The sequence below is a fragment of the Streptomyces sp. CA-210063 genome, from assembly GCF_024612015.1.
Classification (GTDB): domain Bacteria; phylum Actinomycetota; class Actinomycetes; order Streptomycetales; family Streptomycetaceae; genus Streptomyces.
In genome coordinates this window covers 4255200-4716572 of sequence record NZ_CP102512.1, presented here as the reverse complement: position 1 = coordinate 4716572, position 461373 = coordinate 4255200, and the positions used below count along the sequence as shown (strand labels likewise).

At 69.8% G+C, this 461373-nt stretch carries 393 protein-coding genes, 2 tRNA genes, 3 rRNA genes and 18 pseudogenes (2 of these 416 running past the window's edge); 275 read left to right on the top strand and 141 right to left on the bottom strand.

Annotated elements, in window-relative coordinates; genetic code table 11:
- From JIX56_RS20350 to JIX56_RS20330, 5 genes are all read right to left on the bottom strand, one after another.
- Positions 1-573, bottom strand: the 5' portion of a protein-coding gene (locus JIX56_RS20350) for an alpha/beta fold hydrolase (protein ID WP_257542637.1). Its footprint begins 390 nt before the window's first position; 573 of the gene's 963 nt are visible here — the first part of the coding sequence; its start codon is at positions 571-573; its stop codon lies beyond the left edge, outside the window.
- Entirely contained in the window at positions 570-1049 is a 480-nt protein-coding gene (locus JIX56_RS20345; RefSeq protein ID WP_257542636.1) for a phage holin family protein, read from the bottom strand. Before JIX56_RS20345 ends, JIX56_RS20350 begins: the two co-directional genes overlap by 4 nt.
- A gap of 39 nt (positions 1050-1088) precedes the next feature.
- Positions 1089-2492 carry a Na+/H+ antiporter NhaA gene (gene nhaA / locus JIX56_RS20340; protein ID WP_257542635.1) on the bottom strand — a complete coding sequence of 468 codons (1404 nt, stop codon included), beginning with the start codon at positions 2490-2492 and terminating at the stop codon, positions 1089-1091.
- A 216-nt stretch (positions 2493-2708) separates the two neighbouring features.
- Positions 2709-4667 (bottom strand): acetate--CoA ligase, encoded by a 1959-nt coding sequence (gene acs, locus JIX56_RS20335; RefSeq protein WP_257542634.1) that lies wholly within the window; start codon positions 4665-4667, stop codon positions 2709-2711.
- A gap of 170 nt (positions 4668-4837) precedes the next feature.
- A complete protein-coding gene (locus tag JIX56_RS20330) occupies positions 4838-7219 on the bottom strand; it encodes a bifunctional SulP family inorganic anion transporter/carbonic anhydrase (RefSeq protein WP_257542633.1) in 2382 nt (793 codons plus the stop codon).
- Positions 7220-7481: 262 nt separating this feature from the next.
- Here JIX56_RS20330 and JIX56_RS20325 point away from each other — a divergent pair, with 262 nt between their 5' ends.
- On the top strand, positions 7482-8783 hold the full coding sequence (locus JIX56_RS20325; protein WP_257542632.1) for a hypothetical protein: 1302 nt from the start codon (positions 7482-7484) through the stop codon (positions 8781-8783).
- Between the two features lie 6 nt (positions 8784-8789).
- Here JIX56_RS20325 and JIX56_RS20320 read toward each other — a convergent pair whose 3' ends face one another.
- Positions 8790-9779: an ATP-binding protein gene (locus JIX56_RS20320; RefSeq protein ID WP_257542631.1), complete on the bottom strand. Its 990-nt coding sequence runs from the start codon at positions 9777-9779 to the stop codon at positions 8790-8792.
- Positions 9780-9879: 100 nt separating this feature from the next.
- Here JIX56_RS20320 and JIX56_RS20315 point away from each other — a divergent pair, with 100 nt between their 5' ends.
- Positions 9880-10713: an oxidoreductase gene (locus JIX56_RS20315; protein WP_257542630.1), complete on the top strand. Its 834-nt coding sequence runs from the start codon at positions 9880-9882 to the stop codon at positions 10711-10713.
- Between the two features lie 347 nt (positions 10714-11060).
- On the opposite strand, the gene JIX56_RS20310 is transcribed toward JIX56_RS20315, so the two are convergent.
- On the bottom strand, positions 11061-11885 hold the full coding sequence (locus JIX56_RS20310; RefSeq protein ID WP_257542629.1) for an HAD family hydrolase: 825 nt from the start codon (positions 11883-11885) through the stop codon (positions 11061-11063).
- A gap of 640 nt (positions 11886-12525) precedes the next feature.
- Here JIX56_RS20310 and ssd point away from each other — a divergent pair.
- The 7 genes from ssd to JIX56_RS20275 all read left to right on the top strand — a co-directional run bounded on the left by ssd (position 12526) and on the right by JIX56_RS20275 (position 18061).
- Positions 12526-13620, top strand: coding sequence for a septum site-determining protein Ssd (gene ssd / locus JIX56_RS20305; RefSeq protein ID WP_257542628.1), 1095 nt, complete (start codon positions 12526-12528; stop codon positions 13618-13620).
- Between the two features lie 186 nt (positions 13621-13806).
- Positions 13807-15192 carry a TadA family conjugal transfer-associated ATPase gene (locus JIX56_RS20300; RefSeq protein ID WP_257550986.1) on the top strand — a complete coding sequence of 462 codons (1386 nt, stop codon included), beginning with the start codon at positions 13807-13809 and terminating at the stop codon, positions 15190-15192.
- A 14-nt stretch (positions 15193-15206) separates the two neighbouring features.
- Positions 15207-16046, top strand: a complete 840-nt coding sequence (locus JIX56_RS20295) for a type II secretion system F family protein (protein ID WP_257550984.1) — start codon at positions 15207-15209, stop codon at positions 16044-16046.
- Positions 16043-16834 carry a type II secretion system F family protein gene (locus JIX56_RS20290; RefSeq protein WP_257542627.1) on the top strand — a complete coding sequence of 264 codons (792 nt, stop codon included), beginning with the start codon at positions 16043-16045 and terminating at the stop codon, positions 16832-16834. The genes JIX56_RS20295 and JIX56_RS20290 overlap by 4 nt, the downstream gene beginning before the upstream one ends.
- A gap of 201 nt (positions 16835-17035) precedes the next feature.
- The gene (locus JIX56_RS20285) at positions 17036-17209 is read left to right on the top strand and encodes a DUF4244 domain-containing protein (protein WP_257550982.1); all 174 of its coding nucleotides are present in this window, start codon (positions 17036-17038) and stop codon (positions 17207-17209) included.
- Positions 17196-17603: a TadE family type IV pilus minor pilin gene (locus JIX56_RS20280; protein WP_257542626.1), complete on the top strand. Its 408-nt coding sequence runs from the start codon at positions 17196-17198 to the stop codon at positions 17601-17603. Before JIX56_RS20285 ends, JIX56_RS20280 begins: the two co-directional genes overlap by 14 nt.
- Before the next feature lie 95 nt (positions 17604-17698).
- On the top strand, positions 17699-18061 hold the full coding sequence (locus JIX56_RS20275; RefSeq protein ID WP_257550980.1) for an Rv3654c family TadE-like protein: 363 nt from the start codon (positions 17699-17701) through the stop codon (positions 18059-18061).
- 161 nt (positions 18062-18222) lie between these two features.
- Here JIX56_RS20275 and JIX56_RS20270 read toward each other — a convergent pair whose 3' ends face one another.
- Entirely contained in the window at positions 18223-20721 is a 2499-nt protein-coding gene (locus JIX56_RS20270; protein ID WP_257542625.1) for a DEAD/DEAH box helicase, read from the bottom strand.
- 83 nt (positions 20722-20804) lie between these two features.
- Here JIX56_RS20270 and bldG point away from each other — a divergent pair, with 83 nt between their 5' ends.
- From bldG to JIX56_RS20210, 12 genes are all read left to right on the top strand, one after another.
- Positions 20805-21146 carry an anti-sigma factor antagonist BldG gene (bldG, locus tag JIX56_RS20265; protein ID WP_005475923.1) on the top strand — a complete coding sequence of 114 codons (342 nt, stop codon included), beginning with the start codon at positions 20805-20807 and terminating at the stop codon, positions 21144-21146.
- A gap of 107 nt (positions 21147-21253) precedes the next feature.
- A complete protein-coding gene (locus JIX56_RS20260) occupies positions 21254-21688 on the top strand; it encodes an ATP-binding protein (RefSeq protein WP_257542624.1) in 435 nt (144 codons plus the stop codon).
- 312 nt (positions 21689-22000) lie between these two features.
- Positions 22001-24406 carry a sodium-translocating pyrophosphatase gene (locus tag JIX56_RS20255; RefSeq protein ID WP_257542623.1) on the top strand — a complete coding sequence of 802 codons (2406 nt, stop codon included), beginning with the start codon at positions 22001-22003 and terminating at the stop codon, positions 24404-24406.
- Between the two features lie 206 nt (positions 24407-24612).
- The gene (locus JIX56_RS20250) at positions 24613-25224 is read left to right on the top strand and encodes a small secreted protein (RefSeq protein WP_257542622.1); all 612 of its coding nucleotides are present in this window, start codon (positions 24613-24615) and stop codon (positions 25222-25224) included.
- A gap of 462 nt (positions 25225-25686) precedes the next feature.
- The gene (locus JIX56_RS20245; protein ID WP_257542621.1) at positions 25687-27219 is read left to right on the top strand and encodes a class I SAM-dependent methyltransferase; all 1533 of its coding nucleotides are present in this window, start codon (positions 25687-25689) and stop codon (positions 27217-27219) included.
- A gap of 289 nt (positions 27220-27508) precedes the next feature.
- The gene (locus tag JIX56_RS20240) at positions 27509-29917 is read left to right on the top strand and encodes a serine/threonine-protein kinase (protein WP_257542620.1); all 2409 of its coding nucleotides are present in this window, start codon (positions 27509-27511) and stop codon (positions 29915-29917) included.
- A gap of 96 nt (positions 29918-30013) precedes the next feature.
- Positions 30014-30211, top strand: coding sequence for a hypothetical protein (locus tag JIX56_RS20235; RefSeq protein WP_257542619.1), 198 nt, complete (start codon positions 30014-30016; stop codon positions 30209-30211).
- A 308-nt stretch (positions 30212-30519) separates the two neighbouring features.
- Entirely contained in the window at positions 30520-33372 is a 2853-nt protein-coding gene (topA, locus tag JIX56_RS20230; RefSeq protein ID WP_257542618.1) for a type I DNA topoisomerase, read from the top strand.
- Positions 33373-33584: 212 nt separating this feature from the next.
- On the top strand, positions 33585-36914 hold the full coding sequence (tmk, locus tag JIX56_RS20225) for a dTMP kinase (RefSeq protein WP_257542617.1): 3330 nt from the start codon (positions 33585-33587) through the stop codon (positions 36912-36914).
- 513 nt (positions 36915-37427) lie between these two features.
- Positions 37428-38633 (top strand): DNA polymerase III subunit delta', encoded by a 1206-nt coding sequence (locus tag JIX56_RS20220; RefSeq protein ID WP_257542616.1) that lies wholly within the window; start codon positions 37428-37430, stop codon positions 38631-38633.
- Between the two features lie 341 nt (positions 38634-38974).
- The gene (locus JIX56_RS20215) at positions 38975-40570 is read left to right on the top strand and encodes an alpha/beta hydrolase (protein ID WP_257542615.1); all 1596 of its coding nucleotides are present in this window, start codon (positions 38975-38977) and stop codon (positions 40568-40570) included.
- Between the two features lie 122 nt (positions 40571-40692).
- Positions 40693-40766, top strand: a tRNA-Thr gene (locus JIX56_RS20210).
- Positions 40767-40813: 47 nt separating this feature from the next.
- Here the strand turns inward: JIX56_RS20210 and JIX56_RS20205 are convergent.
- From JIX56_RS20205 to JIX56_RS20140, 14 genes are all read right to left on the bottom strand, one after another.
- Positions 40814-42211 (bottom strand): tyrosine-type recombinase/integrase, encoded by a 1398-nt coding sequence (locus JIX56_RS20205; protein WP_257542614.1) that lies wholly within the window; start codon positions 42209-42211, stop codon positions 40814-40816.
- Positions 42212-42276: 65 nt separating this feature from the next.
- Positions 42277-42480 (bottom strand): helix-turn-helix domain-containing protein, encoded by a 204-nt coding sequence (locus JIX56_RS20200; RefSeq protein WP_257542613.1) that lies wholly within the window; start codon positions 42478-42480, stop codon positions 42277-42279.
- Between the two features lie 491 nt (positions 42481-42971).
- Positions 42972-44447: an ATP-binding protein gene (locus JIX56_RS20195; RefSeq protein ID WP_257542612.1), complete on the bottom strand. Its 1476-nt coding sequence runs from the start codon at positions 44445-44447 to the stop codon at positions 42972-42974.
- A 2-nt stretch (positions 44448-44449) separates the two neighbouring features.
- A complete protein-coding gene (locus tag JIX56_RS20190) occupies positions 44450-45328 on the bottom strand; it encodes a bifunctional DNA primase/polymerase (RefSeq protein ID WP_257542611.1) in 879 nt (292 codons plus the stop codon).
- 86 nt (positions 45329-45414) lie between these two features.
- Positions 45415-45891 carry a hypothetical protein gene (locus tag JIX56_RS20185; protein ID WP_257542610.1) on the bottom strand — a complete coding sequence of 159 codons (477 nt, stop codon included), beginning with the start codon at positions 45889-45891 and terminating at the stop codon, positions 45415-45417.
- Between the two features lie 235 nt (positions 45892-46126).
- A complete protein-coding gene (locus JIX56_RS20180; protein WP_257542609.1) occupies positions 46127-48307 on the bottom strand; it encodes a cell division protein FtsK in 2181 nt (726 codons plus the stop codon).
- 72 nt (positions 48308-48379) lie between these two features.
- A complete protein-coding gene (locus JIX56_RS20175) occupies positions 48380-48694 on the bottom strand; it encodes a hypothetical protein (protein WP_257542608.1) in 315 nt (104 codons plus the stop codon).
- Positions 48685-49020: a hypothetical protein gene (locus tag JIX56_RS20170; RefSeq protein WP_257542607.1), complete on the bottom strand. Its 336-nt coding sequence runs from the start codon at positions 49018-49020 to the stop codon at positions 48685-48687. The genes JIX56_RS20175 and JIX56_RS20170 overlap by 10 nt, the downstream gene beginning before the upstream one ends.
- Position 49021: 1 nt before the next feature.
- Positions 49022-49405 carry an RRQRL motif-containing zinc-binding protein gene (locus tag JIX56_RS20165; RefSeq protein ID WP_257542606.1) on the bottom strand — a complete coding sequence of 128 codons (384 nt, stop codon included), beginning with the start codon at positions 49403-49405 and terminating at the stop codon, positions 49022-49024.
- Complete coding sequence (locus JIX56_RS20160; protein ID WP_257542605.1) at positions 49405-50322, bottom strand: DUF2637 domain-containing protein; 918 nt, start codon at positions 50320-50322, stop codon at positions 49405-49407. Before JIX56_RS20160 ends, JIX56_RS20165 begins: the two co-directional genes overlap by 1 nt.
- Positions 50319-50522 (bottom strand): hypothetical protein, encoded by a 204-nt coding sequence (locus JIX56_RS20155; RefSeq protein ID WP_257542604.1) that lies wholly within the window; start codon positions 50520-50522, stop codon positions 50319-50321. Before JIX56_RS20155 ends, JIX56_RS20160 begins: the two co-directional genes overlap by 4 nt.
- Positions 50519-50968, bottom strand: a complete 450-nt coding sequence (locus tag JIX56_RS20150; RefSeq protein ID WP_257542603.1) for a Pycsar system effector family protein — start codon at positions 50966-50968, stop codon at positions 50519-50521. The genes JIX56_RS20155 and JIX56_RS20150 overlap by 4 nt, the downstream gene beginning before the upstream one ends.
- Complete coding sequence (locus JIX56_RS20145) at positions 50965-51180, bottom strand: hypothetical protein (RefSeq protein WP_257542602.1); 216 nt, start codon at positions 51178-51180, stop codon at positions 50965-50967. Before JIX56_RS20145 ends, JIX56_RS20150 begins: the two co-directional genes overlap by 4 nt.
- Entirely contained in the window at positions 51177-51446 is a 270-nt protein-coding gene (locus JIX56_RS20140) for a DUF6284 family protein (protein WP_257542601.1), read from the bottom strand. Before JIX56_RS20140 ends, JIX56_RS20145 begins: the two co-directional genes overlap by 4 nt.
- A gap of 495 nt (positions 51447-51941) precedes the next feature.
- Between JIX56_RS20140 and JIX56_RS20135 the strand changes: the two genes are divergently transcribed.
- On the top strand, positions 51942-52736 hold the full coding sequence (locus tag JIX56_RS20135) for a GntR family transcriptional regulator (RefSeq protein ID WP_257542600.1): 795 nt from the start codon (positions 51942-51944) through the stop codon (positions 52734-52736).
- The gene (locus tag JIX56_RS20130; protein ID WP_257542599.1) at positions 52733-53398 is read left to right on the top strand and encodes a YdcF family protein; all 666 of its coding nucleotides are present in this window, start codon (positions 52733-52735) and stop codon (positions 53396-53398) included. Before JIX56_RS20135 ends, JIX56_RS20130 begins: the two co-directional genes overlap by 4 nt.
- A 405-nt stretch (positions 53399-53803) precedes the next feature.
- Here the strand turns inward: JIX56_RS20130 and JIX56_RS20125 are convergent, their stop codons facing one another.
- On the bottom strand, positions 53804-55387 hold the full coding sequence (locus JIX56_RS20125) for a tyrosine-type recombinase/integrase (protein WP_257542598.1): 1584 nt from the start codon (positions 55385-55387) through the stop codon (positions 53804-53806).
- A gap of 169 nt (positions 55388-55556) precedes the next feature.
- Between JIX56_RS20125 and JIX56_RS20120 the strand changes: the two genes are divergently transcribed.
- Positions 55557-55760, top strand: a complete 204-nt coding sequence (locus tag JIX56_RS20120) for a DNA-binding protein (RefSeq protein WP_257542597.1) — start codon at positions 55557-55559, stop codon at positions 55758-55760.
- 424 nt (positions 55761-56184) lie between these two features.
- Positions 56185-57123 (top strand): zinc ribbon domain-containing protein, encoded by a 939-nt coding sequence (locus JIX56_RS20115; protein ID WP_257542596.1) that lies wholly within the window; start codon positions 56185-56187, stop codon positions 57121-57123.
- 19 nt (positions 57124-57142) lie between these two features.
- On the opposite strand, the gene JIX56_RS20110 is transcribed toward JIX56_RS20115, so the two are convergent.
- Both JIX56_RS20110 and JIX56_RS20105 read right to left on the bottom strand, forming a co-directional pair.
- On the bottom strand, positions 57143-57874 hold the full coding sequence (locus JIX56_RS20110) for a hypothetical protein (RefSeq protein WP_257542595.1): 732 nt from the start codon (positions 57872-57874) through the stop codon (positions 57143-57145).
- Between the two features lie 70 nt (positions 57875-57944).
- Positions 57945-58145 carry a hypothetical protein gene (locus JIX56_RS20105; RefSeq protein ID WP_257542594.1) on the bottom strand — a complete coding sequence of 67 codons (201 nt, stop codon included), beginning with the start codon at positions 58143-58145 and terminating at the stop codon, positions 57945-57947.
- A 155-nt stretch (positions 58146-58300) separates the two neighbouring features.
- On the opposite strand from JIX56_RS20105, the gene JIX56_RS20100 reads away from it, so the two are divergent.
- The gene (locus JIX56_RS20100) at positions 58301-59242 is read left to right on the top strand and encodes a hypothetical protein (RefSeq protein WP_257542592.1); all 942 of its coding nucleotides are present in this window, start codon (positions 58301-58303) and stop codon (positions 59240-59242) included.
- 25 nt (positions 59243-59267) lie between these two features.
- On the opposite strand, the gene JIX56_RS20095 is transcribed toward JIX56_RS20100, so the two are convergent.
- Positions 59268-59780, bottom strand: coding sequence for a hypothetical protein (locus JIX56_RS20095; RefSeq protein ID WP_257542591.1), 513 nt, complete (start codon positions 59778-59780; stop codon positions 59268-59270).
- 613 nt (positions 59781-60393) lie between these two features.
- Here JIX56_RS20095 and JIX56_RS20090 point away from each other — a divergent pair.
- The 8 genes from JIX56_RS20090 to JIX56_RS20055 all read left to right on the top strand — a co-directional run bounded on the left by JIX56_RS20090 (position 60394) and on the right by JIX56_RS20055 (position 67283).
- Positions 60394-61308: a ParB/RepB/Spo0J family partition protein gene (locus JIX56_RS20090; RefSeq protein WP_257542589.1), complete on the top strand. Its 915-nt coding sequence runs from the start codon at positions 60394-60396 to the stop codon at positions 61306-61308.
- 444 nt (positions 61309-61752) lie between these two features.
- Positions 61753-62016, top strand: a complete 264-nt coding sequence (locus JIX56_RS20085) for a hypothetical protein (RefSeq protein ID WP_257542587.1) — start codon at positions 61753-61755, stop codon at positions 62014-62016.
- Between the two features lie 136 nt (positions 62017-62152).
- Positions 62153-62761 carry a hypothetical protein gene (locus tag JIX56_RS20080; protein WP_257542585.1) on the top strand — a complete coding sequence of 203 codons (609 nt, stop codon included), beginning with the start codon at positions 62153-62155 and terminating at the stop codon, positions 62759-62761.
- Between the two features lie 97 nt (positions 62762-62858).
- Positions 62859-63326, top strand: coding sequence for a hypothetical protein (locus tag JIX56_RS20075; RefSeq protein WP_257542584.1), 468 nt, complete (start codon positions 62859-62861; stop codon positions 63324-63326).
- Between the two features lie 136 nt (positions 63327-63462).
- A complete protein-coding gene (locus tag JIX56_RS20070; protein ID WP_257542583.1) occupies positions 63463-64122 on the top strand; it encodes a ParB/RepB/Spo0J family partition protein in 660 nt (219 codons plus the stop codon).
- On the top strand, positions 64115-65521 hold the full coding sequence (locus tag JIX56_RS20065; protein ID WP_257542581.1) for a methyltransferase domain-containing protein: 1407 nt from the start codon (positions 64115-64117) through the stop codon (positions 65519-65521). The genes JIX56_RS20070 and JIX56_RS20065 overlap by 8 nt, the downstream gene beginning before the upstream one ends.
- Before the next feature lie 79 nt (positions 65522-65600).
- Complete coding sequence (locus JIX56_RS20060) at positions 65601-66110, top strand: hypothetical protein (protein ID WP_257542579.1); 510 nt, start codon at positions 65601-65603, stop codon at positions 66108-66110.
- Between the two features lie 381 nt (positions 66111-66491).
- Entirely contained in the window at positions 66492-67283 is a 792-nt protein-coding gene (locus JIX56_RS20055) for an IS5 family transposase (RefSeq protein WP_257542577.1), read from the top strand.
- Here JIX56_RS20055 and JIX56_RS20050 read toward each other — a convergent pair.
- Positions 67240-67460 (bottom strand): annotated as a pseudogene (locus tag JIX56_RS20050) (hypothetical protein); the annotation flags it as partial. The gene JIX56_RS20055 and the pseudogene JIX56_RS20050 sit on opposite strands and share 44 nt — an antisense overlap.
- Positions 67461-68014: 554 nt before the next feature.
- On the opposite strand from JIX56_RS20050, the gene JIX56_RS20045 reads away from it, so the two are divergent.
- Positions 68015-69358, top strand: a complete 1344-nt coding sequence (locus JIX56_RS20045; protein ID WP_257542575.1) for a glycosyltransferase — start codon at positions 68015-68017, stop codon at positions 69356-69358.
- Here JIX56_RS20045 and JIX56_RS20040 read toward each other — a convergent pair.
- On the bottom strand, positions 69350-70687 hold the full coding sequence (locus JIX56_RS20040) for a UDP-glucose dehydrogenase family protein (RefSeq protein WP_257542573.1): 1338 nt from the start codon (positions 70685-70687) through the stop codon (positions 69350-69352). The genes JIX56_RS20045 and JIX56_RS20040 overlap by 9 nt on opposite strands.
- A gap of 925 nt (positions 70688-71612) precedes the next feature.
- Between JIX56_RS20040 and JIX56_RS20035 the strand changes: the two genes are divergently transcribed.
- On the top strand, positions 71613-73331 hold the full coding sequence (locus tag JIX56_RS20035; protein WP_257542571.1) for a glycoside hydrolase family 13 protein: 1719 nt from the start codon (positions 71613-71615) through the stop codon (positions 73329-73331).
- A 174-nt stretch (positions 73332-73505) separates the two neighbouring features.
- Here JIX56_RS20035 and JIX56_RS20030 read toward each other — a convergent pair whose 3' ends face one another.
- Positions 73506-74036 carry a hypothetical protein gene (locus JIX56_RS20030; protein ID WP_257542569.1) on the bottom strand — a complete coding sequence of 177 codons (531 nt, stop codon included), beginning with the start codon at positions 74034-74036 and terminating at the stop codon, positions 73506-73508.
- Between the two features lie 1211 nt (positions 74037-75247).
- Between JIX56_RS20030 and JIX56_RS20025 the strand changes: the two genes are divergently transcribed.
- From JIX56_RS20025 to JIX56_RS19990, 8 genes are all read left to right on the top strand, one after another.
- Complete coding sequence (locus JIX56_RS20025; protein WP_257542568.1) at positions 75248-75799, top strand: hypothetical protein; 552 nt, start codon at positions 75248-75250, stop codon at positions 75797-75799.
- The gene (locus JIX56_RS20020; RefSeq protein ID WP_257542566.1) at positions 75780-77330 is read left to right on the top strand and encodes a terminase large subunit domain-containing protein; all 1551 of its coding nucleotides are present in this window, start codon (positions 75780-75782) and stop codon (positions 77328-77330) included. The genes JIX56_RS20025 and JIX56_RS20020 overlap by 20 nt, the downstream gene beginning before the upstream one ends.
- Positions 77331-77532: 202 nt before the next feature.
- The gene (locus tag JIX56_RS20015; RefSeq protein ID WP_257542564.1) at positions 77533-78138 is read left to right on the top strand and encodes a hypothetical protein; all 606 of its coding nucleotides are present in this window, start codon (positions 77533-77535) and stop codon (positions 78136-78138) included.
- The gene (locus JIX56_RS20010) at positions 78138-79574 is read left to right on the top strand and encodes a hypothetical protein (RefSeq protein WP_257542562.1); all 1437 of its coding nucleotides are present in this window, start codon (positions 78138-78140) and stop codon (positions 79572-79574) included. The genes JIX56_RS20015 and JIX56_RS20010 overlap by 1 nt, the downstream gene beginning before the upstream one ends.
- A 49-nt stretch (positions 79575-79623) precedes the next feature.
- The gene (locus JIX56_RS20005) at positions 79624-80013 is read left to right on the top strand and encodes a hypothetical protein (protein WP_257542560.1); all 390 of its coding nucleotides are present in this window, start codon (positions 79624-79626) and stop codon (positions 80011-80013) included.
- A gap of 17 nt (positions 80014-80030) precedes the next feature.
- Positions 80031-80573 (top strand): HNH endonuclease, encoded by a 543-nt coding sequence (locus JIX56_RS20000; RefSeq protein WP_257542558.1) that lies wholly within the window; start codon positions 80031-80033, stop codon positions 80571-80573.
- 90 nt (positions 80574-80663) lie between these two features.
- Positions 80664-82535, top strand: a complete 1872-nt coding sequence (locus tag JIX56_RS19995; RefSeq protein ID WP_257542556.1) for a hypothetical protein — start codon at positions 80664-80666, stop codon at positions 82533-82535.
- 378 nt (positions 82536-82913) lie between these two features.
- Positions 82914-83123 (top strand): hypothetical protein, encoded by a 210-nt coding sequence (locus JIX56_RS19990; RefSeq protein WP_257542555.1) that lies wholly within the window; start codon positions 82914-82916, stop codon positions 83121-83123.
- Positions 83124-83183: 60 nt separating this feature from the next.
- On the opposite strand, the gene JIX56_RS19985 is transcribed toward JIX56_RS19990, so the two are convergent.
- A complete protein-coding gene (locus tag JIX56_RS19985; RefSeq protein WP_257542553.1) occupies positions 83184-83414 on the bottom strand; it encodes a hypothetical protein in 231 nt (76 codons plus the stop codon).
- Between the two features lie 298 nt (positions 83415-83712).
- Here JIX56_RS19985 and JIX56_RS19980 point away from each other — a divergent pair, with 298 nt between their 5' ends.
- The gene (locus tag JIX56_RS19980) at positions 83713-85173 is read left to right on the top strand and encodes a hypothetical protein (protein WP_257542551.1); all 1461 of its coding nucleotides are present in this window, start codon (positions 83713-83715) and stop codon (positions 85171-85173) included.
- A 161-nt stretch (positions 85174-85334) separates the two neighbouring features.
- Here JIX56_RS19980 and JIX56_RS19975 read toward each other — a convergent pair whose 3' ends face one another.
- Entirely contained in the window at positions 85335-85688 is a 354-nt protein-coding gene (locus JIX56_RS19975) for a DUF6233 domain-containing protein (protein ID WP_257542549.1), read from the bottom strand.
- Positions 85689-86630: 942 nt separating this feature from the next.
- Here JIX56_RS19975 and JIX56_RS19970 point away from each other — a divergent pair.
- The 11 genes from JIX56_RS19970 to JIX56_RS19920 all read left to right on the top strand — a co-directional run bounded on the left by JIX56_RS19970 (position 86631) and on the right by JIX56_RS19920 (position 94721).
- The gene (locus JIX56_RS19970) at positions 86631-87017 is read left to right on the top strand and encodes a hypothetical protein (protein WP_257542548.1); all 387 of its coding nucleotides are present in this window, start codon (positions 86631-86633) and stop codon (positions 87015-87017) included.
- 198 nt (positions 87018-87215) lie between these two features.
- A complete protein-coding gene (locus JIX56_RS19965) occupies positions 87216-88094 on the top strand; it encodes a pentapeptide repeat-containing protein (RefSeq protein WP_257542546.1) in 879 nt (292 codons plus the stop codon).
- 211 nt (positions 88095-88305) lie between these two features.
- A complete protein-coding gene (locus JIX56_RS19960) occupies positions 88306-88971 on the top strand; it encodes a hypothetical protein (RefSeq protein WP_257542544.1) in 666 nt (221 codons plus the stop codon).
- 276 nt (positions 88972-89247) lie between these two features.
- Positions 89248-89661 (top strand): head decoration protein, encoded by a 414-nt coding sequence (locus tag JIX56_RS19955; protein ID WP_257542542.1) that lies wholly within the window; start codon positions 89248-89250, stop codon positions 89659-89661.
- A 14-nt stretch (positions 89662-89675) separates the two neighbouring features.
- Positions 89676-90719 carry a major capsid protein gene (locus tag JIX56_RS19950; RefSeq protein ID WP_257542540.1) on the top strand — a complete coding sequence of 348 codons (1044 nt, stop codon included), beginning with the start codon at positions 89676-89678 and terminating at the stop codon, positions 90717-90719.
- Between the two features lie 12 nt (positions 90720-90731).
- Positions 90732-91082, top strand: a complete 351-nt coding sequence (locus JIX56_RS19945; protein ID WP_257542538.1) for a hypothetical protein — start codon at positions 90732-90734, stop codon at positions 91080-91082.
- A gap of 120 nt (positions 91083-91202) precedes the next feature.
- On the top strand, positions 91203-91532 hold the full coding sequence (locus JIX56_RS19940; protein WP_257542536.1) for a hypothetical protein: 330 nt from the start codon (positions 91203-91205) through the stop codon (positions 91530-91532).
- Positions 91533-91536: 4 nt separating this feature from the next.
- Complete coding sequence (locus tag JIX56_RS19935) at positions 91537-92349, top strand: hypothetical protein (RefSeq protein ID WP_257542535.1); 813 nt, start codon at positions 91537-91539, stop codon at positions 92347-92349.
- 183 nt (positions 92350-92532) lie between these two features.
- Positions 92533-92841, top strand: coding sequence for a hypothetical protein (locus JIX56_RS19930; protein ID WP_257542533.1), 309 nt, complete (start codon positions 92533-92535; stop codon positions 92839-92841).
- Between the two features lie 57 nt (positions 92842-92898).
- Entirely contained in the window at positions 92899-93513 is a 615-nt protein-coding gene (locus JIX56_RS19925; protein ID WP_257542531.1) for a hypothetical protein, read from the top strand.
- Between the two features lie 194 nt (positions 93514-93707).
- Positions 93708-94721: an NAD-dependent epimerase/dehydratase family protein gene (locus tag JIX56_RS19920; RefSeq protein WP_257542529.1), complete on the top strand. Its 1014-nt coding sequence runs from the start codon at positions 93708-93710 to the stop codon at positions 94719-94721.
- Here the strand turns inward: JIX56_RS19920 and JIX56_RS19915 are convergent, their stop codons facing one another.
- Positions 94722-96044 (bottom strand): DNA-binding protein, encoded by a 1323-nt coding sequence (locus JIX56_RS19915; RefSeq protein ID WP_257542527.1) that lies wholly within the window; start codon positions 96042-96044, stop codon positions 94722-94724.
- A gap of 417 nt (positions 96045-96461) precedes the next feature.
- Here JIX56_RS19915 and JIX56_RS19910 point away from each other — a divergent pair, with 417 nt between their 5' ends.
- The 9 genes from JIX56_RS19910 to JIX56_RS19870 all read left to right on the top strand — a co-directional run bounded on the left by JIX56_RS19910 (position 96462) and on the right by JIX56_RS19870 (position 105285).
- Complete coding sequence (locus tag JIX56_RS19910) at positions 96462-97397, top strand: ATP-binding protein (RefSeq protein ID WP_257542525.1); 936 nt, start codon at positions 96462-96464, stop codon at positions 97395-97397.
- A 196-nt stretch (positions 97398-97593) separates the two neighbouring features.
- Positions 97594-98604, top strand: coding sequence for a hypothetical protein (locus tag JIX56_RS19905; RefSeq protein WP_257542523.1), 1011 nt, complete (start codon positions 97594-97596; stop codon positions 98602-98604).
- Positions 98605-98720: 116 nt separating this feature from the next.
- Positions 98721-100205 (top strand): amino acid permease, encoded by a 1485-nt coding sequence (locus tag JIX56_RS19900; protein ID WP_257550978.1) that lies wholly within the window; start codon positions 98721-98723, stop codon positions 100203-100205.
- Positions 100205-101584 (top strand): glutamine synthetase family protein, encoded by a 1380-nt coding sequence (locus JIX56_RS19895; RefSeq protein ID WP_257542521.1) that lies wholly within the window; start codon positions 100205-100207, stop codon positions 101582-101584. Before JIX56_RS19900 ends, JIX56_RS19895 begins: the two co-directional genes overlap by 1 nt.
- On the top strand, positions 101577-102998 hold the full coding sequence (locus tag JIX56_RS19890; protein WP_257542519.1) for a GntR family transcriptional regulator: 1422 nt from the start codon (positions 101577-101579) through the stop codon (positions 102996-102998). Before JIX56_RS19895 ends, JIX56_RS19890 begins: the two co-directional genes overlap by 8 nt.
- A gap of 196 nt (positions 102999-103194) precedes the next feature.
- Complete coding sequence (locus JIX56_RS19885; RefSeq protein ID WP_257542517.1) at positions 103195-104031, top strand: zinc-dependent metalloprotease; 837 nt, start codon at positions 103195-103197, stop codon at positions 104029-104031.
- The gene (locus JIX56_RS19880) at positions 104024-104293 is read left to right on the top strand and encodes a hypothetical protein (RefSeq protein WP_257542515.1); all 270 of its coding nucleotides are present in this window, start codon (positions 104024-104026) and stop codon (positions 104291-104293) included. The genes JIX56_RS19885 and JIX56_RS19880 overlap by 8 nt, the downstream gene beginning before the upstream one ends.
- Positions 104294-104349: 56 nt before the next feature.
- Positions 104350-104847 (top strand): NUDIX domain-containing protein, encoded by a 498-nt coding sequence (locus tag JIX56_RS19875; RefSeq protein WP_257542513.1) that lies wholly within the window; start codon positions 104350-104352, stop codon positions 104845-104847.
- A gap of 210 nt (positions 104848-105057) precedes the next feature.
- Positions 105058-105285 carry a helix-turn-helix domain-containing protein gene (locus tag JIX56_RS19870; protein WP_257542511.1) on the top strand — a complete coding sequence of 76 codons (228 nt, stop codon included), beginning with the start codon at positions 105058-105060 and terminating at the stop codon, positions 105283-105285.
- 116 nt (positions 105286-105401) lie between these two features.
- Here the strand turns inward: JIX56_RS19870 and JIX56_RS19865 are convergent, their stop codons facing one another.
- A complete protein-coding gene (locus JIX56_RS19865) occupies positions 105402-106385 on the bottom strand; it encodes a tetratricopeptide repeat protein (RefSeq protein ID WP_257542509.1) in 984 nt (327 codons plus the stop codon).
- A 699-nt stretch (positions 106386-107084) separates the two neighbouring features.
- On the opposite strand from JIX56_RS19865, the gene JIX56_RS19860 reads away from it, so the two are divergent.
- The 11 genes from JIX56_RS19860 to JIX56_RS19810 all read left to right on the top strand — a co-directional run bounded on the left by JIX56_RS19860 (position 107085) and on the right by JIX56_RS19810 (position 116607).
- Positions 107085-107828, top strand: coding sequence for an rRNA adenine N-6-methyltransferase family protein (locus tag JIX56_RS19860; protein ID WP_306819865.1), 744 nt, complete (start codon positions 107085-107087; stop codon positions 107826-107828).
- The gene (locus tag JIX56_RS19855) at positions 107828-109024 is read left to right on the top strand and encodes a metallophosphoesterase (RefSeq protein WP_257542505.1); all 1197 of its coding nucleotides are present in this window, start codon (positions 107828-107830) and stop codon (positions 109022-109024) included. The genes JIX56_RS19860 and JIX56_RS19855 overlap by 1 nt, the downstream gene beginning before the upstream one ends.
- Positions 109017-109829, top strand: a complete 813-nt coding sequence (locus tag JIX56_RS19850; protein WP_257542503.1) for a TauD/TfdA family dioxygenase — start codon at positions 109017-109019, stop codon at positions 109827-109829. The genes JIX56_RS19855 and JIX56_RS19850 overlap by 8 nt, the downstream gene beginning before the upstream one ends.
- Entirely contained in the window at positions 109826-110380 is a 555-nt protein-coding gene (locus JIX56_RS19845; RefSeq protein ID WP_257542501.1) for a dCTP deaminase, read from the top strand. Before JIX56_RS19850 ends, JIX56_RS19845 begins: the two co-directional genes overlap by 4 nt.
- Positions 110377-110901, top strand: coding sequence for a dCTP deaminase (gene dcd / locus JIX56_RS19840; RefSeq protein WP_257542499.1), 525 nt, complete (start codon positions 110377-110379; stop codon positions 110899-110901). Before JIX56_RS19845 ends, dcd begins: the two co-directional genes overlap by 4 nt.
- 5 nt (positions 110902-110906) lie before the next feature.
- Positions 110907-111629: a PIG-L deacetylase family protein gene (locus JIX56_RS19835; protein WP_257542497.1), complete on the top strand. Its 723-nt coding sequence runs from the start codon at positions 110907-110909 to the stop codon at positions 111627-111629.
- Positions 111626-112357 (top strand): WbqC family protein, encoded by a 732-nt coding sequence (locus JIX56_RS19830; RefSeq protein WP_257542495.1) that lies wholly within the window; start codon positions 111626-111628, stop codon positions 112355-112357. Before JIX56_RS19835 ends, JIX56_RS19830 begins: the two co-directional genes overlap by 4 nt.
- Positions 112354-113460, top strand: coding sequence for a glycosyltransferase family 4 protein (locus JIX56_RS19825; protein WP_257542493.1), 1107 nt, complete (start codon positions 112354-112356; stop codon positions 113458-113460). Before JIX56_RS19830 ends, JIX56_RS19825 begins: the two co-directional genes overlap by 4 nt.
- Positions 113457-115118, top strand: a complete 1662-nt coding sequence (locus JIX56_RS19820; RefSeq protein ID WP_257542491.1) for a proline--tRNA ligase — start codon at positions 113457-113459, stop codon at positions 115116-115118. The genes JIX56_RS19825 and JIX56_RS19820 overlap by 4 nt, the downstream gene beginning before the upstream one ends.
- A 200-nt stretch (positions 115119-115318) precedes the next feature.
- Positions 115319-115394 (top strand) — tRNA-Ala (locus JIX56_RS19815).
- A gap of 115 nt (positions 115395-115509) precedes the next feature.
- Positions 115510-116607, top strand: coding sequence for a UDP-N-acetylglucosamine--N-acetylmuramyl-(pentapeptide) pyrophosphoryl-undecaprenol N-acetylglucosamine transferase (locus JIX56_RS19810; protein ID WP_257542489.1), 1098 nt, complete (start codon positions 115510-115512; stop codon positions 116605-116607).
- 3 nt (positions 116608-116610) lie between these two features.
- Here JIX56_RS19810 and JIX56_RS19805 read toward each other — a convergent pair whose 3' ends face one another.
- The gene (locus JIX56_RS19805) at positions 116611-117003 is read right to left on the bottom strand and encodes an HIT family protein (protein ID WP_257542487.1); all 393 of its coding nucleotides are present in this window, start codon (positions 117001-117003) and stop codon (positions 116611-116613) included.
- A gap of 263 nt (positions 117004-117266) precedes the next feature.
- On the opposite strand from JIX56_RS19805, the gene JIX56_RS19800 reads away from it, so the two are divergent.
- From JIX56_RS19800 to JIX56_RS19725, 16 genes are all read left to right on the top strand, one after another.
- Positions 117267-117701, top strand: coding sequence for a DUF6093 family protein (locus JIX56_RS19800; protein ID WP_257542485.1), 435 nt, complete (start codon positions 117267-117269; stop codon positions 117699-117701).
- Positions 117702-117705: 4 nt separating this feature from the next.
- Positions 117706-118113, top strand: a complete 408-nt coding sequence (locus JIX56_RS19795; protein ID WP_257542483.1) for a DUF6093 family protein — start codon at positions 117706-117708, stop codon at positions 118111-118113.
- 83 nt (positions 118114-118196) lie between these two features.
- Positions 118197-118544 (top strand): hypothetical protein, encoded by a 348-nt coding sequence (locus JIX56_RS19790; protein WP_257542482.1) that lies wholly within the window; start codon positions 118197-118199, stop codon positions 118542-118544.
- Entirely contained in the window at positions 118504-118947 is a 444-nt protein-coding gene (locus JIX56_RS19785; protein WP_257542480.1) for a hypothetical protein, read from the top strand. Before JIX56_RS19790 ends, JIX56_RS19785 begins: the two co-directional genes overlap by 41 nt.
- Positions 118944-119189 carry a hypothetical protein gene (locus JIX56_RS19780; protein ID WP_257542478.1) on the top strand — a complete coding sequence of 82 codons (246 nt, stop codon included), beginning with the start codon at positions 118944-118946 and terminating at the stop codon, positions 119187-119189. The genes JIX56_RS19785 and JIX56_RS19780 overlap by 4 nt, the downstream gene beginning before the upstream one ends.
- 2 nt (positions 119190-119191) lie before the next feature.
- Positions 119192-119623: a hypothetical protein gene (locus tag JIX56_RS19775; protein ID WP_257542476.1), complete on the top strand. Its 432-nt coding sequence runs from the start codon at positions 119192-119194 to the stop codon at positions 119621-119623.
- A gap of 136 nt (positions 119624-119759) precedes the next feature.
- Positions 119760-120236, top strand: coding sequence for a phage tail tube protein (locus tag JIX56_RS19770; protein WP_257542474.1), 477 nt, complete (start codon positions 119760-119762; stop codon positions 120234-120236).
- 17 nt (positions 120237-120253) lie between these two features.
- On the top strand, positions 120254-120832 hold the full coding sequence (locus JIX56_RS19765; RefSeq protein WP_257542473.1) for a hypothetical protein: 579 nt from the start codon (positions 120254-120256) through the stop codon (positions 120830-120832).
- A gap of 26 nt (positions 120833-120858) precedes the next feature.
- Positions 120859-121161 carry a hypothetical protein gene (locus tag JIX56_RS19760; RefSeq protein WP_257542471.1) on the top strand — a complete coding sequence of 101 codons (303 nt, stop codon included), beginning with the start codon at positions 120859-120861 and terminating at the stop codon, positions 121159-121161.
- 3 nt (positions 121162-121164) lie between these two features.
- Positions 121165-125985 carry a phage tail tape measure protein gene (locus tag JIX56_RS19755; protein WP_257542469.1) on the top strand — a complete coding sequence of 1607 codons (4821 nt, stop codon included), beginning with the start codon at positions 121165-121167 and terminating at the stop codon, positions 125983-125985.
- A complete protein-coding gene (locus JIX56_RS19750) occupies positions 125985-126881 on the top strand; it encodes a phage tail family protein (protein ID WP_257542467.1) in 897 nt (298 codons plus the stop codon). The genes JIX56_RS19755 and JIX56_RS19750 overlap by 1 nt, the downstream gene beginning before the upstream one ends.
- A gap of 15 nt (positions 126882-126896) precedes the next feature.
- Entirely contained in the window at positions 126897-127826 is a 930-nt protein-coding gene (locus JIX56_RS19745) for a hypothetical protein (RefSeq protein ID WP_257542465.1), read from the top strand.
- A 54-nt stretch (positions 127827-127880) separates the two neighbouring features.
- Positions 127881-128984 carry a hypothetical protein gene (locus JIX56_RS47665; RefSeq protein WP_306819864.1) on the top strand — a complete coding sequence of 368 codons (1104 nt, stop codon included), beginning with the start codon at positions 127881-127883 and terminating at the stop codon, positions 128982-128984.
- Positions 128985-129205: 221 nt separating this feature from the next.
- The gene (locus tag JIX56_RS19735) at positions 129206-132130 is read left to right on the top strand and encodes a hypothetical protein (RefSeq protein WP_257542464.1); all 2925 of its coding nucleotides are present in this window, start codon (positions 129206-129208) and stop codon (positions 132128-132130) included.
- Positions 132131-132212: 82 nt separating this feature from the next.
- Positions 132213-132476 (top strand): hypothetical protein, encoded by a 264-nt coding sequence (locus tag JIX56_RS19730; RefSeq protein WP_257542462.1) that lies wholly within the window; start codon positions 132213-132215, stop codon positions 132474-132476.
- A 187-nt stretch (positions 132477-132663) separates the two neighbouring features.
- Complete coding sequence (locus JIX56_RS19725) at positions 132664-133062, top strand: nuclear transport factor 2 family protein (RefSeq protein WP_257542460.1); 399 nt, start codon at positions 132664-132666, stop codon at positions 133060-133062.
- A gap of 160 nt (positions 133063-133222) precedes the next feature.
- Here the strand turns inward: JIX56_RS19725 and JIX56_RS19720 are convergent.
- Positions 133223-134031, bottom strand: a protein-coding gene (locus tag JIX56_RS19720; RefSeq protein WP_257542458.1) for an IS5 family transposase whose coding sequence is annotated in 2 segments (ribosomal slippage) — positions 133223-133711 and positions 133714-134031 — 807 coding nt in all. Because the reading frame shifts where the segments join, the coding sequence is not laid out codon by codon here.
- Between the two features lie 197 nt (positions 134032-134228).
- Here JIX56_RS19720 and JIX56_RS19715 point away from each other — a divergent pair.
- The 29 genes from JIX56_RS19715 (at position 134229) to JIX56_RS19575 (ending at position 152208) form a co-directional block, all read left to right on the top strand.
- Entirely contained in the window at positions 134229-135089 is an 861-nt protein-coding gene (locus tag JIX56_RS19715; protein ID WP_257542457.1) for a peptidoglycan-binding protein, read from the top strand.
- 37 nt (positions 135090-135126) lie between these two features.
- Positions 135127-135363, top strand: coding sequence for a hypothetical protein (locus JIX56_RS19710; protein WP_257542455.1), 237 nt, complete (start codon positions 135127-135129; stop codon positions 135361-135363).
- 160 nt (positions 135364-135523) lie between these two features.
- Positions 135524-136096, top strand: coding sequence for a hypothetical protein (locus tag JIX56_RS19705; protein ID WP_257542453.1), 573 nt, complete (start codon positions 135524-135526; stop codon positions 136094-136096).
- Between the two features lie 85 nt (positions 136097-136181).
- Positions 136182-136460, top strand: a complete 279-nt coding sequence (locus JIX56_RS19700; protein WP_257542451.1) for a hypothetical protein — start codon at positions 136182-136184, stop codon at positions 136458-136460.
- A gap of 84 nt (positions 136461-136544) precedes the next feature.
- A complete protein-coding gene (locus tag JIX56_RS19695; RefSeq protein WP_257542449.1) occupies positions 136545-136901 on the top strand; it encodes a hypothetical protein in 357 nt (118 codons plus the stop codon).
- Positions 136902-136935: 34 nt separating this feature from the next.
- The gene (locus tag JIX56_RS19690) at positions 136936-138015 is read left to right on the top strand and encodes an ATP-binding protein (protein ID WP_257542447.1); all 1080 of its coding nucleotides are present in this window, start codon (positions 136936-136938) and stop codon (positions 138013-138015) included.
- Positions 138012-138665, top strand: coding sequence for a hypothetical protein (locus JIX56_RS19685; protein ID WP_257542445.1), 654 nt, complete (start codon positions 138012-138014; stop codon positions 138663-138665). Before JIX56_RS19690 ends, JIX56_RS19685 begins: the two co-directional genes overlap by 4 nt.
- Positions 138662-139429: a hypothetical protein gene (locus tag JIX56_RS19680; RefSeq protein ID WP_257542443.1), complete on the top strand. Its 768-nt coding sequence runs from the start codon at positions 138662-138664 to the stop codon at positions 139427-139429. The genes JIX56_RS19685 and JIX56_RS19680 overlap by 4 nt, the downstream gene beginning before the upstream one ends.
- Before the next feature lie 61 nt (positions 139430-139490).
- Positions 139491-140636, top strand: coding sequence for a hypothetical protein (locus JIX56_RS19675; RefSeq protein WP_257542441.1), 1146 nt, complete (start codon positions 139491-139493; stop codon positions 140634-140636).
- Positions 140637-140738: 102 nt separating this feature from the next.
- Complete coding sequence (locus JIX56_RS19670) at positions 140739-141023, top strand: helix-turn-helix domain-containing protein (RefSeq protein WP_257542439.1); 285 nt, start codon at positions 140739-140741, stop codon at positions 141021-141023.
- Positions 141024-141066: 43 nt separating this feature from the next.
- Positions 141067-142083, top strand: a complete 1017-nt coding sequence (locus tag JIX56_RS19665; protein WP_257542438.1) for a hypothetical protein — start codon at positions 141067-141069, stop codon at positions 142081-142083.
- A gap of 156 nt (positions 142084-142239) precedes the next feature.
- Positions 142240-142890 (top strand): hypothetical protein, encoded by a 651-nt coding sequence (locus JIX56_RS19660; protein ID WP_257542437.1) that lies wholly within the window; start codon positions 142240-142242, stop codon positions 142888-142890.
- Positions 142887-143042, top strand: a complete 156-nt coding sequence (locus JIX56_RS19655) for a hypothetical protein (protein ID WP_257542435.1) — start codon at positions 142887-142889, stop codon at positions 143040-143042. Before JIX56_RS19660 ends, JIX56_RS19655 begins: the two co-directional genes overlap by 4 nt.
- A 57-nt stretch (positions 143043-143099) precedes the next feature.
- Positions 143100-143357 (top strand): hypothetical protein, encoded by a 258-nt coding sequence (locus JIX56_RS19650; protein WP_257542433.1) that lies wholly within the window; start codon positions 143100-143102, stop codon positions 143355-143357.
- Positions 143358-143388: 31 nt separating this feature from the next.
- Positions 143389-143844: a hypothetical protein gene (locus tag JIX56_RS19645; RefSeq protein WP_257542431.1), complete on the top strand. Its 456-nt coding sequence runs from the start codon at positions 143389-143391 to the stop codon at positions 143842-143844.
- 59 nt (positions 143845-143903) lie between these two features.
- The gene (locus JIX56_RS19640) at positions 143904-145331 is read left to right on the top strand and encodes a DNA cytosine methyltransferase (protein WP_257542429.1); all 1428 of its coding nucleotides are present in this window, start codon (positions 143904-143906) and stop codon (positions 145329-145331) included.
- A 61-nt stretch (positions 145332-145392) separates the two neighbouring features.
- The gene (locus JIX56_RS19635; RefSeq protein WP_257542428.1) at positions 145393-145734 is read left to right on the top strand and encodes a hypothetical protein; all 342 of its coding nucleotides are present in this window, start codon (positions 145393-145395) and stop codon (positions 145732-145734) included.
- Positions 145734-146306 carry a hypothetical protein gene (locus tag JIX56_RS19630; RefSeq protein WP_257542426.1) on the top strand — a complete coding sequence of 191 codons (573 nt, stop codon included), beginning with the start codon at positions 145734-145736 and terminating at the stop codon, positions 146304-146306. Before JIX56_RS19635 ends, JIX56_RS19630 begins: the two co-directional genes overlap by 1 nt.
- Entirely contained in the window at positions 146303-147094 is a 792-nt protein-coding gene (locus tag JIX56_RS19625; protein ID WP_257542424.1) for a hypothetical protein, read from the top strand. The genes JIX56_RS19630 and JIX56_RS19625 overlap by 4 nt, the downstream gene beginning before the upstream one ends.
- Positions 147091-147477, top strand: coding sequence for a hypothetical protein (locus tag JIX56_RS19620; protein WP_257542422.1), 387 nt, complete (start codon positions 147091-147093; stop codon positions 147475-147477). The genes JIX56_RS19625 and JIX56_RS19620 overlap by 4 nt, the downstream gene beginning before the upstream one ends.
- Complete coding sequence (locus JIX56_RS19615; RefSeq protein WP_257542420.1) at positions 147474-148055, top strand: hypothetical protein; 582 nt, start codon at positions 147474-147476, stop codon at positions 148053-148055. The genes JIX56_RS19620 and JIX56_RS19615 overlap by 4 nt, the downstream gene beginning before the upstream one ends.
- Positions 148056-148064: 9 nt before the next feature.
- Positions 148065-148370 (top strand): hypothetical protein, encoded by a 306-nt coding sequence (locus tag JIX56_RS19610; RefSeq protein WP_257542418.1) that lies wholly within the window; start codon positions 148065-148067, stop codon positions 148368-148370.
- A complete protein-coding gene (locus JIX56_RS19605) occupies positions 148367-148504 on the top strand; it encodes a hypothetical protein (RefSeq protein ID WP_257542416.1) in 138 nt (45 codons plus the stop codon). Before JIX56_RS19610 ends, JIX56_RS19605 begins: the two co-directional genes overlap by 4 nt.
- Positions 148505-148530: 26 nt before the next feature.
- Positions 148531-148776 carry a hypothetical protein gene (locus JIX56_RS19600; protein WP_257542415.1) on the top strand — a complete coding sequence of 82 codons (246 nt, stop codon included), beginning with the start codon at positions 148531-148533 and terminating at the stop codon, positions 148774-148776.
- A gap of 50 nt (positions 148777-148826) precedes the next feature.
- Positions 148827-148958, top strand: a complete 132-nt coding sequence (locus JIX56_RS19595; RefSeq protein WP_257542413.1) for a hypothetical protein — start codon at positions 148827-148829, stop codon at positions 148956-148958.
- Positions 148959-149373: 415 nt separating this feature from the next.
- Positions 149374-149916 carry a RusA family crossover junction endodeoxyribonuclease gene (locus JIX56_RS19590; RefSeq protein WP_257542411.1) on the top strand — a complete coding sequence of 181 codons (543 nt, stop codon included), beginning with the start codon at positions 149374-149376 and terminating at the stop codon, positions 149914-149916.
- An 81-nt stretch (positions 149917-149997) separates the two neighbouring features.
- Positions 149998-150156 carry a hypothetical protein gene (locus tag JIX56_RS19585; RefSeq protein WP_257542409.1) on the top strand — a complete coding sequence of 53 codons (159 nt, stop codon included), beginning with the start codon at positions 149998-150000 and terminating at the stop codon, positions 150154-150156.
- Positions 150157-150190: 34 nt separating this feature from the next.
- Positions 150191-150379 (top strand): DUF4314 domain-containing protein, encoded by a 189-nt coding sequence (locus JIX56_RS19580; protein WP_257542407.1) that lies wholly within the window; start codon positions 150191-150193, stop codon positions 150377-150379.
- Positions 150380-151002: 623 nt separating this feature from the next.
- Positions 151003-152208: a helix-turn-helix domain-containing protein gene (locus JIX56_RS19575; protein ID WP_257542405.1), complete on the top strand. Its 1206-nt coding sequence runs from the start codon at positions 151003-151005 to the stop codon at positions 152206-152208.
- Positions 152209-152385: 177 nt separating this feature from the next.
- Here the strand turns inward: JIX56_RS19575 and JIX56_RS19570 are convergent, their stop codons facing one another.
- The gene (locus JIX56_RS19570; RefSeq protein WP_257542403.1) at positions 152386-153306 is read right to left on the bottom strand and encodes a hypothetical protein; all 921 of its coding nucleotides are present in this window, start codon (positions 153304-153306) and stop codon (positions 152386-152388) included.
- A 366-nt stretch (positions 153307-153672) separates the two neighbouring features.
- On the opposite strand from JIX56_RS19570, the gene JIX56_RS19565 reads away from it, so the two are divergent.
- The 7 genes from JIX56_RS19565 (at position 153673) to JIX56_RS19535 (ending at position 158543) form a co-directional block, all read left to right on the top strand.
- On the top strand, positions 153673-153918 hold the full coding sequence (locus tag JIX56_RS19565; protein WP_257542402.1) for a hypothetical protein: 246 nt from the start codon (positions 153673-153675) through the stop codon (positions 153916-153918).
- 188 nt (positions 153919-154106) lie between these two features.
- On the top strand, positions 154107-155105 hold the full coding sequence (locus JIX56_RS19560) for a hypothetical protein (protein ID WP_257542400.1): 999 nt from the start codon (positions 154107-154109) through the stop codon (positions 155103-155105).
- An 83-nt stretch (positions 155106-155188) separates the two neighbouring features.
- Positions 155189-156235 carry an SAM-dependent methyltransferase gene (locus tag JIX56_RS19555; RefSeq protein WP_257542398.1) on the top strand — a complete coding sequence of 349 codons (1047 nt, stop codon included), beginning with the start codon at positions 155189-155191 and terminating at the stop codon, positions 156233-156235.
- Positions 156236-156363: 128 nt separating this feature from the next.
- Positions 156364-156678 (top strand): hypothetical protein, encoded by a 315-nt coding sequence (locus JIX56_RS19550; RefSeq protein ID WP_257542396.1) that lies wholly within the window; start codon positions 156364-156366, stop codon positions 156676-156678.
- Between the two features lie 53 nt (positions 156679-156731).
- Complete coding sequence (locus JIX56_RS19545) at positions 156732-157232, top strand: hypothetical protein (RefSeq protein ID WP_257542394.1); 501 nt, start codon at positions 156732-156734, stop codon at positions 157230-157232.
- On the top strand, positions 157118-158278 hold the full coding sequence (locus JIX56_RS19540) for a DUF4192 domain-containing protein (protein WP_257550976.1): 1161 nt from the start codon (positions 157118-157120) through the stop codon (positions 158276-158278). The genes JIX56_RS19545 and JIX56_RS19540 overlap by 115 nt, the downstream gene beginning before the upstream one ends.
- A gap of 103 nt (positions 158279-158381) precedes the next feature.
- Complete coding sequence (locus JIX56_RS19535) at positions 158382-158543, top strand: hypothetical protein (protein WP_257542392.1); 162 nt, start codon at positions 158382-158384, stop codon at positions 158541-158543.
- 90 nt (positions 158544-158633) lie between these two features.
- Here the strand turns inward: JIX56_RS19535 and JIX56_RS19530 are convergent, their stop codons facing one another.
- On the bottom strand, positions 158634-159563 hold the full coding sequence (locus tag JIX56_RS19530) for a hypothetical protein (RefSeq protein WP_257542390.1): 930 nt from the start codon (positions 159561-159563) through the stop codon (positions 158634-158636).
- Positions 159564-161012: 1449 nt separating this feature from the next.
- The gene (locus JIX56_RS19525; RefSeq protein ID WP_257542388.1) at positions 161013-161549 is read right to left on the bottom strand and encodes a hypothetical protein; all 537 of its coding nucleotides are present in this window, start codon (positions 161547-161549) and stop codon (positions 161013-161015) included.
- A gap of 344 nt (positions 161550-161893) precedes the next feature.
- On the opposite strand from JIX56_RS19525, the pseudogene JIX56_RS19520 reads away from it, so the two are divergent.
- The 3 pseudogenes from JIX56_RS19520 to JIX56_RS19505 all read left to right on the top strand — a co-directional run.
- Positions 161894-162586: pseudogene (locus tag JIX56_RS19520) on the top strand (IS5 family transposase); the annotation flags it as partial.
- 534 nt (positions 162587-163120) lie between these two features.
- A pseudogene (locus JIX56_RS47660) lies at positions 163121-164903 on the top strand (reverse transcriptase domain-containing protein).
- A 110-nt stretch (positions 164904-165013) separates the two neighbouring features.
- A pseudogene (locus JIX56_RS19505) lies at positions 165014-165160 on the top strand (IS5/IS1182 family transposase); the annotation flags it as partial.
- A 36-nt stretch (positions 165161-165196) separates the two neighbouring features.
- Here the strand turns inward: JIX56_RS19505 and JIX56_RS19500 are convergent.
- The 3 genes and pseudogenes from JIX56_RS19500 to JIX56_RS19490 all read right to left on the bottom strand — a co-directional run.
- Complete coding sequence (locus JIX56_RS19500; protein ID WP_257542382.1) at positions 165197-165391, bottom strand: hypothetical protein; 195 nt, start codon at positions 165389-165391, stop codon at positions 165197-165199.
- Between the two features lie 18 nt (positions 165392-165409).
- Positions 165410-165952 carry a hypothetical protein gene (locus JIX56_RS19495; protein WP_257542380.1) on the bottom strand — a complete coding sequence of 181 codons (543 nt, stop codon included), beginning with the start codon at positions 165950-165952 and terminating at the stop codon, positions 165410-165412.
- Positions 165953-166007: 55 nt separating this feature from the next.
- A pseudogene (locus JIX56_RS19490) lies at positions 166008-166250 on the bottom strand (sulfite exporter TauE/SafE family protein); the annotation flags it as partial.
- Here JIX56_RS19490 and JIX56_RS19485 point away from each other — a divergent pair.
- Positions 166246-166785, top strand: a pseudogene (locus tag JIX56_RS19485) (LysR substrate-binding domain-containing protein); the annotation flags it as partial. The pseudogenes JIX56_RS19490 and JIX56_RS19485 sit on opposite strands and share 5 nt — an antisense overlap.
- Before the next feature lie 1079 nt (positions 166786-167864).
- Here JIX56_RS19485 and JIX56_RS19480 read toward each other — a convergent pair.
- The 4 genes and pseudogenes from JIX56_RS19480 to JIX56_RS19465 form a co-directional block, all read right to left on the bottom strand.
- Complete coding sequence (locus tag JIX56_RS19480; protein WP_257542375.1) at positions 167865-168746, bottom strand: biotin-dependent carboxyltransferase family protein; 882 nt, start codon at positions 168744-168746, stop codon at positions 167865-167867.
- Positions 168743-169435 (bottom strand): 5-oxoprolinase subunit B family protein, encoded by a 693-nt coding sequence (locus JIX56_RS19475; RefSeq protein ID WP_257542373.1) that lies wholly within the window; start codon positions 169433-169435, stop codon positions 168743-168745. Before JIX56_RS19475 ends, JIX56_RS19480 begins: the two co-directional genes overlap by 4 nt.
- A complete protein-coding gene (locus JIX56_RS19470) occupies positions 169432-170196 on the bottom strand; it encodes a LamB/YcsF family protein (RefSeq protein WP_257542371.1) in 765 nt (254 codons plus the stop codon). Before JIX56_RS19470 ends, JIX56_RS19475 begins: the two co-directional genes overlap by 4 nt.
- Before the next feature lie 55 nt (positions 170197-170251).
- Positions 170252-171050, bottom strand: a pseudogene (locus JIX56_RS19465) (putative hydro-lyase).
- A 306-nt stretch (positions 171051-171356) separates the two neighbouring features.
- Here JIX56_RS19465 and JIX56_RS19460 point away from each other — a divergent pair.
- Positions 171357-172052 (top strand): GntR family transcriptional regulator, encoded by a 696-nt coding sequence (locus JIX56_RS19460; RefSeq protein WP_257542369.1) that lies wholly within the window; start codon positions 171357-171359, stop codon positions 172050-172052.
- Positions 172053-172277: 225 nt separating this feature from the next.
- On the opposite strand, the gene JIX56_RS19455 is transcribed toward JIX56_RS19460, so the two are convergent.
- Both JIX56_RS19455 and JIX56_RS19450 read right to left on the bottom strand, forming a co-directional pair.
- A complete protein-coding gene (locus JIX56_RS19455) occupies positions 172278-173549 on the bottom strand; it encodes an MFS transporter (protein WP_257542368.1) in 1272 nt (423 codons plus the stop codon).
- 139 nt (positions 173550-173688) lie between these two features.
- Complete coding sequence (locus JIX56_RS19450) at positions 173689-174291, bottom strand: ATP-binding protein (protein ID WP_257542366.1); 603 nt, start codon at positions 174289-174291, stop codon at positions 173689-173691.
- Positions 174292-174673: 382 nt separating this feature from the next.
- Between JIX56_RS19450 and JIX56_RS19445 the strand changes: the two genes are divergently transcribed.
- From JIX56_RS19445 to JIX56_RS48045, 6 genes and pseudogenes are all read left to right on the top strand, one after another.
- Positions 174674-174799 (top strand): hypothetical protein, encoded by a 126-nt coding sequence (locus JIX56_RS19445; RefSeq protein WP_257542364.1) that lies wholly within the window; start codon positions 174674-174676, stop codon positions 174797-174799.
- 192 nt (positions 174800-174991) lie between these two features.
- Complete coding sequence (locus tag JIX56_RS19440; protein ID WP_257542362.1) at positions 174992-176755, top strand: acetyl/propionyl/methylcrotonyl-CoA carboxylase subunit alpha; 1764 nt, start codon at positions 174992-174994, stop codon at positions 176753-176755.
- A gap of 187 nt (positions 176756-176942) precedes the next feature.
- Positions 176943-178541, top strand: coding sequence for an acyl-CoA carboxylase subunit beta (locus tag JIX56_RS19435; protein ID WP_257542360.1), 1599 nt, complete (start codon positions 176943-176945; stop codon positions 178539-178541).
- 28 nt (positions 178542-178569) lie between these two features.
- On the top strand, positions 178570-178797 hold the full coding sequence (locus JIX56_RS19430; protein WP_257542358.1) for an acyl-CoA carboxylase epsilon subunit: 228 nt from the start codon (positions 178570-178572) through the stop codon (positions 178795-178797).
- Between the two features lie 605 nt (positions 178798-179402).
- The gene (locus JIX56_RS19425) at positions 179403-179699 is read left to right on the top strand and encodes a helix-turn-helix domain-containing protein (RefSeq protein ID WP_257542356.1); all 297 of its coding nucleotides are present in this window, start codon (positions 179403-179405) and stop codon (positions 179697-179699) included.
- Positions 179666-179770, top strand: a pseudogene (locus JIX56_RS48045) (hypothetical protein); the annotation flags it as partial. The gene JIX56_RS19425 and the pseudogene JIX56_RS48045, both read left to right, overlap by 34 nt.
- Before the next feature lie 318 nt (positions 179771-180088).
- Here the strand turns inward: JIX56_RS48045 and JIX56_RS19420 are convergent.
- A pseudogene (locus JIX56_RS19420) lies at positions 180089-180964 on the bottom strand (integrase); the annotation flags it as partial.
- A gap of 349 nt (positions 180965-181313) precedes the next feature.
- Here JIX56_RS19420 and JIX56_RS19415 point away from each other — a divergent pair.
- The 3 genes and pseudogenes from JIX56_RS19415 to JIX56_RS19405 all read left to right on the top strand — a co-directional run bounded on the left by JIX56_RS19415 (position 181314) and on the right by JIX56_RS19405 (position 182291).
- A complete protein-coding gene (locus JIX56_RS19415) occupies positions 181314-181637 on the top strand; it encodes a hypothetical protein (RefSeq protein WP_257542354.1) in 324 nt (107 codons plus the stop codon).
- Positions 181638-181648: 11 nt separating this feature from the next.
- Positions 181649-181996 (top strand): annotated as a pseudogene (locus JIX56_RS19410) (nucleotidyl transferase AbiEii/AbiGii toxin family protein); the annotation flags it as partial.
- 58 nt (positions 181997-182054) lie between these two features.
- Positions 182055-182291, top strand: coding sequence for a hypothetical protein (locus tag JIX56_RS19405; RefSeq protein ID WP_257551556.1), 237 nt, complete (start codon positions 182055-182057; stop codon positions 182289-182291).
- A 348-nt stretch (positions 182292-182639) separates the two neighbouring features.
- On the opposite strand, the pseudogene JIX56_RS19400 reads toward JIX56_RS19405, so the two are convergent.
- Positions 182640-182732, bottom strand: a pseudogene (locus tag JIX56_RS19400) (integrase core domain-containing protein); the annotation flags it as partial.
- Between JIX56_RS19400 and JIX56_RS19395 the strand changes: the two are divergent.
- The 6 genes from JIX56_RS19395 to JIX56_RS19370 all read left to right on the top strand — a co-directional run bounded on the left by JIX56_RS19395 (position 182732) and on the right by JIX56_RS19370 (position 195782).
- Positions 182732-182923, top strand: coding sequence for a hypothetical protein (locus JIX56_RS19395; RefSeq protein ID WP_257542352.1), 192 nt, complete (start codon positions 182732-182734; stop codon positions 182921-182923). The pseudogene JIX56_RS19400 and the gene JIX56_RS19395 overlap by 1 nt on opposite strands.
- Positions 182924-184205: 1282 nt before the next feature.
- Positions 184206-187916, top strand: coding sequence for a LamG domain-containing protein (locus JIX56_RS19390; protein WP_257542350.1), 3711 nt, complete (start codon positions 184206-184208; stop codon positions 187914-187916).
- 70 nt (positions 187917-187986) lie between these two features.
- Positions 187987-194571: an RHS repeat-associated core domain-containing protein gene (locus tag JIX56_RS19385; protein ID WP_257542348.1), complete on the top strand. Its 6585-nt coding sequence runs from the start codon at positions 187987-187989 to the stop codon at positions 194569-194571.
- Between the two features lie 25 nt (positions 194572-194596).
- A complete protein-coding gene (locus JIX56_RS19380) occupies positions 194597-195028 on the top strand; it encodes a hypothetical protein (protein WP_257542346.1) in 432 nt (143 codons plus the stop codon).
- 23 nt (positions 195029-195051) lie between these two features.
- The gene (locus JIX56_RS19375) at positions 195052-195363 is read left to right on the top strand and encodes a hypothetical protein (RefSeq protein ID WP_257542344.1); all 312 of its coding nucleotides are present in this window, start codon (positions 195052-195054) and stop codon (positions 195361-195363) included.
- Between the two features lie 50 nt (positions 195364-195413).
- Complete coding sequence (locus JIX56_RS19370) at positions 195414-195782, top strand: hypothetical protein (protein ID WP_257542342.1); 369 nt, start codon at positions 195414-195416, stop codon at positions 195780-195782.
- On the opposite strand, the gene JIX56_RS48040 is transcribed toward JIX56_RS19370, so the two are convergent.
- The gene (locus tag JIX56_RS48040) at positions 195767-196225 is read right to left on the bottom strand and encodes a transposase (protein WP_443032057.1); all 459 of its coding nucleotides are present in this window, start codon (positions 196223-196225) and stop codon (positions 195767-195769) included. The two genes, JIX56_RS19370 and JIX56_RS48040, sit on opposite strands and share 16 nt — an antisense overlap.
- Before the next feature lie 1252 nt (positions 196226-197477).
- Here JIX56_RS48040 and JIX56_RS19365 point away from each other — a divergent pair.
- The 4 genes and pseudogenes from JIX56_RS19365 to JIX56_RS19350 all read left to right on the top strand — a co-directional run.
- Positions 197478-197846: pseudogene (locus tag JIX56_RS19365) on the top strand (ATP-binding protein); the annotation flags it as partial.
- 39 nt (positions 197847-197885) lie between these two features.
- Positions 197886-198260 carry a hypothetical protein gene (locus tag JIX56_RS19360; protein WP_257542340.1) on the top strand — a complete coding sequence of 125 codons (375 nt, stop codon included), beginning with the start codon at positions 197886-197888 and terminating at the stop codon, positions 198258-198260.
- A gap of 150 nt (positions 198261-198410) precedes the next feature.
- A complete protein-coding gene (locus tag JIX56_RS19355; protein ID WP_257542338.1) occupies positions 198411-199733 on the top strand; it encodes a hypothetical protein in 1323 nt (440 codons plus the stop codon).
- Positions 199646-199906 carry a DUF2399 domain-containing protein gene (locus tag JIX56_RS19350; RefSeq protein WP_306819943.1) on the top strand — a complete coding sequence of 87 codons (261 nt, stop codon included), beginning with the start codon at positions 199646-199648 and terminating at the stop codon, positions 199904-199906. Before JIX56_RS19355 ends, JIX56_RS19350 begins: the two co-directional genes overlap by 88 nt.
- 141 nt (positions 199907-200047) lie before the next feature.
- On the opposite strand, the gene JIX56_RS19345 is transcribed toward JIX56_RS19350, so the two are convergent.
- Together JIX56_RS19345 and JIX56_RS19340 are read right to left on the bottom strand one after the other, a co-directional pair.
- On the bottom strand, positions 200048-200602 hold the full coding sequence (locus JIX56_RS19345; RefSeq protein WP_257542336.1) for a Uma2 family endonuclease: 555 nt from the start codon (positions 200600-200602) through the stop codon (positions 200048-200050).
- 600 nt (positions 200603-201202) lie between these two features.
- A pseudogene (locus JIX56_RS19340) lies at positions 201203-201427 on the bottom strand (diaminopimelate decarboxylase); the annotation flags it as partial.
- Here JIX56_RS19340 and JIX56_RS19335 point away from each other — a divergent pair.
- Positions 201374-201607 carry a helix-turn-helix domain-containing protein gene (locus tag JIX56_RS19335; RefSeq protein WP_257542334.1) on the top strand — a complete coding sequence of 78 codons (234 nt, stop codon included), beginning with the start codon at positions 201374-201376 and terminating at the stop codon, positions 201605-201607. The pseudogene JIX56_RS19340 and the gene JIX56_RS19335 overlap by 54 nt on opposite strands.
- Positions 201608-201685: 78 nt before the next feature.
- On the opposite strand, the gene JIX56_RS19330 is transcribed toward JIX56_RS19335, so the two are convergent.
- The gene (locus JIX56_RS19330; RefSeq protein ID WP_257542332.1) at positions 201686-202048 is read right to left on the bottom strand and encodes a hypothetical protein; all 363 of its coding nucleotides are present in this window, start codon (positions 202046-202048) and stop codon (positions 201686-201688) included.
- Positions 202049-202297: 249 nt separating this feature from the next.
- On the opposite strand from JIX56_RS19330, the gene JIX56_RS19325 reads away from it, so the two are divergent.
- Positions 202298-205057, top strand: a complete 2760-nt coding sequence (locus JIX56_RS19325) for a tetratricopeptide repeat protein (protein WP_257542330.1) — start codon at positions 202298-202300, stop codon at positions 205055-205057.
- Here JIX56_RS19325 and JIX56_RS19320 read toward each other — a convergent pair.
- Positions 205008-205310 (bottom strand): hypothetical protein, encoded by a 303-nt coding sequence (locus tag JIX56_RS19320; protein ID WP_257542328.1) that lies wholly within the window; start codon positions 205308-205310, stop codon positions 205008-205010. The genes JIX56_RS19325 and JIX56_RS19320 overlap by 50 nt on opposite strands.
- A 362-nt stretch (positions 205311-205672) precedes the next feature.
- Here JIX56_RS19320 and JIX56_RS19315 point away from each other — a divergent pair, with 362 nt between their 5' ends.
- Entirely contained in the window at positions 205673-207031 is a 1359-nt protein-coding gene (locus JIX56_RS19315; protein ID WP_306819862.1) for a protein kinase domain-containing protein, read from the top strand.
- 279 nt (positions 207032-207310) lie between these two features.
- On the opposite strand, the gene JIX56_RS19310 is transcribed toward JIX56_RS19315, so the two are convergent.
- The 7 genes from JIX56_RS19310 to JIX56_RS19280 all read right to left on the bottom strand — a co-directional run bounded on the left by JIX56_RS19310 (position 207311) and on the right by JIX56_RS19280 (position 221250).
- Entirely contained in the window at positions 207311-207790 is a 480-nt protein-coding gene (locus JIX56_RS19310; protein WP_257542326.1) for a MarR family winged helix-turn-helix transcriptional regulator, read from the bottom strand.
- Positions 207791-207801: 11 nt separating this feature from the next.
- Entirely contained in the window at positions 207802-208863 is a 1062-nt protein-coding gene (locus JIX56_RS19305; protein ID WP_257542324.1) for an alkene reductase, read from the bottom strand.
- Between the two features lie 63 nt (positions 208864-208926).
- Positions 208927-209832: an NADP-dependent oxidoreductase gene (locus tag JIX56_RS19300; RefSeq protein ID WP_257542322.1), complete on the bottom strand. Its 906-nt coding sequence runs from the start codon at positions 209830-209832 to the stop codon at positions 208927-208929.
- A gap of 540 nt (positions 209833-210372) precedes the next feature.
- On the bottom strand, positions 210373-211320 hold the full coding sequence (locus tag JIX56_RS19295; protein ID WP_257542320.1) for an SDR family oxidoreductase: 948 nt from the start codon (positions 211318-211320) through the stop codon (positions 210373-210375).
- Positions 211301-212548: an FAD-dependent monooxygenase gene (locus JIX56_RS19290; RefSeq protein ID WP_257542318.1), complete on the bottom strand. Its 1248-nt coding sequence runs from the start codon at positions 212546-212548 to the stop codon at positions 211301-211303. The genes JIX56_RS19295 and JIX56_RS19290 overlap by 20 nt, the downstream gene beginning before the upstream one ends.
- Before the next feature lies 1 nt (position 212549).
- Complete coding sequence (locus JIX56_RS19285; protein ID WP_257542316.1) at positions 212550-219869, bottom strand: amino acid adenylation domain-containing protein; 7320 nt, start codon at positions 219867-219869, stop codon at positions 212550-212552.
- A gap of 445 nt (positions 219870-220314) precedes the next feature.
- Positions 220315-221250, bottom strand: a complete 936-nt coding sequence (locus JIX56_RS19280; protein ID WP_443032056.1) for a LysR family transcriptional regulator — start codon at positions 221248-221250, stop codon at positions 220315-220317.
- A gap of 207 nt (positions 221251-221457) precedes the next feature.
- On the opposite strand from JIX56_RS19280, the gene JIX56_RS19275 reads away from it, so the two are divergent.
- From JIX56_RS19275 to JIX56_RS19255, 5 genes are all read left to right on the top strand, one after another.
- Positions 221458-222609 (top strand): MFS transporter, encoded by a 1152-nt coding sequence (locus JIX56_RS19275; protein ID WP_257550972.1) that lies wholly within the window; start codon positions 221458-221460, stop codon positions 222607-222609.
- 379 nt (positions 222610-222988) lie between these two features.
- Entirely contained in the window at positions 222989-224689 is a 1701-nt protein-coding gene (gene paaN, locus JIX56_RS19270) for a phenylacetic acid degradation protein PaaN (protein WP_443032055.1), read from the top strand.
- 256 nt (positions 224690-224945) lie between these two features.
- Positions 224946-226469 (top strand): helix-turn-helix transcriptional regulator, encoded by a 1524-nt coding sequence (locus JIX56_RS19265; protein WP_257542311.1) that lies wholly within the window; start codon positions 224946-224948, stop codon positions 226467-226469.
- A 107-nt stretch (positions 226470-226576) separates the two neighbouring features.
- The gene (locus JIX56_RS19260; RefSeq protein WP_257542309.1) at positions 226577-228016 is read left to right on the top strand and encodes an NAD(P)/FAD-dependent oxidoreductase; all 1440 of its coding nucleotides are present in this window, start codon (positions 226577-226579) and stop codon (positions 228014-228016) included.
- A gap of 231 nt (positions 228017-228247) precedes the next feature.
- Complete coding sequence (locus JIX56_RS19255) at positions 228248-229084, top strand: alpha/beta fold hydrolase (protein ID WP_257542307.1); 837 nt, start codon at positions 228248-228250, stop codon at positions 229082-229084.
- A gap of 34 nt (positions 229085-229118) precedes the next feature.
- On the opposite strand, the gene JIX56_RS19250 is transcribed toward JIX56_RS19255, so the two are convergent.
- The 6 genes from JIX56_RS19250 to JIX56_RS19225 form a co-directional block, all read right to left on the bottom strand.
- Complete coding sequence (locus tag JIX56_RS19250; protein WP_257542305.1) at positions 229119-231749, bottom strand: non-ribosomal peptide synthetase; 2631 nt, start codon at positions 231747-231749, stop codon at positions 229119-229121.
- A gap of 64 nt (positions 231750-231813) precedes the next feature.
- Positions 231814-232638, bottom strand: a complete 825-nt coding sequence (locus tag JIX56_RS19245) for an SDR family oxidoreductase (RefSeq protein WP_257542303.1) — start codon at positions 232636-232638, stop codon at positions 231814-231816.
- A gap of 63 nt (positions 232639-232701) precedes the next feature.
- Positions 232702-233412, bottom strand: coding sequence for a thioesterase II family protein (locus tag JIX56_RS19240; protein ID WP_257542301.1), 711 nt, complete (start codon positions 233410-233412; stop codon positions 232702-232704).
- Positions 233399-234550, bottom strand: coding sequence for an LLM class F420-dependent oxidoreductase (locus tag JIX56_RS19235; protein WP_257542299.1), 1152 nt, complete (start codon positions 234548-234550; stop codon positions 233399-233401). The genes JIX56_RS19240 and JIX56_RS19235 overlap by 14 nt, the downstream gene beginning before the upstream one ends.
- 98 nt (positions 234551-234648) lie before the next feature.
- Positions 234649-235548, bottom strand: coding sequence for an ABC transporter permease (locus JIX56_RS19230; protein ID WP_443031843.1), 900 nt, complete (start codon positions 235546-235548; stop codon positions 234649-234651).
- Positions 235545-236414, bottom strand: coding sequence for an ABC transporter ATP-binding protein (locus tag JIX56_RS19225; protein ID WP_443032054.1), 870 nt, complete (start codon positions 236412-236414; stop codon positions 235545-235547). The genes JIX56_RS19230 and JIX56_RS19225 overlap by 4 nt, the downstream gene beginning before the upstream one ends.
- A 229-nt stretch (positions 236415-236643) precedes the next feature.
- On the opposite strand from JIX56_RS19225, the gene JIX56_RS19220 reads away from it, so the two are divergent.
- From JIX56_RS19220 to JIX56_RS19185, 8 genes are all read left to right on the top strand, one after another.
- On the top strand, positions 236644-238398 hold the full coding sequence (locus JIX56_RS19220) for a fatty acyl-AMP ligase (RefSeq protein WP_257542294.1): 1755 nt from the start codon (positions 236644-236646) through the stop codon (positions 238396-238398).
- Positions 238395-240095: an acyl-CoA dehydrogenase gene (locus tag JIX56_RS19215; RefSeq protein WP_257542292.1), complete on the top strand. Its 1701-nt coding sequence runs from the start codon at positions 238395-238397 to the stop codon at positions 240093-240095. Before JIX56_RS19220 ends, JIX56_RS19215 begins: the two co-directional genes overlap by 4 nt.
- The gene (locus tag JIX56_RS19210) at positions 240092-241801 is read left to right on the top strand and encodes an acyl-CoA dehydrogenase (RefSeq protein WP_257542290.1); all 1710 of its coding nucleotides are present in this window, start codon (positions 240092-240094) and stop codon (positions 241799-241801) included. The genes JIX56_RS19215 and JIX56_RS19210 overlap by 4 nt, the downstream gene beginning before the upstream one ends.
- Before the next feature lie 174 nt (positions 241802-241975).
- The gene (locus JIX56_RS19205) at positions 241976-242260 is read left to right on the top strand and encodes an acyl carrier protein (RefSeq protein WP_257542288.1); all 285 of its coding nucleotides are present in this window, start codon (positions 241976-241978) and stop codon (positions 242258-242260) included.
- Between the two features lie 2 nt (positions 242261-242262).
- A complete protein-coding gene (locus tag JIX56_RS19200) occupies positions 242263-258339 on the top strand; it encodes a non-ribosomal peptide synthetase (protein WP_257542286.1) in 16077 nt (5358 codons plus the stop codon).
- 17 nt (positions 258340-258356) lie between these two features.
- A complete protein-coding gene (locus tag JIX56_RS19195) occupies positions 258357-258566 on the top strand; it encodes an MbtH family protein (protein ID WP_257542284.1) in 210 nt (69 codons plus the stop codon).
- A 28-nt stretch (positions 258567-258594) separates the two neighbouring features.
- The gene (locus tag JIX56_RS19190; RefSeq protein WP_443031842.1) at positions 258595-259617 is read left to right on the top strand and encodes a TauD/TfdA family dioxygenase; all 1023 of its coding nucleotides are present in this window, start codon (positions 258595-258597) and stop codon (positions 259615-259617) included.
- 48 nt (positions 259618-259665) lie between these two features.
- On the top strand, positions 259666-260979 hold the full coding sequence (locus JIX56_RS19185) for a diaminobutyrate--2-oxoglutarate transaminase (RefSeq protein WP_257542282.1): 1314 nt from the start codon (positions 259666-259668) through the stop codon (positions 260977-260979).
- A 33-nt stretch (positions 260980-261012) separates the two neighbouring features.
- Here the strand turns inward: JIX56_RS19185 and JIX56_RS19180 are convergent, their stop codons facing one another.
- Both JIX56_RS19180 and JIX56_RS19175 read right to left on the bottom strand, forming a co-directional pair.
- Positions 261013-262515, bottom strand: coding sequence for a patatin-like phospholipase family protein (locus JIX56_RS19180; protein ID WP_257542280.1), 1503 nt, complete (start codon positions 262513-262515; stop codon positions 261013-261015).
- Positions 262508-264811 (bottom strand): GMC oxidoreductase, encoded by a 2304-nt coding sequence (locus tag JIX56_RS19175; RefSeq protein ID WP_257542278.1) that lies wholly within the window; start codon positions 264809-264811, stop codon positions 262508-262510. Before JIX56_RS19175 ends, JIX56_RS19180 begins: the two co-directional genes overlap by 8 nt.
- Before the next feature lie 342 nt (positions 264812-265153).
- Between JIX56_RS19175 and JIX56_RS19170 the strand changes: the two genes are divergently transcribed.
- Positions 265154-266434 (top strand): lipase family protein, encoded by a 1281-nt coding sequence (locus JIX56_RS19170; RefSeq protein ID WP_257542276.1) that lies wholly within the window; start codon positions 265154-265156, stop codon positions 266432-266434.
- Here the strand turns inward: JIX56_RS19170 and JIX56_RS19165 are convergent.
- Positions 266431-266766: a trypco2 family protein gene (locus tag JIX56_RS19165; RefSeq protein WP_257542274.1), complete on the bottom strand. Its 336-nt coding sequence runs from the start codon at positions 266764-266766 to the stop codon at positions 266431-266433. The two genes, JIX56_RS19170 and JIX56_RS19165, sit on opposite strands and share 4 nt — an antisense overlap.
- A 92-nt stretch (positions 266767-266858) precedes the next feature.
- Between JIX56_RS19165 and JIX56_RS19160 the strand changes: the two genes are divergently transcribed.
- From JIX56_RS19160 to JIX56_RS19135, 6 genes are all read left to right on the top strand, one after another.
- Positions 266859-268205 (top strand): S1 family peptidase, encoded by a 1347-nt coding sequence (locus JIX56_RS19160; RefSeq protein ID WP_257542272.1) that lies wholly within the window; start codon positions 266859-266861, stop codon positions 268203-268205.
- Positions 268202-270556 carry a tetratricopeptide repeat protein gene (locus JIX56_RS19155; protein WP_257542271.1) on the top strand — a complete coding sequence of 785 codons (2355 nt, stop codon included), beginning with the start codon at positions 268202-268204 and terminating at the stop codon, positions 270554-270556. Before JIX56_RS19160 ends, JIX56_RS19155 begins: the two co-directional genes overlap by 4 nt.
- 121 nt (positions 270557-270677) lie before the next feature.
- Positions 270678-272072, top strand: a complete 1395-nt coding sequence (locus JIX56_RS19150; RefSeq protein WP_257542270.1) for a vWA domain-containing protein — start codon at positions 270678-270680, stop codon at positions 272070-272072.
- Between the two features lie 322 nt (positions 272073-272394).
- The gene (locus JIX56_RS19145) at positions 272395-273417 is read left to right on the top strand and encodes a hypothetical protein (RefSeq protein WP_257542269.1); all 1023 of its coding nucleotides are present in this window, start codon (positions 272395-272397) and stop codon (positions 273415-273417) included.
- Positions 273414-274667, top strand: a complete 1254-nt coding sequence (locus tag JIX56_RS19140) for an extracellular solute-binding protein (protein WP_257542268.1) — start codon at positions 273414-273416, stop codon at positions 274665-274667. Before JIX56_RS19145 ends, JIX56_RS19140 begins: the two co-directional genes overlap by 4 nt.
- Positions 274668-274824: 157 nt before the next feature.
- The gene (locus JIX56_RS19135; protein ID WP_257542267.1) at positions 274825-275751 is read left to right on the top strand and encodes a peptidoglycan-binding protein; all 927 of its coding nucleotides are present in this window, start codon (positions 274825-274827) and stop codon (positions 275749-275751) included.
- Positions 275752-275785: 34 nt separating this feature from the next.
- On the opposite strand, the gene JIX56_RS19130 is transcribed toward JIX56_RS19135, so the two are convergent.
- Positions 275786-276643, bottom strand: coding sequence for a DUF2690 domain-containing protein (locus tag JIX56_RS19130; protein ID WP_257542266.1), 858 nt, complete (start codon positions 276641-276643; stop codon positions 275786-275788).
- Between the two features lie 200 nt (positions 276644-276843).
- On the opposite strand from JIX56_RS19130, the gene JIX56_RS47655 reads away from it, so the two are divergent.
- From JIX56_RS47655 to JIX56_RS19105, 3 genes are all read left to right on the top strand, one after another.
- The gene (locus JIX56_RS47655) at positions 276844-278088 is read left to right on the top strand and encodes a GH25 family lysozyme (protein ID WP_306819861.1); all 1245 of its coding nucleotides are present in this window, start codon (positions 276844-276846) and stop codon (positions 278086-278088) included.
- 62 nt (positions 278089-278150) lie between these two features.
- Positions 278151-279185 (top strand): L,D-transpeptidase family protein, encoded by a 1035-nt coding sequence (locus JIX56_RS19110; protein WP_257542265.1) that lies wholly within the window; start codon positions 278151-278153, stop codon positions 279183-279185.
- Between the two features lie 27 nt (positions 279186-279212).
- Positions 279213-280196, top strand: a complete 984-nt coding sequence (locus JIX56_RS19105; protein ID WP_257542264.1) for a peptidoglycan-binding domain-containing protein — start codon at positions 279213-279215, stop codon at positions 280194-280196.
- Between the two features lie 78 nt (positions 280197-280274).
- Here the strand turns inward: JIX56_RS19105 and JIX56_RS19100 are convergent, their stop codons facing one another.
- Positions 280275-280523, bottom strand: a complete 249-nt coding sequence (locus JIX56_RS19100; protein WP_257542263.1) for a GntR family transcriptional regulator — start codon at positions 280521-280523, stop codon at positions 280275-280277.
- A 148-nt stretch (positions 280524-280671) separates the two neighbouring features.
- On the opposite strand from JIX56_RS19100, the gene JIX56_RS19095 reads away from it, so the two are divergent.
- Positions 280672-280977, top strand: a complete 306-nt coding sequence (locus tag JIX56_RS19095) for a hypothetical protein (RefSeq protein ID WP_257542262.1) — start codon at positions 280672-280674, stop codon at positions 280975-280977.
- Positions 280974-281231, top strand: coding sequence for a hypothetical protein (locus JIX56_RS19090; RefSeq protein ID WP_257542261.1), 258 nt, complete (start codon positions 280974-280976; stop codon positions 281229-281231). Before JIX56_RS19095 ends, JIX56_RS19090 begins: the two co-directional genes overlap by 4 nt.
- Positions 281232-281441: 210 nt before the next feature.
- Here JIX56_RS19090 and JIX56_RS19085 read toward each other — a convergent pair whose 3' ends face one another.
- From JIX56_RS19085 to JIX56_RS19060, 6 genes are all read right to left on the bottom strand, one after another.
- Positions 281442-282962, bottom strand: a complete 1521-nt coding sequence (locus JIX56_RS19085; protein ID WP_257542260.1) for a glycoside hydrolase family 6 protein — start codon at positions 282960-282962, stop codon at positions 281442-281444.
- Positions 282963-283156: 194 nt separating this feature from the next.
- Positions 283157-283981, bottom strand: a complete 825-nt coding sequence (locus tag JIX56_RS19080; protein WP_257542259.1) for a carbohydrate ABC transporter permease — start codon at positions 283979-283981, stop codon at positions 283157-283159.
- Entirely contained in the window at positions 283978-285030 is a 1053-nt protein-coding gene (locus tag JIX56_RS19075) for a carbohydrate ABC transporter permease (protein WP_257542258.1), read from the bottom strand. The genes JIX56_RS19080 and JIX56_RS19075 overlap by 4 nt, the downstream gene beginning before the upstream one ends.
- Positions 285027-286268: an ABC transporter substrate-binding protein gene (locus JIX56_RS19070; RefSeq protein WP_257542257.1), complete on the bottom strand. Its 1242-nt coding sequence runs from the start codon at positions 286266-286268 to the stop codon at positions 285027-285029. The genes JIX56_RS19075 and JIX56_RS19070 overlap by 4 nt, the downstream gene beginning before the upstream one ends.
- 79 nt (positions 286269-286347) lie before the next feature.
- Complete coding sequence (locus JIX56_RS19065; protein WP_257542256.1) at positions 286348-287496, bottom strand: LacI family DNA-binding transcriptional regulator; 1149 nt, start codon at positions 287494-287496, stop codon at positions 286348-286350.
- A gap of 2 nt (positions 287497-287498) precedes the next feature.
- Positions 287499-289862, bottom strand: a complete 2364-nt coding sequence (locus JIX56_RS19060; protein WP_257542255.1) for an ATP-binding SpoIIE family protein phosphatase — start codon at positions 289860-289862, stop codon at positions 287499-287501.
- 571 nt (positions 289863-290433) lie between these two features.
- On the opposite strand from JIX56_RS19060, the gene JIX56_RS19055 reads away from it, so the two are divergent.
- A complete protein-coding gene (locus JIX56_RS19055; RefSeq protein ID WP_257542254.1) occupies positions 290434-291834 on the top strand; it encodes a Tat pathway signal sequence domain protein in 1401 nt (466 codons plus the stop codon).
- An 11-nt stretch (positions 291835-291845) separates the two neighbouring features.
- On the opposite strand, the gene JIX56_RS19050 is transcribed toward JIX56_RS19055, so the two are convergent.
- Positions 291846-292229, bottom strand: coding sequence for a MerR family transcriptional regulator (locus JIX56_RS19050; protein ID WP_257542253.1), 384 nt, complete (start codon positions 292227-292229; stop codon positions 291846-291848).
- A 64-nt stretch (positions 292230-292293) separates the two neighbouring features.
- Between JIX56_RS19050 and JIX56_RS19045 the strand changes: the two genes are divergently transcribed.
- From JIX56_RS19045 to JIX56_RS19035, 3 genes are all read left to right on the top strand, one after another.
- Positions 292294-293511 carry an MFS transporter gene (locus JIX56_RS19045; RefSeq protein ID WP_257542252.1) on the top strand — a complete coding sequence of 406 codons (1218 nt, stop codon included), beginning with the start codon at positions 292294-292296 and terminating at the stop codon, positions 293509-293511.
- 171 nt (positions 293512-293682) lie between these two features.
- A complete protein-coding gene (locus JIX56_RS19040) occupies positions 293683-294591 on the top strand; it encodes a glycosyltransferase family 2 protein (protein WP_257542251.1) in 909 nt (302 codons plus the stop codon).
- Positions 294592-294893: 302 nt separating this feature from the next.
- Positions 294894-298019 carry an AfsR/SARP family transcriptional regulator gene (locus JIX56_RS19035; protein ID WP_257542250.1) on the top strand — a complete coding sequence of 1042 codons (3126 nt, stop codon included), beginning with the start codon at positions 294894-294896 and terminating at the stop codon, positions 298017-298019.
- 80 nt (positions 298020-298099) lie between these two features.
- Here JIX56_RS19035 and JIX56_RS19030 read toward each other — a convergent pair whose 3' ends face one another.
- The 5 genes from JIX56_RS19030 to JIX56_RS19010 form a co-directional block, all read right to left on the bottom strand.
- A complete protein-coding gene (locus JIX56_RS19030; RefSeq protein ID WP_257542249.1) occupies positions 298100-299803 on the bottom strand; it encodes a bifunctional 3'-5' exonuclease/DNA polymerase in 1704 nt (567 codons plus the stop codon).
- A gap of 142 nt (positions 299804-299945) precedes the next feature.
- Positions 299946-301481: a fused MFS/spermidine synthase gene (locus JIX56_RS19025; RefSeq protein WP_257542248.1), complete on the bottom strand. Its 1536-nt coding sequence runs from the start codon at positions 301479-301481 to the stop codon at positions 299946-299948.
- An 83-nt stretch (positions 301482-301564) separates the two neighbouring features.
- The gene (locus JIX56_RS19020; protein ID WP_257542247.1) at positions 301565-302293 is read right to left on the bottom strand and encodes a Clp protease N-terminal domain-containing protein; all 729 of its coding nucleotides are present in this window, start codon (positions 302291-302293) and stop codon (positions 301565-301567) included.
- A gap of 246 nt (positions 302294-302539) precedes the next feature.
- Positions 302540-304681: an ABC transporter permease gene (locus JIX56_RS19015; RefSeq protein ID WP_257542246.1), complete on the bottom strand. Its 2142-nt coding sequence runs from the start codon at positions 304679-304681 to the stop codon at positions 302540-302542.
- Positions 304675-305469 carry an ABC transporter ATP-binding protein gene (locus JIX56_RS19010; protein ID WP_257542245.1) on the bottom strand — a complete coding sequence of 265 codons (795 nt, stop codon included), beginning with the start codon at positions 305467-305469 and terminating at the stop codon, positions 304675-304677. The genes JIX56_RS19015 and JIX56_RS19010 overlap by 7 nt, the downstream gene beginning before the upstream one ends.
- 115 nt (positions 305470-305584) lie before the next feature.
- Here JIX56_RS19010 and JIX56_RS19005 point away from each other — a divergent pair, with 115 nt between their 5' ends.
- Positions 305585-306793 (top strand): DUF2786 domain-containing protein, encoded by a 1209-nt coding sequence (locus tag JIX56_RS19005; RefSeq protein WP_257542244.1) that lies wholly within the window; start codon positions 305585-305587, stop codon positions 306791-306793.
- Positions 306794-306815: 22 nt separating this feature from the next.
- Here JIX56_RS19005 and JIX56_RS19000 read toward each other — a convergent pair whose 3' ends face one another.
- The 4 genes from JIX56_RS19000 to rpmB all read right to left on the bottom strand — a co-directional run bounded on the left by JIX56_RS19000 (position 306816) and on the right by rpmB (position 308749).
- Positions 306816-307376 (bottom strand): DUF4232 domain-containing protein, encoded by a 561-nt coding sequence (locus tag JIX56_RS19000; RefSeq protein ID WP_257542243.1) that lies wholly within the window; start codon positions 307374-307376, stop codon positions 306816-306818.
- A 130-nt stretch (positions 307377-307506) separates the two neighbouring features.
- Positions 307507-308034 carry a hypothetical protein gene (locus tag JIX56_RS18995; RefSeq protein ID WP_257542242.1) on the bottom strand — a complete coding sequence of 176 codons (528 nt, stop codon included), beginning with the start codon at positions 308032-308034 and terminating at the stop codon, positions 307507-307509.
- A 173-nt stretch (positions 308035-308207) separates the two neighbouring features.
- A complete protein-coding gene (gene rpsN, locus JIX56_RS18990; protein WP_257542241.1) occupies positions 308208-308513 on the bottom strand; it encodes a 30S ribosomal protein S14 in 306 nt (101 codons plus the stop codon).
- Entirely contained in the window at positions 308513-308749 is a 237-nt protein-coding gene (rpmB, locus tag JIX56_RS18985) for a 50S ribosomal protein L28 (protein ID WP_037702498.1), read from the bottom strand. Before rpmB ends, rpsN begins: the two co-directional genes overlap by 1 nt.
- 62 nt (positions 308750-308811) lie before the next feature.
- On the opposite strand from rpmB, the gene rpmG reads away from it, so the two are divergent.
- The 5 genes from rpmG (at position 308812) to JIX56_RS18960 (ending at position 311377) form a co-directional block, all read left to right on the top strand.
- The gene (gene rpmG / locus JIX56_RS18980) at positions 308812-308976 is read left to right on the top strand and encodes a 50S ribosomal protein L33 (RefSeq protein ID WP_037702495.1); all 165 of its coding nucleotides are present in this window, start codon (positions 308812-308814) and stop codon (positions 308974-308976) included.
- Positions 308977-308982: 6 nt separating this feature from the next.
- On the top strand, positions 308983-309240 hold the full coding sequence (locus JIX56_RS18975) for a type B 50S ribosomal protein L31 (RefSeq protein WP_033524682.1): 258 nt from the start codon (positions 308983-308985) through the stop codon (positions 309238-309240).
- 5 nt (positions 309241-309245) lie between these two features.
- Positions 309246-310484, top strand: a complete 1239-nt coding sequence (locus JIX56_RS18970; RefSeq protein WP_257542240.1) for a CobW family GTP-binding protein — start codon at positions 309246-309248, stop codon at positions 310482-310484.
- Between the two features lie 6 nt (positions 310485-310490).
- Positions 310491-310724 (top strand): 30S ribosomal protein S18, encoded by a 234-nt coding sequence (gene rpsR / locus JIX56_RS18965; RefSeq protein WP_149829112.1) that lies wholly within the window; start codon positions 310491-310493, stop codon positions 310722-310724.
- 386 nt (positions 310725-311110) lie between these two features.
- Entirely contained in the window at positions 311111-311377 is a 267-nt protein-coding gene (locus JIX56_RS18960; protein WP_033524685.1) for a DUF397 domain-containing protein, read from the top strand.
- An 80-nt stretch (positions 311378-311457) separates the two neighbouring features.
- Here JIX56_RS18960 and JIX56_RS18955 read toward each other — a convergent pair whose 3' ends face one another.
- A complete protein-coding gene (locus JIX56_RS18955; RefSeq protein WP_257542239.1) occupies positions 311458-311979 on the bottom strand; it encodes an ATP-binding protein in 522 nt (173 codons plus the stop codon).
- Positions 311980-312305: 326 nt separating this feature from the next.
- Here JIX56_RS18955 and JIX56_RS18950 point away from each other — a divergent pair, with 326 nt between their 5' ends.
- From JIX56_RS18950 to JIX56_RS18925, 6 genes are all read left to right on the top strand, one after another.
- The gene (locus JIX56_RS18950) at positions 312306-313130 is read left to right on the top strand and encodes a helix-turn-helix domain-containing protein (protein WP_257542238.1); all 825 of its coding nucleotides are present in this window, start codon (positions 312306-312308) and stop codon (positions 313128-313130) included.
- A 135-nt stretch (positions 313131-313265) separates the two neighbouring features.
- Complete coding sequence (locus JIX56_RS18945) at positions 313266-314726, top strand: aldehyde dehydrogenase family protein (protein ID WP_257542237.1); 1461 nt, start codon at positions 313266-313268, stop codon at positions 314724-314726.
- Positions 314727-314791: 65 nt separating this feature from the next.
- Complete coding sequence (locus JIX56_RS18940; RefSeq protein ID WP_257542236.1) at positions 314792-315055, top strand: type II toxin-antitoxin system prevent-host-death family antitoxin; 264 nt, start codon at positions 314792-314794, stop codon at positions 315053-315055.
- Positions 315052-315303, top strand: a complete 252-nt coding sequence (locus JIX56_RS18935; RefSeq protein ID WP_257542235.1) for a type II toxin-antitoxin system RelE family toxin — start codon at positions 315052-315054, stop codon at positions 315301-315303. Before JIX56_RS18940 ends, JIX56_RS18935 begins: the two co-directional genes overlap by 4 nt.
- Before the next feature lie 65 nt (positions 315304-315368).
- Positions 315369-316010 (top strand): PadR family transcriptional regulator, encoded by a 642-nt coding sequence (locus JIX56_RS18930; protein ID WP_257542233.1) that lies wholly within the window; start codon positions 315369-315371, stop codon positions 316008-316010.
- Positions 316011-316186: 176 nt separating this feature from the next.
- On the top strand, positions 316187-318166 hold the full coding sequence (locus JIX56_RS18925) for a PucR family transcriptional regulator (RefSeq protein ID WP_257542231.1): 1980 nt from the start codon (positions 316187-316189) through the stop codon (positions 318164-318166).
- Between the two features lie 139 nt (positions 318167-318305).
- Here the strand turns inward: JIX56_RS18925 and JIX56_RS18920 are convergent, their stop codons facing one another.
- A complete protein-coding gene (locus JIX56_RS18920; protein ID WP_257542229.1) occupies positions 318306-318647 on the bottom strand; it encodes a hypothetical protein in 342 nt (113 codons plus the stop codon).
- A gap of 375 nt (positions 318648-319022) precedes the next feature.
- On the opposite strand from JIX56_RS18920, the gene JIX56_RS18915 reads away from it, so the two are divergent.
- Entirely contained in the window at positions 319023-319784 is a 762-nt protein-coding gene (locus JIX56_RS18915) for a MerR family transcriptional regulator (protein WP_257542227.1), read from the top strand.
- Positions 319785-319959: 175 nt separating this feature from the next.
- Positions 319960-320898: a DedA family protein gene (locus JIX56_RS18910; RefSeq protein ID WP_257542225.1), complete on the top strand. Its 939-nt coding sequence runs from the start codon at positions 319960-319962 to the stop codon at positions 320896-320898.
- Between the two features lie 131 nt (positions 320899-321029).
- On the opposite strand, the gene JIX56_RS18905 is transcribed toward JIX56_RS18910, so the two are convergent.
- Positions 321030-322757 (bottom strand): threonine/serine ThrE exporter family protein, encoded by a 1728-nt coding sequence (locus JIX56_RS18905; protein ID WP_443031839.1) that lies wholly within the window; start codon positions 322755-322757, stop codon positions 321030-321032.
- Positions 322758-322896: 139 nt separating this feature from the next.
- Positions 322897-323388 carry an inorganic diphosphatase gene (locus JIX56_RS18900; RefSeq protein ID WP_020113767.1) on the bottom strand — a complete coding sequence of 164 codons (492 nt, stop codon included), beginning with the start codon at positions 323386-323388 and terminating at the stop codon, positions 322897-322899.
- An 80-nt stretch (positions 323389-323468) separates the two neighbouring features.
- Between JIX56_RS18900 and dacB the strand changes: the two genes are divergently transcribed.
- The 11 genes from dacB to JIX56_RS18845 all read left to right on the top strand — a co-directional run bounded on the left by dacB (position 323469) and on the right by JIX56_RS18845 (position 334587).
- The gene (dacB, locus tag JIX56_RS18895) at positions 323469-325115 is read left to right on the top strand and encodes a D-alanyl-D-alanine carboxypeptidase/D-alanyl-D-alanine endopeptidase (RefSeq protein ID WP_257542222.1); all 1647 of its coding nucleotides are present in this window, start codon (positions 323469-323471) and stop codon (positions 325113-325115) included.
- 156 nt (positions 325116-325271) lie between these two features.
- Positions 325272-326396, top strand: coding sequence for a zinc-dependent metalloprotease (locus JIX56_RS18890; RefSeq protein ID WP_257542220.1), 1125 nt, complete (start codon positions 325272-325274; stop codon positions 326394-326396).
- Between the two features lie 191 nt (positions 326397-326587).
- Entirely contained in the window at positions 326588-327676 is a 1089-nt protein-coding gene (tilS, locus tag JIX56_RS18885) for a tRNA lysidine(34) synthetase TilS (protein ID WP_257542218.1), read from the top strand.
- A 90-nt stretch (positions 327677-327766) separates the two neighbouring features.
- Positions 327767-328327 carry a hypoxanthine phosphoribosyltransferase gene (gene hpt, locus JIX56_RS18880; RefSeq protein ID WP_257550969.1) on the top strand — a complete coding sequence of 187 codons (561 nt, stop codon included), beginning with the start codon at positions 327767-327769 and terminating at the stop codon, positions 328325-328327.
- A 178-nt stretch (positions 328328-328505) separates the two neighbouring features.
- Positions 328506-330521: an ATP-dependent zinc metalloprotease FtsH gene (gene ftsH / locus JIX56_RS18875; protein ID WP_257542216.1), complete on the top strand. Its 2016-nt coding sequence runs from the start codon at positions 328506-328508 to the stop codon at positions 330519-330521.
- 184 nt (positions 330522-330705) lie between these two features.
- Positions 330706-331311 carry a GTP cyclohydrolase I FolE gene (gene folE, locus JIX56_RS18870; RefSeq protein ID WP_257542214.1) on the top strand — a complete coding sequence of 202 codons (606 nt, stop codon included), beginning with the start codon at positions 330706-330708 and terminating at the stop codon, positions 331309-331311.
- Between the two features lie 58 nt (positions 331312-331369).
- Positions 331370-332236: a dihydropteroate synthase gene (folP, locus tag JIX56_RS18865; protein WP_257542212.1), complete on the top strand. Its 867-nt coding sequence runs from the start codon at positions 331370-331372 to the stop codon at positions 332234-332236.
- A complete protein-coding gene (locus tag JIX56_RS18860; protein WP_257542210.1) occupies positions 332233-332736 on the top strand; it encodes a nuclear transport factor 2 family protein in 504 nt (167 codons plus the stop codon). Before folP ends, JIX56_RS18860 begins: the two co-directional genes overlap by 4 nt.
- Before the next feature lie 248 nt (positions 332737-332984).
- A complete protein-coding gene (gene folB, locus JIX56_RS18855; RefSeq protein ID WP_257542208.1) occupies positions 332985-333344 on the top strand; it encodes a dihydroneopterin aldolase in 360 nt (119 codons plus the stop codon).
- Positions 333341-333952 carry a 2-amino-4-hydroxy-6-hydroxymethyldihydropteridine diphosphokinase gene (gene folK / locus JIX56_RS18850; protein WP_257542206.1) on the top strand — a complete coding sequence of 204 codons (612 nt, stop codon included), beginning with the start codon at positions 333341-333343 and terminating at the stop codon, positions 333950-333952. Before folB ends, folK begins: the two co-directional genes overlap by 4 nt.
- Before the next feature lie 143 nt (positions 333953-334095).
- On the top strand, positions 334096-334587 hold the full coding sequence (locus JIX56_RS18845) for a DUF3180 domain-containing protein (protein WP_257542204.1): 492 nt from the start codon (positions 334096-334098) through the stop codon (positions 334585-334587).
- 284 nt (positions 334588-334871) lie between these two features.
- Here JIX56_RS18845 and JIX56_RS18840 read toward each other — a convergent pair whose 3' ends face one another.
- Positions 334872-336728 (bottom strand): phosphatidylglycerol lysyltransferase domain-containing protein, encoded by a 1857-nt coding sequence (locus tag JIX56_RS18840; protein ID WP_443032053.1) that lies wholly within the window; start codon positions 336726-336728, stop codon positions 334872-334874.
- A 249-nt stretch (positions 336729-336977) separates the two neighbouring features.
- Between JIX56_RS18840 and JIX56_RS18835 the strand changes: the two genes are divergently transcribed.
- Positions 336978-338102 (top strand): alpha/beta hydrolase, encoded by a 1125-nt coding sequence (locus JIX56_RS18835; RefSeq protein WP_257542200.1) that lies wholly within the window; start codon positions 336978-336980, stop codon positions 338100-338102.
- A 369-nt stretch (positions 338103-338471) separates the two neighbouring features.
- The gene (locus JIX56_RS18830) at positions 338472-340331 is read left to right on the top strand and encodes a hypothetical protein (RefSeq protein ID WP_443032052.1); all 1860 of its coding nucleotides are present in this window, start codon (positions 338472-338474) and stop codon (positions 340329-340331) included.
- Positions 340332-340404: 73 nt separating this feature from the next.
- Here the strand turns inward: JIX56_RS18830 and JIX56_RS18825 are convergent, their stop codons facing one another.
- A complete protein-coding gene (locus tag JIX56_RS18825) occupies positions 340405-341835 on the bottom strand; it encodes a PH domain-containing protein (RefSeq protein WP_443032051.1) in 1431 nt (476 codons plus the stop codon).
- 170 nt (positions 341836-342005) lie between these two features.
- On the bottom strand, positions 342006-342512 hold the full coding sequence (locus JIX56_RS18820) for a PH domain-containing protein (protein ID WP_257542195.1): 507 nt from the start codon (positions 342510-342512) through the stop codon (positions 342006-342008).
- A 31-nt stretch (positions 342513-342543) separates the two neighbouring features.
- Between JIX56_RS18820 and JIX56_RS18815 the strand changes: the two genes are divergently transcribed.
- The gene (locus JIX56_RS18815; RefSeq protein WP_257542193.1) at positions 342544-343704 is read left to right on the top strand and encodes an NADH-quinone oxidoreductase subunit D; all 1161 of its coding nucleotides are present in this window, start codon (positions 342544-342546) and stop codon (positions 343702-343704) included.
- 78 nt (positions 343705-343782) lie between these two features.
- Here JIX56_RS18815 and JIX56_RS18810 read toward each other — a convergent pair whose 3' ends face one another.
- A complete protein-coding gene (locus JIX56_RS18810; RefSeq protein ID WP_257542191.1) occupies positions 343783-344787 on the bottom strand; it encodes an SAM-dependent methyltransferase in 1005 nt (334 codons plus the stop codon).
- Positions 344788-344995: 208 nt separating this feature from the next.
- Between JIX56_RS18810 and JIX56_RS18805 the strand changes: the two genes are divergently transcribed.
- Both JIX56_RS18805 and JIX56_RS18800 read left to right on the top strand, forming a co-directional pair.
- Positions 344996-346198 carry a sensor histidine kinase gene (locus JIX56_RS18805; RefSeq protein WP_257542189.1) on the top strand — a complete coding sequence of 401 codons (1203 nt, stop codon included), beginning with the start codon at positions 344996-344998 and terminating at the stop codon, positions 346196-346198.
- 51 nt (positions 346199-346249) lie between these two features.
- Positions 346250-346921, top strand: coding sequence for a response regulator transcription factor (locus JIX56_RS18800; RefSeq protein WP_257542187.1), 672 nt, complete (start codon positions 346250-346252; stop codon positions 346919-346921).
- Between the two features lies 1 nt (position 346922).
- Here JIX56_RS18800 and JIX56_RS47650 read toward each other — a convergent pair.
- Together JIX56_RS47650 and JIX56_RS18790 are read right to left on the bottom strand one after the other, a co-directional pair.
- Positions 346923-347226 (bottom strand): annotated as a pseudogene (locus JIX56_RS47650) (DUF5937 family protein); the annotation flags it as partial.
- Between the two features lie 163 nt (positions 347227-347389).
- Entirely contained in the window at positions 347390-348634 is a 1245-nt protein-coding gene (locus JIX56_RS18790; RefSeq protein WP_257542185.1) for a threonine aldolase family protein, read from the bottom strand.
- Positions 348635-348841: 207 nt separating this feature from the next.
- Here JIX56_RS18790 and JIX56_RS18785 point away from each other — a divergent pair, with 207 nt between their 5' ends.
- The 10 genes from JIX56_RS18785 to JIX56_RS18740 all read left to right on the top strand — a co-directional run bounded on the left by JIX56_RS18785 (position 348842) and on the right by JIX56_RS18740 (position 357238).
- Positions 348842-349789, top strand: a complete 948-nt coding sequence (locus tag JIX56_RS18785; RefSeq protein ID WP_257542183.1) for a Rossmann-like and DUF2520 domain-containing protein — start codon at positions 348842-348844, stop codon at positions 349787-349789.
- The gene (gene panC / locus JIX56_RS18780; RefSeq protein WP_257542181.1) at positions 349786-350778 is read left to right on the top strand and encodes a pantoate--beta-alanine ligase; all 993 of its coding nucleotides are present in this window, start codon (positions 349786-349788) and stop codon (positions 350776-350778) included. The genes JIX56_RS18785 and panC overlap by 4 nt, the downstream gene beginning before the upstream one ends.
- A gap of 11 nt (positions 350779-350789) precedes the next feature.
- Positions 350790-352544, top strand: coding sequence for an L-aspartate oxidase (locus JIX56_RS18775; RefSeq protein WP_257550968.1), 1755 nt, complete (start codon positions 350790-350792; stop codon positions 352542-352544).
- A gap of 5 nt (positions 352545-352549) precedes the next feature.
- A complete protein-coding gene (nadC, locus tag JIX56_RS18770) occupies positions 352550-353533 on the top strand; it encodes a carboxylating nicotinate-nucleotide diphosphorylase (protein ID WP_257542179.1) in 984 nt (327 codons plus the stop codon).
- 14 nt (positions 353534-353547) lie between these two features.
- Positions 353548-354345: a type III pantothenate kinase gene (locus JIX56_RS18765; RefSeq protein WP_257542178.1), complete on the top strand. Its 798-nt coding sequence runs from the start codon at positions 353548-353550 to the stop codon at positions 354343-354345.
- A 260-nt stretch (positions 354346-354605) separates the two neighbouring features.
- Entirely contained in the window at positions 354606-355295 is a 690-nt protein-coding gene (locus tag JIX56_RS18760; RefSeq protein ID WP_257550967.1) for a hypothetical protein, read from the top strand.
- A 19-nt stretch (positions 355296-355314) separates the two neighbouring features.
- Positions 355315-355506, top strand: a complete 192-nt coding sequence (locus tag JIX56_RS18755) for a hypothetical protein (RefSeq protein WP_257542176.1) — start codon at positions 355315-355317, stop codon at positions 355504-355506.
- A gap of 124 nt (positions 355507-355630) precedes the next feature.
- Entirely contained in the window at positions 355631-356092 is a 462-nt protein-coding gene (locus tag JIX56_RS18750; protein WP_443032050.1) for a BlaI/MecI/CopY family transcriptional regulator, read from the top strand.
- A gap of 9 nt (positions 356093-356101) precedes the next feature.
- Positions 356102-356635 (top strand): amino-acid N-acetyltransferase, encoded by a 534-nt coding sequence (locus tag JIX56_RS18745; protein ID WP_257542174.1) that lies wholly within the window; start codon positions 356102-356104, stop codon positions 356633-356635.
- Between the two features lie 267 nt (positions 356636-356902).
- Positions 356903-357238 carry a histone-like nucleoid-structuring protein Lsr2 gene (locus tag JIX56_RS18740; protein ID WP_033524724.1) on the top strand — a complete coding sequence of 112 codons (336 nt, stop codon included), beginning with the start codon at positions 356903-356905 and terminating at the stop codon, positions 357236-357238.
- Here JIX56_RS18740 and JIX56_RS18735 read toward each other — a convergent pair.
- Entirely contained in the window at positions 357217-357873 is a 657-nt protein-coding gene (locus JIX56_RS18735) for an SCO3374 family protein (RefSeq protein WP_257542172.1), read from the bottom strand. The two genes, JIX56_RS18740 and JIX56_RS18735, sit on opposite strands and share 22 nt — an antisense overlap.
- 430 nt (positions 357874-358303) lie before the next feature.
- Between JIX56_RS18735 and JIX56_RS18730 the strand changes: the two genes are divergently transcribed.
- Together JIX56_RS18730 and JIX56_RS18725 are read left to right on the top strand one after the other, a co-directional pair.
- A complete protein-coding gene (locus tag JIX56_RS18730; RefSeq protein WP_257542171.1) occupies positions 358304-360829 on the top strand; it encodes an ATP-dependent Clp protease ATP-binding subunit in 2526 nt (841 codons plus the stop codon).
- Between the two features lie 523 nt (positions 360830-361352).
- A complete protein-coding gene (locus JIX56_RS18725; protein WP_257542169.1) occupies positions 361353-361949 on the top strand; it encodes a M23 family metallopeptidase in 597 nt (198 codons plus the stop codon).
- 79 nt (positions 361950-362028) lie between these two features.
- Here JIX56_RS18725 and JIX56_RS18720 read toward each other — a convergent pair whose 3' ends face one another.
- The gene (locus tag JIX56_RS18720; RefSeq protein ID WP_257542167.1) at positions 362029-362655 is read right to left on the bottom strand and encodes a TetR/AcrR family transcriptional regulator; all 627 of its coding nucleotides are present in this window, start codon (positions 362653-362655) and stop codon (positions 362029-362031) included.
- Positions 362656-362851: 196 nt separating this feature from the next.
- Here JIX56_RS18720 and JIX56_RS18715 point away from each other — a divergent pair, with 196 nt between their 5' ends.
- On the top strand, positions 362852-364462 hold the full coding sequence (locus JIX56_RS18715; protein ID WP_257542165.1) for an MDR family MFS transporter: 1611 nt from the start codon (positions 362852-362854) through the stop codon (positions 364460-364462).
- Positions 364463-364653: 191 nt separating this feature from the next.
- On the opposite strand, the gene cseC is transcribed toward JIX56_RS18715, so the two are convergent.
- From cseC to JIX56_RS18685, 6 genes are all read right to left on the bottom strand, one after another.
- Positions 364654-366162: a two-component system sensor histidine kinase CseC gene (cseC, locus tag JIX56_RS18710; protein WP_257542163.1), complete on the bottom strand. Its 1509-nt coding sequence runs from the start codon at positions 366160-366162 to the stop codon at positions 364654-364656.
- 15 nt (positions 366163-366177) lie between these two features.
- Complete coding sequence (gene cseB, locus JIX56_RS18705) at positions 366178-366882, bottom strand: two-component system response regulator CseB (protein ID WP_257542160.1); 705 nt, start codon at positions 366880-366882, stop codon at positions 366178-366180.
- Between the two features lie 57 nt (positions 366883-366939).
- Positions 366940-367617: a hypothetical protein gene (locus JIX56_RS18700; protein WP_257542159.1), complete on the bottom strand. Its 678-nt coding sequence runs from the start codon at positions 367615-367617 to the stop codon at positions 366940-366942.
- Positions 367605-368156: a SigE family RNA polymerase sigma factor gene (locus JIX56_RS18695; protein ID WP_045562650.1), complete on the bottom strand. Its 552-nt coding sequence runs from the start codon at positions 368154-368156 to the stop codon at positions 367605-367607. The genes JIX56_RS18700 and JIX56_RS18695 overlap by 13 nt, the downstream gene beginning before the upstream one ends.
- Positions 368157-368481: 325 nt before the next feature.
- Positions 368482-369405, bottom strand: coding sequence for an A/G-specific adenine glycosylase (locus JIX56_RS18690; RefSeq protein WP_257542157.1), 924 nt, complete (start codon positions 369403-369405; stop codon positions 368482-368484).
- 259 nt (positions 369406-369664) lie between these two features.
- The gene (locus JIX56_RS18685; RefSeq protein WP_257550964.1) at positions 369665-370756 is read right to left on the bottom strand and encodes an LLM class flavin-dependent oxidoreductase; all 1092 of its coding nucleotides are present in this window, start codon (positions 370754-370756) and stop codon (positions 369665-369667) included.
- A 293-nt stretch (positions 370757-371049) separates the two neighbouring features.
- Between JIX56_RS18685 and JIX56_RS18680 the strand changes: the two genes are divergently transcribed.
- Positions 371050-371883 carry a hypothetical protein gene (locus JIX56_RS18680; RefSeq protein ID WP_257542155.1) on the top strand — a complete coding sequence of 278 codons (834 nt, stop codon included), beginning with the start codon at positions 371050-371052 and terminating at the stop codon, positions 371881-371883.
- 192 nt (positions 371884-372075) lie between these two features.
- On the opposite strand, the gene disA is transcribed toward JIX56_RS18680, so the two are convergent.
- From disA to JIX56_RS18665, 3 genes are all read right to left on the bottom strand, one after another.
- Positions 372076-373200 (bottom strand): DNA integrity scanning diadenylate cyclase DisA, encoded by a 1125-nt coding sequence (gene disA, locus JIX56_RS18675; protein WP_257542153.1) that lies wholly within the window; start codon positions 373198-373200, stop codon positions 372076-372078.
- 81 nt (positions 373201-373281) lie between these two features.
- A complete protein-coding gene (gene radA / locus JIX56_RS18670; protein ID WP_257542151.1) occupies positions 373282-374691 on the bottom strand; it encodes a DNA repair protein RadA in 1410 nt (469 codons plus the stop codon).
- Positions 374692-374874: 183 nt separating this feature from the next.
- Entirely contained in the window at positions 374875-376266 is a 1392-nt protein-coding gene (locus tag JIX56_RS18665) for an alpha/beta hydrolase (protein ID WP_257542149.1), read from the bottom strand.
- A gap of 248 nt (positions 376267-376514) precedes the next feature.
- On the opposite strand from JIX56_RS18665, the gene JIX56_RS18660 reads away from it, so the two are divergent.
- The gene (locus JIX56_RS18660; RefSeq protein ID WP_257542147.1) at positions 376515-378236 is read left to right on the top strand and encodes a BACON domain-containing protein; all 1722 of its coding nucleotides are present in this window, start codon (positions 376515-376517) and stop codon (positions 378234-378236) included.
- A gap of 209 nt (positions 378237-378445) precedes the next feature.
- Here the strand turns inward: JIX56_RS18660 and JIX56_RS18655 are convergent, their stop codons facing one another.
- Complete coding sequence (locus JIX56_RS18655) at positions 378446-379327, bottom strand: hypothetical protein (RefSeq protein ID WP_257542146.1); 882 nt, start codon at positions 379325-379327, stop codon at positions 378446-378448.
- Between the two features lie 71 nt (positions 379328-379398).
- Here JIX56_RS18655 and JIX56_RS18650 point away from each other — a divergent pair, with 71 nt between their 5' ends.
- The 4 genes from JIX56_RS18650 to ilvD all read left to right on the top strand — a co-directional run bounded on the left by JIX56_RS18650 (position 379399) and on the right by ilvD (position 384021).
- Positions 379399-380334 carry a Ppx/GppA phosphatase family protein gene (locus JIX56_RS18650; protein WP_257542144.1) on the top strand — a complete coding sequence of 312 codons (936 nt, stop codon included), beginning with the start codon at positions 379399-379401 and terminating at the stop codon, positions 380332-380334.
- Positions 380335-380582: 248 nt separating this feature from the next.
- Complete coding sequence (locus tag JIX56_RS18645) at positions 380583-381404, top strand: sugar phosphate isomerase/epimerase family protein (protein WP_257542143.1); 822 nt, start codon at positions 380583-380585, stop codon at positions 381402-381404.
- Positions 381401-382018: a TetR/AcrR family transcriptional regulator gene (locus JIX56_RS18640; RefSeq protein ID WP_257542142.1), complete on the top strand. Its 618-nt coding sequence runs from the start codon at positions 381401-381403 to the stop codon at positions 382016-382018. The genes JIX56_RS18645 and JIX56_RS18640 overlap by 4 nt, the downstream gene beginning before the upstream one ends.
- 149 nt (positions 382019-382167) lie before the next feature.
- On the top strand, positions 382168-384021 hold the full coding sequence (gene ilvD / locus JIX56_RS18635) for a dihydroxy-acid dehydratase (protein WP_257542141.1): 1854 nt from the start codon (positions 382168-382170) through the stop codon (positions 384019-384021).
- A 114-nt stretch (positions 384022-384135) separates the two neighbouring features.
- Here the strand turns inward: ilvD and JIX56_RS18630 are convergent, their stop codons facing one another.
- A complete protein-coding gene (locus tag JIX56_RS18630) occupies positions 384136-386406 on the bottom strand; it encodes a protein kinase domain-containing protein (protein WP_257542140.1) in 2271 nt (756 codons plus the stop codon).
- A 196-nt stretch (positions 386407-386602) separates the two neighbouring features.
- On the opposite strand from JIX56_RS18630, the gene JIX56_RS18625 reads away from it, so the two are divergent.
- The 3 genes and pseudogenes from JIX56_RS18625 (at position 386603) to JIX56_RS18615 (ending at position 388992) form a co-directional block, all read left to right on the top strand.
- Positions 386603-386962, top strand: coding sequence for an SH3 domain-containing protein (locus JIX56_RS18625; RefSeq protein ID WP_257542139.1), 360 nt, complete (start codon positions 386603-386605; stop codon positions 386960-386962).
- 359 nt (positions 386963-387321) lie between these two features.
- On the top strand, positions 387322-387759 hold the full coding sequence (locus tag JIX56_RS18620) for an EamA/RhaT family transporter (RefSeq protein WP_257550963.1): 438 nt from the start codon (positions 387322-387324) through the stop codon (positions 387757-387759).
- Positions 387760-388195: 436 nt separating this feature from the next.
- A pseudogene (locus tag JIX56_RS18615) lies at positions 388196-388992 on the top strand (class I SAM-dependent methyltransferase).
- Here JIX56_RS18615 and JIX56_RS18610 read toward each other — a convergent pair.
- Positions 388956-390857 carry a SulP family inorganic anion transporter gene (locus JIX56_RS18610; RefSeq protein ID WP_257550961.1) on the bottom strand — a complete coding sequence of 634 codons (1902 nt, stop codon included), beginning with the start codon at positions 390855-390857 and terminating at the stop codon, positions 388956-388958. The pseudogene JIX56_RS18615 and the gene JIX56_RS18610 sit on opposite strands and share 37 nt — an antisense overlap.
- A gap of 424 nt (positions 390858-391281) precedes the next feature.
- Here JIX56_RS18610 and JIX56_RS18605 point away from each other — a divergent pair, with 424 nt between their 5' ends.
- The 3 genes from JIX56_RS18605 (at position 391282) to proC (ending at position 393869) form a co-directional block, all read left to right on the top strand.
- A complete protein-coding gene (locus JIX56_RS18605) occupies positions 391282-392127 on the top strand; it encodes an ABC transporter ATP-binding protein (protein ID WP_257542138.1) in 846 nt (281 codons plus the stop codon).
- Positions 392124-392939, top strand: a complete 816-nt coding sequence (locus JIX56_RS18600) for an ABC transporter permease (protein WP_257542137.1) — start codon at positions 392124-392126, stop codon at positions 392937-392939. The genes JIX56_RS18605 and JIX56_RS18600 overlap by 4 nt, the downstream gene beginning before the upstream one ends.
- A gap of 117 nt (positions 392940-393056) precedes the next feature.
- Positions 393057-393869, top strand: a complete 813-nt coding sequence (gene proC / locus JIX56_RS18595) for a pyrroline-5-carboxylate reductase (protein ID WP_257542136.1) — start codon at positions 393057-393059, stop codon at positions 393867-393869.
- A gap of 12 nt (positions 393870-393881) precedes the next feature.
- On the opposite strand, the gene trpS is transcribed toward proC, so the two are convergent.
- Positions 393882-394877, bottom strand: coding sequence for a tryptophan--tRNA ligase (gene trpS / locus JIX56_RS18590; protein WP_257542134.1), 996 nt, complete (start codon positions 394875-394877; stop codon positions 393882-393884).
- Positions 394878-395706: 829 nt separating this feature from the next.
- Here trpS and JIX56_RS18585 point away from each other — a divergent pair.
- From JIX56_RS18585 to JIX56_RS18535, 11 genes are all read left to right on the top strand, one after another.
- Positions 395707-397232 (top strand): 16S ribosomal RNA (locus tag JIX56_RS18585).
- A 308-nt stretch (positions 397233-397540) separates the two neighbouring features.
- Positions 397541-400662, top strand: a 23S ribosomal RNA gene (locus JIX56_RS18580).
- A 93-nt stretch (positions 400663-400755) separates the two neighbouring features.
- Positions 400756-400872: ribosomal RNA gene (gene rrf / locus JIX56_RS18575) — 5S ribosomal RNA — on the top strand.
- Together the 16S, 23S and 5S rRNA genes form the textbook arrangement of a ribosomal RNA operon.
- 73 nt (positions 400873-400945) lie before the next feature.
- Positions 400946-401590: an HAD family hydrolase gene (locus JIX56_RS18570; RefSeq protein ID WP_257542132.1), complete on the top strand. Its 645-nt coding sequence runs from the start codon at positions 400946-400948 to the stop codon at positions 401588-401590.
- Between the two features lie 54 nt (positions 401591-401644).
- Complete coding sequence (locus JIX56_RS18565) at positions 401645-402868, top strand: MFS transporter (RefSeq protein WP_257542130.1); 1224 nt, start codon at positions 401645-401647, stop codon at positions 402866-402868.
- On the top strand, positions 402819-403994 hold the full coding sequence (locus JIX56_RS18560) for an acetoin utilization protein AcuC (RefSeq protein WP_257542128.1): 1176 nt from the start codon (positions 402819-402821) through the stop codon (positions 403992-403994). Before JIX56_RS18565 ends, JIX56_RS18560 begins: the two co-directional genes overlap by 50 nt.
- Before the next feature lie 238 nt (positions 403995-404232).
- Positions 404233-405048 carry a phosphatase gene (locus JIX56_RS18555; protein ID WP_257542127.1) on the top strand — a complete coding sequence of 272 codons (816 nt, stop codon included), beginning with the start codon at positions 404233-404235 and terminating at the stop codon, positions 405046-405048.
- Positions 405049-405177: 129 nt separating this feature from the next.
- On the top strand, positions 405178-405390 hold the full coding sequence (locus JIX56_RS18550) for a helix-turn-helix domain-containing protein (RefSeq protein WP_257542125.1): 213 nt from the start codon (positions 405178-405180) through the stop codon (positions 405388-405390).
- Positions 405391-405558: 168 nt separating this feature from the next.
- Positions 405559-405657 (top strand): 30S ribosomal protein bS22, encoded by a 99-nt coding sequence (locus JIX56_RS18545; protein WP_003948845.1) that lies wholly within the window; start codon positions 405559-405561, stop codon positions 405655-405657.
- A gap of 291 nt (positions 405658-405948) precedes the next feature.
- Positions 405949-407016 carry an NAD-dependent epimerase/dehydratase family protein gene (locus JIX56_RS18540; protein ID WP_257542123.1) on the top strand — a complete coding sequence of 356 codons (1068 nt, stop codon included), beginning with the start codon at positions 405949-405951 and terminating at the stop codon, positions 407014-407016.
- A gap of 14 nt (positions 407017-407030) precedes the next feature.
- A complete protein-coding gene (locus JIX56_RS18535) occupies positions 407031-408110 on the top strand; it encodes a lysophospholipid acyltransferase family protein (RefSeq protein ID WP_257542122.1) in 1080 nt (359 codons plus the stop codon).
- An 83-nt stretch (positions 408111-408193) separates the two neighbouring features.
- On the opposite strand, the gene JIX56_RS18530 is transcribed toward JIX56_RS18535, so the two are convergent.
- The 3 genes from JIX56_RS18530 to JIX56_RS18520 all read right to left on the bottom strand — a co-directional run bounded on the left by JIX56_RS18530 (position 408194) and on the right by JIX56_RS18520 (position 411802).
- Positions 408194-409417 (bottom strand): DUF5667 domain-containing protein, encoded by a 1224-nt coding sequence (locus JIX56_RS18530; protein WP_257542120.1) that lies wholly within the window; start codon positions 409415-409417, stop codon positions 408194-408196.
- A gap of 286 nt (positions 409418-409703) precedes the next feature.
- On the bottom strand, positions 409704-410480 hold the full coding sequence (locus JIX56_RS18525; protein ID WP_257542118.1) for an ECF subfamily RNA polymerase sigma factor, BldN family: 777 nt from the start codon (positions 410478-410480) through the stop codon (positions 409704-409706).
- Between the two features lie 386 nt (positions 410481-410866).
- Positions 410867-411802 (bottom strand): HAD family hydrolase, encoded by a 936-nt coding sequence (locus JIX56_RS18520; protein WP_257542116.1) that lies wholly within the window; start codon positions 411800-411802, stop codon positions 410867-410869.
- 197 nt (positions 411803-411999) lie between these two features.
- Here JIX56_RS18520 and JIX56_RS18515 point away from each other — a divergent pair, with 197 nt between their 5' ends.
- The 5 genes from JIX56_RS18515 to JIX56_RS18495 all read left to right on the top strand — a co-directional run bounded on the left by JIX56_RS18515 (position 412000) and on the right by JIX56_RS18495 (position 417824).
- Positions 412000-412281, top strand: coding sequence for a glutaredoxin family protein (locus JIX56_RS18515; protein WP_257542114.1), 282 nt, complete (start codon positions 412000-412002; stop codon positions 412279-412281).
- A gap of 335 nt (positions 412282-412616) precedes the next feature.
- Positions 412617-413372 carry a redox-sensing transcriptional repressor Rex gene (locus tag JIX56_RS18510; RefSeq protein ID WP_257542113.1) on the top strand — a complete coding sequence of 252 codons (756 nt, stop codon included), beginning with the start codon at positions 412617-412619 and terminating at the stop codon, positions 413370-413372.
- Entirely contained in the window at positions 413369-415111 is a 1743-nt protein-coding gene (locus JIX56_RS18505) for a glutamyl-tRNA reductase (protein ID WP_257542111.1), read from the top strand. The genes JIX56_RS18510 and JIX56_RS18505 overlap by 4 nt, the downstream gene beginning before the upstream one ends.
- Complete coding sequence (gene hemC, locus JIX56_RS18500) at positions 415108-416076, top strand: hydroxymethylbilane synthase (RefSeq protein WP_257542109.1); 969 nt, start codon at positions 415108-415110, stop codon at positions 416074-416076. Before JIX56_RS18505 ends, hemC begins: the two co-directional genes overlap by 4 nt.
- Positions 416073-417824, top strand: coding sequence for a bifunctional uroporphyrinogen-III C-methyltransferase/uroporphyrinogen-III synthase (locus tag JIX56_RS18495; RefSeq protein ID WP_257542107.1), 1752 nt, complete (start codon positions 416073-416075; stop codon positions 417822-417824). The genes hemC and JIX56_RS18495 overlap by 4 nt, the downstream gene beginning before the upstream one ends.
- 130 nt (positions 417825-417954) lie before the next feature.
- Here JIX56_RS18495 and JIX56_RS18490 read toward each other — a convergent pair.
- Positions 417955-418098, bottom strand: a pseudogene (locus tag JIX56_RS18490) (helix-turn-helix domain-containing protein); the annotation flags it as partial.
- 318 nt (positions 418099-418416) lie between these two features.
- Here JIX56_RS18490 and JIX56_RS18485 point away from each other — a divergent pair.
- From JIX56_RS18485 to hemB, 4 genes are all read left to right on the top strand, one after another.
- Positions 418417-419418 (top strand): helix-turn-helix domain-containing protein, encoded by a 1002-nt coding sequence (locus tag JIX56_RS18485; protein WP_257542105.1) that lies wholly within the window; start codon positions 418417-418419, stop codon positions 419416-419418.
- Positions 419419-419454: 36 nt separating this feature from the next.
- On the top strand, positions 419455-419808 hold the full coding sequence (locus JIX56_RS18480; RefSeq protein ID WP_257542103.1) for a hypothetical protein: 354 nt from the start codon (positions 419455-419457) through the stop codon (positions 419806-419808).
- A gap of 269 nt (positions 419809-420077) precedes the next feature.
- Complete coding sequence (locus tag JIX56_RS18475) at positions 420078-420986, top strand: calcium-binding protein (protein ID WP_257542101.1); 909 nt, start codon at positions 420078-420080, stop codon at positions 420984-420986.
- Between the two features lie 212 nt (positions 420987-421198).
- Positions 421199-422191, top strand: a complete 993-nt coding sequence (gene hemB / locus JIX56_RS18470) for a porphobilinogen synthase (protein ID WP_257542099.1) — start codon at positions 421199-421201, stop codon at positions 422189-422191.
- A 61-nt stretch (positions 422192-422252) separates the two neighbouring features.
- Here the strand turns inward: hemB and JIX56_RS18465 are convergent, their stop codons facing one another.
- The gene (locus JIX56_RS18465; RefSeq protein WP_257542097.1) at positions 422253-423032 is read right to left on the bottom strand and encodes a DUF4232 domain-containing protein; all 780 of its coding nucleotides are present in this window, start codon (positions 423030-423032) and stop codon (positions 422253-422255) included.
- Positions 423033-423260: 228 nt separating this feature from the next.
- Here JIX56_RS18465 and JIX56_RS18460 point away from each other — a divergent pair, with 228 nt between their 5' ends.
- Together JIX56_RS18460 and JIX56_RS18455 are read left to right on the top strand one after the other, a co-directional pair.
- Positions 423261-424574, top strand: a complete 1314-nt coding sequence (locus JIX56_RS18460) for a transcriptional regulator (protein WP_257542095.1) — start codon at positions 423261-423263, stop codon at positions 424572-424574.
- Positions 424575-424715: 141 nt separating this feature from the next.
- Positions 424716-425618, top strand: coding sequence for an SAM-dependent methyltransferase (locus tag JIX56_RS18455; RefSeq protein ID WP_257542093.1), 903 nt, complete (start codon positions 424716-424718; stop codon positions 425616-425618).
- Between the two features lie 111 nt (positions 425619-425729).
- On the opposite strand, the gene JIX56_RS18450 is transcribed toward JIX56_RS18455, so the two are convergent.
- A complete protein-coding gene (locus JIX56_RS18450; RefSeq protein WP_257542091.1) occupies positions 425730-426662 on the bottom strand; it encodes an aminoglycoside phosphotransferase family protein in 933 nt (310 codons plus the stop codon).
- A gap of 129 nt (positions 426663-426791) precedes the next feature.
- Here JIX56_RS18450 and JIX56_RS18445 point away from each other — a divergent pair.
- Positions 426792-427691, top strand: a pseudogene (locus tag JIX56_RS18445) (aminotransferase-like domain-containing protein); the annotation flags it as partial.
- A gap of 403 nt (positions 427692-428094) precedes the next feature.
- On the opposite strand, the gene JIX56_RS18440 reads toward JIX56_RS18445, so the two are convergent.
- On the bottom strand, positions 428095-428892 hold the full coding sequence (locus tag JIX56_RS18440; RefSeq protein WP_257542089.1) for a DUF4253 domain-containing protein: 798 nt from the start codon (positions 428890-428892) through the stop codon (positions 428095-428097).
- Positions 428893-429071: 179 nt separating this feature from the next.
- On the bottom strand, positions 429072-429977 hold the full coding sequence (locus tag JIX56_RS18435) for a DUF4253 domain-containing protein (RefSeq protein ID WP_257542087.1): 906 nt from the start codon (positions 429975-429977) through the stop codon (positions 429072-429074).
- A 223-nt stretch (positions 429978-430200) separates the two neighbouring features.
- On the opposite strand from JIX56_RS18435, the gene JIX56_RS18430 reads away from it, so the two are divergent.
- Positions 430201-430905, top strand: coding sequence for a hypothetical protein (locus JIX56_RS18430; RefSeq protein ID WP_257542086.1), 705 nt, complete (start codon positions 430201-430203; stop codon positions 430903-430905).
- A 68-nt stretch (positions 430906-430973) separates the two neighbouring features.
- Here JIX56_RS18430 and argS read toward each other — a convergent pair whose 3' ends face one another.
- A complete protein-coding gene (argS, locus tag JIX56_RS18425; protein WP_257542084.1) occupies positions 430974-432758 on the bottom strand; it encodes an arginine--tRNA ligase in 1785 nt (594 codons plus the stop codon).
- Between the two features lie 444 nt (positions 432759-433202).
- Between argS and lysS the strand changes: the two genes are divergently transcribed.
- On the top strand, positions 433203-434966 hold the full coding sequence (lysS, locus tag JIX56_RS18420; RefSeq protein WP_257550959.1) for a lysine--tRNA ligase: 1764 nt from the start codon (positions 433203-433205) through the stop codon (positions 434964-434966).
- A gap of 77 nt (positions 434967-435043) precedes the next feature.
- Here lysS and JIX56_RS18415 read toward each other — a convergent pair whose 3' ends face one another.
- The 3 genes from JIX56_RS18415 to JIX56_RS18405 all read right to left on the bottom strand — a co-directional run bounded on the left by JIX56_RS18415 (position 435044) and on the right by JIX56_RS18405 (position 438591).
- A complete protein-coding gene (locus JIX56_RS18415) occupies positions 435044-436393 on the bottom strand; it encodes a DUF2637 domain-containing protein (RefSeq protein WP_257542082.1) in 1350 nt (449 codons plus the stop codon).
- A 221-nt stretch (positions 436394-436614) separates the two neighbouring features.
- Complete coding sequence (locus tag JIX56_RS18410; RefSeq protein WP_257542080.1) at positions 436615-437556, bottom strand: hypothetical protein; 942 nt, start codon at positions 437554-437556, stop codon at positions 436615-436617.
- A gap of 171 nt (positions 437557-437727) precedes the next feature.
- Positions 437728-438591 carry a DUF3558 domain-containing protein gene (locus JIX56_RS18405; RefSeq protein WP_257542078.1) on the bottom strand — a complete coding sequence of 288 codons (864 nt, stop codon included), beginning with the start codon at positions 438589-438591 and terminating at the stop codon, positions 437728-437730.
- Between the two features lie 204 nt (positions 438592-438795).
- Between JIX56_RS18405 and JIX56_RS18400 the strand changes: the two genes are divergently transcribed.
- Both JIX56_RS18400 and JIX56_RS18395 read left to right on the top strand, forming a co-directional pair.
- Positions 438796-439989, top strand: a complete 1194-nt coding sequence (locus JIX56_RS18400; protein WP_257542076.1) for an RtcB family protein — start codon at positions 438796-438798, stop codon at positions 439987-439989.
- Between the two features lie 72 nt (positions 439990-440061).
- A complete protein-coding gene (locus JIX56_RS18395) occupies positions 440062-440397 on the top strand; it encodes a YnfA family protein (protein WP_257550958.1) in 336 nt (111 codons plus the stop codon).
- A 15-nt stretch (positions 440398-440412) separates the two neighbouring features.
- Here the strand turns inward: JIX56_RS18395 and JIX56_RS18390 are convergent, their stop codons facing one another.
- Positions 440413-440859, bottom strand: a complete 447-nt coding sequence (locus JIX56_RS18390; RefSeq protein ID WP_257542074.1) for an ester cyclase — start codon at positions 440857-440859, stop codon at positions 440413-440415.
- 108 nt (positions 440860-440967) lie between these two features.
- Between JIX56_RS18390 and JIX56_RS18385 the strand changes: the two genes are divergently transcribed.
- The 3 genes from JIX56_RS18385 to JIX56_RS18375 all read left to right on the top strand — a co-directional run bounded on the left by JIX56_RS18385 (position 440968) and on the right by JIX56_RS18375 (position 443105).
- Positions 440968-441744: an SDR family NAD(P)-dependent oxidoreductase gene (locus JIX56_RS18385; RefSeq protein ID WP_257542072.1), complete on the top strand. Its 777-nt coding sequence runs from the start codon at positions 440968-440970 to the stop codon at positions 441742-441744.
- The gene (locus JIX56_RS18380) at positions 441744-441914 is read left to right on the top strand and encodes a hypothetical protein (RefSeq protein WP_257542070.1); all 171 of its coding nucleotides are present in this window, start codon (positions 441744-441746) and stop codon (positions 441912-441914) included. Before JIX56_RS18385 ends, JIX56_RS18380 begins: the two co-directional genes overlap by 1 nt.
- 102 nt (positions 441915-442016) lie before the next feature.
- Complete coding sequence (locus JIX56_RS18375) at positions 442017-443105, top strand: LLM class flavin-dependent oxidoreductase (protein ID WP_257550956.1); 1089 nt, start codon at positions 442017-442019, stop codon at positions 443103-443105.
- Positions 443106-443254: 149 nt separating this feature from the next.
- On the opposite strand, the gene JIX56_RS18370 is transcribed toward JIX56_RS18375, so the two are convergent.
- The gene (locus tag JIX56_RS18370; protein WP_257550954.1) at positions 443255-444514 is read right to left on the bottom strand and encodes a glycosyltransferase family 4 protein; all 1260 of its coding nucleotides are present in this window, start codon (positions 444512-444514) and stop codon (positions 443255-443257) included.
- A gap of 256 nt (positions 444515-444770) precedes the next feature.
- Between JIX56_RS18370 and JIX56_RS18365 the strand changes: the two genes are divergently transcribed.
- Together JIX56_RS18365 and JIX56_RS18360 are read left to right on the top strand one after the other, a co-directional pair.
- Positions 444771-445520 (top strand): response regulator transcription factor, encoded by a 750-nt coding sequence (locus JIX56_RS18365; protein WP_257542069.1) that lies wholly within the window; start codon positions 444771-444773, stop codon positions 445518-445520.
- 12 nt (positions 445521-445532) lie between these two features.
- Positions 445533-447038 carry a HAMP domain-containing sensor histidine kinase gene (locus JIX56_RS18360; protein ID WP_257542067.1) on the top strand — a complete coding sequence of 502 codons (1506 nt, stop codon included), beginning with the start codon at positions 445533-445535 and terminating at the stop codon, positions 447036-447038.
- Positions 447039-447081: 43 nt separating this feature from the next.
- On the opposite strand, the gene JIX56_RS18355 is transcribed toward JIX56_RS18360, so the two are convergent.
- Positions 447082-447843: a transglutaminase domain-containing protein gene (locus JIX56_RS18355; RefSeq protein ID WP_257542065.1), complete on the bottom strand. Its 762-nt coding sequence runs from the start codon at positions 447841-447843 to the stop codon at positions 447082-447084.
- A 433-nt stretch (positions 447844-448276) separates the two neighbouring features.
- Between JIX56_RS18355 and JIX56_RS18350 the strand changes: the two genes are divergently transcribed.
- Entirely contained in the window at positions 448277-448744 is a 468-nt protein-coding gene (locus tag JIX56_RS18350) for an ATP-binding protein (protein WP_257542063.1), read from the top strand.
- Positions 448745-448784: 40 nt separating this feature from the next.
- On the opposite strand, the gene JIX56_RS18345 is transcribed toward JIX56_RS18350, so the two are convergent.
- Together JIX56_RS18345 and JIX56_RS18340 are read right to left on the bottom strand one after the other, a co-directional pair.
- Complete coding sequence (locus tag JIX56_RS18345) at positions 448785-449348, bottom strand: DUF6879 family protein (RefSeq protein ID WP_306819860.1); 564 nt, start codon at positions 449346-449348, stop codon at positions 448785-448787.
- Between the two features lie 35 nt (positions 449349-449383).
- The gene (locus JIX56_RS18340) at positions 449384-450280 is read right to left on the bottom strand and encodes a helix-turn-helix transcriptional regulator (protein WP_257542062.1); all 897 of its coding nucleotides are present in this window, start codon (positions 450278-450280) and stop codon (positions 449384-449386) included.
- Between the two features lie 106 nt (positions 450281-450386).
- On the opposite strand from JIX56_RS18340, the gene JIX56_RS18335 reads away from it, so the two are divergent.
- The 3 genes and pseudogenes from JIX56_RS18335 to JIX56_RS18325 all read left to right on the top strand — a co-directional run.
- Positions 450387-450560, top strand: a complete 174-nt coding sequence (locus JIX56_RS18335) for a hypothetical protein (RefSeq protein WP_257542060.1) — start codon at positions 450387-450389, stop codon at positions 450558-450560.
- A 53-nt stretch (positions 450561-450613) separates the two neighbouring features.
- Positions 450614-452074, top strand: coding sequence for an MFS transporter (locus JIX56_RS18330; protein ID WP_443032048.1), 1461 nt, complete (start codon positions 450614-450616; stop codon positions 452072-452074).
- A 93-nt stretch (positions 452075-452167) separates the two neighbouring features.
- Positions 452168-452548, top strand: a pseudogene (locus JIX56_RS18325) (aminoglycoside phosphotransferase family protein); the annotation flags it as partial.
- A gap of 36 nt (positions 452549-452584) precedes the next feature.
- Here JIX56_RS18325 and JIX56_RS18320 read toward each other — a convergent pair.
- The 11 genes from JIX56_RS18320 to JIX56_RS18270 form a co-directional block, all read right to left on the bottom strand.
- Positions 452585-453859, bottom strand: a complete 1275-nt coding sequence (locus JIX56_RS18320; RefSeq protein ID WP_257542056.1) for an ABC transporter ATP-binding protein — start codon at positions 453857-453859, stop codon at positions 452585-452587.
- A gap of 100 nt (positions 453860-453959) precedes the next feature.
- Complete coding sequence (gene modB / locus JIX56_RS18315) at positions 453960-454823, bottom strand: molybdate ABC transporter permease subunit (protein WP_257542054.1); 864 nt, start codon at positions 454821-454823, stop codon at positions 453960-453962.
- The gene (modA, locus tag JIX56_RS18310) at positions 454820-455614 is read right to left on the bottom strand and encodes a molybdate ABC transporter substrate-binding protein (protein ID WP_257542052.1); all 795 of its coding nucleotides are present in this window, start codon (positions 455612-455614) and stop codon (positions 454820-454822) included. The genes modB and modA overlap by 4 nt, the downstream gene beginning before the upstream one ends.
- A 162-nt stretch (positions 455615-455776) precedes the next feature.
- Positions 455777-456172 (bottom strand): TOBE domain-containing protein, encoded by a 396-nt coding sequence (locus tag JIX56_RS18305; RefSeq protein ID WP_257542050.1) that lies wholly within the window; start codon positions 456170-456172, stop codon positions 455777-455779.
- Between the two features lie 17 nt (positions 456173-456189).
- Positions 456190-457392, bottom strand: coding sequence for a S8 family serine peptidase (locus tag JIX56_RS18300; protein ID WP_257542049.1), 1203 nt, complete (start codon positions 457390-457392; stop codon positions 456190-456192).
- The gene (locus tag JIX56_RS18295) at positions 457389-458351 is read right to left on the bottom strand and encodes a hypothetical protein (RefSeq protein WP_257542047.1); all 963 of its coding nucleotides are present in this window, start codon (positions 458349-458351) and stop codon (positions 457389-457391) included. The genes JIX56_RS18300 and JIX56_RS18295 overlap by 4 nt, the downstream gene beginning before the upstream one ends.
- A gap of 226 nt (positions 458352-458577) precedes the next feature.
- Complete coding sequence (locus tag JIX56_RS18290) at positions 458578-459471, bottom strand: ABC transporter permease (RefSeq protein ID WP_257542045.1); 894 nt, start codon at positions 459469-459471, stop codon at positions 458578-458580.
- Between the two features lie 25 nt (positions 459472-459496).
- Positions 459497-460423 carry an ATP-binding cassette domain-containing protein gene (locus JIX56_RS18285; RefSeq protein WP_257542043.1) on the bottom strand — a complete coding sequence of 309 codons (927 nt, stop codon included), beginning with the start codon at positions 460421-460423 and terminating at the stop codon, positions 459497-459499.
- Between the two features lie 15 nt (positions 460424-460438).
- The gene (locus tag JIX56_RS18280) at positions 460439-460861 is read right to left on the bottom strand and encodes a lasso peptide biosynthesis B2 protein (RefSeq protein WP_257542041.1); all 423 of its coding nucleotides are present in this window, start codon (positions 460859-460861) and stop codon (positions 460439-460441) included.
- Positions 460858-461148, bottom strand: a complete 291-nt coding sequence (locus JIX56_RS18275) for a lasso peptide biosynthesis PqqD family chaperone (RefSeq protein WP_257542039.1) — start codon at positions 461146-461148, stop codon at positions 460858-460860. The genes JIX56_RS18280 and JIX56_RS18275 overlap by 4 nt, the downstream gene beginning before the upstream one ends.
- Positions 461145-461373: the 3' portion of an asparagine synthase-related protein gene (locus tag JIX56_RS18270; protein WP_257542038.1), read on the bottom strand. 1628 nt of this gene lie beyond the right edge of the window; only the last 229 of its 1857 coding nucleotides appear in the window; its start codon lies beyond the right edge, outside the window; its stop codon occupies positions 461145-461147. The genes JIX56_RS18275 and JIX56_RS18270 overlap by 4 nt, the downstream gene beginning before the upstream one ends.

Genomic DNA, 461373 nt, shown 5'->3' with positions numbered 1-461373 from the left:
CGCGCCGTCGTCGGCGGTGAGTTGCCGCTCGGGGATCCAGGGCCGCTGGAAGCCCCAGATGTAGGAGCCCGCCGAGGTCTGCTTGACGTCCGAGAGCATCGCCGAGCGCCAGCGCCGTGGATGCGGCATCGAGGCCACCGCGAGCCGCCGGACGAGCTTGGGGCGCATCACGGCCGCCGTCCACGCCAGATAGCCGCCCAGGTCGTGGCCGACCAGCGCGGCGTCGGGCTCGCCGAGGGACCGTACGACCCCGGTGATGTCGAGAGCGAGGTTCGCGGGGTCGTAACCCCGGGGCGTACGGTCGCTGCCGCCGACCCCGCGCAGATCCATGGCCACTGCCCGGAAGCCCGCGTCGGCGAGGGCGACCAGTTGGTGCCGCCAGGTCCACCAGAACTGCGGGAAGCCGTGCAGCAGCAGCACCAGCGGCCCGTCGCCCACCTCGGCGATGTGGAAACGCGCGCCGTTGGCGGCCACGTCCCGGTGGATCAGCCCCTTCGCGCCGGGCACGTCGAGTCGTACGGGAGACGCGGGCTGAGTCGAGGGGGCGGCCGGGGTGGTCGCGGGGTCGGTCATGACGTCGAGCGTGCCACAGCCTCGACGGCGTCGTCGGCCGGGGCGGGCCGCCGGGGGTGGGGCTTGGCGTTCTGCAGCACGCCCGCCGTCTGCTTCATGGAGGCGGCGACCTTCTGCGGGCCCTTGCCCTTCTTGGCCTTCTTCGAGAAGACGACGCCGATCAGCGTCAGTACGAGGGCGACCACCACGTTCGCCGCGAACGACAGCAGGAAGCAGATCGCCAGATTCCAGTCGCTCCAGGTGCGGATGCCGTACGCCAGGGCGAAGCTCAGCATCGGCAGGGAGAAGATCAGTACGGCGCCGGCAGCCGTGAACGCCCCGCCGCCGACCACGCCTCGCTTGACGTCCTGCCTGAGCTGGGCCTTGGCCAGCGCGATCTCGTCGTGCACCAGCGCGGACATCTCGGCCGTCGCCGAGGCGAACAGCTGGCCGACACTGCGTTCGGCTCCGACCGGGCTGCCGTCGGGTGCGCTCATCGGGGTCTCCCTCATATGCGTTTGTACGGTCCTGTCAGATCATGCCGGACCGTCGTCGCCATCGCCTGCCCCGCCCGCCACTTCGGCAAGCCTGCGGTGTTCGGCGGCCTTGCGTTCGTAGAGCTCGGCCATGCGCAGGTGGTACGCCGGGTCGTCCTGCTCGTAGATGTCGGGGATGCCGTCGCGGTCGTCGTCGCGCTCCTCGGCGGCCCACAGGGCCTGGTACTTGGCGTTGCGCATCTTCAACAGGACGGTCGCCAGGACCGCTGCGATGAGGGAACCGGTGAGGACGGCCGCCTTGACGCCGTCGGTGAGTGTCCGGTCGTCCTCGAAGGCCAGTTCGCCGATGAGCAGGGACACGGTGAAGCCGATCCCGGCCAGGGAGGCGACCGCGAAGACGTCCGGCCAGGCCAGGTCCTCGGAGAGCGAGGCCCGGGTGAAGCGGGCGGTCAGCCAGGTCCCGCCGAAGATCCCGACCGCCTTGCCGACGACCAGCCCGAGCACCACCCCGAGCGTCTCCGGCTGTGTGAACACCCTCCCCAGCGCACTGCCCGACACCGCGACGCCCGCGCTGAACAGGGCGAACAGCGGTACCGCCAGACCGGCGGACAGGGGGCGCACGATGTGCTCGATGCGCTCACCGGGGGAGCGCTCCTCATCTTCGCGCCGGGTGCAGCGCAGCATCAGCCCCATCGCGACACCGGCGATCGTGGCGTGGACACCGCTGTTGTACATCAGCCCCCAGATGACGAGGGCGAGCGGGACATACACGTACCACCCGCGCACGCCCTTCCTGAGCAGCAGCCAGAAGACGGCGAGGCCGGCGGCGGCGCCGCCGAGCGCGGCGAAGTCGAGGCTGTCGGTGAAGAACACCGCGATGATCAGGATCGCGAACAGGTCGTCGACAACGGCGAGGGTGAGCAGGAAGGCGCGCAGCGCGTTCGGCAACGAGGTGCCGATGACGGCGAGCACGGCCAACGCGAAGGCGATGTCGGTCGCCGTGGGCACCGCCCAGCCGGCCAGGGAGCCGCCGCCGGTGAGGTTGGTGAGCGTGTAGACGAGCGCCGGTACGGCCATGCCGCACAACGCGGCGACGACGGGCAGCGCGGCCGCCTTGGGGTCCCTGAGGTCACCGGCCACCAGCTCGCGCTTGAGTTCGATGCCGGCGACGAAGAAGAAGATCGCGAGAAGCCCGTCCGCCGCCCAGTGCGCGACGGACAGGTTGAGGCCGAGGGCTTCGGGGCCGAAGTGGAAGTGGCTGACGCTCTCGTAGCTGTCGTGCAACGGGGGGACGTTGACCCAGACCAGCGCGGTGACGGCGGCGAGGAGCAGCAGGACACCGCCGACGGTCTCGGTGCGCAGCGCCTCCCCCACGAAGGTCCGCTCGGGCAGGGAGAGCCGGCCGAGAACCTTGCGAGTGGGGGTGGTGCGGGGCGCGGTCACGGCGGGGACCTCCGGTCGGTGGGCAGGACAAAACACTTGCCGACCAGACTTCCCGGCGCACCTATTTGTTTAGTCTACCTAAAGTACCCGGTGCCTCCCGCATGCAAGGGGCAGAAAGGGCACCCGGCGCTGGTCACCGGGTGCCCTTCATGGCCGTACATAATCGTCGGGATCGTCAGGCCTCGACGTACGCGACCTCAGTCCTCGTACGTGATCTCAGTCCTCGCTCGGCGCCGCCGGAAGCTTGGCCTGGATGAGGTCCATGACCGTGGAGTCCGTCAGCGTGGTGACGTCACCGAGCTGGCGGTTCTCCGCCACGTCCCGCAGCAGTCGCCGCATGATCTTCCCGGAGCGGGTCTTCGGCAGCTCCTGCACCGGCAGGATCCGCTTCGGCTTGGCGATCGGGCCGAGGGTGGCGCCGACGTGGTTGCGGAGGTCGGCGACGAGGCTCTCGTCCTCGGCGTTCGCCGTACCGCGCAGGATCACGAACGCCACGATCGCCTGACCGGTGGTCTCGTCGGCCGCGCCGACCACGGCCGCCTCGGCCACGGACGGGTGCGAGACGAGCGCGGACTCCACCTCGGTGGTGGAGATGTTGTGGCCCGATACGAGCATCACGTCGTCGACGCGCCCGAGAAGCCAGATGTCCCCGTCGTCGTCCTTCTTCGCCCCGTCACCGGCGAAGTACTTGCCCTCGAACCGAGACCAGTACGTGTCGAGGAACCGCTGGTCGTCGCCCCAGATGGTGCGCAGCATCGACGGCCACGGCTCGGTGAGGACCAGATAGCCACCGCCGCCGTTCGGCACCTCGTTCGCCTCGTCGTCGACGACGGTCGCGGAGATGCCCGGCAGCGGCGTCTGCGCGGACCCGGGCTTGGCCGCCGTCACACCCGGCAGCGGCGAGATCATCATCGCGCCGGTCTCGGTCTGCCACCAGGTGTCCACGATCGGCGTCGCGTCGGACCCGATGTGCTTCCGATACCAGATCCACGCCTCGGGGTTGATCGGCTCCCCGACGGACCCGAGGACGCGGAGGGAGGACAGATCGAACTTCGCGGGGATGTCGTCGCCCCACTTCATGAACGTACGGATGGCCGTGGGAGCCGTGTAGAGGATCGTCACCCCGTACTTCTGCACGATCTCCCAGAACCGCCCCTGGTGCGGGGTGTCCGGCGTGCCCTCGTACATGACCTGCGTCGCGCCGTTCGCCAGCGGCCCGTACACGATGTACGAGTGGCCGGTGACCCAGCCGACGTCGGCCGTGCACCAGTACACGTCCGTCTCCGGCTTGAGGTCGAAGACGGCGTGGTGGGTGTACGACGTCTGGGTGAGGTAGCCGCCGGAGGTGTGCAGGATGCCCTTGGGCTTACCCGTCGTCCCGGACGTGTAGAGGATGAACAGCGGGTGCTCGGCCCCGAAGGCCTCGGGGGTGTGCTCGGCGGGCTGCCGGTCGACGATCTCGTGCCACCACACGTCACGGGAGTCGTTCCAGGCGACGTCCTGGCCGGTGCGGCGCACGACGAGGACATGCTCGATGGTGCCCGCCTTGGTGACCGCCTCGTCCACGGCCGGCTTGAGCGCGGACGGCTTGCCGCGCCGGTAGCCGCCGTCGGAGGTGATGACCACCTTGGCGTCGGCGTCCTGGATACGGGTCGCGAGCGCGTCCGCGGAGAAGCCGCCGAAGACGACGGAGTGCGCGGCACCGATCCGGGCGCAGGCGAGCATTGCCACGGCCGTCTCCGGGATCATCGGCATATAGACCGCGACCCGGTCGCCCGCCTGAACTCCCAGCTCCAGCAAAGCGTTCGCGGCCTTGCTCACCTCGTCCTTGAGCTCGGCGTAGGTGATGGCCCGGCTGTCCCCGGGCTCGCCCTCGAAGTGGATGGCGACCCGGTCGCCGTTTCCGGCCTCGACATGCCGGTCGACGCAGTTGTACGCGACGTTGAGCTCGCCGTCCTTGAACCACTTGGCGAACGGCGGGTTCGACCAGTCCAGCGTCTCGCTCGGCTCCTTGGCCCAGGTCAGCCGACGGGCCTGCGTGGCCCAGAAGCCGAGCCTGTCAGCCCTGGCCTGTTCGTACGCCTCGGCCGTGACGTTGGCGTTCGCGGCCAGGTCAGCGGGCGGCGCGAAGCGTCGCTCCTCCTTCAAGAGGTTGGCCAGGCTTTCGTTGCTCACGACATCTCCCTTGCGGTGCTTTGCCGGGGCGTCAGTTGTGTCCCAGGCCACAGCTCATCAGACCCGGACCCCCGATGACAAGGGCCTTCCTCGGATTGGTTTAGACCTGTGGGTGGGTGGCCCTGCGGCCAGGACGCCACCCGTTCCCACGGACCGGGACGGAGTTCGGTTCACGCGCGCGTGTCGTGCAGGACCGGCCCGGTCGGGCCGACCGACCCGGCCGTTCCGGCGACCTGGTCGAAGACTCCGCTGTCCGGGGCTTCCTCGGTGAGCAGGTACGCCTGTGCCTCGCCCACATGGAAGTACATCCCGTGCAGTTCGAGCGCGCCCTCACGCAGGGCTCGGGCGACGGCGTCATGGGCTCGCAGGTGTTCCAACTGCTGGATGACGTTGGTCAGGCAGAGCTGTTCGACGGCGTCGGCGGGTTCGCGGTCGGCGAGGCGGGCCCAGGGTCTGTTCTTGTCGGTCGCGCGGTCCAGGCTGGGCCTGCCGTGCCGCAGCCAGCGCTTGAGGGGAGTCTGGGCGCCGTTCGGGTCGGTCTTGAGCAGGGCCTGCATCGCGCCGCATCCGGAGTGCCCGCAGACCGTGATGGACCGTACGTTCAGTACCTCCACCGCGTACTCGATCGCGGCCGCCACCGAGTCGTCGCCGCTCTCCTCCCCGGGCAGCGGCACGAGGTTGCCGACATTGCGTACGACGAAGAGGTCGCCGGGGCCGCTGGAGGTGATCATCGAGGTGACGAGCCGGGAGTCGGCGCAGGTCAGGAAGAGCTGCGAGGGCTGCTGTCCCTCGCGCGCCAGCCGGGCCAGCTCATCGCGCACCAGGGGAGCGGTGTGGTGCTGGAACGCGCTGATGCCGCGCGCCAGTTGATGACCGCGCGGTCCCTCGGCCGCCTCCTCCTGCGGTGTGCCCGCGGCCGGGGTGGCCGGTGCCTCGCACTGGTGGTTGCGCCAGGGTGTCCAGGGCCGGCAGCGGCAGCCGGCCGCCGAGGTGCCGGCGGGTTCGGCGATACGGGTGCCGGCGCGGCCGGTGATCTCCACGGAGCCGCCGCGCGCTTGGTGCGCGTGCTGCCAGTCCTGCAGCGACTCGTACGCCGCGTGGTCCATGAACGACCCGTCCAGCTCCACGACCACGGCGGCCCCCTGGGGGACCTGATGCAGGGCGCGGCTGAGGCGGGGCACGGCGAGGAACGTCAACTGCCCTCGTACGCGGACGTGATGGACTCCTTCCTTGTCCTCGTGGGTGATGCGTGTGCGGGTGAGGCGGTGCAGGGCGACACCGACGGCCACGGCGATGCCGAGCGCGACGCCTTCCAGGACGCCCAGCAGGACGACGCCGAATGTGGTGACGGCGTAGACCAGCACCTCGCGGTGGCGGGTGACCGTGCGGATGTGGTGCAGGGACACCATCTGGACCCCGACGGCCATCACCAGGGCGGCGAGTGAGGCGAGGGGGATCAGCTCCAGGACGGGGACCAGGAGCAGTGCGGCCGCTACTACCCAAACGCCGTGCAGCATCGTGGAGTTCCGGCTGACGGCGCCGGTGTGCACATTGGCCGCGCTGCGTACGGCGACGCCGGTCACCGGCAGGCCGCCGAGGGCGCCGGAGACCACATTGGCCGCGCCCTGGCCGCGTAGTTCCCGGTCGAGGTCGGAGCGGGGGACACGGGGTTCGCCGCGGGCGGTGACGAGCTTGTCGACGGCCACGGCGGAGAGCAGGGACTCGACGCTGCCGACCAGGGTGATGGTGAGGACGGCCGCCGCGATGCCCAGGACGGGGCCGTCGGGCAGCTGCGGCAGGGCGTGGCTGGACCAGGACGGCAGGTCCACGCGGGCCAGGTGCAGCCCGGTGAGCGCGGCCACGGCTGTGGCGGCGGCCACGGCGATCAGGGCTGCCGGGATCCGTCGTACGGCGCGGCCGACGCGCCCCGGGATGCGTGGCCAGGCCAGCAGAACGGCGAGGGTGAGCGCGCTGAGGGACAGGGCGCCGGGGTGCAGGTCGGCCAACTGGGCGGGCAGCGCGCCGACGTTGGCGACGACGGAGCTCTGCGGGGTGCCGCCGAGCACGATGTGCAGCTGGGCGACGGCGATGGTGACGCCGATGCCGGCGAGCATGCCGTGCACGATCGCGGGGCTGACGGCGAGTGCCGAGCGGGCCACGCGCAGGTGGGCCAGGCCCAGTTGGGAGAGGCCGGCGAGGACGGTGATGGCGCAGGTGGTGCGCCAGCCGTACTGGTGGATGAGGTCGGCGGTGACGACGGTGAGACCGGCCGCCGGGCCGCTGACCTGGAGGGGGGAGCCGCCCAGGCGCCCGGCGACGAGGCCGCCGACGGCGGCGGCGACGAGGCCGGCCTGGAGCGGGGCGTCGGTGGCGAGGGCGATGCCCAGGGACAGGGGGAGGGCGATCAGGAAGACCGCGATGGAGGCGGACAGATCGGCGGCCGCGATAGGGAACCGGCGGCGCGGGCCCTCCGGGGGGCTGGGCGGTTGGTGATCAAGCTCCGTCCGGTTCGGGTCCGGGTCGGTGGCGTGGGTGGGGACGCAGGCGGACATGTTCTCCCGTCTCCTCCGGGGCTGCGCGGTCGCGTCGGTTCGCGGCCGTGGGTCACGGCGTACAGCGGCGGGATTTCTCAACGCTCAGTAAACGAATCGTAATGCAGGGTAAAGGAAATGCAAGAACATTAGTGGCAAATGGGTGACATGGTCACCCATGAGGATGAATGAATCTTTTCATCGGCTTGTCGTATTAATTCGATCGAGACTCTGTGTGACGTTGGCCGCTCTGCCCCTGAGCGAAGGAAGAAGGTGGGCGGACATGGCCGTCACCCAGAGGATCGCCGCCGGCGTCACGCTCGCCGCGACCTGCGCCGCGGCGCTCGCCGGATGCGGGATCGGTGAGCCGACAGCCGGCTCACCTGGTGCGAAGGAAACGGAGAAGGAGGGCGGGCGGGGCGTACCCGTCACGAAGGAGGGCGCCCAGGCGCCGCCCAAGGCCGCGGTCCGGCTGATCGGCGACGGCTCCACCGCGTACACCGGTGTCCAGCCGCAGCTGCCCGGACCCGAGCGGCTGAGGCCCGGTCAGAAGCCCCCGCAGTTCGTGGTCTTCTCCTGGGACGGCGCGGGCGAGGACGGCCAGCGGCTCTTCTCGCACTTCCGCAAGGTGGCCCGCGCCAACGACGCGACGATGACGTACTTCCTCAGCGGCGTGTACATGCTGCCGGAGGAGAAGCGGGACCTGTACCGCCCGCCCCAGCACTCACCGGGCCGCTCCGACATCGGCTTCAACGACGTACGCGGAATCAAGGACACCGTGGAGCAGCTGCGCGGCGCGTGGCTGGAGGGCAACGAGATCGGCACGCACTTCAACGGCCACTTCTGCGGCCCCGGCGGCGGGGTCGGCGAGTGGTCGGTCGAGGAGTGGAAGAGCGAGATCGCCCAGGCCAAGGCGTTCGTGAAGGCCTGGAAGACCAACACCGGCACGGAGGAGGCCGAGCCCCTGCCCTTCGACTACGACAAGGAACTGATCGGCGCCCGCACACCCTGCCTGGAGGGCCAGAAGAACTTCATGAGGGCCGCCCGCGAACTGGGCTTCCGCTATGACACCAGCGGCATCAAGGAGCAGGTCTGGCCCGAGAAGAAGGACGGGCTCTGGGACCTGTCGATGCAACTCGTCCCCGTCCCGGGGCGCGCATTCGAGACGCTGACGATGGACTACAACTTCTACGTGAACCAGTCCGGGGCCCGGGCGGGCGCTCCGGCCAAACGGGAGTACTGGGGCGACCAGTTCCGTGACGGGCTGCTCGCGGGCTTCGAGCGCGCCTACGAGGGCAACCGCGCGCCCCTGATCATCGGCAACCACTTCGAGTCCTGGAACGGCGGCGTCTACATGCGGGCCGTCGAGGAGACCATCGAGACGGTCTGCGGCAAGGCCGAGGTGCGCTGCGTCTCCTTCCGGCAACTCGCCGACTGGCTCGACGCCCAGGACCCGAAGGTCCTGGACAGGCTGCGCACCCTGGAGGTCGGTCAGTCCCCGAAGGAGGGCTGGAAGACCTTCCTCTCCGCCGGACCGGCGCCGGCCCCCAAGGGCGTTCCGGGGGCTCCGGCGGCCAAGCCGTAGCCGCGCTCACACGGAAGCGGCAACCCCTTCGCGGAGCACGAACTCGGGGTCGATCTGTGCCGCCAGGTCGGCCCCCGTCCGTTCGTTGCCCCAACTGGTCGCGTTCTTCAGGTGGAAGTGCGCCATCTGGCGCGTGTAGCGCTCCCAGTCGCGCAGCTCGTAGGTGGCGTCCGCCGCGTCGTGAAGAACGCGCAGGGAACGGCGGTTGGGCTCCTCCAGGTGCTCGAAGCGGGGCGGGCGGCCCTTCTCCAGGGCGCGCACCCAGTCCGAGTGCCCGAGGGCGACCAGGAGGTCGTCCCCGACCTCGGCGCGCAGGAAGTCGAGGTCGTCGTTGTTGTCGTCGCCCCGCACCTTGTTGCCGACGACCTTCAGGGCGACGCCGTAGTCACTGGCGTACTCCTTGTACTGGCGGTAGACGGAGACCCCTCTCCGGGTCGGCTCGGCGACGAGGAACGTCATGTCGAAGCGGGTGAACATGCCGGACGCGAAGGAGTCCGAACCGGCCGTCATGTCGACCACCACATACTCGTCGCGGCCGTCCGCCAGGTGGTTCAGGAACAGCTCCACCGCTCCCGTCTTGGAGTGGTAGCAGGCGACCCCGAGGTCGGCGTCGGTGAAAGGGCCGGTGACCATCAAACGGATCGCACCGCCGTCGAGTTCCACCGGGCGGGCGCAGGCGTCATAGATCGCGTTGGGCTCGCAGACGCGCACCAGGCGTGAGCCGTCGCCGGGCGGGGTGGTCTTGATCATCGTCTCGGCGGAGGCGATCCGCGGGTTGGAGCCGCGCAGATGGTTCTTGATCAGTGACAGCCGGTCGCCCATCGCGGGCAGCTCGGCGGCCTCCGACTCGTCGAGGCCGAGGGCGGCGCCCAGGTGCTGGTTGATGTCGGCGTCGATGGCGACGACCGGCGCTCCGGAGGCGGCGAGATGGCGGATGAACAGGGAGGACAGCGTGGTCTTGCCACTCCCGCCCTTCCCGACGAAAGCAATTTTCATGTTCACCAAGGGTAGGGGGGCGATTGCCGAGGGTGCTCAGGTGGCGGTGGAACACCACTCCTTCGAGGGGTGGGCGCCCGGTGCGCGTAGGGTCGTACTCATGAGTACGACAGGTGCGGCCGCCGATCCGCTGGCGGCCCTGGGAGAGCTTCCCGGTGTGGCCGAGTCCGTGGAGTCCGTGCGCAAGGCCGTGGACCGGGTCTACGGCCACCGCGTCATGCGGCGTCGCAGCAACGCGGTCACCTCCGAGGCCGCCCTGCGCGGCGCGCGTGGTTCGGCGGCGCTGTCCGGTGCCGACTGGGCACTGGAAGAGGTGCGTCGTCGTACCGACTTCAGCGGCCAGGACGGCGACTTGGAGGCCCGCACCGTGGGCGCCGCGCTGCGGCTGACCGCCGAGGCGGGCCAGCTGCTGTCCATCTGGCGGCAGTCGCCCCTTCGGGTACTGGCCCGGCTGCACCTGGTGGCGGCCGGAAGCGACGACGCGCGCGTGGGACGGCCCCGACAGGACGGCGAGCCCGTCGACGAGCCCCTCGTCGAGCTGCCCCCGCCGGGCGCCGCCGAGGTCGCAGGCCGGCTCGACGGTCTCTCGGAGCTGATCATCAAGGGCAGTGCTGCCCCCGCCCTGGTGACCGCCGCCGTCGTCCACGGCGAGCTGCTCGCCCTGCGGCCCTTCGGCTTCCACAACGGCCTCGTCGCGCGCGCGGCCGAGCGCATCGTCCTGATCGGTAGCGGCCTCGACCCCAAGTCGGTCTGCCCGGCGGAGGTCGGCCACGCGGAACTCGGCCGCGCCGCCTATCTCGCCGCCCTCGACGGCTATGTCTCCGGCACCCCGGCGGGGATGGCGGCCTGGATCGCCCACTGCGGCAGAGCCATCGAACTGGGCGCGCGCGAGTCGACAGCGGTGTGCGAAGCGCTGCAGCGCGGGGCGGCTTAGAAGTCCGGAAAAGGGTTGCGGCGGTACGAGAATTCGTACCGCCGCTGGCATGTCCACCCGGTTACCAAGCGTCCTCGATATATTGCCCATCAGGCCGGGAACTGTGGCCCGTGACCTGGTGCGGCTGGCCCGTAATCGACGGGTCGACGTCGCGTGGGTGCCCGGTGTTCATGCTGGGTCCGTGGGGCCAAAATGAGTTTTTAAAGGTGATCCTTTCGGATGTCCTTTGGTCTCGCGGGCCTTGAATCCTTTCTACTCCAGGACCGGAGCAAGCGGAAGCCCTCGATGCGCTTCTTTACTTTTGGGCTCAAAGAGGGTGAATCGGCAGCCGATGCGGCGACCACAGGTCAGGCGGTCGCCACCCGGCGCCGGCTCGCGTACCAGACGAGCCCCGCGGTGGCCGCCGCGGCGCCTATGGCGGCGGCCGCGAGGAGCGCGGGCCGCGGCCGTACGGCCAGCCGCTGCTTGAGGCGCACCGGGCGGTGGAAGTCGAGAATGGGCCACCCGCGCGCGAGGGCCTCCTTGCGCAGCGTCCGGTCCGGGTTCACCGCGTGCGGATGCCCCACGGCCTCCAACATCGGCAGGTCCGTCGCCGAGTCGCTGTACGCGAAGCAGTGCGCGAGGTCGTACTCCTCGGACTCCGCCAGCTCCCGGATCGCCTCCGCCTTGGTCGGACCGTAGGCGTAGTACTCCACCTCGCCGGTGAAGCAGCCGTCGTCGCCGACGACCATCCGGGTCGCCACCACCCGGTCCGCGCCGAGGAGTTCACCGATCGGCTCGACCACCTCGGCGCCGGAAGTGGAGACGATGACGACGTCCCGCCCGGCGATGTGGTGCTCCTCGATGAGGGACGCCGCCTCGTCGTAGATGATCGGGTCGATCAGGTCGTGAAGGGTCTCGGCGACGATGTCCTTCACTTGTTGGACGTTCCAGCCCCGGCACAGAGCGGACAGATACTTCCGCATCCGCTCCATCTGGTCGTGGTCGGCGCCGCCCGCGAGGAACACGAACTGGGTGTACGCCGTCCGCAGGGCGGCCCTGCGGTTGATCAGGCCGCCTTGGTAGAACGACTTGCTGAACGTGAGAGTGCTCGACTTCGCAATGACCGTCTTGTCCAGGTCGAAGAAGGCCGCTGTACGGGGCAAGGAGTGGTTTTCCACGAGGCAGAGCATAGGCGCCCGCCATTCGGGCTAGTGTGGGGCGCGTGGGTTTGCCTGAGAGGCCTCTCGGGTACACCATGGAAGTCACGGATCGTTCGCGACCGTGCTAACGCGGCCCGGCTCCTCCCCCCCCGAGTCGGCCGTGGAGACGACCCCCACTCTCCCCCCCGGTGGGGGTCGTCGCATGTCCGGATGCGTTTTCCCCACCTCTTCCCAGCCCGCGAGGCGCACCAGAGCCCTCGTGGGCTTTCCTCTGCCCCAGCACAGGATCCCTCACTGTGCGTAGCCGTGGTGCTGCGCTGTGGAAGTCGCCCGCGCGTCGCCTGTTCGGGTGACGGCGATATTCACAAGCGTCGAGTTGTCCACAGTTATCGACCAAGATCCACACGATTTCCGGGATGGCTGCACCGTGATTCCAGCGCGTCCCGGCGGCGGCGAGTTCATGGCCGCTTCGGTTTCCCGGACGCGTATGGCCGGTTTCCTTCGGCCGCCCCTATGGCGGCCGATCGCCGGTTCTCACACAGGAGTTGAAGACGGGCGCCCGGAAGGCCGGGTGCCGTGGATACGGGCGTCCAGACATGGGCGGGACTCGCGAACGCCGGAAGGCCGGCCGCGGGGCCCGTGCGGGACGCAGCGAAGGGGGCTGGAGATCGTGGCGGGAGCCATCACCGACGACCGGGCGTCCGCCGCCGAGGGGCGGCAGGGCAGGCCGTTGATCGTCACCGAGGACGTGGACCTGCTGGACGACCTACTGCGCCTGTGCGCGGCCGCGGGCGCCAGAGCGGAGGTCCACCACGGGGTGCCGGAGGGCCGGGGCCGGTGGGAGACGGCGCCGCTCGTGCTGGTCGGTGACGACGCGGCACGGCGGCTGCGCGGGGCCGCGCGCAGACGGGGAGTCGTGCTCGTCGGCAAGGACCAGGACGACTCCGGGGTCTGGCAGCGGGCCGTGGAGATCGGCGCGGACCACGTCCTGATGCTGCCGGACGGCGAGCAGTGGCTCGTCGACCGCATCGCCGACGTGGCCGAAGGGGTCGGCAGGCCCGCGCTCACGGTCGGCGTGATCGGCGGCCGTGGCGGCGCCGGCGCGTCCACGCTGGCCTGCGCGCTCGCCGTCACCTCCGCGCGACAGGGCAGGCGCACGCTCCTCGTGGACGCCGATCCGCTGGGCGGCGGCCTCGACGTGCTGCTCGGCGGTGAGAGCGCCGAGGGACTGCGCTGGCCGGCCTTCGCCGCCTCGCGCGGGCGGGTCGGCGGCGGCGCCCTGGAGGAGTCGCTGCCCGAGCTGCACTCCCTGCGCGTGCTCAGCTGGGACCGCGGCGACGCCGTCGCCGTCCCGCCTCAGGCGGTGCGCGCGGTCCTCGCCGCGGGCCGGCGGCGAGGTGGCGCGGTCGTCGTCGACCTACCGCGCCGCATCGACGAAGGCGTGGCCGAGGCTCTCGCCCAGATCGATCTGGGCATCCTGGTCGTTCCCGCCGAACTACGCGCCGTCGCGGCCGCCTCACGGGTCGCCTCCGCCTTCGGGATGGTCCTCCGTGACCTCCGCGTCGCGGTCCGGGGGCCGTACGCGCCGGGGCTCGACGACCACGAGATCGCCCGCCTCCTCGGCCTCCCCCTCGCCGGTGAAGTGCCCGCCGAGGCCGGACTGCCGGACGGCGGCAAACCCCCGGGAGGCATCCCGCGCGGGCCACTCGCTCGCTTCTGCGAGGGCTTCTGGAAGCGGGTGGCGGTCGGGGATGAGCACGGATGAGCGAGGGCACCGGGCGCGGGGTTTCGGACGACGGCCAGGTGGCGGGAGAAACGGCTCGCCGGGCCTTGGACGGGGGCGAGGAACGGTGAATCGGATGTGTGACGACGGGCTGCCGGGCGGCGGCGAGCCGTGGGGACCTGAGCCTTTCGCGTGGTTTCTGATCGTGGGTGAGGCCGAGTGAACGGGATGCCCGACGACGGGCTGTTGGACGGGGTACGGCAGTGGCTCGTCGAGAGCGGGGCCGAGCCGACGCCCGCGCGCGTGGCGCAGGCGTTGCGGGAGCGGGGACGGGTGCTCGGGGACGCCGAGGTGCTCGGAGCGGCCGAGCGGCTGCGGTCGGAGTTGGTGGGGAGCGGCCCGTTGGAGCCGCTGCTCGCCGATCCGTCGGTCACCGATGTGCTGGTGTCGGCACCGGACCGGGTGTGGGTGGACCGGGGCGGCGGCCTGGAGCTGACCAGGGTCTCCTTCCCGGATGCGGCGGCCGTACGACGGCTCGCACAGCGCCTGGCGGCCGTCGCCGGACGCCGACTGGACGACGCCCGGCCGTGGGTGGACGCCCGGCTCCCGGACGGCACCCGGCTCCACGCGGTGCTGCCACCGGTGGCCGTCGGCTCCACCTGCCTGTCCCTGCGGGTCGTACGGCCCCGGGCCTTCACCCTCGCCGAACTGGCGGCGGCGGGCACGGTGCCGCCCGGCGGCGACCGGGTCCTGCGGGCCCTGATCCGCTCCCGGTTGTCGTACGTCATCAGCGGCGGGACCGGGACCGGCAAGACCACGCTCCTGAGCGCGCTGCTCGGCCTGGTCGACCCCGGCGAGCGGATCGTGCTGGCCGAGGACTCGGCGGAGCTGCGGCCCGACCATCCGCATGTGGTGCGGCTGGAGGGCAGACCGGCCAACCAGGAGGGCGTGGGCCTCGTCGAACTCCAGGACCTGGTCCGGCAGGCGCTGCGGATGCGCCCGGACCGATTGGTGGTCGGCGAGGTGCGGGGGCCCGAGGTCGTCTCTCTGCTGGCCGCCCTGAACACCGGCCACGAGGGCGGCTGCGGGACCTTGCACGCCAACGCCGCGGGACAGGTACCGGCCCGTCTGGAGGCCCTTGGCACGGCCGCCGGGCTCGACCGGGCCGCACTGCACAGCCAGTTGGCGGCCGCGCTGTCGGTGGTCCTGCACCTCGTACGGGACCGGGACGGCCGGCGGCGGATCGCCGAGGTGCATGTGCTGGAGCGCGACGAGTCGGGGCTGGTGGTGACCGTACCCGCGCTGCGCTGGGGCACGGAGGCGTTCGTGTACGAGCGGGGCTGGGAGCGGCTGCGGGGGCTGCTCCGAGATGGGCTGCGTGGCCGGGGCGATGGGCTCCCGGATCGGGTTGAGGACGGGGGAGAGGGGTTTCGGGGTGGGCTGCGCGGCCGGGGTGACGGGCTTCCGGATCGGGTTGAGGACGGGGAGGGGCTTCGAGGGCGGACCCCGGGAGGTGGGCGGGGAGAGCCGGGGAGCAGAGGGCCGGTCAGGTCCGGGAACGGGCTGTCGGCCGGGCGGGGCGACGGACTTCTGGAAGGGAGTGAGCGGCGGTGACGGGGGTCGGCGAGATGTCGGTCGGGGTGGTGGCCGTGACGTGTGCCGGGGCGGCGGCCTGGATGGCGGGGGATGGGCGCGGGGCCGGAGTTCGGCGGGCTCGGTCGCTGTTGGCGGGTGGCGGGGCGGTGGGGCCGCCGGCCTGGGAGCGGGTGGTCGGTCGGGTACGGCGGCTGGGGGTGGAGTGGTGGGCGCCGGTGGCCGGGGCGGTGATCGCGGTGCTGGGGGCCTCCGTGCTGCCGGTGCTCGCGGGGGCGGCCGGGGTGCCGTTGCTCAGGCGGGTGCGGCGGGCGGCGGAGGAGCGCCGGGCCCGGGAGCGGCGGGGCGATGCCGTGGTCACGCTGTGCGCGGCGCTCGCCGGGGAGGCACGGGCCGGGCGGCAGCCGGGTGAGGCGTTGGCGCGGGCCGCCCGGGACTCGGGCGGGCTGGGCGAGGCCCAGGCCGTGGTGTTGGCGGCGGCACGGTTCGGCGGGGACGTGCCGGGCGCGCTCGCGGACGCGGCCCGGCTGCCGGGCGCCGACGGGCTGCTGGGGCTCGCCGCGTGCTGGCGGGTGGCCGTGGACCGGGGCGCGGGCCTCGCGGCCGGGCTGGACCGTCTGGAGGGTGCCCTGCGCGCGGAGCGGGACCAGCGGGCAGACCTGCGCGCCCAGTTGGCCGGTGCCCGGTCGACGGCGGTGATGCTCGCCGGTCTCCCGGTACTGGGCCTCCTGCTGGGCACCGCGCTCGGCGCCGACCCACTGCACGTGGTGCTGCACAGCACGGCCGGGCTGGGCTGTCTGCTGGTCGGCGCGGCGCTGGAGGGCGCCGGCCTGTGGTGGGCGCTTCGGATCGTACGGGGAGCTGAGGCCGCGTGAGCGGGGAAGTCATCCACAGGCTGGGGGTGGTCATCGGCGCGGTCGTGGGACTGTGGTGGCTGGCCCGGTCGCTCGACACCGCGCGGCGTGAACGGTGGCTGCGTGCCCGGCTGGCCACGGTGCTCGCCGCCGCGGCCGAGCCGCCCCGACGGGACCTCGTGCCACGGGGTGCCGTACGACGATGGCTGCCGGTAGCCGGGGCGGTCTGTGCCGGGTGGGTGCTCGTCGGCGGCCTTCTGGGGCTGCTGCTGGGGCTGGCTGCGGGAGTCGGGGTCTGGCAGTGGCTGCGGAGGGCGCGGCGCGCGGGCGGTGACCCGGCAGAGGCGTACGACGCTGCGGGAGCCGCACGCCAACTGCCGCTCGCCGCCGATCTGCTGGCCGCCTGTATCACGGCCGGGGCGAGCCCCGTGGTGGCCGCACAGGCCGTGGGCGAGGCCCTGGGCGGGCCCGTGGGCGAGCGGCTGGCCAGGGGTGCGGCCGAGGCACGGCTCGGGGGCGAACCGGCCGAGGCGTGGCGCGCGTTGGCCGCTCTTCCCGGGGCCGGCGCTCTGGCACGGCTTCTGGAGCGCGCCGACGAGTCCGGCGTACCGGCCGCCGCCCCGGTCGCCCGCCTCGCCGCCGAGGCCCGCGCCGAGTGGGGCCGCTCGGCGACGGAACGCGCCCGCCGGGCCGCCGTGATGGTCACCGCGCCGGTGGGGCTGTGCTTCCTTCCCGCCTTCATCGCGGTGGGGGTGCTGCCGGTGGTGATCGGGCTGGCGGACGGGCTGCTGGGAGGGGGTGGGGGATGACGGCGCGGACTTGAACGAACGAACGGTGAGCGGTGAGCGGCGAGCGGTGACGACCAGCGATGACCGATAAGCAGCGATCAGTAGTCAACGGAACAGAACCTCACGGGGGTTGAGATGCACAAGGCAGTAGAGGCAGTAGGGGCAGTAGGGGCAGTGAAGGCGGTACGGGAAGCGGTGCGGGTTCGGGTGGTGCGTGCCGTGATGTGCCGGGTGCGGGCGGCGCGGAGGGATGCGGGGATGGTGACCTCCGAGTACGCGGTGGGGATCATCGCGGCGGTGGCCTTCGCCGCGGTGCTCTACAAGGTGGTGACCAGCGGGCAGGTCCAGGCGGAGCTGCAGCAGATCGTCGGGCGGGCCCTCAATGGCGGGAAATGAGCCACGTCGGCGCCGCAGGGCCCTGGGCGGCGATCAAGGGTTCGTGACGGCCGAGGCAGCCATGGCCCTGCCCGTGATGGTGCTGTTCGCGACGGCGCTCGTGTGGGCCCTGTTCGCCGCCTGCGCGCAGATCCAGATCGTGGACGCGGCCCGGGCCGGGGCTCGGGCCGCGGCGCGGCAGGATCCGTCGGCCGCGGTCGTGGCGGCGGCCCGGAGGACTGCGCCGGACGGCGCGGAGGTGAGCGTGGGCCGGGAGGGCGACTTCGTTCGTGTGGTCGTCTCGGCCCGGGCGCCGGGCCCGGACGGGCTGGGCCTCGACCTCAGCCATGAGGCGGTGGCGCTGGCCGAGCAGACGGTGGGGACGGCCGCGACGGAGGGAGTGGAGGCCGGGTGAGCACGTTCTCGGGCTCTGGCCGACTGTCGCGGGTCGCCCGCTCGGTCCGCTGGTCCCGCTGGGTCCGTTCGGTCCGTTCGGTCCGTTCATTCTCTTTGGTCCGTTCGGTCCGCTCGGACAGAGGCTCCGCGACCGTCTGGGCCGTGGGGGCGATCGCCGTGCTGTGTGCCGTGTTCGGTGCCGTTCTCACTCTGGGGCAGGCAGTGGTGGTCGGGCATCAGGCGGCCGCCGCGGCCGACCTCGCGGCCCTCGCCGCCGCCGACCACTGGATGAAGGGCGGCGAGGGGGCCTGCGCCACGGCCGAACGGGTGGCACGGGCCCAGAGAAGCCGACTCGTGCACTGCGAGGTCGAGGGAGAGATCTCGGACGTCACAGCGGCCTCGGGCATAGGCCCGCTCACCGCCGAGGCCAGGGCAAGAGCGGGCCCACCGGGTCCGGCAGCCCCGGCATCGGGCTAGGGAGGCCCACTGGAGCGCCCCGAAAGGGGCGCGGGGAACTGCGCGACCAGCCACACACGACCGGCAGTCGCCAGAACACAGTGGCCCCCGAGTCCCAAGGCGCCCGTAAACCCCGAGCTCCAAGCCGCCCTGAACCCCCGAGTCCCAAGGCGCCCCAGGCCCTAAGGCACCCGGTCCTCCCGCGGAGCGTCCGGCGCGGCGCGCAGCAGCTCGGTCAGCAGCCGTACGGCCCCCCGCTTGTGCAACGGGTCGTTGCCGTTGCCGCATTTGGGGGACTGGATGCAGGACGGGCACCCGGCGTCGCACTCGCAGGAGGCGATCGCCTGGCGGGTGGCGGTGAGCCAGGCGCGGGCGGTGTGGAAGGCGCGCTCGGCGAAACCCGCGCCGCCCGGGTGGCCGTCGTAGACGAAGACGGTCGGCAGGAGCGTATCGGGGTGGAGCGGGACGGAGACCCCGCCGATGTCCCAGCGGTCGCAGGTCGCGAAGAGGGGAAGCATGCCGATCGAGGCATGTTCGGCGGCGTGCAGGGCGCCGCCGAGGATCTCGGGGTTGATCCGGGCCGCGTCCAGCTGGTCCTCGGTGACAGTCCACCAGACGGCGCGGGTGCGCAGCGTTCGAGGAGGGAGGTCGAGTTTGGTCTCGCCGAGCACTTCGCCGGTGATGAGGCGTCGACGGAGGAAGGAGACGACCTGGTTGGTGACTTCGACGGAGCCGAAGCACAAACGGCCGTCGCCCCAGGGGACCGCGGTGTCGGTCTCCAGGACGGAGATGGCGGTGGTGTCGCGGGCGACCGTCGAATAGGGCGGGTCGGCCTGTTCGACGAGGGCGACGGAGTCCTCCAGGTCCAGTTCGCGCACCAGGTACGTACGGCCCTGGTGCAGATGGACCGCGCCCTCGTGGACGGTGGTGTGGGCGGCGCCCGCGTCCACCGTGCCGAGGAGCCGGCCCGTGCCGGTCTCGACGACCTGGACGGGGCGGCCGCCCTGGCCCCGGATGTCGGTGAGGTCGGCGGCCCGTTCGCGGCGCGTCCAGTGCCAGGCCTTGGCCCGGCGGCGGAGCAGCTTCGCGGCCTCCAGCTGCGGCAGCAACTCCTCGCACGCCGGGCCGAACAGATCGAGGTCCTCGTCCGTCAGGGGAAGTTCCGCGGCGGCGGCGCAGAGGTGAGGGGCGAGGACGTACGGGTTGTCGGGGTCGAGGACGGTCGATTCCACCGGTTGGTCGAAGAGGGCCTCGGGGTGGTGGACCAGGAAGGTGTCCAGTGGGTCGTCGCGGGCCACGAGGACGGCGAGGGCGCCCTGGCCGGAGCGTCCGGCGCGGCCGGCCTGCTGCCACAGGGAGGCGCGGGTGCCCGGGTAGCCGGCGATGAGGACGGCGTCCAGGCCGGAGATGTCGACGCCGAGTTCCAGGGCGGTGGTGGCGGCGAGGCCGAGGAGCTCGCCGGAATGGAGGGCGCGCTCGAGAGCGCGGCGTTCCTCGGGGAGATAGCCGCCGCGGTAGGCGGCCACGCGGTGGGCCAGTGAGCGGGCGCCCGTGGCGTCAGCCGCTGATGTCACTGCCGCGAGGCGCTCCTGGGCGATCACCGAGATCAGCTCGGCGCCGCGCCGGGAACGTACGAAGGCGACCGAGCGGACGCCTTGCAGGACCAGGTCGGTCAGAAGATCGGCGGTCTCGGCGGTGGCCGTACGCCGCACCGGCGCGCCCTTCTCGCCGTGGAGTTCGGTGAGTGGGGGCTCCCAGAGGGCAAACACCAGTTCGCCGCGGGGTGAGGCGTCGTCCGCGACCTCGGTGACCGGGACGCCGGTGAGGCGGCCTGCGGCGGCCGAGGGCTCGGCGGCGGTCGCGGAGGCCAGCAGGAAGACGGGTTCGGCGCCGTAGCGGGCGCACAGACGGCGGAGGCGGCGCAGCACCTGGGCGACGTGGGAGCCGAAGACGCCGCGGTAGGTGTGGCACTCGTCGATGACCACGTACTTGAGGGCGCGCAGGAAGGAAGACCAGCGGGGGTGGGAGGGGAGTATCCCGCGGTGCAGCATGTCGGGGTTGGTGAGGACGTAATTGGCGTACTGGCGCACCCACTCGCGCTCCTCGACGGGCGTGTCTCCGTCGTACACGGCCGGGCGTACGGCGTTTCCCAGAGGTTGTGAAAGTTCCTTCACGGATCGGCACTGATCCGCCGCGAGGGCCTTGGTGGGGGCCAGGTAGAGCGTGGTCGCCCCGCGGCCGTTGGGGGCCTCGGCGCCGTCCAGAAGGCGCGACAGGACCGGTACGAGGTAGGCCAGCGACTTGCCGGAGGCGGTGCCCGTGGCGACGACGACCGACTCGCCGTCCAGCGCGTGCTCGGCCACACGTGCCTGGTGGGCCCAGGGATGTTCGATTCCCGCGGCCTGCACGGCGGCGACGACTTCCGAGCGGATCCGGTCGGGCCAGACGGCATGGCGGCCCGCGCGCGGGGGCACATGCTCCGTATGAGTGATGCGCGAAGCCCGGCTTGCGCCCGAGGCGAGCCGGTCCAGGACCGTGCTCGGCGAAGGGCTGGGGGCGGTGTCCGTCGAGGATCGATCGGATCGGTGATTCTTGGCCATCGGCATCGAGTGTGTCACCGGCGTGACGGACAATGGAGCCAAGGCGTCGTGCACGCCTGCCGGTAAGTGATTGAATGCCATCGCGGCTGGCGAACCGTCCCGGGGGCTTTCAAGCCGAGGTGTCCCGAGGGGCGAACGCTCGATAGCAAGGTGCTGGAGGATCCGTGGACCTGTCCCTGTCGACCCGTACCGTCGGCGATCGTACGGTCGTCGAGGTCGGTGGCGAAATCGACGTTTATACCGCGCCCAAGCTGCGTGAGCAGCTGGTCGAGCTGGTCAACGACGGGAGTTTTCACCTCGTCGTCGACATGGAGGGCGTCGACTTCCTCGACTCCACCGGGCTCGGCGTACTGGTGGGCGGCCTGAAGCGAGTACGGGCCCACGAGGGCTCGCTGCGCCTGGTGTGCAACCAGGAGCGGATTTTGAAGATCTTCCGCATCACCGGTCTGACCAAGGTGTTCCCGATTCACACCTCGGTCGACGAAGCGGTGGCGGCCACTGACTGATCACGTCCGTCCGGGCCCCGCGCCCGGACGGCCAGAGACAAGTGAGGGGGACCGGGCCTGTGTGGCCCGGCCCTCCGACAGCACGCCCGTAGTTCCGAGGGGGATGCATGGCCACCGTTGAACTCCGCTTCAGCGCGCTGCCCGAGCACGTCCGGACCGCCCGACTGGTGGCGGCAGCGGTGGCGCGCAGGGCCGGAGTGGACGAGGCCGTCCTCGACGAGGTCAGGTTGGCCGTCGGCGAGGCGTGCACCCGTGCCGTCGGACTGCATCAGAGCAGTGGTATCTCGGCGCCGGTGCGGGTGTTGCTGATCGAGGAGGAGAAACAGTTCTCCATCGAGGTCGGCGACGAGGCGCCGCACGCCGTCCCCGGTGACAAGTCATCGGGTGCCGGTGGCGACGCGGATGCCGACATCGAGGAGGACGACATGGGCCTCGCGGTCATCAGTGGCCTCGTAGACGATGTCGAGGTCTCGGCCGGGGAGAACGGCGGACTGATCCGCATGACCTGGCCGACGACGCCGTCGATCGCGGTTCTGCCCTGATCCTCATAACTTCAAGTAGTACCGCGAGGGCCCTGCTGAGCAGGGCCCTTCGTGTTTGCCGGGCATTTATTCCGATCACCGTTCATCGGAACACCGGAATTCGTGAAGGAATTCACGATCAATCACGCGATCATTTGATCAAGCGTCAATGCTTTTGAGGCGTTACTTCTTTCGAGTAGCGTGGTGGGGTGCCGATCATTTGCTGAAGAGCATGTGAAGGCCAATTCCGTTTGTCGCGCACTGTTTTGATCAGGTTCCGCTCCCTACAATCCGTCCACATCTTGAGCTCAGCCCAAGCGTCAAGGAGGACGAATGGCGGGGCTTTCTACCCCTCAAAGGTTTGACCACACCACGAACTTCGCAGCCGCGGTACTGACGGACGACAACCGGATCATCGTCTTGGTGATCGGTGCTGTGGCGTTGGCCGCGCTTGCCGTGGCGGGTGTCCTGGTGCGCCAGGTGCTCGCGGCGGGCGAGGGCACCGACAGCATGAGGAAGATCGCGACGGCGATCCAGGAAGGCGCGAACGCCTATCTGGCACGGCAGTTGCGCACGCTCGGCGTATTCGCCGTCGTCGTGTTCTTCCTGCTCATGCTGCTGCCCGCGGACGACTGGAATCAGCGCGCCGGACGATCGGTGTTCTTCTTGATCGGCGCGGCGTTCTCGGCGGCCACCGGTTATATCGGTATGTGGCTCGCCGTGCGCAGCAATGTGCGCGTCGCCGCAGCGGCTCGGGAAGCGACACCGGCGCCTGGAGAGCCGGAAAAAGATCTCACCGCCGTCTCGCACAAGGCGATGAAGATCGCATTTCGCACGGGCGGCGTCGTCGGTATGTTCACGGTGGGGCTCGGCCTCCTCGGCGCGTCCTGCGTGGTCCTCGTGTACGCGGCCGACGCGCCGAAGGTGCTGGAGGGCTTCGGACTCGGGGCCGCGCTCATCGCCATGTTCATGCGTGTCGGTGGCGGCATCTTCACCAAGGCCGCCGACGTCGGCGCCGACCTGGTCGGCAAGGTCGAGCAGGGCATTCCGGAGGACGACCCGCGCAATGCCGCGACCATCGCCGACAACGTGGGCGACAACGTCGGCGACTGCGCGGGCATGGCGGCCGACCTCTTCGAGTCCTACGCCGTGACGCTCGTCGCCGCGCTGATCCTCGGCAAGGCGGCGTTCGGTGACGCCGGGCTCGCGTTCCCGCTGATCGTGCCCGCGATCGGCGTACTCACCGCGATGATCGGCATCTTCGCGGTGGCGCCCCGCCGCAGCGACCGCAGCGGAATGTCCGCCATCAACCGCGGCTTCTTCATCTCCGCGGTGATCTCGCTGGTGCTCGTCGCCGTCGCCGTCTACGCCTACCTGCCGTCGTCGTACGCCGACCTCGACGGGGTCACGGACACGGCGATCCAGGGCCATGGCGGCGATCCACGGGTCCTCGCGGTCGTCGCGGTGGCCATCGGCATCGTGCTGGCAGCGCTGATCCAGCAGCTCACCGGCTACTTCACCGAGACCAGCCGGCGTCCCGTACGGGACATCGGCAAGAGCTCGCTCACCGGCGCGGCCACCGTGGTCCTCGCCGGTATCTCCATCGGTCTCGAATCGGCCGTCTACACCGCCCTGTTGATCGGCCTCGGCGTGTACGGGGCGTTCCTGCTCGGCGGTACGTCGATCATGCTCGCCCTGTTCGCGGTGGCGCTCGCCGGGACCGGGCTGCTCACCACGGTCGGCGTCATCGTCGCCATGGACACCTTCGGGCCGGTCTCCGACAACGCGCAGGGCATCGCCGAGATGTCCGGTGACGTCGAGGGCGCGGGCGCACAGGTGCTCACCGACCTGGACGCCGTCGGCAACACCACCAAGGCCATCACCAAGGGCATCGCCATCGCCACGGCCGTACTCGCGGCCGCCGCGCTCTTCGGTTCGTACCGCGACGCGATCCTCACGGCCGCGAACGAGGTCGGCGAGAAGGTCTCCGGCGAAGGCGCGCCGATGAACCTGATGATGGACATCTCGCAGCCCAACAACCTCGTCGGGCTCATCGCGGGCGCCGCGGTCGTCTTCCTCTTCTCGGGGCTGGCGATCAACGCGGTCTCGCGGTCGGCGGGCGCGGTGGTCTACGAGGTGCGGCGGCAGTTCCGCGAGCACCCCGGGATCATGGACTACAGCGAGAAGCCCGAGTACGGCCGGGTCGTCGACATCTGCACCAAGGACGCCCTGCGGGAGCTGGCCACACCCGGTCTGCTCGCCGTCATGGCGCCGATCGCGATCGGGTTCTCCCTCGGGGTCGGCGCGCTCGGCGCCTATCTCGCGGGCGCAATCGGTACGGGGACGCTGATGGCGGTGTTCCTCGCCAACTCCGGTGGCGCGTGGGACAACGCCAAGAAACTCGTCGAGGACGGCCATCACGGCGGCAAGGGCAGCGAGGCCCATGCCGCGACCGTCATCGGCGACACGGTGGGCGACCCGTTCAAGGACACCGCGGGCCCGGCCATCAACCCGCTGCTGAAGGTGATGAACCTCGTCGCGCTGCTCATCGCGCCCGCGGTCGTCCAGTTCAGCTACGGCGACGACAAGAGCGTCGGGCTGCGCGTCGCCATCGCGGTGGCCTCGATCGCCGTGATCGTCGCGGCGGTGTACGTGTCCAAGCGGCGCGGGATCGCCATGGGTGACGAAGGCAACTCCGAGCGGGTGGCCAAGTCGGCGGATCCTGCGGTGGTTTCGTAGGCGGTCTCGGGATCGGTCTGACGAGGTCCCAGTTCAAGGGGCGGGCGGGCGACGCGTGTTGACGCGTCGCCCGCCCGCCCTTCTGCGTGCCGATGGACTTCGTGAGCCTTCTCTCTCTTGGTGCAAATGGTTACAAAAGGATGTACGTGGGGTGCTCGGCACACAGGTGTCGCCCATCTGGCGTGTATGTTCCGGGGCCGAGAGCCATGGAAGGGACCAATCCGGTGAACAAGAAGCTCGCGGCCGCACTGTCCGGCGGTGCGGTACTGGTACTGGCGCTGTCCGGCTGCAGCGGCGACGACGAGACGAACGACAAGCTGAACTCCTGGGCCAAGGAGGTCTGCGACTCCGTGCAGCCGCAGATCAAGAAGATCGCGGCGGCCAACGCCTCGATCCAGAAGGAGACCTCGGACGACAGCGCACCGGCGGACGTGCAGAAGGCCGACTCCCAGGGCTTCCAGGACATCTCCGACGCGTACAAGGCGATGGCGACGGCCATTCAGCAGGCCGGGGCGCCGGATGTCGAGGACGGCGAGAAGAAGCAGAAGGCCGCGGTCGCCGAGCTGAATCAGCTGTCGACGGCGTATGGCGAGCTGAAGAAGAAGTCGGACGCGCTGAACACGAAGGATCAGGCGAAGTTCGCGGACGGGCTCGAAGGGGTTGCCACCGAGCTGGAGAAGCTGAGCAAGACCGGGAGTGACGCGCTGAAGGAGCTGGAGAAGGGCGAGGTGGGGCAGGCCATGGCCGAGCAGCAGAGCTGCAAGTCCGCGACCACCTCCGGGACGGCGTCGGCGCCGGCTTCGGCTACGAAGAGCTGAGCCGGGGCTTACTGGGCCATGGGCTGACTGAGCCGGAGGCGGCTGGGTGCCCGGCGGCTGGTGCTGGGCGGGGCGGGCTTCGCTCACCGGCGCCGGCCGGGTGCCGCTGCGCCCACCCGTGCCGCCCCTAGCGGCACGACTGCCCGCAGCTACGGCAGGCAGGTCGGCGTCTGCCGCTGCTGGGTGGGCGCTGGCCGGGCGGGTGACTGTCCGCGGCTATGGCAGGCAGGTCGGCGTCTGCCTGCCGCTGCTGGGTGGCGCCTAGTGGCGCGATTGTCTGCGGCTATGGCAGGTAGGTCGGCGTCTGCCGCTGCTGGGTGGGTGGCGGGCTAGCGGGGTGACTGCCCGCGGCTATGGCGGGTAGATCGGCGTCTGCTACTGCCGGGTGGGTGGCTGCCCGGCGGTGCGGCTGTCCGTAGGTGTGAACGGTCGCTTTGGCGGCTCGCGGATACGCTGAGCGGTGTGAGTGACTCCAGGCTGTCTTCTCTGCCCTCTGTCGACCGGTCCGATGTCGCTGCTCGGCTGCGTGACGCGCTGCTGGGCGCGGACTTCACCGCCGATGGGCTTCTTGAGCTGCTCGGCGCCTCCGCGTACGCGGCGCTGGCGCGGAGCGAGGTGGTGCCGGCGCTCAGGGCGACGCGGGGAGAGACGGCGCTGGAGGCGCTGGTGCGGCTGTTTCTGCTGCAGCAGCCGGTCGCACGCGCGCGCGTGGAGGGCGTCCTGCCTGTTGACGCGTGCGTGGAGAGCGGGTGGCTGGTTCCCGTCGGTGAGGACGGCGACGAGGTCGCCGCAACCGTCGACCTGCGGCCGTACGGCGGGCCCGATGGTGAGGACTGGTTCATCGTGTCCGACCTGGGGTGTGCGGTCGGCGGGGCCGGGGGGATCGGGAGCCGGGACGAGGGCGTCGTGCTGGGGGTCGGCGGGGCCTCCACGACGCTCGCCGGCATCACCGTACGTACGCCCGTCGCCTCCGCCCTCGATCTCGGCACCGGCTCCGGGATCCAGGCGCTGCACGCCGCCCAGCACGCCACGCGCGTGACGGCGACGGACCTCAACCCGCGCGCGCTGCACATCACGGCGCTCACGCTGGCGCTCTCCGGGGCTCCTGCGGTCGATCTGCGTCAGGGCTCGCTCTTCGAGCCGGTCGCGGACGACGAGACGTACGACCTCATCGTGTCCAATCCGCCGTTCGTGATCTCGCCCGGTGCACGGCTGACGTACCGCGACGGCGGGATGGGCGGGGACGATCTGTGCCGCACGCTCGTTTCACAGGCGGGGGAGCGGCTGAACGAGGGCGGGTTCGCGCAGTTCCTCGCCAACTGGCAGCACGTGGAGGGGGAGGACTGGCAGGAGCGGCTCCGGTCGTGGGTGCCGCGCGGGTGCGACGCGTGGATCGTGCAGCGGGAGGTCCAGGACGTCACGCAGTACGCGGAGTTGTGGCTGCGGGACGCGGGCGATCACCGCGGTGACGTGGCCGAGTACCGGGCGCGGTACGACGCGTGGCTCGACGAGTTCGAGGCGCGGAAGGTGAAGGGCGTCGGGTTCGGCTGGATCACGCTGCGGAAGTCGGCCGCCGCGGCCGCCGTGCCCTCGATCACCGTCGAGGAGTGGCCGCATCCGGTCGAACAGCCGCTCGGTGACACGGTGCGGCAGCACTTCGCGCGCCTCGACTATCTGCGGGCGAACGACGACGCGGCGCTCCTGGCCGCGCACTTCCGGCTCACCGCCGAGGTCGTCCAGGAGCAGGTCGGGCTGCCCGGCGCCGAGGACCCCGAGCATGTGGTGCTGCGTCAGAACCGGGGCATGCGCCGAGCCGCCAAGGTGGACACGGTCGGCGCGGGATTCGCCGGTGTGTGCGACGGCACGCTCAGCGCGGGGCGGATTCTGGACGCCATCGCCCAACTCGTCGGCGAGGACCCGGTGGCGCTGCGCGACCGCACACCGACCCAGATCCGGCTCCTCGTCGAACAGGGGTTCATCGAACCGGCTCCGTGAGCCGCCGGCAGCGACGGGAAGGGCCCGCACCGGCGAGAGGGGTCCGCCCGGCTTGCGTGCCCGGTGACGATTTCCGCACCGTCCGGTGACGGTATTGGTGCCCCGCCCGACGCCCGTCCCCGTGGCGGGTGTGGCCTCTTCGTACCCCTGAGTCTCCTGTGCGCCCTCTGTCTGGATTGGTCGGTAAAAGGCCTCCTGTCAGTGGCACGTGCGAGGCTATTTTCAAGAGACGGATTCGACGTGTCCTCGGGGGAGGCACGCGCTGTCTCTGGGGGATCGGGGGATCGCGATGGCGGGGGATACGCCGGAGCAGGGCCAGGGAAGGATCATCAACGGCCGGTATCGCCTGCTGCGCACTCTGGGCGCGGGCGGCATGGGCAGGGTCTGGCTCGCGTACGACGAGGAGTTGGCCTGCGAGGTCTCCATGAAGGAGATCTCCCTGCCGGACGTCCCGATGGACGCGACCGAGCCCGCTCAGCGCATCGCCCGGGCCCGCAGCGAGGCCCGGCACGCGGCGCGCCTGCGTGGACATCCGCTTGTGGCGACGGTCCACGACGTGGTGCTGCACGAGGGCCTGCCGTGGATCGTCATGGAGTACGTGCCGGACGCGATCGACCTCCAGGCGGTCGTACGGCAGCGGGGGCCGCTCCCGCCCGAGCAGGTCGCCCGGATCGGGCTCGCCGTCCTCGACGCGCTCACGGCGGGACACCGGATCGGCATACTCCACCGGGATGTGAAACCGGCCAACATCCTGCTCGCGGCCGACGCCTCGGGCGACCCGTACGCGCGCGTGCTGCTCACCGACTACGGCATCGCGCTCCAGCCGGAGTCCCGCGAGCCCCGGCTCACCGCCACCGCCGGCATCCTCGGCACCCCCGGGTATCTGGCCCCCGAGCGCGCGCGGGGCGAGCCGCCGACGCCGGCCGCCGACATGTTCTCGCTCGGCGCCACGCTGTATGCGGCGGTCGAGGGCCGCGGCCCCTTCGACCGGCACGGTGAGTACGCGACGCTCACGGCCCTGCTCGGCGAGGAGGCGACGCCACCCGCTCGCGCCGGTGAACTGGCCCCCGTCCTGCACGGATTGCTCATCAAGGATCCGGTGCGCCGACTGTCACCGGAGGCGGTGACACGGGGTCTGGAGCGAGTGGCGGACGCGGGCGGCACATCGACACCGCCGGGCTGGGGAGCCACCCCCGCGTCGGCGCCCGAGGGCTTCGGACCGGCTCCTGCCACTCCCGGCATGCCCGGTACGCCCGGCGGTCATGTGCCCGCCGGTGCGCCTCCGGGATACGTGGCGAGCGCACCGCCCGGGTATGTGGCCGCCGGGCAGCACGGCCTCGGGGGCACCCCGAACACGCCGGGCGCACCCCACACGCCGTACACGCCGCAGACCCCGGGGGCCCCGCACACACCCGGAGGGCCCCAGTCACCGAACACCCCGGCGGGTGGTCCGCCCACCCCAGGCGCGGCGCAGCAAGGGCAGCAGGGGCAGCAGCCCCGTGGCCCGTACGACGGCTACAGCCCGTACGGGGGAGGCCAGCCCACGCCCTACGGGAGCCCGGCGGGCGGTCAGGGCACGCCCTACGGTGGCGCTGCCGGAGGCCCGTCGTCGCCGTACGGCGGTGCCGTCGGCCATCCGGCCACGCCGTACGGCAGCGGTGCCGGTGGGCAATCGGCGGCGTACGGCGGCACGGTGGGCAACCAGTCGCTGCCGTACGCGGCCAGTCCGTCGACGCCGTACGGGGGCGGGGGCGGTCAACCGCCCGGGAACGCGGGGTTTCCGACCATCACGGCCGGGGGGCCGCCGCCCGGTGGGGGGAAGCGGAAGACGCCCGCGGCGGCGATCGTCGCGGTCGTGGTCGCCGTGCTGCTGGTGGCGGGCGGCGGGACCTGGGTGGTGGTCAACGTGCTGCCTCCTGACCCCGATCCGACTTCGTCGCCCTCGAATTCCCCGTTCGAGTCACCACAGTCGGAGTATCCGTACGGCGAGCAGGCGGCCCTCAAACGGCCGCTGGAGGTGGGGGACTGCGTCAAGGCGGTCTGGACGGGGACGGCGTTCAAGTCGGTGCCCGACCTCGGGGTGGTGGACTGCGACGAGGACTGGCCGGACGGCCAGGTCGTGGCGATAGAGACCGCGTCGGACCACGCGGACGCCAAGGCCGGCGGCGCCCAGCGCTGCGGCAGCCAGGCGGACCCGATGGCCGAGGCACTGCCCGACGCGGGGGTCTACGCGCTCGTGCCGACGAAGGAGGGATTCACCGCGGCCAAGGGCGGTACGGCATGTCTCGTACTCGGCAAGCACGTCCCGATCGGCGGCGAGGTGGGCCGGCTCCGTGATCTGGGCATGAATCTGTGGCCCACGCAGATGGCCGTCGGCGACTGCTGGGACTACACCACGAGGGAGGACGAGGGGTACGACGCGCCGCTGACCGACTGTGCCGAAGCGCACACCGATCAGGTGGTCGGATCGGTGCAGGCCCCGGGCAGCATGACCTTCCAGGGCGCCCTCGACGAAGGGGGCAAGCTGTGCACCAACAGGTTCGAGTCGACTTGGGCGCCTGGCGCTGACCTGATCGTGTCGGGCTGGGTGTCCGACGAGACCGAGTGGAAGAAGGGCTTCAACAAGGTGGTGTGCACGGTGCGCAACGCCGACGTGTCGAAGACCACCGGGAAGATACCCACGCCCGGCTCGGTCTGAGGGCCCGGACGCCTCGCGTTCACCTCGGGTTCGCGCACCCGCTTCCCATCCGTGCCAGCCTCCCGTCCCGGGTGCCGAGGGGTGGGAGGACGGGACATGGAGAGCGGACCGGCGATCTTCGTGGGGGTGGTGTTCGCCCTGTTCGGAGGCGGGCTGCTGCTGTGGACCGCGACCCGGCTGCGCCAGGGCCGGCCCGTCGCCCACGGGGTGCGCCCCGTGACGTCGGCGACCCTCGCGAGCGTCGTGGCGGTCACCGCCCTCGTGCTCGGCGCATGGTGCTTCACGCAGATCTGAGCGGGCACCGGAAACCGGGCCGGGGAGCGTGCACGGTAACGGAAAGGTGACCCTCCGCATCGGCTCGAACGGATCGGAGAACACGCCGGGCGGCAGGAATGGCGGTAGTCGGGTTACCGTTCGAGTGGCCGTTGTGGGCTTTTCCCGTTTGACACGGGGGCGGGATGTACCGTCACACTCCGCAGCGTCAGCATGACCCGACCCCCGGGCCGAACGCCGAGCCCCGTGTGAGGCACCTGCCTCAGGGGGTGCCCGCCCCGGGACGCAAGCCTGGGGGAACCCAGCGTCGACCGGAGAGAAGAGCGAAGTTGTCCCCGACCAGCGAGACCGCGAAGGGCGGCCGCCGACTCGTCATCGTCGAGTCGCCTGCCAAGGCGAAGACGATCAAGGGCTATCTCGGCCCCGGCTACATCGTCGAGGCGAGCGTGGGGCACATCCGCGACCTTCCCAACGGCGCCGCGGAGGTGCCCGAGCAGTACACCGGCGAGGTGCGCCGCCTCGGCGTGGACGTCGAGCACGACTTCGCGCCCATCTACGTGGTCAACGCGGACAAGAAGGCGCAGGTCAGGAAGCTCAAGGACCTGCTCAAGGAGTCCGACGAGCTCTTCCTCGCCACCGATGAGGACCGCGAGGGCGAGGCCATCGCGTGGCACCTCCAGGAGGTCCTGAAGCCCAAGGTCCCGGTCAAGCGGATGGTCTTCCACGAGATCACCAAGGCCGCGATCCAGGCCGCCGTCGCCAACCCGCGCGAGCTGAACCAGAAGCTGGTCGACGCCCAGGAGACCCGCCGCATCCTCGACCGCCTCTACGGCTACGAGGTCTCGCCGGTCCTGTGGAAGAAGGTCATGCCGCGGCTGTCGGCGGGCCGTGTCCAGTCGGTCGCGACCCGGCTCGTGGTGGAGCGGGAGCGCGAGCGGATCGCGTTCCGTTCCGCCGAGTACTGGGACCTGACCGGCACCTTCGCGACCGGCCGCGCCGGTGACGCGTCCGACCCGTCGTCCCTGGTCGCCCGCCTGCAGTCGGTCGACGGCCGGCGTGTCGCGCAGGGCCGTGACTTCGACTCGGTCGGGCAGCTCAAGAGCGCCAACATCCTGCACCTGGACGAGGCGAACGCCCGCGCGCTGGCCGCCGCCCTGGAGAACACCCGGTTCGCGGTCCGGTCCGTCGAGTCCAAGCCGTACCGCCGCTCGCCGTACGCCCCGTTCCGTACGACGACCCTCCAGCAGGAGGCGTCGCGCAAGCTGGGCTTCGGCGCCAAGGCGACGATGCAGGTGGCGCAGAAGCTGTACGAAAACGGCTTCATCACCTATATGCGTACGGACTCCACCACGCTGAGCGACACCGCCGTGGCCGCCGCCCGCGCTCAGGTCACGCAGCTGTACGGCGCCGACTATCTGCCGGCACAGCCGCGTACGTACGCCGGGAAGGTCAAGAACGCGCAGGAGGCGCACGAGGCGATCCGACCCTCGGGTGATCGTTTCCGCACGCCCGCCGAGACCGGTCTGGCCGGCGACCAGTTCAGGCTCTACGAGCTGATCTGGAAGCGGACGGTCGCTTCCCAGATGAAGGACGCGACGGGCAACAGCGTCACGGTGAAGATCGGTGGCACCGCCGCCGACGGCCGGGACGCCGAGTTCAGCGCCTCCGGCAAGACGATCACCTTCCACGGCTTCCTCAAGGCCTACGTCGAGGGTGCCGACGACCCGAACGCCGAGCTGGACGACCGCGAGCGCCGGCTGCCGCAGGTCAACGAGGGTGACGCGCTCTCCGCCGAGGAGATCACGGTCGACGGGCACGCCACGAAGCCCCCGGCCCGCTACACCGAGGCGTCGCTGGTCAAGGAGCTCGAAGAGCGCGAGATCGGCCGCCCGTCTACGTACGCGTCGATCATCGGCACGATCCTCGACCGCGGGTACGTCTTCAAGAAGGGCACGGCCCTGGTGCCGTCCTTCCTGAGCTTCGCCGTGGTCAACCTTCTGGAGAAGCACTTCGGGCGGCTCGTCGACTACGACTTCACCGCCAAGATGGAGGACGACCTCGACCGCATCGCGCGCGGCGAGGCCCAGTCGGTGCCGTGGCTGAAGCGGTTCTACTTCGGCGAGAGCACGGGGGCGAACGGCAGTGCGGCCGAGGCCGGCAACGGTGACGGTGACCACCTCGGTGGGCTGAAGGAGCTGGTGACCGACCTGGGCGCGATCGACGCGCGCGAGGTCTCGTCGTTCCCCGTCGGCAACGACATCGTGCTGCGCGTCGGGCGCTACGGCCCGTACATCGAGCGGGGCGAGAAGGACGCCGAGGGCCATCAGCGGGCGGACGTGCCCGAGGACCTCGCCCCGGACGAGCTGTCCGTCGAGTACGCGGAGGAACTGCTCGCCAAGCCGAGCGGTGACTTCGAGCTCGGCGCCGACCCGGCGACGGGCCACCAGATCATCGCCCGGGACGGCCGCTACGGCCCGTATGTCACCGAGGTGCTTCCCGAGGGCACCCCGAAGACCGGCAAGAACGCGGTCAAGCCGCGTACGGCCTCGCTGTTCAAGTCGATGTCGCTGGACACGGTGACGCTGGACGACGCGCTGAAGCTGATGTCCCTGCCGCGGGTCGTCGGCGTCGACGCCGAGGGCCAGGAGATCACCGCGCAGAACGGGCGGTACGGGCCGTATCTGAAGAAGGGCACGGACTCGCGGTCGCTGCAGACCGAGGACCAGCTCTTCACGATCACCCTCGAAGAGGCGCTGGCGATCTATGCCCAGCCCAAGCAGCGCGGGCGGGCCGCCGCCAAGCCGCCGCTGAAGGAGCTGGGCGAGGACCCGGTCAGCGCGAAGCCCGTCGTGGTGAAGGACGGCCGCTTCGGCCCGTACGTCACCGATGGCGAGACCAACGCGACGCTGCGGTCCGAGGACAGCGTGGAGACGATCACGCCCGAGCGTGGGTTCGAGCTGCTCGCGGAGAAGCGGGCGAAGGCTCCCGCCAAGAAGACGGCGAAGAAGGCGCCCGCGAAGAAGACGGCGACCAAGGCCACCGCGGCGAAGAAGGCGGCGCCGGCCAAGAAGACCGCCGCCAAGAAGACGGCGACTTCGAAGACGGCCGCCGCCAAGAAAGCGGCTCCCGCGAAGAAGGTGGCTGCGAAGAAGGCCGCGGCATCCGGGGACCAGGACGCCTAGTCGCTCGGGGGTGCGGGTGGATCGGCGACTGCGGGTTGGTTGTGGCTGGTCGCGCGGTTCCCCGCGCCCCTGGGTGGGCTGCACTGCCACGTGGCTGGAAACTTCACCTTTGCTTTGCTGAATGTGTGCGGGTTTTGTGCGACTTGGTGGTGGGGCGTGCGTGCGTTCGGGCGCTGCTTCGGGGTGTCGGTGGGTGCCGATAGGCTGAAAGCATGATGCGAGCCGAGCAGCCGACGGCCCATGACCCGGCCTCCGACGACGCCCTGGTGGCCGATTCCAGGGAGCGCGCCGTCCGGGCGCTGCTACGCCGACCGCAGCTGAAACGGTTGTGGAGCGCACAGCTCGTGGGCGGCGTGGGCGATGTGCTCGCGCTGTTCGTGCTGGTGCTCCTCGCCTTCCAGACGGCGATCGCCGAGGGCTCCTTCGGCGGCGGGTACCGGGGCGTTGCCCTGACAGTCGCGGTTGTCTTCGGCACACGCGCCCTCGCGACCCTGCTCTTCGGGGCCGTGCTCCTCGGGCCGCTCACCTCGCTGACCTCGCAGGAGGGTCCGCTCGACCGCCGCTGGACCATGGTCGGCGCGGACGGGGTGCGGGTCCTGCTGCTGATCGTGGCGCCCCTGTGGATCGACTGGACGCCGGACAACGCGCTCGCGGTACTGCTGGTCACCGCGTTCGTGGCCGGTGTCGCCGAGCGGTTCTGGGCGGTCTGCCGGGAGAGCGCGGCGCCCGCGCTGCTGCCCGCCCCGCCGCCGGAGGGCGCGACGGTGCGCCCGCTGCCGGACCACATGGACGCGCTGCGGCGCCTGTCCCTGCGTACCGGATTCGTGGCGGTGCCCCTCGCGGCCGCCGTGCTCGTCGTCGCCTCGCTGCTCAACAACCTGCTGGGCGCGGGCATCGACTGGTTCGCGCAGCACCAGGCCGCGCTCGCCTCGTACGTCGCCGCCGGGCTTTTCGCCGCCTCGCTGTCCGTGGTGACCTTCCTCGACCTGCCCAAGACGCGCACTCCGCGTGCGCGGTCGCCGCTCGAGGGGCTGCGCCGGCCCAAGACCGGCACGGGTGTCGACAAGGGCCGGACGGGTGCGATCCCGCTCCTGGTGCCCGCGTGCGGTGCTGTCGCCGGTGCGGTCGCCGCGGCTGTCGCCGTCGCCGTGCTGCACGCCAAGGACCTGGGCGGCGGGCCGGTGACGTACGGGCTGCTGGTCGTCGCTCTGACCGGCGGGGTCGTCGTCGGGATCCGCCGGGCGCCGTCCGTGCTGCGCTCGCTGTCGCGGCGTCGGCTGCTTGCCTTGGCCATCGCTTTCACGGGCATCGCGCTGCTCGCCGCCGGGCTGACGCCGGATGTCACGAGTGTGGTGCTGATCCTGGGGCTGGCGGGTGTCGGCGCGGGGATCGCCGCGAACACCGGGCACACGCTGCTCGACCAGGAGGCCGAGGACTTCCGGCGCGCGCGGACCACCGAGCATCTGCATGCGGTCGTACGGGTGTTCGTGGCGGTGGCGGCGCTCGTCGCTCCGCTGTTCGCCGCCGTCATCGGGCCGCACCGGTTGGAGAGCGGCAAGTTCGTGTTCGCGCACGGGGGTGCGGCGTTCACGTTGATGCTGGTGGGGGCGCTGCTGCTGCCGGTGGCGGCGCTGGTGCTCGCCAAGGTCGACGACCGGTCCGGGGTGCCGCTCCGGCAGGATCTGCGGGACGCGTTGCTGAAGGGCGACGACCCGGATCAGGCGCCTGCCTCTTCGGGGTTCTTCATCGCTCTGGAGGGCGGTGACGGTGCCGGGAAGTCCACCCAGGTCGAGGCGCTCGCCGAGTGGATTCGGGCCAAGGGGCACGAGGTCGTGGTGACGCGGGAGCCGGGGGCCACTCCGGTGGGGAAGCGGCTGCGGTCGATCCTGTTGGACGTGTCGTCGGCCGGGCTGTCGCACCGGGCAGAGGCGCTGCTCTACGCGGCGGATCGTGCCGAGCATGTGGACACCGTGGTGCGGCCCGCTCTGGAGCGGGGTGCGGTGGTCATCTCGGATCGGTACATCGATTCGTCCGTGGCCTATCAGGGAGCCGGGCGGGATCTCTCGCCCACGGAGATCGCCCGGATTTCGCGGTGGGCGACGGATGGGCTCGTGCCTCATCTGACGGTGCTGCTGGATGTGTCGCCCGAAGCGGCCCGGGAGCGGTTCACCGAGGCGCCGGATCGGCTGGAGTCGGAGCCGGCCGAGTTCCATGAGCGGGTGCGGGCGGGGTTCCTGACGCTTGCCGCCGCGGACGCCGGGCGTTATTTGGTGGTCGACGCCGCGCAGGATCCCGAGGCCGTCACGACCGTCGTCCGGCATCGGCTCGATGTGATGCTGCCGCTCTCCGAGGCCGAGGTGAAGGCGCAGGAGGAGGCTCGGCGCAAGGCCGAGGAGGAGGCGCGGCGCAAGGCCGAGGAAGAGGCCGCGCGGAAGGCCGAGGAGGAGCGGCTGGAGCGTGAGCGCCAGGAGGAGCTCGCCCGGCTGCGCGCCGAGGAGCAGGAGCGCAAGCGGCGCGAGCTGGAGGAGGCTCAGCGGCGCGAGGCGGAGCGACAGGCCGAGGAGGCCCGGCAGCGGGCCGAGGAGGCGCGTCGCCGTGCCGAGGAGGAGCAGGCGCGGCTCCTCGCGGAGGAGAAGGCCCGGGCCGAGCAGGAAGAACGGCGGCGGGTCGAGGAGGAACGGCGTCGTCAGCAGGCCGCGGAGGAGCAGCGGCTGCGGGAGGAGGCCGAAGCGCGCCGCCTGGAGAAGCAGCGGAAGGCCGAGGAGGCGTTGCTTCGGGCCGAGGAGGCTCGGCGGGTGGCCGCCGCCGCGGAGGCTGAGCGGGTTGCCGCGGCGGCTGAGGCCGGGCGGGTCGCGGCGGAGCGGGCGGCGGAGGCCGCTGCTGAGGCCGAGGGGGTTGCTGCGGCTGAGCGTCGGGCTGCCGGGGCTTCGAGGGACGGGCGGGCTTCGAGGGGCGGTGACGAGGCGGCGACTGTGGCTACGCCGCTGGTGACGCCGACGAATGCGTCGGGTGGGCCGGTGGATGAGACGGCTGTGCTGCCGCCGGTGCGGGAGGACGGGCCGGGTGGGGCTGGTTCGCGGGGCTCGCGGGGTTCGGCGGGTGTGTCCGACTCGGAGACGACGGCGAAGTTGCCGAAGCCGCCGGTGCCGCCGGGGGCGGGCTCGGGCTCGGGTTCGGGTTCGGGGTCCGATGTGGGTTCTGGATCGCCTTCGGCTGGGGCTCCGGAGGATGAGACCGCGGTGTTGCCGCAAGTGCCTTCCGGGGCGGCTGATGAGACGGCTGTACTGCCGCCGGTGCGGGAGGATCGGGTGCCGCCGGGAATCTTCCGGGATGAGCGGCCCGGCCCTGACGGGACGGAGGATCGGACGCGGGAGCTTCCGCAGGTGGATACGGAGGGGGTTCCGCGGCGGCGGCCTCGGTCGGACTGGGCCGAGGAGACGCCGCTGGACGATCTGCCGACGCTGGCGGACGAACTGCTGGGGTCGCATGGCGACGACGAATCCGACGAGGGACGCGGTGGCTGGGGGCGGCGTCGCCGCTGAGCCGCTGCGGTTGGCGTGTGGTGTGCCCTCCGGGGGGGCCGGGTTCGCGTGCGATGTGCCCTCCGGGGTGGAGGCGGGTTGGCGTGTGGTGTGCCCCGGGGGTGGGCCGGGTTCGCGTGCGATGTGCCTCAGGCGGTGGGGTGGGGTTCGCGTGCGGTTGGTCGGTGGGTCGGGGCCGCGCCGGTACGTCACGCCCGTCGCTCGCTTGGCGCCCTACTGCCCGGGGTGATGTGACGAGCGTTCTCTGGGCCGCTGTATGCGACGGGCGCGACGCACCGGCACGGTCCCTTCCGTCGTCTCGCGGCTGTCCCGCCGTTTCGGTGACGTCCACCGCGCTCTCCACCCCCACCTTGGCTCCGTTCCGCCTTCTCTCCCTCTCCCCCAACCCAGCACCGCACCGGCGCTGAGTTCGAGTGGGCGGAGGCGGGGCGGTGGTCCTGTGGGGGTTGGCTGTCAGTGGGGTCGCGCACAATGGGGCCGGAGAGGTGGCGTGGGAATGGAGGGTGGTGGGTCATGGGCGTGTGGGACGACCTGGTGGGGCAGGAGCGGCTGAGCGCACAACTCGACGCGGCCGCTCGGGACGCGGATGCGATCGTCACGGCGGCCGAGACGAGGACCGCGCCTCCGGAGGCGTCGAAGATGACGCACGCGTGGTTGTTCACGGGGCCCCCGGGATCGGGGCGGACGACGGCGGCGCGGGCGTTCGCGGCGGCGTTGCAGTGTGTGAGTCCGGACCGGGCACTCGGGGGGAGCCCGGGGTGCGGGTTCTGTGACGGTTGTCATACGGCGTTGGTGGGGACGCATGCGGATGTCAGCACGGTGGCGGCGGTCGGCACGCAGATCCTGGCCGAGGACATGCGGGACACCGTGCGGAAGTCGTACACGTCGCCGGCGACCGGGCGGTGGCAGGTCATCCTCGTCGAGGACGCCGAGCGGCTGAACGAGAAGTCGGCGAACGCGGTGCTGAAGGCGGTGGAGGAGCCCGCTCCACGGACGGTGTGGATGCTGTGCGCGCCGTCGCTGGAGGATGTGCTGCCGACGATTCGTTCGCGGTGCCGCCATGTCGGACTGCTCACACCGTCGGTGGACGCGGTGGCGGACATGCTCGTACGGCGGGAGGGCATCGAGCCGCAGGCTGCCGCCCTGGCGGCGCGGGCCACTCAGGGACACATCGAGCAGGCCCGGCGGCTGGCGACCGATCCGCGGGCGCGGCAGCGACGGGCCGCTGTGCTGAAGCTGCCCCTGCGGGTCGAGGACATCGGCGGGTGTCTGAAGGCCGCGCAGGAGCTGGTGGACGCGGCGTCGGAGGCGTCGAAGCAGCTTGCCGAAGAGGTCGACACCAAGGAGACCGAGGAGCTGAAGGCGGCGATGGGCGCGGTGCAGGGCGGGCGCATGCCGCGCGGTACGGCGGGCGTGATGAAGGACCTGGAGGACAAGCAGAAGCGGCGGCGTACGCGGGCGCAGCGGGACAGTCTGGATCTCGCGCTGACCGAGCTCACCGGCTTCTACCGGGACGTGCTCGCTCTGCAGTTGGGGGCGCGGGTCGCGCTCTCCAACGTCGAGGTCCAGGACACCGTGGAGCGGATGGCGCGGGGCGGGACGCCCGAGTCGACGTTGCGGCGGATCGACGCGATCGCGGCGTGCCGTGAGGCGTTGGACCGGAACGTGGCGCCGTTGCTGGCCGTGGAGGCGATGACGATGGCTTTGCGGGCCGGGTGATGAGTGGGGGATGAGTGGTCTTGCGGGCCGGACGACGGGTGGTCCTACGGGCTGGGTGACGCGGGGTCAAGCGGGCCGGGTGACGTCGGGTGGTGCGGGCCGCGTTCGTGGGGTGGTGCGGGCCGGGTGACGTCGGGTGGTGCGGACCGGGTGACGTCGGGTGGTGCGGGCCGCGTTCGTGGGGTCGTGCCGACCGCGTTCGTGGGGTGGTGCGGGCCCGGTGACGTGGGACGGCCTCCGGTCGTCGGGGGCGGTGGTGCGTTCGATTGACTGCGTCACTCGTACGAGGAGCTTTCGTCGCCGTTCGTGATCACCGGGTTTCGGGTGGTTACGCTCGCGAGATGCACACCAGGCGTACTTTCCGGTCTTTCCGGCCGAATCGGTCCCTGCGGGCCGGCGGCGTGTTGCTCGCCGCCGCCGCGCTGCTCGTATCGGCCTGCTCCTCCGGCGGTTCCAGTACGGCGGCCACGAGGGCGGACGGGGGGCCCGCCCTCGGCGCGCTGCCCCGCGCGACACCGTCGGCGCTGACCCCGTACTACGAACAGAAGCTGAACTGGCGCAACTGCGAGGTCCCCGGCTTCCAGTGCGCCACGATGAAGGCGCCCCTCGACTATGCCAAGCCGGGCGAGGGCGACGTCAGGCTGGCGGTCTCGCGGAAGAAGGCGACCGGTCCCGGCGCACGGCTCGGTTCGCTGCTGGTCAACCCGGGCGGGCCGGGCGGGTCAGCGGTCGGCTATGTGCAGGGGTACGCGGGCATCGGCTACCCGGCCAAGGTGCGGGCGCGGTACGACATGGTGGCCGTCGACCCGCGGGGCGTGGCCGGCAGCGAGCCGGTCGAATGCCTCTCCGGCCGCCAGATGGACACGTACACGCAGACGGACATCACCCCGGACGACACGGGGGAGACGGCCGCGGTGGTCGCCGCGTACCAGCGGTTCGCGGAGGGGTGCGGGGCGCGGGCGCCGAAGCTGCTGCGGCATGTTTCCACGGTCGAGGCGGCCCGGGACATGGACATCCTGCGTGCCGTGCTGGGTGACGAGAAGCTGACGTATGTCGGCGCCTCGTACGGGACGTTCCTCGGCGCGACGTACGCTGGGCTGTTCCCCGACCGCGTCGGACGCCTGGTGCTCGACGGCGCGCTCGACCCGTCGCTGCCCGCCAACCGGCTCAACCAGGAGCAGACGGCGGGCTTCGAGACGGCCTTCCAGGCCTTCGCGAAGGACTGCGTACGCCGGAAGGAGTGCGTGCTGGGGCGCACGCCCGCACAGGTCGGCGAGAACCTGCGCGCGCTCTTCGAGCGGCTGGACGCCCGGCCGATCCCGACGGGTGACGCCGACGGCCGGCAGCTCGGCGAGTCCCTGGCCACGACGGGCGTGATCGCGGCGATGTACGACGAGGCGGCCTGGCCCCAGCTGCGCCAGGCGCTCACCGCGGCGGTCAAGAAGGACGACGGCGCCGGCCTGCTCGCCCTCTCTGACCGCTACTACGAACGCGACGCCGACGGCAGCTACTCCAACCTGATGTACGCCAACGCCGCCGTGAACTGCCTCGACCTCCCGGCCGCCTACGACACCCCCGAGGAGGTCGAACGGGCCCTGCCCGAGTTCGAGAAGGCCTCCCCGGTCTTCGGACGGGCCCTCGCGTGGGCCTCCCTGAACTGCGCGTACTGGCCGGTGAAGCCGACGGGCGGACCGCACCGTATCGAGGCGAAGGGCGCCGCCCCGATCGTCGTCGTCGGCACCACCCGCGACCCCGCCACCCCCTACCGCTGGGCCCAGGCCCTCGCCTCCCAGCTCTCCTCCGCCCGCCTCCTCACCTACGACGGCGACGGCCACACCGCCTACGGCCGCGGCAGCACCTGCGTCGACTCCACGATCAACACCTACCTCCTCCGCGGCACACCCCCGACCGACGGAAAGCGCTGCTCACCGTCCTGATCACCGGCCGCCCCGACCACCACCCCGGCCGCCCCCGGGGTGCCCCGACCCCTGGTTCGGAGCACCCCGGAAACTGTGTAGACTTACCGACGTTGCTGATCGCACCATAGTGCGGACAGCGCGCCGCCTTAGCTCAGATGGCCAGAGCAACGCACTCGTAATGCGTAGGTCTCGGGTTCGAATCCCGAAGGCGGCTCTGTGGAAGCCTCAGGACTCACTCGCCGTGACCTGGGGCTTTTGCTTTTATCGGATGCGGCGACGTGCGCGGGAGCGGGCCGCACGGCGGTCCCCAGTCTCAGTTCTAGTCTCAGTTGCGGGCGCAGGGGCAGGTTCCGGGGCGGGCAGGAACGTGTCGCCCATGCGGCGCATGGCGTCCTTCGAGAGGTGTGAGCGGCCCTTGACGTAGCGGCGGGTCTGGCTGATCTGGGTGTGGCGCAGGATCTCCATGATCGTGGGCATGTCGACCCCGAGTTCGTTCAGGATCGTGCCGGCGGTGTGGCGGCTCCCGTCGTAGAGGCGGCGGTCTGTGATGCCCGCCTCTTCGAGCAGTTCCTTGAACTCCTCCCAGTCGGCGCGGGGGTCGATGGGGCGGCCATCGGGTCGGGTGAACACGGCGTGGTGCTCCTGCCAGAGTTCGCCGGCCGCCTCCCGCAGTTCGTCCTGCTGCGCCTTGTGCGCGATCAGATAGGGGACGAAGGCGGGCGGGATCGGTACGGGGTTCGTGCTCTTCTTGGTCTTCGGGCGGGTGAAGGCGAGTCCTCCGCCCTTGCGGTCGGGGCAGATGCTCGCGTGCTTGACGCACGTCGCGGTGCACGGCTTCGGGCACCCGCGCTTGTAGTTCTTGTGCGTGGCGCAGTTCGGCGGGCAGGGCTCGAAGCGGTGCAGCCGGGCCCCGCAGGCGTGCGCGTCGCGGCAACCGTGCCGCCAGGTGAGGCGCTGTAGCTGCCACTTGGGGTGGAACAGTTCGGCCTGTAGGTCGACGTACGGCCACCGCAGCCCCAGGGTCTCACCCTGCCGGAACCCCATGCCGACGCCGACGATCCACCGCATGAACGTGGGCCGCTTGGCCGCCGCTTCCAGGAATGCCTTGGCCTCTTCCTGGGTGAACGGATTCGCCTCGGTCTCGTCGATCGAGGGCGGGTCGACCAGGGTGGCGACGTTCTCGCCGATCATCCGGCGGCGGTGGGCAATCTTCAGGGCCCGCGACAGGATGCGGTGCACCTTGACGATGTGGGACGGGGCGTGACCTGCGTCGAGCATGGTCCGGTACATCTGCTCAAGGTGCTCGGGGGCGAGCTTGTCGATGCGGTGCTTCCCGATGCCGGGGACGATGTCGTTGCGGGTCTTGGACCAGTAGTCGTCCAGGGAGCGGGGCTTGAGCTTCAGGCTCGCGATGTCGGTCAGGTACGTCGTCATCCACTGTTCGACGGTCGGCTTGCGGCCGGCCTTCGGGGCGCGTCCCTTGTCCCTGAGGTTCTCCAACTCACGGACCTTGCGGCGTACGGCAGGTTCGGTGCGGGCCATACGGTGGCGGCGGTCGGGGCTTCCGTCGGGCAGGACGCCCATGGTCACGCGGCCGTGCCACCAGCCGTCATCGCCGAAGTAGACGGTCGATTCCAGGTTCGACTTCCGGGGGCTCATGTGTGTTCCTCCACGCGGGAGGCGCCCCGAGCGGAGTGCTCGGGGCGCCTCAGGGTGTGCTCAGATCAGTTGGGCAGCAGTGCGAGGGCGGCTACGAAGGCTTCGAGGTCAGCGCGCCGAATCCGGCGCGTGCGGCCCAACTTGATGTATTTCAGGGCGCCTTCGGCCATCAGCTCGTAGACGGTGGACCGTCCGAGGGCGAGTGCCTCGGCGGCTTCCTCAGGCTTGTACAGGAGTCGGTCGACGGGGGCGGCGATCGCGGTGCTCATCCGGGTGCCTCCTGGGCAATTCGTCTTCGCCTTCAGGGAGTTGCGCGGGGGACCTTGCCCGCGCCTGTCCGAGGTGTGGATTTCTGCGTCATTGCGTCGCCAGCGTCATTCAGGCTTCTGACCTGCGGTTTTAGGTGACGCTGGGGGTGATGCCTGCGTCATGAATGCGTCATGGGCTGCGTCATCCGTGACGTGGCCCATGACGCAGATGACGCAGGATGACGCAGGCGCGGCTGTCTGCGTCATGGCTGTAGTCGCAGGTCAGGGGCCGTTTTCCGGCTCGCGTGACGCAGATGACGCAGCGTCTTCCCTCTTAGGACAAAAGAATGGGGTGTCTGTCGTAGTGCGGTGCCGCTCAGAGCGCGAAGAAGGAGCCGCTGCGCGGCACGTCCTTGGGGCGGGGCTGCGCCCCGAACAGCAAGAAGAGCACCCCGGGGGCGGGGCCGAGGTGGTGCTCTTCTTGCTTGTCCGCCTGAGCGTGGGGAGCGCGGTCAGAGCATCCGCTGCTGCTCGTGCGGGGCCGCCGTGGCGGGGCGGGTCATTTCCAGGTACCGGCCCTGACTGGTGCGGCCGGAGTCGATGAGCACACCCCGCGCGGCGAGCGTGGGCTGAAGGCGCTTGAGACGGTCGGAGAGCACCTTGCCCGTGGTCGGCCACCCCTTGGGCAGCGGACGGCAGTCGTCGCCGCTGTAGAGGCGACCGAGGCAGGACAGCCACTCCGTGGACGTCATTCGCTGCGCCGTACCCAGCTCGATGGTCTCAGCGTGCCGGAGGACGGTCTGTGCCAACAGGTCGCCCTCGATCACGTCGTCGTTCAGGTCGTCCAGCCGGGCCCGGTACGCGGCCAGCGCCCCGAGCCCGGTGGCCGCGTCGAACTGCGCGCACAGGTGGGCGAAGTCCGCCATCCGCAGGTCGGTGGGGGTCTCCGCCTGCGCCGCGCGGACCTTGACCGTGAGGTCGAGCAGGGACCCGAGCACGACGGGCAGCACTTCCTTGTACTCCGCCCACAGTTCGGCCTCGGTCCGCCGCACGCGGGGCCGCTCCAAGCGGAGCGGGAGCAGGCGTTCGGCGAGGTCGGGACGGATGACGCCGACGTCGATCCCGGTCAGCAGCAGCGGCCGGCGGTAGCCGACGCGGAACACGTCCCCGTCAGTGAACAGGGCGCGCTTGACGCTTTCGGCTCCGGTGACGATGCAGCACATCGCGTCGGACAGGTCCGGCGACATGTGCGAGAGGTTGTCCAGGGCGGTGACCCAGCCCGCCGCCACGGCCGCGATGAGGTTCTCTTCGTCCTTCGGGGCTCGGCGCAGGTCCCCGCTCATGCCCTCAATGATCCGCACCAGCATCCGGCCGCCGGTCGACTTCCCCGCGCCCTGGGGGCCGGTGAGGAACGGCGCGGGCACCGGGACGGACGGCCCAAGGCAGCCGATCAGCCACGCGATGGCCAGGCACTCGTTCTCCGCGCCGGCGAAGTTGCACAGCCGCATCAGCAGATCGATGCCCTTGCCGTTCGTGTCCTTGACGGGCAGCGGCAGTTCCCCGGTGAGCTGGGTGCGCCGCCAGCACACTTCCTGCGGATCGGGGGTGAGGATGTCCCAGCCGGTCGGGTGGATGCGCACGGACTGTCCGTCGTCGCGGCCCAGGTCCAGCCAGGTTGCCCCATCGAATCCGGGGGCGACGCGGATGTGCACGGGCTGCACGTCCTCGGACAGCGCGAGTGCTTCGATCAGGTCCAACGCCTCTTTCAGCGCGCTGCCGTTGAACGCGCCGCGTCCGTCGCGGTAGAGGCCGACCATGAGTTCCTGGCGGTGGCTGCCAGTGGTGCCCTGGGAGCGGATCGGGCGGGCGATGGGCTGGCCGTTCTTCTGCGCGTACACGGTCCCGTCCGGGGTGCGGAAGTACCGGAAGTGGGATTGCGCGTAGTCGGTGATGATCTGGCGGGCGGGGTTCTTTTCGTCGTCAGCCATGGTCACAGTCCCAACGTGGTGAGGGCGTTGGCCCACGCGTCCGTGCAGTGCCGGGGCGATTCGCCCTTGGCCTGCGCGGCGGTGAACAGCTTGGCGACGTGCGTGTCCGTGAGGCAGCCGCACCCACCGTGCGTGGACAGCACAGCCAGGAAGGTCCGGTAGACGGTGGCGTGCACCGCCTCACGGGCGCCGGTGATCTGCTGCTCCGCCATCGCGATCCCACGGTCCAGGAACACGGGCGAGCGGTGGCGGCACACCCCGCTTTGGCCTCCCAGGGGCGCTGAGAGGGTCTGTGGCGCCCTACGGGCCGCAGGAGGATCCGTTAGTGCCAGAGCACGCACAGCGCCTGGGAGAGCGGCCATGGCGCCGCTGCCCCATCCGAGCCAACGGGCGTACGCCATAAGGGACTTGACGTCCACGCCGGGCCGGACCGCGTTGGCGGACGGCATGACGCCCCGGTAGATCCAGTGCTCACCCCGGGTCGTCGGCACGGTCCGGGTGGCGGGCAGCGCCGCGCGGGCCCATGCGATGGCCGCCGCGTTGTCCAGGTCGACGACGGTCACCCCGGCACCCCCGGGGTGGTAGGCGACCGTCGCCGCCTGTCGCCACGCGGTGGCCCACTGGGGGGAGTTGAGGACGTGGGGGTCGGTGGTGGCGGCTGCCCACGCGTGGCAGACGCTCGGGCACGTGCAGGGGCCGGGGGTCTTCATGTTCGGCCGACCGCCGCACGCGTTCTTCGCACAGATGCGGCAGTTGCCGAACGGCACCTTCCCCGCCCGAAGCGGCAGCACGGGGACCCCGTTCGCGGCCAGCATCAGCGCGGTGTCCAGCAGACGCGGCCGGTGACCGCGTACTCGCCGGATGTCAGTGGCTTGGGTCATGCTGGAGACCTCCAACAGGTCTGTTGAGGACGGGTTGGACAAGAGCGGCCCCGGGTTCTTGGCGGAATAGGGGGCCGCTCTTGGCGTCACTGCTGGTTGTTCGTCTTGGCCCACACGCCGGTGGTCTGGATGTGGACGTTGCGCCGGTCCTGGTAGACCAGGCCCTCGTAGTGGTGGTGGACGTCCGGGGCGGGCTTGGCGCCCTTGAGGAGCCGGGCGAGCGCGAGGACCAGGGCGGTGGGGGCCCCAAAGACGAGGCCGCACACGAGCGGGTCGGCGTACTGGGACACGTACATGAGCACGGCCGCCGTGCCGCCGACCATGGTGGTGGCGGTGGCGCCGGCGAGCATGACCACGCTCGCGTCCGTGGCGCCCTGACTCATCGGGGGCCGCCCGGGCTGCGCGACGGGCGGGGTGTCGCCCCGGGCGGACACGGGGGTGTCGTCGCGGTAGGCGGTGGGCCGGTAGGCGTCGGCGATGATCCGGCGGGCCTCGGCAGCCGCTTCGGCGTCGCTCATCACGGCGTCCGACTGGGTGGTGCCGGGGGTGGTCTCGGGGTACATGCGGGGTCCCTTCCGGGCATGCGTCGGGGAAGCGGGCGCCCCTGCACGGGGCGGTTGTGGGGGGTTGGCCAGGGGGCCGCACGGCCCCCTTTACCGGCCTTACCTTGCAGGTCAGAGGCCTTTACCTGGCCCTCTACCGGGGTAAGGAGTCCCCTCTACCCGGCGGCGGTCACGGAAGAGCGCGCGCCGCCGGGTGAAGGGGTCTTGTGCGGGGGGTGGGGTAGGGCGGGGGTCTTTACCTGCCGACGCTCAGCAGCACCTCGGCGGGCACGGCCGCCTCGATGTCACGGCGCTGGTAGCCAGCCCCGTTCGTGCCGCTGATCTTCACCTGCTTGCTAGTGCGCTTGACGCCAGCGCTCTCCAGTTCGGAGGCGAGACGTTCGGCGTTGAAGTCGCCGTAGACGTCCTCGTCGAGGTTGACGAGACCGGCGAGCAGGTCGGTGGTGAACATGCGCGGCGAGTGCCGCATGACCTCCAGCGCGTCCGAGACGATCGCGGGGACTGTCAGGCCGGCCGCGTCGGCAGCCGCGGTGACGTCGCCGGCCGCGTCGCCGGTGAGCTGTCCGGCTGCCTCGCGCAGGGTGCGGCCCTTGCGGCACAGCGCGGCGAACCCGGTGCCGTCGAGGTAGTCGGCCCGCACGGTGACGTAGGAGGCGGGGCCGGTGACCAGGACACCCACACCCTTGTGGTCCTCCGACAGCACGGACGCGTCCGCGCCCTGAGCGGCCTTGCCCTTGCCGAGCACCATGTCGGAGCTGGTGCGGTCGACGACCTGCGTCGAGTAGCGGATGGTGATGATCTCCCGCAGCTTCGCCGGCACCGACTCGGCGTCGGGGCGCTGGGAGGCGAAGTTGGAGATGAACCCGGCGGCCGGGCCCCGGCGGGCGACGCGGCACAGGTCGTTGATGACCTGCTCGCGGTCCTCGCGCTCCATCGCGGTGAAGTACTCCTGCAACTCGTCGATGGTCACGAAGATGACCGGCAGGTTGTACTTGACCATGATGGCCGGGGTCAGCTTGCCCTCGGGGCACACCGAGGTGGGCAGGTCCCGCAGCAGCGCGAACCGCCGCTCCATCTCCGTGAGCAGTTCTCGCAGCATGGCCTTGAGCGCTTCGATCGCGTCATCCTCGGCACCCAGGACCAGGCGGTGGGCGACCAGCTTCATGGGCATCCAGTCGGCGCCGCCCTTGCCGTCCGCGACGTAGTGGCGCACGTACGCGTCCAGCAGGCCGGCCGCTGTCAGGAGGCGCTGGGAGAACGTCTTGCCCCGGCGGGGCAGGCCACCGAAGAACATCGACTGCCACATGACCGGCACGTCGATACGGTTGCCCCGGGCGTCCTGCCCGAAGGGCACCGCGTCCCAGATGGAGAACTTCTCCGCCTTCTCCAACGGCGACGGGTTGAGCGGTCCGAGGTAGGGGTCATCGTCGGCCACCCACATCGAGACGCGGCCAGCGTTGCCGCCCTTGGCCGCGCGGACGCGGGACATGATGACCTGGATCTCGTCGACCCCGAGTTCCTGCGCGATGACCTCCCGCTTGGCCAGCACGTCGGAGGCGGTCTTGCCGCCGCCGCGCGGCAGGTCGAAGATCACGGCCCAGCCACGGCCATCCCGGACCGGGCCCATCGTGCACGACACCTTCGGAAGATCTTTGTCGTCCTTGCCGCTGCCGCTTTTCAGGAGGCCGGCGGCGCGCAGCGCGTCGTTGAGCTGCTGCGCGGACATGTCCACTTTCAACGGCGGCGCACCCTGGTCCAACAGGTGGGTTTCCTTGCCGCGTCCCAGGTAGGCGAGCGGCGTGACCACGGCGGCGGCGATGCCGGCCTGGAACAGCGGAGGTGCGAGCGCGATGCCGAGCGCGGCGGTGGCGACCGCGACAGCGGCGGCCCCGAAGCGCCAACGGCGGGTCTGGGTACGGGCGTAGTGCGCCATCTGCAACCGGGCCGCGAGGTCGACGTCCTCGGGCCGGGCCTTGACCTGCGCCCGCAGCGCCTTCACGGCGGCGCTGTGGTCCTGCGCGGACAGCGTCGGCCACAGACCGGCCGCCGCCCGGAAGAAACCTCGCACGGCCAACAGTATGGTCTTGACCAGGTACTTCGGGGTGCGGAACCCGTGGTAGCGGGTGTGCCACCAGGTCAGCCGACCGAGCGCCTGGACGTTGGCGATGACGGAGTCCCGCGAGCGGGCCCACGCGGGCAGCACGGGTGCGTCGGGGACGGTCAGCCAGTCGGCGAGCGGGTTGCCGGGTCGGTCAACTGCCTCCCCCTCCGGAGCCGGTTCTACGGCCGGGGCGGCGGAAGCGGTGTCGGGGGTGGGCTTGGCGAGGTCGACGACCAGGGTCGTGGTGCCGGTGCGGTGGTCGTCGAGGCGGTGAACGGTACCCATCGGGGCGTTCTCGATGGCGGGTTCGGACATGACGCAGGTACTCCTGACTGCCCCCGGGCCAGCGGTCCGGGGGCACAGCAAAGGGGGGAAGGTTCGGGGAGGTCAGTGCTGGTGCCGGGCGCGGTTCTCGGCACGGCTGAGCTGGGACGGCTCGGTACGCGGGCCGTCGATCCAGCAGAACGGGCGGATGTCGTCAGCGGCCTTGAAGACCCGGATTGCGGCGCCGGCCGGGGCGTCGGGCAGGGCGTAGACGCGGCCCCCTTCCAAGGACGCCAGCAGCCGGGCGCCGTGGTGCTCGCACCCGGCCGCGCCAGCGTTGCCCGCGTCCAGCACAGTCACCACGGGCGGCCCCACGCAGAGGGTCGGGTCGTCGGGGTGCGCGGCCGGGCAGCGGTGGCGGTCCGTGGTCACCACCATGACGAGGACTTCTTGCCCGCTGCCACGTTCTTGGCCTTGGCCTTGGCGTCCTCGCGCACGAGGGTCTCCCGCACGGTCCGCAGCGCGCTCAGTTCGGTCTCAAGCCGGGTCTCGATCTGCTGCGAGAGCCGGTCCAGCTTGCTCTCCGCGCGAGAGGGGCTGTTGCCCCGCACGACGCTGCGCGAGCCGCCGGCCAGGGCGCCCAGCACCTTCCGCTTCTCCGAGCCGGTCAGCGGCCACCACTCACCGCGCTTGACCGCTTCCAGCTTGGCGGTGGCCGTGACGATCTCGCGGTCCACACGGCGGATCTCTGCGTTGTTGCCCATGTCAGGCAGTTCCTTCCGGGTAGGCGCACAGCACGCAGCAGCCGAGCGAGCGCGGCATGCAGTAGCTGTAGGTGATCTGGCAGGTCGGGCAGGTACGGCGGGCGAGCATCGCGAGCGCGAGCGCGCCCCACTTCCGCGAGGTCATCGGCCGCACCGGCAGTGCGAGGTCGATGCGGTAGAGGTAGGCGACCCGGACCGTTCCGGAACGGCGGTTGATGCGCATGACCTGCGCCGCTATCGGCTGACCCCCCGGACGCAGACCACGCGCCCGCAGTTGGCGGCGGGTCGCGTACTGCTCGTCACTGGGGGCGTACTTCCAAGGGAAGGTAGGGATGCCGTAGCGGGCCCCGCTCGGGTCGAAGCACTTGCCGTAGGCGGCGGACATCACGGAGTCCCGACCGAAGCAGCGCGCTCGGCGAGCAGCGCATCCCGCAGCACGCGGGCGTTGGCCGGTGAGGTGTGGATCTCACGGCGGATGCCCTCAGCGGTCACCTTCGCGTCCGGCAGACCGGCCATCGCGGTACGGGCCTCATCGAGCAACTGCGCCTGCGTCCGCTTGGGCCGGGGCGATCGGGCCACGGTGGGAACCCGACCGGTCGCCGCACGCGGGCGGGGCGACGTAGCCGCCACCGTGCGCTTGGGAGTCGACCCGATCGGGTTGGCCGGAGCCGATCCGATGGCGGGTACGGCCTTGAGCGGCAGAGTCGACTTCAGGAACCCGACCGCTACCGGATCGGGCGTCCGTACCGGGTTCGCCACGGCGGACGCGGTGATCGGCGTGGGGGTCGATTCCGGCAGGTCAGCCGTAGACCGTTTCATTGTGGTCTCGGTAGATTCCTCCGCATTCGCGACCGGCGCCGTGGTCGGGGCGGGGCGGTGGTGCAGCACCTTGGCTACCAGGTCGGAACCGAAGTAGATCGACCCGACCGGAAGCGACGTCGCCAGCAGCACCAGCGCGTAGTTCGCCGGATCCCAGTCGGCTAGCCGACCCCAGTCGACCGACGCGCCGTGCAACTCCGGCACGAGCCCGTGCACGTAGTTGAGGACCAGCGAGGCGAGGGTGTAGGTCCCCAGCACCCGCAACGCGAAATCGCGGTCCCGACCGACCAGCACCAGCGCCGCGACCAGCGCGAGCGCCATCAGACCGTCGACCACGAACGGGTACAGCGTCGCGGCCGTGCCATCCGCGCCGATCGCGCGCGCCACGTCCCGCAGCGCGTTCCACGACACCCGGAACGCCATGCCGACCACCGCGACCAGCGCCAGAACCAGCGCCGCCTTGCCCTTGCGGTTGAGGTTCATCGCGCACCGCCCCTCAGGCGGCGCAGACGACGACCGTGCAGGAGCCACCCGGCGACCTGGACGGCGCCGCCGCCCGCAACCACGGCCTTCCACACGTGCTCGTGCGTGACGGCAGAGCCGATGGTGGCGGTCAGCATGCCCAGCCCGCCCAGCACGATCAGCAGCAGGGCGAACCCCTGCGGTGTCGGGTTGGCGCTCATGCCGCACTCCCCACCACAGCGACCAGCACCGCGAGGGCGAGCAGCGCCCCGCCGGCGCAGGTGAGGTCGATGGCGCGGCGCAGGCCGGTGAACTTGGCGACCGCGAGCCGGGACAGGCCGGCGATGTCGGCGCTGAGGTCGACCTCGGCGAGCGTGGTCGTGATCTCCTCGGCGGTCAGCGTTGCCCACAGCGGGAACCCGTGGCGGCCCTTGAGGTTGGGCCGCACCGAGCGCAGCAGCAGACCCGCCGCCGCGACCAGCATCACCATGCCGAACCCGCCCACGATGTAGGCGGGCAGGTTGAGCGGGGTGTCCTTGGCGATGGTCCAGGCACCGGCCAGCACCGCGCCGATGAAGGCGAGCAGCAGACCGGTCTTGGTGTCGGTCCGGGCGATCTCCGCCTTGACCTCCGCGTGTGCGGCGGTCAGGTTCCGGTCGGCGCTCACAGGTCCTCCCCCCACGACTCACGGCACTTCTCGCAGTCAGGCGGGCACGCCTCGCTGTCGGTCTTCGGACCGAGCAGGTAGCGGACCGCGAGCACGCCCAGGGCGAGCACGGCGAACACCGTCACCAACTGCTGATCGCGGGCGACGAACTGAGCCCAGACCTCCGCAGCGAACAGCGGAAGGACGAGGACGTACATCAGGCCCCGGCTCATGCCGCACCCCCCACCGTGCGGCCGGCGGCGGTGCGGTTGGCCAGCGCCCGCCGCTCGTGCAGCACCTTGCCCAGTGCCCGGCGCAGCCGCTTGGCGTCCACCTCGTTGGGCACGTGGTCGAGAGCGATGATCTGCGCGTCGAGCAGGTCGACCTCCGCCAGGATCAGCGGGGCCTCCAGCTCGATCGCGTCCAGCTCCGCGTTCGTCGGCTCCATGAAGTCGGCGAACGCGGTAACAGCGTCCTGAACAGTGACGATGGGACTCATTGGGTCGTGTTCCTCTCAGCGTGGAACGGCCTGAACAGCGGCCCCGGGTCTAGCCACCCGGGGCCGCGCGCCGTTTGAAGTCGGTAATCCGGCTCCCCTCAGCGCTGCTCGTGCGAGACGAGCAGCGGAGGCAACCGGCGCAGCCCTTGAGCTGCGAAAAGGTCGGGTTGCGCTGTACCGCGCACGGGACAGAACCCATGCGCGCCCGCCCGCTTGCTTGCGGAGGTGGGGCGGGTCTCCCTCAAACACTCTGTTGAGTTCTCAAAGAGCAGATCCTCCCCAGCAAGCGCGGTAACCCCTGGTCAGAGAGGTTCTCGTCCTCACGAGACCCGCCGGGCGCTCTGCGGTTGTGCAGTTTGAAGCAGCCCAAAGAAGGGCTCTTCCGTTCGCTGTCCTAGGACTGCGAGCGGCCTGAGAAGAGAATGCACCGCAGTCCTGGGACTGTCAACAGTCCTAGGACTGTGCTTCACTGGGACGTGTCGAAAGGAGGTCTGCGTGGCACCGAAGTGGCGCGAGCTGGCGGACAGGTTCGCGGAGCAGATCAGGAGCGGCGAGATCAAGCCGGGCGCCCAGTTGCCCCAGATCAGAGACCTGGTCGCGGCCGGCGAGGGGTCAAAGGACACCGTTCACAAGGCGTACAAGGAGCTGGAAGCCCAAGGGCTGGTGACGTCCTCGCGCGGCCACGGCACCGTGGTGCGCCGGCAACAGCCGCTCAAGCGCCTCGGCATTGCGCGGTACGACAAGGCGAAGTGGCGGGACGGTGATGAGGTCGCGTTCATCGCGGACCGCGTGGCGTCCGGTCGCTCGTACCGCCGGAACGAGCAGACCCAGACGGTCAGCCGAGTCAAAGCGTCGGCAGCCGTGGCCACAGCTCACGGCTTGCCAGAGGGGGCCGACGTCTACGCACGGGCGCGCGTGGTGAAAGAGGGCACGCAGCCGACTCACACCCTGACCAGCTACTACCGGCCCGAACACGTCGAAGGAACCCGCATCGTCGACCCGACCCCGGGCCCTGCCGGGCGAGGCGGCGGGTTCCGTGTCCTGTACGACGCCGGATACGAGATCGACCACATGACCGAGGAACTCTTCGCGCGGGTGCCCACGGCGGAAGAGGCTCAGCTACTCCAGCTCTCGCCGGGTGAGTGGGTGGTGGAACTGCACCGCACCACGTACACGGCGGATGGGACCGTAGTTGAGTTCGCCATCGGGGTGCATGCGGCGACGCGGTTCGCATGGTCGTACGACTTCAAAGTGCCCGACTCAGCGAAGGCAGAGGGTGAGAGTAAGTGATCCCTGCACAGGCATGGGCGGATGCCCGACTTCTGTGGGACTACCACCGCATGCACCACACCCCACGGCCCTGCTCCGTGGCTGTCGGATTGGGCAGTCACGACCTCGGCGTGGCTGACGTGACTGCGGAGCTGTATCACCAGGGCATGGCGCCAGTGATCGTGTTCACAGGGGCGACCAGTCCAACGACCCGAGCACGCATGCCGCGTGGCGAGGCTGTCCACTACCGAGAGCGGGCGTTGCAACTCGGGGTGCCGGAGTCCGCCGTACTCCTGGAACCGCGCGCCACTAACACCGGCGAGAACATCGAGTTCAGCAAAGCGGTGCTGGCAGAGGCTGGCGTCCCGGTCTCGTCTGTCCTGCTCGTGAGCAAGCCGTATGAAGAACGGCGCTCGTACGCCATGATGCGGAGGCTCTGGCCCGAGGTTGAGGTCGTATCCGCGTCCACGCCGATGGGCTTGGAGGAGTACGCAGACTCCATCGGGGACGTCCGCATGGTGATCGACATGATCGTCGGAGCCCTGCAACGAGTACTCGTCTTCCCCAACTGGGGTCTGGCCATCGAGCAGGCCGTGCCGGATGCCGTCGTGGCCGCGTACGAGCGTCTACGAGACCAGGGGTTCACGAGTCGACTCATCCCGGACGCGGCGCAACGTACCTAGTGGGGGCCGCCTGTCAGCTAACCCCCGCGTACGTCGACAGCCCGCACCGAATGGTGCGGGCTGTCGACGTTCCTGCCCTCGTCAAGGCACCTGGGGTCAGTCTCAGTTCTAGTCTCGATTGCTGGTCAATCCGGTGCGGTACGTGTTCGTCCGTGAACGTCCGGCACGGCGCCTGACCTGCAATGCGAAACCCTCGGCGGACTGCCCTGGACCACTGTGGACCAAGATCGGACAGCTCGTAATGCGTAGGTCTCGGGTTCGAATCCCGAAGGCGGCTCCACCTCTGACCAGGCAAAACGTGGTCAGACGGAAGGCCCCCAAGATCATCTTGGGGGCCTTCTGCATGTAAATGGGGACGCTGTGGGGACACGGTGGGGCAACACCGTCCCCACGGTGTGGTGAGGGCTACGCGGCGGCAGGCTGGGGAGGCTGCTTCTTGGTCTTCTTCTTGACCTTCTTCTTCTCCGCCTTGGCCTTTTTCTTCCGGGCCTGCGCCACCAGGTTCTGTGACGCGTCGACCGTTTCCCGCAGCAACTCCGGGAGAACGGCCTGGTAGGTGTCCTCGGTCATGCGCTTCGTCTTGTGACGGAGCATCTTCTGCACGGCCTTGGTCTTGGCCCCTCCGGCGAGAGCCAGCGTGCCAGCCTCGTGGCGGCCGTCGTGGAGCCGGATTGGCGGGAGCCCCGACTTCTCCACGAGCAGGTCCCAGCGGTCCGTGAAGTGCTGCGGGTGGTACTCCGAGCCGTCCTCCTGAGTGAAGACGCGGTTGTCGTGGTTCTCCCACGTGCCCGCCCCCGCCTTGGCCTCCCACTCCTCGCGCTCTCGCTGCTGCTGCTCGCGCCAGGCCTTCAGTAGGACCACTGAGTCGGAGTTGATGAGGACGGAGCCCTTGCTGTCCGCCTTCGGATCGTCCTCGTGGATCTCGTAGTTGACCGAGACCCGCTGCCGCGCGACGTGGATGACGCCGTTCTTGAGGTCGATGTCATCCCAGGTGACACCAGCGATCTCGCCCCGGCGCAGCCCGTGGAAGATGATGATGTGCCAGGCGGTGAAGTGCCGGTCCTCGGCCACGAAGTCGAGGAACTGCACCGTCTGTTCGACATCCCACACCATGACCGGGCTCGGCTTCTTGCCGGTCCGTTCCCAGTAGGCGATGCGCTCGGGCGTCCATACAAGGGCGTCGGGCTTGTTCACCTTCGGGAGGGTCACGAACTTGGCGTAGTTTTTCGCGATCAGCTCTTCGATGACGGCATCGGACAGGGCGCTCTTCAGCGTCGCGTTGATGCTTTCCATCGTCGCCGGGCCGGTCTCCTTCTGGACCTTCGCCCGTGCGTCGGTGTACGCGGCTTTGGCGTCGTTCCACACACCTCGCTTGGCCGACCGCGCGGCCTTTTCTTCACGCGTGCGGGCTGGCGCTTGCCGCCACGCCGTCTGGGCGGCCTCCATCGCCAGCTTGAGCTGGTCGGCCTTCTGCCTCTGCTCCCGGCGCCGGAGGTTCTCCTCCAAGATCCAGTCGTACATGTTCTGGATGTGCTTGGCGCGAAGGTCGCGGATCTTGAGATGGCCCAGGTGCGGAATGAAGTACAGGTCGATGTCCCGCCCGTACTCGTGGTGCGTCGTACGGGCCAGGTCCGCGGCCTTCTTCTTGTGCCAGCGGCGCAGGTACTCCTCAACCGTCTCGTTCGTGAGGACGTTGATGCCGCTCTGTGCTGCCTTCCACGAGGCTTCGGCCGCCTTCTCTGCCGCCTTCTGGGTGGCGAAGCCGCCTCTTCTGTCGCGCTGTCGATGTCCGCCGATGCCCGCGGGCAGCTCGATGTAGTAGTACCAGGAGCCGTGGGCGCGCTTCGACAGCTCAGGGCAAGCCCCCTCCAGGAGGCCGATCTTGGGGGTGCCGTCGTCGTTGAAGATCTGCTGCCCCTTCCGTGGACCCCTCTTGTAGTAGACCGGGCCACGGCATGTGCACCGCTTGTACGTCTTGTCCTTGAACATTGCTCCCCCCACGGATGGGCACACCAGTTCTACTGAGTCGCATTGATCTTTCCTTGTCCCCGTCTTGCGTTGCAAGGCGCCTTCTTGCGTATGCTGATCTTGGGTGGCGCGGGGGAGAACGCGACTCCAGGTGATGGCAGCAACAGTCGGTACGCAGGAATCCGGACCGATGACGATCGAGGAGCTGAAAGGCCTCCCGACCGTCGTCAGCGTGTCCATCGCGGCCAAGGCGCTCGGCATCGGGCGGAACAAGGCCTACGAACTTCTCAACGCAGGCACCTTCCCGGTGGAGGTGCTCCAGCTCGGCAACTCGACCAAAGTCCCTACCATGGCCCTCTGGCGGGTGCTGGGACTGCTGCCTGACGCGGCCTAGGGAGCGGTCCAGTTGCAGGTAGCGACCCACATCCGCAGTGCAACCGCTTACTCACAGCCTTACTCTCTCGTGCTTGCGTTCGCGCGCAGGGCGGCGCGTATTCTAGGCGCGGCGTCGCGGGGTCGCGGGGTCGCAATAAGAGAACAGCGATGCCTCTCCTTCGGGTGCGGTAGTCGCGACGGGAGCTCAGGGCCGCCATCACGGCGGAGTACTCCCGGCCGGCCTCTGCTCCCGAGTGAGTTGGACGGTAAGGCGCCCGGCGGTTCGGGTGGGGGTACAGGACAGTCCGGTACTCCCACTTGGTGTCGGGCTCGGTTCGGTGCGTCCTGCCCGCAACATAGGTAGAACGCTGTTGTGTTACGACCTTGCTGGTCCGTGGCTTGGGGAAGCCAGCTCTGCTTGGGGAAGCGGGGTCAGGGCCGGCATGACGGAAGAGGAACTGATGGCGCGACTGTACGGGTTTGAAGATCAGGCTCGAACGCGGTTGAAGAGCGATGAGGTGTCTCCCCTCAGGGAGGCGGTAACACGCCTCTTTGCCGGTCAGAAGAAGCCCGATGTGATCAGGTGGATGAATGCTGCCGGGCACCTGACGACCCGCGGTTCTCAGTGGCAGACAGCTAGCTTCGACAGGGTGATCTACCACCCCGCCATCGCGGGCCTTGCAGAGGACCCTGAAACAGGGGAACTGGTTGAGACGGGGCTACCCCACATCATCGAACCTGAAGAAGGGCGACGGCTCCACGCCGAGCGTCCCGAGGTCCGAGAACGGGAAGCGCGCTACGACTACGCCTTCTCGTACGGGCTGTGCGACTGCGGAGAGTGCACCGCGTCCCTGACCGGCGCCCGGGCGAACAGCAGCACCCCCGGATATCGGTGCAGCGGCTGCGGCAAGGTGCGTGTGGCAGCAGGCCTGCTTGAGGACTACGTCGGCACGTACGTAGTGGCCCAGTTGTCCCGACCCGGGGCCCGGAAGGCGCTGCTCGATGAGCTGGAGCGCGTGAAGAAGTTGTTGCCCCAACTCCGGTTGGAGTTGGGCCGCGCGCAGTTCGCCGTCAAGGACCTAGACGCGCAGCACGACAACGGCCTGATCGATGACGCCGAGCACGACGACGAGACGGCTGAGGCGAAAGAGAGGGTCAAGCAGGCCCGGGCGCGACTGCGCTTCGCTGAGCAGGTCGCCACTGCACCGGTGGAATCGGTCGAGGACCTGGTGCAGTGGTGGAATCATGCGCCGGCTGCATCCAAGGGGGCAGTCGCGGGGCTACTTCTTAAGCGCGTCACGGTGTTTAAGGCCTCGGCTCAGGGGATCCGCCACATCGAAGACGGTCGAGTGCGCCTGGAGTGGCGCACCACGGCCGACTGAAAGGGAACGTTCAGCTGACCTATGCGGCTGGGGCTTTGAGAGTGGTGCGGGCGGCGCTACGCCTGCGTTGGGAGTCCACGGCCACGAACGTCAGTCCGGTCAGGATGAACAAGATGGAGAGGCCTGCCAGAGGTGAGCTGAGAGCCTTCTCCACGCCAAGGGGCCAGGGGTTCCCGGCCAGGTTCGCGAGTAGGTAGCCACCCTTGCTGATGGTGTAGCCCACGGTCGCGGCGGCGCCGACACTGACGAGCAGCAGGCCGGTGCGCAAGGTCTTGGCGTGGGAGGGGCGGTTGGGCAGGGCGCGGGCCATCGCGAAGCAGAACGCGCAGGTCTCAAGGGCTCCGTACGCCCCGAACGCCAGATAGACCAGCAGGTATCCGGTGACATTCCGGTGGTCCGCGAAGTCCGTGGTGAACTCGATGCCGGGGCGGTTGCTGCGCAGGAACAGTACGGTGAGCAGGACCTCCACCAGTGCCACGATCAGGAGGCGGACGCGCATCGCGGTTCCGACGAACTCTCTGCCGTACGTCCAGTCCGCCACCATGATCTGAAGACCGGCGATGAACCCGACCGCGCACAGATGTGCGACGAGCTTGGCGATGTTGTCGATGCGTGTGACCTCGGCGCACCAGTCTGCGACTGCGGGGACCGACAGGGCGCTGCCTAGGAAGCACACAGCGGCCGATACGGAGCGCCCCCAGCGGGCTAGTCGGTAGGTGAGCTGGGTTCGTTTGTTCCATGCGTCGCGCACGCTCACCACGGTTGCGGTGAGCGTGATGAGGCATGCCAGGCTGAAGACGACCGAGTCGATCACGACGTGCCTACCAGGAGATGTCGGCGAGCAGCCGCTCAGACGAGACGCCTGCTTCTTCCGTCGGCTGCTCGGTTGAGTGGCTGCTGACGGAGGCCGCAGTCGAGGTGTCCTCGGAGTCTGCGGCGGCTACCCCGACGGGGCCAAAGGCCAGCAGTGCCGTGACTGCCGTCAGGCCGAGCAGGCAGCGGGCGCGAGCGCGGTGCTTCACGAATGATCCTCAGTTTGATGAGCGATGATGTCCGAGAGGCTCGAACGTGTGCGCGCGGCGAGGGGGGCCCAATCACGCTTCCTGACAACGTTTGTGCAAGGCAAGCGACGTCGGGGTGGCGGAATGATCAGTGCTCATTTCGGCAGGGGTAATTGGTGGGGATACCGGACATCCTGAAGTTATCGCAGTTGGCGCAGGACCTTTACGTGCAGCTACTGGACGGTGAGTCAGTAACGCCCGAGCGGTCTGGTGCGGAGGAGCTGTTGAAGGCCGGCCTGGCCGCCATCGATCCAGCTGATGGGATCGTCTTCCCCCTGAACCCGTATGAATCCGGGAGTCGGGCGCTGGCGAGGCTGGCAGCGGACCACCGCACGGTCGTGCGTCAGATGTCGAAGGTCGCACAGCGCGTCCTTGACTGGGGTGACCTGTACCAGCCGGCCCGCAGTCACGGTAGCGAATACCTCGGCACGCCTGAACTCGTCCAAGCTCGCCTGAAGCAGGCCGCGGACGCGGCGCGCACCACGATCCGGGCGGCGCAGCCGGGGCCGCGCCGAGCAGAGGCGATGGCCACGATGGACGGGGACGTCCAAGCCGCCACACGAGGAGTCCAGGGGCTGACCCTGTACCCCGCCAGCGCCCTGACCGATGAACTCGCCCGTACCTACGTGCGCAATATGGCGCCGCTCGGCGACCAGTTCCGGGTAACCCGGCAGCCCTTCCTCAAGATGGTCGTCATAGACAACGACGCTGCGTTCATCGAGGACTACGTCCACTGCGGGGAGCGCGCCGCGTGGTGCATCACCGACCCGGCCTTGGTGGCGTTCTGTGCCGCCGTCTTCGACGCCTCATGGGAAGCCGCCCACGAGTGGGGGGTACGCACAGAACCGAATCCCGACGAACTGGGCGTCCAGCTCCAGCAGGTGATCCTTCGCGAGCTGGCGCAGGGGCGTACGTACAAGGAGGTCGCGCGCCGTACGAGCGTCTCGGTAAGCCACATCACCAAGACCCTCGCGAAGATGAGGCAGGAGGTTGGCGTGGAGACCAACTTCCAACTCGCCATGTGGTATCAGGCGAACATCGAGCGGTACGAGGACTAACCCCGGACCTTGCTGACGCTCGCTCTCAGCCCTGGAGGTCCTCGGCCGCTCGTTCCGCGGCCTGGGCCATCGACAGGCGCCGGCGGCGCAGTCTGCCATCAGTCGGGGCGGTTGGTAGGGGAGCAAGAGGCGGTGCTTCCGGGACATCCTCGTCGTTCAGGCCGCGGCTGCGGCGGATGGCTTGTGCGGCCGCGAGCAGTTCATCCGCTGCGTCGCCGTCGAGGCCGTCCAGGAGGCGCAGGGCCTGTCGGGCCGCCGGGTGCTGTTCGAAGACACTTAGTGCCGTCAAGTCGTCCCAGCCGGGCAGCAGATAGGCGGCGGGGGCATCGAACGCGCGAGCCACCGCAGGGACGTTGTCGAGCCCGGGAGTGGAGCCATCGAGGATCTTCCCGATCGCCGAGTGGGAGATGGCCGGTCGCCCTGTCGAGTCCGCGCTGTTGCGCTCCAGGTCGCGGAGGCTTGGGAGCTTTCCGGTCGGAGTCAGCAGGAGCCGCCGAAGCATGATCAGCTTCTGGTGGAGCGAGGCGGGCGGCGGCAAGCGGTCCTCCAGAGGGTCATCGGGGCGAGGTGAAGTGGCTGTCTGCTTGGGCGCCAACGTACAGGCCGGGATGCCTGGCCTGCATGGGATGCACCCCATGTGTATCGCAGGCAATACAAGCGGAATGCTTGTTTGACACTCGTGGACTGTCTGTGAAAGAAGTGTGACTGGTAGTGGATCTACCCGTGTTGCGCGGCTAGGGGGGCCTGACCGTGCAATCCCGCTGATTTGCTCGTTGGCGGGCTGGGGAGGGGGTCCAAGTGATCGACGTCAAGGCCGTCTTGGCGGCTGTCAGGGAGCTGGAGGAGTCCGGCGCCCCTTTTGTCGAGGGGGCGGTCCGGGCGGCACTTCAGCCGATCGGGCACCCGCCCATTGATCATGCGCCAGTTCCCGAGTTGGGGGAATCGGACACTGTCGGCTGAAGGGTCGGACTGTGGAGGGTCGTTGCCGAGGTGTCGGCGGCGGCCCTCTGTGGTTTTGATTCTGTGCGCTCAGTGAGTCCAGGGGATGAGATTTCTGTCGGGGAAGTTCTCCCCCGTCATGAATGCCTATAAAATAAGGGTAAGAGGTGAGGGGGACTGGCCCTTCACCACAACGCCTCTTGGAGTGAGCGGTGTCGAACAAGACCCTGAAGATGGCCCACATCGAGCGGAACGAAGACCAGCCGCGCGAGTACTTCGATCCCGCCAAGCTCCAGGAACTCGCCGACAGCATCAGGGAGTACGGACTCCTCGCGCCGATCCTCGTGCGACGCCTCGGCCCGAACCGGTACCAGATCATCGCCGGCGAGCGCCGTTGGCGTGCGCACCAACTCCTCGACGCCATCACCATCGAGGCCAAGATCCAGGGTGAGTCGGACGACCTCCGGGCGTTCAAGATGTCCATGACCGAGAACGTCACCCGAGCCGACATGCTCCCCCTTGAAGAAGCCCGCGGATACGACCGCATCCTCACCGAGGAGGAGGGCGCCACCGAGGCCACCGTCGCTGCCGACTTCGGCAAGACCGTCCCGTACATCAAGCAGCGCCTCGCCCTCCTCAAGCTCACCCCCGAAGTCGCCGAGCAGGTCGACGCGGGCAACATCGGCACCCAGGCCGCCGTGAAGCTCGCGGAGCTCACCGACGGCAATCAGCGCGCCGTCCTCGCCAAGTGGGCGCGTGGTGATTTCGCTGGTGACAACCAGCTCGTGCACTTCGCTTTCGCCCTGCGTCAGCAGCAGGATCAGGAAGTGTGCATGATCGTTGAGGACATGACGGTCGAGGAGCGCGAAGAGCGCGCTCGCACCCAGACCAAGACCCGCAGCACCCTCGACGGGATCGAGCGCATCCGCGGCCTCCTCGACGGCCTCGTCAAGATGGACCCCGCGGACCTGGCCCTCGCCCTCGAAAGTGAAGTCGGCGCCCGGCTGGAGCAGATGGACCGCGTTGCCGACGCCGTGCAGAAGGCCCGCTTCGCACTCCGTCAGGCCAAGGCGCACTCTGAAGCCCGGGAAATCATCGTCAATGCCGAGGCTGTCAGCGCGGCCTGACACCCGCTGTCCCCGGCCCGACCGTCCACTGAAAGGACCTCGCGATGACAGAACCGGCTCACCTCTGGACCGGCATGAGCCCCCAGAGCTTCACCAGTGATCGCGTCCCTGATGTGCAGGAGGCGCTCTTTCCGGAACCCGACCCCTGCGGTACCGCTCTCCTCGATGAGCATGAAGACGGGGCATCTCTCGACCAAAAGATAGGTGTTTACAAAACAGAGTGATACGGTTCGGTTGTCGGGCCTTCCCCCGAAAGAGGCCCGACAGCCGTGGCATACGGCACCCCCACGTCTCCTGGCGGGCGGTCGACCCCCCGCGCCCTGCCCGCCAGGAGGCAGCCCCGCCCGATGCGGAGCACCACGGGGTGACTCATCCACGACTGGCCCCGTCTGCGCGTTTCCGTCCGCGCAGACGGGGCCTCCTTACGCCTGAAAGGGCCAGCCGATGTCCCGCGACTACTCCGCTCACGAAGCAGCCGATCCCGAGCTCTACGAGCGACTCATGGAAGAGCGGTACGGGCCGCTGGCCGACCTACTCACCGAGAAACGACGCAAGGGCACCCTGCCGCCACCCCCGGGCACCTACCGGTACACGCCGGTCACCCCAGAGGAGGCGGCACACAACTACGCCGAACTCGCCCGCGCGATCGAGGAACCGAGAGGACTCCGAGCCGATGAATCACCCCAGTGCACCCGCGCAGCAGCCTGACGCAGCCCCGCGCGAGCGCACGCCGCCCGTGCCCGGAGCCGAATGGTGCAACTCCTGCGACCGCTGGGCATTTCCGCCCGCCTGGCTGTGCCGCTGCAACAACCGCTGACCCGCGCCACCTCTTGGAGACCCAGCAGTGACCACGTACCGCCCGCTGCCGCGCCGAAGCCGCACCCTGGCCGTCCTCTACGGCCTCGCCTCAGCCGCGCTGATCATCTGCGCCACGATCAGCTCCATCAACAACGCCCCCTGGTACACCCTGGGTTTCTGCGGTGCGGCATCCCTCTTCGTGATCGCCATCCTGCGCGAGACGCAGGCCCTCGACAGCGCGTACGCGGGCCGCACCCACATGCCGGCGACAGCACGTCAGGACGCAGAGGCCTACGCCCGCACGGTCCACCAGGACCCATCCGGGCCGGGGCAGCTCACCGAGCAGCGAGACCCGTTGGCCAAGCGACACACGGTGAATACGATCACCGGCGATGCCCTCGACGCCCTGTACGAGCGACTTCGGACAACTGAGTCCCGGGGCAGCCACCGAGCGAGCATCCCCTCCCGCATCCGCTGCCGGGCGTGGAAGGTGTCCGGCTGGCGGGTCATCCGCTGCTCCAGGAAGACCGCCCACGTGCTCTCCAACGGCTGGCACTGCCACGAGCCCACCGGACGCGTGTGGCCGGTCAGCGAATCCGACTGGAGCTCGGCGATCGCACGGCTGCCAGACCCCGAACTTCCGCCCAGCAGCTGACATAGCCGGGCGGCAGACACCACCACAACCGAACAGGCCCCAGGCGCGGAGACTGCAACTCCTGCCCGGGGCCTTGACCGAAGGAGCATGCACTCCGATGGCTGATCAGAACGATACGCGAGGAGCGGTCCCCGAAGTCGGGCAGAGGGTCGGCGCCCGAGTCGACCAGACCACCCACGAACACCTCCTCGTCCTCATGCGGGACGGAGCCAGCCAGACCGCCGTCGTACGCGACGCCCTGGCGCTCGCCGCGCTGCTGCGCGCCCCCGACATTCACGAGCACCTGGCCGTGCTCACACGGGACGGCGCCGCCCAGGCCGACGTCATCCGCGAGGCTCTCGCGCTGTCCGCGCTGCTGCGCTGCCCCAGAGCCACCCGGGATCTGGAGATCATCCTCAAGGGCGGTGGCGGTGTGTCGGACGCTGTCGGACACGGCCTGTCCCTCCTGGCACACGCCTACCGCCACGCGTGGCGCACCGGCACCTTCCCCGAAGGCACCCGACCACTGACCGTCTGGGTCAGCACCCGCCCCGCCTCACCTCAACAGGCCCCTGACCAGCAGTGATCCACGCTGTCGGACACAGTGGCCACAACCGTGCCACCGTGTCCGACAGCACCCCCGCCTCCTGTCCGACACCGGTACACCAGATCATCTAGGCTGTCGGACACGGCGCGGGGAATCGCCGAAGGAACGACTGGACTTGTCCGACGACGTCATTCGTATCCCCGACTCCCTCGCCGATCTCGCCGTCCCGATCGGCAACCTCACCGCCTACCACCGCAACCCGCGCACCGGGAACCTCGACTCGATCAAGGAATCCCTGACGGTCAACGGCCAGTACCGGGCCCTTGTCGTCAACCGCGGAAACCTCACCGGCCGGCCCAACGAGATCCTCGCTGGCAACCACACCTGGGCCGCCGCCTCCGAACTCGGCTGGGACGAGATCGCCGTCACCTACGTCGACGTCGACGACGACGCCGCCGCGCGCATCGTCATCGTCGACAACCGGACCTCGGACCTCGCCGGATACGACGAAGCCCTCCTGGCCGACATCCTCGCCGAACTGCCCGACCTCGAAGGCACCGGCTACGACCAAGACGCCCTGGACTCCCTCCTCGACACCCTCGACGTCCCCAGCGTCCTGCCCGCCGAGACCGCCGACGCCGAGGGCGAGAAGGTCGCCGACGAACACCTCACCTGGGGCTACGTCCAGTGGGGAACCACTCGCGTCCAGATCACCAAGGAAGAGGTCGAGCGCCTCAACAACGTCCACCAGGCCTTCTACGACAGCCGCGGTACCGACGCCGGGTTCGCGCACTACCTGATCGATCCGCACGACCAGGAGCAGAACGTTGCCTGAGTTCGTTGCGGAGTACCCGCTCGCCCGCCTCAAGCCCGCCCCCTACAACCCCCGGCGTCTGTCCGACGACGCGTTCGGCCGCCTGAAGCAGTCCCTCGACCTGTTCGGCTGCGTCAAGCCGGTCATCGTCAACGGCAACGGCATCCTCGTCGCGGGCCACCAGCGCACCAAGTCACTGAAGGCGCTCGACGTGACCACGGTGCCGGCGATCCTCCTCGGCGCCCACGTCACCACCCAGGATGAGGTCCAGTTCAACCTCCTCCACAACAGCGTGGAAACCGACGGCTCCCGCGTCACCGTCACCGTCGCCGACGAGAGCGTGCACGGCTGGGAGTGGCTCACCTCCGACGAGATCACCGTGCAGGCCCGCGACTCGGCCGCCGTACGCTCCGAGATCAGCCGCCTCATCACCCGCTACGGGCCGTGGGGTTCGATCGTCGCCGACCACGCCGGCCGCGTCATCCTCAACAACGACTACGCCGTCTCTGCCGTCGACCTCCGCAAGGACGTCCTCTGCTACCGGGTCTCCGTCCAGGAGGCTGACGAGCTACTGGTCTGGCTCGAAGGCGAGTACGGGGTCTACGACTACACCCAGCTCGGCATCAAGCCGTACAACCAGCACTGGTGCCAGATGCACCGGCTCGGCGGCGACGACGGCGACTCCGCCAAGTCCGCCGTCTACGTCAAGCACGTCCTGCCCACGCTGAAGAAGTCCCAGCGGATCGTCGACTTCGGCGCGGGCGAGGCCGCCTACATCACCATGCTCAAGGAGCAGGGGTATGACGCCCACTGGTACGAGCCGCACGTCAAGGCCAAGGGCACGCAGAACGCCCTCGATGTCGCGGCCACCGTCGCCCACATCCGTGACCTCCAACGCGACGTCCGCGCCAACGGGCAGTACGACGTCGTCGTCCTCGACTCCGTCATCAATTCCATCACCAGCCTGGAGTTCGAGGAGCACGTCCTGATCACGTGCAACACCCTGTGCGCGGACGACGGGGTGTTCTTCACTGGCACCCGCCACATGAAGTCCATCTCCAAGCGCAACAGTGGCCGCAAGTACCGCAACAACCGGTACCGGCGCGCTCTGGAGTTCGTCGACGAGAACGGGTTCTCCGCCACCTTCCGGGCCGGCGTATGGACCATGCAGCGGTTCCACACCCGCGAGTCGTTGACGGCCCTGCTCCGCCGCTACTTCGGCGAGGTGCGGATCGGCGTCGACACCGGGGGGTCGCTGACCGTGGAGTGCCGCCGACCGCTCCCCGTCTCGCCTGAGCGCAGGCGGGCGGCGCTGGAAGCGGAGTTCAACATGGAGTACCCCGGTGAGTACCGGCACAACCGGCACAAACCGCTGGTCGAGGCCCTGATACGGGCCTGCGCAGAACGTGATCAAAAGTGACAATCTCAGCTTAGTGCATATATAATAAGGGTGAGGGGTGGTGTTGCTGCCCCGCACCACCCAACACCCCGGGGGAACCGTGCCCGCACCACAGATCACCATCACGAGAGGCAACCGGACCTACCGCTACCTCTGGCTCAAGTACGTCACCGGCATCGACCTCACCCAGCACTGCGCCCGCTCCCTCCACGGCCGCTACAGCCAGCAGGTCAACCAGGACCTCACCGAAGCCGCCATCACCCTCGACGAGTTCCCCACCCCAATCTGCTGGTACCTCTGCGGCGTCACCACCGACCCCTCCCGGTGGGGCGAAAACCCCCACCTCGCCTTCGAGGTCGCCCCCGGACACGTCCAAGACCTCGAGGTACAGCACCTCACGGTCACCCTCACCGGAGCGCGGCCGATCACCGGATGGGGAACCAACTCCGTACCGGCCGACGCCGCGCATGCCAACGAGCGGGACTACGCCAGCTGTCGGAACTGGCAGTTCGCTCACCACCTCCACACCTCGGGCGTACCCAGCATCCCCGGCCACCGCCCTCGCGGGCTCGGCCAAGGAATCGTCGCAGGCCAACTCCCGCTGTCCTGAGCCGCGTCCAGTCACTCCGAACCAACAGAAGGGTTGAGCCACGAGGCAGTGATTGCCACATGGTGCGGTGGTAATGACGGAAGGGGCCACGCCTTCCGGCGCGGCCCCCAGCGCGTACAGCGCACCCTTAGAAGCTGTTGTCTTTCCGATCTTGAGGGTTGTGAGTCGAACGGGAGACTCGATCGGGTGATCGCCACTGGCCATGGGCATGAAGGCGGGGCCTCTTGGTAGCTCGGGGTTGCGAAGCCAACCGAGATTCAGGAGACGCTATTGCCGCAGTTGTACGCGCTTACGCCGGTGGAGCCGACGTGTGATTGTGTCGCTCACCTGTTCGGGAATGCGGTCGATCGCCCGGAACGTGTTCGGCGGTATCCCTCGGACATGACGGACGCGGAGTGGGCCGGGGTCCGGCCGCTGCTGCCGGTGCCCGGCTGGTTGCGCGGCCGGGGCGGGCAGCCGGAGGCGTACTGCCACCGGGCGATACTCGATGCGGTCCGCTACCTCGTCGACAACGGCATCAAGTGGCGGGCCATGCCTGCCGACTTCCCGCCGTGGGACCGCGTCTACGCGTTCTTCCGCCGCTGGCGCGACCACGCCCTGGTCAAGGAGTTTCACGACCGGCTGCGATCAAGGATCCGCGAGAGGGAGGGGCGGGACGCGGAGCCGACAGCTGGCGTGATCGACTCGCAGTCTGTCAAGGCGGACGCCGTCGTCGGCACCGACAGCCGTGGCTTCGACGGCGGCAAGCTGATCAACGGGCGCAAGCGGCATGTCGTGGTCGACACACTCGGTCTGCTGTTGGGGGTGATGGTCACCGCCGCGGACACCGGCGACCGCACCGCCGCACAGGTGCTGCTCGAGCAGGTGGCCGGCGCGCACCACCGGCTGGCCTTGGTCTGGGCCGACGGCGGTTACACCGGCAGCCTCGTCGACTACTGCTTCACGGCGCTCGCGCTGGTGTTGGCGATCGTCAAGCGCAGTGACGGCCAGAAGGGGTTCGTGGTGCTGCCCAAGCGGTGGATCGTCGAGCGCCTCTTCGCCCACCTGATGCGCACCCGCCGCCTGGCACGCGACTTCGAGCGCCGCACCAACAGCGCCGAGGCGATGATCTACTGGTCGATGATCCTGCTCATGACCCGCCGCCTGGCCCGCTCACGCCCGCAGCCAGCGTGAACCGGCCCGGCGCGGGTTCGGCCAGCCAGCCCCGGCGACCAGCCGTTTCACCTTCGAACGCAGCGCCTTCACCTTGGTCGGCACCGCGTCCGGCCTTCACATGACGGCTAACTATTGGCAGGCCAGCGGCCCTTGACGGAGCCGGTACCGGTCCGCGAGGGCCTCGAGGATGCGCTCTAGTCCACCGACAAGTACCTGGGTGCGGCCGAGGTGACCCGCTGCAGCAGAGCGCCCAGCAGCTTGCCATCCCGATCCGACAATTCATGACAAACGTCGTAGGCTGGTGTCATCGGATGGAGACTGAGCGGCTCGGCCCAGGGCTGGTTGCTCAGTTAGTGGACAGGCCGTCCGCTCCAAGCCACCGCAAAAGGCGGTGTCTCCGCCGGGGTAGGCGGTGCGCGGACCGTTGCGTATGGGGAGCTTCGCGAAGACGCGCATGGCCTCGAAGCGGCGGCTCCAAAAATCCGGTACGTGCAGTGTTCATTGTCGATCACCTCGTAAACCGCTCACGGAACCACCATGCCTGTGAGTGCAGATCCTGGATATCCCCAGCCAGTCAGCCCGGGTATCGAGAGGAAGGCCGGCGCCATGAATGCCGACTTCGCCAATACCGAAGTGAACCGTGCTCTGGCGGGTGGCGCGTTCCTCCCCCTGTGGATCGTCCTGGGGTGTTTCGCTCTGATTGCCCTCGGGTTGTTGTTGACCCGCTCTCACGCTCGGCGTGGTCACCGATGAGTCGCTTCGTCTCGGCAGCTGCGATGCTGGTGGTCGTGGCGATCATCCTGATCACGCAGGGCGGCACCATGGCATCTGTCTACGGGACCGCCGTCTTTGCCTTGATGTTCGCCAAACTGGGGGCTTCTCTCGTCCGGCGGCCGCAGACAGCCGCAGCCCCTGAGGACCTGGCGAAGGTGAACGATCTGACGGTCGGCGCGATCATCACTGTCTACAACGAGGACCCGGAAGCGTTCGGCAAGTGTCTCGACAGCGTTCTGGATCAGACCCGCCATCCGACCACGCTGGTGGTTGTCGATGATGCCTCGACGGACTCTCGCGCGTTGGCCTACGCGCTCTCGCCCGAGGTGGTCCGCCGGTTCCGTGACGCGGGCATCGGCTACCAAGTGGTGGAATTTACGGAGAACAAGGGCAAACGCCAGGGACTGGCGGCCGGTTTCCGACTTCATGCCGATACGGACATCTACCTGGGCATCGATTCGGACACCGTGCTGGACAAGTACGCCATCGAGCGGGGAATGCTTCCATTTGCCTCGGACAAGGTGAACGCCGTCACCGGACTGGTACTGGCCCTCAATGCCCGCAAGAACGTTCTCACCCGGCTGATCGATCTTCGTTACGCGAATGCGTTCCTGTACGAGCGTGCCGCGTACAGCCTGCTGGGGGCGGTTCTGTGTTGCTGCGGGTCGCTGGCCTTCTACCGTGGGACCGTGGTGCGAGAGCACCTTCATGGCTTTCTCAACCAGCGGTTCCTGGGCAGGCTGTCCACCTTCGGCGACGACCGGCACATGACGAACTACTGCCTGCTGACCGGGAAGGCGGTCTTGCAGGCCAACGCGGTGGCCTGGACTCTGGTTCCCGAGCACGTCAGGCACTACCTGCGGCAGCAGGTGCGGTGGAACAAATCCTTCTTCCGCGAATCGCTGTGGATCATCCGGGTCGGACAGATCAGCAGGCCGGGATTCTGGCTGGCGCTGCTGGAGTTGATTTCCTGGACCTGTTTCACAGGGGTGCTGATCTTCGCCATGGTCATGATGCTCATCAGTGCGCAGGGCGCCTTGCTGCTGGTGTACCTCATGCATGCGATGCTCCTCAGCTACGCCTGGTCGGTCAGATATCTGGAGTCCGGTGACCGTACCCGGATCCCCTGGACGGAACGGCTGGGCACCTTCTTGCTGGCTCCGCTGTACGGCCTGCTGCACATGGGTGTCCTGCTGTGGGTGCGGGTCTACTCCCTGTGCACGCTGCGCGACACCGCCTGGGGCACTCGCACAGGAGTGGAAGTCTCCCTGCCGACCGTGACCGGCTCCAGGGAACAGCCCCCTGGCATCTCAGAGTGAGGGGCGCCCGAGCGCCCTGTACGTCCATCCGGCTTTCCGCCAGCGTGCGGGATCCAGGCAGTTGCGCCCGTCGAGGATCCGTTTGTGGCACACCCCGTCAAGGGCCGCGGGTTCCATGTCCCGGAACTCCTGCCATTCGGTCAGATGAAGCACGATGTCCGCTTCATGAGCCGCCTCCGGGGCCGAGTCCACGTAGTCGAGTGTCGGGAAGGCTCTCCGTGCGTTGTCGTTGGCCTTGGGGTCGTACACGGTGACCTGTCCGCCGTACAGCTGGATCTGAGCTGCGACATTCAGTGCCGGCGAATCCCTGACGTCGTCAGAGTTCGGCTTGAAAGCCGCTCCGAGTACCGCCACCCGTTTACCGAGAAATTCGCCGCCGCAGTACTGGCGGGCCATGTCAACCATACGTGTCCGGCGGCGCATGTTGATCAAGTCGACCTCACGCAAGAAGGTGAGAGCCTGATCTGCACCCAACTCGCCCGCACGGGCCATGAAGGCGCGAATATCCTTGGGAAGACAACCGCCTCCAAATCCCAGGCCGGCGTTGAGGAACTCTTTGCCGATCCGCGCGTCGTGCCCCAGCGCCTCACTCAACTGCAGCACATCGGCGCCTGCGGATTCACACACCTCTGCCATGGCGTTGATAAAAGAGATCTTCGTGGCAAGGAAGGAATTCGCCGCAGCTTTCACCAGTTCAGCCGTGGCGAAATCCGTCACCAGAAAAGGCACTCCCTGGGAAATAGGTTTGGCATAGACCGCCCGCAGGAGAGATTCGGCGCGCCGACTGCGTACACCCACGACCAAGCGATCCGGTCGCAGCGTGTCACCCACGGCGTGACCCTCTCGCAGGAACTCGGGGTTCCAGGCAAGCTCCGCCTCCTTCCCCACCGGTGCCAGCAGCGCCAGGCGCTCGGCCAGCCTAGCGGCGCTTCCCACCGGAACGGTCGACTTGCCCACTACCAGCGCCGGACGGCTCAAATGAGGAGAAAGCGCCTCGATGGCCGCCTCCACGTGGCTCATGTCCGCGGCAAGCCCACCGTGGCGCTGGGGCGTACTGACACACACGAAATGAACATCCGCACGTGTGGCAGCCATCTCCCATGACGTCGTGAACCGCAGCAACCCCGTTGATCCAGGCAGCCCCACCACGTGCTTGGAAAGCAGCTCCTGCAAATCCGGCTCGTACACCGGCGCCCTGCCGGACGACAACAGAGCCACCTTCTCCTGATCAATATCGACCCCCACCACCTCGAAGCCCATCTCCGCCATGCACGCGGCATGAGTGGTCCCCAGATATCCTGTCCCGATCACCGAGATGCCGATGGCCATGCCCGTCACCTTCCAGCCTCGCCGGACCCGACAGAGAAACCCTTGCACGTAGGCGACGTCTCCTCTCGGCTGACGGAAAGACGGACGCCCCAAGCGGGTGTATGCGCTGATGCCGCTGTGCGGTAACCAGTGCCAGGTGAGACAGAGGGCGATCGGGCGACTGGGGCCGTCGGCAGGGCGGCGCAGGCCCTGCTGACGGCAGGCGGGTCACACGCGCGCTTCAAGGGTTGCGGCCGTTTACGGGCACTCTGACGCGGCGTATGTGGCGCGGTTGCGGGACACTCGCATCAGCAGAGCGCGACTGGGCCAGGAGAATGATTTTGGGCGCGACCGCTGCCGTTGCGGCGGCTGGTGGACGGGCGATAACCTGACAGCAGATGGATGAAGTGCGCGCCCGGTGTACTCGTCGGGTTCTTTGGACAGTTGGAAAGCGGCGGGGAACAAAGTTCTCCTTGTGCCATACAGCTGGTGCACACTTGCCATCCCTGTGCCGTCTAGTGGATGCACGCCTGCAGCAGGCTTTCCAAGCGCGGTGCTCTCCGTGGGCAACCACCTAGTTGCGATAGAGAACCAACAGGGAATTGCGCCGTGATGCCCTGATAACGCAGCCCCGATGCGTGAGAACATCGCCAGTTGCAGCTCAAGAGGACGCGGTCACGATGAATGAGTCTCGGTCGGGAGTGATGGCCAATCAATGGCCGTTTCTCGCCCGCCTGCCGGCTGTCCGCCTGACCACGCCGTCTCGTCCGCCGGTCGTCTCTGGAATGGGATCTGACGGTCATGGCCGAGTGGCCTGTCTCGCTGCAGACGCTTCGCAGGTCGTTTCTCCCGCTCCCCGCCGGTGGAGTCTCCCTGACGTCACTGCGGCCCTCCTGGTCGCGAGGGAGGAAGGCGCCTTCGTCGAGTTGACCGCAGGAGTCGTCACATGACGCCGTCGTGCCACCCCGCTTCTTCACACGGAACTGCGCAACAGCACCCCCGGACCTCCGCCGCCTCCGAGGACTGGTGGCGCAGCGCGGTCGTCTATCAGGTGTACATCCGCAGCTTCGCCGACGGAAACGGTGACGGCATCGGTGATATCGCCGGGCTGCAGGACAGGCTCCCCTACCTCGTGGAACTGGGGGTCGACGCGCTGTGGCTCAACCCCTGGTATCCCTCACCCATGGCCGACGGGGGGTACGACGTCTCGGACTACCGCGCCATCGATCCGATGTTCGGCACGCTGGAAGAGGCCGAGAGCATGATGAAGGAGGCTCACGGCCTTGGACTGAAGGTCTTCCTGGACATCGTTCCCAACCACACGTCCGACCAGCATCACTGGTTCCGCGAGGCACTGGCCGCTGGACCGGGTTCCACCGCACGCGACCGGTACGTCTTCCGGGCCGGGCGTGGCTCGGGGGGCAGCTTGCCGCCCAACAACTGGCGCAGTGGCTTCGGCGGCCCCGCCTGGGTTCGGGTGACCGAGCCCGACGGAACACCTGGGCAGTGGTACCTCCATCTGTTCGCACCCGAGCAACCGGATCTCAACTGGGATAACGCCGAGGTACGCAGAGAGTTCGAGGCTGTTCTGCGGTTCTGGTTCGACATGGGCGTGGACGGTATCCGCATCGACGTGGCCCACGGACTGGTCAAGGAAGAGGGCCTGCCCGACCTGGGCCATTCGGACATCGAACGGATCGGGATGGCGGCCGACGGCGGGCACCCGCACTGGGACCGGGAAGGCGTTCACGCCATCTTCCGCGGGTGGCGCGCGATCGCCAACTCCTACGACGAGCCACGCGTATTCGTCGCCGAGGCATGGATGGGTGCTCCCGACCGGCTGGCCCGCTACGTTCGCCCCGACGAACTGCACACGGCCTTCAACTTCGACTACCTCACGGCGCCTTGGCGCGCGGACCGCCTGCGTGAGGCGATCGACAACAACCTCAAGGCTTTCGGCGCCGTCGGCGCACCCACGACGTGGGTGCTGTCCAACCATGATGTGGCGCGACACGTTTCCCGCTACGGCAGGCCCCAGCCCGACGAGCCCGTACGGGCGCTGTCCGACTTCCTCAAGGACAAACCCTTCGACCTGGAACTCGGCACCAGACGGGCGCGAGCAGCCGCACTGCTGACTCTTGCCCTTCCCGGAGGGGCCTACATCTATCAGGGGGAGGAACTGGGTCTGTGGGAGATCGAGGATCTCCCCGAAGAACTTCTACAGGACCCCACCTGGAAGCGCTCGGGGGGCACCGACCGTGGCCGTGACGGATGCCGGGTGCCCATCCCGTGGTCCGGTGATTGCCCACCGTTCGGATACAGTCCCCCGGCGGTCACAACAGAGCCCTGGCTGCCGCAGCCGACCGAGTGGAAGAAGCTGACCGTGCAGGCCCAGAGCGGCGACGAGAAGTCCGTGCTGGAGCTTTACCGCAAGGCTCTTCACCTCCGCCGTGCGCACCCCGCACTGGGCGACGGAACCATGACCTGGGACTCCACGGCCCAGGAGGAGGTCCTCTCCTTCACCCGAGAGCCGGGGTTCCGATGCGTGGTCAATCTCTCCGAGCACCAGATCGCCCTACCTGACCACACAGAGGTGATCCTCTCCAGCGCGCCGGTCCACGGTAGACGTCTACAAAGTGACACAGCCATTTGGCTGACCAGATAACCGCCCATGAGCGTGAGTAGCAGTTGCTTTCCTCTCTTGAGAGATGAGCGTCGAACGGGAGTCCCGATCGAGTGGTCGGGGGCGCTGGGCGCATGCCGGTGGCGCCTCCTGAACAACTCGTAGCCGCCGACGCGCACGACCTGCAGCGTTGGTCTACTGGTCGATGACCCCTGCTCATGACCCGCTGGTTGTCCCGGCCACGCCCACAGCGAGCGTGAACCGGCCCGGTGCCGGCTCTGCCAGCCAGCCACGGGCAACCAGGCGTTTCGCCTTCGACCGCAATGTCTCCACCCGTGCCGGCACCACGTCCAAGCCGAAGTCTGCGGCCATCTCCTGGCAGGTCAGCGGCCCTTGACCGAGCCGGATCCGGTCCGCGAGCGCCTTGAGAATGCGCTGGTAGTCCACCGACAGCACCGACCAGGGCAGCTCCTCACGCCACACCGGCACGTGCGACTTCACCGCATCCCGAGGCGCCGACGGCGCGTCCGCATCCCTGCGATCCTCGGCGACCTCCGCATCGGCGGTGGTACCGCCGTGCGGACCCAGCACCGTATCGACCCGCCTGCGGGCGATCACCCACTCCTGCCATTCCAGCTCGGCCACGGCCAACTCGGCCTGGATGCGATCGGCCTCCCCACGCAGTTCGTCCACACGACGGCGAGCACTCAACTCACGCTGTTCCAACAGCCCAACCAATGACGGCATCCACTACCTCCACAGGAGCAACGACACGACAGGTCACCACTCCCACGGGATCGCCGCTCCTATGCTCGACCAGCGAAAACGCCGTCCTCAAGTCCGGAAAGACAACAGCTACTTACTGGGAGCGGTCATCCCGCTCGGTCAGAATGCGCATGAGCCAATCCCGCGCCCATGCGCGGACCTCGTGCAGCAGCCTCCGCGTCCCATCACGAAGGTGCCGCGCTGCAACGATCCATCCGACCGTCAGCGGAACACTGACGACGAGTAGGAGTAGGAGGAGGAGCCAGAACGGCACCTCTCCCGACATAGCGATCGAATCTGTCTGGACCTTGAACCCAACCACCTGAAGAACCTCGCTTTTCGGGGGCGTGCATCGCGCCCACCGAGAGAGGTCAGGCTGCGAGCACGTACGGACTGGGTGAAGCCGTCGAAACGGCAGGCCCTTGAGGCGCCCGAGGAACCCGAGGGGAAGCGAGCTTGATCACTCCGCATGGGGACGAGTCAAGACATGGAGCAGGGGAGCCCCGCTCGATGCTGGGCGGATTGAGGATCTTGTCGAGGAGAGCGACCGCTACATGCCACAACTGTCGGACTGCCGCAGCGGCTTGGGCCAGTACCGCCGGTGTCGGCAGTGGGCCGTACCCCCAAAGGCTTGTGGAGCCACTTAGCGGCGTCGTGATCGCCGGTAGTCCAGTTTCCTCTTCCGATGAAGAGAGCAACTGCCGTGTGAGGCCAGCGGCTGACCACAGCTCCGGGGCTTCGTCGAGAGTGGTCTTCGCTTCGTGAAGACGAAGAGTCCAGCCGAGGAGTTCCGCCGGGGTCAGCTGACCGTCTGACTGGACAGAAAGTACGGGCTCGTACTGCGGTACGCCATGGCAGGTCAGATGGATAAGGCCTGGGGTGTCAGGCTCGGTGAGCGCCTTCAGCACCGCCGCACGGCCTTCTGATGGCGTGACCGTTGCTAGGTCGACGACGTAGGCATTCGTGCCGTCACACAGCACCTGACAGCTCGCCAGCCCATCTGCGCGCGTCTCGGACAGGTCATGGGAGCCCTCTCCCTTGCCCCTGTAGGGCATCGCCGGACCTGCCATAGGGGGACTCTATCGCCCGAATCATGATCAAAGAGCTAGATCGATCGAATCGCGAGTGGCGGAACACATCTCGGACTGAGGGATCATGAACAGGGCGCGGGGGCGCACCGGAGGTCCCCGCCCGTGGCTCGCCCCACCAAGGCGCAGCGTGCCGCTATCGCCAAACGTCGCGCCGACGCGATCGACCTGAAGCTCGCCGGCGTCGACTGGCTGACCATCGGCCGCAAGCTAGCCGCCGACCCCGCGATCAACAGCGACCGTGTCGCCTACCCCCAGGGCTACGGCTCCGACCGGTACGCCAAGGGCCAAGAGCCGCCCACCGACGACGCGTTGATCCGTGCCGCGTGTAAGGACGTACGAGAAGCTCTCGCCCAGCGCACCACCGACCTGGACAAGTCCGTCGAGGACCTCCGGGCCGTCGAGATGGAACGCCTCGACAAGCTGTTCTTCGTCGCCTACCGGCAGGCCGTCCGCGACGGGAACCTCGGGGCGATCGACCGGGCCCTTCGGATCATGGAGCGTCGCGCCAAGTACGTGCCTGTCGAGATCTCGCAGCGCCTCGAAGTCACCGGCGCCGATGGCGGACCGCTCCACGTTGAGACCGCGGACCTGGCGGAGCTGGAGGCGCTGATCGCGGTGACCGAGGAGGCCGCCCATGGCTCCGACGGTCAGTGACACCGAGGCCGCTTTCCTCGCCCGCTACCAGGCTCTGGGCGCCGAGCAGCGGCGGGCGATCGCCGCCCAGGCCTCCCCGCAGATGCGTGCCCGGCTCGTCGTCGCGGAGAAACACCTCGCGATGGACCGCTCGCCGGGCGCGCTCGCCGCCGTTCTCACCGACCGGCGCGAGATGCAGGCCCGGCACCTCAACATGGTCGACCAGGCCTGGATCGACATGGCCGAGGGCCGCACCGAGCGCGTCATGCTCACCATGCCGCCCAGGCACGGCAAATCACGCAGAGCCTCCAGATGGGCGCCCCTCTGGTACCTGCGGAAGTACCCCGACCAGCGCGTCATGATCGCCTCCTACTCCAGCGACCTCGCTGACGACCACGGCAGATGGATCAGGGACGCCATCGACACATGGGGCGACCAACTCGGAATCCACCTCAACCGCGGCTCCAAAGCGGCGAATCGTTTCGACATCGCCGGACACGAAGGTGGCCTCGTCGCAGCGGGCATCGGCGGCGGCCTCACCGGCAAGGGCGCCACCATCGCCCTCGTCGACGACCCCGTCAAGGACATGGCCGACGCCGACTCCCCGACCATGCGCAAGCGCGCGTGGGAGTGGTGGCAATCCGTCCTCCAAACCCGACTCGAACCCAGCGGCGCCATCTGCGTCATCCAGACCCGCTGGCACGAAGACGACCTTGCCGGCCGGATCATCGCCGACGCCGAGGACAACGAGTGGACCGTCATCGACCTCCCGGCCCTCGCCGACCGCGACGACGACCCTCTCGGCCGCCGTGTCGGTGAAGCCCTGTGGCCCGAACGCTTCAACGAAGCCCACCACGCCAAGACCCGCAAACGAGTCGGTGAACGCGTCTGGGCCAGCCTCTACCAGCAGAAGCCCAAGCCTCCCGAGGGCGGCGTATGGCAGCGCGCCTGGATCGACGGCAACCGCACCAACGTCATCGCATTCGGCGGACTCGACATGGCCCGCGTAGTCGTCGCCGTCGACCCGGCCGGCGGCGAGTCCACCGTCAACGACGAGACCGGCATCGTCGGCGCAGCACGCGACTGGGAAGGCCACCTGTACGTGCTCGACGACCGCTCCGCCAACATGGGTGCCAACGCCTGGGGCCTCACCGCCTGCCGACTCGCCCTCGAACTCAAAGCGGACGCCATCGTCGTCGAGTCGAACTACGGCGGCGACATGGCAAGACAGATCGTCCGCCAGGCCTGGCAGCAGCTCGAACGCGACGGCGTCACCCGCGGCCTGCTCATGCCGTACGTCGCTGAAGTCACCGCCAAGGTCGGCAAGCGGCTTCGAGCCGAGCCGATCGCGCAGCTCTACGAACAGGGCCTCGTCCACCACGTCGGCAGGTTCCCCGAACTGGAGGGCCAGATGGTCACCTGGATCGCCGGCATGGACAGCCCCGACCGCATGGACGCGGCCGTCCACGCGATCACGGAACTCGCCGACCCCAACCAGCTCGACACAGGCATCTACCGAGGCAGGGACGAGCGGCTCGTGGGACGGAGGTAGAGGCAGTTACCGCCCCAATAGGTTTATGGGAAGCCTCAGCTGTCAGAACGCGGCCAGAGTGCTGGTTGGCGGCCTCAGCACGGAACACGGCCAGCTCACCTCCTGCGTGGAGGAGTCGCGATCCGGCGCACTGTCAGTGAGCGATGACAAGATGCGACGAGGTGGTTACGCAAGGAGGGGTGTGGGCGGTTAGGATCCCCGCATGCCAGGGGAGGCGATGCATCAAAAGGGTGCAGACGGTGCAAGACGGGCGAAGACGTGGCTCGATGCGACCACTCGCGTGCGTATGTCGTGGACGAACGAGGACGCGGTACACGCCTCGCGCTTGGAGTTCGAGTGGCCGTTCGGCGGGCAGCCGTACTCCTTTGACGTCGGCGGGATGTTGTGCGGTGGCGAGTTTGAGGGGCACTTTTTCGTCGCCGAGTGCAAGAACTATGCCGACGCGGCAGATCAAGGTACCCACTACGATGACTGGGTTGCCAAGTGTTACTTGACCCGCCGTGATCACCATCGTCTGGCGGACCACTTCATGTGGATTACCTGGCATCCTTTCAGGGTCACCAAATGGAAATCCTTGTGCAGTCCACAGTCCGTGATCGACGGCCTTCTGCTACCGCACAATCGGAAGAGAATCTTCGGTGTCGATGGCGCAGACGAGGCCAAGGCGCAGATTGATCAGGATCTTGTAAAAGATGTTGCTGATCGTCTCTGGCTTTTGGTCCTGGCGGAGAAGCAAGAGAAGCTCGTGATCACTCCGCAGGATCGCGCGCTGATTATCTCGAAGCAAGTCGAGAAAGGGGAAATGTGATGAACGAATTTACCGTTGTCATCTCCGATCTCGTCGAGGATGATCCAGCGCGCAACGTTGAGTCAATTAAGAGGGCGGTAATCTCAAACCTGCGGGCATCGGATGCGGCGGTGGAGATTGAGTCGACGGACTATTTCAATCACACCTATGCCCCAGACCTCGTGCTGCGCTGGGATAAAGGGAAGGAGGAGCGTCAGGTCTACCTTCGGACGAGCGGGAATCCGGAGTACTTGAGGGAAGATGTAGCGGTAATCTCCGATCGGAAGCCGATCTTGATGCCTTTGGCTCCGCTTCGCAACCCGCACCAAATCGCAGAACTTGGGCGAGAATCGGCCAGTGCCAGCACTCTGATTGCGGACCCTGCAAGCCTCTACGCCTTTTCTGCTGAAAGGCAAGAGCGTCCTGTTCTGGGGCTACTCTCTCGTGCTGTTCTGCAAGGTGGTCGAGGCCTTGTAGATGAGGATCGGGCCCGGTCGACAAGCGATGCTGTCGGGCTAGGCTTTGTTGCCGCGCAACAGGCCGAGGTTGAGTCGACGAGAGACGCGGTAGTTGCTGCTGAGTCCCTCCTTGCCCCCACGCATGCTGGGCAACTGACTCGCTTGTTGCATGCGGTTTGGTTGGGTTCCGGAGCGCCGGCTTCGAGCTTCCCTGGTGCCACTGGTGTTACCGCTGAGCTTGACGCTGTCGGGTTGAAGCTTCTGCTTGACATCGCAGTAACGGAAGACGATGAATTCTGGCAAAGGATCGGTGCCGGGATTACTTTGGAGCGAGTGTGTGAGATCGAGCTGGGGGTGCACTCTCAGAATCTTCAGCGGTTGATTCAAAGCAATCTGGATCATTTTAAGGCAAAGAGCCTGAGAATTTCCGACGTGCCTGTTCAAACGGATTTCGGGGCCGATCCGCGATGGTTCGTCCACTCTGGGGTTTTGGGTTACACGACGGATCGCTATCGCGCGATTTTCTCGGTTGGTTCGGTCTCATCCATGGACTTCATGGAAGAAATCGAAAACGGCTCAGTTGAGCTTGCTGAATTGCTGGACCGTGCGAGCGACGCTGGGCTCAATATTAGCGAACTCGTCCTTGAATCGGCTGCCGGTGGGAAGATCGATTACAAGGCACCCCCTCATAGCGACATTTCACGGGATGATCTATTGCAGGATTTGAGTAGCGCCCTGGGGAATCGTTCTTCGGTTCTATCGGTGGTCGTGCCGCTTGGCGGTGGGAGTAGGCAGCTTGCCTGTGATCTCACTAAGAGGGCGGCGTCGGGCCGTACGGTAGCCAAGTTCTACTTGTCAGAATTCTTGCAAAGTGCTGTGCCGATTTTGCGCAGCCTGCGCCCCAGTGAGCGTAATTCGATCTTCGATTTGGTAGAAGTTGAGGAGTTGCCTCCCATTCGTTTGAGGCGGCGGGACGACTCAGCTGGGGAGATCGAGTAGGCGGGTGGGCTGGGCGCTCTCCCCGTTGCCGTCGGCCGGGGAACCGGCCGTGCTGCTGCTAGCCTCGCCGATCATGGGGAGACAGGGGAGATGGGCTGCAAGCCTCGTACTGGTTGCGGCTGTTGGCGGGGGACTGGCGGGGTGTAGCTCGGAGGAGACGGCGCAGGAGCACAGCGACCGAACCAAGGCCGAGGCGCAACAGCGAGTCGACGAGCGGATCAGGGTTCGCAACGCTGGCATCACAGCAGGGGAGCTGCTGAGGGACACGGCGCTCGCGCGCGGCGGCACGTCCCCAGTAGAAGCTGTACCGGACGTGCCGGAGTGTCGTGCAGAGTGGAAGCGGCAGGCCCTCGACGAGAAGTACGGCCAGGACCTCGTCGAATCCTGGGTCGCCGGATGCACGGACGTCAACGTGGCGGCCCCCACGACGTCAGGATGAGGCGCCGTCGGCGGTTCATGATCTGGGAATGGCTCGCAGTACTCACGGCCAACAACGGCGAGTGCATGTACTGCGGCGGCACCTCGCAGACTATGGACCACGTGATCCCGTTCGCCGATGGCGGCGCGGATGACCCGACGAACCTCGTGCCGGTCTGCCACGACTGCAACCGGAGGAAGAGGGACAAGACGCCTCCCACCTGGTTCATCGGGATGGACCTGACGATCCGCTGGTACGGCAGCGGCACCCCGCAAGGGGGGAGCTGCCTCGGCGACAGCAGCATGAGCCTCCGAGAGATGTACCTCTCGGTCCACCAAGAGGTCCTGGCGCTGCTCGACGACCTGGACACGGTGGCCGCCGAGATCGCCGATCCGAAACGCCGGGAGTGGTTCGAGACCCGGTACCGGTGGTACGGCTACCCCTCTGCGTCGTACGGCGTGCCCAGGGCAAGACAGCAGGCCGAGGAACGGATCGCCGACGGGAAGGAGAGGGGCTACCCAAGCCTGGACGCGGAACTCGCCCGCATGCTGAAGGAAAAGGGCCTCTCACCAGCGGACTGAGACGACCAGGCGGTCGGGGATGAGGGCGTCTCGGAGCGAGCGTCTACGCTTGATCACGGCGGGCGCGGGGGTGGAACGCCGGAGGGCACGGTGCGCCTGCGCGACGTACGCGACCTGATCATCGACACGTTCAGCTGGGCCAACTACCGCCAGGACATGGCGGACCCGCGGCGGCCGGGCGGGATGCTGTCCCAGACCGTGCCCACGTGGGTGCCGGACGGGGATCTCCGACGGCTGGCCGCCTACAAGATCGCTGGCGCGTACGACCACAACCAGGCCGGCCAACTGCACGCCGTCACACGCGGCGACGAGTCGGCGCTCGACCGGCGTGAACTCGGCGACGCCGCCAAGCTGATCGACACCGCGCTCGGCTACCTCCTCGGCGACGGGCAGACCATCACCGTGCCGGGAGCCGAGCGAGTCGACGCGCCCGCCGTCGACGACTCCGAACCCCCGTGGGAAGTGAAGACCGCGGCCCGTCTGCAGGAGGACCTGCGGGCCTGGGCGGAGAAGGAGCTGCTGCCCATGCGGATGCAGCAGGCCGAGCGGGTCGCCGTACGCGGCGGTGACACCGTGTACACGCTCGCCTGGGACCCGGCACGGGCCCGGCCGCGCCTGTCGGTGTACGACCCGGGCTTCTACTTCCCTGACTTCGACGACGACGCCGACCAGGCCGACTACCCGGACCGCGTGCACTTCGCGTGGCAGATCCCCGCCGACCCGAACCGCGGTACGGAGGAGCGTGTCCGGCGCATCACCTACGAACTCGGGCCGATCGGCGCCCACACCCGGACGGCCGCTGACGGAGGCCGCCGTGAACCTGTGGTTGACGGGAACGGCTGGGCGCTCCTCACCCCCGGCGACGCCGTCGACAGCGAGGGCCGGATCACGCGGAGGTACCCGTGGCAGCCCGACCGGCCGTCCACCGTCACCTGCTACCTGACCGACGCCGAGTGGCGGCTGAAGGATCTCAAGGGCCACCACACCGTCTACAACCTGCCCACCGACAAGGCCACGTACCGGCAGCGCGCGGACGGCGAAGTCCTTGACCGCCTGGACCTGATGGTCGACTACCTACCGGTTGTGCACGTCCCGAACACGATCCCGGACGCCGGCGAGCACTGGGGCCGCCCCGTCTTCGCCGGAGTCCTCCAGGCCCTCGACGAACTGTCCGCGACGGACACCGACTCGGCCGCCGCTTCTGCCACGACCGGAGCGCCCGTCGTCGCCGTGTCCGGGGCGCGCATGCCCGTCAACCGCAACACCGGCCAGCCCGAGCCGGTCATGCTCCGGGCCGGCTCCGTCGTCCAGCTCGCCGACGGCGGCTCCATGGACGTCCTCGACACAGCCGGACAGCTCGCCGAACTCCGGCAGCGCACCGATCACCTCCTCGACCGGATCGCGGTCAACTCCCGCCTCACCTCAGCCGGGTTGGGCACCCTCGACCCCACCGCCCTGCCCTCCGGGTACGCCCTGGAACTCGCGCTCGGCCCGCTGGACTCCCTCATCGGGGAGATGCGGCTCGTACGCGACCACAAGTACACGCTCCTGCTGAAGTTCGTCGCCCGCCTCTACCAGGCCGGACGAGTCTGGCCATCGGGGGAACTCCCCTCGGCGCGGCTGGCGTTCGGCCCACTCACGCCCACCGACCAGGCCGCGGTGCTCGACCTGGTCGTCAAGGCATACGAGGCCGGAGTCATCTCCCTGGAGACCGCGGTTCGCATGCTGATGGACGGCGGATTCCCCATCGACAGCGCGGCCACCGAGATTGACCTTATCCAGGCCCGTGACTTCGACGCCGCCGCTCGCCTTGCCGACGCCACCGGCGACAGCACGGCCGTGCGGGAGTACCTCGGCCTGCCGGAGGCGGATCCGGATACTGGACCTGCGCCTCTCATTCCCACGCCCGCACTGCCGGAGCCCGCGCGAGAGAACCCGGACGACACCGAGGAGGACAGGTGATTGCCAGCCGCTCCCGCGCCGAGGACGCCCGGACCCGGTCCCATCTCAAGGCAGTCGCCGACGCGTTCGTTCCGGACCTTGGCGGCACCCGGGCCGGCGGCTGTGCAGACCCAGGCCCCTCCCGGACCGAAGGGCAACCGGACTGTCTGAGCTGCGGAAATCAGTTGTCCAGGGGTTGAGATCTTGCGTACGGATCTCCCCCCTGAGTACCTATGCATATAAAATAAGGGTATCGGTTGAGGGTGACCCCTCGTGAGGAGAAAGGGGCTGGGTGTGACTGCTACACAGGAGCGCAGATGGAGGGTCAGCTACACCTACACGTGCACCTGTAAGCCGCAGTGCTACTGGACCAAGGTCCGCGGTCGGCACGCGCATAGTGTGGGGGCCTTCCTCGAAGTCGGCGAAGAGAAGGTGGCCGTGGCGGAGTTGGCGCCGATCCTCGCCCGTCGCTACAAGGTCGAAGGCGTTGCCGACATCACCGTCTGGCAGGAGACCGCCGAGGAGCGGGATCGCCGCGTAGCTCGTGCTGAGCGTGAGGCCGCCATGGAGCGGCGAGGGATCCACTGGGCGATGGGGGGAGCCAACTAGTCTCGCGCCCGGGTCAGTTGATCTAACGGGAGCCCCGCCGCCCTGATGCGGCGGGGCTCATCAGCCCGCCCAGCCCAGGTCATACACCTCGATCCCGTCGCGGTACGCAGTGAACGCCACCCACGAGAGCGGCCCCCAGCAGAACGCCCCGCGCCAGCCGCCGGGCGGCGGCCAAGAGTCCCGTCGGACCAGAGCCGTCGCGATCGTCTCGAAGATCTCCTGCTGACCCTCCTCGGGGAGCCTGGCCAACGCCTCCTCCACCCGGAACGCCAGGTCGACCCTGTACGTCATTGCGCACCCCCGTGCTTGTGATCAACTCGGAGCAGCAACGTACGCTGCTTCGGCGAAGCCTGTGCCGGACTGTGGATAACCGCAGCTGCGTGACCGCGACAACGGCGAGGTGGGTCGTGCCGGCCGGTACGACCCTCTGTGATCTCTATCGACCGAAGGTGCCACGGCTCAAAAGGTGCCCACGTTGAAGTGGGTTGCCGGTAGCCTCCAGCTGCGCCCGGGATGTGAGTATCTGCGCATTGTCGGAAGTCAATCCCGAGGTGCGCACGTTCCCCTTGACACTGTTGAAGGAGATCCAGTGAGTGCAGACGTCTCTTCGAACTTGCCGGCACCCGCCGAGCGGAAGGACCTGCTGAGCGCCGCCCGTACGGATCTGGTGGCTTTCGAAGAGTTCATGCTCACGGTGCTCGATGAGTGGGGCCTGCCGACGGACAACATCATCGTCAGCGCCAGCGATCGGCAAATCCTCCTCACCAACACGCCGCACGTGCTCGGCGAGCTGAACATCGACCAGTTGGCCAGATCCCCGTACATCTCCAAAATGATCATGGCGGGTGCGGCTGGCCTCTTCGACGCCGCGTTGAGCTACCTCTGGGACGAGACGATCACCCAGCTCCGAGACCGTGTGGCGGACTTCGACGTCGCGTACTTCTTCGATCTCGCCGAGGCCGACCCCGCCCGACGGGCGACGCTCCAGACGCGCGATGACCTCTCCAAGATCAACGACGCTGCTCTGCTCGACGCCGCGAACAAGATCCAGCTCATCAGCGACGTCGCCCATAAGCAACTCACCCACATCAACTACATGCGGAACCACGCGAGCGCCGCGCACCCGAACGTGGAGAAGCTGACCGGACTCAAGCTCGCCGACTGGCTTCAGACCTGTATCAGGGAGGTCATGCAGCTCAAGACGCGGCCGGTCGTGGCGGAGATCGGGAGACTCCTCCACAACGTTCGAGCCTCGCGACTTGCTGACGCCGAGCTGAAGAACGCGGCGACGTTCTTCGACGGGTTGCCTCCGGACCAGGCCAACAACCTGGCCAACGGACTGTTCGGCATCTACACCCCCGACAGCGCGGATCCCCATGTCCTCGACAATGTCCGTCGGCTGTGGCCCGAGCTCTGGCCCTTTATCGACGAGGACACGCGTCGCGAACTGGGAGTCAAGCTCGCCCGCTTCCGTGCCAACGCGGACAAGGATCGAGCGTCGCGGGCCAAGGAGCTGCTGGAGCTGGTCGATGGCGGAGCCGCCTACCTGCCCGAGTCCGATCGCCTCGTGGAGATCCAGGAGGCCCTGGATGACCTGAAGCGTGCCCACGAGGGGTGGAACAACTTCTACGAGGAGCCACCGGTCGCACGTCGACTCAAGGACGTCGTTGGCCGGCATGGCGAGGTGCCCGAGCTGCTGACGGCCCCCTACGTGGCGACCGTAGTGAACGTGTTCATGACAAATTCTCGCGGTGTCGCCTGGAACGCTGAGCCGTACTACATCGAGCTCATCGAGCGGTTCGACGTCCGCCAGGCCGCGTACGCGCTTCGAGCGTTCGCCTTTCGGTCCGTCATTCCGAAGCTGTCCGACAAGCTGCCGCAGGAGAAGTGGGGCGAGTTGCTGAACCTGATTGCTCCCAAGCTCACTGATCGCCAGGATCGGACGCTACTGGCTGACGTGCAAGCGTTCACGGGTACTCCCGACCAGCTGCGCAAGGACACCAAGATTGCAGCGCAGATCAAAAAGTGGCGTGAGGCGAACGGCCACTGAAGCGTGGGGGTGTCGCCGACACCCCGAGGGGCGAGTCGTTTCACGGGAGCCCGTACTGAACTCGGTACGGGCTCCCGCCCATCGTGGCCGGGGCGCAGTGTGACAGTGTTCGAGCGGATAGGTGATCAGCCTCCGCCCATGAATGGTCGCGTGCTCGCCGTCTACTCGGGGATGACCTGGAGCACCGTATCCGGAGTGCAGAATGGGCAGGCCTCGACGTGCTCGTACAGCGCCCGCCGTGCCTGCTCCTCGCTGATGGGCTTGAGTCGGACGCCGCTCGCCATGACGCACCCGCCCTGGTGGACCCGCACGGCGGGGCTCCCGGCTCCGATACTCCGCTCCAGCAGCCATTCTGGCGGAGGTGGACGGAGCTCTTCGGCCCTCTGTCGTGCCGCCTCCCGCTGCTCCTCGACGGCGATCCACCGGTTCAGCTGGGCAAGGTTTGCCTCATGCTGCTGCACGAGGACGCGCCTCGCGAAGTGCAGCAGGTCCAGCCGGGACGGTGTGTCGCTCACGCGTTCGATTCTAGATCTGTTCTGGCTGGCCAGCGTGATGTGACCTCCAGTTGTCCTGTGACACCGATCCCTGGGCGACTGGCATCGAACCTTGAGTGAGGTATCGCGAAAAGGGGTCACGGACGGTGGTGAGCGGCGATCAGTAGCGCGCCCGGGGCCCCAAGTGCTGCCCCTGCGCCAGGTCGCGCCTTTGTCGTCTGGGCGCCAGGGCACTAGCGACCTCGGCGACCTCGATGGCTTCCCTTGACGAGTCGGGCCCACGGTTGCCACTCCTCGCCGAGGCGGAGGGGCGCGCTCCGGCTGTACTGCTCCCCGAGCATGCAGGTCGGCCAGGTGAACCCTTCGAGACGACCCAGGTCCCCTACTCTTGCGCCATTGGCGCTGCAAACGCTGCTATTCCCATGTAAACCCGTAAGGGCACGAGAGGGCAGAATTTACTTTCGGCATCCGCGGCTGGTTGATGGCAGAATCTCAGTTCGACAACGGTACTGGTCTGTCTCACACTGGAGTGAGTGCTCGGGGGCTCGGGGGAAGTCGACGTGCGAAACACCGGCATGGTAATCGAGTGTTGGAGGTCCCGCAATGGCGGAGCCTGGCGCAACCCCCGTTGACTCTGGCGTGCAGCGCGGAATCGAGCGAGCGGCCCGAAGCTTCAATCTCGAAGGAACACCCCCTTACGAGTTGCTGCAAGAACTAGATTCTCTCGTGAATGAAGTTGAAATCGGGCCGGAATCGGCTGCTTACTTTGCCGAGGTTATAACTGTGGCGAGCCTGGCGAGAGCGCGGTTCGAAGAACCAGAGCTATCGTTTGATGATCTTCACCAAGCGTTTAATGCTTGGGAATGGCTATTCAATGGCCTCATCCGAAGGGTATGAGTCATGTCTAGCGGATCGAGTGCCACTTCTTTGCCTCCGCCAGCCCCACCCTCTACCAAGGGCCGGGTGCGGGACCAGCTGGAGTATCGAGCAAAGCAAGTTGCCTGGGTTGCGGCAGCCTTGACAGCTTTCTTCATTGCAATCATGGCTGGGGATGCCGCTGCAGCGATTTACAATCAGTCAAGTCGAGTGCTCAGAGCCGTCATCTTCACTCTGGTCGCCCTTGCTGGCATTTGCATGGGTCTGGCGTATATTCGATATCAGCACGCATATAGAGAACTCGACAGTGAAATCAGAGCTGGAAAATTCAAAGAGGATGACCCCAGCCCGAATGACGAAGATTGGCCAGACGTGGCTGACGGCCTGTGGTACACATCCCTAGGTCTTACCACTCTCTCCCCTATCGCATTCCTGGTGGCCGTCTGGTGGGCAACCGGCCTGTGGTGTAAATAATGGAACTCCGAGCCTGGGTCATGGCGGCGACCAGACGGTACGGTCTTGACCGATCAAGTTGCGCAGCACCGTGAGGCGTGCGTCTAGTCGTCGAAGAGGTGGACGGGACTGTCGGCCTAGCCAAAAAAGAGGCCGACTCGGCGTCACTTTGCGCTACATAGACATTGCATATCATCGCTCGTCCGAGTGGAGCATCCCATGGCCCATCCAGAAGACATGCGGCAGCCGACCCAGAAAACGACCTCGGTCGGCCCCATTCCCACCCTGCTTTCGGCAGCTTCCTTCGCACTCGGTGTCTTCATCGCCGCTCGAAGCCTCCGCCTCAAACGGGAGGCAGAGGAGCATTTGCGCGAAAAGGAGCTCAACGACCGTTTCTCGAAAGCGATCGAGCAGCTGGTTTCACGTCGACCTTTTGAGCAGCTGGGTGGCATCTATGCTCTGGAAGGAATTATGCTCGACTCCGAGCGCATCCAGCCCACGGTTGTGGAATTGCTGGCGGCGTTCGTACGGGAGAACGCTCCGGTGTCAGCCGGAGGAGCCGACGACCACCTAGACCAAAGGGTCCGACCAACAGAACCAGTGAAGGCGGCTCTGATCGTTCTTGGCCGGCGCCCCAAGCGCAACGAACCTTTCAGAGTGGATTTGCGTCGTACGGACCTTCGCGGTGCCTATCTGGAGTATGCCCGCTTGGAGGGAGCGAACCTGGGTGCATCGCGGTTGGAAGGTGCATTCCTCGAGGGATGCCAGTTGCAAGGAGCCTGGCTTGGCGATACTTGCATGCATGAAGCCGACTTGGAAGAGGTCAACCTCGAAGGTGCAGACCTGTATGGTGCCGACATGAAACGGGCGAAGAACTTGACACTGAATCAAGTGCTTGCTGCTCGCCCGACCCATTGGACACAGCTGCCACCGGATCTTTCACCCGACGATCATCAGGATTTGGAAAGACGGATGTCTGCTGTGGAGCATAACGAAGTGCCTGTTCACTTCCTGCGTGCCTGCGCAGACGGAAGAGAAATACTGCCACTCGGCGAGATGGACGAAGCCAGGCAACGCTGGCTGGAAGCCGTCAACTGAGATCATCGCGGACGTCAGGCCGCCGGACTGCTCAGAAACTGTTCGCCTTCGTAAGCCCTGCCACACCGTCTGCCGCACGGACAGTGGCGCGCCGGAGGTCTTCAGGGACTGCTTCACCCACAAACGATCTGGGCCGAGAACGCTCGAATCGTCATGATCGACGGTGGCTAGACTGGCCTTGGCGCGGGGGCGCTTTGGCTCGGAGGACACAGTGCCCGACCGCGACCCGTCCAACCCGCCCGCCCCGGAGTCTGTCCCGCCCGTCCCGGGTCCGGCCCCCGTTGCGGCCCCACCGTCTCCCGGGAAGATCGAGGCCGATCAGGAGACGCTGAAGAACCTCCTCGCCCGCGAGAAATCCCAGGGCGAACGGGCCGGCGTACGTTCGCTCCTCGACAAGCTGGGGTTCACGTCGACGGACGATCTGTCAGCGGCCCTGGCGAAGGCCAAGGAGGTCGAGGATGCCCGCAAGGCGGCCGAGGACGCCGCGCTGACCGAGGTGGAACGGCGCGAGAAGGCCGCAACCGACGCGATCGCGGCCGCCGAGGCGAGGGAGGCGGCAGCCGCTCGGCGTGAGCAGGTCGCGCAGAGGCGTGCTGCTCTCGTCGGCCTGGGGGCGACGGGCGATGACCTGGTTGACGCGGAGGTCCTGCTGCGCAACACGGTCCCGGCCGGTGCCGACGAGCAGGCCATCAATGAAGCAGCAGCTGCGCTGAAGGAGCGGAGGCCGGGCCTGTTCGGTGCCACGAAGGAGACGACGCCTCCTCCCGCTCCGGCTGGTGCCCCGGCAGGCGGGCCGCCACGCACCCCACAGAACCCGGCCAAGGCCGGTCAGGGCGGTCTCGACATGGCGCGGCGCCGAGGCTTCCTCAGCGACTGATCACCATGGCGGATACGCTAATCATCAACCGCGCGCCTGTGTAGGCGTGTTGGCTGGGACCACGCCCATCTCCGTGGACGCCCAGGCCAGTTGGCCGAGGGCTGTGATCGCGGGACCACGCCCGCCTCAAAATCCGTGGACGCCCTCCGGATGCCGGTCGGGCTGTGATCAGGGACCACGCCCTGGCCGGCCCGGCCGCCACCTCGTGGACACCGCCCCTCTGCCGCTTGTGCCGGGTGCGGGAGGAACCCGATCCCCACCCACGAGGGAGACATCGTGAGCGACTACCAGGTCCTCACCACCACTCAGACGGTCGCCGACGACCGGACATGGCTGGCTTCGCTGGACGGTGTCCACGAAGCGCAGACGATCCCCATCGACACCAGCAAGCTCACGGCGGGCACTCACTACACGGCGGGCACGATCAACCAGCCGCGCCACATCATCAAGAGCGGGCTTCCGCTCGGCAAGATCACCACCTCCGGCCTGTACGCGCCCTACAACTCCGCGGCCAGCGACGGCACCCAGATCCTCGCTGGGTTCCTCGTCGCCGAGACAGCCTTCACGCCCGGGTCGGCGAAGACCGCGGGGGCGCTGCTGTGGCGCGGCGAGGTGTACGCGTCGAAGCTGCCCGTCACCTTCACGGCCCCGGCCGCCGCGTCGACCACCGCGTTCATCCACTACCGGTAAGGAGGTAGGACCCGATGGCTCTTGAGAAGCTCCTCGAAGCGATCGTCGCCGAGGACATCCAGGCATTCATCCGAGCGATCACCACGCCCGAGGACTACCTCCTCACACGCGAGGTCTTCGCCGAACGGAACATCGACAACGTCAAGTTCCGTACGAAGAGCAGCAAGCGGCGCGTGAACGCGGCACGGTTCCGTGCGTGGGAAGCTGCGCCGGCGCTCGCGAAGCGGCGTGCCGAGCAGGTCATCAACGAGGGGATGCTGCCCTGGGTCGGTCAGGAGTTGCCGTTCTCTGAGCTCCAGATCATCCTGTCCGCCGTCGACCGAGGCCAGGACACCAGCGAGTTCCTCGACCTGCTGTATGACGACATCGAGCAGCATGTGGAGGCCACGAAGGCTGCCATGGAGATCGCCGCCGGGCAGATGCTGTCCACCGGCGTTGTCTCCCTGCCCGGCGTCGCCCTCGACGTTGACTGGCGGGTGCCGGCCGCCAACCGGCCGACGGTCGCCGTGCCGTGGTCCCAGTCCGGCACAGCCAGCCCGATCACGGACGAGCTGGCCTGGATCCAGTACCTGAAGAGCATCGGCGCACCGCGCCCGGAGCGGGTCATCACCTCGGAGAAGGCGCTGTCCCTGCTCGGCTCCACGTCGGAGTACCGAGCTGCGTTCCACAACTCGCCGTCCACCGACCAGATCCCGACCGGGATGCTCGCGCCGGAGGAGGTCAACCGGGTCCGTGCCAAGTACAACCTGCCCCCGGTCAGCACCTACGACGTGCAGGTGTACGACAGCAGCGACAACCTGGTCCGTACGACCCCGGAGTCCCTGTGGGCGATGATCCCGCCACGCCGTGAGCAGTGGGGCGAGACCCAGTACGGTCTGACCGCCGAGGCGATCGAGCTGCGAGGCAAGGGCGTCATCACCGCCGAACAGGCCCCCGGCATCGTGGTCACCTCCCACGTACAGACGCGCACCCCGGTCCAGCTGTCCACGATCTCCGCCGCCGCCGCGATGCCCGTGCTCTACGTGCCGGACATCCACATCGCCGCGACCGTCTTCTAAGAGGGGCTGTCCATGGCGAAGTTGCAGCGCACGGTGTTCGTGCGGGACCCCCAGCAGGCAGGCACGATCCGGCTGGACGCGGGCGAGGAGGTTCCCGAACGGCTCGTCGAGCTGATTCCGAACCCGGCCGCGTGGGCCGAGGAACCCTCCACGCCGGAGGCGGACGTCTCGGCCGAGTCCGATGTGGACGACGAGGAGAAGGAGTCGCCCACAGTGGATCCTGCCTCGGAGCCGGAGCCGGAGCCGGAGCCGGAGCCGGAGCCGGAGCCGGAGCCGGAGCCGGAGCCGGAGCCGGAGCCGGAGCCGGAGCCCGTGAAGACCACGAGGCGACGGAACAGCCGGAAGGCGCCCGACGAAGCGTAGGTTCCCGCACGCTCGCGGAGACGTGACCACCATCCGATGGCTTGATGCCCGGTAGTCCCGACGACGAGGCCCAGCACCACGAGGCGCTGGGCCTCGCGCCAATCACCCCTGGAGCCCTTCGTGGACGCCACCGTAGAGGCCTGGCTGCTCGCCCAGCTCGGCCCCAGCACCGACACGACCGACCTCGAAGCGCGCTACACGCGGCTCGGCACCGCGCGCGCGGTGGCCCTGGAGGTCCTCGCCGAGCGCCGTGCTGCACTCCTCGCCGATCCCCTGCGCATGACGGTGGACGGCGTCGTCACCCTCGACCAGTCCAACAACCTGACCGGCACGGAACGCCATATCGCCGCGCTCAACGACATCGTGGGGCCCGACGAAGAAGCTGTTTTCGAAGACGGCGTGCCCGTACTGACCCCCGTGCCGATCAGGCCGCCGGGATGGAGGCGGTGACCTGATGCCGTACGAGTGGCCCCCTCTGACTCCAGGTGACCCGGAGGAAGTTGCACGCCGGGTCGCCGCGGTCCTGGATGACGCATGGCAGCGCCTCGCCGACAGGCAGCAGGCCGTGATCGCCGGCATCGTGGCTCGCTGGCGACTGCCGTACGTCCTGGCGTCCTTGGACGAGTTCAAGGACGCCATCACCGACTTCCGCGCCCGCGTTGATACCGAGGCCCGAGCATTCGTACAGCGACAGCTGCCCCACCTGTACGACCAGGGGGCCCGAGCCGCCGCCGAGGCTGTAGGCGGGAGCACATGGACGTGGACGCAACCCCATGTGGACGCGCTTCAGTCTCTCGCCTCCGACACGTACGGCGACTTCCTACGCCGATCCCAGGAAGCAGAGCGGATGGCCGAGCAGTGGTATCGCGCCGCGCGAGCGGCGGCCCGCAAGGAGGTGCCGCTCCTGGCCGCTGGGAACACCACCGCCCGTCAGGCCGCGAAGCAACTGGCGGATGAACTGGCCACCCAGTCCCTCACGCGCGTCGTGTACCGCAACGGGGCACGAGTTCCGGTCCGGGCGTGGGCCGAGGCAGCCACCCTCGCCAAGAGCGCGGTCGCGTACAACACGGGCACACTGAACAAGAGCCGCGAGGCCGGCGTCACCCACGTCGAGGTCTTCGACGGGTCCGACTGCGGATGGACCAGCCACCGGGACCCCGACAAGGCCAACCGCACCGTGCGCACTGTGGAGGAGGCCGCCGAGTGGCCGATTTCCCACCCGCGGTGCCTTCGCGCCTTCGGGCCGCGCCCCGATCACCTTCCTTAGGATCGGCCGGCCCGGAGATCACGCCATTCTTGATCAAGTATCGAGTGCACGATGGAGTCACGCCACCGGCCGGTCTTGCCGATGTCCGCAATCACTGCACCTCATCAGTCCTCAATCCCGTCAAAAGCTCTCGCGCAGCTTAGCCGCCAAGGCATCATGGAAGCTGGTGAGGGGGGGGACCGCATGACCAACGCAGATCACCGTAGGAAACAGAAGATTCGCCGCGTTGCAGTCGGTTCTATAACGGCAGTGATTGTCGGCGCGTTCATGGTCGGAGGTACGATCCTCTACGGAGGCGGCACCCCCTTGTCAACGAACCCTGACGAAGGTACCGGCTCGGGCGGCGGCATCGTAATCCTGATCACTGCGATAGCTGGATTGATCAGCGCAGCCGGGGGGCTATGCGGTGGGATTGCCGCGCTGATCATGGCCAGGCATACCGTCCGCCAGCCGCAGCAACCCGCAACGCCGCCACCAGCACCAGTCGATTGACGGGCCAGGAAAAGGGAATCTGGCTATTCGGTCGCCGACGCAGGGCCGGGAGGCGAATTGCGCATCCGTTCAGCCGCTATCGCGCTTGCGATCTCAGTGCTCGCCCTTGCTCTGGTTCTAGTCCTCGCCCTTCTCTTTGCCCTGGTTCTCGCTGCCCTCTCAGACAGCAGTGGATCATCAGATGCGGAGCCTGCGCCTGACAACATCACCGGGCCCCCGGTGCCCAGCACTACCCCAATAGCCCGCCTGTCACTAGGAGAAGCTTGGGGAAGGGCGGTCGGTGACGACGGCACTTCCGCCACCGGCAGAACAACAGCCCTCAGCTATCAGCAGCCCGCCCACGGCGTTGAGCCGCTCGAAGAAGGTGACGGGACCGAGTATGAGTGGGCGAAGATCGAAGCCGAAGTCTGCAACGACAAGGGTCCCTCGATCACCGTCTCCCAGTACCCTTGGTCGCTGATTTTCGCCGATGGTGACCGAATACAGATCGCTGGCGGGCCGGATTTCGACCCCCAAAGTGCAAAGGCAGGGTTCCCCATGGATGTAGTAGTCAGGGCTGGAACCTGCGTACGTGGCAAGATTATGTTTCCGGTAACCGCGGGCCAGCGAGCGGAGCGGATCTTGTACGAATATGAGGGCGCTCCGGGTCCTGTCGAGTGGACCGTTCCTTAGCGAACACCAACGGCTGGTCATTTCGCTGTAGTCTCTGGCGAATTCGGCCGACCCTCCGTCAAGGACGTGCGTAACGTCGTAAGGGTCCCGGCTCCAACTGGACCGAGGTCGACCGCCGTTCTCGGCTCCTGGCAACGCAAGCTCAGCGAGGTCCGGCTTTCGCTAGCCCACCTCGGGCAGGCAGGATCAGGGGCATGAGGATTCTGCTGCTGGGTGGAACGTGGTTCTTGGGCAAGGCCATCGCTGAACAGGCGATGGCGAGAGGATGGCAGGTCACAACCTTCAACCGGGGGCGCTCTGGCCAAGATGTGGCGGGGGTGGAGCCGGTACATGGGGACCGAACCGTGCAAGCGGACCTTCGTGAGCTGGCCGGACACGGCCCTTGGGACGCCGTGATCGATACCTCCAGCTCGGAACTCGCACCGCGCGATGTCCTTCTGGCCACCACGACCCTTCGCGGTCAGGCCCGGCGGTGGGTCCACATCTCGACGGTGTCCGTGTACGAGGGCTGGCCGCATCAGGCCCTGACCGACGCCTCCCCGTTGTTGGAGTGTCCGCCCGACGCAGACGAGGCGTACGGGTTCACCGGCGAGTACGGCAGCCCCACCAAGTACGGGTTTCAGAAGGCGGGCGGAGAGCGAGCGGTCACTGAGGCGTTCGGGAACTCAGCGGTCTTCCTGCGGCCCGGTGTGATCCTCGGACCCGGCGAGTACGTGGGCCGTCTGCCTTGGTGGCTGGAGCGGGTGAAGCGCGGCGGGAGGTTTGTTGCCCCGGCCCCGGCCAAGCAGCGCATTCAACCCGTCGACGTCCGTGATGTGGCCCAGTTCGCCCTGGATCAGGCGGCGAGCACAACCACCGGCGGATACAACGTCACCCACCCGGAGGGGACCTCCTTTGAGGAGTTCGTCAGCGGATGCTTGGCCGCCACAGACAGCACAGCGACTCCGGTGTGGGTGGATCCCGAGGTTCTCAAGGAGCATGGCGTAGCGCAGTGGACGGAACTTCCGTTGTGGCGTACGCACGCCGGCGTGTGGGCGGTTGACTCCAGCCGGGCCGTCGCCGCTGGCCTGAACTGCCGTCCGATCGCGGCGACCATCCGCGACACGTGGCGTTGGTGGGCGGCAGACGGGCGTCCCGTGGACCACCCACGGTGGGCAGAGCACGGGATCGCCCCAGAGAAGGAAGCGAAGCTCCTCGTCTCGCTGTGATCAGCCTTCGATGGCGAGGAGACTCACCGACGGGCCGAGCCGGTACGGTGGCGAGAGTCGGGTGAACTCCTCGATTTGTTCCCGCAGTTGGGTGGGTAGCACGGCACCATGGTAGCCCGGCCGGGCTAGGGTCCGGCCGATGCGGGCTGTTCGGAGGACGATGCCTGTGTTGCGCTGCTCGACGGGCACGTCCCAGACCGGTGTGAGCGCCTCGGCAGCGCCATCGACGTCATCGTCCAGGAGACGGGCCTGCGCGATGTCCGCAGCGGCGCTGGCTCGAACGTGCGAGGACTGATCGCCCTGTGGCCTCTGCTCAAGGAGCGCCAGCGCGCGCCGCGCTGAGGTCTCGGCCTGTGCCGGGTCGCCGACGAGCAGTGCTGTGGTGCTGTTGGACATGGCCAGGCGCTCTTCGCTGAAGCCGAATTCTCCGCCCACGGCATCGTGTAGATCGTCTCGGCGGTTCTGGTCGCCCTCCTGGGACAGCTGCATGGCGCGGTGCGCGGAGTCCCAGTCGCCGAGGTGAGCGTACGAGCGCGCCTGGATGGCGTGGAGGCGCCGCTGAGCGACGTCACCGAGGCCTCCGTACGACAGGGCCTGGTTGGCCTTCGCTACCGCCTCCGTCGTATCGCCGGTGTGGTAAGCGATGTACGCCATGGTGCCGTCGGCGTAGGCACGCAGAGGCGTGAACCGTGAATTCTCGCCGTACAGGGCGGCAGTGCGGGCGAACGTGCGGGCGCTGGAGAGGTAGCCCAGGTCGAAGGCGGCGACGGACAGCAGCGCGGCCGTCTGGCCGTTCAGGATCATCAGCGCCTGTTCCTGGACTGGAACCCTGGTCCTGCCGCGGTGGCGATCGATCTCGTTGTGAAGGCCTTCGGCCTGCTCGAACGCCTTAGCCGCCGACAGGCGGTGGTAGCTGTGGGCGAGGCCCACCACTCGGTCGCGCAGTTCGTCGATGGTGTGGTCGGAGATAGACGACGACGATGCGTCGGCGCCTTCGTGTGCTTTACGTGCGGTCATTCGAACTCGCTCTTCCAGGTCAAACGCGGGTGCCTGGGGATCGATCTCCGGGGGCGGCCCGAACAACTGCTCTGCTGTGTAGCCAGGCCACATGGTGGTGAGGATCCGGCAGGTCTTGGGGCCAGGCAGCGTTACGAGTTTGCCAGCTGTCCAGCGCCGGAATTGTGTCTCACCGCAGGTTGGGTTGCTGGTATCCGGCCCGAAGAGACGCCTACCGATGTCGGTGAACATTTCCTCGAACTTGCTGTAGGAAATCCTGTCCCGATCACACAGCACCTTCAGCAGTGTCTTCGGTGCGTCTCCCATACCGCCCCCTGGCTCTGGCGCCGCTGGTCCGCAGGGCGCCTACGGATCGATCCCTTCCCTGTGAAGGGGAAGCCGCAACCCCGTGTCTTGGCAACAGCCCCCGGATAGAAGCCACTTCAAAGCTATCCCGAGGTCACGTTGGGCGCTCAGAAGCCACGTAGAAGCCACCCCGGAAGCCATGGCGGGGTCGTACGGGATGAGAGGACCCTGATCGCCACCCCCACCGACAGTGCTTGATCCAGGCACGAGAGCGTGCGATCAGGAGTTCCCCGTGAAGCCGGACACGCAGCGCACCGCAGGCCTCCTCGTGAAGGCGCGGGAGAAGAAGCGGTTACTACCCCCAGCCGTGGTTTGGCATGCCGAGCGGGTAGCGACGTGTTCGGTGTCCGTTGCCTCCGGACGTACGGAGGGATCGTCGTGACACCGACCGCGATCGTCGCCCGGACGGACCCCGAAGTCCCCCCGCGCTGCCGGGTGTACGCCGAAACTGACATGTCTTTCGCCCGCTCCAGTGGCTCAACGGCCGGCGCCATTGCGACAGCAGACAGAGCCGTGCCCCGTCAGGTACGCCGCATCATCGAGACCAGGCTGACGCGCTGGGGCCTGCCCGGCCTCATCGACTCTGCTCAACTCTTGGCTACCGAGCTCGTCACGAACGCGTTCGAGCACGGGTGCGGCGACGTCGGGGTACGCCTGTACCTCACTGCTACTCACCTGGTGATTGAAGTTCGGGATGGCTCGCACGAACTTCCTGTACTGGGCGCTGCCGCTGTCGACGGTGTGGACGGCCGCGGCCTCTTTCTCGTCGCGTCGATCGCCGATCGCTGGGGCGTCAGCCACGACGGTACGACGACCTGGTGCTCCCTCCCTTTTTTGAGAAGGAACGGCGATATGGAAGAGGAGGGCATCGTCGCGATCCCTGCTCTCGTACACGACGAGTCCGTGTGGACGAGGCACGCCCAGTTCCGCGCGGGCGAACATGCGGCCAGCAACGCACGCAACTACACCCGCATGTACCTCAGTCAGCAGCCCGTCCCCGTGAACATCGAGGCTGCGGCCGCGATTGGGCACGCCCTGATGGCCAACGCTGTCGCCTACTCGGGTGTCCCTGGATACGCCGTGATTCCCATGCACTGGGCCCTTCTTCCATCCGGTGAACTCGTCATCCAAGTGCTGGACGCCCGTTGCGACTTCCCCGACTTCGACGAGGCGATGAAGTGGGAGCCGGCTGAAGGCGAGTCTCCCCGTGGTCTGTGGACCGCGCGCCGGCTCGGAGCCGAGATCGCCTACGCCCCAGTGGAGGGCGGGAAGGTCGTCCAGGCCTTGATCAAGCCAGCCACAACACCCGCTTGACGCTCAATCGCACGCCCTACCCCTGAGCGGCCATCGGGTCGCAGCTGCTCGCTACCTCCCCAGTATCTGAGCCCTGCTGCCACTCGGTGGTCCCCCTCCCCACATCGAGGCCTCATGCAGTCCGTATCCGTCTCGCGCCCGTGTCACAGGGACGCCTCCTTGCCCGCCCTCTCACGCTCCTCTGGAGGGCTCATCCATGCCGTCCAGTGACCTGCCCCTGATTGATCACCCGGCGGGCTGGGACGACGAACTTCGTCGTGCTCTTGAGGACTTGCACGTCGGGCGCTGGCTCTCCACACGAGACCTGTTGCTGAAGACGGGGCGGGACTGGGGGTTACGCACTGCGCGTAGTCGGGTTCTGGCGGCTCTCGCGGTACGCAGTGGCGCGATCGAAGCCTGGTGCGAGGAGGAGCCTGGCAACGCCGACGGGCTGATGATGTCGGCCCGGGTGATGACTCAGCGGGCGCTGCTGAGTGCCCGCTCGGGGGCGAGCCTGCGGCAGCAGGCCCGGATCTGCGACATGGCGCGACAGGTGTGCTGGCGCGCCATGCCCGGTGCGGATCCCTACGACCCGGTCCTCCATCTGTGTCTGCTGGCCCTCGCGCAGGTGGCCTCCGAGTGGCAGGTGCCCGACCGGTGCCGTCCGGAGCTGTTCGGCGAGCCGCCCGAGTCGTCGATGCTCCCGCGAGGGCCATGGCCGCAGTTGAACGAAGTCCTTCGCCGCGATCCGGACAACCGCGAGGCGCTGCACCGGATGCTCCAGTACTTCCACGCCCGGGGGGCCAGCGGCTTCGCGTTCGCCCAGTGGGAGGCCTCGCGGGCGGAGGCGGGATCGGTGCGGCTGACTCTGCCGCTGTACGCGCTCGCCGAGTCCTACCGGCGCGATCTGGACGAGGGCGTTCTGGTGTCGAAGTTCGGGTTCTGGGCCCGGGGCCATGTCCGGTATCACGCCGAGCGTGCCCTGCGGGACTGGTTCGACGTGGTGAAGCCTGCGGACTGCTCCCTGCTCGATCTCAACCACCTGGCGTACGTGCTGTCCGCGAGCGGGGAGCAGGGCGCCGGACGCGTCTTCACGGCCATCGGCCCGTACGCGACGACCTCGCCGTGGAAGCAGCTCCAGGGGGACAGCTTCCGGCGGAACGACTGGCAGGAGGACTTCCTGAGGGCGCGGGCGTACGCATGGGAGAGGGAGAGGCGAGTCCTGTGAGACGAAGCCGTGCACCGCCCACCCGCAGCAGCTACGTCGGCAGTCGACATCCCTTAACTCCCTTTTCGATCAGAGGAATTCTTCCGGTGTCTTCGAGACGAGCGTCCAAGCGGCAGATGCTGGACGACGACGCTTTCCTGCGCCAGCTCGGCTACAAGAACGAGCTGTCCCGGCGTATGAGCCCGTTCGGCAACGTCGCGATCTCCGCGACGGTCATCTGCGTGCTGGCCGGCTGCATGAGCCTGTTCGGCTACGGCCTGGGCCACGGCGGTCCGGCGGTCATGCTCTGGGGCTGGGTGATCATCGGCCTCTTCACACTGCTACTGGGCCTGTCCCTGGCCGATGTCACCAGCCGCTACCCGACCTCCGGCGGGCTGTACTTCATGGCCCACCATCTGGGCGGACCGCGCTGGGCGTTCGGGGTCGGCTGTCTCAACCTGCTCGGCCTGTGGGGCGCGATCGCCGGCATCGACTACGGCGCCGCCACGTTCATCGGCGCCTTCGCCAACCTCCAGTGGGGCATCCAGCCAACCCCCGGCACGACCATGGTCATCTTCGGCTGCATCCTGCTGCTGCACGGTCTGCTCAACCTGGGCGGGATCCGACTGGTGGACCTGCTCAACAAGATCTCCGTGTGGTGGCAGCTGGGCGGTGTCACGGTCATCGTCGGCACCCTCGCTCTCGCGCCGGCCGAACACCAGTCGGCCGAGTTCGTGTTCACCCACTTCCAAAACGACACCGGCTTCACCAACGCGCTGTACGTGTGCCTGATCGGCGGCCTCTTGGCCGGCTACACCTTCTGCGGCTACGACGCGAGCACCCACCTGTCGGAAGAGACCAAGCACGCGCAGATATCCGCGCCGCGCGGCATCGTCCACGCGATCCTCTTCTCGTGGGCCGCCGGATTCGTCCTGCTGGCCGGCCTGCTGTGGTCGATCCAGGACTACGCGGCCACCCAGAACTCGGCCACCGGAGTGCCGCCCGCCCAGATCTTCCTCGACGTCCTCGGCGTCGGCTGGGCCAAGGCGCTGCTGCTGATAGTGATCGTGGCCATGCTGTTCTGCGGCAACGCCGAGACCGCCGCGGCGAGCAGGATGATCTACGCCTTCTCCCGGGACGAGGCCCTGCCCGGGTCGGCGACCTGGAAGCGCGTCAGCAGCCGCAACCGCACCCCCGTCCCCGCGGTATGGCTGTCGGTCGCGGTCCCCTTCGTCCTTGCGCTGCCCGCCTTGTACTCACCGGCCGCCTACGGGGCGATCACCGCAATCAACGCGGTCGGGATGATCCCCGCCTACGGCATCCCCGTCTACCTCTCCCTGCGCGCGGGCGACCGCGCCAAGCCCGGAGCCTGGTCCCTGGGCCGCTGGCGCCAACCGATCGGCTGGATCGCCGTGGTCTACGTGGCCGTCATCACGGTCATCCTCTGCCTGCCACAGAGCGCGCCGATCACCGCTCAGTCGTTCAACTACGCCGGGGTCACGCTGGCCGGGGCGCTGCTGATCGCATGGCTGCTGTGGATCACCCAAGGACGCCGCACCTACAAGATCCCCCCGCTGGGCAGCGCGGCCCACCAGTCCGCCATCGCTGACGAGGTGCTCTGATGAACAGCCAACACCTTCCAGAGCACGACGAACTCGTCCTGGCCGTCGACGGGTTACGTGACGCTGTCGAGCGGGGCGAGGTCACCACGGTGATGGTCGCGGTCCCGGACATGGCGGGCCGGCTGAAGGGCAAGCGGTACGACGCGCAGGTCTTCCTGGACCGGCTGTTGTCTGGACCGGAGATGTGCGCCTACGTCCTGGCTACCGACGTCGACATGGGGCCGGTGGACGGCTTCGATCTCACGGGCTGGGGGAGTGGCTACGGCGACGTGCGCGTGCGGCCCGACGCGCGCATGATCCGGCACCTGCCCTACGAGCCGGGCACCGTCCTGGTGCACGCCGACCCCGTGCACGCAGATGGCACGTTCGTCGACGTTGCGCCGCGCCAGATGCTCCGCGCCCAGCTCGCCCGCCTCCAGGCCCTTGGGCTGGAGGTGAAGACTGGGTTGGAGAGCGAGTTCCTGCTCTACGAAGGCGACCCGTACCGGGCTTTCCAGCGCGGTTATCAGGACTTGCGGCCGGTGTCGCCGCACAACCTCGACTACGCCCTCGACCACCCACCGGCGCTGGCCGACTTCTTCCGGCATCTGGAGGACGTGCTGCGGGATGCGGGGATGCCGGCGGAGTCGGTGAAGAGCGAGGGCGCCCCGGGGCAGGTGGAGGTCGCCTTCCCCTACGGGGAGGCGATGACGGCCTGCGACGCCTACACCGTCTTCAAGCACGCCACCCGGGTGCTGGCCGCGCGGCGCGGGATGACCTCGACGTGGATGGCCGCCCCGGAGACCGGGGTGGGCAGCGGACTGCACCTCCACCTGTCCCTGTGGGACGGTGAACGCAGTCTCTTCGCCCCCGGATCCGGGCAGGATCAGCCGGACCACCTGACGCGGGCGCTGGCCGGTCTGGTCACCGGCATGCCGCACCTGATGCCGCTGTGCGCGCCGTATCCGAACTCCTACAAGCGGTTCGGGCCGCACTCGTTCGCGCCCACCCGCTTCAGCTGGGGTGCCGACAACCGTACGGCCGCCTTCCGGATCACCGGCCACGGCCCCGGCCGGCACCTGGAGGTACGGCTGCCCGGTGCCGACGCCAACCCGTACCTCGCGCTGGCCGCCGTGTGCGCGGCGATCCACCACGGCCTCACCACTCATCCCGACCTGCCCGACCCCTGCGCGGGCGACGGCTACGAGGACACCACCGCACGACCTGTGCCACGTGATCTCGTCGACGCCTTGATGAGCTTCGACGGCAATGATTTCGCCGAACAGGCCTTCGGGAAGGGTGCGGTGCGGCACTACGCCCGCGCGGCCTACCACGAGATCGACCATCACTTCCGGCACGTCACCGACATCGAGCGCCTTCGGGGGCTCGACCGTGTCTGACACCACCACGCCGACTGCTCCGTCGGCCGCAGGCGCCACCCGCCGCGAGCTCGGCGAACGGTATGCGGACATCCTTCGCGGTGAGATCCGGGATGGAACCTGGGGGCCCGACCGGATTCTCCGGCGGGCAGATCTGGCGGACCGCTTCGGAGTCTCGCCGGAGGTCGTCATCCGGGCGGTCCGGCAGCTGGTCCGTGAGGGGCTGGTCGAGACCCGCGGGGCAGTCGGGGCGCGGCCCACGGTCGAAGGCCGGAGCTGGACTCCGCCCCAGGGCGGCACGCAGCTGCAACACATCGAAGACGTCCTGCGGAGCCGGATCGCGGATGGCACCTACCAGTCCGGGGAGCGCCTGCCCTCCCTGCGTGAGCTGGGCCGGGAGTTTGAGGTGTCCCACTCCATGATCGCTTCCGCTCTCAAGCCCTTGAGGAGCGAAGGACTTGTCGTCATCGAGTCTGCCGGGACCGGGTTCTACGTCCCCATGATCCAGCCCACCGGCGTGGTTCCTCAGCGGCGTCCACTCGGCCGGCGGCGTGGCTCGACCATGCCCAGGCGTGAGGACACCGTCAGAGCGGTCATCGTCGCGCGCATCCTGGCGGGGGCATACCCGGCCGGGCAGCGGCTGCCCAAACGCCGTGAACTGGCCGCCGAACTCGGGGCGGGCCTGGAGACCGTCCGAGACGCACTCGACCCCCTGGTGCACAACGGCACGCTGTATGTCCTCCACGGAAGGGGGACCTTCGTCGCCCGGCAGGGCGAGCCGACCCCTCTCGACGGCGCCAACGCCGTGAACGCCACGGCCGAGACGATCAGGACGCGGCTGAAGGACGGCACTTACCCGGCGGGGACACGACTCCCTGACCAGAGGGCTCTGGCCGCTGAACTCGGCGTCGGCCTGCACACCCTCACCGCCGTGTACAAGACCCTCGTCGACGCGGGATTGCTCGTCACCGTCTTCGGCGGTGGCACCTTCGCGGTAGAGCCCGGCGCACCTCGCCCACGGTCGTACCAGACCCCCGACCGACGGGGCGGACAACGTACCTGGGCGGCTCCCATTCCCGGCACCACCCATGTCGGGCGCGTCCGGGACACCGTCCTAGCCCGGATAGGCGATCGCACCTACAGCCCCGGCACGAGGATCACCGCGGTCACTCTCGCCGGGCAGTTGGGCGTCTCCTACGACACCGTCCGCAATGCCCTTGCCCCCCTCGTCGCCGAGGGACGGCTCCGCTCACGGCGCGGCAGGGGACAGGGGTACTTCGTCACCGGATCAGGACCAGCACCCCCACGCCCGGAACTCTCGGTGTTTCCCCTGCCAGCGTCGGGTACCGCCTCAACGCCGCCCGGACACGAGATCACCGCTCACCGAAGGACCGTGACGGACCTCGACCTGCGCCGCGAGTTCGCCACCACCTGACGACCCCGACCCGCGCGCGCGGCAGCCCCGTCACCGTCCACCGCCGCGCAACGGGCCCGGCCCCGTCGCCGAGCACGACACCACCGCTCGGCGACGGGGCGCACTGAGCACCTTCGTCCCCCGGGGCAGACGGTGGCCCGGGGGACGAAGGGCCCAACGAAGCCGACCAGACCGATCACTTCTGGACAGGACCATAGTGACCCAGACCCGCTTCACCGTGCTTGACGAAACCCAACGCCATCCGGACCTGGCCGAGCAGATCGCCCAGATACTTCACCGGGTTGCGCCAACGGTGAAGGAGATAACCGACCTTCCCCTCCCGGAGGAGGTCCGCTTCCGCCTGCTGGCCCCCAAGCGGTGGCGGGACGAGACCCGTAAGAGCCAACACCGCACCCTCGCTCGCGACATCGCCGATCTGGAGCTGACCTCACAGGAGATCGACGCCGTTCGGGGAGGGCTGAAGATCACGGGACTCGTTCCCGGTCTGGTCTGGCCCCTGGTGCTCGGCAGTACCTTGACCGCAGCCGACGGCCGACGCGAGACGATCATTGCCCCCCGCGCCCTCCACCATGGCGGGCTGCTGGTCGACGAACCGGCCCTTCACCAGGTAGCCGCCCATGAACTCGTCCACCAGATGCAGGCCGATGCCCGCAGCGGTGCAGTCTGGAGGACCTTCTTCCCGCAGAAGCGTGGGATCACGGCGCGCGGCGCCTCGGCTGTCCTTGAGGGACACGCCGACTGGGCCGACCATCAAGTCACTGCCCGCCTGTTCGGTGCCCCGGCCGATCACCGGCAATCGCCGAAGTCCTGGCGCTACCGCACCCACAACGCACTCCCCGGCATCCGGCGCTTGGGCCCCAGCCGCGCAGCGTACGAACAGGGCTCCCGCCTCATCGCGAGCGCAGTGGCCACAGGGGGCACCGACCTGGTCAACCAGATCTGGAAGGACGCGGCCTTCCTGCCTACCGAGGAAGAGATCGCCGATCCCGATGCCTGGGTCCGCCGCATCGAGCGGGGGTATCTCGGTGCCTGACCTACCGCTCCGTCTCACCGAGCTCGACGGCTCAACCCGCATGGACCGCATCACCGATGTCGTGCTGGACCTGCTGTTCGACCTGACCCAACAGACCGCGCGGTTCGTCGTCGGCCCTGACCCGTGGAGATCCCTCACCGTCCACGATCCGTTCGAACTCACCCAGGCCATCCCGTTCGGTTCCGTCGCAGACCCGTGGGCGTCGCTCGCTGTCTACGACGCCGACGGGTTCGCCCCCTTCATACGCGGAGGGCAGGCATGAGATTCCGTGGCGTTGCCCTACTCGATCACTTTCCACCTCGACAAAGGAAGAGAACCATGCAAACCAAACGTGACCACTTCACCGACCCGCCCCCGCGCCGCCTCGGGGCGCTGGGCATCATCCGCAACCCCGCCGGTGCGGTACTGATGACCGAGAAGGCCCAGGACGCCCTCAGGGACGAGGAGCGCAAGCCCTGGTTCCACCCGGGCGGCTGCGTGGAGGAGAACGAACCGCTCCTTGACGGCCTGGTACGCAACGTCAGCGCGAAGCTCGGCATCACGCCGAAGCCGGGCCGCTTACTGGCCGTGCACCACATGTACGACCAGCAGCACAAGACGCACCTGTCGAAGGAAGGGATCAACTTCCTCTTCGACTGCGGGGTCATCGACGAGGACACGCCATTCGTGTTCGACGGCAGCATCCAGGGTGCCCGGTGGATGCTCCCGGATGAGCTGGATGAGCACCTGACTCCGTTCACAGCGGCGCGTACGCATGCTGCGCTGCGGGCCCTGTCCGGCGGTGATGTAGAGGTGCTCGCCGGGCATCCCCTGTAGCGCCGGTCGACCGGCGCTGATGCCCCCTGCCTCGGTGCCCGCTGTGTCAGGCGCAGTTGGCACCGAGGCAGGTCCACTCCCGGCGTGGATTGCCCAATGGGTCCCGCTTCCGGAGCCCTTCACGCCAGCGTTCCAGCTGCACACGAGGTTGTACCCGAGCTTTCTGATTCAGAGAGCCACCAGAATTGACAATTGAGAGACCTTAAACCGATGCAGAAATCGAAAGTAGAACCAGGCAGCCGGGTTGTAGGTGCCGCCCGTCCGAAACTCGCGGCAGACCTCAAGAAGAAGTACAACTCGGGCGCAAGTATCAGAGAAGTTGCTGAAGAATTCGGCCGTTCTTACGGGCTCGTGCACCGAATCCTGGGGGAATCCAGAGTCACCTTCCGCTCCCGTGGTGGGGCAACGCGCAGGAAGAAAACGGAGTCGGTCTCGTGAGATCCGGGGGATTAGCGGTGCAGGAGCATGCCGACGTCTGCGAGGGATCGGATCGCCTTGCCGTAGCGGTCGTTGTGCCCTGCGGCAGGACTGTGCGGCTGTACGGAGCCGGGGCGTCACGCCGTTGTGGCGACACCGTGGGCGTCGATCGCCGGAGGGAGGGCGTGCACGCGGTCGCGCAGGTCCTCGACGCCAGTTGCGCGAGTCGGGCCGAGGGCGGTCTGGAGCTGGGCGAGGCGGGAGCGGGCGGTGGAGCGGAGTCGCACGGCTGGCACGCGTGCCAGAACGTCCAGGGCGCGTTGTGCGGCGTCGGCCGGCTGGGTTGGGGCCTCGGCCTGGGCCAGGACCAGTGCGGCGGCTGCCCATCCTGGGGTTCCCGTCGTGCAGGCGTTCATGGATGCCTCTGCGGTGGCTGCTGCACGATCCATGCGGCCCAAGGCGCGTTGGGCCTCGGCCTCGTGCAGGGCGTGTTCGGCGACGTCGTATCCGAAGCGTCCCCGTGCCCAGCCTGTGGGGTCCGCATCCAGTTCCCGCGTCGCGGTGGCAAGCGCGGCGTCGGCCTCCTGCTCTCGGCCCAGTTCGGCGAGGGATGGGAGCAGTGCCCAGGCGTGCAACTGGGCTCGGGGAAGGCCGGACGGCGAGCTGGCCAGGCCGCGTTCGGCGTGGGCCACGGCGCGGGTGTGCTGGCCGGTGGCGCGGGCGACCATGGCCTGGGCTCCCCACGCCCATGCGGTGAGGCGTGCGTCGCCGCTGCGATCTCCGTAGGTGGCGGCGGTAGCAAGGTGTGCTCGTGCGCCGGTGTGGTCGCCGAGGTGGAAGGCGAGGTTGCCCAGGAGGGCGGAAAGCCAGCCGATGCCGCGCCTCAGATCGACCGCGATCGGTTCGTGTGTCTGTTCGCTGGTGAGGGCCTGGGACAGCAGTCCGCGCGCGCCGTGGACTTCGGTGAACAGCACGTGCGGCGGGTGCTTGCTGTATCCGAGGGCGTAGTGCTCGATCGCCGCCTGGGCCAGGTCCACGACTGCCGGACTTCCCGCCGGATCGGCCAGCAGCGCGAGGTGCAGGGAGTCGCGTACGGCTGGCAGTCCGGCGGAGGTGGTCATGGTCACCATGCTTTCGGGTGCAGGAAGAACGCACGCATCAGGGCCGGCTTCACTGTATCCAGCGGTCTGGCCCCATCTGGCTCGATCACGGTTAGTGGCGCGGTCGAGGCCGAGCTGCGCTGGCTGGGCCCGGTAGACCGTGCACAGTGCCTCGACGTACTCAGGGCCTGGCCGTTCATTGGCCTGATGCTCCCATCGGCACAACATCGACTGCGACAGGCCGGGCGGCAGAAGTCCGCGGGAGAGGTAGAGCTCGCCGATTCGCGCGATAGTGCGGGAGCGTGGCCAGCCGAGTGCCAGGCGCCACGCTTCCAGCGACCGCACCTCGGGCAGCGCGGCGCAGATCGTGACCGCGGTCTGCTCGACGCTGAGCCCGCCGTTTCGGCAGCTCGCTCGGATCGCAGCCGCGGCCGTCTGGATCGCTGCCCGACGCGAGCGACTTACCGTGATCATGTGCGCACCCCCGGTGATGAGGCGGACTTGCGCCACGGTATCCGAGGACGGGTCCGCAAGGGAGAGCGCCTGGTCGCCTCGGCTACACCATTGCGGGTTGCCCGCAATGCGGGTGTGCGGAACCGGCAATGACTGGGCGTCACCAGAGCGTGACGATGTCTACGGGTCGTGATCACCCGTACGAGCGGCAGCTCGTTGCGACAGCTGAGAGCGAACCCCGCGGCTGCCCTTGGTGGCGCGGAGCCGATGCCTGTACTGCGCAGCCCCAGGTCAGCGGTCGCATGGCCGCCGTCCTCTCGATTCCCGGGAGCGAACCCAGTGACCGCCTTATCTCGCAGCCTCGTTGAAGGGAAACCTGCTCCGATGCAGTTGCCATACGCCCCTGGACAAGCGGGTGTTCCGCTTGTGCCTGATGCTCCCGCCGACGCTGACGTACTCGCGCGAACAGGGTTTGCTGCCCGAGCCGATCTGGGCCAGCACTTCCTGCGCTCGCCGGAGGTGGCGCGGCGCCTACTGGAGTGCGCCGAACTCCCCGCTGGTGCCCAGGTACTTGAGGTAGGGGCAGGGCTGGGGACGCTGTCCTGCGCGGTGGTAGAGGCAGGGTGTCGGATCTGGGCGGTAGAGAAGGACGTTCGGCTCGGCACCCCGTTGCTGGACAAGCTTCGGCCCTTCGGGGCGCGGGCGCGGGTGACCATCGCGGACGTCCGCTCGGTCGACCTCGATGGCGGGCTGGAGCGGGGCAGCGTCCTGCTGGCGATCCTGCCGTTCGACTGGGAGCTGTCGTCAGCCCTCACCGAGCACATCTTCGTCTCCACCCACAACGTGGTGCGGGGGCTGGTCGTCGTACCGAGCCGCACCCTGGACCAGTACCGGGCCGCCGAGGGAGAAGGCCGAGGTCTGCGGTTGGAAGAGGTGGACGGGATCTCCCGGCGGGAGTTCTGGCCGCAGGCGCCGGCACCGCTGCGCGTCGTGTCCATCGAGAGGCGCTGATGGACACGACGACGCTGGTCGTAACGACCGACTTCCACTCCGCAGTTCCTGGCGGTCGGGCCACACTCGCCGCGGTGAGGCAGTGGCGTGCGCGCGGCGCCTTGGTAGTGGACGCGGGCGATTTCTTCGGTGGCAACGCATTCCACGAGTTCTCTGCCGGACGCGTGGAGGAACGGCTTCTGGCGGAACTGTACGACGCGCTCGTACCGGGCAACCACGACCTCACCGACCTGATGCGACTGGCTGATCCCGGGCGTTTTCCCCCGGTGGTGTGCGCGAATCTGCGGCCGCCGGACGGGTTCGCCGGGCGTTGGGCGAGCAGCCTCCTCCTCCCGGAGCGAGAGCCAAGAGTGGGCATCGTCGGCTACTTGGGCCAGCAGGCGTTCGAGACGATCCCGCCAGCTGAGCGAGCCGGGTTCCAGTTCGTGCCGCCGACGGCGGACCTGATCGCGACGGAGCGGGACCGGCTTCTGTCCGAGGGGGCCGACGTCGTCATAGGAGTGAGCCACACCGGTTTCGCCCACGACGTTACCGACCAGGAGCACGGCTGGCCGCTCAAGTTGGTCGTCGCGGGCCACTGCCACAGCCCCTCGTACCACTGGGCGTCCGCAGGCCGACATGTGGTCAAGGCCCCAGAGGTGGGAGCGGGTCTGCTGCGGATCGCTCTCGACCGCACAGACGGCCACATCTTCAGGATCGAGACCTTCACCCCTTCCGCGAACGTCCCGCCCCGGCCGGACGGCTTGGAGGAGGCGCTCACCGAGTACGCGGCCTGGGGCAGCGAACAGGTCGGAACGTTGCCAGCACGTCTCGACACCAGGGAGGACGTCGCCCAACTGTTGACCGAGCGCGCCCGGACCGCCGCAGGCGCCGACGCGTTCGTCCTCAACCTGGGGTCCCTGCGGGCCGGGCTGCCACAGACCGTTACTCGCCAATCGCTCATGGACTGCGTCCCCTTCGACGCCGACCTCGTCCTTGTGGACAGCACACACCCCGTGGAGACGGTGTTGGCGGCGGCCCGCCAGCTCGGCGAGGAGCCCGTCGCGAGCACCCAAGCCGCGTCCGGTACGTCCGCGTGCGCCATCGCAACCACGAGCTACCTCGCCGAGCGCCTGGGTCTTGCCGCTCGGCCTGCCATCCCGCCGCGCACCCTGCGCGACACCCTCACCGATCTCATTCGGAGTCCTCATGAGTGATGTGCTGACCCTGAATGGCCGCGACCTGACCAGCGGCCCGCACGCACCTGGCCAGTTCGCCGACGCCATAACCGGCCCGGGCGCGGGCCGAGCCCTGGTCCAGTTCGAGGGACAGGACCACCCGCTGAACCTGGAACTCAGCCTGAGTCTGCTCTCCAGCCTCGGCCCCGTCCTGTCCGTGTATCCGGGCGACGGCTGCTGGAGCGACCTGACGGTCAGCCTGGCCGCCGACCCTGGACGCACGCACGGCGTCGGCGAGAACCGCCTGCACGTCGACCTGGTCGACCGCGACCGGATCCCCCGCTACATCGCCCTGTACTGCGTCCGCGCCGACCCGCTGGGCGGCGGGGCGTCGGCGCTCGCCGACCTTTGGGCGGCCGTCGACGCGCTCTCGGATGCCGACCGCATGATCCTGGCCCAGCCGGTCTTCTGCTACTTCGCCGACCAGGATGTGCACGGTGTGGGGGACAGCCTGGAAAGGTTCCCCGTACTGCCGGAGCGGATCGACGGCAGCGCGCCGATCCGGTTCACAGCCAAGATGGTCCCCCACCTTGAACGCGGCGAACTCGTCGACGCCGAGGAGCCCCAGGTGATGGCTGCCGCCTTCGGCCGGTTCGTCGACGCCGTCCTCGCCTGCCGCTCGACCATCCGTCTGCAGCCGGGCGACCTGCTCGTCTTCGACCAGCACCGCTACGCGCACGGCCGGATGCCGCTCGGCGACGGCCAGGACCGCTACGGCGCCGACGAGCGGCGGCTGCTGCGGCAGACGTACGTCGGTGCGGGAGCATTCGGAGGCACGCGATGATCCTCACAGGCCCCGCGATCCGCGAGTCGGTCGAGGCCGGGCAGATCACCATCGCCCCGTTCGACGCGGATCTACTGAACCCCAACAGCTACAACTACCGCCTCGGCGGGACGCTCAAGCAGATCATCAGCGATCCGGCCGATCCGATTCGCCCGGCCGAGACAGTTGTCATCGAGCTGCCCGACGACGGGTATGTCCTGCGCCCGGGCGTCGTGTACCTGGGCGCGACGGTGGAGACCGTCGGCGGCGACGAGTACGTGACGAGCCTGATCGGCCGGTCCTCGCTCGGCCGGCTGGGCATGTTCCTGCAAATCTCCGCCGATCTCGGCAATCTCGGCTCCGCCCACCAGTGGACCCTGGAGATCAAGGTCGTCCAGCCCCTGCGGGTCTACCCATACATGCGGATCGGCCAGGTGAGCTTCTGGAAACCGGTCGGTGCCCGCATGCCCTACGACGGGCTCTACGGCGGAATCAGCGAGCCCACCGGGTGCTCCCCGAGTGCGGCAGCCGGCTTCGGTGCGGCTCAGGTACGGCAGGAGGCCGCCGCGTGATCCTCACCGGTCCCGAGATCGCAGCACAAGTCAAGATAGGGGCGATCCAGATCGCCCCGTACGACGAGCAGCGAATCCAGCCGAACTCCTACGACTTCCACCTGGGCGAGCGCATCGGCTGGTACACCAACGAGGTCCTCGACTGCGCCCGCGAGAACCCGTTCGAGGAACACGCCATCCCCGGCGAGGGCATGGTGTTGGAGCCGGACCGCATCTACCTGGCCTCCACCCGCGAGAAGATCGGCAGCGACTCCTACGTGCCGATCATCCGCGCCCGCTCGTCGATCGCACGCCTGGGCCTGTTCGTGCACTGCACCGCCGACCTCATCGACATCGGCTCCTTCGGCCAGCTCACCCTGCAACTACACGCCGTGCAGCGTGTACGGATCTATCCGGGGCTGCTCGTCGGGCAGGTGACCTTCTGGGTTCCTCAGGGGGAGATCGTCCTTTATGACGGGAAGTACCAGGGGTCCGAGGGGCCGCGGCCGTCACTGCTCCACCGCGACTTCGAGGCCCGGTGACGCCCGTGGCCCCCGCCTTCAGCAGCTCGGTGGAGCGGGTAGTCGCCGTAGTCGCTCATCCGGACGACGCCGAACTGCTGTGCTACGGCACCTTGCGCAAGGCTCGCGAGGCCGGTGCCGTGGTGTCGGTCGTCGTTGTCACCCACGGCGCGAACGGCGTGTCGGTCGCCGATACGGGCGCCGGACGACAACTCGCCGAGGACGAGCGGGAGAAGGAGGTTACCGCCGCCTGGCACGACACCGGCGTCGACGTGGTCTTCCTCCACCTGACCGACGGCGCGCTGGTGGCCGACCTCCACCTGGTCTCCCTGGTGGAGGCCGAGCTGAACAGGCTTCAGTGCACGCTGCTCATCACCCACAGCCCACGAGCGGCCAACGACCATCAGGACCACCTGGCGGTCGCCATGGCCGCCGCGAACGCCGCCGCCAGAGTGCCGACCTGCCACACCGTGCTCCACGGCGAACCCCATGCTCCCCGCTCCGGCTTCAGCCCGACCGTCCTCGTCGACGTCACCGACTTCGTCGACGACAAGGTCCGCGCCCTGGACGCGCACCACAGCCAGGGCGGGCGCTGGTACCTGACCGAGGGCTACACCCGCCATCGCGCCGCCCAGGCCGGATGGTCCCTGCGCCCCGCGGCCACGTCCACCGGGCGTGCCTTCGAGGCCTTCGAGAGCACCCTGCTCACACTCACCTTCGCTCCCTCGCGAGAGGACGCCCGACCTTGATCTACATCGAACAGCCGCCCTTCGCCCCGTGGCTGGGGTTCTGCGAGGCCCTGCTCGGCTGCGACACGGTCGCCTTCTACGACGATGTGCAGTACACCCAGGGCGGCTGGCAGAACCGCAACCGCATCAAGACCGCCGACGGAATCGACTGGCTGACCGTGCCGGTCATCCGGGACACCGGCCAGCTCATCAAGGACACCCGGATCGCGCCCACCTTCGACCCCGACCGGCTGCTGCGCCAAATCCGCCTCGCCTACGCCCGCACCCCCTACATCGACGAGGCCCTGAACGTGCTGCGTCCGGCACTGACGGCCGGCCACGAGCACCTGGCCGACCTCAACATCGACCTGATCACCGCCCTCGCCACCGCCCTCGGCTCCCGGGCCCGGCTGCTGCGCACCTCCCAGATGAAGATCACTGCGGCCGACAAGACCGAGCGGCTGGCCCAAATATGCGCGTCCGCCGGGGAACGGGTGCTGTGGGCCGGATCCGGCACCCGCGACTACCTCGACACCGGCCAGCTGGAACACCACCAGGTGTCGGTGCGGTGGAACGAGTTCACCGACCGGCACCCGCAGTACCTCCAGGCCTGGCCCCGCCAGGAGTTCATGCCGGGTCTGTCCGTCATCGATGCGGTCTGCGCCCTGGGATGGGCAGGCACCTCCGCGCTGCTGCGCACCTCGTTCGAGGCCTACCTCCCGCAGGCCGAGAAGGGGAGCGTGGCATGAACCGTCCGCTGATCCTGACCGGGATCGACCTGCCGATGGAGCCCTCGTGCGGGTCGACCATCTGGTGCAGCGACGTCTACCAGCGGCTTACCGACGACTTCCGGGTGCTGTACCTGGGCCTGCCCGGCAGCGGCACTTGGAAGCACCACTTCCCCGAGACCACCCTGCTCGCCGCCGACAAACAGCCCTACGGCCCGCGCTTCGACGCCTACGCAGCCCAGCTGACCGACGAGGTCGCCGACCTGATCGGCGCCCACCGGCCCAGCCTCATCCACGCCCAGCACCTCGGGTTCGGGCTCGCACTCGCCTTCGCCCGCGCGGCGGGCACCACCCCCGTGATGTCCGTCGCGCACGGCACCGATGTCATCGCCGCCGCCGAAAGCGAGCAGGCTCTCCAGGTCCTCACCGAGATCGTGGCCGCCAGCACCAAGGTGATCGTCCCAAACACGGCCATGGGCTTCGAGGTCGACCGGCTCACCAACCACGCCTACACCGAACGGCTGACAACCGTCCCCTGGGGCGTCCCGCTCCCACCCCAACCGACCGCCGTGCCCCGGCCCTTGCACCGGCTGAACCTGCTGCACGCCGGCCGCCTCGATGCCAACAAGTGCACCGTCACGGCGATCGAAGCCCTCGCCCTTACCCAGGACAAGCACCATCTCACGGTGATTGGCAGCGGCAGCGAGCTGCCGCTGCTCAAGGAGCGCACCGAACGTCTCGGCCTGGGCGAGCGGGTCACCTTTGAGCCGTTCCTGCCGCGCGAGGAGCTGTGGGGGAGGTTCGCCGGATTCGATGCGCTGGTGTTCACCACTCGCCAGCTGGAGGCCTTCGGACTGGTCGCTGTCGAAGCCCAGGCCCACGGACTACCCGTCCTCTACGGCGACCTGCCCGGCCTGGACTACACCCTCGGCGACGGAGGCATGCCCTACCGGCCCGGCGACGCACCGGCGCTCGCCGCGCTCATCGACCGCGTGGCCGCCGACGAGACGCTGCGCCATGACCTGCACGGCGCGGCTGCGGCCAACGCCCGCCGGCACCACATCACCAACACCGTCGCACAGGTGACCCGCCTGTCCAGTTCCGTGATCGAGGGGCGCCGATGACCACCACTGCCCTGTATGCCAGCCGAATGTGGCCGCCGGTCCGCCGTGGGGCCGGGGAGGCTACCGATCCCGCCCTCGACCTGCTCTACCACCTGGGCTTGGTGGCCCGCACCGACGCGACCGGCGTCCACACCCTCCTGCCGCTCGGCCTGCGCGTCCACGACCGGATGGCGACCATCGCCCGGAGCGCGTTCGAGGAGCGCGGTGCGCTCGCCTTCGCCGCCCCCACCCTGCAAAGCCGTCGGCTTTGGGAGGAGACCGGCCGGTGGCGCTCCTATCAGCGCGAAGGAGCTCTGCTGACAGTGCGCAGCTCCAGCGGAGATGAGATGTGCCTCGCGCCGACCTCGGAGGAGATCACGGCCGCCACGGTCCGCGAGCACCTGCGCTCCTTCAGGGACCTGCCCGTGCGGCTCTTCTTGTCCACGAGCAAGTTCCGCGACGAACTTTCCCCGCGCGGCGGGCTGATGCGCGGACGCGAGTTCACCATGGCCGACGCCTACACCTTCGACACATCGGCCGACGGCATGCGCGAGTCAACGGCATTCCTGAACGAGGCCTGCACCGCCGCCCTGACCGGCATGGGACTGCCCGGCGTCTTCCAGGCACCGGCGGATGGCGGCGCCATCTCCGCCGGCCCCAGCACCGAGCACCTGGTGCTGTCCGACGCCGGGCAGAGCACCATCGTGGCCTGCGACCACTGCGGCAACCGCGGCGACGGAGCCGTCACGCCCGTGCACCCCGCGCCGCCGCCCGCCGCGCCCGTCGTCAACGTGATCGCCTTCGTCCTCACCCACCCCGACGGCAACATCCTGTCGGCCGCTGTGGCCGTCCGCTCCGACCTCAAGGTCAGCGCCCGGAAGGTCGCCGCTGCCACCGGCGCCCGGCGCGTCGCCCTCATCGAGCCCCAGGATCTACCCGGCATCCTCGGCAAGGAGGCCGGGACCCTCACCCCGTGGGATGCCGCGGACAGTCCCGACACGCTCCTGTTGTTCGACACTTCCGTCTCCGCTCTGGACGAGTTCGCGATCTCGGACGGCGTCGACGGGCTGCGCAGCGGTGTGACCTGGAACGGGGGCCCGGACCTAGGTGCCCTGAAAGTAAGCGGCCTCGACCTCGCCGAGGCATCGGACGGCAGCCGGTGCACCCTGTGCCCCGGGACCCACCGCGCCGTCCGCGCCGTCGAAGTCGCTCACGTCTTCGAACTCGGCACCCAGTACTCCCAGCCGATGAAACTCGCCTTCACCGACTACAACGGACGCCAAGCCGTCCCCTGGATGGCCTGCTCCGGTATCGGCATCACCCGCTGCATGCAGACCGCCGCCGACCTGCACCGCGACCATCAGGGCCTGCGCTGGAAGCCCGGCACCGGGCCGGCCGACGTCCACCTCGCCGTGCTGCGCTCCGACCAACCGGAGATGCAAGAGCGCACCGACCAGCTCGTACAGGACCTCACCGCCCGCGGGCTGAGCCTCTTCGTCGACGACCGGCCCCTTCCCACCGGGGAGAAGCTCCGCTACGCCCGCCTGCTGGGACTGCCGCACGCCGCAGTGCTCTCCCCCGACCGCCCCGCCGAGGAGATCGAAGTGATCAGCCGCTGGACCGGGCGCACCACCATCACCCAATCCAGCCACATTTCCCAACTCGCCACCCGCGGATAACCCCAGGAGACACCACCAAGTCGGACTGAAATAGTGTCGCCGCAACGCCCGTCGCGGCGACACTATTCGACATGCCTAGACTCAGATAAAAAAGCCGTCTATTCGCGCGAGTGAGCGATGGCGAAAACTTCTCCGGTATTCCGTCGATCCTGTTGACGCCCGAATGCGGCGGCCCCTAGCGTGATGCCCACCACAGTGAACGGGTCGTAGCTCAAGTGGTGGAGCACGGCAAAAGCGTTGCCGAGGAGCCTGGTTCAAGTCCGGCCGGCCCGACCAGCTCAGCCTGTACTCCATGCCCGGCCCGGTCAGCGACCGTGACAGGGTGCGGAGTACTGCTGAAGGAATATCGACCTCCCGTACATAAGGTCATGCGAACCCGGAAACGGTATTGATGAAAATTGCGATCACCGGCGGCGGCAGCGCCGGGCACGTAGTTCCCGCTCTATCCGTCGCCGCCCAGCTCACGCAGAGCGGGAACGAACTCGTGTTCTTCGGGCGGGACGGAGGCATCGAGCACGAGTACGCCGCAAAAGCCGAAATCCGTTTCTGCTCCGTACCGTCCGCCGGGCTGAAGCGTTACGGCTCGTGGAGCAACCTGCGGATGCCTTTCACTGTCCTGCGCGGCATCGGCGCCGCCCGGCGGGCCATGCGCCGTGAGCGCCCCGACGCCGTGTTCGCCAAGGGCGGCTACGTCACCGTCCCCGTCGGAATCGCCGCCTGGCTGTGCCGCGTTCCGGTCATCATCCACGAGTCCGACCACTCCCTAGGACTCGCCAATCGGATCCTCGCCCGGATGGCGACCCGCGTCTGCCTCTCCGAACCGGCCCGGTCCAAGCCTCCGCGCTGGCTCGCCCGGAAGACGGTCGTCACCGGCCTGCCCCTGCGGCACGACCTCAGCGAGGGCAACCCGGACCGGCTGCGCAGCCAGCTCGGCATCAAGCCAGACGCCGAGGTCCTGCTGATCTTCTGCGGCAGCAGCGGCTCCGCCCGCATCAACGACGCCGTACGCAGCCAACTGGACAACCTCTGCGGCCGGTACGCGGTGATCCACGTGTGCGGCAAGGGCAACCTCGACCCGTCCCTCGACGGAACACCCGGCTACTGGCAGTACGAGTACCTGCACCAGGAGATGACCGACGCACTGTGGCTGGCTGACCTGGTCATCGGCAGGGCCGGGGCAACGACCCTGGCCGAGCTGGAGGCGCTCGGCAAGCGCGCCGTCCTCATCCCGCTGCCAGCCAGCGTCAGCCGCGGTGACCAACTGATCAACGCCGAGGCATACGCGCGTCGCCACGAGGGACGCTGTCGCGTCATCCAGGACGACGACGCCCTCGCCGGCGGCGCCACGCTCGTCGAGGCCTGCCTTCACCTGGCTGGCGCCCACGCGAGTATCAGCAGGCCGGATCCCGCCGCGATCCACCAGGCGGCCAGTCGCATCGCCAGCGAGACCCTGTCCGCTGCCCGGCTGCGGCGCCGCCGAGCCCGCTAGACGTCAGTTGTCACCATGGCCGTACATTTCGCGGATCTGCTCGTCGGTCTCGCCGCGGTGGTAGACGTGCCAGTGCAGGTGCTTGGACTCCTGGTACAGGCCGACGTTGGTGGTCACGGAAGCGGCGCCGTGCTTCTCACGCACCTGGTCCGCGACCTTGGCCACCACGTCCATGACCTCCGCCAGCAGCTCCGGGCCACCGTCCCCTAGGTCCACGAGCGACGGAATGTGCTCCTTGGGCACCACCACGATGTGTACCGGGTGTGACGGCTTGGTGTGGTGAAACGCCAGCACCCGGTCCGTCTCCATCACCCGCTCGATCTCTACGAGGCCGGGAATGGCCTGGTGGCAGTAGAAGTCCGAGACCTTCGCGGGGGCCACAACAGCAGTGGTCACAGTTCGTCACTTTCCGTGTCTGTCGGTGATCTAGGCGCAAGATTACCGCCCGGCCACACAGCACACCTGCCGCACACCCACCCCATTCATCTCCGAAGATCACGCCGGGGACGGAGGGTTTCGCGTGGACCTTCAGCGGCCTAAATCCCCGCAGTAGTAACTGGAGTTCGAAGTCACACCACCTGGTGGGTGAGGTTTTAGGGCCGCGATCGGGCGTTCAGAGCCAGGCCAGGGTGTCAGCGCCCTCTCGTAGGCTGATCATCATGACAACACCAGCCGGGGGGCTGCCGCTTGAAGCTGCCCGCCGGATGGTGGAGACACGTCTCCTCACCGACACGGTGCGGTTCTTCCTGCCTGGCGAGCCCTACATCGACCCTGACACCCTCCAGGAAGTTCCCGGGGAGCCCACGATCATCTGGGAAGGGGCAGGGGCGATCCAGCCCGACCGTTCCCCCGACGTGACCGTACGTCTCAACGACGGCACGGGCACCCCCGTTGCCACCTCCGGCCGATACCGCATGCTGACCCCGGTCGACGCGCCCGTCGCGAAGGGCGAGCACTCGGTGACGCTCACGGCATCCGAGGACGCCGACGCGGTCGGCAGGATCTGGGAAGTCGACAGCGTGGAGCGCAGCAGCACCCCCGTGGTCCGGGTGACGTGGTTGACCTATGACTCCTCCGCGAACGACGGGAGCTGACCCGATGCCCACGTACGACACGACGACGAGGCAGGCTGAGTTGGAGGCCCTGATGGTGGACACGGTCCGCATCAGCCGCCCCAGAACGGGCGGTGACGGTGCCTCGTCGCCCGACACTGTGTACGAAGGGCCCGGTGCTCTGCTGTCGACTCACGGACAGCTCCTTGTCACCCAGATCCTCGGCGTCGACTGGGCCGGGGAATCGGCCGCCTGGTACCAACTCCTCACGCCCCTGGCCTCCCCGCCAGCAGAGCCCGGCGACCACGTCACCGTGGTTGCGGCGGCCAACGAGACAGCCGCGTTCGAGGGACGGACCTGGTACGCCGAGGCGCGCACACAGGCATCGACGTGGGAGCTCGCGCGAGTGACGCGCCTTGATGAGCAGGGCGGAACGCTGGGGCAGGGCCTGTGACCGAGATGCGATACGACGAACCGGTGCCGGTACGAGTCGTGGCGGATGCACGACACGCTCGCGTGGAGGTAAACGGCCGAGACGTGACACGTGATGTGCGCGGCTACCAACTCGTGCAGGAGGCGGGTCAGGCACCCCAGCTCCTCGTGCAACTCGCCCCCTGGGCTGGCGTCGAGTGGGAAGGTGTGGCACGTGTCGTCGTCGGTTCCCCGCCGGACCCGGGACCTGCGGCTGCTGCCTTCCTGGCGGCGATCGACGGGCGGGAACTGGAGAAGGCGACGCTCGCTCGTCGTGATCTACTGGATGGACAGCCACACGAGTTCAGCAGGGCCATGCTGGCTGTACTGATCGAAATGGCGCGCGGGGACTGGGCCGGATGGGAGCCAGCCGATGCCGTCACCCCTGAACCCGCACCCGAACGCGCACCCTGACGCCGGGGCCTACTCCAACGCCGTGCAGATCGCCGCCGCCTTCGAGCGGCGAGCCGCCCTCACCCTGCCGATGGCGGTCTCCGTGGTGCGGCACTACACGATGCTGCTGGAGACCCGCGTCAAGGCTCACGCGTCTGGGCGCCCGGGCCCGAACGCGCCGACCGGTGACTATCGCAGATCGTGGACGCACACCGTCCTGGTTGCAGGCAGCACCGTTATTGGCACCACCGGCACCAACAAGCCCCAGGCCAGACGCCTGGAGTATGGATTCGTCGGCGAAGACTCCTTGGGGAGGCGCTACAACCAGCGCCCGTACCCGCACGTCGGCCCGGCCATCGAAGAGGTTCGCCCGTTGTTCCTGGCGGCCATGGCCGACATCGCCGCGAGCGGGGGCGACGCGTGAGCGACACCTTCACCACCGACCTCCACCAGGCCGTTGCGGACGTCTGCCAGCGGCACGAGTTCGGACTGCTGTCTCGGCTGATGCTGATCGCCGAAGTCGTCGACGATGACGGCGAATTGGGCCTACTGATCGGCACCTCGCCGAAGGACATGCCGCGTTGGGATCGGGTTGGTCTCCTCCAGTTCGCGCTGACGGATCTTGCCACCCCGAGCGTTGACTCCGACGAAGGGGATGAGCTGTGACGGTGGACGGGCGAGTGGTGGCGCTCGGCACGCAGGCCACCATCATCAGCGGGACCGCCCGGTCGTGTGGACTGGGCGCAATCCCTCTGTCCACGGCGACTCCCACCGGAGCCGCCCTGCCGTACACCGTGCTCTACGACCTCGGACAGATCCCGTCCGGAGCCCCGTTCGGCGATCCCGCCTCGGAGGCTGCCGTGCTCGTGCAAGTCACCAGCTACGCCTCCACCGCCGATATCGCCCTGGCGACCGCGGACAAGGTGCGACGGGCCTTCCTTCAGCGCAACGCGGCCGATACGGACTGGGCGTTCCCGATCACCCTGACCGGCTACAAGGTCATCGGAAGGGAATCCGATCGGGAGGACGGTCTTGGACTGTCGGGGAGCAACTACAGTTATGTGCAGCGGTTCAAGCTGCACGTGAGTACCAGCAGCTGACCAAGACCGCTCCTTACCGCGAAGGAACCGCGCGGACGCTCAGCCACCCGGCTTGGGCCGTATCCCCTGTATGGGGACCGGCCCGCCGGCAGGCGCTCTCCCCTGGGTACGGTCCCCGGAGAGCGAGACCCTCCCCGTGTCTAACCGCTTCATGCGGCGCGGTGTCACGAAGTTCTTCTTCCTCGACACCATCACCGCGAAGACCTTCATCCCCATCCGCGCTGAACTGACCAGCGGCACCGACCTGTCGCCGACGATCTCCGACGTCGAGGGCTTTGCCCTGGAGAACACGCCGATCGACACCCCGGACATGGCGTCCGAGTTCACCAGCAACATCGCCGGTGAGGACAAGGCCGACAACTCCTCGCTCACGTTCTACGAGGACAAGGTCGACTCCACCCTGGAGACCCTGTTGTCGAAGGGCGTCGAGGGCTTCGTGGTGATCCTCCGCAAGGGCGATGTCGTCGGCTCGAAGTCGATGGACATCTTCCCGGTGCGGGTCGGCGCCCGCTCGGCGACGTACACCACGGCGACCGAGCCCGCCAAGTTCAAGGTGTCCTTCAATATCACCGCTAAGCCGGTCCAGGACGCCGCCGTCCCGGCCGCAGTCTGACCGGCAGGGGGCGCCGTATGACCACAACCTTCGAACCCCCGGCAGCCGCGGTGGCGCGGGACGCGCACTGGGCAGCCAAGATGGCCCGCCTCCGGGCACGCCGACTTCCAGAGCGGACGGTGTCGTTCATCGACGATCCCGTGCTCAAGCAGACCGTCACCGATACCGCCCTCGGTCTGGCGAAAGCCCGAGCTGCGGCGATCTCGAACGCGATCGAGCACGGTGTCTCGGAGGCGGACCGCGAGACCTGGGTGGACGGACAACCCACCGTGCTGGCCGCGCAGGGGGCCCTCACCCAGGCTCAGACGGTACTGGAGGAGGGGACGCTGAAGCTGACCTTCCGAGGGCTGCCCCGTCCGGAGTGGGAGCAGCTCTTGCGCGAGCATCCGCCAACCGAGGCACAGGCCGATCTCGGGCACGAGTACAACGTCGAGTCGTTCCCCGCAGCACTGATCGGGGCCTGCTCCGTCGACGGCATGAGCGTCGACGAAGCACAGGAACTCCTCGACACATGGTCGGACGCCGACGCGAAGGCCTTGTTCACCACAGCCCTGCTCGTCAACCAGACCATGAGGGCTGACCTGGGAAAAGGCTGACGACCGACCCAGGATTCCGGGCGGAGATGGAGCTGTGCCACGCCCACGGGATCCCGCACTCCCAATTCACCGGTGCCGGGGACGGCCGGTGGAGCGCGCTGGACCGGGCCAAGGCGCTCGCCTACCTCGCCTACCAGCGCAGCGTCTGCCGGGAGTGCGGGACCAGGCACGCCGAGTGGGACGAGGAAGCCGGTGGGGACCGGTTCGCCTACGTCGCCGAGCCGGTGCGCTGCCCGGGGTGCGAGCTGATCGAGATGGAGCGGGAGCACATACCGCAGGGGGCTGAAGGGCGCGGGTTGAAGATCGGGCTACAGCCCAGGAAGAAGTAGCCGATGGCCGGCGCGTACAACCTGTACGTCAACCTGCTCGCCACCACCGGTGGTCTCTCCACAGGCCTACGGCAAGGAGCCGCCCAGCTCCGAGCCTTCGACGGCCAACTCGACTCCACCAACGGCCGGTTGAACCGGGTCCAAGCGGCGGCGCAGAATCTGGCCCGCACCCAAGCGGCTGCGTCCGCGCAGATCGTGGCCTCCCAGTCGCGCGCGACGCAGGCCGTGCAGCGGGCTACGACCGCTCAGCAGAACGCCGCCCGTGCCCAAGGGATCGCTGCCCGTACGGCGGCCCGCGCCGAGCGGGCCCGCGTCGCCGAACTCGCGACGGGGGAGAGGGCGGCGCGGAGCCAGGCCCTCGCCCAGCGGATGGCCGACCGGGCAGCAACCACCACCGGCCGCGGCGCTGCCGCAGCTGCCCGTACGGCCGCTGCCGCCCAGACGGCGGCAGCCCGCGCCACACAAGACCACGCCCAGGCACAGGCCCGCGCCGCGTCCGCTCAGCAGACCGCGGCCCGAGCCAGCAACCTCGTCGCGACTGCCGAGACCCGCGCCCGCTCCGCAGTCACCCTGCGCGATGAGGCGCAGTCCGCGGCTGGCCGAACGGCGCAGTCAGCCGCCCGTCAGACCGCCCGCGCTGAAGCGCAACTTGCGGCGGCCCGCAACGCGCAGGCCGCGTCACTGGCACAGAACGGTCTGCTCATAGGCGCCGCGCTCGGCGTCGGTGTCGCGCAGGCGATCCAGCTGGAGAGAGCCATGGCGAACGTCATGACGATCTCCCAGCAGATCAACTCGGACAACGTCTCCGCGTTCACCGACCAGATCGTGGAGCTGTCCACGCGGCTTCCGCAGACCGCCGAACAGCTTGCCGACGGCCTCTACCAGGTCGTCTCGACCGGCTTCGACGGCTCCGAGGCCATGCAGATTCTCGAAGTCGCGGCACGGGGTGCATCGGCCGGCCTCACCACGACCGAGACGTCTGCGCGGGCTCTGCTGGGCGTGATGAAGGCGTACGGCCTGGAGGCCAGCCAGGCCAACGACGTCATGGACGTGATGTTCCAGACCGTCAACCTCGGCGTCATCAGCTACGAGGAACTCGCGCAGCAGCTCGGTGATGTCGTGCCGATGGCCGCAGCAGCAGGCGTCGAGTTCGACGACATGTCGGCGGCACTCGCGGCCATCACACTGTCCGGCATCCCGGCCGCCGAGGCGGTCACGGCGCTGAACATGCTGCTCACCCGTGTGATGAAGCCGACGCAGGACCTGCGGCAGGCGGTCAAGGACCTCGGCTACGAGTCGGCGGCATCCGCAGTGGAGCAGGACGGCCTGTACGTCGTCGTCAACAAGCTGAACGGCGCGGCCGGGAACACCGCCGAGGGCATCGCCAACATGTGGAAGGACATCCGTGCCACCCGGGCTGCCCTTGCGCTCGCGGCTGCGGGCGGCCAGAACTACGCCGATACGTACGCGGGCATCGCGAACGAGGTGGCGCGAGCCGAGGCCACGCAGAAGGCGTACGCGATCCAGACGGACACCGTGTCCGGCCAGTGGGCGATCTTCGCGAACCAGGCGCGGGCGCTCGGCATCGACATCGGGCGGGCCCTACTGCCCGCGCTGAAAGCGATCGGCACCGTCCTCCACACCGTCGTGGGGGCAGTCAACGACCTCCCTGGACCTATGAAGTCCGCACTGGCGCTCACCCTCGCGTCCGCCGCCGGGCTGCTCCTGCTGCGCGGTGCATACACGAAGGTGACCGCGCAGATCGCCGCGTTCCGCGCAGCTCAGGCAGCCGCAGCCACCGGCGGGGCGACGATGCCCGCAGTACTCGCCGGGGCAGGGCTAGCCGTCACGGGCCTCCTCGGCGTACTCACGCTCGGCATCGCCGGATACGCGGCCTACACGGCGTCCAAGCAGCGAGCGAAGGACGCCACCGAGGAACTCGTGAAGGCCCTGAAAGAGGAGAGAGACGAGGGCACGACCGGCGTTGGGATCCGTGAACTGGTTGACCAGCTCACCGAGGACGGAGCCCTCACGGACCTGAAGAAGGTTGGCGTAACCGCAACGGAGGCCATCGACGCGATCACCGCTGGAGGCGGGAAGTTGGCCGCGCTCAAGGCTCGTCTTGACAATGACGCCTCCGAGTTCTTTGGGAAGGTTCGTGCCGGTAAGGAGGACGGCGACGACCTGATGAGGTGGTCGCGAGCGAAGAAGGTCCTCGACGAGCGGCACAAGGTGTGGTCGGACGCCGTCAAGAAGGAAGCCGAACTCGCCGAACAGCAGGCCATCGTGGAGGCCCGCATCAAGCAGCAGGCCAAGGCGAGCGGCGGCCTGTTCGACCTGTTCAGACTCGCTGACGTCGACAAGACCGGCGCCGCGAAGATCACCGACGAGATGAAGGCGCTCGGGGATGCGGTCGGGGACGCCGTGAACCCGTCGCAGGCATTCCGAGACGCGCAGACCGCCGCTGCTGAGGCGATGAGCAAGGCAGGCAAGGACGCCGACAACGCCAAGGTGAAGCTGTCGGGCTACATGGAGGAGCTGCGCAAACAGCTGGAGGCGCAGCGTGCCTTCCAGGGCAATCTGTCCGAGCTTGCCGTACAGGGATACGACGACCTAGCCGATCATTTCGCTGAGCTCGGCGTGGACTCCGCACCCATGCTGGACGAACTCGTCGGGCAGTTGAAAGACGGCAAGACGAAGGTTGCGGACGAGTTGCGTGCCATCGTCACTGAGGACGCGGAGCGGTCAACTGAGGCTTATCGGCTGGGCCTTGAGAAGACGGCGCAGATCACGGAGCAGTACGGCAAGAAGATCGGCCGCGCCTGGGCGAAGGCCTCCGAGCGCAACGACCCCGTCGCGTTCCAAGAGGTCACGGAGCAGATGGCTATGGTCGACCTCGGCGATGCCGTCGAGAAGTCCGTGGGCAAGGCGAACGACAAGTTCGAACGGGGCCTCGGCCTCCTTGCCCAGGTCGCCAAGCGGAAGGGACAGGACGCCGCCACCGCGTTCCAGGACGCCCTCTTGTCCGGGGACACGGAGCGCGCGATGGACAGCCTCCAGGCCATCTGGGGTTCCGACGTCCCGATCTCTGCCCCCGATCTGTCGGGGGTCGTCGCCGCGTTCGGCAAGGCTGGCAAGGACGCCCACGCCGAATGGTCCGGAGCACTGGAACTGATCCGGCAGGTCGCGGCGACGAAGGGCACCGAAGCCGCGTCCGCTCTCACCAGCGCCCTGCTGTCCGGCGACATGGCGGCCGTACAGCAGCAGTTGGACGCGATCGGCGTCTCGGTGACGAACATCCCCGGGTCCAAGTCCGTCACCGTGACCGTCAGCGCCACGCCACCCGCCCCAGTCCTCGTGCCGCTGATCTACCAGCGGCAGGCCACCTCGTGGGACAAGGACGCCAACGGAGTTCCCGACTCCATTCAGGCGCCGAGCAAACAAGCCAACGGTTCCATCCTGGAGTTCTACGCCGACGGCGGTGTCCGCGAAGAGCACATCGCCCAGATCGCCCGGCAGGGAACCTGGCGTGTCTGGGCGGAGGAAGCCGCGGGCCCCGAGGCGTACATCCCGCTCGCTCACAACAAGCGGACCCGGTCCCGCGCGATCACCGAGCAAGTCGTACGACGCCTCGGCGGCAAGGGCGTCGAGTGGTACGCCGACGGCGGGCTGAGCGGCTGGTCGTACAGCCCGTCCACGACCTCGGAACTGGTGTCGGTCTCCTCGATCCGCTCCGACTCCATGCGCACGGTGAAGAAGAACGGCAAGGAGACCGAGGTCTTCGACCTGAAGCTGTTCGAGAAGAACCTCGACAAGGCGGTGAAGAAGGCCCAGAAGTGGCGTAAGGACCTCGCCACCGTCGCCCGCCGTGCCGGGCAGGACGTGGCCGATGCCCTGGAGGCCATGGGGGAGGACGGAGTCGAACTCACCCACAAGATGGCCACCGGCAGCTCCAAGTACATCGCGGAGATGACGAAGGACCTGGAGAAGCTGGGACTCGTCGTACGGGCCACCCTCTCCGACTACACGACCCAACTCCAGCAGGCCATCAAGGACCAGACCGCCTTCGAGAAGAACCTGTCCAAGCTCGCCGCCATGGGGTACGGCGACCTCGCGACGATGCTCGCCGAGCAGGGCGACGAAGACGCCGAGGACCTGGCCGCCGAGGCCGTCAAGTCACCGAGCAAGGCCAAGAAGGCCAACAGCCAGGCGAAGGCCGCCTCCAAGGCGCTTCCCGACGAGGACCTGCCCGACCTCGTAGCGATCATCTCCGCCATCACCTCCGGCAAAGTCGGCATCCACGCCGTCGCCGAGAAGACCGAGCTGGACGAGGACCGCATCATCGAGGTAGCCACCCTCGGCCGCACCCGTATCAAGGACGCCCGAGGCTCCAAGGCCAGCCGGTTCCTCAGCGACCTGGACAAGGCGTCCAAGGGGCTGGCCTACCTCAACGGCGGCATCCTCACCCCGGGCATCTATGCCACCTCGAACGGGATCGTGCGGTTCGCCGAGCCCGCCACCGGCGGCGAAGCGTTCCTGCCCCTCGGCGCCGACAAGAGGACCTCGGCGACCGCGGTCCTCAAGGACGTCGCCCACCGCTTCGGCTACACCCTCACCCCCAGCGGAGTCACCGGCCCGATGCCGCTCGTGGACGCCCGGCCGGCGAGCGCCGTGCAAGTGGTCGTCGTACGCGAACAGCCCGCCGCGCTGGTCGGCTCCATGCCGATCACCGTCACCGGTGGCGCGGACGCGAAAGCCGCCGACCGCGTCGGCACGGAGATCATGCGGCGTCTGCGGAACGCCCAGCGAGGAGGGCGTCTGTGATGGCGACGATCACACGCGAGTGGCAGATCGACTTCGCGGGCGTCCTCCTGGGCCCCGAAACACCCTGCCCCATCGGGGACATCACCGGGCTCGGGACGCCCGAAGTCCGGGCCCAAGACGTCGAGTTGCCGACGGACGACGGGGCGTTCCCCGGCGTCGACTACTACAGCGCCCGCACCGTGACGATCGAGGCCGGCATACGCACGCCGGGCGATCCGCAGGCAGCCGCCGAGGTCCTTGCCGCGCTCCACCAGGCGGCCTCCGACCCCGCCGCACGGAAGACCGCGGGCGCGCTGCAGACCCTTCGCGTGCTCTGGCCCGGCCGCGAGGACGTCAAGCGGCTGTACGGCAGGGTGCGCCGGGTCGAAGCCGTGTCCATGGCCCAGTCCGTGTTCGGCTGGATCCCGCTGACGCTGGAGTTCACCGCCACCGACCCGCGCTGGCACGGGGAGCCGGAGCAGCAGGTCACCCTACCGCTCGCCTCCAGCGGCGGCACCGGCTTCAAGGCCCCCGTGGTCGCGCCGATCACCACCGGGGTCGCCGACCCGACGGACCGCAAGGGCTGGGCCACCAACAACGGCGACCTGCCCGCCTGGCCCGCCTTGACCATCAAGGGCCCGGTCGTGAGCCCCCGTATCTGGATTACCGAGACCGGCCAGGTCCTCGACCTCGCGCTGACCCTCGGCGAGAACGACACCCTCCAGATCGACACGCGCCCCGGCACCCGATGGATCCTGCGCAACGGCGGCAACGCCTCCTCGGCGCTGTCCGCCGCCTCCCGCCTGGACCTGTTCCAGCTTCCCCCCGGCACCAGCGAAGTCCGGTGGATCGGCGCGGACTACACCAACTCCACTCGCCTCACGGTGTCGTGGCGCGATGCCTATACCGCCCTGTAAGGAGAGCACCACCCGATGGCACTGATACAGCCGCCCATGCTGACCCACGGCGGCACCCACCCCGCGCGCGCTTTCCGCATGATGATCAGAGATCTCGCGAGAGGCAATCAGGGTGTCACCGAAGGGAACGACCTGAAGGTCCGGGAGTGGGCCACCCCCGGCGCCGGCGTCCGCGTCGGCGATGGCTCCGCCGTGGTCCGCGGCGCCGCGTGGGGGCAGGGCTCCTACACGCAGTACAACGTGGGTGACGCCATCGTGCCGATCGCTCCCACCGGTTCGTCAGGCCGATCCGACCTCGTGTGCCTTCGAGTTGAGGATCCGGAGTACGAAGGCAACCGTGACCCTGCTGCCGACGAGATCGGCTACTTCCATGTCGTGTCGGGCGTCTCCGCCACGGCGAAGGTAGTCCCGTCCGGAATGACGGCGATCCCGTTGGCGCGCCTCGACATTCCGGCGAACACGGCCACCATCACCAACGCCATGGTCACGGACCTGAGGCAGATCGCGAACCCTCGACGCGAGCGGACGCTGTACACCGCCTATCCCAGCGCGTTGAACCGGCTGGTCGCGCAGAACGGCCAGTGGTACAACTGGCCAGCCGCCGCCCGCTGGAAGGTCCCGATCCCGAGTTGGGCGACGAGCGCCAAGCTGCTGGTGACTCTTGCGGGCCTTCGTCTTTCGGAATCCGACGTGTTCGCCAACATGCAGACATCTTTGGGCACCGACACGGGGCAGACCACCGCCATCGACGACGACCAGGGCGCCAACATCCGCCGCAACACCGTCGTCCTCGCCGACACCATCACCCTCGCTGCGGCCCTGCGCGGCACCACCCAGGACCTCTTCGTGCGCACCCAACCCTCCAAATCCGAGTGGGGCAACCTCGGTGTCGACGCTGCGACTTCCTTGATCGCCGACGTGGAGTTCACGGAAGGCGTCGTTTGACACGACACCGTCACCACCACACCACGGCGCGGGGGAGAAGCAGGATCGCGCCTGATGGCGTCGCCGTCGTACCGCTACCTCACCGCTGACGCGCTCACCAACAAGGTCCTCGCCTGGGACCTGCCCCTGAACAACGTCGAGTTCGGGCCCGCACTGTCCGCGACAGGCATCTTCACCGCCACCGTCGAGCCCCGCCTGGCCCACCTGATCCGCGCGCAGCTCGACCCCGGCACCACCAAGATCTACGCCGAACGGGACGGACGGCTGCTGTGGGGCGGCCTGATCTGGAGAGCCGACCCCGAGGGCCAGCAACTCACCATCGAGGCTTCCGGCTGGGGCTCCTACCCCTACCGCCGCTATGACCTTCATGGCCAGCTCAACGCACGCGGCCCCTACACCTACGCCGACCCGTGCACCGTCATCCGGGACGTCTGGGCCTATTGCCAGGAACAGCCGGACAGCCAGCTCGGCATCCAGGTCGACGACACCACCTCCAAGGCCACCGTCGGCACCCCGGAAGACCCCTACCGGATCGACTGGTGGGACACGCCGTCGCTCGGCGACGTCATCGAGGACATGGTCGTCGTCGAAGGCGGCCCCGAATGGACCGAAGAGGTCACCTGGAGCAGCGGCACCCCGCAAGGCCGCATCCGGATCGGCTGGCCCCGGCTCGGCCGCCGCCGCACCGACATCCACTTCGAGTCCGGCATCAACATCACCCGGGCCGTGCCCATCGAGTACGACGCCGACAGCGCCGCCCAAGTCGTCGTCGCCCTCGGCGCTGGCGAGGGCCGCAACCGGCGCCGCGCCATCGATGCCGTACGCGACGGCCGCCTGCGCCTGGAGTACCTCCTCGAAGTACCCGAGGAGAAGGCGAACGACCGGCTCGCCGCCCGCGCCCGCAAGGAGCGCATCTCCCGCCAGGTGATCGGCGAGGTCACCGAGATCACCCTCCGAGACCATCCGTCGGCGCGCATCGGCTCGTGGCAGATCGGCGACGACGTACGCGTCCGGGTCCACGACCAGTGGACCGACTTCGACGCCTGGTGCCGCATCGTTGGCTGGCAGATCCGGCCAGCCACCGAAGACGCCCCCGAGCAGGCAGTCATCCAACTCCAGCGCGCGGACCGCTTCACCTACGGGGGAGGCACCGCGTGAGCAGCGAACTCGCCCGCCTGGCCGCCCGCGTCGCCGTCCTGGAGAAGCAGCTCTCCCGAACCACCCGCACGGCACGCATGGCGTTCTCGTCGGTCGAGGGCGGCGCGATCGAGGTCTACGACCAGGACGGCGCCCTGCGCGGCAGCATGGGCCTCCAAGACGACGGCACCGTCGGCTTCATCGCCCACAACGGTCCGCCGCCCCCCGCCCCCACGCCGCCCGTGGTTGAGTCCGCGCTGTCCGGGCTCACCGTGACCTGGCCGGGAACGTGGGCGAACGCCGAGACCGCTCCCCTCGATCTGGCCGAAGTCCAGGTCCACCTGTCGACGACCGCCGACGCCGAACCGGACACCAGCAGCCCCGTGGCAGCCTTCCACACGGCCGCCGGCGGAAGCATCACCCTCGCCACCGACACCTACACCCCGCTGTGGGTGCGCCTGATCGCGGTCAACACCTCCGGCACGGCCGGAGAGCCCTCGACCCCTGTGCAGGGCCAGGCGCGCAAGGCCGTCCCTGATGACCTCGTCAACGCGATCATCGACGAAACCAAGCTCGCACGCGGCGCGGTCACCGACGCGGCGCTCGCCCTCGGGGCAGTCAACTCCAGCGCGCTCGCGGCTGGCGCGGTGCTCGCCGAGAAGCTTGCCGCCAACTCCGTGACGCTGGGCAAAGTCGCGAGCGGCGCGATCACCCTCAGTTCGCTCGGCGGCGCGCTCGCGGACGCCACCAGCCAGCGCCTCATCGACACGATGGGCGAGGCCGCCGCCTGGCAGACCACCGATCAGGGCAGCGGCGCCACGTGGGCGCACCTCACCGGCGTACCGGACGCTCCCACCGGCGCGAACGTCGGTGAAGCCCGCGGCTTCATCCGGCTTCGTGGCACGACCCTCGTCCCGTACGAGCCCGGTGTCCTGTACCGGATCAGCGCCCGGATCAGGGCCACAGCCCAACTTGCCGCCGGCCCGGACGCGTTCTACGTCGGCGTGCTCGGCGTGGGCGCAGACCAGACCACCCTGGTCAACCGCGCCGGGGCGAACACCCCGAACAGCCACTACTACATCGCGGCGTCGTATCGATCGCTGCTGACCACGGACGGCTGGGTCACGGTCGTCGGCTACCTCAAGGACCGCGCAGCCGCAGGCTCCGCCGGCCCCAACAACGACCCGCGCTCGCCCGGCACCGTGCACGACGCCGTCCGGTACATCACCCCCTACTTGTGGCTCAACTACGCCTCGATGGGCGTCTCCGACTCCCCGGCCGTCATGCAGGTCGACGCCGTTGCCATCGAGGCGCTGAAGACCGGGATCGTCGACGCAACCAACCTCGTGAGCGGCTCGGTGACCGCCGCCGCGCTAGCGGCTGACTCGGTGATCGCCGGGAAGGTCGCGGCTGATGCCATCACGGGCCGCGAGATCGCCGCGAATTCGGTCACGGCAACCGAGATCGCGGCGGCCTCGGTCTCCACGGACAAACTGGTCGTCGCGGGCGGCACCAACGTGCTCAGCGACCCATCGTTCGAAGGTGCCTACACCGCGGCGATCGCCACGAACGTATGGTCCGTCGTCTCCGGCGGCAACGGCTCCGCGAAGGCACTCCGCGTCGACGCCACGGCGACGGCCGCCACGACACGATCCCTGAACCTCACGTCGATGCCGATCCTGAGCGGAGAGCAGCTCTACCTCGCCATCGACGCCAACGCGTCCGCCGACTGGGTGGGAGGCGCGCTCAAGTTCTACGCCCGGTGGCAGGACGGCGCGGGCGCGACCGTCGGCTTCGGCGTCGCCCAGGTGGACGTCCCGGCCCGCGGCTCGTGGCAGCGCCTTGCCGCCACGGTCACGGCGCCGGCCAACACCACCGCCGCCACGGTCTGGGTGGAGACGTACCAGTCGACCGCCGGAGCCGTGCTGTGGGACAACGCAGTCGTCCGACCGGTGGTCCCGGGGGTACAAATCGCCGACGGCGCAGTCACCGCGCCCAAGATCCTCGCCGGAGCGGTGACCGCAGAGAAGATCGCGGCCCTGGCCATCACGGCCGAGAAGATCGCGGCCTTGTCCGTCACCACGGACAAACTGAACGCACTCTCCGTCACGGCGGACAAGATCGCGGCCAATGCCGTGACGGCAACGAAGATCTCGGCGGGCGCGATCGAAGCGACCCACATCAAGGCCGGGGCAATCACGGCGGACAAGCTCGACGCCGACGCCATCAACGGCAAGACGATCAACGGAGCCGTCCTCACCGGCAGCACCCTTCAAACCGCCGAGAGCGGACAACGAGTTGTCATGAGCCCCGGAAACACCAATCCGGAGACCGGATCGATTGAGTTCTACTCCGGCAGCGCCGATGAATCGGCACCCGCAGAACTCAATACCGCCATCGCGTACGCCTCAGATTCCTCGGGCACCTACGAAGTTCCCAGCATTTCCCTGAGTGCTCCCCAGGTAGCCGGTTCAAGTCAAGAGACAGGGCTGTTCCTGCAAAGCCACGTTCCGGGCTACTCGGGAGCGATCTTCAACGTCTATGCAAACGATCTGAGCGGCAACGGAGTTGCCTACATCAACGGGTACGGCGCTGATACATCGGCCGCCGGATCGTCCATCGAGCTACACGTTCGCGACGCGCCCTCCAGCTCGTCCCAGGCCACTGCCAAGCTCACCTCCAGCGGATTCGCGATCGACCGAGATCTCAGCGTCTACGGCAAATCCCAGGGGCGCGGCTTTGTCGCACAGAAGACGCTGACCGCGAACGTCACGTTCTCCAGTACGGAGACGGCCCTCATCACCACCGGCAGCATCACGTTCAAGACCGGCCGCGCCTACCGTGTCTCCCTCTGGGCGCTGCACAGCGCGGCAAGCGACAGCTACGCGCTATATCGAATCCGCAAGAACACCGTGTCCGGGACGATTTACAAGGACCAGATAAGGGTCAACAATCTGCAAGCCTCCACAGTGAACGCAGCCGTTTCCGTCCAGACCATCCTGACCAACACCACGGGCAGCGATGTCACGGCCGCACTGTGCTGGACCGGAACTCAAGGCGGAGTTGCACAGACGTGGACCCTCGCCGCCAGCAGCAGCAACGTCGCCTACCTGCTGGTAGAGGACTGCGGCTCCGCCGACGACTACACCGGTCAAGCCATCACCTGACCGGCCCCAGCACGGCAATTCAGGTCTGCCCCGCGTCTCATAGACTGATCTTCAGCGGCGCGGGGCAGCCGAAGGGATCACCGTGACCGAGCCGCAGGGCCAGGACCCCACACCGTGGGAACTGCTACGGGCCATGCAGCAGATGCGCGACGCTCTTCGTAGTGACTTCGCTGCTCTCGGTGCCCGTCTCGCTGAGATGGTCACGAAGATCCAGTACGAAGCCGATCGGCGCACCGACGAGCTGAAGATCAAGGGCCTTGAGGAGGACATCGAGGCCATCAAGCGCGAGCGCGATGTGGAAAGGCAAGAGGCGCGAACCGTAGAGCTCGTAACACGATCATGGTGAAGGGCTGTTGAGTCGTCTCCAGCAGATCAGTCCGCAGGCCAGGGAGACTATGGCGTTGTGGAGGTCGAGCCGTCTGCCAGCGGACTGCGAGGTGCTTGAACTGGCGCGCGACGGTCTGCCTCGACGACATTCCGCAGCCCGTCGAGACCGACGATGTCCGCCGCCCCTTCGCTGTTACTGTCGCGCCATGTCCAAGATCGAGATAGACGTCGTGACCGCCGAGTTCTTCGATGCCTTTGACAACCGGGGCGGCAAGGCTGCCGACGTGGCCCGGATCCGCCAGCTGATTCTTCCGGGTGGCGTGATCGTCAAGACCGGCCCGGAGTTCACGGTCTACACCGTGGACGAGTTCATCGAGCCTCGCCAGCGGCTGCTGACCGACGGTCGGCTGGTCGAGTTCTCCGAGTGGGAGACCTCTGAACGGACAGAGATCGCGGGCGATATCGCGTCGCGGTTCGGCGAGTACCGCAAGTCCGGGATCTTGGATGGTGAGCCGTTCGAGGGAGACGGGACCAAGACCATCCAGTTCGTCCGCACCTCCGAGGGCTGGCGGATCGCAGCGTTTGCCTGGTACGACCAGCCCTGACCGCGGGGCGGTCCGGCTGCGGCTTATCAGCTTGGGTTGATGTGGTGCATCGCACCGGGCTCAATCATCCTCGTTCGGCACGGCATATCGAGCACCTTGACAGCCAGGTCGCCCCGCCCCCGGAAACGTGGACACAGGGCGCTATGAGCTCGCAACACGATCATGATCGGTGCTTCTTCAGCCGCCTCCAGCAGATGAGGGCGCAGGCCAATGAAACGAAGGCGTCGTGGAGTTCGGTGCGGCGTTCCCAACGGACGGCGAGGCGCTTGAACTGGTGGAGAAGCGCGAAGGTCTGCTCGACGACATAGCGGAGTTTGCCCAGACCTTTGATGTTCGGGGAGCCCTTGCGGGAGATGACCGGCAGGATCCGCCGCTTGCGCAGCTCTTCGCGGTGGGAGTTGGAGTCGTAGCCCTTGTCGCCGAGCAGCGAGTCGGGGCGGCGGCGCGGGCGGCCGGGGCGGCCTGCAACGGGCGGGATGCCGTCGACCAGGGCGAGGGTCTGGGTGACGTCGTTGACGTTGGCAGCGGTAGTGATGACCTTGAGCGGGGTGCCGCGTCCGTCGCAGATCAAGTGGTGTTTGCTGCCCGTCTTCCGCCGGTCGACCGGCGACGGACCGGTGTCGGCTCCCCCTTTTTCGCGCGGATGTGGGAGCCGTCCACACACGCGCGCGACCAGTCGAGTTCGCCGGCCGCGTTCAACTCGGCGAGCAGGATGCGGTGCAGCTGGTCGAAGACACCGGCCTGCTGCCACCGTTCCAGGCGCCGCCAGCAGGTCTGCCCGGAGCCGAACCCCAGCTCCAGCGGCAGCAGTTGCCAGGCTATGTCGTTGCAGAGGACGTACAGGATGCCCTGCAGACACAGCCGGTCCGCCACCGGCCGCGGCCCCGGCGCCCGCTCCGGCCAGGGCGGCAGCAGTGGCTCGATCAACGCCCACAAGTCGTCATCCACGATCCACGGCCGAGTACTCACACCCTCCCGAACGGCCGAATCGTCACATCAGTCACGCCCGACCAGAGCACTTCAACAAGATCGTGTTACGAGCTCGTAAGGCGGTTGGCGCTTACAGCCTTGGTCGCACCCGTCGTAGTTGGAGTGATCGTCGCCGTCGTAGCAGGCAGGCTCGGCCTGTAGCCTGATCAGGCGCGGGGGAGAAGCAGGAGCGCCTGATGGCGACACCCCTGTCCGCGTCTACTGCCCTGTCCGCGTTCACGGCGGAAGGCCTGGACGTGCGTGAGGTTCGATCGTGGGCCACGCACAACCGGAACCACGTCGGGGCCTGGGGGCCGGTGAACGGCGTGATGATCCACCACACCGGCCCGTACTCCTCCACCTCCGGGATGGTCGCCCTCTGCTACAACGGCCGTGACGATCTCCCGGGGCCTTTATGCCACGGTGTGATCGACAAGGCGGGCGCGGTCCATCTCGTCGGCTGGGGCCGAGCCAATCACGCCGGCCGGGGCGACAGCGACGTACTGGCCGCAGTCAAGGCCGAGACGAAGCTCCCCGTCGACGACCAGGGGAACGCCGACGGCAACCCGCACTTCTACGGCTTCGAGTTGATCAACGCGGGCAACGGGAAGGACCCGTGGCCTGAGGCGCAGGTCCAAGCCGCGGCCCGCGCCGCAGCGGCCCTTTGCCGGAAGCACGGCTGGACGGCGGAGTCCGTCATCGGGCACAAGGAGTGGCAGCCGGGCAAGATCGATCCCACGTTCGACATGCGCGACTTCCGCGCTCGTGTCGCCGTGCTGCTCAAGGACGACTCCCTGACTGAACCGGCGAAGCCCAGCCCGCCGAACTTCCCGGGGCGGAACGCCTTCGGCCCCGGCAAGTCGAACGTGTCGATCCTTCTGCTGGGCCAGCAGCTCGTGCGCCGGGGCTTCGGCAAGCACTACCGCGTCGGGCCGTCTCGCGACTGGGGGGAGGCGGACCGCCTCAACGTCGTGGCCTTCCAGCGTACCCAGGGGTGGACGGGGTCCGACGCCGACGGCTACCCCGGCCCCGAGACCTGGCGGCGCCTCTTCTCCTGACCCGCACTTCAGACCAAGGACCAAGGAGCACGACATCGTGAACTTCTACACCTCACTCCTGCGCACCGGCGTCCCGGCCGTGGCCGGCTGGCTCGTCGCAGTCGCCCTGAGCCATGGCCTCCACCTGGATGCAACTGCCGTCACCGGAGTGCTCACCCCGATCGCCACCTTCGCCTACTACGGCGTGTTCCGCTTCGCCGAGGAGCACCTGTCCCCGCGGTTCGGTTGGCTTCTCGGATACGCGAAGCCGCCGTCGTACGACCTCGCGGCCTGACGCTCGGCTCAGCCAGGAAAGGGAGAAGCCCCCACTATGTGGGGGCTTCGCCTCTTGGAGACCTTCACCGTAACACCCGCTGGTAGCTCCCCACGGGCACGCGATCACACGGTGCCCGTATTCTATAGGCGCAATGGCGGATGGTGAGGAGGTGGTCCTGGTGACGAAGGTGGAGAAGCCGTTTCTGGTGGGACTCCAGGAGTTCGGCGCGCTCTACGGCGTGAAGCCGGCGCAGGCGTCGCAGTGGATCACCCGGGGCGCCCTCGACTACGAGTACGCCGTGATCGTGTCCGGCGCACCGTACTGGCTCCTGAACTTCGCCGTTGAGTTCGGCCTCAATCGCCCGCGCCCTAAGGAGCCGAACGAGCAGGTCGTCGAAGAGATCAAGGCGTCGCAACCTGGGGGTGCCCTGATCGGCTCGATTGCCGACGTTCCGCCGCTCGTCGGTTTCCAGGAGGGGGCGGCGCTGTGGGATGTAAGTCAGCAGACGCTGGCGGAGCGCGTGCGCAGCCTGAAGGAACTGCCAGTGGACTACGACTTGTCGGGGTCGAAGTTCTGGCTCTTGGACACGGCGCTTGAGCAATTGGGGCCGGCGTTCAAGGCGATCAGCCGCGGGCGGGACTGGGCCGCAGACCGGGAGGTCGTGTCGGCTCTGCGTGAGCGGCGGTATGACGGTCCCGGCTCGGTGATCCTTCCGCGCGGGCCGGCGGCCCGCGCGGCCTCGAAGGCGTAGCTCCCTGCCCTTGCCCCTGCCGTGAACTCCCGGCAGGGGCAAGGGCGTTGTGTGGACACCCCCTCTGAATGCCTATAGAATAAGTGTGTCAGTTGAGGTGATTTCAGAAGGGATGCACGTGCGCATCATTGAACACGGCGACGGCCCGATCGTCGCCGTCGCCGGATGGGACATCAAGGTCGTCGCCGACGCGCTTCGAGTCCATATCCAGGTCGGCGGCGCCTCAGTGCGCGCCGCCACGCTCGTTGCCGTCCTCGATGTCGTTATGCCGAAGCTCAGGCTCCAGTCCTGCGTGTGCGGCAGTGTCGAGCATCAGGTTGCGGACTGCCCCGAACGCCCCATGCGTCGCCTGCGGTCCGTCTGACCTGCCACCCCTCGAAGGTTGACAGCGCACACTCATCACGCAAGATAGGTGTTTACAAAACAGAGTGAACCTAGAGGGGGGTTCGTGAACCGCTGCCTGACCCCGCTGCCTGGACTGGAAGACGACGCCATCCGGCGACTCGTGGCCCCGGCCCCATCCGCCGACCAGTCCATCCAGGAACGCTTCGAGGCATTCCACGACCTCAACCCGTGGGTGTTTCGAGCCCTGGAACGCATGACCGCGGACTGCGCCGACAAGGGCTTCAAACAGCTCGGCATCGGCATGCTCTTCGAGGTCCTGCGCTGGCGGTACGGACAGGCCACAGAAGGCGATCCATTCCGGCTCAACAACAACTTCCGCAGCCGGTACGTGCGGCTCCTCATCGAGCAGCACCCCGAATGGTCCCGCCTCTTCGAACTGCGCGCTCTGCGCTCTTCCTGAACTGCCCACCAGCCACTGCCTCTTGGAGAGAGACGTGACTACCCCTGCCCCGGCCCGCCCGGCCAGGCCCAAACTCAAGACCCGCAAGCCCACTGGCGTTGTGCCATGGCCGCTGATCCTCATCGAGGGCGAGGAGGCGAGCGGCAAGACCTACTCGGCCGCCGAGTTCTCCGCGTCCAAGCGCATCGGCCAGATGTACTGGATCGACCTCGCCGAAGGCAGCGCCGACGAATACGCGGCTATCCCCGGAGCCGACTACGTGATCATCGAGCACGACGGCACCTACCGGGACATCCTTGAGCAGATCGAAGCCGTGCACGACGCTGCTCGCGAGGCAGCCGCAGCTGGTGAACCACCCGTCGTCCTCACCATCGACAGCGTGTCCGCACTGTGGCGCCTGCTCACGAACTGGACACAGGAGCGAGCACGCCGGACCAAGAAGAACGCCAAGGCCCTCGCCGAAGATCCGGACAGCGCCGTCGACATCCCCATGAACCTATGGAACGACGCTGTCGAACGCTGGCAGCGGATCATGCACCTGCTTCAGACCCTGCCCGGCATCGCCATCGTCCTCGCTCGCGGCAAGCAGGTCTCCGCCGTCGACGACTTCGGCAACCCGGTCACCGGCCGCAAGGAGTGGAAGGTCAGCGGCCACAAGGACCTCGGGTTCGACGTCACCGTGTGGGTCCGCTTCCTGCGGGACGAAGACCCGCAGATCATCAAGGCCCGCTCCCTCAAACTGCGCGTCGAGAAGCGCCGGCCGCTCAAGGTCCCGGACTTCTCCATCGAAACGCTCGTCTTCGAGAGCCTCGGTTGCTCCACCGCCTCCGCGCCGCGCGTGATGCCCGCCCTCGCCGGGGACCGGGTACAGCCCTGGCTGCAACGGGTCGCCGCCTGCACGACCGCCGATGACCTGAGCGCCTTGTGGCGGGCCACCAAGCCCGACGAGTCCGGGTTGACCCGCGGTGAGGCAACCACCGTTCAGGCCGCCATCAGGGCCCGGCACACCGAGATCACCACCCCGGAGCGGGACTTCACGGACGCGGTCTCAGACGACCCGGCCGCCAGGCTGCGCGCAGCCGCTGAGCGTGAGAAGGGCGGCGAGGCAGCGTGACGCAGCAAGCAACCGTCAAGCCGGGGGAGCAGCAGGCATCGACGCCGGGCATCACCGGCAACCAGGGACTCGGAGCCGCCTCGATGCCGAGACGGCTCGCCCAGCTCCTCGACACGATGCGGACGCATGGCGGGCGGTGGACGACGGCCAGGGTCAAGGCCGTACGCGGTTCCGCAGCACCGGGCCGCCGGATCGCGCGCCGAGACCTCCAGAACCTGCACCGTCGCGGATTCCTGATCATGCACGAGGCGGACGGCATCCGCAGCTACACCCTCAGCAGGGCCGTCACGCCCTCGGCACAGCAGGATCCCGACTGGGTGAACGCCCTGTTGGGGGCCGCCGACGTGATCGAGGTGCTGCCTCCCGACACCGAACTCGAACCCGGCCGGGCGAATGCCGTCAAGTTGCTCCGTCGGATGGCCGTCGAGGGACTGGAGCACTACCCGCCCGCGCTCGTCTGGGCGAGGTATCTCGACGCGGACGATCTGGAGGCGTTCCTCGGCGAGCTGTCGGCGGAAGCAGCGGGCGCGGACGATCTGGCCACGCTCGCGGCCGTGGAAAACACGATCGCCACCTGGCGGTTCATCGGCGAGGCGCAATACGCCCACAACAGCGCAGCCGGACCGGGTAGTTCGGAGGCGGCGGCGTGAGCGCGCGAGACCTCCTGATCAAGGCCATGGTGCAAGCCGGTTGGACCGAGCGCATGGCGACGCAACTCGTCGCGTCAGTACGGGCCGAGGCGGTCACAGACTGGAAGAAGGAGGCCAGCTCCTCTGAGGGCTGGCCCGCCCTTCCCCGCATCGAGCTGTCGGACGTGGAGCTGGCGGCGCTCGCCCGGGTCGCGAACCGCGCCGTAGCCGACGCGATACACGAGGACCTCTGCCACTGCGCCGGGTGGCCGAACTCCTGCACCAGCGGCTACACGCCCACCCATTGGGTCACCGGCGCCTACCATCGGGCGCTGCCACCCGTGATCGCCCTCTGGGAGGGCATGCGGCTCCTGTCGCCCGCAACGTCCGTGCCGTCATCGGCAAACCACTGGGCACTGGCCGACGTGGTTCCCAACGCCTCGATCAAGCCCCGCAGCTCCACCAGTCGTTGTGTCACCCAGGACGGACAGCCTGTCGGCCAGACGCTCGACGAGCGGCATTGCGAGGAGCTCGGTCTCGTCGCCGTCGGGCCCCAGGACAGCGGCCCTTCGCCGCAGGATCCGACGGCTGCTGGGATGGCGCGCGCCGTCCAAGTCATGCGGGAGGAAGGACTGCGCCTGTCCGCGGATCTCCTCGTGGCACAGATGCAGATCGACGCGCTGAACAGGACCGAGCCGCACGGCTTCGTGGCGCCGCTGAACGGCACCTCGAACTTCTGCGACCACTGCGGTGCCCACCGGCTCGAAGCGGTCCACGACGCCTGACACCCCCGCACTCACCGGGCCCCTGCCCATGGGGCGGGGCCCGGTCCCTCTTGGAGACCTGATGACCACACTCACCACCAAGACCCCCTCGCTCTGGCCTGCCGCGCACGAAGCGGACGCGAGACGATCCCGTTCCCGCCAGCGACAGTTGGGCGCGTCCGACACCGTGTGCGAAAGACGCGCGGCGTACATCCTCGACGAGAGCGAGCCGACCGACGACTCCGATAAGCGGGCTGCGATCCTCGGCACCTACCTGCACGAGGGCCTCCTCACGGCGGCGAAGCGCGAGTACGGCTGGCTGATCGAGACCGCGGTCGGAGACGACTTGATCCGTGGACACATCGACGCCGTTCACCTGGACGCAGCCACCGCGCGCCGTCTGCCCAAGCGGCTGCGACCGAAGCAGCCGGCCGACGTCGTGACCGTCGAGGACGTGAAGACGAAGAGCCTGTTCGTGTGGGACCGCGTCGTCCGCTACGGAGCCACCGAGGCGGAGATCCGGCAGGTGTACCTGTACGCGGGCCTGCTGCGGTCCGTGGGATTCGAAGACCGATGGGGCCAGCGGCCCCTGTCGAGGCTCGGCCCGATCGATGTGCAGCGCATCCGTTTCCGGTTCGTGTGCCGGGACAACGGCGAGGAGCACATCCAGGAGTTTGCCTACGACGAAGCGGAGGCGCAGCGCGCCCGCTGGTGGGTTGAACTCGTGCGCAGCTACGAGCACCCGGAGCAGGCCGAGCGGGACTTCGACGGGCCGGGCCTCGACGCGATCTGCGACTACTGCGTCTTCCGCACCAGGTGCTGGGGGCACGGCGTCCGTCCCGGAGCCCCGGTGCAGACCATCCTCATCCACGACGACGCCGACCGTGCCCAGGCGCTGGCCGAGTACGTTCACGGCCACGAACTGGAGACCCAGGGCAAGAAGTTCAAGAGGCTCGCCCGGGCCAAGCTCGATGCCTCCGCCCCAGGTGTGTACGGCGACAACGAGCTGAAGTGGCAGGGCGGCCGAGACGTCACGGACGAGGAAGTCGACCGGGCCGCCGTCATCAACCGCTTCCGTGAGCTGGGCGTTGACCTGCCGACGGAACCGGATCTGGACCGCGCCGTGGCCTTGCTGCAAGAGGCCGGGATCGCCGTGCCGATGCGCACTGTCCGCCGGACCACGGCGCGCTCCATCAAGGTCAGCCCCGCTCGCACCGGCACGACCTGACCTCGACTTCCCCACTGACCGCCGTGCACGCCGCGCCCCTGGGCTCCGGCCGTGGCGTGCACGGCCTCTCCCTCCCCGATCGTGCTTTCCCCAAGGAGTGCTATGTCCGTCCACCTGTTGTTCGCCGCCGCCGACCTGTCGCCGAGGCAGGTGACCCCTTTGCAGAAGCTCGCCCTGATGAAGATCGCCGACAGCGCCGACGACCAGACACGTATCTCCACCCCCACCCTCCAGCGGATCGCGTCGTGGGCCGGCGTCTCGGAGAACCAGGCGGACGAGATCGTCTGGGAACTGGCGGAGAGCGGACTGCTTGCGGTCGACCGCCACGAAGACGAGGTCAGTTACCGGGTCTTCCCCGACGGAGTGCCATCCCTCCGACACAGATGAGCTCCCCGACGCCCCGCCCCGCACCGCTCAAGGGAAAGCCCGAATGTCCATAGCCCTGCTGGTCGCCGCCGCCTACCTGCCGCCCGAAGAGGTGAACCAGGGGCAGAAGCTGGCCTTGATGAAGATCGCCGACAGCGCCGACGACGAGACCCGCATTGCTCGGCCCGGCGGGCTACGCCTGGAAGCGTGGATCGGTGTCACGGAGAAACGCGCCATCACGATCGTCACCGAGCTGGTCGCCAAGGGCCTGGTGGAGCGGCTGGAGACGGGCAAGGAAGGCCGTTCCGCCGCCTACCGGATCTTCCCCCACGGCGTGCCTGACACACCCACACGAGCCGAACTGGAAGCGCGTAAGGCGCAGCGGGAGACGAAGCCGAAGAACCAGAACAAGGTCCGCAGAGGGGTGACCAGAGCCCAGCCGTCGAGGCCCGCGATGACCCGTAGGGACGTGGAGGATCGTGAGGCAGCCCGGGCGGCCCGCGCCAAGGCCGTCAACGACGAGGGGGAGCAGGGCGGCCAGTCGGATCCTGGCTCGGAAGAGGAGCCCTCGACGGCCGCAGGGTTTCACGGGTGGAACCCGGATGGGGGTGAAGAGTGGGTTCCACCGGTGGAACCCACTGAGTTTCAACCGTGGAACCCTGACGGTTCCACCGGTGGAACCCCTTCCTTTCCTTCTTTTCCTTCCTCTGATCCTTCCTGTACCCCCCCTACCCCCACGGCTGACGCCGCAGAGGAGCCCGCTGCCGCCGAGAGCAATCCGCCTGCTCCCGCTGCCCGTTGCCGGAAACACACGGAACGGCCTGGAGCCAACTGCCGGGCGTGCGGTACGTCTCCCCGAGCTGCCCGGGAGCACGACAGGCGGGAGGCCGCAGACGCGGCGCGACGGGCTGAGCAGGAGCGGTTGGAAAAGATGCGGGCCGACAGGCGGGATGTCCTGGCCCGACGGGAGGCGGACCCCGAGGGGTACCAGAACGCGCGGCTGGAGGCTCAGAGAGCCGCCCGTGAGGGGGCGATCCGGAATAGGGAGCGCCCAGCTGGACGTCAAGTCACAAGAAGATAACGCTCATCGCCAGGATTGGATCACACTCCGTAATGCCTATAAAATAAGGGTGTCGAGTTGAGGGTGAGGCTTCTGCCCCTCTCGGGTCGATGAACTCGCAAGGCCGATCCGGCTTCAAAGATAGGCGTTTACTCTGTAACGTAAACGCCGGGCCTCTTGGAGGAGACCGTGAACAACCTGGCGCTGGCGCCCCTGCCTGACCACAACCGACTCGACGCCCCCCTGTGGCAGAAGCTGTGGCACAACTACAGCCACGTCATCACCCCGCTTCGCACCCTCGGCCTCGTCACCGACGTGGAGCTGTGCGGCGGCGAGTACAGCGTCGTCGCCGACCTCCCCGACGGCACGCACCTGCTGATCGCCGCTGGCGAATGCCTGCCGGTCGACCCCGCCGAACTCGCGGGTTGGACGGTCATCCGCGCCCACCACGACAACCCGACCGTCGACTACCTCGTGTACGACTCCACCGACGGCGGCGACCAGGAGGAGAACGGCAGCGCCACCGCTCCGATGCTCGGCGCGATCACTGAGTGGCTCATCCGCAACGAGCACCACCTGCACCTCCCGGACTTCCACCTCCGGATCGAGGCCCTCCTCGCCAGCCTCCAGGCAGCCCCGACACGACCGGAGGCCACCAAGAGCGCCTGCCACTGCCTCTTCGCGCATCCGGCCAACGACGCCGAGCGGGCCGCGCTGAACAAGGACCTCGACTACGCGCGCACCATCGGCGACCTGTTCGGCATCCAGGTCGCCCTGGTCCGCCTCACCACGGCATCCGACTGCCCCGCCCGCAAGGAGCAGCCGTGACGATCCTCTACGTCCTCCTCGTGCTCGGCCTGGCTGTTGCCGGAGGCCTCGCCTTCCTCGTGCTGGAGCAGGTCCGCTGGGACCGCCGAAACCGCCGCCTCCTCTGCACGACCTGCGGCAACTACCACGCCCGCCACGCCGACCACCGCTGACCGCGCCGGCCCGCCCCGTCGAGGGGCGGGCCCCGGACCAACCTCTTGGAGATCTGCATGCGCGGTCACCGAATCCGCCTTCGCCTTACCAGCTGGCCCCGTCATGGCCTCGAACTCACCGACACCCCCCACCCCCGCTGCACCGAATGCCACGGGCAGGGCGGATGGAACGAGGACTACGCGGCCCCGGACGGTGACTACGGCGGAACCAACTGGGTCATCTGCGGGTGCTGGAAGCCGGAGCACCACCTGTTCCTCCTCCGGCTCCCGCGCCGCCGCCCCCGCGGGCCCTTCAGCGACGAACCCCCCTTCTAGCCCGCCCGATTACTCGCGCCCGGAGACACCCGTGACCCGCACCGGCTGGATCGAAGCCGCCCCTTGCAAGGGCATCGCCGGCTTCGTGCACCGCCAGTCCACCGCTACCGCCGACAAGGCGGAGGACGACGCCCGCGAACGCGTCGACCACTCCCGCAGCCAGCTCGACGTATGCCGCCGCTGCCCCTTCCGGCAGGAATGCGTGGAAGCGGTCGCACCCGGACAGAGCGGCTTCGACGGAGTGTGCGGGGGGCGAGTGTGGCGCGACGGCCAGGTCCTCGCGACCGCCTTCGACCACCGCAAATCCGGGCCCGACAACACGGAGTTGGCCGAACGGGCCGAGCCCCGCTACCGCTGCGGCACCGATGACGGATACCGGCAGCACCTGCGGGCGGGCGAGAAGCCCTGCCGGGCCTGCACCCCGGCATACGAACTCACGGCGCCCGCCCGCCGCGCCAAGTACCTGGCCTCGCGCGCCGCCACCTGACCACCACCCCATGTGTCGGGCCCAACTGCCGCCCGCGCACTCCCTCTTGGAGACCAACCGTGCTCACCGTCGGCGACTTCTACGCCGGTGCTGGAGGAGCCTCTCTCGGCATAGCCCGCGTGCCCGGCTGCGCCATGCTCCTCGCCGCCAACCACTGGCAACTAGCCGTGGACACCCACAGCCTCAACTTCCCCAACGTCCTGCACGACTGCGCCGACATCTCACAGATCGACTTCCGCCGATACCCGCGGGTCGACATCCTGTGGGCCAGCCCCGAGTGCACCAACCACTCCATCGCCCGTGGCGTCCGGATCGCCGCCGACCGGCAGCCCGACCTGTTCGGCGAGATCCTCCCGTCCGAGGCCGCCGAGCGCAGCCGCGCCACCATGGACGACGTCCCGCGCTACCTCGAAGCAATGCTCCTGCGCGGCAAGCCCACCCTCGGCGGGATCGTCGAGAACGTCGTCGACCTCATCAACTGGATCGGTTGGCGCTCCTGGAAGATCCGCATGGAGGACCTCGGCTACAAGATCAAGGTCATCTACCTCAACAGCATGTTTGCCCGCCCCCGCTTCGGCAGCCCGCTCGCCCCGCAGTCCCGCGACCGCATGTACGTCATGTACTGGCTGAAGAGCATCCGCGAACCGAACTGGGACAAGTGGCTCAGCCCGGAGGCCGACTGTCCCGACCACGGGGTCATCGCCGCACGCCAGTCCTTCAAGAACGGCATCGAGTGGGGCCGCTACCGGGCGCAGTACGTATACGTCTGCCCGGCGCCCGGCTGCAAGCAGGTGGTCGAGCCACCAGTACTCCCGGCCGCCGCCATCAACTGGAAGAAGCCCGGCACCCCCATCGGCTCCCGCAAGCGGCCCATCGTCGAGAAGACCCGGGATCGCGTGCAGGCCGGCATCGACCGGTACGAAGGCTGGCCCTTCGCCGTGCCCATGGAAGGCCGGGACGGCAAGTCGCCGTGGTCGCTGGTCGGCGGGCCGATGCGGACGTTCACCACCCGCCAGGAGACCGCCATCGCCTACGGGCCCGGCCAATTCCTGCCGTTCATCGCGGAAATGCGCGGCGGCGGATCACAGAAGAAGGCGCGCGGTGTCGACGAACCCCTCGCCACGTTCTGCGCCTCCGGCCTCCACCACGCGCTCGTCACCCCGCCCCTGCTCGTCCCGTACTACGGCAACGGCAACGCCCGGCCCGCGAGTGACCCGCTGAGCACCGTCACCACCGTCGAGCGGCACGCCCTGGTCACCCCGCCGCTGACCAAGCCGATCACCGTCGACGAGTGCTTGCTCCGCATGCTCGACCCCGACGAGATCGGCCTCGGCATGGCCTTCAACGACACCTACAAGGTGCTCGGCACCCGGCGTGAACAGGTCCGCCAATACGGCAACGCCGTCACCCCGCCCGCTGCCGAGGTCCTCATGTGCTGCCTCGTCGAAGCCATCACCGGCCAGGACCTCTTCGCCCTCGCCGCCTGACCCACCAGACAACCGAACCCGCCGCCCGGCCCCGGGAAGGGGCCGGGCCTAGGAGACCAACATGCCCACCATCACCGCCAAGCTCGACCTGCTCACCGGGCAGCAACTGCTCGCTTCCCTACTCGACGCCTGCGGCGGACTCGTCACCTACCGAGCCGAACACCTCGGCGCACATCTCGGCATCTACACCCGGTTCAGAGCAGCCAGCGAGCACTGCGAGGACGAGGCCCGCTCCCGCCTCGTCCTCGAAGGCGGAACGGCCAAGTACCTCTGGTTCCGCGACGAAGAGGACGAGAACATCGCCGAGCTCCACGTGGAGATCGACGGCGTGAAGACACCGACGGGCAACAAGGTCATCGTCACCGCGACCCCGAACACCTACCAGCCGCGGAACGCCCAGTGATGACCGTCCGGCTCCTGCCCCCGGTCACCGGCATCCGGGACCGCTCGGACGCGCATCCCCTGGAGGAGGCGCCCCCACTGGTCCGCACCCGCGCGATGTCACGCTGGCACCGGCCCCGCTCCGGCTACCGCGAGGCCGTCGGCCGCGTCGTCTTCAACCTGTGGTGCGGTCCGTACGTCTCGGGCGACTACCTGACCCGGACCATTCCCGTCACCGGCGAACGCATCTGCGGAACCTGCGAAGGTCGCGCCGCCGGCGCGGGACAGATTCCCCAGCCCGAAGGCCGCGAACTCGTCTTCAACCCACGCGAGTTGCACCGTCCCCGCTACTGCCCCGGCTCCCGCACAGTCCTCTACCAGGAGCAGCCCGGAGGGCGGGTCGGCCGCTGCCTCGTGTGCAGCACGTACGAACCCGTCCGCGCCATGGGCGGCCCGTACGACCCGCGCTTCGCGATCACTCAGCACCCGCCCGGGCCCGGCCTGGTCAGCCCCTGCCCATGGCACCGCTGGAAGCAACTCGTCGCCCACGACGCCCATGCCGTCTGCGCCTGCACGCGGGGGGCAGCGTCATGACCCGCCACGTCATCCAATTCAGCGGCGGCATCGGCAGCTTCGCCGCAGCCGTGCGCGTGGCGAAACGGCACGGCACCGACGACCTGGTCCTGCTCATCGCGGACACCGGCATCGAGGATCCCGACCTGTGGCGGTTCGCCGACGACACCAGCCGTCTCCTCGGCGTACCGCTGACCAAGGTGTCCGACGGCCGAACCCCCTGGCAGGTCTTCCACGACAAGAGGTTCCTCGGCAACGACCGCATCACCCCGTGCTCCAGGGCCCTCAAACAGATCCCCTGCCTGGACTGGATGCGGCAGCACGCCGGACCGGACGACTCGTTGGTGTACATCGGCATCGAAAACACGCCGCGCGACCGGGCCCGCATCCCCGCCATTGCCCGCAACTGGAAGCCCTGGCAGACCCGCTTCCCCCTGTGCTCCAAGTGGGAGCCCGCGCGCACCAAGCAAGAACTCCTGGATGAGGCAAGGGCGTTGGGAGTCGAACCACCGAGCCTGTACGAGCTCGGGTTCAGCCACAAAAACTGCGGGGCCACGTGCGCCAGGGCCGGACAGAAGCAGTGGCTACGCCTCCTGGAGGTACTGCCCGACCGGTACGCGCACGCCGAAGCCGAAGAAGAGGCACTCCGCGCGAAGCTCGGTGACGTCGCGATCTTGCGTGAACGGCGCAACGGAGTCGGCCGCCCGCTCCCCCTGTCGGAACTCCGGCGCCGCCACCAGGCCGCCCCCACCCTCGACGACGCCGTCAGCACCCTCCACTCCGCGTCGCGGACGGAGGTGCAGCGGTGATCGACGAGGGTTCCGACAAGCTCCGCGACGACGTCGCAGACCCCGCCACATGGACCGTGCGCGTCTGCACCGAGAAGTGCACGACCTGCATCTTCCGGCCGGGAAACCTCATGGACCTCACACCCGGCCGGCTCGCCCAGATGATCCGTGACGCCATCGCCAACGAGGGGCACATCGTCTGCCACTCCACGCTGGGCACCGACGCGCCCGCGATCTGCGCCGGATACGCGGCCCACCCGCGCGGCAGCGCGGCCTCCCTCGCGCTGCGCCTGGTCCGGGCGGGCGTACTGACCATCCAGCCCGTCACCCCGGCGGCCAAGGACCGCCCGATCCCGTGCTCTACCTCGCCACTCCCTCCAGCCCCGAAGCGAGGTCGGCGATGAGTGCCGGACTCCTCGGCTGCATGACCACGCCCAGCCAAGGCAACCGCGTACCTGACGGCGCCCTGTACGCCTGCGACAACGGACGATTCGGCAAGGGCTGGCCGGGGCCCGAGCGTTGGTGGGCCTGGCTCACCTCCACCGTCGACCGGTACGGCGCCGACCGCTGCCTCTGGGCTGTTGCGCCCGACGTCCCCATGGACGCCGAGGCCACCCTCAGTGACTCCCGGCCCTGGCTGGCGCCCATCCGCGCGCTCGGAGTGCCCGTCGCGTACGCAGCTCAGGACGGCTCGCAGGCTCCCGGACTGATCCCCTGGGACGAGATCGACCTGCTGTTCCTCGCCGGATCGACCGAGTGGAAGACCGGCCCGTACGCCGCCCAACTCGCCGACGAAGCCCAGCGTCGAGGCAAGACCGTCCACATGGGGCGCGTCAACTCCCGACGGCGCCTGCGCCTAGCTCACCACATGGGATGCACCACCGCCGACGGCACCTACCTGGCCTTCGCTCCCGACGTGAATCTGCCCCGGCTCCTCGCCTGGACACGAGAACTGACCACCGCACCCACCCTCCCTATCTGAGAGACGACCATGCCCCGTTCCCCACGCACCAGCACCGCCGTCAGCCACACCCGCATCGCGGCCTGCAACATCCGCCGAAGACGCGCCGAACTCGGCCTGTCGAGACGGGGATTGACTGCCAAAGTCCGCGCAGCCGGCCACCCCTTCGCCCGCGGACTGCTCACCCGACTCGAAGACGGCGTCAACACCGCGGGCGGACTACCCGCGATGAGCGTCGACCAGCTCGTGTGGCTGTCCGACGCGCTCGACACCACGCCCGCCGAACTACTGCGCCCCCCGACCGAGACCCCCGACGCCGCCCAGGGGAACTCATGACGAACCGCAACAGCACCGTCCCGGTCCGCACCGCCGCCGCGATCCTGTCCGGCACCGTCACCTACCTGCTGACCAGCAACGGCCTCCTGGCCGTGCTGGCCGCTGTCGTCGGCGTCGTCATCGCGGACGACTGAGCGCAACGCACCGGAATGGATCTCCCTTGAACGACCCGAACCCTTCACCGGAGTTGGCCCCGTGTGTCCGCTGCACGCTCCGCCGAAACCGAGCTGGCCTGACCGCCCCCGACCCGGCATGGCGGTCGGAGATCACCGGACTGCTGTGCGTGCGCTGCTGGTCGGCCTGCGCCGTGACCTACGAGCGAGTCGGCTTCGTGACGCTCGACGACGCGGGGACGAACGGCACGGACGACGACCTCGCCACCTGGCTCCTGGGCTCCGCCCGGTGACCGCTGACCTGAACCGAACTGAATCCCGGCACACCAGAAGGAACGCCTTGATGCCCCGCTCCCCCCGTACCGCCGCCGCTGTTGGCGTGGCCGTTCACGGCAACCAGGTCTACTCCGCCCGCAGCATGGCCCTGACCGTTGTCCCACAGGACCCGACAGGCGGGAAGGCGGGCACCCGTTGAGCCGCACCACGACCGCGGTGCTATCCATCGTTGCCGTAGAGACCGGCGGCAAGTTGGACTGCTGCGACACTGGCACCGCCCACGTGTGGGTAATCGTGTCCGCCTGGTCCCCGCGCCGCGCCTACCTCACCGGCGCCCGCCCGTTCCTCAACACGGTCGGCTGTGCACCACATGATCTGGTGCACGAGTACTTCACCGCCACGGTCCCGGTGGAACCGCCCGAGGACATCGACACAGCAGGAGAGCGGCTGGAGTGGCAGCAGTTGGAGGTGTGCCCGCCTCTCCCCCCAGAGCTTGCTGAGCTCGCCCCGCCGCCCCCGGACCCACATGCCTGCCGGGGGAGGGACGGGCACGTCCCGCACGAGTTCGCGTCGCCTCGGTGCCGGTACTGCGGTGCAGAGGGCGAGGCACCTCAGTGAGCGCGCCGATCCAGGTGGAGCCCGCCTCGGGAGATCAGCCGGAGGCGGGGGGCGCCCATCCGGACTTCGAGGTGCTGGTGCTCAACCACCGCCCCGCGCCGCAGGGCAGCAAGCGGCACATCGGCCACGGCCGCATGATCGAGCAGTCCGTGCGGGTGAAGCCGTGGCGGCACGCTGCTGCTGCCGCTGTCCGCCAGGCCCTGGCCGCAGCTCGGGGCAAGGACGAGCCGGAGCCGGCGCCGCTGGACGGGGCACTATTCGTGCAGATCGTGTTCACCGTACGAAAGCCCGCCCGGCCGAAGCGCCCGACGTGGCCGGTGACACGGGACTCGGGCGACTTGGACAAGCTGTTGAGGTCCACGTTCGACGCGCTCACCGACGGCGGGGCGATCGCGGATGACTCGCGTGTTGTGAAGGTGGCCGCGTCCAAGGTCCATCCCGGTGAGGGAGAAGGTGCGCTGGACGCGCCGGGCGCGGTGATCCGCGTCTGGCGCCTAGGGGAAGCCCAGGCCACAGCTCGTGCGATTGCGGTGGGTTGACCTGCGAGAACTCTCTGTCCAGGGGTTGAAATTCCCACTCGGGAACTTTCTCCCCCACCTGTATGCCTATAAAATAAGGGCATGAAGGAAGTGAGAGAGACACAAGAGGTGCCGTTCACCTATCCGTACTGCCGCAGCCATGACATCCGATGCCCGGAGCTCGGCTGTGGTGCCTGCGCCTGCGACCACTGCTTCGACTGCGGAGCCTGTCCCGCCGATGCCTGCGACCACGACGCCTAACCAGCGGACCTCGCCCAACACAGCTGGAGAACTCATGACTTACAAGAAGGGCGACCGTATTGCCCTCGTGTACACCACCGATCCCCACACCCAGCTCAAGCCCGGCGACGAAGGCACGGTCCAGCGGTTCGACGTCGGCCTCTGCATGCTCTACGTGGAGTGGGACAGCGGCTCCAGGCTCTCGATGCTTCTCGACGACGGCGACGAAGTGACTGCCGTATAGCCGTGCTGGGCCCGCCTCCACGGGGGTGGGCCCAGCACGTCACGTGACCCTGCTACTGGAGCAATGACTGAAGGATCGAAGTTCATGGCGGTGGAGCAGACCCGGGCTCTCGTCGACGCCGCGCTGGAAGCGGCGGCTGATCACGGTCCTGATCAGCGCCCCCGTCCACCGCTGATCCGGCCAGCCGTGCGTGCCTGGACTCTTGGTCAGCTCTACTGCCGGCTGGGTGAACGGGGTCTCGCCCAGCCTGGGCAGCGGGGCCGAACCCGCCGAGCGCGTTTCGGATCTTGCGCCCCCAGAGTGCCTTCCACCAGGCGAGACGATGCGCTGATTCCTGAGGGATCGTGAGATATACGGCGACGAGTGCAGCGCCGAGGAGCCACACGAACCAAGGCACGTCAAGGATTCCGCTCAGTGCGGCACCGTAGCCACCACCGACGATTCCGTAAATGATCTTTCGTTCGCCTCGCATGCCTCTGGAACCCTTTCCGCGCTTCCCTCAACGGGATGACCGACGTGACGCAAGTGCAGCATCCGACGGATTTTTCGCGCAATCAGGTGGAAACCCGCGCCATGCACCGGGACAATGTTGCGCGCTGTGCAAAAAAGGAGGCGGCTACAGCGTGACCGAGGAGCGCGGGCCGGCACGGCCCGGACGGAGGCCGGCAGAGCCGAGCACGGACTGCGTCGAGATGAGGAACCTTGCGATCCACTTGCAGGGGCTGAGACAGGCCTCTGGAATCACCCTCGAAGGCTTGGCCCGTGAACTCACTGCTTCTGCAGCGGACGAAAAAAGAATCTCTATCTCCACGCTTTCGCGCCATTTCCAGGGAGAGACTCTTCCGGATAGAGAGCTACTGCAGTTCCTCTACCGATTGCTGGGGAAGTCGGCCGACCTGGACAATCCAACCGCGGAATTCGAGGCAAGCCTGCGCATCCTTTTCGCCGCAGCTAGAGTAAAGAACGAATTAAAATGGAAGGCATGGACGGAAGAACTGCGGGGACATCGCCTCCAGAGAGATCTCGACACGGCAAGGCTGAAGTTAATCGAACTGGGTGTAGAAGTAAAAGAAGGGAAGCCGACTTCGCAAGTCACAGTGCCAGCCGACGGGGTGGGTCAAGCAGAACTCGATGCCCAGGTGGCAGAGAGCGCGAATGAACTATTTGACGAGGGTAAGTCGCGTGAAGCCGACGAATTGCTGTTCAAGCACACAGAACGGCTCAAAGTCGACCGGCTCATGAACTTTCTCGATCTATTGTTCGAAAATGAACGAGGTGCCGCAGCCCTCCGCGTGCTGGAATCAGCAGCGAAGGAGCGCGATCTTCGGGAAGTTTCCCAAATTCTACGCCACGTAGCGCAGCACGAATTTGAAGAATTGGATCAAGTCTGGGGGGTGAATGCCCGCTACGTTGCCGGAGTCGTTTCACGCACCAGAGATTCGAAATTCGTTGCAATGCTGGCGAACGTGATGGAGAACGACTCAAGGATGCATCATCCTGGAGTTCTCCTTTATGAGCGCGTGAAACTTTGCCAGGATCGCGACCTGCCGGCCCTGTATCCGCTCCTGGGGAGTGACGCCCAAAAGGCGTATCTCTCTGAATTGACTCAGTCCAGGGAATGTGACTGCGTCGTGCGTGTCATCCTATGGATTGCACAGAATGATCCAGAGAAAACGATTGACACGCTGAAACAAGCCTCTACTTCTCAGTATGTAGGCGAGGGCCAACGAGGGGAGCGCAGAGTTAAGATTTACAAGCTCCTCCTGGAGAAAGGGTGGCCCGAGGACTCTGCCTCCGTGATCCTTCAGGAGGGAGACGAGACCGAGTAACTGCGGTGGAGGCGCGGTTCGTTTCCGAGCCGAAGTGCTCGCTGAGGGCTAGTGCCCTGCGCCGGAAGTTCCTAGGTAGTTCGTACTGGGCCGCAGGCTGTCAACACGCCTGGTCGCCGACCGGAACCCAAACGCCGGGACGAGACGGATCTACCAACGGATTACTGGCGCAGGACACTAGACGCCCGTCGGGCTGTTCCGGGATCTCATGGAGAACAGCGTCTGAAGTGGCGGGGGAGTCAGGCTTGGCATCAGATCCCACTGGCAGCCAGGGACGCGTTGATCGAGATCCCGCAGCATCTGGCGGGACAGGAGCAGTGACAAGGAAGAGCGGGCGCGGTCGGCCGGACTGGTCGGGGCGGAACGTAGCTCGGCGAGCAGGTACGTCGCCCCGAACGGCAACCAGCGCGCCAGCGTCCACTCCGTCACGGCCTCACCGGGCTTGCCGGCGTCGAGTTCGGCCTCGGCCCGCTCGGCCAGATCCACCGCCCACTCGTGGAGAGAAGTATCCGCCCGCCACGCAGCGCGGAGATCTTCAAGCGGGACGGTGGCCGCCAACTCGCGGAGCACATCGCGGACATCACCACGAGGAAGGAGAGCGAAGCCGTCCTCCTCGTCGAATACGGCTGTGCCCACGTCCTCGGACACATCGGCCATGGTGTACTCGGCCAGAGAGGCCATCGGATTGGCGCCTGCCTGGGGCTGCATGGCGCGGAACAGACCGCCCAACCCGTCCGGGGTGATGGCCGGACCACCCGTGAGCATGATGTCCGCCGCCGCCACGGTGGCGTCCTTCGGGGTGAAGGCCTCCGGTTCAGGGTTGCTGTCGTACGCGGAGAGTTCCGGTGGCGGCCATTGCACTCCTGCCTCCCGGGCCCAGCGCGCGATGCGCTCATCGATGCGCCGCGCGCGGGCAGGTACCAGGGTCATGGTGCCAGCAACAGCGGCCCGCTCGGCGGCCTGGGTGATCTGCTCCTCGTCACTCTTCGGCGCACCGTAACTTCCGTCGTCGGCTGATTCGTTGGACGGGGCTTCGCCGCTCAAGACGATGTCGTCCACTGCGGCGGTGAACGCCGCACGGACCACGGCCTCCGACACAGGCCGGTCCTCCGCGAACAGCAGGAGTGCGAGGTCCCTCGGCCGCCGGCCCCGGCCTGCCAGCCGGGCCAGTGCCACAACCAGATCGAACGCCTCCGGCTCTGGACGCGACTCCGTGCCTTTTCCTCGGCCGAGCCGTACGACCTTGTTGCCGGGGAGCAGTGGCCACTTCCGCCGCCGCCAGGTCTCCAGCTGCTTCACGGTCACTGTGAAGCCGTGCTGTTGAGCATGATCGATGAGCTGCTGATCCGCCGGACTCGGCGTCGTATCGCCAGACACAGGCCGACGCTACCCCCTTCGCCTCCCCGGAGTGGGGATTACAGACCCCCCACCTTTGCCGGATCGGTGCAGCCGGGCGCTGATCCGATGGTTCTCGGCCCCGCGCTGTACCTCACGGACGCGGAGCCGGCCGGAGCAGCCGTCTACAAGAAGGGGGTGGAGGCGATGAGTCGTCGACGCCGCGCACTAAGAGGAGACCGTGGGGCTCGCGCTACGCGACGCCGGGAGGCCGCCCGAGATTCCTGGGCCACGGCAGCGGTCATGGCTGCCGTCTCGGGAGGAGTGCGTGCCGTCGTGGCCTGGCTGCTGAGCCTGCTGGGCGTGGACTTCTAGGCGTGACGCTGTACGGCCGCGAGGCCGCGATCTTCTCGGCATCGCCCCAGGTGAGGAGTTCGCGGCCGGGCTGTGATGGGTCGTCCAGCCGTTGAGATTTTCCCTTGGCGAGCTTCCTCCCCCCTCTGAATGCCTATAAAATAAGGGTAACGGTGAGGGGGACGGCCCCACACCTGAAGGGAGACACGGTGACCCCAAACATCCACGCGCCGACCGCCCCGGCCGCAGACGACGAGGTGGTGACGGCACCCCTCGCCATGCTGCGCGCGGCAGATGTCCACTGCCTGCCCGATGGCGACAGCGGCGGGTACTACGCCGTCGTCCCGCTCGCCGACGGCACGCGCATCACCTTCGCCGGCACCACCGTCAACCGCGACAGCGAACACCCCGACGTCAGCATCCATCACCCCGTCCGAGACCACGACAGCTGGAGCGCGCAGTGGAGCGACGACGGAAGCGCGTTCGCCGATGTCTACGACTCCCGCGACCAGCACCTCGCGTACGAAGCGGACACCGCGGCTCTTGTGGACGCTGTCCTCCGGTGGATCCCTCGGCACGGCGGCAGCGTGCCGGAAGAAGGCGTAGGGGAGACCGCCGAGCAGCTCGCGACAACCGTCCTCGCCGAATGGGGCATCACGGCGCACACTGATGGCGATGCCGGTAACACCTGGCTAGTCATCAGCAGCGACCAGGCTGCGACGACCCTCGCCGCCACGGGAAGAGTCCCCTACGTCCTGCTGTCGCTCCACAACTCGGACGACGACGAATGGGTCCTTGACCGTCCCCCCGTCCGCCCTGCCGACCGGTGGAGGCTCGTGACCGGAGACGCAACCGGCGCTGAGCGGGACTGGATGACCCAGCCGGTCGACCAGCTCGCCAGCTGCGTCGAGGCGATCGCCGACTGGCTCACCGAACCCCAAGCGGGCACGGCCTGGTGGGTGGTCTACACCGACGACGGCGACGGCATCGGCATCGTCGGATGCCACGAAGTCCCTGACTCGCTGGAGGAACAGGAGGCGCTGTTCGTGGAGTTCGTGGTCGCCTGCCTCAGCGTCAGGTACGTCGTAGCCGTCGACGACGAGGCCGCCATGACCGCAGTTCTCCGCGAATGTGACCCGGCCTTCCGCGACCAGGAGCAGGCCGGCGCGCTCCTCGACGCCGTCATGCAAACCCTCGGCACGCACTGACCCCCCTCCGAAGCCCCCACCGCCCCCGGCGCACGGCCATCCGGCCGCGCACCGGGGGCGGCCCAGGTTCAGACAGGAGAACCATGCAACTCGACCTCTTCGCCGAGCTCGGCAACGAATCCGAACTCCCTGCCGTCCCGCCGACCTTCCAGGCCCGCCCGAACGCCACTCCGCCCGCCACCAAAGCAGTACCCCCACCAGACAGCCGTCGCAGCCTGCCGCAATTCGCAGTACACCTCAGCGGCGGCCCCACCTTCGGCGAGGCGATCGCCGACGCCTGGCATCGCGCACACGGCGGCAGCCGCATAGAGATACCCGTCGGTGTCGTCGCAGCCCTAGCCCTGTGGCCGATCAGGGACTACCCCCGAGACCTCGCCCAGTTCTTCAACCGTCTGAATGGGAAGGAGATCGTCCAGTGCGTACGCGAGGCCGCCGCCTATCACTGGATGCGCCGCCCCGACCTCATCGGCGTCGCCCACACCATCTTCAGCTGGGCCGACCAGGACGACCACACCAAGCACGAGCTCCACGCCATCTACGAAGTCGCCCGTGCCGCAATCCGGCACAACGTCCTCGACCACACCGGCAGCAGCAACCCGTACGACAACGCCGACATCGACCTCATGTCGTGGACCATCACCAACCTGCGCTCCCATGGCGCTACCAAGGGGCTCGGCGAGTACCACACGCCGCCCGAGATCACCGACGTCATGTCCCGCTTCGTGATCCCCGACGGCGGGGGTGGGGATGTCTCGGCAGGCTGGGCGCTCGCCGACGCCAAGCCGGGCATGTCCATCCTCGACCCCTGCGCGGGCACGGGCGGCATGTTCCGGTCCGCCGCCCAACACCTCCGGTACAAGGGACTCGATCCGGCGGACTTCACATGGTTCGCGCAGGAGATCGACCCGACGGCGGCAGCGGGCTGCGCGGTCAACATGATCGTGTGGGGCCTCGGCCCGATGGCGATGGTGGCCTGCGGCGACACCCTCGCCGAGGGTGACATGTGGAACCGCGCGGTCGAGCACCGCCGCGAGATGGAGGAGCGCCGCGACCGGATGGCCGGCGCGGCTGCGATGGCTGCGGCCATCGAGGGGGCGCAGCGGCTCCTCTCGGCCGCCGAGGCCGCCTGACCTGCACAAATTACGTCCAGCCGTTGAGATTTCCCTTCGGTGATCTTTCCTCCCCAACCTGAATGCCTATAAAATAAGGCTAAGAGGTGAGGGAGGCAGCCCACCACCACAACCCCGAAAGGACCCCCATGGACATCACCCTTGACCCGGTCGACGAGGCCATCGCCTTCCTCGACAACGACACCTTCCTGAACGCCGTCGCCGAGTTCGGCCTGCACTCCGACGACGCCCGCCGCTGTGCCGAACAGACCCTCAGCGCCCTCCGCGCCAGCGGCATAGGTACCAGCGCGCCCGCCGCCACCTGGATCAACACCGTCCACCAGGGCCTCGTCGCCTTCATCGCTCACACCTTCGCCCTCTCGTACGAGCGGCCCCACGACGCCTACAACCAGGCGCGCGCAGCCTCGGCGGCCACCTCCATCCTTCCCAGCCGCCTCTTCTGACGCCCCCACGGCCGGGGCGCCGCCAGCGCCCCGGCCCGACCCGAAGGAACAACATGATCGTCGCGCCCAGCGCCCTCAAGTCCACCGGCGAAGCCGTCGCCCAACTCCTCGGCCCCACCTGGAACTCCCTCCCCGACAAAAGCAAGAAGAAGGACCCCCTCCACGGCGGCGTCCTTCTCACCGACACCTCCAGCGGCACCCTCACCGCCATCGGGATCCGCCCCATCTTCAACGGCACCGTCATCGCCCTCCACCTGTCCTGCACCGGCGCCGCCCTCAACACCACCACCGGGCAATGGACCACGGGCTTCTACACCTGGAACACCGCCACGCCCCTGTCCACCGGGGACAGCGACCCCGCCGAGCACATCGCCGCCGTCATCCGCGAGCGCCTCCTGCCCGCCGCCATCCGCAAGCCCCGCCATGTCGGCGACCAGCCCTGGAACGACGACGACGCCATGCAAGCCGAAGTCATCACCCCGCCCCCGCCCCCCAAGCCGCGCAGGACCCGCACCAAGAAGACGGCCGCCAAGAAGACCCCCGCCACCACCTGAACCCGGAGCACTCCATGCGTACCACCATCGGACAGGCCAACAAGGCCACCGTCGACCTCATCCACGACGTCATCTACAACCGGCAGATCCCGGACGACGTCGACGACTCCACGATCTTCAAGATCGCCAACGGCCTGCTCAACCTGCCCACCCGCGACATCGCCCTCGCCTACATCTACCCCCTCGAAATAGGCAAGGCCCGACTCCTGTGGGAACACGCCCTCACCGTCTGCACCAGAGAAGGCCTCACCCACCTCACCCCGGCACTCCACACCCTCCGAGGCTGGACCAGCTGGATCACGGGCGACATGAAGCAGGCCGACCGCTCCCTCCACGACGCCCTCGTCGCCCAACCCACCTACTCCATGGCGCAGCTGCTCCACAAGGCCATCGTCCGCTCCCTCCCGCCAGTGAGGGTGTCGAGAGCCTTTCTCCGGAACCGAGACGAGTTCGAGCGTGACGCCGACCCCGGTACCGCGCCCGAGAGCCCCGACGAGACCGAGCTCGCTCCCGGTCTCATCGCCCAGCAGGCGGCCTCGTACCGGGCGACGGAGCTTCTGATGGGACTTGGCTCCTGCACGTGCTGCACCGATGACATCGGCCGGGCGGCCTTCAACGACTCCGCGGAGCTACTGCTCCGGATTCTCGAAGCGGGCCCAACAGGAGAACAGCACCTGGTGTGCAGCATCGGGGTTGGGGACGACTCGCTCGTCTACACCCTCCACGCGACCCGGAAGCCGGACGGTGCCGTGCAGCTCGACTCGGACGAGGCCTTCGGTTTCACCACCGTCCTGGCCCTCGGGCGAGCCGCCGCCCTTCCCGGCGGCCTGGTCAGTCGCACCGATTCCACCCCCGATGGCCGCGACCGCATCTACGGATGGCGACTGGCCGGGTACCGGCTCGACCCCCTCACCGCGGGCGAGATCTTCGACGCCTACTGCACCGACACCAAGACCGGCGACCTCATCTCCCCCGAACCCAACGTCGACTACTGCGTACCGCCCCCGCTCGACGAGGACGGCCCGGCACCGGACCACAGCCACTGACACCGGCCGCGCGGAGGGGCGTTCCTCGAAGGAAGGAACGCCCCTCGGCGTGCCGGCCCGGACGAGCTGACTCACCCCGATACTCGAACGAACAGGACCCCAGGTGCTCCCCGAACTCGAAGACGGCTGCGAAGACTGCGGCGTGCCCGCCGGCGCCTTCTGCCGCGACGACTGCCGAGGCCCGGCCTACACCGCCGAATCCGCCCGCCGACTCGCCGAGATCCGCGCCAACCGCCGGACGAACGCGACTTCAGCCCGCGCCTGAACGATCCCCACCGCTCGTCATACGACACCGAACACGACAGAGGCCCTGCCCCAGCTACAAGGGGGGCGGGACCTCCGTCGTTTCCGTACATCAGCCAAACAGCGCCGCACCGGCCCCCAATGCTGCCACCACGCCCTGCTCGGTAGCCGCCGTGAGCGCGGCCTGCCCCATGATTCGTCTGATCGAGCGCATTGCTCTGGCTCCCCGGCCCGGCTCGGTCCCCTCGCGCTCAAGGGTGTCGATCTCGTCGGCCAGGTCCTGCGCGTCATCCTCGGACAGATCGAGGTTCGGGGCCATCTCTCGCAGTTGCGCGACCAGCGCCGCAAGGGCGTCTGCATCTATGCCTGTGCTCGAGGTCTGGGTGTTGTTACCCCCGGTGGCCATGTTGCCTCCGGACACAGCACCGTGGACGACGTTGCTGCTGATGTAGTTCGTGACGCTGGCGCCCGGCGGCTGTTGGCTGTTCATGAAGCTCCCCAAGAGCTGGTGAGAATGAGCGAAGTCGGTACCCAGGGGGGTGGGCGCGATTCCGGCGGCGACAGGTCCGGAAGTCGGTCCACGATCCGCCCTGAGCAAGCCTTTGACCTCAAGGTAGTCGATGGCCGCGAACACCTCGTCCCAAGTGACTTCCGTGCCGCAGAACCACCACTTGTCGTCGGCTGCGAAGAGCTGAAGCTGCGCCCAGCCGCCGGCCGGAGCGTGTTCGTGCGCCCAACGTACGAGCGTGTTGTGGAGGTACTGCTCACGCTCGACACGCGACTCTGATCTGCGGCGTAGCAGGTACGCGTGCTCCAGGCCGCTGACGGTCAGCCTGATCAGCTTGGTGACGCCGTTGGCCTGGGTGAGCTCATCCTTGACGTACCGCTGAGAGAGTAGCCACGAGATGATCGCCCCCGTTTGAACCGTGGCAAGTTGTGCGGCATGCATGACCTGGTCGGTTCCCAGGATCTCCTGGACGTCGCCGCCGGAGATGTCGAGCGCCGCCAGAAGGAACTGGTCGGCGTACGGCTCGATCGTCATGCCCGAGATCGTACTGTCGGGATGAGCGTCGGTGGGTTCTGCGAAGCGGAGTCGCACCTTAGGTGGCATGGACCGCTTCTTCAGCACGCGATGCCCGAACGCAGTGTCCCTGTAAGATCGTTGCGAGACGCAGGCGCAAAGAGCGCCACAGAGGACCTCGCCCCCCGAGTAGAGGGGCGAGGTCCTTTCTGCATCGGAAGGGCGATGCGATGGTCCACGGAACCGGCACCCCGCCCGAGCTGCGGATGAACTCTCAGATCTGCCACCGACCCCCATTTCTGGGCCCTGATGGGGACGCCTTGGGGACGGAAGGATGGGGAAGGCGGGTGCAAGATCGGGAAGGGGCGGGAGGCGGCACGTCTCTGACCTGCAAGTTAGGGCTCATCGGGGATAGGTAGTGAAGCGCAGGGAAAGGATCTTGCATCCTCGTAATGCGTAGGTCTCGGGTTCGAATCCCGAAGGCGGCTCTGTGGTGAACCCCAGGTCAGGCTTTTGACCTGGGGTTTCTTGTTTCGGGTGACCTTGGAACCTCGGCAAATCGGGCACTGTCTGCCTGTGCATCGTAATGCGTAGGTCAGAGGTTTGGTTTCTGTGACGAGATTGACGATCTGGCCTTCTGACCTGGTCTTTTACTTGCTCTTAAGGGATGGATCACGCTTGCGCGATGGGTCCCGGTGGACAGCCGGTGGACAGCTGTGCGTGACACTCCATCAAGGGACTGTTGTGGCCCTGCGGTGATGGGTGAAATCCACTGGTCTCCGATAGGACGATAGGCGTCGTCGAGACTGTCCGGTCCGGACAGATCTCACGTCCGGCTCGGGTCCTGGCGATGATTGGCCGTGACGAGGCAAGAGGATTGAAGGAGGCTGCGTCGGTGCATGCGGGAGCGTCGTCCTTTTCAGAGCAAGATCAGCTCTTCGGATTCGGTGCTCTCAACGCTCTGGATGCCAAGAGGCGCGGCCCGTCATTGGCCAGGCGGCGAGCAGCAATCGGGCATCAGCGCGGCACATTGCAGCGGCCGACACCTCTTGTCGAACGGAGGCCGCCGTCGTCCGACCACAGCCACTGCCCGCTTCCGAAGACGCCGGGCAGCTGCCGCTCGAATCCCGGCTGTTCGTGAAGTGCCCGACGATCACCTTGGAGATGTCGAGAGCGAGGTATGGGGTGACGGGGCAGCGGAGTGTCCGTCACCTGGGCGCTCAGGTCTTCAGGAGTAGGTTCAGGTGCGCGTTCCCGGACGTGGAACTGCCTCAGGAGCGTGCTGTGTGAGCCGAAGTGGGCTGCCGATCCGGCCCGCTGCAGCAGGAATGCCACGCCACGGAAGTGTGTGCGGTGCAGCCTGCCGTGCTTCTCCGACGCCCTTCACGCAATCCGCGCAGGTCATGCCGCCTACAGTGAAACCACGCGGGCCTTACCCAGGTGGAACTCGTAGAGGCCGTGCGGCATCGGCTACGGCTGTGCGACCTCATCATTGAGGACGGCACGCAGTTCCTCTGCGGACTGGGGTGCGAGCCGGTAGATCCCGTGGACGCTGACCGCCCGCAGCAGTTCACCGTCCACGACGTGCTTGATCTGCCGCTCGCCGCGCCGTGACCGGTAGGTCAGCCGACCGAGCAGATCCCCGGGAACCGGGCGGTTGAAGGTGAGGGGCGTGCCCGGAGGTCCGACCAGAACCTCGCTGACACAGCCGGCCTTCAACGGCTTCCAGTGGACGAGCCGGAGACAGTCCTCCATCGCGAGGTGGTTTCCCACGGTGTCGTAGTCCAGGAGCCAGCCGACCTCCAGCCGCCCGAGCACCCACATCTGCTTGCGGAAGGCCCGTATCGGGTAGACGGCGTCGCCCGTCTTCACTCCGGCCCGCTCGAAGCTGGGGAGTGACTGGTGAGGACCGCCGAAGAGCACGCCCAACCGCTGCCCCTCAAAGCCGCCCGAAATGAGCGCTCTACACAGGTCGTTGGTCCACAGGGTGGTGTACGCGTCAGCCATGTGCGGAAACTACGGTCCGCCACTGACATTGATACTCGTAAGCGGGTTCTGGTGGTCGTGGCTCTGCCACTGACTGACACCCTGCGGGGCGCCTACCAGAAACGGACTTAACGCCCTCTCAGAGGGCGTTTACGTAGTTCTGTTCCGAAAAACGGCTTTCGTCGCTGCCCCGGTTCATGCTGGTTGCAGCCGTATGCGCAGTTCGCCTTCCCTCGACACACGAACCCTGTGGTCCGTTTCACGCACTTCTGCTGCCGGAAGTCCGTCTGGTTTTAAGATGCGGGAGAACCGCCCGATATTCATCGGAACAACCCCTTCCACACTATCCATGGCAACGGTACGGCGTGAGCCAGCGCAAGCCGTACCCCAGCGACCTGTCCGACGCCCGATGGGCCCTGATCGAGCCGACGTTGACGGCCTGGCGGAAAGCCCGGCTCGACCGCCGACCCACCGGCCAGCCAGCGAAAGTCGAACTCCGCGACGTGTTCAACGCAATTCTCTATCTGAACCGCACCGGAATCCCCTGGAAATATCTCCCGCACGACTTCCCCGGCCACGGCACCGTCTACTTCTACTACGCCGCCTGGCGCGATGAGGGAATCTTCGCCCAGCTCAATTACGACCTCACCGCCCTGGCCCGGGTGAAGGAAGGACGCAAGCCCGAACCGACGGCCTCCGTCATCGACACCCAGAGCATCAAGACCTCCACCAATGTGCCCGTGACCAGCCAGGGAACCGATGCGGCGAAGAAGATCGTGGGCCGGAAGCGAGGGATCCTCACCGACACGATCGGCCTGATCCTCGCCGTGACCGTCACCGCCGCGAGCCTCTCCGAGAACGCCCTGGGAATACGCCTCCTCGATCAAGCCAAAAGCGCCTACCCGACCATCGCCAAGAGCTGGGTCGACACCGGCTTCAAGAAGGCCGTCGTGGAGCGCGGCGCGAACCTCGGAATCGATGTCGAAGTCGTCGACAAAAACCCCGGGACCCGCGGCTTTCACGTCTTGAAAAGGCGCTGGGTAGTGGAACGAAGTATGTGCGCCACGAGGCGCCCTGTTTGTATCCCCGGCTGAGTCGGGAGGAACTCGGAAGGAGGTTTCTGGGCCGGATGACTTACCTGGATCCGAAAGGTGAAGGGGACAACAGCATGTCAGAAAACCAGTGACCGGGCCCAGTTGTCAGGGACGGTGTGCTGGGCGGCCCGCGCGATATGGCGAAGACTGGATTGTTTGAAGCCCAATCTCCAGAAGATGCAAGTTCCCATCCGCCGGAAATGACAGCTGAAACCGGCGCCGCACTCTGCTCCGGCTTCGATTGTTGGCCGGAGCACTTCCGGGGTGCTGAGCGATGTCCAGCGAGGACATTCAAGGAGATGAGTGGGACGCCTGTGTCGCGCTAGAACGTACAGACAGGGACGAACGTGGGATCGCCTACGGGACGCGAGTCCTATGGCGACGGAGGCCCCGTAGTAGTCGCCGGAGTCACGACCGGCCAGGGAGGACGGGAAAGCCGTCCGCATCGGGCGAAGGGGGCCAGGTGATTCGGACACTCGAAGCCGGGAGGTATGCGGAATGCAGAGCGCCAAAACGGTGTTGGGTGTCCTGCGTGAACGCGGTAGCCGTGGCCTGCCGTGTGATGAACTGTATCGGCAGTTATTCAATCCGCAGTTGTATCTGTTGGCCTACGGGCGCATCTACGCCAACCATGGTGCGATGACGCCCGGGGTCACGTCGGAAACCGTGGACGGAATGTCACAGCGGAAGATCGACCGGATCATTGAAGCAATGCGCCACGAGCGTTACCGCTTCCGCCCGGTCCGGCGTGTCCACATCCCGAAGAAGAATGGGAAGACACGCCCGTTGGGACTGCCGACCTGGTCGGACAAGCTCGTCGGTGAAGTGATTCGCCTTCTACTTGAGGCATTTTATGAGCCTACGTTCTCCGACCGCTCTCATGGGTTCCGTCCCCGCCGGGGCTGCCACACCGCATTACGGGAGGTAGACCACACCTGGACCGGGACGTCTTGGTTCATCGAAGGGAACATCGCCGACTGCTTCGGCAGCCTGGACCACGAGGTCCTGCTGTTGATCCTCGGCGAGAAGATTCATGACCAGCGGTTCCTGCGGCTGGTGCGCAACATGCTGACAGCCGGATACCTGGAGGACTGGAGATGGGGCGCCACGCTCTCCGGAGCGCCGCAAGGCGGGGTGGCTTCCCCGATCCTGTCCAACATCTACCTGCACAAGTTGGATGAATTCGTCGAGACAGTTCTGATTCCGGAGTACACCCGAGGGAAGCGCCGGGCCCGCAACCCGGCCTATCTGGAGCTGCAGAATCTGCTGGCGAAAGCCCGCCGACGCGGCGACCGGGTCCAGGCCCGTGCGCTGCGTCAGCGGATGGCCAGTCTGCCGAGCGCGGATCCTAACGATCCGGGATACCGCAGGCTGCGCTACATACGCTATGCGGATGATCACCTCCTCGGTTTCACCGGACCGAAAGCCGAGGCCGAGCAGATCAAACAACGCCTGGGGCAGTTCCTGCGTGACGAACTCAAGCTGGAGTTGTCCCAGGAAAAGACACTGATCACTCACGCCCGCACCCGGGCAGCGAGGTTTCTCTCGGCTACGAGATCACGACCCAGCACAACGACACGAAGAAGACCGGCCGTTACCGTCGGGTCAACGGCCAGATAGCACTCCGTGTCCCACGGGACGTGATCAAAGCCAAGTGCGCCCCCTACACCGATCGCGGAAAACCCGCGAAGAAGACGGCCCTGATCAACAGCAGCGATCACGCGATCGTGGCGACCTTCGGGACCGTCTATCGGGGTGTCGTCCAGTACTACCTGCTTGCCGGAGATGTCTTCCGGCTGCATCGGCTGCAATGGGTCATGGAGACTTCTATGCTCAAGACTCTTGCGGCCAAGCACCGCTCGTCAGTGTCGAAGATGGCTGCCAAGCACAAGGCCAGAATCGACCGCCGAACGGGCCCCGAGTCTGTTTCGAGGCCCGAATCGAGCGGAAGAACAGGACGCCACTGGTGGCCCGATTCGGTGGGATTCCCCTCCAACGGCAGCGGGCGGCGGAACTCGCCGATCGTGAGCCTGTCCGGGTGGACTACCCGCAGAAGGAACTCATTGCGAGACTCCTGGCGGATACCTGCGAGATCTGCGGAAGCAAGGGCAACGTGCAAGTGCACCACGTCCGCGCTCTCGCCGATCTCGCACATGCCGGATGGCAGCCTTCCGACTGGGCGCGCGTCATGCTCCATCGGCGCCGCAAAACAGTCGTGGCCTGCGACATCTGCCACGACCGTATCCATTCGGAACGGCCTGCCAGACCATTCACGCAGTAGTCACTGGAGAGCCGGATGACCGGGAAACCGTCATGTCCGGTTCGGCGGGAGGCCGCGCGGAACAGGACTCGCCCTCACGGCGAGCACCTCGCCGCGCGGCCGACCCAACCGGTTGGATCATGATGCACCGCCGCCTCGCCCGCGACTACGAGACCCTCACCGCCAGTTCCGAAGCCATGATCCACGTTGCATCGATCGACAACCTCGCCAAGCGCATAACGGACGAGACCGCACCAACCTGGCGAGGAACCTACTAGGAATTAAAGGGCAATTCGGCTAGATCAAATGCCCTCTCAGACGTCGCGTTCCGGCCCGGTCGGCGGCCCGCCTGCCGACTTGACCGGTACCAGGAGGAGCCCGAGACCGGTGAGGGCGAAGAGCAGCGTCAGCTGCGTTTCGCCCGTGATGCCGACGAGAAGTACGAGGGTCAAGGCGCGCAGGGCGAGCAATCGGAGCAGCCGAGCCGCGTCAGATGACGATGTGTCCATGTCTCTCCTCTCAGGGAGTCAGGAGTGCTTCTCGATCCGTCGTCGACGGTCCATCCGGACCAGACCACCGGAGACCGGCGTGGTGCCGAGGTCGCTGTCGCCGTCCTCGTGGCGTAGTACCCAGTCGTCGAGGTCGAGGGCCGTTTCCAGCGGTTCCCTGGCCATGCAGACGCGCAACCGGGTCACCTCACCGGCGGCTCCGATCCCTTCCGGGAAGAGCAGTCCCTCCCGGAAGCCGGCCTCGGCCATCGCGAAGCGCGCTCGCGCGGTTTGCGGAGACACCTCCAGGACATCACCGATGAGCTGCCAGTCGGCGCCGCCCACCCGCTCGAACACGGCCGCGGCTTCGAGGAACCGCCGCGCGGCCGCGAGCACTCGGACGGCGTCGGCCAGCATGGCGCCCGGCGAACGGGTAGTGCCGTCAGGTTGCAACTCGTGCTCGCCGATCGGGACGGCGGCACGCGCGAGGTCGGCCACCTCGCATGCCTCGTAGGCCATCACCACCCTCGCGCGCGCAGCATCCGTGTATGGTGCGGTGGCTCCGGTGTCACTTTCGGTCATGTCAGTCAGCCTCAGCTCCGACGACGGGGGCTGATCGCCGCGGCTACCCGCGTGGTCAGCCGCGCAGGAAATACAGAACAGTCATGATCACGGCGGTGGTCAGAATGACGCCCCGCAGCAGCCGGGCGGGGAGACGGCGGGCGAGGTGGGCGCCGGCGAAGCCGCCGGCCACCGCGCCGACCAGCATGCCGGTGAGGAGAAGGGGAGAGCTCAGCGTGTCCGAGGCGATGAGGAACAGCACGGTCGCGCTGAGATAGATGGCGGCGAGCTGCGCGATCCGCATCGGGTTGCTGACCGCGCGGCTGGAAAGCGCGGTCGCCAGCTACACCCGGTCACCGACCGCTCCGCTGACCCTGCTGGGGGGCGGCTCCGCGATGTATCGGCTCGTGCCGCAGGCACTGGTCTCGTTCCTCCGCGCACACCCGGACGTCGACGTCACGGTGTCCGAGAGCCGCACCCCGCAGACCGTGCGGATGCTCGCCGACGGCGAGGCGGACCTAGGGGTCGTCCTCGACGACGAGGCCCGCGACTGCGGCCTGCGCCTGGAGCCCCTCGGCGACGACTCCCTCGTTGTGGTCGGCCAGGCGGGAGGGGTCCTCGCCGGGCGGACCGCGCTGACCTACGGCGAGGTCGCCGAGCACCCTCTCGTCGGGCTCGACGCCGAGTCCTCGCTGCGCCGCTGGATCGAGAAGCACCTCGGGCCGCACCGTCCGGTGGTGCGTTACCGCACCACCGTCGCCAGCCTCAATGTCCTCGTCGCGCTCGCTGCCGCTGGCGTCGGGCTCGCGGTGGTGCCGCGCCGCACCATCGACCTCCACCAGCCACTCGACGTGTGGGGTATGTAACACGACCACCCCAGTACGTAGGGTCAACAGAGAGCATCGAAGACCAGGTCAGAGGCCCAAAGTCCGCATCTCACCGCCGATTTGGTGAGAGACCTCGCCTGGGCGGGCTCGGTACTCGACCGCGGCCGGCCGGCCGGGCGGAGCGGACTACACGGAAACCGAAATCCGCGTCCTCACCGGAACGGGAACCGGACCTCGCGACAGCTGACACGGTGGACAGTTCCCGGGCCCGCCGCCGGCTGGGCGCGGGCCCTGCCGGAGGTACGGGCGGGGGACGGTGAACCCGCCGAGCGGGGGCGGTGGTTGCTACTGTTCGCCGGCCTCACCGACCGCTGAGGCGTGGTTCCACGACCCGGCGGGGACGGCAGGCAAGACGATGTGGTTCGGGTGCAGCCGGAGGAGCGCGACGCGGTCAGGGTGCCGTGAGGCGGATCGCGAGCACCGTGGTTCGTCGGTGAGACGGCCGTCGCTGAATGCCGCAGCGTTGCGTCCCGCGCCGGCCGGAGGAGCCGTGCCGGTTCCGCCACGCCGGGGTAGCCGACCACTCCTGGCCCGCCCGTACCACGGCCCGCCTGATCGGAGCGGGGCTGATGGAACGGCCTGATGCACCGCTGTCAGGCCGGCGGGAGTGGGTATCGCGGACCGGGTGACGGAGCGTCAGCGAAGGCGAGACCGTCAGCCGCCCAGCACACCCTCATTGCTGACCAGGAGACTCACTCGCGGCAGTCCGGAAGACACCGGAGCCCGCGCAGACCTTGACGTCGGCGGCCGGAACTCCCGGGTGGCCGGCGGCACGACGCAGCCCGCGACAGTGCCACGCCGCTGAACCCGCAGAGGATGACCACGTGCGCGCCGTGAGCGCCGCCTGCTGCGGCTGGACGCGACGACCGGCATCACCGACGTGGGGCCCGCGCCCGGCCGACGGGCCGGTGGGACTGATCTCACGGAGCGACGCGACAGGGCCGGTGGCCCGTCGGCAATGCGCCCGACTGGCCACCGGCCCCCGGCGCCGGGACTCGACAGACCATCAACGACAGGTTCGGACGCGGGGAGTCATCAGTGCGCGGTCACCCGGTTCGCGGTCGGCGGCGGACCGGGACGAAGCGCAGGGGAAGGCCGGGCACCGCCTGGGCGGCGGCGGGCAGCCCCCTCTCGGGCACCACACCGATCACCGGGTAGCCACCGGTCGTCGGGCAGTCGGCGAGGAAGACCACCGGTCTGCCGTCGGGCGGCACCTGGATCGCCCCGATCACCATGCCCTCGCTGGGCAGTTCGCCGTGCATCGCGCGCTCCAGGACGGGCCCGTCCGTCCGCAGGGCGATGCGATTGCTCTGGGACGAGACGGTGAACCGGGCGGTGGCGAGAGTGCGCAGAGCGGCGGTGGTGAACCAGTCGTCCCGCGGACCCGGCAGCACCGGCAGCAGCAGTTCCCGGGGCGGTTGCGGCCAGAACACCGTGTCGGCGTGACGGGGCAGGCCCTGCGGCACCCCCAGGGGCAGGACGTCTCCGTCTCGCAGCGGGGCGGGCCCCAGGCCGGAGAGCAGATCGGTGGAGCGACTGCCCAGGACGGGGGAGACGTCGATGCCGCCGCCCACCGCCACATAGCTGCGCAGGCCGCAGGTGGCAGCGCCCACGTCGAGCGTCGCACCGGCCGGTACGTGCACGGGGGTTGCCCACGCGGCCGGGCGGCCGTCGATCCGCACGGAGGCGGGGGCCCCGGTGACCGCGACGGTCACGGGCTGGTCGGCGCGCACCGCCACCCCGGTCAGCGTGGTCTCCAGAGTTGCCGCGTCGGCGGTGTTGCCCACCAGCCGGTTCGCCAGCCGGTGGGCCGGCTGGTCGAGCGCCCCCGAGCGGGGTACGCCCAGACCGGCGTGGCCGAACCGCCCCAGGTCCTGAAGGGTGGTGAGCGCGCCGGCCCGTACGACCTCGAGCTTGCTTGCGTTCACGGGCACCTCACGCGCTTGCCGCGCCCTGCGGACGCGAGTGTTCCGGCGGACATGGGTTTCCCGGACAGTTCCCGGTGCGGCTCCTGGGGTATGAACCGCACCCGCGTGCCAGGGGTGAGCAGCGCCGCCGGTTCGCGTTCCATGTCCCACAGGGGAGCCTGTGTGGTTCCGAGCAGCTGCCAGCCGCCCGGCGAGGACCTTGGATAGATGCCGGTGTACGGGCCGGCGAGTGCAACGGAGCCCTTGGGCACCGAGGTGCGCGGAGCGTCGCGCCGTGGTACATGGTAGGCGTCGGGAAGCCCCGTCATGTAGGCGAATCCCGGGGCGAATCCGCAGAAGGCGACCCGGTGCTCGGTGCCGCTGTGTACGCGCACCACTTCGTCTTCTCTCACGCCCCACAACCGGGCGACGGCGCTGAGGTCGGCGCCGTCGTAGCGGACCGGAATCTCCAGCAGCGGGCCGCTGTCCGCAGCCGCCTCCGGTACGGTCCACCGGCTCAGCTCGGCACGCAGACCTTCTGCGTCCGGGACTCCGTAGAGCAGAACCGTCTTCTCTCCGGGAACGATCTCCCTGGTCGTCAGGAGCCCCGCGTCGCGGCGTCGCAACACCTCCGCGTGCAGAGCCTGAGCCTCCTGCGGAGTCTCCAGGTCGATCAGCAGTGAGTCCTCTCCGACCGGCAGCGCCCTCATGCGCACGCCTCCACCCGGACTCCGGCCGTCTCGAGCGCCGTGCGCACCCGCTGTGCCAGTTCCACTGCTCCGGGTGTGTCGCCGTGCAGGCACAGTGATCTGGCCCGTATCTGTACGGGCTTGCCGTCGGGTGTGGTGGTACTGCCCTCGACGGCAAGCGCGAGGGCCCGTTCGACGACCTGCTGGGGATCGGTGATCACGGCGCCCGGAGTGCCCCGCGGGACCAGGGTCCCTGCCTCGGTGTACGCGCGGTCCGCGAACGCCTCGGTGAAGCCGTCCATGCCGGCCTGCTCTGCCTGGCGGAGGATGGCCGAGTCGGGCAGGCACAACACCGGCAGACGGGGATCGGCCAGTTTGATACCGCGGACGACAGCGTCGGCCTGTTCCTCGTCGTGCACCACTCGGTTGTACAGTGCCCCGTGCGGCTTGACGTAGGCGACCTTCGTTCCCGCCGCCCGGGCGAACACCTCGAGTGCGCCGATCTGATAGGCGACCTCGGCGGCCAGCTCATCCGCGGGCACGGTCATGTTCCTGCGCCCGAACCCGGCCAGATCTTGGTAGGAGACATGTGCTCCGATGGTCACGCCCCGTTCGGCCGCGCCCTCGCAGACCCTGCGCATGGTCGCGGCATCGCCCGCGTGGAAGCCGCAGGCGATGTTGGCGCTGGTGACCACGGACAACAGGGCCTCGTCGTCGGTGAGTGTCCACCGGCCGTACCCTTCCGCGAGGTCCGCGTTGAGGTCTATCACGCTGTCGGTCATCGCTTGCTTGGTCTCCTCGGAGTCATCCGTGTCCCTCTCGGGCGGCCGGTGGGCGTCACGCGACGCGGTAGTCCACGTCCTGGGCGTCGGTGATCAGCATGTACCCGGGTGCATGGGTGATCGCGAAGGGCGGCCGTGAGGCCATCAGGGCGGCCTGGGGGGTGACGCCGCACGCCCAGAAGACCGGTACATCCCCGGCTTCCCCCTCCACCGCGTCACCGAAGTCGGGGCGGGAGAGGTCCTTGATTCCGAGCGCCGCGGGATCGCCCACATGTACGGGCCCGCCGTGCACCGCCGGCATCAGAGCGCTCATGTGGGTCGCGGTCTCGACGAGACCGGCCGGGATCTGGCGCATAGACACCACGAGCGGCCCGTGCATCCGGCCGGCCGGCCGGCCGGCACTGCTGGTCCGTCCGGTACATGGCGACGTTGCGCCCCTGGTCGATGTGGCGCATCGGTACTCCCGCCCCGGCCAGAGCACCCTCGAAGGTGAAACTGCATCCGATCACGAACGTGACCAGGCCGTCCCGCCAGACGTCGAGGACATCAGTCGGCTCGTCCGCCAGCTCGCCGTTCTCCCACACGCGGTAGCGGGGGACGTCGGTGCGCAGGTCGGCGTCGGGGGCGAGGACCGTGGACCAGGATCCCGGGTCGGTGACGTCGAGGACCGGACAGGGTTTGGGATTGCGCTGGCAGAAAAGCAGAACATCGTAGGCCCATTCCACGGGCACCGAGATGAGGTTGGCCTGGGTGTATCCAGCACACCAGCCGGCCGTGGGTGCACTGGAGCCCGCACGGAAGACGGCTCGGGCCTGACTGGGGGTCCTGGCCTCCGGATGAACTGCTTCCGTCATCTGCGGTCCTCTCGTCACGGCAGTCCGACTGCGACTGCCAAGGGGGAGCGCAGGCCTTCTTCCGGCCCGCGGTGGTTGCGCGGAGGGCTTGCGACGCCGCACCCTCGGTGCTCCGTCTCATGAACGGCGGACGGAAGCCGCCAGACACAGGTCCGGGCTATACGGCGAACCCACTTTAAAGGATCGTTGAACAATCCGACAAGTGACCTTGTTGTTTCGTTCTCGGTTTTTCGATTCACTGGTGCTGTAGACACGCTCTGAGCCGCCGCGGAATGCCGGTCGGCCCCCGTTCGAAGGATGGACGTCATGGCTGCCGAGATCGACCCGGCTGTGCTCATGGGTGACCGCGAACTGCTCGGGCGCTCCAGCACCGCCGACCGGGTGGCCGAGATTCTGCGCACGCGTATCGCGGAGGGGTACCTGACGCCGGGCAGCAAACTCTCGGAGGACTCCATCGGGCACGCTCTCGGCGTCTCCCGCAACACCCTTCGGGAGGCGTTCCGCCTGCTCACCCACGAGCGGCTGCTCGCCCATGAACTCAACCGCGGGGTTTTCGTGCGGGTGCTCACGGTCCAGGACGTCATCGACATCTACCAGGTACGCAGACTCATCGAGTGTGCCGCGGTGCGCAGCCTGGCTATGCCGCCGTACGACCTGAGCCAGGCGGCCGCCGCGGTCGCCGAGGGAGAGAAAGCCTCGGAGGACGGCGCCTGGGCCGACCTCGGGACGGCCAACATCCACTTCCACCAGGCCGTGGTGGCCCTGGCCCGCAGCCCTCGTCTGAACGAGTTGATGCGGGGCGTGCTGGCCGAGCTGCGTCTGGTCTTCCACGCGATGGACAATCCGCGTGGCTTCCACGAGTCGTACCTGCCGCGCAACCGGGAGATCCTCACCGTCCTCCAGGAGGCGAACATCGTCAGGGCGGAGCTGCTGCTGACCTCGTATCTCGACGACGCCGAGAAGCAGCTGGTCGAGAGGTACTCGGAAAGCATGGAGGCCTGAAGGAAGCATGGGGGCCTGAAGGGGCCCGCGCCCACAGGCGGTGTGACACAACCCCCGTCCCGGGCCTGCCACGGTCGGCCGGGCCTGCCCGCACGTCGGCCTGCGTTCTCGTCGGCGCACGGGATGGGCCGGGAAGCAGGCAGTGGTGGCCGGGGAGTCGAACCACCGGCCACCACCGATCGGGCACACGTGCAGGGATCTGCACGGTCTGTGCGGAGAGCGGGCTCAGCTGAGCTCGCTGCCCTTGGTCTCGGGCAGCCCCAGAAGAGCGATCAGTGCGAGGCCGTAGCCGATGGCGCCGTAGACCAGTGCGCCGCCGACGCCCCCGGAGGAGAATCCGACCGCCGTCGGGAAGATCGCGCCCAGGGCGCGTCCGACGTTGTAGGTGAAGCTCTGGCCGGTGCCGCGGACGGTGTGCGGGTAGAGCTCGGCCAGGTACGAGCCGAAGCCGGAGAAGATGGCGGAGGCGCTGAAGCCGAGCGGGAAGCCGAGGATCATGAGCAGGTTGTTGGAACCCTCGGGAACGTTGACGTACGTCATCAGCAGGCTGCCGCTGAGGAAGGCGAAGAGGGCGAAGGCCTTCTTGCGGCCCAGGCGGTCGACGACGTGTCCGGCAGCGACATAGCCGCAGAAGGCGCCGGTGATGAGCACGAAGAGGTAGCCGCCGGTGCCGACGACGGACAGTCCCCGCTCGGTCTTGAGGTAGGTGGGCAGCCAGGTGGCGAAGGTGTAGTAGCCGCCCATCACGCCCATGGACAGCAGGGTCGCGAAGAGTGTCTTGCGGGCCAGGCCGCCCTTGAAGACGGTCGTGACCGGAACGCGGGCTTCCTTCTTGGCGAGCCGCTCCGAGACCTCAGGAGCATCCTTGACCTTGAGGCGAATGTAGACCAGCAGCACGGCAGGCAGGGCACCGGTCCAGAACAGGATCCGCCAGGCAAGGTCGGGGTTCACCCTGTCCATGAGCATGGTGCTGACGATGACGGCCAGTCCCCAGCCGATCGCCCAGGAGGACTGCACCCAGGCGAGGACCCGGCCGCGGTAGTGCGGCCTGGCGTACTCGGCGACCAGGATGGCACCGGCTGCCCACTCGCCGCCGAAGCCGATGCCCTGAAGCGTGCGCATCGCGAGCAGCATCTCGTAATTCGTGGCGAAGCCGCACGCCACCGTGAACACGGCGTAGGTGACCACCGTGATCATAAGGGTCTTGACCCGGCCGACCCGGTCAATCAGCACACCCGCGAGGACACCGCCGACCGCGGACGCGAGCAGGGTGGCGGTGGTCAGCAGGCCCGTCTCGGCGGTGCTGAGGCTGAAGTAGGCCGCTATGGCCGCCATGCTCAGCGGCAGCACCTGGAAGTCGTAGGAGTCGAGGGCGTATCCGCCGAACGCCCCCTTGAAGGCGCGTCGGCCCTGCTGGGACATCGTCTGATACCAGGCGAAGGGGCCGGTCGCCTCGCCGACGGCGGTGGCCGTGGTTCTTGTGGGAGTGGTTGTCACGCTGGACCTCACGGGAAGAGGGGACTGGCGGAACGAGACGTCGTGTCAGAGCTGTTGAGGGTCGGTCGGTCCTCATGTGTCCGGCCGCCGCTGCGGACCTTGCCGGTTTGTGGGCCTGACGCTCGACCTTGGGAACAAGCTAGATATCGTTGAACGATCCTTCAAGAGTTATGAAGGTTTTTTCTACGAGGCGTTCTGATTTCACATTCGTTTCGTGGGCGGTCGGTACGTGATCCTGCGGTCCTGGCAGGATTCCCCGGCCGTCGAGGCTCGCTGGAACCGCTTGCCCGCTCGGTCCCGCCGGCAGGACGGCCCAGACCACGACGCCGTGCGGCAGGCGCCAGGCGCCCCAGTGCGAGGACAGCGCCTCGACCAGAGGCAGGCCCCGGCCACCGGACTCCAGGGTGTCCATCGCCCTGCGGGGGGCGGGTGTGCCGTTCCATGTGGAGCCGTGATCGCCCACTTCGATGTGGATACTCTCACCGGCGCCGGTGAAGATATGGCGCACAGTGTGCCAAATGGGACCCGCACCATGACAGACCGCATTGGTAACGAGTTCGGAGACGATCACCACGGCATCGTCGATGAGGTGTGGCAGCCCCCATGCGCTCAGCTGGGCGGCGACCTGCAAGCGGGCCGATCGGACGGACTCGGTGACCGGCGGCAGCTGCCAGGTCGTCCGGCCCTCCGGTGTGGAGGTCGAGGGGGCGGGCCGTGTCTGGGCGGGGATGAACGGGTGCATGGCACGCTCACGAGAGAGTAGGTGCAGCCTTGGATGCGCTGTGGGCGCGCGGCGAGTCCGTCACGGCGAGGGGCTCGTCGAACGAGCGATCCTGACTTTGGTGCCGCGACGACGAACGGACCGTGCGTGGGAGTGTCTGCTCCGGCTCTGAGAGTCGCAGCATCCGCGCGAGTACGTAGGATTGCCCTACGATACTGTGATTATCGCCAGAGTCGAGGGCTTGTTGATGCCTCGCCCGCCTGGAAAGTCATCCAAAGGATTCGGCGCCGAACTGGGTGGCCTCCTGCCCCTGGGGCCTCGAAGTGCCGTGCTTCGCTGCCCGGCGCGCTGACCTGGGAGGGCTTCCTTCCGGTCAGCCCGCCGCGCCAGGGGAGGGGTGCCCATGGTGGACGTCACGTGCCCGTCGGTACTGGGGCTGCTGTCCTTTCGTGCGCCGCTGCGCCTTCCGGTGCCGGACAAGGCGCATGACTGGATGAATAGTCAGATCCGACCTGAATCCAAGTATTGAAGGATCGTTCTACAATCTGTACTGTCGGCAAGCGGCGGAGTCCGTTACCGACCTCTTCCCGCCTGACCTGACCCCTCGCCGCCTCCTCGAAGAGTGCTCGGGGCTCAGCCGGGCTTCGTCGCCTCCGCCGCATGGTCATGGGGCGACCGCTCTGCCGACGACAACGCACCCAGGTCTGAGAGAGAAGCCATCGTGCGCAAGGTGCTCATCGCCAACCGTGGCGAAATCGCTGTCCGCGTCGCCCGTGCCTGCCGGGATGCGGGGATCGCCAGTGTGGCGGTGTACGCCGATCCGGACCGGGACGCGCTGCATGTGCGTACGGCCGACGAGGCCTTCGCGCTGGGAGGTGACACTCCGGCCGTCAGCTATCTGGACATCGCCAAGGTGCTGCAGGCCGCCAAGGATTCCCGAGCGGATGCCGTTCATCCCGGCTATGGGTTCCTGTCCGAGAACGCGAATTTCGCACAGGCGGTCGCTGACGCGGGGCTGATCTGGATCGGCCCGCCGCCGCAGGCCATCCGAGACCTGGGCGACAAGGTCGCCGCGCGACACATCGCGCAGCGCGCCGGGGCGCCGCTGGTGGCGGGCACCGCGGACCCGGTCTCCGGGGCCGGGGAGGTGGTGGCTTTCGCGAAGGAGCACGGGCTGCCGATCGCGATCAAGGCGGCGTTCGGCGGCGGCGGGCGGGGGCTGAAGGTGGCCCGCACCCTGGAGGAGGTCCCCGAGCTGTACGACTCCGCCGTGCGTGAGGCGGTGGCCGCGTTCGGGCGGGGCGAGTGCTTCGTCGAGCGCTACCTGGACAAGCCGCGCCACGTGGAGACGCAGTGCCTGGCCGACTCCCACGGCAACGTGGTCGTCGTGTCCACCCGTGACTGCTCGCTGCAGCGCCGCCACCAGAAGCTGGTGGAGGAGGCCCCGGCACCGTTCCTGACCGAGGCGCAGAACGCCGAGCTGTACTCCGCCTCCAAGGGGATCCTGAGGGAGGCCGGCTACGTCGGCGCGGGCACCGTGGAGTTCCTGGTCGGCAACGACGGCACGATCTCCTTCCTGGAGGTCAACACCCGCCTGCAGGTCGAGCACCCGGTCACCGAGGAGGTCACCGGCATCGACCTCGTCCGCGAGCAGTTCCGGATCGCCGAAGGCGAGGAGCTCGGCTTCGACGACCCACCCGTGCGCGGCCACTCCTTCGAGTTCCGCATCAACGGCGAGGACCCCGGCCGCGGCTTCCTGCCCGCACCCGGGACGGTGACGGCCTTCGTCCCGCCGACGGGTCCGGGGGTACGCCTGGACACGGGCGTTGCGTCCGGCTCGGTCATCGGCCCGGCCTGGGACTCCCTCCTCGCCAAGCTGATCGTCACCGGCGCCACCCGTGAGCAGGCCCTCCAGCGCGCCGCCCGCGCGCTCGCCGAGTTCCGGGTGGAGGGCATGGCCACCGCCATCCCCTTCCACCGTGCCGTGGTGGACGACCCCGCCTTCGCACCGGGCGAGGGGCCCTTCTCCGTGCACACCCGGTGGATCGAGACCGAGTTCGCCAACGACATCCCCGCCTTCGCCGCGCCCGCGCAGGCGGAGGATGAGGACCAGGCGTTCCGCGAGACGGTGGTCGTCGAGGTGGGCGGCAAGCGCCTGGAGGTCTCGCTGCCCACCTCGCTGGGGATGATGAGCCTTGCCTTCACCGCAGCGGCCGGCGGCGCCCGCCCCAGGCAGCGGGCGGTGAACAAGCCGGGACCCGCCGTCTCCCGGGACACCCTGGCCTCGCCCATGCAGGGCACCATCGTCAAGGTTGCCGTTGAGGAAGGCCAGCAGGTCGCCGAGGGCGACCTGGTCGTGGTGCTCGAAGCGATGAAGATGGAGCAGCCGCTCAACGCGCACAAGGCCGGCACCGTCAAGGGCCTGATGGCCGAGGTCGGTGCTTCCGTCACCTCCGGCGCCCCCCTCTGCGAGATCGGTTCGTGATGCGTCACGGCCCGCACGGGGCCTACATACAGGGCCCGCACGGGGCGTACATGCAAAACGACATGGGGAACGACACCGAATCACGCAGCGGCGCGCGACGGGAGATCACACAGCCCATGCACGGGGACCGGGGCAGCCCGCGACCACCTCACCCACCCGTTACACGCGCAACGACAGGAGACACCGGATGACCGTGGCGGCCACCGACGTCCACACCACCGCCAGGAAATCGACGGAACGGCTCATCGGCGAGTCCGCCGCGCTCCTCCATACCGTCGCCGGCACGCCGGACACCGAAGACGAAGGCAGGGTGACCGCCCGGCAGCGGGTGGAGCAACTTCTCGACGAGGGCTCGTTCGTGGAACTGGACGAGTTCCTGGGACGGCACGCGAGCAGCCCCACGGACACCGGGGACGGCCGGCTTCCCGGCGACGGCGCCGTCTGCGGCCACGGCACGGTCGACGGACGCCCGGTGGCCGTCTTCGCCTTCGGCTTCCCCGGCCTCGGCAGCGCCCTGAGCGAGGCCCACGCCCGGAAGGCCGGCACCGCGATCGACTTCGCCCTCAAGACCGGCTGCCCCGTCATCGCCATCCATGACACCGGCGGCACGCGCATCCAGGACAGCACCGGCGCGCTGGGCGCGTACGGCCAGGTGCTGCGCCGCCACGCCCGGGCCTCGGGCGTCGTCCCGCAGATATCCCTCATCACGGGATCCTGCACCGGCAGCGGGGTGCACTCGCCCGCGCTCACCGACTTCACTGTGATGGTCGACCGGACCTCGCACCTGCTCACCACCGCCCCGGACATCGTCACCACCGTCACCGGTGAGGAAGTCGACCCGGAGGAGCTGGGCGGCGCCCGCACCCACAACACCGTCTCGGGCAGCGCGCACCACCTGGCGGACAGCGACGAGGACGCCGTCGAGTACGTCAAGGCCCTGCTGTCGTACCTGCCGTCCAACAACCTGGAGGACCCGCCGGCCTACCCGGACGAGGACTCCGACGTGGACACCAGTACCGAGGACCGGGAACTCGACACGATCGTCCCCGAAACCGCGCACCAGCCCTACGACATGCACCGGCTGGTGGAGTGCCTGCTGGACGAAGGTGAACTCCTGCAGACACAGGCGCTGTTCGCGCCCAACATCATCACCGGCTTCGGCCGCGTCGAGGGCCGGCCCGTCGGAGTCGTCGCCAACCAGCCGCTGCACCTGGCCGGCTGCCTGGACATCGACGCCTCCGAGAAGGCCGCCCGCTTCATCCGCACCTGCGACGCCTTCAACGTCCCCGTCCTCACGTTCGTCGACGTCCCCGGCTTCCTGCCCGTCACCGAACAGGAACTCCGCGGCATCGGCCGGCGCGCCGCCAAGCTGGCCTACGCGTACGCGGAGGCCACCGTCCCGCTCATCACCGTGGTCACCCGCAAGGCGTACGGCGGTGCGTACGACATCATGGGCTCCAAGCAGCTCGGCGCCGACCTCGCCATCGCCTGGCCCACCGCCCAGATCGCGGTCAGCGGCGCACGGGACGCGGTCGGCCTGCTGGACCCCGTGGCGGGGGAGAGCGCCGAAGCCGAGGACCCGGCCGTGGTCGAGGCCCGGCGTGCCCAGCTGATGTCCGTGTACCAAAGCGCCCTCCTCACCCCCCGCCACGCTGCCGAACGAGGACACGTCGACACCGTGATCGCGCCGTCGCGGACCCGGGAGTACCTCGTCCGCGGCCTGCGGGCACTGTCCACCAAGCGCGAGGCGCAGCCGGAGAGGAAGCACGGCAACATCCCCTTGTAGCGGCGAGACCACCGAGAGGAGCGAAACGATGCCCCCCATCACCGTGTTGTACGGGCAGCCCACCCCCGAGGAAATCGCCGCCGTCGTAGCGGTGTTCGCCGCCCGGGCGGCCGGCGCCCCGCCTGCGGACACCCGGCCTGGCCTGCCGCGCCGCACCCCGCGATCCGCCTGGGCCGACCGCGCGGCGGGCCTGCGGCGGCCGCTCGCCACCCGGTTCACCCGACCACGCTCCGTCGTACCACCCGGGGCGGCCTGAACAGCGGGCCGTCCCCGGACGTCTACGTATCCCGGGGAGGAGCTGCCCGGCGCGGGCGCATGCCCGGAGACCACTGGACCCACTTCCTTCTTGGAGGCTGCGCGAATTGGCAGCGGTGGGGGCTGTCTGCGTGGCCTGGAACGGGTGGTGTCCACTGAAGCTGCCGGGGTTTCGGTGGTGACGTTACGTAATCGGCTACGTAAGCGCGTTGTTGGGGAGCGTCGGGTGCCGGAGTTGTGTCGGTGGAGGTGGTTACTTGTGGGTTGTGTCTGATGATCTGCGCATTGAGGGTCTTGGGGCGGGACCTGCTGGGGTGGATGGGCGGCTGGCGGATCCGGAGTTCCTGGTGAACGCTGACCCGGGGGAGGTCCCATTGCGTAAGCCGAAGCTGTCTCTGACCAGCGAGAACGAGGTTGTCGGGGTCCTTGTTGCCGCACTCGTCGGAGGCACTTGGTGGGTGAAGAAGTGGTAGGCCTTTGCGTAGTTCCACTGATGTAGGCAACCTTCAGGACTGCTGGTGGCTCGTCTCAGTTCGTTGGCCAGGTAATTGATCATTCGCTTGTTGCGGGGCAGGCTGCTTCCAGGTCGTGATCGTGGAGGTGGTTGTGGGACGTCGTCCGGGAGTGTTCGTCCGGCCGGTGAGCATGGAGGAGGGCCGTCGGCTGCAGCGGATCAGCCGGACCGCGACGGACCCGGTGAAGTTGCGGCGGACGATCGTGGTGATGATGTCCGTACAGGGCCAGTCGGTGCCGGACATCACCTCGTTGATGCAGGTCAGCGCCGACTATGTGCGCGATGTCATCCATGCCTTCAACGAAGGGGGTTCGAGGCACTGGACCCAAAATGGAGCGGGGGACGCCCCAGGACGATCAGTAGCGAGGTGCGCGAGCACGTCTGCCTGATCGCCCGGACGTCCCCCGCCGACTGGCGCATCACCGCCTTCTCCACCTGGAGCCTGACCAAGCTGGCCGAGCACCTGGTGAAACAGTCAGTCGTCCCGGCGGTCGGCCGTGAGACCCTGTGGCGGATACTGCGCGAGGGCAAAGTCTCCTGGCAGTCGACCACCACCTGGAAATCCTCGAACGACCCGGACTTCATCGCCAAGATGCACCGGGTCCTGGCGCTGTACGACACGCCGCCGGCCGATGGCCGGGTGGTGTGCGTGGACGAGTTCGGGCCGCTGAATCTGATGCCCCGCAAGGGCAAGGCGTGGCGTCCACGCCGCTCACCTCGTCGTCTGCGAGCCACCTACAACCGGTACGACGGGGTGATGCACATGCTCGCCGCCCTCGATCTGGCCACGGCAGGTCTGCACCCATCTCTCCATGATGGAGTTCATGCGGGGGATCCGGATGCCACTGAGCACGACCTCGATCCCCGTGTCGGCGAGGATCGTGTCGAACAGTTCGGGGAACTTCCCGTCCCGGTCCCGGATCACCGAGCGGGCCTGGCGGCCGGCGTCCTGGAGATCCATGACGAGGTTCCTGGCGGCCTGCGCCACCCAGGAGGCGGTCGGGTGCGCCGTCGCGCCCAGGATGCGGATGCGCCGGCTGCCGTGCTCGAGCACGGCGAACACGTACAGCCGCGTCCCGGACAGAGTGATGGTCTCGAAGAAGTCACACGCCAGCCGGGCATCGGCCTGGGAGCGCAGGAAGTCCGCCCAGGTACTGGACGTCCGCTCGGGTGCTGGCGGGATCCCGGCCTCCTTGAGGATCTCCTAGACCGTGGACGCCGCCACTTTCACGCCGAGGACGAGCAGTTCACCGTGCAGGCGCTGGTAGCCCCAGGTCGGGTTCTCGCGGGCCAGGCGCAGGACCAGCGAGCGGATGGAGTGCACGGTGCGCGGTCGGCTCCCGCGTTTCGGCCGGGAACGGGCCGCGTGGCGGCGCGAGACCAGGTCACGGTGCCAGCGCAGCACAGTGTCCGGGCGCACCAGCAGCCGTGCCCGGCGCAGCACACCGCGCGGGAGCCGGTGCAGCAGCGCGGCCAGGAACACTCGGTCACTCGGGGCGAACCGCACCCGGTCCCGGCCGAGTTGGCGTTCCAGCACGGTGATCTGATGACGCAGCGCGAGGATCTCCGCGTCCTTGCCATGGTCGCTCACCGGCAGCAGCCGCAGCAGGGCGAACACGTTCGCCACACCCAGACAGGCAAGTCGAAGCAGCACGACAGATCATCCTGCCGGGGCACTCACCGGGTGCCCGTTGCACCCGCCCGAGCGCCCGCGCTCGACACCACCCGTACACCAGCCCCCACCAGGACGGATGAGGTTTTCGGCAGGCGCAGGGGCGAATCCCTCGGCGGGCAGCAGCCAGGTCGAGCGGGTAGCGCCGCTTTCCGCGCCGCACGTCCAGGGACAGGCGCGGCACCGGGGCTCTCAGCTGGCGCAATCGGTAGGGGGTGAGCCTGTGGCGGGCGCGCTCCTGGTGGGTGCCCTCCACACGGGCGTCGATGACGTCATGGGCGGACACCACAGCGACCGGCGGACAGCTCTCGTGCAGGGGCATACTGAGCGTATGGAGTCTCGGGTGCGGTACGCGGAGATCCGGCCCTACACGGTTCCGGAGACGCTGGAGGAACTTGCCGGTCCGGCAGCCGGAATGGTGGCTTTGCCGACTGCGCTGGACTGGACACCGAAGCGTGTCTACGACCTGTCGGACGACGCGGACCTGCGGATGCTCTATGAGACGGTCATCCGGGAGGCCATGCATGCAGGGGAGCTGCGGAAGTTCCTTGACCCGGTACTGCTCTCGGCCGTGTGGCGGAGGCTGTGGCTTCCGCCGCGAGTGCGGTTGATGTGGGAAGGGCGATTCCCGCAACTGGCCCGCAGGGCTGCGTAGTATCCGCCTGCATGGATCCCTTTCACGCCCGACTCGCCCGTATCGGTCTTGGAGCCGCCGCGGGATACGGCTTCGTCCTGGCCGGCGGGTACGCCGTCCAGGCGCATGGGTTCCTGGAACGGCTGTCGGATGACGTCGACCTGTTCACGGACATCGCTGACCCGGTGGCCTTCTCCGAGGCCGTCGATGCGGTGACTGCGGCCTACCGGGCGGCGGGCCTCACCGTTGAGGTGGAGAAGTCCGGTGGGGTGTTCGCCCGGTTCGCGGTTGCTGATGGACAGGGGCGCACGGCGAAGGTGGAGCTCGGGTGCGACTGGAGGGCTCACCCGCCTGCCGTGTTGGAGATCGGTCCGGTCCTGCATGCCGATGACGCCGTGGCCAACAAAGTGACCACCCTCTTCGGACGGGCCGCGCCACGTGAATGCCGCGCTCGCCTCCGGACGGTACTCGGGTGGGCAACTGCTGGAGTTGGCGTTGGAGCACGACGCCGGGTTCGATCCGCGTTACTTCGCCCAAGCGCTGCGGGCGGTCGACCGTTGGCCGGACCGGGAGTACGAGGTATACGGCATCAATGGCGGCCAGGTGGAGGACATGCGCCGACGGTTGCGCGCCTGGGCTGCCGAGATCCTCGATGAACGGCTCGACGAGAAATGACCCAGTCGGCCGTGTTGACCTGAGCGTCAACTGGCGCGGCTCCTTCGCGGCTACGGCGTCGACCATCTGTACAGGGGAGGGCAGGGTGCCGGAACCTCGGAGAAGGTGTGCTTGTGGAGATCCTACAGCGGCTTCCGTTCGATTCTCCGATCGGGCGACGGCGTCGTCGGGAGTCCAGTTCCATTCTCGCTGGTGGGCCGGTGACAACCCTGTCGGTGTGGACAGCCGCCTTTGGACGGGGTATCACGCAGGAGCACCGGGCAACCTTGTCCCTGCCGAGAATCGCGTCCGTGCAGGTCAGGCCGCATGCTGGTACTCGTGGAGGGTGCCGCCGAGGCGGTCGCGTCGTCATATGTCGAGGTGGGCGATGGCGTCCGGGTCGGTGATCGGCGGAGGCAGGGGGTGCAGCGGGCGGGCGTCTGCGATGCCTTGGTGGGGACGTGTGCGAACTGCAGGACCTCTGGGCCCGCCGTCACCATCTGCTGGCCTGGGGCGTCAAGGACCGAGCCTCGCCGACGGCCACCGCGGCGCTCGCCGAGCACCTGCGCCAGGCGGCACTCTCCGAACCTTCCTCGCGCAACGCACATGGAGACCCCGTCGGCCGGCGGCCCTTCCCCGACATCGACGGCTGATCCAACCCCTGCGTGGGCAAAGACACCCACAGCAGAGGCGTGGGGACCACTTATCCTGCAAGACTCCCGGTCGAACAGGACGCTGAGAACGTGGCCCCACCACCCACAAGGGCAGAGGCCGAAAATGGGCCTCCGTCCGCATCGGCGAGGACTTCACCGAACCGGTCAACCAAGAAGAGACGGACGAGAACGGTGACCCCCTGCCCGGAGACTTCGACGCCGCTGAAGCCCGGCTCGCCCACGTCGTCGTCACCTGTGCCCGCCAGCGACTCGACATCGGCGTCCTGGGCTGAATCAAGCCGTAGCCCGACGGCAACCCCGGCGGAACACATCCGCGCCAGGACCGGGCAGATAGTGGCCAGGGTGAGGTGCTATCGGGGAAGCATCCGTGGAGAACCCACTGGCGGATGGCTGTCGAGGTCCCACAGTGACCTTTGCTCGTCTTTCCGACCGCTCGACAGCTTCACCGGCAGCCCAGCGGCAGTCTCACTGGCAGGCTGACGAGAGCCCCACCGGTGGACAGTTGGTGGACAGACGCCTTTGGACGGTGCATCACGGTGCGGCATGGGCCAACCTGTTGCAAGTGCTCTGATCAGGCAGAACATCACCGGGCAGCACGACGAGGTACCACGCAACACGATCACTCATGGTCTCGTAATGCGTAGGTCTCGGGTTCGAATCCCGAAGGCGGCTCTGTGGTGAACCCCAGGTCAAGTCTTTGACCTGGGGTTTTTTCTTTTCCGTGACCATGGGAACGCTGATTTGGAACGCCTGTTGACCTACGCATTCCCGTGCATGGGTTGTGGGGTTCCTGTGCTCAGTGACTCTGGCGACGTGTAGGACGTTGACCTGCATGTTTGTGCGGATCATCGCCTGCTTCGGACCGGGATTCGGGAAGGGGGAGGCCGAGGGGAGGCCATCGGTGCAGTGATGGTGCGGCCGAGGCGGTTGTGGAGCACCCAAAGAGGGCCGGGCGAACGGGGAAACCGCGAACACAGGGGTCTTCTGTTCTTGTCGAGAAGCGCCAACTTCACACCGCTCCGACGTAGAGGTGTGAGGTTGGAGTCGAAGTGAGCTTTGGCCGGAGGGTATGGCGGTCGGCGTTCTTGGAGGCTCGGCGCGGTCTTGAATCCGGACCAATTCGGACGGCGGACTCCTCGTGGCTGACGTAACGTCAGTTGCCTAAGGCGCGTGGTTAGTTCATCTGGATTTCATTTGACCGGGTTCGTTCAAGGCTGGTTGCATCCCCGCTCGTAAAGATCGTGTGAGCGGGGGTGGGGGTATGGGCGGGGATCGCTTGCGCTGCCTGGAGAACGGTCGCTCGGGTTGTCTGGAGCGTTTCTTCTCCGCGGCGACGGCTGCGGTGGTGTTGCTGGCTGTCCTGCCCGCGCTTGTCGTCACCGCGCCGACCGCGTCGGCGGACACGCAGGAGTCCTCTTCGGCGTCCGAGGCTTCGACGGCGCTGGAGCGGGCGGCGGCCTCCGGGGAGGAGGTCGAGGTTGTCGGCGAGCGCGCGGAGTACTCCACGACGTACGCCAACCCGGACGGCTATTCGTTCACCCTGGAGCAGTCCGTCGTCCCCGTGCGGGTGGCGACCAAGGACGGATCGTGGGCCGCGCCGGATGCCACTCTGGAGCGCCGGGCTGACGGCTCGATCGGGCCGAAGGCGGCGGTGGCCGATATCTCCTTCTCCGCCGGTGGTGACGGCGACGGCTTGGTGACTCTCGCCGAGGACGGCAAGTCTTTGAGCTTGGGCTGGCCCGGCACCCTGCCGAAGCCCACGCTGGACGGCGCTGCCGTCACCTACGCCGATGTGCTTCCCGGAGTCGACCTGCGGCTGACGGCCACCGTGGAGGGCGTGAAGCAGGTATTGATCGTCAAGTCCGCCGAGGCCGCGGCCAACCCGGATCTCGAGAGGATCGAGTTCTCGCTGGAGACCGAGGGCCTGGCGGTGAGCAGCCGTACGGGCGGTGGGCTGGCCGCTGTGGACGAGGACGGCAACACGGTGTTCCGTTCCCCGGCCGCGCGGATGTGGGACTCGGCCGGTGACGTCGGCACCGGTGGAACGACCACCATGTCACTTGCCTCCGCCAGTGACGACGAGCCCGTCCAGGACGGCGACGGCGAAGCCTCTCCCGACCATCCCGCCGACGGGCCCGGCGTGGGTGACGCCTCCGCCGTGCTGCCCGTGCAACTGACCGAAGAATCGGTGGCGGTCGTGCCCGACCCGGAGCTGCTGGCCGGCGAGGACACGGTTTATCCGCTGTATATCGACCCCGATGTGGCGCTGGAGGAGTCCGAGCGCACCGTGCTGTCCTCGGACGGCGACACCTACTACAACTTCTCCGGCGGTGACGACGGCGAGGGCGTCGGCTACTGCGGTACGTACGTCACCGGCGGCTACGCCTACTACTGCGGCTCCGGCTACAAGCAGCGCATGTACTTCGAGTTCGCGCCGACCAAGCTGGCGGGCAAGCGCGTGCTGGACACCACGTTCCGGGTGACCGAGCGCTGGTCGATGTCCTGCGAGAAGACGGTCGTCGAGCTGGTCCGCACCGGCAATATCTCCTCCGCGACCAACTGGCCGGGCCCGACGTCGAACTGGGACGTCATGGGTGACCGTACCGTGGCCGCCGGGCGGGGCTCGCTGTGCGACCCGGACCAGCCGGACGCGCCGATCGAGTTCAACGACGACCCGGCGCAGAGCTACGAGAACCTGACCTCGACGGTCAAGAAGTTCGCCGCCGGTGACTTCTCCCGCCTCACGCTGATGCTGAAGGCGGATGACGAGTCTGACCCCAACGGCTGGAAGCGGTTCGACGACGACGCTGTGCTGTCCGTGAAGTACGTCGGTCTGCCCGCCGTGCCGACCAGTGCCGGCATCGTGCGGGGAAGCGGCATCAGCTGTGAGACCGACGCCGGCGATCCGGACATCATCGCGGACCCGACGCCGATGTTGACAGCGCGGCCGCAGACCGCGGCGGGCGGTGAGAGCGGAGCCCATCTGCGGGCGCACTTCTTCGTGCAGAGGAAGCAGAGCGACGGCAGCTGGGACGTGGCGACCGAGCCGGTGCGGCCGACCAGCGGCTCTGTCGGTGACAACGTCGCGGTGACCTATCCGTCGCCGATCACGCTCTCCGAGGGCGCGTTGTACCGGTTGAGGGTGCACACACGGTCGTTGTACAACGACGATGCGAGCTACCTGGAGTCGAACAGCACGGTGACGACGAAGGGCTGGTGCTACTTCAAGGTCGATACCACCGCCCCCAAGGCTCCGAAGATCAGCTTCGGCAGCCCGTACAGCGAGTGCACCGCCGATGCCTGCGCAGCCGCCGGAGGACCCGGCACCAAGGCGCAGTTCACCTTCTCTCCGGCGGCCGGTGACACCACCAACACGCACTATCAGTACAAACTCGCCACCGACAAGACCTGGTCGACGGCGATCGTCGGCGAGACGGTCAAGCCGTGGATCACGCCACGGCTGGCGGGTCTGCAGCAGCTCCAGGTCCGGGCCAAGGACGTCAACGGCTGGGGCGGCAAGGCGATCGTCGAGTTCAAGGTCGCCGAGGGGCAGACCGCGGTCGGCCGCTGGCACTTCGACGACGCCGCCGCAGGCTCGGCCGTGACCACGGCGGCCGACACCGCCACCGAGGGCGCCCGGCACCCGGCGACGCTGTACACCACCGGTGCGGGCTGGTCCTCGCTGGCCCGCCGGGGCGACGGCGACCGTTCGCTCTGGCTGAACGACACCTCCGACACCACGCGCCAGTCCGGGTACGCGGCCACCACCGAGTCGGTCGTGAACACCCAGTCCTCGTTCACTGTCGGGGCGTGGGCGTACCTCACGGACTCGTCCGCCTACCGCACCGTCCTGTCGCAGACCGGCAGCGACAGCTCCAGCTTCTCCCTCTACTACTCGTCCGGTGCTCAGCGGTGGGTGTTCCTGTGGAGTTGGTACGAGAACGGCGTCCGCAAGTACCAGGGTGCCAACGCGGATGCTGCCGGAGTGGCGCTGAAGACGTGGACCCATGTGGCGGGCTCCTACGACGCCGAGAACCGGACCATCCGCCTCTACGTCAACGGACGGCTCCAGGGAGGGCCTGTGAGTCTGCCCGCCACCTCGGACGCGACGGTCTCGGACGGCGCGCTGCAGATCGGTCGGGTTGCCTACACCGCGGGCACCTACCAGAACTACTGGCGCGGCCGGGTCGACGAGGTGGCGGTCTGGCAGCGGCTGCTGACCGACGACGAGGTCGCCACCGAAGCCCGGCTGCTTGACGCGGACGGCAACGCGGACGTCGAGCTGGTCGGAGCCTGGGATCCGGACGGGGCCAGTGGCACCACTCTGTCCGACACAGCTTCCGGCTACGGGCGGTCCCTCACGCTCACCGGCGGGGCCACCCTGGACGGCGAGGCGATCGTGCTCGACGGCACGGACGACGCGGCCACCACGGCCGGGCCGGTGATCGACGAGTCCGGCTCGTTCACGGTCACGGCCGCGGTGGAGCTGGACTCAGCCGCCATGGGCGCGAAGGCCGATGGCTACGTCGCTCAGGTCGTCGGTCAGCGCGGGACCGACGGCGCCTCGTGGGGCCTGTGGTTCGAGAAAACCGGTACCGAGTTCGATCCGGAGACCGAGACGGAGCTTCCCGTCGGCAAGTGGTACTTCGGTCGGCTCAACGCCGACGGCAGCTGGACCGCGGTGGTCTCCGACGAGGCCGCGGTCGTCTCCGGCAACAGCGTGACGCAGCTGACCGGTGTGTTCGACGCGTACACCGACACCATCGGCCTGTACATCGGCGCCAACCAGAACGGCTCCGACCTCGCCTACACGGCCGTGGCCGGTTCCGCCGACTTCGCGGTCGGCAAGGGCTTCGTGGACTCCGCCTGGGCGCACTACCTCGCGGGCCGGGTGACCGATGTGCGGATCTGGGCCGGGGCGATGTCCGGTCAGCAGCAGATCAGCGACACCGTCGGTATCGCCGGTGCCTGACCGCCCGCTCCAACTCTCGTTCTCCGTCCGTCCGTTCCAAGTCCGTCGTGATCACCAGGGGAGTCCTGTCATGAGCGCCGGTATACGTGCCCGTCTGCGTGCCCGCCGGGGCAGCGGCGGCCTCGGACGCGTCCTGCTGCCGACGCTCGTGTTGGCGGTCGTTGCGCCGACCGCCCTGGCCGGGCCGGTCCAGGCCGCAGGCAGCGGCCTGGGCCGCCCCGACGCACCGAAGCAGGAGGCCTCCGAGGTCTACGCGGTCACCGGCCTGGGTGCCAAGCAGGCTCGGGCCCGGGTGGCCGCGGTCGGCAAGGAGAACGCCGAACAGGCCCGGCAGGCCACGACGCAGCAGACCGCGACGTGGCCGAAGGCCGGTGCGGCGAGTGCGAAGCCCGCCGGGAAGGGCAAGGCCTCCCGGCTGACTGCCGGCGGGCTCCCCGTGACGCTCGCCAACACCTCCGACAGCACCCGGATCGAGGTCCTGGACCGGAAGAAGACGAAGGCCGCCGGTGTCAAGGGTGTACTCCTGACGGCGACGGCCGCCGAGCCGGGCACCGCGGAGATCGGCGTCGACTACTCGGCCTTCGCCTCCGCGTACGGTGGTGACTGGGCGGGTCGCCTGCGTCTCTACCGCCTCCCGGCCTGTGCCCTGACCACCCCGGACAAGCCGGCCTGCCGTGAGCGCACCCCGCTCGACTCCCACAATGACGTTTCGGGCAGGACGGTTTCCGCGGAGGTCGCTCTGACGGGGACGTCAACGGGTACGGCGTCGAGCAGGGCGGAAGCGTCCAGCGTGGTGACCCCGGCGAGCTTCTCCTCGGTCACCACCGCTGCCGCCGCGACCGACTCCTCCGCGGCAACCGTCCTGGCCCTGGTCGCCACCACGGGCGCGTCCACCTCCGGCTCCGGCGACTACACCGCGAGCCCTCTCTCGTCCTCCTCCACCTGGGAGGCGGGCGGCTCGTCGGGCGCGTTCACGTGGTCGTACGACATGGCCGTACCGCCGGCTGCGGCGGGGCCGAAGCCGAACGTGTCGCTGTCGTACGACTCCGGCAGCATCGACGGCAGGACCGCCTCGACGAACAACCAGGGCAGCCAGGTCGGCGAGGGCTTCGATCTGTCCGCCGCGTCCTACGTGGAGCGCTCCTACGGTTCCTGTGAAAAGGACGGGCAGGACGACAAGTACGACCTGTGCTGGAAGTACGACAACGCCTCCATCGTCCTCAACGGCAAGTCCAACGAGCTGATCAAGGACGACACGACCGGTGTCTGGCGGCTGAGCTCCGATGACGCCTCCACCGTCACCCACTCCACCGGAGCCGACAACGGCGACGGCAACGGCGAGTACTGGACGGTGACCACCGGCGACGGCACCAAGTACACCTTCGGCCTCAACAAGCTCCCCGGTGCGGGTACCGATGACGCCACCGACTCCGTGTGGACGGTTCCGGTCTACGGCGACGACTCCGGCGAGCCCGGCTACGACCAGGGCTCCGCCTTCGCCGACCGGTCCGTGACGCAGGCCTGGCGCTGGAACCTGGACTACGTCGTGGACACGCACGGCAACGCCATGACGTACTGGTACACGCCGGAGAGCAACTACTACGCCAAGAACGACGCCGACACCGCCACCACCAAGTACACCCGCGGTGGCTACCTCACCAAGATCCTCTACGGCCAGGACAAGGACACCCTGTTCTCCGGCGTGACCTCCGACAAGGTCACCTTCTCCTACGCCGAGCGCTGCACCGCCTCCGACTGCTCCGAGCTGAAGGACTCCACCGCCGACAATTGGCCGGACGTCCCCTACGACTCGGTGTGCGCCTCGGGCGCCGACTGCGACGCGGTCAGCCCGGCCTTCTTCACCCGCAAGCGCCTGACCAACGTCACCACACACGCCTGGTCGGCCACGGCGAGCGCCTTCACCGCCGTCGACAGCTGGGACCTGACCCAGGAGTACCTGGACGGCGGCGACATCGGCGACACCTCCGACCAGACCCTGACCCTGAAGTCGGTCCGGCACACCGGGAAGAACGGCACCGACATCGCGCTCGACCCGGTGACCTTCACCTACGAGATGCGCCCCAACCGGGTCGACGCCACCGACGACATCCTGCCCCTGACCCGGCCCCGTATGAGGACGGTCACCTCCGAGACGGGCGCCATCACCACCGTCACCCTCTCCGGCCCGGAGTGCGTGCGCGGTTCCAACATGCCGGCCGCCGAGGACGACAACTCGAAGTCCTGCTACCCGCAGTACTGGAACATCAACGGGGCCGAGGACGCCTCCCTCGACTGGTTCCACAAGTACCGGGTCACCGCCGTCGGCACCGCCGACCCGACCGGCAAGAACGAAGGCACCGAGAACACCTACAGCTACGCCGACCCCGCCTGGCACCACAACGACAATCCGCTGACCCCGGAGGACGAGCGCACCTGGTCCGTCTGGCGCGGCTACGGCAAGGTGACCGCCACCAAGGGCATCGCGGGCAAGACCCAGACCAAGACCGTCTCCCTCTACCTGCAGGGCATGGACGGCGACAAACGCAAGGACACCACCGCCACCCGGTCCGTCTCGGTCGCCGGTATCGACGTCGCGGGTCTGGACGTGGCCGACCAGACCGACAGCGACGCGTACGCGGGGTTCCTGCGCGAGCAGATCACCTACGACGGCTCGACCCCGATCTCGGTCACCGTCAACGACCCCTGGTCCCGCCGTACCGCCACCCAGCACAAGTCCTACGCCGACGCCGAGGCGTACTACGTCCGCACCGACAAGACCTTCACCCACACCTACCTGACGGCGAAGGCAGAATGGCGCACGCGCACCTCCGCCACCACCGAGTGGGACGACTACGGCAATCCGCTGAAGGTGTACGACGCGGGCGACACCGCCGTCACCGGCGACGAGACCTGCACCCGCACCTGGTACGCCGCCAACCCCGACGTGGGCATCAACTCCCTGGTCACCCGCAAGCGGGTGGTCGGCCGGGCCTGCTCGACCGCCGAGACCGACCTGTCCCTGCCGACCAACAGCGCCACTCGTGGCGATGTGTTGTCCGATACCGCCACCGTGTACGACGGCCCGGCCACCACGACCGCCTGGACGGCGTCCCAGACGCCGACACTCGGCGAGGCCACCTGGACCGGCCGCGCCTCCGCCTACCCGGCCGCGGCGACGAACGGCGAGCGCAACCCGTCGAGCTGGCAGACCCTCAGCCGGACCACATACGACGCTTTGGGCCGGGTCGCCTCTGTCGCCGACACGGCCGGCAACACCAGCACCACGTCCTACGTCCCCGTCGCGGCCGGCCCGCTGACCAGGGCAAAGGTCACCAACGCCAAGTCGCAGAGCATCTTCACCTACAGCGACTACGCCCGGGGCCTGCCGACCAAGGTCTACGACGTCAACAACAAGATCACCGAGACGACGTACGACGCCCTCGGCCGCGCCACCGCGACCTGGCTGCCCAACCGCTCCCGCTCCGGCGGCTACAGCGCCAACCACACCTACGCCTACTCCGTCACCGACGATGCCCCGTCCTGGTCCTCGACCTCCTCCCTCAAGGCCGACGGCACCACGTACAACACCAACTACCAGATCTACGACTCGCTGCTGCGCCCGCTCCAGATCCAGACCCCCACTCCGCAGGGCGGACGGCTGCTCACCGACACTCGCTACGACAGCCGCGGCCTGGCCTACGAGACGTATGCCGACGTCTTCGACACGACGTCCACCCCGAACGGCACCTACACCCGTGCCGAGTACGGCCGCGCCCCCAAGCAGACCGCGATCGTCTTCGACGGCGCCGAGCGGCCGGTGAGCAGCACCTTCTACGTGTACGGCGTGCAGAAATGGAGCAACAGCAACACGTACACGGGTGACTCCACCGCGACCACCGCCGTCGCCGGCGGCTCGGCGACCCGGACTATCGTGGACGCCCTGGGGCGCACGGTCGAGACCCGCGAGTACGCCGGTACGAGCCCCGCCGACACCGGTTACGGGGCGGGCGTGGGCGCGTCCTACACCTCCACGAAGTTCACGTACACCCGTGACGGCAAGCAGTCCACCATCACCGGCCCGGACAGCAGCTGGTCCTATGGTTACGACTTGTACGGTCGTCAGACGTCCGCCACCGACCCGGACAAGGGCACGGCGACCACCGGCTACACCAGCCTGGACCAGGTCTCCTGGACCAAGGACGCGGCCGGCCGGGTCACGATCACCGCCTATGACGTGCTCGGTCGCCCCACCGGCACCTGGTCCGCGACCGCCAGCGCCGACCTGACCTCCACTACGGAGGAGCAGGTCGACGCGAACAAGCTCACGGCCTACGCGTACGACACGCTCGCCAAGGGCCAGCTGGACTCCTCCACCCGCTACGTCGGCGGTGTCTCCGGCAGTGCTTACACCCGCAAGGTGACGGTCTACGACAGCATGTACCGGGCCACCACCACCCAACTCGTCCTGCCCTCCAGTGACTCGCTGGTCACCTCGAAGGCCGTGGGCTCGACACTGACCTTTTCCACGTACTACAACATCGACGGAACCCAGCAGTACACCAGCGAGCCCGCCGCGGGCGGCCTCGCGGGAGAGACCGTCGACTACGAGTACGACGACCTGGGGCTGAACACCCGGACCAGCGGCGCCAGTGATTACCTGCTGGGCACCAGCTACTCCGCGCTCGGCCAGCCCGAGGTGCTCACTCTGGGCACTTCCGCGGCGGCGGGTACCAAGAAGGCGTACGTCAGCAACGTGTACGAGGAGGGCACCGACCGCCTGACCCGTTCCTCGGTCACCGACGACACCCACGCCTACAAGCTTCAGGAACTGAACTACGGCTACGACGACGCAGGCAACGTCACCGCCATCTCCGACCCGACCACCCTGGGTGGCACCGGCAAGGCGGACTACCAGTGCTTCACCTACGACGGCCACCGCCGTTTGGTGGAGTCCTGGACCCCGTCGACGGCGGACTGCGCCTCCTCCGGCCGTACGACGGACAACCTGGGCGGCGCCGCCCCGTACTGGACGTCGTACACCTACAAGAACTCCGGCCTGCGCGCCACAGAGACCACGCACACCACGAGTGCGACCACCACCCGGACCTACTGCTACGACTCCACGAAGGTCCACCGGCTGGCCGCCACCACCACCGGCTCCAGCTGCACCGGCGTCACGGCCGCCTACGTCTATGACAGCACCGGCAACACCACGACCCGCCCGGACGGCACCGCGAGCCAGGCTCTCACGTGGTCCGCGGAGAGCCGGCTCGACACGGTGAAGGAGGGCGCGAGCACCACCAGCCACGTCTACGACGCCGACGGCAGCCTGTTGATCCGGCGTAACACCGGCGGTGAGACGGTGCTGTACTTGGGCGCCACAGAGGTCCACCTCGACGCCTCGGGCTCGACCGCGAAGTACTGGGCCCAGCGCTACTACCGCGGCGCGGGATCCATCGTCGCCCTGCGCAGCAACAAGTCCGGTGTGTCGACACTGACCTGGCTGGCCGCGGACCACCACGGCACCAGCAGCCTGGCCGTGGACGCCGCCACCCAGGCCGTCACCAAGCGCTACACCACCCCGTTCGGCGCCCAGCGCACCGGTGGCACCGGCACCTGGCCCGACGACAAGGCATTCCTCGGCGCCTCCGCCGACTCCTCCACCGGCATGACCCATTTGGGCGCCCGTGAGTACGACCCCGTCACCGGCCGGTTCATCAGCGTCGACCCGCTGCTCAGTCTGGACCAGCACCAGTCGCTGAACGGTTACACCTACGGCAACAACAACCCGGCGACCTGGTCCGACCCCACCGGTCTGGAGATCGGTTCGCCGCCCAACTCCTGCCTGTACTCCCTCGCGAACTGCGACTCCAAGACGCAGAAGTCCGTCGGCTACGACCCGAAGACCGGCACGGTCAACCCCTCCAAGGGCACCGCCAGCACCAGCAGCACCGGCACGACCACCAGCGTTCCCACCAAGAGGAACAGTGTCAGCGGCCCGAAGTGGGGCTGGCTGTCGGCCGTCGAGGACGCGGTCGTGGACTACGGCTCCGCGATCTTCTCCCAGCCCGACATCTGGTGGGGCGCCGCCGAGACCGCCGGAAGCATGGCTCTGATGGGCATCGGGGGAGAGACCATCATCGGCGGCTCCGCGATCTGCCTCACTGGCGTCGGCTGCGTCGCCGGCGCCCCCGCCGTCGCGGGTGGCGTGGCCATGGTCGGCGTCGGCGCGGGAGGCACGGCCGATGGGATCGGGCGGATCAACGACGGGTTGGGTAAAGCTCTCCGAGAAGCCGATGAAGCGAGTAGAGGACGAGCAGCGCAAGAATATGGTGATGCGTACGAAGGGTTCCTGCAGGAGAAGCTTGGTGGAGGGGGAGGGTTCTCCGAGAAGGGGCGTCAATTCGATGGGGCATATGTAGACCAATCGACTGGAAAGGGTACTTGGTATGAGGCGAAGTCGGGCAGCTTCTTTGAAAATACACTCAAGAACCCCAAGCGGCTGAGCAAATTCTACTCCACTGAGGGGCAGAAGGCTGGGATCGCCGGCGAGCGTGGGGTCGACTACAAGATAATTTCCGAGAATGAAATTCCCGAACCGATTGCTAATTGGCTGACCAAGAAGGGTATTCCGTGGGAAGTGGTTTCAAGGTGACTTCTGGTCGCGGGGGTGTGAGTTCGTGGCAAGAACTGTAGATATTGACTTCACGTTCGATGGTGCAATTGATGTTTCGGCGGCTCTCGGTGCTCTGCTTGAGGCGGGAATGAGACCTTCGATGGAAGGTGAGGTTGCGTATCTGATCGACGAAGATGGGATGTTCGACTGGAAGAGACTGGAGGACAGTCGGCTGAACGAAGTCATCTTCAAAATGGGGGAGTCGCGATGGAGGGATCGCGTAGTGGGAATCACGCTATTTTTCCCTGAAGTGGACTCTGGTGGAGATTTCCTATTTCATCCGGGGAGAACTTCGATATCCTGTGTAATTGGGGTAAATCCCAAGCTTCTACCAGGTTCTTCTCGATTTTGTGACATCGGCTGGTATATGGCGCGACTGATTCCTCTGTTTGAATCGATGGGTCTTTCGGAAGTTGAAGCTCGAGATTCCATCTGAGGAATGCTCTGTTCCGGGAGCGTTTGTCGTCGAACGTGAGTGGCATCCGGCAAGGCAAGCCGCTGCGGCCGCTATTCCGGAAGGTGGGGATGTCCTGCCCGTTTGTTCAACTGGACGCATACCTTTTCTATGGTGGAGACCTCCAAGAAGGGGATATTCTCGGGCTGCGCGACAAGTTGCTGGAAATGGCTGCTCTGTCGCTGGCGGATGTGGACGAAGCCGGCGTACAGGGCCTCTTTCTGGTCACGCACGAAGTGGTCGAGTGGCAGGTCCGCGCGGCTGGCGTTCATGTGGCTCCCACCGACGAACAACACCAGTACCTTGGGCCGTTCTAGACGATTCGTCTGCAGGCAGTGGTTGCGCCGTGAATTCACTGATCGTATGTGTGTCGCGCGAGGTGACGGTCGAGGAAGTCCGAGACCAGCTGCTCGCCAGCGGGATCGGTGTGGATTTCCAAGACGGTCGGCTGACCGTGTTGCATGACGGGTCTGTGGCGTGGATTGGACCAAACTTGGATGTTGAGCTGGAGAGGGAGTACGAGCCGGATGAGCTTGCTGTTATAGAGGGACTCATCGGAACTTGGAACGGCTTTGTCATCGACTATCGGACGATAGGGGTCGCAGACGCTGTTGTGACCGCGATGTGCGAGCGGTGGCCATGTGTGGTGGACGACGAAGACGGATTCATCGGGTGGGGCGTGGACTACCTTGAGCGCCGCCGTGACGGTGGCTATGTGCCTCATTCAACGTCGTAAGCAAGCCGAGCCAGTGCCGTGGTGCGGTCGCTGCTGTGTGCTTCTCGTCGGCTCCGGTCGGTAGTCGCACAGCGTGAGCGCAGGCGCTGGCTGGCAAGGTTCCTGAAGCCGAAGGCGCTGCGCGCTTTGGGCTTGATGGGGTGATTGAGGCCTTCGGGGGCGGCGTTGGTGATCCCACTGGTCAGGTAGCTCTCGATGCCGTCCCACCACTCATCCGAGAATCGATGCGTCAGTGGGCAGGCGGCAGCACCAGGCTGAGGTGAAGTGGGGCCGATTCTCCGGCCATCGTCGATACCGTCATCGGCTATGGCTCCCCGCCCGTCTCCCAGCCCGACATCTGCTGGAGCGCCGGGTTCCGAGCAGCGCCTATGTCGACTTCCTACAGTCTGGCGCTGAGGCGGAGGATCTTGCCCACAGGCTCCCCCGGGCAGCCCCGGTGCCATGGTGAACACCCATCGGAGGCCAGGAGGGAGGCCAGGGGGAGGCCGGACGCCTTTGGACCAGATGGACGCGACAGGATAGGCCAGAACGCCGCACGTGTTCTGATCAGCAAAAACTGGAACCGGCGGCACAGTGCGACACCCCGCGTCACGATCACTAGTGTTCTCGTAATGCGTAGGTCTCGGGTTCGAATCCCGAAGGCGGCTCCATGGTGAACCCCAGGTCAGGCCTTTGACCTGGGGTTCTTTGATTCTGTTGACCTTGGGATTCGGTCAAAATGGACACCTGTGGTCTATGCATGGCAATGCGTAGGTCTGAGGTTGACGGCCAGTGCCTCTTGCGCCTCTCGGGGCTGTGACTTGGGCTTTCTCTCGTTGGCGTAGGCCTGTCCGGTTCACCTGGTTCGAGGTGGTGGCCAGTTGGTGGCCGCGCGTGCAGCGATCGTGCAGACGGTGCGCAGGTCAGCGCTGCCGCTGACTCAGGAAAGTTATGCGATCTCGACAATCGCAGGATCGGCTCACTCCGCCTGTGCCTGTTCGCAAGGGAAGCGGGCGGCGTCGTGTCGCTGGCGGTGTCGCATCTGGACCCGGTCCCGTTCGGGCGCAGCTGGGTGTCTGCCGGTGGCGACGACGGAGGGGGCGCTTGCTACGGCGCCCTCCGCCTACTCGGCCCGCTTACCCTCCTTGACGATCCCAACCCACTGGCGCCCACCTGCATCGAGGAGATCGACCACGGCCTGCACTGGCACGCCCTGGAATCCTCGTCGAACGCTTCCGTGGGGCGAGCGAACGTGGCCGGTACATTTTCGCCACGCACTCCCCGGTCCTGTTCGACCGACTGCGCCCGGTCGAGTTCGTCGTGAGCGCGACGATCGCGGCGCCGTGCTCCTCCCTGCCATCGATATGGCCAGGTGCGCCACATCGTCGCTGCCGGCGAGGGCTTGTCGCTGGTCGAGCCCTAGTTCGCGGGTGTGCTCGGCGGTGGCCTGTGAGTGCGGCGCAGTCGAGGCCGTCGCCTGCAGAGCGAGGGCAGCGCGCGCTCCCTCGTCGCCGTGTCAGCGAGAGCGTGACGTCCTGTTCCTTCGATTGGACAAACTGGTCCAGCTCGCCAATGCCTTCGCGGCCGCGAGTGCGTGCCGCCCCGCCGTAGGTGCCCGCATGATCGCTCAGCGGGGCCGTTCGGCACCCTGCAATCCACAAAAGTTGGTGGACGACGGCTACCGCCAGCATTCGTTGAGCACACCACGTGCCGCGACGCTTCAGCAAGACCAGCCGCATCCTCAGCGAGCTCGCCGGCGGTCACGCGGACCGCACCTGGGACAAGCGCATGCGCGAACTCATCCGCCCCGACCTGCTCATCCTCGACGACTTCGCCATGCGCCAGCTGACCGCGTCCCAGGCCGACGACCTCTACGAACTCGTCTCCGAGCGGCAGGGCCGGTCACTGATCATCACCAGCAACAGGGCGCCCAGCGACTGGTATCCCCTCTTCCCCAACCCGGTCGTCGCCGAATCACTGCTGGACCGGCTGATCAACGCCAGCCACCAGGTGATCATGAACGGCCCCAGCTACCGGCCCAACAAGCGGCCCAAGAATCCGACGGACAAGCCACCGACCAGCTAGATCGACCTTCTCACACCCCACTGTGAGAAGGTCGAGCACATGATCGAGTCCTGGGCCTTCGCCGATGACACCGCGCCGACATCACCGGCAGCGGCGATCGAGATGCTTCGGGAACGGATCAACGCCGGACAACTCGAGACATGGCTGACCAGTTCGTCCGGCCGGTCACTGGCCCTCATCAGCAACACCGAGCGGGCCATGGTCATGCTCCTGGACAGCGAGGACGATCCAGGCGAGCACGCAGTGGACCCGGGCGCGAGCGGCTCCAGTAAAGGCTTCGTCCTGGCAAACGGGCAACACGACGAGTATCCCGACGCGGACACCCTGCCCCTCACGGAGGCACTCCAGGTCGTTCACTACATCCTGACCACGGGTGCCCCGCCACCTCACGCTGCGTGGTCCATCGACCGCTGAACCGCGGCACCACCTGGGGAATTGCGTGAACAACTGGGTGGGGAATTACGCGACCGTCGACAGGAGGCGGCCACTGATCCGGCGCTCGCATCCCTTGAGTACTCGCTGAGTGTCGAGGGCCTTCGGATAAGTGAGGGTGCGGCGGGCAGCATGGAGGCTCGGGACGGCAACGGTCAGGTCGTCTTCCGTTCCCCATCCGCCCGGATGTGGAACTCGGCTGGCGACTCAGCAGCTTCCGAGGGATTGAGCGCCCAGACAGTCGGCTCCCGGCTCGCGACCCAGCCTCGTCAGGAAGAGACTTCGCGGGATGCCGAGAAGTTTCCGGCAGGGCCGACGGAGGAAGGTGATCCCCTCGCGGGCCCGGGCGCGGGCGACGAGGCGGCGGTGATGGACACCAAGGTGACCGAGGACACGGTCGTCGTCACGCCGGACGCTGCCCTCATCCAGAAGACGACGGGTGATGAACTCCCTTTGTACATCGATCCGCCAGTGGAACTGAACGAGTCTGAGCGGACCGTCCTGTCTTCCGACGGAGACTCGTTCTACAACTTCTCCGGCGGCGACAACGGTATGAGCGTCGGCCGGTGCGCTTCTGCCGTCATCGGTGGCTATATCTACTACTGCACCACCGGCAGTGCTTACACCAACCGCATGTACTTCGAGTTCAAGCCCGACAAGCTGAAGGGCAAGCACGTCCTGGACGCTGAGTTCAGAGTGACGGAGACGTGGTCGTTCTCGCGCGATGCCCGCTGGGTCGACCTTGAACGGACCAACGAGATCACCAAGACGTCGACCTGGCCGGGGCCGAAAGGGCCGAGGGCTGACAAGTCCTGGGACCAGATGGGCGACAAATACGTGTCAGCGGGCCGTGGGAGTGCCTGTGATCCGTCGCAGCCACGGGCGGAGATCAGGTTCAAGGACAACGGGGAAGAGGCCGATGAGAATCTGACCCCGACGGTCAAGGCCTTCGCCGATGGAAAGTTCTCGAAGCTGACGCTGATGCTGAAGGCCAAGGACGAGTCGGATCCGATCGCCTGGAAGCGGTTCGATGACGATGCCGTTCTCGTCGTGACGTATGTCGGAAAACCGGCCGTCCCTACTGAATACGGGCTTGAAACCGGTACGGGGCAGGTGTGTTCGAAGAGCGCTTCTGCCCCGACCATGTGGTCGGACCCCACACCGAACCTTGCGGCGACGCCGCAAACAGTCTCCGGCGGCGAGAGCGGGGCGTCCCTGCGGGCGTACTTCGACATCGACGTGAAGAACAGCGACGGCAGTTGGGTGGATGCGGCACAGCCGTCCAGTTCCTCGCTGAGTCCCCCTGCGGGATACGTCGGTGATGGAGTGGACCAGAACTCGGCGACGCCGTACACGCGGGAGCCCGGCTGCACTGGCGCGCCGACTTCGACTGGGCCGGCCTGCGGATCACCGCGAACGCCATGGCCCGACACGGCGCCCGACCCTGGCGGATGACCGCCGCCGACTACACGGCGGCACTCGGCAAGGGCGGGTCCACACCGCTCGCGGGACCGCCCGCGGCCAGCCCCTGGGACCCCGGACTGGCCCTCGCGATGGAGGCGTCGGGCAGCACGGTCATGGAGGAACGCCTCCTGCCCGCACTCCTGTCCGACCTCACTCGTGCCTGAACCGGCGTCAGGTGGCCGACTCGATCCGTCGACCGGAGCCCGTCGAAGCGCATGCACCGGAGCGCCGGCGCCGGTACCCGAGCCCGTGGACGAGATCAGTTCGATCGCTTTCGTTACCCCGCGTTCCTCGGAGGGCGGCTTTCAGCGTGTGTCGGTGTCCGGTTCGGGCACCGGAAGTTCGTCGAGGTCGAGGGTGAAGGTGCGGCCGTCGGCCAGCGCGATGGGGAGCTTGCCCGTTCCGTACGCGCGTGTGTGCGCGGTGCTGTAGCCGCTCGCGGTGGGTTCGGTGTGCAGGACGACTTCCCGGGCGTAAGGGTCCACGACCAGGTAGACGGGGATGCCGTAGCGGCCGTACTTCGCCGTGCAGTCGTCGTAGTCCTTGCGCGCCGAGGAGGTGGAGACGACCTCCGAGATCAGCAGGACGTCTTCGAAGCTGTAGCGCTTGCTCTCCCGGCGCGCGTCCTCGCGCAGGATGGCCAGGTCGGGGGCTGAGTTCTCGTCGGCCGGGAAGTCGATGTAGACGTCGGAGGTGACCTTCGCATGACGGCCGAGGGCGGCCGCCGAGTCGATCTGCATCGACCTGATGGTGCTTGAATGCTCCTCACTCTGCGGAGTCATGATCACCTTTCCGTCGGCCCCGAACAGGACCGTGTAACCCCTGGGGAACTCGGTGTGCACGATCGCGTCGACGCTCATTGACGGTGCTCCTTCCCGCGTGCCGTCATGATACGGCGGACAGTGCCATCCCGTGGGTACGTACCGATCCGAGGCGGGTGACCTCCCTGGTGAGGGCTGTGTCGCTCCTGACGAACCGCGACGTCTCCCGGTGCCCGACGATCTTCACCAAAGTCATCCGCCCGCGACCAGCACGAGTATCCCGAACCCTCCGCACCCCAGACCCGGGACCTGAAACTTCGCGATGGGCAGTGCCCAATCGAGCTGAAGGACGGTCTCGGGAACATCCAACCGGCGAGGTCTGCACCGACCGAGCTGGATGGGGCCGTCTCAGGAGCGACCTGCGGGAGACCCGGCACGGGTAAGAAGGGGCTGTGGAGCCCTACAATCCCGGTGCTCCTGCTTCTTGCCATCAGTGGTGGCCTTCCCGGTGGCCGGCCGGTGGCCGGACGCCTTCGGACCGTGCAGCATCGGGTGGCACGGGTCAACCTGCCGCACGTGCTCTGATCAGGCAAAACGTCACTCAGCAGTACCGCCAGGCATCACGCGGCACGAACGCTCACGGTCTCGTAATGCGTAGGTCTCGGGTTCGAATCCCGAAGGCGGCTCAGAGGAACCCCTGGGCAGCGGACGGGCCTGGGCGACCAGGTCGCCCGCGAAGCAGCAGGGGCCTGCGATGTCCTGGGGTACGGATTCCCCGGCCTTGAGGGAGCCGGCGGGGTCATGTGCGGTGATCCGCAGCGGCCAGGCCTCGGGCATGAACACCGTCCGTGTGGCCACCTGGGCACCCGCGTGGGTGATCGCGATCGGGCGTCCGCCGGAGGTCTTGGTGTATTCAACGTACGCGGCGTCCTCGCATGGCTCGACGCCGTCGGCAACGTCGCCGAAGCCGCGACCCGGCTGGGTGTGCACACCAACACCCTGCGCTACCGGCTGCGCCGCACCGCCGAACTTTTCGACATCTCGCTGGACGACCCCGACGACAGGCTCTCGCTGTGGCTGCAGCTACGCCTCATCCACCGCTGAGCCCGCTCATGTCCTTCGGGTCGGTGCAAATGTCCGGTCCTGGGTGCCGCGAAGCCGCGCGTAGACGGCGTTTGTGACTCAGGCGCCGCCCCAGCCCCACGACTCGTCGTCCGGGTCCTCGGTCGCGTACAGGGTGGGTCCGAGGCGCGCGGCCAGCGTGTCTCCAGCCATACGCGTTTGGACGACTGTGCCGTCGGCACCCACCGTCAGTGCTGCGTAGTACCCCAGTGCCGCCCAGTCCGAGGGCATGTGGAAGAAGAATTCCACCGCGTGGTCCGGGTACTCGTCGCGCAGCAAGGGAAGCAACTTCTTCAGAGTGCAACCGCCGCCCAGGCCACTGAGCATGACAGTCACTTGATCCGGTGCCGGCCGCCATGCCCGCACATGCGCGTAGCCCTGCCAGCCATTGAAGGACCGCACGTACTGCTCGTCGCGGATCATTTCGGGATAAGCGCGTTCAACGGCCAATGGGAGGGCCCTTCTTCTCGTGACCTGGCTCCAACGCTCCACAACAGCAGGTCCACGGTACGGGCGATGCGGCGCCGGTGACCGTCCCAGGCCGTCGGCGCGGGCTGTCCGAACAGGTCAACGGAGGCTGCTCCGGCGGCAAACCGGTCCCCGTTGCGGGCCGGACCGGGGGAGGCGGCGCATAGACTCGGGCGACCAGCGTGGTGGGTGGGGGAGACACGGGTGGACGATCGTGAAACCGATGATCCCAGGCTGATCTTCGCGGCGGCGCTGACCCGGCTCCGTCGGCGACTGCCGGACGTGTCGGACGAGACCCTGGCCCGGCGGGCCAGCGCGGTGGCGCTGCCGTCCGGGCGCCGGGTCGCGGTGAACGCGCGCAGGCTTGGTGAATGGCTCAACGGGCAGTCCGTGCCCCGTCAGTTCGAAGCCGTCATGGCTTTGGTGCACACCGTGGAGAAGGCGGCGGGAGGCGCGCCCGCCGCGCAGCCCAGCGTGGCGCAGTGGCAGCGGCTGTGGCGCGCGGCGCGGGAGTACCGGAGCAGCCCCGTCCCGGGACAGCGGGCGCAGTCGCTGTCTCAGACGCAGGCCGGGACGCGGGCGCGGATCGTGATCGGCCGGCCGCCGAGTGATGCCGCCGCGCTGCGCAGGCGTGACCGGTTGGCCGAGAGCATCGACGCGGGCATGCGAGACGCATCCGTCCGGCAGATCCTGCTCACGGGCGCGGGCGGCGTCGGCAAGTCACAACTGGCTTCGGCGGCGTTCCACCGCGCCAAGCAGTGGGCCGAGGTCCTTCTCTGGGTGCCCGCCGGCGACCGCCTGTCGGTTCTGGGCAGTTACGCCCGCGCGTGGCGGGCGCTGTCCGGGGCGCGCATCGCGAGCATCGCGGGGGAAGCCCCCGCGCCCGGCACCGACTCTGGCGGGGACGACGAGACCCAGGCCGACCTGTTCCTGGCCTGGCTGAGATCAACCGCCACTCCCTGGCTCGTGGTCCTCGACGACATCGACGACCCCGGCGAACTGGCCGGACTCTGGCCTGCCGGTGACGCCGGCCGGACCGTCCTGGCCACTCGCAGGAGGGACGCCACACTGCTGCGCCCGGGGGTCCGGGTGATTGCCGTCGGCGTCTTCACCGCCGACGAGGCCACCGCTTACCTGGCCGACCGGCTGCTGCTCGACCTGGGCCCGGCCGCCGGGCACCACGGGCCCCCGGCGCACCGTCGCGAGAATCTGGCGACCCTTGCGGCAGCCCTCGGCCACTTTCCACTCGCCCTTTCCCAGGCGGCAGCCTTCCTCATCGACACCGGCATGGACCTGCCCACGTACCTGAGCCTTCTGGCCGACCGGCGGGAGAGCGTCGCCGGTCTGCTCCCGCTCTCCTCCCCCGCGGACGGGCACGGCGGCACGGTGACGAGCACCCTGCAACTCGCCCTCGGGCGGGCGGAGTCGCTGGCATCGCCCGGGGCCGCCCGTGCCATGCTCGAACTGATCTCGATGTTCGCGCCCGACGGCATTCCCGACGCGGTACTGCTCGGTCCGGCGGCGCGCGACTGGCTCGGCGGTGACCCCGTCCCGCAACGCGGCGCCCTGCTGGCGTTGCGGGCACTGCACCGGTTGAGTCTGGTCACCCACCACGGACCTGCCGGCGCGGCGGTCGTCGAGGTGCATTCCCTCGTCCAGCGCGCGATCCGCGACGGTGTACCGGCCGACCGCCGCGAACGGCTTGCCACGGCCGCGGCCGACGCGCTGGAGGAGGTGTGGTCCGCGCCGGACTGCGAACCGGAGACGGAGAGCGCCCTCTACCGCAGCGCCGAAGTGCTGCTGGCGAATGCCGGCGGTCACCTCTGGCACGGCGGCGGCCTGCATCCCCTGCTCCGCCGGTTCGGGCCGCATCTGACCGCTCTGGGCCGTCCTGCCGCGGCCCGGGACATGGCCCGGGGCCTGGCCGACCAGGCCCGGCGGCGGCTGGGCGACGGCCACCGGGACGTCCTGACGCTGCGTTCGCAGGCGGCCCAGGCCGAGGGCGACCTCGGGGACACCACGGCGGCCGTCCGGTCACTGGCGGAGATCAGGCGCGAGGCGGAGGACAGTCTCGGCAGCGCGGATCCGGACACGCTGTCCATCCGGCTGCACGAGGCGCGCTTCCGGATGGAGTCGGGCCTCATCGACGCCGCGCTGGCCGACTTCGTCACCCTGGCCGCCGAGGCGCGGGCGACGCTCGGCGCCGGTGACCCGCTGGTGACCGCCGCCGACGAATACGTCGCGCTGTGCCGCGGACTCTCCGGGGACGCCCACGGCGCTCGCGACGCGTACGCCTCGATCGCCCGGGAACTGGAGCGGGGCCTCGGGCCCCGGCATCCGGCGACGTTGAAGGTCCTCACCGACCTCAGCCGGTGGATCGGGGAGACGGGTGACGTGCGGCTGGCTGTCACTACCTATCAGCGGGCGGTGGACGGCTTGGCCTCGGTCGTCGGCCGGTTGCACCCCGAGACCCTCGTCGCCCGGCACAACCTCGCCTACTGGCACGCGATCGCCGGCGACCTCGACGGTGCGATCGAGCAGTTCGACACAGCGGCCGACGACGCCGAACTCGCGCTGGGCGCCGAGCACCCCACCACCCTGACCTACCAGGTCAACCTGGCCTTCTGGCGTGGCGTCGCCGGCGACACCGCCGTCGCGACGGGCCGACTGGAGCGGCTCCGGCAGACCTTGGAACGGGTCCTCGGCGCCGACCACCCGCGCACCCTGCGGGCCCGGCAGCAGCAGGCCGAACTCCTGTACCGCGGCGGTGACCACGCCACCGCCGCAGACCGGCTCACCACCCTGCTGGCCGACATGATCCGGGTCCAGGGCGCCAACCATCCCCGTACCCGGGAGGCCGGCCAACTGCTGACGCGGTGGGCACGGGAACCGGCCGTCACGGTCCCGCAGGACCTCAACGCGACGGAGAAGGCGCCGCGGGCCCCCGCCGACGGACAGTCCTGACCATCGCGCCCCCCGCCACGGCCGCGACCGTGCCGCCGATCGCCACCTCGATGTTGAGACGCTCGCGGTCCTGGACGCTCAGAAGGTACTCCGTCGCCCGCGCCTCCTCCTCGGGTGAGTGCTGGAGGTCATGGAGACGATGTTCGGCCCACTGCCGCTCGTCCTTGTTCGCATACGTCAGCAGGCTCACCACGGCGAGCGCGACACCCACCACGATCATGAGTACGCCCACCACGGACATGGTCCTGCGCATGATGCCTCCCTGATGGCGGCGGCCGGAAGGGTGCCGCTGCCGTGCCGTGAGGCTGCCGAACCTAGCGCCGGGGCCCGTTCGCTGTCCCTCGCCGAACCCGTCGGCACCTACATCGGACCAGGTCAGGAGTGGGATCGCGGTCCCCGCTCCGGCCCGGTGCGGGAGGCCGGGTGCCCCCGGTCGGCGCTGGGGTGCCACCGCGTGTTGCGGAAGGCTGGGTGCGTGCGGGTTCGGGCGGGCCGTCGGCTGCGTCGGGTCGTGCCGCCGGAGCCAGTTGTGCGTGTGTGGGGGATGGTGTGGGATCTCGACAGCGGCAGCCCGTGAGGCCGTTGGGGCGTGGGGACGTGGCGGGGGGTTGTCGGGTGGAGCCGTTCGAGGCACTGGAGGCAGGGGATCCGGAGCAGGTGGGGCGGTACCGGATCGTGGCCCGGCTGGGCGCGGGCGGGATGGGCCGGGTGTACCTGGGGCGCTCGCCCGGCGGACGCCTCGTGGCGGTGAAGGTCGTACGCCCGGAGCTGGCCGAGGACGCCGGCTTCCGGCGCCGGTTCGCCCGGGAGGTGGCCGCCGCCCGCCGGGTGAACGGGGCGTTCACCGCGGGCGTGGTCGACGCCGATCCGGACGGATCACCGGCATGGCTGGCGACGGTGTACGTGCCCGGGGTCCCGCTGGGTGATGCCGTGGCAGCGCACGGACCGTGGCCGCAGGCCGCGGTGTTCGCACTCGGGGCGGGGCTGGCCGAGGCACTTGAGGTCATCCACGCGGCCGGCGTGGTTCATCGGGACCTCAAACCGTCGAACATCCTGCTCGCCGCGGACGGACCGCGAGTCATCGATTTCGGGATCTCGGTGGCGGGCGAGGCCAGCGCGCTCACCAGCACCGGCACGGTCGTGGGCACGCCGGGGTTCATGTCCCCCGAACAGCTGACCGGCAAGCCGGTCGGACCGGCGAGCGATGTCTTCGCCCTGGGTGCGGTACTGGCCTTCACCGCGACCGGGGCCGGGCCGTTCGGGACCGGCTCGGCGCACGCCCTCAGTTTCCGCGTCGTGTACGAAGAACCCGACCTGCACCAACTCCCGCCAGACCTACGGACCCTGGTGGTCCGCTGCCTGGCCAAGGAGCCCGGCCGGCGGCCCACGGTGACCACGTTGCTGCACCAGTTGGCCGACACCTCCGGCGACCGGCCGACCGTCCCACCGGCATCCACGCCGACTGCGTCGACCCGGACAGTCACCGAGCCCGGCTGGCTCCCCGAGCCGGTCGCCGCGACCGTACACTCGCGCACCCTCGCCGCACCGCCGCCCCCGGCCCCACCAACCGCATCGCCCGAGGCGTCCCAGCCCCCGCCCACAGAGCCGGTGCCGGCGGAACCCGGTGCCGCCCCGCCGGAGCGACCGGCACCGGCCCGGCCGGGGGAACAGCGCGACGTCGACCTCCCGCCGCCCGCGGCGCGGCTCCCGTCCCGGCCGCCCCCGAACGCTGGGGCACGCCCGGCCGGGATCACCCGCAGACGGACCCTGCTCGGCCTCGGCGGCACCACCGCCGCAGGACTCGGCTTCGTCGGCTGGAAGATTCGTGGCAGAGGTTCCGCTGCCCCCGGCGAGCAGCGGTGGCTGTTCCGCACGGGCGGCGCCGTGGGCTCGTCGCCGGCCGTGGCGGGCGGTGTGGTGTTCGTCGGGAGCCAGGACGGCAACCTGTACGCAAGGCGATTCGGGCGCGGGTGATGCGGCCGTCCTCGAGGTGCGGCCGGCCGACGACGGGTAAGGGGCTCGTCGGCCCGCGGGGGTGCTGCCCTGCCCCCCGAGCCGTCCTGCTTCCACCGGGACAGCGCGCGCTTGCCCCTGACGCTGAAGCCCCGCTCATCGTTCTCCGGGACGTACGGGGGTGAGCTGAGGGCCCGTCACATCCGCCGGCTCGGCGCACCGGGCAGCACGGTCCACTGCGCGGGAACGCCGGAAACGATTCGCACTCCGGGCCGGAACCCGGGTGCGGGGCGAGGGGAGTTACTCGGACTCTTCTTGCGGAAGAGCGCGGCTGTTGATCGCGTCGGCGATGGCGTAGGCGGTGCGGACGAAGGACTCTGCCTGCTGCGCGGACAGGTTCCGCGCGGAGGTCTCCTCCAGGGCCCGCCACATGGCTGCCAGGGGCTCGCGCATGGCACGGCCCTTGTCGGTGAGGTGGACGACCATGACGCGCCGGTCGTGTTCGGCCGGCTCGCGGATGAGCAGGCCGGCGTCCTGCATGCGGCGCAGGGACTTGGAGACGGTGGAGTGGTCCAGGCCGACGCTTTCGAGCAGCTCGGACTGGGTCTGGCCGTCCCGGTCCAGGAGTTGCATCAGCAGCAGTTCCTGTCCGGGATGCAGGTCCATCTCGCGGAGCATGGCGGCGGCGCGGGCCCGGTGAGCGCGGGCGAGCTGGAAGATCGCGTAGCTCATCGGGCCCTCGTCGGCCGTGGTGGGGGTGCGGGGTGTGGGGGCGTGCATGGTTCGGTTCCTCAGACGGTGTAGGTGGGGTAGTCGGTGTAGCCGGCCACTCCGCCGCCGTAGAAGGTCGCCGGGTCGGGGGTGTTCAGCGGCGCGTCAGAGCGTAGCCGCTCGACCAGGTCCGGGTTGGCCAGCGCGAGGGCGCCGACGGAGACCAGGTCGGCCGTGCCGTGGTCAATGTCCTTGGCGCGGGTGGGCAGGTCGGTGCCGGCCCGGTTGAGGATCAGCGTGGTCGGCCAGAGCGTGCGCAGGGTGCCCAGCAGAGCCTCGTCGCCCGCGTGCATCACGTGGAGGTAGGCGAGGCCGAGCGGGCTGAGAGCGCGCACGAGCGCCGGATACAGCTCAGCGGTGTCGGACTCGGCCATGTCGTTGTAGGGGTTGCCGGGGGAGATGCGGATGCCGGTGCGGTCGGCGCCGATCTCGTCGGCCACGGCGGTGGCGACCTCGACGGCGAAGCGGATGCGGTTGTCGAGGGAACCGCCGTAGCGGTCGGTGCGCTGGTTGGTGCTGTCGGACAGGAACTGGTGCACCAGGTAGCCGTTGGCGCCGTGGATCTCCACGCCGTCGGCGCCTGCCGCGACGGCGGCCGCTGCGGCGCGGCGGAAGTCGTCGACGGTCGCGGCGACCTCCTGCGTCGACAGGGCACGGGGTGTCGGCATCTCCTGGGGCCCGGACGCGGTGAACATGGCGCCCTGCGGCTGGATCGCCGAAGGAGCGACCGGCTGACGCCCGTGGGGGGTGTTGTCGGGGTGGGCGATGCGTCCGGTGTGCATCAGCTGGATGACTATCCGGCCGTCGGCCGCGTGCACGGCGTCGGTGACCTTGCGCCACCCGGCGATCTGATCGTCGTTGTGGACGCCGGGGGTGAGGAGGTAGCCCTGGCCGTCGGCGGAGGGCTGGGTTCCCTCGGTGATGATGAGCGCGTGCGAGGCCCGCTGGGCGTAGTACTCGGCGTTCAGCTCGGTCGGTACGCCTTCGGGTGTGGAGCGGTCACGGGTCATGGGGGCCATGACCAGGCGGTGCGGGAGGGAGATGGCGCCGACGGTGGTCGGTGTCCACAGGGAGTTCAGCATGAGTGGTCCTTCGGTGCGGTGACAACCAGGTGGTGGCTGGGGGGAAAGGAGAGGCGGGCGTGATCAGCCGAGGGTGAGGACGAGCTTGCCCCGGACATGCCCGGCGTCGCTGACCTGCTGGGCCGTGGCGGCCTGGTCGAGCGGGTAGGCGGTGACGGTGGTGACGACCTTGCCGGTCGCGGCGTCCTGCGCCAGCGCGGCCAGGCGAGCGGCGGAGCGTTCCTGGCCACCGCTGGCGAAGGTGATGCCGAGCTGGTGCGCGCGGAAGTCGGCGATGGTGACGATGCGCTCGGTGCCGCCGCGCAGGGTGATGGAGTCCTCCAGGGCTCCCTTACCGGCCAGGTCGAACACCGCGTCCACGCCGTCGGGGGCGAGTGCCCGGACCCGCTCGACCAGGCCCTCGCCGTAAACGGTCGCGGTGGCGCCGAGCGAGGCGAGGTAGTCCTGGTTCGCGGGACCGGCGGTGCCTATGACACGCGCTCCGCGGGCCGTGGCGAGTTGGACCGCCAGGGTGCCGACGGCTCCGGCCGCGCCGTGCATCAGCACCGTCTCCCCGGCGGCGACGCCGAGCAGGTCCAGGACCCGCTCGGCCGTCTCGCCCGCCACCGGCAGCGCGACCGCGTGCTGCCAGTCCAGGCCGGCGGGCTTGAGGGCCACGGTGGTGGCCAGCGCGTACTCGGCGTACGAGCCGGTGTCCGACCAGCCCAGCACCTCGTCACCCACCCGCACGTCCCGCACGCCCTCACCCAGGGCGTCCACCACGCCGGCGAGCTCGCCACCGGGGACGGCGGGGAGCGGCGTGGGGAACACGGCCTCCAACGACCCGGAGCGGATCTTGCCGTCCAGAGCGTTCAGCCCGGCCGTCTTGACGCGGACGCGGATCTGGCCGGGGCCGGGCTGCGGGACCTCGATGTCCGCCTCGTGCAGCACGTCCGTGCCTCCGAAACGGTCGAACAGGATGGCTTTCATGACGACTCCTCTCGTGTCGCCACCCATTTAGGTGGCTGGACACATAATCACCGTAACAGCAAACATGTGGCTAGCCAAGTATTTGCTTCCGCTCGGGCCTCGCACGATCGGTCGCGGTTGCGTCGGTCTCCTCGGGACGGCGTCGAAGCGGGGGTGCCCGCCGAGCGCGCCTTCCGCGGCCAAGGGCCACCTCGACTGGAAGCGGGACGACCGGGCCGGCCAGGCCCTGGCGGTGCGCGGCTTCTGTTCGCCCATCAGCTCGGCCGGCCGGGGCCCGGCAGCACTACGCCGCTGTCGCGCGGCTGACCTGCGAGAACGGTCATCTTCTCCGCGCCGGGTGCGGGGGATGCGAAGCCGATCTCGCCTGGTGCGACTGCGAGCCAGGACGCTCGCGGAGGAGGTGCGGTCCGACGAACGTCGGCATGGCCCCCGGGGGCGCCGCCCTGCCGGGGCCTCGGCCTCCCGTCTCCGGACCGCAGCCCCGGCGCATGCCCGGCCGCCCGCAGGCACGAGCCTTCGGGCGGCCGGGGGTCCACGCGGTCAGGTCCGGGTGACGGGCCGGGTCTCGGCCGGTGCCGGATCAGGGCCGGCGGACGAGTCCGCCGCGGAGACCGGGCGGAGGTAGCGGTCGAGCAGGGGGTCCGGAAGGAGCCGGGCCAGCAGGCTCAGGCGGCGAACGTCCGCACCCACGCGGTAGCGGGTCCTCGGACGGGCCTCCGTCAGCGCCCGGTGGACCGCCTCCGCCATGTCCTGCGACGTCGTGCGGCTCTCGGCGGCCTGCTGCTCGTTGTAGGCCAGGAAGCGTTCGAACCGCGCCCGGTACAGCGCCGCCACATCGCTGTCCGCGCTGTGCAGCGCGTCCCGGGCCACCTCCGAGACCTTCTGCCAGATCGGCGTCATGATGGCGCCGGGCTGCACGACGCTCACCGCCACGCCGAAGTCCCGCAGCTCGCGCCGGAGCACATCGCTCATCGCCTCCTTGGCGAACTGCGCCGCGGAGTACGCCCCGAGGAAGGGGATCGCCACGGTCCCCAGTCCCGAGGTGACGTTCACGATCCGCCCCCGGGAGCGCCGCAGCTGCGGCAGGAACGCCTGGGTCACGGCGAGCTGGCCCACGACGTTGGTGTCGAGCTGCCAGCGCAGTCGCTCGGGCGACACGCATTCCAGGGGTGCCGAGACGCAGACGCCCGCGTTGTTGACCAGCGCCCACAGCGGCCGGTCAGTGCCCAGGCGCCCGGAGACGTGCGCCGCCGCCTCGCGGATCGACGGCCCGTCGGTGACGTCGATCCGTACGGGCTCGATCCGGCCGTGCGCCGACCCCGCGGCCACTTCCTCACCGTCGATCTCCTTGCGTACGCCCGCGAACACACGGAAACCGGCCTGCTCCAGATGGAGCGCGCAGGCCCGGCCCAGCCCCGTCGAAGCGCCGGTGACCAGTACCGCGCGGCCGTCCGGTGTGAACCTGCGGCTATCCGGCCTGTGCGACATGGCCGCCCTCCTTCGCCGAGTTCACGTTCGCCGAGTTCACGGAGTCCGCAGGCGGCGCCGTCGGCCGCCCGGACGCGGTGGGGAAGGTCAGCGAGCCCTCCAGAATCCCGGTCAGCCTCCGCGTCGGCAGGAAGCGGAAGTACGCGTCCCGGATCGGGCGTCGTACGTTCTCCGACTGCTCGAACTCGCTGATGGAGCGGGACGCGGCGACCATCCCGCGGGTCCGCTCCCGCCTCTCGTCCTCGTACGCCCGCAGCGCCGCGGGCACGTCCTGCGCGCCGCGCAGGCACCGCGCCAGCACCACCGCGTCCTCGATCGCCATGCCCGAGCCCTGACCGAGGCTGGTCAGCATGGGGTGCGCGGCGTCCCCGAGCAGCGTCACCGGACCCCGGCCCCAGCGTTCCAGGAACGGCCGGTCCCGGGACGGCACCGCGAGGATCGCGTCCTCCGGTGTGACCTCGATGGCCTGGCCCACCTCGTCGGCCCAGCCCTCGAAGGCCCGCGCCACCTCGGCCTTGCCGCCCTTCCAGTCGTGCGACCGGCTCGCCGGCATGTTCTTCGTGCCCCACCAGTACAGGAGCCCGCCGCCCATGTCCACGAGTCCGAACCGCTGCCCGCTGCCCCAGTAGTGGGTGACCGAGCCAGGGGTGAACCGCGGATGCCGGAACGGAGTGAGCGCCAGCCAGACGAGGTAGCCGCTGTCGCGGGATTCCTCCGGTCCCACCATCCGGCGGCGGATCACCGAGTTGAACCCGTCCGCCCCGACCAGCGCGTCACCGTGCGTCTCCTGGCCGTCGGCGAACCGGACGGTCACCCGTCCGCTCGCCTCGTCCACCGAGAAGTCCTCGGCGGTCGACCCCAGGTGGAGCCGGATCCCGTCGGTGGCCTCCAGCAGCGCCTGCTGGAGCGCGGAGCGGGTGATCAGCACGCTCGGCACCCCGAGCCTGCGGATGATCGACGGGAAGGGGAACTCCCGTATCATCCGCCCACGTGCGGTCCGCACGTGGTACGACCGCAGCACCTCCCCGCGCTCGGCGAGCCGCAGGTCCAGTCCGGCGGAGTCCAGGGCGGCGATCGCGTTGCTCATCACCGACAGTCCGGAGCCGGCCGTCCGCAGTTCCGTCGCCCGCTCGTGGACCTCGACGTCCCATCCGGCCCGGCGGAGGGCCGCGGCGGCGGTCAGGCCGCCGATACCGGCCCCGACCACCAGGGCTTTGCGCCTGCTCATGTCAGTCTCCGATCAGTTCGTCGACCACGCGGACGACGTGCTCGATGTGCGGCTCTTCCATGATCGAAAGGTGGTCGCCCGGTACGTCGATCACGGTCAGCTCGCCCCCGGTCCGTTCCCGCCAGCCATTGGTGGGGTCGCGGTGCATCGACTGGATGGCCGTGTGCATCGTGTCGAGGACCTCCGGCAGCGGCTCCCTCGCGTGGATCAGCACCATGTCCTGGTCCACCACGTCGGGCCGGTACGCGAACGCCGCCCGCCAGTTGGCCTCGTACACCTGGAACAGCCGGTGCACCACCGCGCCGGTGGCGCCCGCCGGGAGGACGCCCTCGGCCACCGCCAGATCCGCGATGAACGCGAACTTCTCCTCCAGCGTGGCGAGTTCGGCGGGTATGACCTCCTCGGGCGAGTCGCCGCCCCGCTGGAGCCACAGCAGCTCCCAGAAGAACCAGCTCAGCAGGGCGTCGTCGCTCGTCCGCAGGCGCCGCCCCGGGTTGAGCGCGGTCGTGTCGAGCAGGACCAGCCGCCGCACCTCCTGGCCCGCCGCCCTGAGTTGCCGGGCCATCTCGAAGGCGACGAACCCGCCGAAGGACCAGCCGCCGATGAGGTACGGCCCCTCCGGTTGGACCCGCCGGATCCGCTCCACGTAGCCGGCCGCGATCTCTTCCACGCTGCGCAGCGGCTCGGTGCCCGCGTCCACGCCGGCCGCCTGCAGGGCGTAGAACGGCCGCCCCGGCGCCAGGTGCTTGGCGAACCGCACGTAGCACAGGACGTTGCCGCCCATGGGGTGGACGAAGAACAGCGGACGCTCGTCGCCGCCCGGCCGGATCGGCACCAGCGGGTCGAACGCCGCCTTCGCGCCGCCTCCCCGCAGCCGGGCCGCGAGGTCCGAGACCGTCGGCGCCGACACGAACTCCGACAGCGGCACTCCGACGCCGTACCGCTGCTCGATCAGCACGACCAGGCGCATCGCGGTCAGCGAGGTGGCGCCCAGGTCGAAGATGTTGTCGTGGACGCCGATCGACGGCAGCCCCAGCAGTTCGCCGAGGATCTCCACGAGCGCCTTCTCGTACGCGTCCCTGGGCGCCGTCGCGTCCCCTGCGACCGCGGTCGTGGCGAGCGGCAGCGCGCGCAGCGCCTTGTCGTCCCGCTTGCCACTCGGCGTCAACGGCAGCGCGGGCACCCACTGGTAGTGCGAGGGCACCAGGTAGTCGGGCAGCACCGAGCGCAGTTGCTTGACCAGACGGTCCAGGTCCACCCGCTCCGGGTCGCCCACCAGGAACGCGGCGAGGAACGAGTCGTTGCCGTCGCGCCGGCGGGCGACCACCGCCGCCTCGGTCAGACCCGGGTGGTCGGCGGTGAACCGGGTGAGGGCGATCTCCACCTCCGCCGGTTCCACGCGGAAGCCGCGCACCTTGACCTGGGAGTCGGAGCGGCCGGTGCACACGATCGAGCCGTCGGGCAGGACGAAGCCCAGGTCGCCGGTGCGGTACAGCCGGTCGCCCGGGGCACCTCCGGGCAGTCCCTCGGGACGGGGCACGAACCGCTCGTCGGTCAGGTCCGGCCGGCCCGCGTACCCGTGCGCCAGGCATGTCCCGCCGAGGTGGATCTCACCCTTCACACCGGGCGGCACGAGCCGCATCCGCTCGTCGAGGACCAGCACTTCCGCACCGTCGATCGGCGTGCCGATCGACGGCAGCGGCGGGAAGGCCGACGGGTCGCCCGTCATGGTGAAGCGGGTCACGACATGCGACTCCGTGGGCCCGTACTGGTTCTCCAGGATGACCCCGGGGAGCGCGACGCACAGGGCGCGGATCTCCTCGGTGATCCTCAGTTGCTCGCCCGACGACAGCACCGCCTTCAGGGAGCGCGGCACCGTGCCGAGCGCGTGGGCCGTCTCGGCCAGCTGCTGGAGCGCCACGTACGGGAGGTAGAGCCGCTCCACGCCCTCGCGGTCCATCAGTCGCAGGAGCGCCGGCAGGTCGCGGCGCTCGCTCTCGGAGACCAGCAGGAGCGTTCCGCCGCCGCAGAGCGTGGAGAAGACCTCCTGGAAGGAGACGTCGAAGCTCATCGGCGCGTACTGCAGGGTGACGCCGCCGACGATCCCGCTGGGCTCGCTGTTCTGCCAGGCGACGAGGTTCGCCAGCGAACGGTGCGGCATCTCCACGCCCTTGGGCGCTCCCGTGGAGCCGGAGGTGAACAGCAGGTACGCCACGCTGTCCGGGGCGATGACGGGCAGCGGCTCGGCGTACCCGGAGTCCCGCTCCCGGGACGGCTCGCCCGGAACCCGGCCGTCCGAGCCGGCTCCTCCGGTGAGGGGCGCGCGGTCCGAAGCCTCTCCCTCGGGGTCGAGCAGCCGTGCGGCCGTGACGACGGGGGCGTCCTCCGGCAGTCCGGTGCCGTGCACCGCCCGGGTCACGACCGCGACGGGGCGGGCCTGCTCCAGCATGGCCGCGATGCGCTCCTTCGGGTACGACGTGTCCAGCGGCACCGTGGCGGCGCCCGCTTTCAGCACGCCGACCAGCACCGCGACGGTGTCGGGCGACCGCTCCATGGCGATGCCCACCCGGTCGCCCGGCACGGTCCCGAGGTCCCGCAGCCGCCGGGCCACGCGGTCGGAGGCGGCGTCGAGGTCGGCGTACGTCCAGCGGCGGCCCTGGAAGACGAGGGCGGTCGCCTGGGGGGTCCGGGCGGCCTGGGCTTCGAAGGCCCGCACGACATCGGGGGCCGGCGACTCCGCTTCCGTGCGGGGGGCGGCGGCCGGTGTGTCGTCGGTGAGGAAGGAGAAGTCCACCGGGGCCTGCGGACGTTCGACGACCCGGCGCAGGATCTCGGTGAAGGCGTGGCTGTAGAGGTGCGCCTGCGAAGGGGTGAAGGTGCGGCCCGTGTAGTCGAGACGGAGCCAGATCCCCTCGCCGTCCGGTTCGGTGAGAGCGTTCACCAGCAGCGCGAAGTTGGTCTCCTCCCAGGTACGGAAGTCCAGCGAGCGGATCCCGGGCAGCGCGTACACCTCGGCGAGCTGCCGGAAGTGGATGTAGTTGAACGCCGTGTCCAGGACCGTGACGCCGAGGTCCTCCTGGATGGCGCTGAGCGGGTAGCGCCGGTACGGGTGGCTCTCCTGCTCCTGACGGAACGCCTCGCGCACGACCGAGAGCCAGCTCTCGCGGCCTGTGTCCAGCCGTACCGGCATGGTGTTCAGGAAGAGCCCCGCCATCCGCTCGGCGCCCGCCCGTTCGGGCCGGCCGTGGGTGACCAGGCCGGTGACCACGTCCTCCATGCCGGAGAAGAGCCGCAGGGCGAGCAGGTGCGCCGCGAACAGCACCGACTTCACCGGCACGGTGTGGGCCCGCGAGAAGTCCCGTACGGCGGCGACGAGTTCGTCCGGAAGGTCCACCCGGCGGGTGATCTGCTCCTCGCCGCCCGGCGTTTCGTGGGGCCGGAAGCCGTCGAGGTGGAGCGGTGCGGCGCCCTCCAGGTAGCGGCGCCAGTGGGCGCGGGTCTCCGCCGACTCAAGGGCCCGCCGCTCGGCGAGCACATGGTGGGCGGTGGCCGGGACCCCTTCGGTGCCGGGCACGGGGTCGATGCGCTCGCCGAGGGCGTGCGCGTAGTCCTGGAGGAGTTCCCGTACGAGAGTGGCGACGCTGCCGCCGTCCAGGATGGCGTGGTGGAAGCTGAAGACCAGCTCGACGCTCTCCGGCAGGACATGGGCCCGCAGGTGGTACAGCGGCGGCCGTTCGAACGTGTACGGGTGGTGGCGGCGCTCCTCGACATGGGCGGCGATCGCGGCCTCGGCCCGCTCGGCGGGGAGGTCCCGCAGGTCCACGACGTCGAGGGCGCTGTCCACCCGGTGGTCCACGATCTGCAGCGGCTCCGAGAACCCGCCGAGGTCGAAGGAGGAGCGCAGCACCGGGTGGCGGGCCACGAGCAGTTCGAAGGCGGTGGTGAACTTCTCCGCGTCCCAGGCCATGGCGTAGCTGTAGCGGAAGACGTCCCGGTAGACGGCCGAGTCCTGCTGGACGCGGCTGTGGTAGAGCAGGCCGAACTGGAGCCGGTTGACGGGGTATGCGTCCGCACGGCCCTCCAGCCGGGCTCGGTCCACTCCGGAGACCAGCGCGAAGGGCGCGAGTTCCGGCTCCTGGCGCCCCGCGTCCGTCTCGGCCACGGCACTGGTGAGCGGGGCGAGTTCGGCGATGGTGGGGTGGCGGACGAGGTCGCTGAGGTCGACGTGGTAGCCGCGCCTCTCGGCCAGCGCACGGACCCGCAGCATCAGGATCGAGTCGCCGCCGAGGGCGAAGTAGTCGTCGTGGACGCCGACCCGGTCGGCGCCGAGGACCTCCGCCCAGACCGCGGCCAGGGCCTCCTCCACCGCGTCGCGCGGGGCCGTGTAGGGGCGGGGGCCGAGGGGGCCGGCGACGGAGGGCGCGGGCAGGGCGCGCCGGTCGGCCTTTCCGTTCGGGGTGAGCGGTACGGCGCCGATCCGGACGAAATGCGCCGGGATCATGAACTCGGGCAGGTCGCGCGCCAGTTCGGTCCGCAGGTGGAGGGGATCGATGACCTCGTCGGCGACGTAGTACCCGGTGAGGAAGGTGTCGCGCTCGTCGCTGCGGTGGTCCACGACGACCGCGTCGCGGACGCCGGGCACGGACGCGAGCGCGTTCTGCACCTCGCCCAGTTCCACCCGGTTGCCGCGGATCTTCACCTGGCCGTCGATGCGGCCGAGGTACTCGAGGGAGCCGTCGGCGAGGAGCCGCGCGAGGTCGCCGGTGCGGTACATGCGGCCGCCCGGCCGGAACGGGTCGTCGATGAACTTCTCGGCGGTCAGTTCCGGCCGCTCCAGATAGCCGCGCGCGACCTGGACGCCGCCGATGCACAACTCGCCGGGGACACCGACGGGCTGCGGCCGGCCGTGGGGATCGAGCACGTACAGGGAGGTGTTGGCGACCGGCCGGCCGATGGGCACCCGCCGCACCGGCTGTCCCGGGGTCGTGGGGCAGTCGTGATACGACACGTCGACGGTGGCCTCCGTCGGCCCGTACAGGTTGACCAGCAGCGGTGCCCCGGAGGTACCTCCGAAGATCCGGGCGAACTGTTCGACGCGGGCCGGGGACAGCGCCTCGCCGCTGCAGAAGACCCGGCGCAGGGTCGCGGCCTCGGTGCGCAGACCGGGTTCGTCGTCGAGCAGGTCGAGGAACGGGCCCAGCATGGAGGGCACGAAATGCAGGGTGGTGACGCGGCGTTCGGCCACGGTCCGAAGGATGGTGCGCGGGTCCCGCTCGCCGCCGGGCTCCAGCAGGGCGAGCTCCGCGCCTTCGACGGCCCACCAGAACAGTTCCCACACCGACACGTCGAAGGAGACCGGCGTCTTCTGCAGCAGTACGTCGCCGGCGCTGATGCCGTACCGGTCCTGCATCCAGGCCAGCCGGTTGACCACCGAGTGGTGCTCGACCATGACGCCCTTGGGCCGCCCGGTGGAGCCGGAGGTGTAGATGACGTACGCCAGGTCGCGGGAGGTCGCGGCGGGGGGCACGGGCTCCGCGGAGCCCGACGTGACGAGCCGGTCGGCGCGGATCACGGGCACCTCGGCGTGGACGTCCGGGTCGGGTGAGCCGGGGGCGGTGAGCACGGCCCGGGCGCGGCTGTCCTGGAGCAGGAAGGCAATCCGTTCGGCCGGGTAGCCGGGGTCCACCGGCACGTACGCGGCACCGGACTTCAGGACACCGAGCAGTGCGGGCAGCGTGTGCGGACCGCGCTCCAGCAGCACCGCCACCCGGTCGCCCGGCGCGATGCCCTCGGCGCGCAGGGCGCGGGCGATCCGGTTGGCGTGGGCGTCGAGTTCCGCGTAGCTGACCGCCGTTCCGTCGGCGGCGGTGACGGCGATCCGGTCCGGGGTGCGGGCGGCGCGCTCCTCGAAGAGCCCGTGGAGGGTCGCCTCGTCGCGGTACGGGACCGTGGGGCCGTGCTGGAGGCGCGCCAGGTCCTCCCGCTCCGGGTCGGTCAGCACGGGCTGGGCGGCGGCGGGGCGGTCGCCGTTCTCGACACCGGCGCGCAGGAGTTCGGTCAGATGGCCGGCCATCGCCTCGACGGGGAAGTCCTCGTCGAAGACGTCCCGGGCGTAGTCGAGGTCCACGCGCAGGTCGGCGTCGTCGTCGAACGCGCGGATCATCACGGACAGCGCGTCCTGTTCGTGGACCGGGGCGGTGATCACCGTGTCCCGCTCGGCGTCGGGCAACGCCTCGGGGCGCGGATAGCGGAGATACGACACGGTGACGTCGAACAGTTGCCGCGAGCCGGACGCTCCGGCGGGCAGGTCGCGCAGGATGTCGCCGAGGGCGAGCCGCTCGTGGTCGCGCAGGGCGCGGGTGCGCTCGCGGACGGCGGCGGCCAGGTCGTGCAGGCCGGCGTCGTCGGGAACGGGGACGCGCAAGGGCAGGTTGTTGGCGAACTCGCCGGCGGTCTCCCGCTCGTCGCCGCCGCGCCGGTTGAGGAACGGCACGCCGAGGACCACCTCGTCGGTGCGGTGGACGCGCGCCAGGTAGGCCGCGAACGCCGCGGTGACGTACGCGAAGGGCGAGCCTCCCGCCTGACGTACGCGGCGGACGATGTCGCCGGGGACGGTGAAGGTGTGGTGACCGCGCCGCCGCGCACCCCGGGCGGCCCGGCCGGGGGACCGCTGGAAGAGGGCGGGGGCCACTCCCTCGAGGGCGGCACGGTGGAAGGCACGGTCCTCTTCGCGCTCCGCGGAGGTGCGGTAGGCGGCGTCGGCCTCGATGAACGCGCGGTACGAGGGCGCCGGTCGGCGGTCGGAGGCGGCGTCAGCGGCGTCGGGGCCCGCGGTCAGCCGCCCGTACTCGTCCCACATGCCGCGGCTGAGGTGGTTGAGCGTCCAGGCGTCCACGATCAGGTGGTGGGCGTTGACATGGACGTGGAGCACGTCGGGGCTCTCGCGGACGAGGGAGGCGGTGTGGAGCGGGGTGTCGAACAACGGGAAGGGGCGGGTGAAGGAACTCTCCCGCCACTGCCGCCAGGCCGCCGCCGGGTCCGGCTCACCGGACAGGTCCACGACCTTCACCGCCGTGCTGTCCTCGTCCGGTCCGGCCACCCACTGATAGGGGACGCCGTCCCGCTCCCCGAACCGCAGCCGGAACGCGTCGTGCCGGCGCAGGGTGCGTGCCAGCGCCTCGGCCAGGGCCTTGGTGTCGGCCTTTCCGTCGATCTGCTCGTCGAGAACCACGTTGAATTGGGAGTCGTTCGGGGAGCGGGATTCGGCAGCCCAGATATCGCGTTGGTAGGTGGTTAACGGGAAGGTGCGGCGAGCGGCCACAACGGTTCCTTTCTTCGATTTCCGTCCGGCTGGCAATCGCTCTCGGGGAAGCGGAAGCGCAGTCACGGTATGCAGATGCCGTCACCACCAGCCACTGCCGGGTCAGGTAGGCGCGGACTACTCATGCAAGTAGGAACCGTTTGGGGAATCCGCCGAAAATTAATGGAGTGTGAATGGCGCGCTGCGCGACGGCGGAAATCGAGTGGTCCGGACGGCGAAAAAGCGGAGCACGCCCGGAACGCGCAACCTACCGCAGGCAGTTGTGACGATAGTCACGAAGCGGGCCGACGCGCGTCACGGAAAGCCATCGCCGCTGAATTACCCACAGTTTCCGGGGAATGGCCTCTTGCGGACGCCCTTTCGCAGGTCACGCCGAGAACCATGAGGGGACACGCTAGGGCCCTTCTGATGGATCTCCGCGGCACGGAGATCCATCAGAAGGGCCCTAGACCAGAGCGTCGCCCACCGCGTCGGCGAAGGCGCGGACCCGGGCGTTCTCGCGGTCGCCGCGCCAGACGAGGCCGAGTGCGGAGTCGGGGAGGCCGGTCACCGGGATGTATGCCACGTCCCGGCGGCTGTGGTACTCGGTGGTGGGGTGGCACAGCAGCATCACGCCCCGATTGGCCGCCACCAGTGAGAGCCCTTCCTGGAGGGTGCCGACCGCCGGTCCCTGCGGCACCGGCGTGCCGGACGGGGTGCGGGTGGGTGCCTGCACCTCGCGCCAGTAGTCCGGCGCCGGGGCGGCCACGCCGACGAGCGGTGTCGTGGCCAGGTCCTCGGCGTCCAGGGCGGTCCGGGTGGCGAACAAGTGCCTGTGGGAGACCGCCAGATACTGCGGCTGGCGGGAGAAGACCCGCCCGAGCACGAGCGTCGGCTCCTCGACCGGCAACAACACCACCGCGGTGTCCACCTCGTCGCGGTGCAGCGACCCGAAGGGGTCGGAGAGCGGCAGTTCGGTGATCCGGGTGGGGCAGCCGGGGTACCGGTCTTCGAACTTCGCGACCACCTCCATGAACCCGTACCCCATGACCCCCTGGAACCCGATCCGCAGCGGCCCGCTGACCCCGAGAGCCGCCGCCCGGGCGTTCTCGACGGTGTCGCGCAGTGCGGCGTAGGCGGGGCGCAGGGCGTCGAGGAAGTCCTCGCCGAGCGGGGTGAGCCGCACCCGCCGACTGGTGCGGTCCGCCAGACGGGCGCCGATGCGCTGCTCCAGGGAGCGGATCAGCTGACTGACCCGGCCCTGGGACACATACAGGCGTTCGCCGGTCCGCCCGAAGTGCAGTTCCTCCGCGAGGATCAGGAAGCACTCCAGCTCACGGATCTCCACCGTGCTCGCCGGTGCCCGCTCCTCGCCGGTGCCTCCCGGTCCCGTGACCGCCATCATGTGCCCCCTCCGCCCGGCCGGTTCGGCGCGCGGTCCACGTATGGTCCACCGCCGTCGTTCGATTAGCCCACCTTATGGAAGCATGAGAACTTCGCGCTTGTTCCGCTCCGGGTGGCCGAGTTGGCTGAAGCCATGGCAAAAGTTGACGACCTGTCCGTAGACGCGCCCGCACCGAAGAGGGCCGCGAGAGGCGGCTGGCCCGCGGTGGTGGCCGTGGCGGCCGGCACCTTCACCGTGGTCACGTCCGAAATGATGCCGGTGGGCCTGCTCACCCCCATCAGTGGTTCGCTGGGCGTGAGCGAGGGCACGGCCGGGCTGACGCTCACCGTCACGGGCCTGGTCGGCGCGTTCTCCGCACCGCTGATCACCGCGGCGGTGGGCCGGGCCGACCGGCGCCTGGTCCTCTGTTCCCTGATGGTGCTGCTGGCGGCGGCCAACGTACTGGCCGCCTGGTCACCGAACTTCGCGGTCATGATGGTGGCCCGCGTGCTGGTCGGCATCGGAATGGGCGGCGTCTGGTCGCTCGCCGGCGGTCTGGGGGTGCGGCTGGTCCCGGCCACGTCCATCGGGCCGGCCACCTCCATGATCTTCAGCGGTATCGCCATCGCCTCGGTGGTGGGCGTGCCGGCCGGTGCGTACATCGGTGAACTGGCGGGCTGGCGTGAGGCGTTCATCGCCATCGGCGGACTGGCGCTGCTCGTGGCCGTGGCCATGGCCGTGCTGCTGCCGCCGCTGCCCGCCGAGGAGGCGGTCGCGCTGGGCGGTGTGATGCGACTGTTCGGCAACACCCGGGTGGCCACCGGGCTCGCGGTGGTGGCCCTGCTGGTGACCGGCCACTTCGCCGCGTACACCTACGTACGGCCGGTCCTGGAGGAGGTCTCGGGCGTCGGGGCCTCGATGATCGGCACGTTGCTGCTGGTCTACGGAATCGCTGGTATCACGGGCAACTTCGCGGTCGGCGCCTGGGTGAACCGGTCGGTCCGCGGCACTCTGCTGGTGATCAGCGTCGCGCTGGCCGCCTCCGTGCTGCTGGTGCCGTTGCTCGGGTTGTCCGTGGCGGGTGCGGCGATCCTGCTGGTGGTGTGGGGCCTGGCCTACGGCGGTGTGTCGGTGAGCACCCAGACCTGGCTGGCCCTTGCCGCCCCGAAGGCCCGGGAGGGTGTGACCTCCCTGTTCGTGGGTGCGTTCAACGGGGCGATCGCCCTGGGCGCCTTGGTGGGCGGCCTCGCGGTGGACGGCTTCGGCACCCGGTCGGTGCTGTGGCTGGGCGGCGCGCTGGCGCTGGGCGCCCTCGTGGTGACCGCGCTCGGGCGGGTGCCGGCGACGGCCGTCGCCGGATCCGAGTCCGCGAACTGAGCGGACCCGGCCCGGTGGTCGCCGTCCCCCCGTCGGCCACCGGGCCCCCTCGATCGAGGGGGCCCGGTGGCCCTTCCGTCGAACCCTGATGAGGCGTCACTCGGACTCGATGGTTCTGCCAAAGTTTGGCTAGAACTTTACGAATCTATGCTCATTTAAAACAAACTCTTGCCTTTTGTGCCCATTGTCATGAATGAATGGTCATCGTCCAGTCCATTGAGACGCGACCACGGGAGCTCGGGGGAGCCATGCGTGCACAACCGCGGTCCTGCCACCCCCACCCGGCGTGGCTCGCTCGTGTCTTACGCAGCGGAGGAGCACCAAAGTGGGAACATCCGGCATACCGACCGCCACCGGGAGCCGACGGCACCTCACGGCCGTGGTACGGGAGCTGACGCACCGTCACCGGCCGACCCTCGACCGGGCCCGGGAGACCATTCGTACCCGGGCGCACTGGTCGCCCTATCCGGAGAACCCCGGCGCCTACGGCCCCGACGCGGAGGCCCGTGCCCGGGCCGCGCTCGCGGCCCTGCGCGGGCAGGTCTTCGACCTCGGCCAGCCAGGAAGGGACGGCCTCGTCGGACCCGCTCCCGCCGACGGCGGCGAGCGGTCCCCGTACGGGCCCGAACTGGCCATTTCCTACCCGCACCACGACCCCGGGGTCCTGCTGCCCGCCATGCGGCGCGCCATGCCGCAATGGCGGGATGCGGGGGTGACGGCCCGAGCGGCCGTGTGCGTGGAGATCCTGGCCCGCCTCAACGCCCGGGCACACGAGTTGGCCCTCGCCGCCGAACACACCAGCGGCCACAACCCGGTCATGGCCTTCCACGCCGGAGCCGTACACGCCCAGGACCGGGGGCTGGAGGCCGTCGCCTGGGCGGTGGAGGAGCAGACCCGGCTGCCCGGCTCCTTCGTGTGGAGCAAGCCCATGCCGGGCAGCGGGCCCTTCGTCCTGGACAAGACGTTCACGCTCCGGCCGCGCGGTGTGTCGTTATCGATCGGCAACAGCGTCTTCCCCGCCTGGAACGGCTACCCCGGCCTCTTCGCCTCACTGGCGACCGGTAACCCCGTCCTGGTCAAGCCGCACCCGAGCGCCGTACTGCCGCTCGCGCTGACGGTGCGGACGGCCAGGGAGGTGCTGCGCGAGGCGGGATTCGACCCGAATCTGGTGTGCCTGGCCGCCGAACGGCCCGGCGAGGGCCTGGCCCGCCACCTCGCCGTTCACCCCGATGTACGGATCGTGGACTACGCGGGCACCACCGCCTTCGGTGACTGGCTGCGCCGAAACGCCACCCAGGCACGGGTGTTCACCAGCACCTCGGCCGTCAACAGCCTGCTCATCGATTCCACCGACGACTACCGGGGCATGCTGGCCAACCTGGCCTTCGGGCTCGCCCTCTACAGCGGCCAGCTCTGCACCAGCCCGCAGAACCTGCTGATCCCCCGCGACGGCATCGCCACCGACGAGGGGCACAGGTCCTTCGACCAGGTGGTGGCGGACCTCGGCACCGCGCTGCGGGAGCTGCTCGCGGACGACGCCACCGCGGTCTCCGTCCTCGGCGCCCTCCTCTCGACCGAGGTGCTGACACGTGTCGACAAGGCCGCGTCGGGCGCGCTCGGCAAGGTGGCCGTGCCCCCGCGCGCGGTGGTCCACCCCGACCACCCGGAAGCGGTCGTGCGCACCCCTGCCGTCGTGACGCTGGACGGGACGCGCCCCGGCGACCTGGCCACCCTGTCCACCGAGTGGCTGGGCCCCGTGTACTTCGCGGTCGCTGTCGACTCGGCGGCCGCGGGCATCGAACTGCTGGCGCGTACCGCCCGGGAGCGGGGAGCCCTTTCGGCCGGCGCCTGGACCACCTCGGCGGACGTCGAGTCGGCCCTGGAGGACGCCTGCGCCGAGGCCGGCGTCATGCTGTCGTTCAATCTCATGGGCCAGTGGTACATCACCCAGTCCGCCGTCTACTCCGACCTGCACGGTACGGGCCTGAACCCAGCGGCCGACGCGGTGTACTGCGACGCCGCCTTCGTCTCCGGCCGGTTCCACACGGTGGGGGTCCGGCGTCACCGCGCCACGAGCTGAGCACGCGGCGCCGGCGTGTGCCGGGCCTGGCATGAGCCCCGCCTCGCCCGTCGCGGGAGCCGCGCGCGTGTCCCTCACCGATGCCCCGGAAGCCGAGCGGTTCCGGCATGGGCGCGCCACGGGCCGAGCCCGGTGTCGGCACCGGCGTTCCACGAGCCGGGCGGTAGCACCACTTCGGGGGCCGAGCGCGGGCCGCCCGGCTCGTCCGTGTCCGCCTCTCTCTTCGCAGCTGTCCTGACCTTCAGGGAGTCACCCCATGCTCTCGACACTCGCCCCTCCTCTCGATCCTCCGCTGCGCGGCCGCGAGCGTGAACTCGCCCGGTTCGCCGCCGTCCTCGAAGCGACCCGCCTCGGCGGTTCGGCCCTGGTCCTCGTGGAGGCGCCGCCGGGCTACGGCAAAACCCGGTTCCTGCGCGTGTGCATGGACCTGGCCGAGCGGCTGGGCTATGCCGTGGCCGGACCGGCCGACGCCCATGCCCCGGTCCCCCGCATCCCCGGGGCCCGGCAGGCCGGCCCGCTTCCGGGCCGCCGCCGGGTCCCCGCCGCCCCACGCACCCCTGGTGAGCCGGTGCTCGTCGTGCTGGACGAGTTCCAGGACCTGGACGTGGGTACCGGGCCCATGCCCGGCCCCTTCGCCGGGTGGGGCGTCCAGCACGACCGGGTCGTCTGGCTGGCGGCACACCGCACCGACACAGGTCAGGACCGGCGCGGCGCCCTGCTGTCGGACCCGCGTCGCCGCTACGAGCGTCTCGCCCTGGGCCCGCTCGGCCCCGCGGCCGCGCTGGAACTGGCGGCGGACGTCCTGGGCGTCCCGCCCGGTCCGGCGGTGGCCCGTTTGGTGGGGCGGGCCGGCGGGCACCCCCGGATGCTCACCGAACTGCTGGTCGGCATGCGGGAAGAGGGCACCATCCGCACCGACGGCGTCGAGGCCGAACTGACCGGCGACCGGCTGCCGGACCGGGTGCGCGCCCGGGTGCGCACGACGCTCGCCCAGTTCTCCCGGGAGTGCCGGCAGTTCCTGAGCGTGGCGGCCGTCCTGGGGACCGAGGTGGAGTACACCGAACTGGCGGCCATGCTGGGCCGTCCGCTCTCCGCGTTGCTGCCGGTCATGGAGGAGGCGTGCGCCACCGGCGCGGTGCGGCACGCGGCCGACCGTCTCGCCTTCCACAGCGACCTCATGCGCCAGGCGGTCCACGACGCGGTGCCGAACGCGCTCAAGCGGGTGCTGCACCAGGAGGTCGCCCTGCTGCGCGCGGCCGGCGGTGTCCGGCGGTGCCCGCACGACTCGGCGGGAGGCGGGGACACCCCTTGGCCCGGTGCGGTGGCCGGGCGCGGCCCCGTCCCCACCGGCGCCCACCGCTCGGGCGGCGGGTCGCCCCTGCCCGCCACCGGCTGCCCCGCGGGGCCGGAAACCCGAGCCGACTCGGAGGGAGCCGACGGTGCGTGCGGGACACCGGCGGCGCACCCGGCGCAGAGAGCCGCCCCTGCCCGCGGGCCCCGGCTCAGCAGGCAGCAGCGGGACGTGGTCCACCTCGTGTCCGAGGGCCTGACCAACCAGCAGATGGCCAGCCGGCTCGGGCTCTCTCCGCACACCGTCAACTACCACCTGCGGCGGCTCTTCAAGAGCTACGGGGTGAACTCCCGGATCGACCTGCTCAGGGCGGTCGCGGAACACCACGGTCCGCCGGCCGGCGCACCACTCGCCCCCGCCCTGCTGGCCCCCCTCACCGCCTCCATCCCGTCCACGACCTCCACGACCTCCACCACCGACCCCTCCTGAGCCGCTCCCGTCCCTGCCACCGCCGCCCTGCCGGTCGGTCCCGTCCGCCCGCCCGGCCGCCGCCCCGTCCACACCGTGTCTCGCTCGTCCACTTCTGGAGACAACAGATGAACGCCCTGGTACTCCCGTCCTCCTGGCCCGCCCACGCGCCCGCCCCCGAACGGCGTACCGCCTGGCTGCGGGACGCCTTCGCGACTCAACCCGACGACGGAAAGTCCCCCGCGCTGCGGGGCGACGTCCGCTGTGACATCTGCATAGTCGGCGGCGGCTACACCGGCCTGTGGACCGCCCTGGAGATCCTGCGCCGGGCGCCCGGCACCGACATCGTGCTGATCGACGCCGATGTCTGCGGAGGCGGCGCCAGCGGCGCCAACGCCGGTTACCTGATGCCCATGTGGGCCCGGTTCAGCAGCCTGGTCGCCCTCAGCGACCATGAGGAGGCACGCCGCCTGGGGGAGGCGTCCGAGCGGGCCGTGGACGAGATCCTGGACTTCGTCGACGAACACGGCATCGACGCCGAGTACCGGCGCGGTCCCTGGCTGTGGGCGGCCTCGTCCAAGGCCCAGCGCGGTGCCTGGCACACGACCCTGGAGGACCTGGCCCGGGCCGGTGTCGAGCCGCTGCGAGAACTGAGCCCGGACCAGGCGCGCCGGGCGGTCGGCACCCCGTCCCACTTCGGGGCGGTGGCCGATCCCCACTGCGCCACGCTGCAGCCCGCCAAGCTGGTACGCGGCATGCGGCGCGTGGCGCTGGACCAAGGCGTACGGATTCACGAGCACACCCCGCTGACCGGGCTGCGCCGGGAGAACGGCGCCACTGTGGCGGTGGCACCCCGCGCCACGATTCGCGCCGACCGGGTCGTGTTGGCGATCAACGCCTGGGCGGGCCAGTTGGAGGAGCTGGCCGACCGGATGGTCACGGTGGCCAGCGACACGGTCCTGACGGTGCCGGTGCCGGACCGGCTCGCCGAGATCGGCTGGCGGGACGCGACCTCCGTGTGCGACGCCCGCAAGCGGCTGAACTACTACCGCACCACTGCGGACGGCCGACTGGTGTTCGGCAAGGGTGGCGTCGGGCTGGCCCCCGGCAACTCGGGCGCGAGCACCATGTGGGGCGGCGCCCGGCGCCCCGGCGAGGTGCGGCGCCAGTTCCTGCGGCTCTTCCCCGACCTGCGGGACGTACCGGTGGACATGATGTGGACGGCACCGGTGGAGTACGCGGTCACCTCGGTACCGTTCGCCGGTTGGCTGCGCTCCGTGCCGGGTGTCTGCTACGCCACCGGGTATTCGGGAGACGGGGTGGGCCCCTCCCGGCTGATGGCCAGAGTTCTGGCCTCGCTCGTGCTCGGCACCCACGACGAGTGGTCCCGGTCGGCCTTCGCCCGGCCCCCGGGCGGCGCCCTCCCCGGCGAGCCGGTGCGGTACGCCGGCTCCCACCTGGCCCTCGCGGCACTGCGGGCGGTGGAGAGGCGGGAGGACCGGGGAGCGTTCGTACCGGGGCCGGTCACACGGCTGATGTCCATCGACCCGTCCGCCTTCCGCCGCTGAGTCCGGGGCACCTCCGCCCTGCTGCCGGTCCCGGCCCTGCGGCGGGCCGCCTCGTCACCGGTCCGGGCAGCCACCCGCCCGGGAGCCGATGCGCTCCGCCGCCGGATCCGCCGGGCGGGCCATGTCCGCGCAGGCGTGGCTACTCGTTCGAGTAGCCGCGCCCGGCATAACGCCGCGAAGCCGACGGAACGCCGTCCCGGTGCCCCCCCGGCACCCGGTTAGCGTGCACGGATGACGCACTCTCAGTTCAGTTCGCCCGCCCCCCTCGTCGTGGGCTCGGGACCGGCCGTGGTCCTGGCGCACGGCGCCGGCAGCGACGTACGGGACAGCTACGGCCCCGTCCTGGACGAGCTGGCCCGGCGGCACACGGTCATCGGCCCGGACTACCCGGGCTCCGGCGACACCCCGCTGTCGGACGCCCCCCTGTCCCTGGACGCCCTCGCCGACCACGTGGTGGCGGCCGGGGTCCGGGCGGGCGCGTCGACCTTCGCCGTGTCGGGCTTCTCCATGGGAACGACCGTCGCCGTACGGGCGGCGGTACGGCACCCGGACCGGGTGACCGCCCTCGTCCTGTCGTCCGGGTTCGCCCGGCCCAACGCCCGGCTGCGGCTGGTCATCGACGTCTGGCGGGCGCTCGGCCGCACGGACGACAGCCGCACGCTGGCGGCCTACCTGTCCCTGGTGGTCGGGGGCGCGAGCTGGCTGGACGAACGCACCCCGGAGGAGCTGGAGGAGCAGCTCACCCTCTTCGCGGCCGGTCTGCCACCCGGGACCGACCAGCAGCTGGCGCTCTTCGACACCCTCGACGTGACAGCCGACCTGCCCGCGATCAAGGTGCCCACCCTGGTCGTCTCGCCGCTGGAAGACGTGCTCACCACCCCGGCACACTCCCGTGAGCTGGCCGACGGCATCCCCGGCGCCGAACTGGCCACCCTGGACTGCGGCCACGCCATCGCCGCCGAGCGACCGGCCCGGTGGGCCGCGCTGATCACGGCCTTCCTGGCCCGTACCGCCGGCACCGTGTCAGGTGACGCGGCCGCGACGGCGGTGTTCCCGCCCGGCCGCTGACCTGGGCGGTTGTTCCAGGCCGGCGGCGCGGGGGTCAGCCGCCCGAGGTCGCGAGGCCGCTGACGGTTTCCCGGATGGTCGGACGGCGGTACAGCTCCTTCAGCCGCAGCGACGGCAGGCCCCGCGCGCGCAGGGCCGCACCTATGCGGACGGCGAACAGGGAGTTGCCGCCCAGCTCGAAGAAGTCGTCGTCCAGGCCGACCGGCACGCCCAGGACCTCGCTCCAGATCTCCCGCAGCCGCTCGGTGAGGTCGACGTCGTCGGTGACGGGCCCGGTGTCCCGCGCCGGCGGGCGGGGCGCGGCGGGCGCGGCGGGTGCGGGGAGCCGTTCCGGGTCGAGCTTTCCGTTGGGCGTCAGCGGGAGCGCGTCCAAGGAGGTGACCGTGGTGGGGAGCATGTGGTCGGGGAGGATGCCGGCTGCCCGCTTGCGGACTGTGCCGGGGTCGCCGCCGGAGAGGACCACGTAGGCGTCGATCCGGGCGGTGGCGGCATCGGCCGGGTCGACGCGGCGCACCACGACGGCCGCCGTCCGCACGTCCGGGTCCTCCAGCAGGACCGAGCGGATCTCGTCCAGCTCGATGCGGAAGCCGCGGATCTTCACCTGGCTGTCGATGCGCCCGAGGTGTTCGAGGCAGCCGTCCGGGCGGAGGCGTCCCAGATCGCCGCTGCGGTACATGATGCCGCCGGTGACCGGGTCGGGTACGAACCGCTGCGCGGTCAGGTCCGGCCGGCCCAGGTAGCCGAGCGCGACTCCGGCGCCGCCGACGTGGATCTCGCCCGCCACTCCGGGCGGCAGCAGGCGTCCGGCCGCGTCCAGCACGTAGAGGTGCCAGCCGGGCAGGGCGCGTCCCACGGACCGGGTGCCGGCGAGCGCCAGTCGCCGGGTGAGGGTCTGCTCGGTGACGTGGACGGTGGTCTCGGTGATGCCGAACATGTTCACCGTCCGGCACACCGACTCGGGGTGCCGGTCGAACCAGGGCAGCAGCATGCGCGCGTCGAGTGGTTCGCCGCCGAACACGACCAACCGGACCCCGACCTCGGTGTGGTCCACGTCCAGCAGCTGGGCGAAGGCCGACGGGGTCTGGCTCAGCACGGTGACCTTCTCGGACACCAGCAGATCGCGGAAACGGTCGGGTTCCCGGGAGACGAAGTACGGCACCACGACCAGCCGTCCGCCGGTCAGCAGGCAGCCCCAGATCTCCCATACCGAGAAGTCGAAGGCACTGGAGTGGAACCAGGTCCATACGTCCGCTTCGCCGAGCCCGTACTCGTCGCGGGTCGCGTCGATCAGGGCGATCACGTTGCGGTGCGGCACCTCGACGCCCTTGGGGCGGCCGGTGGAGCCGGAGGTGTAGATGACGTAGGCGGCGGTGTCCGGTGTGACGGTGGCCGGCGGGACCGGGGCGTCGCCGGGCTCCGGCGCCGTGTCGAGCAGCTCGTCCGGTGTCATCGGCACGCAACCTGTCACCTCCGGGAACTCCGGCAGGCGGGTGATCACCACGCCCAGTCCCGCGTCCCGTGCCGTGTGGGCGAGCCGGTCCGCCGGGTAGGCGGGGTCGACGGGCACGTAGGTCGCGCCGGCCTTCAGCACGGCGAGGAGGGTGACGACGAGTTCGGCGGTGCGCTCCAGGCACACGCCCACCCGGTCGCCGGCCGTGACACCGTGCTCGCGCAGGCCCCGTGCCAACCGAGCGGCACGGTCGTCGAGTTCGCGGTAGGTCAGGCCGGCGCCGCCCTCGGCGACGGCGATGCGGTCCGGAGCCGCCGCCACGATCCGTGTGAACGCCTCGGGCACGCTCATCGCCGTGGTGACCAGACGGCGGGGCGGGCGACCGAGTGCCGCCACGCGGTCGCGTTCGGCCTCGTCCAGCAGATCGATGTCGTCGACCGCGGTCCGGGGAGAACGCAGGACATGCCGGTGCACTCGCACCAGGTGCCGGGTGAACTGTGCGGCGATCTCCGTGGAGACGTGTCCGCCGACGTGGTCGCAGCGCAGCCGCCAGCCGTCGGCGTCCTTGAAGACCGACAGGGTGAGCGCGAACGGCGGTGCCAGACAGGGCACGTACACGCCGGGCAGCTCCGCCTCGTCGAAGAGCAGGCCGACGAGCGCGGGCCCGTCCGTGGCCGTGGGCTTCAGCTCACCGAGCGTGGGGGCTTCCCGCACGGTGAAGGAGCCGTGGTCCGTGCCGATGACCGGCGAGGTCTCGGGGTCGTAGCGGCGCAGGGTGACGGCGAGGGCCGCGAGCCAGCTCGCCTCGTCGCCCCCTTCGTCCAGGGAGAAGAGGTGAGGGACGGTGGGGCCGTCGTGGCCGAGCCCCCAGGCGGGGGCGGGAGCGAACGAGGATGCCTCGGGGACGGGTCGCCGGGTGTTCGCTTCGACGGACTCGCCGGCCGCCAGACGTGCGAGGGCCCTGCGGTCCCACCGGTCGCGCGGGGCCACGAGGATCAGGTCGCACGGGCCGTCGGCGTAGCGCAGCAGGACTCCGCGCGGTCCGTCGGCGGGGCGGGCGAGTTCGGCGGCGCGGCGCCGCTCGGCGAGCGCGTCCGCCGCCGGCACGGGTACGTCCTCCGTCCACAGCCCCTCAGGGGCCGCCGAGTCCGGGGAACGGTCCAAGCGCACGCGCACCGCGTGGCAGCGTGCCGCGGGGAGGAGAGGGCCTGACACGGGGGTACTCCTTGTTGTTCAGAAGTCAGAAGTCAGAAGGGGGCCGGTACGGCGTGCGCGCTGCTCAGCGGGTGCTGAAGCCGCCGTCCACGGTCAGGACCGAGCCGGTGATCTGCCGGGACTCGTCCGAGGCGAGGAAGACGACCGCGGCGGCGACGTCCTCGGGTTCGATGAGGGCGTTCATGGGCTGGGCCTCGACGAAGGTCTTCTCGTGCTCGTGGACGGGTACGTCCAGTGCTCTGGCGATCTCGGCGAGCATCCGGCCCTCGGCGCCCGTGTCGTCGCGCACGGAGCCCGGGCAGATGGCGTTCACGCGTACCTTCGTCGGCGCGTAGTCGAGCGCGGCGGCCTTGGTGAGACCGATGACGGCGTGCTTGGCGGCGACGTATCCGGCGAAGTGCCGGTAGCCGACGAGTCCGGCGGTGGAGGCGATGTTGACGATGCTGCCGCCGCGCCGGGTGCTCATGGCCTTGCCGACCTCGCGGATCACCCGCCAGGCTCCGGAGAGGTCCACGTCGATCATCAGGGACCACTCGTCCTCGCTGATCTCGTGCACCGGTGTGCCCGAGGGCGCGGCGATGCCCGCGTTGTTGACGGCGACGTCGATCCGGCCGAACCGGTCCTCGGCGCGGGTCACCGCCTGCCGTACGGCGAGCAGGTCGCGGATGTCGGCCTCGGCGGTGAGGACCGCGGCCCCCGTCTCCCGGCACAGCGCGGCGGTGTGCTCCAACTGGCCCGGCGTGCCCAGCGGGTAGGGCACGCCGGGCAGGTCGGCGCAGATGTCCAGCAGGACGAGGTCGGCGCCCTCGGCCGCACAGGCGACCGCGATGGCCCGGCCGAGTCCGCGGGCGGCGCCGGTGACCAGGACCGACTTTCCGTGCAGACGCATCGGGAACTCCTTGAAGAACGTCGAGAACGGGGGAGGAGGGGGGTGGGGGGATGTCGAACGGAGCTACAGCACCGTCGAGACGATCAGCCGGACCAGCGTGGAGGCGGCGTCGGTCAGATACATGTGGCCGCCGGGAACCTCGACATGTTCGAAGTCGCGGCCGGCCACCTTGCTCCAGGACTCCGCGTCGTCGTAGCCGACCAGGTCGTCGTCCTCGCCGCGCACGACCGTGAGGGGCACGTTCAGCGGGAGATCGGTGCCGGGCACGTAGTTCTCGTGCATCTCGACGTCCGCGCGCAGGGCGGGCAGGATCATCTCCCGCATCTCCGGGTCGTCCAGCGCGGGATGGTGGTAGCCCGCGAACTCGCCGACGCGGGCGAGGAAGTCCTCGTCCGACAGGCCGGTGGCCCGTCGCTCGCGCCCCCGGGCGGGTTCCGGCGATCCGCTGACGAACAGATGGACGAGTTCGACGCCGGGTTCGTCGACCAGCCGGTGGGCGAGTTCGTAGGCGAGCACCGCGCCGAGGCTGTGCCCGAAGAGGGCCACCCGGCCGCCGTCCTCGGCGAGCCTGTCCCGCAGTTGCGCCAGCAGCCCGTCGACGGCCTGGTGCGCGTCCCGGTACGGCTCCTCGTCGATCAGCCGTTCCCGGCCCGGCAGTTGCAGCGCCATGATCTCCAGCGCGTCCCCCGCCAGGGCGACCCAGGGACGGTAGAACGAGGCGCCCGCCCCGGCGTACGGAAGGCAGATCAGCTTTGTCGTGTCAGGTGCGGTCATGGGTGCGGGTGTCTCCTTGCGAGTCGTGCGCGCCTCGTGGGCGGGGATTGCGCGGGGTGGGACCGGAGGCGAGCACGCCCGCGAGCTCCGCGGCCTCGGCGGCGGTGCGCATCGCGTCGGCGGCGCGGTCCGGGCCGGGCAGCCCGGGGCCGACCGGCATGAGGTTGAGCGTGGTGGCGCCGGCCTCGGCGAACGCCCTCATCCGCTCGGCGATCCGCTCCCGCGGCCCGAGCAGCGAGGTGGCGTCGAGGAAGTCGAGCGGTACGGCGGACATGGCGCCCGGGTAGTCACCGGCCAGGAACCTGTCCTGGACGGCACGGGCCTGGGGGCCGAAGCCCATGCGCTCGGCCAGCTGGGTGTAGTGGTTGTCCTCCCGGCCGCCCATGCCGCCGAGGTACAGCGCGGCATATCCCCGTACCCGCCGGGCACAGGCCCGCCAGTCGGCGCCGGTCACCAGGGGCACGCAGGGGGCGATGTCGAACCCGTCGAGGGCGCGCCCGGACTTCGCGAGGCCGGCCCGCAGGGGTTCGAGCTGCTTGGCGGCGTGGGCGGGTGAGAAGAACACCGGCAGCCAGCCGTCGGCGATCTCCCCGGCCAGTTCCAGGTTCCTCGGGCCGAGGGCGGCGAGGTAGACCGGGATCCGCTCGCGCGGCGGCCGGATGGTCAGGGTGAGCGCCTTGCCGGGGCCGCCCGGCAGCGGAAGCGTGAAGTGCCTGCCTTCGTACTCCAGGGGTTCCCGGCGCAGCGCACGGCGCACCAGGTCGACGTATTCGCGGGTACGGCCCAGCGGTGAGCCGAATCCGACGCCGTGCCAGCCCTCCGAGACCTGAGGACCGGACACGCCGAGGCCGAGCCTGAACCGTCCGCCGGACAGCGTGTCGAGGGTGGCGGCGGTCATCGCCGTCATGGCGGGCGAGCGGGCGGGGATCTGCAGGACCGCGCTGCCGACGTCGATGCGGGACGTGCGGGCGGCGATCCACGACAGCACGGTGACGGCGTCGGACCCGTAGGCCTCCGAGACCCACACCGCCGAGTAGCCGAGATCCTCGGCCAGGGAGGCGAGCGGGAGGTTGGACGCGTCGTTGCCGCCGACCCAGTAGCCGAGGTTGAGGCCGAGACGCAGGGTGGGGACGGTCATGGATGCTCCTGTGCGAGCGCGAGGGCCGGTGTCCGGACCGGGCGCGGGACGGTCGGGGCCCGGCCAGGTCGTGGCACCGGGCTCGGTCGTGGCCGCGGTCAGCGGCTCGTGCGCGTGCGGTAACGCCATGTCGAGAGGGAGGTGAAGACGGCGATGAGCAGCACCGAGCAGCCCACGGTGTACAGCTCCGGGTGATGGGCGGGCCAGGCGTGCTGTATGGGAAAGCCCGGCGGGGGCGGGTTGCCGAAAAGCCGGCGCAGGGCGTTCGCCAGCGAGGTGATGGGGTTCCAGGCGGCCACGGTGGACAGCGGGCCGGGAAGGGTCGCTCCGGAGACGAACCCGGAGGAGATGAACGTCGCCGGGAACAGCCAGATCACCCCGAGGCTCCCTGCCACCTGGGAGTTCGGGGCGACCAGGGCGACGAAGACGCCGATCCACGACATCGCGAAGGAGAACAGGAGCACCAGCAGGATCCCGGCGGCCACCTCGACGGGGCCGGTGTGCGGGCGCCAGCCCATCAGCAGACCGCACGTGGTGGTGACGGCGACGCTCACCACGCAGGTGGTGAGGTCGGACGTCGTCCGGCCGAGCAGCAGGGCCACCCGGGAGATCGGCAGGGTGCGGAAGCGGTCGACCATGCCCTGGTCCAGGTCCCTCGAGAGCCCGACCGTGGTGAAGGTGGTGGTGAAGGCCCCCGTCTGGGCGATCAGCCCGGCGAACATGTACGAGCGGTAGGCCGTGCCGCCCAGGCTGTTGCCGAAGACGTACCCGATGAGCAGGGCGTACACCACCGGCTCGACCAGGCACGAGATGAGCAGTCCCGGAGTGCGCCGCAGGTGCAGCAGGTTGCGCAGGGCGAGGTCCGCGCTCTCCGCGACGACACGGAGCACGGGATTGCGCCGGGCGCGGGTCGGGACCGCGGGCGAGGGGAGACCGGTGGCAGGTGCGCCCCGGTGCGGGGAGCCTGCCTTGCGGACGTCGGTGGGCGTGGTCATCACGCCGCCTCCCGCCGGGTGCGGCTGGTCAGGCCGAGGAACACGTCGTCGAGCGTGCAGCGGCTGAGCCCGATCTCCAGTACGTCGATCTCCTCGCCCTCCAGCGCCGCGAGGGCGCGGCCCAGTGCGGCACGGCCGTCGGCGGCGGGCGCCTCCACGCGCCGGGCGGCGCGGTCCACCGTCGGTGTCGTACCGGTGGCCCGCGCGGCGGCACGAGCCGCCGCGTCGAGTTGGTGGTCCTCGGCGACACACACGACGAGCCGGTTTCCGGCGGCTGCCTTCAGTTCGTCGCTGGTGCCCTCCGCCACCACCCGCCCCCGGTCGATCACGGTGATCCGGTCGGCGAGACGGTCCGCCTCCTCCAGGTACTGGGTCGTCAGCAGGATCGTGGTGCCGCCGGCGACCAGTTCACCGACCGCCTCCCACGTGTCGAACCTGCTCTCGGGGTCGAGGCCGGTGGTGGGCTCGTCCAGGAGGACCAGGGGAGGGGCACAGACGAGGGCGGCGGCCAGATCCAGCCGTCGGCGCATACCGCCCGAGTAGGTGCCGGCAGGGCGCCCCGCGACATCGGTGAGCCGGAACCGGGACAGCAGGTCGTCGGCGACGCGGCGGGCCGCGGGGCGGCCCAGGCCGCGCAGTTTCGCGATCAGATAAAGGTTCTCGAAGCCGGTCAGCAAGCTGTCGACCGTCGAGTACTGGCCGGCCATTCCGATGGTGGAGCGTACTTTTTCTGGTTCTGTCGCCACATCCCAGCCATTCACGAAAGTGCGCCCGGAGTCCGGCTTGAGGAGCGTCGTCAAAATCTTTACCAGAGTGGTTTTACCGGCTCCATTCGGGCCCAGGAGGCCCATGACCTCACCTGGCTTCACCTCCAGGTCGACACCGCGTAATGCATGGCTCTCCTGGAATTTCTTGTGCAGGCCGTCTATGGCGACGGCCGGCGTGGTGGGGGTAGGCACAAGTCCGTTCTACGCCCGTCCGATGCGACAGTCGATCATGGGATCCTAAAGATTTCTTGGGCGTTCGATGATGTTACTTTGGCGTTGCTTGAGCTTTTCGGTACGGGATCGAGGACCATGATCACGTACGGTTCCTGTTGTGCGAGAATTACTCACGACACTGAGGGAACAGGTAGCGCGTAATCCGCAGCAGCCTGCCGTGACTTTCGTCTCGGAATTCGGTGACATCAGATGCGAGGTGCGCGACCGCGCGGAACTGGATCTGCATTCCCGGCGCATTGCCTCCTGGCTCCAGGAGCGATTCTCCGCAGGGGACCGAGCGCTGCTCCTCCACTCCCCGGGAATCGAATTCACCACCGCCTTCTCCGCCTGTGTCTACGCCGGCGTCATCGCCGTGCCCGCTCCGCTGCCGGGCCGCTACCGGCACGAGCGCCGCAGGCTCGCCGCCATCGCCCGCGACGCGGGGGTGAGTGTCATCCTGACCCAGCGGAGCGATCTCCCGGACGTGGAGAAGTGGGTGGCCGAGGAGGGCGTCGTCGGGGTGGTCTGCCACCCGACCGACACCGGTGAGGGAGACCCGGATGCCTGGATCGCTCCCGGGGTCGCGCCCGAGATGCCGGCGCTGCTCCAGTACACGTCGGGTTCGACCGGCGATCCCAAGGGCGTCGTCGTCACCCAGGGCAACCTGGTCGCCAACGTCGAACGGATGGTGGCCGCGTTCGGGAACGACAGTGGCACGACGTACGGCGGCTGGATCCCCCTGTACCACGACATGGGGCTGATCGGCCTGATGCTGCCCGGCCTCCTGTCCGGCAGCGGGTACGTCCAGATGGACCCCATGTCCTTCCTGCGCCGCCCGTACCACTGGCTGCGGATGCTGGACGCCTGTGACGTCGGATTCACCGCCGCGCCCGACTTCGGCTACGAGCTGTGCGTCCGACGCGTCACCGACGAGCAGCTGGCCACGCTCGACCTGTCCCGGGTCAAGGCCGCCGACGGCTCGGAACCGGTCCGCGCCGACGTGGTCGCCGCCTTCACCGAGAGGTTCGCCCGCGCGGGACTGCGGCCCGACGCGCTCATCCCCGTGTACGGCCTGGCCGAGGCGACACTGATGGCCTCCGCCACCACCGGGCGGGCGCCCCTGCGCACCACGGTCGACGCCTCGGCTCTGGAGAACCTGGAGCTGCGGCAGGCCGACGGCACGGAACCGTCCCGCGTGCTCGTGGGATGCGGGGCGCCGACCGGCTCAGACGTACAGGTCGTCGATCCCGACACCGGGGACGCCCTGCCCGAGGGCCGGATCGGTGAGATCTGGCTCAGCGGCCCCTGCGTCACCGCGGGTTACTGGGAGAACGAGGCCGCCACCGACACCACGTTCCGGGCGAACACCACGGACGGACGCGGTCCGTTCCTGCGCACGGGCGACCTCGGCGGCCTGCTCGACGGTGACCTCTACATCACCGGCCGCCGCAAGGACGTCCTCGTCCTGCACGGGCGCAATCTGCACCCCGCGGACATCGAGTACGAACTGCGTTCCCAGCACGAGGAGTTGGAGGGACTGCACGGGGCCGTCTTCATGGTCGGGGACGACGACGGCGTGGACACCGCTCCGGCGATCGTCGTCGTGCACGAGATCCGTGCCCACTGGGGTGCCGAGCGGCTGAGCCGGATCGCCGTCGACATGAAGCAGACCGCGGCCCGGGAGTTCGGTGTGCCGGTCGCGGCGGTCGCCCTGGTGCGGCCCGGCGGCGTCCGGCGGACCACGAGCGGGAAGGTGCAGCGCTCGGCGATGCGTGCCCTCTACCTCGCCGGAGAACTGGGCACCCTGTACCTCGGTGAGGACCGGTTGCTCACCCTGGCCCTGGCGGAACACCGGCGGGTGACCGCACGATGACCACCACGGCTGATCTGGAGACCCTGCTCGCCGCCCACGAGAGCGACGCCTTCTCACCCGACGCGCTCGCCGAGCTCGACGACCGTGAGGAGTTCCCCGACGGCGCGGTCCGCCTCCTCGACGACGCGGGAATGCCCACCCACTACGTCCTGTCCCCGGACGGCGACTTCAGCGAGACGGTACGGCTGCTGCGCGAGGTCGCCCGCCGTGATCTGACCGTGGCCATCGCCCACGGCAAGACGTTCCTCGGGTCGGCCCCGGTGTGGGTGGCCGGCACCCCGGATCAGGCCGCCCGGCTCGCCGAGCGGGTACGCGGGGGCGAGGCCGTCTGCTGGGGGCTGACCGAGCGTGACCATGGCGCCGACCTGCTCGCGAGCGAGTTCGCGGCGGTGGCCGAGACCGGCGCGGGTGTGGATGCAGAGGCAGACGCCGAGGCAGACGCGGACGCGGACGCAGCGGGTGGCGGCTGGCGGCTCACCGGCGAGAAGTGGCTCATCAACAACGCCACCCGCTCCACCCTCGCCTGCGTCCTGGCCCGCACCGACCCGGCGGGCGGCGGACGGGGCTTCAGCCTCTTCCTCGTGGACAAGCGCCGACTGCCCGAGGGCGCCTGGCGGAACCTGCCGAAAATCCGTACGCACGGCATCCGCGGCGCCGACATCAGCGGCTTCGCCCTCGACGGCGCCCCGGTGCCCGCCGACGCCCTCGTCGGCGAAGAGGGCGACGGGATCGCCGTGGTCCTCAGAACGCTCCAGCTCACCCGCATCGCGTGCACGGCGCTCTCCCTCGGCGCCGCCGACCACGCCCTGCGGTTGGCCCGCGACTTCGTCACCGGACGCGAGCTGTACGGCCGACGCCTCGCGGACGTCCCGCACGTACGGCGCATCCTCGGCCGGGCGGCCGCCGCGGCGCTGACCGCCGAAGCGGTGAGCGCGCTCTCCGCCCGCTCGGTGCACACCCTGCCCGGGGAACTGAGCGCGATCTCGGCGATCACCAAGGCGTACGTGCCGACGCTGACCCAGGAGACGCTTCTCTCGCTCGGCGAACTGCTGGGCGTACGCGGCTTCCTCACCTCGCCGCCCGGCGGCGGCTTCGCCAAACTGGAACGCGACCACCGCATCTGCGCGATCTTCGACGGCAGCACGGTCGTCAACCGCGCCGCCGTCCTCCACCAGATGCCGCGCCTGGGCCGTCAGTTGAGCCGCCGCCGGGCCGACACCGAAGGCCTGCGGGCCGCCGCCGACCTCACCGCCCCCCTGCCCCTGTTCGACCGCGACCGGCTGACGCTGCTGTCCGTCACGGGATGCAGCGCCGTGCAGACCCTGCCGGACACGGCGGCACGCATGGTGGAGCAAGGGCCACCCCAGGCGGGCCCGCTCATCGCCCGGCTGCTCACCGAACTCGCCGGGCTGGAGACGGAGTCGGCGGACTTCGTGCCGTCGACGGGTGGACTGCCCACCGCCGCCTTCGGCCTCGCCGAACGCTACGAACGCGCCTACGCCGCTGCCGCCTGCCTGCTGCTGTGGCTGGAGAACCCGCCGCTGCGCACCGGACGACTCGGTACGGACGGTCTGTGGCTGCGGGCCTGCCTGACCTCCCTGCTCGGCGAGGACGACAGCGACGTGTTCGGCGCCCTGGCCGACGTCGTACTCGGCATGCCCACACCGGAGTTCACCCTGTGGGGAGGCACCGCATGACCACCACGACCGGCCTCGCACCCAAGCGCGCCGACGAACTGGAGCACCTGCTCGGCAGCCTCTCCAACCCGGCCAACCCCACGGGTACCGAGGCCGTTCTCGCCGCGGACGAGCGCGCGGAGATGCTCGCCGCCGGAGAGGCGCTGCTGCACGCCTACGGGCTGAACGCCGAGTTCGTACCACCCCAGCTGGGCGGCCGTCTGGAGCGGGCCGACCACCTGTGCGAGGTCATGCGCACGCTCTACCGACGTGACCCCGCGCTCGGCCTCGGCTACGGCGCCAGCTCGCTCATCGCCTCGGTCACCCTGTGGACCGCCGGCGACGCACAGCAGACCGGGCACGCCGCCCGCCTGCTCCTGGACGGCCGGCGTATCGCCATCGCCTTCCACGAACTGGCCCACGGCAACGACATGGCGGGCACGGAGTTCGCCGCCACCGCCGCACCCGACGGACTGCGCCTGAGCGGCCGCAAGGAGGTCGTCACCAACATCGGGCGCGCCGACGCCATGGTCGTCCTCGCCCGCACCGACACCCGGCCCGGACCGCGCAGCCACTCCCTGATCCTCGTCGACCGTGCGAGCGCCGACCCCGCACACCTGACCGACCTGCCGCGCTTCGGTACCGTCGGCATGCGGGGAGTGCAGCTCGGCGGCCTGCGTTTCGACGACCTGCCCGTGCCCGCCTCCGCGGTCCTCGGTCCGGCCGGCTCCGGCCTGGAGACCGCGCTGAAGGCCCTCCAGATCACCCGCACGGTCCTGCCCACGATGGCCACCGGGATCCTCGACACCGGACTGCGCGTCACCGTGGACCACCTGACACGGCGCCGGCTGTACGGCGGCCCGGCCACCGCACTCCCGCATGTCCGCTCGGTGCTGGCCGGCGTCTTCGCCGACCTGCTGCGTGCCGAGGCGCTCGGCGCGGTCGGCGCCCGTGCGCTGCACCTGGTGCCCGGCGCGGCGAGCGTGTACGCCTCCGCGGTCAAGTTCGAGGTGTCCCGTCTGCTGCTGGAGGCCATGGACCGGCTCGCGGAACTTCTGGGCGCCCACTTCTACCTGCGCGAAGGGCCGACCGCACTGTTCCAGAAGCTGCTGCGCGACCTCGCCCCCGTCGGCTTCGGGCACATCGCGCGCGCCGCCTGCCAGATGAGCCTGCTGCCCCAGCTGCCCCTGCTGGCCCGCCGCACCTGGTCCCGCCCCGGCACCGAGGCGCCGCCCGACGTGTTCGCGCTCGCGGAACCGCTGCCGCCCCTGCGGTACGACCGGCTGGCCCTGCACGCCGCGGGCCGCGACCCCGTCATGGGATCCCTCCCTGCCCTGGCCGACGCGTCCTGGGCACCCGAGCACGACGACGTACGTGCGGCGCTCCGCGACGACCACGTCGAACTGGCCGAACTGGCCGCCGTATGCGGGCAGTTGTCGCCGGCGGAACTCGGCGTCGACGCCCGCCCCGAACACTACGACCTGGTCACCCGGTACGTGCGCCTCCTGTCCCGCACCGCCTGTGGGCAGGTATGGCGGCACGCCCGGCCGGACGACTTCCTGGCCGACCCCACCTGGCTGAGGGCGGCCCTGTGCCGCTCGGCGCCGGGTCCGCACCGGCCGGGCCCGCTGCCCGCCGAGGTCGAGGACAGGCTCTTCGCCGAACTCCTGGACCGCCGGGACACCGGTCGCTCCTTCGGCCTGACCGGGAGACCGCTCGCCGTGTGAGAACCGGCCGTCGGCCGCCCGAGGGCCGCCCACCATCCGAAAGCCGTATGCCGTCGGACAACCGCTCACCCGTGACCGGGGCAGCCCGTCCGACGTACGTCCGGCGCGCCCCGACCCCGCCGCCCCGCGCTCAGGCTTCCTTTTCGCCCTCCGCTCAAGAAAGAGACCCCCCTCATGACCGCTGGCAACCGAGACGTGCACACCTGGCTGACGGAGCGCGTGGCGACCTACCTGCGCCGTTCGCCCGAGGACATCGACACGTCCGTACCGCTGGCCGACTACGGCCTGGACTCGCTGACGGCGCTGGCCATCACCGCCGACATCGAGGACGAGTTCGAGGTGACCGTCGACGACGCGTTGACCTGGGACCACCCCACGGTCGACGCGCTGGGCACGGTCCTGTCCGAACTGGTCGGCGGGCAGCCGGAGGCGGCACGGACGAGCGAGAAGCAGGCCTGACCATGAGCGACGCCGTATCGACGAACCCGGGCCTGCCGCTCACGGCGGCCCAGCACGGAGTGTGGGTCGCCCAGCGCCTCGCCCCCGACAGCCCCCAGTACACGTGCGGCATCTACTACGACGTCCCCGGACGGGTGGACCGCGCCCTGCTCGCCCGTGCCGTGGAGCGGGCGGTGGCCGAGACCGAGGCGCTGCGGGTCCGCTTCCACGACGACGGGGAGACGGTCCGGCAGACGGTCGACCCGTCCGTCACGGGCGGGCTGGAGTACCTCGACCTCAGCGGCGAGGCCGATCCGGCCGGGGCCGCCCGCGCCTGGATCGACGCCGACCAGGCCCGACCCGTCCCGGTCACGGGCGACCGGTTGTTCCGGCACACTCTGCTGCGGCTCGGCCCCGACCGGCACTGGTTCCACTTCCGCTACCACCACATCCTCCTCGACGGCTACGGACAGGTCCTGCACTGCCGCCGCCTGCTGGAGGTCTACACGGCACTCGCCGCGGGCGAGCAGCCGCCCGCGAGCGGCTTCGGCACCCTGCGCGAGGTCCTGGCCGAGGAGAACGCCTACCTCGGCTCCACCCGCCGGGAGCGCGACGGCGCCTACTGGCGGCGCGCGTTCGCCGACCTGCCGGAGTCCACCGAACTGGGGCGTGCGGTGACAGTCCCGCCTGCCGCCCGACGCCTGGCACGCACTCTCGCCCCAGGCTCCGGCGCCACCGGACTCGCGCCCAGCCTGCCCGGTGCGACCGGCCGCCTGCCGGAGGCCGACGCGCTCAGGGTGCGCGGGCTCGCCGGGTCCCGCTGGTCCCTGCCGGTGATCGCCGCCATGGCGGCCCACACCCACCGCGTCACCGGCGCCCACGACGTCCTCGTCCGCGTCTTCATGGCCGCCCGGCTCAGTCCGCACGCCCTGGCGACACCCGCCATGCTCGTCAACGACGTCCCGCTGCGGATACCCGTCGACGGCTCCACCACCTTCGCGGAACTGCTGGACCGGGTCGCCGCCCGCCTGGCCGAGGCGACCCGCCACCAGCGGTACCCGCACGACGACCTGCGCCGCGATCTCTCGGCCGCGGCCCACCCGGGCACCCTGAGCGGTCCGTCCGTGAACGTCCTCTCCTTCGCCGCCGCCCGCCTGCCGTTCGGCCCCACCGAGGCCGAGGCGCACCAGCTCGCCTCCGGCCCGGTACGCGACCTCGCCCTGCACGCGTACGGCGACCCCGAGGCGGGCGACGGCATCGAGCTGACCGTCAACGCCCACCCCGGCCGCTTCACCCCCGAGACCGCCGCCGCCCACCGCGACCGCTATCTGCGCCTGCTCACCGCGGTCACCGAGCGGCCGGACCTGCCCATCGGCGCCGTCGACCTGCTCGACGACGCGGAACGGGAGCGCTTCCACGCCCGCAACGACACCGGCCACCCGACGGACCCGCGCTCTCTGGTGGACCTGTTCGAGGCCCAGGACCCGGCCGCCGAGGCCGTCGCTTTCGAGGGCGAGCGGCTGACGTACGGCGAACTCAACGCCCGTGTCAACCGTCTCGCGCACGCCCTGCGCGGGCGGGGCGTGGGACCGGAGTCGCGGGTGGCGGTGGCGTTGCCCCGCTCGCCCGACCTGATCGTCGCGCTGTGGGCGGTGCTGAAGACCGGTGCGGCGTACGTGCCCGTCGAGACCGGTTACCCGGCCGACCGGATCGCCTACGTCCTCGCCGACTCCCGGGTGGCGTTCGTGATCGACGAGGACAACGTGCGCTCCCTCGGCGACGGCGAGCCCGACACGAACCCCGGCGTCGCCCCGCGAGGGGACAACGCCGCGTACGTCATCCACACCTCGGGCACCACCGGCCGCCCCAAGGGCACCGTCGTCACCCACGCCGGCATCACCCACATGCTCGCCTGGATGCAGCACGAGTACCGGCTCACCCCGGCGGACCGGGTCGTGCACAAGACGCCGGTCGGGTTCGACGTGTCGGTGTGGGAGGTGTTCTGGACCCTCACCCGTGGCGCGACCCTCGTCGTCGCCCGCCCCGACGGCCACCGCGACCCGGCCTACCTGGCCCGACTGGTCCGCGACGAACGCGTGACCGTCATCCACTTCGTGCCCGCGATGCTCGGCCCCTTCCTCGACGAGTACGCGTACCTGCCCACGGACGCCCTGCGCATGGTCAGCTGCGGCGGCGAGGCACTGCCCGCCGGGCTCGCCGACCGCTTCCACCGCGAGTGCGGCGGCCGGCTGCACAACTCCTACGGGCCCACCGAGTTCTCGGTGACCGCGACCTCCCACGCCTGCGTGCCCGGCGAGCCCGTCACGATCGGCACGCCCACCCACGACTCGCGTGCCTACGTGCTGGATCCGGCCCTGGGACCGGTGCCGGACGGCGTCACCGGAGAGCTGTACCTGGCGGGCGTCCAGCTCGCCCGCGGATACTTCGACCGCCCCGGCCCGACCGCCGAGCGCTTCGTCGCCGACCCCCACGGCCCGGCCGGCACCCGCATGTACCGCACCGGCGACCTGGTGCGCCGCCGGGCGAGCGGCGACCTGGAGTTCGTCGGACGCGCCGACGACCAGATCAAGATCAACGGACAGCGGGTCGAACCCGCGGAGGTCGAGGCCGTGCTGGCGTCGGTGCCCGGCGTCGAACAGGCCGTGGTCCTCGTCCACGACTCCGCCGCGGGAGCCCGGCAACTCGTCGGCTATGTGACCGGCACGCCGCAGGCCGACCCCCGGGCTCACCTCGCGGCCCTGCTGCCCGCCCACATGGTGCCGGTGAGCGTGCTCCTCCTGCCGTCGATCCCGGTGACCCCCAACGGCAAGACCGACCGCCGTGCCCTGCCCGTCCCGGCCCGGCCGGAGAGCGGACGCGCACCCGGAACCGCCACCGAGCACCTCCTGCACACCCTCGCCGCCGAACTCCTCGGCCGCCCCGAACTGGGTGTGGACGACGACCTGTTCGCCCTCGGCGCGGACAGCATCCACGCCATCCAGCTCGTCAGCCGCGCCCGCCGCCAGGGCCGGCACCTCACTCCCCAGGACGTCTTCGACCACCCGACGGTCGCGCGGCTCGCCCTCGTGGCCACGACGGCACCGACGTCCCCGTCCGTCGAGGACGACCCGGTCGGCGCACTCCCCGAGACGCCCATGGCCCGGCGCCTCGCCGAACGCGGCGGTCCCGTCGACGGGTTCGCCCAGTCCCTCCTCCTCGCCGCCGCGCCGGAACTGTCGTACGACCGGCTGTCCGCCGCCCTGCAGAAGGTGCTCGACCACCACGCCGCGCTGCGTATGCGCGGCCGGCACATCCGGCCCGTGGGCGCCGTACGGGCCGAGGACTGCCTGACGCGCGCCCGGGACGAGGACGTGGCCGGACAGAAGGAGGCCGCGCGCCGCGCGCTGTCGCCGGACGACGGTGTGATGGTGCGGGCGGTGTGGTTCGAGTCCGGCCGACTGCTGCTCGTTCTCCACCACCTGGTCGTCGACGGTGTGTCCTGGCGCATTCTGCTGAGCGACCTCGCCGAGGCGCTCGCGGGCGCCGAGCTGTCCCCGCCCGGGGCCTCGTTGCGCCGGTGGGCCGGACACCTACGTGCCCCCGTCGACGAACTCCCGCTGTGGACGGACCTGTTGTCCACCCCGGAACCCGTGCTCGGCACCCGGTCCCTCGACCCGGCCCGAGACTGCCACGGCACGGCCCGCTCGGTCACCGTCACCGTCCCGGCCGACCTCACCGCCACCCTGCTGACGACCCTCCCCACCGCCTACCGGGCGACCCCGGACGACATCCTGCTCGCCGCGCTCTCGGCGGCCGTACAGCGCCACCGGGGCGAAGGACCGGTCCTGGTCGACCTGGAGGGCCACGGCCGCGACCACCTGCCCGACGGGATGGACCTGTCCACCACCGTCGGCTGGTTCACCCGCATCCACCCGGTGCGCCTGGGCCCCGGCACCGAGACCGGCGCCCACCTGATCAAGCGCACCAAGGAGGAGCTGCGCGCGATCCCGCACGGCGGTCGCGGCCACGACCTGCTGCGCGACCGGCTCACCGGACTGCCGGCACCGCAGATCTCCTTCAACTACCTGGGCCGCCTGGACGCCCACGACCTCGGCGGCTGGCACCTCGCCGACGGCGCGACGGCCGTGGAACTCCTCGCCGACGACGGCCTGGCGCTCACCCACGCCCTCCAGATCGACGCCCACGTCCGGGACGGCGAGCTGACCGCCGAGTGGACCTACCCCCCGGGCGTCCTCACGGAGACCGACGTACGCGCCCTCGCCGAGGCGTGGACGGGAGCCCTGGCCGAACTGGCCGCGCACACGCGAGGCGGACTCACCGTCTCCGACGTACCCCTCGTCCGGATCACCCAGGAGGAACTGGACAGGTTCCGCGGCGCCACGGACGTCCTGCCGCTCTCCCCGCTCCAGGAGGGCCTGCTCTTCCTCGCGCTGTACGAGCCCGACGACCCGTACGTCGGCCAGCTCGTCCTGGAATTCGACGGCGGCTTCGACCCTGACCGGATGCGGGCCGCCGCCACCGCCCTCCTGCACCGCCACCCGAACCTGCGCGCCGCCTTCCGCAGCCGCTCGGCGGGCGCCCCCGTCCAGGTCGTCCCCGCCGACGTCAAGGTGCCCTGGGAGGAGCGCGACGAGGACGACCTGGAGGCGTTCCTCGCCCGTGACCGCGCCCGCGGCTTCAGCGTCGTCCGGCCGCCCCTGCTGCGGTTCACCGCGCTCGGCGACCGCCTGGTGCTGACCCACCACCACCTGCTGCTGGACGGCTGGTCCCTGCCGCTGCTGGTACGCGATCTGTGCACGCTGTACGGCGGCACCGAACTGCCCCCGGCCGCCCCGTACCGCGACTACCTGGCCTGGCTCGACGGTCAGGACCACGAGGCCGCGGCCGAGGCGTGGCGCGACCACCTCGCCGGTCTGGCCGCACCCACCCTGCTCGCCCCCGCCGACCGCACCTCGGACGGGCACGACGTCCACGAGCTCGTCCTGTCCGAGGCGCTGACCGACACCCTCGCGGCGACGGCCCGTGCGCACCGGCTCACCCTGAACACCGTGGTGCAGGGCCTGTGGGGCCTGCTGCTCGGTGCCTTCACGGGACGGGACGACGTCGTGTTCGGCGCGACCGCGGCCGGGCGTCCGCCCGAGCTGCCCGGCGCGGAGTCGATGGTCGGCATGTTCGTCAACACCCTGCCGGTCCGGGTGCGGATCGACCGGGACGAGCCGCTGGCGGCGCTGCTGGCCCGGCTCCAGCACGAGCAGCGCTCGCTCGACGCCCATCAGCAGGCGTCACTGGCGGAGATGACCCGCTCGTCCGGCTTCGACGCCCTGTTCGACACCGTCGTCGCCTTCGAGAACTACCCGATGGACGACGGCATCGAGGCCGGCGGACTGCGCCTCGCCCACGCCCGACTCGTCGAGCGCACGCACTACCCGATCAGCCTCTCCGTCTTCCCCGAAGAGCGGCTGCGGCTGCGACTGTCCCACCTCACCGGTGCGTTCGACGCGTCGGCGATCACGCGGATCGCCGGTCTGCTGGCCGACCTGATGGGCCGCGCGGCGGCCGGACTCGACGTCCCGGCCGGCGAGCTGACCGCGGTGAGCGAAGAGGACCGGCTGCTGGTCACCGGCGTCCAGGCGGCCGACGCTCCCGCGAGGACCGCCCCCACCGTCAAGGGCGGTGAACCCCCCTCCGAACCCCGCTCGCCCGAGGAGCGGACGCTGTGCGCCATCGTCGCCGACGTCCTCGGTGTCGAACAGGTCGGCGTCCACGACGAGTTCTTCGCACTCGGCGGCACCTCGATCCTGATGATCCGGCTGGTCCACCGGGTGCGCGACGAGTTCGGCGTCGACCTGTCCCTGCGGGACGTCTTCGCCGGCCCGACCGTCGCCGGCGTCGCCGAACGGCTGACCCTGGTCGCCCCGCAGGCCAAGCGCATCACGGCGGAGGAGCGTCCCGGCCGCGTCCCGCTGTCGTTCGCCCAGGAACGCATGTGGTTCCTGCACCGGCTCCAGGGCGCCTCGGGGACGTACAACATCCCGATCCAGATCCGGCTCGACGGTGCCCTCGACGCGGACGCGCTCGGTGCCGCGTTCGCCGACCTGGTCGCCCGCCACGAGGCGCTGCGCACCCTGTATCCGGAGGACACCGAGGGGCCCCACCAGATCGTCCTGCCCGCGGACACCCGCTTCACCATGGAGTTCGTACGGGACGCGGAGCCCGACCTCGTCGCCGACTCGGCGCGCGCCTTCGATCTGACCCGCGACCTGCCCCTGCGGGCGACGCTGTACGAGACCGGGCCCCAGCGGCACATCCTGCTGCTGGTCATGCACCACATCGCGGCGGACGGCGCCTCGCTGCGCCCGATCGCCGAGGACATCACCTCCGCCTATCGCGCCCGGACCGGCGGCGAGGCGCCCGGTTTCCCCGAACTGACCGTCCAGTACCCGGACTTCGCCATCTGGCAGCGCGAGACGCTCGCCGCGGACCTGCCCCGCCAGATCGACTACTGGAAGCGGCACCTCGACGGGCTCCCGCCCGAGGTCACCTTCCCGGGCGACCGACCGCGCCCGGCGGTCGCCACCCACCGCGGTGACCACGTGGAGTTCCCCATCGACCCGGAGCTGTACCAGCGGATGCTGGACCTCGCCGGCCGTACCCGCACCACCCCGTTCATGATCCTCCAGGCCGCCGTGTCGCTGCTGCTGACCCGGCTCGGCGCGGGCGAGGACATCCCCCTCGGCGGTGTGATCGCCGACCGGCCCGACTCGGTGCTCGACGACGTGGTCGGCGTGTTCATCAACACCCTCGTCTACCGCATGGACACCTCCGGCGACCCGAGCTTCGAGGACCTGCTGGCCCGCGTCCGGGAGACCGGTCTCGCCGCCTACGCCCACCAAGGTGTCCCGTTCGAACGCCTTGTGGAGGAGCTGAACCCGGAGCGCTCCCGCTCCCGGCACGCCTTCTTCCAGGTGATGCTGGCCTGGCTGGACCTCACCGAGGCCCGCTTCGAGCTGCCCGGCGTCACCGCCGACCCCGGCCCGGTGACCAGCGGCACCGCCAAGTTCGACGTGCACTTCGACTGCCACGTCCACGAGGGCGGCGGGCTGCTGTGTCGCCTGGAGTACGCCACCGACCTGTACGACCGCCGCACGGCGGAGAGCTTCGCGGCCCGGTTCGTCCGCGTCCTGGAGGGCGTCACCGCCGATGCCGGGCAGCGGCTGTCCGAGGTCGACGTGCTCGGCGCCGACGAACGCGCCCTCGTGCTCACGGGCTGGAACGACACCGCGGTGGCGTTCGACGGCGAGGGCTCCGCGGTCGAGCTGCTGGAGGCGCGCGCGGCCCGGAACCCCGACGCCGAGGCGGTCCGGTTCGAGGGCGAGCGTGTCACGTACGGCGAGTTCGACGCCCGGGTGAACCGGCTCGCCCACGCCCTGCGCGAGCGGGGCGTCGGACCCGAGTCACGGGTCGCCGTGATGCTGCCGCGCTCGGTCGACCTGATGGTGGCCCTGTGGGCGGTGCTCAAGGCGGGTGCCGCGTATGTGCCGATCGACACCGGCTATCCGGCCGACCGGATCGCGTACATCCTCGCCGACTCCGGCGCCCGGCTGCTGATCTCCGACCGGGACGTGGACGGCTTCGAGCGGATCGCACCCGACGCCGAGGGCCCCACGGAGAACCCGGGGGTGACGGCCCACGGCGACAACGCCGCGTACGTCATCTACACCTCGGGCTCCACCGGCCGCCCCAAAGGCACGGTCACCACGTACGCGGGCATGGCGAACCGGCTGTGGTGGATGCAGCGCGACCACCGGCTCTCCCCCGGAGAACGGGTGCTGCAGTCCACTCCGGTGAGTTTCGACGTGTCGGTGTGGGAGGTCTTCTGGACCCTCATGTACGGCGGCACCCTCGTCGTGGCCCGCCCCGACGCTCACCGCGACCCGCTCCACCTGGAGCGGCTGATGCGCGAGGAGTCCGTCGCGGTCGTGCACCTCAGCGCGTCCATGCTCGGCGCCTATCTGGCCGAGACCCGGCTGCCGGACTCCGTCCGCCTGGTCGTCTCCGGCGACGAGGCCCTGCCCGCCGAGCTGGTCCGCCGATTCCACGAGTACGCGGAGGACGAGGCCGCCGTGCTCCTCAACGCCTACGGCCCCACCGAGGCCGCCGTCGACGTCACCGCCTGGGCCGCGCCGCCCGACACCGAGACCGTGCTGATCGGCGGGCCCGTCGCCAACACCCGCGCCTATGTGCTCGACGCGACGCTGGCGCCGGTCGCCCCCGGGGCACCCGGGGAGCTGTACGTCGAGGGCGTCCAACTGGCCCGCGGCTACCTGGACCGGCCCGCCCTGACCGCCGAGCGGTTCGTCGCGAGCCCGTACGGGCCGCCCGGGGCGCGGATGTACCGCACCGGGGACGTGGCGCGCTGGACAGCGGACGGCGAGCTGGAGTACCTCGGGCGCGCCGACAACCAGGTCAAGCTGCGCGGCTTCCGCGTCGAACTCGGCGAGATAGAGGACGCGCTCGCCGACCACCCGGCCGTCGCCCGGGCCGCCGCGGCCGTGCACGGGCAGTGGCTCGTCGGATACGTCGTGCCCGTAGCCCAAGGCGTCCCGGTCGACGCCGAGGAGCTGCGCGACCGGCTCACGGCACGGCTGCCGGAGTACATGGTCCCGGCCCAGATCGTCGAGCTGGACACCCTGCCGCTCACCCCGAACGGCAAGCTCGACCGCAAGGCCTTGCCCGTGCCGGAGCAGACCCACGCCTCCGGGCGCGGGCCGCGCACCCCGCAGGAGGAGATCCTGTGCGGGCTGTTCGCCGAGGTGCTCGATGTGGGCGAGGTCTCGATCGACGACGACTTCTTCGCGCTCGGTGGCCACTCCCTGCTGGTGACCCGGCTGGCCGGCCGCATCCGGGCCGCGCTGGACGTCGACCTCGAACTGTCGGTGCTGTTCGAGGCGACGACCGTGGCGAAGCTCGCGTCCCGGCTCGCCGGGAGCGGACCGCGCCGCGGCGGCGTCACCGCACAGCCGCGCGACGGGCGCCTGCCGCTGTCGTACGCCCAGGAACGGCTGTGGTTCCTGCACCGCTTCGAGGGCCCCTCCCCGACGTACAACCTGCCCGTCGCGCTGCGGCTGACCGGTGACCTCGACGTGGCTGCCCTCACCGCGGCCCTGGACGACCTGGCGCGGCGGCACGAGGCACTGCGTACGGTCTTCGCCGAGGACGGGCACGGCCCCCACCAGGTGGTCCTGCCGGCCGTGCCGCCGCTGACCGTCGTCCGCGCCGACGAGGACGTGCTCGACGAGCGGCTCGCCGACGCCGTCCGCACCCCGTTCGATCTTTCCGCCCAACCCCCGCTGCGCGCCACGCTGTTCGACCTCGGAGCGGGCGAGCACGTGCTGCTCCTCGTCCTGCACCACATCGCCGGCGACGGCGCCTCCATGGCCCCGCTCGCCCGCGACCTCGCCACCGCGTACGCGGCCCGGGCCCGGGGAGCGGAGCCCGACTGGGCTCGACTCCCGGTCCAGTACGCCGACTTCGCGGTGTGGCAGCGGCGCGCGCTGGGCGAGGCCGACGACCCGGACAGCTCCCTCTCCCGCCAGCTCGACCACTGGCGGACGACGCTCACCGGGCTGCCCGAGCAGATGGAGCTGCCCTTCGACCGGCCCCGGCCCGCCGTGCCCACCCACCGCGGCGACACGGTGCCCTTCACGGTCGAGCCCGAGGTCCACGAGGCCCTGGTCCGGCTCGCCCGCGAACACCACACGACCGTCTTCATGGTCGTGCACGCCGCTCTGGCCACCCTGTTGCACCGGCTCGGCGCGGGCGACGACATCGTGATCGGCTCACCGGTCGCCAACCGCACCGACGACGCCCTGACGCCCCTGGTCGGCTACTTCGCCAACAACCTCGTGCTGCGCACCGACCTGACCGGCGACCCCGGCTTCACCGAGGTGCTGCGCCGGGTGCGGGCCACCGACCTGGCCGCCTACGCGAACCAGGACGTGCCGTTCGAGCGGGTCGTGGAGGTGGTCAACCCGGCGCGCTCCACCGCCCGGCACCCGCTGTTCCAGACCGGCCTGAACTTCAACAACGCCGACCAGCAGGCGGCTCTCGACCTCGCCGTGGACCTGCCGGGCCTCACCGCGCGCGTACGGCCGGTCGCGTCGCCCGCCGCCAAGTTCGACCTGTCGTTCTTCCTCACGGAACGGCCCGAGGGCGGGGTGCACGGGCTCCTGGAGTTCGCCACCGACCTGTTCGACCGCGACTCGGCCGCCCGCATCGCCGAGCGCTTCACCCGACTGCTCACCGCCGTCACCGCCGAACCCGGCCGTCCGGTGGGGGAGTTCGACGTCGTGGACGCCGACGAGCGGCGGCTGCTGCTCACCGAGTGGAACACCACCGGCCACGAGGTGCCGTCCCAGACCCTCACCGACCTGATCGAGGCCCAGAGCGCCCGCACACCGGACGAGCCCGCGGTCGTCTTCGGCACCACGGAGCTGTCGTACGCCGAACTCGACGCCCGCGCCAACCGGTTGGCCCGGCATCTGATCGGCCTGGGGGCCGGTCCTGAGCGTTATGTCGCCGTGCTGATGCCGGTGTCCGAGCACATCCCGGTGACGCTGCTGGCCGCCCTGAAGACCGGCGCCGGCTATCTGCCGCTCGACCCGGCCCACCCGGCCGACCGGCTCGCCTTCATGCTGGGGGACATCGCGCCGGTCGCCGTGGTCACCACGGCCGAACTCGCCGAGACCGTCCGCTCGTCGACGCAGGCCCCGGTCGTGCTGACGGACGACCCCGCGATCGCGGAGCAGCCGTCCGGCCCACTCACCGCTGTCGTCCGGCGGCCCGAACACGCCGCGTTCGTCATCTTCACCTCGGGCTCGACCGGGCGGCCCAAGGCGGTCGTCGTCGAACACCGCTCGCTGGTCGCCTATCTGGCCTGGGCGACCCACGAGTACGAGAGCCTGCGCCGACGCGTCCTGGTGCACTCGCCGGTCTCCTTCGACCTCACCGCCACCGGCATGTTCGGCCCGCTGATCTCCGGCGGCACCGTGGAACTGGTCCGCTGGACCGCGAGCGGCCCCGACCCGGACGCCCACGTCACCCGGCCCGACTTCGTCAAGGCCACCCCCAGCCATCTGCACCTGCTCGGCGCGGTGCCCGAGGAGTACTCGCCGGGCGGACAGCTCGTCCTCGGCGGCGAGTCCCTCCTCGGCGACGTGCTGGACGCCTGGCGCGCCCGGCACCCCGGGGTGACCGTCCTCAACGAGTACGGCCCGACCGAGACCACCATCGGCTGCAGCCTGTTCCGCATCGAACCCGGCGACCCCGTCCCGCCCGGCGTCGTCACCATCGGCACCCCCGCCTGGAACACGCGGATGTACGTGCTGGACGCGCTCCTGCGCCCGGCACCCCTCGGCACCGCCGGCGAACTGTACGTCGCGGGCGACCTCGTCACCCGCGGCTACCACGGCCGCCCCGGCCTGACCGCCGGGCGCTTCGTCGCCAGCCCGTTCGGCCCGCCCGGGTCCCGTATGTACCGCACGGGCGACCTGGCCCGCTGGACGGCCTCCGGGCGGCTGGAGTTCGTCAGCCGCGTGGACGACCAGGTGAAGATCCGCGGCTTCCGCATCGAACTCGGCGAGGTGGAGGCCGTCCTCACCGCCCGGCCGGGCATCGACGCGGCCGCCGTGGTCGTCCGCGAGGACACCCCCGGCGACAAGCGCCTCGTCGCCTATGTCGTGCCGGAGCAGGGTCGTCCGGCGGACCTGGCCGCCCTGCGCGCCGCCGCGGCGCGGGCCCTGCCCGACTACATGGTCCCGGCCGCCTTCGTCGTCCTGGAGACCCTGCCCCTGACCGCCAACGGCAAGATCGCCCGCAAGGCGCTGCCCGCCCCCGACCTCACCGCCGAGGGCACGGGCAGGCCGCCCGCCGAGGGCACGGAGCGGCGGGTGGCGGACCTCTTCGCCGCCGTCCTCGGAGTGCCCGGTGTGGGCGCCGACGACGACTTCTTCCGGCTCGGCGGCCACTCCCTGCTCGTCGCCCGGCTGGTCAACCGGATCCGCGCCGACCTCGGAGCGGAGCTGTCCATCCGGGAGGTCTTCGAGCACCCGACCGTCGCCGGACTCGCGGAACTGCTGTCGGGCCGGCCGACGCAGGGCTCCCGGCCCCCGCTCGTCCGGCGCGAACGGCCCGAGCGGGTGCCCCTGTCGGCGGCGCAACGGCGGATGTGGTTCCTCGACCGGCTCGACGGCCCGTCGCAGACGTACACCATCCCCGTCGTCCTGCGGATGACCGGCGCCCTCGACCGGGGCGCCCTGCGGGACGCCTTCGGTGACCTGGTGCGGCGACACGAGGTGCTGCGCACGGTGATCGCCGACGGACCCCAGGGGCCGTACCAGGTCGTCGTCGACACGAAGCCGCGCTTCGCGATCCGGTCGTTCGACCCGGCCGACTTCGACGCGGGGGTGGCGGAGGCCGCCCGGATGCCGTTCTCCCTGGACCACCAACTGCCCGTCCGCGCCGTGCTGTTCACCGACGGGGAGCGGGAACACGTCCTGCTGCTGCTCCTGCACCACATCGCGGGCGACGGCGCGTCCATGCGGCCCCTCGCCGAGGACCTCTCCACGGCCTACGCCGCCCGCCTCGCCGGCCGCGCCCCCGACTGGGCTCCGCTGCCCCTCCAGTACGCCGACTACGCGCTGTGGGAGCGGGAACTGCCCGCCGACCGGTTCGACTTCTGGACGAAAGAGCTGGCCGGGATCCCCGACCAGATCGAGCTGCCCACCGACCGGCCCCGGCCCGCCGTCGCGTCCCAGCGCGGTGGCACGGTGCCCTTCACGGTGCCGGCCGGACTGCGCGGCCGTGTCGACGCGCTCGGCCGTGACCGCGGCGCCAGCGCCTTCATGGTGCTGCACGCCACGCTCGTCACCCTGCTGACCCGGCTGGGCGCCGGCGACGACATCGTGATCGGAACCCCCGTGGAGGGCCGCCCGGACACCGCGCTCGAAGACCTCGTCGGGCTCTTCGCCAACACCCTGGTGCTGCGCGCCGACACCTCCGGCGACCCCGCGTTCGTAGAACTGCTCGACCGGGTGCGCGCGGCGGACGTAGCGGCGTACGACCACTCCGACGTGCCGTTCGAGCAGCTGGTCGAGGTCCTCAACCCGGTGCGCTCGCGCTCCCGGCACCCCCTGTTCCAGGTCATGCTGACGGTCAATCAGGAGGCGACCGCGCCCACGCTGCCCGGACTCGAGGTGACCGTCGGGGACGTGCACGGCGACCATGCCAAGTTCGACCTGTCGCTGACGCTCACCGAGAGCCGCGAGGGCGGCTGGTCCGGATCGGTCGAGTACGCCTCGGACCTGTTCGACCGCGCCACCGCCGAGGATGTCGCCGCCCGCTATCTGCGCCTGCTGGAGGAGGTGACCGCCGACCCGGCCCGTCCCGTGCACGCCCTGCCCGTGCTCACCCCCGCCGAACGCGAGGACGTGCTCGTCCGGCGGGGTGGCACCGCCCGGCCGCTGCCGCAGGCGTCGCTGCCGGAGATGTTCGAGGCGCAGGTGGCGCGCACCCCGCACGCCGTGGCCGTCGTCTCGGAAGGTACGGAGTTCTCAGACGGTACGGAGCTCCCGGACGGCACGGAGCTGACGTACGACGAGCTGAACCGCCGCGCCGACCGGCTCGCCCGGCACCTGATCGGGCTCGGGGCGGGACCGGAGACCGTCGTCGCGGTGGTGCTGCCGCGCCGCCCGGACGTGGTCGTGGCGCTGCTCGCGGTCCTGAAGACCGGGGCGGCGTACCTGCCCATCGACACCGCCAACCCTCCCGCCCGTGTCGCCGCACTGGTCGCCGACGCGGGGGCGCGGATCGTGCTCGACGAGGAGACCTTCCCGGCCGGCCTGGACCATCTCCCCGACAGCGACCTGGGCCTGCCCGTGCACCCCCACCAGGCCGCCTACCTGATCTACACCTCCGGATCGACCGGCCGCCCGAAGGGAGTGGTCGTCGAACACGGGTCGCTCGCCGCCTATCTGAGCGAGGCCGTGGCGATGTACCCGGCCGCGTCCGGCGAGTCCCTGGTGCACACCTCCCTCGCCTTCGACATGCCGGTGACCACGCTGTTCACGCCACTGGTCACGGGCGGCCGGGTGCGGTTCGCGGAACTGGGCGAGGACACGCCGACCCCCGGCCTGCTCAAGGTCACCCCGAGCCATCTGCGGCTGCTGGAGTCGCTGCCGGACCGGGTGTCCGACGCCGAGGACCTGGTGATCGGCGGCGAGGCCCTGGACGGCACGGCGCTCCAGGCGTGGCGCGACCGCCACCCCGAGGCCGTAGTGGTCAACGAGTACGGCCCCACCGAGGCGACCGTCGGCTGCGTCGTCCACCGGCTCGAACCGTACGACCGCCTCGACGCGGGACCGGTACCCATCGGCCGCCCCATCGCGGGCGCACGCGCGTACGTGCTCGACGAGCACCTCCAGCCCGTCCCCGACGGCGTGTGGGGCGAGCTGTACCTCGCCGGCGCCGGACTCGCCCGCGGCTACGCCGGGCGGCCCGGCCAGAGTGCCGAGCGGTTCGTCGCCGACCCGTACGGCCCGCCCGGCACCCGGATGTACCGGGTGGGCGACCGGGCCCGATGGAACCGCGCCGGGGTGCTGGAGTACGCCGGACGCGTCGACGACCAGGTCAAGATCCGGGGTTACCGGATCGAGCCCGGCGAGATCGAGGCCGCGCTGACCGCGCTCGACGGGGTCGCACGAGCCGCCGTGATCGCCCGCGAGGACCGCCCGGGCGACAAACGATTGGTCGCCTACATCGCGCCCCGTAAGGGGCGCGGGGCAGCATCGATCAGCGGCTTCGCCGCGGGGCGCGACCAGCCCCCACTCACCCGCAGCGAACGAACTGCCCACCCAGCGGAGCGAGTCGCGCCGCTCGACACCGACGAACTGCGGGCCAAGCTCACCGCGACGCTCCCCGCGTACCTCGTACCGTCCGCCTTCGTCGAGGTCGACACGATCCCCCTGAACGCCAACGGCAAGCTCGACCGCAGGGCGCTGCCCGCCCCGCCGGACACCGCCGCCGGCACCGGCCGGGCCCCGCGCACCCCGCGGGAGGCACTGCTGTGCGGGCTGTTCGCCGAGGTGCTGGGCAGGCCCGAGGTCTCCGCCGACGACGACTTCTTCGCCCTCGGGGGCCACTCCCTCCTCGGTACCCGGCTCATCGCCCGGGTCCGAGCCGAACTGGGCGCCCGCGTCTCGGTGCGGACCCTGTTCGAGGCCTCCACGCCGGCCGCGTTCGCCGAACGGCTGGACGCCGGTCCCCCCGAGGGCGCCGACACGGACGCGCTGGCCCCGCTGCTGCCGCTGCGGAACACCTCGGCCTCCGGTACCCCGCTGTTCTGCCTGCATCACGTGGACGGGATCGGCTGGTGCTACGCGGCACTCGGCCCGCACGTCGACGACGACACGCCCGTGTACGCCGTCCAGGCCGCCGGACTCGACGGCGGCGACGAACTGCCCGGCAGCATCAGCGAGATGGCTGGGCGGTACGTCGAACTCATTCGCGAGGCCTGGCCGTCGGGACCGTACCGGCTGCTCGGTTGCTCGGCGGGCGGGCTGCTCGCCCACGAGGTGGCCGTACAGCTGCGGGAGGCCGGGGAGAGCGTCGAGGCGGTGATCATGCTCGACACCCACCTGCCCCACATCGACCATCAGGGGGCCGAACCGACCGAGCAGGAGCTGCGGGACCACGTGCCGATCCCGGAGGACGGGCCGGTGCTGCTCACGCGGGAGCTGCGGGCGGACCTGGTGCGGGTCGGCGCCCACATCCGGCGGCTCACGCTCCGGCACGTGCCCCGCACCTTCGACGGCGACGTCGTGCTCTTCCACGCCCTGCGTCCCAGCGCGCCCGGCGAGCCCCTGCTCGACCCGGCCGACTGGCGGCCCCACGTGACCGGACGGATCGACGTCCACGACGTCGATGTCGCCCACCTCGACCTCCTGCTCGGCCGGTCGGCCGAATCCATCGGCCGGACCGTGGCCGCACTCCTGCGCACCGACAACGACCCGCAGACGACCTGAAAAGGAACTGATCCGCCATGAGCAATCCCTTCGAGAACCCCGACGGCACCTACCGGGTCCTGGCCAACGACGAGGGACAGCACTCCCTGTGGCCCGACTTCGTGGCCGTGCCGGCCGGCTGGACCACCGTCTTCGGCCCCGGGGAGCGGGCCGCCTGCCTGGCGTACATCGAGCGCGAGTGGACCGACCTGCGCCCCAAGAGCCTCGTCCGGGCCATGGGCGAGTGACTCGAACAAGACGAAAGGGAACACACACGTGAGCAGCGTCGGAACGACGCAGGCGCCCCCCGGTACGGCCCCGGCGCCGTACCCCTCGGGGGCGGAGGACGGGACGGTACGCCTCGGCACTCGCACCCTGGCCGGGCTGGGCCAGGTGGCGTCGGAACTGCTGGGCCACGCCGGGGACCGGGTCGACGACCCGGCCTGGGTGAACCACGCCCGCCATGCCTGGGAGGACGGCCCCACCGAAGTACGGCGGATCGTACGGGAGTTCCGCAGGCACTCCGGACCCGACGGATGCCTCGTCCTCAGGCGGCTCCCCATCGATGCCCGGGACCTGCCCCCGACCCCCATGGTGAAGGGCTCCGTCCAGCACACGCCGTCCCTGCCGGCGGCGATGCTGCTGTTGTTCGCCGCGGGTCTGGGCGACCCGGCCGCGTTCGCGGCGGAGAAGTCCGGGGCCCTGGTCCAGGACGTGGTGCCGGTGCCCGGCCAGGAGGAGGTCCAGGGCAATGTCGGCTCGGTCGAACTCACCTTCCACACCGAGAACGCCTTCCACCCCCACCGGCCCGATTACGTCATGCTGCTGTGTCTGAGGGCCGACCACGAGGGTGCCGCCGAACTGCGCACCAGCTGCGTACGCCGCGTCCTGCCGCTGCTGACGCCCGGTACCCGGGCCGCGCTCGGCCGCCCCGAGTACGTCACCGAGCCTCCGCCGTCCTTCGGCCCGGCCGACCGGAGCACCGCGCACGCCGTGCTCACCGGCGATCCGGACGACCCCGACTGGTGCTTCGACGAGGCGGCCACCCGGGGCGTGACCCCTGAGGCCCGGGCGGCCCTCGCCGAACTCGGCGAGGTGGCCCACCGGACGTACACCGCGGTGCGCCTGCGCCCCGGCGACCTCGCCGTCGTCGACAACCGGGTGACGCTGCACGGCCGTTCGGCGTTCACCCCGCGCTACGACGGCCGCGACCGCTGGCTCCAGCGGACGTTCGCGTTCAGTGACCTCCGCCGGTCCCGCGACCACCGCCCCGGCGACGGATCGGTCCTGGTCAAGTGACGCCGCTCCGCGCCGCGTCACGAGAATCGACGAAAGGTACGTGCTGACATGACCGAGACCGACCGGACGCCCCTCACGGTGTTCGAACGTCACGAGTCGAACGTACGCAGCTACTGCCGCGACTTCCCCGTGGTGTTCGAACGAGCCGCGGGGCACCACCTCTGGGACAGCACCGGGCGCCGTTACGTGGACCTGCTGTGCGGGGCCGGATCGCTCAACTACGGGCACAACCCGCCCGCGATCGTCGAGCGGGTGATGGACTACCTCGCGGCCGGCGGACCGGTGCAGTCGCTCGACCTGCACACCGCGGCCAAGGCGGACTTCCTCGAACGCCTCACCAGCCTCGTCCTGGACCCGCGCGGACTCGGTGACTTCGTGGTGCAGTTCCCCGGCCCGGCAGGGACCCTCGCGGTCGAGGCCGCCCTGAAGCTGGCCCGCAAGGTCACCGGACGCACCGACGTGATCGCCTTCACCGGAGGTTTCCACGGCGCCTCCCTGGGAGCACTGGCCGCGACGGCCTCCCCCCTGCTGCGCGGGGCGGCGGGGGTGCCCCTGGCCGACGTCACCGTCCTCCCGTACGGCGACGCGGCCGGCCCGGACGGGAGCGACCCGGTCACCGCCCTGGAACACGCCCTGGGCCCGGACGTCCGGGCGGCCCCGCCCGCCGCGATCCTGCTGGAGACGGTCCAGGGGGAGGGCGGGCTGCACACGGCGCCCCGCCCCTGGCTCGCCAGGATCCGCGAACTCGCCGACACGACCGGCGCGTTGGTGATCGTGGACGACATCCAGGCGGGCTGCGGACGCACCGGCACCTTCTTCAGCTTCGAGGACGCCCCCGAACTCCGCCCCGACCTGGTGTGTCTGTCGAAGTCGCTCAGCGGGATGGGGCTGCCGATGGCGGCCCTGCTGATCCGGCGCGAGATCGACCAGTGGGCACCCGGCGAGCACAACGGCACCTTCCGCGGCCACAACCTCGCCTTCGTGGCGGGCTCGGCCGCCCTGGACCACTGGACCGACCCGCACTTCACCGACCACACCGCGGAACTGGCCGCCGCCATCCGCACCAGCCTCACGAGCATCACCGACGCCCTTCCGACGGGCGTCGCCGAAGTCGTCGGCAAGGGCGCGATGAGCGGACTCGGCTTCACCCGCGCCGAGACCGCGGAAGGGGTGCGGCGGGCCCTGTTCCACGCGGGTGTCGTGGCCGAGACATCCGGCCAGGGGCACGTGCTGAAGCTGCTGCCACCGCTCACGATGTCACTCACCGACTGGAAGGAGGTGGCGGACACCATCGGCGACACGGTTCTCACCACGGTGGCCGGAGCACCCGCACCTGCCGCACCGGCTTCTACGGCGGCCTGATCGACGCGCTCAGGCAGAGACCGGGCGTACTTCTCAGAACGGGGCCGGGTGGAGGAGCGGGCGGGCATACACGTCCCACAGTTTGCCGAGGAACAGCATGCCGAACCTGGCCAGCGCCGCGGCACGGGCGGCGGGGGAGGAGCCCTCCACCCGGAAGGTCGTGAGTTCCCTCAGGAGATCCGGCACGCCCAGCCGGATCACTCCCTCGGCCACCATCTCGCCGATGGTCTCCTCGCCCTCCGGCACATGGCCCCGCAGTACCTGCGTGCGCAGGGTGGTGGTCTCGCTCCACATCCGCAGCGGGTTGCCGCTCTCGACGGTTTTCACTCCGACGAGGGTGAGCGGCTTGTCCTGGTCGTCGGTGAAGTGCAGCCGGTAGCGCATCTCCTTGCGCGTGGGATCGCCGTCGTCCACGAACAGCTCGAATGTCCCGTCGGTCAGTTCCCGTACGCCGCCGAAGGCCGGGCAGTGCACCTGCCCGGTGACCGACGCGGTGTGCCGAGGGTCGCCGGTGAAGCGTTCGATGCTGTCGGTGGCGATCGTGAGGTGCACCGAGAGGCGTACGGGCGGTCCGTCCGGCCCGACGGTGACCCTGCCGCGCATGTCCTCGGTGAACCGCAGGGACACCGGCGTCTCGCGGAGCGGCTGGGGGAGAGGGCCCGCCAGCGGGATCTTCCGCTCCGCGCACCAGGAGCGAGCGGTCTCGGCCCCTCGGTTGACCGCTTCGCGCAGCCGGTCACCGCTCAAGTTGATCAGGTAGTGGAGCGGTACTTCCGCGCGTAGGACGTGCAGTTCGATGTGCCGCCCGAACTCGCCCGTGAGGCCGGACGCGATGGCGGCGTTGTTCCGCTCGACGCGGTCCACCGTGCGGCGGAAGGTGCCGTTCGCCGCCGCCTCGATGATCTGGAAGTACTCGGCCACGAAGCCGGGACGCCACTCGCCCCGTTCACTCACCGTCCAGACCACCCAGATCTCGTCGGCGCCGCGGGCGATCGCCTCCTCCAGGTTGGCGTCGGTGACGTACACCGGGTCGATGTAGGTGTCCCCGTCGATGCGCACCGGCGGGAACCACATCGGCAGCGACACGCACGCGACGAGGAAGTCCTCGGACATACGAGCGGGGGGCAGTACCTCGAGCTTCTGGCGGGTCACGTTGAAGACGTTGAAGGTGGCGTCGAGGGACGACGACCGGATCTTCTGCCAGTCCAGCCCCCACTCCGGGAAGACGTTCGCGCGGTACGCGTCGAGAGTGAACAGCGACTCGGCGAACGCCGGCCGCGCCAGCTGCCGGACGTTGACCGACACCCCGGCCAGCGGCTCGGTCCGGCGCCATGCGTCGGCGATCTCGGTCCCGGACATGCCCTGGCACATCATCGCGAGGTTGAACGAGCCGCCGCTCGCGCCGTCGACATGGTCGAAGACCAGCCCCGCCTCGTCGAGCCACACCTGCAGCACACCCGCCTGGAACGCCACTTTGAGCCCGCCGCCGGCCAGGATCAGGGACCGCTTGGTACGGGGCGGTGCGGTTTCAGTCATCGGACGCTCCCTCGGTGCGGAAGAGACGGGCAAGGGGGCCGGTCGGCTGAATACGGGGACGTACGAAGACGTCCCACACCGACCCGGCGAAGAAGGCCCCGAACCGGACCAGGGCCTCGGCCTGGCGCACGGGATTCCGGGTCCCGGTGATCCGTACGGTCGTCAGCTGCCGCAGGAAGTCCAGGGCGCCGAGCCGCAGTACTCCGGACGACAGCACCGCGCCGTCGGGTGTGTGCCCGTGGCGGATCGTCGTGTGCAGCGTCGTCGTCGCACCCCAGATGTCGAACCGCCCGTCGTCCCGCACGTCCTTGGCGCCGTCCAGCAGATAGGGCTTCCCGTCCACCCCGAAGAACGGCAGCGTGTACAGCATCCGTCGGGCGGCCGGAGCGTCTGCGGCGGTCAACAGGTTCACCACCCCGCCGGACACCTTCGCCCCCCGCACGCCGGTGACTCCTCGGACGTGCACCGTGCCCGTCGCGGCCATCGGATGGACCGGGTCGTCGAGGAAGTCGGCCAGCACCGGGGCGGTCACCGTCACCCGGAACCGGGCGGGCGCCCCCTCCTCGCGCGGATCACCGCCTCGCACGGTGCCGCCCATGGTCTCGGTGAACGCCAGCCCGGTTCCCGGGGCGCTCGGCGCCGGGGTGCCGCCCACCGGGATCAGCACGTCATCCAGCGGATCGGGCACCGGCACGGTGAACTCCCGCTCCGGCGCGCGCCATTCGGCCCGGCCGGTGATCCGGCGGATGGCCGCCTCGATGTTCCGCTCGGCCACCGCCGCGATGGTGAAGGACGGATTGACGCCCGTCGCCTCCGGCAGGCAGCCGCCGTCCAGCACGAACAGGTTCGGGTAGCCGAACACCTCGCCCCCGGTGTCGGTGACTCCGTCCGCCGGGTCGTCGGCCATCACACAGCCGCCCAGATTGTGGACCGAGACCGGAATGCGCAGGGACCGCCACAGCGGGTTGGTTCCGGACCGGCCGCCGAGCGCCGCGGCCATATCGGCGCAGAACCGTTCCTCGGTCTCGTAGAGCCCGAGATTGTCGCCGAGGTTCCACGAGACCCGCAGATCGTGGCTGACCGGGAGCAGCGAGATCCGGCCGTCGGACGTGTCCCGGCCCATCGCCAGGAACACCGCGGTGTGTTCGTCCGTACCCTCCGGCCGGGTGCCGATCCGCTCGCGCCCGGCGCTGCGGATCGCCTCCAACGCCTCGTCCTGTACGCGCAGCAGACCGGCGAAGCGCGGATCGCCCTCGTCGAGGAGCCGAACCAGCGCCGCGATCTCGCGGGGGAAGGCACCCTCCTGGAAGATGAACCAGCGGCGCCCCCTGCCGGTGCCACGGTCGTGCACGATGCCCGAGGTGATCACCGGCCCCCGGGACGGCTCCAGGGCCGCGGTGGTGCCGAAGGTGAACCCGAGGTAGTCGCCGTTGCCCGAATAACGGTGGCCGAGCCGCTCGGACAGCTTCGGCAGCGTCCGGTACTCGTCACGGCAGCGCAGCAGCAGCTCCGTGCTGTTCACCGCGCCCGCCGCCAGCACGACGACCGGCGCGCCGACCGTCTGATCGGCCCCGGTCGCGTGATCGGTGTACGTGAGCCGGTAGCCGGTGGACAGCGGTTCGATACGGGTCACCTCACAGCGCGTGGCCACCTCGGCCCCGTGCTGCTCCGCGACAGCCAGGTAGTTGAGATCGAGGGTGTTCTTCGCCTGGACGTTGCAGCCGATGTCGCATTCACCGCAGTGACGGCAGCCCGACTGGAGCACGCCGAACTTGTTGGGCCGCATCACCTCCGGCTCCCCGAGGTTCAGCGCGAGCGGGAGCAGCGCGAACTGTCCCTCGCGGCCCATCGCCCGCGCCGCCTCCCGCATCGCCGTCGTCTTCGGCGGCATCCCGAGCGGCTGCCGCTCGCTGACCAGTGTGAGGTCCAGCATCCAGGCGACGAGGTCGTAGTACGGATCGAGCTCGGCGCGGTCATAAACGCTGGGCCAGCCCCGTTCGAACCCGTCCTTGGGCACGCGGAGGTGGACATTGGCGTACAGGTGCGAGCCGCCGCCGTAGGCCGCGCCCTGGACCACGGTCATCTCGCTGAAGGGCCGTACGTCGAAGAGCCCCTGGCCCTTCGACCACAGCCAGCCGTTCAGCGGGTTGTCCCAGTTCCGGGGGAAGCTCCCCAGGGGGTAGCGCCGTCCGCGCTCCAGGACACCGACCCGCAGGCCGGCCTGGGCCAGCCGGCAGGCGGAGACCGCGCCGCCGAAACCGGTGCCGATCACGAGCGCGTCGTAATGCTGGCGCATCCGTCCCCGCCTTCCTTCCGTCATGTCCTCGATGGCGCGGGATGGGTATCCGCCATGCCTCGTGGGTCAGCTGTCCGCGGTCCGAGCTTCACCGCAGGGACGGCCGCGTGCAATTCGAGGACGCTTACGGATCGCCGTATTCCCGCGTTCCCGCGTTCCCGCATTGGCGGGCGATGAGGCCAGAAGGGTGATCTCTCGCGCATCGGTGATTGGGGGCCCGCCCATGCGCGGAAAGCGTAGATCGACTCATGGCCGGTATTGATTCCGCTCCTCGCCGCAGGGCACCGCGAGAAATGCCGACGCCTCATCATTTCCCGAACTCCCCCGACCCGGAGGTGCGCCTTGACGCAGAATCCCCCGACCGCGATCGACGTGCCGTCCCCCGACGGGCATGACGTGCGGGTGATTCGATACCTGCCGGACACCGGCGGGCTGTGGGCCGTCGACACGGAGGCTCCGTCGTACCGGCAGCTCCGGCCGTTCAACCACCCTGACGGGGAACAGAACATCCAGGCCTTGGCAACCGGCGACATGGGCGCCGCGTACGACGACATGGGCGACGGGTATGGGCAGACCGACGGATTCCCGGTCTACAAAGACCTGTCGACGCGTCTGACGGACATCGTGGAGCATCCCGATCCGGTAGCCGCCCACACCATGGCCGTCTGTTCCGGCTACGCCTATTCAGGGGCGGAAACGGTCTCGATGATCATGGCGAGGATGGGGCTCGAGAAGAACCACTGCCGTCTGGTCTCGGCAACGGTCGACGCCATGTTCATCTGCTCCAGGGCGTTTTTGGTCCAGAGCGCCGACGGCAAGGTGGTCATCCTCTGCTACAGGGGGACCGAACCGACGAACCTGGCCAACGGCCTGACCGACCTCGATGTCGAACCGGAGAGGATCAACTACCAGTTCGAAGATCCCTGCGCCAGCGTGCACGCCGGCTTCTACCGCAATGTCCGGGCGACGCGCCATGAAGTCATGGAGGCGCTGGGACGCGCCGTGGCAGGGCGGTCGGTGCGCAAACCGTGGAACGGCGAACCCGAGAGGATGCCGGGGAAGCTCGAGGCGCTGTACATCACCGGGCACAGTCTCGGAGGGGCCATGGCCGCGATGATGGCCGCGATGCTGCACAACGAGAAGAAGTACGAGGCTGTCGCCGATCTCCTCAAGGGGGTGTACACGTTCGGTCAGCCCATGATCGGCGATCCGAGTTTCGCCAGGGCCTGCGAGGACAACAAGGAATTCAGCAGGAAGATCGTTCGTTACATTCACGGCGATGATGTCATTCCGCATTTTCCGCCGGTGACGGCAGGGCCGTTCATGCACTTCGGGCGGGAGTACCGATACCGGATCTCGCATCTCCGGGAGAGTGTGTCCGGCTGGTTGAGGTACATGGGATCCTCGTACCAGCGGCAGACGGGCGAGTGGCGCGAAACGGATGTCTACACGTCGCAGATGTCGAGCTTCCTCGGGTTCGCGCTCGGCGCGTCGACGTTCGCCGCGCGGAAATCCCAGATCCTGCGGGCTCTTCCTGTCGTGTACTCACTGGAGGACCACCTTCCCGCCCATTACATCGGGACCCTGACCCCTCGTGGTGTGTCGGACGAATTCGGCGATTAGCGAGGCTGGTGCCCCGGCCGGTGGTGGGCGGTGGTGTCCTCGCGGCTCACCTCGTGGTGGTGGCCGTCGGGGCGGGGGAGGGGTTTGAGGTCGACCTGGATGCGGTGGGTGGCGTCATGGCTCACGGAGCCGCCGAGGCGGGCCTCGACCACACCGAGGCGGAGACCCGCGCCGCCTTCGCCGGCCCGGTGGAACTGCACCGAGAACTCCAGGCTGACCTGCTCCACACTGAACCGCCAGTCGCTCGCCGCGCCTTCGGCCTGGGCCCGTGCCAGCTCCGCGCGGACCGTGCCGATGGCCTCCGCGAGACCGACCGGTTCGGTGTCGCCCATGTCAACTCCCCGTCGGATTGCGTTGATTGACCGATCCAAGTTGGTTCACAAGTCTAGGGACGCACCATGCCCCGCGCGTAGTGTGAGGCAGCATGGGGGAATTGCGTGCGGACTGGAGACTCCGGCTGCGGCGCGAGGGCGCGCACGGCCCCATCTGCGGCGCCGGCGTGCTCGTCGACCAGCACACGGCGCTGACCTGCGCCCATGTGGTGCGCAGCCCGGACGCCGTGATGTGGCTGGAGTTCGCCGAGAACAGCGACCTCGCACCGGTGGCCGCACGCGTCCGGCCCGGCGGCTGGCTGCCCGAGGCCGAGGGCGGCGGAGGTGCCGGGGGCGGTGAGGACGTCGCCGTACTGCGCCTGGAGAGCCCGCGCCCGCAGGCGCGCCCGGCCCCGCTGGAACCCAGGCTGTGGAGCGGCACGGAAGTGCACGCGACCGGCTACGCGGAGGGCTTCGACGACGGCATGACCCTGTGGGGCCGTATCAGCGGGGCCAGTGGCGAGCGGGTGCAACTCGACGCCGTCACCAAGGCCGAGGTGGTGCGCGCCGGCTTCAGCGGCGCCGCCGTCTGCACCCGGCCCCACGAAGGACGCCCCGCCCGCGTGGTCGGCCTCGTCGTGAGCTGGCGCGGCGACATGGGCGAGGTGCTGCCCGAGAACAACCGGCTCGCCTTCTCGTATCTGATCCCCGTCGAGCGCATCGCCGAACTCTCGCCGCTCATCAAGGAGTTGAGCAGCCCGTACGCCTGGGACCACGACTTCGAGGAGCGGGTGAACCGGTGGTTCGAGGACCCCGACGCGGAGCCGGTGAAGATCACCGTGGTGCCCCCGGGGAGCGGCAAGGACCGCTCGCTGCGCCATCTGCCGCACCGCGCCGACCTCGTCTACCGCGGCGGAGGCTCCAGCAGACCGGACCTCGCCGACCACGCCCTGAGCCACATCGCGTTCCCGCCCGGCCAGTACCTGGCGTACTGGGACTGGCTGCTCGGCACCAGGCCACGGCCCGCGCAGGCACCCGCCCTCGCGCCCGCCGACCGGATCACGGTCCTCGTCGACGGCCTCGACGAGGAGCCCGAGCCGGGACCTCTGATCGGACTTCTCGCCCGATTACGGTTGTTCGGCTTCCGGTTGCTGCTCGTCTTCCGGCACGAGGGCGGCACCGGCTGGACCGCGGCCCGCGACGAACTCCTGCTGCCCGCGCTCCTCGGCCACGCGGACCTGCTGCTCGCCCGGCTGGACCGCGCGGAGTTCAGCCGCGCGGTCCGCCTCGGCGTCGTCGACAGCGCCTCCCTCGGCTCCGTGACCGAGACGGCCGACCGCCGCAGGGCCGAGCGCCGCCTGCTCGACGACCTGACGGACCCGCACCAGCGACTCGCCCGGCTGCGCGAGCTGATCAGAACCCTGCGCGCCGACCTGCGGAGCACCGGAGGCAGACCATGAGGCACGCCGCCCGGCCCGGGCAGCAGAAGGACGACGAGAGGACGACGACCTGCCCGCACCGCCGCTTCACCGGCGCCCCCTGCGGCGGCACCGTGCTGCCCACCGGCCACTGCGCCGAATGCGGCCGCGCGAAGGACGGACCCCGGCTGCCCGCACTGCCCGAGAACCCCCGCGACCTCGGCCCCGGCGAACTCCTCGCGCTGCCCGAGCGCGCGCCGCGCCCCGCGCCGGAACGCCTCATCCATCCCGAGGCGCCGCTGCGCGTCCGCATGGTCTGCTCCTCCGCCGAGTGCGGCATCGTCTTCGCGCCGCCCTACACCGTGGGCCCGGTGCAGGTCGAGGGGCACTGCCCGGCCTGCGGCGAGCCCTACTCGTACCGGCCCGAACTCGCCCAGGGCGATGTGCTGCGCGACCAGTACCGGATCATGGGACCCATCGCCCACGGCGGCCAGGGCTGGGTCTATCTCGCCGAGGACACCCATCTCGGTGACGTGGTCGCCGTCAAGGGCATGCTCAACCGCTACGAGCAGGACGGGGCCCGGCTCGCCGACGTCGAACGCCGCAACCTCGTCGCCATCCGCCACCCCCGCATCGTCCAGATCCGCGACTTCGTCGCCCGGCGCGACGGCACCGGCCGGGTCACCGGCGGCTACATCGTCATGGACGACGTCGGTGACGGCACCCTCGACAAGGTCGTCCAGGAGACCCGGCGCGGAGAGTCGGTCCTCGACATCGAGCATGTCGCCGCGTACGGCTGCCAGATCCTCGAAGCCTTCGTCCATCTGCACGCCGGCGGCGAACGGGTCTTCGTGTACGGGGACATGAAGCCCTCGAACGTCGTGCACCACGGGGACGGCGTCAAGGTCATCGATCTCGGCGGCATGCGCGAACAGGGGCAGAGCCAGCCGCCCGCCCATGTCACGCCCGACTACATGGCACCCGAGACGGGGTCCTCGCCCGTACCCACCGTCGCCCACGACCTGCACACCGTCGGCGTCACCCTGCGGGAACTCGCCGGCTGGGCCGTCGACGAGGTACCCGGCCTCGGCACCGCCTCCTTCCGGGGAGTCGTCGACCGCGCCACCCGGGGCGACCCGGGCCTGCGCTTCGCCGATGCCCGCGAGATGGCGGGCCAACTGCGGGGCGCCCTGCGGGAGATCCGCGCCCTGCGCGGCAAGAGCGACCCGCCCGAGCCCTCCGACTACTTCTGGCCCTCCCCGCAACTGCTCGGCGCCCGGCTCGGCACGGTGCCGGGCATCGAGCACTGGCTGGACCGCCCCCGCCGCGACCGGTACGAGCCGCCCACGGCCCCCGCCCTCGACCTCGGCACCCCCACTCCCACCGAGATCGCCCGCTGTCTGCCGGTGCCGAGGCGTTACCCGGGCGATCCGCAGACCACGCGGTTCGAGGTGAGCAGCGGCTACGACCCGGACCGGCTCCTCGGCCAGGAGGACGAGAAGCCGCCCTCGGTGGAGATCCGGCTGCACAACGTGCGCGTCCTGCTGGGCCGGAACACCCGGGAGGACCTGGAGCGGGCCCAGGAGGAACTCGACACCGCCGACTCCATACCCGGGCCGTCCGCCGTGCGCCGGTGGCGGCTGGAGTGGCACCGCGCCCTGGTCGCGCTGCGCCGCGCCGGCCTCGACGACGACCCGCGGCGGGTCGCCGAGGCCAAGACCCACTTCACCAGGGTCCGCCTCGAACTGCCCGGCGAGTACGCGCCCAAACTGGCCCTCGCCCACTGCGGGGAGCAGCTCGGCGACGACACGGCCGGGCCCACCGCCAAGGAGCTGTACGAGGCCGTGTTCGCCCGCAATCCCGCGCACGGCGGCGCCGCCCTGGGCCTCGCCCGGCTCGCGCTGCGCGCGGGCGACCGCCGGGCCGCCCTCGACGTCCTCGGCCGGGTCCGCCCCGGCACCCTGGACCACACCGTCGCCCGCATCGCCTCCTTACGCATCCGCGCGGCCCGGCTGCCCGGACACGGCGATCCGCTGCCCGCCCCCGCCGAGGTCGACGCGGCCGTGGCCGAACTGCGCGGCCTCGTACGCCGGGAACCGGGCGCCGGCGAGCCCAGCCTGTCCGAGGACGAGGCGCTGCGCCTGAGCACCGAACTGTACGAATGGAAACTGGACGCGCTGTACAGCCGCAATGACCGGCCGGGGCCCGAGGCAGGGCACGGCGGACGGCTCGACGCCCGCGGTCTGAGACGCCTCAGCGCGCAGGAGCGGGAGCTGCGGACCCGGATCGAATCCCACTACCGGCAACTGGCCGCCCGCCACGGGGAGTCGGCCGCCGCCCACGAACACCTCGTGGACCTTTCGCACGCGGTACGGCCACAGACCGTGATCTGACCGCACGACAACGACCGTTCCACGGCCTCGGGTCGTGGTCCGGCCGTACGGCAGTGACAGTCCGGACGGCACGACGCGCGGTCCGGACGGTGACGACGGGGAAGGAACGGTGACGCACGACATGAGCAGCCGCATGAGTGGCCCCACCCGGCCGGCGCGGCCGGACATCCGGCTGAACGTCGACCTCGGCGGTGATCTGCGTCCGCATCGGAGCGCGAAGATCGAGGCGCACCTGCGGGTCGACGTGACCGCCGGAGGCCCTCCCGCCGAACTGCCCGCGATCGAACTCGCCGTGATCATCGCGGTGGACGTCGCCGAGCCCCTTCGGGCCGCCGTCCGGCACGCCCTGCCCGCCGCCCTGCGTGCCCTGCCCGACGGCATCTCCTTCACCGTGCTCGGCGGCGGCCCCGAACCCGTCCGGTGCTATCCGGGAGGCGACGCCGAGTGGGCCGTCGCCGACCGGACCGAGAAGCGCCGGGCCGCCTTCGCCGCGGGCGCGCTCCCGCTGCACCGGGACGGTCCACGCCCCGCCGGGTACGCCGCCTGGGCGGCCCGATCACGCGCCCTGCTCGCCGCCCGCCCGCTGTCCGTACGCCATCTGCTGCTGATCACCGACGGCAGCAGCGCCCCCGGCGAGACCCGTCTCGAGGAGGAACTGGACGCCTGCGCCGGGCACTTCACCTGCGATGTGCTCGCCGTCGGCGCCGACTGGCCCCCCGACCCCCTGCTGACCCTCGCCGAACGGCTGCACGGCACCGCCGAGTTCGTGGACGACGGCCTCGGCCGGGCGATCACCGCCGCCGTCCGGCGGCTGCGCCGGGTGCACACGCCCCAACTGCCGATCGAGGTGACCGTGCGGCCCTCGGTGCGCCAGGTCGCGCTGAACGAGAAGGCGCCCCGGCCGCACCGCCTCGGCGGGCTGCCCCAGCCCGGCCGGCCGCACCGCTGGAGCTTTCCGACCTACCAGTGGGAGCAGGGCAGACGCGACTACCTGCTCACCCTCGTCGCGGACGCCGACGCCGACCCGCTGGAGACCCCACTGCAGTTCGCCATGGTCTCCATAGGCGATGTCCACGCGTCCGTCATCGCCCGCTGGCACCGCCCCGAGCAGCCGCCGCCCGACGTTCCGGCGGGCGGCGGCAGCGTGACCGAGGCGACCACCGTGATGCGGGACGCTTTACGCCGGGGACTCGTCGCGCTCCGGGAGGGCCAACGGGCCGCCGCCGAGACCTACTTGGGGCAGGCCGCACGCCTGGCGGTGCACTTCGGCCTGGACTGGGTGCTGGACGAGATCCGCGCGGTCGCCGACATCGAGGACGCGGCCGCGGGCCGGGTCAGGCTGCGCCCCGCCGTCGAGGCCGACACGCTCGGCTCGATGATCCTGCGCGCCGGCTCCCGCCCCTTGCCCCTGACGGACACCGCCGGTCCGCTGCCGGGCCCGCGCTGCGCCCACTGCGCCACCCGGGCCGGGAGCGAGGCCCGTTACTGCATCGCCTGCGGGGAGAAGCTGCTTTGAATCCTCCCCCGGCTGAAGCAGAGGGATTTCTGGCTCACGCTGCCTGCGGGTCAGCGACCCGACCGGTCTTCCACGATCAACACCAGCCGGGTTGAAACCAGCCCGGTCTGATACGGCAAAGCTGGGAGGTGCATGTGCTGTCTTGGCTCTCGATCAACACGGTGTACGCGCTTGGTTCTCGCAACGCACGACGTACAATTTGCCCGGTCCCGGTCAGGTGGACGGTGTTTCGCTCTGGAGGCGAAGTCCCGCTTCATGCCCTGCTCCGCAGGAGCCCGATTCCTCCCCGGCCTGAAGGCCGAGGCATCCTCGGAGGAACCCGGTGACGACCGGACGCGCCGCCTCCCGATACTCCCCGGGCGCCTTCTGGCGCAAGCGCCTGAGCCCCTGGCGGACCCGCCGGCTGCTGGAGGCGCATCTGCTGGTCCTGACGGTGTGCGCGCTCGTGGCGGCGGGCACCCTGTTCCTCTCCTGCCGTCAGATCCAGGTCGGTGCCGAGGACCTCGCGTCGCGGGAGGCGCCGGCGGTGCAGGGCCTGGCCGCCACCCGGCTCGCGGTGCTGCGCGCCGACCGGGAGGCCCGGGTCCTGGGGGAGCTGGAACTCGTCGACGTCGCGGGCTCGGGCGAGACCTACCGGGCCCAGCTCTCCGCCGCCGACCAGGGACTGTCCAGGATCGCGGAACGGACGGACCAGGACCTCGGCACCGTCAACGGGCTGCTCGCCACCTACAGCAACTCCCTCAACCTCGGTACGGCCATGTACCGGGACCAGCCGCTCATGCGCGACCAGAAACTGGCCGAGGCGCGCTCGCTGCTCATCCGCCCGGGCGTGGGACTCGTACCCCGCCTGGACGACATGCAGCGGGTCCAGATGAAGCACGCCGAGGCCACCGCCACCGAGGGGCGGTTGCAGCGCGGCGGCTGGTGGCTCGCCGAACTCGCCCTGGCGGCCCTGGCACTGACCCTGCTCTCCGCGCTGTCCGTGCTGCGCGACCGCTGCGGCCGCGACTGGAACCCGTATCTGCTCGCGGCCCTCGCCCTCACCGCGCTGCTCGCGGTCGTCCCGCCGCTGACGATGGAATCCGCGCAGGACGACCTCGACCGCGTGGCCGGGGACCTGCGGCAGATCACCGAGGTCTCCCGGAAACGCTGCTGCGGCCCGGAACTGGCCGTGGCCCAGCAGACCGTCACGGAGAAGTCCGAGGACGTCCGGCGGGTCCTGGCCGACGACACCTGGACCGACCGGGTGTACCAGGGCACCCTGATCGGCGGCCTGCTGCTCGCCGTCCTGCCCGCGGTGGGGCTCGGTCTCCGGCTCGACAGCGACTACTGGAGGCGACGGTGACCCGCCGGTTCAAGATGCTGGTGCTGCTCGTGGCGCTGCTGATGGTCTCCGCCGGCGGCCTGGTGGCGGTCTGGACGCAGCGGGACGACGAGCCGGTGACCATCCTCGGGCCGTGGACCGACGACCAGGGCGAGCAGTTCGAGAACGTGCTGCGGGGCTTCGGCATCCCCTTCGAGTACCAGGGCACCGCCGCCCAGCGCGAGGTGCTGCTGTCCAAGGTGCAGTCGGGGGAGCCCCCGGACATCGCGATCATGCCGGGCGTCGGTGAACTCGCCGAGTACGCCGCCCAGAAGCGCCTCAAATCCCTGGACGGCCTCTACGCGGAGGAGGAGTACGGCTCCCCCTGGAAGTCGCAGAGCACGCCCTCGCACGACACGTACTGGGTCCCGGTCAAGGCGGACCTGAAGAGCATCGTCTGGTACCGCGAGGGCGACAGGCCCGCGAACTCACCAGCGAAGCTGAGGAGTTGGTGTATCGGCATGGGGGACGACGGCGCCTCCGGCTGGCCGGGCAGCGACTGGATCGAGGACCTCGTACTGCAACGCGAGGGCCCCGACACCTACGGGAAGTGGGCGCTGGGCGCGGGCGAGGTCACGTGGACCGGGGCGCCGGTGCGCACCGCGTGGGAGGCATGGGCCGGTCTGCTCCGGCAGGACAAGGAGGCGGCCGGGCGCGCCCTGCTCACCGATCACCGCGGTGACCCCGACGCGTACGGGCTGCTGTTCGACGGCCCGGACGGGTGTGCCCTGGAGCACCAGGGCTCCTTCGCCCGCTCCTTCTACCGGGACGAGCGGCAGCGGGCGGACCTGATGGACTCCGCCCCCCTGCTGCCCGGCGGCCCCTACCGGGTCCGGGCCCACGAGGTGACCGGCGACTTCGCCGCGCTGTTCAGCGACCGCCCGCAGGCCCGTGACCTGATCGAACGGCTGGCCTCCCGGGAGGGCCAGCAGAAGTGGGCCGACTCCGCGGACGTCTTCTCGGCGAATCGCCGGGTGCGGCCACAGGGCGGCGCGGCCGAGCGCGAGATCGCCGAACGGCTCACCGGCACGGGCCCCCGCTGCCTCGACGCCTCCGACGTCATGGCCCCCGCCGTACGCGACGCCTTCTACGAGGCCGTCCTGCTGACCATCGCGAGGGCCGCCGCCGGGGAGGACCTCGACCTGCCGGGACTCCTCACCGACGTACAGAAGGTGCAGGACGCGCAACCGCCCAGGGATACGGCACCGCAGACGGTGTGCAGTACGGGGTGAGGGGTTCGCTCCGTGAGGGGGGAGTGGGGGTTACGGGGATCCTTGGTAGCTGTGAGTGCGTTGCGTACGAAGATCCCTGGGGCCAACTAGCATTGTGCGCAAGCGAGTTGATGTGGTCGACGGCGATTGCGCGCGGGATGGATCAGGGCACGGGACAGTGAGCGGATCGCAGGGCGAGCGGGGCGAGCGGGGCGGGCCGGGGGAGCCGGGGGAGCAGCCGCCGGAGGTGGCTCTCGCGCAGATGCTCAGGCGGTGGTGGGAGCAGGCCGGGAAACCGCCCCAGGTGGCGCTGGCGCGGAAGGTGGGGGTCGCCCAGGCCACCCTGTCCCGGTATCTGAATCCCCATCGTCGCCCCCATGCGCCCGTACCGGTGATCGAGCTGCTGCACAGGCACTTGGAGGCGCCGGGCGAGGAGCTGGAGCGGGCCCGAGAGCTGCAGGCCGCGTTGAAGAGCGCATCTGTCCCCGGGGGCGCCCCGGACCCCGAAAAGGGCCTGCTCGCTCGTCTCGTCGCCTGGTTCCGGCGGGCTACCGTGTGGCGGGTCGTCGCGGTGGCGTCCGTGGTTCTTCTCGTGGGCTCGGGTGTGTGGTGGGCGGCTTCGCGCCCCGATCCGGTCGAACCGTCGCCCACGGGAACGTCGACGCCGGTCCCCGCGGTGGATTGGCAGCTGGTCCAGGAGGGTGCCCGGGGCTGGAGGGCCCGGACCGTGCAGCACTTGCTTGTCGCTCAGGACCACGAAGTGGACGTCGACGGGATATTCGGGCCGAAGACCAAGGCCGCCGTCAAGGCGTTCCAGAGCGAGCACGGCCTGACCTCCGACGGCAAGGTCGGCGAGAGGACCTGGCCGGTGCTGGTACGGGTCGACACCCGTGTCGACGGTGACGCGGTCAAGGCGATCCAGGAACTGCTCGACCGCGCCGGGCGGCCCACGGACGTCACCGGCAGGTTCACCAGAGCGACAGTGGCGAACCTCTCCGCCTTCCAGGAAGACCACGGGTTGCCGGTGACCGGCGAGGCCGACGCGGCGACCTGGCGCGCCTTGATGGACGCCCAGCCGCCGGACGGTGGCTCCCCGTCGCCCTGAACCGTTCGCGCGCCCTCACCTGCCCGGGGCGGTCTCAGCCGGGGCTTCGGGTGGCGCCGAGGTCGGCGGGCGTCGTGGCGCAGACGGTGCCGCCGGTGAGGACGGCACAGGCCTGGACGCCGTCGGGGTTGAGGGCTTCGACCATGGTCGTGTGGGCGTCGTAGCCCCACTGCTGGGTGTAGTGCCGGGTGTCCCCCTTCTTGTTCTTGACCCTGACCACGTCGCCCTGCGAGGTGCCGCTCATCTTCGCCCAGGCGGCCTGGCAGGCCGGGCTGAACCGAAGCTCGACGACCATGCCCTCCGTGCCGCCCCTGTAGTACGTGGCGGCGTCCTCCCGGCAGGTGGAGTGCTGGGGGTCGATGCCGTAGCAGGACTCGCCCCGGCACTTCGTCAAGGCGCGAGATGGGGAAGGGGAGGGGCTGGAGGAGAGGGCGGAGGCCGTGGGCTGTTCGCCGCTGCCGGGATCCTCCTCGCTTCCGAGTGTCCACGCGGCGGTGAGGCCGGCGGCCACGGCGGCGGTGAGTGCGGCGACGGCGATCCACGGCCACCGCTTCGTCCGTACGGTGGGGGTGTGAACCGAGCGGGGACCGGGCACCGGACTCTCGCCGGTCCTCGCGGCCGCGTGGAGGGCCAGGGCCTTGGTGAGTTCCTCGGGGGCCCGGCCGAGTAACTCGTGCATCGTCCGGATGACATCAGGGCGGGCGAGCCTCGGCGTGGTCCGGTGGAGATAGCGGGACAGCATCTCCTGGCTGATCCTGACGTCCCGTTCGGTGAGCCGCCGGGCCAGTGCCTGCTGGGTGATGTTTCCCGGGTCCTCCTCCCACCAACTCCTCAGTAACCGCGCGAGTTCGAGGCCGGCTGCGTTCTCGTGTGCGTCCCGCGGAGCGCCCATTTGATGCATTCCCCCTGTGACCCCATGCATCGTCGCAGCTCAGAGGCGTGCATAGGGTGTGATGCGTGCATGAATCAGCTGACTGCTCGGAAGTGTAGAGCCGGTCGGAAATGCCGGGGCATGGTTGAGCCATCCCTCCACCTGGTCGTGCGACCTCCTCTTTCCGCACGCCGTTTCGACCTGTCCGAAGGAGATCCGCTGTGCCCACGTACGCACTCCGCCGTGCCGGTGGCCCGCGCCGTATGGCGGCGGCTGCCGCGACCGCCTCCCTCACCTGCGCCGCGCTGCTGGCCGGCGCCCCCGGCAGCGCCGCGGCGCCCCCGGGTTCGTACGCGGTGAAGGGCGTCGACACCAGCCATCACAACCACGACGCGACGGGCCGGGACATCGACTGGAAACGTGTCGCCCGGAACAACCACTTCGCCTTCCTCAAGGCGACTCAGGGCACCACCAACAAGGACCCGTGGTTCGCGCGGGACTTCAAGGCCGCCTCCGCCACCTCGCTGCTGCGGGCGCCGTACCACTTCTTCGACCCGAAGAGCACGAAGGACGGTGCCGCGCAGGCGGATCACTTCATCCGTACCGCACGCGCCACCGGATACACCGGGACCAGAGCCGGGGAGCTGCCGCCCGTCCTGGACGTCGAGAAGGTGTGGGTGGACAAGAAGGAGGTGTGCCCCGAGGCACTGCGCTCCGACCAGCTCGGGGTCTTCCTGAAGCGGGTGAAGTCGGCGTTCGGGGTGACGCCCGTCGTCTACACACGAGCCTCGTTCGTGCGGGAGTGCATGGGCGGCAAGGGAGAGGTCTTCAAGGGCTATCCGCTGTGGCTCGCCCGCTACGGCAGCGGGGCGAACGAGCCGCAGCCCGTGCCGGGGGCGGGTGCCTGGTCCTTCTGGCAGTACACCGAGTCGGAGGCGATCCCGGGCCTGCCGGGCAAGAACGGCACTGTCGGCACCGGCGACCGCAACGTCTTCCGGGGCACCCTCGCCCAGCTGCGCGCCATGGCCAACCTGGGCGGCACCCCGATGCCGCAGCCGCCCGCGTCCTGGCCGGTCGTGAAGTCCGGCCAGCGGGGCGTCGACGTGGCGACCGTTCAGCTCCTGCTGACCGAGCGGGGCTACACCACCTCGGCCGACGGCGTCTTCGGGTCGGGTACGGCCGCCAACGTCAAGGCCTTCCAGCGGGCCGAGGGGCTCACCGCGGACGGTGTCGTCGGCCCCCACACCTGGGACGAACTCATCGTCACGGTGAAGCCGGGCGCCAAGGGGCCTGCCGTGAAGGCGCTTCAGCGGCAGCTCACCGACAACGGCCACCCCGTCACCGCCGACGGCGTCCACGGCCCGGACACCGCCGCGAAGCTCAAGGCGTTCCAGAAGACCGCCCGCCTCACGGCCGACGGCATCGCGGGGCCCCACACCTGGGCCGCCCTCGTCTCCCACCACTGACCACCGCCGTCCCACCGGGACGCGGTTCCACAACAACGAAAACAACGAAGGGGATCATCCTCATGCGTACCGCAACACAGAAGCAGAACCGGCGTCACCTGGCCTCCGTCACCCTCGTCGCCGCCGCCCTCCTGGCCGGTGTCACGGCGACGGCTCCGGCCGGGGCGGCCACCGCTGAGCCGGTGTCCCAGTCGGCCGGTGTGGTGGCTCAGGCGTCGTGGCCGATCGTGAAGTCCGGTCAGCGGGGTGTCGACGTGGAGACCGTTCAGTTGCTGCTGACGGCCCGGGGTTACCCCACCGGGGCGGACGGGATCTTCGGGTCGGGTACGGCCGCGAAGGTGAAGCAGTTCCAGAAGTCGAGGGGGCTGGCGGCTGACGGTGTGGTGGGCCCCAACACCTGGTCGAAGCTGGTCATGACGGTGAAGTCGGGCGTCAAGAGCCCGGCGGTGAAGGCGGCGCAGCGCCAGCTCTCCGACAACGGCTTCGCGGTGTCGGCCGACGGCGCGTTCGGTCCGGCGACGGCGGAGAAGGTCAGGGCGTTCCAGAAGGCGAAGGGGCTGGCGGCGGACGGTGTCGTGGGTCCCAACACCTGGGCCCGGCTGGTGAACGGCGGTGGCGGCGGAGGCGGCAACCCCGGCGGTGCCGTCCAGCTGGTGTTCGACAAGAACCAGTCGGACCAGACGAATTCACGGCTCTCCGTGGTCCGCGGCGGCAAGACGATCGCCAGCTACCGCGCGGGATCCGGCAGGGACAACAACAAGGACGAATGTGCCAAGAGCCGGGGCTGGCTGCCCAACGGCACTTACGACATCAAGGGGCACACCAAGCGTCACCCCGGCAAGGTGATCAGGGGGTACGCGATCGAGCTGGAGAACATGAAGTGCGCCAACGGTACGGAACGCACCGAGCTGTTCGTCCACAGCGAGATGACCATCAACGGCACCCAGGGCAGCATCGAGCGCGAGCGGTGGACCGACAGCAACCCGGTCGACTTCGAATCCTTGGGCTGCATCAAGATCCGGCCCACTGAGATCCAGCACCTGTTCAACGTGCTCGACAAGGTGGGTTGGCCGAAGTCCCTTCAGGTCATCAGCTGACCCGCTGACAGGAAAGGAACGCACATCATGTTCACCGCAACACAGAAGTCGAAGCGGCGTCACCTCGTCTCCACCGCCCTCCTCGCCACGGCCCTGGCGGCCGGTGTCACGGCGACCGCTCCGGCCGCGACGGCTGAGCCGGTGTCCCAGTCGGCCCGTGTGGTGGCTCAGGCGTCGTGGCCGGTGGTGAAGTCCGGTCAGCGGGGCGTGGATGTAGAGACCGTTCAGCTCCTGCTGACGGCCCGGGGGTACGCCACCGGGGCGGACGGGATCTTCGGGTCGGGTACGGCCGCGAAGGTGAAGCAGTTCCAGAAGTCGAGGGGGCTGGCCGCGGACGGTGTGGTCGGTCCCAACACCTGGTCGAAGCTCGTCATGACGGTGAAGCAGGGCGCCAAGGGGCCTGCCGTGAAGGCGGCGCAGCGCCAGCTCTCCGACAACGGCTTCGCGGTGTCGGCCGACGGCGCGTTCGGTCCGGCGACGGCGGAGAAGGTCAGGGCGTTCCAGAAGGCGAAGGGGCTGGCGGCGGACGGTGTCGTGGGCCCCAACACCTGGGCCCGGCTGGTGAACGGCGGAGGCGGCGGAGGCGGCAACCCGGGCGGCGGCAAGCTCAGCGACGCCCAGGCCGCGGCCCGGCTGAAGGCCGCGGGCATCACCCGCACCTCCTCCGGCAACTGCACCGACCGCAACCGCAAGAACTGCACGAGCCTCCAGGACATCCGGGTCGGCACGATCGACGGTGTGATCGCCCTGAAGAAGAACAGCGGCTGCAAGGTCGTCATCACCGGCGGTACGGAGGTCGGCCACGCCGGCGGCACCTACAGCCACTGGAACGGCTACAAGGTCGACGTCAGCCGCACCGCGTGCGTCACCACCTACATCCAGAAGCACTCCAAGAAGCACCACAAGCGCGGTGACGGTGCCTGGGTGTGGCGGGTGACCTCCGGCGGCAAGACGGTCATCGACTACGCCGACGAGAACTGGGCGAACCACTGGGACATCACGTACTACTGATCCCGTAGTTCCCCGATTCCGGCTGAAGGCCAGGTCACGCGGTTGGTGGCCTGGCCTTTACCGAGGGGCCCTCGGCGCTCACGGTTCGGGGGAGGCCGGCAGGGGGTCGGTGACGAAGGTCCCCAGCCCGACTTCGCCACGCGTCCAGCCCTGTTCCCGCACATGCCGCATGGCCTTCGCCGCCGTCGCGTTCACCACGCCGAACTCTTGAGCGATCTCCAGAGTGGAGGGCACACGGCTTCCCGGCGGATACGTGCCGTCCTTGATGCGCCGGATGATCTCCACTGCAATCTGCCGCCACAGAGGCCGCGTGCGGTCAAGCTCCATAACTCCAGCGTGGTTGGCTACGGCATTCTGCGCATCCGTGGTTATCTGCGGTTATCCACGGGTACCATCGGCTCCGAACACAGAACGGCCCCGAGGGAAGCGGCTACTTCCTCATCGGGGCCTGAGCCGACTGAACTGGAGTCGACCTATGCGCACCCTACTGGCCGCGATCCAGAGCCTCTTCCTGCCTCCTCGCGGAGCGCACCGTGCCGCCGCACCCCCACCGCCCTCCACCTCCCTTCGGCCCGCTCCCACGTACAGGCCCGCACCCCCGTGTCCGCTCCTGGACGTCATCGCCGCCGACGGTATGCCCCTCGTCCGCCCGTACGTCGTCGTATGGGAGCGCAAGCGTGACGAACAAGAGCGGCGTCGGCGCCTTCAGCGAGAGCGGCGCCGTGCGGCGGTCCTCGCGTCCCTGGGTCAGGACTACTGCCCGTGGGAGGCCGCCGTATGAGCCCGACACCGCTCCGCAGCCTCGGCGTCGACCCGGCCACCGGCAAGGAGGCGTTCGCGGTCACGCGCCCCGGCGGATTGCTTGAGGAGTTGGCCGACACGCACGCCCTGAAGGCCGCCGCTGTCCTCGTGACGGTCGTGGGGGCCGTACTGGAAGCGGGGAAGGCGTCGGACACCGAACTCGCCGCGTTCGTACCGACCTTGCACGCCGCGCTCGAAGAGTGCGTGGGCATCATGGCGGCGGACAGGCAGTGATGGCGTAGCGGCACCCCGTCGTGGGACATGGAGTAGTGACTCCGGCGCCCAGGACTCCTCCTGGGCACCGGGGGCGCCAGCGCGTCCTGCGGCTCCCACCCGCTACGCGGCTTCGGCTCCACGTGGCACGTCTGGGGTATCAGCCCGCGAACCCGAGAACCGCGAGCCGCGGAAGCACGCCCAGGTCCGATGGGTCGACGCCGATGCCACTCAGTTGCCGTCGATCAGTGCCTCGGCCAGCGCCGGCGAGAACCTGCCGGCCGGCGGGGAGCCCGCCGGGCAGTTGGCCGGGTCGTCGCCGTCCGAGTCACCCGGGTTCTTGATCCACAGCAGGTACTCGGCGCCACCCTCACCGGCTCGGGAGGTCACCCCGAGTTTGCGGTCGGCCGGGTTGCAGAAGCCGACATGGCCGCTGATCGGCGAACCGGGCACCACATAACCGCCGTTGCCGTTGCGGGCGGTGTCGACGACCCACTGGACGGTGACGCCGTAATCGGCCTGGATACGGGCGGCCAGACGGCGGCCGTAGTCGTTGGAGACGTCGGTGGAATCGAAGTTGGAGACGTTGACCGAGACACCGCCGGAGAGCGAGACTCCGGAGCGGTTGAGCAGGTAGGCCATTTTCTCCAGACCGATCCCCGTGCCGCCGGTGCCGGTGTCGCCGAGCGTCCAGGCGGCGTTGCCCGCGTCCAGATAGGTCTGGACGAACTCGCCCTGCTCCTGGAAGCGCTGGTTGGCGTACCAGAGCATGTCGAAACGTTCCTCCGTGCCGCCCTTCATGCAGGTTTCGTCGGCGGCCTGGGCGACCGCGTCAGGCTCCAGGATCACGATCGCCGGGCGTCGGCCGATGCCCCGGGCGAACTTCTCGATCCACGCCTTGTACAGCTCCGAGGAGCCGGCGCCGCCCGAGGATGCTCCGCCGCAGTCACGGCCGGGAATGTTGTAGGCGACCACCACCGGCAACTGCCCCTTCGCGGCCGCCGCGCCGACGTAGTTGCTCACCTCGGCCTCGATGTCGGTCGCGCTGTTGCCGTCGGCGTCCCAGTCGCCGTACCACTTCACCGTGTTGTGGCCGGCTATCGCCGCGTCGATCTTCGTGGCGCGCGGGTCGGCCCGGTTCGCTTGCACCCAGGTCGCCGCGTTGTTCACCGGGTCGTTGTAGAAGCCCTCGCGGGCGGTGGAGGTGGTGAGCGAGACGTTGTCGAACACGACGTCGGTCGCTGCCTGTTGGCCGCCGAGCTGGAAGGTGATCTGCCCGGCGGCCTGCACGCCGGAGGTGAACGTCCAGCTGAAGTGCTGGGAGGCGGTCCCCAGGCCGATGGTCTTGTCCAACGGCGCGGTGAAGGGGTCGGCACCCATCTGAACGGTTGCCCGGATGCTCGCCGGCACCGAGGACCTGGCGTCGAAGGACAGGGTGTACGCCACCCCCGCGCGCAGCTCGATGTCGTCCTGCCCGATCACCGCGTCCCATGGGTTGACCGTCCCGGCGCCGACGGAGGCCCGCAGTGTTCCGTCGACGGGGGCCATGGAGGCGTTCGCGGAGTTCCACCAGCCGGTGGTGCCGGACGCGAAGGTTCCGTTCTCCGCCAGCTCGCCGTAGGTGGCGGAAGCAGCGGCCGGGGCGGCCTGGACCGCCGTCACCGGACCCGCCGACGGGACAACGGCCCCCAGCAGGGCGGCGGCCAGGACTGGGGCGGCGGCAGCCGGAAACGGCCGCGATATCACGCGCATGATTCGGACATCCTCGTTCCGTCGGCTCGCACCGGGCGGGCCGAACAGGGAGAAGGGAGTACTTGATAATCCCCCCGTGCGCTTGGTCATCATCAAGCCCACGGCCCCCACTCTCATGACAGCGGTACGGCTGGATCAAGAGCCCAGAGGGCCCCCTCGTATGAGGTGCGGCACATTCCGCAACGCGGTCGGCGTCAGCCCTTGACCGTCCCCGCCGCCAGCCCGCCCACGATGAACCGCTGGAACGCGGCGAAGACGCAGACCACCGGGATGCTGATGACCGTGGCGGTGGCCATCAGGGCGCCCCACGCGGTGCCGTGGGTGCCGACGAAGGCGTTGAGGAGGACGGTGACGGGCTGGACGTCGGGTTCGGAGACGAGGGTGAGGCCGAAGACGAACTCGCCCCAGGCGATGAGGAAGGAGAGTCCGGCGACGGCGACCAGACCGGGGGCCATGATCGGCAGAACCACCCGTAGCAGTACGCCCACCGGTCCGCAGCCGTCGACCAGGGCCGCCTCCTCCAACTCCCTCGGCACACTCCGCAGTACGGGCCGCAGCACGATCACAGCGAAGGGGAGCGTGAGGGTGGTGTCGGCGGCGATCAGACCGAGGTACGTGTCGTCGATCCCCGCCCGGCGCTCCAGGATGAACAGCGGGGCCGCCAGCACGATGGTGGGCGGGAGTTGGGCGATGAGCAGGGCGAACACCATCGTTCCCGAGCCGCGCATCCGGATGCGGGCGAGGGCGTAGGCGAGGGGGACCCCGAGGAGCAGGGTCAGCGCGACCACCCCGCAGGAGATCACCACGCTGTTGAGGAGGGCCCGGAGGAGGGCGTCGTCGGAGAGCGCGGTCGTGTAGTTCTCCGTGGTGGGCGGGGCGGGGATCCACCGCGGGGTCTCGGCGAGGATGCGGTCCGGCCTGGTGAGGCTGGTGTTGACCATCCAGTAGACCGGGAGGAGGAACGCGGCGGTGAGGAGGGTGGCGCCGGTGGTGAACAGCCACGGTCTACGGGGCCTCACGCGGCCTCCCCCTCCCCGCGCAACCGGCGTACGTACCACGCGCCCGCCAGCAGCGGTACGAGCAGCAGGAGCAGGCCGGCCGCCGCGCCCTCGCCGAAGCGGAAGAACTTGAAGAAGATCTCGTAGACGTAGAGGGACAGCACGCTGGTGGCGTCGACGGGGCCGCCGCCCGTCATCACGAAGACGAGGTCGAAGACCTTGAACGTGTAGACGAGGCCCAGTAGCAGGACCGTCACCGAGACCGGGCGCATCAGCGGGACGGTGATCCAGCGGAACCGCTGCCAGGCGTTCGCGCCGTCCAGTGCGGCGGCCTCGTGGAGCTCCGGGTCGATGGTGTGCAGGCCGACCAGGAGCAGCAGCATGTTGAAGGGCACGCCCACCCAGACGTTGGCGAAGATCACGCCGGCCAGGGCGGTGCCGGGGTCGATCAGCCAGTCGTGGGCGAGGGAGTCCGGGCCGACCGCGCGGAGCAGCGCGTTGTAGGCGCCGGCGTCCTGGTCGAGCATCCAGCGGAAGAGGGTGCCGCTGACCACCGGGGGCAGCAGCCAGGCCACCAGCAGCAGGGAGCGGAGCAGGCCGTTGAAGGGGAACGGCCGCGCGAAGAGCAGGGCCAGCGCGAAGCCGATCGTGAACTGGAACAGCAGCGAGCCCGCCGTGAAGACCAGCGAGAGCCGTACGGCGTGCCAGAAGTCCGGGTCGTCGAGGGTGGTCCGGTAGTTGTCGAGGCCCACGAACGGCGATGACCCGCCGAGGAGTTCGGTCAGGCGTACGTCGTGCACGGACGTCCACACGTTGTAGAGCAGCGGGTATGCCAGGACGAGCGCCAGGAAGACCAGGCCGGGGAGGGAGAAGAGGTAGCCGGCGCGTCTTCGGCGGGCGGAGGGAGAGGCCGTACGGCGAGGACCGGGACGCCCTCGTCCGCGCCCTCCTCCTCGTCCTCCCGCCCAGCCGGAGGAGCCGGGCCGCGCTCGCCGGCCGGCCGAGCCGGAGGAGCCGCGACGGGAGCGCCGCGCCGTTTCTCCGAAAAGGCCGGGTCGGTCTCCTTTCACCTCTCCTCCAGTGCCCTGTCGATCTTCGGGGCGGCCGACCTCGCCACGGCTGAAGGCGAACTCGTGCCGGTGAGGACGGACTGCTCGGCCTCGGCGACGGCCTGGGCGGCGTCGGCGTAGCCCGGGCCGTACTGGCGGGGGCGGGCCACCGGGAGCTGGCTGAGGAAGAGACGGAGGGCCGGGTCGGAGGCCCAGGTGCCGGTGTCCGCGAGGTCCTTGCGGGCGGGGAGGTTGCCGAGCCCCACCAGGAACGGCACCAGGACCGAGGGCCGCTGGGTGTACTCCAGGACCTGCCAGGCCTTGTCCTGGTGGTCGCTGCTCGCCATCACCACCCAGTTCTCGCCGCCCAGACAGGTCGCCGCCTCCTTGTCGCGGGGCAGCGCCACGACGCCGAACTCCACGTCCGTCTTCTTGATGGTCGGCAGCTGCCACGGGCCGTTGATCTGCATCGCGGCCCGCCCGTTGACGAACCGGGTGTTGACGTCCTGCTGTGTCCAGCCCACGCACTGCTCGGACAGCGAGCCCTTGGCGACGAGGTCGTCGAGGAAGGCGAGCGCGGTCGCGCCGTCCGTCGCGAAGGTGTCCAGGTCGCCGCCGGCCTGCCACAGGAACGGCAGGAACTGGAACACGCCCTCCTCCGTTCTGATCGCGCTCATGGCGAGCCCGAACCGCTCCCCGCTGGTCAGCCGCTGGGCCGCGTCCGCGAGCTGGTCCCAGGTGGTCGGGGGCTTCACACCGGCGGAGTCGAGCATCCGGGTGTTGTAGTAGAGGGCGAGGCAGTTGCTGTTGTTGGGGATGCCGAGGCTCTTGCCGTCGACCTGACAGCCGTCCCAGGGGCCCTTGTAGTACTGGTCCGCCTGACCCCAGTCCTCGACCCGCTCGGTGAGGTCCGCCAGCAGGCCGCTGCCCGCGAGCGTGTTCATGGACACGTTGTCGACGATCGCGATGTCCGGGAGGTCGCCGGAGACCGCGCCCAGGGTGATCTGCCGTTCGAGGTCGGCGAAGGGGAACGTACGGCGTTCGATGCGTACGCCCGGGACCTGGGCCTCGATGTCCTTGATCAGCCGGGTGAAGGCGGCCTGGAAGTTGTCCAGGGTGAAGTAGTCCCACCAGGTGAGGGTGACCGTGCCGCTCTGCTTGTCCGAGCCGCAGCCGGCCAGCGCGGAACCGAGACCGAGGCCGGCCGCGCCCGCACCGGCGGCACGCAGGAAACCACGGCGGTCGACGGGGTGGGACATGCTGTGCTCCCTAGGGGGTGTGGGGGGTTAGGGGGTGTGGAGGGGGGGCTTGGAGGGCGTAGGGCTCAGCAGCCGGGTCTCAGAAGCCGGAACCCGGAGGGTCCGGGAGATCCGGGAAGTCCGGCAGGTCGGGGAACTGGTCGAGGTCCGGGAATTCCTGTTCGGGCTCCGAGCCGGGGACCGGACGGCAGGGGCCGGTGCTGTCCCGGAGGGAGATCAGGGGTTTGAGGAGGACGTGCCGGGGTGGTGCGTCGGGGGAGGTGAGGCGGCGCATGATCAGGTCGACGGCCACCCGGCTCATCTCCTTGGCGGGGATCTCGGCGGCGGTGAGCTGCGGGTTCACCCGTTCCGCCCAGTGGCCGGCGGCGACGCCGACGACGGAGAAGTCGCGCGGGACGTTGCGGCCGTGCCGGAGCAGGCCGCGGTAGAGGCCCTCCAGCGCCGCCTCGTTCATGGTGACGAGGGAGGTGGTCGCCGGGTCGTCCCGCAGGATCTGTTCCAGGACCGCCTCGCCGGCGGTGACCTCGTCGTCGCAGAGGTACGCGTGCGGGGTGAGGACCTGCTCCGCCATGGCCTTGGTGTAGCCCTCCAGGCCGAGGTGGGCGAAGCCGTAGCCGCTCCGGAACAGCTGCTCGGACCGGTTGACGAAGGCGATCCTGCGGTGGCCCAGGTCGGCGAGGTGGTACACGCAGCCCCGGGCGAGCCCCGCGAAGTCCAGGTCGACCCAGCCCGTCTCCTCGGCCCTGCTGTTCCGCCCGATCGTCACGAACGGGAACCCGGTCCGCGTCAGGTACTCCACCCGGTCGTCCTCCAACTTGATCTCCATCACGATCACCCCGTCCACCCGCCCCCCGTCCACCATCCGCCGGAACGACACGTCCCCGGCCTGGTCCGCGGGCGACAGCAACACGTCGTAGTCGTAGGCCGTCGCCGCCTCGGCCACCCCACCGATGAACGCGAGCTGCATACCGGTGTAGTCACGGTTCCGCCCGGCGGGTGGATAGACGAGACCGAGGGCGCGGGTGTCGGTCGGGGCGATGGCGGGGGCCGTGGGGGAGGGGGAGGCGTCGGTGGAGGCCGTGGGGGAGGTGGGGGTGCCGGCGGAGGAGGAGGTGCCGCCCGGAGCGGACGCGGGACCCGCCCCACGACGCAGGCCGTACTCGGCTGCCCCCGTACCCGGTGTGGTCTCGGGCGGGCTCGGGGTGAGGGCCGGGGCTCGGGGGGTCATCGTCAGTTGGCCGGGAGGGGTTGTTCGGCCCAGATGGTCTTGCCGGTGGAGGTCTGGCGGGTGCCCCAGCCCTGGGTGAGCTGGGCGACCATGTGGAGGCCGCGGCCGCCCTCGTCGTAGGCGCGGGCGCGGCGCAGATGGGGAGCCGTGCTGCTGGCGTCGGAGACCTCGCAGATGAGGGTGCGGTCGCGGATGAGACGGAGGCCGATGGGGACGGCGCCGTAGCGGATGGCGTTGGTGACCAGTTCGCTCACCACCAGTTCCGTGACGAACGCCGCCTCCTGCAGGCCCCACACCGCCAGCTGCCGCGACGCCTGCGCGCGGGCGTCCGCGACGATCGCCGGATCGGACGGCACGGACCACGCGGCGACCTGGTCCGTGTGCAGGGCACGGGTGCGGGCGAGGAGCAGCGCCACATCGTCGGAGGGGGTCTCGGGCAGCAGCGCCTTGAGCACGGCGTCGCAGGTGTGCTCCAGGGACGGGACGGGGGAGGCGAGCGTCTGGCAGAGCCGGTCCACGCCCGCGCCGATGTCGTGGTCACGGGCCTCGACCAGCCCGTCGGTGTAGAACGCGAGCAGACTGCCCTCGGGCAGTTCCAGCTCCGTCGCCTCGAACGGCAGACCACCGACCCCCAGCAGCGGACCCGGCGAGAGCTGGATCACGCGGACCGTGCCGTCGGGGTAGAGCACGGCGGGCGGCGGGTGGCCGGCGCTGGCGAGCGTGCAGACCCGTGAGACCGGGTCGTACACGGCGTACAGGCATGTCGCGCCGATCTCGGCGGCGGACGGCATCTCCAGGTCCTCGGGGACGCGCTCGTCGTCGTAGGTGAGGTGGGTGACGAGGTCGTCGAGGTGGGTGAGGAGCTCGTCCGGCGGCAGGTCGACGTCGGCGAGCGTACGGACCGCCGTGCGCAGCCGGCCCATCGTCGCGGAGGCGTGCAGCCCGTGCCCGACGACGTCGCCGACGACCAGGGCGACCCGGGTGCCGGAGAGGGGGACCACGTCGAACCAGTCGCCGCCGACGCCCGCCCCCGAACCGGCCGGCAGATAGCGGTACGCCACCTCGACCGCCGCCTGCCTGGGCAGGTCGCGCGGGAGCAGGCTGCGCTGGAGGGTGAGCGCGTTGCCGCGTTCGAGGGTGTACCGGCGCGCGTTGTCCACGCCGACGGCCGCCCGGCCCGCGAGTTCCTCGGCGAGCACCAAGTCGTCCGGCTCGAAGGGCTTCGAACCGTTGCGGCGGGCGAAGAACGCCACCCCGAGCGTGATCCCCCGGGCCCGCAGCGGCACGGCCATGATCGAGTGGAACCCGAACCTCCGTACGCGCTCCATCCGGGTCCCGTCCTGGGCGATCCACCGTAGGTAGTCGGGGTCGTCGACCCCGCTGAGCAGCGGTTTCCCCGAGGTCAGCGCCCGCGCGGGCGGGGAGTACGGGGGGTAGGAGTCGAGCCCGCCGAGCGGCACGGCCGCCTCGGGCACGCCCTCGTGCGTCGACTGGTGGGCCGCCCGGCGCAGCGCGACCGTGGTGGGGAGCGGCCCCGGCGCCGGCTCCTGGCCGCGCAACACCGAGTCGAGCAGATCCACGCTGACGAAGTCGGCGAGCCGGGGGACCGCCAGATCCGCCAGCTCCTGGGCCGTGCGGGTCACGTTCAGGGTGCTGCCGATACGGCTGCCGGCCTCGTTCAGCAGCGCCAGCCGCTGCCGGGCCCAGTGCTCCTCACTGCTGTCGAACGTCGCCGTGCCGACGCCGCACACCTCACCGGTCGCGGGCTCCCTGACCGGCCACATCTCGGTGATCCAGGCCTGCTGCCGCGAGGAGAACGGGCCCGGGGTGGTGCGCTCGTAGCGCATCGGCCTCTCCTCGTCCGCCACCTGCTGGACGAGCCGCAGAAACCCCTCCTCGGCCGCCTCCCCGGGCGGATCCCCCGAGAGGGCCGGGTCCAGCCGCCACCCGTCCGGCCCCCTGGTGAACGTCGCCATGGCCAGCGGCGACTGCCTGTGCGACCACTCCACCATCGGCCGGCCGGCACCCGCCTCGGCGGCGGTGACGACGTAGGCCCGCACCTCCCCCTCGGCGCCCAGGGAGGGCGACCAGCGCAGCGTCAGCCGGACCAGGTGACCCTCCCGGTGCCGGAGCACCGCAGTGGCATGTCCGCCCCGCTCCCAGCGGCCGTCCCGCACGTCGTACGCGTCGAGCAACTCGCCCGCCGGCCGCCCCACCACCTCCGGGGCGTCGTATCCCAGCAGCCGTCGAGCCCCCTCGCTCCAGCCCGTGACGAGGCCCTGGGGGCTGACGGTGGCCGTGGCGGATTCGGCCGCATACGCGTAGCGACCGGATGCCTGTTCGGAAACCGGCCTTGCTGTATCCATTCCCGCTCAATTCGCGCCGGACGTGTCACTCATAGACCTCAGCCTGCGCGCTGCGTCAGAAACGGACAAGTCGGACTCGCCGTGGGGGTGTGAGGAGCCGCGAACCGAATCTTGTACGCGCTCTTACCTTGCCTGGCTCCGCCCTGTCCCTCGCTTGTCCCCGCGCTGTTCGACCGCATCGAACAGTGGTGTTCGGCACCCAGTAGGTCGCCGAGCCCCACGATCAGCGAAGAGCAACCGGCCGACGCAGCCGCTGAACGACCGCGAGGTCAGCGTCGTGGAGGACTGACCTCGCGGTGTACGGGATCCGGGGGCCGGGGTCCGCGTGGCGGAGTCCGCGTACCGGGGGCCCTGGATCCCGGAAGGCGTCCCGCGCACCCACAAGGTGCGCGGGACGCCGGCGTTACCCCGCCTCCTCTGCCGCAGGTGGCTCGGGTGTCCAATTGACTTGGGAACCAGGGGCGTTGACCCGCCCCAGGAGCCCCAGCACAATGAGCGCGCCCCCGTGGGAGAGCGCTCTCAGAATCCAGGTGCGCCCTCGTGCCCCGCCCCGCACTGACAAGGGAGACCCATGACCGGCAGACGACAAGGCCCGGCGTTCAGCCGCCGCAGGCTCCTCGGCACCGCCGCCGGCGCCGCGGCGGCGCTCACCGCCCTCGGCTCCGGCCCGGCCCACGCGGCGCCCCGAGCGGCCGGGGGCTCGGCCGTCCGGCGCGGACAGGCCTTCCTCGCCGCCGCCATGGACGCCTACCCCGACCACGGCGACATCCGGCTCGCCCAGAGCTACACCGACCAGGCGGGCCTGTTCAGCACGGCCTTCACGTACGACAACGCGCTCGCGATCCTCGCCCACCTCGCCGTGCGCACGGCCGACGCGCAGGCCAGGGCGGTCACGCTCGGGGACGCGCTGCTCTACGCCCAGGAGCACGACCCGGCGTACGACGACGGCCGGCTGCGCCAGGCGTACAACGTCGGGCCGTACGTCTTCTTCGACGGGGTGCCGCAGCCGGACGGGTTCGTCCGGGCGGACGGTACGGCCAACGTCGGCACCCAGTTCGGCTTCACGGGGACAGCCGTGGGGGACATGGCCTGGGCGGGGATCGCGCTGGGCGCGCTGGCCCGGCGGACCGGGGCCCGGCGCTTCCTCGCCGCCGCGGTGCGGATCGGGGAGTGGATCGAGCGGACCGGCCGTACCGACGAGCCCCTCGGCGGCTACAAGTTCGGCGTGAACGGGGCGAACGAGAAGCTGCCGTTCACCTCGACCGAGCACAACACCGACCTGATCTGCCTGTTCGGACGGCTCGCCCGGCTCACCGGCGACCGGGTGTGGTGGGAGCGGCGCACGCGGGCCGAGGCCTTCGTGAAGCGGATGTGGGAGCCGTCGGAGGGCTCGTCGGGCGGCGGCTTCTTCTACACCGGCAGCAACGACGGGGTGACCGTCAACAAGTCGCCCATCCCCGAGGACACCCAGACCTGGACGCACCTCGCCCTCGACTCCGGCCGCTACTCCCGCTCCCTGGACTGGGCGGCCACCGAACTCGCCGTCCTCGACCACGCCGAGCGCCGCAACAGCACGGTGCCGGCCGGGCAGTCGTACGAGGGCGTCACCTTCAGCTCCGCGAGTCTCCTCGCGAACGAGGACGCGCCCATCGCCGAGTTCCAGCCCAGGCCCGACCGCAACGGCGTCTGGTTCGAGGGCACCGCCCACCTCGCGCTCGCCCTGCGCGACCGGGGCGCACGGGGTGACGAGACGCGCGCTCGGCGGCTCCTCGACTCCCTCGAACGCGCCCAGGACCTCCTCGGCACCGCCCAGACCGTCGGCGGCCGAGTCCTCCCCGAACGCTCCGGCATCGTCTCGGCCAGCAGCCCCCTCGACACGGGCTTCGGCTTCGGCTACTACCCGTACCGGCACACGGGCGCGACGGCCTGGTACCTGATGGCGGCGGTACGGGCGAACCCGCTGCGGGCCTGACGCCGACGTGGCTATGTCGTACGGGGTGGGTGCGGGCCGCCGCCCCGTACGGCGTCGAGGTAGCCGCAGATGGCGTCCCGGTTGCGGATCAGGCACTCGATGCGGTCGGACATACTGTCCCGCTCCCGCTCCAGGGTGGCGATCGTCTCCGGGGTGGCGTCGGAGACGTGGATGCCGCGCGGTGAGTCCACGCACGGGAGGATCTGCTTGATGACCCGGGTCGGCAGTCCGGCGTCGAGCAGACCTCTGATCTGCGCGACCCGGTCCACGGAGGTCTCGTCGTAGCTGCGATACCCGTTCGCGCAGCGGCTGGACGTGATCAGCCCCTGCTGCTCGTAATAGCGCAACAGCCGACGGGACGTGCCGGTGCGCTCGGAGAGTTCGCCGATGCGCATGTGAGCCACCTCATGCAGTGCCGCCTTGACCCTCACATCTGTGTGAGGGTTTGAGCATAGCGGCATGTCAACTTCGCATACACAGCAAGCAGTTGGCCGACCTGCCACCGTACGGACGTCCCCCGGCCTCCCCTGGTCACCGTTGCTGGCCCTGTGCCTCGCGGCCTTCATGGGGATCCTCACGGAGGCGCTGCCGGCCGGGGTGCTGCCCGAGATGGCCCGGGACCTCTCGGTCGGTCAGCCGGCGATGGGGCAGGCGCTGACGGTCTACGCGATCGCGACCGGCGTCTCGGCGATCCCCGTGGTCGTGGCCACGGCGGCCTGGCGGCGCAAACGGCTGCTGCTCCTGGCCGTGGCGGCCTTCGCGGTGGCCAACACGGTCACCGCCGTCTCGTCCGACTACGCGCTCACCATGGTGTTCCGCGTCGTCGCGGGCGTCGCCGCGGCCGTGGTCTGGGCCGAACTCGTCGGCTACGCCCGCCGACTGGCCCCCGCGCACCTCCAGGGCCGGGCGATCGCCGTCACCATGGCGGGCATCCCGCTGGCCCTGTCCCTGGGCATCCCGCTGGGCACGTTCCTCGGCGGCCTCTTCGGCTGGCGCCTGACGTTCGGCCTCGTCGCGCTGGTCTCCGTCGCCCTGCTCGGCTGGATCCTCGTCGCCGTCCCCGACGCGCCGGGCCGCCGCCCGGAACACCGCGAACCGGTCCTGCGGGCCCTGCGGCTGCCCGGTGTCCTCGCCGTCCTCTTCGTCGTCGCGGCCTACGTCCTGGCCCACAACATCCTCTACACGTACATCGCCGCGTTCCTGGACACGTACGAGATGGGCGGCTCCCGCGACACCGCCCTGCTGGTCTTCGGCATCGCCTCCCTGCTGAGCATCTGGATCACGGGCGCCCTCGTCGACCGCCGGCTGCGGCACCTGACCCTCGCGAGCACGGTCCTGTTCACCGTGGCGGCGGTGCTGCTGGTCCTGCTCGCCCTGTTCCCGAGCACGGCGATCGTCTACGCCGCGACGGTTCTGTGGGGGCTCGGCTGGGGCGGCGTCGCCACCCTCCTCCAGACCGCCGTGAACGACGCGGGCGGCGACCGGGGCCAGGCCCTGCTGGTCACCACCTGGAACTCCTTCATGGCCGGAGGCGGCGCCGCGGGCGGCCTCCTCCTCGACACCCTCGGCCCGCCCTCGTTCCCCTGGAGCGTCCTCGCGCTGCTGGTACCGGTGCTGCTGGTCGTGGTCGCGGCCCGTACGCACGGGTTTCCGGTGGGGCGGCCGGGGGCTTCCTGAGATCCGTACACAGGGGGGAGAACCGGCGTACGCGAGGAGTCGGCGCGAAGGCTCGGACATGAACAGCTAGCATCCCGGCCGTAAACAATCGATGGAAACGGGAAGTCGTCAAGCGGTCGCCGGTTCTGCTGGTGGTCGTCGGCGGTCCGTGGACGGGATGGGGTTGGTGTCGTGGTGAAGGCCGTGGAGGCCGGGCCTCGGGTCGCTGTCGCCGTGGTGACGATGGGCAATCGGCCCGCCGAGGTGGACGCGCTGCTCGCCTCCGTGGCCAAGCAGGACGTGGCCCCCGAGCGGATCGTCGTCGTCGGGAACGGCTGTCCGCTGCCCGAGTTCGCCGAGCGGCTCGGCCTGCCCGGCGAGGTCACCCTCGTCGAGGTGGACGAGAACCTCGGCTGCCCCGGCGGCCGGAACGTGGCCCTCGAACGGCTGCGGGAGTTCGGGGACGTGGACGTCGTCGTCGAACTGGACGACGACGGGCTGCTCGTCGACGCCGATGTGCTGCGCCGCGTACGGGACCTGTACGCCGCCGACCCCCGCCTCGGCATCGTCGGATTCCGGATCGCCGACGAGCACGGCGAGACCCAGCGCCGGCACGTACCGAGGGTCGGCGCCAAGGACCCGATGCGCGGCGGGCCGGTCACCGGGTTCCTCGGCGGCGGGCACGCCCTCTCCATGGCCATGCTCGGCGAGACGGGCGACTGGGCCGCCGAGTTCTTCTTCGCGCACGAGGAGACCGACCTGGCGTGGCGGGCGGTCGACGCCGGCTGGACCGTGCTGTACGCCCCCGAACTGCTCCTCCAGCACCCGAAGACCTCGCCCGCCCGGCACGCCATCTACTACCGCGTCAACGCCCGCAACCGCGTCTGGCTCGCCCGCCGCCGCCTCCCGCTCCCGCTCATCCCCGTGCACCTGGGGGTGTGGGTCCTCATCACCCTGCTGCGGATGCGCTCGGTGGGCGGCCTGAAGGCGTGGTTCGGCGGCTTCGTGGAGGGCTGGCGTGAGTCGGGCGGCGAACGCCGGCCCATGCGATGGCGGACGGTGTGGCGGCTGACGACGCTGGGACGGCCGCCGATCCTGTAGTCAGGAAGCCCGTCCCGCGAGCAGGACTCACACGACACGAGTGCCCCGGTCGTCCACCTCAGCCGACCGGGGCACCGCGCTTTCCGCCGTATCCGGATCCGGCAGCGGCGGCGGCACTCCCCCGAGCTACGCGTAGTACGCGTGCGCCGTCGGCGCCGGATCCGATGAAGTGATCACATCAGGTCCCGCCAACGGATCGCTAACATGAGCCCAACGGTTCCACGGGGAGCCGTACGGGAGGCGGCGGCAGGTCGCCGCGGGGCGGGCCCGGAACGACGGTGCGGGAAGGCAGCGGCGGTTCTATGCGGGACGGGCTGCGGTTCGCACTGCGCTTCGGACTGCTCGGTCCGCCGGTTCTGTACGAGGCCGGGGAGGCAGGGTCCCCCACCGGCGGCGGCTCCGGTGATGGCGTACGGCCCGTCGGCAGCGGCAAGATGCGTGCCCTGTTCGTCGCGTTGCTGCTCGAACCCGGGCGGGTCGTCTCCGTGGACACCCTGAAGGACGTGCTGTGGGACGGGACGCCACCGCCGTCCGCGCAGGCATCCCTGCAGAACCATGTGACCCGGCTGCGCAGACTGCTGGACGACCCCGAACGGCTGCGCGCGACCCCGCCCGGCTATCTCCTGCGCGTCGACGAGGGCGAGTTGGACGTCCGCGTCTTCGAGACCCACGCCCGCGCCGCCCGCACCGCCCACGCCGAACGCGACTGGGCCCGCACGGTCCGCGAGTCGACCGCCGCGCTCGCCCTCTGGCGGGGAACCCCGCTCGGCGGCCTGCCGTTGGCGGCGTTCCGCGCCCAGGCCTTCGTCCAACGGCTGGAGGAGGCACGGCTGTTGCTCCTGGAGCGACGGTACGACGCCGAGCTTCACCTCGCGGCGGAGGCGGAACGCGAAAGGGCCGCGGGAGCCGACGCGCTCGGCGCCCTCGCCCCCGAACTCGCCGCCCTCGTAGCCGAACACCCTCTCCGCGAGGCCTTCCACCGGCTCCTCATGCTCGTCCTCCACCGCTCCGGCCGCCAGGCCGAGGCCCTGGCCGTCCACCGCGACCTGCGAGCCCGCCTCCTCGACGAACTCGGCGTCGAACCGGGCCCAGCCGTACGCGACGCCCACTTGGAGATCCTGCGGGACCACGACGACGAGCCCCCGGCGATGTCCGACGATCCCTCTGGCGAGCCCCCACCGATCCCGGCCCAACTCCCGCCTCCGCCAGCACACTTCACGGGCCGGGGGGAGGCGCTGGCGGAGCTGCGCCATGTACTCGACCTGAACGTGAGCGCCCCGTCAGGGGCGCGGGGCAGCATTGAATTTGCGGCTACCGCCGCGCGGGCGCGACAAGCCACGACGAACCCGCACCCGCCAAACGACAGTTCCCCCCGAACTCACAGGCGCCCGGCGTCACCGACTGCCGTCATCAGCGGCATGGCCGGCGTAGGCAAAAGCGCCCTCGCCCTCCACCTCGCCCACGAACTCGCCGAGCACTTCCCCGACGGCCAGCTGTACATCAACCTGCACGGCGCCACCCCGGGCATGACCCCCCTCACCCCCGCCCAGGCCCTCGCCGCCCTGCTCCGAGACCTGGGCACAGCCCCCCGCCGCATCCCCGAACACCCCGACGCGGCCGCCGCACTGCTCCGCTCGACCCTCGCACCGACCCGCACACTCATGGTGCTGGACGACGCCGCCCACGCCGCCCAGGTACGCCCCCTGCTCCCGGCCGGCGCCGGATGCGCGGTCATCGTGACGAGCCGTTCGCCACTCACCGCACTGGACGGCGCCCACCGCTTCCCGCTCGCCCCGCTGTCGGACGACGAGAGCGCGGCACTGCTGCGGGCCGCGTCGGGCCGCGCGGCGGGCCTGGACGCCGCGCACCCCCTCGTCGCACTCACCGGCCGGCTCCCCCTCGCCCTCCGCGTCGTCGCGGCCCGCCTCGCCGCCCGCCGCGCGCTCACCCCGGACGCGCTGGCCGGTCAACTGGCCGCCACCGAAGGGCGGTTGCACCACCTCGAATACGACGACCTGAGCGTCCGCCGCTCCCTCGCCGTCGCCCACGAGGCCCTGCGCGCCTCCGACCGAGAGGCCGACCGCGACGCGGCCCACGCCCTCCAGCGCATCGGCGCCCTCGACCTGCCCGCGTACGGCGCCCCCCTCCTCGCCCGCCTCACCGGCACCGACGAGTTCCGCGCCGAGACCGCCCTCGACCGCCTCGTCGACGTGGCCCTCCTGGAGGAGACGACGTACGGCCGGTACGTCCCCCACGACCTCGTACGCCACTTCGCCCGCGAACTCGCCGACACGGCCGACACCACCGAGGCCGTCGAGCAGGCCCTTCGCTGGTACGCCGGACGCGCCCGCCAGAGCCTGCTCGTGATGCTCCCACCGGGCTACGAACGCGACGAACGCCTCCGTACGACGGCGACCACGGCGGAACCGCACCCCACGGAGCCCCCCTTCGTCTCGGCGGAGGAGGCCTTCGCCTGGGGCGACCGCGAACTCCCCAACATCGTCGCCCTGGTGGAACGCTGCTCCCGCGAGCGCGGCGCCACCGCAGCACTCGTACCCACCCTCGTCCGCCACCTCTTCCCGTATCTGCACCGAGGCGGCCGGCTCGCCGAACTGGACGTTCTCGGGCGGCTGGCCCTGGACGTGGCGCGGTCGCTCGGGGACGACGAGGCCGAGGCGTTCGCGCTGACCGACCGGGCGGGCCTGCACTTCATGTCCGGCCGGGCCTCGGAGGCGCTCGCCCTCAACGACGAGGGCCTGAAGCTCTGGCGGCGGCTCGGGGTCGTGTCCTGCGTACGGCGGTGCCTGAACAACCGGGGGCTCGTACTGGAGAGCCTCGGCCGGTACGAGGAGAGCGAGGAGACGCTGCGGCAGAGCCTGGAGCTGTCCCGGCAGCTCGGCGACCCGTACGGCGAGGCGGTGACCTTCAGCCACCTCGGCAACCTGTACAAGCACACCGACGCGCGGGCCGCCATCGCCCACCACGAGCGGAGCCTCGCCCTCGGCGAGATGGCCGACAGCGTCGTCGTACGGCACACCGCGCACTGCAACATCGGCTACGCCCACCTCCGCCTCGGCGAACCGGCCGCCGCCGTACGCAGCTTCGAGCAGAGCCTGCGCGTCCTCGGTGACGACGAGGACTGGCAGGGCGAGTCCCAGACCCGCCTCGGCCTGGTACGGGCCCTGCGCGAACTGGGCCTGCCGGACCGCGCCTCCCAGGAGTGCGCCCTCCTCCTCGACCTCGCCGAACACCGCGCCGACCAGTACACCGTCGGCCTCGCCCGCCACCAACGGGGCCTGCTCCTCCGGTCCCAGGGCCGCACCGAGGAGGCCTACCAGGAGTGGGAGCGCGCCCAAACGGTCCTGGACGGCACGGACTCGGCGGTGGCGGGCAAGCTGAGGGAACTGCTGAAGGACCGCGCCCCCTGAGGGGCGCGGGGAACTGCGCGACCAGCCACGAACAACCCGCGGCCTTGAACGTTGATCATCAACCCACGTCCCACCGCTGCTCACTTGGCGTCCGCATAGCACTCCACCACCGCCGTAGTGAACGGAAACCGCACAGGCGTCTCCCCGAACGTCAACCGCCCCGACAGCTCCGACGCCTCCCGGATCGCCGCCACGACCGCCTCCGCCTCCTCCGCCGGACAGTGCACGATCACCTCGTCGTGCTGGAAGAAGACCAGCTCCGCGGCCATACCGACGAGGGCGCGGCGGAGGGCGGCGAGGAGGAGCAGGGTCCAGTCGGCGGCGCTGCCCTGGACGACGAAGTTACGGGCGAAGCGGCCACGGGCACGGGAGTCGGCGGAGGCGTACCCGGGCACCCACTCGTTCCCCCGGCCCTGTTCCCGGGCGGCGGGGTCGCTGTCGGCCTGGGGGATGCCCGCCTCCTCGGTGGCCGCGTCGGCACCGGCCGCCGGTGGGCACGTACGCCCGAGCCAGGTCCGTACGAGCCGCCCCTCCTCGCCCGCGCGGGCCGCGTCGTCGACGTACCGCACGGCTCTCGGGAACCGGCGGCGCAGCGCGGCGAGATTCTTGAGCCCGTCCCCGGAGGTCTGCCCGTACACGGCCCCCAGCACGGCGAGTTTCGCCTGCGCCCGATCTCCGGCGAAGGCCCGGTCGGAGACGGACTGGTAGAGGTCGGTCGCCCGCCCCGCGACCTCCATCAGCCCGGGATCGCGGGAGATGGCGGCCAGCACCCGGGGTTCCATCTGGTCGGCGTCGGCGACGACGAGCCGCCAGCCGGGATCGGCGACACACGCGCGGCGGATCACCTTCGGGATCTGGAGCGCGCCCCCGCCGTTGGTGACCCACCGCCCGGTGACGGTGCCGTGCGCGAGGAACTCGGGCCGGAACCGCCCGTCCCGCACCCAGTCCTGAAGCCAGGACCAGCCGTGGGCGACCCAGATCCGATACAGCCGCTTGTACTCGAGGAGAGGCTTCACAGCCGGATGATCGAGGCTCTCGATCTCCCAGCGACGGGTGGAGCGAATCCGCACCCCGGCCTGCCCGAAGGCCTTCACGACATCGGCGGGCAGATCGGGCCGCACCCGCCGCCCGAAGGCCTGGGAGACCTCATCGGCGAGCTCGGCCAGCCGACGCGGCTCACCCCCGCCCGCATACCGCTCGCCGAGCATCTCGTGCAGCACCTCCCGGTGCACATCGGCCCGCCACGGCATCCCCACCCGATTCATCTCGGCGGCGACGAGCATGCCCGCCGACTCGGCGGCGGTGAGCAGACGCATCCGGTCCGGATGGGCCGTGGCGTCATGCCGCCGCTGCTGCTCCGCGTACACCTCGACGAGGTCGGTGAGCGGAACATGAACGGGCCGGGGCTCGAAGAGCGACGGCTGGGCGCCGGGCCCGGCCGAACGAAGGGGCGGATCCGGCGGGACGGGAGCATGACGCAGCCGGGCGAGGGCGGCGGCCGCGGAACGGGGCTCCCCGAGCCGCCCCTCGTACCCGAGGAGCAGACTCTCGGCGTCCTCGACGTCATAACACCGCTCCACGCGAATCCCCTCGGCAAGCAGCCGCGGATACACCTCCCCGGTGGCCCGCCACACCCACCGCCCGACCTCCGTCTGCCGCCGCCGCACGGCTTCCGCGAGGTCCGACTCCCGCGTCACCGGCCCCGCGAGCAGGCCGTCCACCCCGAGGGGGGCGACCTCCACGCCCCCGTCCTCAGCCGTCGCGAGCGCCCACCGGTCGGTCATGCTTGCGAGTGTGGCAGGAGGGTCTGACAACGGCCGGGACACGGATGAGGAGGAGGGCGAGCCGGCACAGGATCCGGCACAGGCTGACGTGTGCTTGTTCAGGGGTGTCGGCAGGGCCTGGGCGTGTGTGCTGTCACTGGTGTCATTGGCTGTTCCGGGGGCTGTAGGGCTGGAGGAGCTGGTCGACGGGTGCGTAGTCGTCGGTGAGCGGTTGGGCATCGTCGACCCAGGCGGTGAGGTCGTCGCCGGTGGCGGTCTTCCAGCCGGTTCGCCGGGCGTCCAGCGCTTTCTGGGTCGCGCGTAGGTCGAGTGGTCGGTCGGAGGCGAGCAGCACCAGGTTGCCGCCCTCGGGCGTGGCGGTCGGGTCGAGGCCGATATCAGTGGGTTCGCCGACGAGGGCGACGTGCTCGAAGGTCTCGCTGAGGGTGGCTGCTTCGGCACGGGCGAAAGCCAGACTGCCGTGGTCGATGAGGTTGGCGACGTACAGGCCGTCCTCGTCGAGCACCCGCCGTACGTCGGTCATCGCTTCCACCGTGGTGAGGTGCCACGGCACGCTGACGCCCCCGAAGGCGTCGCCGACGACGAGGTCACGGCTGCCGGTGTCCAGTCGCCGCAGGCCGAGCCTGCCGTCCTCGGCGCGTACGTCGATACCGGTTCCTGATCTCAGACCGAGTCGGTCGCGGTTGATGCGTACGACGCCGCTGTCGATCTCGGACACCAGGCTGCGCGTGCCGGGCCGCGTGACCGCGAGGTAACGGGGAAAGGTGAGCCCACCGCCGCCCAGGTGGTGGGCGACCAGTGGCTCGCCTTCGGGAAACGCGGCATCGACCACCGACGCGATGGCGCGCACATACTCGAACTCCAGGAACGTCGGGTCGTCGACGTCGACGTACGAGTGCCGCAAGCCGTCCATGACGAGTGTGCGGCCGCTGTCCCGGCCGGGGTCCGCGATGACCCGTGCGCAGTGGTACTTGGTCTCCGTGTCGCAGGCACCGGGCGCGACCGTGGTGGCGAGACCGCCGGCGACGACCACGAGGGTGAGGGCGGGGGTGCCGCTCCACCCGCGCGTGCGCCACTCGACCAGCCCCGAGCCGACCACCAGCAGGGTGCCGAGGCCGATCAGGATGCCGCTGACCGGTAACCGCGACACGAGGACGAAGCCGGTGAGGACGGTGCCGGCGATGGCGCCCATGGTGCCGACGCCGGACAGCCGGCCGACAACCGTTCCGGTCTCGGCGAGGCTGGTGAGACGCAGCTTGGTCACGATCGGCGTCACCGCGGAGAGCAGCGCGCCCGGCACGAGGATGGTCAGCGACGCGGTCAGGAAGAGCACCGCCGGCGCCCACTCCGCAGTGGTGCGCAGCACGGCGGGGGTGAGCGCCACGACGGCTCCCGACACCCCGAGCGAGGGGCCGATGAGCCGGCGTGGATCGACCTGGTCGGCGATGACCCCACCCAGCCAGGAGCCGAGGGCGATCGCGGTGAGGGCGATGCCGATCACCATCGTGCTGGTCTCGAGGGTGAGGCCGAGGTAGGGAGCCAACAGCCGCAGAGCGACGATCTCGACCACCAGGACCGCAGCCGAGGAGCCGAACACAAGCGCGGCGGCCGCACGGGGACCCAGGCCATGGTGGTGAGGCGTGTCCTCGGCGACCGGCGAGGAAGACGATCCGGTCACGGACGACATCCTCGCATGCGACTCATCCACAGACAGGAGTTGGACTCATCGATTCATCTCACTGCCCCTGTCCTCCCCACGACTTACTGCCCCTGTCCTTCCACAACCGCCTGCAGCGCCCGTGCGACATCCGCCTCGGTGGCCTGCTTGGTCACACCCGAGCCGCTCAGCACTCCCTCTCCGTTCTCGAACTCCAGCAGCGCGAGCAGGATGTGCTCCGTGCCGATGTAGTTGTGGCCGAGGCGGAGGGCTTCGCGGAAGGTGAGTTCGAGGACCTTCTTGGCGTCGGAGTTGTAGGGGATGAGCTCGGGCACCTCGTCGGCGGCCGGCGGCAGGACGGCTGCCGCGGCTTCCCGTACCGCCTCCGGCGAGACGCCCTGCGCGACGATCGCTTTGGCGCCGAGCCCCTCCGGTTCGGCGAGGACGCCGAGGACGAGATGGGCGGGCACCATCTCGGTGTTCCCGGCGGTCTTGGCCTCGTTGTGCGCGGCCATGACCACGTTGCGGGCGCGCGGGGTGAAGCGGCTGAACCCCTGGCTGGGGTCGAGGTCCGCCTCGGCCTTGGGCACGAACCGCTTCTGCGCGGCCTGCCGGGTGACCCCCATGCTCTTGCCGATGTCCGTCCAGGACGCGCCCGAACGCCGGGCCTGATCCACGAAGTGGCCGATCAGATGGTCGGCCACGTCACCGAGGTGGTCCGCGGCGATCACCGCGTCCTCGAGCTGGTCGAGGGGTTCAGGGTGGACCTTCTTGATGGCTTCGATGAGTTCGTCGAGACGGATGGACGTGGTGACTCGCGGGTTCGTCGTCATGTGTCAACCTTAGGTTGACAGTCCCGAGGCGTCAACCCCGAGTTGACACCCCCGGGTTTCGCTCAAGAGGATCACCTTGGGGTTCAACCATGCGGCCCTGCCTGGCAGCTCCAGCAGCACCGGGACGTGTGGCCAGGGCCAAGCCACAGCCCCGTAAGGGGCGCGGGGAACTGCGCGACCAGCCACCCACTCACCCGCATCCGCCACACAACCCAGACGCCCCACCCCGGATGGCGCCCAGCAGCCTCACCTCCGCCCCACCGCCCCGCAAACGGCACCCACAGCCACCACGCCACACACCCCCACGCACCCCCCGACCACCTCCCAAGGCACCGCCACCCCCACCGGCGCCGCCAACACCCCCAGCGCCCCCACCACCCCCGCCAGATTCACCACGGTGACGGCGACCCCCGACACGACCCCCACCACCACGGCGACCAGTGCCTCACCCACCACCACACCGAGCACCTGCCCCCGCGTAGCCCCCGCCATCCGCAGCGACCGCAGCTCCGCACCCCGCGCCGACGTGGCCATCAGCAACGTCCCGGCCAGCGAGATCCCCGCGTACACGAGGGCGATCCCCAGCACCACCAGAAAGCCGAGCCGGGTGTGCGCCCTGGTGCCGGGACGGTTCGCCGCGAGCCACTCCTCGGCCGAGCGGACCGTCCCGCCCGTCCCCTCCCATGTCCTCTTCAACGCCGCCGCGACCGCCACCCGGTCCGCCCCGCGCCCCACCCGTACGTCGACCCGGTCCACGACCGCCCCACCGGCGTTCGCGGCGGTCACATACGCCCCGTTGTCCCCGGTGCCCTGTGCGAGCACGGCCACGATCCGCAGCCGTACCGGACGCCCGTCCCCGAGCCACACCCGCACGAACCGCCCGACCTCGTGCCGCTCCCACTCCTCGTTCACGACGATCGACCGGTCGTCGAGATCGCGTACGTCACCGGCGACCACCGGCAGCCGTGCCACCGACGCGAAGGCCGCCACATCCGTCACCGCCCGCGCCTGCGACCGCACGAGCGCGCTCCGCTCCTCCACCACATACACAGCGGTGGAAGCCGACCCGGCCGCAGTCACCCCGTCCATCCGCAGCCGGTCCCCCACCTCACCCGTGACCACGAAGTCCGCGCGGGTCCGCGCCGCCGCCTCCGCGCCCTTCGCCTCCGCCACCGTCCCGGCCGACCCCAGCAGCGAACCGGCCAGCGCGACGGTCACCAGCACGGGCGCCGCGACGGCGGCGGTACGGCGTACGGACGTGGCCGCGTTCTCGCGGATCAGCAGCCCGCCGGCCCCGGGCAAACCCGCACCCACCAGCCGTACGACCGGACGGACGAGCAGCGGCGCGAGCGCGGCCGCCGCCGTGATGAGGAGCATCGGCTGGGTGGTGTACGTCTTCCGCTTCAGCAGATCGGCGGGATCGGTCCCCACCTTCCAGGCCAGCAGCCCGAGTCCACCCGCCAGCAGGGCGAAACCGATCAGCCGGCGCGAACGCGGCAGCACCCCCGTGTCCACGGACGCCTCGCGCAACGCCTCGACCGGACCGATCCGCCCGGCCCGCCGCGCCGCCGCCCACGCCCCGGCGAACGCCACCGACACCCCCGTCCAGAAGGCCACGTGGTACGGCCACACCACCGCACCCGGCACCGCGAACCACGTCGGCGCCACCCCGCCGGCCACCAACTCCCGTACCAGCGAAGGCGCTCCCCACGCCCCCAGCGCACACCCGGCGCCCGATGCCACGACCCCGACCGCCAGGGCCTCCCCGAGGAGCAGCCGTCGTACCTGACCGGGCGTCGCGCCCGCCATCCGCAGCAGCCCGAACTCCCGCCTCCGCAGGGCCACCACGAAGGCGAACGTCGACGCCGTCACGAAGACCGACACGAAGGTGGTGACCCCGGCCGCCGTCCCCAGCAGCGAGTTGACGGCGACCAGCGCCTCCGCGTCCCGCTCGTAGGACCGATCCACCTGCCGTCGCGCGTCACCGGTCAGCACCCGCGCCCGGTCACCGACCACCGCCCGTACGTCCGCGACGGGGGCGTCGACACCGACCGCGTCCAGGGCCGCTGCTCCGCCCGCCCCGTCCGCCGCCACCGGCCCCAGTTCCCGCAGGTCGGCCAGCAACCGGGCGTCCACAGGGTGTGGACGCGCCAGCTGCTGCGACACCCGGGCCGTACCCGGCCCCCGCCGCACCTCCACCGTCAGCCGGTCCAGGCCCGCCACCACGACGGGGGAGGAGGCGAAGCGCTCCGGCTCGCGCGCGGGCGGATCGAGCGTCGCGGCGAGCCCGAGCCCCATGGCCGTCATCACCCCGACCCCCAACGCCACCGCGACGAACGACCCGACCAGCGCCGCCCACCGCGTACGCAACGACGACAAGGTCAGCACGTCACACCCCCGACTGCCTTCTCGCCGGCCACTCCAGCCCCCCGCTCCAACCCCGCCATCCGCGCCGCCACCCCCTCCGCCGACGGCCGTACCAACTCCCCGCTCACCCGCCCGTCGACGAGGAACACCACCCGGTCCGCGTACGACGCGGCCACCGGGTCGTGTGTGACCATGACCGTGGTCTGGCCCTCCCGGTCCACCAACTCCCGGAGCAGGCACAGCACTTCACGGCTGGTCGTGGTGTCCAGCGCCCCGGTCGGCTCGTCGCCGAAGAGGACCGCCGGGCGGGTGATCAAGGCGCGGGCCAGCGCGACCCGTTGCTGCTGTCCGCCGGACAACTGCGCCGGCCGATGCCCGGCCCGCTCGGCCAGCCCCACCCGGGCCAGGGCCTGGCGCACCGCACCCCGCGAGGGCCGCCGCCCGGCGAGCCGCAGCGGCAGGGCGACGTTCTGCGCGGCGGTCAGGGACGGGAGCAGATTGAAGGCCTGGAACACGAACCCGATCCGCTCCCGGCGCAGCAGCGTCAGCCGCCGCTCGCTCAGCCCGGCCAGCTCCACCCCGTCGACCCGCACCGTCCCGCCCGACGGCCGGTCCAGCCCCGCCGCACACTGCAACAGCGTCGACTTCCCCGACCCCGACGGCCCCATCACCGCCGTGAAGGTCCCGGCCCCGAAGTCGAGGTCCACCCCGTCGAGGGCGACGACCTCCCCGTACGAACGCCGCAGGCCCCGTACGCGTACGGCCGCGAACGCCGGCTCGCTTCCCTCTGCTGCCTCTGTCCTGGTCATGCCCCAAGCGAACCGTCCGAGCCCCGCCCGCACACGACCACTGGAGGGCGTCCCGGTGGTAGGGCCGGCCCTACCACCCCACCCGCCCCCCTCACGCCATGACACGATCGAACACGTGAGTACGACCAGCACGGTGGACCGCGCCTTCGAGGCGGCCCTCTACGCCGACACCGACGCCGCCCTCGACACCGGCGCCTCCCTGCTCGCCGCCGACCCGACGGCGGACGAGGAACTCGCCCGGCGCGGACGGGAGTTCGTCGCCGGGGCCTGGCGCCGCGGCTGGCAGCCCGCCGACGTCGTACGGTTCGTGCGGCGCGAGCTGGAGGACGAGCACGTACGACTCCTCGCGCGGCTCATCATCGAGGAGTACGAAGACGAGTACGGGAACGAGCAGGGGCACACGGCCGGGAAACGGCAGTCACCCAGCCCGCGCTGGACCGCCCAGCTCGACGACGTCAGGGAACTCGCCGCGCACCCCACCCGCACGGACCGCTTCTCGCACGCCACCGCCGCCCTGGAGCTGTACCGCCTCCTCCTGCGCCTCCCCACCCTCGAACCCCTGGACCGCCCCCGGACGACCAGCGGTGAGAAGAACTCGCCCCACCCCGAGTCCCGCATGCTCAGCCGTATCCGCGCCCTCCTCGCCAAGGCGGAGGCCACCGGGTTCCCGGAGGAGGCGGAGGCGCTGAGCGCGAAGGCGCAGGAGCTGATGGCGCGGCACAGCATCGACGAGGCGCTGCTGGCGGCCCGGACGCACAGCGGGAACACGCCCGGCGCCTGCCGGATCGGCGTCGACCCGCCGTACGAGACGGCGAAGGCGATGCTCCTCGACGCCGTCGCCCGGGCCAACCGCTGCGAGGCCGTCTGGAACGAGGCCCTCGGCTTCTCCACGGTCGTGGGTTTCGAGGCCGACCTGGAGGCCGTCGAACTCCTCCACACCTCGCTCCTCGTCCAGGCCACCACCGCCATGACCAAGGCGGAGGCCGCCCAGCGCAAGGGCGGCCGCAAGCGGACCAAGACTTTCCGGCAGTCCTTCCTGGCCGCCTACGCCCATCGCATAGGGGACCGGCTGGCGGCGGTCGCCGAGGCCCAGGTCGCGGAGGCGGAGGCGGAGGCGGGGACCCACGGGGGGCGCGCCCCGGAACAGGACCTTCTGCCGGTCCTCGCCGCCCGCGACGTCGCCGTCCGCGACCAGTTCACGCGGATGTTCCCGGACACGGTCACCACCCGCGTACGAGGCGTCAGCGACGCGGTCGGCTGGCAGCAGGGGGCGGAGGCGGCGGACCGCGCCCAGGTCAGGGCGCGGCCCCGGCTGCCGTCGTGACCGGGGGAGCCGCCCCGTCGGCTCAGTCGCCCATCGGCAGGAACGGGCCCACCGTCGCGTCCAGCGTGCCCCCCGACGTGAACGCGACCTCGGCGTCCGGCCAGTCGTAGCTGTTGGCCTTGGTCTCCCCGGGCAGACTGAAGGTCAGCTTGTCGACCTCGGCGCCCTTCTCCGGATCGCCGGCGACGCCGCGCACATACGCGATGGTGAAGGTCACCGACTGGCCCTTCTCCAGCGTCACCCGCGTGTCCTTGGACGCCCCGTCCTGCGGCCGGATCGGCATGTTCTTCTCGCCGAGGACGAGTTCCACATGGGCGAGGCCCGTCAGTGTGCAGGCGGCGCCGCCCTTGTTGGTGACGGTGACCGGCACGGCGCCCTCGTCACCCGCCGCCGGGGCGGCACTGCTGGGCCCGACCTCGAAGCCGGCCGCCGCGGCCGTACAGGCGGTCCCCTTCCCGCTCTCGGCGGGGGCGGCGCTGGTCTTGCCGTCGTCGCCCCCACCGTCCCCGTCGTCACTGCTGCACGCGGTCAGCGTGAGGGCGGCGAGGAGAGCGGCGGCGATGGCGGTCGGAGCGGTGCGCATGGAGTTCCCGTGAGGTTCATGGCTGTCACAGCCGGTGGAGGTGTGAACGTGCGAACGGGCCGCGAAACCCGGAGGTTCCGCGGCCCGCCCGACACATCATCTACGATCAGCGGCTCGCCGCAGACCCGTTCTACGACCCGGCGCTCGCCGTGGGCAGATCCGTCGGCAGCCCCGACGGCAGCGACCCCTCGGCCTTCTGGAACGTCTCCTCGCCGACGCCGCCCTCCCAGGTGATCGTGAGGGACTTGGAGCCGACCTCGTCCACCATGCCCTCGGTGCGGTCGTCGCTGCCGTCCTGGCACTTGAGGCTGATCATCTGCATGTCCGCCGTGTCGGAGACCTTGCCGCTGCACACCGAGGTGCCCACGAAGACGGCGACCTCGCCACCGTTGACGAACAGGGCGACCGGCTTGCCGCCGGTCGTGGCCAGCCAGTTGCCCTGCAGCTCGGTCCTGGCGCCGGAGGAGTCCCCGGAGCCGTCGCCGTCCGCACCGCCCGTCGCCGTCGGGGCGGCCGACGACTCCTTGGTCTCGGACTCGCCGTCGTCACCGCTGCTGCACCCGGTCAGCGCGAGCGCGGCCGCGAGACCGGCCGCCGCGCACGCGACGCGCATGCGCCGGCGCGCGGAGGTCGCCCTGATCGCGGGCCTTGCCGTCATCGCCGTAGTCACTTGAGGTCTCCCGAAGGTGTGGCCGGATCCGGTCGCCGCGGCGACATCGGCAAGCTACCAGCAGTAGCTCGGCGACAGATGGCCGGGAACTGTGAGGACCCCGAGGACGACGGGGATACGCCGTCCCCGCCCCCTACGACGGGGACAGCCGTCCCCGTCCCCTACCAGGACGACTTACGCACGCCTGGCAGGAACCCGGCATGCGCCTGTTCCCGCAGACTCACCCGGGACAGCCCGAACGTCCGGAAGTAGCCGCGCGGCCGCCCGTCCACCTGGTCCCGGTTGCGGACGCGGGTGGCGCTGGCGTCGCGCGGCTGCCGGCCCAGTTCCCGCTGGGCGGCGAGGCGTTCGGCCTCCGTGGAGGACGGCCGCCGGATGATCTCCTTCAGCTCGGCCCGCCGCTCGGCGTACCGCGCGACGATCTCCTGCCGCTTGTCGTTCTTCGCGATCTTGCTCTTCTTCGCCATCAGACCCGCACCCCCCGGGCACGGATCCGCGCGACGGCGGCCTCGACGCCGATGACATCCACGGTCTTGATCCCCTTCGTGCTCAGCCGGAGCCGCACATGGCGGTTCTCGCTCGGCAGCCAGTAGCGCTTGGACTGGATGTTCGGGTCGAAGCGGCGGGACGTACGCCGGTGGGAGTGCGAGATGCGGTTGCCGAAACCGGGCTGGGCGCCGGTCAGCATGCAGTGGGCGGACAAGGGTGATGCACCTCTCTCGATCGGTTGTCGCTAATGGAAGTCATTTTCAGTAAGGTATCAGCATGGCACGCAACGAACTCCGGCCGGTCGTCAAACTCCGGTCCACGGCCGGGACCGGCTACACGTACGTCACCCGCAAGAACCGCCGGAACGACCCGGACCGGCTGACGCTGCGCAAGTTCGACCCGAGGGTCGGCCGCCACGTCGACTTCCGAGAGGAGCGCTGAGCGACGATGAAGAAGGACATCCACCCGTCGTACGGACCCGTCGTCTTCCGGGACCGCGCCGCGAACCACACGTTCCTGACCCGCTCGACGATGACGAGCGAGAAGACGATCGAGTGGGAGGACGGCAACACGTACCCCGTGGTCGACGTCGAGATCTCGAACGTCAGCCACCCCTTCTACACGGGCACCGCGCGCGTGCTGGACACCGCCGGGCGCGTGGAGAAGTTCGAGAAGCGGTACGGCGCCGGGAAGAAGCGGGGCTGACCGACGTGACCCAGCTGTCTGTCGCGATCGTCGGCGGGCTGCACGCCGACGCCCGGCGGGCCGCCGTCGAGGCGTTGCTCGCCGGGGTCCCGGGCAGCGTCGCGCTGCACCACGACCTTGCCACCGCCACGGACGGTCCGGACGCCAAGGTCGTCCGGACCGTACGGGACGCCGCGGGCCTCATCTCCACCGGCGAGACCCCGCTCGTCAACGACTGCGCCTGCTGCGCGCTGCGCGAGGACCTCGTCCCCGAACTGGAGCGCCTGGCCGACGCGGGCCTGACCCGCCTCGCCGTGGTCGAACTCTGGGACTCGGTCGAACCGAAGGCGATGGCCGAGGTGGTCGCCGCCAGCGGCCTCCGCCTCACCTCGGTCATCACGGCCGTGGACCCCGCCCTCCTCCTCCCGTACCTCGGCAACGGCGACGACCTGGCCGAGCGCGGCCTCGCCGCCGCCACCACCGACCAACGCACCGTCGCCGACACCTTCGCCCGCCAGCTGGAGTACGCCCCGGTCCTGGCGATCCTGGACTCGGAGGAGGCGGACGAGGAGGACAGGGCCCTGCTGGCGCAGTTGCACCCGACGGCACGCAGGGTGCCCATCGTCAGCCCGGGGCCGGCCCCTGCTTTCAAGGGGCGCGGGGAACTGCGCGACCAGCCACAACGCACCCGCACCCCGCAGCGCACCACAACCCCCACGGCGCCCCCCGGCTCCCTCGCCGCCGCAGCCTTCTCCGGGTTCGACGTAGATGCCGCAGCCGCCGCCCAACACCCCGCCTCCGCCCTCCTCCCCACCGACGCCGACGAACACGGCGTCACCACCCTCGTCTGGCACCGCCACCGCCCCTTCCACCCGGAACGGCTCTACGCGGCACTCGAAGACCTCTGCTGCGCGGCGGCCCGCAGCCGCGGCAGGTTCTGGCTGGCCGAGCGCCCCGACACCCTGCTGCACTGGGACGCGGCCGGCGGAGCCCTGTGCGTGGAGTCGGTCGGCCCCTGGCTCGCCTCCCTCCCGGACGCCGCCTGGGACATGGTCCCCCCGGTCCGCCGGGCCGCCGCCGCCCTCGACTGGCACCCGGAGCACGGCGACCGCTGCCAGCACCTCGTCTTCACCTCCCCGGGCCTGGACCGCGACGGACTCGAACAGCTCCTGGAGTCCTGCCTGCTCACCGACGCCGAGTACGCCGCCGGACGCGCCGCCTGGGAGCGGCTGCCGCGCCCCTTCGACACCTTCCTGGAGGTCTGACCCACCATGGCCCGCAAGCCGGAGCGCAAGCCCGCCAAGTCCCGCCCCAATCCGCTGGACCAGGCCAAGATCACGTACATCGACTACAAGGACACCGACCTGCTGCGCCGGTTCATCTCCGACCGCGGCAAGATCCGCAGCCGCCGGGTCACCCGCGTCTCCGCCCAGCAGCAGCGACAGCTCGCCCGCGCCATCAAGAACGCCCGCGAGATGGCGCTCCTGCCGTACTCCTCGCGCTGACGGCACTCGTCCGACACCGCCCCCCACCCGGCCCCGGGGAGGATCCGTCCTCCCCGGGGCCGCTCGTTTCCCGCCAACCTGCGCACGGCCGTCCCACCAGCGTGAACCGCAGTGCCCCGCACCCCGTACGAAGGGACATGGGGACATGAACCAGGACGACATGCACCGCGAATGGAACAGGAACGCCCCGGGATACGTCTCTCCAGTGCTGTAACCGTGGGACCACCCGCCGTGCACGTGCATCTGCTCGTGCATGAGCAGGTGCATCCGCTCATGCGTCAGCACATGAACAAAGCTATGATCCGGGGCAGTTGACCTCTGCATCACTGGCCACACCAGTGCCACTGCGCATCGAGCGCACCACTGCACCACCCGGGGAGCGACCTGTGGACCACGACGTGTACGGCGTGGATGACGTGTACAACGGCATGGCCGCGACGGAGCTGACCGAGCTCCACGCGGTGGCCTGGCAGAAGAGCCGGCACAGCAACTCGCAGGGCAACTGCGTGGAGTTCGCCCGGCTGCCCGGCGGTGAGGTGGCGGTGCGCAACTCCCGCTTTCCCGACGGCCCGGCGCTCGTCTACACGCGCGCCGAGATCGAGGCGATGCTCCTGGGCATCAAGGACGGCGAGTTCGACCACCTGGTCGGATAACGCCCGCTCGGCGGCGGGAAGTCGGTGAGCCCGGCGAGTGACACGCGTAGAACCGCGGCGCCGAAAAGCGCCGCGGTTCTTCAGTAGGCGGACGCGGCCGGACCGCCCGGCGCCGACGACACCTGGAACAGCGCCCACACCACCTTGCCGCTGAGCGCGCCGCCGAGCGGATGCCAGCCCCAGCTGTCCGCGAAGGAGTCGACCAGGAACAGCCCGCGCCCCGACTCCGCAGAGAAGTCGTCCGAGTCGCCCGCGACGGGACTGTCGTGACTGGGGTCGCGCACCGCGCACACCAGCCGCTCGGTCCAGCGCATCAAGTGCAGCCGTACGGGCGGGTCCTGGGCCGGGCGCAGCCCGTTGCTCGTGGGCAGGCCGTGCCGCAGGGCGTTGGTGACGAGTTCCGAGACCACGAGACAGACGTCGTCGAAGCGGTCGCCCATCTGCCACTGGTCGAGCGTGCCCCGGGTGAACTGCCTCGCCTCGCGCACCGCTTCGTAGCGGGGCGGCAGCGCGCAGGACGCGGCGTTGGACACGGTCGCGGGATCAAGTGGCGGAAGTCCCTGCCGTAAGGGTTCGAGCATGGTCGATCCATTCGTCCCCATGCGAGGCACTCCCGGGTGTTCGCGGTCGTTGCGATGCAGCGGTGGCGCGGGACCATGGTTTCTGATGCGTAGAGCAGATGCAAGGGCAGATGCACGTGCACGCGCCCGAATTGGACCTTCCCATACCGCTTACTCAACATTTCTTCTGTCACCCCGCTCCCATTCCTCCCTCACCTCATCCGTCTCAGCTGTTGAAGACTTTCCATTTCTGTAACCGGGCGAGTGCGGATCGGAGTGGTTTAGTGGCAGACTGCGGCCTCTGAAGAAGTTGGGGAGGCTGGACGAACGTGGGTGCCGGTGAATCGAGCGGGTCGGTGGTGAGGCGGATGCTGCTGGGCTCGCATCTCAGGCGGCTACGCGAGTCGCAGGGGATCACCCGGGAGAAGGCCGGGTACTCGATACGCTCCTCCGAGTCGAAGATCAGTCGGATGGAACTCGGCCGGGTCAGCTTCAAGACCCGTGACGTGGAGGACCTGTTGACCCTCTACGGCGTCACAGACGAGAGCGAGCGAACCTCCCTCCTCTCCCTGGCGAAGGAAGCCAACGTCGCCGGCTGGTGGCACAGCTACTCGGACGTCCTGCCCAGCTGGTTCCCCACCTACGTCGGCCTCGAAGCCGCGGCCCACCTCATCCGCAGCTACGAAGTCCAGTTCGTGCACGGCCTGTTGCAGACCGAGGCGTACGCCCACGCGGTCGTCGCCCGGGGCATGAAGGGCGCTAGCGAGGCCGAGATCGACAAGCGGGTGGCCCTGCGCATGGAGCGCCAGAAGTATCTGGTGTCCGAGAGTGCCCCCGAGTTCCACTGCGTCCTCGACGAGGCCGCGCTGCGTCGGCCGTACGGCGACCGGGAAGTGATGCGGGGTCAGCTCCAGCATCTGATCGAGATCTCGGAGCGGCCGAACGTGGTGCTCCAGGTCATGCCGTTCAGCTTCGGCGGCCACTCCGGCGAGAGCGGCGCGTTCACCGTGCTGAGCTTCCCCGAGTCCGACCTCACCGACGTGGTCTACCTCGAACAGCTCACCAGCGCGCTCTACCTGGACAAGGGCGAGGACATCGCTCAGTACGAGCGGGCGATCAAGCAGCTCCAGGACGACAGCCCGTCCCCGGCGGAGAGCCGGGACCTGCTGCGGGGACTGCTGCAGCTTTCCTGAGGCTTCCCGGCTCCAGGCTCCCCGGCCTCCCCGAGAGTCTTCACAGAGTCTCCCGAGTGGCTCTCCAACTCCCTTTACCCACCAGTACGATGACGGGTGATCAATCTTGATCGATGCCGACTGATTGAGGATCACATGTCGTCCTACTTCACCGACCTGGCCCAGCAGTACATCGGCGGCGAGTGGCGCCCGGGCACAGGCTCCTGGGACATCATCGACTTCAACCCGTACGACGACGCGAAGCTCGCGTCGATCACGATAGCCACGGTCGACGAGGTGGACGAGGCCTACCAGGCCGCCCAGGCTGCCCAGAAGGAATGGGCCGAAGTCAACGCGTACGCGCGTCGCGCGGTCTTCGAGAAGGCGCTCAAGGTCATCGAGGAGCGCGAGCGGGAGATCACCGAGGTGATCATCGCCGAGCTCGGCGGTACGCACCTCAAGGCTGGGTTCGAGCTGCATCTCGCCAAGGAGTTCCTGCGCGAATCGATTCAGCTGGCGCTGCGCCCCGAGGGCCGCATCATTCCGTCGCCGATCGACGGCAAGGAGAACCGCCTCTACCGGGTGCCGGTCGGTGTCGTGGGCGTCATCAGCCCCTTCAACTTCCCGTTCCTGCTCTCCATCAAGTCGGTCGCCCCGGCCCTCGCCCTGGGCAACGGCGTGGTGCTGAAGCCGCACCAGAACACCCCGATCGCCGGTGGCACACTGGTCGCGAAGATCTTCGAGGAGGCCGGCCTGCCCGGCGGTCTGCTCAACGTGGTCGTCACCGACATCGCCGAGATCGGCGACGCCTTCCTCGAGCACCCGATCCCCAAGCTCATCTCCTTCACCGGCTCCGACAAGGTCGGCCGCCACGTCGCCACCGTCTGCGCCTCGCACTTCAAGCGCTCGATCCTCGAACTGGGCGGCAACAGCGCGCTGGTGGTCCTGGACGACGCGGACATCGACTACGCCGTCGACGCGGCCGTCTTCTCGCGCTACGTCCACCAGGGTCAGGTCTGCATGGCCGCCAACCGCATCCTGGTCGACCGCTCGATCCGGGCCGAGTTCACCGAGAAGTTCGTGACCAAGGTGAAGTCCCTGAAGGCCGGCGACCCCAGCGACCCGCAGACGGTCATCGGCCCGGTCATCAACTCCTCCCAGGCGGACGCCCTTTCGACCGTCGTCGAGCAGGCCCTCGCCGAGGGCGCCACGGCGCTGGTCCACGGCACCACGACCGACAACCTGGTCGAGCCGTCCGTCCTCACCGACGTCCCCGCCGACTCCGCCCTCCTCCAGCAGGAGGTCTTCGGACCGGTCGCCTTCCTCATCCCCTTCGACGGCGAGGAGGAGGCCGTCCGCATCGTCAACGACACCCCGTACGGCCTGAGCGGCGCCGTCCACACGGGAGACATCGAGCGGGGTGTCGCGTTCGCCAAGCAGATCGACACCGGCATGTTCCACGTCAACGACGGCACCGTCCACGACGAGCCCCTCGTCCCCTTCGGCGGCGAGAAGCACTCCGGCATCGGCCGCCTCAACGGCGACACGACGGTGGACGCGTTCACCACCCAGAAGTGGATCTCGGTCCAGCACAAGCGGAGCTTCTTCCCGTTCTGAGGGCGACCCGTCGGGCGCTGAGGATCACGCGCTGGCAGACATGTATCTAGGTGTACAGTAGATGCATGTCTGCTACGTACCCCATCGCGGAGGCGCGGGGCAAGCTCGGGGAACTCGCCCGCCGGGCAGCCCAGCACGAGCACATCACCTTGACTGATCGCGGCGTTCCGGCTGCCGTCCTCATCTCACCCGCCGAACTGGAGGACCTTGAGGACGCTCTCGCCCTTGCCCGACTGGAGCGTGACCGCGCTCTCGGCCGCGCCGAGACCCCGATACCGCATGACGAGGCCCGCCGCGCGCTGCTCGAAGCGGCGGGGAGGGCCGAGTGACCTGGCAGGTGCAGTGGGAACCGGCGGCTCTCAACGCGGCCGCCGGACACCTCAAGGACGATCCCGACAGCGTCGACGCGCTCCTGCGGGCCACCGACCAACTCGCCGAGAACGAGCGACCCGAAGGGTCGCGTGCCTGGGGCGCGGACCATCGCCGTCTGCACCACGGCCCTTGGCGCATTCTGTGCCGCCTCGACCCCGAGGTGCGCACACTCCACATCGAACACGTCGGCCGCACAGGCGCGTGACCTGACGCCCAGGGTCCAAGGGGTGCGAGCCGGGGGGTGACCCCGCGTGGTTCTACGCTGGCCCCATGTCAGCGATCCGTCTTCTCGTGCTCGGCGCCGTGCGCCAGCACGGGCGGGCCCACGGCTACCAGGTGCGCAACGACCTGGAGTACTGGGGCGCGCACGAGTGGTCCAACGCCAAGCCCGGCTCGATCTACCACGCCCTGAAGCAGATGGCGAAACAGGGACTGCTGCTCGCGCACGAGATCGCCCCCTCCACGGCCGGCGGGCCCCCTCGTACCGAGTACGAGATCACGGAGAAGGGCACGGAGGAGTACCTCAGGCTGGTGCGTGAGTCCCTCACCGCCTACGACCAGAAGCCGGACGTGCTCTCCGCCGGACTCGGCAGCATGGTCGACCTCGGCCGGGAGGAGGTGCTCGGACTCCTGGAGGAGCGTGTGCGTTCCATCGAGAAGTGGCGCAAGGCCGTCACCGAGTACTACACGCCCGAGGAAGGCCCCGGCCAGCTCGGCCACATCGGCGAGATCATGAACTTCTGGATCCACTCCGCCGACTCGGGCGCCGAGTGGACCCGCGGCCTCATCGATCGCATCCGCGCCGGCGCCTACACCTTCGCGGGGGAGGGCGACCCCTTCGTCGGCGTCCTGGTGGAGGGTCAGGAGAACCCGTACGCGACGGGGGAGCGGCATCCGGAGGACGACCGCTAGACACCCGAGGCGTTCGTGTGCGTAAGGGCTGCGGGTGGCCTGTGAGGATGATGTGCTGTTCGTTTCCTGTGTGGATTACGCTGCCGAAGCACACCCCGTGTGACAAAAGCAAACACAGCAGGCGGAGTTGAGCGTCCTGCGGATCCAAACGCGTGGAGCAGGGAGGGACGGCAGAGTTGCCCACCCTTGACTATTTGATCAATGAGCGGCCCCCGCTGCGGCTGCGGTTCCTGCAGCCGGGGCACGCGTCCCGCCACGGCGCGACCAGGGTCACCGAGGTCGTCGTCCGGCCGGTGACCGAGCTGTCCCGCACGCTCACCGACTCCTCGTTCGAGAGCGGGACGCTGTTCCTGGTCACCCTGGACGCGCCCCAGCCGTCACGGGCCGCCGTCCAGGCCCTCGACCACGTGATCCGTCTCCTGAACCGCGGCAAGGCGGCCGGGCTGGTGCTCAACACCCCCGGCCACGACCTCCGGACCCTCCCCGACGCCACGCTCGCGGCCGCGAACCGCCTGGAGCTGCCCCTGCTGACGACCTCCGCCGAGACCGCCGCCTGGGACCACGTCAACGCGGATCTGCGGCTACGGCGCGCCGAGTTCGCGGAGCGCCAGGTCGAGCATCTCGACGGTCTCCTCAACCGGCTGCCGGCCCGGCTCGCCGACCCCACGGCCGTACGGCGCATCGCCGACTGGCTCTCCGTGGCCCTGGACGCCGAGGTCCTCGTCTCCTCGGCCCGGCGCGGCGTGCTCGCGGCCGTACCGGACAGCGCACCGGCCGGTCTGGCGCACGCCGTCATCACCGGGGCCCACGAGGCCGCGGCGGGCGCGTCGACGCCGGCCGGGCCGGACAGGGGCACGCCCGCCCCCGGGGGCGCCCTGCACACCCGGATCGTCTCGATATCTCCGGGGCCTCCCGGCAGCGAGGACGAGGCCCGCCTGGCCATCGCCTCCCCCACTCCCTTCGACAGCGCGGGCACCGCCCTCATCCAGCACGCGGCGAAGCTCCTGGGCCTGTGCGACCAGGCCCGCCGGGAGCACCAGGCCAGGGTGGAGACACCACGGGCCGTACGGCACGCCGCGTTCCAGCTGCTCATGCGGGGAGAAACGGTTCTGGCGCAGGTGGTCTACACGGGCGCCGCACAGGCCCTGCTGGACACGGACAGCGCCCGGGTCTACGTGGTCGACACGGGACCGCAGGAGCGCGAGGCCACCCTGAGCTGGTGCGAGCGTGCCCTCGCGGAACAGGCCATCGTGTCCGCCTGCCCGGGCAAGCCGAAGCACATCCTCATCCTCGACCCCGTCCGCGAGAGCGACCGGGTCGAGACGGTCCTCAAGGACATGATCGCGGCCCGCCAGGGCCACCTCATGGGCCAGAGCCGCCTGCACCCGCTCGCCGAGACCGCGGTCGGCTACCTGGAGGCGCTGACGGCGGTGGGCGACGCGGCCGGGACCCCGCACCGCATCAGCCTGGGCGGCTCCAGGGCCAAGTTCGCCCCGCTGCTCCCCAGGCGGGAAGCCAGGGCCTGGGCCGCCGACCTCATGGCCCCGCTGCTCGACGCCTTCCCGGGCCGGGGCGACGAGCGGAAGCTGCTGCTGGAAACCCTCCCGACCGCCCTGAGCTTCAAGCACACCGAAGCCGCCGGTGGCCTCGGCATCCACCGGAACACCGTCACCCAGCGCCTGAACCGAGCGGGGAAGATCCTCTCCCTCGACCTCCGAGGCTCGGCCAACGACCGCATCCTGGTGCTGCTCGCCCTCGACATCCTCGCCCTGCCGCACACACCCGCCGAGGCGCCCGACGACACCGAGGCGCCCGACTTCGCCGCGCTGATGGCGGCCGGGGCGGCGGACGGCGGGTCCAAGGCCTGGGCGGAGGAGCGGCTGCGAGCCGTACGGGCCGATCAGCGGGATCTCGTCGAGACCCTCTGCGTCTGGCTGGAGAACAACCTCAGCACCAAGGAGACGGCCCGCGCCCTCGGCCTCTCCGAGGCCACCGTCCGCAACCACACCCGGGACGCGGCCACCCTCCTCGGTATGGACTTCTCCACCAGGATGGTCGGCATCACCGACACCGACGTGGTCACCGTGGCGGACATCGCCCTCGCCCTGCACGTCCTGCTGGGCCGCCCGGCCCTGCGCCAGCCGACGGGCCGCTGACCTCCGCCACGGACCCCCGCCACTGACGCCCGCCATGGACCGAGCCCGCACACGTGCCCCAACACGTGCGCGGGCCGCTCGGTCGATCCCGCGATCCGGCGATCCGGCGTGTCGCACCACGGCTCGGCGAGCCGCGCCCTCACGAGGCCGGTACGTTCACCCGCCACAGCACGAGTTGTGCGCCCTCGGCTCCGGCGCGCGGATGGTGCACATGGTGCGCCGGGCGCAGCCACAGCCCGCCCGCCCGGTGCTCCGTACCGTCCTCGTCGACGATGCTGCCCGCGACGATGTGGGCGGCCTCGGCGAAGTCCTCGTGCAGACATGCCTGGCTCTGCGAGTTCGGCGGCCACACGACGAGGTGGGCCGTGAAACCGCCGTCTCCCGTGAAGAGGGGCACGATCGTCAGCCGTGAGCGGTCCACCCCCTCCAGAGCGGCACTGATGCTGGCGAACGAGACGCCCTCGACGTTCGTCTGGGTCAAGGAAGTTCCTCTGCGGGGGGTACCGGGTCAGAAGAGCGACCCTGTCCCGCCCGTCGACGAAACGCCCGGCCCGCACCCCCGTGACGGGCCACGCGTTTCGCCCACGAACACCGAACCGAGCAGTGGCCGACATCATCCGGACCATCCGACGGGACCGCTCCGGCTGAAGTGTGCTCAGCGTAGGAAGACCACCGGGGAGCAGGCCATTGCACACCTGCACGGTCCGCGCGACGCGGCTTTGCGTTGTGCACATTGAGACGGGTGTGACACATGGGGAGTGCGTTTCGCGAAGGGGACGCCTTGCGGAAACGCACTTGCACCTCACGTGACGTGAGGTCCCAGTCTGTGACGCGTACCGAGAAAGGGAGCGGAAGCATGAGCTACACCGTGGGACAGGTCGCGGGCTTCGCCGGCGTCACGGTGCGCACGCTGCACCACTACGACGAGATCGGCCTCCTCGTACCGAGCGAGCGCACCCACGCGGGCCACCGCCGCTACGGAGACGACGACCTCGACCGGCTCCAGCGGATCCTGTTCTACCGGGAGCTCGGCTTCCCCCTCGACGAGGTCGCGACCCTGCTCGACGACCCGGAAGCGGACCCGCGGGCCCACCTGCGCCGCCAGCACGAGCTGTTGACCGCCCGGATCGAGAAGCTGCAGAAGATGGCCGCGGCCGTGGAGCACGCCATGGAGGCACGCAAGATGGGCATCAACCTGACCCCCGAGGAGCGGTTCGAGGTCTTCGGCGACAAGGACCCCGAGCAGTACGCCGAGGAGGCGGAACAGCGCTGGGGCGGCACGGAGGCGTACGCCGAGTCGCAGCGCCGCGCCGCCTCGTACACCAAGGAGGACTGGAAGCGCCTGCAGGTCGAGGCGAACGACTGGAGCGAGCGTTACACGGCCCTGATGGCCGAGGGCGAGCCGTCGACCGGCGAGCGGGCCATGGACCTGGCCGAGGAGCATCGACAGCACATCGGCACCTGGTACTACGAGTGCCCGTACGAGATGCACCAGTGCCTCGGTGAGATGTACGTCTCCGACGAGCGCTTCAAGGCGTTCTACGACTCCATGCGCCCCGGTCTCGCCGAGCACCTGAAGGAGGCGATCATCGCCAACGCGGCCCGCAGGCGCCCCTGACCACACGGCTTGGTCCCCGTGTGCCCACAGGGCACTCTGGAGGAACCGGTGGAACCTAGTGGGGTGACCGTGCGTTGATAGCTTTGGTCACCCCTATGGGTCCCACCCCTGTGAGGCCCATCCTTGTGGGCCCTCACCCACAGGCCCTCACTCTCACCCCCAGGAGCCCGGAACCGTGACGACGATCGCCCTCGGACCGAGCTGGCTGGACCCGGACTATCTGCTCGACTCGTTCGGCATCTGGGGCCTGCTCCTGATCGTGTTCGCCGAGTCGGGCCTCCTCATCGGCTTCTTCCTGCCGGGTGACTCACTGCTCTTCACGGCGGGCATGCTGATCACCGCGAAGACGCTGGACTTCCCGCTCTGGCTGGCCATCGTCCTGATCTGCGTCTCCGCGATCCTGGGCGACCAGGCGGGCTACATGTTCGGCAAGAAGGTCGGCCCCTCCCTCTTCAAGCGGCCCGACTCCCGCTTCTTCAAGCAGGAGAACGTCACCAAGGCCCACGAGTTCTTCGAGAAGCACGGCCCGAAGTCCCTGATCCTGGCCCGCTTCGTGCCCATCGTGCGCACGTTCACGCCGATCATCGCCGGCGTCAGCGGCATGCGGTACCGCACGTTCCTCATCTTCAACGTCGTCGGCGGCATCCTCTGGGGCGCGGGCGTCACCCTCCTCGGCTCCTGGCTCGGTCAGATCGAGTTCGTCAAGACCAACATCGAGGCGATGCTGCTCCTCATCGTCTTCATCTCGGTCCTCCCGATCATCTTCGAGCTCCTCAAGGCGAGGAAGGCGAAGAAGAACCAGCCCCAGCAGTCCCAGCAGCCCCCGGCCGCCCCGGTCATGGACGACGCGACGACCCAACTCCGCCGCATCCCCCCCACCCAGCCCGAACGGCCGTACGACCCTAACCAGGCCTACGACAACCAGGCCTACGACAACCAGGGCTACAACAATCAGGGTTACGACAACCAGGGCTACCAGCAGCAGGGTTACCAGGACTACGGCCACCAGCAGCCCCAACAACAGCCGTACGCCCAGCAGTACCCCCAGCCCACCCAGCACCCCCAGAACCAGAACCAGCATGGCTACCAGGGCCAGGACTACCCGCAGTACTGACAACCGAGGTCCCGCGCCCCGTTCTCAGGGGCGCGGGGCTGTATCGATGTGCGGCTCCGCCGCGTGGGCGCGATCAGCCACAACGAACCCGCAGCCGCCAACAACTCAGTAGCCCCCGAGCTCTCAGGCGCTCAGAACCCCCGGGTCCTCTTCGCAGCCTTACGCCCAGCCCGCGCAGCGCCAGGCAAGAACAACCGGAACAACTCGGACCCAAGGTTCACCCCGATGGCAATGGCCATGGCCAACGCCGCCGCCTTCGTCAGCGACACCAACCCCGCATCCACATTGTTCTGCGCGAGCCCCAACAGCCCGAAATACGTGGCCGAACCCGGCAACAGGGGGCCGATCGCCGCGGTCGTATAGGGCAACGCGGAAGCGAACCGGTACCGCGACAACAACTGCCCGAACAGCCCCACCACACCCGCCGCCACCGCCGTGGAGGCGACCGGCGAGATATCGCCCGCATCGTGCATGGCCCCGTACACCGCCCAGGCGACACCCCCGTTGAGGGTCACCGCCAGCACGGTGGATCGTTCCTGCTGAAGCAGCACCGCGAAGGTCAACGACAACAGCATCGACGCGCCGAGCTGCCACAGGGGCCGCTCCGCACTGCCGAGCGCGGCGTCGGGGCTCAGCTCGGCGCCCAGACTCACACCGAAGTACAGGACGAGCAGCACCCCCACCACGATGCCCACGAAGAGGTACATGACCTCCAGCAACCGGGCCGACGCGGTGATGTAGTAACCGGTCAGCCCGTCCTGCACACCCGCCACCAACGCCCGCCCGGGCAGCAGCGCGAACAGCCCACCGGTGATGACGGCGGACGCCGCCACATCCACATGCGCCACCGTCAGCGCCACCCCGATCGCCGCGGGAGGCATCGCCGCCACCAGGAACTGGTAGAACTCCGGCAGCCCCCGCCCCGAGCACACCCAGGCCAGCCGGTCACCGAGCATCGCGCCCAGCGCCGCCGCGACGAAGACGACGACCCCACCGCCGACCAGCGCGGACGCGGCACCCGCGAGCAGCCCGCTCGCCACGGTCAGCGCCCAGCCGGGATACGGGTGCCGGTTACGCCGTATCTCCGCGAGCCGCCGGTACGCCTCCTCCAGCGAGGTCGCGCTCTCCGGGTCGCTGAGGTCGTCCACCAGCTGGAAGACGGCCGCGAGCCGCGTGTAGTCGGTGGCCCGGCGCCGTACGATCCGGGACGCCGTGACCGGGTCGTCCACGAGCGACGGCTGATAGGTCACCGACAACTGGGTGAAGGTCACGGTCGGCTCGCAGCGGTCGAGGCCGTAGGACCGGCAGACGGCGAACATCGCCGCCTCCACGTCCTCCGCGCCCTCGCCGCCCGCCAGCAGCAGTTCGCCGATACGCAGCGTGAGGTCGAGCACACGCGGCACGGCGGGCCCCGTCTCGCCCTCCACACGCGCCGGCGACTCCGGCGCGGGCCGCTCCGCCACCGGCATCCGCAGCATCGTGCGCATCCGGTCCTGCCAGGGCACGTCCTTCGTCAGACTGACGAGCGGAATCCCGCTGGGCGGCGTGAAGGCGACCGGCGCGTGCCGCGCGCTGTACGTCCGCGGCACGCTGAACGCGGACCCCTCCTGCTCCCCGGCGACCGGCTCGGGCGGCGCCAGCCCCTGCGGCAGCGCGAACTCCGAGGTCGTCTGCGCCTCGGACTCCGGCCCGGCGGCCGGCACGTCCAGCCCGGCCGGGATCGCGAACTCCGAGGTCACCGACGCATCGCCGTCGATCCCCAGAGCGAACCCCACCGGCACGAAGGCGCTGCTCGCCTCGTCCGACACCGGCTTACGGTCCTCCTTGGGCCCGAGGTCCTCGGGTTCCGTCACTCCCACTCCGCCGCGCTCCCTGAACGACACCTCCGGTACGCCTCAGTATGCGCACCGGCACGCACTGATACGCGAACGGGCCACGCACCCCTCAAGGGGGCACGCGGCCCGTTCGCGGAAACAGTCGGCAAGAAAGCCGGGGAGGTCAGTGACCGCCCTGCTCCTTGAAGCGCAGGTACGACTTCTCGACCTCGGCCTCGGCCTCGGTGCGGCCGACCCAGTCGGCGCCCTCGACGGACTTGCCGGGCTCCAGGTCCTTGTAGACCTCGAAGAAGTGCTGGATCTCCAGGCGGTCGAACTCCGACACGTGGTGGATGTCACGCAGGTGCTCCACCCGCGGGTCGGTCGCCGGGACACACAGCAGCTTGTCGTCGCCGCCGGCCTCGTCCGTCATCCGGAACATGCCGATCGCACGGCACTTGATGAGGCAGCCCGGGAAGGTCGGCTCGTCCAGGATGACCAGCGCGTCCAGCGGGTCGCCGTCCTCGCCGAGAGTGTTCTCGACGAAGCCGTAGTCGGTCGGGTAGGCGGTCGAGGTGAAGAGTCGACGGTCCAGGCGGATCCGACCGGTCTCGTGGTCCACCTCGTACTTGTTCCGCGAACCCTTCGGAATCTCGATCGTGACGTCGAACTCCACCGGTGGCTCCTCCATGATCAACACATAGTTCTGGTGGTTAAGTGTCCCTCACGCCGGTGTGTGATCGCGAAAGGGGCTGGTTGGTCGTGCGGGAGCCGAAGGTCTGGCGGGCCGCGAGACCGCGTGTGGTGCGGGTCGCGCGCGCCGTGAAACCGGGGATCGCGCGCGTCACGCACGCCGTGAAACCCGGCGTCGCGCGCGTCGCACAGGTGGTGAAACCCGGTGTCGTACGCGTCACGAGCGCCATCACGGCACGCTCTTCGCAGCTCACGAGGAACACGAAGAAGCTCACGACCCTCCAGCTCACCGCGGGCGCGGCCACCCTGGGGCTGGTGCTCTCGGCCGGGGCGGTGGCCGCCGCCGGACCCTGGGACTCCACCGGTCAGCGTACGGCCGAGCGCGACTGGGCGGCATCGCGCGGTGGCGAGGGTGGCGCAGATCACGGACGTAATTCCGGTACGTCGTCCGGTACGGCGGCGGGGGCGCCCAAACCCGCGCCCAGCGCCCCCTCCGTCCTCGCCGGCCTCGGCGGCGCCGCAGGGGCGGGCTCCGCGCCCGAGTCCGGTGCCCTGGCCGCCGTCCTCGACCCGTTCCTGAACTCCTCCGTCCTGGGCCCCCGCCGCGCGGCCGCCGTCGTCGACGTCGAGACCGGCGAGCAGCTCTACGGCCAGAACGCGGACGACGCGCTGACCCCCGCCTCCACCACCAAGATCGCCACGGCCGCCGCGGCCCTCTCGGCGGCCGGCGCCGACCACCGCATCGAGACCCGTACGGTCCTGGAGCCCGGTTCCGCCGAGGTCGTCCTCGTCGGCGGCGGCGACCCCACCCTCACCGCCCACAAGGACACGGGCGGGTACGCGAGCCTGCGCACCCTCGCCGACGAGACGGCCGCCGCCCTCGCCGAGCGTCACCTGAAGGAGATCACCCTCACCTACGACGCCTCCCTCTACGAGGGCCCGGTGATGCACTCCATCGGTGAGAACGACAACCTCGCCCCCGTCACCGCCCTCATGGTCGACGAGGCCCGCCTGAACGACTCGTCCAGCGGCACGGCGAAGCGCAGCGAGGACCCGGCGGCGGACGCGACCGCGAAGTTCGCGGACCTCCTGGAGGAACGGGGCGTCACGACGAGGACCGAGGGCTCCGCCGAGGCCACGAAGAACGCCGAGGATCTCGCGGCCGTCTCCTCCGCGCCCCTCTCCACCCTGGTCGAGCGCATGCTCACCAACAGCGACAACGACATCGCCGAGGCCCTGGCCCGCCAGGTCGCCCTCGCGACGGGCGAGCAGACGAGCTTCGACGGCGGCGCGGCGGCCATCAAGAAGGAACTGAAGAAACTCGAACTCCCTCTCGAAGGCGTCGAGTTCGCCGACGGCAGCGGCCTCAGCCGGGGCAACGAACTGACCCCCGCCCTCCTCACCACCCTCCTGGCCGAGTCCGCCGCCCCCTCCCACCCCGAACTCCGCCCCGTCCTCACCGGCCTCCCCATCGCCGGCTTCACCGGCACCCTCAGCTCCCGCTACACCCCGGAGGCCGCCGGTACCGGTGTCGTACGCGCCAAGACAGGCACCCTGACCGGCGTCAACACCCTCGCCGGCACGGTCGTGGACGCCGACGGCCGCCTGTTGTCCTTCGCCTTCCTGGCCATGGACACCACCGACAAAGCAGCAGCCCAATCGGCTCTGGACACAGCAGCCTCAGCCTTGGCCACGTGCGGCTGCCGCTGACCTCCGGGGGAAAAGCAGGGGCGCAGCCCCATGCTTTTCAGGGGCGCGGGGAACTGCGCGAGCAACCACGACGCACCCGCACTCGAAGCGCGACCGGTACCACCCCCCACCTTCGTGGCCTGCCCCAAGCGGCAGCGCTCACGTACGGTTGACAACATGACTCGTATCGGTGGTGCCGAGATGGTCGACTGGAATCTCGCGGTGGCGACCGCGACCCGGCTCGTGCGGCCGGGCCCCGAGGTGAGCCGCGACGAGGCCAGGGCCATCGTCGCCGAGCTCCGCCGACACGCGAAGGCGTCGGAGGAGCACGTCCGCGCCTTCACACGGATGCTGCCCGACACGGGCGACGACACCCCCATCCTCGTGGTGGACCGCCCGGGCTGGGTCCGGGCGAACGTCGCAGGCTTCCGGGAGCTGCTGAAGCCGCTGCTGGACAAGATGCAGGAACGTCGCAGCAACACGCCGGGCGGTGCCGTACTGGGCGCGGTCGGCGGCAAGGTCACCGGCGTGGAGCTGGGCATGCTCCTGTCGTTCCTCGCCTCCCGGGTCCTCGGCCAGTACGAGACGTTCGCCCCGGCGACCCGCGAGCTCCCGGCGGGCGAGAACGGCGGCGGCCGGCTGCTGCTCGTCGCGCCGAACATCGTGCACGTGGAGCGCGAACTCGACGTACAGCCCCACGACTTCCGCCTCTGGGTGTGTCTGCACGAGGAGACGCACCGGACGCAGTTCACGGCGGTCCCCTGGCTGCGGGACCACCTGGAGGGTGAAATCCAGTCGTTCCTGGGGGAGACCGAGGTCGACCCCACGACCTTCCTGGAGCGCATCAGGGAGGCCGCCCAGTCACTCGCGGGTGGCCGCCCCGAGGGAGAGGTCGGCGACGACGGTCACTCGATCGTGGAGTTGGTGCAGACCCCCGCCCAGCGCGAGATCCTCGGCCGGCTGACCGCCGTCATGTCCCTCCTGGAGGGCCACGCCGACTTCGTGATGGACGGGGTCGGTCCGGCGGTCGTGCCCTCGGTCGCCGAGATCCGCGAGAAGTTCCAGCAGCGACGCGCGAAGGGGGCCTCCCGCCTGGACCAGGCCCTGCGCAAGCTGCTGGGTCTGGATGCCAAGCTCAGGCAGTACAAGGACGGCGAGCGGTTCGTACGGGCGGTCGTCGAACAGGTCGGCATGGACGGTTTCAACCGGGTGTGGACCTCTCCGAACACCCTGCCGACCAAGGCGGAGATCGCCAAACCGGCGGACTGGGTCGCGCGGGTGCATCGCAAGGCGGAGTCGTGAGCCGTGCGTGAGCGTGGTGAACGAATCCGGCCTTCGGCAGGCAAACGCCCCTCCAATCACCCGTCCGAGGGACCGTGAGCGAGGGGTAGGCGTGCAATGCTCGGGGAACGGCCCGGTTCTGTCACCATCTACACACTCTGAGTGACCGAACTCGGGCTCACCCCCCGACAATTTCATGAAGGGAACCGGACATGGGTCCCCACCCCGCGGTCGCGGCGATACGCCTGGCGGTCCGCCGCGTACTCCACGACCTCCTCACCGAACACCGCACGAACACCACCGTTCACGCGCCCGCCCGCGCGACCCCCGGTGCGCCGTCCGGGACGGGCGCACGACCGGCGCCCGCCCCCTCCACGGCCGTACACGAGCCGCCGCTCGTGCTCGTGGCGTGCTCCGGCGGCGCCGACTCCATGGCGCTCGCCTCCGCCCTCGCCTTCGAGGCGCCCAAGCTCGGCATCCGGGCCGGCGGCATCACCGTCGACCACGGACTGCAGCCGGGCTCCGACCTGCGCGCCGACGAAGTCGTGCTGCGCCTTCGGGAACTCGGCCTCGACCCGGCCGAGTCCGTCGCCGTCACCGTCGGCCGCGACGGCGGCCCCGAGGCGGCCGCCCGCGACGCCCGCTACGCCGCCCTGGACGCCGCCCTGGAGCGCCACGGCGCCCTCGCCGTCCTGCTCGGCCACACCCGCGACGACCAAGCCGAAACCGTCCTGCTCGGTCTCGCCCGCGGCTCCGGCATCCGCTCCCTGTCCGGTATGGCCGCGGTCTCGGGGGCCGACGGCCGCTACCGCCGGCCCTTCCTCGGGCTCGACCGCCAGACCGCCCGCAAGGCCTGCATGGCCCAGTCCCTCCCCGTCTGGGACGATCCTCACAACGCCGACCCGGCCTACACACGGTCCAGGCTCCGCCACGAGGGCCTGCCCGCCCTGGAGAAGGCGCTCGGCAAGGGCGTCGTCGAGGCCCTCGCCCGTACCGCCCGGCTCTCCCGGGACGACGCCGACGCCCTCGACACCTGGGCCCGCCAGGCCGAACCTGCCGTCCGTGACGCCGCGGGCCTGCTGGAGTGCGCGAAGCTCTACGCCCTGCCGCCCGCCGTACGCCGCCGCATCCTGCGCCGCGCCGCCATCGAGGCCGGTGCTCCGGCGGGTTCCCTCTTCGCCCGGCACATCGAGGAGGTCGACCGTCTCATCACCGGCTGGCGAGGCCAGGGGGCCATCAATCTCCCCGGCCGCGTCGTCGCCCAGCGCCAGGGTGGCAGACTGGTGATTCGGCAAGGCTGAAACCGGACGCCGACGGGCCCCTCACACGGGCCCTGGGCCCCTCGCGGGACGGGCGTCCGGGAGCGGCCCCGGGACGACCGACCGAAAGTGATGCGGGTGGACGCGAAAGACATGGGTGCCGACCTCAAAGAGGTGCTCATCACCAAGGAAGAGATCGACGCGAAGCTGGTCGAGCTGGCCGCGAAGATCGACACGGAGTACACGGGCAAGGACCTGCTCATCGTCGGAGTCCTCAAGGGCGCGGTGATGGTCATGGCGGACCTCGCCCGGGCGCTGTCCACCCCGGTCACCATGGACTGGATGGCCGTGTCCTCCTACGGCGCGGGCACCCAGTCCTCCGGCGTCGTGCGGATCCTCAAGGACCTCGACACCGACATCAAGGGCAAGCACGTCCTGATCGTCGAGGACATCATCGACTCGGGCCTGACCCTGTCCTGGCTGATCTCCAACCTCGGCTCCCGCGAGCCCGAGTCCCTGAAGATCTGCACCCTGCTGCGCAAGCCCGACGCCGCCAAGGTCTCCCTCGACGTGGAGTGGGTCGGCTTCGACATCCCCAACGAGTTCGTCGTGGGCTACGGCCTCGACTACGCCGAGAAGTACCGCAACCTCCCGTTCGTCGGTACGCTCGCGCCCCACGTCTACGGTGGCTGAACCACCTTTGTAAGACGCTCGGGAACCCCAGCGGGTTTCGCGCCGTTGGAGCATGCGTGGACGGTATTGCCATCGGTCCCCTGCGGCTTGTGGTGACAATGCTGGGGTACCGTCCGAAGAACAGTCTTTTATCAAACTCACTATGGCAGGAGGGACGGGGCGGCACCGCTCCGTATGGATGGACGTGAAGCGATACTTCCGTGGGCCAGTCATGTGGATCGTGCTGGCCGTCCTTGCCGTGGTCGTGTTGATGCAGGTCGTCGGCTCGTCCGGCGGCTACAAGACGGTGGACACGGGCCAGGTCGTCCAGGCGATCAATGACAACAAGGTCCAAGAGGCCAAGTTGACCACCGGCGAAGAGCAGATCCTCAAGGTTCAGCTCAAGGACGGGCAGAAGATCGAGGGCAGCTCGAAGATTCAGGCGAGCTACATCGGCGACCAGGGTGTGACCCTGGCCAACACCCTGCAGGACAAGTTCCAGAACAAGCAGATCCCCGACGGCTACACGGTCTCCCCGACCAAGCAGAACGCTTTCGTCGGCATCCTGCTGTCTCTGCTCCCCTTCGTCCTCATCGTGGTCGTCTTCCTGTTCCTGATGAACCAGATGCAGGGCGGCGGCTCCCGGGTCATGAACTTCGGGAAGTCCAAGGCCAAGCTCATCACCAAGGACACCCCGAAGACGACGTTCTCGGACGTCGCGGGCGCCGACGAGGCCGTCGAGGAGCTCCACGAGATCAAGGAGTTCCTGCAGGAGCCCGCCAAGTTCCAGGCCGTGGGCGCCAAGATCCCCAAGGGTGTGCTGCTCTACGGCCCGCCCGGTACGGGCAAGACGCTGCTGGCGCGCGCCGTCGCCGGCGAGGCGGGCGTCCCCTTCTACTCGATCTCCGGTTCCGACTTCGTCGAGATGTTCGTCGGTGTCGGTGCCTCCCGGGTCCGTGACCTGTTCGAGCAGGCCAAGGCGAACGCCCCGGCGATCGTCTTCGTCGACGAGATCGACGCGGTCGGCCGCCACCGCGGCGCCGGCCTCGGCGGTGGTCACGACGAGCGCGAGCAGACGCTGAACCAGCTGCTCGTCGAGATGGACGGCTTCGACGTCAAGGGCGGCGTGATCCTCATCGCCGCGACGAACCGCCCGGACATCCTCGACCCGGCGCTGCTGCGCCCGGGCCGCTTCGACCGGCAGATCGCCGTCGACCGCCCGGACATGCAGGGCCGTCTGGAGATCCTCAAGGTCCACCAGAAGGGCAAGCCGGTCGCGCCCGACGTCGACCTCGGGGCTGTCGCCCGCCGCACCCCCGGTATGACGGGTGCCGATCTGTCCAACGTCCTGAACGAGGCCGCGCTCCTGACGGCCCGCAGCGACAGGAAGCTGATCGACAACCACATGCTGGACGAGGCGATCGACCGTGTGATCGCGGGACCGCAGAAGCGGACCCGGATCATGTCGGACAAGGAGAAGAAGATCACCGCGTACCACGAGGGCGGGCACGCCCTGGTCGCGGCGGCCTCACCGAACTCCGACCCGGTCCACAAGATCACCATCCTGTCCCGGGGCCGCGCCCTCGGCTACACGATGGTCCTGCCGGACGAGGACAAGTACTCGACGACCCGCAACGAGATGCTCGACCAGCTCGGGTACATGATGGGCGGCCGCGCGGCGGAGGAACTGGTCTTCCACGACCCGACCACCGGCGCCGCGAACGACATCGAGAAGGCCACCAGCCTGGCCCGCGCGATGGTCACGCAGTACGGCATGACCGAGCGTCTCGGTGCCATCAAGTTCGGCGGCGACAACACGGAGCCGTTCCTCGGACGTGAGATGGCTCACCAGCGCGACTACTCGGAAGAGGTCGCCGCGCTGGTCGACGAAGAGGTCAAGAAGCTCATCGAGAACGCGCACAACGAGGCCTGGGAGATCCTGGTCGAGAACCGCGACGTCCTCGACAACCTGGTGCTTCAGCTGCTGGAGAAGGAGACGCTGGGCAAGGAGCAGATCGCCGAGATCTTCGCCCCCATCGTCAAGCGTCCGCCCCGGCCCGCCTGGACCGGCTCCTCCCGCCGCACCCCCTCCACCCGTCCGCCGGTGCTCTCCCCCAGGGAGCTCGCACTGACGAACGGCGCCAATGGCGCGACGCCGGCGATCACCACCAAGGCGACGGTCGAGGCGACCCCGGAGGAGAGTCCGGAGAGCTAGCTGACGCTCCACCGGTGAGAACCGGCCACCGGCCGGAAGCCCCGCTTCTGGCCCGCCGCCTCATCCGGACCCGAATGGATGCCGCGCCCCCCTGGTTTTAGCCTGGGGGGCGCGGCATTTTCGTATGGCCGAAACATGAGACGCGTAGCCCGTATGCGTCACACGCTCAGGAGCGAGGCACCACATGACCGACCCCGTGACGCTGGACGGCGAGGGCACCATCGGCGAGTTCGATGAGAAGCGTGCCGAGAACGCCGTGCGTGAACTGCTGATCGCGGTCGGTGAGGACCCCGACCGGGAGGGGCTCAGGGAGACGCCGGCGCGGGTGGCGCGGGCGTACAAGGAGATCTTCGCGGGGCTGTGGCAGCAGCCGGAGGACGTGCTGACGACGACCTTCGACCTCGGGCACGACGAGATGGTGCTGGTCAAGGACATCGAGGTGTACTCGACCTGTGAGCACCATCTGGTGCCGTTCCGGGGGGTGGCCCATGTCGGGTACATCCCGTCCGCCAGCGGCAAGATCACCGGTCTGTCGAAGCTGGCGCGGCTCGTGGACGTCTACGCCCGGCGCCCGCAGGTGCAGGAGCGGATGACGACGCAGATCGCCGACTCGCTGATGGAGATCCTGGAGCCGCGCGGGGTGATCGTGGTCGTCGAGTGCGAACACATGTGCATGTCGATGCGCGGCATCCGCAAGCCCGGCGCGAAGACCATAACGTCGGCGGTGCGCGGCCAGCTCATGGAAGCGGCCACCCGCAACGAGGCGATGAGTCTCATCATGGCCCACTGATCGCCCCCGGCACCGGGATAGGACGATCGCCGCCGCTCCCGGGGCCTAGGCTTGTCGCATGAGCATGCAGAACCGGCGTGGCCGCGTGGCCGGAATGCCCCTGTGGGACCGTTGTGCGGTGATGGGGGTCGTGAATGTCACCCCGGACTCGTTCTCCGACGGCGGACGCTGGTTCGACACCACGGTGGCGGTCAAGCACGGCCTGGACATGGTGGGGGAGGGCGCGGACCTGGTGGACGTCGGCGGTGAGTCGACCCGTCCCGGTGCCACCCGTGTCGACGAGGCGGAGGAACTCCGGCGGGTCATCCCGGTCGTGCGGGGACTGGCCTCCGAGGGCGTCACCGTCTCCGTGGACACCATGCGCGCCTCCGTCGCCGAGCAGGCCCTCGCGGCGGGCGCCGCACTTGTCAACGACGTCAGCGGCGGCCTCGCCGACCCCGCGATGATCCCGGTGGTCGCCGACGCGGGCGCGCCCTTCGTGGTGATGCACTGGCGCGGCTTCCTGGAGGGCGGCAACGTCAGGGGCGTCTACGGGGACGTCGTCTCCGAGGTGCTGGACGAGCTCCACGCGCGCGTGGAGGCCGTTCTGGAGGGCGGTGTCGCCGCGGACCGCGTCATCGTCGACCCGGGCCTCGGCTTCTCCAAGGACGCCGAGCACGACCTCACCCTCATCGCCCACCTCGACCGGCTGCACGCCCTCGGCCACCCCCTGCTGGTCGCCGCCTCCCGCAAGAGGTTCCTCGGCCGGGTCCTGGCGGGCCCGAAGGGCGCCCCGCCGCCCGCACGGGAACGGGACGCCGCGACGGCCGCCGTGTCGGCCCTGGCCGCCCAGCAGGGCGCCTGGGCGGTCCGGGTGCACGAGGTCCGCGCCACCGCCGACGCGGTCCGCGTGACCCGCGCCATCGAAGGAGCCCGGGAACGGTGAGCGCACCCCACACCGACGTCGAACACGTCGAACTCGCCAACCGGGCCTTCTACGAGGCGATGGAACAGGGCGACTTCGAGACGCTCTCCTCGCTCTGGCTGACCCCGGCCGACGTGGGCGTGGACGAGGAGTACCACGACCCCGCCGAGACCGGCGTGATCTCCTGCGTGCACCCCGGCTGGCCGGTCCTCACCGGCCGGGGCGAGGTGCTGCGGTCGTACGCGCTGATCATGGCGAACACCGAGTACATCCAGTTCTTCCTGACCGATGTGCATGTGTCGGTCACCGGGGACACGGCGCTCGTCACCTGTACCGAGAACATCCTCAGCGGCGGTCCGGCGCCGGACGGCAGCGATGAGCTGGGGCCGCTCGTGGGGCAGCTGGTGGTCGCGACGAATGTGTTCCGTCGCACATCCGACGGCTGGAAGCTCTGGTCGCACCACGGCTCTCCCGTCCTGACCGAATCCGATGAGGACGAGGGCGAGGAGTCACCTTCCTGAGTGGGTAGGCGGTCCTCCAGGCCCAAGGAGTGATTGGGAACACAGGCTCGCGGGTATGGGCGGCTTCCGAACCGTGAGCCATCGTGTTCCCTCGGGGAAACGCTCGATGAACCCTGCTTGTACGGGGGTGGGCCCGAGCTTCCGTGGGTGAACGCTGTCAGTGCCCGCAGGTAGATTCGGGTGTGGCCGGTGTGCCGACCGCACTCGGAAGACATCGGCCGCCCCCGACGATTGCAGGAGTGATTCGCGTGGATCGTGTCGCGCTGCGCGGCCTCAGGGCCCGTGGACACCACGGGGTGTTCACGCATGAGCGCGAGGAGGGCCAGACCTTCGTCGTGGACCTCACGCTGGGCCTGGACACCCGGCCGGCCGCGGCCGACGACGACCTGGCGAAGACCGTGCACTACGGGATCGTGGCGGAGGAGGTCGTGGGCATCGTCGAGGGCGAGCCGGTGAACCTCATCGAGACGCTCGCCGAGCGCATCGCCCAGGCGTGCCTGAAGCACGAGGGGGTCCAGGAGGTCGAGGTCAGCGTCCACAAGCCGGACGCGCCGATCACGGTCCCCTTCGACGACGTGACCGTCACCATCACCCGGAGCCGAGTATGACCGCGTTCTTCACCGAGGGTCAGAGCGACCCGACCGTACAGCCGGTGCCCGCCTCCGTCGTGCGGAAGGTGGACGAGGCCGACACGACCCTGCACAACCCCCGGCGGGCCGTGGTCTCCCTGGGCTCGAACCTGGGCAACCGCCTGGAGAACCTCCAGGGCGCCATCGACGCGCTGGAGGACACCCCCGGCGTCCGCATCAAGGCCGTGTCGCCGGTGTACGAGACCGAGCCGTGGGGCGTGGCACCGGGCAGCCAGCCGTCGTACTTCAACGCGGTCGTGGTGCTGAAGACGACGCTGCCCCCGTCGTCCCTCCTGGAGCGGGCCCAGGCCGTCGAGGAGGCCTTCCACCGGGTCCGGGACGAGCGCTGGGGGCCGCGCACGCTCGACGTCGACATCGTGGCCTACGCGGACGTGGTCTCCGACGACCCGGCGCTGACCCTGCCGCACCCGCGCGCGCACGAGCGGGCCTTCGTCCTCGCCCCCTGGCACGACGTCGAGCCGGAGGCCCAGCTCTCCGGCCGCGGCCCGGTCGCCCGGCTGCTCGCCGACATCACCCGTGAGGGCGTGTCGCCCCGCGCCGACCTGGAACTCCAGCTGCCCGAGTAGTCGTTAAGGTCTACCGGGTCGGGATCGTCACCCGACCGGGTCGGGATCGTCACCCGACGCCGTCGGGACCACCGGCCGGGCCGACCACCCGGTCGTTCGTGATCCCGGCGTCCGTGGACCATCGGGCTCGTCGAAGGGGCATCGTGAAAGAGCTGCGCATCAGGACGCTGGCCACGGTGTTCGTCGTGGCGGGGGTGCTGTCCTGGGCCGGGGCCCGGCTGTGGAACTCGGTGGGCACACTGCCGAGCGTCCCGCTGGCCGCCCCCATCGTGCTCGCCCTGATCGCCGCCGTCCTGACGGCCACCGCGCTGTCCATCCGCAACCGGCTCAAGGCCCAGCGGGAGCGCCGGCCCGACGCCAAGGGGGTCGACCCCCTGATGGCCGCCCGCGCGGTCGTCTTCGGACAGGCCAGCGCCCTTGTCGCCGCCCTCGTCTGCGGGATGTACGGCGGTGTCGGCGTCTTCCTCCTGGAACACCTGGAGATTCCGGCCCGCCGCGACCAGGCCATCTACGCCGGGTTCTCCGTCCTCGCGGGCATCGCCGTCATAGTGGCCGCGTTCTTCCTGGAGCGCGTCTGCAAGCTCCCGGAGGACGACGACACGAACGGCGGCGGCGGGGCGGCGCGGGCGGTCTAGGGGTGTTTTGAAAGCCCCGCACAGCACCCACGGCGCCCGGCACGCACCCTCGCCGCACCGGCCAAAGACCCAAGTAGCTCCTCCCCCACTCTCGGCTTCGCTCGAGCGGGGGGACCCCCATCGAGGGCCTTCGTCCGGCACGCCGAGGGCACGCACCGAACACCGCGGGCACCGCACTGGACTTTCAAAACACCCCCTAGGGCCCTTTGTGGGGCCTGAGCGAGAGCCCCGGGCACGGGGTAGTTGGGGGCCCTCGCTCAGGCCTGTCCGTGTGGCGGCCGGTGTCAGGCCGCGCGTACGCCTCGTTCGCTCATGCCTCGCTCCGCCACCGCATGGGCGCACGGCGCCGGGGCCTTGGCGCGTCGGCGCAAGACGCGGGGGAGGGCGAGGTTGACGAAGCCCTCGGCCTGCATGGCGGCGAAGCCGATACGGGGGAGGTCGCGGGAGGCGGCGTAGACGACGAAGCGGGGCTCCCAGCGGGGGCGGAACTTGGCGTTGAACTTGTACAGCGACTCGATCTGGAACCAGCGGGAGAGGAAGACCAGCAGCCCGCGCCAGGCGCGCAGCACCGGTCCGGCGCCGATCTTCTCGCCGCGCGCCAGGGCCGAGCGGAACATCGCGAAGTTCAGGGAGACCTGCTGGACGCCCAGGCGGGGGGCCGCCTGGAGGGCCGCGACGATGAGGAGTTCGTTCATTCCGGGGTCCGCCGAGCGGTCGCGGCGCATCAGATCCAGTGAGGCGCCGTCAGGGCCCCAGGGGACGAAGTGGAGTACGGCCTTGAGGTCGCCGTACGCGCCCGGGATCTCGTCCGCCTTGTGGGCCGTGGCGATGAGGCAGTCCCCGTCGGCCGTGTCGCCGATGCGGCCGAGCGCCATGGAGAAACCGCGCTCGGTGTCGGTGCCACGCCAGTCCTCGGTGGCGCGGCGGATCCGGTCCAGCTCCGCCTCGCCGAGGTCACGGACGCGCCGTACCCGGGTCTCGTAACCGAGCCGCTCGATGCGCTTCACCATCTGACGCACGTTGCGCATCGCACGTCCGGCGAGGGAGAAATCCGCGACATCCACCACCGCCTCGTCGCCCAGTTCGAGGGCGTCGAGGCCGGTCTCGCGGGTCCACACCTCGGCGCCCGTCTCCGAGCAGCCCATGACGGCCGGGGTCCAGGAGTGGGCCTTCGCCTCGTCCATGAAGCGCTCGATCGCGCCGGGCCAGGCCTCGACGTCGCCGATCGGGTCGCCGCTGGCGAGCATCACGCCGGAGACGACGCGGTACGTCACCGCGGCCTTGCCGCTCGGCGAGAACACGACGGCCTTGTCCCGGCGGAGCGCGAAGTGGCCGAGGGAGTCGCGGCCGCCGTGCTTCTCCAGCAGGGCGCGCAGCCGTACCTCGTCCTCGTCGGTGAGGCGGGCCGCCGGGTGTTCGGGGCGGAAGGCCAGGTAGATGGTGGTGATGGCGGTCAGCAGACCTAGGGCGCCGAGGGAGAAGGCCACCGTCCAGGACGTGTCGCCGACGTAGCCGACCGGGCCCTCCATGCCGAAGAGGCCGTAGATGACGTGTTCGAGGCGGTCCGCGAGGCTCGGGTCGCCGACCATGCGCCCGGGGTGGGCGCTGACGACGACCAGGCCGAGGACGATCGAACCGGCCCCCATCAGCATGAAGTTGGCGAGCGCCCGCCAGCGGCTGGTCGGGTCGGGCAGGGCGCGGAACTCGTCGCGGTGGCGCAGCAGCGGGATGAACAGCGCGAGCGAGACGAGGACGCCGACGAGCGAGTGACGGTAGGTGAACTGGGCGAGCGCCCCGGCCGGCAGCAGGATCACGGCCGCGCGCCAGGCCCGCCGTTTGCGCCGCCGCAGCCCGTGGGCGAGCAGCAGGAGCAGGACTCCGGCGCTCAGCGACAGGGCCGCCGCGAACGGGCCGAGCGCGCCGGGCAGCACCTCGGCCAGCGCGTGCATACGACTGTTCCGGAAGCGGGGGAACACGCCCGCGGCGATGTCCACGAGCCCGACGAGCGTGCAGGCCCTGGCGACCAGGGCGGGCACGGCCTCGGGGCGCGGCCCGCGCAGCACGCCGCGCACGGCGCCGTATCCGCGCCGCACGGCGCTCGATGGGAGTCGGTCCGACCGGACCGGAACCTCACCCGATATTTCCCCATCTGTCCTGACAGGCATCGCATCCCATGGTTCCGCGAGAGAGCTTGGATCCGGTGCCTTTCCGGCATCCGGCGACATTGCGCCCTCTAGGACGGTGTCTTGAGGACGGAGGTTCACTCTCCATCGGAAAGCTGAACCAAAGGGCAGGGCAAGACGAGGCAAGTCAAGACGCGGCAAGTCACAAGGCAAGCCAAGACAAGTCGAGACAGGACGAGGAAAGAAAGGTCGGCGGGGGACAACCCGATGGGTCTTACGAGCAACAAGGTGCTGGCGCTGGCGGTTCTGTCCGCCGTGCTGCTGTTCATCGGCACGGTCTGGCTGTGGCCGCGGCTGGCACGCCGTGGCTGGCGGGCCGTCGGCGGGCGGATCGGCGTGCTGCTGGCCACGCAGGTCGCCGTCTTCATGTCGGTCGGCCTCGCCGCGAACCAGGCCTTCGGGTTCTACGCCAGCTGGGCCGACCTCCTCGGACAGGAGACCGGCCAGGGGGTGGTCGTCGACCATGACGGCGCCGACACGGGCGGGCCGTTGCGGGTCGTCGACACACAGCGGGTGAACGTGACCGGTGGCGCCCGCCCCCAGGTCGGCGGCCAGATCCAGAAGGTCGAGATCGTCGGCCGTACGACACGGATCGCGAGCCCGGCGTACGTCTATTTGCCGCCGGAGTACTTCCAGCCCGAGTACCGCACCCGCACCTTCCCCGCCGCAGTCGTCCTCACCGGCTACCCGGGCACCGCCGAGGCGCTCGTCAAGGGCCTCCATTTTCCGCAGACGGCCCACAGTTCGGCCCGTGACGGCAAGGCGCAGCCGATGATCCTGGTGATGCTGCGGCCGACCGTGGCGCCGCCGCGCGACACCGAGTGCGTGGACGTCCCGGGCGGGCCGCAGACCGAGTCGTTCTTCGCCAGGGACCTGCCGGACGCCGTGGGCCACCACTACAGGGTCGGGAGGAGGCCCGGGAGTTGGGGGATCATCGGCGACTCCACCGGCGGCTACTGCGCGCTGAAACTCGCCGTGCACCACCCTCGGGTGTACGCCGCCGGCGCGGGCCTCTCGCCGTACTACAAGGCGCCGATCGACGCGACGACCGGCGATCTCTTCCAGGGGAACAGGACACTGCGGAACGAGGCGGATCTGTTCTGGTATCTGAAGCACCGTCCGGCGCCCGACACCTCTCTGCTGGTCACCAGCAGCAGACAAGGGGAGACCAACTACAAGGCCACGCTCGACTTCATCGAGTTGGTGAAGGGGAAGCGGCCGACGCGGATCTCGTCGATCATCCTCGACAGCGGCGGGCACAACTTCAACACGTGGCGACGCGAGATCCCGGCGACGTTGCAGTGGATCAGCGGGCGGTTGAGCGACCGCTGACGGGCGGGTGGGGGCGGGGCGGGAGCGGGTCGGTGGTGAGGTCGGCGGCGGGTCGGCAATTCGTTGGAATTCCCTGGCGAGGGAAAGGGGCAGATGTGGCCAAGGCGTATCCGGATTCAATGGGGTTGATCCAGTAGAGGAGTCGCCGGTGGGCGCATTGGTGCACCGGCGGTGACGGAGCTTGTGAGGGCTTGTGAGCGGTGAGAGGGGCGGCTGAGTTTTTACGGCCCGGGGCTCCATCATTCGCCTACGCGCGGTAAGTTTCTGGCCATGCCACGTGGACGTCACCGCCATTCACCGCCTCTGCACAGGCTGCTGCCCCCCACGGCGATCGCAGGCGTCTCGCTCGTCTGCGCCCTCGGGCCCTGGATGTTCTCCGAGCCGGCGGTGCTCCGGGTCGCCGCCGCCGTCGCCGCGGCGACCGCGGCCGTGGGCGCGGCGGTCATGCGCCGCTGGGACGTCGAGGCGGGCAAACGTGTAGCCGACCTCACGCGCGCGCGGGCGAGCGACGAGTGGCGGCACGAGGAGAGGGTCGCCGAGCTGGAGACCGACCTCGACGAGTCGCGCGAGGTGCGCACCAAGCTGGAGCACAAGCTTCGCGCCAAGCGTGCCGAACTCGCGGGCCTCCGCAACGAGCACGCCGCGCTCCTGCGCCGCTACGCCACCGCCGAGACCGAGCGCGCCAGCGCCCTGGAAGGCCGCCGCCTGCTGGAGATCGAGGCGACCGCTCCCGAGGGGGCGCGGGCGTTGCCGGCGGCCGGGGCGGATGCGGGTTCGGGAACGGGTGCGGGTGCGGGTGCCGGTTCGGGCTCGGGCTCGGGCGGTGGTGCCGAGGCCGGCGCGGCGGCTCAGGCTACGCCGGTGCCGCCGCAGGGGGTTCCGGCGCCTGGGGCGCCTTGGGCTTCGTGGGAGGCGGCGTCGAAGGCCGCGTCCAAGGCGGCCGCCGAGAAGGGCTCCGACAAGGGCACTGAGAAGGGCGCTGAGAAGGGCTCCAAGAAGGCGGAGGGCGGGGCTGTGGCTGCCTCGGCCGGTGTCGAGGCGGATGCGGATGCCGCGGGCGACGTCGAGGTTGAGGCTGAGGTCGAGGCCGATGAGGAGACCTCCGAGGCGAAGAAGCTTGCCCCCGCTGTGTTCTCGCCGGCCGGTTCCTCGCTCTTCCTGCGCGCGAACTCGGCGCTGGACCGGATCATCACTCAGCGGGGCTCGGGTGAGGACGGGGTCGAGGCCGAGGCGGAGGGTGAAGCCGAGGCTGAGGCCGAGATCGAGGGTGCGGCTGGGGCCGTAGCCGATGTGGTGGAGACCGAGGGTGTGGCTGAGGACGCGGCCTTGACCGAGGTCGATGGCGAGTCCGGGGCCGAGGACGAGGCCCGGCCTGAGGACGAGGGCGGACTCGCGGCCGAGGCCGACGCCGAGGTGGAGCCCGACACCGAGACCGATGCCGCTGCCGGCGCTGACGCTGACACCGAGCCGGAAGTCGCCGGGGTCGAGGAAGACAACGCGTCCGAGGCCAAGGGCGACTCCGTTGACGTACCGGTGGACGAGTCCGTCGCCGAGTCCGGCGACAGCCAGGCGCCGAAGGGTGGTTCCCCCCAGGGCCCCGGTCCCAAGGGTGACCCGGACGGGCCGACCGATGGTGGTACTCGGCAGGGACGTTCCGCCGAGGTGGAGGAGGAGCCGGTTCCCGTGCTCACCGCCGAGGAGGACGACGCGGCGGGGAAGTCCGTGACGTTCGGCGGGCATGAGCGCGCGGCCGCCGAGCCCGTACCCGCGGTTTCCGTTCCGGCGAGGTCGACGGGGCTGGAGGGGACGGCGCGGCTGCAACACGTGCAGCAGGTGGGGCACGTGGACCAGGTGGAGCACGCGGAGCAGGTCGAGCACGCGGAGCAGGTGGCGCCGCCCGCGCTGTCGGCCGTACGGCCCGCCGGGCACTTCACGGTGCCGACCGCTGTCGCCGTCGTTCCGGCCGCGCCGCAGCGGCGGGCGTCCGTCGAGGGCGGGTTCGACTTCTTCGGTACGGAGAAGGGCGCGGACACCCTGGAGGCCGTTCAGAACGAGGACCTTGCCGACGTGGTCGGCCAGGAGGCCCTCGCGCTCCACAAGGCCGAGTCCGAGGCCCAGTTCAAGCGAGTCGACGAGACGTCCCGAGGCGTCGGTCAGGTCATCGACCTCACGGCCCACGACGAGACGGAACAGATCGACGTACAGGGGCTTCGTACGGCGGCGTCCTAGCCGTTGTGGCTGCCCGTGGCCTCACCTGGCCGCGGGCAGCCGCCGCTGGCAGCCCTGCCGCTGGGGGCCTGGCCTACGCCATCCACCGATCCGGCCGAGCCTCCCGTCGCCCCGTCCGCGACCGCTCCGCCTGCGCCCGCAGCAGCTCCGCCGCCTCGGCCGCATCACGCAGCCGCGCGGTCACGGTCTTGTTGGCGCCGGTGTCGACGTGCACGTCGGCGAGCCCCTTGTACCGCTCCCAGGGCCCCTGCGACAGCCGTACGCTCTGTACCTTCGCATGCGGCACGAGATCGAGCCGGCGCCGCAACAACCCCTTCCGCGCGGCGAACACGGTGTCGTCGACGGCCAGCCCGTACCCCCGCCACCACAACGGCACGCACCACCGCGCCCGCCCGGGCGGCCGTACGAGGGCCGTCGCGTCCGGCACGCTCACCCCAGGCAGCACACGCGCTATCACCGACTCGGCCACCTCGCGCGGCGCGACCGGTATCAGGACGGAGTTCGAGGATCCGGCCACGTCCAGCTCGACCCGCACCCAGCCGCGGCGCCGCCACAGCAGCGGCTCGATGACGCGTACGGTCTGCACGCGACCGGGCGGCACCGTCTCGTGCGCCCGGTCGAGGAGCCCGTGGTCGATGCGGAGCCCGTCGGGGGACTCGCCGACCGTCCAGTCGTACTCGCCGACGAACCGCCCCACACTGCTCGCCCCGGCCGCGCCGAGCAACGGCAGCCCGGTCGCGAGGACGGTCCACACGCTCTCCGTCGCGAACCACAGCACGGACGGCACCACGACCGCGCCGATCAAAGTCCCCCAGGTGGCGCCCGTCAGCAACAGCGACACGGCCAGCACACCCGCCGGGACCTTCAGCAGCTGCCGTACGGGCGCCTCGCCGACCTCGTGCGCGGTCTCGGGCGCGAAACCGGCGGCGCGGGCGAGGAGTTCGGCCCGCAGGGAGCGGGCGTAGGCCTCGCCGAGGTAGGCCAGCTCGTCCTTCTTGTCCGTGCCCACGACGTCGAGTCTGAGCTTGGCGACGCCCGCGATCCGGGCCAGCAGCGGGCGAGTGACGTCGACGGCCTGAATGCGTTCCAGGCGGATGTGGGCGGTACGGCGGAACAACAGGCCGGTACGGATGCGCAGTTCGCTCCCGGTCACCGCGAAGTGGGTGAACCACCAGGTCAGGAAGCCGTACAGGGCGGCGGCCGGGACGAACACCGCGAGCCCGATCAGGAGGGTCGTCGTGTCGAGCCGCATGAGCTGCCGCTGCGTCCCGTCCGGATCGTGCACGGCCCACCCGATCAGCACGGCCACCGGCGCCCAGGCCCGCCGCAAGGGCGTCACCGGATGCAGCCGATGCTCGACGACGGGCTTCGCACCGGGCCCACCTTCGGCCCCTGACCCCGGCGCCTCGCCGGGCCCGCCCTCGGTCTCGGACTCCGGCGCCTCGCCGGGCCCACCCGCACCCGCACCCGCATCCACGGCCTCGGGCTCCGGCGCCTGGCCCAGCCCGCCCTGTGGCTCGGTCGTGGTCTCGGGCCCCGGTTTCCCGCCCGGCCCACTCACCTGCCCCGGCTCGGCCCCCGTGCCCAGCCCCGGCCCGGACCTCCCCTCCCGCCCAGCCCCGGCGCCCGGCCTCTCCGCCCCTACCGCGTCGTCCGCGTCGCGTGTCGGCACCGTCACAGCCCTGCCGATCGGGCCTCGCCCAGCTGGGTCAGGTGGTCGCGGAGGCGTTCGGCCTCGGCGGGGTCGAGGCCCGGGATGCGCGCGTCCGTGGCGGCCGCGGCCGTGTGGAGCTGCACGCTCGCCAGGCCGAAGTGGCGCTCGACGGGCCCGGAGGTCACCTCGACCAGCTGCATGCGCCCGTACGGCACGACGGTCTCCTCCTGCCAGAGCACGCCCCGGCTGATCAGCAGGTCGTCGGCCCGTTCGGCGTACCGCCACGAGCGCCAGTTGCGGCCCAGCATGGGCCAGCCCCACAGCAGCAGGCCCAGCGGCAGCAGCGCGAAGGCCGCCCACGCGGGCCCGGCCAGCCAGGCGGGCAGCACGGCCGTACCGACCGTGATCGGCCCCAGCCACACCACCAGCAACAGCCGTCGCATCCGCAACAGCCCGGGCGGCAGTCCGGTCCAGACCGGCTCGCCCTCCGCGCGCTCGGCGCCGTCTTCCAAGGTCCCCGTCTCCATTCCGCCAGCGTACGTACGACAGACTGTGTCCATGACTCCCCCGACGGAGACCCGAGAGACGACGGTCGGTATCGGCGGTGCCGCCGAGAGCACGGACATGGTGCTCAACATCGGCCCGCAGCATCCGTCCACGCACGGGGTACTGCGGCTGCGGCTCGTCCTCGACGGCGAGCGGATCCAGCACGCCGAGCCGGTCATCGGCTATATGCACCGGGGCGCGGAGAAGCTCTTCGAGGCGCGCGACTACCGCCAGATCATCATGCTCGCCAACCGCCACGACTGGCTCTCCGCCTTCTCCAACGAACTCGGCGTCGTCCTCGGCGTCGAACGCATGCTCGGCATGGAGGTGCCCGAGCGCGCGGTCTGGATGCGCACGCTCCTCGCCGAGCTGAACCGGGTCCTGAACCACCTGATGTTCCTCGGCTCGTACCCGCTGGAGCTCGGCGGCATCACCCCGGTCTTCTACGCGTTCCGGGAGCGCGAGGAGCTCCAGACCGTCATGGAGGAGATCTCCGGCGGGCGTATGCACTACATGTTCAACCGCGTCGGAGGCCTCAAGGAGGACCTCCCGGCGGGCTGGCCTTCCCGCGCGCGTGCCGCCGTCGCGGACGTCCGCTCCCGCATGGACGTCTTCGACGACCTGGTCCTCGGCAACGAGATCTTCCGGGGCCGTACGCGCGACGTGGGCGTCCTCGCGCCGGAGACCGTGCACGCGTACGGGGTGAGCGGGCCCATCGCCCGCGCCTCCGGCGTCGACTTCGACCTGCGGCGCGACGAGCCCTACCTCGCGTACGGCGAACTCCAGGACGTCCTCGAGGTCGTCACGCGCGACCAGGGAGACTGCCTCGCCCGCTTCGAGTGCCTGCTGGAGCAGACCCACAACTCCCTCGCCCTCGCCGACGCCTGCCTCGACCGCCTCGCCGAACTCCCGCCCGGCCCCATCAACCAGCGCCTCCCCAAGGTCCTCAAGGCCCCTGAGGGCCACACCTACGCCTGGACCGAGAACCCCCTCGGCATCAACGGCTACTACCTCGTCAGCAAGGGCGAGAAGACTCCCTACCGCCTCAAGCTCCGCTCCGCCTCGTACAACAACATCCAGGCCCTCACCGAACTGCTCCCGGGCACGCTGGTGGCCGACATGGTGGCGATCCTGGGGTCGCTGTTCTTCGTGGTGGGAGACATCGACAAGTAGCGACAGGCGGTCACGAGCAGCCCTAAGTGGATCGGCAAGGCGTACGGGCCGGCCGGGTCGCGCAGGTGGGTCGGAAAATCACACTCCCTGGTCGAGCAGTGGGTCCGGAATTCCGACCGGCTGCACCAGCCACCCGAAGTCGCCCAGTCCGCCCGGCGCGGTCAGTTCGGCGGCCTCGCCCGCGGCCGTGAGGGCCCGTACGTACGCCGCCGGGTCGGTGGTCGCCAGGGAGAGCGGCGGGCGGGCGCCCAAGACCCCCAGGGCGCGCAGGGCGTCCCGCTGGGTCAGCAGCCGTGCCCCCGGCAGCGCGCACGCGTCCAGCGCCACATGCGCGGTGATGTCGCACGACCCGTCCGGGACCGGCGTGGTCTCCCGCCCCTCCCGGAACCCCGTGAGCGTCCCGAAGGGCGGCCGGGCACCGGCGAGGTGCGCGTAGTCGACGGCGACGGCGAGCCCCCGCTCGACGGCCGCCACGGCCTCGGCCCACGCGCGGTCCCGGGGCAGCCCGACCTCGGCCCGCAGCCCCTCCTCCGGGTCCAGCGGCCACCACCGGGCCAGCCACTCCGCCTCCTCCCCGCCGACGGCCTCCCCGAGCCGCTCACTCCCGTCCTCCCGTACGAGAACCACACGCGCCACCCCCGCCGCGTCCACCTCGACGACCTCCACGGGCACGTTGTCCAGCCACTCATTGGCGAACAGCAGCCCGGAGATCCCCTTGGGCGGCTCGGCGAGCCACTCGATGCGGTGATCGAGAGCGGGTGGCCGGTCGGCCGGCTCGACGGCGTACGCGCGCGTGCGCTCCGCCACATCCAAGGGCAGCGCGGCCAGCACCCCACTCACCAGCTCGCCGCGCCCGGCCCCCATGTCCACGAACCCCAGCTCGCCGGGCCGCCCCAGTGCCTCATCCACCCGACACAGCAGCCGGGCCACGGCGGAGGCGAAGATCGGCGACGCGTGCACGGAGGTCCGAAAATGCCCGGCGGGCCCTTCAGGCCGCAGGTAGAAGCCCTCAGGCCCGTACAGCGCCTCCTCGACCGCCGCCCGCCAGGGCCGCGCCCTCTTGGGGGCGCGGGGCTCTGACATGTGCGGCTCCGCCGCGTGGGCGCGACAAGCCCCACACGACCCGCAGCCGCAAACCAATCCGCCCTCCCGAGTTCGTAGGCGATCCGTCACAGCGCCAGGCTAAGCGGAACAGGTAACCCGACCTCCACCTTGGGGAGTACGTGGCCCGGTCACGGATCGACCCTCCGGTTGACCCCGGCACACTCCGCACTTCCCTACGCTGGGTTACGTGCAGCGCCTCTATGATTTCCTCCGCCGGCACCCGACATGGGTCGACAGCTTCTGGGCCGTCGTCCTGCTCGGGATGACCGTGGTGGGCGGAACGATCGACCCGGACTACGCGACGGACGTGAACGAGACCGCGTTCGCCGTGATCACACTGGCGCTCTGCCTGTCGATCGCCCTGCGGCGCCGCATGCCCGAGAAGACGCTGATGCTGGCCGCCGCGGCGGGCTTCGCGCAGCTGATCCTCGACGTGCCGAGAATCCCGGCCGACTTCGCGATGCTGGTGGTCATCTACACGGTCGCGGCGAACGGCGCCCGCTGGGCCTCCTGGTTCGCCCTCGGCGGCGGCCTCTGCGCGGCGTCGCTGGCGCAGCTGCGCTGGACCGAGGAACAGACGAGCACGCTGGGCAACGCGGTGCTCGCGGTCGTCCTGACCGTCCCGTTCGCGCTGGCCTGGGTGCTCGGCGACTCGCTGCGCACCCGCCGCGCGTACTTCGCCCAGCTGGAGGAGCGTGCCGCCCGGCTGGAGAAGGAGCGCGAGGCGCAGGCCAAGGTCGCCGTCGCCGCCGAGCGCGCCCGGATCGCCCGTGAGCTGCACGACGTCGTCGCGCACAACGTCTCCGTGATGGTCGTCCAGGCCGACGGCGCCGCGTACGTCCTCGACGCCGCCCCCGACCAGGCGAAGAAGGCCCTGGAGACCATCTCCTCCACCGGCCGCCAGGCCCTCGCCGAGATGCGCCGCCTGCTCGGCGTGCTGCGCACGGGCGAGCACCAGGAGGTCGGCGAGTACGTCCCGCAGCCCGACGTCGAACAGATCGACGACCTCGTCGAGCAGTGCCGTACGGCCGGCCTCCCCGTCGACTTCGAGATCGAGGGCACCCCGCGCCCGTTGCCCAGCGGTGTGGAGCTGACGGCGTACCGCATCGTCCAGGAGGCCCTCACCAACACCCGTAAACACGGCGGCCCGAACGCCGGTGCGAGCGTCCGGCTGGTCTACTTCGACGACGGCCTCGGCCTGCTCGTCGAGGACGACGGCAAGGGCGCTCCCCACGAGCTGTACGAGGAGGGCGGCGCCGACGGTCAGGGGCACGGGCTGATCGGTATGCGCGAACGCGTCGGTATGGTCGGCGGCACGCTGGACGCGGGTCCCCGCCCCGGCGGTGGCTTCCGGATCAGCGCGCTGTTGCCCCTGAAGCCCGCACACTGACACGGCCATGCCAGACGCTGACACCTGTAACGGACACGGAAGAGGACCCCGATGGCGATCCGCGTAATGCTCGTCGACGACCAGGTGCTGCTGCGCACCGGGTTCCGGATGGTGCTGGCGGCCCAGCCGGACATGGAGGTCGTGGCGGAGGCGGGCGACGGCGTCGAGGCCCTCCAGGTGGTGCGGTCGACCGAGGTGGACGTGGTCCTCATGGACGTCCGCATGCCGAAGCTGGACGGCGTCGAGGCCACCCGCCGCATCTGCGCGGACCCGAACCCGCCGAAGGTGCTCATCCTGACCACCTTCGACCTCGACGAGTACGCCTTCTCCGGGCTGAAGGCCGGGGCCTCCGGCTTCATGCTCAAGGACGTGCCGCCCGGCGAGTTGCTGGCCGCGATCCGTTCCGTGCACAGCGGCGACGCCGTGGTCGCGCCCTCCACCACCCGGCGCCTCCTCGACCGGTTCGCCCCGATGCTCCCGAGCACCGGCACGGAACCCCGGCACAAGGAGCTGGAACGGCTCACCGAACGGGAGCGCGAGGTCATGATCCTCGTCGCCCAGGGCCTCTCCAACGGCGAGATCGCCGCTCGCCTCGTCCTCTCCGAGGCCACGGTCAAGACCCACGTCGGCCGCATTCTCACCAAGCTGGGCCTGCGCGACCGCGTCCAGGTGGTCGTCCTGGCGTACGAGACGGGGCTGGTACGGGCCGGGGGACAGCCCTGAGCCGCAGCCAGGCCCGCACACCGGGAGGGGTCCGCCGGCAGCCGCCGGGCGAACCGCAGTTGCTGTGACCCGCGCGCGGCGGCCAGGTCCGGGGCGCGTAGGCGCGTCTCCGGATCGGACAGCGCGTCGCGCTTTCGCGATTCGTACCCGGGAGTGCGGACGAACTCCGGCCCGGCGTCGGCGAACTGGTCGTCCGTCAGCTTGTCCAGCAGATCCAGGTCGTCGGCGAGCGCCGCGCCCGGAAGCGGGTCCCGGCCCGGGATCCCGGCGAACGGCATGAACAGGTCCGAGAACGTCGTCCGCCAGGCGAGGGCGCGACGACCGGCCTCTCCCGCCGCAGTCCGGTGATGTCGACGCGCACGCCCATGACCCCATGGTGCACTCGACCACTGACAACACCCCCGCCCGGATCACAGCCCCGCTCACCACCGGGCAGCCGATTCGCCCGGTCCCCGTCCGCTTGTCGGCCTACTCCCCGGTGACCTTCTCCACCAGCGCCACGAAGTCCCCGACCGCCCGCCGCACGTCCTCCGCCGTCCACTCCAGCGCAGCGGCCCGCACCTCGACCTCCGTGACGGCCAGCCCGGGCCCGCCCCGGTCCCAGGAGCGGGCGAAGAGCAGCGCGTCCGTCTGCTCCCCCTGCCGGACCGAGGCCTCCGCGACGACATCCACGTCGTACGGCAGCCAGACCTGGAACTCGTTGGTGTGCGGCTCCTCGGGGTGCACGCGGGACCACGGCACCCCCGCCGCCGCGAACCCCTCCCGCAGCGCGGCGGCGACCACGCGCGCGTGGCGCACGTATTCCGGCAGCCGGGGCAGCTCCCGCTCCAGCCCGAGGAGGGCCGACAGGACGGTGGGGAACTGGTGGAAGAGCTGGCCGCCGTATCGGTGCCGCCAGGCCTTCGCCTCGTCGACGAGCGTCCTGGGGCCGGCGATCGCGGCACCGGCGAAGGCGTCGAGGGACTTGTAGAACGACACGTAGACGCTGTCGGCGAGGCCCGCGATCTCGTCCAGGGGACGGCCGAAGTGGGTCGTGGACTCCCACAGGCGGGCCCCGTCGAAGTGGACCACCGCGTCCCGCTCGCGTGCCGCCTCGACGGCCTCGGTCAGCTCCTCCCAGGAGGGGAGCACGAAACCGGCCTCCCTCAGGGGCAGTTCGAGCATCAGCGTCCCGAAGGGCTCGTCGAAGCCGCGCACTTCGTCGGCGGTCGGCATCCGTGGCTCGCTCGTCAGCCGGACCGGCCGCAACCCGCTGACCTGGCTGAACGCATACCGTTCGTGCATCTCGGGGTGGGCGAGGGCATGCAGGGCGACCGTGGGGTTCCCGGTGCGGCCCGCCCAGCAGCGCAGCGCCACCTGCTGGGCCATCGTGCCGGTGGGGAAGAACGCGGCGGCCTCCATGCCGAGCAGCGCGGCGGTCCGCTTCTCCAGCGCCTCGACGACCCCGTTGCCGTAGACGTCCGCCGACTCGTCCAGGTCGTACACGTCCCCGGCCGCGTCCAGCAGCGCCAGCCGCTCCCGGATCGTCGCCAGCGCACTCGTCCGCGACAGCACCCGCCCGGCCGCCCGATGGGCGACCCGCCGCCGCTCGTAGCGCAGCAGCGCCGCGGACTCCTCCGCCGTCGGTTCCCCGGCCTCCGCCGCCGGTCGCCCGGCCTCGGAGGCCGTCCGCCCGTGTGCCTCTTCCGCCGTCTGCTCCGCTGTATCGCTCATCCCGGGATCATCCCCCGGGGCCGCCTCGTCCGGCACCCGGTTTCCCGTCCGGCGATCCGTAGTTCGGCGGACAGACGCGACCTGCGGGAACGGCTCGCGGAAACCCACAGCCTGTGGACAACCGAACGCCCCTCGAACCAATCGCGTTAACATGACGAGAAATCGTCCGGTACCCGGAGCGGACTGGAACGGGAAGGCCGCCAGCGAGTGAGTACATTCCAGCAACCAGAGCCGAAGGACCGCCCCGCGCGGCTCACCGTCGGTGTCGTCGGCGCCGGCCGCGTCGGTCCCGCGCTGGCGGCGTCACTGCAACTGGCGGGCCACCGACCGGTGGCCGTGTCCGGCGTCTCCGACGCCTCCAGGCGGCGGGCCGCCGAACTGCTGCCCGAGGTACCGCTGATGCCCCCGGCCGACGTGCTGCGGCACGCGGACCTGGTCCTGCTGACCGTCCCGGACGACGCCCTGCCGGGCCTCGTCGAGGGCCTCGCCGAGACCGGTTCCGTACGGCCGGGCCAGCTCCTCGTGCACACCTCCGGGCGGTACGGCGCGAAGGTGCTGGACCCCGCGCTCCGAGCCGGGGCGCTGCCGCTGGCGCTGCACCCCGCGATGACGTTCACGGGGACTCCGGTGGACGTGCAGCGGCTCGCCGGGTGCTCCTTCGGGGTCACGGCGCCGGACGCGCTGCGGCTGGCCGCCGAGGCGCTGGTGATCGAGATGGGCGGCGAGCCGGAGTGGATCGCCGAGGAGAACCGCCCGCTCTACCACGCGGCCCTCGCGCTGGGCGCCAACCACCTGGTGACCCTGGTCGCCCAGTCCATGGAGCTGCTGCGCACGGCCGGCGTCGAGGCCCCCGACCGCATGCTCGGCCCGCTCCTGGGCGCCGCCCTGGACAACGCCCTGCGCTCCGGGGACGCGGCCCTCACCGGCCCCGTCGCGCGCGGCGACGCGGGCACGGTCGCCGCGCATGTCGCCGAGTTGCGCGCGCACGCGCCGGCGACCGTCGCCGGGTATCTGGCGATGGCCCGCGCGACCGCCGACCGTGCCCTCGCCCACGGCCTGCTCAAGCCGGAGCTCGCCGAGGACCTCCTCGGGGTACTCGCGGACGGGACGACCGGGACCACCGGAGCCGACGGGACCGAAGGGGACGCCCGATGACGATCAGCGTGCCGCGCACCGCCGACGAACTGCACGCACGCGCGCGTGCGGGGCGCCGGGCCGTCGTGATGACCATGGGCGCCCTGCACGAGGGCCACGCCACGCTGATCCGCACCGCGCGCGAGATCGCGGGCGACGCGGGCGAGGTCGTCGTCACCGTCTTCGTGAACCCCCTCCAGTTCGGCGCGGGCGAGGACCTCGACCGCTACCCGCGCACCCTGGACGCCGACGTCAAGCTCGCCGAACAGGCGGGCGCGGACGCGGTGTTCGCCCCGGGCGTCGACGAGGTCTACCCCGGCGGGGAGCCTCAGGTCCGCATCACCGCGGGCCCCATGGGCGAGCGCCTGGAGGGTGCCTCCCGCCCCGGCCACTTCGACGGCATGCTCACCGTCGTCGCCAAGCTGCTCCACCTCACCCGCCCCGACGTGGCGCTCTACGGCCAGAAGGACGCGCAGCAGCTCGCCCTGATCCGCCGTATGGTCCGGGACCTGAACTTCGGCGTGGAGATCGTGGGCGTACCGACCGTGCGCGAGGCCGACGGTCTGGCCCTGTCGAGCCGCAACCGGTATCTGTCCACCGAGGAGCGCCGTACGGCCCTGGCGCTCTCCCAGGCGCTGTTCGCGGGCCGCGACCGGCACGCCGCGCAGGAGGCGCTGCGCGCGCGGGCCCGCGAAGTGCCCGCCACGCGCGCGCGTGCCGAGGCCCTGAGCGCGATCGGCGAGTCCCGCGCGGCCGCCGACGCGCACGCCATGGCGAAGTCCGCGCCCGGCGGCCCGGCCGCCGTCCGCGCCGCCGCCCGCCTCGTCCTCGACGAGGCCCTGCGCATGAAGCCGCCGCTCGTCCTGGACTACCTGGCCCTGGTCGACCCGGCCGACTTCACCGACATCCCGGACGACTTCACCGGCGAAGCCGTCCTCGCCGTCGCGGCCCGGGTGGGGACGACCCGGCTGATCGACAACATCCCCCTGACCTTCGGAGCCGCCTCGTGACCAGCACAGGCATACGCCCGCCCGTCGCCCACCACCACCCTCGAACGGGAGCGCTTCGCGCTCGCCCCCGCTTGCACGCGCCCGCACCGGGATGGTCCATCGCCGCCGACGTCGTGGTCGTCGGCTCGGGCGTCGCCGGCCTCACCGCCGCGCTGCGCTGCGAGGCCGCCGGCCTGAACACGGTCGTCGTCACCAAGGCCCGCCTCGACGACGGCTCCACCCGCTGGGCCCAGGGCGGCATCGCCGCCGCGCTCGGCGAGGGCGACACCCCCGAACAGCACCAGGACGACACCCTGGTCGCGGGCGCGGGCCTGTGCGACGAGGACGCCGTACGGCTCCTCGTCACGGAGGGACCCGACGCGGTACGCCGCCTGATCGAGACCGGCGCGCACTTCGACGAGTCGGAGGAAGGCGGCCTGGAGCTGACCCGCGAGGGCGGCCACCACCGCCGCCGGATCGCCCACGCGGGCGGTGATGCCACCGGCGCCGAGATCTCCCGGGCCCTCGTCGAGGCCGTACGCGCGCGTGGGCTGCGTACGGTTGAGAACGCGCTCGTCCTGGACCTGCTGACCGACGCCGACGGCGGCACCGCCGGTGTCACCCTGCACGTCATGGGCGAGGGCCAGCACGACGGCGTGGGAGCCGTCCACGCCCCCGCCGTGGTCCTCGCCACCGGCGGCATGGGCCAGGTCTTCTCCGCCACCACCAACCCGTCCGTGTCCACCGGCGACGGCGTGGCCCTCGCCCTGCGCGCGGGCGCGGAGGTCTCCGACCTCGAATTCGTCCAGTTCCACCCGACCGTGCTGTTCCTCGGCGCGGACGCGGAGGGCCAGCAGCCCCTGGTCTCCGAGGCGGTACGCGGCGAGGGCGCCCACCTCGTCGACGCCGACGGCACACGCTTCATGGTCGGCCAGCACGAACTGGCCGAACTGGCGCCCCGGGACATCGTCGCCAAGGGCATCATGCGCCGCATGCAGGAGCAGGGCGCCGAACACATGTACCTGGACGCCCGGCACTTCGGCGCCGACATGTGGGAGCACCGCTTCCCGACGATCCTCGCCGCCTGCCGCGCCCATGGCCTCGACCCGGTCACCGAGCCCATCCCGGTCGCCCCGGCCGCCCACTACGCCTCCGGCGGCGTCCGCACCGACTCCCACGGCCGGACGACCGTCCCCGGCCTCTACGCCTGCGGCGAGGTCGCCTGCACCGGCGTCCACGGCGCCAACCGGCTCGCCTCGAACTCCCTCCTGGAGGGCCTGGTCTACGCCGAGCGCATCGTCGCCGACATCGCCGCGGCCCACGCCGGGAACGGCCTCCACGCGGGCGTGCCCCAGCCCGTCCCGTACGCCGAGAAGCCCGCGCACCCGCTGCTCGCCCCGGAGATACGGTTCGCGATCCAGCGGATCATGACGGAGGGCGCCGGCGTCCTGCGCTCCGAGGCCTCTCTGGCGACCGCCGCCGCGGCCCTGGACCGGCTGCACGCCGAGGCCCGCGGCGCCCTCGACGAGAACGGCAAGACCGCCGAACCCGGCGTCGACACCTGGGAGACCACCAACCTCCTGTGCGTGGCCCGCGTCCTGGTCGCCGCCGCCCAGCTGCGCGAGGAGACCCGCGGCTGCCACTGGCGCGAGGACGAGCCCGAGCGCGACGACACCGCCTGGCGCCGCCATATCGTCGTACGGCTGAATCCGGACCGGACGCTCGCCGTACACACCACGGATACCGCAGACTTCCCCCCGACCCGGCAGCACCAGCAGGAGCAGTGACAGACGTGAGCACCCCCGACCTTCCCCTCGCCCAGAGCGGCGGCTGCGGCGACGGCTGCGCCTGCGGCGCCGACGACGGCCTCAACGAGGAATATCTGGAGTGCGGGCTCGACCCCGCGCTCGCCCAGCTCCTGGCCGACGCCGGACTCGACCCCGTGGAGGTCGAGGACATCGCCAACGTCGCCATCCAGGAGGACCTCGACCACGGCGTGGACGTCACCACGGTCGCCACCATCCCCGAGGACGCCCGCGCCACCGCCGACTTCACCGCCCGCGAGGGCGGCGTCGTGGCGGGCCTCAGAATCGCCGAGGCGGTCCTCTCGGTGGCCTGCTCCGACGAGTTCGAGGTCGAGCGGCACGTCGACGACGGCGACACCGTCGAGGCCGGCCAGAAACTCCTCAGCGTCACCGGCGCCACCCGCGACCTCCTCACCGCCGAGCGCAGCGCCCTGAACCTGCTGTGCCGCCTCTCCGGCATCGCGACCGCCACGCGCGCGTGGACGGACGCCCTGGACGGCACGAAGGCGAAGGTGCGCGACACCAGGAAGACGACACCGGGCCTCAGGTCCCTGGAGAAGTTCGCGGTCCGCTGCGGCGGCGGGATCAACCACCGCATGTCCCTCTCGGACGCGGCGCTGGTCAAGGACAACCACGTGGTCGCCGCCGGCGGCGTCGCCCAGGCCTTCAAGGCCGTGCGCGAGATGTTCCCCGAGGTGCCCATCGAGGTCGAGGTCGACACCCTCCACCAGCTCCGCGAGGTCGTCGACGCGGGCGCCGACCTGATCCTCCTGGACAACTTCACGCCGGTCGAGTGCGAGGAGGCCGTCGCGATCGTCGCCGGCCGGGCGGCACTGGAGGCCTCGGGCCGCCTGACCCTCACGAACGCGAAGGCGTACGCGGACACGGGCGTCGACTACCTGGCCGTCGGGGCCCTGACCCACTCCTCCCCGATCCTGGACATCGGCCTCGACCTGCGCGCGGCCGAGTAGGGCGGGGACGGGCCATGCTGCTGACCATCGACGTGGGCAACACCCACACCGTCCTCGGTCTGTTCGACGGCGAGGACATCATCGAACACTGGCGCATCTCCACGGACGCGCGCCGCACCGCCGACGAACTCGCGGTCCTCCTCCAGGGCCTCATGGGCATGCACCCGCTCCTCGGCGAGGAACTGGGCGACGGCATCGACGGCATCGCGATCTGCGCCACCGTCCCGTCCGTCCTGCACGAGCTGCGCGAGGTGACCCGCCGCTACTACGGCGACGTCCCGGCCGTCCTCGTCGAACCCGGCGTCAAGACGGGCGTGCCCATCCTCACCGACAACCCCAAGGAGGTCGGCGCCGACCGCATCATCAACGCCGTCGCCGCCGTCGAGCTGTACGGCGGCCCGGCCGTCGTCGTCGACTTCGGTACGGCCACGACGTTCGACGCGGTCAGCGCGCGCGGCGAGTACGTCGGCGGTGTCATCGCCCCCGGCATCGAGATCTCCGTCGAGGCCCTCGGCGTCAAGGGCGCCCAGCTCCGCAAGATCGAGGTCGCCCGGCCCCGCAGCGTGATCGGCAAGAACACGGTCGAGGCCATGCAGTCCGGCATCGTCTACGGCTTCGCCGGCCAGGTCGACGGTGTGGTGGGCCGCATGGTCCGCGAACTCGCCGACGATCCCGAGGACGTGACGGTGATCGCGACGGGTGGGTTGGCGCCGATGGTCCTGGGCGAGTCCTCGGTGATAGACGAGCACGAGCCGTGGCTGACGCTGATCGGCCTGCGGCTGGTGTACGAGCGGAACGTGTCCCGCCTCTGAGGCTCGTTCGCGCAGTTCCCCGCGCCCCTTTCAGGGGCGCGGGGAACTGCGCGAACGGGGTCCGGGGCGGAGCCCCGAGTCTTTTACGGGGTCGAAGGGGCAGCGCCCCTGGGGGATGGGACGGGTAGGGGCGGCGGGGGCGAAATGGAATCCCCCCCACGCGGGTGGTACCCCGGCGCCACGCGCTCCCAGCGCACCTCTTTTGTCTGATTAGCGCGTATCGTCGCCGCATGCCCACGCCCCACGGAACCCGCGGCGGCATGGCGTTCGGCGCTGACGAGCTGCGTGTGCTCCGTCGTGCCCTCGCCCTCGCCCTCAATCCCGGTCCCGCCTCCGCGGAGGAGGTGCAGGACTGCCTCCGGCTCGCCGAGTCCGTCGACGAGGCGACCCGCGAGGACGCCCGCCTGAGGGCCTTCCTGCTGGCCGACCTCGCCCGCTACCGCGCCGCGCTCCCCGGCACGGTCACGGGCTACGCGGCGCTCCTGAAGGAGGCCCTGAACGCCGGGTACCGCCCCCACCCGGACGACCTCTCCGCACTGCGCGCCCTGCGCGGCAATGCGGCCGCCGCGGCCCTCCTGGAGCGCTGCCGCCCCCTCGCCGAACAGGACGCGCGCGCCCGCTTCACGGGGCGCCCGGTCACACCGGTGGTCGTCGTTCCGGCCTCCCGCAGCGGCTCCGGCGCCCGCTCCCGGCTCCGGCTCACCGCACTCCCCGGCGGTCTGTCGGAGAGCGTCACGCACGCGCGTGACGCCGCCGGAAAGCCGGCCGAGCCGAACCCCGCCCGGCCCTCCCGTCCCGCCCAGCCCGCCGACAAGCCGGGCCCGGTCCGGCGACCCGACGCCCCGAACCCGGCCCGCCGCCCCATCCCCACCCCCGGCGAGGTCTTCCCGCCCAAGCGGAAACCGTCGGCCCCGCCCGCGAAACGGCCCCAGCAACTGGCCGCCGTCTAGCGCTGGCTACCCTGGACACATGGACTACGTCTCCGCGCTGCTGCCCCCCTTCGTGATGGCCGTGCTGTTCATCAGCGTCATCAGGCTGATCGTGAAGACCCAGGGCGGCCCCAACAAGGCCAAGGAGGACGCGGTCGTCGACGCGGCACTCGCCCGCGCGGAGAACGCCCGCCAGGCCACCGACACCCACCCCAAGGGCACCGGCGCCTGACGCTACGCGGTCCCATCGGCGTACGACTCGTGTGTTTTTCGAGTCGTACGCCCTTTTTGATCTCATTCTCCGGATATTGTGGGGAACTGTGCCTCGCCCATTGGGAGAACTCGAAGACGCGGTCATGACGCGGGTGTGGAAGTGGAACCGCCCGGTGACCGTTCGAGAAGTCCTGGAAGACCTTCAGCGGGAACGGTCCATCGCGTACACCACGGTGATGACCGTTCTGGACAATCTCCATCAGAAGGGCTGGGTGCGCCGTGAGGCCGAAGGCCGGGCCTATCGATATGAGGCGGTCTCCACTCGCGCCGCCTACGCGGCCGCACTGATGAACGAGGCCTGGTCGCAGAGCGACAACCCCGGGGCCGCTCTCGTCGCCTTCTTCGGGATGATGAGCGAGGAACAGCGACAGGCGCTCACCGACGCCGTACGCATCGTGCAAGGCCCCGACGCCGTCAAACCCGAACCGGCCGCGCCCGCCGCCCCGGCCGTCGAAACCCCTGCTGAAACCGCCGGCGAATCCGTCGAATCGTCCGGCGAAACACAGGGGACCCCCGGCGAATCCCCGGATCTTCCCGGGCGATAGCGTCCGCTCATGCCAGCAACGAGTCCCGAAGTCACCGCAAAAGCCATCACCGTCAGGCGGGCTCGGACCAGCGATGTCCCGCACGTGCGCCGCCTCCTCGACTCGTACGTCCAGCGCCGCATCCTGCTCGACAAAGCGACGGTCACGCTTTACGAGGACATCCAGGAGTTCTGGGTCGCGGAACGGGACGACAACGCCCAGGTCGTCGGCTGCGGGGCGCTGCACGTGATGTGGGAGGACCTCGCGGAAGTCCGTACTCTCGCGGTGGACTCGGAGGCCAAGGGTCTGGGCGTCGGTCACCAGTTGCTGGAGAAGTTGCTGCACACCGCTCGCTGGCTGGGTGTTCGCCGCGTTTTCTGTCTGACCTTCGAAGTCGAGTTCTTCGCGAAGCACGGCTTCGTGGAGATCGGTGAGACTCCGGTCGACACCGATGTCTACGCGGAGCTGCTGCGTTCCTATGACGAGGGCGTCGCGGAGTTCCTCGGTCTCGAACGAGTGAAACCGAACACCTTGGGCAACAGCCGGATGCTTCTGCATCTGTGATCGCCGACCGAGACCTATTCCGGTGAGGTCTTCCGGTGAGGCTCACCTTGCCCGGTGCCCTATGTCCGAAACGCGCACGTTTCCGGTCTTCCCCGGGCTCCTCGCCCTCTCCGCAGCCTCTCCTCGGTCTCTCCCAGGGGTTTGTGTTTTTCCTGGAAAAGCGGTTTGCTTTCCGACGTACTGCAGTACTGCATATAACAGGGGACGCGAAACAGCGGCTCACGCCGCAGGCCCTCGGCCCTGAAGTTATCGATGAAAGGAAATCCAGTGGCACAGAAGGTTCAGGTCCTTCTTGTCGACGACCTCGACGGCGGCGAGGCGGACGAGACCGTGACGTTCGCGCTGGACGGCAAGACGTACGAGATCGACCTCACGACCGCCAACGCCGACAAGCTTCGCGGTCTTCTCGACCCCTACGTCAAGGGTGGTCGGCGTACCGGAGGCCGTGCCGCGGGCGGGCGTGGCAAGGCCCGCGCCGCTTCCGGCGGCAGCCAGGACACCGCGGCCATCCGCGCCTGGGCGAAGGAGAACGGCTACGAGGTCAACGACCGCGGCCGTGTCCCCGCCTCCATCCGCGAGGCCTACGAGAAGGCCAACGGCTGAGATTCCGACGGCCCGGTGCTCGCGCGCCGCAGCCGGACGCGGTGGCAGTGCGTCGCCACCGTGTCCACCACTCGCACGAGGTCGGGGGCGCCCCCACCGCCCCCCAACGCCGACATGGTCGGCAGCGAGGGTTCCACCTCGCGCCCCGGCTCGGGGGGCCGCAACCATTCGGCGGCCCCCTGTGATCCGGCCTCCCGCAGCCCGCCCCCGAGCCTTCCGGCCCCGCCCGGAGGCGTCGGCGCCGCCATGAGACCGCCCGTTCCGACGGCAGTGAGGTCCAGGTCGAGGCCGCCCCAGTCCAGCCACTCCAGCAGCCCCGGCAACTCCTCCGCGCTGCCCGCCGCGACAAGCAGCCGCATCCGCCCGCCGTGCGACACCACCGGCGAGCCCGGTCCCGGAATCGGGCCCAGATGCCTGAGCGCCGCGATCCCCGCCTCCGCCGGCACATCGAGCACATCGAAGCGCAGCCCCGTAATGACATGTACGGGCGTTCCGGGCACGGTCGCCCAACCGAGATCGTTCTCGTACCACCGCCGCACCGCGTCACACGGGATATCGCCCGGAACATCGCGTGATTCAGCGCCCGAAATGGCGCTCCGGTCGAACGGTCGGCGGGGAAGGGGGACGATGGCCATGTCAGGAGCAACCGTGCGAAGGACCCCGGAGTTACGCTGGGTATGGGCACGGATGCGGAGAGTGCCGGGAAAGGGGGCGTTCCGCGGTGAGTAGCGACGCAAGGATGTTCGCCCTTAGCGGAGGGAACCGGTGCATCCGGCATGGAGTGTCAGTCCCTACGGGTAAGACATCCCTAGTGGGAGGGGGCGACACGCAGGAAAGGCCGTCTCGCGTTCGCCATCGGCGTACTGCTGGTGGGGGTAACTGCCTGGCCTGCGGGAACATCGTCTCGCACCATCGGGTTGGAGCAGATGTCGGCGTTCGGGGTCAGGAGGCCAAGGACGGTGTCGGCAGTTGGAATGAGCGGTCCCCGCTTGCGGGACTAAGCTGCGGAAGGACAGGGAGGGGAGCGTCCCCTTACTGCCTGACCGCTCTGAGGAGCGATTAACGATGTTCGAGAGGTTCACCGACCGCGCGCGGCGGGTTGTCGTCCTGGCTCAGGAAGAAGCCCGGATGCTCAACCACAACTACATCGGCACCGAGCACATCCTCCTGGGCCTGATCCACGAGGGTGAGGGTGTCGCCGCTAAGGCCCTGGAGAGCCTCGGGATTTCGCTCGAGGCGGTCCGCCAGCAGGTGGAGGAGATCATCGGGCAGGGGCAGCAGGCCCCGTCCGGGCACATCCCCTTCACCCCCCGTGCCAAGAAGGTCCTGGAGCTGTCGCTCCGCGAGGCCCTTCAGCTGGGCCACAACTACATCGGCACGGAGCACATCCTGCTCGGCCTGATCCGTGAGGGCGAGGGCGTCGCCGCCCAGGTCCTGGTCAAGCTGGGCGCAGATCTCAACCGCGTGCGGCAGCAGGTGATCCAGCTGCTCTCCGGTTACCAGGGCAAGGAGACCGCCACCGCCGGCGGGCCTGCCGAGGGCACCCCCTCGACGTCCCTGGTCCTCGACCAGTTCGGCCGGAACCTCACCCAGGCCGCTCGTGAGTCCAAGCTCGACCCGGTCATCGGGCGCGAGAAGGAGATCGAGCGGGTCATGCAGGTGCTGTCCCGCCGTACGAAGAACAACCCGGTCCTGATCGGTGAGCCCGGCGTCGGCAAGACCGCCGTCGTCGAGGGCCTCGCCCAGGCCATCGTCAAGGGCGAGGTGCCCGAGACCCTCAAGGACAAGCACCTCTACACCCTGGACCTCGGCGCGCTGGTCGCCGGCTCCCGCTACCGCGGTGACTTCGAGGAGCGCCTGAAGAAGGTGCTCAAGGAGATCCGCACCCGCGGCGACATCATCCTGTTCATCGACGAGCTGCACACGCTGGTCGGTGCGGGTGCCGCCGAGGGCGCCATCGACGCGGCTTCGATCCTGAAGCCGATGCTGGCCCGCGGTGAGCTGCAGACCATCGGCGCCACCACGCTGGACGAGTACCGCAAGCACCTGGAGAAGGATGCGGCCCTGGAGCGCCGCTTCCAGCCCATCCAGGTCGCCGAGCCCTCGCTCCCGCACACCATCGAGATCCTCAAGGGTCTCCGCGACCGGTACGAGGCGCACCACCGCGTCTCGATCACGGACGAGGCCCTGGTGCAGGCGGCGACGCTCGCCGACCGGTACATCTCGGACCGCTTCCTGCCGGACAAGGCGATCGACCTGATCGACGAGGCCGGTTCCCGGATGCGTATCCGCCGGATGACCGCGCCGCCGGACCTGCGCGAGTTCGACGAGAAGATCGCCGGTGTCCGCCGGGACAAGGAGTCCGCGATCGACTCGCAGGACTTCGAGAAGGCCGCCTCCCTGCGCGACAAGGAGAAGCAGCTCCTCGCCGCGAAGGCCAAGCGGGAGAAGGAGTGGAAGGCCGGCGACATGGACGTCGTCGCCGAGGTCGACGGCGAGCTGATCGCCGAGGTCCTCGCGACCGCCACCGGCATCCCGGTCTTCAAGCTGACCGAGGAGGAGTCCTCGCGTCTGCTCCGCATGGAGGACGAGCTCCACAAGCGGGTCATCGGCCAGGTCGACGCCGTCAAGGCGCTGTCGAAGGCGATCCGTCGTACGCGTGCGGGCCTCAAGGACCCGAAGCGCCCCGGTGGTTCGTTCATCTTCGCCGGCCCGTCCGGTGTCGGTAAGACCGAGCTGTCCAAGGCGCTCGCCGAGTTCCTCTTCGGTGACGAGGACGCGCTGATCTCCCTCGACATGTCGGAGTTCAGCGAGAAGCACACGGTCTCCCGTCTCTTCGGTTCGCCCCCCGGTTACGTGGGCTACGAGGAGGGCGGCCAGCTGACGGAGAAGGTGCGGCGCAAGCCGTTCTCGGTGGTCCTCTTCGACGAGGTCGAGAAGGCCCACCCGGACATCTTCAACTCGCTGCTGCAGATCCTGGAGGACGGTCGTCTGACCGACTCCCAGGGCCGGGTCGTGGACTTCAAGAACACGGTCATCATCATGACGACCAACCTCGGCACCCGGGACATCTCCAAGGGCTTCAACCTGGGCTTCGCGGCCTCGGGCGACAAGAAGACCAACTACGAGCGCATGAAGAACAAGGTCTCGGACGAGCTCAAGCAGCACTTCCGGCCCGAGTTCCTCAACCGTGTCGACGACGTCGTCGTCTTCCCGCAGCTCACGCAGGAGGACATCCTGCGGATCGTCGACCTGATGATCGGCAAGGTCGACGAGCGCCTGAAGGACCGGGACATGGGCATCGAGCTCTCCCAGTCCGCCAAGGAGCTGCTGTCCAAGAAGGGTTACGACCCCGTGCTGGGCGCCCGGCCGCTGCGCCGGACCATCCAGCGCGAGATCGAGGACACCCTCTCCGAGAAGATCCTCTTCGGCGAGCTGCGCCCCGGCCACATCGTGGTCGTGGACACCGAGGGCGAGGGCGAGGCCAAGACCTTCACCTTCCGGGGTGAGGAGAAGGCGGCACTGCCCGACGTCCCGCCGATCGAGCAGGCGGCCGGCGGCGCCGGACCCAACCTGAGCAAGGACGCGTAACCGCCGCGCTCGGCCTGAGCGGAAGGGGCTGCCCCAGGACTTCGGTCCTGGGGCAGCCCCCTTTGTCTGTCCGGTTGTATCCAGCTGAATTCAGGCAGGAGAGGCTGCTCCGGGGCGATGGCTCCGGGGCGGCCTCTTTGCTGAGGCGGCGGCGTAGCCCGCGTCACAATTCGGGGTTATCCGTTCCGGGTGGCCGGTGACATGCCGCACAGGGAATTTGTCCGGTACTAGGCGGAATAGTCGATGGGCGGTGGATGGATAGCGGCGGGCAAATCGGACTTTTAGGTTCGAGAGTGTGGGGTTTGGCGGTGGAGTGCAGATGGGGGCTGTTTTGAGGGGCACTGTCAAGGAGTGGGGGTATTTCGGGTGGTGTACGACCTTCGGTCGTAGGTCACACGTTTGAGCGGTTTGGTGCTTTAGGGGTACCAAGGGTTGTCCCGCTCGGCGGTCGCAGATGTGTGCCGGGTGGGATGTGTGTCCGTCAGGGCACCGTCCTTGTCTCCGTCCCCCGTGAGGTACACCCATGTCGCAGCGTGTTCGCACTCCCCGTTCCCGTATGTCCCAGCTTCGTGTCCGGGCCGCCGTGGTGGCCGTCGGGATGGGGGTCTCGGGTGTGCTGGGGGTAGGGGTCGCGGCCGCCGCCGGTGGTGCTCAGGCCGCGAGCACCGGCACCGTCCAGGCCGCCGCCGCCAAGAAGGCGGCCTCCTGGGTCAGCCCGGTCAAGGGCTACAAGCTGAGCGCGCGGTTCGCGCAGGCCGGGAACATGTGGTCCGCGAAGCACAGCGGGCAGGACTTCGCCGTCAAGAGCGGTACGGCGGTCGCCGCCGCGCACGGCGGAACCGTCGTGAAGGCCGGCGGCAACGGCGCCGGTGACGGCCCCGCGTACGGCAACGCCGTCGTCATCAAGCACGGCAACGGCACCTTCTCGCAGTACGCCCATCTCTCGAAGGTGAGCGTGAAGGTCGGGCAGGTCGTCAAGACCGGGCAGCGCATAGCCTTCTCCGGCAACACCGGCAACTCCAGCGGACCGCACCTGCACTTCGAGATCCGTACGACCGCGAGCTACGGCTCCGGCGTCGACCCGGTCGCCTTCCTCCGCACCAAGGGCGTCACCGTCTGAGCCGAGCCCGACTCGGTGACGCCGTACGGTTCACTCCGTACGGCGTCAGCAGGGGGCCGACACCCGAATGCGGTGGCTTTCAGGAGCTCCGCGCGCCGGCGTGCGCCTGTGTCACCAGATCGATCGCGACCTCCAGGACCGCCTTGCGCTTGTCCTCGGGGTCGCCTTCGACGTCCCGGAGGCCGAACATCCCGGCGTGCATGGTGAACAGGGCGCTGACGCAGCGGACCTGGTCGGTCAGGGCGGCGTCCGGCTCCTTGACGGTGTCGATCAGGCGGAGCATGCGGTCCTTGAACGTCTCGCCGACGCTCAGCTCGCGCACCGTTGCCTGGTTCTCCTGCATGAAGCGGAAGAGGGGGGCCACGTCGGCCAGGGCCACGCTGTAGCGGCGGAGGATCTCCCGCTTGGTGTCGAGGGTGCGCGGCTGGGCGTCCGCCCACTCGATCAGTTCGTCGATCGGGCGCCGCAGGTCCTGGAAGAGGCCGATGAGGATGTCTTCCTTGGTCTTGAAGTGGTAGTAGAGCGCCGCTTTCGTCACGTCCAGGCGCTCGGCGATCTCCCGCAGCGAGGTCTTCTCGTATCCCTGCTCGGCGAAGAGTTCGAGGGCGACGTCCTGGATGCGCTGACGCGTGTCGCCGCGACGCTGCCGCTTGGGCGTCGGGTCACCGCCGACGTCCGCCGTGACGTCGTCTGTCGTGCCGCTCATCCTCGTACTCCTCGCCGTCGCGGAAGGCCTGGGTCGGTCAAGCCTCGGCCAAGCCCGTCGAACTTACTTGACGCCCGGCTAGTTAGAGCCCTAGCTTCCCTAAGTGTAGACAACTAGCCGGTCGGCAAGTAAGTACCCCGGCGGGTGAGAGCGCGGCAGTGAGTGCGCAAGGCTCCGGGGGGAGTGGAGGACCGTGATGGACGCGGAAACCAAGAGGGAAGCGAGCGGTGGGACGGGCGGTGGGACGGACGGGCCGCAGCCGCGCAGTGTGCGGGTCGTGCTGCTCGCGCTCATGATCGCCATGCTGCTCGCGATGCTCGACAACATGATCATCGGGACCGCGATGCCGACGATCGTGGGTGAGCTCGGGGGCCTGGAGCACCTCTCCTGGGTCGTCACCGCGTACACGCTCGCGACCGCCGCCTCCACCCCCATCTGGGGCAAGCTCGGCGACCTCTACGGCCGCAAGCAAGTCTTCATGACCTCGATCGTGATCTTCCTGATCGGGTCGGCGCTGAGCGGGATGGCCCAGGACATGGGCCAGCTGATCGCGTTCCGGGCGGTCCAGGGGCTCGGGGCCGGCGGGCTGATGGTCGGCGTCATGGCGATCATCGGCGACCTGATACCGCCGCGCGAGCGGGGCAAGTACCAGGGGATGATGGCCGGGGTGATGGCCCTCGCCATGATCGCCGGGCCGCTGGTCGGCGGGACCATCACCGACCACTGGGGATGGCGCTGGTCCTTCTACATCAACCTGCCGCTCGGCGTCGTGGCGCTGGTCGCCGTCAGCGCCGTACTGCATCTGCCGAAGCCGTCGCGGGACGGCCGGTCGGCGCGGAACATCGACTACCTGGGCGCGGCGCTGCTGACCGTCGGCATCACGGCGATCGTGCTGGTCACGACATGGGGCGGGACCGAGTACGCCTGGGGGTCGGCCGTCATCATGGAGCTGATCGCGATCGGGGTGGCCTCGCTGGTGGGGTTCCTGTTCGTGCAGAAGCGGGTGGCGGAGCCGGTGATACCGCTGCACATCTTCCGCAGCCGGAACTTCACGCTGATGTCCGTGATCGGTTTCTTCACCGGGTTCGTGATGTTCGGGGCGGTGCTGTTCCTGCCGCTGTTCCAGCAGTCCGTGCAGGGTGCGTCCGCGACCAACTCCGGGCTGTTGCTGCTGCCGATGCTGGGGGCGATGCTCGCGGTGTCGATGGTCGCCGGGCGGGTGACCACGGGGAGCGGGCGGTACAAGGTCTTCCCGGTCGTCGGGAGCGCGCTGATGATCGTGGGGCTGTTTCTGCTGGCGCAGATGGACACCGGTACGAGCCGGGTGACGTCCGGGGTGTTCATGGCGGTGCTGGGTGCCGGTATGGGATGTCTGATGCAGATCACCATGCTCGTCGCGCAGAACAGTGTCGAGATGAAGGACATGGGGGTCGCGTCGTCCACGACCACGCTGGCCCGGACGCTCGGGTCGTCCTTCGGGGTCGCGATCATGGGGGCGCTGTTCAACAGCCGGGTGCAGGACGTGATGGCCGAGCGGGCCGGGGCGTTGGGGTCCGAGGTCACCGAGCGGTCGGCGCAGCTGGACGCGGCGAGTCTGGCGAAGTTGCCGGTGGCGGCGCGGGAGGCGTACCAGTACGCGGTCTCTTCCGGGACCCACTCGGCGTTTCTGCTGGGGGCGGTCGTCTCCGTGGTGGCGCTGGTGGCCGCGGTGTTCGTGAAGGAGGTGCCGTTGCGGGGGGCCGGGGGGTCTGAGGCGGCGGAGGCCGGCAGTGGGGTTGCCGGGGCCAAGGAGACGATGACGGTCTGACCCCGTTCGAACCCCCTGAGTGCGCCTGAGAGCTCGGGGGGTTCGGTGCGTCGGCGGGTGCGGGTGGGTCGGTGGTTGCTCGCGCAGTTCCCCGTGCCCCTAAAAACCCCGGGCGCGACCTATGCCGTCAAGGGGCGCGGGGAACCGCGCGATCGGCCCCCACTCAGCCGCAGACAACCCACGGCCCCAGCTCACCCCACCCCATCACCCGACATCGGCAGCATCGGGTAGCTGCCCGTGTTCGTCGGGGCGTGTTCCGGGAGCCACAGAACCGCGACCGCGCCCTCGGACGGTACGTCGTCCGGGGAGCCGGGTGGGCGGACGTTGCGGAAGGTCAGGCGGGCGCCCAGGACGCGGGCCTGGCCGGCGGCGATGGTGAGGCCCAGGCCGTGGCCCTGGCCGGCGCGGTCGGAGGCGCCGGTGCGGAAGCGGCGGGGGCCGTCGGCGAGGAGCTCCTCGGGGAAGCCGGGGCCGTGATCGCGGACCCGGATCACGCGGCCCTCGACGGAGACCTCGATCGGCGGCCTGCCGTGCTTCGCCGCGTTGGCGATGAGGTTCAGCAGGACGCGTTCGAGGCGACGCGGATCCGTCGTGACCGCCGACTCGTGCACGATCTGGACGCGCACCCCCGCGTCCTTCGCCGCCACCCGCCGGGCCACGAACTCGCCCAGCACGATGTCCTGCAGCTCGGCCCGCTCGGAGGCCCCGTCGAGGCGGGCCACCTCCAGCACGTCCTCGACGAGGGTGCGCATCGCCTGGGCGCGGTCGCGGACCAGTTCGGAGGGGCGGCCCGGAGGGAGGAGTTCCGCGGCCGTCAGGAGGCCGGTCACCGGCGTACGCAGCTCGTGGGCGATGTCCGCCGTCACCCGGCGCTCCGCCTCGATGCGTTGCCGCAGCGTGTCGGCCATGGCGTCCACGGCCCGTGCCAGCTCGGCGGTCTCGTCGCGTACGACACCGCCGATCGCGTCCTGCACCCGTACGTCGGACTCGCCCTTGGCCACCTCGTGCGCGGCGGCCGCCGCCTTGCGCAGCCGGCGGGACATCTGGCCGCCGATGAGCACACCGAGGGCCGAGCCGCCGAAGACGACCGCGATCGAGCCGATGAGCAGGGCCTGGTCGAGGTCCCGCATCACGGCGGAGCTGTGGTCGGTGAAGTCGGTGTGCAGGGACAGGACGCGGCCGTCCTTCAGCGGGACCGCCGCCCAGATGTCGGGCACGCCGTTCTCGCCCTCCGACACGAAGGTGGCCCGGCGGCCCTCCGCCACCTTGGCCAGCAGGTCCCTCGGGATGGCGGGGTCGTCGAGCTTCACCCCGAAGGCACCGGACTTCAGCCGACGCCCCGACTCGTACATCCGCTGGGCGACCTGGATGCGCTCGTCGGCCAGGTCGCGTGAGTTGTCGAGCATCGACACGCGCGCCGCGTTGTGCACGACCAGGCTCAGCGCGATCGCCACCAGCGCCCCGACCAGCGCGATCGCCGCGCTGAGCTGCCATCGCAGGCCGGTACGGATGCCCGACGCGAAGCCAGGGCCGGTCCGGCGGCCGGCAGAGGCCCCGACGGCGGCCCCGACGGCGGTTCCGCTTCCGCCACCGGCGGCACCCGCCCCGGCCCCGAGCCCGGCGGCACCCGACCCACCCCCGCTGCCGGCGGCGCCCGACGTCTCCGGCCCCCGCCCGCCTCGTATGCCCCTCAGGTTCATGTCACCACGCCCCGCTCAGGCCTTGAGCTTGTAGCCGAAGCCGCGGACCGTCTCGATGCGGTCCTGGCCGATCTTCGTCCGGAGGCGCTGGACGTGGACGTCGACGACCCGGGTGTCGCCACCCCAGCCGTAGTCCCACACGCGTTCGAGCAGCTTGTCGCGGGACAGGACCGTGCCGGGGGCGGAGGAGAACTCGAGCAGCAGTCGCATCTCGGTCGGCGTCAGCGCCACCGGCACCCCGGACTTCCGGACCTCCATGCCCTCGGTGTCCACCACCAGCTCGCCGAAGGTGAGCACCCCGCCGGTGCCGGCGGCAGCGGACTCGTCGGCCTTGGCGTCGCCGCTCGCGTGCCCGAAGCGGCGCAGGACCGCGCGGATCCGGGCGACCAGGACGGCACCGTCGAACGGCTTGGTCACATAGTCGTCGGCGCCCGCCTCCAGGCCCAGCACGACGTCGATGGAGTCGGCGCGCGCGGAGAGCATGATCACCGGGACGGTCGACTCGTCACGGATACGGCGGCACAGGGAGACCCCGTCCAGGCCCGGCACCATGACGTCGAGGAGCGCGATGTCGGGCTGGTCCGCGCGGAACGCCTCCAGGCCCGACAGCCCGTCGGGCATGGCCGTGACCGCGAAGCCGTCCCGCTCCAGCGCGAGCTGGGTGGCCTCGCGGATGACGTCGTCGTCCTCGACGAACAGGACATGGGTCTGCTCTGCCATCCGGTGATCTCGTTCACTCTCGGTCGGTACTGATCGGGGTCGGGGTCGCAGTCGGTCTCAGCCCGGTTCGGGGGTGGCAGATTCCGTGCCGCCCACCGCGGTGCTGTACTCGGTGCGCGTACTGGTCCGCTGTACGAAACGGTCCTTGATCCAGCGGTACGTGGTCACTTCCTCGCTGGACGGGTACGACGACGGGTCGCCATTCTCGTACAGCTGCCGGGTGACCAGGAGGTCGCCCCGGTCGATCTCCGCGTAGACGGGGGGCTGTTCGGAGAGGAAGACGCTCCGGTACTTCCCCTTCTCCGCGCGGTACACGTACGACGCCACACCGACGGCGTCCGCGCAGGTCATCACATTGACCACGAGGTCGTCGGCCGAACCCCCGGTCAGACCCCCGTACGTCACGTCCACCGGGTACTCGTCGGCCACACACGGCTTCAGATCGCTCTTGACCGTCCTGCTGACCGCCGGGTCCGCCCGGACCATGCGGACGACCTCCTCGACACTCGGGTGGTCGCCGTCGGAGTCGGCCGAGGCGGAGGCGGACGGCGAGGCCGCGCCCGCCGCGAGGGAGTCGTTGTCGGCCGGTCCCTCGTCGCGTGCGCCGGTCCCGCCCGTACCGCAGGCGGAGACGGAAAGGCCGAGGGCGGCGAGCACGGCCACCGCCGTGATCACCGCCTTCGTGACCTGCCTGGCCCTTGGACCCGGGCCGGCCGCTGTGCTCAGGCCGCGCAACGCTCCTGCTCCTCGCTCGCTTCGAGCGCACGGGCGGCGCGCTCTTCGTGGTCCCGCGACTCCAGCTCCTCGCGGAGCCGCGCCAGCGCACGGTGCAGGGTGCTCTTGACCGTGCCGGCCGACATACCGAGGGCGGCGGCCGTCTCCTCCGTGGACATCTGCTCCCAGTGTCGCAGGACCACGACACTGCGCTGCTTGGGAGCCAGGACCTTCATGATGTCCATGAGGAGGGCGCGGTCCGCGTGCTGCTCGGTGGAGTCCTCGATGCAGGCGTCCGGCAGCTGCTCGGTCGGGACCTCCTCCAGCTTCCGGGCCCGCCACCACTCCGTCCGCGTGTTGATCATGACCCGGCGCAGATACGCGTCCGCCAGCCGCTTGTCCGCTATGCCGTCCCAACGGCCGTACGTCCGCGCCAGCGCCGTCTGCAGCAGATCCTGGGCGTCCACCGGGTCCGGCACCAGCCGGCGGGCGCTGCGCAGCAGCGCGTCCTGCCGAGTGCGGACGTACTCCTCGAATTCGAGCACCTCGCCGTGCGCCATGATCAACCGCCTCCGTTCCCCGTTTCCGGCGCCCGCGCATCCGCGTGCCGCCGGTTGTCCGCCGCTTCGTCCCGCGTGTTCCTGCGGTACGCCAATGAAGCTACGGAGCGGTTGTCACGGTGACGTCCGAGGCAGCCTGCGGAGAACGCTCGGCTGTCCGTCGGTTGTGTAACAGAAGCAGGAAAGGGGTAAAGCCGGTTGGCCTTTGGGGAGGGTGTGGGGTGATTTACCCGGTCGGGCCCGGTCAGGCCCGACCGGGGTCTGTGTTGCGGTCGTGCCTCGGCGATGCGGCGCGGGCTGTGCGGTGTCAGGTGTGTCAGGTGCGTCAGGTGAGGGGGAGCCGGTAGAGGCCGTCCGGGAGGGGTTCCACCAGTCCGTCGGCGACCAGGCCGTCGAGGGCGCGGGCGCGCTGCACGGGCTCGTCCCACACCCGGTCGAGGACGTCCTGCGGTACGGGCGTGATCGCGTCCCGCAGTACGGCGAGGAGCTTGCCGCGGACCTGACGGTCGGTACCGGCGTACGTCTGACCGCGCCGCGCCGGGCCGTCGTGCGCGGGCTTCCCGGCGAGCCGCCAGGCGCACTGCCCGGCGATCGGACAGCGGTGGCACGTCTCGTTCTTCGCCGTGCACACCAGCGCGCCCAGCTCCATCGACGCGGCCGCCCAGCGGGACGCCACGCCGTCGTCCTCGGGCAGCAGGGCCCGGGCCAGCTTGCGCTCGGCGGCGGTGGTCGCGTTCGGCGGGTACTGCGTGCCGCTCACCGCGCGGGCGAAGACGCGCCGCACGTTCGTGTCGAGCACGGCGTGCCGCTGCCCGTACGCGAACGACGCCACCGCCGCGGCCGTGTACTCGCCGATCCCCGGCAGCGCGAGCAGCTGCGCATGGTCCCGCGGTACGTCTCCGCCGTGCCGTTCCGTTATGGCCACCGCCGCGCCGTGCAGCCGCAGCGCGCGCCGCGGATACCCGAGCCGGCCCCAGGCCCGCACCGCCTCGCCCGGCGCCTCCCTCGCGAGGTCCGCCGGCCGGGGCCAGCGTGCCAACCACTGCTCATAGACGGGCAGTACGCGGTTGACCGGTGTCTGCTGCAGCATGAACTCGCTGACCATCACCCCCCACGGCCCGGCCTCCGGCCGCCGCCAGGGCAGATCACGGGCATGCGTCTCGAACCAGGCGATCACCGGGGTGTGCAGTTCGGTGGGGGCGGGGGCTTCGGTGGCAGGGCTGCTCTGAGGCTTCGTGGGTGCAGTCATGGCACGGTCGATCCTGCCATGCGGGGGTGGATGGGGGTGGCTTCTGGTGGGGGGTGTCTGGGGTGGGTTGGCGAGTGCGGGTGGGTGGGGACTTCTCGCGCAGTTCCCCGCGCACCTGAAAAGCAGGGCCTGCGCCCCGTGCTTTTCGGCCCGCAGGGGCCGTGTCTTTTTAGGGGCGCGGGGAACTGCGCGAGCAACCACGAATCACCCGCACCCGCCGATGAACCGCACCCCCCCCCGAGCTGTCCCGCGTGCGGTTTCAGGCCGCCGGGCGCCAGCCCAGTTCCGGCCCCACCTTCGTCGCGATGTCCGTGAGGATCTGAACGTAGTCCTCATGCTCGAAGGTGAACGGCAGTGCGAAGGCGACCTCGTCGATCTCGCGGAAGGCGACGTGGGCGTGCAGCTGTTCGGCGATCTCGGCGGAGGTACCGACCAGATCCGGCGCGAAGAGAAGCCGGGCCGGCCCCTGCGGCGCGGTGGTCCGGGGCAGCCGCTTCGCCGCGTACGCCTCGTACCTGGCGCGCTGCTCCGCACTGGCCGAGTCGGTGGGGATGACGACGAGCCCCTGCGACACCCGGGCGCGCTCCCCGTCGGGGTGATGCGCCCGGAACTCGCGGATGTGGGAAAGCTGGATGCGGGCGAAGTCGACCTCACCGGACCCGGACCCGGACCCGGACCCGGACCCGGACCCAGACGCAGCACCAGCCCCGGTTCCCGTCTCAGGCCCCTCCGCCTTCACCACGCTGCTGGTCAGGAAGTTCATCCCGTTCTCCCCGGCCCACCGTGCCGATCGGAGGCTGCCGCCGCCGTACCACATACGAGCGCCCAGCCCGGGGGAGTGCGGCTGGACCCGGTCCGAGAACACTTCGAACCCCTCGGTGCCGCTGAAGTCGGTGGCCGCTTCACCTCGTACGAAGCCGAGGAGGCGCCGGACCCGTTCGAAGCTGAAGTCCTCCGCGTCGGCGGTGTCCGGGTAGAGCGCCGGCTTGACGGTGTCGTAGTGCATCGGCGGTCCGACGCTGACGCCCGGGTTGAGCCGGCCGCCGGAGAGGAGGTCGACCGTGGCCAGGTCCTCGGCGAGCCGCAGCGGGTTCTCCCAGCCCAGCGGGATGACGGCGGTGCCCAGTTCGATACGGCTCGTGCGCTGCGAGGCCGCCGCGAGGACCGCGACGGGGGAGGAGATGCCGTACTGGAGATGACGGTGGCGCAGCCACGCGCTGTCGAAGCCGAGTTGTTCGCCGAGTTCGATGATCTCCAGGGTCGATTCGTGGCCCCGGCGGGGGTCGGCCTCGTCGAACAGCCCGATGGTCAGGAACCCCAGCTTCCGCAGCGGCCTCGACGTCGGTTCCATGGATTCGCCCATCGTCGTACTCCCGATCCTCCGACGCGCTTTGGTGATGGTGCCGATTGTGGCAGGCGTGGATTTCGTGAACGGACATGGGCGGCCCGGGAGTTCGCCCTCCTCGCGCGGCACTGTCACGGTCACGGACAGTGCACAGCCGGGGCCTACGCTCACGTACCGCGATCGTGAACTGCCCGGTCAGGGCAGTGGCGGGCACGACCGGGATGATGATCCGGAAAAGTTGAGGTTGAGGGCGGCGGGTGGGGCAAGTGGCGAGGCGGATCTCTCGTACAGTTTGCGCCGTGGGATCTCTGCGCAATCCGATCGGGCCGCTTCCCTCCTCCATCTACTGGCGACGGAGGGCCATTCTGCTGACCGTCGTCGGTCTGCTCGCGCTGCTGATCGTATGGGTCGTCACCAGGGGTGGCGGGAACGGCGACAACAACGCGGGCGAGCCCGACGGCAAGAATCCCGTGACCTCCATCACCCCCGGGCCGTCCGGTTCCGGTCCCGCGATCAGTGAAGCGCCGGGCGGGCGCGACGAGTCGGGCGACGAGTCGAGTTCCGGGAGCGCCGGTTCGGGATCCGGCTCCACTTCCGGGTCCGGTTCCGACGCGGACTCCGGGGCCGGGGGCGCCGATGGCGGGTCCGGTGCCGCCGGGGGCGGTACGTCGGACGACGGGGGCAAGAACGGGAGCAGCTCCGGCGAGCAGGTCCCGGCGGGGTCCAGCTTGCCCGACTGCACCGCCGGGGCCGTGAAGTTGACCGTGCGCAGTGTTCGCAACGAGTACGGGCCCGGGGTGAACCCCACGTTCGAGCTCATCGCCCGTAACTCCTCCGGCAGTGACTGCAAGCTCGATCTCGGGCCGGACAACACGGTGGTGACGATCACCGCGGCCGGGGAGGACGACGCGTTCTGGGCGTCGGACGACTGTCATGAGACCGCGGGCAGCCTGCTGTTCAAGGTGCCGGCCGGGGACCGGGTCACCTACACCGTGGAGTGGAACCGGGACCCCAGCGCGCCGAACTGTGCGACGCCTTCGGCCGGTTCGGCTGCGGCCGGGACGTATCTCGTCGAGGCGAAGGCACCTGGACTGGCCACGGCCCGTCAGTCCTTCGTGCTGGAGAACGACTGACGAAGGACTGACGACTGGGTCGGGCACGGGGTTTCATCGCCCCCGCCGCCCCTACTCGTCCCATCCTGGGGGCTGCGCCCCCAGACCCCCCTTGTCGGCCTTCGGCCTTCGGCCTTCGGCCTTCGGCCTCGTCCTCGGACGCCGGACAGGCTGAGAGTGCCTGAGGGCGGCTGAATGAGGCGGAGGGCGGGGTCAGACGTAACGCTCAAGGATCGACGACTCCGCCAAGCGCGACAGTCCCTCGCGGACGCTGCGCGCTCGGGCCTCGCCCACTCCGTCGACCGCCTGGAGGTCGTCGACGCTGGCGGCGAGGAGTTTCTGGAGGCCGCCGAAGTGTTCGACGAGGCGGTCGATGATGGCGCCCGGGAGGCGGGGGACCTTGGCCAGGAGGCGGAAGCCGCGAGGAGAGACGGCGGAGTCCATGCCCTCGGGGGAGCCGGTGTAACCCAGGGCGCGGGCGACGGTGGAGAGTTCGAGGAGCTCGGCGTGGGTGAGGGCGTCGAGTTCGTGGAGGGCCTGGTCGACCGTACGGGAGCGCTTGGCCGTCGGCTCGGGCACATAGTCCCGGACCACCAGCTCGCGTTCCGGTTCGACGCCCGCGATCAGCTCGTCGAGCTGGAGGGCCAACAGGCGGCCGTCCGTGCCCAGTTCGACCACGTATTCAGCGATTTCGGTGGCGATGCGGCGGACCATCTCCAGTCGCTGGGCGACCGCCGAGACGTCCCGGACCGTCACCAGGTCCTCGATCTCCAGCGCGGAGAGGGTACCCGCCACCTCGTCCAGGCGGAGCTTGTACCGCTCCAGGGTCGCGAGGGCCTGGTTCGCGCGGGACAGGATCGCCGCCGAGTCCTCCAGCACGCGCCGGTGGCCGTCGACGTACAGCGCGACCAGGCGCATCGACTGGGAGACGGACACGACCGGGTAGCCGACCTGTTTGCTCACGCGGTCGGCGGTGCGGTGCCGGGTGCCCGTCTCCTCGGTCGGGATCGTGGGGTCGGGGACCAGCTGGACGCCCGCTCGGAGGATCTTGGACAGGTCCGAGGACAGGACGATGCCGCCGTCCAGCTTGCACAGCTCGCGCAGCCGCGTGGCCGTGAACTCGACATCCAGCACGAAACCGCCCGTGCACATGGCTTCGACGGTCTTGTCGGAGCCCAGCACGATGAGTCCGCCGGTGTTGCCGCGGAGAATCCGTTCAAGCCCGTCGCGCAGCGCCGTGCCTGGGGCCACGGCGCTCAGTGAGGCGCGCATCAGGCCATCGGCACCGGAGCTCCCACCGGACTTTCCGGGAGCTGCTGCCCGGTCGTTGGCTGCCACTGCACTCCTCGGGTCGCAGGATCTGGGGCGCTCCCGTTTCGCACACGTGGTTCGTACGGACGGGCGAGACCTGGGCAAAGTCTACCGGCGGTCCTCCTCGTCCCGTGGGGCCTCTCGCCGACGCGATCGGGGCAGTACCCGGAGCGCGTCTCCCATGTCGGCCACTTCCAGGACCTTCATACCGGGAGGAACCTTGCCGGGATCGGACGGAACGAGCGCGTGCGTGAAGCCCAGGCGGTGTGCCTCGGAGAGGCGGCGCTGGACCCCGGTCACCCGTCTGACCTCGCCCGCGAGGCCCACTTCGCCGATCGCCACGAGGTTCTTGGGCAGGGGGGTGTCGGTCGCCGCGGAGGCCAGGGCGAGCGCGATCGCGAGGTCCGCGGCGGGCTCCGAGAGCTTCACGCCGCCGACCGTCGCCGAGTAGATGTCCCGCTTGCCGAGGGCGCTGATGCGGCCGCGCTGCTCCAGGACCGCGAGCATCATCGAGACGCGGGAGGTCTCCAGGCCGGACGTCGTACGGCGGGGGGAGGGGAGCTGCGAGTCGACTGTGAGCGACTGCACTTCCGCGACCAGGGGGCGGCGGCCCTCCAGGGTCACCGTCAGGCAGGTGCCCGGGACCGGTTCGTCGCGGCGGGTGAGGAAGAGGCCGCTGGGGTCGGTGAGACCGGTGATGCCCTCGTCGTGCAGCTCGAAGCAGCCGACCTCGTCCGTCGCGCCGTAGCGGTTCTTGACGCCGCGGACCAGGCGGAGGCGGGCGTGGCGGTCGCCCTCGAAGTGCAGGACCACGTCGACGAGGTGCTCCAGCAGGCGTGGGCCGGCGATCGCGCCGTCCTTGGTGACATGGCCCACGAGGAGTGTCGACATGCCGCGGTCCTTGGAGGCGCGGATGAGGGCGCCGGCGACCTCGCGGACCTGGGCCATGCCGCCGGGGGCGCCGTCGATCTCCGGGGAGGCGACCGTCTGGACCGAGTCGAGGATCAGGAGGGACGGTTTGACCGCGTCCAAGTGGCCGAGCACGGCGGCGAGGTCGGTCTCGGCGGCCAGGTAGAGGTGGTCGTGGAGGGCGTTGATGCGGTCGGCCCGTAGGCGGACCTGGCTGGCGGACTCCTCGCCCGTCACGTAGAGCGTCGGGTGTTCGGCGCTCGCGGATTTGGCCGCGACGTCGAGGAGGAGGGTGGACTTGCCCACGCCGGGTTCGCCGGCGAGGAGGGCGACGGCGCCGGGGACGAGGCCGCCGCCGAGGACCCGGTCGAGTTCCGGGACGCCGGTGGTGCGGGCCGCGGCCTGGCGGCCGTCGACCTGGCCGATGGGGACGGCGGAGGTGGTGACCCGGCCGGGGGCCGTCGTACGGACCGCGGGCGCGCCGTACTCCTCGACCGTGCCCCATGCCTGGCATTCGGGGCAGCGGCCGAGCCACTTGGCCGTCTGCCAGCCGCACTCTGTGCAGCGGTAGGACGGCCGGTCCTTCGCGGTCTTCGTACGGGCAGCCATGCACGAACCGTAACGGAGCGCACCGACAGTCTCCGACGGTTGGCCGGAACGCCTGTGCGGCCGGGGCTTCGGGGCGGCTGGGCGCCTGTTCGCCGTGGGGGCGTTCATGTGGGGCGGCCGCGGGTGGTGCGTGGTTGCTCGCGCGGTCCCCGCGCCCCTTTCGGGGCGCGGGCGCACGGTGTCCTACAGGCGTCGCCCGATCGTCAGCTCCGCCGGGTGGTACGGGACGTAGGCCGCGCCGTCGAGGCCGAGGGCGAGGGCGGCGGTCTGGAGGGCGCCCGGGGTCGCGGAGGCGCCCCAGCGGCCGGTGTCGAGGCGGGACTCCAGGGCGTGGAGGGCGGAGACGGTCTCGGCGGTGGTGAAGGTGCAGTGGCCCTGGCGCTCGACGTAGGCCTGGCGGAGCAGGGGGCCGTCGCCGGAGGCGCGGACGCGGTCGGCGAAGCGGTTCTCCTGTTCGACGGGGACGAGGTCGTCGGCGGTGGTGTGGATGTCGAGGAGGGGGACGGCGAGGCCCTGGCCGGCGGAGGAGGTGCGTTCGCCGGTGGCGACGGCGGACGGGTCGGCCTTGATCTTCGCGTTGGCGGTCAGGTTCTCGAGGTCGGCCCGGAGGTCGAGGCCGGCCTCTCGGTACAGGGCCTTGACCAGGGGCGCGTGCTGGGACGTGGACAGCAGGCGGGCGTAGTCGATGCCCTTGTTCCCGGAGTTGTTGCCGCCGAGGGCCTTCTCGACGTGGTAGCGGGCGCCCTCGACGCGGCTGAGGATGCCTTGTGCGAACCAGTCGTACTGCTGGGCCTGCTGCTCCTCCCAGTCGCCGGCGGCGGGGCGGTCCTTGCCGGGGGCCCAGGCGGGCAGGTTGAGGTAGGCGGCGGCGAGGGCGATACGTGCGCGGCCCTCGGGAGTCTTCTGCGCGGCGACGACGGCGTCGGTGAGCTGCTGGCCGGTGGTGGCGCCCTCGGCCTCGGAGGCGAAGTCCACCAGCTTCACAGGTGTGTCGGGGAGCAGCAGTCGGGCGATCGTGTACTCGGCGTCGAGCTGGTAGCCGTGCAGGTCGTTGGCACCGGCCACGAGGCCGCACAGGCCCAGGGCGCCGTCGATCCCGCCGGCCCCGGAGCGGGCGAGCTGCGCGTTGACCAGTCCGCCCATGGACTGGCCCATGGCGAGGGTGCGGGTGGGTTCGCCGATCTTCTCGGTGACCGCCGCGATGGTGGCGACCTGGTCGCGCTCCGCGCTCTCCAGGCCCCAGAGGGTCTCGCTCACGTCGTAGGAGGAGCCGGTGAGCGCGTAGCCCTCTTCGAGGAGGCGCAGGCGTACGGCCTCGCGGGGGGCGTTCTGGGCGGCCCTGGCGCCGAAGCCGTGGCTGAAGACGATCAGGGTGCCGTTCCAGTTCTCCGGCACATCGGCGATCCAGGTGGCGCCGTCGGCGAGCGTGCCGCTGAGGCGCTCGGCGGTCGAGGCGGCCGTGGCGGCCGTCTGTGGACTGGCGGTCGAGACGGAGGCGCTGGTCAGGGAGAGGACGACGGCCGCGGCGAGGGCGGCGAGGGTGCGGGGGGTGGAGCGGCGGGTGCGTGCGGGCATGAGGAGTGGGGCTCCTGTCGACGCGTGGGGACGGGGGGACCGGAGTAACCGGGCGTAACTGGAGATGCCTTGAACCCCTGGGAATGTAGGGCTGTTTCGTTGTCGTGGTCAAGAAAGTGCACAACATTCGCCCGGCTCGCAGCGGAATCCGGGATTCCTGTCCCCTTATGAGGGATCGTTTCACCCGTACGGGGTAAATGTGCTGAACGGGCGAGAAGGTGCCGCTCCCGGACGCCTACCGTCCACGAATGATGAGCACCAGTCCGGAGACCTCGACCCGCATCACCGGCGCCCACCGGGCCCACCGCGAGGCGCGCGATCGGGCGGCGGCGCACGCAGTGGCGCAGCGCCCGTCGGCGCGCTACGAGCCGTACCTGGACGGCCTGTTCACCTACTGCATGTCCGTGCTCTGCGACCACGACACGGCGACCGCGGCCCTGGCGGACGTCCTCGCGCTCGCCGAGCGCCGTCGGGGTCCGGATGCCGCGGACGACCGCAGGGCCTGGCTGTACGCGCTGGCCCGGTGGGCCTGTCTGCGCAAGCTCGCCGAGGTCCGGCAGAAACGTCCGGGCACGCATGCCTCCGGGCGCCAAGCCGTACACGGCGGCGGGACCGAGAAGCCGCGCGCCGCGAGGACCGCCGTCAGGTCCGTGGCCCTCTCCGCGGACGAGGAGCGGCAGCGGCGGCGTGAACTCGCCCTCCTCGCCTGGCCGGAGGCCGCCGGCACCACCCCCGAGCAGCGCGAGGCGCTGGAGTTGGCCGTGCGGCATCAGCTCGCCGCGCACGAGGTCGCCGATGTGCTGGGGATGGACCCCGCCGCCGCGCGCGAACTGCTCGCCTCCGCCGCCTGCGAGGTGGAGCGCACCCGCGCGGCCCTCGCCGTCGTCGAGACCGGCGCCTGCCCGAGCGTCGCCCGTCTGACCGGTGATCATCAGCTCGTCCTCGGCGCCACCCTGCGCCGCGAACTCGTCCGGCACGTCGACGACTGCCCCGTCTGCCGCCGGGCCGCCGAGCGCGCCGTCCCCGGCCGCTGGCCCGGCACGAGCGTCACGCCCGCCGCGCTGCCCGTGCTCGAAGCGCCGCGCGCGGCCCTGGCCCTGGCGATGGCGCACCTCACGCGCGCGCGTGGCGGCGCCCCGCGCTTCGACCGGCGCGGTTTCCCCATGGACCCGAGGGACCACGCGGCCCGCCGGGACCGGCTGCGCGCGCGTGCCGTCACGACGACCGTCGTCGCCACCGTCGTCGCCGCGCCCGTCCTCGCCCTGTGGGCCGCCTACCGCAGCGCCCCCCTCATCGGCGAGGGCGGTGACGGCCGCTCCGTCAGCGCGGGCGAGGAGCAGGGCGAGGGCGACGGGACCGTCGGCGACGGCAGCGGCGACGCGTACGAGAACGCGGGCAACGCCACCAGGCCCGGCGCCCACCTCGGCAAGGGCAAGCACGCGGTGGACGACGTCTCCGTGGAGGTCAGCCGGGGGAAGGGGCACGGGTGGGGCGCGCTCTCCGTCACCGCCTCCAACGACGGTGACACCACCCTCGTCACCCTGAGGGCGACCGGCGACTCACCCGTCCACTGGTCCGCCCGCACCGGCGAGGACTGGCTCTACCTCAGCCAGTCCTCGGGCACCCTGGAACCCGGCGAGTCACTGACGATCAAGGTGTACGTCGACCAGCTGAGCGAGCCCGGCGGGTACTGGACGGCACAGGTCTTCCTCGCCCCCTCGGGCACCGTGGTCACGATCGAGGGCTACGGCCCGATGCCGGCGCCTCCGGTCGACTCCCGCCCCACGCCGCCGGTCCTGGACCCGGGCCCGCCGAGGCCCACCGCCCCGCCCCCGACGCCCGACCCGGACCCCACGCCCACCGGCCCGGCCCAGCCGGACCCGACCCCGACACCCACCGATCAGGCGCCGAGCGACCCGGGCCCGACCCCGCCGCCGAGCGACGGCGGAGGAGACCCCCCGCCGGGCTAGGGGGTGTGTTGAAGGTCCCGCACAGCACCCGCGGCGCCCGGCACGCACCCTCGCCGCACCGGCCAAAGACCCAAGTAGCTCCTCCCCCACTCTCGGCTTCGCTCGAGCGGGGGGACCCCCATCGAGGGCCTTCGTCCGGCACGCCGAGGCCACGCACCGAACACCGCGGGCACCGCGCGGGACCTTCAACACACCCCCTCGTAACGCGCTTACGGTCGTACGGGATCCGCCGGATGCGGAGCCACCAGCGGCAGCCGGGACGCCAGCCGCTGCTCGCACAGCTCGACCAGACGGTCGTACCCCGCCTTGCCCATCAGCTCGGTCAGCTCCGGCCGGTACGACACGTACACCGGGTCGCCCGCGCCGTGCGCCGAGGTCGCCGACGTGCACCACCAGTGCAGGTCATGGCCGCCCGGACCCCAGCCGCGGCGGTCGTACTCACCGATCGACACCTGCAGCACGCGCGTGTCGTCGGGCCGGTCGATCCAGTCGTACGTCCGTCGGATCGGCAACTGCCAGCAGACGTCCGGCTTTGTCTCCAGCGGCTCGCGGCCCTCCTTCAGCGCCAGGATGTGCAGCGAGCAGCCCGCGCCACCGGCGAAACCGGGCCGGTTCTGGAAGATGCACGACCCCTGGTACGGGCGGGTCTGGCGGTCGCCGTCCTCGTCCTCGGAGACCCAGCCGGTCTCCGTGCCCACGTCGTGGAACTGCCAGAGCTCCGGAGTGAGCCTCGCCACATGCTCGGCGACCCGCTTCTCGTCGTCCTCGTCGGAGAAGTGGGCACCGAGGCTGCAGCACCCGTCGGCCGCGCGGCCCGCCTGGATGCCCTGGCAGCCGCTGCCGAAGACGCAGTTCCAGCGAGAGGTCAGCCATGTCAGATCGCAGCGGAAGACCTGCTCGTCGTCCGCGGGATCCGGAAACTCCACCCACGCGCGCGCGAAATCGAGCCCCTTCTCGTCCGGGGCGGTGGACTCCGCCGAGTCCTTCTTCGACTTGGGTGGCTTGGTCGCCGCCTTCGCCCGCGAAGAGCCGCCGGCCGCGGCCGCTCCCGCTGCCGACTTGTCGGCCTTTGCCTTTTTCGTCTTTGGCACCCGTCCAGGGTACGGCGCCCGAGAGCACATCGAGGACGGCACACGGCTCCGCTGGCAGTAGCGTTCCGTACATGAGACTCGGTGTCCTCGACGTGGGATCGAACACGGTGCATCTGCTGGTGGTGGACGCACACCCGGGCGCGCGCCCCCTGCCCGCGCACTCGCACAAGGCGGAGCTACGCCTTGCCCAACTCCTCGACGAGGACGGGGCGATCGGCCCCGAAGGAGTCGACAAACTCATAGCCGTCGTCCACGAGGCGCTCCAGGCCGCCGAGGACAAGGGCGTCGAGGAACTGCTCCCGTTCGCCACCTCCGCGGTGCGCGAGGCCAGCAACGCCGACGACGTCCTCGCCCGCGTCCAGGACGAGACCGGCGTCGAGCTGCAGGTCCTCACCGGCGCGGAAGAGGCCCGGCTGACCTTCCTCGCCGTCCGCCGCTGGTTCGGCTGGTCGGCCGGCAAGCTCCTCGTCCTCGACATCGGCGGCGGCTCCCTGGAGATCGCCTACGGCATCGACGAGGAGCCCGACGCCACCGTCTCCCTGCCCCTCGGCGCCGGCCGCCTCACCGCCGGATGGCTCCCCGGCGACCCGCCCACCCCCGACGAGATACGCGCCCTGCGCCGCCACGTCCGGACCGAGATCGCCCGTACGGTCGGCGAGTTCAGCCGCTTCGGCGCCCCCGACCACGTCGTCGCCACCTCCAAGACCTTCAAGCAGCTCGCCCGCATCGGCGGCGCCGCCCGCTCCGCCGAGGGCCTCTACGTCCAGCGCGACCTCAAGCGCGGCGCCCTCGAAAGCTGGGTCCCCAAGCTCGCCGGCATGACCACCGCCCAACGCGCCGCACTCCCCGGTGTCTCCGAAGGCCGCGCCAACCAGCTCCCCGCGGGCGCGCTGGTGGCCGAGGCCGCGATGGATCTGTTCCAGGTGCAGACCCTGGAGATCTGCCCCTGGGCGCTGCGGGAGGGCGTGATCCTGCGGCGGCTTGATCACATGGGCAGTACGGCATAGGTCAGGTGGGGTGCGTGATCGGCTGCGGGTCCGGTGGGAGCTGGTCGCGCAGTTCCCCGCGCCCCTCGGCAGCGTGGGTCGCGCCCGGCGCCTTTAAGGGGCGCGGGGAACTGCGCGAGCAACCACGACGGGTCGGTAGCCGCCCTCGTCGAGTACCTCCAACGGCGCACAGGCGAGAGCACCCTGCACCCGGCCAACCCTCGAGCCCCCGGGCCAAACCGCCGGAGGCACCCCGTAGGCTGTGCGACGTGGCAGACGTCGTGCGGATCCCGAACGCGAAGGTCGCCCTGTCCACGGCCTCCGTGTATCCGGAGTCGACGGCGACGGCCTTCGAGATCGCCGCGCGCCTGGGCTACGACGGCGTGGAGGTCATGGTCTGGACCGACCCGGTCAGCCAGGACCTGGAGGCCCTGCGCCGCCTCTCCGACTACCACCAGATCCCGATCCTCGCCGTGCACGCTCCCTGCCTGCTGATCACCCAGCGGGTCTGGTCCACCGACCCGTGGGTCAAGCTCCAGCGCGCCCAGGCGGCCGCCGAGAAGCTCGGCGCGAGCACGGTCGTCGTGCACCCCCCGTTCCGCTGGCAGCGCCAGTACGCGCGCGACTTCGTCACCGGGATCTGGCGGATGGCGAACGAGACGGACGTACGGTTCGCCGTCGAGAACATGTATCCCTGGCGCTACCGCGACCGCGAGATGCTGGCGTACGCCCCCGACTGGGACGTCACGAAGGACGACTACCGGCACTTCACGATCGACCTCAGCCACGCCGCGACCTCCCGCACCGACGCCCTGGAGATGGTCGACCGCATGGGCGACCGCCTCGGCCATGTGCACATGGCGGACGGCAAGGGATCGGCCAAGGACGAGCACCTCGTCCCCGGCCGCGGCAGCCAGCCCTGCGCCGAGCTGCTGGAACGTCTCGCCCTGAGCGGTTTCGACGGCCACGTCGTCATCGAGGTCAACACCCGCCGCGCCATGTCCGCCGCCGAGCGCGAGGCCGACCTGGCGGAGGCCCTCGCCTTCACCCGGCTGCACCTCGCCTCCGCCGTGCAGGTCCCCCGGCCGTGACTTCGGCCACCCCCCGCCGCCGGGGACGGCCTCCCCGTACGGAATCGGCCGACACCCCCGCCGCCCGCGACCGCATCCTCGCCGCGGCCCGCGAGGAGTTCTCCGAGCGCGGCTACGACAAGACGTCCGTACGCGGCATCGCCAAGGCCGCCGGGGTGGACTCGGCGCTCGTGCACCACTACTTCGGGACGAAGGAGCAGGTGTTCGAGGCCTCCGTCACGGTCGCCTTCGCACCGGCCATGGAGGCCCCGAAGGCCGTGGAGGAGGGTCCCCTCGAAGGCGTCGGCGAGCGGCTGACCCGGTTCGTCTTCGGCGTCTGGGAGAACCCGGCGACCCGTACGCCCCTCCTCGCGATCGTCCGCTCCGCCGTGAACAACGAGACCGCGGCCGCCGTCTTCCGCCGCATCATCGCGACCCAGGTGCTCCGCCGCATCGCGGGCCGCCTGGACGTCCCGGACGCGGAACTACGCGCCGAGCTGGCGGCGGCGCAGCTGGTGGGCGTGGCGATACTGCGGTACGTGATCAAGGTCGAGCCGTTGGCCTCGGCGGACCCGGAGCAGATCATCGAGAGGGTGGCGCCTGTGGTGCAGGCCCACCTGACCGCGCCCCTTTAGGGGCGCGGGGAACTGCGCGGGAAGCCCCACCGGCCCGCAGCCGGAAACCGAGACGGTCGTCCCGCATTCCGGACAATGTGTCCGCCCACTGGATGACGGGCGTAGGCTCGACATCAGTCATCATTCTCCGAAGGAGCGAGGCGAGCGCGATGCCCGAGCTGAGGTCCCGCACAGTCACCCACGGCCGCAACATGGCGGGCGCACGCGCCCTTATGCGCGCCTCCGGTGTACCGGGCGCGGACATCGGCCGCAAGCCGATCATCGCGGTCGCGAACTCCTTCACCGAGTTCGTGCCGGGCCACACCCACCTCCAGCCGGTCGGCCGCATCGTCAGCGAGGCGATCCGCGAGGCCGGCGGCATCCCGCGAGAGTTCAACACGATCGCAGTGGACGACGGCATCGCGATGGGCCACGGCGGCATGCTGTACAGCCTGCCCTCCCGCGACCTGATCGCGGACAGCGTGGAGTACATGGTCGAGGCCCACTGCGCCGACGCCCTGATCTGCATCTCCAACTGCGACAAGATCACCCCGGGCATGCTGAACGCGGCCCTGCGCCTCAACATCCCGACCGTCTTCGTCTCCGGCGGCCCCATGGAGTCCGGCCGGGCCACGCTCGTCGACGGCACGGTCCGCACGCTCGACCTGGTCGACGCGATCTCCGACGCCGTGAACGACAAGATCTCGGACGAGGACATCCTCCGTATCGAGGAGAACGCCTGTCCGACCTGCGGCTCCTGCTCCGGCATGTTCACCGCCAACTCGATGAACTGCCTGACCGAGGCCATCGGCCTCTCCCTCCCGGGCAACGGCTCGGTCCTCGCCACCCACACCGCCCGCAAGGCGCTGTACGAGGACGCCGCCCGTACGGTCATGGACATCACCCGCCGCTACTACGAGCAGGACGACAAGACGGTCCTGCCCCGCTCGATCGCGAACTTCGCGGCCTTCGAGAACGCCATGGCCCTCGACATCGCCATGGGCGGCTCGACCAACACGATCCTGCACCTGCTGGCCGCCGCCCAGGAGGCGGGCGTCCCCTTCGGCCTGGACGAGATCAACGCGGTCTCGCGCCGTGTGCCGTGCCTCGCGAAGGTCGCGCCGAACGTCGCCAAGGACCGCACGTACTACATGGAGGACGTGCACCGCGCCGGCGGCATCCCCGCCCTGCTGGGCGAACTGCACCGCGCGGGCCTGCTCAACGAGGACGTGAACTCCGTCCACAGCGCCTCCCTCGCCGACTGGCTGAAGACCTGGGACGTGCGCGGCGGCTCCCCGTCCCCCAAGGCCGTGGAGCTGTGGCACGCGGCCCCCGGCTGCGTCCGCTCCGCCGAGGCCTTCTCCCAGTCCGAGCGCTGGGATTCCCTGGACGAGGACGCCGAGGGCGGCTGCATCCGCTCCGCCGAGCACGCGTACTCCAAGGACGGCGGTCTGGCGGTGCTGAAGGGCAACCTCGCCGTCGACGGCTGCGTGGTGAAGACGGCCGGCGTCGACGAGTCGATCTGGACGTTCGAGGGCCCGGCGGTCGTCTGCGAGTCGCAGGAAGAGGCCGTCCAGAAGATCCTCATGAAAGAGATCACGGACGGCGACGTCGTCGTCATCCGCTACGAGGGCCCCAAGGGCGGCCCCGGCATGCAGGAGATGCTCTACCCGACCTCGTACCTCAAGGGCCGCGGCCTGGGTAAGACCTGCGCGCTCATCACCGACGGCCGCTTCTCCGGCGGCACCTCCGGCCTCTCCATCGGCCACGCCTCGCCCGAGGCGGCCGGCGGCGGCACGATCGCCCTCGTCGAGGACGGCGACCGCATCCGCATCGACATCCCGAACCGTTCGATCGAGCTGCTGGTCGACGACGCCGAACTGGCCCGCCGCGACCAGGCCCTCAACGGCGTCTACGCCCCGAAGAACCGCGAGCGCAAGGTGTCGGCCGCGCTGAAGGCGTACGCCGCGATGGCCACCAGCGCGGACAAGGGCGCGGTGCGGGATGTCAGCAAGCTGGGCTGAGGTCTTTCGGCGGCTGGACTGAACGGCTGTCAACGAGGGCTGTTCCCGGAGGGGGGCGGCCCTCAGCCGTTCCGTTCCCGGAAGGGCACCCCTCAGCCACGCCGGGCGGCCCTGTCACCAGCTCGCCGGATCGTTCCCGTCCAGCCCGAGCACGGTCCCGTCGGGCGCGCCCGCGCAGACCCGTCCGTCGATGACCACGGGCTCGGGCAGCGCGGCGGTGACCCGGTCCGAGGCTCCGAGCCGCGAGGTCGTCCCGCCACTGAGCCCGCCCTTCCGCGCGCCCACCGCGAGCAGCCGCCCGTCGGACGAGGTGAAGTACACGTGCCGGTCGTCGGCGACCGGTGCCGAAGTCCGCGCCACCTCCGTCTCGGTCCGCCACAGCTGCTTACGGGCGTCCATGTCGACGGCCACCAGCGAACCGCCCAGGCCGCCCAGCAGGTACACGACCCCGCCCCGCACGAGCCCGCGCGCCTCCTGGACCGGCAGGGGCAGCGCGACCCGAACCGTCGCCTCGGCGTCGGGGTCGGGGTCGTACCGGACCACGGCCACCGTGTCGCCGTACGCGCCCCCGAGCGAGGCGAAGAAGAGGGCGCCGTCGTGCGACCCCACCGGCTCCAGGCGGCCCTCCAGCCGGGCGTCCCACCGCACGTCCCCGGTGTCCGGGTCCACCGCGGTGATCCTCGTCCGGGCCCCCGCCCCCTCGCCGGTGACGCTCGCCACGTACGCCAGCGGGTCCCCGTCGAACGACGTGAAGTAGGCCTCCGGCTGCGACGGGATCCGGCCACTCCACCGCGTGTCGCCGGTGGCGCTGTCCACACCGGTGACCGTCCCGCCGGCACCGGTCAGCAGCAGCGTGCCGCCCACGTACCGCTGCCCGCCGTACGCGGCGACGTCCCGCTCCCACCGCACCTCGCCGGAGTCCGGGTCGAGCGCCTGGAGCCGGGCGCCCTCGTCCGTCAGTACGTGCACCAGCCCACCCGACTCGACGGGCGGATCACTCGTGCCCGTCACGCCCACCCCGTCGACGGTGTGCCGCCACAGCACACCGCCGTCCGCCGGATCCAGCGCGGACACCAGCCCCGGCTGCACGCACAACAACTTCCCCGCCCCGTACGAGCACTGCGGCGTCCCGTTCTTCCTGGCCGCCGGCTTGGTGGCCCAGGGCTTGAGGGCGGGAGCGGCGGCCGCGGCCCCACTGGCCCGCGGCGTGGCCGTATCACCGCCGGCCCGTACGCCGTCACCCCCGAGCGCCTGTACGGCCCCGAACCCCGCCCCCGCGACCAGCACCAGCGAGGCGGCGACCAGAACGGCCCGTTTACGCAGCCGCTTTCCGGCCGGGCTCCCGCCCGCGGAGTCGCCACCGAGGCCGTCCCCGCCGGCACCTGGACCCGTCTCCGTCCCCGTGCCCTTGTCCGTGTTCTCGTCGGCGGTCCGGCCAAGGGGCGTCACCCAACTGTCGCCCCGCTCCCTGCGCCCCGCCCGCCCAGAATCGCCCCCTTCTCCCTTCCCCTCCCACTCCGCCCGCTGGGTCGGTATGAAGGTCTGGGTGTCGTACGAGGCGGCCACGGACCGGAGTTCGCGCATCAGCTCGTCCGCCGTGGGCCGGTCCTCGGGCTCCTTGGCGAGGCAGGCGCCGACGAGCGGCGCGAGGTTCGCGGGTACGCCGGTGAGGTCGGGCTCGTCGTGGACGACCTGGTAGGCGACGACGTAAGGGCTGTCGGAGTCGAAGGGCCCGCGCCCGGTGGCCGCGTGCACGGTCACCGACCCGAGGGCGAAGATGTCGGCGGCGGGCCCGACCTCCCGGGGCCGCCGGAACTGCTCGGGAGCCATGAACGGCGGTGTGCCGATCAACTTCCCGGTCTCGGTGCGCAGTTCGCTGTCTTTTGGCCGGGAGATGCCGAAGTCGATGACCTTGGGCCCGTCCTCGGCGAGCAGCACATTGCTGGGCTTGAGATCCCGGTGCACCACACCGGCGCGGTGGATGTCGCGCAGGGCCTCGGCCAGCCCGGCCATGAGCCGCCGCAACTGCCCGGGCGGCATGGGCCCGTTCCGCTTGACGTGCTCGGCGAGGGTCGGACCGGGAATGAAGAGGGTGGCCATCCAGGGCCGGGGGCTGTCGGTGTCGGCGTCGACGACAGGCGCGGTGAAGGCACCGCTCACGCGCCGGGCGGCGGCGACCTCCTGCCTGAACCGCCCCCTGAACTCGGGATCCTTGGCGAACTCGCCATGCACGACTTTCACCGCGAGCCGCAGCCCGGAGGTCGAGGTGGCCAGATGGACGACACCCATGCCACCAGAACCCAGACACGACTCCAGACGGTACTGACCGGCGTACTCGGGAAGTTCCGCTTCCGCTCCCGACCCGGTACCCCGCTGCGGTGCCATGGGTCCACCCCCGTGCTGTTTCGGCCGCTCGCGCGACGCACGGAGCCTAGTCGATGACACGTCCGGGACAGAGGCGGCTTGCTAGCCTCTCCGTGCGAAAAACGTACAGGTGTGCGTGTCCTGATTCAGGGGTATCAACGGGTCCCCATGGCTTTCATGGGGACCAAAACGGGGTTCAAACGGGGGGAGATCAGCCATGTCTGTCGACCAGGTCGAAGAGATCGCGGGGGACGGCGAGGGGGAGCAGACCGCCAAGGCTTCGGCCGAGGCAACGACAACAGCCACGGCCGCGACCGCCACGGCGGCCGTTCGCTACTACTCGGTCGCCCCGGGCGTCCGCCTCAACGTCCGCAGCGGCCCGAGCACCAGCTACCGCATCGTCCGAGTCCTCTCCGAGGGCGCCAGCGTGCCGATCTTCTGCCAGACCCCGGGCCAGACCATCTCCGGCCCCTACGGCACCACCAACATCTGGGACAACATCGACGACGGCGAGTACATCTCCGACGCCTACGTCCACACCGGCAGCGACGGCTACGTGGCCCCACGCTGCGGCTGACACGCCCCTGAACACCGCTGCGGTACCGCCACCGGTATCGGTACCGCAGCGAAGCCGCCCCCATCTGCCGGAGCCATAATCAACCCGTGACCAACAAACCGAAGGAGCCCCGGGGCACACAGGATGCCGGGGGCACGCAGGACACCCGGGGCGCGCGGGGCGCGTGGGGCGCGCAAGACGCCCGGGGTGCCCGAGGCTCGCGGGCCACGCGGGACTCCCACGGCGCGCAGGGCACTCATGAGGCCCGCGGCGCGCAGGACACTCATGGCGCTCATGGCGCGAAGGTCACGCAGGTCACGCAGGACACGCAGGACACCCAGAGGACCCAGGCGACTCCCACGGGCCCGCGCCCCGAACCCATCCGATTCTTCGGGACGACCTGGCTGAACCACGACGGCACCTACACGGCCCGCCGCGCGACCGTCTCCGCCGGCTCGCTCGCCGCCGTGCTCGTCTCCTGCCTGGTGCTGAGCCTGGCCTACGAGGGCTTGCAACTGGCCGCGATCGGCGGCTTCGTCACCATCCTGGTCGTCATCATGTTCGCCACCTGCAGCGCCCTGGCCTTCGGCCACACCTGGAGCTCCTTCACCAAACGCCCCGACCCAGCTCGCCAATCCTCCCTCCGAGGCCTCCTCACCATCGGCTTCCTGGGCTCCCTCACCGCCTACTTCCTCCGCTCCCTACGCGAGGCCCCCGGCGAATCCCTCCACCGCGAGGAATACACCACGGCCCGAGACGAGTACGAGCGCCGCACATCCAAGCGGACGGGCAATCCAGCGAAGCGACGTAGGGCGTAGCCGAGGCGGAGCGCCCGACGTTGACGGGACGCTCCGGCATTTACGAGCCAGTTGATGGGCGAGGTCCTAAGGGGCTATCGGCGTCCGGGGGGCCAGCGGCATCCGAAGGGTTGACGGCGTCCTAGGAGGCAGCGGTGCCCTTGGAGTCGGCGGCGCCCCAGGCTCAGCGGGGCCCCCTGGAGCGGCGGGCCTGAGGGGCGCCGGGCTCAAGGGCCCAGGGCGGAGCGGGCTCAAGGGGTCCGGGGCGGAGCCCCGAAAGGGGCGCGGGGAACTGCGCGACCAGCCCCCACCCACCCGCTGTCGCCACACGACCGCACCCCCCGAACCCTCCCGCGCGCGGGGTCGAAGGGGCGGCAGCCCCTGGGGATGGGAACGGGTAAGGGCGGCGGGGGCGACCCCCTCCCCAACACCACCCCACCACGCGACGATGACCCCCATGACGACCTCCCGCCACCACTCCCCACATCCCTCCCACACCACCCGAGCCCACTCCTCAACACCGCCGCAGCCCAATACGCAGCGAACCGCCCCTCCTACCCACCCACCCTCTTCGACACCATCGAATCCCTCACCCCCCACCCCCTCCCCGGCACCCGAGCCGTAGACGTAGGCGCCGGCACCGGCATATCCACCACCCTCCTCCACACCCGCGGCGCCCACGTCCTAGCCGTGGAACCCGGCCCAGGCATGGCCGCCCAGTTCCGCCGCACCCACCCCCACATCCCCCTCATACGCGGCGACAGCAACGCCCTCCCTCTGGCCACCGCCTCCACCGACCTCCTCACCTACGCCCAGTCCTGGCACTGGACCGACCCCACCCGCTCGGTCCCGGAGGCCCTCCGCGTACTCCGCCCCGGCGGAGCACTCGCCCTCTGGTGGAACACCGACGCCGTCGACATCCCCTGGATCGCCGACGCCACCACCCGCATCCACCACTTCCTCGGCGTCGACCCCGACACCCCGATCGAGAAGAGCGGCTCCGGCGCCCCCGCCGCCCTCGCCGACACCGCCGGCCGCCTGGACTTCACCCGCCACCAGATCCGCTGGAGCCGCGAGGTCTCCCTGGACACCCACCTGGCCAACATCGCCAGCCACTCGGCGTTCCTGGTCCTCGGCGAAGAGGCCACCGCCGAGTTCCTCACCGAGGAGAAAGCCCACCTCCGCAAGCTCTTCCCCACCGAAACCATCGAAGAGACCTACGACGTAGACCTACTACTGGCCATCCGCCCCTGAACCGCGCCCTCCTCAAGCAGCCCCTCTTCAATCAGACCCCCCTCAGGCCCACCCCCCTCAGGCCCACCTTCCTCAAGCCCACCCCCCTCAGGCCCACCCCCCTCAGGCCCACCTTCCTCAGGCCCACCTTCCTCAAGCCCACCCTCCTGAGGCCCACCCTCCTGAACGCCAACCCTCTGAGGGCAGCGACCCTCGTGAGACCGGCCTCCCTCATCCCCCTCACCCGCGCCTCTCCCCTCACCCGCGCCTCTTCCCATCCCCGAGCCCGAGTCCCCCTCCTCGCCCTTCCCCGCCCCTTTCCCCTTCTCCTCCTCCTGATCCACAACCCACCCCGCCCCCCAAGCCTCCATAGCCACCGCACACGCATGATCCACATGCCACAACCCGCTCAACTCCAGCCGCACACCCCGCTCCCGGGGCACCCCTTCCAACGCGTCCAGCAACTTCGGCAACCGCAAGAACGTCGCGTTCCCGATCACCCGCACCACAACCCCCGCATCCCCCCGGTCCTCCGTCTCCACCTGCACATGACTGATGTCCCACGCGGTCTTGGCCACGGCCAACGCGAGCCCCACGAGCACACCCTCGAAGAGATTCCAGGCCACGATCGCCAAGGCGGTCACCCCCAGCACCACCACCTCCCCGCGGTCCCGCCCCCGCCACAACACCCCCAACTCCCGTACGGGCACGAGCCTGCACCCCGCATGCACGAGCAGCCCGGCGAGCGCCGCGACGGGAATCACCCCGAGCACCCCGGGCAGCAGCGCCGCGAACACCAGCAACCACACCCCGGGCAGCACCCGCGAGACCTTCGTCCGCGCCCCCGCCCCCGCCCGCACTCCCCCGGAGGGGACACCCCCAGCCGCACTCCGCACGATCACCGCGGTCATCGGCAACGCCCCGAGCACCCCGCACACCACGTTTCCGGCCCCCTGGGTGACCAACTCCCGGTCGTAGTCGGTCCGCGGCCCGTCATGCAGTTGATCCACGGCCGTCGCACTGAACAACGACTCGGCGGATGCGATCAGCGCGAAGGCGAGAACGGTCCCGACCACCCCCACCTCCGCGAGTAACCCCAGATCATCGACCGACGGCACCCGCACGGCTTCCAGCAGCCCCCGCACCTCGACCCGCCGCACCCCCAGGTCGAACCCCCAGGCCACCAGGGCCGCACCCCCGACGGCCACCAACGGCGCGGGCACGAAACGCACGCCCCACCGCCACCGCGGCCACACCACCAGTACGACAACGGTGGCGCCCCCGACCGCGAGAGCCACGGGATCGACGGCACCGGGCAACGCCCCGAGCCCCACCAGCTTCCCGATCCCCCCACCATCGGGCGCGGCCACATCCCCCAGGGCGTACACCTGCCCCGCCACCAGCACCAGCCCGATCCCGGCGAGCATCCCCTGCACCACGGCCACCGACATGGCCCGAAACCACCGCCCCAGCCGCAACGCCCCCAACCCGAGCTGCACCACCCCGGCCCCGACGACCAGCACACCCAGCGCCTGCACCCCGTACTCCCGTACGGCCTCGTACACCAACACGGTCAACCCGGCCGCCGGCCCACTCACCTGCAGGCTGCTGCCGGGCAACACCCCGACGACCAGCCCGCCGACGATCCCGGTGACCAGCCCCAACTCCGCGGGCACCCCCGAAGCCACCGCGACCCCGACACACAACGGCAACGCCACAAGAAACACCACGACCGAGGCCACCAACTCCCTCCGCCACAACGAGCCCTCGGGCACCCGAAACCGGGACCGAAACCGAGGCCGAGGCCGAGCCCGAGCCCGGGATCGAAAGGGAGACCGGGATCGAAAGGGAGACCGGGATCGAAATGGATTTGAGGCATTACACATGAGAGACACACCTCCGGTAGCCGACGATCGACAGGGGTGCCCGACAGAAGATGCGCAGTCCCGAGCCTGGGGACGAACCCGACGGTGATCACGAAGAACTCACAGCGGGAGACACATCACCCGGGCGACATCGCGCGGCCAACGACAGCGACCACGCTCCGCAACCAATTGTCACCCAAAGCGAGCAAAGCCTGTACCCCTTCTCGCGATCACCGCCCCACAGCAGAAGCGCGCACCCCCGGAACCTCACCTTCCGATCACCCCACCGAGCGCCCGCGCCCCTCTTCACTCCCCTCGCGCCACCCAGCACCTCCGCCCACCCGACCCCCGCATCAGGGGCACATGAAGCCTCGCGACCACGACAACGAACCCACCCCGCCCCCATCCCTTGACGCCTCCATCCACCCCGAGCATTATTCATCGCATGATGAATTATTCTTCGGAGGAACCCCCACCCCAACCCCCCGCCTCCGCCGTCCCGCCTCCCATCCCCGCCATCCACGCCCAGGACCTCACCGTCACCCGAGGCCCCCGCACGGTCCTCCGCAACCTCGACTTCGCCGTCCCCCAGGGCCAGATCACCGGCCTCCTCGGCCCCTCCGGCTGCGGCAAATCCACCCTGATGCGAGCGATCGTCGGAACCCAGGCCAAGGTCACCGGCACCCTCAACGTCCTCGGCCACCCCGCAGGCGACGCCACCCTGCGCTCCCGCATCGGCTACGTCACCCAGGCCCCCTCCGTCTACGACGACCTGACGGTCCGCCAGAACCTCGCCTACTTCGCCGCGATCCTCGACCCCGGCCGCACCGCCGCCGACCGCCGCCACGAGAACGTCACCCGGGCCATCGCCGACGTGGACCTCACCACCCACGCCGACGCCCTCGCCGGCAACCTCTCCGGCGGCCAACGCAGCCGCGGCTCCCTGGCCGTGGCCCTTCTCGGCACCCCCGAACTCCTGGTCCTCGACGAGCCCACCGTCGGCCTGGACCCCGTCCTCCGCCGCGAACTCTGGAATCTCTTCCACACCATCGCGGCCGAGCGCCGGGCGACCCTGCTGATCTCCTCCCACGTCATGGACGAGGCCGAGCGCTGCCACCGCCTCCTCCTCATGCGCGAGGGCGAGATCCTCGCCGACGACACCCCCGAGGCCCTCCGCACCCGCACCCACTCGGAAACAGTCGAAGCGGCCTTTCTCCGCCTGGTCGACGAGGCCACCGCAACCGCAACCGCGACCGGGACCGACGCACACCAGAAGGAGCCGGCGCGATGACCACGACGACGAACGCCGACACGACGACGAAGACGACCGCGTCCACCGCCCCCAAGAGCCCTCGCCCCAGGGCACTCAACTACTCCCGTACGACGGCCACAGCCGCCCGAGTCCTCCGCCAGCTCGGCCACGACCCCCGCACGATCGCCCTGCTGGTCCTCATCCCGTGCGTGATGCTGTTCCTGCTCCGCTACGTCTTCGACGGCAGCCCACGCGTCTTCGACTCCATCGGCGCCTCACTCCTCGGCATCTTCCCGCTGATCACGATGTTCCTGGTGACGTCGATCGCGACCCTGCGTGAACGCACCTCCGGCACCCTGGAACGCCTCCTCTCCATGCCCCTCGGCAAGGGAGACCTCATCGCCGGCTACGCCCTGGCCTTCGGCACGCTGGCGATCATCCAGTCCACCCTCGCCACGGGTCTGGCCGTCTGGTTCCTCGACCTCGACGTCACCGGCTCGCCCTGGCTCCTGCTGGTCGTCGCCCTCCTCGACGCACTGCTGGGCACCGCCCTCGGCCTCTTCGTCTCGGCCTTCGCCTCCTCCGAGTACCAGGCCGTCCAGTTCATGCCGGCCGTGATCTTCCCCCAACTCCTCCTCTGCGGCCTCTTCACACCCCGCCCCGACATGCACCCCGCCCTGGAAGTCATCTCCAACGTCCTCCCCATGTCCTACGCCGTCGACGGCATGAACGAAGTCCTCCTCCACACCGACATGACCACCCACTTCGTGCGAGACATCGCCATCGTCGCCAGCTGCGCCCTCCTGGTCCTGACCCTGGGAGCAGCAACCCTGAAGCGCCGAACGACATAGCTCCGCCTACCGAGCGCTCACCCACCCGACGTCCCGCCCACCGGACACCCCAGCCGAACCCCCACCCCCAGTGCGAGGATGGCCCCAGGACGACGCACCCCGGAGGGCACCCGCACCATGACCCAGAAAGTCGCAGTCCTCGGCACCGGCAAGATCGGCGAGGCCCTGCTCAGCGGCATGATCCGAGCCGGCTGGGCGCCCACCGACCTCCTGGTCACCGCCCGCCGTCCCGAACGCGCCGAAGAGCTCCGCACCCGCTACGGCGTCACCCCGGTCACCAACGCCGAGGCCGCGAAGACCGCCGACACGCTGATCCTGACGGTCAAGCCCCAGGACATGGCCACCCTCCTCGACGAACTCGCTCCGCACACTCCCGCCGACCGCCTGGTCGTCAGCGGCGCGGCGGGCATCCCCACCTCCTTCTTCGAGGAGCGCCTGGCCGCAGGCACCCCTGTCGTCCGTGTCATGACGAACACCCCCGCCCTCGTCGACGAGGCCATGTCCGTGATCTCCGCCGGCAGCCACGCGAGCGAGGCCGATCTCGCGCACGCCGAGGAGATCTTCGGCGCCGTAGGCAAGACCCTCCGCGTCCCTGAATCCCAGCAGGACGCCTGCACCGCCCTCTCCGGCTCGGGCCCGGCGTACTTCTTCTATCTGGTCGAAGCCATGACCGACGCGGGCATCCTCCTCGGCCTGCCCCGCGACAAGGCCCACGACCTCATCGTCCAGTCCGCCATCGGCGCGGCCACGATGCTCCGCGACAGCGGCGAACACCCCGTCAAGCTCCGCGAGAACGTCACCTCTCCCGCCGGCACGACGATCAGCGCCATCCGCGAACTCGAGAACCACGGTGTACGCGCCGCACTGATCGCCGCGCTGGAGGCAGCCCGCGACCGCAGCCGCGCACTGGCATCCGGCAACAACAGCTGACGCCGCCCGCGGTCAACCGGCCAGAAGACCGATCGCCCGATACGCCTCATCCACTCTCGGTCGAGCCATCTTTCTGGCCTTCTCCGCACCCAACCGCAGCACCCCCTCCACATACGCAGGATCGGCGCACAACTCCTTGTGCCTCTCCTGTACGGGCCTGAGGAGCTCGACCACGGCCTCTGCGGTGTCCTTCTTCAGTGCTCCGTACGATTCATATACACCGCTCAGGTCCTCGGGGTTCCCACCCGAACACGCAGCGAGGATCTCCAGCAGATTCGCGAGCCCCGGCCGCTTCTCCCGGTCGTAGACGACGTCCCGCCCACTGTCGGTCACGGCCCGCATGACCTTCTTCCGCACCACATCCGGCTCGTCCAGCAGATAGACGATCCCGGGCCCGACGTCGTCCGTCTTCCCCATCTTCGAAGTCGGCTCCTGCAGGTTCATCACCCGGGCCCCCACTTTCGGCGACGTGGCCCGCGGTACCACGAACGTCTGCCCGTAGCGCTGGTTGAACCGCACCGCCAGATCCCGCGTCAGCTCCACATGCTGCGTCTGGTCGTCACCGACCGGCACCTCATCGGTCCCGTACGCCAGGATGTCCGCCGCCATCAGCACGGGATACGTCAGCAACGACAGCCGAACACTCCCGCCCCGCTCCCGCTCCCGCGCCGCCTTCTCCTTGTACTGGATCATCCGCCGCATCTCGCCGTCCGTGGCCACGCACTCCAGCAGATACGACAACCGCGCGTGCTCATCCACCTGACTCTGTACGAAGACGGTGCACAGCTCCGGATCCAGCCCAGACGCCAGCAACAACGTCGCCGCCTGCCGACTGAGCCTGCGCACCCGCGCCGGATCGTGATCCACGGTCAGCGCATGCAGATCCACGACGCAGAACAGGGCGTCCGTACGGTGCTGGTCGACCTCAGCCCACCGCCGTACGGCTCCCAGGTAGTTCCCGAGCGTCAGATGCCCTGTCGGCTTGATCCCGCTGAAGACCCGTGTCATCTCTCCACCTCCTGGCCAGGACCGCCGCCACCGGCCGGCCGCCCCTCAGGAGGGAGATACGAGAACGGCCGCCGAGGCGGCGGCCGTCGAGTGCATACGTGAGCACGGCCGCCGTCAGGCGGCCCACCACTGCTGGTGACACGTACGCGTAGTCATGGGGGTCAGGCTACGCCTCAGGGGGATCGGCCGACAGCGAGTTGACACACCCCGAGCAGGTACGTAGTGTTCTCCGGGTTGTCCGACGTGAGCGCCGACCTCGGTCGGTCCCCGGACAGCCATTCCGCAGTAACCACCAACAATCGACGATCCGTCGTCGTGTCGTTGGTATGCGTATTTGCGAAATGAGGAATCCGCGTTCGAAAGGACGCGGCCCCCGATTAGCTCGGGAGCCGGGAATCCGCTAAAGTCTCACTCGTCGGAACGGCCCAACAGCCGGGAAGACAACCCCCCCGCTGACTGGGAATCAGGCCCGAAAGGATCTGATAGAGTCGGAACCGCCGGAAAGGGAAACGCGGAAGCGGAAACCTGGAAAGCACCGAGGAAATCGGATCGGAAAACGATCTGATAGAGTCGGAAACGCAAGACCGAAGGGAAGCGCCCGGAGGAAAGTCCGAGAAGTTGCTCGGGTGAGTACAAAGGAAGCGTCCGTTCCTTGAGAACTCAACAGCGTGCCAAAAATCAACGCCAGATATGTTGATACCCCGTTCCCGGCCATGTGGTTGGGGCGAGGTTCCTTTGAAAAAACACAGCGAGGACGCTGTGAACGGCCGGGCTTATTCCGCCTGGTTGTTCCGCTCTCGTGATGTGTGCACCCGATTACGGGTAAACATTCACGGAGAGTTTGATCCTGGCTCAGGACGAACGCTGGCGGCGTGCTTAACACATGCAAGTCGAACGATGAACCACTTCGGTGGGGATTAGTGGCGAACGGGTGAGTAACACGTGGGCAATCTGCCCTTCACTCTGGGACAAGCCCTGGAAACGGGGTCTAATACCGGATACAACCACCGGCCGCATGGCCTGGTGGTGGAAAGCTCCGGCGGTGAAGGATGAGCCCGCGGCCTATCAGCTTGTTGGTGAGGTAACGGCTCACCAAGGCGACGACGGGTAGCCGGCCTGAGAGGGCGACCGGCCACACTGGGACTGAGACACGGCCCAGACTCCTACGGGAGGCAGCAGTGGGGAATATTGCACAATGGGCGAAAGCCTGATGCAGCGACGCCGCGTGAGGGATGACGGCCTTCGGGTTGTAAACCTCTTTCAGCAGGGAAGAAGCGAAAGTGACGGTACCTGCAGAAGAAGCGCCGGCTAACTACGTGCCAGCAGCCGCGGTAATACGTAGGGCGCGAGCGTTGTCCGGAATTATTGGGCGTAAAGAGCTCGTAGGCGGTCTGTCGCGTCGGATGTGAAAGCCCGGGGCTTAACCCCGGGTCTGCATTCGATACGGGCAGACTAGAGTGTGGTAGGGGAGATCGGAATTCCTGGTGTAGCGGTGAAATGCGCAGATATCAGGAGGAACACCGGTGGCGAAGGCGGATCTCTGGGCCATTACTGACGCTGAGGAGCGAAAGCGTGGGGAGCGAACAGGATTAGATACCCTGGTAGTCCACGCCGTAAACGGTGGGAACTAGGTGTTGGCGACATTCCACGTCGTCGGTGCCGCAGCTAACGCATTAAGTTCCCCGCCTGGGGAGTACGGCCGCAAGGCTAAAACTCAAAGGAATTGACGGGGGCCCGCACAAGCAGCGGAGCATGTGGCTTAATTCGACGCAACGCGAAGAACCTTACCAAGGCTTGACATACACCGGAAACGGCCAGAGATGGTCGCCCCCTTGTGGTCGGTGTACAGGTGGTGCATGGCTGTCGTCAGCTCGTGTCGTGAGATGTTGGGTTAAGTCCCGCAACGAGCGCAACCCTTGTTCTGTGTTGCCAGCATGCCTTTCGGGGTGATGGGGACTCACAGGAGACTGCCGGGGTCAACTCGGAGGAAGGTGGGGACGACGTCAAGTCATCATGCCCCTTATGTCTTGGGCTGCACACGTGCTACAATGGCAGGTACAATGAGCTGCGAAGCCGTGAGGCGGAGCGAATCTCAAAAAGCCTGTCTCAGTTCGGATTGGGGTCTGCAACTCGACCCCATGAAGTCGGAGTTGCTAGTAATCGCAGATCAGCAGTGCTGCGGTGAATACGTTCCCGGGCCTTGTACACACCGCCCGTCACGTCACGAAAGTCGGTAACACCCGAAGCCGGTGGCCCAACCCGTAAGGGAGGGAGCTGTCGAAGGTGGGACTGGCGATTGGGACGAAGTCGTAACAAGGTAGCCGTACCGGAAGGTGCGGCTGGATCACCTCCTTTCTAAGGAGCATCTAGGCCGTCGAGCTTGCTCGGTGGTCCAGGGCCACAACGCAGGCGAATGTTCTGCGGTGGTTGCTCAAGGGTGGAACGTTGATTATTCGGCACACTCGGTCTTCTCGGGTTCGTTAGTACTGCTTCGGCGTGGAACACGGATGAGAGAGGCGAGGGTGTCGGGCACGCTGTTGGGTGTCTGAGGGTATGGCCGTGTGGCTGCCTTCAGTGCCGGCCCCAGTGAACTCCGGTTGTTGCCGGGGGTGATGGGTGGTTGGTCGTTGTTTGAGAACTGCACAGTGGACGCGAGCATCTGTGGCCAAGTTTTTAAGGGCGCACGGTGGATGCCTTGGCACCAGGAACCGATGAAGGACGTGGGAGGCCACGATAGGCCCCGGGGAGTCGTCAACCAGGCTTTGATCCGGGGGTGTCCGAATGGGGAAACCCGGCAGTCGTCATGGGCTGTCACCCTTGCCTGAACACATAGGGCAAGTGGAGGGAACGCGGGGAAGTGAAACATCTCAGTACCCGCAGGAAGAGAAAACAACCGTGATTCCGGGAGTAGTGGCGAGCGAAACCGGATGAGGCCAAACCGTATGCGTGTGAGACCCGGCAGGGGTTGCGTATACGGGGTTGTGGGATCTCTCTTCTGTCGTCTGCCGGCGACAGGACGAGTCAGAAACCGTTGATGTAGGCGAAGGACATGCGAAAGGTCCGGCGTAGAGGGTAAGACCCCCGTAGCTGAAACGTCAACGGCTCGTTTGAGAGACACCCAAGTAGCACGGGGCCCGAGAAATCCCGTGTGAATCTGGCGGGACCACCCGCTAAGCCTAAATATTCCCTGGTGACCGATAGCGGATAGTACCGTGAGGGAATGGTGAAAAGTACCGCGGGAGCGGAGTGAAATAGTACCTGAAACCGTGTGCCTACAAGCCGTGGGAGCGTCGGGTGAGCACTTGTGCTTGCCTCGTGACTGCGTGCCTTTTGAAGAATGAGCCTGCGAGTTTGCGGTGTGTTGCGAGGTTAACCCGTTGTGGGGTAGCCGTAGCGAAAGCGAGTCCGAATAGGGCGTTTGAGTAGCACGCTCAAGACCCGAAGCGGAGTGATCTAGCCATGGGCAGGTTGAAGCGGAGGTAAGACTTCGTGGAGGACCGAACCCACCAGGGTTGAAAACCTGGGGGATGACCTGTGGTTAGGGGTGAAAGGCCAATCAAACTCCGTGATAGCTGGTTCTCCCCGAAATGCATTTAGGTGCAGCGTCGTGTGTTTCTTGCCGGAGGTAGAGCACTGGATAGGCGATGGGCCCTACCGGGTTACTGACCTTAGCCAAACTCCGAATGCCGGTAAGTGAGAGCGCGGCAGTGAGACTGTGGGGGATAAGCTCCATGGTCGAGAGGGAAACAGCCCAGAGCATCGACTAAGGCCCCTAAGCGTACGCTAAGTGGGAAAGGATGTGGAGTCGCACAGACAACCAGGAGGTTGGCTTAGAAGCAGCCACCCTTGAAAGAGTGCGTAATAGCTCACTGGTCTAGTGATTCCGCGCCGACAATGTAGCGGGGCTCAAGCGTACCGCCGAAGTCGTGTCATTTCAGCATGAGGGCCAACGCCCGCTGGGATGGGTAGGGGAGCGTCGTCTGCCGGGTGAAGCAGCCGCGGAAGCGAGTTGTGGACGGTTGACGAGTGAGAATGCAGGCATGAGTAGCGATACACACGTGAGAAACGTGTGCGCCGATTGACCAAGGGTTCCTGGGTCAAGCTGATCTGCCCAGGGTAAGTCGGGACCTAAGGCGAGGCCGACAGGCGTAGTCGATGGATAACCGGTTGATATTCCGGTACCCGCTGTGAAGCGTCAAACATTGAACCAGGCGATGCTAAGTCCGTGAAGCCGTTCCGGACCCTTCGGGGAAAGGAAAGTGGTGGAGCCGACGGACCAGACCTGTAGTAGGTGAGTGATGGGGTGACGCAGGAAGGTAGTCCATCCCGGGCGGTGGTTGTCCCGGGGTAAGGGTGTAGGACGTCAGGTAGGTAAATCCGCCTGGCAATAGTCTGAGACCTGATGCCGAGCCGATTGTGGTGAAGTGGATGATCCTATGCTGTCGAGAAAAGCCTCTAGCGAGTTTCATGGCGGCCCGTACCCTAAACCGACTCAGGTGGTCAGGTAGAGAATACCGAGGCGTTCGGGTGAACTATGGTTAAGGAACTCGGCAAAATGCCCCCGTAACTTCGGGAGAAGGGGGGCCATCACCGGTGATAGCACTTGCTGCTTGAGCTGGGGGTGGCCGCAGAGACCAGCGAGAAGCGACTGTTTACTAAAAACACAGGTCCGTGCGAAGCCGTAAGGCGATGTATACGGACTGACGCCTGCCCGGTGCTGGAACGTTAAGGGGACCGGTTAGTGCGCTTTCGGGCGTGCGAAGCTGAGAACTTAAGCGCCAGTAAACGGCGGTGGTAACTATAACCATCCTAAGGTAGCGAAATTCCTTGTCGGGTAAGTTCCGACCTGCACGAATGGCGTAACGACTTCTCGACTGTCTCAACCATAGGCCCGGTGAAATTGCACTACGAGTAAAGATGCTCGTTTCGCGCAGCAGGACGGAAAGACCCCGGGACCTTTACTACAGTTTGATATTGGTGTTCGGTTCGGCTTGTGTAGGATAGCTGGGAGACTGTGAAGCTCGGACGCCAGTTCGGGTGGAGTCGTCGTTGAAATACCAGTCTGGTCGTGCTGGATGTCTAACCCGGGTCCGTGATCCGGATCGGGGACAGTGTCTGATGGGTAGTTTAACTGGGGCGGTTGCCTCCTAAAGAGTAACGGAGGCGCCCAAAGGTTCCCTCAGCCTGGTTGGCAATCAGGTGGTGAGTGTAAGTGCACAAGGGAGCTTGACTGTGAGACCGACGGGTCGAGCAGGGACGAAAGTCGGGACTAGTGATCCGGCGGTGGCTTGTGGAAGCGCCGTCGCTCAACGGATAAAAGGTACCCCGGGGATAACAGGCTGATCTTCCCCAAGAGTCCATATCGACGGGATGGTTTGGCACCTCGATGTCGGCTCGTCGCATCCTGGGGCTGGAGTCGGTCCCAAGGGTTGGGCTGTTCGCCCATTAAAGCGGTACGCGAGCTGGGTTTAGAACGTCGTGAGACAGTTCGGTCCCTATCCGCTGCGCGCGCAGGAATATTGAGAAGGGCTGTCCCTAGTACGAGAGGACCGGGACGGACGAACCTCTGGTGTGCCAGTTGTTCTGCCAAGGGCATGGCTGGTTGGCTACGTTCGGGAGGGATAACCGCTGAAAGCATCTAAGCGGGAAGCCTGCTTCGAGATGAGTATTCCCACCCCCTTTGAGGGGTTAAGGCTCCCAGTAGACGACTGGGTTGATAGGCCAGATATGGAAGGCGGGTAACCGCTGGAGTTGACTGGTACTAATAGGCCGAGGGCTTGTCCTCAGTTGCTCGCGTCCACTGTGTTGGTTCTGAAACCACGAACAACCCCGCCCGGGTCACAGCGGGTGGTGCGGGTGTTTGACAGTTTCATAGTGTTTCGGTGGTCATAGCGTGAGGGAAACGCCCGGTTACATTCCGAACCCGGAAGCTAAGCCTTACAGCGCCGATGGTACTGCAGGGGGGACCCTGTGGGAGAGTAGGACACCGCCGAACAAATATTACAGAAAGGCCCACACCTCACGGTGTGGGCCTTTTTGCATTTCCGGTCTGCGTTTAGGGTCAAGTCATGCGCTATGACCTCGTGATCTTCGACAACGACGGTGTTCTCGTCGACAGTGAGTCGATCTCCAATCGGCTGCTGGCTGCCCACCTCACCGAGCTGGGGTATCCGACCTCCTACGAGGACTCCATTCGTGACTACATGGGGTCGGCCATGCACCGGGTCCACGAACTCGTGCTGGAGCGGACGGGCAGGCCGTTGCCGGAGGACTTCGACGATGTCTTCCATGGACGGGTCTTCGCCGCGTTCGAGCGGGAGTTGAAGCCTGTTCCCGGTGTCGTCGGGGTGCTGGAGAAGCTGGTCGCGGACGAGGTGCCGTACTGCGTGGCCTCGTCCGGGAGCCATGAGCGCATCAGAGTGGGGCATCGGAAGACCGGGCTCGACCGGTGGTTCGGCGCCGGGCTCGTCTTCAGTGCGCAGGACGTGGGGCGGGGGAAGCCGGAGCCGGATCTGTTCCTGCACGCGGCCGCGCGGATGGGTGTGACTCCGGAGAGGTGTGTGGTCGTCGAGGACAGTCCCGCCGGAGTGAGGGCCGGTGTGGCGGCCGGGATGGATGTGTACGGGTTCACGGCGATGACGCCCGCCGAGAAGCTCGTCGGCGCCAGGGGGTACTTCGCGGACATGGGGGAGCTGCTCGACCTGCTTAGCTGAGCAGTATTCAACTTCCTCTACCCATGGGTAGGTCGTGGCCCCTAATGTGCCGCCATGACAGATGTGCTGCGGCGCGGTAGGGCCGCGTTGGCGTTCAGCTTCCTCGTTCAGGGTGTCGCCTTCGCGCTGCTCGTGACGCGGATTCCGGCCATTCAGGACCGGTACGGGGTCTCCGACGCGCTGTTGCCCGCCTTCCTCGCCGCCGTGCCGATCCTCGCCGGGCTCGGCAGTGTCTGCACCGAGCACCTGGTGAAGAAGGTGCCGCCGAGCCGGGTGCTGCGGTGGTCCCAGCCCGTCGTGCTCCTGGCGCTGCTCGGCGTGGGGGCCGGCGACCACATGGTCCAGCTCGGTGTCTCGCTGGCGGCTTTCGGGCTGGCGGTCGGGGCGCTCGACGCGTCGATGAACATGCTCGGGGTGAGCCTGCAGCGGTCGTACGGGCGGAGCATCATGCTCGGCTTCCACGCCGTGTACAGCCTGGGTGGGATAGCCGGGGCTTCGCTGGCGTGGGTGGGGGCGCACTGGGAGCTGCCGCTGCTGGTGTCGTATCTGCCGGTGGCGGTCGTGCTGCTGCCGGCCGCGCTGGTCGGGAGCCGGTGGTACGTCGACGCGGGCTCCGCCGAGAAGGAGAAGGAGGACGCCGTCGGCTCGGGGACGGGTGGGTCCGTCGCCTTCGCGATGCTGCTGCCGCTCTGTCTGGTGATGTGCTTCGCGTACATCGGGGATTCGACGGTCTCCAACTGGAGTGCGAAGTATCTGCAGGATGTCCTGGGGAGCAGTGAGCAGCTGGCGACCGTGCCGTACAACGTGTACATGGTCACCACGCTGATCGGGCGGTCCATCGGGGACTTCGGGGTGCGGAAGTTCGGGGCCGCGGCCGTCGTGCGGGCGGGGTCGCTGGTGGCGGCGGTCGGGTTCGCTGTGGTGGCGGGGGCGCCGGGGGCGTGGGTGGGGATGCTCGGGTTCACGCTGCTGGGGCTCGGGCTGTGTGTGCTGGTGCCGCAGACGTTCGCGGCGGCGGGGCGGCTGTTCCCGGGCGCTTCGGATGCAGCCGTCGCTCGCCTGAATATCTTCAACTATGTCGGGTTTTTGATCGGATCTCCGTTGGTGGGGGCCTTGGGGGACCTCTGGAGCTACCGTGGGGCGATGCTCGTACCGATGGTGTTGGTGCTGGTGACATTGGTGTACGCCCGCTCGTTCGAGACTGAACCGGACCGATACGGTGGCGGGCATGAGCGGCCGCGCACAGCTGATGTGGGACGAGGCAGTAACGGGCTATGACTTCGGTCCGGACCATCCGATGGATCCGGTCCGGCTTGCGTTGACCCGGAGCCTGGTGAGTGCCTTTGGGCTCGACCGGGAGATGGACGTCGTCTCGGCGAAGCCCGCCGGGGAGTCGACGCTGCGGCTCGTGCATCGCGAGGACTATGTGGCGGCGGTCAAGGCGGCGTCCGCGGATCCCGCGGGTGCGGACGGCTCGTACGGGCTGGGGACCGTGGATGATCCGGCCTTCGCCGGGATGCATGAGGTGTCCGCTCTGATCGCCGGGCAGTCGGTGGGGGCGGCTGAGGCCGTGTGGCGGGGGGACGCGCTGCACGCGGTGAACTTCGCGGGCGGGCTGCATCATGCGATGCCCGGGGGTGCGTCGGGGTTCTGTATCTACAACGACGCGTCGATCGCGATTGCTCGGTTGCTTGAGCTGGGGGCCGAGCGGGTCGCCTATGTGGATGTCGATGTGCATCACGGGGACGGGGTGCAGGCCGCCTTCTGGGAGGATCCGCGGGTTCTGACGATCTCGCTGCATGAGCATCCTCGGACGTTGTTTCCGCAGACCGGGTGGCCCGAGGAGACGGGGGCCTCGTCGAGTGCGGAGGGGTCGGCCGTGAATGTGGCGTTGCCGGCGGGGACCGGGGACGCGGGGTGGTTGCGGGCGTTTCACGCGGTGGTGCCCGAGGTGCTTGCCGAGTTCCGGCCGCAGGTGCTGGTGACCCAGCATGGGGCCGATACGCACTTCGAGGATCCGTTGGCCCATCTGGCGGTGTCGTTGGATGCGCAGCGGGCGGTGCAGGTGGCTCTGCATGAGCTGGCGCACGAGCACGCGGATGGGCGGTGGGTCGCGCTCGGTGGGGGCGGGTACGCGGTGGTGGATGTGGTGCCGCGGTCGTGGACGCATCTGGTGGGGATCGCGGCGGGGCGGGAGATCGCGCCGGAGAGTGTGATTCCTGAGGAGTGGCGGCAGCGGGTGTTCGCTCGTACGCGGCAGTTGGCGCCGGTGCGGATGACTGATGGGCGGTGGCCTGTGGGCTGGGCCGACTGGGAGTCCGGGTACGACCCTGCGGATCGGTTGGATCAGGCGGTGTTGGCTGCGCGGAAGGCGGTGTTTCCGTTGCGGGGGTTGTTGCCGTAGGGGTTTCTCGCCCCCGCCGCCCCTACCCGTCCCACCCTGAAGGAGCTGTGCCCCTTCGACCCCCTTGGGTGCCTTATGGCTCGGGGAGCGCTGTGATCGGGCGACTGCGGGTCGGTCGTGGTTGATCGCGCAGTTCCCCGCGCCCCTAAAAGACGGGGCGCGTCTGCGTTAGGCCAACTGTGTGGTGTGACTAGGGGTTTTGGGGCGGGTGGCGTGGTCGGTGCGTCAGCATCGGGGGGTGTTGAGTGTTGGGGCTCTGCGGGAGTACCTGGTGGCTGTTGGGCTTGCTGGGCGGGTTGCCACCTCTCGGGAGGTGAGTCTGCGGAGTTATCGGTTGTTCGCTGCTCGGGATCCTCGGGTTTTGATCGGAATTGATCCGGAATTGCCCTGGGGGCAGCGGGATGTGCTCGGATTGATGGCGGAGAAGTGTGGGGTTTCGGCCGATCCTGGATGTACGTCCGGGCAGGATGTGATTGATCCCGAGCGGACGATGAGGGCGCTGGACCGGTTCGCCGAGCGGGTCGGGGCGGTAGCTCAACGTGGCGGAGCGGTGCTCTTCGGAACAGGGCATCCGCATCGGCTGATCGGCTTCTACGGCGCGTTGGCGGACGCGATGTCGGCGGCGGGGTGTGAGGTTCTCACCCCTGCGGTGGGTAGACGTGTCGACATAACGACCCGGTTCGGTCTACGCACGTACAACCTTGACTACGCACGCGGAGTCGCCCTCGTACGCGAGGCGACCGCGTTGCGCCCCAGTTGTGCGACCGGCGTGCACACGCATTCTCCGCTGCCGGTTCGGACGGTTCTGGCGGCCGCCGCGGAGCGCGGCGGACCGCTCCCGGAACTGGTGGTGGGGGACCACGGGTGGGTCTGCGGAGCAGGTCAGCTGGGGTTCGAGGCGATCGGGCTGGCCGATACGGACGATCCGGCGCCCTTCGTGGGGGAGGCGGAGGGGCGGGTGTCCGTCGTCGTTCCACTTGATGACGGTGTGCGGTCTGATTACTACCGACCGCTGACCCGCTACGTACTCAATCGGGCGTGTCTGTCACAGTAGGCCGCCGATGGCATCCCCTCTTCCCCACTCGCATCACCCGCCCCTACATTGGGGAGTGAGCACGCAACGACGAAGAGTCACCGGAAGGGGAAGCCGGTGGCCGTCGAGTGCGGAAGGTTCAGGTGTGTCATGGCTGCAGCTGGCGAGAGGCCTCTGAACGAGGTCGCGTTCCTGACCGTGGCGGAAGTCGCCTCGGTGATGCGAGTGTCGAAGATGACCGTGTACCGATTGGTGCACAGCGGTCATCTGCCGGCGATTCGGGTGGGCAGGTCCTTCCGGGTGCCGGAGCAAGCGGTTCACGAGTACCTCCGCGAGAGCTATGTGGGGGTGGAGACGGCCTGACGGCCATCGGGGCCGAGGGGCTCCCGGAGGTCCCGTGGGACCTCCGGGAGCCCCTCGGCTCCCCCTCGATTACGACCTCAGCGCTCGGACGGGTAGGCTGACCCCTCGTAGGTCGTATGGGCCCATGGCGCCCAAACACCGAGTGATGAGAAGTGAGCGAGGGTAGTCGTGGGCTCTGTTATCAAGAAGCGGCGCAAGCGGATGGCTAAGAAGAAGCACCGCAAGCTGCTCAAGCGCACCCGCGTTCAGCGTCGCAACAAGAAGTAAGGCGGTCCGGCCCCGGAATCGGGGTCCTGGCCGGCCCCCGTCGCGTACGGGGGCCGTACGCCTTACTTTCTTGCGCGAGCGCTGTTGAGAGCGCGTTGCTGTGGCCTCCCACCGAATGCGGTGGGAGGCCACAGTGTTTTTCCCGGTCATTGACGGAGTCGCAGTCATCACAGCGCAACATCGACCCGCTAACGTGGCCGCACACGGGGAACGCGGCAGAGTACGAGCAGAGTTATGCCTATGTGAGCGTTATGCCTATGTGAGCCGACGTCTGGAAGGAAGGCGCTGATCTTGGGGAAGGTCGTGCTCGTGACCGGGGTGGCCCGTCAGCTGGGGGGCCGGTTCGTGCGACGGATCCAGCGTGACCCGCAGGTCGACCGGGTCATCGCCGTGGACGCGGTGCCGCCGGGACATCACCTGGGCGGCGCGGACTTCGTGCAGGCCGACATCCGCCAGCCCGCCATAGCCCGTGTGCTGGCCGAGCACAACGTGGACACCGTGGTGCACATGGACGTCACGGGCACCCCGCTGGGCAGTGGGGGCCGGGCCACGCTGAAGGAGACCAACGTCATCGGCACCATGCAGCTGCTCGGTGCCTGCCAGAAGTCCCCGTCGATCAAGCGGCTGGTCGTGAAGTCCAGTACGAACGTGTACGGGTCCGCGCCGCGCGACCCGGCCGTGTTCACCGAGACCACGCCGCCCAAGTCGCTGCCCAGCGGCGGCTTCGCCAAGGACACCGTCGAGGTCGAGGGGTACGTCCGCGGATTCGCCCGGCGGCGGCCCGATGTGGCCGTGTGCGTGCTGCGGTTCGCGAACATCCTCGGGCCGAGCGCCGATTCGCCGCTCGCCTCGTACTTCTCGCTGCCGGTGCTGCCGACCGTGCTGGGCTACGACCCGCGGCTGCAGTTCGTGCACGAGGACGATGTCATCGAGGTGCTGCGGATCGCCTCGCACGACCCCGTGCGCGGCACGCTCAACAGCGGCACGTTCAACATCGCCGGTGACGGCGTCCTGCTGCTCTCGCAGTGCGCGCGGCGCCTGGGCCGGCCGACCGTGCCGCTGCTGATGCCGGCCGTCAGCTGGTTCGGCTCGATGGTCCGTACCCTGGGAGTGACGGACTTCTCGCCGGAGCAGCTGCGGCTGCTGACCCACGGACGGGTCGTGTCCACGAAGCAGATGCGCGAGACGCTGGGCTACCGGGCCAAGTACACGACCGCGGAGACCTTCGCGGACTTCGCGCGCAGCCGGGGGCCGGGGCTCCTGCCCCCGGAGACCCTCGCTGGGGCCATCGACCGCCTCGCCGCACTGCCCGTGCCCGCACTGGGCGGTGGCCACCCCCCGACGCAGAGCGCCAACTGAGGAGCGCATCAACGATGGCGGATGCCAAGGTCATTCCGTTCGACGACGACCGGACGCGCGGGGGCGCCGTGCAGCGCCCGCCGCGCCGCCGGAGCACGGGGAGCCGGCGCAAGGGTGAGTCGGCGGTCGTACGCGACGCCCGTGAATCCGGCGAGGTCCAGGCCCTCCCCGGACGGCCGACCAGCACCGATGATGTCCCTGTGACACGGGAGAAGCCGGAGCCGCCCCAGGAGGCCGCCGAGGCACAGGACGGCGGCGCGCTGGAGCGACGGATCGCGGGCGGTCTCGCCTTCCTGCGCAAGCGGCTCACCGGTGACTACGAGGTCGACGACTTCGGCTACGACGCCGAGCTCACCGACCAGGTGCTGATGTCGCTGCTGCGGCCGGTGTACGAGAAGTACTTCCGGGTCGAGGTGAAGGGCATCGAGAACATCCCGACGGACGGCGGTGCCCTGATCGTCGCCAACCATTCCGGGACCCTGCCGATGGACGGCCTGATGATGCAGGTCGCCGTCCACGACAACCACCCCACCGGGCGCCATCTGCGGCTGCTCGCGGCGGACCTGGTCTTCATGCTGCCGGTGGTGAACGAACTGGCCCGCAAGCTGGGGCACACCCTCGCGTGCGCGGAGGACGCCTCACAGCTGCTCCAGCAGGGCGAGCTGGTCGGGGTCATGCCGGAGGGCTTCAAGGGCCTCGGCAAGCCCTTCGGGGAGCGCTACAAGCTGCAGCGCTTCGGCCGGGGCGGCTTCGTCTCCACCGCGCTGCGCGCCGGCACGCCGATCATTCCGTGCTCGATCGTCGGCGCGGAGGAGATCTACCCGATGATCGGGAGCTCGAAGACGATCGCCCGGCTCCTCGGCTTCCCGTACTTCCCGATCACACCGACGTTCCCGTGGCTCGGTCCGCTGGGCGCGGTGCCGCTGCCGACGAAGTGGACGATCCAGTTCGGCGAGCCGATCCCCACGGACGGCTATCCGCCGGAGGCCGCCGAGGATCCGATGCTGATGTTCAACCTGACGGACCAGGTGCGGGAGCAGATCCAGCACACGCTGTACAAGTTGCTGGTGGAGCGGCGGTCGGTGTTCTTCTGAGGGGTCGGTCGACACGACTGCCCGCAGCTACGCATGAATGGGGGCGCCCTTCCTGAGAAGGGCGCCCCCACCGTCGTACGGGGCTAGTTGCCGTCGATGCCCAGGCCGGGCAGGAGGCCCGGGAGGAGGGGGGGAAGGGTGACGTCGGGCTCTTCGGCCGGGGTGGACTTGTCGGTGGACGGGGACGTGCTGGTGGTGTCGTCCTGGGGTGGGTCGAGGAGGCCGCCGGTGGTGCCGCCGACGAGGCCTTCGCCGCCGCTGTCCGAGGTGGACGGCTTGGGCTTGCCGGTGGTGTCCTGGCTGCCGCTTGCGGAGCCTCCGGGGGCGCTCGGGGCCGGGCGGCCGGAGTCCGTGGAGCCGGGGGTGCCGGAGTCCGTGGAGCGCTGCTTGTCGTCGCCGCCCTGGGCGGGCGGCCGCGGCAGCAGCGAGGAGTGCGGAGCGACCTCTTCGTCTATGGCGTCGAAGACCGACGAGACCTCCTGACTCACGTCCCCGAGCTGCACGGGCAGCCGGTCGCGGAGCGTGCCCCAGGCCTCTCGGTGGGACTGGGAGAAGGCTGAGAGAGCCTGGATGGGGCCCAGGGAGTCCGGGTCCCGCTCGAAGGCCTCGTGGAGCAGGCGGTGGCCCTCGGAGGCGTCGTGCCGCATACCGGTGAGGGCGCGGCGGATCTCGCCGAGGGACTCGTGGTCGAGGTGTCCGCCGCGGTCGCGTTCCATGAGGCGACGGGCCTCGCTGAGCCGGGTGGACGCCTGGTCCAGGTAGAGCCGGCCGCGGTCGTCGCTGTCGTCGGCCAGGGTGAGTTTCACGTCCTCGATGCCGCGCTTGAGGCCGTAGAGCGAGTCACCGGGCAGGGCGTCCGAGCTGGCGGCGGCCACACCGCCGAAGGCGCTCGCGGCCACACCGACGCTGAGCCCGCCCGCGGCGAGACCCTTCGTCAGGCGGGACCGTGGTCGCAACTTCCCCAGCCGGCTTGCCCGGTGCGCGCCTCGCGCCTTGCCCGATCGCTGCTCGGGCACCGAAGGGTCCGACGCCTCGCGCCCCGGCAGTGTGCCGTCCCGCAGCATGGCTTCCATCGCGGCCACCAGTTGGGCGCGATGGACGACCTTGACCTCGGGGTCGAGCACTGGCTTGGGCAGCTCGTCGAGACCGGTCGTGAGGGCCAGCATGCGGCCCTGCTCGGTCTGTTCCGCTGCCCGGGCCGGTGCCGATCCCTCGGGCTGCTCGGCCGCCGTGCCCCGGTCGGACAGCTCCTCCAGGGCCTGGGCGAAGGCGTTCGCCCGCCGGTGCGCCGATACGTTCGCGATCACTGGCGGCACCTCCTCTCGTCATGACGGTCGACTCCCCAGGGGGTCCTGAGGGTTGCACGTCCCCGACCGATCCACCCGATCGAGTGATCGGTGTCGGTCAGGGCGCGACCACAGGGAGCCTGTATCCCGCACAACGAGCGGCGTGGCACATGGGTTACGGACGGCGGATGATCGGGCGAGGAAGTCAACGGACTTCGACGGATGGTGAGTTGAGGATCGCGGAGCGTGTGCGAACGGCGCGCTCGGCGCGGTGTCACTCAGTGGTGGTCGTCCCGGTCGGCGGGGTTCAGCGGGCGTCGTCCGGGAGGAGGCGGGCGAGGGTGCGGACCGCGCGGTACTGGAGGGTCTTGATCGCGCCCTCGTTCTTGCCCATGACGCGGGCGGTCTCGGCGACGGAGAGGCCCTGGAGGAACCGGAGGGTGACGCACTCCTGCTGCTGGGGGTTGAGGCGGCGTACGGCCTCCAGGAGGGCGGCGTTGGAGAGGGACTCCAGGACGGAGTCCTCGGGGGAGCGCTCGACCTCGTTGGCGTCGAGCATCTCGCCGGTGGTGACCTCGAGGCGGAAGCGGCTGGACTTGAAGTGGTCGGCCACCAGGTTGCGGGCGATGGTGACCAGCCAGGCGCCGAAGTCGCGGCCCTGCCAGGTGAATGTGCCGATGCGGCGCAGGGCGCGCAGGAACGTCTCACTGGTGAGGTCCTCGGCGGTCGCCTTGCCGCCGACGCGGTAGTAGATGTAGCGGTAGACGGTGTCGCTGTACTGGTCGTACAGGCGACCGAACGCGTCGGCCTCGCCGGACTGGGCGCGTTCGACGAGGTCCATCATGCGGGCGCTGTCGCTGTCCGCGGCTGGACGGCGGGTGGTCGTGGCGGTGGATCCCGAACGGCCTCGTCTGCCCACCGCCGCGCTGCCGTCGGCCAGTGCGTAGCACGGGCCGACGGGCGCGGCGGAGGTGGCGAGGGCGGGGACGGCGTACGCGGTGGGGACGAAGCCGCGCAACAGGTGGTTGACCGTCGCGCGCAGCGTAGCCAGGCCCGAGGCGTCAACCCCGACGTGTGGGTACACGGGACTCCCAGAGGCAGAGCTTCCATCACGTGCAGTACGGGACCGTTCACCCGTCGTAGCGACGGAGGGGGTACCGAATTGCGTTTGAGGAGAATAACGCTTCGTGCAGGCACTGCTACACCCAGTTGCTCAAATCATCGATTACGTCGCTTCTGTTACCTATTGGCGGCTGCTCAAGTACCGGTCGGTGATCGGTTGTTGATCGATTGGGTTCGTGTTCCGTCTGGGTGCGGGGCGTGTTGTGGTCGGGTGCGGATGGCGGGACTGAGGGGGGCGGAGTGGGGGTAGGACGGCTGGAATGCGGGGCGGCGGGGCCGGACGCGCGAACGCCGGAGGGGCTGGTTTCCCAGCCCCTCCGGCGTTCGAAAAGCGACAGACAGTTCAGTTCAGCGGCGGCGCCGGTGCAGGGCGATCGCGGCTGCCGTGCCGCCGGCCACCGCGCCCACGCCGGCCGCGGCGGGGAGGCCGACCTTGGCGGCCTTGCGGGCGGTGCGGTAGTCGCGCAGACGCCAGTCCATGTCGCGGGCGTGCTTGCGGAGTTTGGAGTCGGGGTTGATGGCGTACGGATGGCCCACGAGCGAGAGCATCGGGATGTCGTTGTGGGAGTCGCTGTACGCGGCGCAGCGGGAGAGGTCGAGGCCCTCCGCCGCGGCCAGGGCGCGTACGGCCTCGGCCTTCGCGGGGCCGTGCAGCGGCTCGCCGACCAGCTTGCCCGTGTACACACCGTCGACGGACTCGGCCACTGTGCCCAGCGCGCCGGTCAGGCCGAGGCGGCGGGCGATCACCTGGGCGATCTCCACGGGCGCGGCCGTGACGAGCCACACCTTCTGGCCGGCGTCGAGGTGGGCCTGGGCCAGGGCGCGGGTGCCCGGCCAGATGCGCTCGGCCATGTACTCGTCGTAGATCTCCTCGCCGATGATCGTCAGCTCGGCGACGCGATGGCCCTTGACGATGGAGAGGGCGGAGTCCCGGGCGTCCTGCATGTGCTCGGGGTCCTCCGACCCCGCCAGCCGGAACCATGCCTGCTGCCAGGCGAACCGGGCGAGGTCGCGGGTCTCGAAGAACTTCCGTTTGTACAGGCCCCGGCCGAAGTGGAAGAGCGAGGCGCCCTGCATGACGGTGTTGTCGAGATCGAAGAAGGCGGCGGCCTTGTCGTCGCCGAGGACCGGGAATTCCGGTTCCTGGACGGCGTCGGGCGCGGGGGAGATGTCCTCCAGCTCCTGGGAGGACTTGCGCGCTGCCTCCGCAGAGGCCTCGCCTGCCAAAACGCTCCGCGCCGTGGCGGAGCGCCTACGGGGAGTGAGCCATCCGAGAGCGGCCATGTCGTGAGCATAGCCAGTCTGTTCGGTACTTCCGGAGTGGAGAGGTTTGCAGGTTGTGAACTCTCCGCGACCGTGTCGTTAAAGGAGTCGTCCCGGCGGCGTGTCGGCGTGTGGGGCAGGGAGGAATCGGTCGGGAAAAGGGCAGGTAGTGCGCTTCGTGGTGAGGATGAGGTGTGCGTATCCGGTGCGGAGTGACAATGGCCGGCATGAGTGCCATGTTTCGGCGGACGCCGAGGAATTCCCGTGAGCGGCTCGTCACACTGATCGGAAAGCCCGGGTGCCATCTGTGTGACGACGCGCAGGCGGTGATCGAGAAGGTCTGCGGTGAGCTGGGCGTTCCCTGGGAGAAGAAGGACATCACCGAGGACGCCGAACTCCACCGGCAGTACTGGGAGCAGATCCCCGTGGTGCTGGTGGACGGCGCCCAGCACACCTTCTGGCGGGTGAACGAGGAGCGGCTGCGCAAAGCCCTCTCCTAGCCCTCTCCTGGATGTGACCCGAGATGTGACCTGACCAAGCAGTCCAAGTGGTCCCAAAGGTCGCTTAGGATCGGTGGGCTGGTTGGTCTCGGGGGCGGGATTCGTGAGGAGAGTGTGCGGTTTTGCCCCCGTCGAGCAAGGCGTCTGATGTGGAACGAAGGCATGTGTGCGCCGGTTCCATACGTGTGCGTCGAGTGTGCGTGACCCCGGTCACGTTGGCCGGGCAAATCGGACACCATCTTTGTGCACGCGTTCACAAAGACATAGCCTGCTGTCGACGGGGCGGTCTGGGGACGCACGACCGCCCGCAGCCCCGCTCTACCCGCAGGAGCACCGTGGCAACTGGCCGAACTCACCGACCGGCGACCCGTAGCCGAGGGATTCCCGAGGCCACCGTCGCCAGGCTTCCGCTGTACCTCCGTGCCCTGACCGCGCTGTCGGAGCGCTCGGTACCCACCGTTTCATCCGAGGAACTGGCGGCCGCCGCGGGGGTCAACTCCGCGAAGCTGCGCAAGGACTTCTCGTACCTGGGCTCCTATGGAACACGTGGTGTGGGGTACGACGTCGAGTATCTCGTCTATCAGATCTCGCGTGAGCTGGGGCTGACCCAGGACTGGCCGGTCGTGATCGTCGGTATCGGTAACCTCGGCGCCGCGCTCGCCAATTACGGCGGGTTCGCCTCCCGTGGATTCCGGGTCGCCGCGCTGATAGACGCCGATCCGGCGATGGCGGGGAAGCCGGTCGCGGGTATTCCGGTGCAGCACACGGACGAGCTGGAAAAGATCATCGACGACAACGGCGTGTCCATCGGCGTGATCGCCACTCCCGCCGGTGCCGCCCAGCAGGTGTGCGACCGGCTGGTCGCCGCCGGGGTGACGTCCATTCTGAACTTCGCGCCCACCGTTCTCTCCGTGCCGGACGGTGTCGATGTGCGCAAGGTGGATCTCTCGATCGAGCTGCAGATCCTCGCCTTCCACGAGCAGCGCAAGGCCGGGGAGGAGGCCGCGGCCGAGTCCGCGGCCGTGGCGCTGGCTCCCAAGGAGTCCGGGAAAGGGCCCGACGGGGATGTCCCCGCCGTGATGCCGGCATGAGTCTTCTGGTCGTCGGGCTGAGTCACCGCAGCGCTCCGGTGAGTGTGCTGGAGCGGGCCGCGCTGTCCCTGGACGCGCAGATCAAGTTGCTTCAGGACACGGTCGCCGCCGAGCCGGCCGCCGAGGCCGCCGTCCTCGCCACCTGCAACCGCATCGAGCTGTACGCGGACGTGGACAAGTTCCACGCGGGTGTCGCCGAGCTGTCGACGCTGCTCGCCCAGCACAGCGGGGTGGGGCTCGACGAGCTGACCCCCTATCTCTACGTGCACTACGAGGACCGGGCCGTCCACCACCTGTTCTCCGTGGCCTGCGGGCTCGACTCCATGGTCGTCGGCGAGGGGCAGATCCTCGGGCAGATCAAGGACTCGCTGGCCCGCGCGCAGGAGCTGCACACCGCCGGGCGGCTGCTGAACGACCTGTTCCAGCAGGGCCTGAGGGTCGGTAAGCGGGCGCACTCCGAGACCGGGATCGACCGGGCCGGGCAGTCGCTGGTGACCTTCGGTCTGGAGCAGTTCACCGCAGGTGCGGACGTCGAGAGCTGGGCCCGGGGCAAGCGGGCCGTCGTGATCGGCGCCGGGTCGATGTCCTCGCTGGCCGCCGCGACGCTCGCGCGCGCGGGCGTGGGCGAGATCGTGATCGCCAACCGGACGTACGACCGGGCCGAGCGCCTCGCTCAGATCCTCATGGAGACGGGCGAAACGGACGTGGTGGCCCGCGCGGTACCGATGGATTCGGTGCCGGCCGAGCTGACACGTGCCGATGTCGCCGTCTCCTGTACCGGTGCGACGGGCCTGGTCCTGACCGCCGAGATGGTCGCGGCGGCGGTCGAGGGCCGGGTGCCCCAGGGGGCCCCCGCCGGGCCGGAGAGCCGTACGGGCACACGTGCCGAGGGGGGGACGGCCCTGCCGCCGACCTCCATCGGCAGCGACGACGACTGCCCCCTCGATCTGCCCGCCGTACAGGGCGGTGGCTTCTCCGTGCTCGGGGAGGCCGCCGTGGCCGGGATGGACGCGGCCACGCTGGAGCAGCACGCGGCCTGGGTCGACAACGCGACCGTGGACCGGCGCGCGAGCCGCCGTACGCCGGAGCGCGAGGCCCTGCGTACGCCGGTGGCCGACGCCGAGCTGATCGCCGCGCTCGTCGCGGCCGTGGCCGTCACCGGGCGGATCCCCGAGCTGCGCAGGCCCGAGCCGGTCGTCGAGGTGCCCCGGCCCGCGCCCGTGCTGGCGCTGCTGGACCTGGCGATGCCCCGGGACATCGACGCGGCCGCGCACCGGCTGGCCGGGGTGCGGCTGGTCGACATCGAGTCGCTCGCCGAGGTCTCCGCGGACGCGCCGATGGCGTCCGACGTCGACATGGTGCGAAGGATCGTTTCCGACGAGGTGGCCGCCTTCGGCGCCGCTCAGCGGGCCGCGCACATCACACCCACCGTCGTGGCGCTGCGCGCCATGGCCGCCGATGTCGTCGCGAGCGAGATCGCCCGCCTGGAGGGCCGGCTGCCGGCCCTCGACGACAAGCACCGCGGCGAGATCACCCAGACCGTGCGGCGCGTCGTCGACAAGCTGCTGCACGCACCGACCGTACGGGTCAAGCAGCTCGCGGCCGAGCCCGGCGGCGCCGGGTACGCGGACGCGCTGCGCACCCTGTTCGACCTGGACCAGGAGACGGTCGCCGCCGTGTCCCGGGCCGAAGACAGCAGGACTTCAGAGAACGACGCCGAGAACCGAGGGCGATCATGAGTGAGCCGCAAAACAGGGCCCTGAGGCTCGGGACGAGGCGAAGCAAACTCGCCCTGGCCCAGTCCGGGCAGGTGGCGGACAAGGTCCGCCGGCTGACCGGACGGCCCGTCGAACTCGTGGAGATCACGACGTACGGCGATGTCTCCCGCGAGCAGTTGGCGCAGATCGGCGGCACGGGCGTGTTCGTCACCGCGCTGCGCGAGGCGCTGCTGCGCGGCGAGGTCGACTTCGCCGTGCACTCCCTCAAGGACCTGCCCACCGGGCAGCCCGACGTCCTGGCGCTGGCCGCCGTGCCGGTGCGCGAGGACGCGCGGGACGCGCTGGTCGCCCGGGACGGACTGACCTTCGAGCAGCTCCCCGAGGGCGCGCGCGTCGGTACGGGTTCGCCGCGGCGGATGGCCCAGCTGAACGCGTACGCGCGCAGCCACGGGCTCACGATCGAGACGGTGCCGATCCGCGGGAACGTAGACACCCGGATCGGATACGTACGGAAGGGTGAGCTGGACGCCGTCGTTCTGGCCGCCGCCGGACTGAACCGGATCGGGCGGATAGATGAAGTGACCGATTTCCTTTCGGTCGACACCGTTTTGCCCGCCCCCGGCCAGGGGGCACTGGCGATCGAATGCACCGCGGACAACGCGGAGCTGATCGCCGCGCTCGCCGAGCTCGACGACCCGTACACACGGGGCGCCGTGACCGCCGAGCGGTCCCTGCTCGCCGCCCTGGAGGCCGGTTGCAGCGCACCTGTGGGTGCGTTCGCCGACCTGCTGGCCGACGGGCAGATTGTCAAGGAGATGCGCCTGCGCGGCGTCGTCGGCACGACCGACGGCTCGACGCTGGTGCAGCTGTCCACCACCGGTCCCGTGCCCGAGACGTACGACCAAGCAATGGCGCTCGGCCGTGAACTCGCCGCCGAGATGCTCGCTAAGGGCGCGGCCGGTCTGATGGGGGAGCGAGCACATTGAGCCCCACCACCCTTCCCGCCGGTCCGGACCACGGTCACGTCACCTTCCTCGGTGCCGGACCCGGGGATCCGGGACTACTGACATTGCGCGCCGTCGAGGCGCTGGCGAACGCGGACGTTCTCATCGCCGAGCACGACGTGCTCGACGTGGTGCGTACGCACGCCCGCGCCGGCGTCGCCCTACTGGACACCGATTCGAGCCCGCCGTCGGCACTGACTGCGGCGTCCTCTGCCTCTTCCGCGGCTACTTCAGCGGATACGTTCTCGGGCACAGGCACGCCTCAGCTGACGGTTGTTGACGGCACGTCAACAACCGTTGGTGCACCCGCTGTGCGGGATGCCGCACATCTTGTCATGGAGGCCGCGCGGGGCGGCAAGCGGGTCGTGCGTGCGGTCTCCGGGGACCCCGGGCTCGACACGTACGCCACCGAGGAGATGCTGGCGTGCGCCGCCGCGGGCGTGCCGTTCGAGGTGGTGCCCGGGGTGGCGACGGCCGTGGGCGTGCCCGCGTACGCCGGTGTGCCGCTGCGGGACGCGCAGGGCGCCGATGTGCGGTTCGTCGACGCGCGCACGGCCTCCGAGCGGTGCTGGGCGGAGGTCGGGGCGTCCGACGGGACGGTCGTCGTCTCGGCGACGCTGGAGACCGCGGCCGCGGCGGCGGGTGAGCTGGTCGCCGCCGGCCGTAAGCCCGATACGCCGCTGACCGTCACCGTCGCCGGTACGACGACCCGGCAGCGGACCTGGTCCGCGACGCTCGGCACGATCGCGCAGACCCTGAAGCAGGCCAAGGTGCTGCCCTCGCCCGAGGGCGGGCGGCCGGTGATAGCCGTGGTCGGTGAGCGTTCCGCCGCGGCCCAGCGCGACCAGCTGTCGTGGTTCGAGAACAAGCCCCTGTTCGGGTGGCGGGTCCTCGTACCGCGTACGAAGGAGCAGGCCGCCTCGCTCTCCGACCAACTGCGCTCGTACGGGGCCGTACCGCACGAGGTGCCGACGATCGCGGTCGAGCCGCCGCGGACGCCGCAGCAGATGGAGCGGGCGGTCAAGGGGCTCGTGACGGGCCGTTATGAGTGGATCGCCTTCACGTCGGTGAACGCGGTCAAGGCCGTGCGGGAGAAGTTCGAGGAGTACGGGCTCGATGCGCGCGCCTTCGCCGGGATCAAGGTCGCGGCGGTGGGGGAGCAGACCGCCAAGGCGCTCATCGCCTTCGGTGTGAAGCCGGATCTGGTGCCGAGTGGGGAGCAGTCCGCGGCTGGGTTGCTGGAGGACTGGCCGCCGTACGACCCCGTGTTCGATCCGATTGATCGTGTCTTTCTGCCGCGCGCCGACATCGCGACCGAGACGCTGGTCGCCGGGCTGATCGAGCTCGGGTGGGAGGTCGACGACGTCACGGCCTACCGGACCGTGCGTGCGTCGCCGCCGCCGGCCGAGACCCGGGAGGCGATCAAGGGGGGTGGGTTCGACGCCGTTCTCTTCACGTCGTCCTCCACCGTGCGGAATCTGGTGGGTATCGCCGGGAAGCCGCACAACGTGACGGTGATCGCCTGTATCGGGCCCGCTACGGCCAAGACGGCCGAGGAGCATGGGCTTCGGGTGGATGTGATGGCTCCTGAGCCGTCCGTGCACAAGTTGGCCGAGGCGTTGGCGGACTTCGGGGTGCGGCGGAGAGCGGCTGCGGTTGAGGCGGGGGATCCTGTCACTCGGCCCAGTGAGCGGCGGCCGGGGGCGCGGCGGCGGCGGTCTACGACCTGAGGGCGGCGGTCTACGACCTGAGGTGCGGGAACGGCGTGAGGTGTTCGTGAGACCTCGCGCCGTTCTTCGTCGGTGGGGTTACGGGAGTGTCGGTAGGGCGGCGATGAGGCTCCGCCAGGCTGAGCGGTCACTTCTTCGCGAAGCTCTCGTGCGGACGCCTCGTCCCCGCCTCGACCTTCGCCACCTGCGACCGGTCGCAGGGGATCTCCCTTGCCAGCGCCTCCTGTGTCAGCAGCGCGGCCTCCCTGAAGTGCCGTAGCACCTCGCCGAACAGGACCGCCGTACTGGCCCCGTTGGTTCCTCGGCTGAGCGATGCGCCTCGCGCCGGAGCCCGGAAACGCGGGGTCCGGTAGGGCGTGTGTCGGGGTGGCGGGAGGTGAAGAAGAAAGAACTCTTGGGGAAGAACCCTCCAAACCAACCAAACCCCGCGTTTGTCACTCGCTGGAGTGAATCCGCCTAACTCGGCTGGCGCGGGGGAGGTTTGGGCGTGCAGGCTCGCCGCAGACAACCGCAGATATGCGACGGCCCCCGCCGGGACTGCAATCCCAGTGCGAGGGCCTGACCATCCGAGGAAGAGGACAAGTCTTCCCCCATGGCTGAGACGAAGCCTAGCGGCGCCACGCGCCCGCATTCCCGTGTTCCGCGAAGCGCCACCCGTTCCGGGGTCACCCACGTCAGGGAGTTCCAGCCCGACAGGTTCACGATCATCGGCAATCACCTCGCCCAGCACCCCGAGTTGTCGCTGACCGCGATCGGGCTCGGCACCCACATTCTCTCGTTGCCCCAGGGAGCCTCCGCCGACATTCGTACGCTCGCCGAGCGGTTTCCCGAGGGCCGGGACCGGATCGCCTTCGCTCTGCGGGAGTTGGAGGCGCACGGCTACGTGGAACGGGTGCGCGAGCGGGTTGACGGTGGGCGTGTGGTCACGCGTACGTACGTGTACAACGCTCCCGCGCTCACGCGAGCCCGTGAGGAGGCGGCGGACGGGCGGGTTCCGGTAGCGGCGGATGCTCCCGCGGTCCCTGCCGTTTCCGTCGAGCCCGCCGCCCCGGTCGTTCCCGTCCCGGCGGTTGTGGAAGACGCCTCCGGGCTCGGGGAGCCGGTGGCGCCCACACCCCCGCCCGCCGAAACCGAGCCGCCCGCCAGTGAGCACCACGACAAGGCTGTCGCCTTCCTTGTGGGGCTGCGTCGTAGCGACGACCGGTTCACGCTTTCTCAGCGGGACGTGCGACGCCTCACTCCGGCTGTCGTCGCCTGGTTCGACAACGGCGCCAGCAGAACGGCGGTGCACCATGCCATGACGGCCGATGTACCCGCGCTCCTCAAGAGTCCGGCCCGATTCCTTGCCTACCGGCTGCGGGAACTGCTGCCACCGCCACCACCACTGGCGCTCCCGCCGGAGGGCCTTGGGGTTCCCGAGGCCCCGCCTTCGGATACCTGGCCGCTCCCCATGGTCGACTGCGAGGGCGGCTGCAATCGTGCCTTCCGGGCCCCGGAGCCGGGCGCCTGGTGCCGTGACTGCCGAGCCGCCCGAGACCGCCGTACCGCCGAGGCGGCGGGCCCTGAATCCCCTGAAACCGTCCGCGTGGCCTGAACCGCCACGCACTTCCCACTTCCCAGGGAGCGCCGCATGGCCGACCACACGATCCACTCTGCCTATGCGCAGGTGTACAACACGCTGCTCGACACGGCTGCCAGCCTGGAAGTGCTGAAGCGGGAGGGCGCTGAGGAAGGAGTGGAACCGCACGCCGGGGCCGCCATGCACGCCGTCCGGTTCGCCGTCGCCGTCCTGTACCCCCTGCTGCCCTGCCAGGCACCGCCGCCCGTTCCCGACGACCCCCAGCGGCTGCTGGACTTGGCGGCCCACTGGCGGGACGCGGCGTTCGACCTCGGTGAGTTCGCACCGGAGCCCGCGTTGCGGCTCGTCAGGGGCGAGATGGACGGGGAGGGCACGAAGGGACGGGAGACCAACTCGGCGTCGTAGGTGGACCTTCGGGCAGGCGATTTTGGGGGCCTACGGGCAACTGCGGGGGGCGGCGGGGCAGTTCCCGGGGGCGGTGCGGGTTTCCGTACAACCTCGCGTGTGGGTGCGTTGTCTGAATGGGTGACCGAAGCAACAACCGTTACTTGGATCCCCTGGGCCTCCATGGCCCGCGCGCCTTCCGCCGCCACGGTGGCGCCGACCTCACCGGCGCTTTTTGTTCGCCGGCTCTGATCCTCACCGATTCCGCATTCGCGAAGGGTTACTTCTGCATGCGTACGTTCAGGACCATCGCCGCCACGGCCACCGCCGCGCTCGCCCTGGGGGGCGCCCTGCTCGCGGTGCCCACCGCGCAGGCGGCCACCACGACTTCGGGTGCCATCACTCGCGACGGCGGCCTCTGGTACAAGGCCACGCCCGGACAGAACAACCAGCTGACGATCACCGACAAGGTCGTGGACGAGACGGAGCCCGGCGGTTCGCCCGAGGTGTACTACGTCGTCACCTTCGACGACCGGTACGACATCACGTTCGACGCCAACTCCGCCGAGTGGAACCGGTGCGAGTACCCCTCGGCCGACGACCACACGATCGTCCAGTGCGTCGCCCCGGCCTCCCTGGGCTCGGACGACAGCCCCCGCTACTGGGTCACCGTTCGTGACGGCAACGACACGGTGAAGCTCTCCGACGACAACAACGCGGACGCGGTGGTCTACGGCGGTCCCGGCAACGACACCGTCACCGACAGCAGCCTCTCGGCCGTCCTCTACGGCGAGGACGGCAACGACCGCCTCCATGGTGGCGGCGGTGGCTGGGGCATGGGCCCGTACGGCGGCAAGGGCCACGACACGATCACCGCGTGCGCCTGGGCCTGCTACGGCGGGGCCGGCAACGACAGCCTCTCCGGTGACGCCGAGACCAACAACATGTACGGCGAATCCGGCAACGATGTCATCCACGGCAAGCAGGGGCGCGACAGCCTCAACGGTGGCAACGGCAACGACACGCTGCGGGGTGGGCGGGGCGCCGACAAGCTGTGGGGTGAGGACGGCAACGACACGTTGTGGGGGGACCAGGACAACGATGAGCTGTGGGGCAACAGCGGGAACGATGTGCTGTACGGGGGTGCGGGGACGGACAAGCTTTCTGGGGGGCCTGGGCGTAACAAGGTTCAGCAGTAGGTAGGTCCAGGGGCTATGCCCCGTTGGCCCCCTGAGCGTGGTTGAGCTCGGGGGGCTTTGTCGTTCGGCGGGTGCGGGTGCGTCGTGGTTGCTCGCGCCCACGCGGCGGAGCCGCATATTGATACAGCCCCGCGCCCCTGAAGGGGCGCAGCCCCTCCAGGGCCGACGGGGCGTCGGCAAAGGGGGCTGTGGCGCGGGCGTAGCGTAGGTGTATGTCGAAGTACGGATCGTTTCCCGGTACGCGGCCCCGCCGGCTTCGTACGACGCCTGTTCTGCGCCGGATGGTGGCCGAGACGCGGCTGCATCCCGCCGACTTCATCCTGCCCGCGTTCGTGCGGGAGGGTGTGAGTGAGCCGGTGCCGATCGCGGCGATGCCGGGGGTCGTGCAGCACACGCGGGACAGTCTGAAGAAGGCTGCCGTGGAGGCCGTCGAGGCCGGGGTGTCCGGGATCATGCTGTTCGGGGTGCCGGAGGACGACAAGAAGGACGCGGTCGGGACGCCGGGGACCGATCCGGACGGGATCCTGCAGGTCGCCATCCGCGATGTGCGGGCCGAGGTCGGGGACGAGCTGCTCGTGATGTCCGATCTGTGTCTCGATGAGACCACCGATCACGGGCACTGTGGAGTGCTTGATGATCAGGGGCGCGTCGACAATGACGCCACCCTTGAGCGGTACGCCGAGATGGCCCAGGTCCAGGCCGACGCCGGTGCGCATGTCGTCGGGCCCAGCGGGATGATGGACGGGCAGATCGGGGTCGTCCGGGATGCTCTTGATCAGATCGGGCGCGAGGACGTCGTCATCCTGGCCTACACGGCCAAGTACGCGTCCGCGTTCTACGGGCCCTTCCGTGAGGCCGTCGGTTCGTCGCTGAAGGGCGATCGGAAGACCTATCAGCAGGATCCGGGGAATGTCCGGGAGTCCCTGCGGGAGCTCGCCCTCGATCTGGAAGAGGGCGCCGACCTGGTGATGGTCAAGCCGGCCGGGCCCTACCTGGATGTCCTGGCGCGGGTCGCGGACGCCGTGGATGTGCCGGTGGTCGCGTACCAGATCTCCGGGGAGTACTCGATGGTCGAGGCCGCCGCCGAGAAGGGGTGGATCGACCGGGACCGGGCGATCCTGGAGACGCTGACGGGGATCAAGCGGGCGGGGGCGCAGAACATCCTCACGTACTGGGCCGTCGAGGCGGCTCGGATGCTGCGCTGAGGGAGTGGACGCGGCCCCGGGCGGTGGTGTCCCCGCCGGGGGCCGATCGAGCGCGCTGATGTCAGTACTTGAGGGCGTCTTCCACGGTCGACTGCCAGTAGGTGACGGCCGCGGAGCTGTCGACGTACACGCCCTTGGCCGGAAGGGCGGGGGACGCCGGGGCGCCGCCGTCGCTGCCGGACTCCCGGCCCTGGAAGTGGATGGTCACCGTTTTCTCCGTCAAGCCGTTCTCGCCGCTGCCGTCGGCGGACGACAGGAGGACGCCCGCGTAGCCGGACTCGCCGGGGGCGAGGGTCACCACCGCCTGCGGCTGGGACTCCTCGATCACGGGCGGCGCGGACTGGGCTTCGCCGAACCGGACCGAGGGGTTGTAGTAGAGGTCGCAGACCTTCGAGCCGGTGTTCTTGACGGTGATCAGCATGTGGTTGAGCGGGCGGGACACCGGCTGCGCGGTGACGGTGGTGTTGGAGCCGTTGCAGGTGACGCGGTTGGCGGGGTCGAAGGGGTCGTCGGTTCCGCTGGTCCCGCTGGTCCCGCCGGTCGTGGAGTTCTTGTTCGTGCCGGTGCCAGTACCCGTGCTCGTCTTTGAAGAGGCCTTGTCGGTCGTGGAGCCGCCGGTGGTCGTGGAGCCGCCGGTCGTCGTGGAGCCGCCGGTGGTCGTGCCCGAGGAGCCGGTGTTCTGCGAGGTCGAGGTGGAGCCGCCCGACGAGCCCTCGTCCCGGGTGCCCATTCCGTTGTCGCACGCCGTGAGGGCCAGGGCGGCGAGTGCGACTCCCGTCGCGGCGAGCAGACGGGCCGGGCGGGCGACTCGGGTGGAGCGGGCGATGCGGAACGTGCGCATGACGGATTCCTTTCGGACAAAGACAGTTGAAGAGGCTGAGAACAAGTGGTCGAAGCCGTGCCGCTCGACCGGACTGCCGGGAGCGGCGTGCTTGGATGACCAAAGCTTGCGGGGTGATCCGTCCCAGCCGCCACACTCGGCGGACGATCAGGGACGCTGGAACGCTCGCACCGGCTTTGACCTGGGGGAACAACACTTCCCTGGAACGCGGAACGGGACGTGGGAGACGTGAAGGCTGACTTTGCCGAGCTGTTGCGGGAGTTGAAGGAGCGCTCCGGACTCAGTTACGGAGTGCTCGCCAAGCGGCTCCACATGAGTACGTCGACACTTCACCGGTACTGCAACGGGGACGCCGTACCGACGGACTACGCGCCCGTCGAGCGGCTGGCCCGGCTGTGCAGGGCGACGCCGGAAGAACTGGTCGAGCTGCACCGGACGTGGGTCCTGGCGGATGCGGCTCGGGCCCGCAAAGGGGGTGACTCCGTAGGTTCGGAGGAGGGTCCCGGTCACGAGGAGAGCCCTGCCCCGGAAGAGATACCTGGCCCGGAGGTCGTGGAGGGCGAAGAGCTTTCCGGTGGTCCGGGAGGCCCGCCGCGTGCTCGGCGGCGTACTCGGGTCGCGCTTGTCGCCGGGCTGTCCGTGGCCGCCGTGCTCGGTGCGGTGACGCTGGCCCTGAGTCTGCCGTCCGGTGGGGCGGAGGACGGGGCCGGGCGGCCGGCCGGGGCGGCGTCCGTCGGGGACGACGGTGGGGAGCGGGCGGACGAGGGCTCGGCGTCGCCGTCCAGTGCCTCGCCCTCCGTTTCCGCGAGCAAGCAGGGCAAGGGCGGCAAGCAGGGCGAGAAGGGTGACGGCAAGGGGGCAGGTGCCTCGGCCACCACCCCGACCAGCCCCGGTGGGGGCGGCCAGGCCTCGGCCGCCGCCGTGCCCTTGTCCGTGAAGGTGGAGCCGTACACCTGGGAGAGCCCCTGCTCGCAGCGGTATCTGGTCGACCGGCCACCGGCGGAGGTGGCGCCGCCGCCGCTGGAGCAGGACGCGGACGCCTGGGTGAGGTCGGTCGGAGCCGTCTCGTCGGGAAAGCAGTTTCTGACGCTCACCGTGCAGGGGACCGGTGAGGAGACCGTGGTCGTCAAGAGCCTCAAGGTCCGGATGGCCGACAAGCAGTCGCCCCTCGCCTGGAACGACTACGCCATGGGCTACCCGGGCGTCGGCTGCGGGGCCGGTGTCCCGACCCGGTCCTTCACGATCGCCCTCGACGCCGCGCGCCCCGCCGTCCAGCCCAAGGCGGGCAGCAAGGACTTCCCGTACTCCGTCAGCGAGTCCGACCCGGAGGTCTACTACATCACGGCCGACGCCTCGGCGTACTACGTCAGTTGGTACCTGGAGCTGGAGTGGTCCAGCGGCTCCCGCAGCGGCACGCTGACCGTGAACGACAACGGCCTGCCGTTCCGTACGAGCGGCAACAACGGGCGTCCGGCGTACGAGTATCCGCTGGGTGGGCCGAAGTGGGTCTTGGAGGGGACGACGCTGGAAGACCAGGGGTGATCAAGGAATTGACGAGTTTTCGTCAATCGGCCACCTCTGGCGCCGTCGGCCGGGCGGGCATTCTGTATCCGGGAGCCGTCAACTTGCCCTGGAGGTTAGGTTGTTGGTCATTCAATGACGCGACTCTCCAGGGAGAGCTTTATGGCCGGTGACGCGCTCAGCCAGGACCCCGCCGAGCTGCGGAAGAGGTTCGACACCACCAAGGCGCACCCGGCGCGGGTCTACGACGTCTTCCTCGGCGGCAAGGACAACTACCCCGTCGACCGGGAGGCGGCCGGCGCGGCCCTGGCGGCCAATCCGCGTGGCTACCTCGACGTCCGGCACAACCGGGACTTCATGCGCCGCGCGGTGACCACGCTCGCCGAGGACGAGGGCATCCGGCAGTTCCTCGACATCGGCACCGGGCTGCCGACCGCCGAGAACGTCCACCAGATCGCCCAGGCGATCCTGCCCGACTCCCGGGTCGTGTATGTCGACAACGATCCGGTGGTGCTCGCTCACGCGCGCGCGTTGCTCACGAGCGGGCCCGAGGGCGCGACGGACTACATCGACGCCGATCTCACGTCGCCGGCACAGATCCTGGAAGCGGCCGCCAAGACGCTCGACTTCGACCAGCCGATCGCGCTGTGCCTGGTGGCGATCCTGCACTTCGTCGAGGACGACGAGGCGTATCCCGTGGTGCGTGAACTGGTCGACGCGCTGCCGTCCGGGAGCCGGCTGGTGCTCAGCCATCTGACCGAGGACCTCAACCCGGCGAAGATCCGCGCGGTGCAGGAGACGTACACCAAGCGGGGATTCACCTTCGTGCTGCGGTCCAAGGACGAGGTCGCCCGCTTCTTCGAGCAGAGCGACCTCGTCGTGGACGAGCCGGGGGTTGTGCCGGCGCACCACTGGCGGTTCGGGGGTGGTGCGCCGGTGCCTGAGGCGGTGGAGCCGCACAGGTGGGCCGGGATGGATGACATCGAGAAGGTTCGGTATCGGGACATCAATGATGTGACGGACGCGGACATCAATGTGTATGCGGCGGTGGGGCGTAAGGCTTAGAAGGTCGATGGTCGGGTGCGGGTGGGTGGGGGCTTGTCGCGCCCACGCGGCGGAGCCGCACATCGACACAGCCCCGCGCCCCTGGAAAAGGCGGGCGCTTCGCCCGCCTTTTCATCCGCCTGCGCCGAACCATGTCTCCGCCAACGCGTCCAAGGTCTGGCTGGGTGGGGTCGGGAGGCTGCGTAGGTACCAGTTCAGGTCGCTGTAGACGTGGAGGAGGGTGTAGGCCATCAGTTCGCGGGGGTCGAACGGGGGGTGGCCGTATGCCTCGTAGAAGAGTTTCAGCAGGGTGGGGTCGGCTCGGGTCAGGAAGAGGCCGACGCTGACGAAGTCGTAGGCGGGGTCGCCGACCATGGCGGGTTCGAAGTCGAAGAGGCCGGTGAGGCGCCAGCCGTCGTGGCCGTCGACGGTGAGGTGCTCGCGCATGAACTCGGTGTGCAGGAGCACCGGGCGGCGCCGGGTGGCGAGTGGGACGGAGCGGAGGAAGTCCGGGATCTGTTCCAGCCAGAGGTCCGACAGACCACCGCTTTGCTGTTGCTCCACCGCCGCCGCGCGCTGCGCGGCCATGAACCTGTCCCAGTTCGGCGGACCGGTGAGCGGGCGGACCGCCGCGGCGTCCAGGGCGTGCAGGGCGGCGAGGCCTTCGGCGGCCTCGACGATGATGCGTTCCTGGTCGGGCCGGGGGATCCGGGGCCAGGCCTCGTTGAGGTCCTCGCCGGGCAGGCGGGACATCAGCACATAGCGCCAGCCGTTCTTGTACTGGTCGGCCGAGTGCAGTCTGGGTGTCGGGATGGGCAGTTTGCCCCACAGGAGGGCCAACAGGCGGGCTTCTCTGACGGCTTCGTCCGCTTCGAAACCCGGATAGAGCTTGAGGACGAGGGCGTCGCCGACGGCGTACACCGGCAGCGAGCCCTCGGGGAAACGTACGATTCGCGCGTCCGCGAGGCCGAGCTGACCGCAGAGATCCTGGGCAGCCGGTCGCAGCAGCGCCTCGTCACCGACGACTTCTTCCAACTCGTCGTTCGTGTCCACGCTGGGCAGCATGGGCGCAGCCTAGGGGGTCCGGAGGACGGTCCGCATCGCGGAAATGGTGGGTGTAAGGGGCATGCACCTGGCTAGGGTGCGGCCAGGGAACGGGGCCGTGCCGTCCCGGAGTGGTGAAGGAGCCGTGGGATGGGTGCCGTGGACGCTGTGCTTGCCGCTGGTGACGTGGGGTTTGTCGTCGAGGACGGGGTTTCGGGCCGCTCGGCGGGCGAGGATGCGGTCGGCGGCGGGGCGGCCGTGCCCGGCTTCGCCGGGCGGGTCACGACGGTCGGGGGTTCCCCCGTACGGGACATCCTCGCCGTCACCTCGCGTCCCGAAGTCGTCAACTTCGCGGGTGGATTGCCCGCGCCGGAGCTCTTCGACACCGAGGGGATAGCGGCGGCCTACCGCGATGTGCTCGCCGAGTCCGCGGACCGTGCCCTGCAGTACGCGACGACCGAGGGCGAGCCGGCGCTCCGGGCGGCGCTCGCCGCGCGGTACGGGGCGCGCGGGCTGCCGACGGACGCGGACGGGGTGCTCGTCACCACCGGGTCGCAGCAGGCGCTGTCGCTGCTCGCCACCGCGCTCGTCGAACCGGGGGACGTCGTACTGGTCGAGGATCCCTGCTATCTGGCGGCACTTCAGGCGTTCCGGTTCGCGGGGGCGCGGGTGGTGGCCGTGCCGGGGGACGAGCACGGGGTGGACCCGGCGGCGCTGGACGAACTGGTGGCGCGGGTCCGGCCCAAGTTCTTCTACACCGTGCCCACCTTCCAGAACCCGACCGGGCGTACCCTCCCGGCCGAGCGGCGGGCGGCCGTCGCCTCCGTCGCCGCCCGGCGCGGGCTGTGGATCGTCGAGGACGACCCGTACGGCGAACTCCGCTTCGAGGGCGAGCGGGTGCCGTGGATCGCCTCGTACCCGGGCGCCGAGGACCGTACGGCGCTGTTGGGCTCCTTCTCCAAGGTGATGGCACCCGGTATGCGGCTGGGCTGGCTGCGCGCGCCCGCCGGGCTCCGCCGGGCCTGCGCGGTCGCCAAGCAGGCGGCCGAGAGGAGTGCGTATGAGGTCGCATTAGCTCGATCGTGTGATCGTCGCTTCTGGGCTTGCGGTGCACTGGGCCGTCCGGGTTAGCGTGATCCCGCGATCTGGGACGCCGGGTACGGCGTCAGTGTGCGGGGCCCCTGCTCCACCGGAGTGATGGTTCAGGGCCTCCCCGTCGCCTCTGGCTGTACCCAATTGGCCAGGTCGCGCAGGGAACTGGCCAATTGGGCCCGGACCACGCACGCGATGCGTGTCGCCGCCCCGGGGTTGAGTACGCCGGGGACCAGTGCGCCCAAGACCGTTCGGGGCGTGCGGCTGAGCGGGCTCACTCACGCTCAGTCCACAGGAACGGTTGCGGGGTGACGGCTGAGGGGGCGTGGCGGGTGCGGTCGGCCCCTGCCTCACCCGGGCCTCAGTCCCACCAGAAGGACCAGGTGTGTTCGCCGAGCAGGGTCCGGGCGTACGACTGTCGGGTGCCGTCCGCTGTGCCCTGCCAGATGTTGTCGGGGCAGAAGGCGAAGTGCTCGGCGGCGACCGCTTCGGCCTCGGCCTCGGTGGTGGGCGGGGCGGTGACGGAGAGGACGAGTTGGTCGTAGGTGAGGGCGATGACGCGTATGCCGAAGCGGTCCTCCCAGGAGCGCAGGACCGCGCAGAGCCTCGCCACGTCGGTCTCGTGGTTCATCGGGCCGCCCCAGCCGATCGCCGCGGGGATGTCCGCGCTGCGGCGGGCGGGGACCAGGGCGAGGTGGGGTTCCTTCAGCCGGGAGGGGTCCTTGACGAGGGCGTCGGCGGTCTCGGCGGCGAGGGCGTCCGGGTCGGTGCCGGAGATGAGGGCGTCGGTGAGGCCGGGCCAGTCGTCGTCCTCGTCCGTCGCGTACTCGTCCCAGAACTCGGCCAGGACCTCGTCGGCGTCGTGGTCCCCGGGGTAGGACATCTCGGCGGGCATCAACTCCCAGTCCTCCGGGCCGCCCTGGCTGCCACCCACGTCCAGCAGCACCGGGAGGAGACCGGCCGTGCGGCGGGCGGGCTGGACGGCGGTCCAGACGCCGGGCGTGGCCGGCTCGTCCGCGCACCACAGCAGCGGCTCGTGCCACGGGCCCTCGCCTGTCGCGTCGATCAGCCTCCCCCGCGGAAGCGGGAGTTCAAGCCCGAGCACACGCCCGCTCGGGTCGGCCGCCAGCTGGGGCAGCGGGTTGGGAAGTGTCGCCATGTCGGTGACTGTAGGGGCTGCCACTGACAGTGGGGCGAGCGGAGGGCGGCTTCGCCGTGACCGCTGCGTGTGGGGGTGGCAGGCGGCCAGGGCGAGGCATTCCGCGCCGGGCCGGTGAGGCATTCCGCGGCGGCCGCCCAACCACGGTTTCGGGGGCGTGGCCGTCGGGGCCGTTCGGGTCAGTCCCACCAGAACGCCCACAGGTGCTGGCCCAGCAGTTCCTTCTCGGCGTAGGCGCGCAGGCCGTCGTCGTAGGTCTGGCGGAGGGTGTCGGGGCAGAAGGCGAAGTGTTCGGCGGCGACCGCCTCGGCCTCGGCGCGGGTGGTGGGCGGGGCGGCGACGGAGAGGACGAGTTGGTCGAGGGTGAGGGCGATGACGCGTATGCCGAAGCGGTCCTCCCAGGAGCGTAGGACCGTACAGAGGCGGGCCACGTCGGTCTCGTAGTTGACCGGTCCCGTCCAGCCGATCGCCGCCGGGATGTCCGCGCTGCGGCTCGCCGGGACCAGCGCCATGCGCGGCCGCTTCAGCCATGAGCCGTCGTGCAGGAGGGAGTCGGCGATCTCGGCGGCACGGGCGTCCGGGTCGGCGTCGAGCGGAGCGGCCGTGGCGAGGCCGGGCCAGGCGTGGCCGAAGGGGCCGAGTAGGTCGGGGTCGGGGTCGGGGTCGGAGGAGCCGGGACCGGGACCGGCCCCGCCCTCCGCAGCCTCGAAGGGCTCTGCCTCGTCGTCCTCGTCGAGGTCTTCCCACGCGTTGTCCTCCCAGTAGGCGGCCAGGATGCCCTCGGCGTCATGGTCCCTGGGATGGGAGGCCAGGTGCGGGGCCAGGTACCACTGTTCCGGGCCGTCCTCGTGGGCGCTGCCACCGGTGGCCACGAGCAGGGGCCGGAGGCCGGCCGTGTGGCGGGCCGCGGCGAGTCGGGGCCAGTCGCCGGGGCGGGCGGGGGCGTCCGCGCGCCACAGGAGCGGATCGTGGCGCGACTCCGTGTCCGTCGCGTACAGCAGCCCTCCGGGCGGGAGTTCGAGCCCGAAGGCGTGGCCGGTCGGATCGGCCGTCAGCCTGGACAGCGGGTTGGGAAGTGTCGACATGCCGGTGACTGTAGGGGGAGGAGCCGACAGCGACCCCCGGCGTACGGGCCCGGAGTGCCCCCGTGCCGCTCCGCAGTGCCCCAAAGGGCAATGCCCGAAGAGACGATTTCTGTCAACTCCGAAGAAAAATAGCTTAGTTGTGCGCACCTTGAGTCACGTGGGTCATGTGAGTCATGGGTGCCGTATGTGACGATCCTTCACCACTTCGGAAGGCGCCCTCATCATGCGCACACTCGCCACCGCCACCCGTACCGGCGCTCTCGCCGCGGGCGTCGGCGCCCTGCTGTTCACCGGCATCGCCGCCGGGGGCACCGCCGTTGCCGCCCCGCAGGCCCAGCCGGCCAAGCTCACGGTCAAGGAGTACCGCTCCTGGCTGATGAACAACGACGACCTCGCGGCCTCCCAGAAGGTCCTCAAGGCCTTCGACAAGCTGCCCAAGGCGAAGCAGCAGAAGTTCGTCGGCTATCTGCAGAACCGGGCCGTCACCAAGGCCTTCGAGGTCAGCTTCTCCGGGAGTGTGACGAGGGGGAACTCCAAGGAGGTCAAGTACAACAACGACGTCCGCTTCTCCGGCGTCGTCAAGGGCTCCAACAAGGTCGTCTCGGGCGCCCGGAACATCTCCCTGAGCTTCACGGCCACCGAGCGCATCTACGGCATCCCGGTCGTCACCCAGAAGGTCGACCTCAGCTACAAGGTCAAGAACGGCGTCAAGGCGACGAAGGTGAAGCGCTCGGTCGTCAACATGAACCGCGCGTTCGTCATCAAGCCGGTGAAGAGCGCGGTCTCCGGCACCCGCACGGTCACCGCCACCGTCACCTGGAACCTGGCCCCGCAGTACCGGTCCGTGGGCAAGGGCTCTCTCGTGAAGAAGCAGGGCATCACCAGCTACGCCGGCCAGAAGTTCGGCGCCCGCCTCGCCAACGGCTGACCGCCAGGCGACGACCTCTGATCCGCCGGTCCGTGGGGGCGCCACGGGGGGCGCCCCCACAGACCGGTTCAGAGCTTGTCGGGCGTCCTGATGCCCAGCAGTGCCATGCCCTGGTGCAGGGTGCGGGCCGTCAGGTCGACCAGGAACAGACGGTTCGCCACCTGCTCCGGGCTCTCGGCCTTCAGGACCAGGCACTGGTCGTAGAACGTCGTCAGCAGCGTCGCCAGCTTGAAGAGGTACGCGGCCAGCTTGTGCGGCTCGTACGACTGGGCCACCTCGGCCAGGGTCTCGCCGAACTGGTCCAGGTGCAGCCCCAACGCCCGCTCAGCCGGAGCCAGTTCGAGCTCCGGGTGGGCGGCCGGGCTCGCCTCGCCCGCCTTGCGGAGGATCGACTGGATACGGGCGTACGCGTACTGGAGGTACACGGACGTGTCGCCGTTCAGCGAGACCATCTGGTCCAGGTCGAACTTGTAGTCCCGCACGGCGGAGGTCGACAGGTCGGCGTACTTCACCGCGCCGATGCCGACGTACCGGCCGTTCTCGACGATCTCCTGCTCGGTCAGGCCCACCTTCTCGGCCTTCTCCCGGACGACCGCCGTGGCCCGGTCGATCGCCTCGTCCAACAGGTCGACCAGTCGGACCGTCTCGCCCTCACGGGTCTTGAACGGCTTGCCGTCCTTGCCGAGCACCGTGCCGAAGGCGAGCTGGTACGCCTTCACATCGTCGTCGTCGAGCCAGCCGGCCCTGCGTGCCGTCTCGAAGACCATCTTGAAGTGCAGGGACTGGCGGGCGTCCACGACGTAGATCAGGGTGTCCGACTTCAGGTTGAAGACACGGTCCCTGATCGCGGACAGGTCCGTCGCCGCGTAGCCGTAGCCGCCGTCCGACTTCTTGACGATCAGGGGGACCGGGTTGCCGTCCGGGCCCTTGACGTCGTCGAAGAAGACGCAGAGGGCGCCCTCCGAGCGGACCGCGACTCCCGACTCCTCCAGGAGGCGGCACGTCTCGTCCAGCATGTCGTTGTAGCCCGACTCGCCGACGATGTCCGCGTCCCGGATCTCCATGTCCAGCTTGTCGAAGACCGAGAAGAAGTAGATCTTCGACTCGTCCACGAACCTCTGCCAGGCGGCCAGCGTCGCCGGGTCGCCCGCCTGGAGGTCCACGACCCTGCGGCGGGCCCGCGTCTTGAACTCCTCGTCGGAGTCGAAGAGCTTGCGGGCCGTCTTGTACAGCCGGTCCAGGTTCGACATCGCGGCCTCGCCGGACGCCTGGAGGTCGTCGTCGGACTCCTTGTGGTCCAGCTCGTGCGGGTGCTCGTCCAGATACTGGATGAGCATGCCGAACTGGGTGCCCCAGTCGCCGATGTGGTGCCTGCGGACCACGTTCTCGCCGGTGAACTCCAGGATCTGGACGATCGCGTCGCCGATCACGGCGGAGCGGAGGTGGCCGACGTGCATCTCCTTCGCCACGTTCGGCTGGGCGTAGTCGATGACCGTCGTACCCGGGTGCTCCGCGAACGGCACGCCGAGCCGGCCCTCCGCGTCCGCGTACCGGGCCGCGAGGGTCTCGGTGATCGCGCGGTCGGTGAGCGTGATGTTCAGGAAGCCGGGGCCGGAGACCTCGATCTCCTTGATCATCTCGCCGGACTCCACCTGGGCGACGACCCGCGTGGCCAGCTCCCGGGGGTTCGCCTTGGCCTTCTTCGCGAGGGCCAGGATCCCGTTCGCCTGGTAGTCCGCCCGGTCGCTGCGTCGCAGCAGCGGGTCGACTCCGTCGGCTTCCGGGAGGGTGGAAGCGAGGGCGTCGGCGAGGCGGGCGTTGACGGAGGCGGTGAGGGACGTGACCGGGGCCATCGGGGGAGCCGTTCTCCTCGGGGTACGGATGGATGTCGTTCAGTATCCCACGGGGGGTAAAGGGGTTTTCGTACGGCGAGGGGTGGGGGTGGTGCCTCATGGGGTGGGGGTTTCGGTGTGTGGGGGAGTGCGGGTCCGGTGGGGCTTCTCGCGCAGTTCCCCGCGCCCCTGAAAAGCAGGGGCTGCGCCCCGTGCTTTTCGGCCCGCGCCCCTGCCGAATCCCAGGCCCGCAGCCCCGTCGCCTTTCAGGCCCGCAGGGCCTGATCTTTTAGGGGCGCGGGGAACTGCGCGAGAAGCCCCACCATGCCGCACTCGCCCACGCACCCGAACCCCCCCACCCCATGAGGCGCCCGGTTCGACCCACGGAGTGCGAGGCTGGGAGAATGGACGGCGTCGGCCCGGGGACCGTACCGGGCGGCCATGGAACCTTCAGAAAAAGAGGACGTGCCGATCGTGGCTCAGAGCACCGAGACCACCGACTGGGTCTCCCGTTTCGCGGATGAGGTCATCGAGGAGTCGGAGCGTCGGGCCCCGGGCAAAGCGACATCACCCGCTACCGCTCCGGTGGTCGTCGTCGCGTCCGGGCTCTCCCCCTCCGGCCCGATCCACCTCGGTAACCTCCGCGAGGTCATGACCCCGCACCTCGTCGCCGACGAGATCCGCCGCCGCGGGCACCAGGTCCGGCACCTCATCTCCTGGGACGACTACGACCGCTACCGCAAGGTCCCGAACGGCGTCGACGGCGTCGACGCCTCCTGGGCCGAGCACATCGGCAAGCCGCTCACCTCCGTGCCCGCCCCCAAGGGTTCCGCCCACGCCAACTGGGCCGAGCACTTCAAGGCCGCGATGATCGACGCGCTCGCCGAGCTGGGCGTCGAGTTCGACGGGATCAGCCAGACCGCGCAGTACACCTCCGGCGCGTACCGCGAGCAGATCCTGCACGCGATGAAGCACCGCGGTGACATCGACGCGATCCTCGACCAGTACCGCACGAAGAAGGCCCCGGCCAAGAAGCAGCAGAAGCCGCTGGACGAGGCGGAGATCGAGGCTGCCGAGGGCTCCGGAGCCGCCGCCGAGGACGACGGCAGCAGCGGTTCCGCCGGGTACTTCCCGTACAAGCCCTACTGCGGGCGGTGCGAGAAGGACCTCACCACCGTCACCGCCTACGACGACGACACCACCGAGCTGACCTACACCTGCACCGCCTGCGGCTTCTCCGAGACCGTCGCGCTGAACGAGTTCAACCGCGGCAAGCTCGTCTGGAAGGTCGACTGGCCGATGCGGTGGGCGTACGAGGGGGTTGTCTTCGAGCCCTCCGGTGTCGACCACTCGTCTCCCGGCTCCTCCTTCCAGGTCGGCGGGCAGATCGTCGGGATCTTCGGTGGCAAGCAGCCGATCGGGCCGATGTACGCCTTCGTCGGTATCTCCGGGATGGCGAAGATGTCGTCGTCGAAGGGTGGCGTGCCGACGCCCGCCGACGCGCTGAAGATCATGGAGCCGCAGATCCTGCGCTGGCTCTACGCCCGCCGCCGCCCCAACCAGTCGTTCAAGATCGCCTTCGACCAGGAGATCCAGCGGCTCTACGACGAGTGGGACAAGCTCGACGCGAAGGTGGCGGAGGGAGCTGCCCTTCCGGGCGACGTGGCCGCCCACTCGCGTGCCGTTCGGACCGCCGCCGGTGAGCTGCCCCGTACGCCCCGCCCGATGCCGTACCGGACCCTCGCGTCCGTCGCCGACATCACCGCGGGCGCCGAGGACCAGACCCTGCGCATCCTCAGCGAACTCGACCCGGCCGACCCGCTGTCCGGCCTCGACGAGGTACGGCCGCGGCTCGACAAGGCCGAGGCCTGGATCAACACGCAGGTGCCCGCCGAACAGCGGACCATCGTGCGCGACGAGGCCGACGCCGAACTGCTGAAGTCCCTCGACGAGCAGTCCCAGCAGTCGCTGCGGCTGCTGCTCGACGGGCTCGCCGAGCACTGGTCCCTCGACGGGCTCACGCATCTCGTCTACGGCGTGCCGAAGGTGCAGGCCGGGTTCCCGGCGGACGCCACGCCCAAGGAACTGCCGGCCGAGATCAAGACCGCCCAGCGGTCGTTCTTCGCGCTGCTGTACCACCTGCTCGTCGGGCGTGACACCGGTCCGCGACTGCCCACGCTGCTGCTGGCGGTGGGGCAGGAGCGGGTGCGGGCCCTGCTCGGGGAGTAACACCGCGTCATACGAGGAGGGGGCGCCCGGTGATCACCGGGCGCCCCCTCCTCGTATGTGCGTCGTCCGTGCGTCGACTACGCGATGTGGTCCTCTTCCAGCTCCGCCGTGTGGCGGTTGGTGAAGCGGTTGACCATGCGCTTCGACTCCTCCGCGGGGAGGGTGACGCGGAACTCGGCCTCCACGTTGTCGATGAACTCGCGTGGCGTCGGGTAGCTGCCGTTTATCGACTTCTTGAAGACCTGGTAGTACGACTCCTCGTCCGGGGCGGCGGGGTCCGGGGTGCCGCCGCCTTCGCCCAGCTCGCGGGTGCGGCCGGGGCCGGCGGGGATGGGGAAGCTGCCGGTCTCCTCCGGAGAGGGTTCCCTCGGCTGGGGCTCGGGGGCCTCGAACTGTTGTTGCTGGTACCGGGGGTCCCGCGGGTCCGGCTCGAACTGCTGGTACTCCTCCGGGGCCTGCTCCTCGTACCACCCCTCGTACTGTTCCTCCGGCTCGTACGAGGGGTTGTAGCCGCCCTGGTAGGGGACCTCTTGGGGGTGGCGGGCGTGTAGCCAGGGGCTTTCGTCCGCCGGGGGTTCCTGCTCGGCGTAGCCCTGTTCCTGGTACTCGGTGTATTCCGGCTGTTGCTGGGTGGGGGTGCTCTCCAACTGGGGGCGCTGCTCGCTGGGAGGTGCCGCTCTCTGTGGGACGGGTGCCGCCCCAGCGGCACGATTGCCCGCAGCTATGTCGACCTCGACCTGCGGCGCCGGCGGCAGTAGCGCTGGTTCGATTCCTGCTGCTGCCAGGCCCGCCGGGGCCGTTTCCGCCAGTGGGACGCCGTAGCGGGCCAGGCGGAGCGGCATCAGGGACTCCACCGGGGCCTTGCGGCGCCAGGCTCGGCCGAAGCGGGAGCGGAGGCGGGCCTGGTAGACGAGACGTTCCTGCTCCAGCTTGATGACCTGTTCGTAGGAGCGGAGCTCCCAGAGCTTCATACGGCGCCAGAGGAGGAACGTGGGGAGGGGGGAGAGGATCCAGCGGGTGAGGCGGACGCCCTCCATGTGCTTGTCGGCGGTGATGTCGGCGATGCGGCCGACCGCGTGCCGGGCCGCCTCGACCGCGACGACGAACAGGATCGGGATCACCGAGTGCATGCCGACGCCCAGTGGGTCCGGCCAGGCCGCCGCGCCGTTGAACGCGATCGTCGCCGCCGTCAGCAGCCACGCCGTCTGACGCAGCAGCGGGAAGGGGATCCTGATCCAGGTGAGGAGCAGGTCCAGGGCCAGCAGGACGCAGATGCCCGCGTCGATGCCGATCGGGAAGACGTACGAGAAGTTCCCGAAGCCCTTCTGGAGGGCCAGCTCCCGTACGGCCGCGTACGAACCCGCGAAGCCGATCCCGGCGATGATGACGGCGCCGAACACGACCACGCCGATGAGAACGCGGTGCATTCGAGTCAGCTGCATTGGCGCGGCCACCCGTCCTCCCCTCCCCTTACATGTTGTTGCGCGCAACAGGGTGGCACATGTGTACGGCGAACTGGTTGCCGGTGGGCGCCGAGCCCGGCTCCCAGAGGGGCCGGGCTCGGGTAAAACACCAGGTGGGAGTATGAATTACCCGCCGACCATTACGAGTTGGGCACTACCGCCGGGACTGCCGGAACGGGCGCGTACTACCGCGAAGTCTTCTTGCGGCCGGATGTGGAGGAGTCGGAGTCGGAATCCGAGTCGGAACTCACATCCGCACCCGAACCGCCCGACGACGACGCCTTCGTCGCGCCGTTCGACGGCGTCTTCGAGGCGCTCTTCGACGGGGACGCCGACGACGACGCGTCCGTGTCGTTCGCCTCCTCGACCGCCTCCACGGCCTCCTTGGCGGCGGACGTCGCGGTCTTCAGCAGCGCGGCCGCGTCCGGTGTCTTCTCGCCGGCCAGCCCCGCGCCGTTGTAGTCGAGCGTGATGACCACGTTCTCCGTGCGCACCACGATCGTCTGCTGCTTGAAGGTGTCCCCGTCCTTCTTCAGGTCGTACAGGACCGCCGTCGCCTGGTCGCCCGTGCCCGTCACCGGCTCCGTCTTGACGTTCTTCGCCCCGTCCACCGCCTTCGCCGCGGTCACCTTGGACTCGTACGCCTTGGCCGCGCGGTCCTCACCGGGGCCGTTCGCCGCGTTCGACGCCAGCAGGTGCAGCGACACGCTCAACCAGCGGTACTGGGAGCCGTCCACACCGTTGTTGTCGAGGCTGATCCAACGACAGTCCCCGGTCACGTTCTCCTCGGCGGCGTTGATCGCCTTGCCGGACTTCACGCCCTGAGGCACCACCGACTTCAGCGTCTTCTCCGAGAACACCTCGCAGGCGTCGGGCAGCGACGCGTACGCCGCCTCGACCACCTCGGGCGTGGCGCTGTCGGCGAGCGCCGACTCGACGGCCTCCGACGGTACGTCGTCATCGGAGGCGCTGTCGGACTCCGATGAACAGCCGACCGCCAGCAGCATCACCGGGACGACGGCGGCACCCACGAGAACACGGCTCGGGCGCCTGGTCCGTATGGTCCGCGCGACGCGCGGCTCACGCTGATCTGACTCTGCGGCTCGTTGCATGGTTCCTTCACTCATGACGTTCATCACGCTCGTGGTTCCTGCAGTCTGCTTGCGGGGTTCCTGCGTGCTTCCTGTGGCGTTCCTGCGATCGGATCGGGTCCGAGGGGCCACGGTACGCGGTGATGAAGAAGTGCGGTCCTGAATCAGGGGGTTCGCGCGGACGCCCGAACCACCCCCCGTCACCGCTCAGTCGTCGAACGAGTCGGCCAGCCGCCTCGCCAGATTCCAGGCCCTGTCCTGCATTTCCTCACTGTCCGGCACCACCGTCGTGGTCGCCGGCTGCTCCTCGTACTCCACCGTCACGATCACATTCGACGTGCGGAACACCACAGTCACCGTCCGCTGCTTGCTCGTCCCGAGCGCGTCGTCGATGAACGCCTCGTCCCCGAGACCGTCGAGCGTGCGGGGCAGGAGGGAGGTCGGGGTGCCGGACGCGGTCGCCGTGGGCGAGGGGTTGGAGGAACCGGATGAGTTGGACGAGTCGGATGAATCGGGCGAGTCGGGGGAAGCGGAGGAGGCGGAGGAACCGGAGGCGGCGGAGGGTGAAGGCGAGCCGGTAGCGGAACCGGTGGGACTGGCGGAGGTGGTCGCGCTCGGCGACGGCTCCGGAAGGTCAGCCGCCTCCACCTTGCCCCCGTACACCTCCTGCGCCCTGCTGTCGTCGCTGACCGCGTTCTCCCACGACACGACACGCTCGAAGTCGACGAACACGTAGTGGGTGGCGTCCGCGGACTCCACCTTCCAACGGCAGCCGGCCTTGGCGTCCGTGTCGTACGTCTGCGTCGCCTCGCCCTCGTACGCCTGCTCGCGCTGGGTCGCGTCGGTGAGTTGCTTGATGCCCGGGAGGAGGGAGTCGAGGGTGCCGTGGTCGACGGAGCCGCAGGGTTCGGGGAGCGTGTCGTAGCGGCCGGGCTGGGCGACGGTGGCCGTCGCGGTGGCCTCGCCCGGTCGGGGGTCGTCGGTCGAGCTGGTGTCGTCCGACCCCGTGCACGCGGCCAGCAGTGCCGCGAGGAGCACGGCGACGCCGGGTACGTACGCCTTCCGCTGCACGGTGGGGCTCCTCTCGACGGGGTCCCTGGGGACGCCTGCGCTGTCCTGCCTGTGGTTATTCACTTGCCGCCGGGGGGTGACCCCCGGGCACCATGTGTATCGCACGCACAGCCGTGGACGCCGGTCCGTCATCCCTTTCGTTGACCTTGGCGCCGGTTTTGCGTTCTGAGATGTTGATCTGCTTTTCGGGGGAATGAGGACGCAATGTCGTACGTCGAGATACCGGGCGCGAAGGTACCCATCCGCATGTGGACCGATCCCGCGTCGGTCGAGGAGGGTGCCCTGCAGCAGCTCCGCAACGTGGCGACCCTCCCCTGGATCAAGGGCCTGGCCGTGATGCCGGACGTGCATTACGGGAAGGGGGCGACGGTCGGGTCGGTCATCGCGATGCGGGGGGCGGTGTGTCCCGCGGCGGTGGGTGTCGACATCGGGTGCGGGATGTCGGCGGTGAAGACGTCGCTGACGGCGAATGACCTGCCGGGGGATCTGTCCCGGCTGCGGTCGAAGGTCGAGCAGGCGATTCCGGTGGGGCGGGGGATGCATGACGATCCCGTGGATCCGGGGCGGCTGCACGGGTTCGCCGCCGGGGGATGGGACGGGTTCTGGGGGCGGTTCGACGGGGTCGCGGAAGCGGTCAAGTTCCGTCACGACCGGGCGGAGAAGCAGATGGGAACGCTGGGCGGGGGGAACCACTTTGTCGAAATCTGCACGGATTCGACCGGTTCCATCTGGCTCATGCTGCACTCCGGTTCCCGGAACATCGGCAAGGAGCTGGCGGAGCACCACATCGGCATCGCCCAGAAGCTCCCGCACAACCAGGGTCTGGTCGACCGTGACCTCGCCGTCTTCGTCGCGGACACCCCGCAGATGGCGGCGTACCGCAACGACCTGTTCTGGGCGCAGGAGTACGCGAAGTACAACCGCACGATCATGATGGCGCTTCTCAAGGACGTCGTCCGCAAGGAGTTCAAGAAGGCGAAGCCGACCTTCGAGCCCGAGATCAGCGCGCACCACAACTACGTCGCCGAGGAGCGTTACGACGGCATGGACCTCCTGGTGACCCGTAAGGGCGCGATCCGTGCGGGCTCCGGCGAGTACGGGATCATCCCCGGCTCCATGGGCACGGGCTCGTACATCGTGAAGGGCCTCGGGAACGAGAAGTCCTTCAACTCCGCTTCGCACGGCGCCGGTCGGCGGATGAGCCGCACCGCGGCGAAGCGTCGCTTCTCGACGAAGGACCTGGAGGAACAGACGCGGGGTGTGGAGTGCCGCAAGGACTCCGGCGTCGTGGACGAGATCCCGGGCGCGTACAAGCCGATCGAGCAGGTCATCGACCAGCAGCGGGACTTGGTGCAGGTGGTGGCGAAGCTGAAGCAGGTCGTCTGCGTGAAGGGCTGAGAACGAAAAGGGCTGAGAACAGTGATGGGCGCGGCGCTCGTGCGCCGCGCCCCTCATGCGAAGCTGCTGTCCATGGTGATCGTCCGCTCCGCCGCTCTGTTCGTGCTGGCCGCGCTGTTCGAGATCGGTGGGGCCTGGCTGGTGTGGCAGGGGGTGCGGGAGCACCGGGGGTGGGCGTGGATCGGGGCGGGGGTCGTCGCGCTGGGGGCGTACGGGTTCGTGGCGACGTTCCAGCCGGACGCGCACTTCGGGCGGATTCTGGCGGCGTACGGCGGGGTGTTCGTGGCCGGGTCGATCGCCTGGGGGATGGTCGCGGACGGCTATCGGCCCGACCGCTGGGATGTGACGGGCGCGCTGATCTGCCTCGCGGGCATGGCGGTGATCATGTACGCGCCGCGGGGGAGTTAGGAACGGGGAGAGGGCTCAGGAGCTCTCGGAGGAGGGCTCCTCGGGCAGCAGGCCCAGTTGGCCCAGGAACTCCATCTCGTCGAAGTAGAGCCGGTATTCGACGATCTGGCCGTCCTTGACGGTGGCGAAGTCCACGCCGCGGATCTTGATGTCCTTCTGCGTCGCGGGGAGGGTCTCCCCGGAGGGCAGCTGGATCGGCCCGGTGTTCTTTCCGCTGAAGAAGCCTTCGTCGATGGCCGTGTCGCCGGCCTCGTACGCGTGCACCGTCTCGAACGTCCCCTCGGGGATCGCTTCCGTCATCTGGCGCCAGTACTCGACGATGTTGTCGCGCCCGCGGATCTCGCCGCCGTCGGGGGTGACCGCGACCGCGTCCTCGGCGTACAGCGCGGCGAGGGCCTTCAGGTCCGGGTGTGTGGTCACCGCGTCCGTGAGCCGGTCCATGACGTCACGTGCCTGTCCCATGGTCCACCTCCTGCACTGGGGATCACTCGTCTCATTGTCCCACCGCACGCCTATCCTGGCCGGGCAGGGACCGTTCGATTCCGTTCCGTACCGCTTCAGGAGCAGCTCATGGCCACCGCCGCACCGTCCGCCGCCTCCCGTATCGCCGTCGTGACCGGGGCGAGCAGCGGGATCGGCGCCGCCACGGCCCGGCAGCTCGCAGCGGCGGGGTACCGGGTCGTGCTGACCGCCCGCCGCAAGGACCGTATCGAGGCGCTGGCCGAGGAGATCAACAACGGTGGCGGGCAGGCCACGGCGTACGCCCTGGACGTCACGGACCGCGCGGCGGTGGACGAGTTCGCGTCCGCGTTCCGGACGATCGGTGTGCTGGTCAACAACGCGGGCGGCGCGCTCGGCGCCGACCCGGTGGCGACCGGCGACCCGGCCGACTGGCGCTCGATGTACGAGACGAACGTCATCGGCACGCTCCACGTCACCCAGGCCCTGCTGCCCGCGCTGACCGCGAGCGGTGACGGCACGGTGGTCGTGGTGTCGTCGACGGCCGGGCACGGGACGTACGAGGGCGGCGCGGGCTATGTCGCCGCCAAGCACGGCGCGCACGTCCTCGCCGAGACGCTGCGGCTGGAGATCGTCGGCACGCCGGTCCGGGTCATCGAGATCGCGCCCGGCATGGTGAAGACGGACGAGTTCGCGCTGACCCGCTTCGGCGGTGACGCGGACCGGGCGGCGAGTGTCTACGAGGGTGTGGCCGAGCCCCTGACCGCCGACGATGTCGCCGACACGATCACCTGGGCGGTCACCCGGCCCTCCCACGTCAACGTCGACCTGCTCGTCCTGCGCCCCCGCGCCCAGGCCTCCAACACCAAGGTCCACCGGGAGCTGTGATGTCACCCGAGGACGGACCGGTGCCCGAAGGCGACCTCACGCCGGAGAAGCGCCGTCTGGCGGAGGAGAAGAAGAACGAGCGGTATGTGTGGTGGTACCTCGCGTACTTCCTCTTCGGTATCCACATCGTGGCCTTCGTGATGATCTACGCGGTCACGCACGCGAAGTAATCACGCACGCGAAGCAGGAGGAGGAAGAAGGAATAGGAGGAAGGGAGCCCTCGTTCGCGGGTATAGTTGAATAGTGAACAACCTGGGAGGGTGGCAGCGATGATGCAGTTCGGGATCTTCAGCGTCGGTGATGTGACGCCGGACCCCACGACGGGCCGCACGCCGAGCGAGCGTGAGCGCATCAAGGCGATGGTCGAGATCGCGTTGAAGGCCGAGGAGGTCGGGCTCGACGTCTTCGCCACCGGGGAGCACCACAACCCGCCGTTCGTGCCGTCGTCGCCGACCACGATGCTCGGTTACGTCGCCGCGCGGACCGAGAGGCTCATCCTCTCCACCGCCACCACCCTCATCACCACCAACGACCCGGTGAAGATCGCCGAGGACTTCGCGATGCTCCAGCATCTGGCCGACGGGCGGGTGGACCTGATGATGGGGCGCGGGAACACCGGGCCCGTCTATCCGTGGTTCGGGCAGGACATCCGGCAGGGCATCAACCTCGCCATCGAGAACTACGCGCTTCTGCGCCGGCTGTGGCGCGAGGACGTCGTCGACTGGGAGGGGAAGTTCCGCACGCCGCTGCAGGGCTTCACCTCCACGCCGCGTCCGCTGGACGGCGTACCGCCGTTCGTCTGGCACGGGTCGATCCGCTCGCCCGAGATCGCCGAGCAGGCCGCGTACTACGGCGACGGCTTCTTCCACAACAACATCTTCTGGCCGGCCGACCACACCAAGCGGATGGTCGAGCTGTACCGGCAGCGGTACGCGCACTACGGGCACGGCACGGCCGAGCAGGCGATCGTGGGGCTCGGCGGGCATGTGTTCATGCGGAAGAACTCCCAGGACGCGGTGCGGGAGTTCCGGCCGTACTTCGATGTCGCGCCGGTGTACGGCAACGGGCCCTCGCTCGAGGACTTCGCCGACCAGACGCCGCTGACCGTCGGGTCGCCGCAGCAGGTGATCGAGAAGACGTTGGCGTTCCGGGAGTACGCCGGTGACTATCAGCGGCAGTTGTTCCTCGTCGACCATGCGGGGCTGCCGCTGAAGACCGTGCTGGAGCAGATCGACATGCTCGGCGAGGAGGTCGTGCCGGTGTTGCGGGAGGAGTTCGCGAAGGGGCGGGCCGCGGGTGTGCCGGACGCGCCTACGCATGGGGCGCTGGTGGCCGCGGCGGAGAAGGAGAGCGTGGCGTAAGGGTCGTCCAGGGGCTGCCGCCCCTTCGACCCCGCGCTTGGGTGCGTTTGTCGGCTGCGGGTGGGTGGGGGTTGCTCGCGCAGTTCCCCGCGCCCCTGAAAAGCAAGGGGCTAGCGCCCCGTGCTTTTCGGCCCGCAGGGCCGTGTCTTTCAGGGGCGCGGGGAACTGCGCGACCAGCCCCCACCCACCCGCACCCGACTGACAGCGCGTGCCCTCTGGCGCAGCCAGGTCCTCGCCCTCGTCGACTCTCGCTCCCATGTGCGCTGGAGCCTTGTCGCGCGTAGGTCGGCGAACAAGTGGTCGTACTTGGCGACGATCGGGGCCGGGTCGTAGCGGTGGGCGCTCTGGAGGGCGGCTCGGCCCATGGCGCGGCGGAGGTCGGGGTCGGCGGTGAGGTCGAGGATGGCGTCGGCCAGGGCGTGGGGGTCGTCGACGGGGACGAGGCGGCCGTCGGTGCCGTCGGTGATGATCTCGGCGGGGCCGAGGGGGCAGTCGGTGCTGACGACGGGAACGCCGCAGCGCATCGCCTCGACGAGGGTCATGCCGAAGGACTCGGCCTCCGAGGCGCTGACGACGATCGAGGCGCGCGCGAACTCCTCCTCGATGGGGGTGTGCGGGCCCATCAGATGGGCCCGCTCGGTGAGGCGGAGGTCCTCGATGAGAGTCTCCAGGCGGTCCCTCTGTTTACCGCCGCCGTAGATGCGCAGCTGCCAGTCCGGTTCCTTCGCGGCGACCTTCGCGAACGCCTCCAGGAGGAGGTCGAAGCGTTTGCCGCGGGCGAGGCGGCCGGCGGCCGCGATGACGGGGGCCGTGCCGTCCGACGGGGTGACCCCGGCCGCCGGGACGATGTTGGGCACCGACATCACCCGTACGCCCGGCAGTTTCATCCGCGCGCGGTACACCGCCGCGTCCGCCGCCGTGGTCGTGACGACCGCGTCCAGGGTGCGGTAGTGGCGGGCGAGGACCTTGCGGAGCTCCTTGGTGTGGGCGTCGTGCCGCAGATGCTCCTGGCCGATGCGCAGGGCGCGGCGGGGGGCGAAGCGGGAGACATAGACGTTGATGCCGGGGCGGGTGCCGATGACGACGTCGGCGCCGCAGCGGGCCAGATAGGCGCGGACCCGCAGGTCGGTGAGGCGGCTGTACTGGCGGTGGCGCTTGTCCTCGGCAGGGAAGTCCGTGGCGGGCCGCGCCTGGGCCGGATCGCGCAGGTCGGGGCTGTACGTGCGGATGTCCACCAGGGGGACGAGCGCGACCCTCGGGTCGACGGTGAAGCGGGGTTCGTCCAGGTGGCGGGAGACCGAGGCGATCTCCACGTCGTGGTGGTCCGCCAGCGCCGACGCCAGGTTCAGTGTCGTACGGACGGTGCCGCCGATGGCGTACGCGTTGTGCAGCAGGAACACGATCTTCATGCGGCGGCGGCTCATGTACTACCTTCCCGACGGTGTATCGGCGTATCGACGTATTGGCCCGGTTCGGAACCTTTGTACTCCATCCGCTGGTTCTGCCCGTGTTCCCGTGCGGGCGGAGGTCACACGGGGATGCCACGGACAACGCTGCTCCGGAGAAGTGAGCCGTATGCCCGGTCGGGGTGAGAGGCCGGTAAGAAGGGCGGCCCGGTGCTCCTGACGTGGTGGTGGGCGTCCGTGACCTTGGCAGACTGGTGAGGTGCCCCAGAACGTGCTGCTAGCCGAGGACGACCGCGCCATCCGCCATGCCCTGGAACGCGCGCTGACCCTGGAGGGGTACGAGGTCACGGCGGTCGCCGACGGCGTCGAGGCGCTCGCCCAGGCCCACCGCAACCGGCCCGACGTGCTCGTCCTCGATGTGATGATGCCCGGCATAGACGGCCTCCAGGTCTGCCGGGTGCTCCGCGCGGAGGGCGACCGGACGCCGATCCTGATGCTCACCGCGCTCGTGGAGACCGCCGACCGGATCGCCGGCCTCGACGCCGGCGCGGACGACTACGTCGTCAAACCGTTCGACGTGGAGGAGGTGTTCGCGCGGCTGCGCGCGCTGCTGCGGCGGACGGGCGAGGCGGACTCGTACGTGCGGCCGCCCCAGTCGCCGTCTTCTGCCGCCCCGGCCGCTGCTGCGGCCTCGCCGCCGGACGGCGGTGGGCTGCTCACGGCCGCCGGGCTGCGGATGGACGTACAGGCGCGGCGGGCGTGGCGCGGGGCGCGGGAACTGGAGCTGACGCGGACCGAGTTCGACCTGCTCGAACTGCTCGTCCGCAACGCCGGCATCGTCCTCGACCACGCCACCATCTACGACCGCATCTGGGGCTACGACTTCGGCCCCGGCTCCAAGAACCTCGCCGTCTACGTCGGTTATCTGCGCCGCAAGCTCGACGAGCCCGGGGCGCCCGCGCTGATCCACACCGTGCGGGGTGTGGGGTACGCGCTGCGGGAAGACTGAGGGCGGCGCTCGGTGCCGTCCCGTCCCGTCCGGGTGCTGACCCGGCTGCTCTCCCGGCTGCGGCCGGTCCCCTCGCTGCGGGCGACGTTCACCGTGTCGTTCGTGGCGGTGGCGTGTGTCGTCACCGTCCTCGTCGGGATTCTCAGCTACAGCGCGGCGGCGCGGCTGGTGCGGGTCGACGAGCAGACCGTGTTCGCCGAGGTCGTGCGTGACCTGCGTGAACTGGTCGAGCAGGACCCGCTGACCCCGGAGGACTTCGCGCCGAGCGACAGCGGCGGCCCGCGCGACGACCTGATCCGTTCCGGCCGTACGGACGTCCAGGTGCTCGGCCCGAGCGGGGAGATCCTCGACGAGGGCGCCCCCGGCCTGCCCGTACGTGACGCCGACCGCCGTACGGCCGGCGCGGCCCCGGCCGGGGTGCTGGTCGAGCACGGCGAGGTCGAGGTCGGCGACGACCGCTACCGGGTGGTGACGGTCGCGCTCGGCGGTGGCCGGGGGGCCGTGCAGGTCGCGCAGGAGTTCAGCGACACGGAGGATCTGCTGCGGGAGTTGCAGCAGCGGACCCTGCTGTTCGTGTCGGGTGTCGTCCTGTCGGCCGGGTTGTTCGGGTGGTGGCTGGCCCGGCGGCAGACCCGGCGGCTGGTGCAGTTGGCGGGGGCGGCGGAGGACGTGGCCCGGACCGGGCAGCTGGGCATCCAGGTGCCGGTCGCGGGCCGGGACGAGGTGGGCCGGCTCGGGCGCTCCTTCGACCGCATGCTGGTCCGCCTTGCCCAGTCCGAGGAGGACCAGCGGCGGCTCGTCCAGGACGCCGGGCACGAACTCCGCACCCCCCTCACCTCGCTCCGTACGAACATCTCCCTCCTCCGGCGCATCGACGAGCTGCCGCCCCGTATGCGCGAGGAACTCGTCGACGACCTCTCCCAGGAGGCCCTCGAACTGACCGACCTGGTCAATGAGTTGGTCGACCTCGCGGCCGGGCAGTCGAGCACCGAGCCCGTGCGGCGGGTGCAACTCGCCGACCTCGCGGAGGAGGTGGCGGGGACCGCACGGCGGCGCACCGGGCGCGAGGTCGTCGTACGCGTCGCCGGTGACACGACCGTCGAGGGGCGGCCCGGGGCCCTCCAGCGGGCGATCTCCAACCTGGTGGAGAACGCGGCGAAGTTCGACCGCGGCGGATCGGGCGCGATCGAGGTCGTGGTCGCGCGGGGGGCGGCGAAGGGCCTGGGAGAACTGGGTGAAGTGGGGGAGCTGGGCGGCGACTCCGGCGCACCGGCGGCGGGTCCGGACATCGTCCGGGTCGAGGTGCTGGACCGGGGGCCCGGAGTCCCCGACTGCGACCTGGAGCGGATCTTCGACCGCTTCTACCGGGCCCCGGACGCCCGCAGCCTGCCCGGGTCCGGGCTGGGCCTGTCGATCGTACGAGCGGTGGCGGCCGGCCACGGCGGGGCACCGTTCGCGTTCCGGCGGGAGGGCGGGGGGTTGGTCACCGGGTTTACGGTGCGGGGGGTCGAGGGGTGAGCGTCACCAACGCCCCGTGCCCCGCCTCGTCGTGGGCTCTCCCTCATGCGGCGGTGCCGGACGCCCCCGCGCTCCAGCGGCCGAGGACCGGCTCGGTCAGGGCGCGGGCGGTCCAGCAGAGGGTCTGGCCGTGGCGTTCGAACAGGTCGTCGCGGTCGTCGAAGTGGCCGAGGTCGGCGACGACCTGGGCGGAGAGGTCGCAGACGGTGCCGTGCGCGGAGCCGCAGGCGTCCCACTGGACGCCGGTGCGGGCGACCGCGTCGAAGAGGGTCTCGCCGCCCTTGTTGGCGAAGCCGCCGGGGGCTCCGCCCGTGTCGGCGGGGGCGGTGAAGAGTTCGCCGATCGGTATCCATGCGCCGCTGATCCGGAACTCCGGCCAGGCCAGCAGGACCTGCTCCGGCACGAACGGCTTCAGCCGCGGGAACCGGGGATACCAGAAGGTGCCGTCGACGAGCAGCCCGCGCACCCGTGTCCGTACGCGGACGGCCCGGGCGACCGCCTCCAGCGCCGCCATCCGCTGACTGCACGAGCCGCGCCCGAGCCGCAGGGTCCGTGACACGCGCCGGCGGTCCTCGACCGAGTACACCGGCCGTACGTCCCGCGCGATGATCCGGTGTGCGCTCCGCAGCGCGTCCCGCGGTGTCGCCTCGCTCAGCACCCGGCGCGCGACCGCCCCGACCAGCGGATCGTCGTGGTCCAGGATCTCCGTGGCCCGGGTGGACCCGGCCACGTCCCGCGGGCTCCGGGCCCGTGCCCCGGCCCGCTTGGCCCGCGCGTCGTACGACATGAGCAACCGACTGGTCATGGCAGTTCCGTCCCCGTACCCGTGTTCGTTCCCCGCTCCCCGTGGGGAGCCCGCCCGTCCCCTGCGGGCGCTCGCGGCCCATCATCACACGGGGTGGGGGACGGGCCATGGGCCACGCGGGGTGAGAGCCGGACGGCTGCCGGGCCTTGGGCGACGCGCTTTCGTAGTACTTCCACCGACCCCATTGCGGCGGCGCGAACACGCCGACTACGGTCATTCCTGCGCTCACGGAGAGTGCTCAACTGATCACACATATACATCTCGCCTGCATGTCGCCTCGCAGCTCGTCCGCAGTCCGTCCGCAGTCGTCCGCAACCCACCCCTGCGTACCGCCAGTTGAAAGCGCGCCCCGGGCCGTCGACACCCGAGGAGGAGCCACCGACGCGGTAGGGACCCGAGCAATCCCTTCTCGTCGCAATGGAGTTGATCATCCATGACTGAAACTGCCCGTGACGTTCCCGCCTCAACCCCCTGGCTCTCGCCCACGGCGACGACGTACACCCTCTTCTGCCCGCCCCTGGACACCTCCCCGCACATCGCCCGCGACTTCGTCTCCACCGTCCTGCGCGCCCTCGGCCTCGACGCCCTCGTGGACGCGGCCGCCCTGTGCACATCCGAGCTGGTCACGAACGCCTGTGTGCACGCCAAAGGTGGAGGATCGGTTCTCTGGCTGGCGGTGGAGGCCTGGCGGGTCAGAGTGATCGTCTACGACGGTGACGAGAACCCGCCGGTCATAAGGGAGTTGACCCCGGGCGGCTGGGAGGAGGGCGGGCGTGGGCTCTACCTGGTGGACGCCCTCACCGAGGGCCGCTGGGGGACCGCCGCCGCCCTCCCGAACGGCGGGGGCCTCGTCCACCCCGACGGCAAGGCGGTGTGGTTCGACCTGGCGGCTCCGAACTAGCGGGACGGACGGATCCGGCCCTTCGGATGAGGGGTGCGTGTCACTCCCCGACGCGTACGGCGTGGTGCCAGGCCGTGTCGCGGGCCTGGCAGGCGGCGAGGACCTCGGCCGGGTCCTCGGTGACGTACACCCCGAGGGCGGCGTCCTCGTCGTCGAACGCGAGCCGGGCGAGGATCTTCGAGTCGAAGAGCCAGAAGTCATGGTCCGGGAGGCCCAGTTGCTCGGCGGCGGCGCGGGTGAGAGTGCGGATGTCCTCCCCGTCGGCGAGGTGCGCGGGCGCCATGGCCCGGAGGAACTCCTGCCCCGGCGTGGGCGGTTCGTCGACGATCCGCACCCGCTCGACCCGCTTGCCCTGGGCCGTCTGCGCGCGGACGTTCACCCGCCACGCGTTCGGCCGCCCCCGCGCGATGTCCTCGCCCGCCAGGAACCGGGGCCACTTCGCGCTGTTCCGGTCGGCGGCGTAGCCCCGGCGGGTCTCCAGCCGCCACGCCGTATGCCGGAACTCCTCGAAGAGATGCGTGATCGAGGCGATGGGCTGTAGTCCGAAGGGGCCGGAGCCGCCGTCGTCGGCGGCGCCGGTCGTTCCGATGAACCTGAGCGTCACGTCGTCCTCCGGCTGCGCGGGTGGAGATCCTCTTCTCAGCGTCGTACGGCCGTGGGGTTCCGCGCGACCGGAGTCGTCGCCCGGCTGCCCAGGAGGCCCAGGGCGGCTTCCGACGGGGACCCGGGCTCCGCCGTGTACGCGATCAGGCGGTGGCCGGAGGTGCCCGGGACGAGGAGGTTCTCGAAGGTCAGGGTCAGCGGGCCGACGCGGGGGTGGCGCAGGTGCTTCACGCCCGAGGTGCAGGTGCGGACGGGGTGGCGGGACCAGAGGGCCGCGAACTCGGCGGAACGCACCGCCAGTTGGCCCACGAGTTCGGCGAGGGCACGGTCGTCGGGGTGGCGGCCGGCGATGACGCGGAGGGAGGCCACGGAGAGTGCCGCCTCCTCGCTCCGGTGCGCGTGGAGGTCGCGGTACCGGGCGTCCAGGAAGAGCATCCAGGTCAGGTTGGGGCGGTCGGCGGGGGTGTCCGGGGCCTCGGGCGGCAGATGGGCGGCGAGGAGGGCGCGGCCGAGGGGGTTCCAGGCGAGGACGTCGTTGCGGCGGTTCAGGACGAGGGCCGGTACGTCGGTCATGGCGGCCAGGAGGCGACGGGTCGAGGGGGTCGCGTGCTCCGCGTGTGCCGTGGCGGGGCGGGCGGCGGAGGGGGAGGAAGGGACCGGGCGGGCCAGGGCCTTCAGATGGGCGGCCTCGTCCTCGGTGAGGCGCAGGGTGCGGGCGAGGGCGTCCAGGACGCTGTCCGAGGGGCTGAGGGCGCGGCCCTGTTCGAGGCGGGTGTAGTGGGTGATGCTCACCCCCGCGAGCGTCGCCAGCTCCTCGCGGCGCAGGCCGGTCACCCTGCGGCGGGTCGGGTGCGGGGTGATGCCGGCCTCCTCGGGGCGCAGCGCGGCCCGGCGGGACCTGAGGAAGTCGCCCAGCTCGGACGGGACGTTCATCGTGCCTCCCGGGTCGACGGTCCGTGCGCGTGCGGGGCCGTGAGCGCCGCCCCTTCCATCATGCACAGGGCCGTGGACGGGCGGGGGCCGTGAGGGTGGTGCCGCGATGACCACCCTTGCGCCGACTGTGCGGGACAGGGTTCTGGCTGGGGTTCGCGGGACGGGCGAGCCTCTCTCCGTAGCCGCGCGTGAGGTCGTACGACGAGGGCGTACGACATGGACGTACGCCGAGGACGAGAAGGCGTACGCCGAGGACGAGGACGTACGCCGACGACGATGACGTACGACGGATGCGCGCGGACGGTGCACGAGGAGAGGAAGGGACTCGACGACATGTCCGTCACAGACTCGGAGGCGGCCGGTACGGCGCCCCGCCGCCGACGCGATACGGCGCCCGGCCCGGCTGCCGCCACCGCACTCACCCCCCGGCTCCGGCTGACCCTCGTGGTGCTGCTCGCGGCCCAGTTCATGCTGGCCGTGGACTTCTCCATCCTGAACGTGGCGTTGCCCGTGATCGGGGAGGGGCTGGGGTTCTCGCTGGCGGGGCTGCAGTGGATCGGCACGGCGTTCGCGTTGTGCGCGGCCGGTTTCACGCTGCTCTTCGGGCGGGTGGCCGATCTGTTCGGGCGTCGCCGTCTCTTCCTCGGCGGGCTGGTGGTGCTGGCCGTGGCCTCGCTGGTCGGCGGGCTCGCGCGGGATCCGGAGGTGCTGATCGCAGCCCGGGTCTTCCAGGGGCTGGCGACGGCCGCCGTCACCCCGGCCGGGCTGTCGCTGCTGACGACCTCCTTCCCGGAGGGGCCGCTGCGGGAGAAGGCGCTCGGTCTCAACGGGGCGTTGATGTCGGCCGGTTTCACCACCGGCGCGATCCTCGGCGGGCTGCTCACCGATCTGCTCTCCTGGCGCTGGGCGTTCTTCGTCAACGTGCCCGTCGCCCTCGCCGTCCTCGTCATCGCGCCGACGGTCATCAAGGAGTCCCGGATCCAGGAGCGGCCGAGGCTGGACGTGCCGGGTGCCGTGAGCGTCACGCTCGGTCTGCTGGCCGTGGTCCTCGGGCTGACCCGGGCGGGGGAGCACGGCTGGGGCTCGCCCGCCGCGCTGCTGTCGCTCGCGGTGGGTGCCGTCCTGCTCGTCGTCTTCCACGCCGTCGAGCGCCGGGCGGCCGCGCCGCTGGTGCCGGTCGGGGTGCTCGGGAAGCGGTCGGTGGCCTGGGGGAACGTCGCCGGTCTGATCGCCTTCCTCACGGAGACGTCGCTGGTCTTCCTGCTCACCCTGTACCTCCAGGAAGTGCTCGGGTTCTCACCGCTCGCCGCCGGGCTGTCGTTCGGGGTGCTGGGCGTCGGGACGGTCGTCGGCGGCACCCTCGCGCCCAGGGTCATCGGCCGGCTCGGCACCAGGCGGACGCTGATCGTCGGGGGTGTCGTCCAGACCGTGTTCACCGCCGCGCTCCTCGGGCTCGGCGACGACCGTTCGTGGATGTGGCTGCTGCTGGTCGCCACCTTCGCCGGCGGTGTCGGCAACATGCTGGTCATCGTCGGCTTCATGGTCACCGCCACCTCCGGGCTCGCCGACCACGAGCAGGGCCTCGCCACCGGTCTGGCCACCATGACCCAGCAGATCGGCATCACCATGGGCACGCCCATCATGAGCGCCGTCGCCACGGCCGCCCTCGGCGGCAGCGGGGCCGCGGCCGTGCTCGGCGGGCTCAAGGTCGCGATCGCCCTGAACGCCGCCGTGGTGCTCCTGGGCACCCTCACCAGTGCGTTGTTCCTGCGGGAGGGCCGGGTGCGGGAGTGATGCGGCGCACGGGTCTGTTCACATGTCGAGGGGCAGATACGGAGGGGTGGATGCGAAGAGGCAGACCCCGTTGGCCGACCGGAAGGTGACCACATGCGGAGCAGAGCGGACTTCATCGCGGAGGCGTACGGCCTCGGCGCCGGGGCATGGCGCATGGAGCCCGTCGCCCGTGGCGCGCTGGGGCAGATCTGGCGGCTGTCGGGCGGGGGCGGCGGCGGTGTCTCGTGGGCGGTGAAGGAGCTTCTGTTCGAGTGTGACGAGGAGCAGGTGGGGCGGGAGGCGGCGTTGCGGAACGCCGCGGAGGCGCTGGGGATCTCCGCGCCCCGGTTGTTCGCGGACCGCGAGGGGGCGTACGTGTCGCGGCTGCCCGGCTCGTCGGGCGGGTCGTACGTGAAGCTGTACGACTGGGTCGACGGGGACGAGGCGGATCCGGCCGACCCGGAGATCCTGGGCTGGTGCGGGCGGACGCTCGCTCCCGAGTGGTGATCAGCTGACCTGACGTGGGTGTTCTCACGCCGGATACGCGTGGGTCTGCGTCGCCTTCACCGTCACCCATACCGGTGTTCCCGGGTGGAGGCCGAGTTCGGCGGCCGCCACGGTCGTGAGGTCGGCGGTGAGCGGGAGTTCGCCCGTCAGGTCGGCGCGGATCTGGTCACCGTGGACCTCCAGGCCGGCCACCTCGCACCGCCAGAGGTTGCGGGCGCTGGAGCCGGTGGGCCGGTCGCGGTGGAGGGTCACGGCGCTCGGGGGGAAGGCGACGAAGACGGGGCCCGTGAGGTCCTCGGTGGTCGTGATCGCCGGGCGGTCTGTGGTTTTGGCCGGCGTGTCCGCCGGGCGGCCTGTGGTTTTCGTTGGCGCGCCCGCCGGGCGGCCTGTGGTTTTCGCCGGCGTGTCCGCAGGGCGGCCTGCGTTCTTCGTCGGCGCGCCCGCCGGGCCCCTGCCGCCTGTGTCTCCTACGGCTCCTGTGGTCGCCATGCCCTCCGTGTCGAGGCGTACGACGTGGCCCTCGGCCTGTCCCCGGTACAGGTTCAGGCCGACCAGGTGGGCGATGTAGTCCGTGCGGGGGTGGCGGGCGATGTCGCGTGGGGTGCCCTCCTGGACCACCCGGCCGTGCTCGACGACGACGAGCCGGTCGGCCAGGACCATGGCGTCCAACGGGTCGTGCGTGACGAGTACGGCGACGGCCTCGAACTCGGCGAGATGGCGCCGGAGTTGGGCCCGTACGTCGAGGCGGGTGCGGGCGTCCAGCGCGGCGAGGGGCTCGTCGAGGAGCAGCAGGCGGGGGCGGGTGGCGAGGGCGCGGGCGAGGGCGACGCGCTGGGCCTGGCCGCCGGAGAGGCGGCGCGGCTTGGTCCCGGCGTACTCGGCGAGACCCATCCGGTCCAGCCACTCGGCGGCCTGCGCGCGGGCTTCCGCCTTGGTCGCGCCCTGGCAGCGGGGGCCGAAGGCGATGTTGTCCAGGGCGGTGAGGTGCGGGAAGAGCAGGTAGTCCTGGAAGACGACACCGACCGGCCGGGACTCGGGCGCCGTACGCTCCAACGCGGCCCCCTCCAGCCGTAGATGGCCGCCGGTGAGCGGGGTCAGGCCCGCCAGGGCGCGCAACGCGGTGGTCTTTCCGGCGCCGTTGGGGCCGAGCAGGGCCACGACGTCGCCGGGGGCGGCCGTCAGGGAGACGTCCAGGCGGAAGTCACCGCGCTGGACGACGAGGTGGGCGTCCAGCCCTTCGGAGCGGTCGGCGCCGTTGGCGGCGAGAGCCGGATCGACGGCGGCCGGGGTTTCACTCATCGGCACTTCGCTCACTCACCAACCTGCTTGCTCGGCATGCCGCCGGACCGCGATTGCGCCGGCTCGCGATTGCGCCGGTCCGCCGCTTCGCCGGCTTGCGTCATGACGCCGTCATCCAACGGTCCCGCAAGCCCGCCAGCACCGCCACCGACACCGCGAGCAGTACGAGGCTCAGGGAGATCGCGGCGGCCGGGTCGCTCTGGAGGGCGAGGTAGACGGCTAGGGGCATGGTCTGGGTGCGGCCGGGGAAGTTGCCGGCGAAGGTGATCGTCGCGCCGAACTCGCCCAGTGCCCGCGCCCAGGCGAGGACCGCGCCGGCGGCGACGCCGGGGGCGATCAGCGGCAGGGTCACCCGGCGGAACGCGGTGAACCGGGACGCCCCCAGCGTCGTCGCGGCCTCCTCGTAGCGCGGGTCGGCGGCCCGGAGCGTGCCCTCGACGCTGATGACGAGGAACGGCATCGCCACGAACGCCTCGGCGATCACGACCCCGGTGGTGGTGAAGGGAAGGGTGAGACCGAACCAGTCGTCCAGCAGGCGCCCGACGACCCCGTTGCGGCCGAGCGCCATCAACAGGGCGACACCGCCGACCACCGGGGGCAGGACCAGGGGGAGGGTGACGAGGGCCCGTACGAGACCACGGCCCGGGAACTCGACCCGGGCCAGCACCCACGCCAGCGGCACCCCCAGCACCAGGCTCACCACCGTGGCCAGCGTCGCGCACACCAGCGACAGCCGCAGCGCCTCCCACACCTCCGCGCTGGTCAGCTGCTCCGGCAGGCTCGACCACGGCGTCCGCACGAGCAGCGCGACCAGCGGCAGCACCAGGAAGGCGACGCCGATCAGGGCGGGGAGGAGCAGCGGGACGGGGACGGAGCCGCGCAGGCGCCGTACCCGCCGTACCCGTCGGGCCCCGCCCGCCACCACGGTCCCGGACGCGTCCGGGCTGCCGGAGGGCCTGCTCACGGCTCCAGGAATCCGGCCCCGGTCAGGACCTGTCGGCCCTCGGCGGACCGCACCAGCTCGATGAACGCCTCGGCGGCGTCGGCGTTGGGCGCGTCCTTGAGGAGGGCGATCGGGTAGTCGTTGACGGCGTCGGCCGACTCGGGGAAGTCCACGCCCTCCACCTTGTCACCCGCGGCCTGCACATCGGTCTTGTAGACGACCGCCGCGTCGGCCTCCTTCAGCTCGACCTTCGTCAGGGCCGCCTTGACGTCCTGCTCGTACGAGACGGGCGTGAGCTTGAGGCCACTGGCCTCCAGCGCCTTCTGCGTGGCGGCGCCGCACGGCACCTCCTTGTCGCACAGCACGACCTTGAGGCCCGACTCGGTGAGGTCCTTCAGGGAGGCGATCCGGTCGGGGTTGCCCGGCAGGGTCACGATCTCCAGCTGGTTGCGGACGAAGGTGGCGGGTGCGCCGGAGGCGTCGCCCGCGTCCGTCACGATCGCCATCGTCTTCGGGCTGGCAGAGGCGAACACGTCGGCCGGGGCGCCGCCGGTGATGCTCGCGGCGAGGGAGTCGCTGCCGCCGAAGTTGAAGGTCACCTTCGTACCGGGGTGCTCCTCCTCGAACCGCTTCCCCAGCGTCGTGAAGCTCTCCTTCAGCGACGCGGCGGCGAACACGGTCACCGTGCCGGAGAGCTCGTCCGAGGAGCCGGACGCGGCGGGCGACGCCTCGTCGGAGGAGGAGCAGGCGCTCAGGGTCACCAGCAGCGCGGCGGCGCCCACGCCGGCGACCAGACGCACGGAACGGATCATCACGATCTCCCTACCCACTCCCTCGGAGCCGGCCCACCCAGCAAGCCGGACGCTACGCCGACCATCTTGACGCATGTGCGAGGGGTAAGTCTCCTGTGGCATCGCATGAGCCAGGTCACCTGGGCTTGTGGGAGCGCATGTGCGTTCCCATGGGTGTGCCGTTCACGTCCGGTCGATGTGCACATTCGTGGACTTCACCCGGGCCGTGGCCTCCATGCCGACCTCCAGGCCGAGCTCCTCCACGGCCTCGCGGGTGAGCAGGGAGACCAGGCGGTGCGGGCCCGCCTGGATCTCGACCTGGGCCGCCACGTCACCGAGCTTCACGGCGGTGACGATGCCGGCGAAGGCGTTGCGGGCCGACGTGTACGGCACGTCGGCCTCGTCGGCGGTGTCCGAGGCCAGCTCCACGGAGAAGGCCGCGAGGTCCTTCCCGTCGATGAGCCGGCGCCCGCTCTCGTCGCGCCGGGTCGCCACCCGGCCCGCGTCCGCCCACCGCCGCGCGGTGTCGGGGCTGACCCCGAGCAGCCGCGCGGCCTGACCGATTGTGTAGGACTGCATGAACGCCAAGATATGCGTCAGCGGGTCACGGCACGGCCGCCGGCCGGTGTCGCGCGCCGCCGCCCCGCCCGGCCGATCAGTACGGCCCCCACGGCCATCAGCAGCCCGACGGCCGCCGCGCCGCCCCCGATCGTCACCATCTCCGTGTCCAGCTCGGGGTGCTTCGTCTTCGAGGTGCCGTCCGGGGTGCCGAGGTGCTCCTCGCCCTTGTACGCCACCGGCTCCGTCCGGTCCGCCGGCGGCTTCTCGGCGGCCTCGATCGCGGCGGGCGCGTCGATGACGCCGTAGCCGTCCAGCGGGCTGTGGCCCTGGGCGGCGTGCCCGGCGGTCGTGGTCAGGATCGTCCGGACCTGGGCCGGGGTCAGCTTGTCGTTGTGGGAGAGCATCAGGGCGACGACACCGGACGCGAGGGCCGTCGCGGGCGAGGTGCCGTCGATCGTCGCGTAGCCACCGGTGTTGCTCGCGCTCATGATGTCGACGCCGGGTGCCGCGACCGCGTTGTACGTCCGCACGGTGGAGAACGCGGCCCGGGTGCCGCCTGGCTGGAGCGCGGCGACCGCGATCACGCCCGGGTAGCCCGCCGGGTACTGGGCGTCGTTGAACAGGTCGCCGTTGTTGCCCGCCGAGGCGAGGACGGGGACGCCCGCCAGGGCCGCGCGGCCCAGGGCGTCGGCCTCGTCCTCGTCGTAGCTGCTGCCGAGGAGCTGGTCGCCGATCGACATGGAGATCACGTCGGCGCCGTGCTCGATGGCGTAGTTGATGCCCTGCGCGACCGGGTTGCCGCCCTTGCTGTACCCCGGCTCCCCGCTTCCGTCGGTCACCCGGATCGACAGGATCTTCGCCTTCGGGGCGACCTTGAGGACGTCCGAGGCCATCGCCGTGCCGTGGCGGCCCTCGTTGTCCGCCTCGTCGGAGTCCGAGCCGTCCCCGATGTAGTCGGGGCCCGTGGTCACCTTGCCCTTGAGCGCGGGGTGGTCCGCCTCGACGCCGGTGTCCAGGACAGCGACGGTGACGCCCTCGCCCTGCGCGAGCCGCTGTGCAGCGCCCAGCTTCAGCGCCTGGTACTCCCAGGACTGCGGGGTCGTCTCGGCCGCGCTCGCCGCACCCGCGGCCGCCGTGCCGAGCAGCAGGGCGGCGGCCGCCGTGGCCGCGCCGGCCCGCCGCACGGTCCTGCCCATGCCTATGCCCGCACCCCTGCTCATGCCCGTGCCCGTGCTCATGAGGTCTCCAGGATCAGGTCGCCGAGGTGGTAGTTCAGGTCGTCGCACAGGGCCTTCGCCGCGCCCCGCCACGGCGCGCGGTCGTCGCCCGCGTCCCAGTTGTGGCTGCCGAACTCGCCGGGCAGATGGCCTGCCTTGCGGCCGTCGACCGCGCCGGTGGAGGCCACGAGGACGTACGGCAGGGACCCTTCGGGGACCACGATCCCCGCCCCGCCGTTGCTCCGCGCGTCGCTCCACTTCGCGGCGATGGTGCCGGGTACGGCGAGCGCCTTGACCCCGACCTCGGGGTCGAGTTTCTCCTCGTCCGCCTCGAAGAACGTGGTCATCTCCGTCTTCGCGGACTCCCCCGCGGGCAGCACGATCAGCGCGACCGTCCCGACGGTGTTCCCCGTCGGGTCCACATACGTGGCGCGCAGCACCGCCTCGCAGTCGAGCTTCGCCACAGCGGCCGAGGTGGCCTTGTTCAGCCCGGTCGCGCAGTCGGTGTCCTCGGATATGCCGACGCGGTGCCAGGTGGCCCGCGCGCTGTCGGCCTTCGTGGTCGTCGCGCTCACCCGGGGGGCCAGGTAGTCGGGGAACAGCTTGTCCGCCGGCTCGTTCCGCCACATGGTCGGGCCGTAGCCGTCACGGTTGGGAATGTCCTGGCTCGCGTTCGAGTACGCGTGACCGACCAGGAGACCGCCGCCGAGCATGCCGAGCAGGCCGAGGAAACCCAGGGCGCCGGCGAGACAGCCGCGGGCCGCGCCGCCCTTGGCCGGGGGAGGGGTCGGGACCGGGGCGGGGTGCGGTGCCTGACCCGGGTAGGGCGCCTGGCCGGGGTACTGCTGGGGCCGGTCCTGCGGCCATGACCCCAGCTGGGGCGGTTGGCCGTACTGCTGGGGCTGTTGCCCGTAGGGACCGGGCTGTTGGCCGTAGCCCCCGGCACTGCCGGGCGGCTGGGGCGGTGTCGGATAGGACATGGCCCCTCTCCTCGTCGTCGGGTGTCACTGAAAGGGCGCGCGACGCACGGAGGAGTGAACGGAAACGGCAAACACGAGCCGAAATCGGCAACGCGGAACGAAAACGGCAGAGTTGCACCCGCACATGCCCCCGTACATGCGAACGCCGATCATATAGAGCCACTTTGACGAGTCGTCGACCCGCTACCAAGACGTGATCAGCCGTCCCCTCACCCGCCGCCCGGCCTCAGTCGATACGGGCGAAGCGGCGCCCCGCGAGGAGCAGCAGAAGCAGTGACGGGAGCACGACGAGGGCGAGTTCGAGAAGGACCGGCGGGGTCCAGCCCCACCACTCGGGGCCGGCGTGGAACCAGGCCGGGGCGGCGGTGGTCGGGTCCGGGTCGGGCATGGTGCGGCGCAGGGCGTCGACGCCGTAGCTGAGCGGGTTGGCGAGGACGGCGGCGCCGAGCCACGACGGCAGGCCGCCGACGGGGAACAGCGCGCCGGACAGGAGCATCGCCGGGGCCATCGCCAGGCCGGAGACGATCTGGAAGGTCTCGGGGCGCCGGATGCACACGGCCGCCGAGACGCCGAGGGCGGTGAGCGCGAACGACAGCAGAGCCACCTCGCCCAGGACGAGCAGCAACCGGGGGTGGTACGGCAGCCCCATGGGACCGGCGAGGGCGAGGACCGGCAGCGCGTACAGGGCCCCGGTGGTGGCACCGCCCAGGCAGATGCCCGCCAGGATGGCGCCGCGCCGCACCGGCGCCACCAGCATCTGGCGCAGGAACCCGGACTGCCGGTCCCACATGAGCACCGTGCCGACGGCCACGGCCGGGCCCTGCACGACCATCAGCAGCGTGCCGGGGAACAGGAACGCCTGGTAGTGCCCGAGATCGCCCCCGGCGGACCCGATCCCGTTGCCGAGCACGAACAGGAACAGCAGCGGCGCGGCCAGCCCCATCACCAGCCGGGCCCGGTTGCGCAGGAACCGCGTCATCTCCCGCCGCCACAGGATCCGCAGGGTCCGCAGATCGGCGACGAAGGGCCCGGCACGGCGGTCGGGTGCACCGCGGCCGCCGGTCGCGTCGGGGGCAGGGGGCGAGAGGGAGTCGGACGTGGTCGCCGACGACAAGGGCATGCCTCCTCTGGAGAGCCGGGCGGCGCTAGCGGATCGTGCGGCCCGTGTGGTGCAGGAACACGTCGTCGAGGGTGGGTGAGGTGACCGTCACGGAGCGGACGGGCACGGTGAGCTGGGCGCAGAGGCGGGGGACGAGGGCGGCGCCGTCGGCCGCGCGGAGGCGTACGCCGTCGGGGCCGGTCTCCGTGGGCAGGCCGAAGGACCGGCGCACGGCCTCGGCGACCCGCTCGTCGTCATCGGTGCGCAGGGTGACGAGGTCGGCGCCGATGACCGCCTTCAGCTCGCGGGGCGTGCCCTCCGTGACCAGTTCGCCGTGGTCGATGATGGCGATGCGGTCGCAGTGCTCGGCCTCCTCCAGATGGTGCGTGGTCAGGAAGACGGTGATGCCGTGCTCCCGGCACAGCAGCCGCAGATACTCCCGGACGGCGGCCCGGGTCTGCGGGTCGAGCCCGGCGGTGGGCTCGTCGAGGAAGAGCACCCGGGGGCCGTGCACCAGCGCCCGGGCGATCTCCAGGCGGCGGCGGGTGCCGCCGGAGAGGGTGCGGACCACATGCCCGGCCCGGTCGGCGAGACCGACCAGGCCGAGCAGGGCCGTACCGGCCGCGCGGGCCGCCGCGCCGGGCAGCCCGTACAGCTCGGCCTGCAGCCGCATGCTCTCCATGACCGTCAGATCCTGGTCGAGGGTCTGCTCCTGGAAGACGACGCCGATCCGGCGCCGTACCCGCGCGGCCTCGCGGACCACGTGCGCCCCGGCCACCCACGCGTCGCCCAGGGTCGGGCGCAGCAGGGTGCAGAGCATGCCGATGGTGGTGGACTTGCCCGCCCCGTTGGGGCCGAGGAAGCCGAAGATCCGGCCCGCCGGGACGGTGAGGTCGAGCCCGACCACGGCCTCCCGCGTCCCGTAGAGCTTGCTGAGTTCCTCGGCGTGTACGGCGATGTCGTCGCCCGGCACGACATTCCCCCCCTGCTACGAGCGCGCCCGTGGCGCGACGGTGATGAGCGGTGGGATGCCCGGGGTGAGCGGCAGGTCGTCCACCGGACGGCCCTCCGCCTCCACCCACGCGTGGGCGACCATCGGGACCGTACGCATCCCTGTGCGCCAGGTGGGCCAGGTGCCCCGGGCGCGGCAGAGCAGCGCGGTGGCGATGGACCGGGGCAGACAGCCCTGCCCGGCGCAGCGCACGCTCACCGCGACCACGTCGGCGCGGGCCCGCGCGGCTTCGGCGTACGTCGCCGGGCGGCCGCCGAGTGAACAGGCGGTCAGGATCTGCCGGATGCGCAGCGGGGAGAGCCGGCCGATCAGATGCGCGGCGCCCACCGCGAGCAGCGGGAGCGGCCGCCGGCGCATGGGCAGCCGGCGCCGTTCCTGGAAGACGGAGGGGACGCTCATGACACCACCAGCCCGTTGCCCGCCAACTCGGCGGTGAGCGCGTCGACATCGGCCGCCGCCCGCTCCTCGGAGACCTCGTACCGCTCCACGAGCGCCCGGACCGCGTCGGCCGGCGGGGCGCCGTCGAGCAGGGCCCGCAGAATCAGCGCGCCGCTCGCGTTCACCTTGAAGTACCGGCCCTTGCGCTCGTCCAGCAGGACCATCCCGTCCTCCACGTCGGAGACGGACACATGCCGTCGCAACCGCGTCCCCGCCGCGTTCCTGTTCCGCTTTCCTGCCGCGCTCATGCCGCCGCCTCGCTTCCCATGGCGGGCGTGGCGGAGGCGGGGCCCGCGTGGGCGCGGAGCCAGGTCTCGACGGCCAGGGTCGCCTCCAGGGTCACGGGGGAGAGCCGGGGCGGGAACATGCTGAGGCAGGCGCGGCGCAGGGCGTCGGCGTCGACGAGGCCGAGGGTGGCGAGGAGCGGCCGGTCGAGGAGGTCCGCCAGGTCGGCGCGGCGGGTGCGCAGCCCG

What these genes read in the sequence shown, in the direction of transcription:
- JIX56_RS20345 (WP_257542636.1), bottom strand. Translation starts at nt 1,049, where the DNA reads ATGAGCGCACCCGACGGCAGCCCGGTCGGAGCCGAACGCAGTGTCGGC.
- JIX56_RS20330 (WP_257542633.1), bottom strand. Translation starts at nt 7,219, where the DNA reads ATGTCCGCCTGCGTCCCCACCCACGCCACCGACCCGGACCCGAACCGG.
- JIX56_RS20325 (WP_257542632.1), top strand. Translation starts at nt 7,482, where the DNA reads ATGGCCGTCACCCAGAGGATCGCCGCCGGCGTCACGCTCGCCGCGACC.
- JIX56_RS20320 (WP_257542631.1), bottom strand. Translation starts at nt 9,779, where the DNA reads ATGAAAATTGCTTTCGTCGGGAAGGGCGGGAGTGGCAAGACCACGCTG.
- JIX56_RS20315 (WP_257542630.1), top strand. Translation starts at nt 9,880, where the DNA reads ATGAGTACGACAGGTGCGGCCGCCGATCCGCTGGCGGCCCTGGGAGAG.
- JIX56_RS20310 (WP_257542629.1), bottom strand. Translation starts at nt 11,885, where the DNA reads ATGCTCTGCCTCGTGGAAAACCACTCCTTGCCCCGTACAGCGGCCTTC.
- JIX56_RS20300 (WP_257550986.1), top strand. Translation starts at nt 13,807, where the DNA reads ATGCCCGACGACGGGCTGTTGGACGGGGTACGGCAGTGGCTCGTCGAG.
- JIX56_RS20295 (WP_257550984.1), top strand. Translation starts at nt 15,207, where the DNA reads ATGTCGGTCGGGGTGGTGGCCGTGACGTGTGCCGGGGCGGCGGCCTGG.
- JIX56_RS20285 (WP_257550982.1), top strand. Translation starts at nt 17,036, where the DNA reads ATGTGCCGGGTGCGGGCGGCGCGGAGGGATGCGGGGATGGTGACCTCC.
- JIX56_RS20280 (WP_257542626.1), top strand. Translation starts at nt 17,196, where the DNA reads ATGGCGGGAAATGAGCCACGTCGGCGCCGCAGGGCCCTGGGCGGCGAT.
- JIX56_RS20270 (WP_257542625.1), bottom strand. Translation starts at nt 20,721, where the DNA reads ATGGCATTCAATCACTTACCGGCAGGCGTGCACGACGCCTTGGCTCCA.
- JIX56_RS20260 (WP_257542624.1), top strand. Translation starts at nt 21,254, where the DNA reads ATGGCCACCGTTGAACTCCGCTTCAGCGCGCTGCCCGAGCACGTCCGG.
- JIX56_RS20255 (WP_257542623.1), top strand. Translation starts at nt 22,001, where the DNA reads ATGGCGGGGCTTTCTACCCCTCAAAGGTTTGACCACACCACGAACTTC.
- JIX56_RS20250 (WP_257542622.1), top strand. Translation starts at nt 24,613, where the DNA reads ATGGAAGGGACCAATCCGGTGAACAAGAAGCTCGCGGCCGCACTGTCC.
- JIX56_RS20240 (WP_257542620.1), top strand. Translation starts at nt 27,509, where the DNA reads ATGGCGGGGGATACGCCGGAGCAGGGCCAGGGAAGGATCATCAACGGC.
- JIX56_RS20235 (WP_257542619.1), top strand. Translation starts at nt 30,014, where the DNA reads ATGGAGAGCGGACCGGCGATCTTCGTGGGGGTGGTGTTCGCCCTGTTC.
- tmk (WP_257542617.1), top strand. Translation starts at nt 33,585, where the DNA reads ATGATGCGAGCCGAGCAGCCGACGGCCCATGACCCGGCCTCCGACGAC.
- JIX56_RS20220 (WP_257542616.1), top strand. Translation starts at nt 37,428, where the DNA reads ATGGGCGTGTGGGACGACCTGGTGGGGCAGGAGCGGCTGAGCGCACAA.
- JIX56_RS20215 (WP_257542615.1), top strand. Translation starts at nt 38,975, where the DNA reads ATGCACACCAGGCGTACTTTCCGGTCTTTCCGGCCGAATCGGTCCCTG.
- JIX56_RS20205 (WP_257542614.1), bottom strand. Translation starts at nt 42,211, where the DNA reads ATGAGCCCCCGGAAGTCGAACCTGGAATCGACCGTCTACTTCGGCGAT.
- JIX56_RS20200 (WP_257542613.1), bottom strand. Translation starts at nt 42,480, where the DNA reads ATGAGCACCGCGATCGCCGCCCCCGTCGACCGACTCCTGTACAAGCCT.
- JIX56_RS20195 (WP_257542612.1), bottom strand. Translation starts at nt 44,447, where the DNA reads ATGGCTGACGACGAAAAGAACCCCGCCCGCCAGATCATCACCGACTAC.
- JIX56_RS20190 (WP_257542611.1), bottom strand. Translation starts at nt 45,328, where the DNA reads ATGACCCAAGCCACTGACATCCGGCGAGTACGCGGTCACCGGCCGCGT.
- JIX56_RS20185 (WP_257542610.1), bottom strand. Translation starts at nt 45,891, where the DNA reads ATGTACCCCGAGACCACCCCCGGCACCACCCAGTCGGACGCCGTGATG.
- JIX56_RS20180 (WP_257542609.1), bottom strand. Translation starts at nt 48,307, where the DNA reads ATGTCCGAACCCGCCATCGAGAACGCCCCGATGGGTACCGTTCACCGC.
- JIX56_RS20175 (WP_257542608.1), bottom strand. Translation starts at nt 48,694, where the DNA reads ATGGTGGTGACCACGGACCGCCACCGCTGCCCGGCCGCGCACCCCGAC.
- JIX56_RS20170 (WP_257542607.1), bottom strand. Translation starts at nt 49,020, where the DNA reads ATGGGCAACAACGCAGAGATCCGCCGTGTGGACCGCGAGATCGTCACG.
- JIX56_RS20165 (WP_257542606.1), bottom strand. Translation starts at nt 49,405, where the DNA reads ATGTCCGCCGCCTACGGCAAGTGCTTCGACCCGAGCGGGGCCCGCTAC.
- JIX56_RS20160 (WP_257542605.1), bottom strand. Translation starts at nt 50,322, where the DNA reads ATGAACCTCAACCGCAAGGGCAAGGCGGCGCTGGTTCTGGCGCTGGTC.
- JIX56_RS20155 (WP_257542604.1), bottom strand. Translation starts at nt 50,522, where the DNA reads ATGAGCGCCAACCCGACACCGCAGGGGTTCGCCCTGCTGCTGATCGTG.
- JIX56_RS20145 (WP_257542602.1), bottom strand. Translation starts at nt 51,180, where the DNA reads ATGAGCCGGGGCCTGATGTACGTCCTCGTCCTTCCGCTGTTCGCTGCG.
- JIX56_RS20140 (WP_257542601.1), bottom strand. Translation starts at nt 51,446, where the DNA reads ATGAGTCCCATCGTCACTGTTCAGGACGCTGTTACCGCGTTCGCCGAC.
- JIX56_RS20125 (WP_257542598.1), bottom strand. Translation starts at nt 55,387, where the DNA reads ATGTTCAAGGACAAGACGTACAAGCGGTGCACATGCCGTGGCCCGGTC.
- JIX56_RS20120 (WP_257542597.1), top strand. Translation starts at nt 55,557, where the DNA reads ATGACGATCGAGGAGCTGAAAGGCCTCCCGACCGTCGTCAGCGTGTCC.
- JIX56_RS20115 (WP_257542596.1), top strand. Translation starts at nt 56,185, where the DNA reads ATGACGGAAGAGGAACTGATGGCGCGACTGTACGGGTTTGAAGATCAG.
- JIX56_RS20085 (WP_257542587.1), top strand. Translation starts at nt 61,753, where the DNA reads ATGTCCCGCGACTACTCCGCTCACGAAGCAGCCGATCCCGAGCTCTAC.
- JIX56_RS20075 (WP_257542584.1), top strand. Translation starts at nt 62,859, where the DNA reads ATGGCTGATCAGAACGATACGCGAGGAGCGGTCCCCGAAGTCGGGCAG.
- JIX56_RS20055 (WP_257542577.1), top strand. Translation starts at nt 66,492, where the DNA reads ATGACGGACGCGGAGTGGGCCGGGGTCCGGCCGCTGCTGCCGGTGCCC.
- JIX56_RS20045 (WP_257542575.1), top strand. Translation starts at nt 68,015, where the DNA reads ATGAGTCGCTTCGTCTCGGCAGCTGCGATGCTGGTGGTCGTGGCGATC.
- JIX56_RS20040 (WP_257542573.1), bottom strand. Translation starts at nt 70,687, where the DNA reads ATGGCCATCGGCATCTCGGTGATCGGGACAGGATATCTGGGGACCACT.
- JIX56_RS20035 (WP_257542571.1), top strand. Translation starts at nt 71,613, where the DNA reads ATGACGCCGTCGTGCCACCCCGCTTCTTCACACGGAACTGCGCAACAG.
- JIX56_RS20030 (WP_257542569.1), bottom strand. Translation starts at nt 74,036, where the DNA reads ATGCCGTCATTGGTTGGGCTGTTGGAACAGCGTGAGTTGAGTGCTCGC.
- JIX56_RS20020 (WP_257542566.1), top strand. Translation starts at nt 75,780, where the DNA reads ATGGCTCCGACGGTCAGTGACACCGAGGCCGCTTTCCTCGCCCGCTAC.
- JIX56_RS20015 (WP_257542564.1), top strand. Translation starts at nt 77,533, where the DNA reads ATGCCAGGGGAGGCGATGCATCAAAAGGGTGCAGACGGTGCAAGACGG.
- JIX56_RS20010 (WP_257542562.1), top strand. Translation starts at nt 78,138, where the DNA reads ATGAACGAATTTACCGTTGTCATCTCCGATCTCGTCGAGGATGATCCA.
- JIX56_RS20000 (WP_257542558.1), top strand. Translation starts at nt 80,031, where the DNA reads ATGATCTGGGAATGGCTCGCAGTACTCACGGCCAACAACGGCGAGTGC.
- JIX56_RS19985 (WP_257542553.1), bottom strand. Translation starts at nt 83,414, where the DNA reads ATGACGTACAGGGTCGACCTGGCGTTCCGGGTGGAGGAGGCGTTGGCC.
- JIX56_RS19965 (WP_257542546.1), top strand. Translation starts at nt 87,216, where the DNA reads ATGGCCCATCCAGAAGACATGCGGCAGCCGACCCAGAAAACGACCTCG.
- JIX56_RS19950 (WP_257542540.1), top strand. Translation starts at nt 89,676, where the DNA reads ATGGCTCTTGAGAAGCTCCTCGAAGCGATCGTCGCCGAGGACATCCAG.
- JIX56_RS19945 (WP_257542538.1), top strand. Translation starts at nt 90,732, where the DNA reads ATGGCGAAGTTGCAGCGCACGGTGTTCGTGCGGGACCCCCAGCAGGCA.
- JIX56_RS19935 (WP_257542535.1), top strand. Translation starts at nt 91,537, where the DNA reads ATGCCGTACGAGTGGCCCCCTCTGACTCCAGGTGACCCGGAGGAAGTT.
- JIX56_RS19930 (WP_257542533.1), top strand. Translation starts at nt 92,533, where the DNA reads ATGACCAACGCAGATCACCGTAGGAAACAGAAGATTCGCCGCGTTGCA.
- JIX56_RS19920 (WP_257542529.1), top strand. Translation starts at nt 93,708, where the DNA reads ATGAGGATTCTGCTGCTGGGTGGAACGTGGTTCTTGGGCAAGGCCATC.
- JIX56_RS19915 (WP_257542527.1), bottom strand. Translation starts at nt 96,044, where the DNA reads ATGGGAGACGCACCGAAGACACTGCTGAAGGTGCTGTGTGATCGGGAC.
- JIX56_RS19905 (WP_257542523.1), top strand. Translation starts at nt 97,594, where the DNA reads ATGCCGTCCAGTGACCTGCCCCTGATTGATCACCCGGCGGGCTGGGAC.
- JIX56_RS19900 (WP_257550978.1), top strand. Translation starts at nt 98,721, where the DNA reads ATGCTGGACGACGACGCTTTCCTGCGCCAGCTCGGCTACAAGAACGAG.
- JIX56_RS19895 (WP_257542521.1), top strand. Translation starts at nt 100,205, where the DNA reads ATGAACAGCCAACACCTTCCAGAGCACGACGAACTCGTCCTGGCCGTC.
- JIX56_RS19875 (WP_257542513.1), top strand. Translation starts at nt 104,350, where the DNA reads ATGCAAACCAAACGTGACCACTTCACCGACCCGCCCCCGCGCCGCCTC.
- JIX56_RS19870 (WP_257542511.1), top strand. Translation starts at nt 105,058, where the DNA reads ATGCAGAAATCGAAAGTAGAACCAGGCAGCCGGGTTGTAGGTGCCGCC.
- JIX56_RS19865 (WP_257542509.1), bottom strand. Translation starts at nt 106,385, where the DNA reads ATGACCACCTCCGCCGGACTGCCAGCCGTACGCGACTCCCTGCACCTC.
- JIX56_RS19860 (WP_306819865.1), top strand. Translation starts at nt 107,085, where the DNA reads ATGCCTGTACTGCGCAGCCCCAGGTCAGCGGTCGCATGGCCGCCGTCC.
- JIX56_RS19855 (WP_257542505.1), top strand. Translation starts at nt 107,828, where the DNA reads ATGGACACGACGACGCTGGTCGTAACGACCGACTTCCACTCCGCAGTT.
- JIX56_RS19850 (WP_257542503.1), top strand. Translation starts at nt 109,017, where the DNA reads ATGAGTGATGTGCTGACCCTGAATGGCCGCGACCTGACCAGCGGCCCG.
- JIX56_RS19845 (WP_257542501.1), top strand. Translation starts at nt 109,826, where the DNA reads ATGATCCTCACAGGCCCCGCGATCCGCGAGTCGGTCGAGGCCGGGCAG.
- JIX56_RS19825 (WP_257542493.1), top strand. Translation starts at nt 112,354, where the DNA reads ATGAACCGTCCGCTGATCCTGACCGGGATCGACCTGCCGATGGAGCCC.
- JIX56_RS19820 (WP_257542491.1), top strand. Translation starts at nt 113,457, where the DNA reads ATGACCACCACTGCCCTGTATGCCAGCCGAATGTGGCCGCCGGTCCGC.
- JIX56_RS19810 (WP_257542489.1), top strand. Translation starts at nt 115,510, where the DNA reads ATGAAAATTGCGATCACCGGCGGCGGCAGCGCCGGGCACGTAGTTCCC.
- JIX56_RS19800 (WP_257542485.1), top strand. Translation starts at nt 117,267, where the DNA reads ATGACAACACCAGCCGGGGGGCTGCCGCTTGAAGCTGCCCGCCGGATG.
- JIX56_RS19795 (WP_257542483.1), top strand. Translation starts at nt 117,706, where the DNA reads ATGCCCACGTACGACACGACGACGAGGCAGGCTGAGTTGGAGGCCCTG.
- JIX56_RS19785 (WP_257542480.1), top strand. Translation starts at nt 118,504, where the DNA reads ATGCCGTCACCCCTGAACCCGCACCCGAACGCGCACCCTGACGCCGGG.
- JIX56_RS19765 (WP_257542473.1), top strand. Translation starts at nt 120,254, where the DNA reads ATGACCACAACCTTCGAACCCCCGGCAGCCGCGGTGGCGCGGGACGCG.
- JIX56_RS19760 (WP_257542471.1), top strand. Translation starts at nt 120,859, where the DNA reads ATGGAGCTGTGCCACGCCCACGGGATCCCGCACTCCCAATTCACCGGT.
- JIX56_RS19755 (WP_257542469.1), top strand. Translation starts at nt 121,165, where the DNA reads ATGGCCGGCGCGTACAACCTGTACGTCAACCTGCTCGCCACCACCGGT.
- JIX56_RS19750 (WP_257542467.1), top strand. Translation starts at nt 125,985, where the DNA reads ATGGCGACGATCACACGCGAGTGGCAGATCGACTTCGCGGGCGTCCTC.
- JIX56_RS19745 (WP_257542465.1), top strand. Translation starts at nt 126,897, where the DNA reads ATGGCACTGATACAGCCGCCCATGCTGACCCACGGCGGCACCCACCCC.
- JIX56_RS47665 (WP_306819864.1), top strand. Translation starts at nt 127,881, where the DNA reads ATGGCGTCGCCGTCGTACCGCTACCTCACCGCTGACGCGCTCACCAAC.
- JIX56_RS19725 (WP_257542460.1), top strand. Translation starts at nt 132,664, where the DNA reads ATGTCCAAGATCGAGATAGACGTCGTGACCGCCGAGTTCTTCGATGCC.
- JIX56_RS19715 (WP_257542457.1), top strand. Translation starts at nt 134,229, where the DNA reads ATGGCGACACCCCTGTCCGCGTCTACTGCCCTGTCCGCGTTCACGGCG.
- JIX56_RS19675 (WP_257542441.1), top strand. Translation starts at nt 139,491, where the DNA reads ATGACCACACTCACCACCAAGACCCCCTCGCTCTGGCCTGCCGCGCAC.
- JIX56_RS19670 (WP_257542439.1), top strand. Translation starts at nt 140,739, where the DNA reads ATGTCCGTCCACCTGTTGTTCGCCGCCGCCGACCTGTCGCCGAGGCAG.
- JIX56_RS19665 (WP_257542438.1), top strand. Translation starts at nt 141,067, where the DNA reads ATGTCCATAGCCCTGCTGGTCGCCGCCGCCTACCTGCCGCCCGAAGAG.
- JIX56_RS19650 (WP_257542433.1), top strand. Translation starts at nt 143,100, where the DNA reads ATGCGCGGTCACCGAATCCGCCTTCGCCTTACCAGCTGGCCCCGTCAT.
- JIX56_RS19635 (WP_257542428.1), top strand. Translation starts at nt 145,393, where the DNA reads ATGCCCACCATCACCGCCAAGCTCGACCTGCTCACCGGGCAGCAACTG.
- JIX56_RS19630 (WP_257542426.1), top strand. Translation starts at nt 145,734, where the DNA reads ATGACCGTCCGGCTCCTGCCCCCGGTCACCGGCATCCGGGACCGCTCG.
- JIX56_RS19625 (WP_257542424.1), top strand. Translation starts at nt 146,303, where the DNA reads ATGACCCGCCACGTCATCCAATTCAGCGGCGGCATCGGCAGCTTCGCC.
- JIX56_RS19615 (WP_257542420.1), top strand. Translation starts at nt 147,474, where the DNA reads ATGAGTGCCGGACTCCTCGGCTGCATGACCACGCCCAGCCAAGGCAAC.
- JIX56_RS19610 (WP_257542418.1), top strand. Translation starts at nt 148,065, where the DNA reads ATGCCCCGTTCCCCACGCACCAGCACCGCCGTCAGCCACACCCGCATC.
- JIX56_RS19605 (WP_257542416.1), top strand. Translation starts at nt 148,367, where the DNA reads ATGACGAACCGCAACAGCACCGTCCCGGTCCGCACCGCCGCCGCGATC.
- JIX56_RS19595 (WP_257542413.1), top strand. Translation starts at nt 148,827, where the DNA reads ATGCCCCGCTCCCCCCGTACCGCCGCCGCTGTTGGCGTGGCCGTTCAC.
- JIX56_RS19585 (WP_257542409.1), top strand. Translation starts at nt 149,998, where the DNA reads ATGAAGGAAGTGAGAGAGACACAAGAGGTGCCGTTCACCTATCCGTAC.
- JIX56_RS19580 (WP_257542407.1), top strand. Translation starts at nt 150,191, where the DNA reads ATGACTTACAAGAAGGGCGACCGTATTGCCCTCGTGTACACCACCGAT.
- JIX56_RS19565 (WP_257542402.1), top strand. Translation starts at nt 153,673, where the DNA reads ATGGTTCTCGGCCCCGCGCTGTACCTCACGGACGCGGAGCCGGCCGGA.
- JIX56_RS19555 (WP_257542398.1), top strand. Translation starts at nt 155,189, where the DNA reads ATGCAACTCGACCTCTTCGCCGAGCTCGGCAACGAATCCGAACTCCCT.
- JIX56_RS19550 (WP_257542396.1), top strand. Translation starts at nt 156,364, where the DNA reads ATGGACATCACCCTTGACCCGGTCGACGAGGCCATCGCCTTCCTCGAC.
- JIX56_RS19545 (WP_257542394.1), top strand. Translation starts at nt 156,732, where the DNA reads ATGATCGTCGCGCCCAGCGCCCTCAAGTCCACCGGCGAAGCCGTCGCC.
- JIX56_RS19530 (WP_257542390.1), bottom strand. Translation starts at nt 159,563, where the DNA reads ATGACGATCGAGCCGTACGCCGACCAGTTCCTTCTGGCGGCGCTCGAC.
- JIX56_RS19525 (WP_257542388.1), bottom strand. Translation starts at nt 161,549, where the DNA reads ATGGCTGACGCGTACACCACCCTGTGGACCAACGACCTGTGTAGAGCG.
- JIX56_RS19500 (WP_257542382.1), bottom strand. Translation starts at nt 165,391, where the DNA reads ATGGACACATCGTCATCTGACGCGGCTCGGCTGCTCCGATTGCTCGCC.
- JIX56_RS19495 (WP_257542380.1), bottom strand. Translation starts at nt 165,952, where the DNA reads ATGACCGAAAGTGACACCGGAGCCACCGCACCATACACGGATGCTGCG.
- JIX56_RS19475 (WP_257542373.1), bottom strand. Translation starts at nt 169,435, where the DNA reads ATGAGGGCGCTGCCGGTCGGAGAGGACTCACTGCTGATCGACCTGGAG.
- JIX56_RS19470 (WP_257542371.1), bottom strand. Translation starts at nt 170,196, where the DNA reads ATGACCGACAGCGTGATAGACCTCAACGCGGACCTCGCGGAAGGGTAC.
- JIX56_RS19460 (WP_257542369.1), top strand. Translation starts at nt 171,357, where the DNA reads ATGGCTGCCGAGATCGACCCGGCTGTGCTCATGGGTGACCGCGAACTG.
- JIX56_RS19450 (WP_257542366.1), bottom strand. Translation starts at nt 174,291, where the DNA reads ATGCACCCGTTCATCCCCGCCCAGACACGGCCCGCCCCCTCGACCTCC.
- JIX56_RS19445 (WP_257542364.1), top strand. Translation starts at nt 174,674, where the DNA reads ATGGTGGACGTCACGTGCCCGTCGGTACTGGGGCTGCTGTCCTTTCGT.
- JIX56_RS19435 (WP_257542360.1), top strand. Translation starts at nt 176,943, where the DNA reads ATGACCGTGGCGGCCACCGACGTCCACACCACCGCCAGGAAATCGACG.
- JIX56_RS19430 (WP_257542358.1), top strand. Translation starts at nt 178,570, where the DNA reads ATGCCCCCCATCACCGTGTTGTACGGGCAGCCCACCCCCGAGGAAATC.
- JIX56_RS19415 (WP_257542354.1), top strand. Translation starts at nt 181,314, where the DNA reads ATGGAGTCTCGGGTGCGGTACGCGGAGATCCGGCCCTACACGGTTCCG.
- JIX56_RS19390 (WP_257542350.1), top strand. Translation starts at nt 184,206, where the DNA reads ATGGGCGGGGATCGCTTGCGCTGCCTGGAGAACGGTCGCTCGGGTTGT.
- JIX56_RS19385 (WP_257542348.1), top strand. Translation starts at nt 187,987, where the DNA reads ATGAGCGCCGGTATACGTGCCCGTCTGCGTGCCCGCCGGGGCAGCGGC.
- JIX56_RS48040 (WP_443032057.1), bottom strand. Translation starts at nt 196,225, where the DNA reads ATGGCACCGGGGCTGCCCGGGGGAGCCTGTGGGCAAGATCCTCCGCCT.
- JIX56_RS19360 (WP_257542340.1), top strand. Translation starts at nt 197,886, where the DNA reads ATGATCGAGTCCTGGGCCTTCGCCGATGACACCGCGCCGACATCACCG.
- JIX56_RS19355 (WP_257542338.1), top strand. Translation starts at nt 198,411, where the DNA reads ATGGAGGCTCGGGACGGCAACGGTCAGGTCGTCTTCCGTTCCCCATCC.
- JIX56_RS19345 (WP_257542336.1), bottom strand. Translation starts at nt 200,602, where the DNA reads ATGAGCGTCGACGCGATCGTGCACACCGAGTTCCCCAGGGGTTACACG.
- JIX56_RS19330 (WP_257542332.1), bottom strand. Translation starts at nt 202,048, where the DNA reads ATGATCCGCGACGAGCAGTACGTGCGGTCCTTCAATGGCTGGCAGGGC.
- JIX56_RS19320 (WP_257542328.1), bottom strand. Translation starts at nt 205,310, where the DNA reads ATGCGCAGGACCATGTCCGTGGTGGGCGTACTCATGATCGTGGTGGGT.
- JIX56_RS19310 (WP_257542326.1), bottom strand. Translation starts at nt 207,790, where the DNA reads ATGCACGCCCCCACACCCCGCACCCCCACCACGGCCGACGAGGGCCCG.
- JIX56_RS19305 (WP_257542324.1), bottom strand. Translation starts at nt 208,863, where the DNA reads ATGCTGAACTCCCTGTGGACACCGACCACCGTCGGCGCCATCTCCCTC.
- JIX56_RS19300 (WP_257542322.1), bottom strand. Translation starts at nt 209,832, where the DNA reads ATGAAAGCCATCCTGTTCGACCGTTTCGGAGGCACGGACGTGCTGCAC.
- JIX56_RS19295 (WP_257542320.1), bottom strand. Translation starts at nt 211,320, where the DNA reads ATGTCGCACAGGCCGGATAGCCGCAGGTTCACACCGGACGGCCGCGCG.
- JIX56_RS19290 (WP_257542318.1), bottom strand. Translation starts at nt 212,548, where the DNA reads ATGAGCAGGCGCAAAGCCCTGGTGGTCGGGGCCGGTATCGGCGGCCTG.
- JIX56_RS19280 (WP_443032056.1), bottom strand. Translation starts at nt 221,250, where the DNA reads ATGGCGGTCACGGGACCGGGAGGCACCGGCGAGGAGCGGGCACCGGCG.
- JIX56_RS19265 (WP_257542311.1), top strand. Translation starts at nt 224,946, where the DNA reads ATGCTCTCGACACTCGCCCCTCCTCTCGATCCTCCGCTGCGCGGCCGC.
- JIX56_RS19260 (WP_257542309.1), top strand. Translation starts at nt 226,577, where the DNA reads ATGAACGCCCTGGTACTCCCGTCCTCCTGGCCCGCCCACGCGCCCGCC.
- JIX56_RS19255 (WP_257542307.1), top strand. Translation starts at nt 228,248, where the DNA reads ATGACGCACTCTCAGTTCAGTTCGCCCGCCCCCCTCGTCGTGGGCTCG.
- JIX56_RS19245 (WP_257542303.1), bottom strand. Translation starts at nt 232,638, where the DNA reads ATGCGTCTGCACGGAAAGTCGGTCCTGGTCACCGGCGCCGCCCGCGGA.
- JIX56_RS19240 (WP_257542301.1), bottom strand. Translation starts at nt 233,412, where the DNA reads ATGACCGCACCTGACACGACAAAGCTGATCTGCCTTCCGTACGCCGGG.
- JIX56_RS19235 (WP_257542299.1), bottom strand. Translation starts at nt 234,550, where the DNA reads ATGACCGTCCCCACCCTGCGTCTCGGCCTCAACCTCGGCTACTGGGTC.
- JIX56_RS19215 (WP_257542292.1), top strand. Translation starts at nt 238,395, where the DNA reads ATGACCACCACGGCTGATCTGGAGACCCTGCTCGCCGCCCACGAGAGC.
- JIX56_RS19210 (WP_257542290.1), top strand. Translation starts at nt 240,092, where the DNA reads ATGACCACCACGACCGGCCTCGCACCCAAGCGCGCCGACGAACTGGAG.
- JIX56_RS19205 (WP_257542288.1), top strand. Translation starts at nt 241,976, where the DNA reads ATGACCGCTGGCAACCGAGACGTGCACACCTGGCTGACGGAGCGCGTG.
- JIX56_RS19200 (WP_257542286.1), top strand. Translation starts at nt 242,263, where the DNA reads ATGAGCGACGCCGTATCGACGAACCCGGGCCTGCCGCTCACGGCGGCC.
- JIX56_RS19195 (WP_257542284.1), top strand. Translation starts at nt 258,357, where the DNA reads ATGAGCAATCCCTTCGAGAACCCCGACGGCACCTACCGGGTCCTGGCC.
- JIX56_RS19185 (WP_257542282.1), top strand. Translation starts at nt 259,666, where the DNA reads ATGACCGAGACCGACCGGACGCCCCTCACGGTGTTCGAACGTCACGAG.
- JIX56_RS19180 (WP_257542280.1), bottom strand. Translation starts at nt 262,515, where the DNA reads ATGACTGAAACCGCACCGCCCCGTACCAAGCGGTCCCTGATCCTGGCC.
- JIX56_RS19175 (WP_257542278.1), bottom strand. Translation starts at nt 264,811, where the DNA reads ATGCGCCAGCATTACGACGCGCTCGTGATCGGCACCGGTTTCGGCGGC.
- JIX56_RS19165 (WP_257542274.1), bottom strand. Translation starts at nt 266,766, where the DNA reads ATGGGCGACACCGAACCGGTCGGTCTCGCGGAGGCCATCGGCACGGTC.
- JIX56_RS19160 (WP_257542272.1), top strand. Translation starts at nt 266,859, where the DNA reads ATGGGGGAATTGCGTGCGGACTGGAGACTCCGGCTGCGGCGCGAGGGC.
- JIX56_RS19155 (WP_257542271.1), top strand. Translation starts at nt 268,202, where the DNA reads ATGAGGCACGCCGCCCGGCCCGGGCAGCAGAAGGACGACGAGAGGACG.
- JIX56_RS19150 (WP_257542270.1), top strand. Translation starts at nt 270,678, where the DNA reads ATGAGCAGCCGCATGAGTGGCCCCACCCGGCCGGCGCGGCCGGACATC.
- JIX56_RS19130 (WP_257542266.1), bottom strand. Translation starts at nt 276,643, where the DNA reads ATGGGCGCTCCGCGGGACGCACACGAGAACGCAGCCGGCCTCGAACTC.
- JIX56_RS19110 (WP_257542265.1), top strand. Translation starts at nt 278,151, where the DNA reads ATGCGTACCGCAACACAGAAGCAGAACCGGCGTCACCTGGCCTCCGTC.
- JIX56_RS19105 (WP_257542264.1), top strand. Translation starts at nt 279,213, where the DNA reads ATGTTCACCGCAACACAGAAGTCGAAGCGGCGTCACCTCGTCTCCACC.
- JIX56_RS19100 (WP_257542263.1), bottom strand. Translation starts at nt 280,523, where the DNA reads ATGGAGCTTGACCGCACGCGGCCTCTGTGGCGGCAGATTGCAGTGGAG.
- JIX56_RS19095 (WP_257542262.1), top strand. Translation starts at nt 280,672, where the DNA reads ATGCGCACCCTACTGGCCGCGATCCAGAGCCTCTTCCTGCCTCCTCGC.
- JIX56_RS19090 (WP_257542261.1), top strand. Translation starts at nt 280,974, where the DNA reads ATGAGCCCGACACCGCTCCGCAGCCTCGGCGTCGACCCGGCCACCGGC.
- JIX56_RS19085 (WP_257542260.1), bottom strand. Translation starts at nt 282,962, where the DNA reads ATGCGCGTGATATCGCGGCCGTTTCCGGCTGCCGCCGCCCCAGTCCTG.
- JIX56_RS19070 (WP_257542257.1), bottom strand. Translation starts at nt 286,268, where the DNA reads ATGTCCCACCCCGTCGACCGCCGTGGTTTCCTGCGTGCCGCCGGTGCG.
- JIX56_RS19065 (WP_257542256.1), bottom strand. Translation starts at nt 287,496, where the DNA reads ATGACCCCCCGAGCCCCGGCCCTCACCCCGAGCCCGCCCGAGACCACA.
- JIX56_RS19060 (WP_257542255.1), bottom strand. Translation starts at nt 289,862, where the DNA reads ATGGATACAGCAAGGCCGGTTTCCGAACAGGCATCCGGTCGCTACGCG.
- JIX56_RS19055 (WP_257542254.1), top strand. Translation starts at nt 290,434, where the DNA reads ATGACCGGCAGACGACAAGGCCCGGCGTTCAGCCGCCGCAGGCTCCTC.
- JIX56_RS19050 (WP_257542253.1), bottom strand. Translation starts at nt 292,229, where the DNA reads ATGCGCATCGGCGAACTCTCCGAGCGCACCGGCACGTCCCGTCGGCTG.
- JIX56_RS19045 (WP_257542252.1), top strand. Translation starts at nt 292,294, where the DNA reads ATGTCAACTTCGCATACACAGCAAGCAGTTGGCCGACCTGCCACCGTA.
- JIX56_RS19035 (WP_257542250.1), top strand. Translation starts at nt 294,894, where the DNA reads ATGCGGGACGGGCTGCGGTTCGCACTGCGCTTCGGACTGCTCGGTCCG.
- JIX56_RS19030 (WP_257542249.1), bottom strand. Translation starts at nt 299,803, where the DNA reads ATGACCGACCGGTGGGCGCTCGCGACGGCTGAGGACGGGGGCGTGGAG.
- JIX56_RS19020 (WP_257542247.1), bottom strand. Translation starts at nt 302,293, where the DNA reads ATGACGACGAACCCGCGAGTCACCACGTCCATCCGTCTCGACGAACTC.
- JIX56_RS19010 (WP_257542245.1), bottom strand. Translation starts at nt 305,469, where the DNA reads ATGACCAGGACAGAGGCAGCAGAGGGAAGCGAGCCGGCGTTCGCGGCC.
- JIX56_RS19000 (WP_257542243.1), bottom strand. Translation starts at nt 307,376, where the DNA reads ATGCGCACCGCTCCGACCGCCATCGCCGCCGCTCTCCTCGCCGCCCTC.
- JIX56_RS18995 (WP_257542242.1), bottom strand. Translation starts at nt 308,034, where the DNA reads ATGACGGCAAGGCCCGCGATCAGGGCGACCTCCGCGCGCCGGCGCATG.
- rpsN (WP_257542241.1), bottom strand. Translation starts at nt 308,513, where the DNA reads ATGGCGAAGAAGAGCAAGATCGCGAAGAACGACAAGCGGCAGGAGATC.
- rpmG (WP_037702495.1), top strand. Translation starts at nt 308,812, where the DNA reads ATGGCACGCAACGAACTCCGGCCGGTCGTCAAACTCCGGTCCACGGCC.
- JIX56_RS18975 (WP_033524682.1), top strand. Translation starts at nt 308,983, where the DNA reads ATGAAGAAGGACATCCACCCGTCGTACGGACCCGTCGTCTTCCGGGAC.
- rpsR (WP_149829112.1), top strand. Translation starts at nt 310,491, where the DNA reads ATGGCCCGCAAGCCGGAGCGCAAGCCCGCCAAGTCCCGCCCCAATCCG.
- JIX56_RS18955 (WP_257542239.1), bottom strand. Translation starts at nt 311,979, where the DNA reads ATGGGGACGAATGGATCGACCATGCTCGAACCCTTACGGCAGGGACTT.
- JIX56_RS18950 (WP_257542238.1), top strand. Translation starts at nt 312,306, where the DNA reads ATGCTGCTGGGCTCGCATCTCAGGCGGCTACGCGAGTCGCAGGGGATC.
- JIX56_RS18945 (WP_257542237.1), top strand. Translation starts at nt 313,266, where the DNA reads ATGTCGTCCTACTTCACCGACCTGGCCCAGCAGTACATCGGCGGCGAG.
- JIX56_RS18940 (WP_257542236.1), top strand. Translation starts at nt 314,792, where the DNA reads ATGTCTGCTACGTACCCCATCGCGGAGGCGCGGGGCAAGCTCGGGGAA.
- JIX56_RS18930 (WP_257542233.1), top strand. Translation starts at nt 315,369, where the DNA reads ATGTCAGCGATCCGTCTTCTCGTGCTCGGCGCCGTGCGCCAGCACGGG.
- JIX56_RS18915 (WP_257542227.1), top strand. Translation starts at nt 319,023, where the DNA reads ATGAGCTACACCGTGGGACAGGTCGCGGGCTTCGCCGGCGTCACGGTG.
- JIX56_RS18890 (WP_257542220.1), top strand. Translation starts at nt 325,272, where the DNA reads ATGACTCGTATCGGTGGTGCCGAGATGGTCGACTGGAATCTCGCGGTG.
- tilS (WP_257542218.1), top strand. Translation starts at nt 326,588, where the DNA reads ATGGGTCCCCACCCCGCGGTCGCGGCGATACGCCTGGCGGTCCGCCGC.
- hpt (WP_257550969.1), top strand. Translation starts at nt 327,767, where the DNA reads ATGCGGGTGGACGCGAAAGACATGGGTGCCGACCTCAAAGAGGTGCTC.
- ftsH (WP_257542216.1), top strand. Translation starts at nt 328,506, where the DNA reads ATGGACGTGAAGCGATACTTCCGTGGGCCAGTCATGTGGATCGTGCTG.
- folE (WP_257542214.1), top strand. Translation starts at nt 330,706, where the DNA reads ATGACCGACCCCGTGACGCTGGACGGCGAGGGCACCATCGGCGAGTTC.
- folP (WP_257542212.1), top strand. Translation starts at nt 331,370, where the DNA reads ATGAGCATGCAGAACCGGCGTGGCCGCGTGGCCGGAATGCCCCTGTGG.
- folK (WP_257542206.1), top strand. Translation starts at nt 333,341, where the DNA reads ATGACCGCGTTCTTCACCGAGGGTCAGAGCGACCCGACCGTACAGCCG.
- JIX56_RS18835 (WP_257542200.1), top strand. Translation starts at nt 336,978, where the DNA reads ATGGGTCTTACGAGCAACAAGGTGCTGGCGCTGGCGGTTCTGTCCGCC.
- JIX56_RS18830 (WP_443032052.1), top strand. Translation starts at nt 338,472, where the DNA reads ATGTTCTCCGAGCCGGCGGTGCTCCGGGTCGCCGCCGCCGTCGCCGCG.
- JIX56_RS18820 (WP_257542195.1), bottom strand. Translation starts at nt 342,512, where the DNA reads ATGGAGACGGGGACCTTGGAAGACGGCGCCGAGCGCGCGGAGGGCGAG.
- JIX56_RS18815 (WP_257542193.1), top strand. Translation starts at nt 342,544, where the DNA reads ATGACTCCCCCGACGGAGACCCGAGAGACGACGGTCGGTATCGGCGGT.
- JIX56_RS18810 (WP_257542191.1), bottom strand. Translation starts at nt 344,787, where the DNA reads ATGTCAGAGCCCCGCGCCCCCAAGAGGGCGCGGCCCTGGCGGGCGGCG.
- JIX56_RS18800 (WP_257542187.1), top strand. Translation starts at nt 346,250, where the DNA reads ATGGCGATCCGCGTAATGCTCGTCGACGACCAGGTGCTGCTGCGCACC.
- JIX56_RS18790 (WP_257542185.1), bottom strand. Translation starts at nt 348,634, where the DNA reads ATGAGCGATACAGCGGAGCAGACGGCGGAAGAGGCACACGGGCGGACG.
- panC (WP_257542181.1), top strand. Translation starts at nt 349,786, where the DNA reads ATGACGATCAGCGTGCCGCGCACCGCCGACGAACTGCACGCACGCGCG.
- JIX56_RS18765 (WP_257542178.1), top strand. Translation starts at nt 353,548, where the DNA reads ATGCTGCTGACCATCGACGTGGGCAACACCCACACCGTCCTCGGTCTG.
- JIX56_RS18760 (WP_257550967.1), top strand. Translation starts at nt 354,606, where the DNA reads ATGGCGTTCGGCGCTGACGAGCTGCGTGTGCTCCGTCGTGCCCTCGCC.
- JIX56_RS18755 (WP_257542176.1), top strand. Translation starts at nt 355,315, where the DNA reads ATGGACTACGTCTCCGCGCTGCTGCCCCCCTTCGTGATGGCCGTGCTG.
- JIX56_RS18750 (WP_443032050.1), top strand. Translation starts at nt 355,631, where the DNA reads ATGACGCGGGTGTGGAAGTGGAACCGCCCGGTGACCGTTCGAGAAGTC.
- JIX56_RS18745 (WP_257542174.1), top strand. Translation starts at nt 356,102, where the DNA reads ATGCCAGCAACGAGTCCCGAAGTCACCGCAAAAGCCATCACCGTCAGG.
- JIX56_RS18735 (WP_257542172.1), bottom strand. Translation starts at nt 357,873, where the DNA reads ATGGCCATCGTCCCCCTTCCCCGCCGACCGTTCGACCGGAGCGCCATT.
- JIX56_RS18730 (WP_257542171.1), top strand. Translation starts at nt 358,304, where the DNA reads ATGTTCGAGAGGTTCACCGACCGCGCGCGGCGGGTTGTCGTCCTGGCT.
- JIX56_RS18725 (WP_257542169.1), top strand. Translation starts at nt 361,353, where the DNA reads ATGTCGCAGCGTGTTCGCACTCCCCGTTCCCGTATGTCCCAGCTTCGT.
- JIX56_RS18720 (WP_257542167.1), bottom strand. Translation starts at nt 362,655, where the DNA reads ATGAGCGGCACGACAGACGACGTCACGGCGGACGTCGGCGGTGACCCG.
- JIX56_RS18715 (WP_257542165.1), top strand. Translation starts at nt 362,852, where the DNA reads ATGGACGCGGAAACCAAGAGGGAAGCGAGCGGTGGGACGGGCGGTGGG.
- cseC (WP_257542163.1), bottom strand. Translation starts at nt 366,162, where the DNA reads ATGAACCTGAGGGGCATACGAGGCGGGCGGGGGCCGGAGACGTCGGGC.
- cseB (WP_257542160.1), bottom strand. Translation starts at nt 366,882, where the DNA reads ATGGCAGAGCAGACCCATGTCCTGTTCGTCGAGGACGACGACGTCATC.
- JIX56_RS18695 (WP_045562650.1), bottom strand. Translation starts at nt 368,156, where the DNA reads ATGGCGCACGGCGAGGTGCTCGAATTCGAGGAGTACGTCCGCACTCGG.
- JIX56_RS18690 (WP_257542157.1), bottom strand. Translation starts at nt 369,405, where the DNA reads ATGACTGCACCCACGAAGCCTCAGAGCAGCCCTGCCACCGAAGCCCCC.
- JIX56_RS18685 (WP_257550964.1), bottom strand. Translation starts at nt 370,756, where the DNA reads ATGGAACCGACGTCGAGGCCGCTGCGGAAGCTGGGGTTCCTGACCATC.
- radA (WP_257542151.1), bottom strand. Translation starts at nt 374,691, where the DNA reads ATGGCTGCCCGTACGAAGACCGCGAAGGACCGGCCGTCCTACCGCTGC.
- JIX56_RS18665 (WP_257542149.1), bottom strand. Translation starts at nt 376,266, where the DNA reads ATGCCCGCACGCACCCGCCGCTCCACCCCCCGCACCCTCGCCGCCCTC.
- JIX56_RS18660 (WP_257542147.1), top strand. Translation starts at nt 376,515, where the DNA reads ATGATGAGCACCAGTCCGGAGACCTCGACCCGCATCACCGGCGCCCAC.
- JIX56_RS18650 (WP_257542144.1), top strand. Translation starts at nt 379,399, where the DNA reads ATGAGACTCGGTGTCCTCGACGTGGGATCGAACACGGTGCATCTGCTG.
- ilvD (WP_257542141.1), top strand. Translation starts at nt 382,168, where the DNA reads ATGCCCGAGCTGAGGTCCCGCACAGTCACCCACGGCCGCAACATGGCG.
- JIX56_RS18630 (WP_257542140.1), bottom strand. Translation starts at nt 386,406, where the DNA reads ATGGCACCGCAGCGGGGTACCGGGTCGGGAGCGGAAGCGGAACTTCCC.
- JIX56_RS18625 (WP_257542139.1), top strand. Translation starts at nt 386,603, where the DNA reads ATGTCTGTCGACCAGGTCGAAGAGATCGCGGGGGACGGCGAGGGGGAG.
- JIX56_RS18610 (WP_257550961.1), bottom strand. Translation starts at nt 390,857, where the DNA reads ATGTGTAATGCCTCAAATCCATTTCGATCCCGGTCTCCCTTTCGATCC.
- JIX56_RS18605 (WP_257542138.1), top strand. Translation starts at nt 391,282, where the DNA reads ATGATGAATTATTCTTCGGAGGAACCCCCACCCCAACCCCCCGCCTCC.
- JIX56_RS18600 (WP_257542137.1), top strand. Translation starts at nt 392,124, where the DNA reads ATGACCACGACGACGAACGCCGACACGACGACGAAGACGACCGCGTCC.
- proC (WP_257542136.1), top strand. Translation starts at nt 393,057, where the DNA reads ATGACCCAGAAAGTCGCAGTCCTCGGCACCGGCAAGATCGGCGAGGCC.
- trpS (WP_257542134.1), bottom strand. Translation starts at nt 394,877, where the DNA reads ATGACACGGGTCTTCAGCGGGATCAAGCCGACAGGGCATCTGACGCTC.
- JIX56_RS18570 (WP_257542132.1), top strand. Translation starts at nt 400,946, where the DNA reads ATGCGCTATGACCTCGTGATCTTCGACAACGACGGTGTTCTCGTCGAC.
- JIX56_RS18565 (WP_257542130.1), top strand. Translation starts at nt 401,645, where the DNA reads ATGACAGATGTGCTGCGGCGCGGTAGGGCCGCGTTGGCGTTCAGCTTC.
- JIX56_RS18560 (WP_257542128.1), top strand. Translation starts at nt 402,819, where the DNA reads ATGAGCGGCCGCGCACAGCTGATGTGGGACGAGGCAGTAACGGGCTAT.
- JIX56_RS18550 (WP_257542125.1), top strand. Translation starts at nt 405,178, where the DNA reads ATGGCTGCAGCTGGCGAGAGGCCTCTGAACGAGGTCGCGTTCCTGACC.
- JIX56_RS18535 (WP_257542122.1), top strand. Translation starts at nt 407,031, where the DNA reads ATGGCGGATGCCAAGGTCATTCCGTTCGACGACGACCGGACGCGCGGG.
- JIX56_RS18520 (WP_257542116.1), bottom strand. Translation starts at nt 411,802, where the DNA reads ATGGCCGCTCTCGGATGGCTCACTCCCCGTAGGCGCTCCGCCACGGCG.
- JIX56_RS18515 (WP_257542114.1), top strand. Translation starts at nt 412,000, where the DNA reads ATGGCCGGCATGAGTGCCATGTTTCGGCGGACGCCGAGGAATTCCCGT.
- JIX56_RS18505 (WP_257542111.1), top strand. Translation starts at nt 413,369, where the DNA reads ATGAGTCTTCTGGTCGTCGGGCTGAGTCACCGCAGCGCTCCGGTGAGT.
- hemC (WP_257542109.1), top strand. Translation starts at nt 415,108, where the DNA reads ATGAGTGAGCCGCAAAACAGGGCCCTGAGGCTCGGGACGAGGCGAAGC.
- JIX56_RS18485 (WP_257542105.1), top strand. Translation starts at nt 418,417, where the DNA reads ATGGCTGAGACGAAGCCTAGCGGCGCCACGCGCCCGCATTCCCGTGTT.
- JIX56_RS18480 (WP_257542103.1), top strand. Translation starts at nt 419,455, where the DNA reads ATGGCCGACCACACGATCCACTCTGCCTATGCGCAGGTGTACAACACG.
- JIX56_RS18475 (WP_257542101.1), top strand. Translation starts at nt 420,078, where the DNA reads ATGCGTACGTTCAGGACCATCGCCGCCACGGCCACCGCCGCGCTCGCC.
- hemB (WP_257542099.1), top strand. Translation starts at nt 421,199, where the DNA reads ATGTCGAAGTACGGATCGTTTCCCGGTACGCGGCCCCGCCGGCTTCGT.
- JIX56_RS18465 (WP_257542097.1), bottom strand. Translation starts at nt 423,032, where the DNA reads ATGCGCACGTTCCGCATCGCCCGCTCCACCCGAGTCGCCCGCCCGGCC.
- JIX56_RS18455 (WP_257542093.1), top strand. Translation starts at nt 424,716, where the DNA reads ATGGCCGGTGACGCGCTCAGCCAGGACCCCGCCGAGCTGCGGAAGAGG.
- JIX56_RS18450 (WP_257542091.1), bottom strand. Translation starts at nt 426,662, where the DNA reads ATGCTGCCCAGCGTGGACACGAACGACGAGTTGGAAGAAGTCGTCGGT.
- JIX56_RS18440 (WP_257542089.1), bottom strand. Translation starts at nt 428,892, where the DNA reads ATGGCGACACTTCCCAACCCGCTGCCCCAGCTGGCGGCCGACCCGAGC.
- JIX56_RS18435 (WP_257542087.1), bottom strand. Translation starts at nt 429,977, where the DNA reads ATGTCGACACTTCCCAACCCGCTGTCCAGGCTGACGGCCGATCCGACC.
- JIX56_RS18430 (WP_257542086.1), top strand. Translation starts at nt 430,201, where the DNA reads ATGCGCACACTCGCCACCGCCACCCGTACCGGCGCTCTCGCCGCGGGC.
- argS (WP_257542084.1), bottom strand. Translation starts at nt 432,758, where the DNA reads ATGGCCCCGGTCACGTCCCTCACCGCCTCCGTCAACGCCCGCCTCGCC.
- JIX56_RS18415 (WP_257542082.1), bottom strand. Translation starts at nt 436,393, where the DNA reads ATGCACCGCGTTCTCATCGGCGTGGTCGTGTTCGGCGCCGTCATCATC.
- JIX56_RS18410 (WP_257542080.1), bottom strand. Translation starts at nt 437,556, where the DNA reads ATGAGTGAAGGAACCATGCAACGAGCCGCAGAGTCAGATCAGCGTGAG.
- JIX56_RS18400 (WP_257542076.1), top strand. Translation starts at nt 438,796, where the DNA reads ATGTCGTACGTCGAGATACCGGGCGCGAAGGTACCCATCCGCATGTGG.
- JIX56_RS18395 (WP_257550958.1), top strand. Translation starts at nt 440,062, where the DNA reads ATGGTGATCGTCCGCTCCGCCGCTCTGTTCGTGCTGGCCGCGCTGTTC.
- JIX56_RS18390 (WP_257542074.1), bottom strand. Translation starts at nt 440,859, where the DNA reads ATGGGACAGGCACGTGACGTCATGGACCGGCTCACGGACGCGGTGACC.
- JIX56_RS18385 (WP_257542072.1), top strand. Translation starts at nt 440,968, where the DNA reads ATGGCCACCGCCGCACCGTCCGCCGCCTCCCGTATCGCCGTCGTGACC.
- JIX56_RS18380 (WP_257542070.1), top strand. Translation starts at nt 441,744, where the DNA reads ATGTCACCCGAGGACGGACCGGTGCCCGAAGGCGACCTCACGCCGGAG.
- JIX56_RS18375 (WP_257550956.1), top strand. Translation starts at nt 442,017, where the DNA reads ATGCAGTTCGGGATCTTCAGCGTCGGTGATGTGACGCCGGACCCCACG.
- JIX56_RS18370 (WP_257550954.1), bottom strand. Translation starts at nt 444,514, where the DNA reads ATGAAGATCGTGTTCCTGCTGCACAACGCGTACGCCATCGGCGGCACC.
- JIX56_RS18355 (WP_257542065.1), bottom strand. Translation starts at nt 447,843, where the DNA reads ATGACCAGTCGGTTGCTCATGTCGTACGACGCGCGGGCCAAGCGGGCC.
- JIX56_RS18350 (WP_257542063.1), top strand. Translation starts at nt 448,277, where the DNA reads ATGACTGAAACTGCCCGTGACGTTCCCGCCTCAACCCCCTGGCTCTCG.
- JIX56_RS18340 (WP_257542062.1), bottom strand. Translation starts at nt 450,280, where the DNA reads ATGAACGTCCCGTCCGAGCTGGGCGACTTCCTCAGGTCCCGCCGGGCC.
- JIX56_RS18335 (WP_257542060.1), top strand. Translation starts at nt 450,387, where the DNA reads ATGACCACCCTTGCGCCGACTGTGCGGGACAGGGTTCTGGCTGGGGTT.
- JIX56_RS18330 (WP_443032048.1), top strand. Translation starts at nt 450,614, where the DNA reads ATGTCCGTCACAGACTCGGAGGCGGCCGGTACGGCGCCCCGCCGCCGA.
- JIX56_RS18320 (WP_257542056.1), bottom strand. Translation starts at nt 453,859, where the DNA reads ATGAGTGAAACCCCGGCCGCCGTCGATCCGGCTCTCGCCGCCAACGGC.
- modA (WP_257542052.1), bottom strand. Translation starts at nt 455,614, where the DNA reads ATGATCCGTTCCGTGCGTCTGGTCGCCGGCGTGGGCGCCGCCGCGCTG.
- JIX56_RS18305 (WP_257542050.1), bottom strand. Translation starts at nt 456,172, where the DNA reads ATGCAGTCCTACACAATCGGTCAGGCCGCGCGGCTGCTCGGGGTCAGC.
- JIX56_RS18300 (WP_257542049.1), bottom strand. Translation starts at nt 457,392, where the DNA reads ATGAGCACGGGCACGGGCATGAGCAGGGGTGCGGGCATAGGCATGGGC.
- JIX56_RS18295 (WP_257542047.1), bottom strand. Translation starts at nt 458,351, where the DNA reads ATGTCCTATCCGACACCGCCCCAGCCGCCCGGCAGTGCCGGGGGCTAC.
- JIX56_RS18290 (WP_257542045.1), bottom strand. Translation starts at nt 459,471, where the DNA reads ATGCCCTTGTCGTCGGCGACCACGTCCGACTCCCTCTCGCCCCCTGCC.
- JIX56_RS18280 (WP_257542041.1), bottom strand. Translation starts at nt 460,861, where the DNA reads ATGAGCGTCCCCTCCGTCTTCCAGGAACGGCGCCGGCTGCCCATGCGC.
- JIX56_RS18275 (WP_257542039.1), bottom strand. Translation starts at nt 461,148, where the DNA reads ATGAGCGCGGCAGGAAAGCGGAACAGGAACGCGGCGGGGACGCGGTTG.